The following is a 461,373-nucleotide window of genomic DNA, read 5'->3' on the forward strand; positions in this document are numbered from 1 at the left end:
CTCCCCTTTAGTATCATTCGTACTCTCTTTCAAAGACTATGTTTATTCAAGACAAAATATAGCACCGCGCTTCATCCTCTTATATGTAAACATCGTCATTAATCCATCATTTGTTCTATTTAGTTAAAATTGTAAATAACAAAGTTCTTTTTGTCAATTATAATTGTCATTACGACAATAAAAATTGTCAAAACAACTATTATTATTTTGCTCATCTTTCTAATATAGGACATACTACTATATATACAAAAGACAATATGCAAATGTTCATATAAAAATATTATATTTTAATATATAATATAAAATGATTTTCTAACATCAAGGAGGATACATATGAAGATGAAGAGGGGCATTACCACTTTATTATCTGTAGCAGTTCTATCTACATCACTTGTAGCATGTTCAGGAACACCAGAGAAAACAGTGGCGAAAGAAGAGAAAGTAAAATTAACAGAACAACAATTAATGGCTGATTTATGGTATCAAACAGCCGGTGAAACGAAAGCACTTTACTACCAAGGGTACAACATTGGTCAATTAAAGCTTGATGCAATTCTTGCAAAAGGGACAGAGAAAAAACCTGCTATCGTGCTTGATTTAGACGAAACTGTTTTAGATAACAGTCCTCATCAAGCAATGAGCGTAAAAACAGGCAAAGGCTATCCTTACAAATGGGATGATTGGATTAACAAAGCTGAGGCTGAAGCCCTTCCAGGCGCAATTGATTTCTTAAAATATACAGAGTCTAAAGGTGTAGATATTTACTACATCTCAAATCGTAAAACGAATCAACTAGATGCGACAATTAAAAATCTTGAGCGTGTAGGTGCTCCTCAAGCAACGAAAGAACATATATTACTACAAGATCCGAAAGAAAAAGGAAAAGAAAAACGCCGTGAACTCGTTTCTCAAACTCATGATATTGTCTTATTCTTCGGTGATAACTTATCTGATTTCACAGGTTTTGATGGAAAATCTGTAAAAGATCGTAACCAAACAGTAGCAGATTCAAAAGCACAATTTGGTGAGAAATTCATTATTTTCCCGAATCCAATGTATGGCGATTGGGAAGGCGCTTTATATGATTATGATTTCAAAAAATCAGATGCAGAAAAAGATAAAATCCGTCGCGACAACTTAAAATCATTTGATGTAAAATAAAAGAGGATGGCATTCGCCATCCTCTTTTATTTTACTTTCTCTGTTAAAGGCAAGATAAATACTTCCACACGTCTATTCTTTGCCTTTCCTTCTTGTGTATCGTTTGGAGCAATTGAACGGTATTCTCCGTATCCAATCGCACTAAATTTTTCTGGTTGTAATTCTTTATTTTGCAGTAATACTTGCATAAAATTAACTGCCCGCTGCGTACTTAATTCCCAATTCGACGCAAACTGCGCATTGGCAATAGGGACATTATCCGTATGACCCGATACTGTAATTTCACGAGGTGACGCTGAAACAAGTAAGCTAGACATCTCTTTTGCAATCCCTAAAGATTCTAATTTCACATCTGCTTTCCCCGAATCAAACAGTATATTTTCTAATATTGTCACCATTAATCCCTTTTCAGTTAATTTAGTTTGAAAAGAAGAGGATAATTGTTTTTCATTAATATATTGATCAATCTTTTTTTGTAATGCTTTCAATTCATCCATCTCTTTTTTTTCTTTAGCTCTAGCTTCTTCTTGTTTTTTTGCTTGTTCTGCCTCAAGGCTACTTGCTGATAATTCTTTTTCATCATTTGGCTTTTGATCACTTAAAAATTCTTTGTTACCTGTTCCCCCAGCTAATTCACTTCGAAAAGCAACTGCCATCTGTTTAAACTTCGCAGCATCTATACTACTCATTGCGAATAAAACGATAAACAATGCAAATAACAACGTTAACATATCAGAATATGGGATTAACCATGTTTCATCGATATGCTCATCATGTTTTTTCTTTTTGCCTCTTCTATTTTTCTTACTCCGCATTTTTTTCTGCTCCTTTTTCTAGCTTTTTACGCTCAGTTGCAGAAAGTGCACCTAAAATGCGGTTCTTCATAATAAACGGATATGTACCTTCTTGTAACATTAATAAACAATCAATGATTAAACGTTTTTTCTCAATTTCAGCTGAAGATTTTTGCTTTAACTTATTTGCAAATGGATGCCATAATACATAACCTGAAAAAATACCAAAAATCGTTGCAATAAATGCACCCGAAATAGCATGACCTAACTTTTCAATATCAGTTAAGTTACCAAGCGCAGCTACAAGACCGATAACAGCACCTAAAACTCCTAATGTCGGTGCATACGTACCAGCTTGTGAAAAAATAGCAGCTCCCTTTGCATGTCTTTCTTCAATTGCCTCTAATTCAGATTCCAAAATCTGCTCCAAATCTTCTGCGGATACGCCATCAATCACAAATTTCATACCGCGCAAAAGAAATTCATCTTGAATTTTGTCTAATTGTTGCTCTAAAGACAAAATACCGTATTTTCTACTTTCAGATGTCCAATGAACAAATAATTCTAGCAACTGTTCATAACTTAAATCCTTTTTATTTGAACCAAAAAGAACTTTAAATAGTTTTGGAACCCTTTTTAGTTGATTCATCGGAAATGCAATACATACTGCAGCAAATGTACCAATAAAAATAATTAATGCTGCGGCAGGATTTAATAAGGCTGTTATGTCAGCGCCCTTGACGACCATCCCTACTACCACTGCTACAAATCCTAAAATAAGTCCAATAATTGTTGCAAAATCCATTCCCATTCACTCCCAGTCTATACAAGAAGTTCTCTATTCTCGATAATCGCTACATCTTCTTATGTATATATATTACATAAAAAATGCATTTCATGAAAGATAAGAAATGAATTATATAAAAAAATACTACAAATTCACACATTTTCTGACATTTTCTTTGCATTTCTATTACGTTATGACTCTTATATTCCTTTTCCAACAAACTAGATTTATAATAAAAAAAACATTACACATTTTATTAAGAAGGGACTGTGATTACAAGGCATCATGAAAAAGATAATAATTATTTCTGCCACTACTATTGTAATCGGGATCACATCTTTCGCTTACTTTGGTTCTAAAACACCACTACATAATGAAGCAAAAGCTGTCGAAAGTCAAAAGCATAATAACCATAAAAAAGAAGAGATTCCTGCTTTTCCAAAAGCTGATCATAATGCAAAGAAAATAGACAATGACTTTTCAGTGGTAACAAATCCCAAATCTAATCTTGTCTTAATTAATAAACATCGAAAACTACCAGATGGATACATTCCTGAAGACTTAACGAGACCAAATGTACCATTTATTAGTCCAAAAGATAAAGAAAAAACATTGCTGCGAAAAGATGCTGCAGAGGCACTTGAAAACATGTTTAAAGCTGCGAAAAAAGAAGGGCTTGATCTTACAGCTGTATCTGGTTATCGTTCATACAAACGCCAAAAATCGTTGCATGATACATACGTTAGACGCCAAGGAAAAGCCGAAGCTAATTCGGTAAGCGCAATTCCTGGTACAAGTGAACACCAAACGGGTTTAGCAATGGATATTAGTTCAAAATCAGCTAAATTTCAATTAGAGCCTATCTTCGGGGAGACAGCAGAAGGAAAATGGGTCGCAGAACACGCTCATGAATTCGGCTTTGTCATTCGTTACTTAGAAGATAAAACAGATACAACAGAATATGCATATGAACCATGGCACTTACGCTACGTTGGTAATCCATACGCTACATACCTATATAAACATCACTTAACATTAGAAGAAGCGATGGAAGACAAAAAATAAGAGAGCAAATTGCTCTCTTATTTTTCTTTCACTCTATTATTGTAGTAATTTCTTCTTCCATTCTTCAGGCCATGGTTCGCCTCTTCCTGTTTTTTTCGACGCTTGAACCATCATTCCACGACCTACTAAACAAACCTCTCCTGCTGCATTCTTCACCATATAATGTAAATCTAAAGAAGAATTCCCGACCGATCCTGCCTTTACATACACCTTCAGCTGTTCATCAAAATATATTTGCTTAATAAAATTACATTGTAAATCCGCAACAACGATCATCGTTTCTGATGATGCATGTGTCCACTCTTGCATAAATCCAAGTTCTTTAAACAACGCAATACGAGCTTCTTCAAAATAAGTAAAAGCAACGACATTATTTACATGTCCAAACATATCTACTTCACCAAAACGAACCTTTACAGGGTTGTAAAACGAAAAACCACTTTCCCATTGCTCAAAGTCTTCAATATAAGAAATCCTCTTCATTGTTATCTCCCCTTTTCACCTTTAAATAAACAGAATAAACAGAAAAATAAAGTTATAAATATTGCCTCTTCGATATGAAGAGGCAATATTTATTAATAGTTATTATCGCTACCAAAGAAATCTTTGAACGATTGAATTGTTGTATCACGGTTTAATGCCGCAATTGAAGTTGTTAAAGGAATACCCTTCGGACATGATTGCACACAGTTTTGAGAGTTACCACAGTTTGCTAGTCCTCCATCTCCCATAATTGCACGTAAGCGATCTGCTTTATGCATTTCACCCGTTGGATGTGAGTTGAATAAGCGAGCTTGTGATAACGGTGCTGGTCCAATAAAGTCAGACTTACTGTTTACGTTTGGACATGATTCTAAGCAAACACCACATGTCATGCATTTTGAAAGCTCATAAGCCCATTGACGCTTTTTCTCAGGCATTCTTGGTCCTGGACCTAGGTCATACGTACCATCAATTGGAATCCACGCTTTAACGCGTTTTAGAGCATTAAACATGCGACTACGATCAACTTGCAAGTCACGTACAACCGGGAATGTCTTCATCGGTTTTAAGCGAATTGGTTGCTCTAATTGATCGATAAGTGCCGTACATGATTGACGTGGTTTTCCGTTAATCACCATCGAACATGCACCACATACTTCCTCTAAGCAGTTCATATCCCATGCAATCGGAGTTGTTTGGTTCCCTTTTGAATCAACAGGATTACGACGGATTTCCATAAGTGCTGAGATAATATTCATATTCGGACGATATGGAATTTCAAACTCTTGGTCAAACGCTTGCGCATCTGGCCCGTCTTGTCTCGTAATGATGAGGCGGATTGTTTTCTCAGACATGTTGTTTATCCCCCTTCTCTTCACCCTTAGCAGCTACATCGTGTTTTGAAGAATAATCACGTTTACGTGGTTTAATTAACGAAATATCAACGTCCTCGTAATGGAATGCTGGTGCATTTCCTTCTCCCTCAAATTTTGCCATCGTAGTTTTTAAGAAGTTTGCATCATCACGATTTGGGAATTCAGGTTTGTAATGCGCCCCACGGCTCTCATTACGGTTATATGCGCCAATTGTAATAACACGTGCTAACTCAAACATATTTGCAAGTTGGCGTGTAAATGAAGCACCTTGGTTACTCCATCTTGCTGTATCGTTAATGTTAATACGTTTGTAACGAGCCATTAATTCTTCAATTTTCGCATCTGTTTCTAATAATTTTTTATTTTCACGAACTACTGTAACGTTATCTGTCATCCATTCTCCAAGCTCTTTATGAAGAACATACGCATTTTCGTTACCATCCATCGTTAAAATATTGTTAAATTTCTCTGTTTCGATTAATTCATTTTGCTCATATACAGTAGATGAAACAGCATCAGATGATTTAGAAAGACCTTTCATATACTCAATTGCGTTTGGTCCTGCTACCATACCACCATAAATTGCTGATAATAGTGAGTTTGCACCAAGACGGTTACCACCGTGCATAGAATAATCACACTCACCTGCTGCAAATAAACCTGGAATATTTGTCATCTGTTTATAATCAACCCATAGTCCGCCCATTGAATAGTGAACAGCTGGGAAGATTTTCATCGGTAGTTTACGAGGATCATCCCCTGTAAATTTCTCATAGATTTCAATAATTCCACCTAGTTTAATATCTAGTTCTTTTGGATCTTTATGAGAAAGATCTAAGTACACCATGTTTTCACCGTTAATACCTAGTTTTTGCTCTACGCAAACATCAAAGATTTCACGCGTTGCGATGTCACGAGGTACAAGGTTTCCGTAAGCCGGATATTTTTCTTCTAAGAAGTACCATGGTTTACCATCTTTATATGTCCAAACACGTCCACCTTCACCACGTGCAGATTCACTCATAAGACGTAATTTATCGTCTCCAGGAATTGCCGTTGGGTGAATTTGAATGAACTCACCGTTTGCATAATATGCGCCTTGTTGATATACAGCAGAAGCTGCTGTACCTGTATTGATAATGGAGTTTGTTGATTTTCCGAAAATGATACCAGGGCCCCCTGTTGCCATAATCACGGCATCTGCTCCGAAACTTCTAATCTCCATAGTTTGTAAGTCTTGTGCAACGATTCCTCGGCACACACCTTCATCATCAACAACAGCTCGTAAGAAATCCCAACCTTCATATTTCGTTACAAGTCCTGCTACTTCGTGACGACGTACTTGCTCATCTAATGCGTAAAGTAATTGCTGTCCAGTTGTTGCACCAGCAAATGCTGTACGGTGATGTTGCGTTCCACCAAATCGACGGAAATCAAGAAGTCCTTCTTCCGTACGGTTGAACATAACACCCATACGGTCCATTAAATGAATGATACCAGGTGCTGCTTCACACATTGCTTTAACTGGTGGTTGGTTCGCTAAGAAGTCCCCACCATAAATTGTATCGTCAAAGTGGATCCATGGAGAATCCCCTTCACCTTTCGTATTTACGGCACCGTTAATTCCGCCCTGAGCACATACAGAATGTGAACGTTTTACTGGTACTAAAGAAAACAGTTCAACATTTACTCCTGCTTCTGCCGCTTTAATCGTTGCCATTAAGCCAGCCAAGCCACCGCCGACTACTATAAGTTTCCCTTTCATGCTCTCCCACTCCTTACTGGTTTGCTAGCTGTGGATCGATGAACGCTAATAATGCACTCACACCTACATAAGATAAACCTAAGAAAATAGCTAATGTTACATAAGTAGAGATTCTTTGTGAACGTGGAGATACTGTAATTCCCCAGCTGATGCAGAATGTCCATAGTCCATTTGCAAAGTGGAAAATTGTTGAAACAACACCAACTAAGTAGAATGCAAACATAGCTGGATTGTTTAAAATATCTGCCATCATATCATAGTTTACCTCTTTACCTAACATTGCTTGAATACGAGTTTCCCAGACGTGCCAAGAAATGAAGATCAGCGTAACGATACCTGAAATTCTTTGGAAAACGAACATCCAGTTACGGAAATAACCGTAAGAAACCGCATTGTTCTTAGCTGTAAATGCAATATATAAGCCATATATAGCATGGTACAGTATCGGTAAAAAGATGATGAAAATTTCTAGCGCATACCGGAATGGAAGGAGCTCCATAAAGCCTGCAGCTTTGTTAAAAGCCTCTGCTCCTCGTGTTGCAAAGTTGTTTACAATTAAATGTTGCGTCAAAAAGACACCAACCGGGATGACCCCCATTAATGAGTGCCACTTACGAAACGTATACTCGCGGCCTTTCATGTCCCCATTACCCCCCTTGAATGTTTGACTGCTGTTTTCAGATTAGTTTATGACAATAATGTTTTTTCACTATTGGCATAAGAAAAACTGAAAAAATTATTCGAAATATTTCAGCATAATTTGATACCAAGTTCATTTTACTCCTATTTTTGTCGAAGCGTCAAGAAAACGTATACATAATTTGCATATAATTTGCCAATTCTTTTTTTCTTCTTATATATTCAGATTTTCCTAAAGAAAAATCTGTTTTTATAAATGTGAAATGTTATATAATAATCCCTATAGAAAGAGGGGAATATTGTGAGTAAAAATACAATCGATACAACATCTTTAGAAGATGTTTCATTGAACGCCTTCGCTTATGAATTGCTACGTGAAGAATTACTACCTGATTTAATCGGCAACGATTTAGATGGTATTTTATACTGGTCTGGTAGAAACCTTGCAAGAAAATATCCGCTAGAAACAATTGAAGAAGTCATTCAGTTCTTTGAAAAAGCTGGCTGGGGCACTTTAAGCATTGTTGAACATAAGCGTCGTGAAATGCAGTTCCAACTTAAAGGCACACTCATCGCAGAACGTCAAAAACAAAAACGACATTCTTCTTATCAACTAGAAGCCGGATTCATCGCTGAACAAATCCAAAAGCAACGGAACGTCGTTGCAGAGTCATACGAAGAAAAGAAAAAACGTTCTGACTCTATTACATTTCTTGTAAAATGGGATATAAAAGATCTCATTGAAGTGTAAGCATTACCTACAGTCAACTAGACATATCAGTTTAGTTGACTTTTTTGTATTTTCATTCAGATGCATTTATTTTAAATCTTCAGAAATTATACCAAAAAACAGAAGACGTTGTAAACTACAACGTCTTCTTATCTGTTAAATACGTATAAATCGTCTCCGCGACATTTTTCGGCATACCCGCTTCGACAAATTCCTCTATAGAAGCTTCTTTCATCTTCTTTAATGAACCAAAATGTTTTAACAATACCTTTTTCCGTTTATCACCGATTCCTGGAATATCATCCAATGCTGATTGAATGACAGATTTCCCGTGTAATTGACGATGGAATGTAATCGCAAATCGATGCACCTCATCTTGAATACGCTGCAATAAATAAAATTCTTGGCTATTTCTCTCAAGCATCACAGGTTCCGGTGGATCCCCAATAATTAAATGGGAGGTTTTATGTTTATCATCTTTTACAAGACCTGCCATCGGAATATATAATCCGAGCTCATTCTCTAAAATATCACTTGCAGCCGCTAGATGGCCTTTTCCTCCATCAATAATAATCAAATCAGGTAAAGGTGAATTTTCTTTAAGCGCCCTTGTATAACGGCGCCTCACAACTTCTCTCATAGACTCATAATCATCTGGTCCTTGAACCGTTTTAATTTTATATTTTCGATACTCTTTCTTCGCCGGTTTCCCATCGATAAAAGCAATCATTGCAGAAACGGGATTTGTTCCTTGAATATTTGAGTTATCAAACGCTTCAATACGATATGGCGTTTCAATCCCAAGCTGCTTCCCTAAATGATCTACCGCTTTAATCGTTCGTTCTTCATCACGTTCAATTAAGTAAAACTTCTCTTCAAGAGCAATCTTCGCATTTTTATTTGCCAATTCTACAAGGTCTTTTTTCTTACCACGTTTCGGCTGCGTCGCTTCCACTTCTAAAAAGCGCTCTACTAATTCCGAGTCTATACTTCCTGGAACGACAATTTCCTTCGGCTTAAAATGACTACTGTTTTCATAAAATTGGCCGATAAACGTTAAAAAACCCTCTTCCGGTTCATCGTAAATTGGAAACATAGAAACATCACGTTCAATTAGCTTTCCTTTTCGAACGAAGAAAACTTGAACACACATCCATCCTTTATCCACTGCATATCCAAACACATCACGATCCACTAAGTCACTCATAATCATCTTTTGCTTTTCCATAATCGCATCAATATGAGCAATTTGATCACGCAACTCTTTTGCACGTTCAAACTCTAGTTTCTCTGAGGCCTCATACATTTTTATTTCTAGTTCTGAACGAACTTCTTTATGTCCACCATTTAAAAACTTAATAATTTCATCTACAATTTCTTTATTTTGTTCTTCCGTCACTTCTTTCACACAAGGCGCTAAACATTGACCCATATGATAATACAAACAAACTTTATCTGGCATATTCGTGCATTTCCGAAGTGGATACATACGATCTAGCAGTTTTTTCGTTTCATGAGCAGATTGTGCATTTGGATAAGGACCAAAATATTTCCCTTTATCTTTTTTTACGTTTCGAGTAATGAGTAAGCGAGGTTGCTTCTCCGCTGTAATTTTAATAAAAGGATATGTTTTATCATCTTTTAATTGAATATTATATTTCGGATCATATTTTTTAATTAGATTTAACTCTAAAATAAGTGCTTCTAAATTCGAAGAAGTTACAATATATTCAAAATCAACAATTTCTCCTACAAGCCGCAGTGTTTTCCCATCATGTGAACCAGTAAAGTACGAGCGCACACGATTTTTAAGCACTTTTGCCTTTCCGACATATATAACCGTTCCTTGCTTATCTTTCATCAAATAACAACCAGGTTGATCTGGTAAAATAGCCAACTTCTCTTTCAAATGTTCGTGCACTCGTCTCCCTCCATTTCTACATACTTAGCATTTTTATTTTCCCTTGAAAACATACTATGCCCAAACACCCAACATACGTTCTTTTATTGTAACGGAAAGACTGTAAAAAAGAAAATAAAAAAAGCTACCAAATGGTAGCTTTTTTTATTTTAGAAGTGTTTAGAAACTAATTCTACTAACGCTTCTTTCGGTTTGTAACCTAACGCTTGATCAACTACTTTACCGTCTTTTAATACGAAAAGAGCTGGAATGCTCATTACTTCGAATTGACGAGCAGTTTCTTGGTTTTCATCAACGTCTACTTTTACTACTTTTACTTTTTCGCCTAGTTCTGCATCGATTTCCTCTAATACAGGAGCGATCATTTTACAAGGTCCACACCAAGGTGCCCAGAAATCTAATAATACAACACCTTCGCTAGTTTCAGCTGCGAAGCTTTGGTCATTTGCGTTTACAATTGCCATTTTATTTCCTCCTTCAAGTATATTCTACCAAGAGTATATCATTAACTTATATACGTGGCGAATAATATGTATCGTTATGTATTGTAACAAAAAAATGTTCCTTTATACTATATAAAAATACGGATTAAATACTAAAAAGATGAGAGACAGGGGATCTCTCACCTTTTTCTATATATAGGGGTACTTCACTTGGAACTCAAGGGTACTAAAATCATGAATGTACTTTTAACTTTTTAAACTCTTCTGTTAAAAGAGGTACAACTTCGAATAAGTCACCGACAATACCGTAGTCAGCTACTTTAAAGATACTTGCTTCTGGATCTTTATTAATCGCAACGATTATTTTTGAGTTAGACATACCTGCTAAATGCTGAATCGCACCAGAAATACCACATGCAATGTATAAGTCTGGGGTAACAACTTTACCAGTTTGACCAATTTGTAATGAGTAATCACAGTATTCAGCGTCACAAGCACCACGAGATGCCCCAACAGCGCCGCCTAGTACGTCAGCTAACTCTTTTAATGGTTTAAAGCCTTCTTCACTCTTCACACCGCGTCCACCAGCGATAATAACTTTCGCTTCAGAAAGATCCACACCTTCTGCCGTTTTACGGACAACATCTTGAATGATTGTACGTAAATCTTTCACATCAACTGTAATAGAAGATACGTCACCGCTGCGAGACTCATCTTTTTCCAGAGTTGCAATGTTATTTGGACGCACTGTCGCAAATAAGATGCCGTCTGTTACAATCTTCTTCTCGAATGCTTTACCAGAGTAAATTGGACGAGTGAAGATAACATTTCCACCTTCAACCTCTAAAGCAGTTACGTCAGAAATTAAACCAGCTTCAAGCTTCGCTGCTAATTTTGGTGATAAATCTTTGCCAAGTGCTGTATGTCCAAAGACAATACCTTCTGGATTTTCTTCAGCATGTACAGCTAAAAACGCTTGTGCATAACCATCAGATGTATATGATTTTAATTTATCATTTTCAACTGTCACAACGCGATCTGCACCGTAATGAATCAATTCATTTGCAAAAGAGGCAACGCTGTCTCCAATTAGAAGACCTACTACTTCACCGCCTTCTGCAATTGTTTTTGCTGCTGCTACCGCTTCAAAAGAAACGTTACGTAGCGATCCATCACGAACTTCACCCATTACTAATACTTTACGAGCCATAGATTTTCCCTCCTGCATATATAATTTCGTATTTTATTAGATTACTTTCGCTTCTGTATGGAGCAACGATACAAGTTCTTTTACTTGATCTTGCAGCTCGCCTTGTAACACTTTTCCTGCATCTTTCTTAGGAGGCAAATAGATTTCAATTGTTTTTGTCTTTGCTTCCACATCATCTTCTTCTAAATCTAAATCATCTAATTCTAATTCTTCTAGCGGCTTTTTCTTCGCTTTCATAATACCTGGAAGCGATGGGTAACGCGGTTCATTTAAACCTTGCTGTGCTGTTACTAAAACTGGTAATGAAGTTGCAATCACTTCTGTATCACCTTCAACATCACGCTCAATCTTCACATTTGTACCGTCAATTTCAAGTTTTGTAATTGTCGTTACATACGGAATATTTAACGCTTCAGCTACGCGTGGTCCTACTTGTCCAGATGCACCATCAATTGCAACGTTTCCGCCTAAAATTAAATCTGCATCTTTATCTTTTAAATATTCAGCAAGCACTTTTGCTGTCGTGAACTGGTCACCATTTTCTACGTCATCTTCAATATTAATTAATACAGCTTTATCACAGCCCATTGCTAATGCAGTACGAAGTTCTTTCTCACTATCTTCGCCACCGACTGTTACAACTGTAACTTCTCCACCTTGTGCGTCTCTTACTTGAATTGCTTCTTCAATTGCATATTCATCGTAAGGGTTGATGATGAATTCCGCTTCGCCATCGTAAATTGCACCGTTTTTAATTACGATTTTTTCTTCTGTATCAAATGTTCGTTTCATGAGTACGTAGATGTTCATTCCATTTACCCCCTTGTTTTTCAGAAAGATTCTATCAATTTTAATTTTCTGTTAATTTATATTAAAAAAATAATTGAACTACCTGCCACTAAATGAAGGTTTACGCTTTTCTAAAAATGCAGCTACACCTTCTCTTCCATCTTCACTCGTAAATACTTCACCAAAAATCTGTGATTCACGTTGTACACCTTCATAGTAATGAGACGATTTTGTCGTTTGCAATAACTCTAGTACAGCACGAGTTGTTGCTGGACTTTTTCCAGCAATTTGTTTTGCAACTTTAAGCGTATCATCTAAAAGAGATTCTTCAGAGAACAATCCGTTAACAAGTCCCCACTTTAATGCTTCTGCACCAGTAATTGGTGTGCTTGTTAACATCATTTCACAAGCTTTCGCTTTCCCAACATAACGTGGTAAGCGCTGTGTACCTGCAAAGCCAGGAATTAATCCAAGTGTTAATTCAGGTAAACCAAGTTTTGCACTTTCAGTTGCAAAGCGCATGTGGCAAGACATAGCAAACTCAAGGCCGCCGCCCAGTGCCGCTCCATGAATTGCCGCAATAACTGGTTTTGAACATTTTTCAACACGCTCAAACGTAACTTGTCCAAGCTGTGCTAATTCTGTTGCTTGCTTCGCTTCAGTAACAGATGTAAATTCTTTAATATCTGCTCCCGCTGAGAAGAAACGTCCTTCACCATGAATAACAACAACACGAATGTTATCATCCTTTTCCACTTGATCAATTAATTCAGTAACGTCATGCATAACTTGTGAAGACATCGCATTCGCTGGTGCGTGATTTAACGTCGCCACCGCGATATGATCTTCAACTCTTACAGATAGGAATTTCAACATGATCCCTCCCATTATTGACGATAACCACAAGCTGCAATAAGTAGCCCGTGTACCGTTTTTGAAAGTGCGACCAGATCATACTTATGATCGCTCATTACCCAATTGGTCACAACTTCATCCACTGTTCCAAAGATCATTTGTCTTGCCACGCGAACATTTAAATCTGCTTGAAATTCACCTTGTTTTATACCAGTCTCTAAAATCTCATCCATAACTTGTAAGTAGCCTTTTAATACTTCATTTATTTTAAGGCGCAAGTCTTGATTGGACTGCCTCAGCTCTAATTGCGTAACGATAGCAAGAGGATCATTTTGCGACAACAGCAAGAAGTGCGTTTCTACCAACATGAATAACTTCGATACAGCGCTTTCAATTCCTGCTGTTTTTTGACGAATTGTTTCGACAAATTCTCCCATCTTCTCTTGGAATAAGGATATTAATATATCTTCTTTATTTTTAAAATATAAATAAATCGTGCCATCAGCTACCCCAGCTTGCTTTGCGATTTTAGAAACTTGCGCTTGGTGGTACCCATTCTCCGCAATCACAATGACTGCCGCATCAATAATTTGATTGTATTTCGGTCTATTTTTCTTCACTTTACTGTCCCCTTCAAGAAGATGACTGAATGAATAGTCATTCATATTCTTATAATACTGACTATTTAGAAAAGTGTCAATCCTATTTTTTCAAAAAGAAAGGGCCTTAGCCCGTTTGCTCATCCTCATTCTTTCTCTTCTCTTCATCTATTAGAACACGGCGCAAAATTTTCCCTACTGTCGTTTTCGGCAATTCATCTCTAAACTCATATACTTTCGGCACTTTATAAGCCGCTAAATATTTACGTGCAAACTGATTTAATTCTTCCTCAGAGCACTCCGTACCTTCTTTTAACACAACAAATGCTTTAACTGTCTCTCCTCGGTACGGATCTGGAACTCCAATTGTCACTACTTCTTGCACTTTTTCATGCTCATATAATACTTCTTCAACTTCACGAGGATACACATTAAATCCACTCGCGACAATCATATCTTTCTTGCGATCTTTTACATAGAAAAATCCATCTTCATCCATGTAGCCAACATCACCTGTATGGAGCCAGCCATCTTGCAATACAGCCGCTGTTTCCTCTGGCTTATTCCAGTATCCTTTCATAATTTGAGGACCTTTCACTACAATTTCCCCTATTTCTCCTGGCGGTAATGCCTCACCAGTCTCAAGTGACATAATGATTGCTTCTGTATCTGGCCACGGAACTCCAATGCTACCTGGCACTCGCTTTTCCCATAAAAAATTACTATGTGTAACTGGAGAGGATTCTGTTAAACCATATCCCTCTACTAGTTTACCACCTGTAACTGTTTCGAACTTTTCCTGTACTTCTACTGGCAGTGGTGCTGATCCACTAATACAAGCACGAATAGAAGAAATATCGTATTCTTTTAAAAGTGGGCTATTTAAAAGAGCGATATAAATAGTTGGTGCCCCTGGAAATAGTGTCACTTTATGCTTCTTAATCGCTTCAAAAACCATTTTCATATCAAACTTTGGAATAAGGACCATTTTGTATCCTTGCATAACACTCAAATTCATAACAGCCGTCATGCCGTACACGTGGAAAAATGGAAGAACCCCAAGAACGACTTCTTCTCCTTCTTTGCAATTATATAACCATTGAACTCCCATTAACGTGTTAGAGACGAGGTTTTTATGCGTTAACATAACGCCTTTCGGAAATCCGGTTGTTCCTCCTGTGTACTGTAAAAGAGCTAGATCATTTTCAGGATCACAAGGCTCCTCAACATCCGTATTCACTTCTTTTTCTACTGAATTCCAAAGATGAATCGTTTCACTCTCTGATACTTTCACAACTAAATTTGACTGTTTTTTCTGCACAAATGGATACAATAGATTTTTAGGGAATGGTAAAAAGTCCGCAATACGAGTTACGATAATATGCTCAATTTTTGTAGCAGATTGAACATTCGTTACTCTTGGAAACACTAAATCGAGACAAAGAATTACTTTTGCTCCCGAGTCATGAAGCTGATATTCTAATTCTCTCTCTGTATACAGTGGATTTGTTTGTACTACGATACCTCCCGCAAGTAATGTGCCGTAATAACCAATTACAGCTTGCGGACAATTCGGCAACATAATAGCAACTCGATCACCCTTTTCCACACCGAGCTTTTGAAGATAATTTGCAAACCTCTTCACCTTATCATGGAAGTCCGAAAACGTAATATCCTTCCCTAAAAAGTGAAGCGCTTTCTTTTCTGGGTAGCGAGAAGCCATCTGTTCTACATATCTATGAAGCGGCTGAATATCATAAGAAATCGTACTCGGAATTTCCTCTGGATAACTTTTCAACCATGGTTTTTCCACCTTCATTCCCCCTTCAAATACATAAAAATAAATGAATGTTCATTCATGATGGTTATTTTCATTATATTATAGTCACCATAGCGTTACAATCATAATATTCTGACTTTTGTATAACTATGCTTTACTTCATTAACTTCTTATTATATGTAGAAACTCTCTTAATCTTAAAAGAGTAAGAGAGTTATAGTTTAACTTAATCTTATTATCGTTAACACTGCTCCTGGAGTAGTTGTTGATAATGTTGCGACAGCTAACAAACCAAATAATTGCAAGCTAATAGCATCTCCTGCTGCGAGAGTTGTAATGATTGTTGCACTAAATGATGTGGTTGCTACCGCAGGAGCATTAATCGTCCCAGCAAGTGCCCCTCCATTAATTGTAATCCGTGAACTGACTAATAATGAAGCCGTTATATTAATTGTATATGAAATATAATAATTACCAGCATTTGCAACCGTAAATACTGTGTTTCCACCAGAAACAGTAATTCCTGGACCGATGTTTTGATTATTTGGAAGCGGGACATTCGTTCCACCAAGAACTACAGATATCGCTGTTCCCGACGTATTATTTGCAAATGCATATGTCGCCGTGATACTTGTACCTGTTGCTCCCGTCGGACCTGTTGATCCTGTTGAACCCGTTGGACCTGTTGCTCCCGTCGATCCTGTTGGACCTGTTGATCCCGTCGGACCAGTTGATCCTGTCGATCCTGTTGGACCTGTTGAACCTGTTGAACCTGTCGCTCCCGTCGGACCTGTTGAACCTGTTGCTCCTGTTGAACCTGTCGCTCCGGTTGGACCTGTTGAACCCGTTGATCCCGTTGGACCTGTTGCTCCTGTTGCTCCTGTTGCTCCTGTTGCTCCCGTCGGACCTGTTGAACCTGTCGCTCCGGTTGGACCTGTTGAACCCGTTGATCCTGTTGAACCGGTTGCTCCCGTTGGACCTGTTGAACCCATTGGACCTGTTGGACCTGTTGGACCAAGCTTAGGGACTGTCCCATCACAACTAAAACAACACGAATCAACATGTACACCATTTTGATTATTACAACTACAATATCCATTTGTATTATTGAGCCATGAAGACATGTTGATTCCTTCCTTCAAATTCAATCTTATAAGTACAAGTAAGAAATTAAAAAACATTTATCAAATCAGACCGAAAGCTTTATTCAGTGGAGATAAATATAGATTTATCCCGTACATTCTAATAATTATTACATGCGATACTATCTCCTTTTGCTTGTACTTTCGCCTCTCTAGTTAAATGAAATTCCTTTTCTAAATTCTTCATACACATATGGATTTTAATCTTACATAACGATATTCGTATAATTCGTTATTTTTCAGCAAAATTTTAAAAATATAATTACGAATAAAAAACTTATTTTGGGAAAGAAGATGAAGAAAATTCTTAGTATTTTCATGGTTGTTCTTCTATTCGCTGTTGAATGCGGACAGCAAAAAAGAGGAGAAAAAGGTAACAACGATAGAAGATAAAAAGCAAACTATAACAATTAAACATACTGAAGGGGAAACAAAATTAGATAAACCGGCGAAAAAAGTTGCTATACTTGGAACACCTTATTTCTTATGGTTGATGAGGAAAAGTGGGAAGAAAGTTAATTAAAAGACGACTTCATATATGTGAAGCCGTCTTTTCCTATTATGGCAGAAAATTAATATAGGCTTTGTACATAATATATATAACAAGTGAATACATGATTATATTGAATACACTTCGTTTTAAAGTTAACTTTCTCTTTAATTTCTTATCTTGTAATCTCAATTCTATTCCATTTGCTATTTTCAACCTACCTACTATTTGAAATAACTCTCTGTAATCATCAGCATTTCCCAATAATACGTATTCCTTATCATTTTTATACTTTATATGCAGAAACTCGCTTCCACCTTTACGGTCTAATATTGTTTTCATATAAGCTACTTCATTCAATACACATACCTTTAAATCAACTTCATTATAATAACGATCCATAAAAAACACATACAACCGTTTATTTGTAACGATTAACACATTATTAATACCGAAGTTCATTGCAAGAACGCCTACCCCTAATGTCATGGCTGTGCCTGTCTGCCAATTTTTCACATGATGATTTTCGGCAAGCATACTATATAAAATCTCTTCGCTTCCCTGTAACTCTTCTTGTACAACCTCATAACAACGTTTCATTAAAATTGTTTTGGTTACAGTTTCTTTTGTACGATCTATTTTCGTTTTATCTATTTTCTCATCATTTCTATAATCATCTACAAAATTATCGCTATACTGTAAGTTATTTAATTCCTGAAGTAACTTTTCTTTATTCATTCCTTTTCCCCCCCAACAGCTTCTTCAATTTCTTTCTCCCTCTTGACAGCCTGCTATATACCGTATCTCGTGTCATACCGAATTCAAGCGCTATTTCTTGTACGCTATATTCATCTAAATACCTTTTTATAAAAATTTTCTTATCTTCTTCATTCAATTCTTTAATTAAAACGTAAAAATTATAATCTCTCTCTTCTTTTGTTAAATTGACATTTTTTCTATCTTCATATCTTTCTTGCTGAAACTCTTGTAATTGATAAGCCTTATTACTTTTTCGTTTATAATCAATGGCTTTAAACTTAGCGACAGATATAAGCCAGTTTCTAAACTTCCCACGATTTTCATCATAACTACTAATGTTGTACCAAACGATTAATAAAATATCGTCAACACATTCATCCACTAACACCTTACTATGTGCCGTATCTAAAATACTATGAACTACCTTATAAATTAAATCTCCATATCGATCAATCGCTGTATGTAATGCTAACATATCTTGTTTTCGAAGACCTTCTACTATTTCTATATCCTTCACCCTTATCACCACTCTTTATCCCATTCTTTATTCATTATATATACGAATGAGCACATTCGTTTCCTGACACTTTTACAAATATTTTCTAATTGTTTTCATATTGTAGCAATGCTTAATTAATTATTTCTTGTGGAACAGGGATTATATTATCTCTCACGAATTTAATCTATGAATAAAAATAGGAGGGATAACTATGTACCAAACAATTGAAGGCTTTTTACAATCATGGACATACGAGGCTGAGTCTACTCAGAAAATGCTTGATTCATTAACCGATGCATCTTTATCACAGGAAATTGCACCTGGGCACTGGACGTTAGGAAGAATTGCTTGGCACATCGTGACGGCAGTTCCTGTGATACTATCTGGCACAGGGCTAAAGTTTGAAGGAGAAACGAAAGATTATCCTGTTCCAACTTCTGCAAAAACAATTGCAGATGAATACCGTAAAGTAAACGCGGCTTTTGTTGAAACACTTCAAAGTAAATGGACTGATAAAGACTTAGCTACTATTAATGACTTCTTTGGTCGCCCTATGCCGAATTCTATATTTTTAATGACACTCATTAATCATCAAAATCACCACCGCGGACAAATGACGGTTTTAATGCGACAAGCTGGCTTAACAGTTCCTGGCGTATATGGCCCCGCAAAAGAAGAATGGGCTGCGGCTGGAATGGAAGCTCCTAAAATGTAACGACAAAAAAGACAAGATGTTTACATATCTTGTCTTTTTCTGTAACTTGTTTCATGTGAAACTATTTTTTCTTAATAGTTGTTTTATGGAAAAGATAGGTTAAAATGAATACATACTATGAAGAGGAGTAACCAAATTGAATACAAAGAATAAAAAAATAGCTATGGGCACTATTTTATTAACTTCTATTATTGGAGTTATTAGTGTATCTCTTTATTTCACCTATTATGGTACCCCTTGGGGAAAACAAGCAGCAATTACGGAATCAAAAGAATATATTACAAAATATTTTAATCTAGATGCAGAAGTCAAAAACACTTCTTACGATGCTAAAATGAATAGCTATGCAACCTCCTTTGAAACAAGTGGAGACGGAGAGTTTACTATCGAATATAAAAGTCCTAATAACTTTAACATTTCTCCAGGAGTGCAAAAGTATTTAAGCACACACTCTAAATTTACAGAGTAGTACCGAAACATACATATACAAAAAAGAGTTGGTGTAACGCCAACTCTTTTTCTTATTCTTTTCATACAGTTATATCTTCCTTCTCTATATTTTTAATGCCGTAATATGCAATCACAACTCCAATTGCCGCCAATGCTAGTTGAAGGGGAAGTAAAGTTGCTGTAGGAAACTCTGGGTTGGTATTCATTGCAATTGAGACAACGATAAGAGATGAAACAATTGTAGTTGGCACTGAACGTTTACGCATTCCGAAATATAATGGGATTAAACTCATCCCCGCAGTTGCAATGGCTAAAGGAACTAGTTTTATTCCTTCTTGCACCAATTGATCTACTGTGAATGAATGAGGAAGAATTGAAAAACAACTATCTATCCCAAAGAAAATTCCTACTACTAAAATGTTAGATACAATAACTGTTATAAATGTTACTATCGCTGTAATAGCCAACTTACTAGCCATCATTTTCTTTCGATTAATGGGATAAGAAAACATGAGTAGTATTGTTTTATTTTTATATTCGTCAATTATTAACCTTGCTATTAATACACTACCAAAAATAATAAATGTTGCTCTTACTACTGTACTAGCCATTAACAAAATCATCTGCGGATCTCTTATTTCTGGATCTCCTTCTATTTGTGCAATGAAACTAACAAAGATTAATAATGCCAGTATAATAATATTTGCAATAACTGCTCCCCTCACATACCATCCAAACTTAAATTTCTTCAATTCTAACTTCATAAGACGTAGCATGATATTCCTCCTTCCTCCTTGGACTTAATCAATATAAATGACTCCTGTTTCACTTAAAATCTTCGCTTCATTTTTTGCATCACCAATCGTTCCTACTTTTATTTTGTCTGTATTTTTATCTTTCTTAAGTCCTTTTAAATCCACTATTACGTCAGCCGAATTACTTTTAGCCATAAGCTTCAATGATGCAGGGACACCTTTATACCGTACGCCAATATCACCTGATTTTGTTTCTATAAATAATGATTTTCCTTCTGTCATATCTTTCAGTAATACTTCCCCAGATGTTGATGTGATGTTCATATTTGAGTTACTTACATTTGTTATATAGTTATCACCAGTCGTAGACTTTATATTTAATTCTTGTACTGAACTACCTTTTAAAACTAACTCTCCACTTTGCGATATAAATTCACCTTTCTCGGCTGATAGTCCTGTAATCATTTCATCTCCAGACTTGCCTTTTGTCATGATATTTTTTACTACTATATCTCTTATTTTCACATCACCCGATTTATTATTTACTACAATTTTATCTATTTCTTTCTTCGGAATAGCTATAGATATACTATTTTTCTTCCTAAACGTGAAACCATTAAAAAATCTGTTCATCTTTTGTTTTTGCTTAATCACAATTTTATTTTCATCATTTTCTATTTTGACAGGATCTATCTCTTTATCTGCTTGTTCACCTTGAGCGGAAATTACTATTTTATTAGCGTCTGTACTTTTAAATTCAAGATTCCAGTTTTCATTGTCTACTTCTATTTCTTTTATATTATTTATCTCAAAAGACTTTTCTTTCTTAAAATCTTTCCCCTGAAATACCTTAATACCAAAAACTACACTAGCAATTGTAATGAATAATATTGCAATTACTATCATTTTTTTCACTATTCATACCCCAGTTCGTTTTTGTTTTAAGCTTGCTTCACGCCACATCGATCTTGTCGATTTTACGATATGAAAGATAACTGATGAAAATTCCTAATAAACAGAGCACTATTGGGATAGCTATAAAATTAAACAGACTTACTTGACCGTTTCCAGGACCAAAGTTACTACTAATTAGCATTCCGATTATTACTGCAGAAGTAATTGTTGTGGGTGTCGATTTCTTTCTCATCCCAAAAAATAAAGGAATTAAACTTATACCAGATATCATAAATGCACTTATAAAAGTAGTTGGAACGATAGATATTATTTCACCTATCGTAGCTGGTGTTTCAATCAGTCCCATCATTGGACTCACAAAATATACAAGCAAACTGATACTGAAAGTAGCGATAATCGTGCTCACAAAACAAAAACAAAAAACAATTGTTAATTTCGCTCTCATTAGCATTTTTCGTTGCAATGGGTACATAAATAGTAGTTGCATTGTTTTGTTCTTATACTCATCAATTACTAAACGTGATAAAATGACCGAACTAAAAATAATGAATGTTATCCTAATAAAAGTGTTTATTAAAACCATTTGTTGCGTGAAGTCAAAGAAGAGCACGTCTCCCTCGGCTTTCATTCCCAACGCCATAAGGCTTACTGCAGCGAAAATTGCTATAATACAAATTGCTACCCCTTTAAAGTAACTAGATAATTTATGTTTCTTCCATTCGAGCTTCATTAATCTAAGCATACAAACCACTCCTCCATTCTTTATATAACTGTCTTTATGCTGCTAACATTCTAATTCCAGCAGTAACGAAGCTTAACATTCCTATTACTATTAGAATTAACAACCATTTCCGCTCAGGTTTTCTATAATATAAAATCCCACTTATGAACATTACGATCAATCCACTTAGTAGATTCACTAACAATCCATTAAGCATGAATGCCCTCTCCATCCATTACATTTAAGAAATATTCTTCTAAGGAACTATGTTTCTTATTAATACTTTCAATTTCCACATCGTTCATAATAAGTGCTTTTGAAATGGCCTGCTGAGACGCTAACGTATCATACACACGAATCATGGTTCCACTCATTATTTTGTAGTTTTTTATACCAAGTTTATCTTCTAAAATATAAGCTGCACGTTTCACATCAGGAACAGTGATTTCAATGTACTCTGTTTGTTTTCCGTTAATACTCTTCATTGAAACTTCTTTTATTAGTTTTCCATTTTGAATCACACCAATTGTATCGGCCATTAGTTCCATTTCACCTAAAATATGACTAGAAACTAATAATGTAATGCCATATTCTTTGCAGAGCATTTTAAATAAGTCTCGTAACTCTTTAATACCAATTGGATCTAAACCGTTAATTGGTTCATCTAAAATGAGCAATTCTGGCTTTGTCACGATTGCTCTTGCAATACCGAGTCGTTGTTTCATTCCTAATGAAAAATCTTTTACTTTTTTATTATCTACCCCTTGTAGTTTCACTAAATGTAAAGCATGGTCAATTGCATTTTTATCGTAGTAGCCCATGTATTCACAATGTAGGTCTAAGTTTTCTTTCGCCGTTAATTTATCATAAAAGATTGGGTATTCAATAATTGTCCCCATTCTTTTTAATACTTCATAAGATGTATCTGTTAATTTCTCACCGAAGATTTCAATATCACCACTCGTCGGTTTTATTAAATTTGTAATCATTTTCATAATCGTTGTTTTACCAGCACCGTTTGGTCCTAAAAAACCGTAAATTTCTCCTTTTTTCACATGCATGTTAACACCGGAAATAACTTCTTTCCCTTTAAACACTTTCGTTAACTGGTTTGTTTTTAATATATATGTCATGTTACTTTCCCCTTTCGCAATACTCTATATTTCTATAATAGACAACGGAAATCTCTTTTTTCTTACCCGTTTCTTACAAATTCCTTACGCTGAAAAAAAGCTTGTAGAATCTACTGCTCTACAAGCTAAAACTGTATCTTTGTTAATGCAATTGTAAAAATTGTTTTTTCATACGGTTTACTAGAAAGATGAATTTTTCCGTCCATCGCTTCCACAAGCCGTTTCGTAATCGTTAATCCTAGACCGCTTCCTTGGTACAATCTATTTCTTGAATCTTCAAGTGTGTACATACGCTCAAACACTTTATCAATATGAGATTCATCAATCCCTTTTCCTTTATCCCATACATCTATATACACGCCCGTGTCATCATCTCTTAACGTCATACCGAGTGCCTTTCCATCGTCTCCATATGTAATTGCATTTGATATTAAATTATTCAATACCCTACCTAATACTTCTACATTTCCAAGTGCATATATATTTCTTTCTGGTATATCAATATGAACCTGAAAACCTTTCGTCGTCACTAAATCATAAAATGATAAAATCTTCTCGCGGCAAACTTCATTCATATTTATTTTTGTCATTTCAATTGCTTTGTCACCAGATTCTAATTTCGCTAAATCAAAAAACTTATGAATTAATTCCATCACTTCTAGTGTTTTCGTATGCACTTTCTCAAGTAATATTTGTTGTTCTTCTTTATTTATCGTTTTATCCTTATTTAACATTTCTGTATATCCAAGAATAACTGTTAGTGGTGTTTTCAAGTCATGCGAAATATTTGAAAGCATTTTTCTCATCGAAATTTCTACTTTTGCATGATCTGCATTCGTTTTCTGTTTTGCATCTAATAATTGATTAATCGCCACTAATAATTTTTGCAATTCTAGATCATCTGTCATAACGAGTAACGTCTCACCTGTTTTTTCATTTACAATACTTTCTAACTTTTCATATGTGTATCGTAAATTTTTACTACTATTTTTTCTCATTTTATATTGCATATAAATAACACATAACAATATAAAAATAATACCTATTAACAAATTGATCATATTACATCACTTCCAGCTTATAGCCGATGCCCCATAGCGTTTTAATATATTCTGGATTAGATGGATCACTTTCGATTTTCTCACGCAATCTTCTCATATGAACATTAATAACGTTATCGTCACCGTAATACTCTTCATTCCAAACTAACGTATATATTTGCGCTTTCGTAAATACACGATTTTGGTTCTTTACGAATAGCTTTAAAATCTCAAATTCTTTTAAAGTAAGTTTGAGAGGCTTCCCGTTTTTTTCTACAGTAAAATTAATTGGATCAATTGTTAAATCACCAATTTGAATCATTTTTTCTATTGTTTCTGTAGCCGAGTATTTCGTAGACCTCCGAATACCTGCTTTTACACGTGCAGCCAATTCAATCATAGAAAACGGCTTACAAATGTAATCATCTGCTCCAAGTCCTAATCCAACAGCTTTATCAACATCTGTATCTTTTGCCGACATCATTAAAATCGGAACTGCACTTTTTTCTCGAATGATTCGTACAACCTCTAAGCCATCTAGCTTTGGCATCATAATGTCAAGGATAATCAAATCAAATGAACCTTTTAAATATGTGTTCACGCCTTCTTCTCCATCAGACGCAATCGTAACTTGAAAGCCTTCCTTTATTAAATACTTTTCCACCATCTCTTGAATTGAGATATCATCTTCAACTAATAAAATATGATGTGACATATGTCTATCCCCTTTTTACAAACGTTAACAATCCAATTGTATCGTAACTACTACAGACTGGAAACAATTATATGAATTTTCAAACCAACTTCCCTTCCTTCCTTAACAATGATATGATGAAATTCACTACGATTGTTCATAATTAACTTTATATAAAGGAGACTTATCATGTCAGAAAACAAAAAAGTAAGCTTAGCTGATTTAATGCGTGAACAACTTGCTAAGAAAAAGCAAGGAAATGGAAATGGTCAAAATGCAAAAAATCAAAGCCAAGAAACAAAAAAATTACAAAACCAACAAACAAAGAAAACAAACAACCAACGTAGACGTACAGGTGTATAAATGAACGGACAAAAACGTTCTAATATCGCCCCCGGTCTTGAAGTTGATATTGTATTAAAACAAGATCAACGAACAGGCAAATTAACACGTGGAATTGTAAAAGATATTTTAACAAACTCCCCTTCCCATCCGCATGGCATTAAAGTGCGATTGCAGGACGGGCAAGTCGGTAGAGTACAAAATATCGTTCAATAAGAAAAGGAGCTCAAGTAAACTCGAGCTCCTTTTCTTTATTAACCTTTAATTTTCTCGATGAAAACTACTTTTAAGTAGTCTCCTTCTTTAAATTGATCAATGGTACGGAAATCTTCTGGTAAAGAATGTTCTTCTAATATTTTATATTTGCCATTCATTTCTTTAAAGGCTGTATCGATAAAGCCTTTAAACTTTTTCATATCGAATGCGCTACAGTTTGTAGAAGCAACGATAATACCGTTATTTTCTGTAATAGCAATTGTTTCTTTTAATAAATTTTTATAATCTTTTGCTGCACTAAATGTATATTTTTTTGAGCGTGCAAAGCTTGGAGGATCAAGTACGACCATATCAAATTTCATTTTTTTCTTCGCTGCATATTTGAAGTAAAGAAATACATCTTCTACAATAATATCTTGCGCTTCATAATCAACTTCATTTACACTAAACTGCTCAATCGTTTTACTTAAACTACGATTTGCAAGGTCAACACTCGTCGTTTTACTCGCTCCGCCAAGAGCTGCAAATACAGAGAAAGCACCTGTATAAGAGAACATATTTAACACTGTTCTTCCTTTTGCATATTTATCACGAATTTGTTTTCGAACGTTACGTTGATCTAAAAATACCCCAACCATTGCCCCATCATTTAAATAAACCGCAAAGTTTACACCGTTCTCTTTTACGATAAGTGGGAACTCGCCGCGCTCTCCTGCTACGAAATCATCCCCCTCAATATATTTCCCTTTCGTATCAAAACGCTTTTTCTCATAAATACCTTTAAAGTTTGCTACTTTTTGAAGAGCGGCTATAATCTCATCTCTGAAAGTATAAATCCCTTCACTATACCAACTTACTACATAATAGCCATCATAATAATCGATAATTAGTCCTCCAAGACCATCACCTTCACCATTCACCACACGGAATGCTGTCGTATCACTTGATTTGTAAAATTGCTTTCGTTTATGTAAGGCAGATTTGATTTTACTTTCAAAGAAAGATTGATTAATTTGTTCACTCTCTTTTCTCGTTAAAATCCAGCCGTACCCTTTATTTTGTTTTCCATAATAGCCTTTTCCGATAAATTGGTTCTTCTCATCTACTACTTTAATGATTGTTCCTTCTTCACGAACATCATTTAAATTTTGAATCGCATCTTTTAAAATAAGCGGATATCCACTTTTAATTTCTTTTATAAATTTCGGTTTTATTTTTACAGTTACTTCTGATCGCATATAATAACTTCCTTTCCATTTGCATGCTTTCTCTACAGGAAGCATTTAAAAAACGAGACTGAAAAAACAGCCTCGTTTCACTATACCATATTATTGCTTTGCTAGTACAACTCGCTCATTCTCTCGCTTAACTGCCACATATTTACTACATTTTGAACTGGAAATCTTACTGTCCAATATAATATAAAAAACTTTTATATTTCACATTTAGCATTGACAATGATAATGATTTTCATTATCATTTAATGTATATGAGTTCTCGAAAATAAAGGCTATATTTATAGGAGGAATAAACATGATTATCGTTACAAATACAGCTAAAATTACAAAGGGAAATGGACATAAATTAATTGAGCGTTTTAATAAAGTAGGTAAAGTTGAAACGATGCCAGGCTTTTTAGGTCTAGAAGTTCTTTTAACGCAAAATACAGTTGATTATGATGAAGTAACAATTAGCACTCGCTGGAATGCAAAAGAAGATTTCCAAGGTTGGACAAAGAGCGCTGCATTTAAAGATGCTCACTCACATCAAGGCGGAATGCCAGAATATATTCTTGATAATAAAATTGCTTACTATGATGTAAAAGTTGTACGTATGCCAATGGCTGCAGCACAGTAAAAACAGTCCTTTTTTAAAGTATAGAATATGAGAAGCGTTATCTATCACTTCTCATATTCTATACTTTTTTCTTTAATTTCTTTTTATTAATTTTGCGTGTACAACTAGCCTTCCAGCCTCTGGATCAAGCGCATAGTCACAAGTAGAAAGTGTTACGATTTCATCATTAGCCGTCAATTCCGTATCCGTTTTGTACAGTGATTTTTCTTGAATTTCCTTTAAGAACGATGTATATGCTGCATCATTTTCAAAATCCGTTTCAATGTAATAAAAGTCCGTTGTTGTCGTGTATACTGAAAAAACTTCCACGTCGTATCCTTCAAATAATGTATCGTAATATAATTTACGATGAGACATAAAAAAGTCTTCATCCAACATCTTTTTTAAACTACCAAACATAGAACCGTCTTTCATACGATGGCCATATAAAATCGTATTTCGATTTTGAGATTTCACATCATTACGATGGTCCATAAAAATGCTTCCCGCTCTCATATCTTCACCTTTATAATTACGAAATAAATAGTAATCATTATCTTTTGCTTGAACGATTGGATAATTAATTTGTGTATCATCCATCGTAATCCATCCGACTATCTCTGGATTAATTTTCTGGAGATCCTGAAACTGTTTACGTACCTCTCCATCTTCTGATTTTTCTTCCATTGGACTTCTTTTATAAATATGTTGTGCCTCAGCCATTACTTTACGATTTTCATAATAATCCATGAAAATCCCGCCCAACTCATACATTGAATAGAAAAAGATTCCTAAAAACACAATTGTAAGTATGCGTTGAAAAAAAGAATTCTTTTTCCGTCCTTTCTTACTATTCAAATTATCACCTCAAAACGGATTATGCTCAGCCTTTAGATTCCCATAGGTACCATGTACAATCCGGTATCTTCATCCTGCTTTACAATGACATCTACACCATATATTGCTTTAATCATTTCTTCTGTTATTACATCATTAGGATTACCTTTCGTAATGATTTCTCCATCTTTCATAACGATAATATGGTCGCTATAACGAATGGCTTGATTAATATCATGTAATACCATTACAATCGTTAGTCCATGCACTTCATTTAACTCTTTCACTAACTCTAATATTTCTAGCTGATAGTAAATATCTAAATATGTGGTCGGCTCATCTAAGAAGAGCATTGGTGTATTTTGAGCTAATGTCATTGCGATCCAAACTCGCTGCCTCTCTCCACCAGATAAATCATAAATTGGCTTATCACGCTTACTTTGTAAATTCGTACATACTAGCGCACGCTCAATCGCTTCTCTATCTTCATCTGTTTGCGGAGAGAATATATTTTTATATGGCATACGCCCGAAGCTTATTAGCTTTTCCACTGTAATATCTGCTGGAGCCTCATTTTGTTGATGGACAACCGCTAGTTTTCTAGCAAACTCTTTCGGTTTATATTCACTAATCGCTTTCCCATCAAGTATTACTTCTCCACTGCTAGGAGCGTGGTTTCTAGACATGACACTAAGTAATGTTGATTTCCCACATCCATTCGGTCCAATGATTGTTGTAATTTTCCCAATTTCTATTTCACTACTAACAGACTTTAATCGATTTGTTACGTTATCGTATGAAAAGGTTACATTTTTAATTTCCATGAACTTTATCACTCTTTCCAAGCAAGAATATTAAGAATGGACCACCAATAACCGCCATAATTGTTGCTGCTGGAATTTCGTTAGGTGGCACAATTAACCTTCCAATCGTATCTGCCGTCAAAATTAATAACGCCCCTGCAAGAGCAGAAAATGGAATTAATACTTTATGGTCTGAACCGACTAATTGTCTTGAAATATGCGGAACTAGTAATCCTACAAAAGCAATAACACCTACAATCGCTGTTGATACTGCCGCTAAGAGTACTGCAATGGCAGAAATAATAAGACGAACTCTCGTCACGTGCAAGCCTAAGTTTTTCGCAGTCTTATCTTGTAGCGATAATAAGTTACACCAAGCTCCTACGAACAGAGCAAGAATAAGACCAATCGTTCCATAAGTCACCATTATTTCTACATCGCCCCACGTCTTCATTGTTATGTTAGAAGTCGTCGTTTGCTTAATACTCTTAATAAAATATCCACAAATCGTAACGAATGATTCATTTAATCCAGTAAACATTGCATTAATGGCAATACCAATTAAAATAATGCGAAGCGGGCTTAATCCTGATTTCCATGAAAACGAATAAACGAGATAACATGCAAGCGCACCACCTAAAAAGGCGAATACGGGTGTCCAGAAAAAGAATTGCGGGAACAACGTAATAATAACGAGTGTCATAAAACTTGCTCCTGAAGATATACCGATTACCCCAGCATCAGCGAGTGGATTTTTCATAACAGCTTGAAAAAGCACACCTGAAACAGCGAGAGCCGCTCCAGTGAACAACGCAATAATAATACGCGGAAAACGTAAATCTTTAATGACTTCAACATCTTCATTTCCACCTGTAAATATCCCTTGTACAAGTTCAACAATACCTACTTCTAAACTACCTTTCATCGCTGACAATGATGTCATAACAATAAGCAATGCAGTAACAATGAGGAAACTCCAAGTTTTTTTATTCATTCTACTCTTCCTTTATATTAAAATGCATCACGGATACATCATTTTTTTCAATTCATCTAATGCTTCAATTGCTGCTAAATTACCTGTCGTTCCAAATAAACGCTCTTCTAAATCGTAAACACGGTTATTTTTAACCGCAGCAAAGTGTTTCCAAATATCATTTGTTTTAAATTCTTTATCAAACATTTTTACAACTTCATCAGGCATACCATGAGCTGCTCGTAAAATAATATCTGGATCAGCTTTCTTTAAATACTCTGTATTAGAAGCTAAATATTCTACTTGTTCACCTTGCACAATATTTTTACCACCTAGTTGTTTCACTAAATCTCCAATATAAGAATGCTCTGTTGCTACTAAATAACTTCCCGGCACACCTAATAAAATAAGCACTGTCGGTTCTTTCTTTCCTTTTACTTCTTTTTGAATGCTAGCAACCTTTTTATCTAATTTAGTTACTACTGCTTCGGCCTGTTTTTCACGCCCATATTTCTTACCTAAATCGCTAATAGAACTTTGCATATTTTTCAAACTCGTTAAATCTAAAAAGTTTGCTTTCATACCCACACCATCAAAAACTGGCTTTAATTCATATTCAAGTGTTGTCACAGATAACACTTCTGAAGGCTTTAATGACTTTACCTTTTCCATATCTGGACTCATTGGATTCCCAACTTCAGGTAAACCTTTATATCGCTTCGGTAAAGTTTTAGAACTTGTTGGAACGCCGACTAAATCTACTTCTAACGCATCCATAATTTCAGTAACAGCCACTGTTGTTGCAACAACGTGCTCTTTACTTTCACTCTTTACCTGCTTTGCTGATTCTTTTTTTGGTGATGAGCACCCGGCTATACCCATTAACAAAATGATAGCCATTAGTACACTTGCAATTTTCTTCACTCTCAATCACCACTCCTTTCCATACAATATGAAACAAGTCTTGATGCACGCGAACATGCATCAAGACTCCAAAAATTACAATCTACCTGCTCTATATTTACGAACTAGTAAAGCAAGTGAACCTAGCAGTAACACCATGTATAAACCAAGTTGTGCTGTATCTGCAGTTTTTGAGTTTTTCTCTTTTTTTGAATCATTTTTTGTATCTTCTTTTTTCTTCTGACCATCTGCATTTCGGTTAAAATCAGGAGTACCTACTGTTTTTACATTATCTACTTTCGGTGTAGTCACTGGATTTTTCGGTTCATTTTTCGGTTCCTCTTTAATAGTTCCTAACGCGCCGATATTATTTGTATCAAATTGAATTTGTACATCGTAGAAATGATGGTAGTTCATCTCATCGATGTCTACCTTTACTTTTGCGTTTAATTTTTTAAATAGATCTTCTACTTCAAACTGTACTACTCGCGTATTTGCATTTTTATCTTCGCTTACTACTTTCGCATCAGCGAATAGTTCATTGTTTTCCGCTTGGAATTTCGTAATCCACGCACTATTTTTCAGCGTCATCTCAATATATTTTTTACCATCTTTTACGATTAATTTCGCTGGATTTACAACATAGTCATTCATCTTTGAAATCTCATCTGTTTTATCTTTTAATACTTTAAATGTAATATCATATTGGCCATCTACTAAATTTTCCGGATCAACTATTACTCTCGGTTTATTATTTTCATCTTGGTTGTTGTTTCCACCTTGGTTGTCGTTTTCACCTTGGTTGTCGTTTCCGCCTTGGTTGTCGTTTCCGCCTTGGTTGTCGTTTCCGCCTTGGTTGTTGTTTCCGCCTTGGTTGTTGTTTCCGCCTTGGCTATCTAACGGCTTAATGCTACCTTTATCAAATGCAAATTGAATATCGTAAAAATGGTGATAATTCATTGAATCGATATCTACTTTTACTTTTGCATTTAACTTTTTTGATAAATCTGGTACTTCTACTTCCACTACGCGTGTATCAGCTTTTTTATCTTCACTTATTACATGTGCATCAACAAACGAACCATTTTTCTCAAATTCAAATTTTGTAATCCAAGAACTGTTCGTTAACGTAAATGATACATACTTCTTACCATCTTTTACTTTTAGCACACCTGGACTTTTTGTATATGTGTTCATCATTGAAATTTCGTCTGTTTGATCTTTTAATGCTTTGAAATTGATGCTGTATTCACCATCTTTAATTGTTTCAGCATCTGGTTTTTTATTTTCATCTGGTTTTTCTGCTTCCGGTTTTTCTACTTCTGGTTTTTCTGCTTCCGGTTGTTTCTCTTCATTTTTAATTTGTTCAAGTTTATCTTGTTCAAATAAAAGTTGTACATCATGCGTTTGCTTATAATTTCTTGATGCCATTTCGATAAATACTTTTGTATTTAGTTTTTTAGATAAATCGTTTACTTCAAACTCTACTACTCTTGTATCTTTTTCCTTATCCTCACTCACTACTTTTGCATCAACAAATGCACCATCTTTTTCCGTTTGGAAATTTTTAATTAATGAACTACTTTTTAATGTTACAATTGCTTTTTTCTTACCATTTTCTACTTTTAATACTCCTGGATTTACCATGTAAGTATTCATCTTAGATTCTTCATCTGTTTGATTTTTTAACACTTTAAATGGAATGCTGTACTCTCCATCTTTAATTGTGTTAGAATTTGGTTGTTGATCTGGGTCAGGCTTTTGGTCAGGCTTCTGACTTGGATCCGGTTTTTCATTTGGATCTGGCTTATTAGCTGGGTCCTCTTTTTCATTTGGTTGTTCCACATGAATTGGTGTAATACTATTTTGATCAAATGCAATACGAACGTCGTACTCATGATGATAATTTAAAAAATCAATATCTACTTTTACTTTTGCATTTAATACCTTCTCTACATCTTCTACATCAAATTCTACTACTCTTGTATCTTTTTCTTTATCTTCACTAATTATATTTGTCGCAACTAGCTTACCTGCTTTTTCTGTTTCAAACTTCGTAATCCATGAACTATTCGTTAATGTAAAGGATACTTTCTTTTTCCCATCCTTCACTTTTAAAGTCCCTGGGCTTACTGAATATTGATTCATCATCGATTCTTCATCTGATGTATCTTTTAAAACTTTGAACCCAATTGAATATTCACCGTCAGCCAACTTGGTAGCTGCTTGAACTGCAAGTGGTTGTAATGTTGATACGAATGTAAATATCATTAAAAACATAGCAACAATAATTTTTGTATACCTGTTCAATGGAACGACTCTCCCTTTTGAAAATTATTTAATACTGCTCCCATCAAATACAAAGCGAATATCATATGAAGCATTATAATTAATAATTGGAATATTAATTTTCACCTTTCCATTTAGTTTTTTTGACAAGTCAGCAACTTCAAATTCTACTACTCTAGTATTATCTTTTTTGTTTTCACTTAACACGTTTGTTTCTACAAATTGACCATCTTTTTCTACTTGGAAACTTTTAATAGAAGCACTATCTTTCACTTTAAATGAAACATATTGTTTTCCATTTTTAACTGTTAATGTTGCTGGGCTTTCAAAATAACTATTCATTCTAGACGATTCATCTTTATCGCCTTTCCATACAGTAAAAGCAATATTATATTTTCCATCAGCTAGTTTTGTAGCAGCCTTTGCATCTTGTAAACCTAGTGTTGCGATAAACGTAAATAAAACAGCAAATACAGCAATAATCATTTTAAATTGTTTAAACATATATTCATCACCCTTCAAAAGATTTATTTACTCAACTTCACTTTACGAATTAAGAAAGCACCTGAAATAAGAATTAACGCTACAAACAATCCAATACGTGCTTCATCGCCTGTTTTTGGGTTATCTGTTTTTTCAGCTTTTCCATTTTCATTTTTTGTTTCTTTGTTCACTTCTTTAGCTGTTTCCTTACTCTCTACTTTTGTTTTCTCTTCTTTTACTTGTGTATCTGTTTTCGCTTGATCATTATTTTTTGTTGTAGCAGCTACGCCGTTATCGCCACCTACAGCTTTTACATTTGCATCAAAAGCAAAACGAATTGTGTAGTGGTGGTCATAGTTTGCATTTGGTACAACAACATGAATTTTTACAGCTGCCGGTTTGGATAAATCATCTACTTTAAACTCTACTGTTCTTTTATCTGCCGATTCATCTTTACTAACAACTTTCGCATCAACAAAATTCCCATTCTCTGGTGCTTTAAATTCTGTAATCCAAGCACTATGATTCATCGGAACTTGTACTCTCATCTCACCGTTTTTCACTATTAATTTTGCCGGCTTTTCAAAATAGTCATTTGCCATTGAAGCTGAATCATTTTCCGCTTTTTGAATTACGTAATTAATATCGTAAGTACCATCAGCTAGTTTTGCTGAAGCATTCCCGTATGGCATTACAAGAAAAGCTAGCATACATACGAACGTTATAATAAAAGCGGGTAATACAGAAACCTTTTTCATTTTTCTTGTTTCCTCCTTGGTTATCTTTCACTTCACTTTTTGAAAATGATAATTATTCTCAATTTATAAGAAAAAAAATAATCTCTTCTACCTATTATTTAATTAGCATTCTTTTATGTAACATAAGTATTATTGATTATCATTCTCATTGAATATTAAAAATAATATCTCACCCTATTCCTTATACGAAGGCATAGAAACTGAGAAAAAATGATAAAACGCATTTATTGATTATCATTCTCAATGCAAATCAAAAAAAATAAACTATCTCTTCTCCTCTTCTTTCACCTCTTCCCACAACAACACTATAGTTATAGAAACCCCTTTTCCCTCACTTCCCTTCCAATATTTCCACAACTACGTCAATCTTAGCCTACTCATAAATTTTTTGTCAACTATATTACGTATAAAATTTTTAATATCTGAATTTCTCTATATGCGGCTTTTTTTACAAAAAAAGAGACTTTCTATAATAGAAAGCCTCTTTTCTCTATTTTTCTACAGCAATTTCCTGCTTTTGAAACTTAGAAACTATATAACCAAATCCTATACCGATTATGCCTGGAACTAACCAACCAATTCCTACACTATATAATGGAATCTTATCTAAAATAGGTGCTAGCGCTGCAATTTGAAGGTTTGCATTGTGTAATCCATCAAAGAAACTTATTGCAAATGCTCCTACAATCCCGCCCACATACATCGCTAATGGAAGACGAACGTAGTTTTCAACAAGTGATAATACGATAAGTACGATTCCAATTGGATAAATTGCGATTAAGATTGGTAATGCTAATGCATTTAACTGAGTTAACCCAAGGTTTGCTACCATAAATGCTAATACACAGAAAATGAAAACGACTTTTTGATAAGAAAGCTTTGGTAATAAGGAAGAGAAGTAATCACCACAAGCTGCAACAATACCTACAGAAGTTGTTAAACATGCTGCTGTAATTGCGATCCCTAGTAATAAAGTTCCGTAGCTACCAAATAAATGATTCACGACATTTGTTAAAATAATTCCTCCGTTTGCGCCCATTCCAAGTGACACACTAGAAGCTCCAAGATAAGCAAGTGCTAAATACACAAGTAGTAGACCAAGCGCTGCAATAAATCCTGCAAAGATTGTTACTTTTGCAATACTGTTTTTATTTGTAATTCCTTTTTCTTTTAACGCATGAATTACAACATTTCCGAATACCAGTGCTGCAAGTCCATCTAAAGTTAAATATCCATCAATAAATCCTTTAAAGAGAGGAGCACTATACGCTTCTGTCGGTGCACCAAATTCTCCAATTGGTGTAATAAGTGCTTTACCTACGATAATTGCAATAACAGCTAATAATATTGGAGTTAGCACCTTACCAATACGACCCACTAATTTCGAAGGATTTAAAGCTAAATAGAAAGTGACTGCAAAGAAAATAAGTGTAAAGATAACAAGTGGATATGACTGACCAGCTATCTCACTTGGTAAAAACGGTGCAACACTCATCTCATAAGCTACTGTTCCTGTACGCGGTACACTTACGAATACGCCTAAACATAAATAAATTGCAGTGATAAAAACAAGTGCGAATATAGGATGTACACGTCCTGCTAGCTCATTAATATCTCCCTTTAAAGCTATAACAATTACTCCTAATAAAGGTAGTCCAACGCCTGTTACGATAAAACCAAACAGCGCGATCCATACGTCCGTTCCAGCACCTTGCCCTAACGCTGGTGGAAAAATCATATTACCTGCACCAAAAAACAGTGCAAATAACATTAAACTTATTGCAAACATCTCCGAAAACTTTAAAGATGATTTCATTTCTACTAACCTCCTAAAATAATAAATTAACAAAATATTCTGAATTAAAATCCGTCACATATCCTCTTTCAAGCATACTTCCCCGTAAAAGAACGCAAAAAACACTCGTCCCTAACAAAGGGACGAGTGTTGAAATCGTGGTTCCACCCTTATTCTAATAAAATGAATTCATAACGAAATAAGCTCATTTTATAGCTCGTGTAAATTGATAACGGTTTTATCCGCCAAGAATTACAATGCATCATGTATGCAGTTCACTCTTGAAGTTTAGAGGTGGTAAGCTTGTCTTTTCGTATTAGGAAGCTCACAGCCTAAGGCTTCCCTCTCTGAGAATCGTAAAATACAACTCATGTCCTCATCATTACTTTTATAAAATATCTTGTCGAAACTTGTTGTTTTTTATTATATGGGCTATTTTTTAAAAAATCAATAGTTTTATTTTTTCTGACAAAAAAATATAGGGAGAAAATTTTTCCTCCCTATAACTGCCCTATTAAAATTTCTAACTCTTCAGCTGTAACGCTCCGCCACTTTCCAACTTCAAGCTCATTTAGCTCTATATTCATAATGCGTACTCGCTTTAGCTTTATTACAGTAAATCCGAAAGCACGACTCATTCTACGAATTTGCCTGTTCATTCCTTGCGTTAAAACGATACGAAATGTTGATTGATCGACTCTTGTCACTTTGCACGGCTTCGTCATTCCATCTTTAATCTTTACACCGCTGGACATCTCATTAATAAACCAGTCCGTAAAAGGTTTATCGACTGTGACAACATATTCTTTCTCGTGCTCATGATCACCATGTAAAATTTGATTCGCAATCCCGCCGTCATTCGTTAATAAAATAAGTCCTTCCGATGCTTTATCTAATCGTCCAACTGGAAAGATTCGCTCTGGGTAATTGATATAATCAATAATATTATCTTCAATATGATCGGCTGCTGTACAAGTAATCCCGACTGGTTTATGAAAGGCGATGTACACCTTTTCTTTCTCTTCTTTTACAATAACTTGCCCATCAATCGTTACCATATCACCATCGCTCACGAGTGCACCGTGCGTACATATTTCACCATTAATAGCCACGCGTCCAGCTTTAATGAGGCGATCTGTTTCACGTCTGGAGCATGATTTTGCTTCGCTTATGTATTGGTTGATTTTCATGTTCTATTCCTTTTCACATATATTAAAAGCGTCAATCTATGGCAATATCATTCTGCCACGATTGACGCTTTTTCACTTCGCAAAAACAACTAAATAAATAACCCCAATCACCAAAAATATTCCGCAACAAGCTAACAATACTTTTGCAAGTTTGTCCATAAACATATAATGGTTTCCCCTTTGTTTCGTTGTTTTCTATTTTAATTCGACAACTGTTACGCCTAGGCCTCCCTCGCCCATGTCACCGTAACGGAAGGTTTTTACACCGCGATGCTTCTTCAAGTAATCTTGTACACCTTGGCGAAGTGCTCCTGTCCCTTTACCGTGAATAATTGATACGCGAGGATAGCTTGCAAGCTGGGCATCGTCTAAGTATTTCTCAACGCGCGCCATTGCATTTTCAAATCGCTCACCACGAAGGTCAAGTTCTAATGAAACGTGATAGTCTCTACCTTTTACCGTTGCAACTGCTTTTTTCTCTGTTTGCTTCGGTGTGTTAATGTATTCCATGTTAGATTCTTTTACTTTCATCTTCAGAATACCGATTTGTACGCTCCACTCAGTATCGCTTACTTTTTCAAGTAATTGACCTTTTTGACCGAACGTTAATACTTTTACTTCATCACCTGCACGTAACTGTTGTTTCGGCGCAGTGTTTTTCACGTTTACTTTTTGTTTCTTAACAAGCTCTGGTGCTGCGCCTTCTAGACGGCTCTTCGCTTCAATTAACTCGTGGTCTTTCACGTTTGCAAGCTGTGCTTTACGCAATTGACGAAGTTCTTGAATAATGCCTTCTGCTTCTTTCTTTGCAGCTTCGACTTTTTCTTCCCCTTCTTTTTGGGCTTTTAATAATCGTTCGTCGCGATCTTCGTTAAATTCAATAATTTGACGTTGTAATTCACGATGCAGTTTTTCAGATTGTTTGCGAAGCGCTTCTGCTTCGTTCCAGTCACGCTCTGCGTTCTTCTGACTTTCTTCTAACTTCGCAATCATATTTTCAATTTTATTTGTATCTGTACTAATGTGATTGCGTGCTTGCTCAATGACGCGATCAGATAATCCAAGACGTTTCGAAATTTCAAAGGCATTACTACGTCCTGGTACACCGATTAATAATTTATACGTTGGGCTTAACGTGTTCACATCAAACTCAACACTCGCATTAATAACTTGCTCACGGTTATATCCGTATGCTTTTAATTCTGGGTAATGCGTCGTTGCAACGACGCGAGCACCGCGATTACAAACTTCATCTAAAATCGAAATTGCTAGTGCAGCACCTTCTTGCGGGTCTGTTCCAGCACCTAATTCATCGAATAAAACTAAACTTTCAAAATCAGCTTTTTCTAAAATATCAACGATGTTCACCATATGTGAGGAGAACGTACTTAAACTTTGTTCAATCGATTGCTCATCACCGATATCAGCAAAGATATTTTTGAATACACAAATCTCTGACTCATCCATTACTGGAATGTGAAGACCAGATTGCGCCATTAACACACAAATACCAACTGTTTTCAGCGTAACTGTTTTACCACCTGTATTCGGTCCTGTAATAACAATTGTCGTGAAATCTTTCCCTAACATAATGTTATTTGGCACAATAATTTCTGGATCAATAAGTGGATGACGCGCTTGTCTTAAATCCATGTAACGCTCGTTGTTTACGATTGGTTTCGTTGCTTTAATACGCTTCGCATAGAAAGCTTTCGCAAAGATGAAATCAAGATTCGCAACTACTTCTACGTTTGATAAAACGATATCGGCTTCTACTGCCACTTCTTCTGTTAACATCAATAAGATGCGTTCGACTTCTTGTTTCTCTTTCACACGAGCTTCTTGCAGTGCGTTATTTAATTCTACAATGACTTGCGGTTCAATAAATAACGTTTGTCCAGAAGCTGATTGATCGTGAACAATACCACCATATACGCCGCGGTATTCTTGTTTTACTGGGATTACGTAACGTTCGTTGCGAATCGTTACAATCGAGTCAGACAGCATCTTTTGCGCGTTTGAAGAGCGCGTCATATTTTCTAATTTTTCACGAATACGGCTTTCCGCAGTACGAATTTGAGTACGAATACCACGCAGTTTATCACTTGCGCTATCGACTACTTCACCGCCGTCACCGATACAATTTGTAATTTTCTTTTCTAAATCATATAAAGATACAATTTGAGCGACGTGAGTTTCTAAAATCGGAAGCTCGACACCGTTATCAGCCATATCTTCAATGAAACGTTTCATATTACGACTACCATACATCGTATTCGCAATATCAAGTAATTCATTTGGACTTAACATACTCCCAATTTTTGCACGCTTCACATTTGAGCGAATATCCGTAATACCACCTAATGGTGCACTACCTTTTAAACGAATAACTTTCGCTGCTTCATCCGTTGTATCTTGCATTTCTACAATTTCTTCAAAATCAGTGCTCGGCACTAAATGCTTCACTTTGTCACGGCCAAGTGAAGAGGCTGTATGTTCAAGTAATTGTTCTTTTACTTTATTGTATTCTAATACACGCAACGTTCTTTCTAACATGTTGCAGGTCCCCCTTGCGTTACTTATTACGTTTAATATAGTCTAATAAACGTTCAATATCCCATGTGTTAATCACGTTATCTTTTTGAATCCAACCTTTACGTGCTGCTGCTACACCTATTTCCATATCTTCTAACATTTCAAGTGTATGAGCATCTGTATTAATCGCTACTTTTACACCAGCATCTTGTGCTTGTTTTAATAATTTTGCGCTTAAATCTAGACGGTTCGGATTCGCATTTAATTCTAAAACTGTATTTGTCTCTTTTGCGAGTTCAATTAATAAATCTGTATCTACATCATAACCCTCACGGCGCCCGAGAAGACGTCCTGTCGGATGAGCAATCATTGTGACATGTTTATTCTCAAGTGCAGTACGCAGACGCTTCATGATCATTTCACGGTCTTGTGAGAAGCTAGAGTGAATCGCTCCAATGACATAGTCTAATTCTTCTAATACTTCATCATCAAAATCAAGCGAGGCATCTGGTAAAATGTCCATTTCAATTCCGCGTAAAATTGTAATGTCTGGATACTTTTCATTCATACGTTCAATTTCTTTCGCTTGCTCACGAAGACGCTCTTTCGTTAAACCATTCGCTACTTTTAAGTATTGCGAGTGATCAGTAATCGCCATAAACTTATATCCACGAGCACGGCACGCTTGTACCATTTCTTCAATAGAAAAAGCACCGTCACTCCAAGTTGTATGCATATGTAAATCACCTTGTATATCGGAAAACTGAATTAAGTTCGGATACTCTTTAATTAATTCAATTTCTTTTCCATCTTCACGCACTTCTGGCGGAATAAATGGCAGACCGAAATGAGCAAAGAAGTCTTCTTCAGTCTCAAATGTTTTCACTTCACCTGTTTCTAAGTTCTCTACACCGTACTCACTAATTTTCTCGCCTTTATCTTTTGCGATTTGACGCATTTTTACGTTATGGTCTTTTGATCCTGTGAAATGGTGAAGTGTTGTAATAAACTCTTCTGGTTTTACTAAGCGGAAATCGATTGAAATATCATATTCATATTGAAGACGAACAGAAACTTTCGTATCCCCACTTGCGATTACCTCAATCATATTATCGAATTGTAGTAAATGCTCACGTACCGCTGCTGGTTCTGTCGTTGCAATGATAAAATCTAAATCTTTCACTGTTTCACGAACACGGCGCAAACTACCAGCGCGAGAGAAACGAATTACTTCAGCAATATTCGACAATTTCTCCTCTATTTCCCCGGCAATAGGCAATACCATCGCAATTGGTAAACGCTCTGGACGAGAGCCTACTTGATCGATTGCTTCTAATATTTTCTCTTCTGTCTTCTTACCGAAACCAGCTAAAGCTTGTACTTTATTTTCCTCACAAGCAGCTTTTAACGTCTCCATATCAATAACGCCTAGCTCTTTATATAACTTAGCCACCTTTTTACCACCAAGACCTGGTAGTTTTAATAACGGCAATAAGCTACTTGGTACTTCTTTTTCAAGTTCTTGTAATACTTCAGATGTTCCCGATTCTATATATTCTTGAATAACGGCTGCTGTTCCTTTTCCAATGCCCGGAATCTTCGTGAAATCTTCAATTTCAGAAAGACTACGATCGTCACTTTCTAATGCTGCTGCCGCTTTACGAAATGCAGATATTTTAAATGGATTCGCGCCTTTTAGTTCCATAAAAAGCCCGATTGTCTCTAATAATTTGATAACTTGTTTTTTATTTACTTTCATCATTACCCCGCCTTTCTTTCATAGAAAAAAACTTCTCTTTCCGAAAAAAGAGAAGTTATACTCTGCTACCTGTCTGCCATAGTTCCTTCACCTTTTCAGATAGAATCGGTGTATCGTCTACAATTATTTTGCTAATTGATGATTTTTGTAATGGTGTTTGTACTTGTTCAATCGGAAGAATGTTTCCAATGATAATTAAGACAAACAAAACAATATATACTTCTAAAAATCCGAGGATTGCCCCCGCAAACGCATTTACTTGCTTTAAAACCGGTATTTCTGCAAACATATTTAACAAATTACCAAGTAATGAAAGTGCCATTTTTGTAATAATAAACAATATGATAAACGCAAGCGCTTGATAAAATACTGTCTCAATATTATTTGCATCAATCCATTCTGGAACAGATACGTTTTTATCAAATGGATACGGAATAAATTTCGCAAGTGCTGGCGCTAAATCTTTACAGTACCAGTATGCAACAAGGTATGCGATAATAAAGCTTGTTAACTTTACAAGTTGCAGAATAAACCCTCTGCGTAAGCCGAGGAAAAATCCCATAACAAGCAGTAAAATGATAATAATATCAATCATGTTATTCCATTCCTTTTTTTGTCATACTTTCTTTCAATTTCTCATGTTCTTCTTTTAATTTTATGTAATCGTGTATGACGTTTACCGCCGTCAATACCGCTAGTCTACTCGTGTCAAGCGAAGGATTCTTGGCATTGAGTTCGCGCATTTTATCATCCACAATCGCTGCTACCATGCGGATATGACTTGTACTTTCATCGCCAACAACTGAATATTGCTGACCATAGATTTCTACATTAATTCGACTTTTCTTTCCCTTTTGTTGTGACAACTCACCGGCCTCCAATCACGTACAGAATCCTAAAGTTTATCATACCATGAACCTTCATAATATGGAAACAGAAAGAACAATCCGATATGATAAAAATAACAATATAAAAAAAGGGGCGACCATTATGTCAAATTCTATCGTAATTCAAACAAATTCTACAGTAATTGAAGACATGAAACAACAATATAAACATTCACTTAGCCCGAAAATTCCGCAAGGCGGTATCTTTATGGCTAAGGTGCCATCTTGCACGATTACAGCGTATAAATCTGGAAAAGTAATGTTCCAAGGAGGCCGCGCTGAAGCAGAAGCTTCTCGTTGGCAAACTGTCTCTCACGCGCCGAAAACAGCTGTAAAAAAATCTGTCGATTCCCATCGTTATGCGCCGCCTACTTCCATCAGTACAATGTCTATTGTAGGGTCTGATGAAGTTGGTACGGGAGATTTCTTTGGACCGATGACAGTCGTTGCTGTATATGTGGATGCGAAGCAAATTCCACTACTAAAAGAACTTGGTGTAAAAGACTCTAAAAACTTAAATGACGATCAAATTACTGCCATTGCGAAACAACTTCTACACGTTGTTCCTTACAGCTCTCTTGTCCTTCATAATGAAAAATATAACGAGCTATTTGATAAAGGCAACAACCAAGGTAAGTTAAAAGCCTTGCTACATAATAAAGCTATTACAAACTTATTAGCGAAAATGGCACCTACAAAACCTGAAGGCGTCTTAATCGATCAATTCACACAACCTGATACATACTATAAATATTTAGCAAAACAAAAACAGGTACAGCGTGAAAATGTTTATTTCGCTACGAAAGGTGAAAGCGTCCATTTAGCAGTAGCCGCTGCTTCTATTTTAGCTCGCTACTCATTCGTAAAACAATTTGACGAACTAAGTAAAAAAGCTGGTATGCCACTTCCGAAAGGTGCTGGTAAACAAGTTGATATCGCTGCTGCTAAATTAATTCAAAAGCTTGGTAAAGAACGATTACCCGAGTTTGTGAAACTGCATTTCGCTAATACGGAGAAGGCGCTTCGCTTATTAAAATAGTATCGACAAAAACAGGAGCCTACAAACTCCTGTTTTTTGTTTCATCCTACTATTGTCCTTATAGTTTTGTTATAATTATAATATACAGATTATTCTAACATAGGAGGAAATCTACATTGCTACTTCTACAAATGATTCTAAATATTTTACTAGGCGATCCACACGAAAGACAGTTCGAAATTAGAGAAAACATTCAGCTACTAAGTGAACAACCAGCGTTCAACGATTTAATAGAGCGTTATGGTCGATCTTTCTTATTAAACTTTCGGATTCGAAGATTTATCGGGAAACACGATGCACGCTTGTTAATACATAATCCAGCAAAACTACAACACTTCTGTGAAGAACTTGAATGTATGATTAGAAAAAGGAGGTTTTTCATATGAACGCTGTAAAAGTTAAAAAGGTACTATATGCTTTCGTACACCTCGTAGGCCCACTTTCTTACCTCACTATTTCTATCATTTGGGGAGCTTTTTTCACTACTAAATCCACATTCGAAAATATATCTGATAATCTTGGCGTGATGGCCATCTATTACGTGTTCATAAGTTTACTGTGGTTTTTCTATTTAGATCGATTAGACAAAGACATAAATAAGATTACAAAAGAAATTAACGATAATAAGATGTAACACATAACAAAGGAGAGCCCTTAAGACTCTCCTTTGTTATGTTAGCTTCGTTTCTGCTTCTTATTTGATGAAGATACTTTATGAGAACCTGTTTCATGTGTCGTCGTTCCTTGTCCTTCAACTTCTGGAGAACCTAGGCCCGATCTTGAATGATCTTTTTTCACTTTTTTACTCATTTATATTCACCCCTTCGCGTTACTTTTTGCTACGAGGGAATAAACTATACAATATGTAAAATAAAAAGCGAGAGGAAATCCTCTCGCTTTTTTTCATATTTTAGAATTCAGAAGAACCTGGAGTTCTTGGGAATGGAATTACGTCACGGATGTTAGCCATACCAGTGATGTACATTAGGAAGCGCTCGAAACCTAGACCGAATCCAGCGTGTTTTGTACCGCCGTATTTTCTAAGTTCTAAGTACCACCAGTAGTCCTCTTCGTTCATACCTAATTCTTTAATTCTGTCTACTAAAACGTCCATTCTTTCTTCACGTTGGCTTCCGCCGATTAATTCGCCGATGCCAGGAACTAGAAGGTCAGTAGCAGCTACTGTTTTACCGTCTTCATTTAAACGCATGTAGAATGCTTTAATGTCTTTCGGATAGTCAGTTACGAATACAGGGCGTTTGAAGATTTCTTCTGATAAGTATCTTTCGTGCTCTGTTTGTAAGTCAATTCCCCATTCTACTGGGTATTTGAAGTCAGCACCTGATTCTTGAAGCACTTTAATTGCTTCTGTATATGTGATGCGACCGAAGTCAGAGTTGATTACGTTGTTCATGCGCTCTAGAACTGTTTTATCAACGAAGCTGTTGAAGAATTCCATTTCTTCTGGTGCATGCTCTAATACGTATTTCATTGCATATTTCAGCATATCTTCTGTAAGGTTCATTACGTCACCTAGTTCAGCGAATGCAATCTCAGGCTCAACCATCCAGAACTCAGCAGCGTGACGAGTTGTGTTTGAGTTTTCTGCACGGAATGTAGGTCCGAATGTGTATACATCACGGAATGCTAATGCATAAGCTTCAGCGTTCAGCTGTCCACTTACTGTTAAGTTTGTTTCTTTACCGAAGAAGTCTTTTGACTCATCAACTTTTCCGTCTTCACCTTTTGGTAGGTTATTTAAATCTTGCGTTGTTACGCGGAACATTTCGCCAGCACCTTCTGTATCACTACCAGTGATGATTGGTGTGTGGACATGTACGAATCCACGCTCTTGGAAGAATTGGTGAATCGCAAATGCTGCGATAGAACGTACGCGGAACGTTGCAGAGAATGCATTTGTTCTTGGACGTAAGTGAGCGATTGTACGTAAGTATTCAAACGTATGACGCTTCTTTTGAAGTGGGTAATCAGAATCTGATAAGCCCTCGATATCAATTTTTTCTGCTTTAATTTCAAATGGTTGCTTCGCTCCCGGCGTTGCAATTACTTTACCTTCTACTTTAACTGAAGAGCTAAGTGGAAGTTTTGCAATTTCTTTGAAGTTCTCTAATTCTGTATCGAAAACGATTTGAACACTTTTAAAGAAGCTACCGTCGTTTAATTCGATGAAACCAAATGCTTTTGAATCACGTAAGTTACGAATCCACCCTGATACTTGTACTGTTTGATCTGCATACTTTTCTGTATCTCTATACAGACTTTTTACTAATGTGTTTTCCATAGTGAAATTCTCCTTTGCTCATATATTTAAATACAAAAAAACCTTTCATCCATAAAGGGACGAAAGGTTAAACTTCGCGGTACCACCCAATTTGTCATAAAGACCAACTTTAACTCGTATGTAATACATACTTCCCGGTTTGTAACAGGCCGGATTCCCGTCTAAGTCTACTCTTGAATACAAAATTCAATTTCGGTTAGCAACTCCAAGGTGTTCTTCACATATACCGCCTCATCAGGCTCTCACCGTCCCTGACTCGCTTTGGATTATAGTATATACTACTTTTCCTTATCATCGTCTTTCATTTTGTTAAACTAAAATTAATGTACTACATTCGAGAGAAAGATGCAAGGTGTCGGAAAATATATGAGCGATTTTTGTAATATATCGACTTACCGACAGTGTCCGACAACCAATCCAATAAAAAAATTGCCGGAATGAATCCGGCAATTTTCTAATTACTTACGTAACTCCGCACCGAATTTCTCTTCTACCGTTGTTAGTACACGGTTATGTGCTTCTGTTACTTCTTCGTCTGTTAATGTACGTTCTGCATCGAAGTAAGTCATAGAGAATGCAAGTGATTTCTTGCCTTCTTCCATTTTTTCACCTTCGTATAAGTCGAATAGTGTTACGTCTTTCAGAAGTTCTCCGCCAGCTTCAGCAATGACTTGCTTCATTTCACCAGCTTTTGTTTCTTTTGTTACTACAACAGCCATGTCACGTGTCATAGATGGGAAACGTGGAATTGCTGAGTAGTAAGTTTCCTCAGCGTCTGCACCGAATACTTTTACAAGAGATAATTCAAATACGAATGTATTTTTCACATCTAATTGTTTTTCTGCTTCTGGGTGCAATTGACCGATGAAACCAATTACTTCGCCATCTAATACGATGTCAGCTGTACGGCCTGGGTGCATACCTTCACGTTTTGCTGGTGCATATGTGATTTGATTTGAAACGCCAAGCACGTCGAATAGTCCTTCTAGTACACCTTTCACAACGAAGAAGTCTACTACTTTCTTCTCACCTTGCCATGCATGGTGAAGAGCAAGACCTGTCATAACACCTGCAAGATGTTGTTCTTCTTTCGGAAGTTCTCCTTCTTCTGTCGGTAAGAAGATAGAACCTACTTCGTATAAAGCAACGCTGTCGTTTTTACGAGCGACATTGTATGAAACTGCTTCTAATAATTGCGGTACTAAGCTTAAACGAAGTTGGCTACGTTCTTCACTCATTGGAAGTGCAAGACCTACAGGCGCCTTTTCGTTTGGCTCAACCATATATTGTTTCGCTTTGTCAGCGCTTGTTAATGAATACGTAATTGCTTCATATAAACCAGCACCCTCTAAGAAGCGGCGTACTTTACGACGTTTCGTTTGTGCTGATGTTAATTTACCACGAGTCATCGTTCCAGAAGGTAATGTAACTGGAATGTGGTCATAACCGTATAGACGGCCCACTTCTTCTACTAAGTCTTCTGAAATTGTAATATCAGGACGACGTGCTGGTACATTTACATGGAATGTTCCTTCTACTTCTGTAAATGGGAATTTCAAGTTTGTGAACATTGTACCCATTTCACTCGCAGAAATATTTGTACCTAATACACGGTTTACTTTTTCAGCAGTAACAGATACTGTACGCTCTTGTACTTGTAAGTTGTCAGCTTCTACTACACCTTCAAGTGCTTCACCGCCAGCATATTTCGCCATTAAAGCAGCTGCGTGTTGAATTGCTTCAAATGTACGTGTTGGATCGATTCCTTTTTCGAAACGTGCACTTGATTCACTACGAAGACCTAAGTCTTTTGATGTACGACGTACTGTTTGACCTGCAAAGTATGCAGACTCAATTAGAACGTTTACTGTCTCATTTGTAACTTCAGAATCCGCCCCGCCCATTACACCAGCAACAGCTAAAGCTTTCGTGCCGTTTGTAATTACAAGATGGTGGCTTTGTAATGTACGCTCTTGATCATCTAACGTTTCAATTTTTTCGCCTTCTTTTGCAAGACGAACAACGATTTCTTTTGAACCTAATTTATCGTAATCGAATGCATGTAACGGTTGACCGTATTCCATTAAAATGTAGTTTGTAATATCAACTACGTTGCTAATTGGACGAATGCCAGCTGCCATAAGACGAGTTTGCATCCACATTGGTGACGGACCAATCTTTACGTTTTTAACCATTTTTGCAATGTATAATGGGTTTTCTTCTTTCGCTTCTACGCTTACAGAAATATAATCAGAAGTTTTTTCTGCTGTTTCTTGTAAGTCGATAGCTGGAAGTTTTACTTCACGGCCATAAATAGCAGCTACTTCGTAAGCAACACCTAACATGTTTAAGCAATCTGCACGGTTTGGTGTTAAGCCAAGCTCAAGTACTTCATCGTGTAAGTTTAAAATTTCAAGTGCATCTGCACCAACTTCAGCGTCACTTGGGAAGATGAAGATACCATCTGCGTATTCTTTTGAAACTAACTTTCCATCAATACCAAGCTCTTGAAGAGCACAAACCATACCGTGAGAAGCTTCACCGCGTAGTTTTGCTTTTTTGATTTTGAAGTTACCAGGAAGTACAGCTCCAACTTTTGCAACTGGTACTTTTAAACCTTTTGCAATGTTAGCAGCTCCACAAATAATTTGAACTGGCTCTTCTTCACCGATATCGATTAAGCATTTGCTTAATTTATCAGCTTCTGGGTGTTTTTCACATTCTAATACGTGACCAACTACAACACCTTTTACACCTTTATTTAATACTTCAACGCCTTCTACTTCAATACCACTTTTCGTGATTTTGTCTGCTAGTTCTTGTGCTGTTACATCTTTAATATCTACATACTCTTGTAACCAACGATATGATACGAACATATTTATCCTCTCCTTCCCTTACGCTCGTTTGAATTGTTGTAAGAAACGTACATCATTTGTATAGAAATGACGAATGTCATCTACTCCGTATTTCAACATTGCGATACGCTCTGCGCCCATACCGAATGCGAAACCTTGATATTCTTTTGAATCATAACCAGCCATTTCAAGTACGTTCGGGTGAACCATACCTGCGCCTAGAATTTCAATCCAGCCAGTTCCTTTACAAGTGCCGCAACCTTTGCCATGACACATCATACAAGAAATATCCATCTCTACAGATGGCTCTGTGAATGGGAAGAAACTTGGACGAAGACGGATTTCACGATCTTCACCGAACATCTTTTTCACGAATACTTGCAGTGTACCTTTTAAGTCACTCATACGAATGTTTTTATCAATTACAAGACCTTCAATTTGCATGAACTGATGTGAATGCGTCGCATCGTCGTCATCACGGCGATACACTTTACCAGGACAAATAATTTTGATTGGGCCTTTTTCTTTATTATTTTCCATCGTACGTGCTTGCACAGAAGATGTATGTGTACGTAGTAACGTTTCTTCTGTAATGTAGAATGTATCTTGCATATCACGTGCTGGATGATCTTTCGGTAAGTTTAGTGCTTCGAAGTTGTAGTAGTCTTTTTCTACTTCTGTTCCTTCAGCTACTTCATAACCCATACCGATGAATACATCTTCAATTTGCTCAACAACAGCTGTTAACGGATGGTGACAACCTGTTTCAACAGGACGACCTGGCAGTGTAACATCGATTGTTTCAGTAGCTAATTTCGCTTCGATTACTGCTTTTTCTAAGTTACTAATTTTGTCATCTAAACGCGTTTGAATCGCTTCACGCACTTCATTTACTAATGCTCCCATACGTGGACGCTCTTCTGCTGACAATTTTCCCATGCCGCGTAATACTTCTGTAATTGGGCCTTTTTTTCCTAAATACGCTACGCGTACGTCGTTTAAGCCCTTTAGCTCTTTCGCTTCTTCAATAAGCTCTAACGCTTTTTGCTTTAGCTCTTTTAAACGTGCTTCCATTTTGGAACCCTCCTAATTTTAAAAATAAAAAAACCTCGCTCCCAAAAAGGGACGAGGTAAATTCGCGGTACCACCCTAAATTGACAGAACAAGTCTGCCCACTCATTAGTTATAACGATCAATTCTGACCGGAACGCCTTTACATATACATGGTCCTGGCGTCAACTCCAGAGGTGAATTCACTTCCGTCTACCATAAGAATGCTTTCAGTCTACGGCACTCTCTCCCTATATGGCGATTTTGTAAGTTACTCTTCTCTATCAACGTTTTTCGTTATTTAACTTTTAATATAATGTACTTCAACTTATTATAAGAAGTTTTTTATTTGTTCGCAACCGGGCTTTGCAAATAATACGTTAAAATCCCTGCTGCAACCGCAACATTTAATGATTCTGCCCCGCCGTAAATCGGAATATACAAGTTTTGATCCGTTTTTGCAAGAATTTCTTGGCGTACGCCATTTCCTTCATTTCCTACAATTAATGCAAAACTGCCATCCGGCGTTACTTCACCATACGGAACTCCATTTTCAAGAGCTGTTCCATATACAGGAACATTGTTTTCTTTTAACTTGTCTACCCATTCTTCTAAGTTCCCTTTTACAATTGGTAAGTGGAAAATAGAGCCTTGTGTAGAGCGGAGTACTTTACTATTGTAAACATCAACACAACCTTCTCCAAGCACAACGGCGTGAATACCAGCTGCATCAGCTGTGCGAATAATTGTTCCTAAATTACCTGGGTCTTGCAGGCCATCTAATAAAAGGAATTTCCCATCAGTAAGAGCTACTTCTTTCTCATGCTTCTCACAAACAGCAAATACACCTTGTGTCGTTTCTGTTTCACGAAGTATTTTGACAATCGCCTCAGGTACGATATACATTTCCACATCATTAACTGTCCAATCTTTCGGAAGGTCTGTCTGATCTGAAACGATAAGTTCTGTTACAATTCCTGCCTTCAAAGCTTCCTCGACTAAGTGGAATCCTTCTACAAAAAATAAACCTTTTTTATCGCGTTCTTTTTTCGTTTGCAGCTTTTTCCACTGCTTTACACGCGGATTTTGTACTGAATCAATGTTTTTCATAATATGTATTTCCCTCTCTTCTTGTCTTATCATTATAGCCTATTTTTCATACATATTTACATAAAAAAGAACAAAAACTAACGTCAGTTTCAATTCTGAAGAAGAGGTGAAAGCAATGAGTTTTAATTTACGCGGTGCTGTATTAGCGAATGTATCTGGAAATTCACAAGATCAATTACAAGAAACAATCGTCGATGCAATTCAAAGCGGTGAAGAAAAAATGCTTCCAGGTCTTGGCGTTTTATTTGAAGTCATTTGGAAAAACGCTGATGAAAATGAAAAGCACGAAATGTTAGAAACACTAGAGCAAGGATTAAAAAAATAAGCAATTTGAAAATCACCTTTGCATAAGCTAAGGTGATTTTTTTGCAGAAAATTTTTTTCTTCTCCTAAACATTTCTACTTTACTAACGAACTATGATGGAGTACAATGTTCAAAATACATTTAAACCGATCGATTTTTCTTCATATACACCATAAGATAAAAGGAGTGAATGTTTTATGCACCGTATTACGCTTGAACAAATTTTTAAACACCACATTACACAAAAATACGTAAACCGTTCTGGAATGGTCCACGCGATCGCTGTCGCTTACCATGCGTTTCACCTAGCCAAAAAGCATCACGCCTCAGTCGATGCTGCCACAAAAGCTGGCTTCCTTCATGATATCGGACATCATACGTGGTACACAGGCGGTGAATGGGATTATGACTTATATAAAAAGAATGATATACACGCAATTAAAGGTGCTGAAAGAGCACATAAATTACTTATTAGATTAGGAGAACATCCAAAACTAGCAAAAGAAATTTCTATTGCAATTCTTCTTCATACAGATTCTTTCTTAGTGGAACAAGAAATTGAAAGAACATCTCTTCAAAATATTATTAAATGGGCAGACGAAGCAGATGAAGAACCGGGCGGAGCGCATCATTATCGAACAATTTCTTATGAAAAAGCACTTAAAGCAATTCAGCAATTAGATCGATTGGTAGAGCGTGAATTGCAAATAGAGCAAGCAAAATTGAATAACAAGACAGAACATAGTTATCAATAAGAAAGAGGCATCACTACAGGGTGATACCTCTTTTATTATTTTATGGAAAATACACCTTTATATGTAATATTTAAATATTACGCCTGAAAACAAAATGCCTTATAATTAAATATACAAATATAAAGAGGTGATTCTACATATGCAACCCGCTACACAACTTTCTAATGAACAGAAATACTCTATGTCATGGGGACAATTTATTAGCTCCGTTGTATTCGCTTTTTTCGGAACCGGACTTATTACTGTGTTCCTCGCAATGCCCTTAACAATTTATACAGCCGGTCTTACAGATAAAAAACAAATTGCCCTGTATGAATCTATCGTAAATACTGCAAGTATTGTATTACAGCTAGCCGTGTTGTTATTCTTCATTTTTAAATTCGAACCCGCAAAAAAATTACTACTACAATCATTTAACTTTAAAGCACTGAGAGAATGGCGTACATACGTATACTTACTTCTTTTCTTCGCTATAAACATTTTACTCAATTACATCTTGTTAAATTATGTGTTCCAAGACGCAACAAAGCAGCAATCTTCCGCACTAAACTTAGATGTCTTTAAGCAGTATCAAATATTATTACTTCTCGGCTTTGCAATACTCACACCAATTTTTGAAGAGCTTATTTTCCGTGGCTTTATACTTCGCTTTTTCTCAGAACGCTTTCCATTTTGGATTGCAGCGATTATAACAAGCTTCTTCTTCGGTATCGCTCATACATACTCACTTGGCGTAATGGTCATTACTTTCTTCATGGGATTATTAATGGCTATTTTATGTAAAAAAACAAAATCCATTATTCCAGCTATGTTATTTCATATTATGAATAATTTGTTGGCATTCTTGAATTAGAAAGAGGTATCCTCACGATACCTCTTTTATTAATTCGTATGATCACTTCTCATCTCTATCAATTTATACATATTTATTAATAATATCCAAAATAAACCTCATGTAGTAAAATATAACTTAATTCATATAAAGGAGTTTACATATGTTCAGTGTTATTTGGATGCTTTTCACGCCACTTCTCTTACTATGCGGGATTGCTGGTGGTATTTTTTTAATAGTAACAGGAATTAAATATCGGAAATTACTCGTTGGTTTAATGGGGCTACTTAGCCTATCCTTTGTCACACTACCTTTTGTTTTTTTAAGTATAGGAATTAATATGGATACAATCTTTCCCATTCCAACTGCTCTTTACTGGACCCTATTTTCTTTAACTGGATTATTAGCTGGATTAAGTGGATTACAAGCAAAGATTAAAAGTATCCGTAATATGGGATTCATTATTTTTATCGCTGGTATATTAGGAGTTATCTTCTGGTTACTCATGACTGTGGGTGATTCGTACTATATATAATATTTTTTGAAACTCACAAATCGGAGGTAACACAGAAGTGTTCGGAATATTAACTTGGATGATTTTAGCTCTTACTTTAATGGTATGCGAATTCATCGTTGGCATTTTTTTAATTATTTTTGGTATTAAATGTCGTAAATCACTTACCATTATAGCTGGTTTCATTAGCATATCGCTTATCGTTGTTCCTATCGTTTGTATAGGTTCTGGAATAGATTTAGAGGGGATGATTCCAATTTCAGGAACTTTATATTGGGGTCTCTTCTCTTTAGCTGGACTATTAGCTATTATAAGCGGCAGACAAATATCAAGTATTCGTGCTATGGGAACAATTTTATTTATAACAGGGCTGTGCTCCGTAGCTGGTTACCAGCTTTTATATTTAACTGCATAAAGAACACAAAAAAGCAGGGAATTTAATTCCCTGCTTTTTTATTTGGTTTATTGCCTGATGGTAAGAAGAACGATAACACCCAAGCAATCCCTGCGAGTATCGTTGCAATTAAGAAGGCATCGTTAATACCGTTAATTGCAGATAGCTTTGAAATTTGTCCATATAATAGTTGTGTGCTCATCGCGTCTCCTGCTTGAGCTGATCCAGCTAAGGCCGCTAAACTTTGCCCCATGCCGTGTATTTTATCAACTAAAATTGGGTTTGATGTTGTTAACATGTTGCCGTAATCTGCTACGTGAGCAGTCGTTTGTTGCGTCATAAGTGTAATTAAAATCGCTGTTCCGATTGAACCCGCTACTTGTCTTGACGTATTTTGCGTTGCTGTACCGTGAGAAATTAATTTCATCGGCAGCGCGTTCATACCAGCCGTCATAATTGGCATCATAATGAATGACATACCAATTGAACGTATAATATAATCCGTCATAATAACGCTATACGGTGTATCCATCGATAATTTTGTAAATTCATATGTCGCATACGTCGTAATTGCCAATCCAATTATCGCTAATGGACGAATGCCATATTTATCGAATAATTTACCCGCTACTGGTCCCATGATCCCCATAATTAATGATCCTGGAAGAAGTAGTAAACCAGATTCAATTGGCGTAAAGCCACGAATGTTTTGCAGATATACTGGAAGCAATAACATACCTCCGAATAATGCCATCGTAACGATTGCGTTAATTACTAAAGTGAAAGTAAATACTGGATATTTAAATACTTGTAAATCAAGCATTTTATTGTCCGTTGTTAACTCTCTCCAAATAAATAACGCTAAACCAATTACACCAATGATAAGTGAAATAACAACTTCTGCACTAGTCCAACTATTATTTCCAGCCTCACTAAATCCGTACAATAAGCTTCCTAGTCCAATACTTGAACTAACCACACCAAATACATCTAATTTTGTTTTAGACACTGGCTGAGCTAGTGTAAAGAATTTTAAAGATAGGAACGTAATAATTAAACCGATAATAAACATCGCATAGAACATTAAGTTCCAGCTGTAATTTTCAATTACCCAACCTGTTACAGTCGGTCCGATAGCTGGAGCTAAAATCATCGCTACACCTAGTAACCCCATCGCTGCTCCGCGCTTATGAGGCGGGAATAATGTCATGAAGATATTCATACCAACCGGCATTAAAATACCCGCACCAACCGCTTGAATAACACGGCCCGTCATCATCATCGTAAAGTTTCCGGAAGTAGCACAAATGATAGATCCTACCGTAAAGAATAACATTGCTGCTACGAATAATTTACGATACGTAAATCGTGAAACTAAAAATGCACTAATCGGTACTAAAATACCATTTACAAGCATGAAGCCTGTAATTAACCATTGTGCTGTTGAAGTTGATACGTTAAATTCATTCATTAACGGAGGTAATGCAACGTTAATAATTGTTTGGTTTAAAATAGAAACGAACATGCCGAGAATTAATACAGCTACAACTGCTTTTACGTTCACATTCTCTACAGGCGTAGACATTTGTTTTTTCGGCACTTCTTTTTCTTGTTTTACTTCTTCTTGCTTTCCTGTTTCTAACTCAACTACATTAGAAATTTCCGATTCTTGCTTTCGTTCAATTTCTTTCTCTTCTGTTTCAACTTTACTTATTTCTATTTTACTTACGGCTGGGACTTGTTCTTCTCCCATTTTCGTTTTTTTCTTTCGTAAAAGACGATTTACAAGGAAGAAGACGATTATACAAAATAGTGCATATCCTGCAATTACAATTGAGGACATCTCATCTCCCCCTTACTTATGAATACGAACTGTCACATTCATGCCAGGAACAATATTTACTGATTTGCTATGATCTAAAGAAATTTTAACTGGTACTACTTGTGTTACTTTCGTATAGTTCGCTGTTGCGTTGCTTGATGGCAACATAGAGAATGTATTCGCTGTTGTTAAGCCAACTTGTTCTACTTTTCCTGTTAACGTTGTATCTGGGTATGCATCTACATACACATCTACATCTTGACCTTTTTGAACATCATCAACATCTGTTTCTTCAATGTTTGCTGTTACCCATAAATTGTTCATATCGAATGCGTAAGCAATCGGGCTACCAGCTCCAACGAAAGCATTTGTTGTTGCGTTTGATTGTACAACCGTTGCATTTTGTGGAATTGTTACATCTACTGTTTGTTCTCCATTAGCTGCCGCTACAGTAACAGTACCTAGTTTATCGTTCTCATTATAATTTTTTCCTACTTCAGCTTTCCAGTCAGTTAGTTTACCTGCTACTGGTGAAGCAACCGGAATTACCTTCCCATCAATCTTTGCATTGTCTGTTTTTAAGTAATTTTCCGTTTGGTTGTAATAGTAATAACCGCCAATACCGCCGCCAACTAGTACAATTAATGTGATAATGTTGATAATTACCATTCTTCGAAACTGATTCATTGCATTCCTCTCCTTATATCGCATATAATTTTTTTCTAAACTATTTATGTCCTTATTGTTTAGATTGTTTAATTGTTAATTATATTAACCTTTTAACAAAAAAATCACACCATCTGCAGCGTAAATCGAAATTTATCTACCTGCGAGCGGTGCTGATTTCTGAAGGACTATCGTTTATAATTATAAATAATTATTTTGAATCTACAACCGACAATTTACGTATGAAATGTCGCTTAAACAACAATATAATACCAATATGTTGTTTAAGTATAGAAAATTAAACGAGGAGAAGAAAAATGTCTATTAAAAATACAAATGATCCACGTGTAAAGCGAACGAGACAACTCATTCAGGATGCTTTTGTCGCTTTAGTAGGCGAAAAAGGCTTTGAAAATGTAACTGTGCAACATATCGCAGAACGCGCTCCTGTAAATCGCGCTACATTTTATAGCCATTACCATGATAAATATGACCTATTAGACAAAAGTATTGAAGAAATGTTAGAGAAGCTAGCAGAAGTAATTAAACCGAAAAATAGAAATAAAGAAGATTTTCAACTTACATTTGATTCACCTCACCCTACTTTTTTGGCTTTATTCGAACATATCGCAGAAAATGTAAACTTTTATAACGTTATGCTTGGGGATAAAGCTGCCGGAAACTACTCTTATAAAATGATGAAAACAATACAAGTGCATTTAACATTAAGCTTGTCTATTTCACAACCAGATGATGAAGATCTTATGGTTCCTCGTGATATTTTGATTAGTTATGTGACAGGGGCTCACATCGGAATGATTATGTCATGGTTAAAAAGAGGAATGATATATACTCCGCATTTTATGGCGATGCAATTAACTCGTTTAATTATTTTAGGCGCTCATACTGCAGCAGGATTAGAACGGCCTTTTTAAAACATAAAAAAGCGAAGGAGAATCTCCTTCGCTTTTTCTATTAATTAAATGTAATGTTATGTACAGCCTCTTTATCAAGACGTTTAATAACTTCTACAATTAACTTCACTGCATTTTCATAATCATCACGGTGTAACATTGCCGCATGAGAATGGATATAGCGCGTCGCAATTGTAATTGCCATAGAAGGAATACCATTTACAGCAATGTGAATCGCACCCGCATCCGTTCCTCCGCCCGCTACTGAATCATATTGATAAGGGATTTGTAATTCATCAGCAACATCAACTACGAAATCACGTAAACCTGTATGTCCAATAACAGAAGCATCATATAAAATGATTTGTGGTCCATCGCCCATTTTACTTTGTGCTTCTTTTGACGTTACACCCGGTGTATCTCCAGCGATACCAACATCTACTGCGAACGCGATATCTGGTTTAATATAATTCGCAGATGTTTTTGCGCCACGAAGACCAACTTCTTCTTGTACAGTTCCAACGCCATATACAACGTTTGGATGCTTTTCATCTTTTAATTGTTTTAATACGTCAATTGCAATTGCACAACCGATTCGGTTATCCCATGCTTTTGCAAGTAACATTTTTTCATTCTTCATCACTTGGAATTCAAAGTAAGGTACAACTTGATCTCCTGGTCGTACGCCCCACTCCATTGCTTCTTCTTGGCTAGAAGCACCGATATCGATGAACATGTCTTTAATTTCAACTGGCTTTTTACGAGCTTCTGGAGGTAAAATGTGCGGTGGTTTTGAACCAATTACACCTGTTACATCTCCTTTACGCGTTACAATCGTCACGCGTTGCGCAAGCATAACTTGTGACCACCAGCCACCAACCGTTTGGAAGCGAAGGAAACCTTTGTCATCGATTTGTGTAATCATAAATCCAACTTCATCCAAATGACCTGCAACCATAATTTTCGGGCCGTTTTCTTCCCCTACTTTTTTTGCAACTAAACTCCCTAAGTTATCAGTAGAAAGTTCGTCCGCAAACGGCTCGATATATTTCTTCATTACTTCACGTGGTTCACGTTCGTTACCAGCAATACCACGTGCATCCGTTAATTCTTTTAGCATTGTCAATGTCGCGTCTAATTTTGTCATTGCCAACACCCTCCTTTTTCTTCAGTCAATTCATTATACAATAATTAAATTGAAATATTCAAAAATTAAATTAGTATCCTTGTGTTTGACGCTGATGATTTACTTCATTTTTATCTAAATATGCTTTTTCAATCTCTTCTTGCTCAAATTCAAGTGCTTGTCCAAGTCGAAGATAGCTCGTAAATAATTCAATATAGTTTGTAATAGATGGTTGATCTGTAAAACGAATTACTTTCGCATATGTGTCTAAGAAAATTTCCACTTGTGTTTTATTCGTTTGTGCACATTTATAGAATAGGAAGTTTTTATCAATACCTAAATCAATTCCGATTGATAAAATAAAATGCAAACCATCTACGTACTCTTCTAATATCACTTCACGCTCCGAAGCTGGTTTGTTGCTCCAATATTTAAAACAACGTGTTTCATTTGCAAGTTCTCCAATTTCTACAAGAAGAGCTAACATTTTTTCTTTTAACAATTTTTTCGGTTGTAAGTCATGTTCTTTTGCAATACGGTCATCTAATTCTTTTTGTAATTTAAATAGTTGTAGTAAGTCCATTCTATTGTCCTCCTCCAACATCGCATTTTACGCAACAATGTTGTTTCATCTCAAAGTTCATTATTATGTTTCAGTTCTTATGAATAAGTCAGCTATCTACCTATTTATAAAATAGCTTGTCCTTAATTTACAAATACGTTTCAGTCATCGCTCTTAAATTGTTCATCTGATGAAAGTTCCATATCATCTTTCCATTATAGCAGTGTCGTTTCGGCTAGGAAAGATACTCTTCTTTCCAAAAGAGCAGAATTAAAAAAAGCCAGGAGTATTCTCCTGACTTCATATGTATATTCTTCTATACTGCTATAACTTTTATATTGATTTTGTCATATTGATAATGACATAGTCGTTAATCTTTAGAATTTCTTTTCACTTCTAACTTCTCTTTGAATACAAATAAAAAACCTTAGAAGAAAATTCTTCTAAGGTTTTAACTAATTAATTAGTTAATGTTGTTTTTTGCAACTGTTGCTAATTCAGCGAAAGCTTTTTCGTCATGAACAGCTAAGTCAGCAAGCATCTTGCGGTTAACTTCGATGCCAGCATTTTTAAGACCGTGCATTAAGCGGCTGTAAGAAAGACCATTCATACGAGCTGCTGCGTTGATACGTGTAATCCATAATTTACGGAAGTCACGTTTCTTTTGACGGCGGTCACGGAATGCATACATTAGAGATTTCATAACCTGTTGGTTAGCAACCTTGAATAATGTATTTTTTGAACCGTAGTAACCTTTTGCTAATTTAATTACTTTTTTACGACGTTGACGAGTAACTGTACCACCTTTTACTCTTGGCATAATATTACCTCCTAATTGTTCTATATATCAGCCGAACTTATTTTAAGTTGTCAAGCATTTGACGAATGCGTTTGAAGTCACCAGCGCTTACTACACCAGCTTTACGTAGTTTACGTTTAGCTTTTGTAGATTTGTTAGCGAATAAATGGCTTGTGTAAGCGTGAGAACGTTTCAGTTTACCTGATCCAGTCTTTTTGAAACGCTTTGCAGCGCCGCGATGAGTTTTTTGTTTAGGCATAGGTATTTCCTCCTCTATCTATTACTTATCGTTTTTCGGTGCTAAAACTAAGAACATACTGCGTCCTTCCATTTTAGGCTTAGATTCAACTGTACTAACTTCAGCACAAGCTTCTGAGAAGCGATCTAAAACACGTTGACCGATTTCTTTATGAGTAATGGCACGTCCTTTAAAGCGAATTGACGCTTTAACCTTGTCGCCTTTCTCTAAAAACTTGATAGCATTACGAAGTTTTGTGTTAAAGTCGTGTTCATCAATTGTTGGACTTAAACGAACTTCTTTCATGCTAATTACTTTTTGATTTTTGCGCTGCTCTTTTTCTTTCTTCTGTTGCTCAAAGCGGAATTTACCGTAGTCCATAATGCGGCATACTGGCGGTTTCGCATTTGGAGCAACTAATACTAAATCAAGATTAAGATTTGCAGCTAAGTCTAAAGCGTCATTACGAGACTTGATTCCAAGTTGATCGCCATTTGCGCCAACTAAACGTACTTCACGTGCACGAATTTGCTCGTTAATCATCATATCCTTGCTAATAGTAAGCCACCTCCAAGGTTTTCTCAGAACATATTTTGTAGTCATAGAACCCGAACAAAAAAAGTGCGGGCATACGACACCCACACTTGTAAAATCTTAAGTAAGAAATACATTTACCTGTTAACTGCGAATGCGTCCATCAGGTGAGAAGCGGGTGCTTCTACTTGTTCCACAAAACAATATTCTATTATCCTTGATGAGTTTATCATAGGACATGACGTCTGTCAAGAAGACGCGATGTGTTTTACTAACAACAAGAAATATTGTAACAAACAACTAACATACTTGCAATACTTTTTTATGATAAGTGTCACATGGTTATTTTTTCTAATTTCTCTCGAGTATATTACATAAAAAAGCCGCGGTATACCGCGGCTTTTTCTTATCGTTTTCCTTCTACTTTAATCATGTCAACAAAAGCATCTAATGCGATTGTTTCTGATTTTTGTTCACCATATTTACGTACGTTTACGCCGTTTTCAGTTACTTCATTGTCACCTACTACAAGCATGTACGGAATTTTTTGCATTTGTGCTTCACGGATTTTGTAACCGATCTTCTCTTCACGAGTGTCTAATTCAACACGGATACCAGCACGACGCAATTCGTCTTGTACTTTCTTCGCATAGTCTAAATGTACTTGCGGAGAAACTGGAATTACTTGTACTTGAACTGGAGCTAACCATGTTGGGAATGCACCTTTGTATTCTTCAATTAAGAAGGCTACAAAACGTTCCATAGTTGATACAACACCACGGTGAATTACAACTGGACGATGTTGTTTACCGTCTTCGCCAACGTATGATAATTCAAAGCGTTCTGGAAGTAAGAAGTCTAATTGTACAGTTGAAAGTGTTTCGTCTTTTCCAAGAGCAGTACGAACTTGAACATCAAGTTTTGGACCGTAGAATGCCGCTTCACCTTCAGCTTCATAGTAATCAAGACCCATTTCATCCATAGCTTCTTTTAACATACCTTGTGCTTTTTCCCACATCTCATCATCCGCATAATACTTTTTAGTATCTGCTGGGTCGCGGTAAGATAGACGGAATGAGTAGTTCTCTAAACCGAAATCTTTGTACACTTCTAGAGTTAAGTTTACAACACGTTTTAACTCTTCTTTAATTTGATCTGGACGAACGAAAATGTGCGCATCGTTTAAAGTCATTCCGCGTACACGTTGTAATCCAGATAACGCACCTGACATTTCATAACGGTGCATTGTTCCAAGTTCTGCAATACGGATTGGTAATTCACGGTAGCTGTGAATATCATTTTTATAAACCATCATATGATGAGGACAGTTCATTGGACGAAGAACTAATTCTTCGTTATCCATTTCCATTGATGGGAACATGCCATCACGGTAGTGGTTCCAGTGACCAGAAGTTTCATAAAGCTCTCTGCTCCCTAGTACTGGAGTATATACGTGATCATAGCCTAAGCTTGCTTCTTTATCAACGATGTAACGCTCGATAATGCGGCGGATTGTTGCACCTTTTGGTAACCAAAGTGGTAAACCTTGTCCTACTTTTTGGCTATTAGTAAATAGTTTTAATTCTTTACCTAATTTACGGTGATCGCGCTCTTTCGCTTCTTCAAGCATACGTAAGTGCTCATCTAATTCTGCTTTCTTAACGAATGCAGTACCGTAAATACGTTGTAGCATTTTATTATTGCTATCGCCGCGCCAGTAAGCACCTGCAACGCTTAATAATTTAAACACTTTAATTTTCCCTGTAGATGGAAGGTGAACACCACGACAAAGGTCGAAAAATTCGCCTTGCTCATAGATTGAAATAACTGCATCTTCTGGAAGATCGTTAATTAAATCTAATTTTAACTCATCGCCGATTTCTTCAAAGCGACGAATTGCTTCTGCACGTGGTACTTCATGACGAACGATTTCTAAGTTCTCGTTCACGATTTTTTGCATTTCTTTTTCGATTTTCTTGAAGTCTTCAACTGTAATTGCTTCTTCCATATCAATATCGTAGTAGAAGCCATTTTCAATTACTGGACCAATGCCAAGCTCAACCTTAACATCTTTATATAAACGTTTTAACGCTTGTGCTAAAAGGTGGGCTGTTGAATGGCGTAAAATATATAGGCCATCTTCAGAATCTAATGTAATGATAGAAACTGCACCATCTTCTTCGATTGGTGTAACAAGATCGATCATCTCATCGTTTAATTTTCCAGCTACAGCTTTTTTCTTTAAGCCTGGGCTAATAGAAGCTGCGATTTCTTCAGTTGTTACGCCTTTTGGAAACTCCTTCACAGCTCCATCAGGGAAAGTAATTTTAACTACATCTGCCATCACTGGTCACTCCTCTTTTTCTCAAAATAAAAAACACTCATCCCGTAAAAAGGGACGAGTGTTGAATTCGTGGTTCCACCCTTGTTCCAATTAACATAATTGTTAATTGCTCAAGTTCAACATAACGGTGTTGTCCGTTAGCAATTACTAGAAAAACCGTTCACTGCTAAAGTTTAGAGGTGGTAAGTAATAATCCCGTACTAGGAAGCTCACACCCTAAGGCTTCCCTCTCTGAAAATCGTAGAAAACTACTCATGTCCTCATCATGACATTTCAATATATTTCATTTATGTAGGTAATTATATGCTCAAAAACTTAGAAAATCAAGGGCGTTACCTTTATTTTTTAAATTTTTCACATTGCGCTCAAAATCATGTAATCCATGTAATTGGACCCGTTCTTGGAACACATTTCGCAAAGTAATAATCATATTATGGTCTTGTTCTTTCGTATATAAATAAATCTTTTTAGGCGAAATAGAAAGAAGCGGCGCAATTACTTTCGTATCAATATATACATCATTTTGCTTTAATAATTCCTCATCTATATATTGGACCAACTTCTCCTGTTTTAAACGTCTACCTTTATCATCATAAAAGATAAAGCTTTCATCAAAAATAAGATGCACGCAAGACAAACGTGATTTACGGCTACTTACTTGTTGCCGAAGCGTCTCAATGAACATTTGGTATTCTTGCTCCATCTTATATTCATCAATTGCCACTTCCGCAAGTTTAGCCACCATTTCCCTATATGTACGAAGACGAAAACGGATATATGATGAAAACGAGAATGAGAGCGGATCACAAAGCCAATTATTTAAAGAAGACTTAATATATGACTCAAATGCGTTACGCGTTAAATCCTGAGCTACACCTTTTCTTCTTCCCTTTAAAATCTCATGTGCCATGTGCAATATTTGATGACACTCTTCTTGTTCTTCATAAAAAAACTTTTCTTTTAAAATCGTATAAATCCACTCATTTTGTTTCACATTCACAATGAAATACACCATTACTGGCAATAAGATTTTTTCAATATAATTCGATTCACGTACTGGTATGTGAATCACCACTTTTTGTTCCTGTAAATACACACTCGTTTCCTTATATAACACTTCCGCTCTTTTCAGCAATTGTCTATATACGTGCATAGCATCATTTTTTTCTTCGAAGCAAATTTCAATCACTTTTGTCCCCCCTTTTATCCCCGCTCTAAAGGACTGTATCTATACGTTACAAATCCTATAAGAGTCCGTCCCGCGTGAATTTCACTCTTAGTAGAATCACATTTCCTATCGTTAGAAAATCCACTCAATATGGCTTGCTAATTTTATATATATTAAGGGAGGGAGAAAAAAATGATACAAGCTACTATGAATTTTTATTGTATACTTTACTTATCAATAAAAGGGGGTATCTGAATGTTTGAATATAAATTCGTAAAAGTCGAATTACATTGGGGGTTCACTCGCTCAAAACCAGCTGAAGACTACCAAGAAATTATTCAAGAACATGCTAGAGATGGCTGGAGGTTCGTACAGATTGTTGCCCCTACGTTTGGCAGTTCTGGACAACCTGAATATTTCGATCTCATATTCGAAAAGAAAATATCACTATAATACAAAAAAAGAGCAAGCTGAGAAGCTTACTCTTTTACTTATGACGACGGTTTTTCCCACCAATTGGAATTGGTTTCGCTAAATATTTAATTCTCTCCATAATACGTGCTGCCTTCATTTCTTCAGCCTCACCACGCTGCGTATACGTTAAATGGTGTTCCAGTTGTTTAAAATCAAAATTAGACGTAAAGAACGTCGGTAAGTTTTCTAACATACGGAATTGCAAGATTGCACCAAGCACATCGTCACGCACAAAGCTTGACATCGCTTCTGCCCCGATATCGTCTAACATTAAAACTTGTACGCGTTTAACCGCATCAATCTTTTCACCAATCGAATTATCTTGAATTGAACTTTTAATTTCACGTAAAAATTCCGGGAAGTATACGAGCATCGAACTTATTTTCTTTCGAGCAAGCTCGTTCGCTATTGCTCCTAAAAGGTACGTTTTTCCTACACCAAATTTACCGTACAAATATAAACCTTGTGCTTTTTTACCTGGTTCATATGTACTTAAAAATTCATTCGCTGCACCAATTGCATCGATACGTGCATTTAAATCAGAAGGGTCTAAGTTTTCCATAGTTGCCTGCAAAATATCCGTTGGCATATATACACTTTGAACGAGTTTTTCATATTTCTTTCTCTCGTCATGCGCTACTTTTCTAACGCAGCGATCGTATTGAATATCAATCATCTTCCCTTGAATAACAAGCTTTGGCTCATAACCTTGTAGCATATTTTTACATGAACCTAAATCCGGACAATCCACGCAACCTACACTTTGTCCAATATATTCATATAACTTCACAAGACTGCGCTCAATCATAGAAGTCGTTACTTCACCCTTATGTTCGTCTATAAATTCTTTCACACGCGGATGCGCCATTACTTCTGCCTTTAGTACTTCATATCTATTTTTAAAGTTTTCATTTTCCATTAATTTTGCAAATGAATTTTGAATATGCTCCATTTTCTCACCTCAAAGAGCGTTCATTCTCTTCTATTAATCACGCTTATATTTTTTTAACACTTCTTCTAGTCGTTTTCTTTCATCTTCTAGCGTACTTGCATCTTTTTCTACACTTGTATCTTTCTTCTCTGTTTCTTTCTCTTGTTCTTTCGGCTCTTCTTCCTTAAGCCAATCTGGCACCATTTCTTTCCGCACCGTTTTCTTCGCCGTACGGCCTTTTTTCTTCGTCTCAGCCCACTCTTGATATTGACGGTTCTCTTCTTTCGCTAACGCCATCGCGTCCGCTACTGTACCGACCTTTTTACGTGCCCAATGCCCAGCAATCTTCTCGACATACGTTTTCGCAAGTTTCATATCTGAGCGTAGCATAACGTAATAAATAAGTACATTCACAACTCCTGGTGTCAATTTTTGATTAATCATGACATCTTCAACGATCTGCAAGTCCGCTTTCGTTGCCTCTGCACCACCAGAAATCTCTTTCAATAGTTGTTTTGGCGAGATTTCCTCTAGCTGCTTTATTAACATCTCCTCTTGCGATGAAGGCTCTTTCTCTTTCATCGTACGTGCAGCATGAGGCTGTACTCTTTCACTTAATACCGGTAATGCTTGACCATTTTCAAATTGATACCAATCGCGCGCTCCTTTTCTAAGCCTTTCCGTATCAATTGTTTGCATCTCTGTCACTGCACCAAGAACGATATTTTGCATCGATAACACATCTACACCATACACGTAAGCAAGTGTTATAACGCAGTCTCTCACTTGATCTGTAATCGCCTTTTTAGGAACAAGAGCGGACAATCCATCTACAAATAAAGAGAAATCAAAGAAATCATTCCAAACTTTCGGAGCGTCTCCCTTCTCGTTACTTGGCATAGTTGTCGTTTTTGGAATACGAAGGTCTTCTTGCGCATGCTCAAGCTGTCCTGGATTAAACGAACCAAACACATCATTGAAAGAACGCGTAACATTTTCATAAGAAGCAAAATCAAATTCTTCTTCTAAGAAATATTGCTTTACTTGATTATATTTTGTCCGGCTCAATCGATTGTATAAAAAGATACTTAAAACAATATCATCAAAAAACTGCTTCGGAGATAAAGGTGGTTGCAACTCATATATGAACATTCGAATATCTTTTTCTTTCTTAATATATACCTTCAATAGCCCAATTGCCTCTAACTTTACTCGTTCCTCATATATTTCAGGAAGTTGCATTTGCATAGTCACCATAAGGGAATGATGCGTATTCTCTTTTCCAAATACACGATCTTGCTCTAGCTCTCCCCATAGTGTCATGTATAAGCTAAAAGCTCTACTACCTATTAACGGCTGATACAACATCGTTAACACTTTTCGGTCGTAATTGTGCAGTAGCCCTTTCGCACTTACTTTATAACGATCAATCGGCAATAGCTCCATCCATGACTGTTTTTCCATTCTTGCTTTTCCTTTCTCTCATCCAATCTATCCTCTACTTCATTCGTTCTATCTTCATTATATAAATTCTTAGTGAAAAAGAGCTATTAGCTTGCGCTTCTAGCTCTCTTATCCTATTACTTACGGTATGTAAAGAGAATAAAATACAACTTCTACTCTCTTTCTTTTTGCAGTATATCTTTTAATTCTTCAATAAATACATTTAAATCTTTAAATTGACGATATACAGAAGCAAAACGTACGTAAGCAACATCATCAATATCGCGAAGTTCTTCCATGACAATTTCACCAATCATATCACTTTTCACTTCTGATATACCTAAATTACGCAGTTCACGTTCCACGCTTTGTGTTACTTCTTCTAATTGTCTTAAAGATACTGGTCTTTTTTCACACGCTTTAATTAAACCACGTAAAATCTTTTCTTTATTAAACTCTTCTCGTGTGCCTTCTTTTTTTACAACGATAAGAGGTGACTCTTCTACCCTTTCAAAGGTCGTAAAGCGACTTAAGCAGCTTTCACACTCTCTCCTTCTTCGAATAGAGCGCCCCTCGTCTACCGGACGCGAATCTAACACTCTTGTACCATTATGAGAACAGGATGGACAACGCAATACATTCACTCCTTTACACTATACTCTTTATTTTTCTCTACTCACTTCACCTAAAATATATATACAATATTATATAACTCATTCTAACTCTCTTACCACTTTAAGTTTCAGCGCATCACTTTATCATCTCATCCTTAAAAATAAGATGGTATATAGAGCACTACCTCATTTGCAAGAATCCAATTTATTCAACTAACGAGTACGTTATATTTTTCCTTTTTTATAAACTAAAAAAGAGGTGCATTATACACCTCTTTACATTTTAAATCAATTATGTTCTTTTTTAAAGAGCTTTTGTTTCTCTCTGCTTAATTTCGAAGCTACCAGTTCCTCGAGGAAGCTCGATGCTCTCACGCGTTTTCGCGTTTAAACCTTCTGCAATATATTCTGCAGCAACATTTGGATCAATACGATCCCCACAAGTATAAACATCAATACTTGCGTAACCGTGCTCCGGAAAGCTATGAATTGTTAAATGTGATTCCGAGATAATTACTACTCCACTTACACCTTGTGGTGCAAATTTATGGAAAGCAACCTCACGCACTTCAGCACCAGCTTTTAGTGCTGCATCCACAAATAATTGTTCAATATACGGCATGTCATTCAGTTTGTCGAAATCGCAATCCCAAAGTTCAGCAATCACGTGACGACCCATCGTATCCATAGTATCCATTCTACAGTTCCCCCTTGTAAATTTATTCTAACTGTTCGAATTGAAAACTAATTTGCAATTTGGCTTGCTCCACTACCACGGGGGAAAGTTAGTCCAGAGAGGTCCTAACCCTTTAAGTAGTGACTACGTACCTCAGCTCTTAAGTTTACGAGTGTTAGTATACTTTGTTTATTTTCATTTTGCAACAACAGTTTTTTCGATTTTCTGTCATATTTTCCTCTTTACTTTTCCCTAAAAAAAATAAACGATTCACAAATGCAGTAATCACAACGCTTCGTGGTATGTCCACTTTTTTAAATATACTTATATAATTTTTTTCCTTTTCAGAAAAAATTAAAAAAAGAGGGCAAATGTTGCCTTGCCCTCTCCTCCCTTATTCACTTAAATGTGTTGCACATTTTCTTGTTTCGCTAACTCTTCAACAACTAACGTTACAAGATCTACAACACGACGAGAGTAGCCCCACTCGTTATCATACCAAGCAAGTACTTTCACTTTACGATCACCCATTACCATTGTAGATAAACCATCAATAATAGCTGAGTGTGTATTTGTATTAAAGTCGATAGATACTAAAGGCTCTTCGCTGAATTCTACAATACCTTTTAACGCACCGTTTGCAACAGTTTTGAATGCATCGTTAATGGCTTCAACTGTCACATCGCGTTTTACATCTACTACTAAATCAACAAGAGACACGTTTGGTGTTGGTACACGAAGTGCCATACCATGAAGTTTTCCGTTTAAATGTGGAAGAACTTTTGCTAGCGCTTTCGCAGCACCTGTCGTTGTCGGAATGATTGATTGTCCGCAAGCACGTGCTCTTCTTAAATCTTTATGTGGGTTATCAATATTTTTTTGGTCATTTGTATAAGCGTGAACTGTCGTCATTAAACCGTTTTCAATTCCAAACTGCTCATCTAACACCTTCACAACAGGCGCTAAACAGTTTGTTGTACAAGATGCATTTGAAATAACAGTATGTTTTGTAATATCTAATTGGTCTTCGTTCACACCAACTACAATTGTTACATCTTCATTTTTACCAGGCGCTGTTAAAATTACTTTTTTCGCTCCAGCTTCAACGTGAAGAATTGCTTTTTCTTTTGAATTAAATTTACCAGTTGCTTCAATTACAACTTCAACACCTAAATCTGTCCAAGGCAATTCCTTTGGATCGCGGTTGTTTAAAAGGCGAATCATTTTTCCATCAACTAATAAGTGATCTTCAAATGCTTCTACTGTTCCGTCAAACTTGCCATGAACTGTATCATATTTAATTAAGTGTGCTAACGTTTCAGATGGATAGCTTGCATTGATTGCTACAATTTCGAATGCGCTTTCTTTTATTGCTTGACGAAATACCATTCTCCCAATACGTCCAAATCCATTAATTGCCACACGAGTCATAATATGTTATCCCCCTTGAATGCGTTATACTATTTATCTCCAATCCCAATAATAGTATAACACAAAAAGGGGATATGTCACTAAGCATTTTCATTAATTTCACAATTTTTTAGTCAATAATGTTCCACTTCTTTAAAATTACCTGCAATTGTGTTTTCGTTCCCATAATTGTGCCATCATTATTTATCACTTCATCTGCATTTTTCACTTTTTCTTCTAACGGCATTTGAGATTGAATACGAGCTGTTGCTTCTTCTTCTGAAAAGTTATTTCGTTTCATTAAACGTTCTAATTGCGTATGCGGCTTAACCGCTACAACTAAAATGCGGTCAACGAGACTTGTTAATTTGCTTTCAAATAAGAGAGGAATATCTAACACAACCGCTTGCATACCTTCTTTTATATACATTTCCTTTTGCCTATTCATTTCCTCACGCACTGCAGGATGAACAATTTTATTTAACTGCAATCGTTTTTCTTCATTATAGAAAACGACACTTCCTAGTTTTGGACGATCTAGTTCTCCATCTTCTTGTAACACTTCCGTTCCAAATACTTCTACTATTTTGTTATATGCTGGTTTTCCTCGCTCTACAACTTCTCGTGCAATAATATCTGCATCAATAACTGGTATGCTCAGTTCACGAAACATTTGAGACACTGTACTTTTTCCACTTGCAATGCCTCCTGTTAATCCAATTACTACTGTCATCATAATCCTCCTCATAATAAAAGGCGCGAAACTAATGTTCCACGCCCATACTTACATTTTCCAAATTCCAATAATAATGAGTAATACTCCAGGCAGGAATGTAAATTTTTGTAACCACTTCATATTCGATAAAACCGTTCCAAGTTTCATTCCAATAAATAAAAACAAAGAACTCATAATTGCAACTAATATCGCCATCATAGCGGGTGCATACCCTAATAAAGATGCACCAATTCCGGCACCAAATGAGTCTACAGAAAGAGCGATACCAAGAAGCAATGCTTCTCCTGCAGAAATGGTGCCTGATTTATCAAAATCTGCTACAGTCGGTTTCCGTAAAATTTGAATCACTAGCCCTAGTGAGGCAATCTCTAATTTCCAGACCTTCTCCTCTTGCTTCGGTTCTTCTTTTTTCTCACTTCGAAAAAATTGATATAATACCCAAATCCCTATTCCAATAAGAACAAGCCCACCGATACGCGTTGCGATAACAGGTGAAAATACTTTCGCGATCATATGTCCAATTCCCATTGAAACAAGCATAACAGCCGCTGAACACATTCCGATAATTATAATTGATCTTAGTGGAATTCTTACGCTTCTTAAACCATATGTTAGCCCTACACTACAGCTATCCAAGCTTAATGTAAAAGCTAATAAAATAAGAGATAAATAAAGGTACATCGGTAAGCTCCTCCCTTATACATAGCTCTGCTGTATGTATATGACAAATGCCTATCCGATGTTATCTCTTTTCTATATTCTAGGCTGACAAATTGGGCAGTAATGCGTTCCTCGCCCGCCAACAACTGTTTTTTCTAATATCGTGCCACAAGTTACGCACGGCTCTCCTTTTTTCCCATATACATTTAGGAGTTCTTGGAAAGAACCAATTTGCCCTTGTGAGTTGATATACGTCCGAATTGTACTTCCGCCACGCTTTACTGCTTCGCCTAGCGTTGTAACGGTAGCCTCATAAATTCGCTCAATTTCTTCTACTGTTAAAGACGAAGCTTCTCGTTCCGGATGAATTTGAGAACGGAATAAAACTTCATCTACATATATATTTCCAAGCCCTACTAAAAGACGCTGATCCAGTAGCACAACTTTTATTTTACGATTTGTCTTTTGTAATCTTTCTTGTAAATACTGCGGTGTCATTTCAGCATCAAATGGCTCCGGACCTAAGTCCGCAAGAGGCATTTGGTTCATTTCTTCACCTTTCTTAAAGAGATGCATCGTACCAAACTTTCTCACATCTTTATAATGTAATTCCGTTCCATCTGTAAATAAGAAACGGACGTGCGTATGTTTATCAATCGGCTCATCCTCTTGATGTAGTAAAAACTTACCTTCCATACGCAAATGTGAAACAATAACATAATTCGTTACATATAAAAGCAAAAACTTTCCTCTTCGCTTTATATTTTCAATCTTCTCGCCTTTTAGCATTTCTTTAAAGATTTCTGCATCATCCGGTCGTTTCACTATTTTTGGATAAGTAACAATAACATCTTCAATCGTTTTTCCTGTTACAAGATTTTCAAGTGTCCGTCTGACGTTTTCAACCTCTGGTAATTCAGGCATTTCATCACTTCCTTATTTTGCGTCGTACCAAGTTGGACCGTAAGAATAATCAACTTTCAGCGGAACTGCAAGTTCAATTGCATGCTCCATTACTTCAGGTACAAGCTTCTCTAATTTTTCAATTTCTTCTTTTGGCGCTTCAAATATCAATTCATCGTGTACTTGCAGAAGAAGACGTGCTTGTAATCCTTCTTCTTCTAAACGATCCGCCATAATAATCATCGCTTTTTTAATAATATCTGCGGCAGTACCTTGAATTGGTGTATTCATCGCTGTACGCTCAGCGAAGCTACGTAAATTGAAATTACGACTCGTAATTTCTGGAATATAACGGCGACGATTTAATAATGTAGCCACATATCCTTTTTGTTTCGCATCTTTTACGATGTCCTCCATGTATTCTTGTACACCAGGGAAACTTTCTAAATACTTTTCAATAAATTCCGCTGCTGCTTTTCTTGTAATTCCTAAGTTTTGTGAAAGACCATAATCACTAATACCATATACAATTCCGAAGTTAACAGCTTTCGCTTGTCGTCTCATATTTGAAGTTACTTCATCTTTTTTAACGCCAAATACATCCATAGCTGTTTTCGTATGAATATCCATATCATGTTGGAATGCTTCAACTAGCCCTTTATCATTTGCAATATGAGCTAATACACGCAGTTCGATTTGTGAGTAATCAGCCGCATACATAATCCATCCTTCTTCTGACGGAACAAATGCCTGACGAATCTTTCTTCCTTCTTCTAATCGAATCGGGATATTTTGCAAGTTCGGATCCGTTGAACTTAATCGACCTGTTTGCGTTAACACTTGATTAAAGCGAGTATGAATTTTAGATGAATCTTCATGTACAACTTTCAATAAACCTTCAATGTAAGTTGAATTTAGTTTCCCTAATTGACGATAATGTAAAATATTTGGAATAATTTCATGGTGATTCATAAGCTTATCTAGTACATCAGCTGACGTAGAATAACCTGTTTTCGTCTTTTTAATAACCGGCAAGTTTAAGTTCTCAAACAGAATAACACCAAGCTGCTTCGGTGAATTAATATTAAATTCTGTTCCCGCAAGCTTATAAATTTCCTGTTCCATTTCCTTTAATCTACCCGCAAGTTCTTCTCCCATATTACGAAGACGCTCTGTATCAACTTTTACACCCTTTACTTCCATATCAGCTAATACACGTGCAAGCGGCAATTCTAACTCTGTAAACAGTTCATATTGCTCATTCTTCTTTAACTCTTCAACGAATGTTTGCTTTACATCATATAATACATGCACTTTACGAGCCACATGCTCCGCTACTACCTCTAACTTTGGAACAGCACGCTTCGCACCTTTTCCGTAAACTTCTTCATCAGATTTCACAGCATGCGTTTCTTTCATTTTCGCTACAGTACGGAAGTCTTTATCCGTATCAGCTGGATCAAGTAAATAAGCAGCGATTAATAGATCAAAGTCAATCCCTTGCATATCTATCCCATTCCATTTCAGTGCAACGATTGCACGCTTCGCATCAAATGTATGCTTTCTCATTTCTCCATCTGCAAGCCACTCTTTAAAAGCATCTGACTTAAGAGCAATGTCTGTCTGAATAAAGTAACATCCATTTTCATTTTGAATACCGAAACCTTGAATGTCTGCTTTATGATAGTTATCTTCTTGTACTTCAACGATAAGCGCACTATCTTGCTGAAGCATTTCTTCTGTAACTTCTTCCACAATATCAAATGTAATATCATCTAATTCAGCTGGAGCAGTTTCTTCTGGCGTAACGCCTAATTTATTTAAAAGGGATGTAAATCCTAAACTCTCGAACATTGGAATGACATCACTTGCTTCATATCCTTTATACGCCATATCATCCACATGAACTGTAATCGGCGCATCTGTAATAATAGTTGCAAGATCCTTACTCATAAGAGCTTGTTCTTTATTTTCTTCCAGTTTTTCTTTTAATTTCTTCCCACTTACTTGATCTATATTTTCATACACCGCTTCAACCGTTCCAAACTGTGTTAACAATTTAATTGCCGTTTTTTCACCAACTCCTGGTACACCCGGTATATTATCTGACTGGTCTCCCATTAAACCTTTCATATCGATAATTTGCTTTGGTGATAAGCTGTATTTTTCAAATAAAGCTTCTTTCGTATATTCATCCACTTCTGTAATCCCTTTTCGCGGAATACATACAAGCGTGTTATCAGAAACAAGTTGAAGTAAATCTTTATCTCCTGAAATAACTTTTACACTTGCCCCTTGCTCACTCGCTTCTTTCGCTAACGTTCCCATGATGTCATCAGCTTCATAATTTTCTAATTCATAACGCGGTACATTGAACGCATCCAGCATCTCACGAATAAACGGGAACTGCTCTGATAATTCAGGTGGAGTCTTTTGACGCCCTCCTTTATACTCACTATACGTTTTATGACGGAACGTTGTTTTGCCTGCATCAAACGCCACTAACATATGAGTTGGCTTTTCTTCCTCTAATATTCTCATTAACATCATTGTAAAACCGTAAATTGCGTTCGTATGTATACCTTTGTCGTTATTTAAAAGCGGTAGTGCAAAGAATGCACGATACGCGATATTATTACCATCTACTAATACGACCTTTTTTTCCAAAATCGAAACCTCCCCATACAAATTTGAAATGATTTTTTTCACAGAAAAAAACCGTTCCTTTCCTCTCTCTATATTAACATGACTAATAGAGAGAAGAAAAATAACGGCTATTTTCTTTCATATATAAAACAGACTTATATTGGCATAAAGGGAAGTGACGAGAACAGCTTAACTATTCTCGTCCAAAATTACTCCTTGGATGAAGGGGTTTTCATGTATTATATTAACAGAGCTTTATTAATATTTAATTAAGCCATTGTTAATATATTGTAAACATCCTTCATCCTATTTTTCAGTTGCTGATTTCGGTAAAACAACTGTAAACGTTGTTCCTTCTCCAACTTCACTATCTACTGTAATCGTACCTTGATGCGCCTCAACTAAATGCTTTACGATCGACAATCCAAGGCCGGTACCACCAGTATTTCTACTTCTTGCTTTATCCACCCGGTAGAAACGTTCAAAAATACGCGGAATTTCCTCTTTACTAATACCAATTCCAGTATCCGATACTTTTATATAAGCATTATATTTATCTTCCGCTAACTCTACTGAAACAACGCCTCCAGCCGGTGTATATACGATTGCGTTATTAATTAAATTAATAAAGATTTGTTTCAAACGACTTGGATCTCCAATAACAGAGGCACGTTTTAATACATTCACTTGTAAAGAGATTTCTTTTTCTCCTGCTTTATTATCAAGCACCATATGAATATCTTCAAGCAGCCCCTTCATGTCAACGGTTCCCATATTTAATTTAAATCCTTGTTGTTCGATCTTCGACAAATCTAATAAATCTTCAATTAATCCTTGCATGCGCTCACTTTCTTTTAAAATAATGTGCAAGAAATGTTCGCAGAATTTTTTATTATCCATCGCTCCGTCTAAGAGTGTTTCTGAAAAACCTTTAATAGAAGTAATCGGTGTCTTTAATTCATGAGAAACATTCGCTAAAAAGTCTTTTCTCATTTGTTCTAATTTCTTTAACTCTGTTATGTCATGGAATACGAGAACAATCCCTTTCCATTCATGGTTTGTCCCGATAATAGGCGCTCCATATACTTCGAAATGCTTCCGTTCAATTCCAAGTGGTAATAACATTTGTTTACGCACTTTCACTTCTGTCATAAAGATTTCTTCTACAAGCTCAATAATTTCTGTATGATGAAACGATTCATAATATAAGCGATCTAAATATTCTTCATCTGTTACGTGGAAAGTTTCCTTATAAGAGCGGTTTACAAGGTTTATATATCCTCGGCTATCAATTAAAATCATTCCGCTTCCCATATTTTCAATTAACGTATGCAGACGATCTTGCTGCATTTCTTGTTCAAGTGTCATCTCTTGTAAATTTCGTGCTAAAATATTAATCGCTTTACTCAGCATTCCTGTTTCATCCGAATGACTTTCGTATGCACGTGCTTTATAATTACCCTTTGCCAATTCAATTGCAACTTTCGTAACCGATTCAATCGGCCTAATATATTGCCCTGTAATTTTCATACCTAAAAATACAACTACGAGACAAGCAATGACAAATCCGATAATTAATAATCCCCACGTTTTTTGATGTACGTCTCTTAAAGGATCAATTATACTTTTCACCAAAATGTATCCTTGTTTTCCTTCTACATCTTGAACGAACACCGCATGATAAAATTCATTCTTTCGATCCGTTTCTTTCGTAATTACTTTACTTCGTTGTTTTGCCACTTCCGAAGAAAGTTCTTTAATCGTCTCTGGACTAAATGCCAATTCTTGTCCTTTTCTATATTGAACTTTCTTTTTTTCATCCAAAAATACGATAGAAGCTGGTATTTTTTCTTCTAACTTTTCAAATACGTATGGATTTTTTAAGACATTATCAAAACCTTGCTCTTCTGCTAACGTCGCAACATACTCCGTCTCTTTTACCATTCTCTCTTTAGCATGATCTATATAGTAGTTTTCAAACACAGTTTCTAGTAATAAACCTAGTCCAACTAAAATAAATACAATAAGAGAAACAAATGTAAAAAGAAGCCTGGAACGAAATTTATTCATTCCCTTTTGGCTCCTCTAATTTATATCCTAAACCACGTATCGTTTTAATGTACGTCGGTTTTTTCGTATTTTGTTCAATTTTATCGCGCAAATGGCTAATATGAACATCAACAATTCGTGTATCACCAGCAAAATCATAATTCCATACAGCACTTAATAATTGATCACGTGTCAACACGCGACTTTTATTTTTCGCAAGATACACAAGTAGTTCAAATTCTTTTGGTGTTAATTCAAGCTTTCTTCCTTGGAAATAAGCCTCATAAAACTCCGGTAAAATTTTAAGTTCTGCAATTGTGATGCTATCTTCATCTGGCGCTTCTGCAACTTGTTCTTCTTGTTGTAATTTCGTACGGCGCAAAATCGCCTTCACACGAGCAACTACTTCTCTTGGACTAAATGGCTTTGTCATATAATCATCTGCCCCAAGTTCAAGGCCTAGCACCTTATCAAACTCATCATCTTTTGCCGTTAACATTAAAATCGGCGTCATAACGCGCTGCAATCGTAATTCTTTACACACTTCCATACCATCCATTTTCGGAAGCATTAAATCTAATATAATTAAATCTGGGCGTTCTGTTGTCGCTTTTTGAAGCGCCATTTCTCCATCCATCGCTGTTATAACTTCAAACCCAGCTTGTTGTAAATTAAATTCGATTAAAGTTAAGATAAATTCCTCATCATCAACTACTAAAATACGATTGTTCATTCTTTTCCTCCAAGTTATAGACTTGAAACCTTCTTCATCCTAGTATTTTCCCCGTTATTCTCATCATACTAGAAAACAAGGTCCCTCTCAATATAATTGTCTATTCATGGATTCGGATTGTGCTATTGTTATTCCTAAAAACAATTACGTTCGCCTCAATTATGTTTTGTTATCCATACTTTATATACTTCCATATCGTTATTAAATTCTACTTCCGTATGAATATTGAGTTCTCGATTTTGCGCTAAGAGAAAAGATAAAGCATACGCTATTTTATAATCTGGTGTTTCATATCCATCAAATACTCTCCCGTACATTTCATTCACAAACCCGTCTGCCCACACTTCAGCTTCTCTTACCGTTTCAAAGATCACTCTTCTCTTTTCCACCTCACCTAAAAAACCACTCCTTTAATTGACTTCAATTACCGATAATAATATTATTAATCTTAATATATAAATTAATAATATTCGGAGGTCTATTATGCGACTAATACTATCCATTCTATCTTTAGCAGTCACATGTATCCTTGCTTTTAACGCTCCGAGCTGGGATACGATTAAAACGGGTTGCTCAGAATTTGCTGAAGGGTTCAAAGAAGGGTTTTTCAACTAAAAATAGCGCTAGCATCCTTATTAAAGGTATGCTAGCGCTATTTTTATTTTCATCTTTTAAAAGTTATCTAATGCTTTTTCCATAATGGAAACAGATTTATAAGGTGGCGTTACTGTTAATGAACCCTTTACAACAGTTTCTCCTTTTTCATCATGAGCAGATACAAGCATATCAATTGTATGTTCCTCCTCAGAAACAGCCACAACTTCAAAGTGGATTTGTAACGTTTCATAATGGTGAACATGTTTCACGAATGTAAGGTCCTTTCTCGTAATATGACTTCCTGGACCCGGTAAATATTTCGTAACCGCCGTTGTAATCATTCCCGTTAGCATAATGCTTGGTACAATCGGCTTTTCATACGGAGTTTGGGATGCGTAATCATGCTGAATATATAATGGATTGGCATCATTCGTTAACCCTAAGTACAATAACAAATCTTTATCCTCAATTTTTTCAGTGATAGATAATTTCTCTCCTACTGTAATTTCATCCATTTTACGACCAATTTGAACTTTTTTCTTTAACATGTTACAACCCCCTCCGATTTTTTCACCTTATTATCCTACTAAAAGCGATACCTTATCCGAAATTTACTATGATGAGGGCAATGTATAGTATAAATCTACAGTTTCATTATAGGATATTACAAATGATAGCGTTTTCATATTATTTCAAAAAAACAATTCGGTAAATAGTAGAAAAAGATTCGGAATCCCGAATCTTTTTCACTACTATTCAATTATTAAACAAGAACTTTCATTACGTTACGTACAGATTCTACAGAGCGATCTAACGCTTCTTTTTCATCTGCAAGAAGTTCTAATTCAATAATTTTTTCAATTCCGTTACCACCTAGAATTACTGGTACCCCTAAGTAAAGGTCACTATAACCATACTCACCTTCAAGGTACGCAATAGCCGGTAATACACGGCGTTGATCTTTTAAGATTGCTTCTGTCATTTCAACTAAAGAAGCTGCTGGTGCGTAATATGCACTACCGTTTCCTAATAAGCCTACAATCTCACCGCCACCTTTACGTGTACGTTCTACGATTGCTTCTAAACGCTCTTTCGGAATTAACGTTTCTAACGGAATACCGCCTGCATATGAATAACGCACAAGAGGTACCATGTCGTCACCGTGTCCACCAAGAACAAATCCTGTAATATCTTTTACAGAAAGATTTAATTCTTGTGCGATGAATGTACGGAAACGAGCTGTATCTAATACACCCGATTGACCGATAACACGCTCTTTCGGGAATCCTGCTTCTTTAAATACAGAATATGTCATTGCATCAACTGGATTTGTTAACACAACAATAATTGCATTTGGTGAATGTTTTGCAATGTCGCGCGTAATACTTTTCATAATTTTAGAGTTTGTTGCTACTAAGTCATCACGGCTCATACCAGGCTTACGTGCAATACCTGCTGTAATAACGACAACGTCAGAATCAGCAGTATCTGCGTAATCAGATGTTCCAATAATGTTAGCATCAAAACCTTGTACTGGGCTCGCTTCTAACATATCTAACGCTTTCCCTTTTGTTGGATTTTCCAGTTGTGGAATGTCCACTAATACAACATCTGCCAGTTCTTTTTGTGCTAATAAGAATGCCGTTGTTGCTCCTGTAAATCCTGCACCGATGACTGAAACCTTCTTGCGTTTGATTGTCATAATTTACCCCCCGCTTTAATTATGCGTTTTTGATTATCGCTACATCCATGTTTTTAATAAGTTCATTAGCGAACTCAGAACATTTCACTTCTGTTGCACCTTCCATTAAGCGTGCGAAATCATAAGTTACTACTTTTGAAGCAATTGTTTTCTCAACAGAAGCAGTTACTAATTTCGCAGCTTCGTTCCATCCTAAGTGTTCTAATAATAATACACCTGAAAGAAGAACAGAAGATGGGTTTACTTTATCTAAACCTGCATATTTTGGAGCTGTACCGTGTGTAGCTTCAAAGATAGCATGTCCAGTCACATAGTTAATGTTTGCACCAGGTGCAATACCAATTCCACCTACTTGTGCAGCAAGTGCATCAGAGATATAGTCACCATTTAAGTTCATTGTTGCAACAACATCGAACTCACGTGGACGAGTTAAAATTTGTTGTAAGAAGATGTCTGCAATAGAATCTTTTACGATGATTTTTCCAGCCACTTCAGCGTCTGCCATCGCTTTATTCGCTGCATCTTTACCATCTTTTTCAACGATACGATCGTATTCAGCCCAAGTAAATACTTTGTCGCCGAATTCTTGTTCCGCTACTTCGTAACCCCAGTTTTTGAATGCACCTTCTGTAAATTTCATAATGTTTCCTTTATGAACTAATGTAACAGAAGAGCGTTTTTCGTTAATTGCATATTGAATTGCAGCACGAACAAGACGCTTTGTCCCTTCTTCTGAAATCGGCTTAATACCAATACCAGATGTTTCTGGGAAGCGGATTTTATTAACACCCATTGCTTCTTTTAAGAAAGCAAGAACTTTTTCTGCTTCTGGAGATCCTTGTGCATATTCAATTCCAGCATAAATGTCTTCTGTATTTTCACGGAAAATAACCATATCAGTATCTTCCGGACGTTTTACAGGTGAAGGAACACCTTCAAAATAACGAACTGGACGTAGACATACATATAAATCTAATTCTTGACGAAGTGCTACGTTTAAAGAACGAATACCACCGCCAACTGGAGTTGTAAGTGGACCTTTAATCGCGATTAAATATTCACGAATTAAGTTTAAAGTTTCTTCTGGTAACCACTCGCCTGTTTGGTTGAATGCTTTTTCCCCTGCAAGCACTTCTTTCCAAACGATTTTCTTCTCACCATCATAAGCTTTTTCAACTGCTGCTTCTAGTACGCGAGATGCAGCTGCCCAAATATCAGGACCAATTCCATCTCCCTCGATAAATGGAATAATCGGATTGTTTGGTACATTCATAACACCATTAGTTACAGTAATTTTTTCACCTGTCGTCAATGTGATAACCCCCATGTTTGAAATTTCATATGTATGAAACTGAGGGAATAACCCCTCAGTTCAAACCGTTAGTCAAATTAAAATATTCTAATCATTACATCTTTCCGAAAAAATCAGACTTTTGAAAGCGTATTTTCACTATCAAAATAGTGTTATTCGCTTATCGTTGTGCAATTGGAACATACACTTGATGCGTTGGTCCATTATAATCAGCACGCGGACGAATTAAACGGTTGTTTTCATATTGTTCTAGAATATGAGCTAACCAGCCTGACATACGGCTAATTGCAAAAATAGGTGTAAATAAGTCATGGTCAATTCCTAAACAATGGTATACAGAAGCTGAATAGAAATCAACATTTGGTGGAAGACCTTTTTCTTTTGTTACAATGTCTTCAATTTTGATAGACATATTATACCATTTCTCTTCTCCTAAAAGCACGCATAATCTCTTAGACATTTCACGTAAGTGTTTTGCACGTGGATCACCCTGCTCATACACACGGTGGCCAAAGCCCATGATTTTCACTTTATTTTGAAGAGCATTATGAATATATGACTCTACATTTTCTTCTTCACCAATCTCAGTTAACATCTTCATTACATTTTCATTTGCCCCACCGTGAAGAGGACCTTTTAATGCACCGATTGCTGCTGTAATACCAGAATATACATCTGAAAGTGTAGCTACGCAAACACGTGCAGTAAATGTAGAAGCGTTTAACTCATGATCTGCATGAAGTACAAGCGCCTTATCAAAAGCTTCAATTTCAACTTCATTTGGCTCGCGATCATTTAACATGTACAAGAAGTTTGCAGCTAATGATAAATCCTTTCTTGGCTCAACAATATCTAAACCTTTACGGATTCTCGCGTAAGCAGCAACTAAAGTTCCGACTTGCGCCTGTAATTTAACCGCTTTCAAATAATTGGACTTTTCATCCATAATTTCAGCGCTCTCATCGTATAATGATAGCATGGAAATTGCAGTTCGTAAAACAGACATCGGATGTGCAATTTTTAAATCTACTTGTTTCAAATATGTTAAAATCTCACCTGGAACTTTATAGTATTCAGATACAATTTCATTAAATTCCGCTAGTTCTTTTTCATTAGGAAGCTTGCGGTGCCATAATAAGTACACTACTTCTTCAAACGTAGCATTCTCAGCTAAATCATCAATATTATACCCAACATAAGTTAATGTATCATCAATAATAGAGCTCACAGATGATGTTGTTGCTACTACCCCTTCTAAACCTCGAATAACAGTCATGACATTCTCTCCTTTTCCTGAAAATTCTCCCAACCTTGCTCCTTATATCTATTTGCTCCCCTTATGAATTATGAACGCCCGTTCACTCTTTAGGCAAGCAAAATGCACGATCATGCAAATTTGTTGCGATGTTCCCCTCTTATTGTCCATTGTTTACATGGAAAGCATGAGCGTGAATGTCTCCCCGAATCCTCACGCTCAAAACAACAAGTTAGTGAGGAAAATACATTCCGAAGAGTTTTATGATAAAAACAACATAAAACAATATCATTATAAAATTGTTTTATGTTGTTTTTATTTTATCTGGTGTAAAGTCTCTGCTGTTATGTAACTTTTCAAAGTTTCTAATCCTATTATAAACAATTATCTGACTTTTGTGAACAGAAAGAATTCAAAAATTTTATATTACTATAAAATTCCTTATTTAAACATCTGTATAATACTCATAACCGCATAGGCAATTCCAGCCCCAATTAACGGACCAACAGCAACCCCATTAAATAGCGCAACCGCTATAATTGTCCCAAAAACAAGCGCAGTTGTAATGTGAGGATCCGTCGTCAACAATTGTACGCCGCCTTTCGCTAACAAAGCGACCGCTACACCTGAAGCTAAAGCAATCCACGCATAATAAGATTTCGCCGCTTCTCCAAGTTGTTTAAAACCTATTTCCCCTGTCGCAATCGGTACGAGCACCGCTATTGTAATGACCGTTACACCTAGGTTAATTCCTTTCGTTTGTAAATAAGGAAAGACCTTATCTCCTAAAAACGTAAACTTCAATAAAAATAACACACCAATAGCTACAGTAAGCGATTGGTTTTTAGCAATAAGTCCTATAATAAGTAGTATGAATAAAAATAACGTTGACTGACTAATCATGTTTGCACTTCCTTTCTGAAAATAATGAACTCATTTCCAAACAAAAATACCTTTAAACCTATCGTTATACATGCTATATCGATGCCTATTCAACATGAATCACTTCATTTTTTATGTATTTTAAAATGACAAACTGAGACTTTCACCATCAAAATTTAAGCATGTATACATTTTAAAAAACGGGCGTCTCTTCTTTCTTTTCTAATTAGAAACAGGTAAAATAAAAAGAAGAGAAAATGAAGTTTTTACCATATAGTAGAAGCATCAACACCAAGCTTTCACAGTCACTCACATACTGAAAAAGCAGGAAAAATCCATCATTCCACTATAACATAAAGTGAAACTTTAATCAGTGGGGCATTTTCCACTGATTATTAGCCTTCACCAATCGGGCTTTTACGGGCAGTTTATCTCCAGCTAACTCCTTTGATCCAGCCGCACTTCGGGTAGGAGATTTACTGCCCGTTAATGCGGGGTAAAGTGAAACTTTAATCAGTGGAGCACACTCGTTATAAGTTGAACGAATTAGGATAATCCAAATTGGAATGGGAGGTATACATCTTTGAACCGAAACTTACTATATATGATATTGAGACTCATATTTGTCATTGTAGCAACGGTAGCTGGGTTCTATGTATTACTATACATGTCAGGGCTTATCTATCCTTTTATTATCGCTTTTGCATTTGCTTATTTGATTAATCCTGTCGTCAATTTCCTTAATCAAAAACTACAATTTCCTCGCGCACTAGCAGTACTCGTTAGCTTAATTCTCGTATTTGGAGCTATCGTTGGACTTGTTACATATCTTGTGACTGAAGCAATATCTGCCACAACATACTTACTACAACTTGTTACAGTAAAGTTTCCAGATATCGTTACATTCGCTCAGCAATTTGCACTTAATCATATTATGCCTCTCTACGATGATTTAATCTCTAAATTTAATCATCTTGGAGAACCACAGCGCTATACAATTACACAAAACATTCAAAACTTAGGAACAGAAGCAACAACACAAATGAAAGAACTTTTAACCGCCATTATAAGCGGGTTAACGAATTTCATTAGTGCACTGCCAACAACTTTAACTGTTCTTGTATTCATTTTATTAGCCACTTTCTTCATTAGTTACGATTGGCACCGTCTTGCTCAGAAAGCAAGAAAATTGCTACCGAATCGTGTACATGGCTATGGAAAAACTATTTTTGTCGACTTAAGAAAAGCTTTGTTTGGTTTTGTGAAAGCACAACTTACACTCGTATCTATGACAACCGTCATTGTACTAATCGGGCTTTTAATATTACGCGTACCATACGCCATTACTATTGCGATTATTACAGGAGTTGTAGATTTACTACCATACTTAGGAACAGGCGCAGTCTTCGTTCCATGGGTTATATACGTATTTTTCACTGGCGATACCGCATTCGCCATTGGTCTTCTCATTTTATACATCGTCGTGATTGTCCAAAGACAAATTATGGAGCCGAAAGTACTTTCATCTAACATCGGTCTCGATCCATTAGCAACACTCGTCGCTCTATTTGTCGGCTTTAAACTTTTTGGCTTTTTAGGATTAATCATCGGCCCAGTCACCTTAGTACTACTTAATACATTACACAAAGCTAATGTCTTCCATGACTTGTGGAAATATATTAAAGGTTCACCTTCAAAATAATAGTTTCTAATTCATACACAACAAAAAACTTACATGTAATCAGTGGGAATTTCCCACTGATTATTCCTTGTACTTATTTTTCATACTCATTACATAAAACAAGAGAATTGCACTCAGAAAAGATAATTCTCTTGTTTTTTTGCATGAAAAACGCATATTTCGTGGTGTTTTTACATATTCATTCTATTTATTTTATAATTATCATTTACATTTATTACTTTTTATGTAAATGAATAAATATACAAAATAGCATAAAACAAGACTTCAACTAACAATCTCCGCCTTTTTATATGAATTTTTTACACCAATCGTTCCTTTATATAAGAAAGCAAAACTTTAATTCAGCAGCGTTTCCCTCCATCTTATTCATCTAAATTAATAGCACTAAAAAATCACAAGTTTAATCGAAGTACACACAAGAGTTCAAACGAAAATTATATAGCACATATAATAAGCGAACGTTTTGTTCATCCCCACTCATCATTCGCCCCACATCAGACGCTTACGAGCAGCCCAGCTTTGAGATAGAAATTTCACCCCACAAATAGCGAGGTAAAGCAAAGCTTCAATCAGAAAGTTCCTCTCCTCTTACAATACAAAAAAATAGCACTTAGATTTCTACAATCTAAGTGCTATTTCTGAATAATAATAGTAGAGTTCTTTCTAAATTTCCATTCCATCCACTTCATAACAAGCGGCTTCAATAAAGCTCTCGTAATAGGGATCACGCAGATAAACCCTAGCACATCGGTCACATACCCAGGAAGCACTAAGAGAATACCTCCTACAAATACAAAAATACCATCTAGTACCGCCTCACCTGGCATTTCCCCTCTATTCAACTTAGATTGAATCTCTCCAAGCACTTTAAACCCTTGTCTTTTCGCCAAATACACACCTACAACACCTGTAAATACAATCATAGCGAACGTAGACCATAAACCTATTACATGACTTGATCCAATTAAGACCGTAATCTCAATCGCCGGTATTAAAATAAACAAGAATAGTAACCACTTCATAGTTCTACACCTCTCTCACAACTCACTTTTAACGTCCTCACAACGCCTATATACATCATATGAAATATAGATACTCTTTCATATTAAAACACATAACAAACAGCTTTTAAAAGCAATTCTAGGCGCTTTAAGCTAATTCTATCTCGTTTTTGTGTAAAAAAAAAGAGAAGGACTCCGATCCTTCTCTCCGTATTACTTATAGCACTTCCGCATGTCCATTATAAACAATTCCGCGTGCTGCATCAACTGTTACTTCTTGGCCATTTTTTAAAGTTGCTGTTACGCCGTTTACACCAACGATAACAGGAATACCGATTGATACGCCTACAACAGCTGCATGGCTTGTTAAGCCACCTTCTTCTACAACTAAAGCCGCAGCTTTTTCGATTGCAGGAATCATATCTTTATCAGTGCTTGTTGTAACAAGGATATCACCTTCGTTTACGTTCGCTACAGCTTCAGCAGCTGTTTTTACTACAACTACTTTACCTTTTGCAGCTTTACGACCAATTCCTTGTCCTTTAGCAATTTCTTCACCAACAACGTGGATTTTCATTAAGTTTGTTGTACCAGTTTCAGCAACTGGAACACCCGCAGTAATCACTACAGTATCTCCAAGTCCGATTAGACCCGCATCCATACCTGTTTGAATTGCTGTATCTAACATTTCGTCAGTTGAAGCTGCGCGCTTCTCAGCCATAAATGCTTGTACACCCCAAACAAGTGCAAGACGACGTCCTACTTGCTCGTCAGATGTTACAGCTACGATTGGAGATTTTGGACGGTATTTAGAGATCATTTTCGCAGTATATCCACTTTCTGTTGGAGCTACGATTGCAGCTACATCAAGAGCAAGTGCTGTATGCGCAACAGATTGGCTAATTGCATCTGTAATTGTTGGAGTGAACTCTTTAATACGTTTTTTGAACATATCTTCATATTGTAATGATTTTTCAACACGTACCGCAATGTTAGCCATCATTGTTACTGCTTCTACCGGATATTGTCCAGCAGCTGTTTCACCTGAAAGCATGATTGCATCTGTACCATCGAAGATTGCGTTAGCTACGTCACTTGCTTCCGCACGAGTTGGACGTGGGTTACGTTGCATAGAATCTAACATTTGTGTTGCAGTAATAACCGGTTTACCTAACACGTTACATTTTTTAATTAGACGTTTTTGTACTAACGGTACTTCTTCTGGTGGAATTTCTACACCCATATCACCACGAGCTACCATTAAACCGTCAGAAACTTCTAAGATTGAATCGATGTTGTCGATACCTTCTTGGTTTTCGATTTTTGGTACGATTTGGATGTATTGAGCGTTATGCTCTTCTAATAATTCACGGATTTCTAATACGTCAGACGCTTTACGTACGAATGAAGCTGCAATGAAATCAACTTTTTGCTCGATACCGAAGATGATATCTTTTACGTCTTTTTCAGTGATACCAGGAAGCTTAATGCTTACGTTTGGTACGTTAACACCTTTTTTATTTTTTACAGTTCCGCTGTTAAGAACTTTTGTACGGATGTTTCCATCAGCTTTTTCGATTACTTCTAGTTCGATAAGACCGTCATCGATTAGAATACGAGAACCTGGGTCTACATCGTCATAAAGACCAGCATAAGATACAGAGAACTTCTCTGCAGTACCTAATACTTGCTCAGTAGAAAGAACTACCTCTGCACCTGTTACAAGCTCAGCTTGTCCGTCTACGAAGTCGTGAGTACGGATTTCTGGACCTTTTGTATCAAGTAAGATACCAACTGTTTTACCAGTTTTCTTTGAAGCTTCACGAATGTTTTTAATACGAGCTCCGTGCTCTTCATGGCTACCATGAGAGAAGTTTAAACGAGCAACGTTCATACCTGCTTCGATTAATTGCTCTAATTTTTCAATACTTTCACTAGCAGGACCTATAGTACATACAATTTTAGTTTTACGCATATTGCACCTCCGAAAATTATGAAACCGTTCCCAAATATCTGACATTACGCCGATTAGATGGATAATTCTTTAGATAATTGATACATATCTTTATCGATTGTATGCTTTTGAGCTAACGCTTCGATAATGTCATGATCAACAAGTTTATTATCTTGAATACCTACACAACGTCCACCTTTACCAGCAATTAACAACTCAACTGCTCTTGCACCAAGACGACTTGCTAATACACGGTCTTGTGCACTTGGTGATCCACCACGTTGTACGTGACCTAATACAGTTACACGAGTATCAAAGTTTGTTGCTTCTTCAATGTGCTTACCGATGTCAATTGCACTTCCAACACCTTCAGCTACAATGATAATACTGTGTTTTTTACCACGTTCGCTACCACGTTTTAGACGAGCGATTACATCATCCATGTCATACTCTTCTTCTGGAATTAAGATTGTTTCTGCACCATCAGCTAAACCAGCCCATAATGCGATATCTCCAGCATGACGTCCCATTACTTCGATAACATATGTACGTTCATGAGATGTAGCTGTATCACGGATTTTATCAATTGCATCAATAACAGTGTTTAAAGCTGTATCGAAACCAATTGTGAAGTCTGTTCCAGGGATATCATTGTCGATTGTACCTGGTACACCAACACATGGGAATCCTTGTTCAGTTAATTTTTTAGCGCCTTGGTAAGAACCATCTCCACCAATAACAACAAGTCCTTCGATACCATGTTTCTTTAATTGCTCGATACCTTTTAGTCGTACTTCTGGGTCTTTAAACTCAGGACATCTTGCTGTATATAATTTCGTACCACCGCGGTGGATAATATCGCCAACAGAACCAAGTTCTAATTTTTCAATGTGACCAGAAATTAATCCAGCGTATCCATGGTAAATACCATATACTTCAATATCATGGAAAATCGCTTTACGAACAACTGCACGAATGGCAGCATTCATACCAGGTGAATCTCCACCACTTGTTAATACACCAATACGTTTCATTTGTACTCACCTCATAAAGATTATTTGCCTTATAATAAAATAACACGAAAAAATATAAAAACACAATGGAGAAGATGTGTCTTTTCATAATAAAAACGTGCATTCGCGAAGAGGAACGCACGCTTTTCTTATTTTATCCCAATGGAAGCGTTTGAAAACGAAACTTGCCCAATTTTCATATATTTTTCATAACGTTTTTCGATTAATTCATCTTTCGAAATTCCGTTTAATTGTTCAAAAGTTTTTCTAATTATTAAGTCTATATTTTCTGACTGTTTCAAAATATTACGGTGAGCTCCACCTTTTGTCTCTGGAATAATTTCATCAATTACACCTAATTCTTTCAAATCTGCTGCTGTAATTTTCATTGCCTCTGCAGCTTCCTTTGCTTTTCCTGCATCTTTCCAAAGAATTGCCGCCGCACCCTCTGGTGTAATAACAGAATAAGTGGAATTTTCTAGCATATGAATGTAATCTCCTACTCCAAGGCCTAGCGCACCACCACTACCGCCTTCACCGATAACGATACAAATAACTGGTACCGTTAAACCTGCCATCTCAAATAGGTTGCGGGCAATAGCTTCACTTTGTCCACGTTCTTCAGCTGCTTTACCAGGATAAGCTCCCTTCGTATCGATGAAACAAATAATAGGACGATTAAACTTTTCCGCTTGTTTCATGAGACGCAGTGCTTTTCGATATCCTTCTGGATGAGGCATTCCAAAGTTACGGCGAATATTTTCTTTCGTATCTTTTCCGCGCTGATGCCCAATTACAGTTACAGGCATCCCTTTATATTTCGCAATGCCGCCGACAATCGCTGCATCATCGCCAAATAGACGATCTCCATGACATTCGAAAAAATCAGTAAATAAGTGCTCAATATAATCGAGCGTTGTCGGTCGTTCTGCATGACGAGCAATTTGAACACGGTCCCATACTTTTAGATTGCCGTATATATCTTCCTCTAAATTTTCTAGCTTTTCTTCCAAAATACGAATCTCCTCACTGAAGTCCATCTGGCTGTTTTTCGTATAGTCTTTCAGTTCACGAATCTTATTTCTTAGCTCAACAACTGGTTTTTCAAATTCTAGCTCTGCCATACAGCCATTTCCCCTCCTTGATGAACTTCTAAAATCTTGCGAAGCGATTCTCTCATATCATCACGATGCACCACCGCATCTAATTGACCATGATCTAGTAAGAATTCTGCCGTTTGGAAATCTTCCGGTAGTTTCTCACGCACCGTTTGTTCAATTACACGTCTACCAGCAAATCCGATAAGTGCACCTGGTTCTGCAAGATTATAATCACCAAGTGAAGCGAAACTCGCTGAAACCCCGCCCGTCGTTGGGTGAGTCATAACAGAAATAAATAATCCTCCTGCATTACTATGCTTTTTCAAAGCTACGCTTGTTTTTGCCATTTGCATTAAACTTAATATACCTTCTTGCATACGGGCACCACCCGAAGCAGTAAAGATAATAAATGGAACTTGTAAGTCGTACGCCTTTTCAACCGCACGGGCGATTTTTTCTCCTACTACAGAGCCCATGCTCCCCATTCGAAAACGAGAATCCATTACTGCAACAACAACAAGCATGTCATCAATTGTTCCTTCACCAGTTACAACCGCTTCGTTCAATTCAGTCTTCTTACGATCGCTCTCTAGTTTCTCTTCATAACCTGGAAACTCGAGTGGATTTAATGAAACCATTTCTTTGTCATACTCACGGAATGACCCTTCGTCCAATATACTATCAAGACGTTCCCATGCATTCATAGGATGATGATATCCACAATTCACACATACTTTTAAATTTTTTAGAAGTTCTTTCGTATACATGATTTTTTTACATTCCGGACATTTTGTCATAACGCCATCTGGCACATCTTTTCGTACTTGTTCTGAAGGTATTGCAGCGTACTTTTTCTTTTTCACGAATAAATCTCTTAGCACAATTTGACCCCCTTCGTTGAGAGCTAAGGTTAGCGTAAGAAGAAAATGGGGCTAACACCAAAGTTTGATGTTAGCCTTATCTTCTCAATCTGTCTAATAACCTCACTCTTTACGTTTAACTTTAACCGCTACGCGGTAGAATGTTTGTCATAACGTGTCATGGTCATTTCGACAAATTTTATACATTACGAGTGAAACTGTATATTCTCTACTAATTCATCGTAAATTTTTAGTGCATCATTTTCTTGTTTTTCTTCCAAAGTAGCGTAAAGCTTTCTATACATATCGATAGAATCTCTTGAAACTTTACAAGAAAGCGTTGATACGTAATCATTTACGATCATCCAAATGCGATATAGTAAATAATTATCGACTTGTTCAATAAGTGTTTTAAAGAACGTTTGATGAAGCGTTGGGATTGAGTTTTCATTTCCTTCAAGTACTTGGTGTAATTTACTTAGCACTTTAGAAAACGTTTCTTTCGGTAAATTACATACAATTCGAATCATATCTTTCTCGAGTAATCGTTTCGTTTGTAATAAATCACGAATTGTTTTCTCATCTTGCAATAAGAACGGAGCAATTAATTGTACAAGACCGTTATCATAAAAGTTTCGAATAAACGTCCCTTCACCACGTCTCGTTTCAATCAATCCTACCAGTTCTAAAGCACGCAATGCTTCTCTTACAGAGGAACGTCCTACGTTTAAGCGTGAACTTAACTCACGCTCAGACGGCAAACGATCCCCCGCCACCAATCCATCCTCTTCCATAATGGAACGGATTTTTTTTACAATTTCGAGATATACTTTTGTATTTGATGATGTCAATGGAATTTCCTCGCTTATTCTTTACCAATCAGCGCTAATTGTTTTGTTTTTTCAGCGATCTCATTTGGATCTACTTGACGGCGAGCTACTCCTGTCTCCATTGCTGCTTTTGCAACGTAAGCCGCTACTTGAGGCGCTACACGCGCGTCAAATGGTGCCGGAATGATATAGTCTGCATTTAACTCATCTTCTGCTACAAGCTCAGCAATAGCCTGTACAGCTGCCATCTTCATTTCTTCGTTAATTTGTGTCGCATGTACGTCAAGTGCACCGCGGAAAATACCAGGGAACGCCAGTACATTATTTACTTGGTTCGGGAAGTCAGAACGACCTGTTCCAACAACAGCTGCGCCCGCTGCTTTTGCCAATTCTGGCATAATTTCTGGAACTGGATTCGCCATTGCAAAAATAATCGCATCGTCATTCATTGTACGAACCATCTCTTCTGTTAATGCACCTTCTGCAGATACACCAATGAATACGTCTGCACCTTGTACAACATCAGCTAAAGAACCTTCTATACGATTCTTATTTGTATATTTTGCAACTTCATCCTTCACCGGATTCATACCTGTAGGACGACCATCATAGATTGCCCCTTTACGGTCACACATAATAATGTCGCGTACACCATAGCGATATAAAAGTTTAATAATTGCAATACCTGCTGCACCTGCGCCATTTGCGACAACTTTAATGTCAGACATTTTCTTTCCAACTAATTTCAGTGCATTTACAAGACCTGCTACTGTTACAATAGCTGTTCCGTGTTGATCATCATGGAAGATAGGAATATTTGTTTCTTTTTTCAAACGCTCTTCAATAATGAAGCAGTTTGGTGCTGCGATATCTTCTAAGTTAACGCCGCCAAAAGTTGGCTCCATTAATTTTACAGTTTCAACAATTTTATCTACATCGTTTGTATTTAAGGCAATTGGGAATGCATCTACACCAGCAAAGCTCTTGAATAATACAGCTTTACCTTCCATTACTGGAAGAGATGCTTCAGGTCCAATGTTACCAAGACCAAGTACAGCTGTTCCATCTGTCACAACTGCTACCATATTTCCCTTCATCGTATATTCATATACCTTACTTTTATCGTCATAAATTTCTTTACAAGGTTCTGCAACCCCTGGAGAATATGCAAGACTTAAATCTTTTGCATTTTCTACTTTTACTTTTGATACAGTTTCTAATTTTCCTTGATGCACTTTATGCATGTGAAGTGCTTCTTCACGAAGTGTTGACAAACTATCCACTCTCCTCAAATTATTCTTGCTGATATCAATTTCTCCAAGTGGTCTGACCACGAACACTACTACTATAATAATCGAAGTGTAGGGAAATTGTCCATTATATTTTCACAACTACATTTTCTTCCCCGACAATTTCACGAAGTGCTCCTAAACATTCTTCACTTGGATGAATCGATAAACTCCGAGATAATTGTACCATTTTATGTTCCTTTTCATAATAAATTAGTACTTTCGCAAAACCTGAATAGTCGAACAATATTTTCGTAACCCGATTTAAAAGCTTTTTCTCATACTGAGATGGCAATTTCACGTAAACAGATGCGTCTTTCTTTTCTTCATAAACATCCATTTCCTCTAGCGGATATAGTCCATTTACAATCCATTGCAGCTTATGATTTCTTAGCTCAATCGTACCGTCAACTAAAACAATTGCTCCTTCTTGCAACTTATCCGAGAAATGTATATACGTTTCCGGGAAGAGGACCGCTTCCATTTCATCATTTTGATCACAGAATGTAATAAATGCCATCTTTTGAAACTTTTTCGTACGAATCACTCTAACACTTGTTATATACACAATAGCTCTTTGTACTTTTTTCTTGTGTCGCATCGCCTGAGCGAGAGATGGAATTTCTAATTCTTTTGCTAACTTCACATATTGCGCTGTCGGATAACTTGATAAATAAAAGCCAAGTACTTCTTTCTCTTTATTTAGTTGTTCAATAAAAGATAGCTCTTCTCCTTGTACATATTTTGATTTTGGAACAGCATCTCCTAAATCACGTGCGAGATTCGCGTACTCTAACGCCCCTTTAATACTTTTCCATAAATTCGTTCTCGAAACACCAAAATCATCAAAACATCCCGACCAGACGAAAGCTTCTAAATTACGCTCCGTTACGAACTTTGACGGCATACGGAGACAAAATTCAAATAAATCTTCGAACATTTTTTTCTCTCGTTCTTCTAATAATGCCGTCACTGTAGCCATTCCAATATTTCGGATCGAAAGTAAACTGTAACGTATCGCATTCCCTTCTATTTGGAAGTTATAACCACTTCTCTGAAGAGACGGCGGCAAAACGTGAAAACCTTTCCGCTTCGTTTCTCGTATATACTGTACAATTTTATCTTCATTTCCAATTGCGCTTGATAATAATGCCGTCATAAATTCCAGCGTATAGTTCGCTTTCAAATAGGCAAGCTGATATCCGATCATACTGTAAGCTACAGCGTGACTTCGGTTAAAACCGTAATTCGCAAATCTTACAATTAAATCATAAATTTTTTCAGCAGACGTCTCATCATATCCATTTCGCAAACATCCCTGGACGAAATGCTTACGTTCCTGATCTAAAATATCACGATTTTTTTTACTCACTGCACGGCGCAGTAAATCTGCTTCTCCAAGCGAAAACCCTGCTAACTTCGATGCAATTTGCATAATTTGTTCTTGGTATACAATGACGCCGTATGTTCTTTCTAAAATTGGCTTTAAATCCGGATGTAAATATTCGATTTTTCTTTTTCCATGTTTCGATTCAATAAAAGTCGGTATCTGTTCCATCGGTCCTGGTCTGTATAACGAGTTAACAGCTACGATATCTTCAAACTCATTCGGTTTTAACCCGCGAAGTACATTTCGCATACCGCCTGACTCAAGCTGGAATACACCTGTTGTATCTCCTCTCCCTAATAATTGGAATGTCTTTTCATCTTGAAGAGGTAAGTTTCTTATATCGATTTCTTTCCCAGTTTTGTTCGCGATAAATTTTATAATATTTTCAAGTAACGTTAAATTACGTAATCCTAAAAAGTCCATCTTAAGCAACCCAAGTTCTTCTAGCGCATCGGCTGGATATTGCGTAACATAAACATCGTTATGTCCTTCTTGAATTGCTACACTGCCTGTTAGCGGTTCTTGACTCATAATAACACCAGCCGCATGAATAGACGTATGACGTGGTAAACCTTCTACACGTTTTGCGATTTCAAACACACGCTCATGCAAAAGATTCCCTTGTATAAACTCACGAAGTGATTGTGATTCTTCATATGCATCTTTTAACGTTATACCAAGCTTTGATGGGATAAGTTTTGAAAATATATCAATATCTCGCGGCGGAAGCCCCATTACGCGGGCAATGTCTCTAATTGCCGCTTTTGCTGCAAGCGTACCAAACGTTACAATTTGCGCAACACGGAGCTGACCGTATTTATCTTTCACATAGCGAATCATCTCATCACGTCTTACGTCTGGAAAATCAATATCAATATCAGGAAGCGTCACACGTTCAGGATTTAAAAACCTTTCAAATAATAGATCGTATTCAATTGGATCAATATCTGTAATTTCTAATACGTATGAAACGAGTGAACCAGCTGCCGATCCACGACCTGGTCCTGTTAGAATATGATTTTCATGTGCATACTTCATAAAATCCCATACGATGAGGAAATAATCACTAAATCCCATACGAGAAATAACATTTAATTCATGATCCAAACGCTTTATATGCACTTCTTTCGGTTCACCATATCGTTTCCGCAAACCTTCTTCACAAACACGACGCAAGTATATATCACTCGTTTCATTAGACGGAACAGGAAACTTCGGAAGTTGATTTACATGGAACGGTATTTCTACTTGGCAACGCTCTGCAATTTTTATTGTATTTTGGATTGCTTCCGGCGCATGGGAAAATAGTGCTTCCATTTCATCCGATGACTTTAAATAATACTGATCTGTTTTCAGCCTCGGCCTATCTGGATCAGTCATTTTCGTTCCACTTTCAACAGATAGTAAACATTCGTGAACAAGCGCGTCACTTTGATTGATATAGCGCACATCATTTGTTGCAACGACTGGAATATTAACCCTACTAATAAATTCAGGTAGTTTCTCTTGTAAAAGCAACTCATCTTGAATTGCATGATGCTGCAAACTCATATAAAAATGGCCGAACATATTTTGATACGTGCGAGCTACTTCTTCAGCCTGACTCTCATTGTCTTCTAGTAATAATTGCTCAATTTCGCCATCTTTACCTGGCGAAATAGCAATTAATCCTTTCGCATAATGCGCAAGCCACTTCTTAGGAATACCTTCTTTGGACTTTGTCATAATACTGCTAGAAATCTTTAATAAATTTTGGTAGCCTATTTCATTCTCAGCAAGTAATACAAGCGGATAAGACCTTTCTTCTTCTTCACTAAAAATAGAAGCGGTTAATCCAATAACAGGCTGTATACCATGTTTCTTACATGCTTTATAAAACGGAATAACACCATACATAACATTTTCATCCGTAATAGCTAGCGATGAAAAACCAAGTTCTTTCGCCCTGACTACAAGCTCATCAATTTTACAAGCACTTTTTAATAAACTAAAAACGGTTTGACATTGTAAATGCACAAACTTCACTGTTGTACCCTCTCTTTACCTATTTGACTACTTTTATTATAGGTGATGAGGAAAGCGGAAATCAAAACATACTTCTTATACTTTGTCCATATATATGAAGAAGAAAGGGGAATGACGATGGATGTAAGAGAACATACTTTTTTCTCTCTGCTTATTATTAGTTATTTTATTGCCTTTGGGGTTATACTTGGCGGTTCATTAATTGGTGGATTTGGTGCGTTTCTTATCGGAAAACCAGCTCTAACTTACATTAATCAATTCGCCCAAAATTTAAGAATTTGGGCACTCGTTGCAGCAATCGGCGGAACATTCGATACCTTTTATAGCTTTGAAAGAAGTTTCTTTGGCGGAGATATGAAAGATATCGTAAAACAAATTCTCCTTATTTTTTTCGCAACTGGTGGTATGCAAACAGGTCTCATTATTATTAAATGGCTAACGCAGGAACATGTATGAGAGTACCAAGTGCCAATACAGCAAAAAGATGGTACTTAGTATTAGCTGGTGCTGCTGTTGGAGGCGTGTTGAGCTGGTTTATTTTTTTGTACATATACGGTGTTTTTCAACAAGAACAAGCTAGTAAAATAGCAGAACAAAGAGAAATTATAGAAAAACAAGAAGCAAAGCTCCACGTCCTTCTCGAAGATCAAGAAAAATTGAACACTGAAAATAAACGGCTCTTAACCATTCAAGAGATTAAAATAAAACTTATCAATCGAGAAAAATACGATTTAGACAATCTTACACTCGAAAATATGACTACATCTATTCATAATGATCTCCAGCATCTTTTAACGAAAAACATTCAAAGTATCGCAAAAAATAAAGACCTACTAAAAAAGGTAATCGAAAATAAAACATACAAACATTACGATCGCCTATACCGTTTTAAAGTCGATACAATATCTTTTGATACAGTGCTTGAAATTAGCATTACTATAGAGAAAGAAAAATAAAGAAGGAGGGCTTTAGCGCCGCTCCTTCTTTTCGTTCTAACATATAGTCTTTTATTTACAAATCTCACGTAAATCAGCAAAAAGACGATCCGCTTCTTCCCAAGAAGATGCCTTGGCACCAGAAGCCATCGGATGCCCTCCGCCGTTATATTGCATTGCCAATTTGTTTATAACTGGTCCTTTTGAACGAAGACGAACACGAATTACGTCATCTTCCTCTAAAAATAGAACCCACGCCTTTAATCCATCAATATTGCCAAGCGCTCCAACAACACCAGATGCTTCAGAAGGAAGTACATCAAACTCTTCTAATACTTCTTTCGTTAATTTAATGTAAGCTGCTCCTTCTTCTACCATCGTAAAGTTTTGTAAAATATAACCGTTTAAACGAGCAATTTTTTCTTTTGTCTTATACATTTCATTGTATAAATCTGTGAATTTCACACCCATATCAACAAGCTCACTTACGTAACGAAGTGTTTTTGCTGTCGTATTTGGGAATAAGAAACGACCTGTATCTCCAACAATTCCTGCTAAAATAAGGCGAGCTGCTTCTTTTGTTATTTTTAATCCTTTATCTTTTCCATAGTTATAAAACTCATAAATCATTTCACTTGTAGAACTCGCTGTCGTGTCTACCCACGTAATATCTCCATATGGATCTTCATTTGGATGATGATCAATTTTAATTAACATCTTCCCTTTTGTATAGCGTTGATCGTCAACCCGTTCTTGATTCGCAGTATCACAAACAATAACAAGCGCATTTTCGTATACACTATCTTCAATATCATCCATTACTCGTAAGTATGCTAGTGACGGTTCATTGTACCCAACCGTATAAATATTTTTCTCTGGAAACGATTCTTGTAGAATTGTACCAAGACCACCCTGTGAACCTAACGCATCTGGGTCCGGACGCACGTGGCGATGAATAATAATTGTATCAAACTCTTTAATTGCTCCTAAAATTTGCTCATGCATATGTATAATCTCCTTTTTAATCAACTTCTTCACTTTATCCTCCATTATAACGGAAAGTATTTCATACATGCGAACAATTGCTTTATAATAAAAGTTAGAAAGTTTAGATATTTCTTTTTCTTTTCTATTATTTTTCACAAAGCGACGGGAGTGTTCATTATGCCAGTATTAGTCTTCTGTATTATCGTCTCATTTATGTTGTACCTCTTTTACAAAACAAAATACTTTCGTACAAACCGCCCAATGGAGAAAGGTTGGCTCTCAGGAAAATCCGCAATGGCACTCGGTTCATTCGTTTTATTTTTCGGGATAAACCAATTCTTTTTAGAACTTTCAACCGCTCGTATTATCGTTGGTGTTTTATTCGTTCTATTTGGTAGTGCAAGTGTATTTAACGGGTTTCGCCAATACAAACATTTCTTGCCATTAGCAGTTAAAGAAGCCGAAGTCTATGAAGCAACATAAAAAAGCATCAATATTGTGATGCTTTTTTACGTCCCTTAACTTTCAAAATCATATATGCAACAAACGCAGATGGTATATTAAATGGGTTACCTTGTACATGAAAATGTAGTTGTTCTTCTCCAAAAGACATTTTTTCATATAGCTCTCGCTGAGATAATCCTGTCTTTTCCTTTTTTTCATGTAAACCTTGTAAATATAAATATTGGATCGGTATCATTACAAGAAAGTAAAATAGTGCGATACTACCAAAAAAGAGTACGGCTGACGACATAATGCATACCACCTTTCAGAATTCCATTTTCTTACAATATAATCATAACACAATATACAGCCAAATCGAATTACTATTCTGTCTTTTCTTACGTTACTTTTCCACTCCATACATATTTCACTAAAACTCCCATCTAAAATCATGCCTTTCAAATTTAAAACAACAAAAAAAGATGGAACAAATCAAAACGATTTGTTCCATCTTTTTATTTATCGATTAACTGCACCATAAGTAATGCCTTTCCAACAACATTACCTTCATGATGCACCTCTACATCGACCTTACCAAATTTACGCCCAATTTCTAATACTTTCGGATGAACAGATACAACATTGTCAATTTGAACCGGCTTTACGAAATAAATCGTTAAGTTTTCAACAATTAAATCGCTTTTCTTTTGCGCACGAATGACGCGATTTGTCGCTTCTGTCACAATTGTTGCAAATACACCGTACGATAACGTTCCGATTGAGTTCGTCATTTGCGGCGTCACCGAAAATTGATATAGATGCTCATTCTTCGCTTCTTTCGGCGTCATAAATTGATTCGTTACAATATCATCAATGGTTTCTCCAACTTGTGGCTGACGTTGAATCATTTGCAGTGCCTGAAGTACATCTTGACGGCTAATAATACCTTGTAGTTTATTTCCTTCATCAACAACAGGAAGTAACTCAATACCTTCCCACACCATCATACGTGCCGCAGCTGCGACAGACATTTTACCGTTCACTGTAATTGGGTGTTTTGTCATTACTTTATCAATTGGTGTTTCTTTCGCTACACCGATCATATCTTTTGAAGTCACGATTCCTAGCACTTTGTTACTTTCATCAACAATCGGATACCTTCCGTGCATCGTCTCTTCATTATAGGCATGCCATTGCTGCACTGTATCATTTGGCTTTAAATATAATGTTTCTTCAATTGGCGTTAAAATATCTTCAACGAGTACAATTTCTTTCTTAATAAGCTGATCGTAAATCGCACGGTTAATTAACGTTGCAACTGTAAAGGTATCGTAACTACTTGAAATAATCGGCAGTTTTAATTCATCTGCTAATTTCTTCACATGATCTTCCGTATCAAATCCGCCCGTAATTAATACAGCGGCTCCAGTTTCTAACGCTAATTGATGTGCGTTCGTACGGTTACCGACAATAAGTAAGTTCCCAGCTTCTGTATAGCGCATCATCGCTTCTAATTTCATTGCCCCGATTACGAATTTATTTAACGTTTTATGTAGTCCTTCTCTGCCTCCAAGTACTTGACCGTCGACAATGTTAACGACTTCTGCATATGTCAGTTTTTCGATATTCTCTTTCTTCTTTTGTTCAATTCGAATTGTTCCGACACGTTCAATTGTACTAACATACCCTTTATTTTCTGCATCTTTAATTGCACGGTAAGCGGTCCCTTCACTTACACTCAAATCTTTCGCAATTTGTCTTACAGAAATTTTATGGCCTACTGGCAGGCTATTAATATGTTCTAAAATTTGGTTATGCTTGGTAGCCAAATGGTTTCACCATACTTTCTTTTCCCTAAATTCTTCATGTGTTGTACTTTCAGTATACTATATTTTCAAAACTGTTACACTCTCTCTTTGCATACCTGTACTATTTTTTTTATAACAAAATGACTCTTACATTCCACCAGTCATTCTATTACAACAATGTAATGCTATTGTCATCTCATTCGATAGTTCGCACACTTGATTACCTATACAATTAAGACAAGAAATAAATCAAAGGAGCGAACACATGATGAAAAAACTTTTAGAGGTTGTAGGTGCTGTATTTTTAGCTTTCGTAGATGGGAAAAAAGTTACAATGGAATTGAATGAAACACCTGAACAGCCACGTACCAAAAGAAAAGAATCACCAAAACAAATACAAGTATTAAAAGCTGTCCTACACACGTAAAAACCCTTCACTTTTCTTTTCAAATGAAGGGTTTCTTTTCTATAGTGTAATACTTTCTCCAGCTTCTAATACTTTCCCTGTACAATTTTGTAGCTTTTCTACAAATTGATATGGATCTTGTTCAATAACTGGGAACGTATTGTAATGCATCGGTACAACAGTTTTCGCATTAATCCATTTTGCCGCTAGTACAGCATCTTCTGGTCCCATTGTGAAATTATCACCAATTGGTAAAAATGCTAGATCAACTTTATTTAATTCCCCAATTAACTTCATATCAGAGAATAGTGCAGTATCTCCTGCGTGGTATACAGTTCTCTCTTCTGCTGTAAATAGAATACCTGCTGGCATACCTGTATATGTAATCGTCTTATTTTCTTCATCAATATAACTAGAGCCGTGGAATGCTTGTGTAAACTTCACTTTTCCGAAGTCAAATTCATGTGAACCACCAATATGCATCGGGTGTGTATTTACACCTTGCCAACTTAAAAATGTTGCTAGTTCAAATGGCGCTACAACAACTGCATTATTTTTCTTCGCAAGTTCTACTGTATCTCCAACATGATCACCGTGTCCATGCGATAAAAGGATTGCATCCACTTTTACATCTTCAGCTTTTAAATCTGTTCTCGGATTACCTGTTAAAAACGGGTCAATTAAAATAACTTTTCCATTCGCCTCAATTTTCACAACTGAATGTCCATGATAAGATACTTTCATTATTACATTCCTCCCCTATTCACATTCTCACTTTTTATTCTACATGATTTTTCAATCCCCTGTCTTTTCTAACATCTATTTACTTGTCATAACGCTTTCTTCCGAGTTAAAGTTATATTTGTAATTAAATATCTCGGGGGTGCCAATCGATGAATGCTAGATTAGAAAATTTAATGCAATGGCTAAAAGAAAAAAACGTAGAAGCTGCGTTCTTAACTTCTACACCGAACGTCTTCTACATGACAAACTTCCACTGTGAACCACACGAAAGACTTCTTGGTATGTTTGTATTCCAAGAAAAAGAACCTATTTTAATTTGCCCTAAAATGGAAGAAGGCCAAGCACGTAACGCTGGCTGGGCACATGAAATTATCGGATTTACTGATACTGACAGACCATGGGATATGATTGCAAAAGCAATTAAAGACCGCGGCATCAATGCAAATGCAGTTGCAATTGAAAAAGAACATTTAAACGTAGAGCGCTACGAAGAATTAAAGAAATTATTCCCAAATGCAGCTTTCAAATCAGCTGAGGAGAAAGTTCGCGAACTTCGTTTAATTAAAGATGAAAAAGAACTTTCTATTTTACGCGAAGCAGCTAAAATGGCGGACTATGCTGTTGAAGTTGGTGTAAATGCAATTAAAGAAAACCGCAGCGAGCTAGAAGTATTAGCAATTATTGAACACGAATTAAAAACAAAAGGCATACATAAAATGTCATTTGATACGATGGTATTAGCAGGTGCGAACTCTGCTCTTCCACACGGTATTCCTGGTGCAAACAAAATGAAACGCGGCGATTTCGTACTATTTGATTTAGGCGTAATCATTGATGGTTATTGCTCTGATATTACACGTACAGTAGCATTCGGTGAAATTTCTGAAGAGCAAACTCGCATTTACAACACTGTACTTGCTGGACAACTACAAGCAGTTGAAGCATGTAAACCGGGTGTTACACTTGGCGCAATCGACAACGCTGCACGTTCTGTTATCGCAGATGCAGGTTACGGTGACTTCTTCCCACACCGCCTGGGTCACGGACTTGGAATTAGCGTACACGAATATCCAGATGTAAAAGCTGGCAACGAGTCTCCATTAAAAGAAGGTATGGTCTTCACAATCGAGCCAGGTATTTACGTACCAAACGTAGGTGGCGTTCGTATTGAAGATGATATTTACATCACAAAAGACGGATCAGAAATTTTAACGAAGTTCCCGAAAGAGTTACAATTTGTAAAATAATAAAAAAGGTAGCTTGATTGCTGCCTTTTTTATTTCTCTACTATTTCAAATTTCTCTACAATCATTTTTGCTGGATAACTTTCAAGTATTTGAGAAAACCATACTTTTATTTTATCCCCTGTTTTTAACTGTTTATATGCGTCTTTGTCCTTAAAGCTCAAGACTATATGTGCTGGATGATCTTTATTCATTTGTTGTTCTATATAATGTTGCAACTCTACTTTTGTTTTAAACGTTTTATCATCGGCAAAAAACACCGTGTCATTTCTTAATATAAGATACCCTTCTTTTACCGTTACTTGCTCTACTTGTTTTGTATCACACGCTGATAATACGACTAGAAATACACTTAAAAACATAACAATTTTCATATGCCTATTCATTTTTAACCCCTTACTCTAGGCTATTTCAAATTTAGCACCATCTTCTCCTCATACTTATCATCCCATTTAATCACAACTTCTATAGGTTCATCTTTAGAGATAGGCGCGCAACTTACACAAGAAGACTTCATTTCAATCTTTGCTCCTCTATGAACTTCTGACGTTTGTGTCATTGTACTAAAGGCTCCATTAATAGCAATCTCTAAGTTTTTAAATTCTGTCTTTCCATCCCCGCCCTTATATTGAAACGTAAACATCCCATCTTCACTGTCATCCTTAATATGCCCTTTATATTGTCCAGTCCAACTTTTGCTCTCGCTAGAAAAAGTAACATACGAAATGGAATAGCTTCCTAAAAAGAAAATACTAATGAAAAAGAATAATGCTCTCTTCATAATGCCCCCCTCCATTCAAAAGCACTTATTTATTGTCTATTTCTTCCTCTTATTATACTATTAAAATACAGAATTTTCTAAAATAGGAGGCTTATATGTTACAACAACAGTTAGAAGAAATTCGTAATAATAATTACATACTGGATAACACACTTAACATCGATTCCTTAAGTTCCAATATGCTTGAGCATATTGGCGATACTGATAGCTATTTAAGGGACAAACTTATTTGCTCTACTTTTTATCATTTCATCAAGAAGGACTACCTTTCACACACACAATTACAAAAACTATTATTAGAAAGCATCGGTGAAAAATATTTATTGTATAAGATTCATTCAGATGATGGAGATGCTGTATTTACTCGTGCATTTACGACCTTATTAATTGCACTCATTATAGATGCAGATACAAATCATAATTTCTTATCACAAACTGATATTTCAAATGTAAAAGATCAATTAATTCTATATATGAACAATGAGCATGATTTCCGCGGATATGTTCCAGACCATGGCTGGGCACATAGTATTGCTCATGCTTCCGATACATTTGAGGCGCTTGTTCGTAGTCCTAAACTGGAAGCTTTATATTACGAAGAAATATTGCAAACTTTATTAAACAAAGTTTGCGTCCATTCTATTTACTACAAATATGAGGAAGATGAACGTATCGTTTATCCGATTGTCGCAATGCTCCAAAGTGGTCTAAAAGAAGAAGTACTCATATTAGCCCTTCATGATTTAGTAGCTCAATTACCCGTCCAAAAACAAACATTACATATTAAATCGTACGAGTACCTATACGGAAATATTAAATCTTTCTTGCGCAGCTTATTCTTCAGACTACGCACACTGTCTATATGTGAAGAAACAGAATGCGAAATTGAAAAATTGCTACAAGAACTTCCAAAATATTATTAAAAAAAGAAGGCCACTCAAAAAGTGCCTTCTTCTATTTCACTAATATTTAATTGAAATTTCACGATCCAAACTGAGAAAAGGTGGACAAGAAGCGCAAACGCCATACATGCTCCGCTTAAAAAAGTTAGTATAGGATGCGAATACACGTGCCCCAATCCATAGGATATCGCCACGAAAAACATTGTTATGTAAATATAAATTGCTCCATGTATTTGCCTCATATAAACCTCCTTTTCCCATATTATAACATAAGTTTTCTGATTATTCACATTAATTACTCGTAATCAATATTTCTCAACTGTTACACCTCTTACAGCAGCCTTAATATACGGTGACCCTTGTAAACTTTGTAAATCCTCTGTTTTCCTGTTACGACTACACCGTATATTGGTAAGTCTTTTGGTTTGGTGTTTTTTATTTCTTTATCCCGCATTAACAGGCAGTAAGACCCCACATCAAAATTCAGCGGAAGCAAAGAAGTTAGGTGGGGGGCGGACTGCTCGTAAAAGCCCGATTGGTGAGGGCTGATAATCAGTGGGGGATGCCCTCACCACTGATTAAAGTTTCACTTTATAGTTTATCCTAAAATATTCTCGATATCCCTCTTTATTTTCACTTAAAGATATCCAAATACAGCTTTTATAAATTTTTCCATAGTAAAAAGCACATTTATTTTGATGTGCTCTTCACATATAATTTAGTAAAATATGAACCATTTTTTTGAAACAAAAACTCCAACTCATCTCTCCCCATACTATCGTTATGACTTAGTTGCCATAATAATTGAACGAGGATAAAATCCCAGCTTTTCATAAAATGATACAGCTTCATTTCCATACACTACTGTTAATTCAATTTCATCTATCTTTTTCACTTTAAACCATTCCACTGCACTATTCATTAATTTCAAACCAAATCCGTTTCTTCGGTATTTTTCATCAACAAATAAAACTTCAATCTTTCCGCTTACGCTTTTACTATACGCTATACAAAATCCTAATATATTATCTGTTTCTAACTCAATCAATAATTCAATTCTATATTCTCCGTACTTTGAGTTCTTTTTATAATTTTCAATACGTTCCTCAAATGTCATTCTTGGGTAATCGCCAGAAAAATATTTTGATTTATTATTATGATATTCATGCAATTTATTTAAGGATTCTCTTATTATCTCTATTTCATCGAGAGTGATATATTTATTACTAATTCTCATCCTATAGCATCTCCAATAATATATATTTCAGCAAAAAAATAAGACTGTTTTTTGTTCACAAAATATTACTCTATTATTCCATCGCTTCCCTCACAACATCTTGAATCATAACAACTTCCGTTTTCATATCAACAGATGGTGCTTCTTCATCAATACATTCATGCCAAAATTCCAAGTGCTTTTTATCGATTTCATAATGAGAATTTTCGACAAGAGCCCCGCCTTCTCCTTGCACAGAATACCAATATAAGTATTCTTCTCCATCTCTTATTTCCCGGAAAATTGTCTCAACGTACATCTTTTCGTCGTTTAATGTCAAAAGCACTTTTTTCATATTGTCATTAAGAAGCTGCATCCATTCATCTACACGATGACTTTTACCTTGTTTCACTTTGAATCTCGTTAATTCCACATTCATTTTTATTCCCCCGTTTTCTTACGTACAAACAATCTATATTCTATCGGATTATGAAAACTTAATTTACTAGCTAGTTTTTGCGAAGGAATATTGTCTACATAACAATCCCAGCACGGTGTAATATCATTTTGCATGCAATGCTCAACGAACCGTGTCGCAACAGCTTGAGCTAATCCTTTCCCTTGATATGCTTTATGCGTAGCAATATCGATTTCAGCAAAACTATTCCCTCTAAATATTGAGACGCATTCAGCTATAATCATCCCACCTTGTTCTATACAAAATCCGAAACCACCGTTCAAAAATAGTTCTTTTGATCCCCAATATTCTTTATAATACTTCTCTGTAAATTCACTGCTTCGTTCTATATCACTTTTATCAATACGCTTCACTGCATATGTATTTTTATTTGCATCTTGTGTTCGCTCTTCAAAGATTTCTCTTTGGAATTTCATTCGTGGCATATTCCGAAGTACATTACTAAAACGCCCTTCAATCATCATTTCCCACTCTTCACTTGAAGCGAATAGTGTAAATCTCTTCTCTGTTTTTTCAATAGCCATTTTTAAATACATCAATAAATCTTCATTATAATTTTGATCATCCGTATGACCAAATAAATAATAGATACCGTTAACTGTACGAATTAATCCTGCTGTTAACTTCTCGTTGGCAAAAACCTCACCAGCTATCACTTGATCACATACCGCATAAGCAAACGTCGTCGTTCTTGTATTACCTTCTAAAACCGGAAGAACTTTTCTATACTCGGCTACAGATAATTTTTTCATAATTGCTCCACTATAATCGTATCAGCCTCTATATGTTCAAAACAAAGATTTACCGTCCTCTTTAATGCTCTCGTTCTATGAATCGTACATGCTGGAATTAAAATAGAATCATTTGGCTTTAAAACCGCCGTTTCTCCATCTTCAAAATCAATAAGTAACTCTCCCTCTAGCACAATAAATAATTCATCCGAATTAGAATGATAGTGCCAATCATATTCACCAGTAAATACAGCGATGCGTAAGCAATGACTGTTTATGTTTGAAACGACGAAGTTTTTATGTTGATCTTGAATGTCTTTTGTTAATTCTATTAAGTTCACAGTTTCCATATTTCATCCCATCCTTCCATTAGTCGTTCTTCTGAAAAATCAACTTAGTCTCCACCACCTCCGCAATCTCCTCCGCCATCACTTGAGCTGCTACAATCGTTGCTACTGTAGTCACCGAATCCACTTGATGAGCTTGAATTGGATGAAGATTTTTTGCTTCTTTTTCTATCTTTTTTACTTTCATGACTAGGCCAAACCTTATCAAATAATATAAAGAATAAGATTCCTTCTACCATAACAAGCATAACGCCAAAAATACCTTCAATAACATTAGGGGTTATCCCCAAACATTTAACCATCCCACATAAAAACACACAAAAAATCACATACAAGAACATACAAATATATCGAAATACTTTTTCTATCATAAGGACTACTTTTTTTGAAAAAGGTATGTTCTGTTCCTGTTTTCTCTTCATATACTTTTGTCTCTTAACTTGCTTTTTCTTCCTCTTTTTGCTCCCCATTGAACCCCCTCTTTTTGTTATATAATTCTAAATTATCATAATAAAAATCGATTTACACCAATAAATAACAATTATTCACATGTTATTTCTCCATAAAAAAAGACCCTCCTCATAAAGGAAGGTCTCGAATGTATTTCTATTATGATAAAGCAGGAGCTTTTTCAAGAAGCTCTTTCGCATCAGCGTATTGTAAGCCGTGCGCTTCTGCAACTGCTTCGAATGTTACATAGCCATCTAATGTGTTAATACCTTTTAGTAATGCAGTGTTGCCTAAGCAAGCATCTTTGTAACCTTTGTTCGCAATTTGTACTGCATATGGTACTGTTACGTTTGTTAATGCAAGAGTTGACGTACGTGGAACTGCACCTGGCATATTAGCAACTGCATAATGAACAACGCCGTGTTTTTCGTAAGTTGGGTTGTCATGAGTTGTAATACGATCAGTTGTTTCGAAAATACCACCTTGGTCAATCGCGATATCTACAACGACAGAACCCGGTTCCATTGATTGAATCATTTCTTCAGTTACAAGTTTTGGCGCTTTTGCACCTGGAATTAATACTGCTCCAATAACAAGGTCAGATTCTTTAACAGCTTCTGCAATGTTGTATGGATTAGACATTAATGTTTTTACTTGGTTACCGAAAATATCATCTAATTGACGAAGACGTTCTGCACTTAAGTCAATGATTGTTACATCTGCACCTAAACCTACTGCAATCTTAGCTGCGTTTGTACCAGCTTGACCACCGCCGATGATTGTTACTTTGCCGCGTTTTACCCCTGGAACGCCTGCAAGTAAAATACCTTTACCACCCTTGTTTTTCTCAAGGAATTGTGCACCGATTTGTGCAGACATACGACCAGCTACTTCACTCATAGGTGCAAGTAATGGTAAAGAACGATTGTCTAATTGTACTGTTTCGTATGCGATTGATGCAACTTTGTTATCGATTAATGCTTTCGTTAATTCTGGTTCTGGAGCTAAGTGTAAGTATGTGAATAAAATTAAACCTTCACGGAAATAGCCGTATTCACTTGCTACTGGCTCTTTTACCTTCATAACCATATCTTGATTCCATGCTTCTTCAGCAGTTTCTACAAGTTTCGCACCAGCTTGTACGTATTCTTCATCCGTAAAGCCAGATCCTAAACCTGCTCCTTTTTGAACAAAAACTTCATGACCATTTTGTACTAAATGTACTGCTCCCGCTGGCGTCATTGCCACACGGTTTTCATTGTTTTTAATTTCTGTTGGAATACCGATACGCATGATTAGTTCCCCCTTGAGTTATGAAATGACCCCTGAATCATTTTTTTAAAGCGCTTTCTACGCTCTTATATTTTAACATAATATCTCAATATTTGACAAAAAAATAACACGAGTTTTCCGATAGATTTAATTTTATATTAAAGGACAGTATTATCCGCACCTCTCAGCACAATGGATAAACTGTCCAATTATTCGAAACTTCATCTTATTTTATTCTATCGATGTCTATGAATAACATCCACTGCACCAGTAACTTCAATAATTGTACCGGTAATCATATCGGAATCGTCCTCACATAAAAACGAAATGGTTCTTGCAATATCTTCACCTGTTCCAGATCTACCAATCGGTGTGTTATGCTCTTTCAGCTGACGTGCTTCTTGAATAGTTGCCTCTTTCATCTCGCCTATAATATCACCAGGACATACCATGTTCGCAGTAATACCATACTCCGCTTCTTCATAAGCAACTGTTTTCGTTAATGAAACAAGTCCTACTTTCGCTGCGGCAAAAGCTGAACGATAAATCCATCCCGGTGCACTATCCGCCCCTTGAAATCCGTAATTAATAATACGGCCAAAGTTCTGTTTTCTCATGACCGGAACGACAAGTTTTAATAAATGAAATACCGCTGTTAAATTTCCCTGAATCATTTCATTCCATTCATCTTCTTCATAATCAACTAACTTTTTTCGTTCAAATACATATGGACCAGCATTATTAATTAAAAAGTCAATTTTGCCAAAACGGCTCATCGCTTCTTCTACTATTTTATGTAAATCTTCCTTTTTCGTGACATCCGCTTGCACGAATTGTAGACGCTCTTCCACATCTTTATATGTTTCTTTCATCGTTTCCATAGCCGTGGTATCGCTATGGTACGTTACTGTTACTGAATAGCCTTTAGCCAATAACTTTTCTGTTACTTGCTTTCCTAAACCTTTCGTACCGGCTGTAATGAGCGCATGTCTCACAAAACTGCCCCCTTTTAAATTGCTATACTTCATATGTAACAAGTTCTCGCTCCAATTACAACTAAAATGAATTGAAACAGAGTTTTCAAAATTCTGTAACGTTTCTGGCAAGCATGTTACCAAAATTTGTTTTATAATTAAGTTGTAAACAGTTATAAAACAGATTGGGAGGAATTTACTATGAATAATACATATACAAATATTTTAATCGCGGTGGATGGTTCTAAAGAAGCAGAAAAAGCCTTTAAAAAAGCAATTCAAGTCGCAAAGCGCAACAATGCAACATTAACAATTGCTCATATCGTTGATGTAAAAGCATACTCAGCAGTAGAAGCTTATAGCCGTGCAATTGCTGAACGGGCAAATCTATTTGCAGAAGACTTATTAGAAGACTACAAAAAAACTGCGCTTGAAGCTGGTCTTGAAAAAATTGAAACTGTATTAGAATTCGGTAATCCTAAATCAAAAATTTCAAAAGAAATCGCTCCAAATCATAAAGTAGATTTAATTATGTGTGGTGCGACTGGTTTAAATGCTGTTGAGCGTTTCCTAATTGGTAGCGTCTCTGAACATATTATTCGCTATGCGAAATGCGATGTCCTTGTTGTTCGTGGTGATGAGGAACAAGGTGAGCTTTAATTTATAGATAAAACACCAAGTCCACATAGGCTTGGTGTTTTTCATTTTATAAACTTCACTATAAACACAAGACATGCTACGACAACAACGGTAATTGCCAACACATAAGGCGGAAGAAACTTCAAAGACCATAATGCCATCATAATTGTCGCGATCGTTAAGTACGTTTGCCTTGCATCTGCTGTCATTTTTTTACGAAGTAAGAAAACGTACAAATAGCCAATTGGCGGCGTAATAAAGCAAAGAACATATATGATTTTTGATTTTAAATACCACTTTTGTTCTCCGAGTTTCTTTATATCTTCTTCTATTCTCTTATGCTCTTGCTCTCTCGCTTCTTCTACAAGCGGATTTTCCTCTTCTCCTCGCTTTTCTTTCATATAAGGAAGAAAGTGCATAAAAAAATAGTATGCAAATACGAACGCTCCAAATCTAATATTTAATCTTTCTAATGGAATATGTTCACTAAAAAAAGCAGCAGTAAGCACTAAAGACAAACAGTATGTCATCATCCAAAATGAATGTTTTCTCTTTTTCCGTTCCATTTCTTTTTCACCTTGTATATCTTTTCTTTTCGAAATCCATATAGAAATAAAGCAATCTACTACAAATAGAGCAAAAATAAATATCGCAACGTGTACTGTTTCTAAATCCTCAAATGAAAAGATATTTGGGAATGCAACGTGTAATACAATTAGCGTGTACAAAATTAACCCTATAAAATAAATACGTCTCATTTTTCATCCCTTTCTTATTTCCTAACATTACGTTAACATACATTTTTTAGAAATAGACGGACAAAATATATATGTGTAAAAAAGGAGGATGCAACATGGATGATTCTGAACGTATTATTTTAGATGTGAATGGGAAAGAACTCGAAATGCTAGATACGATTCGTACTCATTTTAAAGAGAAACATGGCGTTGAACTAAGTAACGGTGCATTACTTAGAGATTTGATGGATATTGAGTATATTCGAATTACGGAAGATCGACATAAGTATGATTAATTTGTGGCTATAAAAAAAGAAGGTAAGCTTCTCTCCATCAAGATTAGCGTACCTTCTTCCCTATAAAATCAATCAACTTCCAACAAACTCTCCAACTAACCCCTTCGCCTTCTCCAAAGCGTTTTTGATTTGTTCAAATCCTGTTCCACCCGAACTATTACGACGCTTTACAGCCGCATATGGTGAAAGAACTTCATACAAATCCTCTTCAAATAAAGAGCTCATTTCTTTATATGTTTCAAGCGAGACATCTAATAAATAAATTCCTTTTTGTGTGCAATATAGCACTAACTTCCCAACAATTTCATGAGCTTGACGGAATGGTAGTCCTTTGTTTGCTAAATAGTCGGCAATTTCTGTTGCGTTGGAGAAATCTTGCGTCACAGCTTGCCCCATTTTTTCTTTGTTTACAGTCATCGTTTCAAGCATACCCGCCATAATATGAAGGCATCCTTCTACTGTTTTTACTGTATCAAACATTCCTTCTTTATCTTCTTGCAAGTCTTTATTGTAAGCGAGCGGTAATCCTTTCATTACTGTAAGTAAACTGAATAAATTACCGTATACTCTGCCTGTTTTACCACGGATTAGTTCCGCCATATCCGGATTTTTCTTTTGCGGCATAATGCTGCTTCCAGTTGCGTATTGATCGCTCATTTCAATAAATTGAAACTCTTGGCTACTCCATAAAATAAGTTCTTCACAAAAGCGCGATAAGTGCATCATAAGCAGAGATGAGTTACTTAAAAACTCCAAGATGAAATCACGATCGCTTACTGCATCTAAACTATTTTCATATATTCCATTAAATCCAAGAAGCTCCGCACTATATTCTCGGTCAATCGGGAATGTCGTCCCAGCTAGCGCTCCTGCTCCTAATGGGGAGATATTAATACGCTTTAACGAATCTTCATAACGATTTACATCACGCTCTAACATCCAAAAGTAAGCGAGAATATGATGAGCAAATGAAATCGGCTGAGCACGTTGCAAATGCGTATAGCCAGGCATAATCGTTTCAATATTATTTTCTGCTTGATGAACAAGAACAGTTTGCAATTGTTTTGTAGCTTTTATAATATGTTCTACCTTTTCTTTTAAATACAAATGCATATCTGTCGCTACTTGATCATTACGACTTCGGCCAGTGTGAAGTTTTCCTCCTACTTCGCCAATTTGTTCAATTAACATTTTTTCGATGTTTAAATGAATATCCTCTGCTTCTACTAAAAATTGTAGCTTATTCTCTTTTGCTTCTTTCAATAAATATTGAAGACCTATCTTTATTTTCTCTGCTTCTTCTTTCGTAACGACGCCTTGCTTTGCTAGCATCGTTACGTGTGCAATACTCCCGTTTATATCTTGATTTACTAATTGTTGATCGAAAGAGATGGATGCTCCAAACTCTTCAACCCACGCTTCCGCTTCTTCAGTAAAACGTCCGCCCCAAAGTTTGCTCACGCTTCCACCTTCTTTTGATTCACTTGGCTGTATACTTTCGTCGGTAAACCAAATAATGAAATGAATCCAACTGCTGCATCATGATTAAATTCGTCCTGGGCAGTATATGTTGCTAATTTTTCATCGTATAAAGAGTATTCAGATTTACGTCCTTCTACAATCGCATGACCTTTAAATAATTTCACACGCACTGTACCTGTTACATTCTTTTGCGTTTCTTGTAAAAATGCATGAAGCGCTTGTTTTAAAGGTGAGAACCATAAACCGTTATAAATAAGTTCTGTTATTTTCTGTTCAATCACTGGTTTAAAATGCGCTACTTCTTTTACGTGTGTTAAATCTTCCAACTCTTTATGCGCAGTGATTAACGTCATTGCTGCTGGGCATTCGTATACTTCACGAGATTTAATACCGACAAGACGATTTTCTACGTGATCAATACGTCCAACGCCGTGTTTTCCAGCAAGCGCATTTAACGTTTTAATTAATTCTGCAAGTGAATATGCAGTGCCATTTAAAGTAGTCGGTACGCCCGCTTCAAATCCGATTTCTACAAACTCTGGTTTATTCGGTGTATCTTCTAACGCCAATGTCATCTCATATGCATCTTCTGGCGGCGCTGCCCATGGATCTTCTAAAATTCCACATTCGTTGCTGCGTCCCCATAAGTTTTGATCGATTGAAAACGGGCTATCTAAATTAATCGGAATTGGTACATCGTTTTCTTTTGCATATGCAATTTCTTCTTCACGTGACCATTTCCATTCACGTACAGGCGCAATCACTTCTAAGTAAGGATTTAATGCTTGGATAGAAACTTCAAAACGAACTTGGTCATTTCCTTTTCCTGTACATCCGTGTGCAACTGCAGTTGCGCCTTCTTGTTCTGCGATTTCTACTAATTTCTTCGCAATAAGCGGACGAGATAATGCAGAGACAAGAGGGTATTTTCCTTCGTATAATGTGTGTGCTTGCATCGCCATCAATGCATATTCGCTTGCAAATTCTTCTTGAACGTCAATCATATATGATTTAATTGCACCTACTGAAAGTGCCTTTTCCTTTACAAATGCTAAGTCTTTACCTTCCCCTAAGTCTAAACAAAGCGCGATAATATCATAATTCTTCTCTTGTAACCATTTAATTGCAACGGAAGTATCAAGACCTCCGGAATATGCTAATACAACTTTTTTCTTCTCCATTTTGCATCCCCCTAAAGAATAAATATTCATTTTCTTTTATAATAATTCACACTTTAACACCTTTCACAAAATGTATCAAGAGTCATTTTCAAATTTTTTCAAACAATTTCGTCGAACTTCTTTCTGTTTTTCTGTACAATATAAGCAGGAAAACGGGGGGTGAACTTATGGAAAAGTATTTCTTATACGATGAACATCTAGGAATTGAAATTCCACATTTACAAGAAGACTGGGAAGAAATCCCCGAAAAAATGCAACATGCTATTTTACTAAAATGGGAACAAGTTCGCGGGAAAATTCCTGATCGTATAAAAGAACTTGAGCACTATATTAATAAAAAACAACATTATTTAAATAACGAAGAAGACTTCGAAGTTTCTTGTAAACTAAATTCAGAAATTGCCGATCTTGCTTCCATCATTAATGACCTTTGGCTTTGGTATCGACTCACTCAAAATGTATCTGAGGGGAAAGCACACCAATGAAAAAAGCATGCCCCTCAATTACTTTGGGTCATGCTTTTTTTGTCGTAACATGATTTACAATATATCTCTTGTGCTGTTTTTGCCAAACACACATCAAAAGGGCCAACTAATATACTTCTTTCTTTCGGCAACTTTACAAAAGCAACAAGCTCTTCTTCATATTGAATTTTTTTCTGACATGAAATACATATTAATTCTTTTCTTTTGAACATTTCTTTTAGCATACCTTCATTCTCCCCTTCATCTATCTATATTAATATACTCTCATAATAGTTAAGACTTGTAAAAAAATGACACATTCCGAATCGAATGATTCATATACTATGTACAAAAGGAGGTCTACAGCTTATGCGTGCTTTCGTTATTATCGCTTTAACTTTTTTAAGTGTGATTAGTTGGGATGCGTTTTTCAAAGATAAAAGTGATGAAAAGAATACAACGGAATAAAACCTTTTTTTCTTACTTATTGGACAAACCGTTACAAACTGTCCAATCCTCCGAAATAACTTAGGCTTTTCTACAAAAATATTTAAACATAACATTTTTTGTAGATTCCCTCCGTTTATTGTCGGTTTCCATCCGCATACATTTTTTAAAAGTATGATATAATAGTATAAATCTTGAAGGAAGGGATTTTGATATCATGATCGCTCGAAGGAGCATGTGGCATCGTATTGACGAATCATACACGTAGCGTATTTTTCAGCTCAGATACTTTAGTCTAGCGAAAAAAATACGAGAGTGGGGAAATTATGATTGCCCGAAGGATAATTTGGCAAAAAAAAGACTCTTCTTACACATAGCGTTTTGTTTAGGACTTAATTGTTACTAACTAAACAAAACAAAGAAGAGCAGGATTGCTAAATGAAGAATCCTACTCCACGTTTTGTTTAGTCGTTTTAAGACTTAAACTAAAACGAAGGTAGGGAGAATTGATGGACGAGAGGATTATTCGTTATTTCTTCAGCGACATATAGCGTAGTTAGTTTTTTCGTAAACTAACTGAAAGCTACATGTGAGCTCGTAGTTAGTTTACAACACAAAAAGGACTACTAACTACGGAAAGAAGGAATAACGATGAGGAACATCCAAAGTCGGCAAATTATTAAAGAAATTTTTATGGTTTTAATCGGTTCATTTATTTTAGCAGCAGCGCTATATCACATTCACTTCCAAAACCACTTAACAGAAGGTGGCTTTGTAGGAATTGCACTATTCATTCAAAACTTTTATGATATTTCACCATCTATTTCAACTGTATTAATGGATATCCCAATTATTTTACTGTGTGCTTCATTTTTAGGTAGAAAAATGGTTGGCTATTCATTCCTAGGTTCAATTTCATTCGGAGCATTTTATTCCTTTATGGAAAATTATTCTCCATTTACGGTAGATTTATCAAATAACTTATTTATAGCTGCAGTAGTTGGCGGTGCGTTAGCTGGTATTGGACTCGGTTTTATATTGCGATTTGGCGGTGCAACCGGTGGAGACGATATTTTAACAATTGTATTAAGTAAACGAACTCGTTTTACAATTGGGCAAATTTTCTTCGTCTTTGACGCGATTGTTCTTGCGCTTTCATTATATTATTTAAATTGGACAGAAATTGCTTTTACTATTCTTTCGATTGCCGTACAGGCAAAAACATTGGATTTAATTTATTATCCAAAAACAGAAAAAACAGCAGAAAAGCAGCCAGTATCTGTTCCAATGTCTAAAAAACATGCAACAAATTAAAAAAGCGAAAGGCTTCGGCCTCTCGCTTTTTTTATGCTCTTTTTTCTTTCTCGACTATATGGCGCACTTGATAAAATCTATTTGCAAATTCAGTAACGTTTCTTGTTAAACGATAATTCACTGTAGATCCAATTGCCATTCCAATTACCGGTATACCTTGGAATAATTTACGACGAAGAGCATAAATCGAAAATGTCTTCAAAATTTGTTTTAACACAACCTCAGTAGAAGCTGTTTGTAGCACTGCTTCGTCTCCTTCGTAGAAGAACGAATCTTCTTGCTCCAGCTCTTGCAATAAATTGTACCATGCGTATTGCTGAAGTCTTCCTGGTAGTAATGACGCATGAAACACCTTTAACGCAAGCATCATTTCATACGGCTTGTTCACATCATGTCCAAATGATGTTGCAATAAGTTGGACTGCCTTCACATTTAATGCGATCATAACCGGAAAATCCGCCGTTAATAATAATAAACCTCCAGCACCTGTTGCCCCGCCTTGTACAAATGAATATAGACGATGACGTGCTGTTTGCTGCTCTGCTATGTATGTTAATTGATCAATAGATAATGCTTTCAAATCTTCAAGCTGTTCAATCGATTCATCAAATAATCTTGATGTTCCTAAAATCCGATTACGTGCATCTAACTGTGCTTGTGAACTTTGAATAAATGCATGCAAATGAAAGAGCCATCCATCTGCTTTCGTGAAGAATTCTTTTCGCTTTTTCTCAGGTAATTTCGCAACTGTAGTATGTAACCATTTATCAAACACTTTTTGAAAATCGGTCGCTTCTTGCTCAACTAATTGCGCTTCCCATTCTTTTATATTGTCTAAAATGGCTTGTTCTCGCTTCGATCGCATCGTAACAACCACCTCGTTCGATTTTTTTCTATTGTAACATATTTCTGCTTATTCTTTGCAAATATGCTTGTCTATCTTTATTCACATACCATTTTTGAATGGCATAAAATATTAACAAAAAGGATGAGATAAATCACATGAATCTATCCGATATAAAAAAAGAATATAATGCGGTATTCAGCTTAGGACAAAACTGCTGGCCTGCTTGGGCATTATATCAATTAGAATTATCACCATTTTTTGGCGTTATTGATTTTATGCTAAGCCCCTCATTAGAAAAAGTGAATGTATTATTACAAAATCGATTTGACCGCTTTTTAAATTTCGAAAATTTATCCTTCATCTCATTTTGGGATGATGATGCAAAATTAAGATTAAGGGACAACCTTTATGAAATTGACTCCTGTCATGACTTTAAAACAGATGTAAACACACCAACTTCTTGGCCTTCTTATACAGAAATTAAGTTAAATTATGAACATCGTATTAATCGTTTTCTAGCTACAATTGAAACGGCCGAATCCATATTATTTATTCGAACTGGAGGAACATATGAAGAAGCATGTTCCCTAGAACAAATTTTATCTCAAATCGTTACACATACATTCTCTGTCCTGTTACTAATTCCTGCCGATATACCAACTATCACCCAAGAAGATTGGGGATTACAACGTGTTTGCGTTATGAAATGTCCTATTATGGATGTATACCAATACAATGAAGCATTTTGGAAAGACTTATTTGATGGAATTACGATTAGACCACATTCTTAAATACATGACACCTTTACTACAAAACATATTATAATCTTCCTTATACAAAAAAATAAGGAGTGATTGTATATGTATCCACGTGCAAAGGCTTTTGGCATTGCTATACATCACGGGCGTCTTCTCGTACAAGAATATCATTCAGCCGATGAAACATTTTACCGACCTCTTGGTGGTTCAATTGAACTTGGTGAACAATCAGCACATACCGTTATTCGTGAATTTAGGGAAGAGCTTCATACAGAAGTGGAAATCACCAATTATTTAGGTTGTTTAGAAAATGTCTTTCATCTAGATGGAGACATTGGTCATGAAATTATTCAACTATATTCTTTGCGTTTATTAGACACGTCACTATATGAAATGAAAATATTAAATATACAAGATGAGGAAACAGTAGCATATGCGAAATGGATTCCTATTACGGCATTCATTCAGAAAGAAAAAATATTATATCCGGATGGAGTTTTAAAATACATCCAAAAGAAAAAAGACGAAATCCTATAGGATCTCGTCTTTTTTTTCATATATTAACCAATATCTCCAAGACGTAGTACGTCACGAGCAATCATAACTTCTTCGTCAGTTGGAATTACGATAATTTTTACTGGAGAGTGTGGGAAGCTGATGAATGCTTCTTCACCGAATACGTTATTACGTTTTGCATCGAAGTATACGCCCATGTACTCAAGGCCTTCTAATACGCGCTCACGAATAATCGCACTGTTTTCACCTACACCAGCTGTGAAGATGATTGCGTCTACACCTTTCATACGAGCAGTGTAAGAACCGATGTATTTGTGGATACGGCTTACGAATACATCAAGTGCTACTTTCGCACGGTGGTCGCCTTCTTCTTCTTTCGCAATGATGTCACGTAGGTCACTAGAGTAACCAGTAAGACCTAACATACCACTCTTCTTGTTTAATACGTTAACTACTTCTTCTACTGTTTGGCCTGTTTTTTCCATGATGTATGGAATTAACGCAGGGTCAAGGTTACCAGAACGTGTACCCATTGTTACACCAGCAAGTGGAGTGAAGCCCATAGAAGTATCAATAGATTTACCGCCTTCTACTGCTGCGATACTTGCACCGTTACCTAAGTGACAAGAAAGTAAGCTTAAGCTTTCAATTGGACGACCTAATAATTCAGCCGCACGCTCAGTTACATATTTATGAGAAGTTCCGTGGAAACCGTATTTACGGATGCCGAATTTTTCATAGTACTCATATGGTAAGCTGTATAGGAATGCAGATTCCGGCATTGTTTGGTGGAATGCTGTATCGAATACTGCTACTGCTGGTACGTTTGGTAATACTTCTTGGAATGCTTTAATACCAACAACGTTTGCTGGGTTATGAAGTGGTGCTAAATCGCTTAATTCTTCGATATCAGCTAATACTTCATCAGTAATTAAAACAGAGTCAGCAAATTTTTCGCCGCCGTGAACAACACGGTGACCGATACCGCCAATCTCATCTAGAGATTTAACGATTCCGTTTTCAGTTAACTTTTTAAGAAGCATATTAACTGCTACTGCGTGATCTGGAATGTTTGTAATTTCTTTTTGTTTTTCGCCATCTACAGTAATAGTGAAGATACTATCTTCTAAACCGATACGTTCTACTAAACCTTTTGTTAATACTGTTTCACTTGGCATTTCAAATAATTGGAATTTTAAGGAAGAGCTTCCTGCGTTAATCGCGATGATTTTTGACATCTAGTCTTTCGCCCCTTTTTCTCTTGGTAGTTGTGTGGATGTTTCCACAAACCGCTCGATTTTATCTGATCAAATTCACTAAATATGAAAACGTTTCATCATTAGCAAATTTTATACTCACGATTTTAATTTAAACATCGTCCGACATATATTTCAAGTGAAAAAATTGTAACACCAAGAAAAAATATATATTACAGATTTCAAAAAAATTCAGTTAAATCTTGTATATATTTAAAAATATGACATATTATATAAAACTGTACTACATAAATCACTAATGCTGTTACATATACCTAGCTTTATTTATGTGTTGCAAACCAAGTATTTAATTGATCCATAATGTCTTCCATCGCCTTCATGTTAGAGAATTTAGGCAACTCCACTAATAACGCCTGTTTTGGCATTGTTACATTAGCGCCTTTCTTTTGGAGAACAAATATACTTTTTGCATTTTTCTCGTTTTTAAACATGGAAACAGGAAGCTGTAATAACCCTTGAATAAAGCATGTTTCTTTAATAAATGCATGTAATTTCGGTGCTTGGTCACTTTCAAAAATGAAGTTTGGTACTAAGAAGAATAAGTAACCGCCCTCTTTCGTATGTTTCACACTTTGTTCAATAAATAAGTGATGGGCATACGACATTCCTTCATCTGCTTTTAATTTATATTCACTTGCACCGATTTCGTTTGGATAATAACCAACCGGTAAGTCTGAAACGACTGCATCAACTGGATCGATATAAAGTGGTGCTAGTCCATCTTGATGGAAGAATTCGATTGCATGCTTTTGTAAATTTGCATTTACTAAAGCAAGTTTAATTAGCACTTCATCCACTTCTACACCAAATCCACTCATTGTTAGTCCTTCTTTAGCGCTATTAAACACTGTAGTCATTAAGTTACCTGTTCCAATTGCAGGATCTAAAACTGTAATTTCATTTTGACCTTGCATAAATTTATGGAATAAGTAACTCATGAACATCCCAACTGCATCAGGTGTCATTTCGTGATTCGCTTGTACGCCTTCTTTCATTCCTTTTAAGATGGCTAACTGAAATGCTTTACGAATTTCTTCACCTTTATATGTTTCTTCATTAAACGTACTATATTCACGATTCAGCCTTTCAATTGCTGATTCGGATAATTCCTCTTGTAAAATCGCTCCCTCAAACAAGTTATCACCTGTTTCTACAAGCGCCTCTAAATATGTTACATCTAATTCTTTACGTAAAACTACCGCAGAAGAATCAAAAATAGAAAATAATGTTTCTACTGTCTGACTCACGTACATTCCTCCTTCTCTCTTTTACACATAACTTATATCATACCACAAAGTGATTTTTTCCAAAAAGAAAAAGCGACCTCCTGTAAAGAGCTCCCCTTTAGTTATATATGATATAACGTTTTTTCTCATATATCGATGCCGTTACAGAGCAATATATGAGAAAAAACGACCTCTTTATAAGAGGTCATTTTCTTCACATTACTTCGCAGATTTAGCTGCTTCTAATGCTGCTTCATAGTTTGGGTGGCTTGTACCTTCGCTTACGTATTCTACGTAAACTACTTTGTCATTGCTATCTACTACGAATACTGCACGAGCAAGTAAACGAAGTTCTTTCATTACTAAGCCGTAAGCTTCACCGAATGAAAGGTCGCGGTGGTCAGAAAGTGTTACAACATTTTCTAAACCGTTTGCTGCACACCAGCGTTTTTGAGCGAATGGTAAATCAGCGCTAATTGTTAATACTTTCGCGTTTTCAATACCTGCTGCATCTTGGTTAAAACGACGTGTTTGTGCATCACACACACCTGTGTCGATTGAAGGTACAACACTAATTAATTTCACTTCGCCTTTGTATGTTTCTAAACTTACTGGAGATAAGTCGTTTGCTAATACTTGGAAGTTTGGCGCTTGATCGCCAACTTTAACTTCTGTTCCAACTAAAGTCATTGGATTACCTTTAAAAGTTACGTTTGCCACTTGAAAATCCTCCCTTATTTAAACAAAATATGTACAATGTAAATGATAGTTTGTCCCTATCGATAATGCAAATAAAATCGCTTTATTTACAAAAAAATTAAAGAAGCTAACCTATTGATTAGCTTCTTTATTCGTTAAATTTGAAATTCAGGATCATCTTCTTTTCGTTTATCCATCATTTCTTTCACTTTATCAACAGCTTGTGGCGCTAATTCAATTATTTTATCGATGACATGTGTTTGTTTATCTAAGTGCAATACTTTCACACCATCTCCATTTATAACAAGAAAAGCAACAGGATTAATAGAAACTCCTCCACCACTTCCCCCGCCAAATGGATGGCGGCCTGAATGTTCTACTTTACCAAATTCACTTCCACCAGCAGCAAATCCGAAACTTACTTTCGAAACAGTAAGAATTACACTTCCATCTGCCGCTTTAATTGGGTCACCAACAATTGTATTTACATCAGTCATTTGTTTTAAATGCTGCATTGCTGTTGTCATTAAACCTTGAATTGGATGTTCCATTCTATATCCCCCCTATGCTTGAACAGATTTTTCTGTCATACCAGATCTTTGCTTCCTCATAAATATGAGCAATTTCACCGCTGTTTTTATAGTGCGGAATATACGAAAAGATGCTGTTAACTCACATCTTGATGCAAATCCTTTTCCTTGAAAAACTGGGGTAATTTCAAATTCTGGTACGTCGACAATATGCATATATTGTCCGACAACTCCAGCAGCCATACCTTTTGTCCCCCATGCATATCCAGTGACAATTCCAGTACTAGCTGCGTCGCCTGCTCCAATTTGTGTATGCCATTTCCAACCATTGATTTTCACTCGTTTGAGAAAATCTTTAACAATAGTATGAACTTCTTGAAGCTTTTTTATCAGTTCACCAATGCTGTCAAGTTGCGCCATAATTTTATTATCGAGTCCGCCGTCCTCTTCAGCTTTTTCGATTTTCTGTCCTGTCTTTTTCTGCTGTTTTTCAATTCTTTCCAACACATCAAATGTATATCGAATCATCCATATTTTCACTTGAAGCAAACATTTCTTTTCCATTTCTGAATATAAAAATGTCACCTTAAGCTTTATTTTTGACAATAGTATAAACAAAATAAAAAGAAGAAGAATTATTATTCCAATTACGAGCCACTTCATACGTATCATCCTTTCACTCCGTACCCATTATCGACAACTTTATTCATCATTAAACAGAGTTCTATAAGATTGAATATAAAAATTTTTCTAAAAATAAAAAGGTATTTTGACATTTTATATCGAAATATATTATTTGAACATATCATCAGGGAACGGACTCTAATGATATGTAGCACGAAAAACAGAAAATTTAACTGCAGTGGAGGGATACATAATGGCAGATCGTCGCAATTTATTTTTCTTTTATGGTGATGACAAAGCAACGCTCGTTGAAAAAATGAAACCAATCTATCGTATTTTAGAAGAGAATGGATTTACCATATTAGATCATCCAAAAAATGCAAACGCTATCGTCGGTGTTGGAGATGATGCAACCTTCTTACAAGCCGTTCGTAAAACTGGTTTTAGGGAAGATTGCTTATACGCAGGGATTTCTACGAAAGATGAAACTTCGTTCTACTGCGATTTCCATATTGATCACGTTGATACAGCCCTTCAAGAAATTACAAAAAATGAAATTGAAGTGCGTAAATATCCAACAATTCAGGTAGATGTAGATCACAGTACATCTTTCCATTGTTTAAATGAGTTCTCATTACGTTCTAGTATTATAAAAACATTCGTTGTAGATGTTCACGTTGATGATTTATATTTCGAAACATTTAGAGGTGACGGTTTAGTAGTTTCTACCCCAACAGGAAGTACTGCTTACAATAAATCATTGCATGGCGCAGTTGTTGACCCACTTATTCCATGTTTCCAAGTAAGCGAACTAGCATCTTTAAACAACAACACTTACCGTACGCTCGGTTCACCTTTCATTTTAAATCACGAACGTACATTAACTTTAAAACTAAGACCAGACGGTAACGATTATCCTGTTATCGGCATGGATAACGAAGCGCTTAGCATTAAACAAGTGGAAAAAGCTGTTGTACGCTTAAGCGATAAACAAATTAAAACCGTTAAATTAAAAAACAATTCTTTCTGGGAAAAAGTACAGAGAACGTTTTTATAGGATTAAAATAACCGCAGAATTATGGAATTCCATAATTCTGCGGTTATTTATTTACCCCGATTGGCGCGGACAATACTCTCTTACTATCCACCCGTTATTCTTGTCAGTTTTTGTCGGTAAGTCGATATATTTTAATAATCGCTCATATATTTCGAGTTACGGTAGATATATTTCAATAATCGCTTATATATTTCGAGTTACAGTCGATATATTCCGAAAATCGCTCATATATTTTTACGCATCTTTTCTATAGACAACTTGGCCATCTATTACGGTCATTTCTGCTTCTACTTCTTTTATTTCTTCTGCCTCAATTTCAAACATATTGCGGTCTAATATTGTAAAGTCTGCTTCATATCCTTTTGTAATTTGCCCTCGCTTCGCTTCTTTTCCAATTGCATAGGCACTTCCTGTTGTAAATAAAGAAACAGCCTCATATACCGTTAATCTTTCCTCAGGCATATAGCATACACCGTCAATAAAACTTCTACGTGTAACAGCGCTATATATACCTAGAAACGGATTTACTTGTTCAATGGGGGCATCTGAGCCACCATTACAATGTAGCCCTGCTTCCAGTAATGTCTTCCACGCATACGCATAACGAAGACGGCGCTCTCCTAGTTTTTCAATGACTGACGGAAAATCTGATGAAAGAAAGACTGGCTGTATATCTATAATGACTTGCAAGTTTTTCATTCTTTCAATTAACTCCTCACGAGCAAGCTGACAATGAATAATGCGGTCACGTAACCCTTTTGCTGGTGGATATAATTCGAGTGCATCAATGACATATTCAAGCGATAAATCACCGATAGTATGAATCGCAACTGGCATATGTAAATCTCGTGCTTTCTTCACTAATTCTGCAAGTTCTTCACATGAGAAAATCGCAACCCCATTCGTTTCCTTCGCATCTTCATACGGTTCACTTAATAATGCTGTTCTTCCGCCAAAAGAACCGTCAGAAAAAATTTTCATTGCCCCAAATTCAATATAATGTTCATTTTCATATTCTTTTCGTTCATGTGCTACTTCATGGTGAACGAGCAAATGGGCTTTAAATGGCATTTCTTTTATCACATGAGAAAACGCATTATGCGTTTTTCTAAAACCACCATAATAATTTAAATCTTCCGTATGCCCGCCAACAAGTCCGTATTTCCAGCAATCTTTAATCGCTGTTTGCAGAGCTCTTTGTAAATAAGCTTCATCAATTTCTGGCTGAACATGTTTAATTAATTCTTGCCCTTGTTCATATAAAAGTCCTGTTAACTTATTTGATGAATCCCTGCCAATTTTCCCGCCTTTTGGATTTTCTGTCGCTTCTGTTATATTCGCTTCTTGCAGTATGTATGAATTCACCCATGTAACGTGACGACAAACTCTCTTTAATAAAATAGGATGGTCTTTCGAAATTTCATCTAAATCACGCGCGTGAACATCTTTCGTATCTGTAAAGTTATTTTCATTCCATCCTTCTCCAATAATCCAAGAGCCCTTTGGAGCTTCTTCCACTTGCTTCTGAACGAGAGCCAGTACTTCGCTATAAGATGTACAATTTGATAAATCTAGACGGAGTAATCTCTCTCCATGCCCAATAAGATGCATATGGCTATCAACGAGACCTGGAATCATTGTTTTTCCTTTTAGGTCATGTAACTTTACGTTTGAATATCTGCTTTCTAATTCTCCCTTATTACCAGCATCAACAATTATGCCGTTTTCAACGTAAACAGCGTCCACTTTTTCATTTTCTTCTCTCATTGTGTAAATGGTGCCGCCATACCAAATTTCTCCCATATATCCCATCTCCTTTATTTTTTATTGTATAAAAAAAAAGCACCAGTTCAAAACATGGTGCTTTTCTAAAAATTACTTTTGTTCAGTAGTAGACGTTGTAACTTGCCATTCAATATTAAATTTATCTTTTACTTGTCCGTATGCTGGGCTCCAGAATGTTTCTTGAAGTGGCATGATAACTTCTCCACCTTCTTGTAACTTATCGAATACTTCTTTTGCTTTTTCTGCATTACTAATTTGAATTGCGATTGTTACTTGAGATCCGATTGCATGTCCTTGACCTGGGAATGTATCAGAAATCATAAGATCCGTATTACCAACTTTTAAAGTAGCGTGTAAAACGCGCTCTTTCGCTTCAGCTGGAATCGGGTATTCTGGATTTTCAGGCATGTCACCAAAAGTTTGCATGACTTCTACTTTTGCATCTAAAGCCTCTTTATAAAACTGTACAGCTTCTTGCCCACTACCATCTAAAACTAAGTACGGATTAATACCTAAAATCATACGGACACCTCTTTTTTAAGTTTATAAAATCGAACTTGTGTTCGTTTTTATATTATCATTGTTTTGCATTTCATTCAACTATTTACTTCACTGTTTTCAAAATTATTTTGACGGAATCTCCATCTCTTGTTTTCTAAGTTCAATACGGCGAATTTTTCCAGAAATCGTTTTTGGTAGTTCATCTACAAATTCAATTTTGCGAGGGTATTTATATGGTGCAGTAAGTTCTTTGACGTGTTGTTGGAGTGTTGGAATTAATGTTTCTTCGTTCTTTTCTATATTCTCTCTTAATACGATAAATGCCTTCACGACACTTCCACGAATTTCATCAGGACTTGCGACAACTGCACATTCTCTTACGTAAGGATGTTTTACAAGTGCATCCTCTACTTCAAACGGCCCGATTGTATAACCAGAGCTAATAATGATATCATCACCGCGCCCTTCAAACCAGAAGTAGCCGTCTTCATCTTTCTTCGCTTTATCACCTGTAATATAATAATCACCGCGGAATTGCATCGCTGTACGTTCATCGTCTTTGTAATATTGTTTAAAGAGGGCCGGCGTTTCAATGTGAACTGCAATATCACCAACTTCGCCTACTTTAACCGGAGTACCTTCCTCATTTACGATATCGACGTGGTTACCTGGCGTTGGTTTCCCCATTGATCCTGGTCTAATATCCATCCCTTTCATTACACCAACAAGTAATGTATTTTCCGTTTGCCCATAGCCGTCTCTTACTGTAATATGAAAGTGCTTTTGGAACGTTCCAATGACTTCTCTATTTAATGGCTCACCTGCTGATACAGCGCTATGTAACGCCTCTAAATTGTACTGGCTTAAATCTTCTACCTTTGCCATTAATCTATACTCAGTCGGTGTACAACAAAGCACATTCACCTTATTATCGTCTAATAAGTTCAGGTATGTTTTCGGTTCAAACTTACCGTGATATACAAATCCTGTTGCCCCTGATCCTAGCGTTGCTAAAAACGGGCTCCAAATCCACTTTTGCCAGCCTGGACTAGCTGTTGCCCATACAATATCATTCTCTTCAATTCCGAGCCAATTTGGAGCGCTCGTACGTAAATGAGCGTATGCCCACGCATGTGTATGAACGACACCTTTCGGATTTCCTGTCGTTCCTGACGTGTAAGATAAAAAGACCATATCTTCTTTATCTGTCTTCGCCATTTCTAACATGTCACTCTCTGTTTCTAATGCTGTTTTTAAATTAATCCATCCATCTACTGACTGCTCGCTCAGGACAAATTTTTGAAGAGATTCCATCGCTTTTATATCATCAAACTGCCTAATGTACGGCTCATAGCTTACTATCGCTTTTACTTCTCCATGTCCAATTCGATATTCTATATCTTTTTTACGTAACATTTCCGAGCTTGGAATTACGACAAATCCTGCTTTAATAGCAGCAATATACGTCATGTACGCTTCAATTAAACGCGGCATCATAATGAGAAGCTTGTCCCCTTTTTGCAAACCACTTTTTATAAAAGCGTTTCCAATTTTATTCGCACCTTGCATTAATTCAGCGTATGTAACTTCCCTTCGATTCCCTTTATCATCTTGCCAAATTAAAGCTAACTTCTCTTTATCACCTGTATATTTCTCTATTTCAGAAACTAAATTATAAGACGGTGGCGCCAACAATTCTTCTCTCTTCATAAAATATCCTCCCTTTTCTTTATGCCTCCTTTATATAATACAGAATTTTCTGTTAATTTTGAACCCTCTTCTTTTGACAAATTTTTCAGTTCTGTCGAATTACTAAATGAAATTACATCAACTTACCGACAAATGGCAACACAAAAAAGAAAGAGCGGGAGAACCCGCTCTTTCTAAGCCATCATATGGGATTATTTTTGGTAACCGCCTAATTGTTGCTCAGCTAGTGAAACTAGACGTTTAGTGATTTCACCACCAACAGAACCGTTAGCGCGAGCTGTTGCATCAGCTCCAAGTTGAACACCAAACTCTTGAGCGATTTCGTATTTCATTTGGTCTAATGCTGATTCAGCACCAGGAACCGCTAATTTATTTGTGCTACGTGACATGTTATATCACCTCCTTGTGAGTATAGAGTGTGATAAATAACATGACTTCATACACGTTTTAGATATGGTAATTTATGGTTTAGAAAAGTTCTTCAAATTTTTCTTCTTCCGCCACTACTTCTATCGTTTGTAATACCATTGTTTCTTTGTTCGCTACAGCTTCATCGATTAATGGTGTGAAATCGTATTTCGCTTCAAAACGATTTGCTTTTTCACGTTTCGGCTTCGTCGCTGGGCTTGCTGGTGTAAATACAGTACAGCAATCTTCATATGGACGAATTGAAATATCATACGTGCCGATTTCTTCAGCGATTTTAATAATCTCTAATTTATCCATCGTAATAAGCGGACGAATAACTGGGTAGTTTGTTACTTCGTTAATCGTATGCATACTATCTAACGTTTGGCTTGCTACTTGCCCAAGACTTTCACCAGTCGTAATTGCAAGTGCGTTACGCTCCTCAGCAATACGTTCTGTAATACGCATCATCATACGGCGCATAACCGTCATTGAATAGCTAGATGGGATTTCTTTATTAATTGTTTTTTGCACTTCTGTAAACGGAACAAGGTGAAGCGTTACTCGTTTACAATACTTCGTTAACTCTTGCGCTAAATCGATTACTTTTTGTTTTGCACGCTCACTTGTGAAAGGTGGACTATGGAAGTGAACTGCTTCCACAGATACGCCACGTTTCATCGTTAAGTAAGCTGCTACTGGGCTATCAATACCACCAGAAAGAAGTACCATTACTTTTCCGCCAACGCCAACTGGTAAACCGCCAGCTCCCATACGCTCATCACACATAATGTAGCTATAACCACTGCGAATTTCTACACGTACATTTACATCTGGATTATGAACATCTACAGTAATATCTTCTGTATTTTCTAGAATGTGTCCACCAATCTCAGGTAATAATTCCATCGTTCTCATTGGGAAATGCTTATAAGAACGGTGTACAGTAATTTTAAATGTTTTCACATCGCCTTTTACTTGTAAGAAAGCTGCTAATGCACCTTTTTTAATGTCTTCTAATTCTGATGGTACTTTCATCGCTAAGTTAAACTTATGAATACCAAATACATCTTTCAATCTTTCAGATACCGCTTCATGATCTTCGCCATTTAATTGGATGTACATACGGTCATGTGTTGCATCGATTTTAATATTTGGGAATTTTTTCAGTTTGAACTTCACGTTATCTTTTAATGTGCTTACAAATTTAGAACGGTTCTTACCTTTTGTCGTCATTTCTCCATAACGCACTAAAATATATTCATATTTCAACATAATTTCTTTACCTCATCACTTCATATAATTTTGGCAGCGTCTCTTTTACAATACCTTCAAATTGTTTTACTTCTTCCATTGTGTTTTCTGGTGCCAAACTAATACGAATAGCGCTTGCAGCTGCTGCATGCGGCACTCCCATTGACACTAACACTCTGCTCACTTCATTTGCTTTTGAAGAACAAGCAGATTTCGTTGACACATATACACCGTGTTCTTCTAAAGCATGAACGACTACTTCTGGTTTTAAACCAACAAATGATACATTTAAAATGTGCGGTGCTGCATATGCAAGCGACGTGTTAATCGTTACATCTTCCATCTCTTTAAAGAAACGAACAAGCTCTGCTTGTAAACTTTGCAAATGAGCTACCTTTTCTTTCACTTGTTCCATTGTCATGCGAAGTGCTTTCACCATCGCTACAATGCCAGGTAAATTCTCTGTACCAGAGCGATACTTAAGCTCTTGTTGACCACCTGATAAAATCGGATCTAATCTTACGCCATCGCGTACATAAAGAAGCCCCGTTCCTTTTACACTGTGGAATTTATGTCCAGATATTGAGCAAAGATCAATATGAGAAGCATATAAATCAAGCGGTACTTTTCCTATCCCTTGTACATGATCTACATGGAATCTTATTTTCGGATGATTCGATAATAACGTTCCAATTTCAGCAACGGGTTGAATTGCTCCAGTTTCGTTGTTCACATGAATAATTGACACAAGAATCGTATCTTCACGAAGCGCTCGTTTCACATCTTCTACCGATACAACACCATGCTCGTTAACCGGTAAATATGTTACATCAAACCCGAGTTCTTCTAATTGCTTATATGCCTCAAACACAGACGCGTGTTCAATATTTGTTGTAATGATATGTTTGCCACGCGAACGATTCCTCATCGCTATCCCTTTAATCGCAAGGTTATTCCCTTCCGTTCCACCTGATGTAAAAATAATTTCAGAAGGTTTAACACGAAGAAGCTGCGCTGCAATCGTTCTTGATTGTGTTAATAGACGCTCTGCCTCTCCTCCAAGCGAATGAATAGAAGAAGGATTACCAAAATATTTCCCAGCAACCGTCACGTACGATTGAAGAGCTTCTGGATATGGCTTAGTCGTCGCACTATTATCAAAATAGATCATCGTTCTTCCCCTTTCAGCGCTATCACATCGTATAATCATATCATAAATACGTGTCATTACGCTAAGACTACGCAAAGGTTCCGTTTTATCTCGATTGGTGAAGGCTAATAATTGGCGAGGATGCCCTCCTATTACAGTTTCACTTTATCCCGCGTTAACGGGCAATAAGACTCTCACCTCAAAATCCAGTTAGAGCAAAGAAGTTAGATGGGAGATTAACTGCCCGTAAATGCCCGATTGGTGAAGGCTAGTAATCAGTGGGGATGAATCTTCCCACCGATTACAGTTTCACTTTATTTTGAAACGAATAACCTTGCTGTATTCCGCTATTCATTATAGCAACATCGCCTGCAAAATTACATAAAAAAACAAACCCTTTTATGAAAGGGTTTGTTCATTGTCTACATATTCAGCTATTTTTTGAACAACGCCAGGTTCAAGTTGCTCTAATACTGAAGCCGCTTGTTCTAAAGCTGCATCGTATTGGTATTCACGGAATAATTTCTCAGCATAATTTAAACTTTCTGCTAGGTTTTCATCATGACTGCGGTAACGGTTACCGTACTGAATTAATTTTTCCACTAAATACGCTTGTCCAATTAACTCTTCTGTCATTTCAGCCACACCATTCACAGTTGTATATGCTTCTTCTAAACTGCTATTTACAGCGTTCATATTTAACGGCTTCACTTCTAATTGTTCATATACAGCTTGCATTGCCATTTGCCCTCTTTTTAAATCTTCCATAATACTCTCTGGAAGACCTGGCAAATTCGATTTTTGCATAAAGCGTTTCGTTTCGAAAATAGTATTTCGCATTTCTTGTAACTTCTCACGTGCTTCAAATTCTTCTTTGCGCATCGTTTGCAGCATTTCTTTATATTCTGCATGAAGTACTTTTAACGTTTCACATTGCTCATAAACCTCTTCTAGTTCCTCGCGAATAATAGAGAAGGCAATATCTTGTTCTGCAACGCGTAATTGTAGCATTTCAAAACGTTTCGTTAAAATGTGCATTTGCTTTTCAATTACTTTTTGAGACTCAATGTCTTTATCTTGTAACTGATAGCTTTGTTTCACAAGTTGTGTTTCTGTTTTCGTTTCAATCGTTTCGATGCGCATTTCTTCTAAATCATCATAAACAGAAAGTGTTTTTTGCTCCACATAATGTCTCGCATGTACTTCTTGTTCCAGTTGATCGTAGAAGCCATCTAAACGTGTTTTTAAGTTTTCTACTTTTTCAGCCGCTTCTGTTATATGAAGCTCCTGTATATCCATTAAACATGTTTGTAGTTGTTTCGTCATATCGCGAACTTCTTTAGGGACTTCCAAATAATCTAATACATAACCTTGTCTTACCATATCATTGTGTCCGTGTAATAAATCTTCCAGCTGAACTGGTAACGTCGCTTGACACTCTACCAATAAATCTGGAATTTGGTGAATAATGATTTCTAAATCTGCTAAACCTTCTTCCAAACTAATAACAATTTCTCTCGCTTTTAAATAGTCGCCATTGTTTGTCGCTTCTTCAAAGGTTTTAAATTTCTCAGATTCAGCGTCTAGCATCTCTTCGATTTTCTGCTCTGCTGCTCCATACATATGTCTATGAGCAAGAACACTCTTTTTCATACTACGATATGTATCACGTAACCCTTCAATTTCCGAGCTATTTTTCTCATGGCTTTCTAACAATTGCTGTAATTCATTTAAAATGTCCGTAATACGATTATCAGCGTCATCTAAACCACTTATGGATTCGTTCATCGCATGCTTTGCTTTTCGGAAGGAGAATTGCGAGGCGAATTTTCGCGCTTGCGCTAAATCTTTGTCAGCTTTCGGAAGGGTTGTTGATACAATTTCATCCCATTCTTCACGCCATTTACCAAACAGTTCTTCTGTTTGACCCGTCATGTTTAAATCTTTTACCCGTTTTAGTTCATCTGCCACAGGTTTATCTTTTATCTCTTGTTTCCACTGCTCCAGTGCTTCAATATCTTTATATGAACGATTTCTTATCACAAGCTCTATCATGAGCAGCACTAGAATAGAGCTTACTACAATGATAACGATCGTCAGGATAGAATCCATGCAAAAAAGCCTCCTAGTTATATCTCTTTTTTTGTCCGTTCCGTTTATGAAATGGAAGGCATTATGTATAAAAAGGGAATTCCCCTATATTTAACAACTAACAATGTACTAATCATACCATGTAATGGTTTGTTTTTGACCTAGTTTTTTAAAAATTTCATGTTCCTTTCAATGTGATTGTAATCTTTCTCAATATTCCGCCTACCTCACTACCTATCCTCAAATGATTGTAATAACAAACAATCTTTCGTATGGGATACGAAATAAATTTTCCGCATGAGTGGTGGTTCAACAGAAATTACATGTACATTTCCTTGCCTTACAGACTGCTCTACTGCCCTTTCTGGAAGTAACGTGATACCAAGGCCAGCTTTTACCATTGCAAGCATCGGTTCTGCGTAAGATGTTTCCACAGCTATAGTTGGTTTTACATCTATTTCATGAAACATGTTCATAATCATTTTCCTTACATCACATATTTCTGGATATACAATTAATTTTTCATTGTGCATCTCTTCTATTTGAATGACTATCTTCTCTTTGTACGGATGATTATTTGAAACGGCACAAACAATTTTCTCTTGTTGCACTTCTTTTATATACGTAGCACCTTCTACTACTGAATCGATGAACATCGCGTCAATCTCCCGCGCTTTAAATAACTCTCTTAATACTTCCGTATGTCCGATTTGCCATTCCACTTCGCACTCATCACCTAATATATCTTTACATTCTGATATGTAATGCTCCGCTAAACTCGGTAGTATACCAATTGAAAACTTCCGGTTCTCTTGATACCCCCTCATTTCTGTTTTCACTTCATTTATTTGCTCCAAAATCGGTAACATTCTTTTTATAAATAACTCTCCTGCCTCCGTTAACTCTACTCCTTGCGCAGAACGTTTAAGTAAAGTAACCTCTAAATCCGCTTCTAACTTTTGAATTTGTTTACTAAGCGCTGGTTGAGATATATGTAAAATCTTACTTGCCTTTGATAAACTTCGCGTATGCTTCACTTCAATAAACGATCGTACTGCCTCCAAATCCATCGTACACACCTCTAACAAAAAGTTATAACCGTTATAAGAAATCGATATTTCCTCCTATAAACAATTACTCTTTATACTTATTTCATCAACTTACTATAACGAAATGTAAAGGGGAAAGATACTGTTGAACAAAAAACAAATGCTACTCGGATCCTTTCTATGCTTACTCGCCGTCACTGCCTGGGGATTTATGTTTCCTGTAATGGCAAATGCTCTGCAATTTATCGATCCATTCTTCTTCACAACGCTTCGCTATGGATCAGCAGCTATTATTTTTCTTATTTTGCTATTAATTACTGAAGGAAAGACTTCACTCCGCTTAGAAAAAAGAACACTTTCTCTATTCTTTTACGGGACAGTCGGTTTCGCGGGGTATGGTTTTCTCGTTTTCTACGGACAACAACTTGCTGGACCTTCCGGAGCAATCCATGCAGCTATGATTCAATCCCTTATGCCACTGATTGCCTTATCACTGCAATGGATAACGAAAAATCGCCGCCCACAAAACTATACATTCCTTTGTATGTTCGTTGCATTACTTGGTGTTATGCTTGTCATTTCAAAAGGAAATATTGAATTATTATTTGGAGCTGCAAGCCACTTATCGACAAATATATTGATGCTATGCGGCGTTACTTGCTGGGTCATTTATACAAACGGGGGTGCTCGTTTTCAATTTTGGTCACCACTTAGGTACACGACATTAACTTGTTTATTTGGCTCCATTTCACTCATCGTTATTGTTACTTTCTTAACGTACACAAATATAGTTACTATACCGTCACTGCGTACAGTTGTGAGCGTTCGTTTTGAGCTCTTTTATATGTCGATTATCGCAGGCGTTATCGCTGTATTTTGCTGGAATATGGGAAATCGCTATATTTCATCTATTAACGGCATATTATTTATGAATTTAGTTCCTATCCTTGCACTAATCGGTTCTATCTTTCGAGGTTATACAGTGGATAAAATTGAAATCGCTGGAGCTGCATTAACAATTATCGCGCTATTATGTAACAATTTATGGCAAAGAAAAGTAAACATAAAAATCCCCACCTCAGTTCGTTAGGTGGGGATTCTTCACATATGAACAGCTCTTGGCCATTCATGGTACATATTCGCTTTACATAATGCTTGTTCCATCCATTGCTCAATCTCTTTCGTGTACATCTCTATAAAAAATGTCTCAGACGGGAAAGAATGCAGTACTTCTGATATATATTGTGGATATAAAAACGGCATATTTATCATACCTTTTAATTGCGTCATAAACATTGTAAATGATACTTTCTGAAATTCTTGTTTCATTTGTCCTTGTCTAATCATTTGTTCTATATAATATCTTTCTTTAGAAAAATAAACGGTCATCACTTCACGAATTAATGTCGTATCAAGCGAAAGCTCTCGGTAGAAGAAACGTGTTAGTTCTCTATTTTCAAATTGATATCGTAAAATCCCTCGCACCATTTGCACCATCACATCTTTAGCCGACAAATACTCTCTCTGTTCAAACGACATTTCAATCACATGAATATATCCTTCTAAAAAATCAGTAATAAGCTGTTCTAATAAACCTTGCTTCCCAGCAAAATAATATGAAATATTCGCTACATTCACATCCGCTCGCTTTGCAATGTCTCGCACCGACGTTCCATCATAACCTTTCGTATTAAACAACGATATTGCCGCATCAATTACTTTTTGTTTCGTCTGCTTCATGCGCTCACTTCCCTTCAATGAACAGCTATAGTTTAAATTTCTTGACTTTTAAGACAAATTCCTTTAATTTTCTATCGACAAAGTCATGTGAAATACATCGTATTTTGCTAATATTTTACACATCTCGATAAAAAAGGAGCTGTTTCCATGTTTACTAAAGAAAGTTATGCAGGATCTCGCGTGCAGCAATATGAGACAGTAATTAAACAACTGGATGCGTTACTAACTGGCGAATCAAACGTAGTCGCAAACTTATCAAATGCGTCCGCATTATTAAACCAATTTTTAGATCGCGTTAATTGGGTTGGCTTTTACGTAACAGAAGGAACTCAGCTTGTTCTTGGACCGTTCCAAGGAATGCCTGCTTGCGTGCGCATTCCATTTGGACGAGGCGTTTGCGGCGTTGCAGCTGAAACGAAAACAACGCAGCTTGTAGCGGACGTTCACCAATTCCCAGGTCACATCGCTTGCGATAGTGCTTCTAATTCGGAAATCGTTGTACCGATTGTGAAAGAAGGAGCTGTCATTGGTGTACTGGACATTGATAGTCCTGAAAAAAATCGTTTTGATGAATTAGATCAGCGCTATTTAGAAAAGTTTGTGGAAACACTCCTAAAACATATGTAAAAAGAAAAGAGCGAGTTATCGATTTAGTACGTCCTGTACAAAACCGATAGCTCACTCTTTTTTCATTGATTAACAGTAGATATTTTCTTTAATGCCTGCTCTAAATCAGAAACGATATCCTCCCACGATTCTAAACCGACCGATAAGCGTATTAAATTATCGAAAATGCCCATTTCTTTTCTTAGTTCCGCTGGAATCGCAGCGTGCGTCATCGTTGCTGGATGCTGAATTAACGTTTCTGTATCTCCTAAACTCACCGCAATTGTAATAAAGTGAAGATCATTAATAAACGCTTGCGTCTCTTCTTTTCCGCCTTTTACTGAAAAAGAAATAACACCGCCCCCGCGTTTCATTTGACGAGATGCTAACTCCCCTTCTGGATACCAAACACCTTCTACCGCATCATGTTTTCTTAAGAACGATACAATTTTTTCTGCATTATCACAATGACGATCCATTCTTACTGCTAACGTCTTTAACCCACGTAATAATAACCACGCATCAAACGGCGCCATAATACCGCCGATATCCTTTCGCATCGGGCGAATCTTTTCAGCTAATGCTTTCGTTTTACAAATTGTTACACCTGCTACAACGTCACCGTGACCACCAATATATTTTGTCGCACTATGCACAACAGCGTCACAGCCAAGCTCAAGCGGCCTTTGTAAATAAGGTGAACAAAACGTATTATCAACAATAACAAGTAAGCCTTTTCGCTTCGCAACCCGAATCACTTGTTTTAAATCAATTAATTTCATTGTCGGATTAATTGGTGTTTCAACGAAAATAAGCTTTGTATTTGGGCGAATTTTATTTTCAATATCAACCTCTGTCTCCATATCACAAAACGAATGCGTAATCATAAATTTTTCTTCTAACACTTCTAAAAAACCGTACGTGCATCCGTATAATCCATTTGAACAAATAATATGATCTCCAGCCTTTAAAAAACCGATTAAAGTCGCTGAAATAGCTGCCATACCAGATCCGAAGGCAAGTGCCTCTTCTCCTCCTTCTAACACCGCCATACGTTCTTCAAATAATTTCACAGTTGGATTTCCAAGCCGTGAGTAAATATAAGATGGATCCACTCCCGCAAAACTCGCCTCTCCTTGCTGCGCAGTCTCAAATGTAAATGTAGAAGTTTGAAATAAAGGTGGTGTTAAACTTCCTTTATGTTCCTCAGGTGTATAACCGTGATGAATTAACGCTGTCTCCATATGCTTCTTTTTCATAAAAACATCCCCCTTATGTTTTTATTGCCGCATATTCATCCATAAAAATTTGATGAACGTTTTCCTTCATTTTATGTAAACGTTTTATTTGTGTTTCTATCTCTTCTTCTATATTGTTTTAAATTCCTTCTTATATTAATTTCCAAAATTTATATGCATAAAACAAAAACGTACTCGCTTGACGAAACTCTGGGTAAAAGATATAATAGCGTTTGTGTAAAATAAAAAGGCAGCCTTGTAATGTGAGTTTATCGTTTGTATTTTGTTCCTCTACGGAGGTGTATCTCGTAACTCCCTGCTGCTGGAGCGAAGGTACATGAAAACAAAATGCCCGTAAATATCGATTACGTCTGTTTTTATTTTACGTAAATAAAAACATTTTTAAAGGAGGAGTCAACTATGGCTCGTTATACAGGTCCAGCTTGGAAACTGTCTCGTCGTCTTGGAATCTCTCTAAGCGGCACAGGAAAAGAATTAGAAAAACGCCCTTACGCACCAGGTCCTCACGGTCCTAACCAACGTAAGAAACTTTCAGAATACGGTTTACAATTACAAGAGAAACAAAAACTTCGTCACATGTACGGCATGACTGAGCGTCAATTCCGTCGCACATTTGACCAAGCAGGTAAAATGCCTGGTAAGCACGGCGAAAACTTCATGATCCTTCTTGAAGCTCGTCTTGACAACTTAGTTTACCGTATGGGCTTAGCTCGCACTCGTCGTGCAGCTCGCCAATTAGTAAACCACGGTCACATCATGGTTGATGGCGCTCGCGTAGATATCCCATCTTACCGTGTAAAACCTGGTCAAACTATCAGCGTTCGCGAAAAATCTAACAGCCTTGTTGTTGTTAAAGAAGCGATCGAAGTTAACAACTTCGTACCAGAATACTTAACTTTCGATGCTGACAAATTAGAAGCTACTTACACTCGTCACGCTGAGCGTTCTGAGTTACCAGCTGAAATCAACGAAGCATTAATCGTAGAGTTCTACTCTCGTTAATCTCGGTACTCTGCAAAGAGTATTATTAAAAGCCTTAGGAACCTTGTTTATCAAGGGACCTGGGCTTTTTTTATTAAATATAGCCTGTATATGTATAAAAACGGAACAATGTAACAAAATAAAACTTAGCCCTCTCTCTAAAATTTCATCCATTTTTATCCACATTAATAAAAACCTACCCCATAATTCATTTTTCTTTGCTGTACTCTCCTTTTGTTAACATTATTTTTACAACGTATTTATTTGTACATAATCTATACCTTCCCTTTTTCTATTCACATTCAACTTAAAAACCTCTTCATCACCCGAGCATCTGAATAAGATAAAAAAAACTTAATGAACAAGTATCTCTTTAACTGTCAAATTATTAGAATATTCAATTTACAACCCCTTCCTTAAATTGGTATTATTTTCTTGTAAGGGGAGGGAAAGTTCATGTCTTTAAATATGTATCTCGGTGAAGTACAAGCTCAAACAGAAAGTATGAACTCTTTATGTAACGCTACTATTCAAGGTATGGAACAAATTATTCATTCTATTGACGCTTTTGCATTGGATACTGTTCTACAAGGGCAAACATATAGCAGTGCAAAAGCATATTTCTTACAAACCTTTCGTCCGTTAGCACAAGGAATCATTTACTTATGCGAAGAATTAATCCTTCAAAATAATGCCTTTCCAAGAGACTTTCAATCACAGGTAGCTTCTACAGATGTTATCGAACAGGAGATAATAGAACAAATTCGAGAAATCGATCGAATGATAGCAAGTACAGAAGCGCTCAACCAAACTATGTCGATCCCAGGTATGGACGCTATGGTAAATCTTTTTACTGTCATGAGGCAAAAACTGCAAGAAAAATTAGAACATCTATATGAATTTAATTATACTTCTAGTAATAATTATGATACTGCACTCCAACTAGCCGCTAGCATTGCGACAGGTTTGGCGGAAGTACAAAGCGGAAAAGGTTTTAGTCCCGCCAGTGGTACATTTAGTACACAAGGGTTGAATATGGAATGGATAACCTCTATTCAAAAAATTGCAGAGGAAAGAGTTCAAGAAGCCGAAATAAAAAAAGAAATTGAAGAAAAAATGGCTTTGCAGGAACAAGAAGCTAATAGACCGTGGTACGAAAAAACAGCTATTGGCGCTTGGGAATTCTTCCAAGGAATTTGTAATTCAGCCGCTGAAAATTTTACAGGCGCAGAATTACCAATGGGCAATGAATTAGAAAACAAAACAACCTTTCAAGCCGGAAATCTTGTGGGTAATTTTGTATCAGGGGTAGGATCTATTTTTGAAATTTTGGGCGGTATAGCTATTGTAACAGGATCAAATGTTGGAACCGTATTGTTAGAAGGAGTAACTTTCGGGGCAGCATCACCAATTGTTATCCCAGCTGATTTAGCTCTTACAACCGCTGGAGCAGGTGTTGCTACACATGGTACATTTGTATGGTATAATACCGTTCAAAATAGTATCGATACTTTGCAAAGGTTCCAGTCTTCTTCTGGGGGTTCCTCTAAAAATCTTTTAAAAGATGGTAAGTTTGTCGAATCTGATTTAGAATTAAAATATGCGGAATATTGCGTTAGAAAAGCAAAAGACGGTAAAATACCTAAAGATAGATTGAACTGGAAAGAAGCGAGTGATTATTGGACAAAAGATTCACCTATGGCAAGAGGAAATAAGTTTAATAAAACTGCTCAAGACAACGAGTGGTACCCACATGATGAGCTTCATTTAAGTAATGGTAAAAGATTAGATTCATATGACCCACGTAAAGGAGAAATCGTTTCTAGAAAAGCAACAGATTTCGAAGATATTGATATTAAAACTTTTGAAAAATATTTGAAAGAAATGAAAGATAAATATGCTGTTGGAACTAAAATTCGTTCAAATAAATATGAGAGAATAGATGGAAAGTTACTAGAAGGAAGACATATTTTAGAGATTCCAACATCTAATAAAAAATTCAAAAAAATAGATGAATATATCAAGCTAGCAAAAGAAAAATATGATATTGATATTAGATTTAGGGAGGAATAATTGATGGCGTATGATTTAGAACCCGAAATTAAAGAGGTACTTGAGAAAATTGATTTTATTCAGAGATATAAAGCATTATCAAAACAATTTCCAGATAGAGAAAACACATTTGAAAACTATGAAAACGAAAAAGTAATTGCAGTATTTGAGTCTCTTGGCTATAAAGCTCGTTTTATGAAAAAAGAAAACTTTTTTATTGTTGGTGAGGTCAAGAATAAAAACATCTATACTTTTAGATTTAATATTAGTTTAAAACATGGCCTTGTTGAGTTTATTTGGTCTGCACGACATAATGGTGCAATAAGAGCTGGAGATCCATGGGCTATGTTTGTAGCAATATTATCAAATGATACAGAAAAAATACTTCGTCCATGCTTCCACAGTTACGATGAACTCAAAGAAATCATGAAAATCGCCTTTGAAATGTACGAAGATTTCAAGCGAGAATTAATTCCTATTTATTCATAATTTCACCTTAAAAATACATGAAGTAATGACTAAAAAACAAGGACAGACTTAAGGTTTTAGGAGAATTAATTATGAACTTAAAATTAAAACCTGAAATAGAAACAGCACTTAAAAAAATTGACTTTGTTAATAGATACACAGAACTTTCTTCTTTTTCGAGAGAAAATTATGATGCCGAAGAAATCATTCCTAATCCCAATATTGAAGAAATTCAACAAATACTTGAAAAGCTAGGTTATAAATCAGTTTATGATAAAAAAGAAAAGTTTTTAAAAGTTGGAGAACTAGGTGATAAAAAAGAAAATTTATTTTATTTTCATATTGGTATTAAAGTAAACGTTCTGGATTTTACTTGGGTAGTTTATCATAATGATGAACTAAGATTAGGTAGTCCATGGAGTCTATATTCAAGACTTTTAATTTCTCCAGATACTAGAATTAAGCCCGTACTATTTAGCGATTATGACAGCTTAGAAAAAATTTTAAAAATTGCTTTAGGTATGTATGAAGATTTTAAACAAGAATTAATTCCTATCTATTCATAATTTTATATATAAGAAAGGCAATCTTATCTTATATATAAAAAAAGAAAATCCGACTCACAAGAGCCGGATTTCTTTATGTATCTAGATTTGAGATGTTGTGCCTTGGAAACATGAATAAAGGGAGATGGTTTTATGCTAAGAAAATATTATTCAAAAAACAATCATTTACAACCATTTTTTGAGGAAGTTAATAAATATGTAGATGGCATTCACACCCTAAACAATGGAATTAACTTAGAAGATATAACAAGCCTTCAAAATGAACTTAACATTCAAATTCCTGATATATATAAAGATTTTGTCCAAGTGTGTAATGGTGGAGAATTATTTATACCTGGAACAGTCCTGTCAGAAATTCATACAGCTGCTCAGGGCCCAAAACAGCGTGGTGGCTCTTATCTAAATGATTCGTTTAAAAAAGAACGAAGACCGACAAAGATGCCAGACACGTATTTAATCATCGCAGATTTAAACTATGGTGACTCGATATGTATAGACTTAGAATCAAGCAATGGATACGATGCAACGGTAATACAATGGGATAGGGAGACTCACAGCGTTTCTAGATCATGGAATGGTTTGGTGGAATGGTTAATGGATACCTTAGACGAAGGATCATTACTAGTAGATTATGATGGTAATGAAAAAGATTTAGACTTTTAACATGAATAGTAAAAGTGGAGCCACAAGAATTAATTCCTATCTATTCATAATTTCATATTCAAGAAAGACAATGTTATTTTAAATATAAAAAAAGAAAATCCGACTCACAAGAGCAGGATTTCTTCATTTAACTAAAATTTATACCGTTCTATTCGATTTCGAACGTTTAATTGAGCAGGATAGACTAACAACACCTCATTGGAAAAAACTCGCTCTAAAGTGGACAAAAAGAGATAATGAGTATTTGATAAAAGGCGAGATACCAAAAGACTATTTCAAAATTCATGAATAAGAGGGTGCAAATATGAAATTATACTTTAAAGATACTGAAATAGGTGAAATCAGAGACATTTTTGCAGAAACACCATGGATGTATGGAACAATACATTTAAATGATAATAGTAAACCCTATCAAGAATATTTTCGTGAAATGGTAGACGAAGACAGTACTTTTGGCTTTGAAAGTATTGACCCTGAATTTCTAGACGATGAAAATTGGTCCGTTTTCGATGAAAACGAAGAGAAATATTTAGGAATCGGCATTCCAGCAATCCACATTGAAGATACCACGATTGCATGGCGATGGAGATAAAAATCACACAAAGAAGAACGCCTGATTAATATTTAAACTAACGTTTACGCTAGCTTTTCCTTTGTTTCGAATCAAATATCATGGAAAAGGAATATTTGATTTTACTGGTGAAAATATTATAACTAAGATACTTCAAAATGAACTGTATCAAGCAAATTATACATTTGTAAAGACTTCAATTTCACGTACGAAAAAAGAAACAAATTCAGGGAAAATTTTGAGACGTATTTGAAAGAAATGAAAGGTAAATATGCTATTAGGATTAGATTTAGGGAGGAATAATTGATGGCATATGATTTAGAACTTGAAATAAAAGAGGTACTTGAGAAAATTAACTTTGTAGAAAGATATAAAGCTTTATCAGAAAAATTTTCTAATAGTGAAAATACATTTGAAAACTATGAAAATGAAAAAGTATTTGAAGTATTCGAGACTCTTGGCTATAAAGCTCGTTACAATAAAAAAGCAGACTTTTTTATTGTAGGTGAAGTAAAAAACAAAGATAGCTACGCCTTTAGATTTAACATCAGCTTAAAATATGGTGTTGCTGAATTAATTTGGGAAGCATGGCATAATGATGAAGTTAGAGTTGGAGACCCTTGGGACGTATTTATAAGATTGTTATCAAATGACATGGGAAAAGTACCCATGTTATATTTCCACAGTTACGATGAACTCAAAGAAATCATGAAAATTGCCTTTGAAATGTACGAAGATTTTAAGCGAGAATTGATTCCTATTTATTCATAATGTAAAAAGCTACCGAAGACACCAAAACAGTTACTTCGAGTAGCTTTTATTTATATATATTAAAGTTATTTATTTTCCTCTTTTTGAACATATACATAAGCATCTTTCTGCTCTTTATGTATATCAACTTTCGAATTCTCTGCAAGTTGACCCGCGTTTAGCAAAGAAAAAATAATCAACGCTTCTAGTGACATTTCGTTTTACCACTCCTTTCTAATTGTTATACGTTTATCATACCGCTTACATGTGATTTCCGTATGAACTCGAAAAGGAGATTAAAACAAAAAAGCTTTGAGGAAATTCCTCAAAGCTTTTTATTTATTAGTAACGAATTAAGAAATATTTCTTCTTACCGCGGCGAATGATTGTGAATTTACCTTCGATGCGGTCGTTTTCTGTTACAACGTAGTCTAATGCTTGTGTACGCTCACCGTTCACGTAGATTGCGCCGTTCGTTACATCTTCACGTGCTTGACGTTTTGATGGAGAGATTTTGCTTTCTACAAGTAAGTCGATTAATACTGTATCTTCTGCAGTACGTTCTACAGATGGTACGTCTTTGAATCCTTGCTCGATTTCGCTTGCAGTCAGTTCTGCTACAGAACCGCTGAATAATGCAGCTGAAATTTTAATCGCTTGCTCTAATGCTTCTTCGCCGTGAACAAGTTTTGTCATTTCAGAACCTAATGCTTTTTGTGCTGCACGTTTTTCTGGCGCTTCAGCTACTTGCTTTTCAAGCTCAAGAATTTCTTCATGAGATAAGAATGTGAAGTATTTTAAGTATTTAACAACGTCGCGGTCATCTGTGTTAATCCAGAATTGGTAGAACTCGTAAGGAGTTGTTTTCTCTGGGTCTAACCAAATTGCGCCGCCTTCGGTTTTACCAAACTTCGTACCGTCAGATTTAGTAACTAGTGGAATTGTTAAACCGAATGCTTTCGCATCTTCTTCTGATTTACGGATTAATTCAAGACCAGCTGTAATGTTACCCCATTGGTCACTACCACCGATTTGTAGACGGCAATTATGTTGCTGATATAAGTTTAAGAAGTCGTATGATTGTAAAATCATGTAACTAAACTCAGTGAATGAAATACCAGTTTCTAAACGAGATGCTACTGTATCTTTTGCTAACATATAGTTTAAACCGAAGTTTTTACCGATATCGCGTAAGAATGAAATTACATCTAAGCTACCAAGCCAGTCGTAGTTGTTAGCCATCGTTGCTGGGTTGTCCACGTTTTCAAACTCTAAGAAGTTTGAAAGTTGGTTTTTAATGCTTTCTGTGTAGTAAGCAACTGTATCTTTCGTATTTAATGTACGTTCTGCTTTTTTACCACTCGGGTCACCGATCATACCAGTACCACCGCCAACAAGTGCGATTGGTTGGTGACCAGCTAATTGGAAACGACGTAACATTAATACTGGTAACATATGACCAATGTGTAAGCTATCCGCTGTCGGGTCGAAACCACAGTATAATTTAACGCTTTCTTTTTCTAATAATTGCTCAAGGCCCTCAGCATCTGTTTGCTGATTAATTAGACCGCGAAATTCAAGATCTTGTAAAATACCCATATCCTACATACTCTCCTTTAAGTTCATTACTGGCGTGAAGGTTGAAAACATAAAAAAATCGCCCCTTCAAATAAGGGACGATTTTGATTATCGCGTTACCACCCTAGTTGCAGGCAAAAAAGCCTACCACCTTATTTACATAACGGCTTAGCACCGTCTTTTCCCTTTTGAATAAAATTCAATCGAAAAAAGATGCTCTAGGGGCGTAATTCGCGATCATCTATGTGCTGATTTTCACCGGCCATCAGCTCTCTAAAACAGGGAAATGATCACTACTTCTCCCTTTCCACGCTCAATTATTCATATACTTTTCTTTATACCATCATTTATATAGGCATGTCAAATAGAGGTCAGGTTTCCCTTCTTGTCAATCCTTTACAACACCATAAAGAGTATCGTAATAAGAGAAAGAATTGGAACCCCAACTAATAACGATACATGAAACACAATCGATAAATCATTCCCAATGGTCGCCTCCACAGGATCTTTCGCTGGGGAACCAAGAAACCCGATTAATCGATCGAATCGACTTACCGTTTTTGGAAAGTCTGGTATTTCTACATGATCACTATCTAAATGTTGCTTTAACTTATATTCACTCTTAAAGGGATTTTCGCTCAATTTCGTCCACCTCCAGCAATTGTTTCAATTTCTTTATCCCGTTATGAAGTCTCGATTTCACCGTTCCAATCGGAATGTTTAATATCTCTGCAATTTCTTTTTGCTGCATGTCATGATAATAAGAAAGGATTAGGACCGCTCTTTGCTCTTCTGGAACTTTCAAAATTGCTTCTCTTACTGTGAGCCGATCTTCGTGAGAAAATTCTTTTTCCGGAATCGGCACTAAAAATGGCAAAAGCGTACGCCACTTTTTTCTCCTATTTAATTTATTAATCATAAGACGATAACCAATTTGAAATAAATACGTTTTTATTTTACCTTTTTCAAGTTCATACATATGTTTCTTACGCTCTAGCGTCAAAAACGTATCTTGCACAAGATCGATACTTAATTGTTCATCTCGGTTAAATCGATATAAAAATGTGTATAGCGCTGGTTTGATTAAAACATATAGTCTTTCTCCCGCTTGTTTATCTCCACTTTGATACGCAAGCATGAGCTCCTCCTCAATCCCAATCTGCGCCATGATTTTTGATCTCCTTTATTCCTTTTAACGTTAATGAAATACGGGAAATTAAATATGCAATCGCAATAAAAATCCACAATTGTGATTGATTTGTAAAAAATTGCACATATGGGTTTTGAATCGTAAATCCCATTGTAACTAAAGTATTTAACGCTTGCACACATATGCATGCATACAACGCAAGGCAGATAGAAATAGTGTCAAATACATTCCAGCGAAAATACACTTTTGTTTTTGTAAAATCAATTTTATATCCATTTTTCCGTACTATATGTTTTCTATCAAATGGAATAATGATTGAAAACATAACACCCATTATAACTCCAGCTGTAAGCATTGATACTCTATATCCAATTGGTATCGGTAAGAAAAGACCACAAGAAAATACAACTATAATTCCAATTACAGCAAAAGTAAGAAGTAATTTATTAGACATATAAAAGCCTCCCTCATCTATTCTTTCATAAATGTATACAGACGAGGAAGGCACTTCGTTCAAATATTATTTTAGTTTTTTTATAATCTTTGCAGGATTCCCGCCAACTACTACATTATTAGGCACATCTTTCGTTACGACAGCACCAGATGCGATCACCGCATTGTCTCCAATTGTTACACCTGGATTAATAATTGCTCTTCCGCCAATCCATACGTTATCGCCAATTGTAACTGGTTTTCCGTATTCTGATCCGCTTATACGCTCAATTGGATCAAGTGGGTGCGTTGCTGTATAAATGTGAACACCTGGAGCTAACATACAGTTCACTCCGATTGTTACCAGGCATACGTCTAGAATCGTACAGTCAAAGTTCGCGTAAAAATTTTCACCGACATGAATGTTATAGCCGTAATCACATCTAAAAGAAGATTCAAGATGAATATTATCTCCTGTCGTTCCGAATAATTCTTTTACGATTTCGCTACGCTCTTTCAATTGCTCTTCTGGCGTATCATTTAATTTTCTCGTTAATATACGTGCTTGCTCTCTTTCTTGTACTAAAACTGGATCAGCCGGTATGTACATTTCTCCTAGTATCATCTTTTCCTTTTCTGTTTTCATCATACTATCCCCTTTAACTTATATATATAAGTTCATGATATCATAAAAAAGAAAGGCCTGAACATTTTTCGTTCAGACCTTTCTCTCTTAATCTTCCATCGTTGATAAGTCACCTGTTGGTAAGTTTAACTCCCACGCTTTTAATACGCGGCGCATAATTTTACCACTTCTCGTTTTCGGTAATTTATCTCTAAATTCAATTTGTCGTGGCGCTGCATGAGCTGCTAGGCCTTTCTTTACAAATTGACGAATTTCTTCTTTTAATTCATCAGATGGTTCGTATCCTGCTCGAAGTGCGATAAATGCTTTAATAATTTCGCCGCGCACCGGATCAGGAATACCAATTACACCAGCTTCTGCAACAGCAGCGTGCTCAATTAATTTACTTTCTACTTCAAACGGACCAACGCGCTCACCTGACGTCATAATTACATCGTCAATACGCCCTTGGAACCAGAAGTATCCATCTTCATCCATATAGGCAGAGTCACCTGATACGTACCAATCTCCCGGCATGAAATAAGATTCATATTTTTGCTGGTTATTCCAGATCCCACGCATCATAGATGGCCAACCTTTCGCAATTGCTAAGTTACCCATTGTGTAAGGAGGCACTTCATTTCCTTCATTATCAACAATCGCTGCTTTCACACCTGGAATTGGTTTACCCATTGAGCCTGGACGGATTTCCATACAAGGGTAGTTACAAATAACTTGTCCACCTGTTTCTGTCATCCACCACGTATCATGAATACGAAGTCCAAATGCGTTCATACCCCAGCGAATTACTTCTGGATTTAACGGCTCACCAACGCTTAATACGTGGCGCACTTGTGATAAGTCATATTTTTTAATTGCGTCTTGTCCAGCTCCCATTAACATACGGAATGCTGTTGGTGCGCTGTACCAAACCGTCACACCGTAATCTTGCAGTGCTTCATACCAAGCTTCTGGACTAAAGCGTCCACCTAAAATAACGTTTGACGCTCCAACTAACCACGGTGCGAAAATACCGTAAGCTGTTCCAGTTACCCAGCCCGGGTCAGCAGTACACCAATATACATCGTCTTCTTTTAAATCTAATACCCACTTCGCCGTTTGATAGTGCTGAACCATTGCGTTTTGCGCATGAAGCACACCTTTTGGCTTACCAGTAGAACCAGACGTGTAATGTAGAATCAAGCCGTCTTCACGGCCTAACCATTCAATATGTAATTCTTTTGAAGCTTGTTCAAATAAAGGATTGAACGCTACCGTTTTACCGCCTTCTTCTACATTATCTCCAACAAGGAAAACTGTTTTTAAAGCCGGTAAATCATTTAATGGTACGCGCTCTAACAATTCAGGCGTTGTAATTAACACCTTTGCTTCGCTATCTTCTAAGCGATCGCGAACTGCGCCTTCCATAAATGCTTCAAATAGCGGTCCAACAATTGCTCCTAATTTCACTGCACCTAAAAGTGCGAAATATAACTCTGGAGAACGTGGCATAAAAATAAAAACGCGATCGCCTTTTTCTACATCGCCATAATTCTTAAGGACGTTTCCTGCTTTATTAGAAAAATCCTTCATTTCCTTAAATGTATATTTCTCTTTTCGCGATCCATCTTGATAATAAAGAGCTACTTTATTCTTTCGATCGGATTTCGCATGCTTATCAATTGCCTCATACGCCATATTTACTCGGCCTGTTTCATTCCAAGTAAAGTTTTTATTAACCTCTTCCCAGTTAAAATTCGCGTATGCCTCATCATAATTCGGCAAATTATTTTCTCCTTTAATGACAGGAAGCGTTTCTACTTTCATACTTTACATCCCCCTCCTATGTATTCTATTATCTATTATAATGACATTATTTAAAATTTTCAGTATATTTGTTGATTTTTAGACAAATTTTTAATGACAAATTTCGATTCACATCGCATATATTATAAAGTACGATATTAATAGATTCACAAACCCTCAAGGTGGTGAGCAATACATTGATTCATAAAAAAATATATAATGCTAGAAACTTAAAAACAGCGAAAGGCACTTTAATTATTGAAGGTCCTGTCTCTACACATAACTTAGAAATGTATGAGTTTCATCCAGACTTAATTGCGTTTCGTCCTGCCGAGCAACAATATAAAGCAATTGTCGAAATTTCTAAATTACCAGAAGCTCGTCTCATTATTGCTAGACATGACCAAACAATTGTTGGATATGTTACATACTTGTATCCTGATCCACTTGAACGATGGTCAGAAGGAAAAATGGAAAACTTAATTGAGCTTGGGGCAATTGAAGTAGTCCCAGCCTTCCGCGGGAGTTCTGTCGGAAAGAACTTACTAGAGGTTTCTATGATGGACGATTATATGGAAGATTACATTATATTGACGACTGAATATTATTGGCACTGGGATTTGAAACAAACAGGATTGAATGTGTGGGAATACCGAAAAGTAATGGAGAAGATGATGAATGCTGGCGGGTTACAATGGATGGCTACAGACGATCCTGAAATTTGTTCACATCCTGCCAACTGTTTAATGGTCCGCATCGGTAAACGCGTTGATACGGATTCTATTCAAGCTTTTGATCGTCTACGTTTTCACAATCGTTTTATGTATTAATAAAGGGGGCAACTGGAATGATTGTAGAAGAAATTATGAATCAAAATGTAGTTACATTGCATCCAAACGATACAATCGAAACAGCAATCCGAACGATACGCACGAAAGGCATTCGGCACATTCCAATTGTCGATCAAAATAATCACGTCGTAGGCATTATTTCTGATCGGGATGTAAGAGATGCAAGTCCGTCTATTCTAGATGAACAAGTTTCAATCGATATGCTACAGCAACCGCTCGAACTTATTATGAAACATCCTGTTATGACTTGCCATCCTCTCGATTTCGTTGAGGAAATTGCTACTTTATTTTTTGAAAATAAAATTGGCTGTCTTCCTGTTACAAAGGCTGGGAAGTTAGTTGGAATCATTTCTGAATCTACAGTACTGCACACATTAGTAAAATTAACAGGAGCACATCAACCAAGTTCGCAAATTGAAATTCAAGTAAAAAACGAACCTGGTATTCTTGGAAAAGTCGTTGCTATTTTTAGTGATTTACAAATAAATATCGTGAGCGTTCTCGTCTACCCAGCAAAAGACGAGAATGATAAAGTACTCGTTTTCCGCATTCAAACGATGAATCCTCTAAAAGTGATTGATGCACTTGAAGCAGAAGGTTACCGCGTATTATGGCCAAACATCATGGGGATGCAGGCATGAGTAGCGCGTTTATTTATTCGGATGACTTTCGGGGCTATTCATTTAGCCCTGATCATCCTTTTAACCAACTGCGCGTCACACTTACGTATGATTTATTACAAAAGGGCGGTTTCATCTCTCCCTCTCAAATCATCTCACCACGGATGGCTACAGATGAAGAGATCGCCTACGTTCATACAGAGGAGTACATAAATGCGGTAAAACGTGCTGGAGAAGGAAAGTTAGAAAAATCAATTGCAATGACATATGGACTCGGAACAGAAGATACACCGATGTTCCCAAATATGCACGAAGCAAGCGCATTGCTCGTTGGCGGTACGTTAACAGCTGTCGATGCTGTTCTTTCCGGAAAAGTAAAACACGCACTTAATTTGGGCGGCGGCTTACATCACGGCTTTCGCGGCAAAGCATCTGGCTTTTGTATTTATAACGACAGTTCTATCGCAATGAAATATATTCAAAAGAAATACGGTTTACGCGTCTTATATATTGATACAGATGCTCATCACGGTGATGGCGTACAGTGGTCGTTTTATGATGACCCTAACGTATGCACCATTTCACTGCATGAAACTGGTCGTTATTTATTCCCTGGAACTGGCGCTGTAAACGAACGTGGCCAAGGTAATGGTTATAGTTATTCTTTTAATGTTCCACTCGATGCTTTTACAGAAGATGAATCGTTCTTAGAATCATATCGAACTGTTGTAAAAGAAGTTGCAGCGTACTTTAAACCGGATATTATTTTAACGCAAAATGGTGCTGACGCACATTATTATGACCCACTTACACATCTTTGTGCGACAATGAATATTTACCGCGAAATACCGAAGCTCGCTCGTGAAATTGCTAATGAATATTGCGAAGGTCGCTGGATCGCTGTCGGCGGTGGCGGCTATGACCATTGGCGTGTCGTACCAAGAGCATGGGCACTCATTTGGCTCGAAATGAACAACATCCAAAACATCTCAGGTTATCTCCCTCCAGAATGGATTGAAGCTTGGAAAGGACAAGCAGAAACAGAACTTCCCCTCACATGGGAAGATCCAGACAACATGTATAAACCTATCCCCCGTAAACCAGAAATTGAAGAAAAAAACGCATTAACTGTAGCGAAATCCCTTGAAATTATTCGGAATAATATGACAAAATCTTTATACTAAACGAAAAGGAGGCTCGTTTTTGAATAGCCTCCTTTTATTTAAAGCTTGCTATTATTGTCGTTTTCTGTCGGTAATTCGATATATTTTAATAATCGCTGATATATTCCGAGTTACGCCGATATATTTTGATAATCGCTGATATATTCCGAGTTGCGCCGATATATTCTAATAATCGCTGATATATTTTCATTTTATAACAGTCTGGCCCAACTTTTATGAGAAAAGGTCGTGATATTATGTGGACACAACAAATAATCAACACGAAACGCGGTACATTTGAACTCTTTACAAAAGGAAATGGCGAATCGCTTTGTATTACACATCACTATTCACAATTTAATGAAACTGGTGATTACTTTGCGGATGTTTTTACTGCTACGCATCGTGTATTTCTCATTAATTTACGAGATACTGGTCGCTCTGTAACCGCCCAGTCAGAAAACGAATTAAGCATGATTGAAACAATCCACGACTTAGAAGCAATACGAGAAGCATTACAACTTCCAACATGGCATTTCGCCGGTCATTCAACAGGTGGTATGCTTGGACTTTTATATGCGATTACATATCCAAATTCCTTACAATCATTAGTCGTAGCAGGAGCTGCAGCAAGTAACTATACCGAAACACCATTTTGCATTTATCACCCAGCACATCCACAGTTTCATTATATGCAAAAACTCATCGAAAACTTAAAAAGCCCTCACCTTACAAGTGAAGAACGAAAAGAACTATCTACTGAGAGAACAAAATTATCATTGTTTAAACCAGAAAACTACAACTCTTATTTTTGTAAACCAATAAATAAAATAATGTCCGTTAGCCGGATGAACGCTTTCGCCAATGAATATCCTTCATTTGATTTAAGAGAGTATTTACCTTTCATCCAAACAAAGACACTTATTATATGCGGAAGATATGATGTGCAGTGTCCAGTTCAATATTCTATCGAGATACATGATGGGATACGTAATTCTATCTTCATTCCATTCGAAAACAGCAACCATTATCCTTTTTTAGAAGAAGCGACCCTGTTTACTTCTACTACTCAAATATTTTATAAATCGTTACGCCAGTACCGTTATTATTAAGGAAAGCTCACAGTCTCTATAAGACTATGAGCTAAATTTTCAGAAGAAATATTTCGTACTATATAAAAATAAAAGATAAAAGGAAAAGAGCACCAAACCTACATCAAACAACACTGACTTTTTATCTCCTTCTTTTAAACCTATCGTAATATTAAAAATGCTTCTAACTATCCAACCTAATACTAAAAATAACCAGCCGAAATGATCATTTGTATAATCTTTATCATAAAACATTTGTATTGCACCAATAATTAATAAAATAATTATAATATTAGTTCCAATCCTTAAGACCTTGTTTGATTTATTATCTTGTAATGTATCTCCCAAAATGTAGCACACCCTCTCATGCTCTACTATGTTTTATCTCTCTTTATATCTTAACACGAATTACCTATTATTTCCTTTTAACAAATAACATAAAAAACCTGCCAATTACTCGGCAGGTATATTACACGTTAAAACGATAACCAGCTCCCCATACTGTTTCAATATATTGCGGGTGAGCAGGATCTCTTTCAATTTTTTCACGTAGCTTTCTAATGTGGACGACAACAGTGGCTAAATCACCAGCGGAATCTAATCCCCAAATGCGTTCAAATAACTGTTCTTTATTTAATACTTGGTTTGGATGTGTGACAAAGAATGTTAATAAATCAAATTCCTTCGTTGTAAACGCAACTTCTTCATTGTTTATAAAAACTTTTCTCGCTCGTTGATCGATAGAAATTCCGTGAATATATAACGTATCACGTTGCTTACTTACATTTCCTAATAATCTTTCATAACGGGCAATATGCGCTTTTACTCTTGCGACTAATTCACTCGGGCTAAACGGTTTCGTTATATAATCATCCGCTCCTAATCCAAGTCCGCGGATTTTATCTATATCTTCTTTTTTTGCTGAAACAAGTAGAATCGGAATATCTTTTACAGCACGTATTTGTTTACAAATTTCGAATCCGTTCATTTTCGGAAGCATAATATCTAAAATAATTAAATCATAGTCTTCTTGCAAGGCTGTTTGTAAACCTATTTCTCCTGAATGCTCTACATCAACTTGGAAATCATTAATTTCTAAATAATCTCGCTGTAATTCTGCAATACTTACTTCATCTTCTATTAATAAAATTCTTTTCAATTTACTCACCACATTCCTCTACTTTTTCCAATGAGAAGAAAATGCTTGTGCCTTTACCAAGCTCGCTTTCCGCCCAAATTTCCCCGCCATGTTCTTCAACAATTTGCTTCGCTATTGCTAAACCAAGTCCACTTCCACCTGTGCTAGAATTCCGCGATTGCTCTGCACGATAAAAACGTTCAAAGATATACGGCAATGTATCAGCTTCTATACCTGATCCGTTGTCCATCACTTTCACAATAATTTTATTATTATCACTCGATACTGTTACAGTAATTTTCTTCTCTTCTTTATCCATGTATTTCACACTATTATGAATTAAATTTGATATCACTCTATTGATTTTTTCGCAATCAGCCGTTACATATAGTGGTGATGCATGTAACTGTAGGCGCACTTCTATACCTTCTTCACTTAAATCCATCTGCATCTCTTCTATTAATTCTTGCATAAACGTATTCAATTCAACTGTTTCAAACTGGAATGGAACTCGATTCAAATCGAGCTTCGAAAATAAAAATAGTTCATCAATGAGTGTGTCCATATGTTTTGCCTTCGTATGGATAGTTGTTAAATACTTATCCATTTTTTCTGGCGTATTTGCTACCCCGTCCTTTATTCCTTCTACATATCCTATAATTGATGTAATCGGTGTTTTTAAGTCATGAGAGATGTTTGAAATAAGCTCTTTTCGATTTTCTTCATACTGTGTTTGCATCTCTATCGATTCTTTTAATCTCTTCCTCATTTCCTCAAACCCTTGATTTAATTGCCCTATTTCGTCGTGTGATGTAATTGGTATTTGAAAATCTAAATTTCCTTCTTTAATTTTCTCCGTTGCGCCTTTCAATACAAAAATTGGTTTTATTACACTTCTTGAAACGAGGTAACTTAATAATCCAATGAGTAAAATGGCTAGTAGTAAAAGCGATACGAATAAGATTGGAAATAATTTTTGTGTAAGATCTACAAATGAACTTTGCTTTTTTAATACAAATATACTTCCCTCTTCTTCCTGAGGAAAATAAAAATCAAACTTTACATATCGATAAAATGTATCGCCTAGTTCCGTTGTACCACGACTATTAATATTTGCTGATTCAAATTTCGGAAGGGCTTCTTTTAAAGATACACTTTCAAATACGTTTGAAGCATATGAAAGTGTTTCTCCTTTTCTTACTACTATTTTCACACCCTCTTTTTCTATTGCTGAGACAAACGACTCATCTAACAATTGAGATTGATGCTGTTTCGCTGCTGACTTCAACTCAAGATAGGCATTCTCTTCTTCTGGTGTAAGCGGCTTTTGAATGTAAGAACTTTTATAGAAATTTTTCACTGCTTCCAAGTCACCTGTTATCGAAAAAACGATTAAAAATCCCGTGACTAATATAAGCGTAATGGAAACGAGGATAACAGCAATATAAGAAAATAAAAACCTTGTTTTAATAGACATATCTTAAATCCTCACTTTATCAAACCTTATTATTTATAAGCATAAAAATATATGTTCAATTACTCAAGCAATTTTATAGTAATTTTAGCGTCAGTTTATAAAAATTTAATGTTCCTATTTTACAGTTGAAATTAGGAGGTTGAAATTCCATGTTCAAAAAAACATTCAGTATGATATGTTGCGTAATTTTTTTACAAGGATGCTCGCAAGAACAAGAAGTAAAAAAGGAGATGATAAACATGGAGACTGCACTACTAGCAGCTACTGAAAAAAATGAAACGAATACTGTTATATCTTTACTAAAACAAGGCGCAAATATAAATGCGACGGATAGTCAAGGACACACTCCGCTTATGATTGCTACATACAAAAATGATGTAAAAACCGCAAAGGCACTTATCGAAGCTGGTGCTGACGTAAATATCCAAGATAACATGAAAAATAATCCCTTTCTATATGCCGGTGCGGAAGGTTACTTAGACATTTTAAAACTAACAATTGATGCTGGTGCAGATCCTACGATTACAAATCGTTACGGCGGAACAGCTCTTATCCCAGCCTCAGAACATGGCTATATTGACGTTATAAAAGAACTCCTCACTCGAACAAATATTGATGTAAATCATGTAAATAACCTGGGATGGACAGCTTTAATGGAAGCCATCGTACTAAGTAACGGAAACGAAACACAGCAACAAGTCATTCGCCTTCTTATTGAGCACGGTGCAGATGTAAATATTCCAGACAATGATGGTGTTACTCCGCTAGAGCATGCTCGCGCTCATCACTTTGAGGAGATAGAGAAGATTTTGTTAGAGGGGAATAAGTAAAAAATGTACTAAAAAATCCGAAGCGCTCATCACTTCGGATTTTTTAACAACCTTATTTATCCATAACAACAGGAAGCTGGAATGAAACAATCGTTCCTTTTCCAAGTTCACTTTTTATTTCTAATCCAGTTCCGTATAACTGTTTTAATCGTGCATCCGTATTCAATAAACCTATTCCCTGTTTTTGATTCGGTTTTTTCACTAATATTTCTTTTATTTTTTCATCTGACATGCCTATCCCATCATCCGCAATCGAAATGTTTATAAATCCACTCACACTCTCTATTTTTATATGAATGCTTCCACCCTTTGCTTTTTTTAATATACCATGACGCACAGCATTCTCTACTAATGTTTGAATAGAAAACGGTGGTACTACACATTCTATTCCATCTTCGACTTCCAGCACGCTCTGTATTCTCTTTCCAAATCGCTCTCTTTCAATATAAAGGTATGATTGAAGTAAATCTAATTCATGCTGTATAGGTACGGTTTCCGCTAACACTTCTTCACCAAAACTGGCTCTTAAATACGTTCCAAACTCAACAATTAATTTCTCCATCCTAACAATATCAATTTCACCTAATGCAGCAATCGTATTTAGTGTATTAAAAAGAAAATGCGGCTGAATTTGCGCCTGAAGCCAAGCACCTTCCATTCTTATTCGCTCATGAATTGATTGCTTTAACTCTGTTAATGCATTAATTCTCACTTTTAATTCCAGTGCATCTATAGGCTTTACAATGTAATCATTCGCCCCAGCAAGAAATCCTGTATAAATATCTTCTGGCTGCGACCTAGCGGTTAACAGTACAATAGGCAACTCTGCAATAGAATATTGGGTACGAATCATTTTTGTTAATTCATAACCTGACATTTTCGGCATCATCACATCTACTAATATCATATCCCACTCCATATTTAACCGCTCCAAAACCTCTCTTCCGGTTGTTACCGTTTCAAGTTCATATTCATCTTGTGGTAATATACTCTTTAATACTTTTAAATTTATAGGATCATCATCAACAGCAAGAATTCTCCTTCTATTACCGACTCGATTATCCTTCATTTCAACTTGTTTTAATTCCACTACTTTTTCAATTGTTTCTTTTGACACAATTAGCATCTCTTCTCTTTCAGCAAGTGGTAATGTGAATGTAAAAGTAGAGCCTTTATGTAAAACGGATGTAACAGTAAGTGTTCCCCCGTGCATTTCCACTAATTGTTTACAAATACTTAGCCCAAGTCCAAATCCTCCACTTTCACCATATGAATCACTACCTTGTTCATATGGAAGGAAGATTCGCTTTTGCGCTTCTTTATCAATTCCAATACCAGTATCTGTAACCTGAATAGCCGCGTAATTTTTTCGTTTTTCAACATCAATTGTAATAGCCCCTTCATCCGTAAATTTAACTGCATTATGAAGTAGGTTAAATAAAATTTGAATAAGACGATTTTGGTCAGCTAATACAAATGGAAACCGTTCAGGGATATTCGCGATAATTTGTAATTTCTTTTCTTCTCCAATAAACTTTTGCATATCAATCACCATTGTAATAATTGGTTGCAAATCAACCGGTCTCTTATGAATCGGTATCCCTTTCTGCTCCATTCTTGTAACATCTATTAAATCGTTCAACAAATACGACATACGCCTTCCTATTGTCATTAATAGTTTTAGATGTTGTTTACTTTCACCATTTATCGCTTTCTCTTCATCCATTACACTTTGTGCAATATTCATCATCCCATGTAACGGATTTCTAAGTTCGTGCGCTGTATTTGCTAAAAATTGATCTTTCTTATGATGCTCTTCTTTTAATTTTCCAACCAGTTCACTATTCTCATCACTCGTGCGAAAGAATCGGATAAACCAAAAAGTCGAAAATGATACCATTGCTAAAAAAATATCAAATGGATAAAAATCCGCATCAAATATCCTCGCAAACCCTATGCTATACATGAACGCAAACTCTTTAAAACTCGCACACAATACTCCAGAAGTAGCACTAATCACTGTAAAAAGTAAAAAGATTAAATCATACTTTCCACTTTCCACCACTCGTAAAACAATAATTGCTGTTAAAATGAATGGAATAATAATTGTAAAAAATAATATAAATCCAAAATCTTGCACTAGTCTAGGTGAAGAAAACAATACTACGAAAACATAAATTCCACATAATACGATGGTAAATAAAATAAATTTATTGTCCCCATAACCTCGTAAAAACCTTTTCATATACAGTAAAATAAATAAAGCGAAACCTACAAACGATGTATATATAATTTTCATATATGTTGAAAATTCAAATTCATACAAAGAGAACAAAAAACGTTCATCCGTAATTAAAAATATAATACCTGCAAATATACTACCAAGTGAAAAATATAGAATCTCAACATTTTTCGGCTTCATCACAAAAATGATAAATGCATATATACCATGTAAAAACACTATTGTCGTTGCAATAATTTGCATCATAAGATTGTTAAAGCTATCCTGTACAATAGCATTTTCACTGCCAAAACGCACTCCACCTGTAATCCCGCCATGTTTCGATTCTTGTGTCGTTTTCGTAACAGGAATAAGAAGATTAATTACCCCTTGTTCATTCGCTTTTACCTTTATGACAGTTGGTGTAAGTGAAGTTTTATGTACATCATTCGGTTTAAAAATACTTCCTCTTTCCTGTACAAGTTCTCCATTTACATACAAATCGAACTGATTATGAACACGCTGTATTTTTAAGCCGTAATTTTCATTCGAATTCTTCACTTTGATAGATAGCGCATACGTGCCATATTCTTTTTGATGAGTACGATCAACTCTTTCTTTCCAGTTCCCCGGAACATTAATATATTCATAATCTTTATTATTTTCCTTCATTTGATCCGGGGTAAGTAAAACATTCGGATAAAATTTCCATTCACCATTTAACGTAACTAAATTTTTTTCGCCAAATGTTATATCTGATAAATTTACTATCCCTTCTTCAGCATGTGGTTGATTTATATAAAGAGATTGTTTAAACCAAATGGAACGAAAACCGACAATACAAAGGATAAATAAGAATACTACTATCAATATTTTTCTTTTAGACATACTTATTCCCTCTTTATAAAATTACGGAATCTTTTCAAATCTTTACCATAACATATCACACTTTCTTTATCGAGTGAATAATAACTATATTCTAAAAATATTTCCATCACTCGTACTTTAACGTTTTTTCACTTTAAAATAAAGAAACATTCCAATGAAAAATAATAGAACGATTACTATTCCAATCATCCACTTTTCTACTACAAATGGATTCACTTGAGCCACAACTGCTTCCTTTTCTTTCACTTCAAAAGGAACCCGTTCCCCTCGAACTATCAATCTATGTGTATTTACTCCATAAGGTGTGCATGTAACTAACGTAACGTAATCTTTATTTTTCACAACTAATAAATCATTCGTTTCATTTGGTAATACAACTTTTATTTGATCCACCTTATAAGCAAGCACTTTATTTAATGAATGTATGTAAAAAGTATCTCCCTTCTTCACCTTATCCAAGTCCGTAAATAATAAAGCAGAAGGCAAACCACGATGCCCCGTTAAAACAGCATGCGTACTTTCTCCCCCTACTGGCAAAGAAGAAGCATTAATATGTCCTACTCCTCGGCTCAAAACATTTTCAGATGTGCCAGCATAAATTGGAAGCTTTACATCAATTGTAGGAATTTCAATATACCCCATACTCTCACCTACATTTAATACATCTGCATATGAACGTCCACTCTCGTCGCCCCCTTTTTCATTAAGTGGATCCGAAAATGACTGTGACGTCGTCTGGACATTTTTATTATATTCATTCGCTTCTTTCTCCCTACGTTCAATTTCTTTTTGCTGTAACTCTTTTACTTTTTTATCATACGAACTAACCGCTGAATAATGAGCTCGTGTTGCTAACCAATTACTAACTGTTGGATATAAGAAAATACAAAGTCCCAATAAAAAAATAGCACCAAATATAATGTTACGTTTCATCATATCCTCCTATAAAGTGAAACTTTAATCAGTGTAGGTTTTGTTCATCCCACTGATTGTTAGCCCTCAAATAACGGGCTAAAATGCCGAAAAAGAGGAAAGGCCTCCCTCTCCTCTTTTCATTACCGTTTAAATCGCTTATTAATTATTTGTTGCTTTTTTTCTAAAGAAAACAAATGCTGCTATTATCATTAATACAAGACCTACTACAGTAAATAAGATTGTACCGATACCACCTGTTGAAGGTAAAATCCATCCACTCTTATTATTTTCTACAGTAAGTGTAACTGTTTTATGATCAGCATCAATCTTTACATGAATTGGCTCTCTTAATTGTTGATAACTACCTGTTGTACCATCTTCTTTTTCATAAGTTGGAGCTTTCGTTTCCACAACTTGATACTCACCGTAAGGTAGCTTATTCCATGTAATTACACCATTTTTATCAGATGTACCTACTACTTTCTTTCCATCGATTTCTACTGGATTTCCTTTTGTATCTTGCAGCGCAAATTCTGCACCTTCTAATTTCTTACCATCCTTCCCATCAACTTTCGTTAATGTAATACCACCAGTCGTTGGAGTAACGATAACTGGTTTTGTTGCCTTCTCACCTGTTACATCATCTTTGTTTTTAAATGTAATTGTTGCCGTATTCGGAATCTCTACTCCTGTTTCTACGCCATCTCTAATTTGTGCTTTAATTTGCAAATGAAACTCTTTTTTGTTATCTAATTTAGAGAAATCTTTTACAGTAGCCGTTACTTTTTGACCGTCTACAACTACTTCTACAACACTTGCATCTACTACTTTACCATCAATTTTTACAACTGGTTGATCTTGAATTTCTAATCGACTATCTAATACATCTGTTACGACATAATGTTTATAATCCTTAATATCTTCTGGAATTAGTGTTTTAATATCATAGTTATAATCCGTCTTCGTATTAATTGGTAAATTGTTTAAATCTCCATTAATCTTCTTATCAATTGTTGGTTCTTCATAGTTTTTCACATCAACTTTAACTACTTCACCAGAAGTAACTGTACCATCTTTATTAATTACACCAGATTCTTTAATGAAGAATTCATATTTTTTCGGATCCAACACATAACCATCTAGCGCTTTCGTTTCTAAAAAGTAATACTTCCCGTACGATAAGTTACCGACACGAATTTTACCATTTCCATCTGTCTCCAAACCTTTTTCTAACTCTGTTCCATCTTCTTTATATAAAGAGAATTGAACACCCTTTAACGCTTTATTTTCCACACCAATTTTTGTTAATTCTACTGCACCACGTTTCGTTTCATTTTTCGGATAAATTTTAACATCATATGTTAATACTTTCCCATCTTCACTTGTCATCGGGATATCAACTTTGTATGTTTTTGTGTCTATATTTACATGTGGTGGTCCAGAAATTTCTTTCACTTCGTAACGACCTAGTGGTAAATCGCCAAAAAATGCAATCCCATCCGCATTCGTTTCAACTTCAATTGGAACTCCATTTACTGGTTTGATGTCTTCTTTAACAATTTTCCCATCGTTTGAAATTGTTCCAAATGATTCAACTTGTTTAATTTGATACACAACTCCTGCTAAAGGCTTCGCATCTTTAGGAATTTCTACTCCTTTAGAGCTACTTTCTTTTAAAGCTGGATTATTAAGCGGCTCTTGTTCAAATTTATGGATTGTTAACGTGCCTTTTTTTTCACTTTTCGATTCCGCTTTTATTAACATACTTGGCAATGAAGCAAATGCTAGCAAAAAGATTAAAAACATACTTAAAAATTTTTTCATTTCTCGTTCTCCTCTTCTACCAATTTAATATTCTAGTAATTACTATTTCTCTTATGGAAAAACAAAAATACAACTACAATCATTAAAAAAGTACCAATTAAATAAAATACATTTGTTCCAGCACCGCCTGTGTTTGGAATTTCCCACTCGCTTTTTTTGTTTTCTACTTTTAACGTTTGTGTAGGTGTCGCTGCCGTTACCTCGACCTCAATTGGATCACGGAGCAACATATATCCATTCGGCGCTTTCACTTCTTTAATCGTATATTTTCCAAACGGTAGTTTCTCTAAGCTAGCCTTGCCATTTTCATCTGTAATTAACTTTCCAACTTCTTTTCCTTCTTGGTTAAAAACTTGAAATTCCGCATGTTGCAACTTAATATTTTCATCAGCTGCATCTACCTTTTCAATTTCGATCTTACCTATAGATGGCGGAATAACAACTACTTTATTCGAACTAATTGGCGTATTATCAAATATAAGCTCTGCTATATTTGGCACGCCGCCATTTGCAATATATTTCGCTAACACCTCTACTGGTGTACCTTCTGCTATCTTGCTTTTAATATGCATCGTGTACTTTAAACCAGCTAAATACGCATATGAACCATCTTTCTTCTCTAACTCAATTGTCACTTTCTTTGTTTGCTTATCAATGTTCGGTGTTACTTTTACAACTTCACCTTTTTCATTCATAAGCTTCACATCTAAAATATCTAGAATATCCTCTAAGTCATCTTGTAAGGTAACCTTCTCTAAATTTGCTGTATCATTACCAAATTGATATGCTACATTCCAAGTAAGCTCTTCATTTCTCTCTTGCAATGTACCCTTTTCCACTTCTTTCTCATTTTGAGTAGAAACGGTTTTTGTTACTTTCGGTTTTTCCTTCGGAGGAACCACATACACTTCGTTAGATTTCACTGACTTATTATTTAGTACTAACTCTGCTGTATTTGGGATTCCACCTTTTACTATATAACGTGCTAATTCTGATTGATTTACACCATCAGCAATTTTAGATGTAATTTGCACCGTATATACTTCACCTGTTAAATACACATAACTTCCTTCTTGCTTCGGTACTTCAATCATTACCTGTTTCTTAGCAGTATCAATTTTTGGTTTTATATTTACGACTTCACCTTTTTTATTGATAACCTTCACATCTAATATGTCTAAAACATCTTCTAAATCATCTTGTAATACGATAGAATCGTATCCACTTGGTGAACTTCCAAATTCATACTGCACATTCCAAACAAACTTCTCTTTTACATTGGATAATGTAGCCTTTTCCACGTTCTTTTCATCATCATCCGATACAGTCTTGCGTAATTTCGGTTCTTCAATTGGTGGCTTCACAATGACTTTATTAGAAACAACTGGATTGTTATCTATAATGAGCTTTGCCGTATTCGGAACGCCACCTTTATCTAGGTACCCTTTGATCACATCGATATTTGTACCAATCTTTATCTTCGCTTTAATCGTTAATCGATATTGTCCACCAGCTAAATACGCGTACGAATCATTTTGCTTTGGCAACTTATACGTTACAATTGACTTTTCTTTATCTATAACTGGCGCTATATTTACAACTTCGCCTTTTTCATTTACTAATTTCGTCTCTAAAACTTCTAAAATATCTTCCAAATCATCTTGTATAACGATTTCTTGTTTTGACTCCATATCAAATCCAAAGTTGTAATTGACATCATATACAAATTCTTCATGCAATGAATTTAACAATGCCTCATCGACCAGTTTTTGATCTGAATCAGAAACTTTTTTCGTTACCGCCGTATTACACTTAGTAGCATTTTCATTCGGAAGTGCCTTGACGGCTTGAATATCAAACTTTTGATCAAAGAACATAAAATATCCATCCGCAACATTAAATTCTTTCGATTGCGGTGTTTTTTCCTTCACCTTATAAGTGACTTTATACGTTCCTTCTGGCTGTCCGTCTAAATCCCAAATGATCTGATTTCCTTGTATAACAGGCTTTGTATTAACACCATTTGGACCAGACCCTTGCACACCTGTTACGAGCAAATCATTATTAATATTTAAAATCAACTTATCTTTTTCTTTTTTTGTCACTTTTGTAACGGTTTCAATTAAATTTTTTGTAAACTCTTCAATATCATTTGCCAGTACAAACCATTCCGGTTTTGTTGCCATCTTTTTTAACTCTTGCCTTGCATATGGACCTACTTCTTTATCGTACTTAGTATAATATTGGTCAGATGCTGCTAGTATACTTTTATCTTCCCAAAAAGCTGTAACAAGTTTATATCCCGCGTTTTTTATATTTTGAGCCTCTGTAGTTACTTCCTTCAAAGCACCTACATAATCTTGCCCATATTCATTCGACCTATAACCTGTGCCCTGATCCGTTAGTTGATTTGTTAATTTGTAAATATAGCCATCCTTTCGAATGTTAGCAACACCATCTGTAACAAGCAGAAAAACTGTTTCTCGGTCTGGATCATTTTGTCCCTTCGCTTTCTCATACTCAGCTAACGCAAACTGAAGACCACTGGCAGTTGGTGTACCGCTATCTGGAGTTATTTTATTGATGCCATTCTTTGCTGAGGTAAAGTTATTAGTTAATCCTGCTTGCAAGGTTGTTTTAATCCCATTACCTCTACTTTCAAGTACACGACCGTCACTAGCTTTATATCCCTTATAATCTTGATAACTCGTTACCATAATCCGATCCGTCGCAGGATTTAGTTCATCTACGATATTGCTCAATGCTTTTTTCACATTTGGCATTGTGCCTTTGAAACTTCCACTTGCATCTTGCACAATAACAAAATCAACTTTCTTTTGTTTTGGTGCTGGCCACTTAAAACTTAGCTCCCCTTCATGCTCCCTTAAACACATATTCCCTGTCGATTTAGTTGTTACCTTATGCTGCACCGCTTCCACCGTATTAGCAGCAACCGCTATTATCCCTGGGCTAATCACTTGAAATACGAGTAGAAGCAACATAAATAATGTGACGTTCTTCTTCATCGTTCCATCCTCTCACTTAACATAAATTTATCTCGCCTCATTTCCCCCTTTTTCGCTAAATTACTTTTACGCTCAAAGTATAAATTGGGACACTGAACAAAAACTGAACAAAAAATCAAAAAATAGAAATATTTAAATAATTTATCGTATATAACAATTAATAAGAATCATTTATAATAGTAATTACAAATAATTACCATGTAATATTTATGGTTATTTATGGAGGAATGAAAAATGTCCTATTTTGTCTAAATATTTATTGGTGATATGACTTGAGTTAAATCATTAAACAAGATTGTAAGAAAGAGGTAATGAACTATGAGGGCAATTATTGTTGATGATGAACCATTAATACTCCAAAGACTTGAAAAGATGTTAAAAGAACTTCAAATTTTTAAAGATATCGTTTGCTTTGATGATTGTGAATCTCTTAGTTTTTATAGTAAAGATCATACAATTGATGTCGCATTTCTTGATATTGAGATACCTGAAAAAAATGGCGTTATGTTAGCCCGCGAACTACAATCAAAACATAAAAATATAAAAATAGTTTTCATTACAGGACACGACCGTTATGCGGTTGAAGCATTTGAAATTTATGCATTGGATTACATTATGAAACCTATTACGAGGGAAAGATTGCATAACACTATTCAACGTCTTATGCAAAGCATGACGATTGAAACAACTAATTCCTCTACAATAGAAACTTCGATACTCAATTGCCTTGGTGAGTTATATTATGTAGATCATGAAAAAGACAAAAAAATCCCCCTAGAAAAATGGCGCACAAAAAAAGCGAAAGAACTATTTTTATTTTTAGTTCATAATCGAAATAAAGTTATTAATAGAGATACTTTAATTGAATTACTCTGGTCAAATACTGATTTAGAACAAGCAAGAGTAAATCTACATTCAGCCATATATCAAATTCGAAGAACCATCCATGCTTACGAAATGAATGTAAACATTACTCGAGTGAATGACGGATATAAACTCGATTTACAAAACATTTTGATTGATGTTGATCTATTCGAACAAGCAGCAGCCGCTCTTCCAAAAGAAATATGTAGCGATACATTAGATAAATACATTGCATGCCTCTCTTTATATACTGGAGATTACCTTATTGATATGGACTATTGGTGGAGCGAAGGAGAAAGAACAAGATTACAAAACTTATATTTTCAACACGCCTTTTCCCTTATTCGTTTTTATATAGAAGGCGCGAGTTACACTGAAGCAATTGATATTTGCATGCGTATGCAATCTATGAATCCATTTGAAGAAAATACGTATCACCATTTAATTTCCTTATACGCTAAAACAGGGAATAAAACAGCTAAACAAAATCAAGAAAAAATGCTACACAAATTATTAAGCGACAGCGAACTTACTATGATATAAAGAATCTCTCAATATAGATTCTTCATTTTTGCCATTCTCAGCTATCCTATGCTACATTTATTCCGGCATATAAATATTGAATAATAAGGCGGAGATAAAATGAATATACCTAAAATCGGAATGATTGGACTTGGAAGTATTGCGCAAAAGGCCTATCTCCCAACACTTACAAAAGAAACAAATTGGAATTTTGTAGGGGCGTTTACACCTAACGCAGAGAAAAGAAAACAAGTTTGCCAGCAATATCGTATTCAAGACTTTCATTCTATTGAAATGTTAGCTTCGGAATGCGATGCAATCTTCGTTCATAGTTCAACTGCATCGCATTATGAAATCGTTTCTGAACTTCTAAAAAAAGGGATCGACGTTTATGTTGATAAGCCGCTAGCAGCTACAGTGGAACAAGCTGAGCATCTAGTCGAGTTGAGCGAGAAGTATAACCGAAAATTAATGGTCGGATTTAATCGCAGATTCGTTCCTATGTATGTCGCCGCAAAAGAGCAAGCTCATAATATTTCATGGATTCGAATTGAAAAGCATCGTACAAATAAAGTCGGGCCATATACGTACGACTTTACTATGTTAGATGATTATTTACACATTGTAGATACTGCTCGCTGGTTAGCTAATGATAACCTTAACGCCGTTCACAATATGATGCAAATCAATGAAAAGAATGAACTTCTTTACGGACATCATACATATACAACTCCAAGTGGACTATTACTTTCTACTGCAATGCATCGCCATGCCGGTACAAATTTAGAACAAATTGAACTTGTAACGCCAGGGAAAATCATTCGCGTAAAAAATATGAATACATTTGAAATTGAACAGGAAAACTCAGTTTCACAAAGTGGTTCCCCATCATGGGATACGACGTTAAAACAACGTGGTTTTGAAGATGCTGTTCATCATTTTATTGAGTGTGTACAAGGCGATACAAAGCCTGTTGTAGACGGATTAGAAGGATTAAAAACGCAGCAAATGCTACAATCTTTACTAGATGATGTAAATAAAAATTAAAACGGATACATTTTTCAGAATTTACTTTCATTCCCATTCCCTCTTTATTTCTCTCGTAAATTTCTATAGAATATGTTGATAGGAATTATAAATTTCATAATGAATCGTGGAAAGGATGGGATTAACACATGTGGAACGAGTTTAAAAAGTTCGCTTTCAAAGGGAATGTAATCGATTTAGCTGTCGGGGTTGTAATCGGTGCTGCATTCGGCAAAATCGTTAGTTCTTTAGTAAAAGATATCATCACACCATTACTTGGTATGGTATTAGGTGGCGTTGACTTTACAGATTTAAAAATTACATTCGGTAAATCATCTATTATGTATGGTAACTTCATCCAAACTATTTTTGATTTCTTAATTATTGCAGCTGCTATCTTTATGTTTGTTAAAGTTTTCAACAAACTAACATCTAAAAGAGAAGAAGAAAAAGAGGAAGAACTTCCAGAACCAACAAAAGAAGAAGAACTTCTTGGCGAAATTCGCGACTTACTAAAACAGCAAAACTCTTCTAAAGATAGAGCATAATTGAACGGATAAAAAGGCATGTCCCTCGGGACATGCCTTTTCTATATGCTATAACGTTTCCGAATTCATATGAATAAATAAAATAATACCAGCAACCACAAGTACCATAATGCTACCTGCAAATAGTGTAATACCAATAAACATTAAACTTGTGCTCATATCTACTGATACACTTTCAATAAAAATAGAAATTACATACGTGATAAGGGCAATTCCTGCAAGAATACTTCCTGGAACAAATCGCTTTAAACCATTTTGTTTTAACGTCATATATGCAAAAATAGCAGTCATACAAAGCGTAATTATCCAAAGAACGATCATCTCTTTTCCCCCCTCACAAGCCTTTTCTTTCTATTATACATGACATTGCCCTATAATAGTTAAATTTGCACTTATGTGACATATAACAAGGAATAGCCCCATCTATAGCGAAGGCATTATGAAGAGAATCACGATACACTTTTTGAAGAAAGTATTATTCTTGTTAAAGCAAACAATTTAGAAGATGCTCACGAACTTGGTAAAAAAATTGCTATGCAATCTGAAGATACGTACGATAATATGTACGGTGAGCAAATAACGTGGAAGTTCCGAAAAGTGTTGCATGTGTTTGAATTAGACGATACACCATTTGAAACCGGAAAAGAACTGTACGCAAGATTTTTTACACGTTAAGAAAGACGAAATGGTAAATGCAGTCGTACAAAAATACTATCCTGAATACGAATAAAAGCTCACAGCAATCGCTGTGAGCTTTTTTATACTTACTTCGTTGAATCTCTAAATTGGATACGGTGAGGTAAGATAACAGTGTGATCTTCCACTTTTTCTTTGTTCATATACTTTGTTAATAGACGCATTGCTACTGCACCGATATCATACATCGGTTGAACAACTGTTGAAAGCTGCGGACGAACCATTAATGCAAGACGTGTATTATCGAAACCAAGTACTTCTACGTCAGTTGGTACGTTTAATCCAGCGTCTTGTGCTGCATGGATTACACCTAGTGCCATTTCATCAGAAGACACGAAGATTGCTGTTGGCTTTTCATCATTGCTCCAAAGCTTTTCGAATGCTTCGATACCTGAGTCATATGTGTAATCTCCATCGATTACAAGATTTTCATCATATGAAATACCAGCTTCTTCTAAAGCTTTTTTATAACCTTGTAACTTCTTCGCACTTCCCGCTTTATCAATGAAAGGACCAGAGACGAAACCGATACGTTTATGTCCTTGCTCGATAAAATGCTTCATTGCATCATAAGCTGCTTGTGTATAATCAATATTTACTGATGGCGTTTCATTTTGCTCATCAAATGACGCTGCTAATACAATTGGTACTGGAGATTTTTTAAATTCTTCAATGTGAATGTCTGTAATATCTTCACCCATGAAAACAATTCCGTCCACTTGTTTTCCAAGCATCGTATTTAATAAATGGAACTCTTTCTCTTTGTTTTGGTCAGAGTTACTTAAAATAATGTTATATTTGTACATTGTTGCGATATCTTCAATTCCACGTGCAAGTTCTGCATAAAACGTATTTGAGATATCAGGAATAATAACACCTACTGTAGTTGTCTTCTTACTTGCTAGTCCACGTGCTACCGCATTTGGGCGGTATCCTAAACGATCAATTGCTTCTAATACTTTCTTTCTTGTTGTAGGCTTTACATTTGGGTTACCGTTCACAACACGAGATACGGTAGCCATTGAAACGTTTGCTTCGCGCGCTACATCATAGATTGTTACGTTCATCTCATCGCACACTCCTTCTATTTTTGTTATCTATTTTTATGTATCGGTTACTTGAATGAAAAAAAGACATCAACTCTATTTGCAGATGCCACCAATCGTCCCGAGTTCTTCCTTTTACTAATGATACGATAAAAACGCAGGCTCATACAATATTTTCCCGCAAAAGTTTCGAAAAAATTCGCTTCTTTTCTCGTATTTTCGTATTTTTTATGAAAAAAGGGCATTTTTTGTAAAAAAATAGATGTTTCCTAAGTAGAAATCTTATTTTAAGCAGTACGATAGTAAATGAAATTTATATCGGCGATTTTTCGAATATATCGACTATAACTCGAAATATATCAGCGATTTTCCAAATATATCGACCGCAACTCTAATTATATCAGCGATTTTTTAAATATATCAACTTACCAACAAAAATCGACAATGACAGTCGCTATACAATAAGAGAAAGCTGTTCCAAAATCCCTTTTTGGAACAGCTCATTAAAAGTTTTTATAATTTACTTCCAAATGATTTTAATTCATTCATAAAATCATTGAACTGCGGTATATTCATTTGCTGCGCCGCATCTGATAAAGCTACAGCTGGATCTGGATGTACTTCAGCCATAATTGCATCTGCACCAATTGCCATCGCTGCTTTTGCAGTTGGTAAGAGAAGGTCACGTCGCCCTGTAGAATGCGTTACATCGACAACGACAGGTAAATGTGTTTCTTTCTTTAAAATCGGCACAGCGGAAATATCAAGCGTATTACGCGTCGCTCTTTCATACGTACGAATACCTCGTTCACATAAAATAATGTTCCCATTTCCCTTTGCCATAATATATTCTGCCGCATTAATGAATTCTTCAATCGTTGCTGATAGACCACGTTTTAATAATACTGGTTTATTTACAGCACCAGCTGCCCTTAGCAAATCAAAGTTTTGCATATTGCGAGCACCAATTTGAATAACATCAACGTAATCTAATGACATCTCAATATCATTCGGATTTAAAATTTCACTAATAACAGCCAAATCATATTCATCTGCTACCTGGCGCAAAATTTGTAATCCCTCTAACCCAAGACCTTGAAAATCATACGGTGAAGTACGTGGTTTGAACGCACCACCACGCATTAATTTCAGACCTTGCTCTTTCATTGCTTCAGCAACTTGACGTACTTGTTCATAACTTTCCACTGCACACGGTCCCATAATAAAATGCTGATTTCCGTCACCAATTTTTTCACCATTAATTTCAACAATCGTATCTTCTGTTTTTTTCTTACGAGAAACAAGTAATGCTTTACGATGATCATCTTCTTGTAATTCTAAACCAGCTTGAAAAATTTGTTTGAAAATATGTTGTAAAGTCGAAGTTTCAAATGGACCATTATTATTCTCTGCAATTAAATCCAGCATATTTCTTTCACGTACAGGATCAAAACGTTTCACACCTTGTACTTCTTTTAAATTACCAACTTCTTGTACGAGACGACCTCTTTCGTTTAGTAACTCTAATATTTGTAAATTAAGTTGATCAATTTCAGAACGTAAACGACCTAATTGTTGTGATGCCATAAGAAAGCCACCTCTTTCAAATTCCTATATGTTACTTTTTTAAGATAACTTATTATAGCTGATACATATACGATTGTCACACGATATACAGCAATGAATTACTATCAAAAAACGTTGTATATTTTCATTTAAAATAAAAAAGACAGTTTACATACTGTCTTTTTACAAGAAGGAAACAAACGGTTTATCACTGTTTTTCTCTTTTATAATCACAGCCTCGATTTTACTCTCGGACTTGATCTGTAATTGTACTTTCGCATCTTTAGGCAATTTGTCTAACATACCTTGCGCAGCCAATTGGGTAAGAGCCATTAATTCTGTTTTACCGTTATATTTAATAACAATATTCATATTTAATGTATCCATTTGATCTTTCTTATAAGAAACTTTAGCGTTGACTGGAATAAAATCTCCATTAGAAAAACCTTTTATTTCCTTAGCAAAGTTATTTATTTTTGTATTATCTTCTCCATGTGCTTGTGTAAATTCATCAGAAGGATATGAATACGACTTTTCATCAATTGTACTCCAATTTCCAAGGTTCGTATCATTCTTTTGAACAGTAGCACTAGCAATATACGTACCATTTTTTAAAGAACTAGTACTTTCTTGCTTAAAGATAGCAAACGTAATTGGAGATTTGTTATACTTATCATTTTTGTTAATAGCTTCAATAAGTTGTTTAGCAACTTCAGTCCCTTTAGACATAGCCTCTTCATTCGATACACTTGAAGACATAGCTAAGCCAATCATAACACCAGATAAACTTAATTCATTTGAATTCTGTTTTCCGAAATAGTCTTGTTCTATAATATTCGTCAAAACTGGCGCTTCTACTTTCGCAACTAGTTCATCAATTAGTTTCTCTGGAATATACTGGTTTAATTGCAGTACGTGACTCTCTGTATCAAATTGCTGCGTTGCAATATTTATTAAACCATTTTCATACTCTGCTAAATCTAATTTAGAATTTGTTTTTATATTAGCTGTATTAATAACCTTTTGTTCTTTTAAAGGAATAACAGTTCTATAATAATCTTTAGAAACAGCAGTTCTCGGAATCATACTTTTTTCTTTTGTATCTTTTTGTATAACTTCATCCTTCTTACTAATCGTATTACTATTGTTACTACAAGCTCCTAGTAATAAACTTACGACTGCGAAGGATAATGCCATTTTCTTCATTACTTAAAACCTACTTTCAACAATCTAGTTATTTAGTTTGAACTATTAATAGTGTACCACTAAATATATTTCAACAAAAACAAAAAAAAAGAAGCAAGCACCTTTAGCTTGCTTCTTTTTACTTTATATTCTCTTCTAAAGCATCTTTTTTAATATTCCAATGAGATGTATTCCATACTACCATCCCATCTTTTATGTATAGCACTTGCGGTGATTCATGTCTAATACTGTATTGTTCTGCAACACGATTTGACACATCTCTCGCATCTTGTACGTATAAGTAATACGCTGGCACTTCTCTTTCTTCGCTGCAATACGCTTGAAATTCTGTGTATGCACCGTGACTAATCGGGCATGTCGTACTATGTTTAAAAAGAACATACGGCTCGTTCTTTTCTACTAAGACTTCAAGCTCTTCAATTGTTTCAAGTTTTGTCATATTCATCACGATTCACCTCTCATACGAAATCTAGAGCGCTTCTCTTTCTTTTCAGCTTTTTTCTCAATTCTTTCTAATTTACGCTCTTCTTTTTCAACCTTCTTCTCTTGTCTCGACGCACGGTAATGATTGTATACTTCAATCGCCGCACTGCTCCACTGTACAACTTGCGCTACTTTATCAGCGTTATTTTCAATTTCGTCCGTTACAGAGTCCGATACATTACGAAGCTTCGTATTTAAAGATTGGATTGTCGTTCCAATCCCATCTACACCCGCTACCACTTTATTTAATGACTGTGACTTCTGTTGAATATCATCAGCTAACGCATTCGTTTTATGTAATAATTGCTCTGTCTCTACGCTAATTCCTTGCATTTGCTTTTCTAAACCTTCTAACGTACTTGCAACGTTTTCCAACGTCTTCTGAACCGATAACAACGTTCTGCATACATACACTACTAATACTGCAAAAGCAACCGCGATAATAGCCGCACTTACATATAAAAGAACTTGCATTTCATCACTTCCTTTATCTTTTTCATACTTTCCCCTATTATACAATCATTTTCCGTTTCATTCTAATCCCTATCTCATCATTAGAATTTTCATACTTATTCGTTAACTGTAACATAAATCATTCAACAAATTCCACTAAGTAGGTTACAATAGGAGAGGATACATAATTAGTAGGGAGGCTTTACATATGAAAGATCCACGTATTGAAAAGTTAGCATACAATTTAATTAACTACTCTATCCGCTTACAAAAAGGTGAAAAAGTATTAATTGAAAACTTTGGCTTACAAAAAGAACTTGTAACTGCACTTGTAAAAGAAGCATATGCAGCTGGTGGTTTCCCATTCGTCTCTTTAAAAGATCATCAAGTAGATCGCTCTTTATTAATGGGTGCTACTGAAGAACATTTCGAACAAATCGCTGCATATGAAGCAAGCGTAATGAAAGACATGGACGCTTATATCGGCCTTCGCTCTGGCGATAATATTAATGAACAAGCTGACGTTCCAAGTGAGCGTATGAAAGTTCATGGCCAAACAGTTGGTAAAAAAGTTCATAGAGACATTCGCGTTCCAAAAACACGCTGGGTTGTTCTTCGCTACCCAAATGCTTCTATGGCACAGCTTGCTAAAATGAGTACAGAAGCTTTCGAAGACTTCTACTTCGAAGTATGTAACTTAGACTACGGTAAAATGGATAAGGCAATGGATAGCCTTGTTACATTAATGAATAAAACAGATAAAGTTCGTTTAACTGGTCCTGGAACTGACTTAACATTCTCTATTAAAGACATTCCAGCAATTAAATGCTCAGGTCATTTAAACATTCCAGACGGTGAAGTATACTCTGCACCAGTTCGTGATTCTGTTAACGGTACAGTTTCTTACAACACACCATCTCCTTACAACGGTTATACATTTGAAAATGTACAACTTAAGTTTGAGAACGGTCAAATCGTTGAAGCAACTGCAAACGATACAGAGCGCATTAACAAAATCTTCGATACAGACGAAGGCGCACGCTACGTTGGTGAGTTCGCAATTGGCGTAAACCCATACATCTTACATCCAATGGGAGACATCCTATTCGATGAAAAAATCGATGGCAGCTTCCACTTCACTCCTGGACAAGCTTACGACGATGCATGGAACGGCAACAACTCGAACATCCACTGGGATTTAGTATGCATCCAACGCCCTGAATACGGCGGCGGCGAAATTTACTTCGACGACGTACTAATCCGTAAAGACGGACGCTTCGTTGTACCTGAACTAGAAGCTTTAAACCCAGAGAACTTAAAATAATAATAAAAACGCTCGGAATTTTCGCCGAGCGTTTTTATTTCTTCCCTACCATTTCTATTTTCACATGTGGATTTTCTTTCTCTATAAGCCCCAAGAATTCATCCATATTTTGCGGCATCGCAACGATATGTACTTTATATGCATTCGTCGTAATTTCAAGAGACTTTCCGACCTGACGTATAATTCTCACATCTTTTAATACAATATCATCATTTAAAATACCGTACTTTAATACGCCATTTTCTACTTTATGTTTTTTAATAAATACTTCCCAAACGAGTGGTACATTTACAATGAAGCATAAACCCATCCCAATCAACGCTGACATCCAATGCGCTTTATTAGTGAAAAGCATGACAATTGGATATATAAACATAAAAGCTAACGTAAGACAAACGAAAATGACTACTGACTTACTTCTTTGAATTGGAAAGTTCATACCTACACCCCCTAACCCAAATTATACCACTATTTCCATTTTGCTTCATAGAAAAAGGCCATTTCTAAATGACCTTTTACACAATGTACCTATAAAATTTCTTATCTACCTGTAGCACCGGAAAGTTTTTCGGCAACTCGTCTATACTCACACTTTCAAAACCATTCTTTTCATAAAAACGATGTGCCGCTAAAAATTTTACTGTTGTTCCTAAGTAAATATCTTTCAATTTTTTATCCTCAGCCCATGAAATTGCTGTTTGAAGCAACATATGTGACGCGCTCCATTCTTTTCCGCGAAACTCTTTCTTCACGAACATTTTTCTTAGCGCTACTTGAAGATTCTCAATATCTAATAAAGCTACTGTTCCAACTACTTTCCCATCATAAATTGCTACCCAAAAGTTTCCGTGATCCTTTTGATAGAATGTTTCTATTTCAAGTAAATCAGGTTGCTCTTCTTTCGTAATGGGAACATTATATTCTTTTTGCTGAATATGAACGATAAGATCTACTACTTCCTCTTGAAACGTACTTTCATATGGAACAATACGAATCTTCTCGTTCATCGAATCTCTTTCCATTCTGAAGCTAGTAAACTATATACAGCGATATCATGAAAATGATCATATAGCCATTCTTCATCTCGTAAAATACCATCTAACTTAAATCCTAAACGTTCTGGAATTGCGCGGCTCTTCGCATTTCCAACACCGCACCGAATTTCAATTTTATTCAACTTTAAATTTTCAAATGCATAGTGAAGTACAGCCTTTACGCTACGCGTCATAATACCTTTCCCGCCAGCATCTTCTGCAAGATAATACCCAAGACTCGTCGCTTTCTTCCCCCAGCTCACTGGATGAATACCTACCATCCCAACGAGCTTTCCTTTGTAACGTATGCCACTTTCAAAACCATCTCCCTCTGCAAATTTCTTTAACCACATCGGAAAAATCTCATCATAAGCATCAGCAGATTTCGTCCCATCTACCCAAGGGAGCCATCTTCGTAAATGATTACGGTTTTGATCTAATAATTGATATAATTCCTCTTTATGATGTTTTTCTAGTAATTGTAGTTCGATTTCGTCATCTACTCGGAGTGTGAACATGTTTTTTAGTCCCCTTTTTAATTTTCCTATTATTCTAACACTTATATTTCAAAACGCGTACCAATATATCAACGATTTTTGAAATATATCGAACACAACTCCATATATATAGACGTTTCAACATTAATGCACAACCACGACAACAAAAAAGACGCATAGCCAAGCTATGCGTCTTTCCTATTACTTCTCTGCAACTTGAACTTCTTTTACGTAAGCTGCTTCGAATTTTTGGATGTCACCTGCGCCCATGAAAATTAGAACGCCGTTTTTATGTTTCTTTAATACATCCGTTGTTGTATCTGTAATTAGTTCTGCACCGTCAATACGCTTTTGCAAATCTTCGATTGTTAATTCACCTTTGTTTTCGCGTGCTGATCCGAAAATATCACATAAGTATACTTGGTCAGCTTTGCTTAAGCTTTCAGCAAACTCATCTAAGAACTTTTCTGTACGTGAGAATGTATGTGGCTGGAATACAGCGACAATTTCACGCTCTGGATGTTTTTGACGAGCTGCTTCAATCGTTGCATTAATTTCTGTCGGATGGTGTGCATAGTCATCGATGATTACTTGCTCTCCCATCGGCTTTTCATTAAAGCGACGTTTTACGCCTTCAAAAGTTGTTAGCTGATGCTTAACTGCTTCTACATCAACGTTTTCATAATGGCAAAGTGCAATTACTGCTAATGCATTTAATACGCTGTGATTGCCGTATCCTGTAATTTTGAACGTGTCATAGTACGTATTACGAACGAATACATCAAAAATAGTACCATCTGTTCTCTTTTGGATGTTGCGTGCTTGGAAATCATTATCTTCTCCAAATCCATAGAAAATAACAGGTACTTTCGCTTGAATTTTTTGAAGTTCTTCATCATCTCCACATGCAATAATGCCTTTTTTCACTTGCAATGCCATCTCTTGGAATGCACTGAATACATCATTGATGTCTGCAAAATAATCTGGATGATCAAAATCAATATTCGTCATAATTGCATAGTCTGGATTATAAGACAAGAAATGACGACGATACTCACAAGCTTCAAATACAAAATACTTACTATTTTCTACCCCATGCCCTGTTCCATCTCCAATAAGGTAAGATGTTGGGTGTGCACCTTGCATTACATGGGCTAACAAACCTGTTGTTGATGTTTTTCCGTGTGCACCAGTTACAGCAACACTTGTGTATTGGCTCATCAGGTCACCTAAGAAATGATGGTAACGATGGACTGGGATGTTTAATTCTTTTGCTGCTACGATTTCTTCATGCGTATCAGGAAATGCATTTCCTGCAATAATCACTTGTCCTTCTTCTACATTATTCTTATCAAAAGGAAGGATCGAGATACTACGCTTTTCCAACGCTGTTTGTGTAAAGAAACGCTTTTCATAATCAGACCCTTGAACAGTATGCTTCATATCATGAAGAATTTGCGCTAATGAACTCATTCCTGTTCCTTTAATTCCTACAAAATGGTAAACTGTCATCTTAAAGAACCTCCAACATTTCGAACTAATACAACGGCCTATCTATAAGACAGTATATGAATCTTTTCTTATTTTGGTAATCATCATACATTTTTGATGTAGTGAAGTTATTTTTTCCCTTCACTTATCAGGATAAACTCGTACGTACTTCTTTATATGTCCATAACAAGTCCATTATAGCAAAAAAGAAGCCGCTATACTATGATAACAGAAAAACTGATAGGGTCAATCACCTATCAGTTTTTCTCTCTTTTACATCTCTTCTCTTTTTTCTAATTGAACACGCTCTAAACGTGGGTTTGGACGATATTTACGACCAGCTTTTGCTTCTGGTTTCCCATTTAATTCTACATTATCACCAGTAAAGCCAATATTCATTTTTAATAAGCTACTTCCTACCCCGTATATGTCAACAGGTACGTTTTGAGCTTCAAATTCACGAATACGCTTCTCATCAAATCCACCAGTTACAACGATGTCTACATGCTGGAATCCTTCTTCATCAAGTGCTTTACGAAGTGCGAATACAAGCGATGGGTTTACACCACGTGGATCGAATGTTCCAAGTACTTCTGGGTGGCGAATGAAGTATTGATCAATCATCGTGCGGGACGTATCTACACGTACACCTTTTAATGTTGATCCAAATTCACGCGCTACGCGAAGTGCATCTGTAATGACATCATTGTTGTAATCAATTAATACAACTAATTCATCTTCTGGGAATTTCTTATGATATGCTTTTGCCGCTTCTACAACATCACCATTAAACATTTGAATTAATGCGTGAGGCATCGTCCCCATACCACTTTTGCCCCACCATTCATTCATCGCATGCGTCGCTTGTGCGCTCATACCTCCGATGTATGCTGCATAACCGTCACCAGCTTGTTGTGTATAATGATCGTCACGATCTCCCATGAAAATAACTGGTTTTTCTTTATCTACGCTACGCGCAGCTTGGACAACGTTATATACGTTTGTCGCAACCGATGTACGACGAGCTAAAATCCCATCAATGACACCTTCTAAAAATCCGAAATTTTCATAAGGACCATGAATTGTTAACACTGTTTCAAATGGACTAATTTTATCGCCATCTTTTAAAGAGTTAATCTCAAGTTCCTCAGGATTTTTAGCGAATGTTTGTAGCAACGCAATTACTTCATCCGTTCCGCAAAGAACTGCATTTTCCTTTTGGAAAAATTGCATCGTTACAACACTTTTCGGGCGAAATTCTTCGATGATTTCTCTAGTCTTTAAAAAGTAAACGGCAGAGAACCACCCTTCTCCAACACGTTCGTCAAATTTAAATGTTTTATTTGTTAGTCTATTTATTTCACCTTTTAATTTTAATTCAATTTCTTTCATGTCGCTTTACTCCCTACTTTACTATCCAACATTTTCTCTTAGTATACAGCATAACCGTTTACTATACATTTGTTTCCTGCATAGCAGCGAATTCATCCTCAGAAATAAGGACATCTCTTGGCTTCGTTCCTCTTGCTTCAGAAATAATTCCTTGCGATTGCATCTCTTCAATGAGACGTGCTGCGCGATTATAACCGATGCGGAATTTTCGCTGTACAGAAGATGTGGACGCTCCCCCTTGTTCTACAACAAATTGACATGCTTCGAAGAACAATTCGTCTTCCGACTCAGCTTGTTCTGTTTTCGCTAATAAATCCTCTTGCTTAAATAAGTAATTCGGCTTCATTTGCTTTTTCACATGATCAACTGTCTTTTCAATCTCATCATCCGATACATATACACCTTGTACACGAACAGGCTTAGATGTACCGTTCCCTAAGAATAACATATCACCACGGCCAAGTAATTTCTCCGCGCCACCAATATCGATAATCGTACGCGAATCAACTTGAGATGATACAGTAAACGCAATACGCGTTGGAATGTTTGACTTAATTAAACCTGTAATAACATCTACAGATGGACGCTGCGTCGCTACTAATAAATGAATACCACAAGCACGTGCTTTTTGTGCAATACGACAAATCGCTTCCTCAACATCACCAGGTGCTACCATCATTAAATCGGCTAACTCGTCAATGACAATAACGATATAAGGTAATGTTTCTCCCGGAATTTCTCGCTCACTTACAATCGTATTATAACGAGTTAAATCACGAGCACCTGCGTGCGCAAACAATTCATAACGACGTTCCATTTCCTCAACTGCCCATTTTAATGCAGCTGTTGCTGCTTTTACATCCGTAATAACAGGTGCTACAAGATGTGGAACAGAATTGTATGGTGCAAGCTCAACCATCTTCGGATCAATTAACATTAACTTCACTTCATGTGGTTTCGCTTTATATAAAATACTCGTTAAAATCGCGTTAATACACACACTTTTACCTGAACCCGTTGCACCCGCAATAAGTCCGTGCGGCATTTTTCGAATATCCGTTACAATTGGATCCCCTGAAATATCAAGTCCAAGCGCAACAGTAAGCGGTGATTCACTCTTTGTGAATACAGGACTTCTTAAAATTTCGCGAAGAAATACTGGCTTACTTTCTTTATTTGGAACTTCAATTCCAATCGCACTCTTCCCTGGAATCGGTGCTTCAATACGAATATCTTTCGCAGCTAAGCTTAACTTAATATCATCACTTAAATTTGTAATTTTATTTACTTTCACACCTGGGTCTGGCTGCACCTCAAAACGAGTTACTGCTGGCCCTTGCGATACATTAATAACATGTGCTCCAACGTGAAAATTATTAAACGTTGTATCTAATAATTCTTTCTGCTCCTCTAACCATTCTGTATTATCTAACGCTGATTGCTGTGGAATCGACAACAGCGCTAATGGCGGAACAGTGTATGTCGGTGGTGTGTGCAATACATTTCGCATATCGTTCTCTCTTTGATTTACAACATATGCTTTCTCTTGTACTTCCGTACTTGAAATTGGCTTTTGTACTTGCTCTACCACTACTTGCTGTATTGGTTGTTCTTCCACTTGTGGCTCTGCTACTACTTGCTGCACTGGGTGCTCTTCCACTTGTGGTTCTGCTACCTCTTGCTGCACTGGGCGTTCTTCCACTTGTGGCTCTGCTACTACTTGCTGCATTGTTTGCTCTTCCACTTGTGGTTTTGCTACTACTTGCTGCACTGGGTGCTCTTCCACTTGTGGTTTTGCTACTACTTGCTGCACTGGGCGTTCTTCCACTTGTGGTTCTGCTACCTCTTGTTGCACTGGCTTATTCTCTACTCGTACATTAGCAGAAGGCTGCATTGCATTTGCTCTAGCTGCATGTCTTTCCATTAATCGTGTTCTATCTTGTTTCAACATAACAACATTAAATGGTACATGACGCTTTTTCTCACGTTTTGGTTCTTCTTTTTGTACAACTGGTTGTTCTTCTGCGACTGGTGTTTCCTCGGCAACTGGTTGTTCTTCTACGACTGGCGCTTCTTCTACAACTGATTGCTCTTCTACGACCGGTGCTTCTTCTACAACTTGTTGCTCTTCTGCGACTGGCGCTTCTTCTACAACTCGTTGCTCTTCTGCGACTAGTGTTTCCTCGGCAACTGGTTGTTCTTCTACGACTGGCGCTTCTTCTACAACTGATTGCTCTTCTACGACCGGTGCTTCTTCTACAACTTGTTGCTCTTCTGCGACTGGCGCTTCTTCTACAACTGGTTGTTCTTCTGCAATTAAAACATCCGCAAAGCTTTGAACATCTTTCTTCGTTTGTTCATCAGCCTCAGCAACATATATGAATTCACTCTTTTGTTCAATTGCTTCATCTTCTTGCTGAATTTCCTCAAGTGCTACAAATGTCTCTACTACAGGCGCGTTTATTTCTGCAATTACTTCAGCTTCTTCTGACTCTTCTGCTTCCGCAATTACTTCCACTTCTTCTGACTCTTCTACTTCCGCAATTACTTCAGCTTCTTCTGACTCTTCTGCTTCCGCAATTACTTCCACTTCTTCTGACTCTTCTACTTCCGCAATTACTTCAGCTTCTTCTGACTCTTCTGCTTCCGCAATTACTTCCACTTCTTCTGACTCTTCTGCTTCCGCAATTACTTCTACTTCTTCTAGCTCTTCTGTTTCCGCAATTACTTCTACTTCTTCTAGCTCTTCTGTTTCTGTAATTACTTCTACTTCTTCTGACTCTTCCGCTTCTGCAATTACTTCCACTTCTTCTGACTCTTCTGTTTCCGCAATTACTTCAGCTTCTTCTAGCTCTTCTGTTTCTGTAATTACTTCTACTTCTTCTGACTCTTCCGCTTCTGCAATTACTTCCACTTCTTCTGACTCTTCTGCTTCCGCAATTACTTCAGCTTCTTCTGACTCTTCTGTTTCTGTAATTACTTCCACTTCTTCAGGTGCCTCTGTTTCCATAACTACTTCTTCAAACTCTTCCGTTTCTGCAATTACTTCTACTTTTGACACTTCTTCTAGTATTTCCACAATGATTGTTTCTTCAAGTTTTTCTTCTGCTTTGACAATCACTGATTCTTCTGGAGCTTGCTTTTCTACTTCAATAGTAGGTTGTTTTATTTCTGTATTACGTTTAATTTCTTCTGATAATATTGTATCCTCGTGCTCTACTTTAGAAGCTACTAATTCTTCTTGTAGATTGTTTTCGTTTAACACCACTACATCTTTTTCTAGCTTAGCACTTTCCATCTGCTCAGCTACTGTTTTATGAAGTAATTCATCCGCTGAAACTTCCTGCGGTGTACTCATTTCTTGAATCACTTCTTTTTCTTCTACTAAAGGCACTTGGCGTTCAATTTCATAACCGTTTTTCTCTAGCCATTGATCAACTACTGACTTTTCTTCCTTTTTATTCTCTTCATATTGTTGCTCCCCTTGCTGGTTAGCAGCTCTATGACTAGAAGAAGTTGGTGCTTGTCCTTCTGAGAAATCAGATAATGTATATCCTTTTTTCTCTAACCATGCATCAACGACTGATTTACCCTCTACAGATATTTCAAGGTCTTCTCTTTCCTTTACTTCCTCCTGCTTTTCTTCCTTTTTCTCTACTGAAGGACGATTATATCCATAAATTGGCGAAATCATTTCTGTTGGACGAAATGGTCTACGGTTACTCTCTTGCGAAGGTACAGATGCCTTTTTAACGACAGACTCCCGCACCGGTTCATATTGCACTTCCGGCTCTTCATATGTAGAAACTACCTTTTCCACATACGGTCGTCTGCTTCTTTCCACCTTTATTCCTCTTTGGGCAGTCGGTTCTTCATATGTTACTCCTTGAACAGGTTGTTCTTCGAAGCGATTTACTTCGCTTTCATCCACTTCATCGAACCCATTATCCGGTACTAAAGGAAAACGGCATTTACCTGCATTCCTACTTGCCATTTGTGCTTCTCTTGCTTCAGTGTAGTGGTTTACACGAGGAATTTTCGGCTGACTTTCAATTTGCTTTGGTACTTCTTTATTCATCGCTGTTTGTTCTTCCTCTTTGTTAAACAGCTTTTTCATCCAATCTAACATGCTTACCACTCTTTCTACTAAATAGTAACATCCTTTATTGTATCAGCATTCGGCAAAAAGTGCAGGTAAAATTAAGCATGTCATATTTATCCACAATATTCTAATTTACGAGTGTTTCATATGAAAAAACGCAGCCTTTCATATAAGACTGCGCTTAAGCTTTACTCTTCTGATATGCATCTATGCTATCCGTTACACTTTGCAATAAAGAATTTACATATTGCGGGTCAGATAATTTTTTATCTTCTTCATGGTTTGACATAAACCCAAGTTCTAATAACACACCAGGAACCTTTGCCCAATTAAATCCAGAAAGATCATCCCGAAATTTAATTCCATTTACTTTTACTTGCTGGTTCTCCCTCATTTTATTTACAATCATTTGAGAGATTTGAAGACTTTCCGCATAAATCTCTTTCGTATACGGACTTCCTTCTGCCGGCGTCAATACAGCGAATCCACTTTGGTTTGGATTTTCAGAACCATCTGCATGAAGACGTAAAAATAAATTAGCCTTATGATTATTTGCGAATGTCGCCCTTTCTTTATTACTTATATCAACGTCTTGTGATGTTCTCGTCATTAATACTTGTATCCCTTTTGCTTCAAGCTTTTCTTTTAATAAAAAAGCCATTTCTAATACAAGTACAGCCTCTCTCTTTTTCGTCACAACACCTGTTGTACCGTCTGTCACTTTATATTTTTGCGTTGTTGCCCCTGGTCCAATCGGCTCTAAATTTAAATTCGCTTTTTGTTGATGCCCTGGATCAATAACGACGAGAAACTTCTCTTGTTTTTCATTACTCTCTATTTTTTGTTCATTATTTTGCACTGGTTGCTCAGTCGGCTGCACTGGCGTAGTTTCTTCTTTCTTTTCATCAGATGATACTTCCTCTTGCTTATGTTCTACTTGGTCATTCGTTTGAATTGCTTGCGATTCTTCGTTCTTTTCTTGTTCTTGCTTCTTTTCTACCGGTGCGTCTTCTTTGGTATCTTTGTTTTTCTCTTGTATAGAAGATGTAGTTTCTTTTTTCGGCTGCTCTTGTGAACAACCGGCCATATATATTCCAATGAATGCAATCATGCTCATTATTTTTATATACTTCATACTTCTCCCCCATCACTTTGCACCGGATTCAAAGTTTTTCTTATAATTGCCCTATAATCTCATCTATATTTCCAATATAAACTGGCTGCCATTTTTCTGTACCACGTTCTGCAGTATAAAGCGGATAAGCGGCATCATCTATATTTACGAAAACTGGATCGCCCATATCCGTTTCATATCCAATTGTAATCCATTCTTCTTTCCATTTTCCGTGTTCTTCACTTATTAATGAATTTTTATGTTTATCGTATCGGTAACCGATTTGTCCTTTTTCTAATTCACTTTCACTAAACAAATATATTTCATAAGTACCTAGCTCAACATCTTGCTGTTTTGAAGTTTCAATTCGTTTTAGAAGTTCTGCGATTTTTGGTTGCTGTTTCATACGTCTATCTCCTTCTATTTTTCTAAATTTTAACTAGTTTGTTTATAAAATACAATATAGATTTTAAGAAAAAAGGTGACATCCTTATCATATTAACAATTTTTTGAATATATCTATCACTACTCTCAATATATCAACGATTTTTTAAATATATCTATCACTATTCTCAATATATCAACGATTCAACACGAAATTTCGAATTACCAACAATGAATGCAAAAAAAAGAGAGGTTGTCCAAAAGGACAACCTCTCTTTTCTTATATCAATTAAAATTTGAACTCTTGTCCAACTTCAAAGCTATCTTCTAATACAAGAATACCTTTTTCTTGTGGAGCATCTGGAAGCTCTAATTCACGTGCAGAGCAGATCATTCCAGAAGAAGGAACACCGCGAAGCTCAGCTGGCTTGATTAACATACCGCTTGGCATTACAGCGCCGATTTTTGCAACGACAACTTTTTGTCCTGCATCAACGTTTGGTGCACCACATACGATTTGTAATGTTTCTGTACCGATTTCTACTTTACAGATGTTTAACTTATCAGCATTTGGATGTTTTTCTTTTTCAGCTACATAGCCTACAACAAATTTCGGAGAAAGATCTGCTTCTACTGTTTCTTCAAAGCCATTCTTCGCTAAAATTTCGTTGATTTTCTCTACAAGCTCTTTCGTTAATGTAAGGTTGCCTGTTTCTTTTACTTCTAAGTAAGAAGATGCATTAAAGATGTTGAATCCTGCTGTCTCGTTGCTTTCACGATCGTATACGCGTGCAACATCTCCTTTGCGATCAAAAGTACGGTTCTCTAAAGTAATATCTTGTAAGGCAACAATTAAAGTGTCACCAATTCCTTCAAGGTTGTAAAAAACGTTCACTTCGTTCATCCTTTCTCTTTTCCATCTGTCTTCTTCCGATTTTTCGCTAAAATAAAGATTGGTTCAAATTCTCCATCTTCATATACGAATGAAAGTGATGTAATCGGAACATGCCCTTCGGCAAAAAATTTCATTGTCATTTGTGCAATAATATCATAACCGATTTCGTTGACGATATCAGCAATAATTAATACATCTTGGTGAGGAACAGCAACAACCATGTCACCAGAAATCTTTTCACGCATCGATTGTAGTAACGATTCGTTTAAAATACGAGTCGCGTCATACCCATCATTTGTGTTTAAAAAGTAGAATGTATTCCCCGCTACTGTGTCTTGTTTAAATTCATAACCTAATGAGCGTGCGTTGAATAATGCCATTTCACGCACTTGCTGTTCTGTAAGTTCTAATTTTTGTAATAGACGCTCGTCAATTAGTCGATACGTTTTATTCGAATCTAACGCATAGTAAATACGTGTTTCCGCCGTATGATCCGTCATAATAAACGGATTTCCTTCTTCTGCTTGTTTCGGGAAAGAAGTAGAGCGAATAACAGGTAAAATTTTCGCTCCGCTATTTTCTTCTTTATGCATCGCAATTAGCGCTTCTTGTACGTAATAAGCAACTTCTTCAATTGCCTTTTCTTTGTTCACTTCCCATTTTGCCACAACTCCTGGAAGCGATACGTTAATACCTTTTTTGGAGTCTTTTTGTTCAATACGTAAAACTTCTTTCTCACTATCATACTGAAAGTCCCATTCTGGGCGAGATAATTTCTTTATTAACTCATCTTTCATCTTTTTACTTGTCATCTTCATCTCTTTTTCCTCCCTTCCAAAAAAATAACCTCCCCCGCGAAGGTAGAGGTTGTTTTACAATTCAATTGGCAAATTGCCTTATTTTAAACCTTCAATGAACTCTTCGATTTGTTCTTGTGTTTTACGATCTTTGTTTACATAGCGACCAGTTTCTTCACCTTTATTGTACGCTACAAAGCTCGGAATGCCAAATACGTCTAATTTTACGCATAGATCAATAAACTCATCGCGATCTACATAGTAAAATGAGAAATCACTATATTTCTCTTCTACTTCTGGCATAAATGGGTCTACAAAGCGGCAGTCTGGGCACCATTCTGCTGAGAACATAAAGACTACATTCTCTTCATTTTTTAACTGTTGGAATTGCTCCATGCTTTCTAATGACTTCATCTATATTTCCTCCTCTAACGGGTACATTTTTCATGTTATAATCTTTCTTTTATACTACCATACATCGCGCACGGTGCAAGGTTTATGCTTGCTTTTTGTCATACTTATATTGCCCAACTAACAACTTAACAACGTGTACAAATAATTCCGTACGGTCGACATAATCATCTGTAAAAATACCGATCGCACCTTCGTGACTACGAATATCTTTTCGCTGCACAAACTCTTCCATCACTTCGCTTAATTCCTTACCATCTTCAAGAGGTGCTAAAAAATCGTCTGGTAACGTAATACGCGCTCCTCCGGCCACAAATACTTTCCCATCACTTGTTGCTAGCGCGCCCCAGTTACACATAAATAAACCGTGCTCCGTTTTCATTACGCCGCCTTCTAGCCCAATCCCAATTGGAGCTTCTCCGTCCTCTAGCGCTCGCTTCGCTCTATTGATCGCTCCTTGCATCGTCTCTTCATCTGAGAAAGGCTGAGCTGATACTCCTGACGGAACAGAAAGAGATGTAATTTCAGCATCTTTCCAAACCTTCTCCACAGCGCCAACCTTCGTTTTATTCTTCGATCCAACTACTACTTTCATTTCGTTCACCTCTATAAAAATTCATCATTCTATTCTAATATCCGCTTCGGCACAAATTAAGTACCAACCACTACCACACACCATCAGGGAATTCCTTCTCCCCATAAAAGAAGGTCGCTTTCTAGAATATTACTGGTCCTAAACACAAAAACAGGCTTCTTCTTTCTTCCTACCCGCGGTCTTAATACATCATTCGAGCACCCATTAGGCACTAACCGCCACCACTCATCGCTGGGTCATCTATTCAACCTAAAAAAAGAAGGGTTTTTCGCCCTTCTTCTCTACGCGTTATTCTTAATTGTCTCTAACGTCGTTTTATCTGTTGTTCTTACAAGCTTCGTAATTAATTCTTTCGCCGCTGCATAATCATCAACATGTAAAATTGAAGCATGTGTATGAACGTAGCGTGCACAAACACCAATTACTGCTGATGGGATACCAGAGTTACTTGTATGTACACGGCCCGCATCTGTACCACCTTGTGAAATAAAGTATTGGTACGGAATGTTGTTTGTTTCTGCTGTATCTAAAATGAATTCGCGTATTCCTCTATGTGTTACCATCGTGCGATCGTAAATACGAAGAAGAGCACCTTTTCCTAATTGACCGAACTGTGTTTTGTCACCAGATGCATCGTTTGCTGGACTTGCATCAAGCGCATAGAAAATGTCTGGTTGAATCATATTTGCAGCTGTTTGCGCTCCGCGGAGGCCTACTTCTTCTTGTACAGTAGCACCAGAATATAATGTATTTGGTAATGTTTCATCTTTTAATTCTTTTAACAATTCGATTGCAAGACCACATCCGTAACGGTTGTCCCAAGCTTTCGCCATAATTTTCTTCTCATTTGCCATCGGTGTGAATGGGCAAATCGGCACGATTTGTTGTCCTGGTTTTACACCAATTTCAATCGCATCTTCATAACTATCTGCACCTATATCAATTAACATATTTTTTATATCCATCGGTTTTGCACGTTGCGCGTCACTTAATAAATGAGGAGGAATAGAACCAACAACCCCAATAACAGGACCATTCTTCGTCATAACTTGTACACGCTGTGCTAATAAAACTTGGCTCCACCAGCCGCCTAACGTTTGAAAACGAAGCATTCCGTTTTTCGTAATTTGCGTAACCATGAAACCTACTTCATCCATATGACCTGCTACAAGAACACGCGGGCCAGTTTCGTCCCCTTTTTTCAGACCAAATACGCTACCTAAACCGTCTTGTACAATTTCATCCGCATATTTGCTTAATTCTTGTTTCATAAAACGGCGTACATCATGTTCAAAACCTGATGCACCTTGTAATTCTGTTAACGTACGAAATAATTGTAATGTCTCTTTATTCACGAAGTCCCCTTCTTTCAAACCTTAGTAGAATACCTCTTTTATTGTAACGAAATTTTCGAAATGTTTCTAGTTTCTTCTTTTTTGGCTGTATTTGCTTTATAATTATTATCGGTACACTATTTTTATTTTATAGAATTGAGGTGAATATATGAGCTGGAAAGGTTTAGTAGCAGGTCTTGGCGTTGGGTTCGCAGCTGGTTATCTCGTTGCAAACAAAGTACAAGAACAATCCCATATTTCTTCAGAAAAAGCATTGAAAATGGTGAAACAAGCATTAAGTCATAAAGGTGAAATTACTGGCTCTTGGGTACATATGGTTCCAGAGACATTTGAAAAATATGATGTCGCATATGAAGTTTATCGCGGCGGTCTTACAACAATGTTAAATGATATACAAGAACGATTTGAATTTTTAGTTGATGCTAAAACAGGTACTGTTTTAGAGGTTATAGCAGCATAAAAAGGAGGGTTCCCATTAGGTGAACCTCTTATTTTTTTGAAATTGCGGGTATTGATTAAAATTATATCAGCGATTTTCCGAATATATCGGCGCAACTCAATTTATATCAGCGATTTCCCAATTATATCGGCGCAACTCAATTTATATCAGCGTTTGTTTAAATATATCGACTTACCGACAAAACCCGACAATAAAAAAGAGGCTGCTCCAATAAATATGATGGAACAACCTCCTATTTTTATGCTTCTATACTCGTTTTCCGTTCTATTTTTTCTACGATATGCCCTTCCTCATTCCACTTCACAGCGCGATAATATGCGTCATGGTAAAACGTAAACCATGCCTCTTTTTCAGCACCATACTTCATCCACTTTTGCTTATTTTCAATCGAGGTCATCGGATAATCGTCGTATGCCATTACCCATAATACATTTTGATGTGCGTGCGTCGGTAATAGGTCTGCTAAATGAAGCATCGTTTCCCCATGGCTTTCTAAAGCAATAACTGCATGTCCATCACTATGACCACCTGTATGCGCCATTTTTATTTCATCTGTAATTTCTATTTCTTGCTGGAACGTAACAACTTGATCTACAATCGGCTCCCAATTTTCCTTCCAATATGTATTACGGGATCTAATATTTGGGTTCCTCATTTCATTCCACTCTGTTTCACTTACGTAAACTTTCGCGTTCGGAAACGCTGGTACAAGGTGATCACCTTCCCATTTTGTTAAACCAGATGCATGATCAAAATGAAGGTGCGTCATTAAAACATAGTGAATATCTTCTGGCTTTAATCCTAGTTTTTCTAATGATTCATAAACCGATGATTCTTCTGTTACACCTTGATTCCGCTTCATCTTCTCATTCAATTTACCGTTTCCTATTCCGGAATCAATGAGCATATTTCCGTCTTTCGTTTGCAAAAGTAACGGATCTGTTCGTAAATAAATATGATTTGTATCATTATGTTTATACTTACGTGACCAAAGTACCTTCGGCACAACACCAAACATCGCTCCCCCGTCTAAATGTGTATTCCCGCCTTTTAACCACGTTACTTTTATATCTCCAATTTGTAACTGTTCCATTACACATCCCCCTTTCAATTAATCTTAACATAAAATTCTGATTATTTTAGATGTAAAAAAACCTATGCATTACTGCATAGGCTCTGTACGATATTTTGCTTCAACTCGGTAAATACGATGACCTTTACTAGAGAATTTCTCTTCGTATTCAGTCATGATGTTACCTTCAAAGTCGCTGTTATGAAGATCTAAGCTTAAGTACGTTAGTAACATACCATACTCAGCCATACTCATAAGAGAATATTCAAATAGACCTTGGTTATCTGTTTTGAAATGAATTTCTCCGCCTTCTACTAACACTTCTTCGTAATTACGTAAAAATGTTTTATACGTTAAACGACGCTTCGTATGACGTTTCTTTGGCCATGGATCTGAGAAGTTTAAATAAACGCGATCAATTTCACCTTTCGCAAAGAAAACTGTTAAATCTTCAGCATCTTTATTAATTAACTTTAAGTTTGGTAATTCTTCTTCAATTAATTTATCAAGTGCATCTACAACAACACTTGTGAATTTTTCAATTCCAATATAATTAATATGTGGATTCGCTTTTGCCATATCATACATGAAGCGGCCACGACCTGTACCTACTTCAATGTGAATTGGTTGTTCGTTTCCAAATACTTCTTTCCAGCTACCAGCGCGCTCCTCTGGGTTTCCGATTACGATATGTGAATATTCATTAATTCGATCCATTGCATACGGTTTATGTCTTAAACGCATAGATGTTTCCCTCTCTTTACATAGCTATTTTAAAGGAATAATTCCTTCTTTCTTTTTTAATCAATCTACCAAACAAAAAACCAAGTACGTACGAGCACTCGGTCCGTTTCTTTCAAGTATAAGATGTACCATTTTGATAAAAACTACATACAGCATTAAACATTCCATGACGAAACAGCTTTTTCTCTTACATTTGAAGAGAAAAACAATCGAAAGGATGATCCGTTCATGCCAATTAATCAACAACATCAATTAGAAGTGCTGAAAGATATTTTAGTCAACCACCAAAGTGATTGCTGCGGGACAGTTTCAGAATGCGAGCAATTAGAGCGCCTCATTCAATCGTTACTCGCAAACGATAATATAAGTAGTGACGCTAAAACAATGCTAAACGATGTATATTCTTATAGTCAATCGGGTAAATCTTCCTCTAATTTGGACAACCATATTTCCAATAATCAAGAACAACTTACTCAGTGGATTGCTGGAATGGACAATTTTTCTTAAGTATTATTCTGAAGCAAGTAGTTGCTGTAAATATTGATGCCAATATTCAGCTTCTGCTTGCTGTTTTTTTGTTGTATGCCATTGAATAGACAAAATCGTTTGTGCTATCACATACCATCTCATACGCCTAAGCAGCGATTCATCCATTTCAATATCATAATAACCGAGCCACTCACTCCACTCCTGGCGCGGAATGTACCAATATAATAACATACCGAGGTCTAGAGCTGGGTCAGCAATTACAGCTCCATCCCAATCAATTAAAAACAATTCATCTTCATCCGACAATAGCCAGTTGTTATGGTTTACATCACAATGGCATACAACGAATTCATTGTATTCAATAGCTTTTAATGAATCTATTAAATATTGAAGGCCTTGCTGAATTGTTTCATCATCCCTTATATCTCCTCTTAAAACGAGTTGCAGTTGTTGTAATAACTCTTGTGCGTGAAGCGGCTGCTTCCCAAGTCTTTGAATCATCTGTACAAGCGCTTTAGAGGAGTGTATTTTCTTCAAAAGTTTCGCAACACGTTCTAGTTTCATATCTTCTGGCTCTAGCTTCTGTCCCGGAAGCCATTTTTGAGCAGAAATTACATCACCATTCGTTACCCTTCTTGTCCAAAGTAATTTTGGAACAATTCCTTCTGCTGACAATACCGCTAAAAAGGGCGATGTATTCCGCTTTAAAAATAACTTCTGTTGTCCGTTTTGCGCAATATATGCATCGCCCGTTACTCCACCAGCCGGTACAAGACTCCACTCTTTTCCTAATAATTGTTCCAACCATTCCATATTCATTACCCGTTAACAAATCCTTATCTTTTATAGTTATGAAAAGAAAAACCGCAACAGTTCTACACATGTTGTGGATTCATATATTTTACTGTAAATGAAAAGAAAAATTAGCCTAAGCCAAAAATCCTCTATTTTATTTTACAAAACCTGTCATAGAATGACAACTTATCAAAATCGTCACCTTTGTCAATTCTACATTTATTACATTCTCATCGTCAAGTAGCGATTTGTCACATTATCGTCAATATATACGTGCTAATTGGAGCGAGCCTAAGTTCCTTTCCTCTAAATGAAGAAATTGGCTCTATTTTCGCTTCGTTTTCGTTTACTAACACATGCCACGTTGCTTCTTTCGGAAGTTGCACAGTTTTAGCTTCTAAACCGCTATTAAATAAGACGATAATCTCTTTCCACGGCCCAAACGATTCTGCATGCTCTAGGTGATATGCAAGTACTTCTGTAGATGTTTGTAAAAAAGTCATATGTTTTTTTATAAGGTCTGCATTTTGTAATCGGAATGCCCCATGCTCTTTACGAATCGCAATTAAACCTTTTATATAGTTAACGGTTTCTATCTCTTTCTCTTTTTGATCCCAATCTAATTGATTGATCTCATCATTTGCATTATAACTATTTTCATTTCCTTTCTTCGTACGATAAAACTCTTGCCCTGCGTGTAAGAAAGGAATGCCTTGTGAAAGAATAACCATTGCGCTCGCTAATAGGTGACGTTTTTTCAAAATCGTTTCTGATTCTTCATTACTGCGCACTAGTTTATCCCACATCGTCATATTATCATGACATTCTACATAGTTAATGCTTTGCGCCGGCTCTAAAAACAGCCCTGTTTCTTTCATACTTAAAAGACTTCCTGCTGCAATATACTGCAAATGATTACAGTCTACATGCCCACCAAATGCAAAACCACGCTTATTTATATGAAATGTACTCCCTTTTATCCCATCACGAAATTGATCATTAAACTGCGCGATATGTGGCATTTTCTTCGCATTATTTAACGTTGCTTTTTCCTCAAGAGGAAGCGGTGTTTGTAAATCCCATCCTTCTCCTAATAACAAAGCATCTCGTTTTATGTTTCGCACTTCTTTCTCTATCATATTCATTGTATCAACATCTAAAATTCCCATTAAGTCGAATCGGAATCCATCGACATTGTATTCAGTAAGCCAATATAAAATAGACTCTACAATGAATTTCCTCATCATTTTCCGTTCAGACGCTACATCATTTCCGACTCCCGTCCCATTAGAAGGCATACCATCTTCACCATGACGAAAATAATATCCTGGAACAAGCTTCTCAAATGATGATAGCTCTCTTTCATAAACATGATTATATACAACATCTATAATCACCCTAATACCTTGTTCATGAAATGTTTCAATTAGTTGTTTGCACTCAACTATCCTGTTATACGGATCAGAGGGGTTTGTAGCATAAAATCCTGTTGGTGCATTGTAATATAATGGATTATATCCCCAATTATAGGCGGACGAAGGATTCGCCTCATCTACACCACCGAAACAATATAAAGGTAATAATTCAACATGCGTAACGCCTAAATCTTTTATATGAGACAAACCTGTCAATGTCCCATTTCGTCCTGTTGTTCCTTCTTCCATTAGCCCTTTATACGTCCCTTTTTTACTCACTCCACTGTTCGGATGAATAGTAGCATCACGAATATGCAATTCATACAATATGGCATCTGTCATTGCTTGTAATGGTGGTAATTGCTCTCGTTTCGTTACAGTCGTCTTTTCTAAATCGATAACAATGCCATACTTTCCATTTACAGTCACTGACTTTGCGTAAGGATCCACCGCTTCGTTCCATATTAAATTAATACAAACAAGAAATGTATAGCGTGCTCCGTCTAAATCACCTTGTAATGTTTGAATCCAAACTCCGTTTTCTCCCCTGTACATTTCATGATCGGTATATTCTTTATCACTCTTATAAATTCTTACTTTCGCAAGCCTTGCAGTTGGGGCCCATACTTTAAATGTCGTTTCTTGTTTTTGATACACAGCACCTAAATCTGTACCTTCGTAATAATACTTTTCCTCGAAAATTTTTGTTCGAATAACAGCACCTATTTGTAAATCAGTTTCTTCATTCCGTTCATCTCGTACTGTATAATACTTCCCCACATCTAGCGGCTCTTCTATAAAGCACTCATACTTCGTTGCATCTGGAAGCGCAATAGTATGAGCAATCGGTAAATCTTTCACATTACTTCCTTCTTGCAAACGAAATGTCCGACTTGTTCCATACGCATGTGGGAGCAAAATTGTAATTTTATTCATTTCATCTAAATAGGCATCAAATGGACGTTTTACTTTCAACATAAAAAAATCACCATCATTCTCAAAGTTAAAATAAAGTGAAACTTTAATGAGCGAGAAAATTTTTCCATCCTCACTTATTATTAGCCTTCACCAATTAGGCGAGATAAAATGAGCTGCAAATGATAAGGCTTTTCTTATCAACAAGACTCTATACAGTAACTCCATTCTTCTCTATAGTATATTCACCTGCATAAAAAACGTTTTCAACATTCTATTTTTGTAATTTTATTTCAGCAATCGATTTATACTTCGGGGTTTCTTTCACGTGGGATTCGTATAAAGTAATTGTATCTGCTTGAAATGATATTTCAGGCACTTCTTTTATACTTTCTAAACGAAACTTTTCTTCTCCTATCCATTTACGAGCAACGGTAATATGCGGGTGATACGGGCGTATTTCTAGAGAAAATCCATTTTCTTCACAAATGGCATGTACTTGCTTTTGCAACTGAAACAAATCGTGATTCTCACTTACCTTCGCCCAAAAAATACGGGGCTGATCTTCCCTACCAAACGTTGAAAAACCTTGTAACGTGAACGATAGTTCTTTTGTTTCTGCAACTGTTTGTAATCCATTTTTTATTCCCTCTAATTGTTCCTCCGTTGCACTCCCTAAAAATGAAAGGGTAATATGATAGTCTTCTTTATGTACCCATGAACGAAATTGTAATTCCTCTTGCATGTCCTTTTTATAGTTATACAGCATTTCTTTTATATGATTCGGTAACGTAATTGCGACAAAATAATGCAGTTCCATGTACATCTTCTCCTTCTTTCTATTGTTGCTTTTCTTTCTTATCTCATTCAGGTAAAAAGAAGCCGCTCTCCAAAATAGAGAGCGGACATTATTTATATATCCATTACTTCGCTAATTCATGAATTGCTTGCGCGTAAATTGCTGTTGCTTTTAATAAGTCTTCAATTTCGATATACTCATCTTTTTGATGTGCAAGTTCTTCTTTTCCAGGGAATAGCGGCCCAAATGCCACACCAGCTTTTAATGAACGAGCATAAGTACCGCCGCCGATTGCTAATAGTTCTGCTTTTTCACCTGTTTGTTCTTCATACACACGTTGTAACGTACGGATTAATACGTGATCTTTATCGACGTGATGTGGGCGAGAATTAGAATAGTCAGCCACTTCAAAACCATGCGTACCAACATATTCTTTCAACTTCACAATTGTTTCTTCAAAGTTAGTTGTAACTGGGTAACGTACGTTTAGCCCTAAGTTACCACCGTTTTCTTTCGTATAAGAAATGCGACCGACATTCACTGTTAACGGACCGCTAATTTCATCTTTATAAGCAATAGTAGCTTTTTCACCAAAAATATCACCAGTAAATGTTTCTGTTGCAAATGTCGCAAATGCAGTTGCTTTTCCATCAAGTGAAACTGTAGTTAAGAAGTTTGCTAATAATAAACCTGCATTTTCTCCTTTTTCAGGAGTAGATCCGTGCGCTGAAATTCCTTCTATTTGCAACGTCACTGCATTTCCTTCTATAGTCGATTTCCCTATTTTTTTAGCAGTTTGTAAATACTCTTCATATGCTACTGTAAGTGCATTTACATCTTCTCCTGTTATAACCGCTTCTGCAAAATCAGGAACCATATTTAAACGGCGCCCTGAATCAAATGAAACAAGTTCATATGTACCTTTTTTCTCTTCACTACCATTTTGCACAACTTGTATGTCAGAAATTCCTTTTTCTGCATTAATAATTGGAAAGTCTGCATCTGGTGCAAAACCGATTGTTGGCATTTCTTCATTTTTAAAGTAGTGATCTACACATTTCCAATTACTTTCCTCATCTGTTCCTATAATCATACGAACACGTTTGGAAAGAGGTAAGCCTAATTCTTTCACAATTTTCATCGCATAATATGCTGCCATCGTTGGGCCTTTATCGTCAATTGCACCACGTGCAAAAATCTTTCCATCGCGAATATCCGCACTATATGCAGGAGTCGTCCAGCCATCTCCTTCTGGTACAACATCAACGTGACAAAGAATACCTACTAACTCTTCTCCTTGTCCCATTTCAAGATGACCTGCATATCCTTCTAAATTTTTAGAAGCAAAACCTTCAGTTTCTCCTTTATGTAACATGAAAGATAAAGCTTTTTCTACACCTTCACCGAATGGTGCGCCCTCTTTCGCCGATTCTTCTTCCCATACACTTTTAATTTGTAAAAATTGTTGTGTATCACGAATTAAATCATCTTTTCGTTTCGCAACTTCTTCTGTCCAATTAATTGCTGACATCACGCATCCATCCTTCACTATATTGTTTCTTTCATCATAACAAACCGAAATCTCTTATGCCATACACGAAAACTAAATACCGAACAATTGTAATATTTCAGATATTTCGTATTAGTTTTTCTTTTATTTTTTCAAAAAAATTTGCAGGAATTTGGCGTTTTACGTAGAATTTTATGTGTTAGTTGACTGACCATATATACAATGTCAACTACCAATATTTTTCTATATGAATATTTGTTAAATTTCTGTAAAATTTAAGTAGATTAAAGCATGAATTTTATCATGTAGAGTACAATGGTAGTAACGACCTTCTTTCCTGAATGGGGTCAAAAAAACTAGTAGAGGAGTGGTTTTCTCTTGAAACCTACAACTACTCGTATGCTAACACGCATTAAATCAATTTATATGTACATCAATGAAAACGGAACGGTAACGACGAAAGACCTTGTAGATGAGTTCGGGATCACACCGCGAACGATACAACGTGATCTAAATGTGTTGCAGTTTAATGAACTCGTGTATAGCCCTTGCCGCGGTAAGTGGACAACAACAGGAAAGAAAGTGAGAATGACCTCATAACGAAAAATAATTGTATGTAAATAAATACATACCCCTTTCTAATTATTAGAAAGGGGTCTTTTCTGCGCCTATAAAGGTACTACTTGTCAGTATCTACTTGATATGTTTTTAACATTTCTACTTCTTCATCTGTTAGCTCTCGGTATTGTCCAAGTTCTAGTTCTTCATCTAATACTAACGGACCCATCTCTGTTCTCTTTAGGTAGACTACTTTTTTTCCTACCGCTTCAAACATACGCTTTACTTGATGGAATTTCCCTTCCGTAATCACAAGCTCAATTTCAGAAATATCATCGCTTTTCAATATTGTAAGTGCACCTGGCTTTGTTTCATAGCCATCATCTAAAATAACACCTTTAGCAAACTCTTTTACATCCTCTTCTGTTACTACTCCTGCAACGTGTGCATAATATTTTTTCGGCACATGCTTTTTCGGAGATAATAATTGATGTGATAACTTCCCATCATTTGTTATCAATAAGAAACCTTCCGTATCGATATCAAGTCGTCCAACTGGGAACGGATCAAAGATTGCATCTTCTAATTCTAATAAATCTATTACTGTTTCATGATTATCATCTTCCGTCGCTGAAATAACACCTTGTGGTTTATGCATCATTAAGTAAACAAATTCTTTGTATTCCACAACTTCACCGTGAATCATAACTTCTTGCTCTTCTACATTTACATGAACTTTCGCATCTTTTACTGGCGTTCCATCAATTTTCACAACGCCGTCTTTCAATAATTTCTTTACTTCTTTTCTACTTCCATATCCCATATTTGCTAATAATTTATCTAATCTCACGTTTTTCACCTTCTTTATTTATCATAGAAAAGGGGACGTAATTACGCCCCTCTTGATTTCAACTTTATTTTAAATCTACTACCAAGTTTACGTTGAATTTTATCTAATGCTTCTCCGCCAAATACTCTTTCAAGTACTCCTGTGCGAATTGCTAACAATCCGTAAACAAGACCGCCAATACCTGCACAAATTGCAACTGTTATAAGAGCACCAATACGGCCATCAGGCGAAATCATGAAGGATAGAAGCCATTGTGATAGTTTTACAGCAACGACCATTATAAGTGTTAGTACTGCAATTTGGAATGTTCTTTTATATACAACACCGAATGAATAGTGTGCGTATTTTTTAATTTGTTGATTTGTGTACCAAACAGAAGCTAAGAAACCAACTGCTGTTGCTAGAATTGCTCCTACTGTACCGAAATAACGAATAAAGATTACGTTACATACAAATTTCAAAATAACGCCCATTATAAGCGCAATAATCGCATGCTTCTGCTGGTTAATACCTTGCAGGATTGCCGCTGTTACTGTAAATAAAGCGAATAACAACGCAACTGGTGCATACCACATTAATACTTGTCCACCTAGTGGATCTGAATCGTAAAACGCAGTATAAATTGGATATGCCAGTGAAGAAATACCGACAACTGCTGGCAATGTTAAAAACATATTCGCCTGGAATGTTTGTGTAATTTGCAATTTCAAATAGCGGTATTGTTTTTCAGTAAATGATTTTGTAATTGCTGGTACAAGCGTTAAACTAAACGCTGTTGCAAGTGATACAGGAATCATAATTAACTTATGCGTCCACATTGTGAAAATACCGAGAGCTCGCTCTGCGATATCACCTTGACCAATCGCCTGCATAATTGAGTTAAATGTCAATGTATCAATTTGTTGATATAAAGGAATTGTTAACCCAATTACAACGTAAGGAATCGCATATGCAAATAACTCTTTAAACAATTGAACGGTGCTTACTGTTGATTCTGGTACAGTTTGTTCAATTAGATATTGATCCAAATATTTTTTACGTTTTAACCAGTACCAAATTAACACACCGAGTGCTCCAACCGCTGAAACGAACGCAGCAAATGTCGCTACTCCAACTGCTGTTGCAACTGTACCGCCAAGTACTTTAATAACGATAAAACTACCTGCTAATAAAAAGACGATACGAATAATTTGTTCAATAATTTGTGAAACGGTAGTTGGTCCCATAGACTGGTGACCTTGGAAATAACCACGAATTAAACTCGCTGCTGGTACAACAATAAGTGCGAAACTTACAAGACGAATAATCGTCGTAACTTCTCCTACATTATTGTGTATACTTTGTTTACCAAGCATCGCTTCTGCAAACAATGGCGCCGTCATGTACAGTACTAGGAACGAAAGAACTCCTGTTACTATCATCATAACCATTCCCGAGCGGAACATTCTCCGGCTCGTTTTATAATCGCCAAGCGCATTATATTTGGAAACAAATTTTGAAACAGCAAGTGGCACACCTGCCGTTGCGATACTTAAAAAGATCGTATATGGAATGTATCCATATGTATAGAGCGTTCCGCCTTCTGTTCCTACTAATGCATGAAACGGAAAGACGTAAATCATGCCTAAGAACTTTACTAAAAATGTCCCTAGCGTAACAATAAGCGTTCCGCGCAGAAATTTTGAATCGGACATACAAAAATCCTCCTACATCTACATAAAGTGAAACTATAATTAGTTGGAGACTTCTCTCCTACTCCTTATTAGTTGAACCATTCGAGCATTTACAGGCTAACAGACTCCCTATTTACTTCTCCTAAATCTTGAGGTTTTAGTCTTATCGCCTACAAATGGCAGGATAGTGCTGAACTCTAACTTTTGTATTGTACCACAATTCTCTCATTAAGCAGTACTTCACTCTATTTTTCTTTTAAGGGAAAACATGCTATTCTTTTAGGCAGGAAATGTAGAAAATGAGGTCGATATATTATGCATTATGATGTTATTGTCATCGGCGGCGGTCCTTCTGGGCTAATGGCTGCAATTGGTGCTGCAGAAGAAGGCGCAAATGTCTTACTTCTTGATAAAGGAAATAAACTTGGGCGTAAACTTGCAATTTCTGGTGGCGGACGCTGTAACGTAACGAACCGTCTACCACTTGATGAAATTGTTAAACATATACCAGGAAACGGTCGCTTCTTATACAGCGCTTTTTCTATTTTTAATAATGAAGATATTATTACATTCTTCGAAAATCTTGGTGTTAAATTGAAAGAAGAAGACCATGGTCGCATGTTCCCTGTGTCAAACAAAGCACAATCTGTTGTAGACGCACTTTTAACACGATTAAAAGACTTAGGTGTAAAAATTCGTACAAATACGCCTGTTGAAACGATTGAATATGAAAATGGTCAAACGAAAGCAGTTATACTGCAAACAGGTGAAGTGTTAGAAACAAATCACGTCGTTATCGCTGTTGGCGGAAAATCAGTTCCTCAAACTGGATCTACTGGAGACGGATATGCTTGGGCTGAAAAAGCGGGTCATACAATCACAGAATTATTCCCAACAGAAGTACCTATCCTTTCAAACGAGCCGTTTATACGTGACCGCTCATTACAAGGCCTTGCTTTACGTGATATAAACTTAAGTGTATTAAACCCGAAAGGAAAAGCTATCATTTCTCACAAAATGGACATGCTCTTCACTCATTTCGGCCTATCCGGACCCGCTGCTCTTCGCTGTAGTCAATTCGTCGTGAAAGCACTGAAAAAGTTTAAAACGAATACAATACAAATGAGTATTGATGCATTGCCAGAGGAAAATAGTGAGCAACTATTTCAGCGCATGCTGAAACAAATGAAAGAAGATCCGAAAAAAGGAATTAAAAACGTTTTAAAAGGTTATGTTCCTGAACGTTACTTCCTATTCTTATTAGAAAAAAATGAAATTGACGGTAGCGAACAAGCTGGACAAGTTTCTCACGAAAAGATTCGTGCACTTGTGAAAGACTTTAAAGAGTTTACTGTGAATGTAAATGGTACGCAGTCAATTGAAAAAGCATTCGTTACTGGCGGCGGTGTATCCGTGAAAGAAATTAACCCGAAAGAAATGTCTTCTAAATTTACGAACGGCTTATATTTCTGCGGAGAAGTTCTTGATATTCACGGTTATACTGGTGGCTATAATATTACATCAGCCCTTGTTACTGGTAGAATTGCCGGAACGACAGCTGGAGAAAACGCGAAAATGCAGTATTAAAAAAAGAAACAGGGATTCCTGTTTCTTTTTTTATAGGTACATGAAATTATATGAGCAATTCCACAAATATATCAGCGATTCCGCAACTTATATCGGCGATTCCCCAAATTTATCAGCGATTCTGCAACTTATATCGGCGATTTTCCAAATTTATCGACTTACCGACAAGAAGCGACAAATATCTGCTCCATGTAACTTTCCATTGCTTTTTTGTTGCTTTATTTACCTTAGTACCTTTATATTTTATATTGTTGAATATTTAAAAAAGGGTAAGGGGAAAACAAATGAGAAAAAAAGTCATGATGTCTTTAATGTTAATGACGTTTCTTTCTGCGGTAGAAGGAACGATTGTTAGTACAGCAATCCCTCGTATAACGAGTGATTTGTCAGGCGTCGAACTTGTTAGTTGGGTATATGCAATTTATATGCTTGCAACAGCTGTTTCGACTCCAATATACGGAAAGCTCGCTGATTTATTTGGCCGTAAAAAAGTTTTACTGATCGGAGCTACAATCTTTTTAGTCGGTTCTGCACTTTGCGGAGTCGTTACATCGATGGAACAATTAATCTTTTTCCGCGCGCTTCAAGGTATCGGTGCTGGTGCTGTTATGCCAATCACAATGACGATTATTGGAGACTTATATAGCGAAGCGAAAGACCGCGCGAAAGCACAAGGTTGGATGAGTGCCGTTTGGGGTGTATCCGGTGTTATCGGACCGTTAGTAGGTGGATTTTTAGTTGATTCCCTTTCTTGGCGCTATATTTTCTTCCTAAACGTTCCATTCGGAATTATCGCTTGCTTAATGATTGCAATTTACTACAAAGAATCTATTAAACCTGCTAAGCATCATATCGATTATCTTGGTGCAACAGTCTTCTCATTAAGTACAATCGCTCTACTATATGCATTATTAACAGGTAGCAGTAAGCAAAACTGGGGAGACATGACAATTATCGGCCTATTAATCTTTGCCGCTATTTCATTTATTATTTTCTTATTCATCGAGAAAAAATCTCCAGAACCATTAATTCCGCTAGCACTTTTCTCTAACCGTACATTATCTACGATAAATATATTAACTCTTATTGCTGGCGCAATGATTATTAGTATTACAATGTACCTTCCAATTTGGAGCCAAGGTGTATTAGGGAAAAATGCTACAGAAGCTGGACTTATTTTAATGCCAATCCCTGTTATGTGGACATTTGGCGCTATTTTCTCTGGTAACTTAGTAGGCAAATTAAAAACGAAACAAATCATTTTACTTGGAGCTAGCATTTTATCAGTCGCTACGTTCTTATTATTTACACTATCAACAAATTCACCATCGTTCCTTATTTATGTAGCAGTCGGATTATTCGGCTTAGGAATGGGGCTTGTGACACCGATTTACATGGTAACAATTCAAGCAGCCGTACCAGCTCATACACGCGGAACAGCCGTTGGTTTAAACACATTTATTAATACATTCAGTCAAACGTTAGGTGCTGCAATCTTTGGAACAATCTTTAATACGATGATTCATGCACGCGGCATTAAAAACCTTGATCTTGTATCTGGTGGACACGGCGGGACTACAGCAAGTGTAGCCACTGAATCACAATCCGCATTAGCAGCAAGTGTACACGTCATTTATATGAGTACTTTCGTATTAGCAGTATGTACATTAATTATCGCTTGGCTTTTATTAAAGCCAGCTACACAAACAAGTGAGCAATAATAAAGAGGATGACCATTTCGGTCATCCTCTTTTTACTCTTCATTCTCCACAATATGTTTCAGCATGGACAATTTATTATCCCAAAAACGTTCATAATACGAGAGCCACTGCTGTAATTCCTCTAATGGCTCTGGATGCAAGCGATATATCTTCTCTCTTCCGCTCTTTCTTCCACTTACTAAATTCGCTTCCGAAAGAATATGAAGGTGCTTTACAACCGCAGTACGACTCATCGGAAAATGATCCGTTATTTTGGAAATCGGTAACTCTTTGTCACTTAATAACCGTATTACTTCTCGGCGGGTTGGATCAGCAATTGCTTGAAATACATCATATTTCGCTGCTGACGAGGACACTTAGCCTTCGACAACCTTTTTCAGTTTTTCATTTACAATCGCTACCCAACCACCGCTCATTCTATCGCGAATAATAGAGCTCTTCGCATTTGCTTTCGGAAGAATTTCATCAGGATGTTTCCAGCCGCCGTGAATTAACGTAAATTCTGTTTTGTTATCTCCTAAGTCTTTCAAATTAAATGAAACAACCCAGCCATCTGTATCCCATGAGAAAGATAAATAGTTTGGCTCATCAATCTCTAACACTTTACATGGTGATGGCCCAAATGGTGATTGCACATGAAATTCATGTCCTACCTCTAATACAAAATCATTTGGCATAAACCATGACGCAATCCCTTCTGCAGTTGATACTACACTCCATACCTTTTGAATAGACGCGTTAAAAACGATTGTTTGTTTAATATCATTTAATGTATTTTGTTGTTCCATTTTCATTCTCCTTTACTCGGCGTTATAACATAACACCTTTTGGTTATACTTCGATAATATAACACCTTTTAGTTTCATGTCAACGCTAATTCTTTTACTGTTGAGAAATTCTCAACATTTTTTCAACAGGACAAACACCCTCTTAGCATTTCCTCATAATATACTCACAAAGGCAATACAAAATAAAAACTTCTCTCAACATGAAACTCCATCATTTATCTTGAGAGAAGCGCCTTACTTATATCATGCGTACTTCGTCTCTCCTCCTTCCCTCAAGGGACAATACGCGAGATATGACAAATCAGAAGGAATATGCCCACCATTTGAGTAGGTAGTTATTTCTCTTCTCCTCAACATTTCCTCAGGAGCGAAATGACTACCGACTCACTTTTTTCAAACAAAAATAAAAAGGGGATGAAAGCTATGTTCTATTGCATTAACTGCTCTGATATTCATCATGAAAAACATCCGAATGATAAAGTATTCAAAAATGGTTTTTATATTGATCCATTTTTAGGTGATCGTTATCACCTTGGTATGTGTAAAGATGCCCAAAATCATGAAACAGGGGAGCCTCTTTTAACGACAAAGAAATTAGGCACACCCCAATCTATTATGAACGTATTACCGACACATGTTGTCCCAACATAAAACATAAAAAAGAGCTGGGTGAGCCAGCTCTTTTTTATGCTTTATAAACGATCATTGCTGAAAAACAATAAATTTGGTTTTCATCGTCGTTAATGGAAACACCAACTTGATACTTAATATCTACAAAGTTGCTATCATCAATCTTTTTCAAAAACACATTCACAGCGTCTTCTAAGTCTTTTTCGTGACTTTCATCAAACACTTTCACACGAATCATGTTAACACCATCCTAGATCGCAGCCCTCCGCCGCTTGATTATTGCCACGGTGCGTATCTATGATGCGATAAAACTTTCCATTCTCATATATATATCCGTCTTCTAACACATATTTTTTATCTTCAGTATAGACATAAAACTTACCTATCATAAATTTACTCGTATATAATTCCAAATAATTTGGTCTAAATTTAGCTACAACTTTATTTGTAATATCAATTTTTATTGTGCGCCCCACCTTCTCTCCCTCCTTTGCAAAGAACGGATTTAGGTATATTGTATTAGCGCTTTTACATTTTATGCTTAAAAATAAGTGGATATGCCTTCTTTCTCACCTGTACTATTTTTCTAAAAAAATCACTATAAAGTGAAACTTTAATCAGCCCGCCCCCCACCTAACTTCTTTGCTTTTTCTAAATTTTGAGATGGGGGTCTTATCGCCCGTTAATGCGGGATAAATATGTTCAAAAAAACATAAAAAAAACCACTCCATATTATTGACTCTAATATAAATGTTATGTTATTATATAAAATTTGACATTTTTACATGCGTATGCTATCATTAAAAGTGGTTACCACATATGGAGGTGGATGATTTGTTTCAAATTGGTGATAAAATCGTTTATCCAATGCACGGTGCAGGAATTATCGAAGCAATTGAAGAGAAAGAAATATTAGGTACTTCACGTCAATATTGTGTGATACGCATCATTAGTAAAGATATGCAAGTAATGCTTCCGATGGAACAATTAAAAAAATCAGGTATTCGTTATATCGTTGATCGAGGTACGTTAGATGATATACTTCTTGAATTTCAAAACGGGGAGTCAGACCCATCACTCTCATGGAAACAAAGATATACAATGAATATGGAAAAAATGAAAAATGGCAATTTACAAGATAGCGCAGAAGTGGTTCGGGATTTACTTCGCCGTAATAAAGAGAGAACATTAAATGCGAGCGAAAAACAAATGCTAGATAATGCACGAAAAATGATGATCAGCGAAGTCGCGCTCGTACAAAATGTTACTGAACATCAAGCAACAGAATTTCTTCAAGATACAATTAATCATTAATTTTAAAATAGCCGAACGCTATTTTTTTTGTAAAAAAGGACAAAGAGATAAAACTCTTTGTCCTTTTCATATTACCCACGCCCAGCTTGAAACGATGGGTATAAAGTCATTCCACCATCTGCAAATAACGTAATTCCAGTTACGTAACTCGCCTCTGATGAAGCAAGCCAAGTTGCTACTGCTGCGATTTCTTCAGGTTTTCCAATATAGCCCATAGGTATCATACTTTCTACGTCAGCACGTTTTTTAGGATCAGCAAACTTTTCGGCATTAATTGGCGTATTAATTGCACCTGGCCCAATATTATTTACTCGAATACCTTTTGGCGCATATTCTAACGCTAGCGTTTCTGTCATCAGTTTAATGCCACCCTTACTTGCTGCATAGTGCACAAATAGTGGCCACGGAATTTTCTCATGAACACTAGACATATTAATGACAGACCCTTTAATATCATGTTCTACAAAATATTTAATCGCTTCACGACTTCCTAAAAAAGCACCTGTTAAATTTGTATTAATTACCCTATTCCAATCTTCAAGCGGCATTTCATGCGACGGTACCGCGTTTTCTATCCCTGCATTATTAATCATAACGTCAAGCGTACCAAACTCTTTCACAGCAGATTGAATGAGATTCACAACATCTGATTCGACGGTTACATCACCTTTTACAGCAATCGCTTCGCCGCCTACCTTTTTAATTTCTTCTAACACATCATTCGCTTCTGATTCTCGTGAGCGATAATTAATAACCACTTTCGCTTTTTCCTTAGCAAACCTCACTCCCATCGCTCTTCCGAGACCAGTTGCTGATCCTGTAATAACGACAACTTTCCCTGCTAAATCACTATACATTTCCATACCTCCTTTAACTTTTGGCTATACCTAACATAATTCCGGCTGCGATAATAAAAACGATACCGACAACGATACCCGTTAATTGACGTTTCGTTTTCTTTTCACCTAATATAAGGATCCCACCAAGCGTGGAAATAATAATTCCCATTTGCGATAGCGAGAAACTTGTTGCGACTCCAACACGCGGCTGTGAAATGAATAAAAACATATTTCCAGCTGCCCAAATTAATCCTGGAATAATATTGCGAATTGCATATTTATTAAATGGATGATGTTTAAAGGTAAGCAAAATCCCACCTAACACCATACCAACTGCTTGTGGCAACAAAGCCGACCAGCCATCTACGTTAAATAACCTAATTACTACTACGTAAACTAAATAACCGACTGTTGAAATTAATAAAATTACGATACCTCTTTTAAAGTTTGCTGCTTGCTCTGCATTCTTTTCTTCTTCACTTTGAAGCGATGTTAAAATAACACCGATAATAATACAAACGAGCGCTAAAACCCCAAGAACGACCGATATTGTCGTGGACCATTCATGAAATACGATAACGCCAAATAAAGTCGTCGCGACTAATTGAAGTCCTGTTGAAATTGGCATCGTCCTCGAAACACCCATTAAATCAATACTTTTCAATTGATTCGCCTGACCAAGCGCCCAAAATAAACCTGACACAACTCCAACTCCGATAACGGTAGGTGTTAATACTGGCTTCATAAAAATATAAACAACAATTGAAAAAATAAGTGCTCCAAATGTTGTTCCGAGCGTTTGACTATACGGGCCCCCGCCCAGTTTTACGTTAAATAGCACAATACTTCCCCAAAATATAGCTGGTAAAATCGCTAAAAATATATCCATCACTCATTACCTTTCTTTACTAAATGCCATAGATTATCACTCTAAGTCGTTAGAGTGAGCTTTTATTTTTTCTTTTTCCCGTTCACAAACTTTTTCTGCAATAGCGTCAGAAACATTCTTTTCTCGCTCCACTTTCTTTATCTTTACGTGATCTAAATGATCTTCCAAAGTAAGCGTAACTTTATCGTTCGGCGGATTATGCGCTCCTTGAAATGTAAGAAATTGTAGCTTCAATTCGTATCTAGGAACAAATTCATCTTTCTTGCCGAGACGCTTTATATCTATAACTGAAGCACATTCATATTGATCTTCTGTCACTTGTCTAATAACTGAATAGTACCTATTTGATAATGCACTCTCTAAAAGCTGTTCTCTTGATTCTTTCGCGAAAGAATCGCTTGGAGAAGAGAAAAAGGCCACACATAGCATTGTGATAACGACACATATTTTTTTCATAGTTCCCTCCTTGTTCTATAGATTAGTGTTCTCAAAACTGCCATAAAAAAACGACTTTCCCTATGTAGGAAAGTCGTTTTAATAAATCCAATATTAACCACCGCTCACTGGTGGAATTAGTGCAACAACATCACCAGATTGGACCCTGTCATCTTCATTTGCGTATTCTTCATTAATCGCAACCATAATTGGCTCTGAAACTGGTACATTATATTCGTTCGCAACAACATCTTTTAACTGTGCAACCGTAATATTTTCTTTCTCTATTTGTAATTCACTTGTCCCTGCTTCTTCTTGCAAGTGCGCAAATAACAATACTCTAATCATACTTATAGCTCCTTCCCAGGCTCTCCCGCCGGATATGGTGTTTTTTCTAATTGATCACCAATCCATGAGTCACCATCTTCCCAAAACTCCTTTTTCCAAATCGGAACAATTTGTTTTATGCGTTCCATAATATATTCGTTCGCTTCATAAGCCGCTTTACGGTGTGGTGTTGAAACAGCAACAACAACCGCTATATCAGAAATTTGCAACGTACCGATGCGATGTGTAATCGCAACATATGTACCTGGCCATTTCTCTTTCACTTCCAAGCCAATTTTCTCTAGCATCTTTTCTGCCATCGTCTTATAAGCAACATACTCTAAGTATAATGTACGACGCCCTTTCGTAAACTCTCTAACCGTTCCAATAAATGTTGTAACAGCACCGCATTCACGTCGAATTACTTTCTTCGTTACTTCTTCAATTGAGATTTCTGTATCAATTACTTCATAATATGTATTTATCATTTCGCACTCCTAACCGTTTGTAAAAACCAGTCTATGTACAACTCTTCTTCTGTTATATGAAATACTTTATATTCTTCTCGTATATTTGCCGGAACATCATACCACGTAATAACCGCCACTATATTTTCTACTTTATGTAAAAGCTCAATGTCTTCCGCAGAACGAAGTAACACTACTTTCGAGTAATTCTCTTTTTTATAGCCTTCTATTAAAATTGTATCCACTTCAAAAAACTCATATAAGCGAATAATTTCTTGCAAGGACCATTTCTTTCTTAGTGAAGAAAGTGAAAGCAATCCAGCACCTTCTACACTACTTACGACAGCACCAGCTTTACGGTGTCTTTCGCTATCTTTTTGCGCTACTTCTGGAAAGCCTCCGTGCCCGTGATGTTTAATTGTAGCAACTTTCATTTTTCGTTCAGCTAATGCATGCACCACTTTCTCAACAAGTGTTGTTTTCCCGCTATTTTGATATCCTACTATTTGTAAGATTGAAGGGGCTTTGCCCATGGCCAATCACATCCCTCAGAGTGCTCTAACAATAATACGGATACTTTCATTCCGGTCTCAAATCCTCTCGTTCCTCCAGGTAACACGATAAAAGCATTCGCATCTGCAAGTGAAGATACCGCACTCGATTTATCTAAACCAACTGGCATCGCTTGTAACGCCCCGTCCACAATTGTTACGTTCGCTCTTACGAAACGAGTAAATGGATTTGGCTTTGGAAAATCTTTTTGTAAAATAGCATCCGCTCTATATACGTGAGGTTCCTTCGCATACAAATACGTTTTTATAATTGGATGCACAAATAATTCAAAGCCTACATAACAAGCAGACGGATTTCCTGATAAACCAAAGAGTAACTTTCCATCAACTTCAGCTACTGTCGTTACACTTCCGGGCCTCATGGCTATCTTATTAAAGAGTACATTTGCCTGTAACCTTTCATAAATAGCTGGTAAGTAGTCATAATCTCCTACTGATACACCGCCTGTTGTAATTAAAATGTCGACCTCATCCACCGCTGATTGAACAGCTGTAAAACATGCATCTAACTCATCCGCGAGTTGACCATAATAACGAACTTTCCCGCCAGCTTTCATAATTTGAGCTGCGATCATATACGAGTTACTATTTCTAATTTTCCCCGGTTCTAACGGCTCATGTACTTCTAATAATTCACTTCCTGTCGTTACAATACCGACAACAGGCTGTTTTACAACTTTCACAGTGCTATATCCAAACGTTGCTAATAAGGCGGCAACACCTGGATTAATTGCAACGCCTTTCTGAACGAGAACTTGATTTTGTTTTATATCTTCTCCTTTAAACGACACATTGTCACCGTTATTAAAAGGGCGTTTTAACTTCATATATGTTTTCCCGTTCTTCTCAAACCCTTCTGTCAGCTCTAGCATTACGACTGCATTGCAATCTTGTGGAATAGCTGCTCCTGTCATAATACGAACCACCTGAAAAGATCCTACTTCTTCTGTAAAAACAGAACCTGCCCCGATTTTTCCTATTACTTCAAATTCAACTGGATTCTCTTGAGTTGCTTCTTTCGTATCTTCTGCTCGAATGGCGAAACCATCGTAAGGGGAACGATCAAAATGAGGAACGTCATGATCTGAGACAACATCTTCCCCGAGAATTCTCCCGTAACTTTCCGTAATAGAAATTTCTTCTACTTCACCATGCTTTGCATATTTCATTACCCGTTCTACTGCCTCAGCAACTTGAATTGGAATTCGTTTTTCTACCATCGTTTCTCACCTCATATTTGCAATTTTTTTTATCTCGATTAAACTTTATATATTCAATAGAAATTACTTCAAGGAGGAATTCCATGTCTTCATTTACACACTTTAATGACCAAGGACGCGCGAAGATGGTTGATATAAGTGACAAAAAAGCAACCGTTCGAACAGCAATTGCGTGCTCTAGCATTGTCGTTACGAAAGAAATTTACGATAAAATCTCTCACAATGAAATTGGGAAAGGTGACGTATTAGCAGTTGCGCAAATCGCAGGCATTATGGCTGCGAAACGAACTTCTGATATTATCCCAATGTGCCATCCTTTACTATTAAAAGGTGTTGACGTTTCTTTCGATTGGAAACAATCAGAAGAACAATATCGTTTACTCATTGAAGTAAAAGTTAAAACAGAAGGTAGCACCGGTGTTGAAATGGAAGCTTTAACAGCTGCTTCGGCTACCGCTCTTACTGTGTATGATATGTGTAAAGCTGTCGATAAAGGTATGATTATCGGCGAAACCTACTTACTTGAAAAAACAGGCGGAAAAAGTGGAGATTATACGAGAAATTCATAATCCTTTCTCCGTTGAACCTAAAGGATTCCCTTTAGGTTCAACCTATATATCTTGCATATAAACTTTTCGCTACATTTATATCATTCGTCCCATGAATGAAAACTCTGCCATCTGTAAATAAAACAAAACGATATTCTTCTACCGGAAACGACAATAAATAAGGTGTCGCCTTTATCTCTACGCTTCTTTGTAAGCGCTTTTTAATTTCTTCCAAATTAAAATTCTTCCGCACACCTGGACGAATTTGCACTGTATTTCGCCCACATAACACTTCTGTTTTCGTTTGTGCTTCAAATGTTAAACTCGGATATGTACGTAACCTTCCGCAAGATAAACAAGTATCTTTTTTCTGCCTATTCACTTTAAATGCCATCTGTTGATTATTCCAAAGATCAAATGATAACATCGTTTCACGAAGCGCTCCGTAGTCTTCTACTAATATTTTCAGCGCTTCCGTAGTTTGATGCGCAACTACTAATTGTACTGCCGGTTGTATAATACCAGCTGTGTCACATGTTGCTCCGCTCGCCGGATGCTCCATTAAACAGCGAAAACACGGTGTTTTCCCTGGTAAAATTGTATACGTTACTCCGTAGCTTCCAACGCACCCACCATATATCCACGGAATATTATACTTTTGTGAAATATCATTAATGAGAAGACGCGTTTCAAAATTATCTGTCGCATCTAATATTAAATCTACATCATTCACTAATTCTTCCATTTCTTGCACCGTTACATCTGTCACAACCGGATTTATTTCCACTTCAGAATTAATCGCTCTTAAATGCTCTGCTGCCGCTACCGCCTTCGGTTTATACTGCTTTGCATCTTCTTCTGTATATAGTTGTTGTCTTTGTAAATTACTCCATTCTACATAATCACGATCAGCAATCGTTACTTTTCCAACACCCGCTCTAACAATCGCTTCTGCATTTGCCGCACCGAGAGCACCAGCACCAATAATAAGCACATGCTTCTCTCTTATTTTTCTCTGTCCTTCTTCTCCAACACCAGAAAATAATATTTGTCTTGAATATCGCTCCTGCATGCGATACCCCCCTTTCTTATCCTCCTATATAAGACATTTCGATTTTCGGACGATTTTTTGCACTTTCTTCTGTTCGTTCATCCGAATACCTATCTTTTCTATTCATCCATACATCTTGTATAACACTTAATAACTCCTCATCCGAAAGATTTCCTCTAAGAAGTTCTCTTACATCCAAACCCTCTGTCGCAAATAAGCACGTATAAAACTTTCCATCTGCCGAAATTCTCGCCCTCGTACAAGAGACACAAAATGACTCAGAAACAGATGTAATAAAACCAACTTCAACATTTGTTCCAACGTACCGATATCGCTTCGCAACTTCACCAAAGTAATGCGCTTCAGCTGGCTCAAGCGGATACACCTTATGAATCATCTCAATCAATTCTCGTTTTGTAACGACTTGATCAAAATTCCACCCATTTGTACTACCAACATCCATAAACTCAATAAACCGAAGCGTGATTCCTTGCTCTTTAAAATACGCAGCCATCGGTAGTACTTGATGATCGTTCATCCCTTTTTTCACAACCATATTTACCTTTACTTCCAAGCCCGCCTCTTTAGCTGCTATAATTCCCTTAATTACCGGTTTCGTATTAATATTTCGACCATTAATATTCTTAAATATGTCATCATCTATCGCATCTAAACTAACATTCACTCTATGTAATCCAGCTTCTTTTAATGCCTTCGCTTGTTTCGTTAAATGAATAGCATTTGTCGTTAACCCTATATCTATTAGCCCATCAATTTTCACAAGACGTGCAATAAGTTTTGTTAAATCTTTACGAAGCAGTGGCTCACCGCCAGTAAGTCTAATTTTCCGTACACCGATGCTAACAAATAATTTTGCCAAACGCTCAATTTCATCAAAAGTTAGTAAAAACTCGTCTTTCAAAAAAGCATATTCTGGCCCAAATATTTCCGCTGGCATACAATATGTACATCTAAAATTGCAACGATCAATGACAGATATACGTAAATCTTGAAGTGGGCGTCCAAAAAAATCTTTAACCATCTCCTGCATCGCCACCCTCCCTTTCTGCCAAATTTCTTTCTTTTCATTCTATTATAATATATTTTCGAACTGCGATGTTTTTGCTCAAGTGAATAAAGTGAAACTTTAAATAATTAGAGGGGATTCACTCCCCCTGGTTAACGAGGTTTACTTACAAATACAAAGATAAAAAAACCTTGAAACATAAAAGCTTCAAGGTTCTCTGCTTATTAACTTAATCTAATAATAGTCAGGGTAGCCCCTGGCGTTGCTGTAGATAATGTAGCTATTGCAACTACTCCAAATAACTGTAAGCTAACAGCAGCTCCAGCAGGCAAGTTAGCAATTATTGTTGCACTAAATGAACCAGTAGCAACTGTCGGAGCATTTATCGTTCCCGCAAGCGGACTGCCATTTACAGTTATACGAGAACTTACAAGTAATCCTGCCGTTAGATTAATTGTATAAGCTATATAATAATTCCCTGCATTCGCAACTGTAAATACAGTATTTCCTCCACTAACAGTAATTCCTGGACCAATATTTTGATTGTTCGGTAATGGTACATTCGTGCCACCTAATAAAACAGAAATAGCGGTTCCTGATGTATTATTCGCAAATGCATATGTTGCAGTTGTACTAACTCCAGTCGCCCCGGTCGCTCCAGTGGCTCCAGCTCCGGTTGGACCTGTATCTCCAGTTGGGCCTTGTGAACCGGTTGCTCCTGTAGCCCCCGTTGGACCTTGGATTCCTTGCGGGCCTTGAATTCCTTGTGGGCCTTGAATTCCTTGGAGACCTGTCGCTCCGGTTGCTCCTGTAGCTCCCGTTGGACCTTGAATTCCTTGCGGGCCTTGAATTCCTTGTGGGCCTTGAATTCCTTGGGGACCTGTCGCTCCGGTTGCTCCTGTAGCTCCCGTTGGACCTTGAATTCCTTGCGGGCCTTGAATTCCTTGTGGACCTTGAATCCCTTGTGGACCTGTCGCTCCGGTTGCTCCTGTAGCTCCCGTTGGACCTTGAATTCCTTGCGGGCCTTGAATTCCTTGCGGGCCTTGTGGGCCGGTCGGACCTATGTCACCTTGTGGACCTTGGATTCCCTGTGGGCCTTGTGCTCCTGTTGCTCCTGTCGCTCCTTGGATTCCTTGAGGACCTTGAATTCCTTGCGGGCCGGTTGGACCTATGTCGCCTTGTGGGCCTTGAATTCCTTGGGGACCTTGTGCTCCGGTTGCCCCCGTTACTCCTTGGATTCCTTGAGGACCTTGAATACCCTGTGGACCGGTTGGACCTATCTCTCCTTGAACACCTTGGATTCCTTGCGGGCCCTGTAAACCCGTCACTCCGGTTGCTCCCGTTGCTCCTGTCGCTCCTGTCACTCCAGTTGAGCCTGTCGCCCCGGTATCTCCTGTTACTCCTGTCGCACCTGTTGCTCCTGTCGGGCCAGGTGGTCCACCTGATGGACCTGTCACTCCTGTCGGACCTGATGGCCCCGTTGGGCCGGTCGGTCCTGCTGGTCCTCCTGACGGACCAGTCACTCCTGTTGGACCGGTAGTTCCTTCTCCCGTCGCTCCGGTTGCCCCCGTATCTCCTGTTGCTCCCGTCGGACCTTGTATCCCTTGAATTCCTTGTGGGCCTTGCACTCCTTGTGCACCTGTTGCTCCTTGAATCCCTTGAATTCCTTGCACTCCCTGTGTCCCCATCGGACCGGTTGGACCAATCACCCCTTGTATACCTTGCACTCCTTGGGGGCCCTCTGGACCGGTTGCTCCTATTTCCCCTTGTATCCCTTGAATTCCAGTTGCTCCTTGTGCTCCAGTTGCTCCCGTTATCCCTTGCACACCTTGGATTCCCTGTATTCCTTGTGGACCTTGTGGGCCTGTTGCTCCTACCGGTCCTTGAATGCCTTGTATCCCCTGAGGACCCTCTGGACCCGTTGCTCCAACTGGCCCTTGAACACCTTGTATTCCTTGCGGGCCCTGAAGTCCTTCTGGGCCTTCTGGACCTGTTGGACCTATTTCTCCTTGTATCCCTTGGATTCCAGTTGGACCTTGTGGCCCAGTCGGACCTATGTCACCTTGCGGACCTTGGATTCCCTGTGGACCTTGTGCTCCTGTTCCCCCTGTCGCTCCTTGGATTCCTTGAGAACCTTGTGGGCCTTGAATTCCTTGTGGGCCGGTTGGACCTATGTCGCCTTGTGGGCCTTGAATCCCTTGCGGACCTTGATCTCCAGTGGCCCCCGTTACTCCTTGAATTCCTTGGGGACCTTGAACACCTTGGGGACCCGTCGGACCTATCTCTCCCTGCACACCTTGGATTCCTTGCGGACCTTGCAAACCCGTCACTCCGGTTGCTCCCGTTTCTCCTGTCGCTCCTGTCACTCCAGTTGAGCCTGTCGCCCCAGTATCTCCTGTTACTCCTGTCGCCCCGGTTACTCCTGTCGGGCCAGGTGGTCCACCTGATGGACCTGTTACTCCCGCCGGACCTGATGGCCCCGTTGGGCCGGTCGGTCCTGCTGGTCCTCCAGATGGTCCTGTTACCCCTGTTGGACCGGTTACTCCTGTTGGACCTGTAGTGCCTTCCCCTGTCGCCCCAGTTGCTCCCGTATCTCCTGTTGCCCCCGTCGGACCTTGGATTCCTTGAATTCCCTGTGGACCTTGCACTCCTTGTGCGCCCGTCGCTCCTTGAATTCCTTGTACTCCTTGCACACCTTGGGGACCCATCGGACCTGTTGGACCAATCTCCCCTTGAGCACCTTGCACTCCTTGGGGACCCTCTGGACCCGTTGCTCCTATTTCCCCTTGTATCCCTTGAATTCCAGTTGCTCCTTGTACTCCAGTTGTTCCCGTTATCCCTTGCACACCTTGTATTCCCTGTATTCCTTGTGGACCTGTTGCTCCTACCGGTCCTTGAATACCTTGTATCCCCTGAGGACCCTCTGGACCCGTCGCTCCAACTGGACCTGGCACACCTTGAATTCCTTGCGGCCCCTGAAGTCCCTCTGGGCCTTCTGGACCTGTTGGTCCTATATCACCCATCGGACCTTGTATCCCTTGAACTCCCTGTGGCCCTGTTGCTCCTGATGGCCCTGGTACTCCTTGTATTCCTTGTGGACCTTGATCTCCTGTTGCCCCTGTTGCCCCTTGAGGCCCTATAGCCCCCTGTATACCTTGTGGACCTTGATCTCCTGTTGCTCCCGTTGCCCCTTGAATACCTTGAACTCCTTGTATTCCTTGTTCACCAGTTACTCCCGTCGGACCAGGAATACCTTGAATACCCTGCGGACCTTCTGGACCTGTTGGCCCAATTGGCCCTTGAATCCCTTGGATTCCTTGCAAGCCCTGTGCTCCCGTGCTTCCAGTCGGACCTGTACTTCCCGTTGCTCCTGTTACCCCTGTACTTCCTGTAGCTCCAGTATTCCCAGTTGCTCCAGTCGCACCTGTACTTCCACTCGGTCCACCGCCCGGACCTGTCGCACCAGTCGGCCCCGTCGGACCAGGAGGTCCTCCAGATGGTCCAGTTATCCCAGTTGGACCTGTTATTCCAGTCGGGCCTGTTATCCCCTGACCAGTTGCTCCGGTTGCACCTGTATTTCCACTCGGTCCTTGTGTTCCTTGTATCCCTTGTGCTCCTTGTATTCCTTGTGGACCAGTTACACCCGGTAACCCTTGGACGCCTTGTATTCCTTGAGGTCCCTCAGGTCCCGTCGCTCCAATTGGCCCCTGTAATCCCTGTATCCCTTGTATACCTTGTGCCCCAGTCGCTCCCGTTGGACCAATCGGACCTTGTAACCCTTGCACCCCTTGAGGTCCTGTCGCTCCAGTTTCTCCTTGTGGTCCTCTCAATCCTTGTGGGCCCTGCTGTCCTTCTGGTCCAGTTGCACCTATTGGCCCAACTGATCCTTGTATCCCTTGCACACCTTGAGGTCCTGTCGGGCCCATCTCCCCCATCGGACCTTGTAATCCTCTTGGTCCTTGAGGTCCTGTTGGGCCTTGTGGACCGGTTGGACCAGTAATCCCTATACCTGTAAACCCAGTTGGAACAGGGGGGAAAGTAGGCCCAATAAGTTCGGGTGGAATTCTAAAATTAGAGCTTAACGAATTTTGCTTCCGATTATTATCACGATTATTATCACGATTCTTCACACTTTCACCACCTACAAACCATCTTTTTCATAATAAATAAGCCTCTTCTTAATCTATTTACAAAAATAATTTCCAAGACTATTTTTATTTTAAATAATAAAAACTCCCTTAATTTCTTAAGGGAGTCCTGCAATTGAATCCATATTATCTGTATTAGGGACAGCTTGCGCTATACTCGATGTATTTACATTTTGCCCCATATTTGCTCCTGTTACAGTACCAGCAGGAGTGCCCCTTGTATACGTCGTCGTCACCGAATCTCCCGGCTGTAAACAAAGCTTCGTCTCCGTCCCTATTACTGTAACAACATCAATCCAAGTACACCCCATTGAACCACTATATGATTTCGAAGCAGTAAATGAAGTGTCACTCAAATTATCACCGGTAAATATATTTCCAGTGTTATTCACAATAACAAACTCTTTTATATGAGCAGGCATAATTACACTCTACCTTTCCTCTATGAACCTAACGTACGTGTACTCGTTGCCAAAGGCGGAAGAAATACTGATGTTCTAATGACCGCTTCTGGCTGCCTTTTTCCATTTAAAAAAATAGCCGCACTTGATCCTCCAGCACCTGCATATACTTTTGCTACAGCTAAAGGTGAGAGATCATAACAGTCACCGACATTAACAGCTCCTGTATTATTAATAATTTTTACTTTACGCAAATTAATCCCCATTTACCCCTCCTCCTTTTTATACTGTATGCAAAAGAAAAAAACTTGAAACAGACTCGTTTCAAGTTTTTTTCAATTAACTATTTCGTTTCACCTTCATATTGAAGCATACCGCCAACCATGTTCACTGTTTTAAACCCTTGTTCATTTAAATAATGACATACATTTTCACTGCGCATTCCTGAACGACAAATAAAGATATATTCATTCTCTTTATTAAAGAAATCTACTTTATGTGGGATATCCCCCATTTTAATATGTACAGCTTCTGGAATCTTTCCTGCCGCTACTTCTTCATCTTCTCTTACATCTACTAAAAATAACGTTTCTCCATTTTCTAAACGCTCTTGCACCTCTTCTGTAGTAATTGTTTTAACTTCTGTCATATGTAGTTCCTCCTTATATACAATAAAACCTTTAGTTTCTTTTTCACAAACATTCTCTACCAATTTTAGCATGCAAAAGAAAGAACGCAAAGAATCGAAAAGCTATTTCTCAATTTTCTCGTAAAACTTATTCTTTACAAACATAACTAGCACATTGTATCCTCAATATACTTGTTTTATGAAAGGAGTCGATTAAAATGACGCTTTTTCTTTTCATTATAGGCATTGTGTTCTTACTCGCTGCAATTATTGTACTTAGTATGAAAAATAATAAAAAGATAAAATCGCCACAAGAAATGTCATTCTTATTTCTATTGCTTAGCATAGCGTTTTTCGGTATAGCAATTGCTACATATATTTTCCGTCTACAAATCATGTGAAAAAAGGTGCCTACTTCAAACACTGCACCTTTTCCCCATCATTTTCCTTCTACACAAAACTAGATACTTTCCGATTCAAAAATTCATAAACTTTCTTTTCGAATAAATGAATATCCAATGCTCCTGCCATATGCCCATTTATACTTTCTATCTCATATACTTCCGCATATTTTCCTTGTTTTTGCAAAATATCAACCATTTTATAATTATAACGAGACGGCTGAAGCAAATCTTGTTTACACGGAATCATAAGTACATTCGCTTCTATGTTAGAAAGAGATTCTTCTAGTGAAGAAAACCCATGTGCAATATCATGCAATAAAACTGCCTTCGCAGTATATATCCATGAATTTGCATCTACTAACTCCATACTTCTATATGTCGCTTTATTTATTTCTTTTTCAAATGATGTTAGTGTAGCAAACTTTTCATAAGGTTCTATCTCTATACTATTACGAGGAAATGCCATTTCATAAAAATGCTCATCAAACGCGTTCATAAACATCATTCTATTTGCTAAATGAAGCCCCTTTATCGGCTGCTGTTCTCCATATTTCCCCTCTTTCCAACTTGGATCCAGTTGAATTGCTTCAATCGCATTTTGCGCTACGTTTACTGACGTAATAATTGGATTTTGTGGGTTCGTAATAACGCCAATCATCCGCTCTACCATATGTGGATAGTGAACCGCCCATTGTTGTGCAATCATCCCCCCCGCCGACGGTCCGATTACAGCGTGTAACCTTGAAATTCCCATACCTTTTATTAACTCATATTGCACACAAGCTACATCAAGAAATGTAAAAATCGGAAAATCCATAGCATATTCTTCTCCAGTTTCTGGATTAATTGATTTCGGTCCTGTTGTAATTACATATGGATTCCTCACCTGCACATTACAAAGATTATCCGTACATATAACAAAATACTTATTTGTATCAATTGCTTTTCCAGGTCCAATTAGCCCATCCCACCAACCAGACTCCTCATCATGCACTGTATATTTTCCTGCCGCATGACTTGTTGCACTAAAATAATGACAAACCAAAATCACATTTGACCTTTCTCTATTTAAAGTGCCATATGTCTCGTATCCCATTTGAACAGGAATTTCTCTGCCATTTTCAAACGTAAACCCTTTTAAAACAAACTTCTCCTTTTTTACAATTTGCACAGACTCTCCCTCTCCCCGTTATAGTATGAACTGCTTACTAAAGTTTTTTTCTATGCAAACTAATCTCCTTCTTCTTTTCATAAATAAATGAATAATATACAAAATTAGCCACAAAATAGCACTATATTACAAGATTAAAGAGGGCGTACATATGATTTGGAATTGGTTACGTAAGAAAAAAAAATCAAATAAACCAGAAGCAAACGAAACAGATAATCAGGAGCAGCATTCTAACAATCAAGAGGATGATAACAAAGAACAGACTAGAAGTATGAAACATAATAAAGGTAAAAATAACGAGCAAAAGGATTCTTCTCAGAATAAGCAACAAAGTGCTAAACAAGAGGATTCCTCTCAGGATAAGCAACAAAACGCTAAACAAGAGGATTCCTCTCAGGATAAGCAACAAAACGCTAAACAAGGTGATTCGTCTCAGGATAAGCAACAAAACGCTAAACAAGAGGATTCGTCTCAGGATAAGCAGCAAAGTGCTAAACAAGATGACCCTTCTCAGGATAAGCAACAAAACGCTAAACAGGATGATTCCTCTCAAGATAAGCAGCAAAGTGCTAAACAAAATGACCCTTCTCAGGATAAGCAACAAAACGCTAAACAGGATGATTCCTCTCAAGATAGGCAACAAAGTGCTAAACAAGGTGATTCGTTTCAGGATAAGCAACAAAGCGCTAAACAGGATGATTCCTCTCAAGATAGGCAACAAAGTGCTAAACAAGATGATTCGTCTCAAGATAAGCAACAAAGCGCTAAACAGGATGATTCCTCTCAAGATAGGCAACAAAGTGCTAAACAAGATGATTCGTCTCAAGATAAACAACAAAGTGCTAAACAAGGTGATTCGTTTCAAGATAAACAGCAAAACACTAAGCAAGATGAACCTTCTCAAAGTAAGCAACAAAGCTCTGGAGGTAATAGTATTTATGACTTTACAAAACCAGAAAAAGATCGTATTCATTCTTTACAAAATTTAATAGAGAAGCTGAAAAAGTCTAGTGATTTTGTAAATTATCATACATCCGACGATGAAACGATGCCTTATTGGATTTCTTACTATCGCCCTTCACTTGATGGAGAAAAATTACAAAAGTATTTAATGCCCACTCTTTTAGAACGACCTAACGCATCACTAGAAGAGCTTAAGGAACATATCCCGATGAGCGGCATTACAATTACGAACGACTTACAAAAAATTGAGGATATGGTTTTAAAGGGGCATGCGATTATTCAATTGAATCAGCAAGATCAAAAATGTATGCTTGCAAACATTGCAATTGATAATTATCGTGCACCAACCCCTCCTTTAAACGAATCAACTGTTATTGGTCCGCAAGAAGGTTTCGTAGAGGATATTGATACAAACATTAATTTAGTTCGAAAACGTCTTCCTGTTTTAGATTTACAAACAAAAGAAATGATTATCGGCGAGTTTTCCAAAACAAAAGTTGTCATGATGTATTTAGACAACCTTGCTGAAAAAGATAATGTAGATTTTCTAGAAGAGTCATTACGCGCTCTTGAATATGATCAAATTAATGATAGTGCTTATTTACAAGAATTAATGGGTGAAAAATCGATTTTCCCTCTCTATATCAATACAGAACGTACTGATAGAGTTACAAAAGCACTAATTGATGGAAAAATCGCTATTTTTGTTGATGGTTCTCCAAGTGTTTTACTAACACCCGTATCCTATTTTGATTTTTTCATTTCACCAGAAGACTATAACGTCTCCTGGATGTACGCTACATTTTCAAGGATTTTAAGATTAATTGCCGTTCTATTTTCAATTTGCGCTACACCGTTATACGTTGCAGTTTTAAATTATCATTATGAACTTATTCCAAGTGATTTACTTGAAACCTTAATTTTATCAAGAGCACAAGTACCATTCCCACCTTTAATTGAAGCACTCTTTTTAGAACTTGCGATCGACTTACTGAGAGAAGCTGGCGCGAGGTTACCGATGAAAGTTGGTCAAACGCTCGGTATCGTAGGGGGTATCGTAATCGGACAAGCATCTGTACAAGCAGGTTTAACGAGTAACATTTTATTAATTATCGTTGCACTATCAGCACTCGCTTCCTTTATTACACCTATTTATAAAATGGGTAATGCGGTTCGATTACTACGTTTCCCGTTTCTCATATTTGCAGAAATAGGAGGACTTTTCGGGATTTCACTTGGATTTATCTTTTTATTTACCCATCTATTTAGACTCACTTCTTTACGCAAGCCGTACGCTTTATTTTATCCAACAAGACAACAATCTGTTAAAGATTCTTGGATTCGTTTTCCTTTAACAATGATTGATACAAGAGATGTACAAGCAAGGCCACAACATGTAAAAAAAGCAGCGAAAGGAATTTCAACAAAGCATAGATCAGACTTTGATGATTAAGAAATGAGGTGCATTCGATGAGTAAAGTTCAAGAAAAATATCAAATATCTCCTATCTTTGTTTTCTTCTTAATTCACGGTGCACAGTTCGGTGCTGGCGTTCTCGGCTTCGCTCGAATCATCGCAAAGGCCGCTGGATACGACGGATGGATGGGAGTTATAATCACAGGAATTTTAATCCACATTCTTATATGGATGATGTATGTCTTATTAAAAGAAACAAATGGGAATTTAGTTGATTTACATCGGCAAACATTTGGAAAATGGCTAGGAAATGGCATTAGCATCATCTTTATGGCTTATTTTTTAATCGTTAGTATTTCAGTCATCCGAACATATGTTGAAATTATTCAAGTATGGATGTTTCCTACCGCTTCTACCTTTATGTTAACACTCTTTTTATGCTTAGTTAGCTATTACATTATCTCTTCTGGATTTCGTGTAATTACCGGTATTTGCGTCATCTCTGTTGGTGGTACATTAGGATATTTATTTCTAAGCTTATTCGTTTTGAAATATTCACATTGGGATAATTTACTACCTATATTCACACATTCTTTTTCAGACATTTTAAAATCCGCTCAACTGTCAATCTACAGTATGACCGGTTTTGAGATTTACCTCATGGTGTATCCATTTGTGAAAAAGCCTATGCAATCTCATAAATACGCTCAGTTTGGAGCACTATTTTCAAATCTTCTATATTTATTTAGCACCCTTTTAGCCTTTGCATTTTTTAGTGAAAAACAATTGTTAAAAACGATATGGGCCCAACTTTCTATGACCCAAGTTATTCAATTACCATTTATAGAAAGACTCGAATATATTGCAATTTCAGGCTATGCACTCGTTATTATTTCAAGTTTTATCCTCCCTTTATGGGCGTCAATGAGAGCAACTCATGAAATATTCCGTGTAAAACAAAGGGGTGTTTTAATTGCTTTTATCTTTATCACTCTCATTGTTTCGCAACTTTTAACAAACAGACACGATATTAATAACTTTATTAGTAATGTATCAAAGGTTAGTTTTTGGCTCATTTATGTATACATCCCAATCCTATTTATTATTGTGTGGGTGAAAAGAAAATGGAAAAAATCAAAAGCACAAGCAAATTAATACTTATTTCTTGTATAACATTCTTCAGTCTAATTGGATGTTTACAAAAAAATATTATCGACGATGTACAACTTATTCAAGGATCCGTATTTGACGTTGCAAAAGATAATAAAGTAAAAGTGACATTCGTTTGTCCCATTCAAAAAAAAGGAAATAAAGTTCAAGTTTTTGAAGGCAGTGCAAATGCGGTAAAACAAGTAAAAGCAGACACATCTTTAGAGTCTTCTCAACCTTTTGCTAGTGGACAAATGCGTGTCGCTCTATATACGATAAGACTTGCCAAAACAGGAATGTCTACTTCATTCGATACATTACTCCGAGATGTGAATATAGGGAACGCTTTATATGCTGCTTTATTAGATGGGAATGGTACTGAACTTTTAAAAGGCAAATATTCGACTTCATACAACGTTGCAATTTATATAAAAAAATTGCTAGAACATAACATGGAGACCGGACCTTTACCAGCGGATAATCTACATATAGGAGCATTTCGCTATTATCAAGAAGGAAAAGACTACTATATTCCCATTCTAAAGAAGCATGGTGATAAAATAAAAATTACCGGAATTGGCCTTTTTAAAAAGGATAAATATATCGGTAAAATTGCGGAAAAAGATATGTTCATATTTAAAGGACTATTAGAGAAACATAAATTAGATTCACATGAATTTAAAACAGATTCTGCGTACGTAATGATTAATAATATTCGTTCTGTTCCAACTTACGATATAAAAATTAAAAACGGAAAGCCTTCTTTTTTCATTCACGTTCGTCTTGATGCACGTATTCAAGAACTATCAAAACAAATTAACTTAGAAAATAACAAGAACACAAAAAACATTGAAAAAGATGTACAAAAACAATTAGATAAACAAGCTGCTAAGTTAATTAAGCAATTTAAATCTTTAGGCGTCGATCCTCTCGGGCTAGGTGCAAAGTATAAACAACATTATCGCCCATTCAAATTAGAAGAATGGAGACAAATGTATAAAGATGTTCCGGTTCATATAAAATACACCGTAAATATTACAAATTCTGGTGTTATTGAATGAGAAATGATTGAACTCCTCTCTCCAGCATGATACAACGGAGAGAGGAGTTTTTTATTATCAAATAGAGAGAGAAGATATTTATGGGGGAGCTTATGTCTAAAAAATTAGTAAAGCCTATTTTAAATGGTATTTTATTTCTCGGCGTCTTTTTATTTGCTCATACATACTTAAAAAATGTTTCCTTCACACGTTACTTACTTGTCGTTATACCAATGTTACTCGTCGGTATTTTTGGCATCGATCTTATTTCATCGCTTTTAATAAAAAAAGAAGAATAACGAGCGAACATCTTATTTCGATAAGATGTTCTTTTCATTTCATAATCACCTTATGTTACAATAAACTTCGGCATAACGTAAGAAAGGATGAAACAACATGACAAACGAAAAAGGTTTAGATAAAGGATACGAACTTGTTGCGAAAATGCATGAAGTATTCGGACATCCTGTGACAAATACTCCAACAAAATTAACAGAAGAGCGTGCAAAAATCCGTGCAAGTTTTATGCAGGAAGAACTAGAAGAATTTCTAGAGGCAACGACTGTTGAAGATCAATACGATGCACTGATTGACCTTATTTACTTTGCATTCGGAACGTTTGCAGAAATGGGCGTACGTCCAGATAAAGGATTCGAAATTGTAAACAACGCCAACATGGCAAAACTATTCCCTGATGGGAAGCCTCGATTCCGTGAAGGCGACGGTAAGATTCTAAAGCCAGAAGGCTGGCAAGCACCGGAACCACAACTTCGTGCTGAAATTGAACGTCAGCGTCAAGAAGCTGAAAAAAACTGCTAGGATTTCCTAGCAGTTTTTTATTATGGCTTTTTTTCTGCCAATCATTAATGACCCACGTGCCCTGCGTGTCCTGCTGCTCCACTAATACTAGCTGCTCCTGCTGCTGCCCCTGCTCCTCCTGCTCCAATTCCACCTGTCCAAGGAGAAGATTGTTGTTGTTGATATTGCTGATATTGTTGGTGCTGTTGGTGCTGTTGGTGCTGTTGGTGCTGTTGGTGCTGTTGACCTTGGTGTCCATGATGTTGGCCTTGGTGCCCATGATGACCGTGTTGGCCTTGATGACCTTGGTGATGGTGGTGACCTTGGTGTCCATGATGTTGGCCTTGGTGGTGATGTCCATGGTGACCATGTTGGCCTTGGTGAGTTTGATAAAGAACAGCTTGCGGATGAATGTGGTGGTGACCGTGGTGATGTACTTGTTGCCCCTGATGACCATGTTGACCTTGATGATGGTGATGACCATGATGGCCGTGTTGACCTTGATGGTGGTGATGACCATGATGGCCTTGTTGACCTTGATGGTGGTGATGTCCATGATGGCCGTGTTGACCTTGATGGTGGTGATGTCCATGATGGCCTTGTTGACCTTGATGGTGGTGATGATGACCATGGTAGCCGTGAACTACTTGCGGATATCCACCTACTCCTCCTGCTACAACACCTACTCCCGGTACAGGAAATCCTGTCTGTACTCCTCCAACGAAAGATGGAAATGCAGTTGGTACGCCTACTGGTACTCCTCCCGCTGCTCCGCCAACAAATGTTGGGATTCCAGTTTGCACTCCGGCTACCGATGATGGAAATCCTCCTGTTAATGTTGGAATTCCAGTTTGTACACCCGCTACTGATGTAGAAAACCCTCCAGGTGTTCCGCCCATCCAGCTCGGAATTCCACCGTATCCTTGTTGTCCTCCTCCCATTAACATCATTTGTTCATAACTATCCGATCCACTCCCGAAGAAACCATGTGGTGCATTATTGTCCATCCCTTTCATTCCTTTCACCTCTTCTACTCAATTTAGCCTACCTTTTTTATCATATTTCCTATAGAAGAATAGGTGTTTGTCTGCACTAGAATTCCGCTTCTTTTTCTTCATTCATGATAAAATTAATTAACTGAATATTTTTTCTAGGAGGTATTTATATTGAAGAATGTAACAAAGGCTTCTATCAATGATTTAGATTCAATCGTCCATATAGATATTGACGTAATTGGAAACGATAGTAGACGAAATTATATTAAGCACACTATCCGTGAAGGCAGATGCATCATTGTAACAGAAGAAAATTCTATCTCTGGCTTTCTAACATACGATACAAATTTCTTTGGTTGTACTTTCCTCTCATTAATCATTGTTTCACCAACTAAAAGAAGGCAAGGCTATGCAAGCTCGTTAATCTCATATATGTTAAGTCATTCTCCTACTCAAAAAATATTTTCTTCAACGAACGAATCGAATGAAAGTATGCAGAAAGTATTTAACTCGAATGGTTTTATACGTAGCGGAATAGTTGAAAACTTAGATGAAGGTGACCCTGAGATTATTTTCTATACAAAAAAGCTCAGAACATAAACGCTCTGAGCTTTTTCAAATGATTTAGTTTGCAACAACGTTAACAAGTTTTCCAGGAACAACAATTACTTTACGAACTGTTTTCCCTTCAATTTGGTCTTGAATTACTTCAAGTGCAAGTTGTTCCATTTCTTCTTTTGATGCGTCTTTACTCATTGTTAGTTTTGCGCGAACTTTACCCATAACTTGAACAACGATTTCAACTTCATCTTCTACAAGTTTAGACTCATCAAATGTTGGCCAGCTTGCATATGTGATTGTTTCATTGTATCCAAGTTTGCTCCATAGCTCTTCCCCGATATGAGGTGCAACTGGTGCAATCATTTTTACGAAACCTTCTACATATTCTCTTGGAAGTGTTTCAGCTTTGTATGCATCGTTGATGAATACCATCATTTGAGAAATCGCTGTGTTGAAGCGAAGCTCTGCATAGTCTTCTGTTACTTTCTTCACTGTTTGATGGTAAGCTTTTTCAAGCTCTTTATTTGGTGCGTCAGTAATTTTCTCACTTAATTCACCGTTATCTTGAACGAATAGACGCCATACGCGGTCTAGGAAACGACGAGCTCCGTCAAGACCATTTTCAGACCAAGCGATTGAAGCATCTAATGGTCCCATGAACATTTCGTATAGACGAAGTGTATCTGCACCGTGGCTTGCTACGATATCATCAGGGTTTACAACGTTACCTTTTGATTTACTCATTTTCTCGTTGTTTTCACCTAGAATCATACCTTGGTTGAATAATTGTTGGAACGGTTCTTTCGTTGGAACTACACCGATATCGTATAATACTTTATGCCAGAAACGAGCATATAGTAAGTGAAGTACAGCGTGCTCTGCACCACCGATATAAATATCAACTGGAAGCCATTGTTTTACTTTTTCAGGATCTACAAGTGCTTCGCTATTGTTTGGATCGATGTAACGTAGGTAATACCAACAGCTACCAGCCCATTGCGGCATTGTATTTGTTTCACGACGACCTTTTTTACCAGTCTCAGGATCAACAACATTTACCCACTCGTCAATGTTAGCAAGTGGTGATTCACCTGTACCTGAAGGACGGATGTTTTCTGTTTTCGGAAGAACTAATGGTAATTCCTCTTCTTTCACAGCTGTCATTGTACCATCTTCCCAGTGAATTACTGGAATTGGCTCACCCCAGTAACGTTGACGGCTGAATAACCAGTCACGTAGACGGTACGTTACTTTTTGATTTCCTGCGCTCGTTACTTCAAGCCATTCAATCATTTTTGCGATTGCTTCTTCTTTATTTAAACCATCAAGGAATGCTGAGTTTACGTGTGCACCATCACCTGTGTACACTTCTTTCGTAATATCTCCGCCTTTTACAACTTCCTTCATTGGAAGATTAAATACTGATGCGAATTCATAGTCACGCTCATCGTGAGCTGGAACTGCCATTACAGCACCTGTTCCGTAAGTTGCAAGAACATAGTCAGCAATCCAGATTGGTAATTTCTCACCGTTTACTGGGTTAACTGCGTAAGCACCAGTGAATACACCAGTTTTTTCTTTCGCAAGTTCTGTACGCTCTAGATCACTCTTCATTTTTACAGCGTTAATGTAAGCTTCTACCGCTTCTTTTTGTTCTGCTGTTGTAATTTCTGCAACAAGTGCATGTTCTGGAGCTAGTACACAGTATGTTGCACCAAATAATGTATCAGGGCGCGTTGTGAAAACTGTGAATTTCTCGTCTGTACCATCGATGTTGAAGTGTACTTCTGCACCTTCAGAACGACCGATCCAGTTACGTTGCATATCTTTTAAGCTTTCAGGCCAATCAAGCTCATCTAGATCTTCTAATAGACGATCTCCGTAAGCTGTAATTTTTAACATCCACTGTCTCATCGGACGACGCTCAACTGGATGTCCACCACGCTCACTCTTACCGTCAATGATTTCTTCGTTTGCAAGTACTGTACCAAGTGCTGGGCACCAGTTTACAGGTACTTCATCAACGTAAGCTAAGCCTTTTTCAAATAGTTTTAGGAAGATCCATTGCGTCCACTTATAGTAGTTTGGATCTGTTGTATTTACTTCACGGTCCCAATCGTAAGAGAAACCTAATGATTTAATTTGGTTACGGAACGTATTAATATTATGCTCTGTAAATTCAGCTGGGCTGTTTCCAGTATCAAGTGCATATTGCTCTGCTGGAAGACCAAATGCATCCCATCCCATTGGATGAAGAACGTTATATCCTTGCATACGCTTCATACGAGATAAAATATCTGTCGCTGTATAACCTTCTGGATGTCCTACGTGTAAGCCTGCACCTGATGGATATGGGAACATATCTAGTGCATAAAATTTTGGTTTTTCTGTCTCATCTGGCGTACGGAATGTTTTATTCTCTTCCCAGTACCCTTGCCACTTCTTCTCAATTTCTTGATGATTAAAGCTCATGAGATACCCTCCTTGAAATTCTATTTATTTTCACCGCCCAAAATACAAAAAACCTCTCATCCCTAAAAAGGGACGAGAGGTTATAGATTCCCGCGGTACCACCCTAAATTAATGTACAAATATACATTCGCTTAGATCCGTAACGTGGATTAACGGCAATTGCTACTATTAGTTTCACAACTGCAACTCAAAGGCGAGTTCATAACGAAACGTGGATTGACTTGCACCGACCGTCAACTCTCTAAACCAGCCTCTATTACTACTACTCCTTCTCACTGTTATTACACATATAAGTTACGTGAACTATCCTTCACCTAGTATCTCTTAAGAGCTTACTTAAAGCGAGGACTTCTCGGTTAATCGTTACTCTTAATAACTAACGAATTCATCTTAAGACAGCCGAGCTATCTCCCTTGTTCTAAAGGTTGTTTTATTTAAATATATTCTAAAACATGTTACATGTTCCGTCAAACTAAACTGCAATTTTTTCTTCAACTGTTTCTTCTACTTTTACTCGTTTATCATAAATGCTCGTTGCTATAAGCGCTACTACAAGCATTACCATGATTGCTATAAACAATACTTCCATATTGTATAAATCCACAATTGCTCCGCCAACGACCGGCCCGAACATTTTCCCTACAGTCGCCGCACTATTTACAACCCCTTGATAAAACCCTAATTTATCTTTTGGTGCAAGTATATTTGCAATCGTTGGAACCGCAGGCCATACAAATAACTCACCTATTGTTAATGTTACCATCGCAACGAGGAACATCGTAAATTGTTGCGCTTGACTTAACACAATGAATGAAGCTGCAAAAATGAAGATTCCAATCATAATTTGCTGTTTTAAAGAACGCTTCATCCAGCGAATTAGCATACTAACAAGTGGCTGTGCACAAACAATCATTGCTCCGTTTATCGTCCATAATAAACTATAGTGACGAAGGCTAATATTCAATTCTTGCATATGTGTTGCAATCGCTCCTTGCCACTGTACGTATGTAACCCAGCATAAAGCATATGCTACACACACGATAAGAAGTGCTTTAAATCCAGGTGTAAGTGACCAACCTTTTTTCATTTCCACTTCTTTTTGTACTCCTGGCTCCTTCTTGTCTTCCATACCACGGAATCCAATAAAAGCAATTAAGAAGAAAACAAAGTATAAAATAAAGTTAGCTAAGAAAATATAATCAAAACGATACGATGCAACTAATCCACCACATGCTGTTCCGATCGCAATACCAACATTTTGTCCAACGTACATCGCATTAAATGCCCGTCTTCCGCCTTCTGGCCAAACCGTACCAACCATCGCATACATCGATGGGAAGACCATTCCAGAACCGAAGCCGATTAACGCTAGCCATACAACATATAACGGCCAACCGTGGAAGAACACAAGACCTAAAATTGATACAAGTGTAATCACTATCCCTACTAAAGTTGATTTATAACCGCCCCATTTATCAAATAAAACACCGCCGAGCAAGTTTCCGATTACACCAGTAAGCGAGTTGATCATTAATACCATTCCGGCCACAGATAAAGATTTTCCCAAGTGATCATGTAAATAAATTGTATTAAAAGGCCATAAAAAAGAAGCACCCGTGACATTAATAATCATCCCAGCTACTAATAGCCATACTTTCCTTGGCATAGCTTCCCCTCCTATTCTATTTTTTTCGTTCATATATATAACAGTAAAATTGTAGTCGTTTTTAAATAGGAAGGCAACTGATTAATAGTTGATGAAATTCAGATAATAGTTCGTCGGTAAATGAATTTATATTGGTTGCTTCTTGGATTATATCAGCGATTATTAAAATATATCGACTTACCGACAAAAACGACAACAGTAACAATATATAAAAGGGTAGACTGCATGAAATTTTCATGCAGTCTACCCTTATTTGTACTATCCAACTTCCTTTTCTCGCTTCACACGTTCTTTAGCACTCCATTTAAACACCTTATCTAGTAGCGAGTATATTCTCCCAGATTCTTTCGTTAACAAAGGTCCTAACGATGCTAATATTAAAACATACAAAGCTGAGAACGGTTTAATCGCTGCCATTAAGCCACCCGCAATTCCAATATTCGCGACGATAATAGAAAATTCTCCGCGTGATACAAGTGTTAAACCGATATTCGTAGAAGCCTTATGCGATAACCCAGCTTTACGCCCCGCAACCATTCCAGCAGTAAAATTACCGATAAGAGTAATGAAAACTGCTCCTAATGCCAACCACACTGCTCCGCCAAGTGAAAATGGGTCTATACTTAAACCGAAGCTGAAAAAGAATATAGCTCCAAAGAAATCACGAAACGGAACGACAAGCTGTTCAATTCGATCACTATGCTCTGTTTCAGAAAAAACGAGTCCTAGTAATAATGCTCCAATTGCCTCTGCAACATGAATCGTTTCTGAAAATCCTGCTACAAAGAACAAAATAGCGAATATTACAATAATAAAAATTTCATTGGACGAAATATCTAACATTTTATTTAAAAACCGTGTAGCTTTTCTAGCAACTACAAAGAATAGTAGCATATAACCTACTGCGATTAAAATAGATGTAAGAGCACCTACAAATGATGTTGCCCCTCCAAGTACTAATCCTGAAACGACTGATAAATATACCGCTAAAAAGATATCATCAAACATAATGATTCCTAAAATTAGCTCCGTCTCTTTATTACCAGATCTTCTTAAATCAACAATTACTTTCGCAACAATTGCACTCGATGAAATTGTTATGATCCCAGCAATAATTAATGTTTCTAATAAGGGGAAACCCATTATATATCCGTAAAGTAAACCTAATATAAAATTAAGCGATATATGAACAGTTCCCCCAAAAGCAATTGATTTTCCTGATTTAATTAATTTTTTAATTGAGAATTCTAAACCTAAGTAAAATAGGAGGAATATGACGCCAACACGGCCGAGGAAGGAAATAACTTCTCCACTTTCAATAAATCTTAAATCGATAAGCCCTAAATCTGGGGCATGAGGCCCCACTAGCATACCGAGTATAATAAGAAACGGAATAATCGAGAACTTTAACTTTGCAGCGAGAATAGCTGCAAAAGCGACTAATACTAACGCAGTTCCAACTTCAAAGATTAAAGTATCCATCGATTATGAATCCCCTCCTACTGAAAGCAACTCATTAATAATTCTTTTCACTTCATGTCTTTCACCTGATAATACGAGCATATCGCCAGCTTCAATGATAGAATCTGGGCCTGGATTAAAGAACTTCTTCATATTCTTTTTCAAAATGGCAATAATCGTTACGTTATATGTGTTTCGAACATGTAAACTACCAATTGTTTTTTGTACAACTGGTGCATTATTTTCCACCTTAAACCACTCAATTGATAATCCCTCAAAAGCCATTTCAATCGTATCTAAAGCTTGTGGCCTATATACCATTCCGCCCAATATAGCTGCAATTTGTCTCGCTTCAGAATCACGAAGAGAGACGCTTGAAATACTCTCTTCATGATCAGCATCAAAATGGTACATTTCTCTTCGGCCATCATCATGAATAACGATAACCATCTTTTCATTACCTTTTGTAATCACTTCAAACTTACATCCAATACCCGGCAGTTCACTCTCTCTAATATTCATATTTTCCGCCTCCTAATTTTTTAGTTACGGCTTTTATAAATCGACATCAATCTCCGTTTTAAAGCTCTCATCCTTTGAGATACCTAAATACTTTAGTGTCTCTGATGGAGTCGCGTGATGAAAATGTTTTTGCAATAGTGCAATCGCTATCCCTCTTTTGTACGCATGAAATCCGAACGTTTTTCGCATTGAATTCGTTCCGATTTTACCAACAACTCCAACTGCTTCTGCAGCATTATGAATTACACGATACGCTTGTTGGCGCGTAATTGAATTTGGCGTTTTATTAGATTGGAATACGTAATTTTCTCTTTTAACGCCAATAGATTGTACGTAATCTAAAAGCGCTTCTTTTACTTTTGTATTTAAATAAATATCTTGTTTAAATTTTTCATCTTTCACAGGAAGAGCATAAAACTCTTTAACAGTCCCGTCTTCATTTAATACATCTTCAAATTTCATGCTAAGTAGTTCTGTAATTTTTAATCCTGTGTTAATTCCAATAACAAATAAAAGATAATCTCGCTGGGAGTGCTCTTTTAAATATTTTTTCATAGCCTCAATTTGGCTTATATCTTTTAATGCCTCTACAACTTCCATACATGTATTCTCCTCATCTTATGAACGGTAATTTTCTCATTATGTTGTCCATTTTACCTTATCATGCTATGAGATTTCCATGTGTTATCCATTATTTTCACAATATACTCAGGTGGTTCTGAAAACTTTCAATGTGGAAACTTACGATTGTATAAATACGTTGCGGTAAAAAAATGTGGGGATAAAAGTTCAGCTTCTTTCTACAGATTGGATTCCTCCTTTCCTTATACAGCTACTTCTACTTTTATATTACGTTACTTACTTGCATTATATTATACATTTCAGTAACATTAAAGTGTTTTTTCTGAAAATAATAAAAACCGAGCGTTTTTGCTCGGTTTTTATTATTAATCTTCTTTCGGAAGAACAATTCCTTTATACAATTGAACTGTAATGAAGTAATAAATCGCATAAATAACTACGAAAATTACAATTGGTACCCAAATACGGAAGTACGGATCGATTAAAATAAATCCGAAAATATTCATACCAACTAATACGTGAGCGATACCCACAATTGCTGGGAATAAGAATACTAAGAATAGCTCTTTATAAATCGATTTCGTTAGTAACTCACGGCGCACACCGATTTTACGAAGCATTTGATAACGCGTAATATCTTTTGATGCACCAGAAAGAATTTTAAACATAAGGCAGCTTGCCATCATTGCTAAGAACGCAATTCCAAGGAAGAATCCCATAAATACTGTTCCACTCGCAATGCCATAGAACCCACTATAAGCTTGATATTTACTATCCATTTGTTCAACTTTTACATTTTTATATTTATCTAGCTGCAACTCGTCAAGTTTTTTCCATTCTTTTTTATATGTTAAAAAATCATCTGTTTTTCCGATAAATGCTATACCTTCTTTACCATTTATCCCATCGTACATTTTTTGATCTACAATTTTAATTGCATGATCATTGTATAAATAATATGGATGGATTGTACTAAAAGCATCTGTCCATTCCGCTGAAAGTTCTTTAGTGTTCGCATCTTTTTGATTCATCTCTCTAGAAACTGCACCTACCGGTAGTTCCTCTGAAACTTTTTTCGTATTTACTAAATCCTTCATAGACTTCATCTTTGCCATATCTTTTACGAAAGGACGATTTTTCTCTAAATCTTCTTTTACATAGTAAACGTATTTATCATCAACTTTGTAACGATATTCGCTTTTCTCTTTAAATGTAATACCATCTAAAACTTTCTTTTCTTCAGCTGTTGGATTATGAACTACTGAATCATATATTACTAAACCATCTACCATTTTTATAACGTTATTTTTGAACGCCATACCGCCCGAAATTGCACCAGCTCCAAGCGCAACTAACATTGCCACTGTTGCAAGTACTTTCGTTAAACTATTAATTCGGAAGTTTAATTGTGCAAATGTAAAAGCATTAAGTCCTTTTTCACTACGCTTTTTATTACTTTTTAACTTTTTAATAATGACTGGAAGAAGTGAGCCAAATAGCATGTAAGTACCAGCTGTCGTTGTAATTAATGCAATAAGGATTCCCATCTCTTTTAGTTTTTCCATATAGATCATAGATGCATAACCTATACCTAATAAAATAACAGCAAGGAATGCCACTACAACTGTCTTTTTACCTTTTACTGCAACACGCTCTGTTTGTGCATCTGCATGTACTAGTTGCAATACAGAAATACGTGACAATTTAATACTGTTCATAATTGCTGATAATACAAATAGTGCAAAGAAGAAGATGCAAGTAACAGTCATAGATGGTAGATAAAATGCTTTATACCCTTCACCAGCAAATTCAAGCTGTTTCATTAATAACTGTCCAATACCTTCTGCAAGTCCTACTCCAACTGCAATCCCGATTGCAAGAGACGCAGCACCTAATACGATTGTTTCAATAAACATAAGTAATGTAACTTTATGTTTTTTCGCACCTAACATCATATACATACCGAACTCTTTTTGACGAAGAGATAATAAGAAAGAGTTTGCATATAAAATGTAGAAGAACGTTATAATTGCTAATAAAAATGATCCTGCTTGGAATACGAATCCAATAGATTTAATCACTGAATTAGATTCTAAAAATGCTTTATTCAGTGCTAACGTTTGGAACATGTAAAAAATTGAAATCGACATGACAAGACCGACAAGTAAGACGATATAATCTTTCAGCTTACTTTTCAGCCCCGACATGGAAAGTTTAAATAACATACTGGAACCTCCTTTCTTACGCCTTTTGTGTACCTAAATCTGCAAGTACATCTAAAATTTCTTTGTAGAACTCTTCACGCGTACCACCGCGATGAATTTCTTTATATAGCTCACCATCTTGAATGAATAAAATACGCTGACAGTAACTGGCACTATATGGATCATGCGTAACCATCATAATCGATACGCCTTGATCTTTATTTAAGTTTGTCATCGCATCAAGTAAACTCGTTGCATTTTTAGAATCAAGCGCTCCTGTTGGCTCGTCCCCTAAAATAATTGCCGGCTCATGCACAAGTGCACGCGCTGCTGCCGAACGTTGCTTTTGCCCACCAGATACTTCAGATGGGTACTTTTGAAGTATTTCTGTAATTCCTAACATATCCGCTACTTTCTCGACTTTTGGTCCAATGTTACGTGATGCGACACCTTGAAGAGAAAGTGGAAGTGCAATGTTTTCATAAATAGATAAGTTCTCTAATAAGTTAAAATCTTGGAAGATAAATCCTAATTTTTGCGAACGGAAATCTGAAAGCTCACCTTGCTTCATTTTTGTAATATCCGTTCCCGCAATTTCAACAACGCCGCCCGTTGCCTTATCTAACGTTGAAATTACATTTAATAATGTCGTTTTACCAGAACCAGATGGTCCCATAATTCCAACAAACTCACCCTCTTGAATTGAGAATGAAACACCCTTTAACGCGTGTGATTGGTTCTCACCTTTTTTACCGTACACTTTTTGAACGTTTTTCACGTCTACAACTGGTTTCGTCATATATATCCTCCTACGCTTGTTTTTCCATTACCTATTTTGCGCTTTTTAGAAGTGAACTGCTATTTGTTAACATTACAATTACCTTACACTTTTGTAATATAAAGAAGGTGGGCGTGTAAGTTTGGCTTTTCATACTAGTTCGCATTTCGACATAGTAAATCGATAAATGAAATTATATCGGCGATTGTTAAAATATATCAGCGGTTCTTACACTTTTATCAGCGATTTTTCAAATATATCGGCGATTCTTACACTTTTATCAGCGATTACCAAAATATATCGACTTATCGACAAAAGATGACAATAAAAATAGGCTGTTCCGCGAAAGGAACAGCCCACTGATTAAAGTTTCACTTTATTTCTTTAAAGGTGTTACCGTCCAGTACGTAATAACACGCCAAACCCATTCTAATGGACCCATTTTAAAGATTTTCATCCAAATTACACTAAACACAATTTGAATTGCATAAATTGCGATACATACATATAGCGTCTGCATGTATGTTAAGTTACCTGCAAAGTTAAATACACTACCAGCAATTAAAATCATTGCCGTTTGTCCGATATAATTTGTTAAAGCCATACGACCGTAGTATTTCAATGGTGCTAATAATGTTTGAACTGGTTTTAACTGAAGTAATAAAATTAATGCTCCTACATAGAAAGCTGAAATAATTGGTCCAACAGTAATACCAATTTTTAGAAACTGGCTTGCAGCATCCATTGTTCCATCTTCATTCATCAATATCATATTTACAAATGGGCCAGCAGGCACGTGTCCATATTGATACCATACAGCTGCCACACTTAAAACAAACATAATGCCTGTAAAAATAGCGACTTGCTTTATGTTTTTTGAAAGATTTTCAAATACACGATATTGTCCTGCAGCAAGACCTAATAAAATTAAACCAAGTGGTAATAGTTCTTTAACACCCATTACACTAAAGGCTATTGTCAAAATAAGACCAATTACTAAGTTCGCTTGTTTTTTCGCTTTATAAAACGGTAAAACGATTAATCCGCAAATTGCATATAACGTTAACGCTTCTCCAGGCTGAAACATGTAATGAATCAAACCAAAAATAAATAATGCAACTACGCGGCGGAAAAATAGAACATATCCATTTTTCCCTTTCGCAATCGCTCTTGTAATGAAGATATAGAATCCCACTCCAAATAAGAATGAGAAAATCGAGAAGAAACGACCTTCTACAAATAAGTATAGAAACCTTTGATAGCTAGCATCTACTGTATTAGGATCTGGAGTTTTAATATTAAGTAGTGCTAAAATATTTACTAAAATAATCCCCAGTAATGCGAAGCCACGAATGTAATCTAACTCATCAATTCGTTTGTTTGTAATATTGTTCCCCATAAAGCAGCTCCTTGTCCAAAATTTAATCCTCCCTTACTCTACTGGAAAAGGACAATTACAACTATCGGCAAACCTTACAGAAATCTTACACTATTGTCATATAGCAAAATAAAACCAGGTCATATTTCGACCTGGTTTACTCTGATTGTTTTGATTTTTGAGGTTGTCCTTTTTTACTATTACGCTGTTTTACTTGAACAATGGGATCAAGTTCATTCGAAAACTCAGCGTTATGTCCATTTTGTGTTTTTTGCTCTGGGTTATTTTGATCTGAACGTTTCGCCATTACATTCACTCCTTATTAGTGCGGTGTAATAATCATTTGATGTTGCAATTGGCGAATTGCCATACGTGCTCTATTTAATTGCTCACGTTGCTCATCATTCGCATGTTGTTGCATCGTTTGTAAATCGTTATACGCTTGTTCTAATTGTAACTGTGCATCTGAATACTCCATCGTATTGTAATGCTCTTGTCTCATGCCTTGTTCTAATTGTTCTTTTGCATATTCCACCGCTTGTTCCGCTTGTGTAATATACGATTCAAGTGATTGACGCTCTGCCATAATTGTCCCTCCTTGCTTCAATTCCCCTTTAGTGTGTCCCTTCCATCTCTACCTTATGAGTATGTTATAATGGATTTTGTTTCATTTTGACTCGGCTTAGGAGGGAAAATAATGAAGGTTCAAAACCCTTTTCCATATACAAACGACAATAAACGTTATCATACATGGAATTACCATTTACGAAATGAATTTGGTGAAAAAATCTTTAAAGTTTCATTAGATGCTGGCTTCGATTGTCCGAACCGTGATGGTACAGTTGCTTACGGTGGTTGTACATTTTGCAGCGCTGCCGGATCTGGCGACTTCGCTGGTGATCGCCGCGATGATGTTATAACACAATATCATGAAATGAAAGAAAAAATGCGCTCAAAGTGGAAAGATGGAAAATGTATCGCTTATTTCCAAGCGTACACAAATACACACGCACCACTTGAAGTGTTAAAAGAAAAATTCGAACCGCTTCTAGCAGAAAAAGATGTTGTCGGTCTTTCTATCGCAACTCGTCCAGATTGTTTACCAGACGATGTCGTTGAATATTTAGCGGACTTAAATAAACGTACGTATCTTTGGGTTGAACTTGGACTACAAACCGTTCATGAACGCACTGCAAACCTTATTAATCGCGCTCACGATTATCCGTCTTACGTGGAAGGCGTAAATAAATTACGTAAGCACGGCATTAGAGTTTGCTCTCATATTATTAACGGTCTTCCACTTGAAGATTACGACATGATGATGGAAACAGCTCGTGAAGTAGCGAAACTTGATGTACAAGGAATTAAAATCCACTTACTTCACTTATTAAAAGGAACGCCAATGGTGAAGCAATATGAAAAAGGACAACTCGAATTCCTTTCTCTTGAGGATTACGTAAGTCTTGTTGTTGACCAACTTGAAATTATTCCAGAAGACGTAATTGTGCACCGTATCACAGGTGACGGCCCACCTGATTTAATGATTGGTCCAATGTGGAGCTTAAATAAATGGGAAGTATTAAATTCCATCGATGCAGAATTTGTACGCCGCGGAAGCTGGCAAGGAAAATATGCAAATGAGGAGAAACAACAATGAAATTAGAACGTGTATTACCGTTTGCTCGCACACTGCTGCAAACGGCTGTTAAAGAAGGCGACTACGCTGTAGATGCAACACTTGGAAATGGTCATGACACTTGCTTCCTAGCTGAAATTGTTGGGGATAGCGGAAAAGTATTTGGATTTGATATTCAAAAAGAAGCGATTGAAAGCTCAACAACTCGTCTAAAAGAAAAAGAACTTTTTGAACGTACTGTTTTAGTTCACGATAGTCACGATACACTTCTATCCGTACTACCAGAAGACGCAAAAGGAAAAGTAACAGGCGCTATCTTCAACTTAGGTTACCTTCCTGGCGGTGACAAGCATATCGTTACAAAACCAAACTCAACAATCTCGGCGATCGAGCAATTATTAGAAGTAATGGCGCCTGAAGGTATCATCGTCCTCGTCATTTACCACGGACACCCAGAAGGACAAGTAGAACGCGACGCTGTTCTCAAATTTGCAGAAGAACTAGACCAAAAACAAGCTCACGTACTGCGATATGGCTTCATTAACCAGCAAAATAATCCGCCATTTATTGTGGCGATTGAGAAACGATAAAGTGAAACTTTAATCAGTGGGGGGAATCCCCACTGATTATTAGTTGAACCAATCGGGCATTTATGGGCAGTTTATCTCCCACCTAACATCTTTGCTCCAGGCGAATTTTAAGGTGGGAGTTTTACTGCCCGTTAATGCGGGGTAATATATCAACGATTTTTCAATTATATCTATCGTAACTCGGGATATATAAACGATTTTTTCGATATATCTATCATAACTTACAATATATCAACGATTTCTCGGATATATCGACGATTCGACAAAACATAACAAAAAAAGACGTGCACTCATTGCACGTCTTTTTGTTATTCTCCTATATAATGGATATATACACTATTTAAAGAAAGAAGGATAGAACTTTGCTAGTAGAACTAAGGGGAATTCAAAAGAAGTATAGCAAATCACTTATACTAGACAACATTGATTTATCCATTCCAGAAGGAGAAGCGCTCGCTATTATCGGCGGGAACGGGACTGGAAAAAGTACTCTGCTCAAAATAATTGCAGGATTTATTTCACCTACGGCAGGGACACTCAAAAGAAAAGAACATATACAAATTGGTTATGTACCTGAACATTTTCCTGAAGGAATTCGTTTTACATTAGCGGATTATTTATTTCATCTCGGCTGCATTCACGGCTTATCAACAACATATTTAAGAAATAAAATTCCGATGCTCCTTGAGACTTTTCACTTACATCATGCAAGACATTCCGTTGTACGAAACTTTTCAAAAGGTATGAAACAAAAAACAGGTATTATGCAAGCATTACTTACGGACGTCCATTTATTAATTTTAGATGAACCGCTTTCTGGGCTCGATCCTAACTCTCAGCAAGAATTAGAACATATTTTACTCTCATTAAAACAACAAGGTATATCTATACTCTTCACATGTCACGAAAAACAACTATTAGAAAACTTCGCCGATAGAATTGTGAAGTTAGCAAATCATACAATTGCAGAAAATACCTCTGCACAAAAAGTAGCGGAACAGGTCTATATTGAGGCAATCGTTCACGACACATTTTCAGCAATAGAACTACAAAAGCAATCCGGTTTTATACACGTTGCACACAATGCAAATCAAAATCTTATTCAATTACAAATCGAAAAAGAATATACAAACGAAATACTTCAGTTTTTATTACATAAAAAAGCATCTATCACACTGCTACAACCTAACTTTTAAATCGAAAGAAGGTTTATTATGTTTGCGCTTATTCGTTACCATTTTCTCGACTATACAAAATCGTATAAGTATGTCCCTCCTATTGCGATGTACTTTGTGAGCTTGCTTTTTGTATATACATATAAACCGACTCCTATTGTACCGACATATTTAGAAACAGCTCTCGCGCTTTATTTATTATCTGCCTGGATTACGGTCACAATTTTTCATACTGAAGACCCTGTACAAGAACAAATTACTATTTCTCACACAAATAATATTTCCGCATTATATGTTGGTAAATATATTACAGCTCTTCTCATTTGTACTGTATTATCTTTTATATCCGTAATCTATCCAATTATTTTGCAAATGTTTAATGAAAAAATGACAGTTTCTTTATTTCTAGTCGGATTTCTCTCTCACATGTCTTTCTCTATACTAGGAATTTCAATCGCAACATTATTTACTAGAAATATGATTCAAAAAACAGGCACTGCTTGGCTTAGCCTTACCTTTATATTGCTTATAACGATCGCATCTATCCGGTTTAAAAAAGAGTTATTATGGTTTTTACCACCTGTCGAAAGCTTTCTAATGCTTGGCCAATACAAATATAATATACTGACTCACACACTATGGCTCACAGCTTGGGCTATCGTATATTCATTTTTATTATTTACCTTATTTCTTTTTATCGTTCGCAAAAAACGTTTTTAATTACATATTAAAGGAGACGACACAATGATCGGAATACTAGCAGGAATGGGTCCAAAATCAACTGGACCATTCGTCGATACAGTTGTAGCAGGGTGTCAAACAATATACGGAGCAAAGCATGATATGGACTTTCCTCATATGATGATTTATTCATGCCCAACACCGTTTTACATGGATCGCCCTATTGATCACGAAGCGATGAAAAAAGCGATTATTGAAGGAGCACAAAAACTTGAAAGTACTGGCGCAAGCTTTATCGCTATGCCGTGCAATACGGCGCATCTTTATTTTGAAGAATTACAGCGTTCTCTTTCTATCCCGATTTTAAATATAGTCGATGAAACGTTACAAGCAATTCCTGAAAATATAAAAAGAGTCGCTCTTCTCGCAACAGAAGCAACTGTTCAATCTAGGATTTACCAAGATGGGATTACAAAGCGTAATATAGAATACATTCATCATGAAAAATGGCAGGAAAGCATTAATCAAATTATTACTTGCATTAAATCTGGAGAGATTGAAGAAGCTCGCGAATTGTGGAATGCGCTCGTTTTACAATTGAGAGAGGAAGTTGATACGGTAATTATCGCATGTACCGATTTGAATGTGGTGGCGAGTGAGGATTTTGTTGATTCCTCTCAATGTCTTGCGAAAGCGGTTGTTAGGATGTACTTATCAAATATAAAGAGATCTTCATAAACATAGAAAACACTCCTTCTAAAATGTGTTTTATGTTTAATAAAAATCCCACAAACTTTTAACTTTCTTCACAATTCTTTCAAAGTAATCACACTTAATCTCGCTATATTAAATAAGTAGTTATTCATATAGGGAAGGTTAGGGGAACTAAGAGTATGAAAGTAAATCGTTCGCTTCATTACATTTTTTGGCGTTGGCATTTTTATGCTGGGCTTTTTATTACGCCGCTTCTTATTACTTTGTCACTGAGCGGAATTGGGTATTTATTTCGGGAGGAAGTTGAAGATTTCATCTATAAAGATTTATATTTTGGGAAGAGCGCCCAAACAGAGTCTATTTCGATGTCTGATTCTATTTCCTTAACCGAGAAAAAATATCCACATTATAGTGTGGCGAAAATTAGTGAGTTTAATGGGGATTATAATACAAGACTTACGATTACAAATGAATATACAGGGCAACAAAAGTATGTATATTTAGATAGCAATAATCAAATTGTCGGAGATCAAAACGCAAGTGAAACGTTTGCCAATATAATGCGGGAATTACATAGTTCTCTTTTAGTTGGTGGCACTGTCATCAACTATACTGTAGAACTTGCGGCGTGCTGGACAATCTTTTTAATTGTAACTGGTTTGTATATGAGTATACGACAGTTCAAAAACACACCAGTATCCAATAAGCGAGAAAAAGCAAAACGACGTCATTCTATTATCGGTATTATATTTACAATTCCACTCGTTCTGCTAGTCGCATCTGGATTGCCATGGTCAGGATTTATGGGTAACCAAATTTATAAAATTGCGTCGTCGAATGAATCGCTCGGATATCCGAAATTGTATATGGCGCCGCCTGAATCAAAGGTAAAAGAATTGCCATGGGCAACAAGAAAAGAAGCTCCTCCTGAATCGGATTCAAATGAACCGAAAGCTATTTCTGTCGATGAATTACAAAAAGGAATTGAAATAAAGAAGCCATACGTTATCTCACTACCAGCTGATCCGAAAGGTGTATTCACTGTTTCGAAATCGAGCGGTTCTGGTATTACAGGTATGCATGTTGCACCAAATGAAGAGATAACAGCTTACTTTGATCAATATAGCGGAAAGCTTATTTCCAAAACGGACTATCGTGATTATGGATTACTTGCACAATGGTTCACTTACGGCATCCCGCTTCATGAAGGACATTTATTTGGATGGCCAAATAAAATATTATGCTTACTAACAACATTATCTCTACTACTTCTTATTTATTACGGAGTAAAAATGTGGTTAGCAAGAAAGCCGAAAGGAAAATTAGCAGCACCTCCAAAACAAAGAGATAAGAACAGTATATTCGTTTTCTTTATCATGATGGTTATACTGGGCGCTGTCATGCCTTTATTTGGATTATCTGTATTAGTGATTTTTGCGATTGAACTTCTTATATATGTATTTTCAAAAATACAATCATAATGAAAAGAAAACCACTCTACATGAGTGGTTTTCTTCATCACTGCGCTGTTTTCTTTCGGTACATCTTCCCGTTCCAATAGAAGAATCGTGAAGTGAGGCCTCCGTACTTTACAATGCGCCGTGCCATTTTGTGCATATTCTTTTGTGCTGATACTTTTTGATCTGATAAATAAATACCAAGTAACCCTCGGCTTATGAGACGATGAAACTTCGCATGAGGCAAATCACCAATGCTCTTCTCTGCTTCTTCTACAAAGTGTTTCATCCGATCTAATATCGCTTGCTCGTTTTCGTAATAACTACAGAAATTCAAATCTCCGCCTATACGGTCTTCTTCTTGATCAATGAAATAATCAAGCAAAATATGAAGTCCTTGTACGTAAGGGAAGTATCCTTGTCTAATTTTCGCAATATCTTCATCATGTAATTCATCATGAAAGGCATATGCGACAAGACAGAAAATTCCAAGTGTAGAACCGGCACATGCTGAAAATTCAAACCAACTCATCTCTGGTAAGTTTTCTTTATGTGCTTCAAACCAATTTTTCAGTCGCGGCTCTCTTTCTTCTAATTTCACGTGTTTATGAATTTGCAAATCACAATAATAACAAGCAAGTTCATGAAGAACAGGAGCAATTTTGTCATAGTGCTTCGTTTTCTTTAAAACATCTTGGCATGTTTCAACAAGTTCATCTAAATAACCACCATCATCTTGATCATCACGATAACGATAATAATTACCGCCACCTTCTACTTCAGGTGATAATGCCATTAACATCGATTCATGCAGTGCGGCAAAATCATTTGGATCAAGTGATGTACTGCGATCACATAAATTATCTAAATAGTCGCTGATCGTTTGATACGCTACGATAAAACGAATACATTCTTCTCGGTGTTCATTTGCTAGCAGAGCTAAAATGCCACCGCCCTCACAATGAAACGTTTTATGCTCAATACTTGCGATTGCCTGACTATGAAGCTCATCATTCGGAATATGGTAGGCACGCTCTTTCCACATCGCTAGCTCATGGTGTACAACCGGAAACACATCACGGTATACTTTCGCCATGAGCGTTATGGGATTACTCGGTACGTTCACTTCTTCCTTCATCTCCTCTATTAAATGTACAAATAATGATTTATTTATTTGTTTGTTTTTACTATATTATTGACATGCATTTCAGTAAATGACTGAATATAACTCAAAATTTCATCACGCTCATACTCATTTAATAGCTCGTGATAACAATTCGGCCATTCTTTAAAAGCCTTATCACTTATTTTAACATTATCAAACCAAGTGCGGACACGTGTTTTATCTACAAGTTTATCCTCACAAGCTTGCATTAGCAAGAGCGGAACATCTGGAAAATCATCTATTTTTTTATGAGCAATTTCGATAGACTTAATCAATTCACTATACCAACGTACTGATACTTTGCGCAAGAACAAAGAATCATTCTCCATTGCATCTCTCACTTCATGGTTACGTGTTGACATTTCCACCGTAAGATTCGTTGCAAATTGCAATTTTGGAGCCACAACATTTAATATTCTTGAAGCAAATTGAAGCGGAGCAGAGGGTCCAGTCACTACCCCTAAACAAGGCGAACTCAAAATAATACCCTCTACATCTTCTCTCTTCGTTTCTTGCATCATACGAATGACAATAAGACCACCCATACTATGACCGAATAGAAAAATAGGTAACCTATACTTTCTTGCTTCTTTCACCCATAATTTAACTTCCTCTATGTATTCATCAAATGAATCAATATGTCCTCTATTTCTTGAAGTCGTTCCATGTGACGGAAGATCCCCCATCACGACGTGGTAGCCGATATGATTCCACATTTCCGCAACGGCTTCGTAACGTCCGTGATATTCCATTGCGCCGTGCACAATAACAATGACCGCCTTTGCTTCCTCCGCTTCATAATTCCACATACGGCTCTCCTCCATTTCACTCTTTCTCATAATTTGATACACTAAAACTAGTCTCTAGGAAAGGAAGACTTTACATGATATATCCTTACAAAGAAAAAAAACCGAAAATTGCGAGTAGTGCTTTTATCGCTGACTATGTTACGATTACAGGCGATGTTTCCGTTGGCGAGGAATCAAGTATTTGGTTTAATACAGTCATCCGTGGTGATGTGTCACCGACAATCATTGGAGACCGAGTAAATGTACAAGACCAATGTACACTTCACCAAAGCCCGCAGTATCCTCTTATTTTAGAAAACGACGTAACAATTGGGCATCAAGTCATTTTACATAGTTGCCATATTAAGAAAGATGCTTTAATTGGAATGGGATCTATTATATTAGATGGTGCTGAAATTGGCGAAGGAGCTTTTATCGGCGCTGGAAGCCTCGTTTCACAAGGAAAGAAAATTCCGCCGAACACGTTAGCTTTCGGTCGTCCCGCGAAAGTCATTCGTGAATTAACAGAAGAAGACCGTAAAGATATGGAGCGTATTCGCACGCAATACGTTGAAAAAGGTCAATATTATAAATCATTACAGAAGTAAATTTCCGCTGCCATAAGATTGGCAGCTTTTTTTATATAAAATCTAACTTTTTCTTTACAAAACATTATTACTCCCTCAACAAAATCTTATTAAAATAAAAGCTAATATCTCCATATATATGTAGATGAGGGAGGAGAATTTTCATGAAGGTCAGTGGATTATATAAAATAGAATGTTACATTTTCAGAGGAATTAACCGCTACTTTGATCAAAAAACATTAAATATCTTTTTCAGCAATATTACTCATATCGGTGGCGCGACTTTCTCCATCGGACTCACACTTTTCTTTTTAATTTTCGCAAAGGGAACTTTGCATCAAGCTGCAATTGCAACTGCTATTTCGTTAGCAATTAGCCATATTCCTGTGCAAATATTAAAAAGGTGGTATCCGCGAAAACGTCCTTATTTAACAATTCAGGATGCAAAATATCCAGTCCATCCATTAAAAGACCACTCTTTCCCGTCTGGTCATACAACAGCCGTTTTCTCTGTCTTCATTCCATTTATTTGCTATAATCCAAGCTTACTTGCTTTCCTATTACCGTTAGCGTTATGCGTCGGTATTTCACGTATTTATTTAGGACTTCACTATCCGTCAGATGTATTCGTCGGTATGTGCCTTGGCACTTGTTCTGGCATCATCTCTTTTTATCAATTCATCCCACTTTTCACATAAAGGAGTGATATGATGAGAGTCGCCATTTTTACCGATACTTTTACGCCACAAGTTAACGGGGTTGCGAAAACGTTAGAGCGATTAACACAATATTTTCAGAAAGAACAGATCGCCTATTCTGTTTTCGCCCCTCAGCATACAGCTGAAGATAATTTTGTAGCGAATGTGAATAAGATGAGAAGTATCCCGTTAACAATATTATATCCAGAATGTCGTTTTTCTTTTCCTACTCCGCGCATTAAACGGGAACTACTTTCCTTTAAACCTGACATTATTCACATTGCCACACCTTTCAACATGGGACTTTGTGGATTGTATTATGCAAAAAAGTTAAACATCCCAGTTGTCGGTTCTTATCATACTGATTTCGATGCCTATTTACGTTATTACAAAATCGAATTCCTCTCCAATATGCTGTGGAACTATTTAAAATGGTTTCATAGTCATATGCAAAAAAATTTTGTACCTTCCTTTGAAACATTACATCAATTAAAAAACAAAGGCTTTCAGACCCTCTCTATATGGGGACGTGGTGTAGATTGCACACTCTTTCATCCTGCTTACAATACAGACCTATTCCGAAAAAAATATAATATTACAGCGAAGTATGTCCTTTCCTATGTTGGACGAATTGCTCCTGAAAAAGATATTGATACACTGCAATACCTTATCGTTAAAACAGCACATACTCGAAACGATATTCATTGGCTCATCGCAGGAGACGGTCCTCTAGCAACAAGTTTACGTGAAGCTGTTCCGAAAACAAATATCACTTTTACTGGCTATTTACAAAGTACAGATTTAGCTGAAGCATATGCTTGTTCTAACATAATGGTGTTTCCATCAGCTACTGAAACATTCGGAAATGTCGTACTTGAATCACTCGCATGCGGTACACCTGTCATTGGTGCAAATAGTGGCGGGGTTAAAAATATTATTACAGATGGAAAAACGGGAGTTCTTTGTCCGCCTAAAAATGAAGATGCATTTCTATCATCCATTTATTTTTTATTACAAAATGAAGAAAAACTTGAGCAGATGGGAATATCAGCTTCATCTTTTGCGAAATCAAAGAGCTGGGATGAGATCTTTCGCGGTTTGCTTAACCATTATGAAGAAGTCCTGCAGCATAACGCATCAGAGTTGCTTGCTTAAATAGAAAAACTCCCTTCAAAAAAACGAAGGGAGTTTATTACATGGTCATAAATTTTAGTTTAATAAATGATACATAAGGTTAAACATTGTTTTATTTCTATATTAATTATATCAAAAATAAACATAACTAAACAGACTTGTAATAAAAACCCATAAAAATTAATATATGGTTATACAGTATTTTAAACTGTATAATGATTTTAAGAATTCCCCTTAAAATCAACTTACTCACATACCTTTATACAGTAATTGTTCCCCAATTCTGTATATCAAAAAACCTTTCATTCATTTGAAAGGTCTTTTTGAGCCTGCACATATTCTTCTTTCGTATTTACATTTATAAACCAATCCGCATTCGCTTGTACATCTTCTCCAGAAACATACTTCACATTACATAGTGATAAAAGCTGGCCCATACTTCTTTTTTCTTCCTGAAGTAAAGCATAAATCTTTTCTTTCACGCGGTTATGATACGCCGCAAGTAGCGGTTGTTTTCTTCCATTAATAATAGGTACAACCGCATCATATTCATTGCTCGTTTGCTCTAGTAAAATGGCAAACCATTGATGCGAAACGTTTGGTGCATCGCAAGGCATAATAGCGTACCAATCTGCTTCTATGTATTCCATACCTGATACAATGCCCGCAAGCGGTCCATTTCCTTTATAGTGCGGAATGTCTTCTATAACAGGAACTTGTACGAATTGCTCTACTCGCTCTTTTATATCAGTATGGCTAATTACTACAATGTCTTGCAAAGTAGTTCCCATCACTTTCACAATATGCTCAACAAAAGTAGTTCCCTTCCAAATTGCTAACGCCTTCGGCTCACCAAATCTACTCGACATACCGCCCGCTAATACAATTCCAGCATACTTACTCATTGGCGATGCAGCTCAAATGTAATATGGCCTAATTCCGGTAAAATTAATTTATTCATCGCAAGTCGAACCGCTCCGCTAGACCCTGGCATCGAGAAGACTACTTTGCGCCCAATTGTACCACCAATCGCTCTACTTAACATTGCGCTGCTTCCGATATCTTCTAAATAACTAATCATACGGAACAGCTCACCAAATCCAACAATTTCTTTATCTAATAACGCTGATACTGCTTCAATTGTGACATCGCGTTTCGTAATACCAGTACCGCCATTTGTTAATACAACATCTACATCTTCCTTATGATAACCAGCTAACACCGCTTGCTGAATACTTTCTTTATCATCTTTTACAATTTCATAAGAAGTTACTTTATGTCCCGCTTCTTTTAACAATTCATGTAATAGTTGTCCGCTCTTATCTGTTTCTTCCGTACGTGTATCGGAAATTGTAACAATCTTGCAACGCACTTCTTTTGGAGCTTGTTTTTTATGTTCAGTTACACTCATTTTTTATCTTTCCTTTCTTAAAGACTTTTCTTCATTTTATCATACATACCTTTACACAATTATGTATGAAGCCAATCATGCGCCATGATACAATATAAGTATACTAACCCACAAAAAGGAAAGTGTACTTTCTTATACTCCTAGACTACACATCTTTAGCTACTCTTTATATTTTCTACATAATAGAATTCAATTTTAAAACTTGTACTAAAAAATAAATTGGAGGTCTACATTGTATGGAACTTTATAAAAAATTAACAACAACATTTATCCTCTTATTCATCGCTTCAATCACTGTCGGCTTTTCCTTAAAAGGCGCAATTCCATACGCTACATTAGTAAGCATTATATTCGCGACACTATTTTTACTAAGTAGTGCCTTTTGCGCAAGTAAAGCACGTCAAATGAAAGGTTGATCACATATGTTCAAAAAGAAATCAATCTTTTGTAAATCATGTAAAACAGAAATACAAACGTATGAAAAAGCGTGGATTCATATGCCCTTTCCGGCGAATGGCATGACGAATATGAAAAAGTATATTGAATTAGAAGGACAAATTTATTGTAGTTCGTGTGTTGAGATAATGAACAAAAACCAGTAAATACAAAAGGGGTGTTTACATTGTTTGAATCCAACCGTATCCAGTTACGAAAGTTTTCCGAAGATGATATTCTAACATATTATAAATGGCATAATGATATAGACGTTATGAGTTCAACTACACTCACTCTTGATAAATATTCCTTTCAAGACACAGAAAAACTTTGCCGGCAATTTATTCATTCTTCGAACTCTAAGAGCTATATCATTGAAGAAAAAGCTACGCATCTTCCAATTGGTATTACTTCTTTAATTCATATTGATTCGTATAATCGAAACGCTGAATGCATTATTGATATTGGTAAAAAGGATTACTGGGGGCAAGGTTATGGGCAGGAAGCTTTAACCCTATTATTGGATTATGCATTTTTAGAATTAAATTTACATCGCCTTTCTTTACGAGTATTTTCTTTTAACGATAGAGCAGTTAAATTATATAAATCACTTGGTTTTCAACATGAAGGAACTTGTAAAGAAGCTATATTCCGCAACGGCACTTGGCATGACATTGAACTCTTCGCTTTATTCCAACGTAATTATAAATAAAAAAAGCTTTGCGCTCACCGCGCAAAGCTTTTTTTCATATATTATAGACCAGCTTGCTCTTTTAAAGCTGCAGCTTTGTCTGTACGTTCCCATGATAGATCTACATCAGTACGTCCGAAGTGGCCGTAAGCTGCTGTTTGTTTGTAAATTGGGCGACGTAAGTCTAACATTTTAATAATACCAGCCGGGCGAAGATCGAAGTTGTTACGAACTAGTTCTACTAGTACGTCTTCAGATACTTTACCAGTGCCGAATGTATCAACTGAAATTGATACTGGTTGTGCTACACCGATTGCGTATGCAAGTTGTACTTCTGCTTTTTCAGCAAGACCAGCTGCTACGATGTTTTTCGCAACATAACGAGCTGCATATGCTGCAGAACGGTCAACTTTCGTTGCATCTTTACCAGAGAATGCACCGCCACCGTGGCGAGCGTATCCACCGTAAGTATCAACGATGATTTTACGTCCTGTTAAACCAGCATCACCTTGTGGTCCACCAATTACGAAGCGGCCAGTTGGATTAATGAAGAATTTCGTTTCTCCATCCATTAATTCTGCTGGTACTACAGCTTTAATTACGTGCTCTTTTAAGTCGCGATCGATTTCTTCCCATGTAACATCTGGGTGATGTTGTGTAGAAATTACGATAGTATCAACACGTACTGGTTTACCATTTTCATCATACTCAACTGTAACTTGCGTTTTTCCATCTGGACGTAAGTATGATAATGTATCATCTTTACGTACTTCAGTTAAACGGCGAGCTAATTTGTGAGCAAGCGAGATTGGAAGTGGCATTAATTCTTGTGTTTCATTACATGCAAAACCAAACATTAAACCTTGGTCTCCTGCACCAATTGCCTCAATCTCAGCGTCAGTCATTTGACCTTCGCGTGCTTCTAGCGCTTGGTCAACACCCATAGCGATGTCAGCAGACTGCTCATCGATAGATGTTAAAACAGCACAAGTTTCTGCATCGAATCCGTATTTTGCGCGTGTGTAACCAATGCCTTGAATTGTTTCACGAACGATTTTCGGAATATCTACGTAAGTAGAAGTCGTAATTTCCCCCGCTACCAATACTAAACCAGTTGTTACAGTTGTTTCACAAGCTACACGTGCATTTGCGTCTTTTGATAAGATCGCATCTAAAATTGAATCAGAAATTTGGTCACAAATTTTATCTGGATGTCCTTCAGTTACAGACTCAGATGTGAACAGATGACGTTTTTTTGTCATGTGGTAAACCTCCCTACAGTAATTGTATATATTGTACGGAACTCATCCTTAATTTGCCACAAACTGCGACATACATTTATTCTCCCACACAAGCATACAGAAAAACCTTTCCTACTTTACATAGAGGAAAGGTTTAATTTGCTACTTGCATACTGCTTTTTGCCCTTCGCTCTTATCGTTCGAGACCTGTAGCCTCGCACAGGTTTTAGCACCTATTCACCTGCATTTATCAATACAAGTGAGGTTGCTGGGCTTCATCGGGCCTGTCCCTCCGCCAGCTCGGGATAAGAGAGTATCCGTCCCAACCTATACTAAAGAAATGATATTCATTTGTCAATTAATATTCACATTTTCCTGAAAGTTTTTCTCAATACGCCTGAAATGAAATATTAATAAGGAAATAATGCATTCACACAAACAAAAAGAAATAAATAGTATACATTATTTATATAATTGTGTTATACTCTTGTTGGGGATTACGAGAAATATTTCATTAAATGAAAAGGATGGTATATAAATATGAGTACTGTGAATGTCCAAATTGGTTTACACGAATTATTGAACGGAAGCAATGCACAGATTCAACTAAGTGTTCCGCAATTAGTGGAAAAAGTATTAATGCGAAATGAAGGGAAATTAACTTCTACTGGTGCCGTTTCTGCTTCAACAGGAAAATATACAGGACGTTCTCCTAAAGATAAATTTATTGTGAAAGAAGCATCGGTTGCTGACAAAATTGCTTGGGGAGCTGTGAACCAACCGATTTCTGAAGAACATTTTAATAAATTATATACTAAAGTTTTAGAATACTTAAAAGAAAAAGAAGAGTTATTCGTCTTCAAAGGATTTGCAGGCGCTGACCGCAATTACCGCCTACCAATTCAAGTTATTAACGAATATGCATGGCACAATTTATTTGTACATCAATTATTCATTCGTCCAACTGAAGAAGAATTAACGACTCATGAATCAGAGTTCACAATTGTTTCTGCACCGAATTTCAAAGCTGATCCAGCTGTTGACGGTACAAACTCTGAAGCATTCATTATGGTTTCATTCGAAAAACGCATCGTATTAATTGGTGGTACAGAATACGCTGGAGAAATGAAAAAATCAATCTTCTCTATTATGAACTTCTTATTACCTGAACAAGATATTCTTTCTATGCACTGTTCTGCAAACGTAGGTGAAGAAGGCGATGTAGCATTATTCTTCGGTTTATCTGGAACAGGTAAAACAACATTATCTGCTGATCCAAACCGTAAATTAATTGGTGATGATGAGCACGGTTGGTCTGATAACGGTGTATTCAATATTGAAGGCGGTTGCTACGCGAAATGTGTAAACCTTTCTCACGAGAAAGAACCACAAATTTTCGATGCAATCACATTTGGATCTGTTTTAGAAAACGTTATCATTAATGACCAAACGCGTATCGCGGACTATAACGATACTACTTTAACAGAAAATACTCGTGCTGCATACCCTATGCATGCGATCGACAATATCGTACTGCCAAGTGTTGCTGGACACCCAAATACAATCATTTTCTTAACTGCTGATGCATCTGGCGTATTGCCTCCAATCAGTAAGTTATCAAAAGAACAAGCTATGTATCATTTCTTAAGTGGTTACACTAGTAAACTAGCAGGAACAGAGCGCGGTGTTACTTCTCCGCAAGCTACATTCTCAACTTGCTTCGGTTCACCATTCTTACCACTTGATGCATCTCGCTACGCTGAAATGCTTGGTGAAAAAATTGAGAAACACGATGCGAAAGTATTCTTAGTAAACACTGGCTGGACTGGTGGCGAATACGGCGTTGGTAAACGTATGAACTTAGGTTACACTCGTGCAATGATTCAAGCTGCATTAAACGGTGAACTTGCGAAAACTGAAACAGCTAAACATGACATCTTCGGTCTTGAAGTTCCACTTCACGTACCAGGTGTACCTGACGAAGTGTTAATGCCTGAACAAACTTGGGCTGATAAAGCTGCTTACAAAGCAAAAGCAATCGAACTTGCAAATGAATTCAAAGCTAACTTCAAAAAGTTCGACAGCGTATCTGAAGACATTATTAACTTAGGCGGTCCAATCGCTTAAATTAAAACTTTCTGTTGGAATAACCCTTTACTCATATGAATAAGTGTCGTGTAACCGTAAAGTTTCGCGTACTCACCGACAAAACCCAATGCGGCTTAACGGTTACACACACTTACATAAAAAAGAAGCTTACGTGAAAACGTAAGCTTCTTTCTATATCTTATATAAAGTGAAACGCTAATCTCTTCATCTGTGACCTAGATTATAAAATTACAGCTTCGAATATATACATTATATCCCTACTGGGTTTCACATCGTATGGGGCTAAAAAAGGCCCTGACCGCTTCTATCCGTGGCTGGATCATCTATTCCATCTAAAAAGAAGTCTTTTATCTTTTTTAGCTCTTTGTTAGTTCTTTCTCATCTTTCATGCTATAGTATCCTAAATTAACAACAATTAAGAAATACCCACCCAAAATCCCTACTGCAAATGCCCACATAACCATGTGGTGCTCAATTTCGTACATAATAATAGCACCCAAAATTGCAGCTGCAAAACGGTTAAACATACCGAGTGTCGGTGCTTTCGTCTTCTTTACAATACTATCTCCAAGCTTCTCAATTCGTCTCCCTAAAAGCCAAACGCAATACATACTTACAATAAGCCCAATTCCAGCACCTAGAAAATGAGCTGAAAACGGCGTTAACATCCAGCCTAGTAAAAGAAAACCTAGTAAATAATACGATTGAATTTTAAACGATCTTAATGACATACTAATCATGCTGTTCTCCTCTTCAGTAATTTTTATCTATCCAACAAAAAATTTCTTTCAAATTCATATTCCTTACATCCATTTCACTCAAATTAAAAACAACATAAACAGTATGTTTATGTTGTTTAAATATTTTTAGGAAATAATATTATACAAGATTTAAAACATCATATTCTCATATTTTGTGACGGTTTTTCAAACTTTTTTCGTCCATTTATGAAAAAAATGATATCAATCTATGAACATACGGATATGATGTAATAAGCACACAAATAAAGGGGGCGTCTAATGATTTATTTTTTAATGGCTCTCATTCACCTCATTATCCCTGCACTTATTGGACTTTCATTGTATTGGTACACGAAAAACCATAGCATTTTTTACGCTGTCCTCGGTGTTCTTCTTCCAGGTATTATTCTTATTACACTCTTCCGTATTCCATTTTTAAACTTAATTCCACTTATTACTGCTATCTTATTTCTCATCTTCTTACCAAAAATAAAAAAATAGGAAAGCAGATCATAGGTGATCTGTTTTCCTATTTTGATATAGGTTCCCCTGCAATAGAATGAACTTTTACTTTCTCCGATTTCACAAACCATAGACCGACAAAAATGATAATTCCACCGATGATTTGTTGAAACGATACATATTCATTTGCCCAGACAGCTGCAAATAAAACAGCTACAAGCGGCGTTATATACATATATACCATCGTATGTGACGCCCCAATTTTTTGAACACCAACATACCACATTACTAGACCAAATACTGTTACAAAGAAAATAGAATATAGTAAAGCAAATAGTGTCATTCCGTGAGTAATGTGAAATGGCATGACAAACACATGTGGACCACTTAACAATAATAGCGGAATCGCACCCACTAATGCAGACCATGCTGTAACACGTAATGCTGAATATTTTTTAATTAATGGTCCTGCTAAAACAGGATAAAGCCCCCAGCATATTGATGTAATAAGTCCAATTCCATTGCCATAAAAAGAACTAGTAAGCGAATGTCCTGCTACTAAAACTAATGCTGCACCAACAAAGGCAGTCATAGAACCGATTAACTTTCGAGAAGAAAACTTTTCTTGTTTCAAGAAAATCGCAAATGCAGTTGTAAAAATAGGTGAAATAGAAATGAGTAAAGAGGCATTTGTAGCGGATGTATATTTGACAGTTTCCATAAATAACGTTTGATACAGTACAATACCTACAATGCTAACGATAATTAATCTAGGTATATCCTTTCGCTCCATATAAACCGACTTTTCAATAAAAAAGGTAAGGAGTAACAGAAGCGGTGCCGCCGCCATCATGCGAAGTGCAGTAAACTCAATTGCTGTAAATTCTAAAAGTCCATACTTCGCAATTGTATAGTTAATCCCCCAAATAATAACAACACTTAAAATTAACAACTCAATTCCCCATCTTCTCATGCGTATCCCCTCCGCAAAGAAAATTATACAGAAAATTCAATCACATGTACATTTCATTATGTGAAAAAATCTTTTTACTATTGAAACGTTTTGGTAAATGAAATTATATCGGCGATTTTCTGAATATATCGGCGCAACTCCATTTATATCGGCGATTTCCCAAATATATCAGCGCAACTCCATTTATATCAGCGATTTTTTCAATATATCGACTTATCAACAAAAATCGACAATAATAGCGACTTATAAAATAAAAAAGGTGATTCCAAAATACATTTTGGAATCACCTTTCCTTTACTATATTCGAACGTGTAACTTCATATTTGGATTATAAAACTGGCTCGGGCTCTTTAACTGAAAAGTTCCTCCACCTTCATGCCAATCAACAGTTAACTTATCATCCATAAATACAAGCTTTGTACGATCAGCGATAAAGTTCATTGTGCTTGATTCAATATCCACATCGCGCTCATCTTTCTCTGCTACAGCTACTAAATCGATAATTCCGCTCATAACACAACCGCAACCTTCATTATCGTAAAATAACTTTATATATTTCGCTTCACTTGGAATCGTATCCATAATCTTTTTATATGCTGCTTCTGTTACAGTAACGTACATACGTTAATCTTCATCCTCTCTTCTCTTATCATTCATATATTGTATCACCATTTTTCTCAAAAGTTATATACAGAAAATTAAGACTAATATACAATGTATGTGATAAAGTTTCAGCAATCGAGCTTTTATGAGTAGTTCATGCAGGAGAAAGGATGTTTACTATCCGTGTTCAAACTACAACGATATCCCATGTTATTAGGTCTATTTAGTAGTTTCTTCATTTCTAGCGGAATGCTATTACAGCATGTACTTCCCTATTCTCCTTCTATTAGCTGGATCCTAGGTTTTATTTGTTTCCTATCCGCTTCTTATTTTGCTACGAAGAATACAAACAACTCATAAAGCAAGAATCATCTTAAGGAGGATTATCAAACATGCCAGCCTTAAAAAAAATAGAGCAATCACTCGATCACTTATTCCAAATTGAAAAATACGGAAAAGATAGTGCCTTTAGTCGATTTATCCCAGCCGTATATGATCCTATCAAATTTCCTTGGCAACAATTTTTCGAAGCAAATTTTGTAGATTTATTTAACGGCCTTATGATGCACGGATCTGAAAATGTAAACAAAGTATTTTTAGCTGTATTCCCTACAGATGACGTTCTTGAAACATTCATTTCACAATCCACACCTGGTGATTTACTCTTTATGCACCATCCCCTTGTAATGGAGTGTGGTGATCCGCTTGGAAGATCCGGTCGCGGTTTCATACCAATTCCTGAAAAATATTTGCAAGGAATAAAAGAAAAACAACTTTCTATATATACATGTCACGTACCAATGGATTTTCATCAAACGCATGGAACGAGTATTTCAATTGCAAAAGCATTAAACGCTACTGTAGTGGACGACTTTGCATATGGAGGTCCAGAACAAGAACCAATTGGCCTTATTTGTGAAATAGATGAAACATCAACAGAAGCACTCCAAAAACATCTAAAACAACTCTTCCAGATTCCTTACACAGACTTCGAAGGTAAACGACATGATTCCATCAAAAAAATCGCAATTATCGCTGGATGTGGCGATGTTGTATCTTTAATGAAGGAAGCAGAAGAAAAAGGTGCTGAAGCATATATTACAGGAGAAATCCATTGCCATATCGACAATGATTACGGCCGACATAAATACTCGCTCATTATGGATTATGTAAAAGAAACGAATATGTCTCTAATTGGTGTGTCACACTCTGCCTCTGAATATTTAGTGAAAGAGACATTGATGTATGATTGGTTTAAAGAAAATTTTGATGTGGATGTTATTTTGCTTCCGCAGGAGAAATGGTGGCTCTAACGCTATCATTTTTTAAATTTATATACACAATACAATCGACCACAGAAAAATAGAGAAATGTGAAAGCACCACCTGTACCAACGTAAATGCTTTCGTTGTGCCGGAAAACGAACCTACTGGTAGCACCGAGTTTACTGGTGCTACCAGTATTACAGCATGAATATATATTCTATTTTTCTAATCACTGACATATAGCAATTCATTTCATAAAAAAAAGACCCGAGATTCGGGTCAACAAATAGAAATATAAATGAACTACAACAAATAACAGACAAAGCCATTATATATTTTTCATAGTAAAACATCCATTATTTTCTTTTTACACTATCAATATATTATTTTTCGTTATCGTCCTCTTTTTTAGAACGTCTACCTAAGAAGAACACAAAAACATTACTTCCAAATAAGTGATGTTTTTTCTATTTAATGCAGTGGTAACATAACCTCAACCGTTGTTCCAACCCCAACTTCACTTTCAAAACTCATTTTACCATTGTGGTCTTTAATAATTTTTTCTGTAACTACTAAACCTAGACCAGTTCCTGTTTCTTTCGTTGTATAAAAGGCTTCATTTAACTTTGGAATTTTATCTTTTGGAATACCACATCCCTCATCTTTCACTTGAACGATGATTCCATCTTTTACAGTAACTTTAATCGTAATTGTTCCCCCAACTGACATTGCTTCAATTGCATTTTTGATTAAATTAAAAAAGACCTGTTTTAATCGTTTTTCATCACATGTAATGGACGGTAAGTCTTTACTGTAAATACCTTGTATGTGGACTCCTTGTTTTAAAGCAGGCTTTTCCATAACTCGAATAACATAAGAGATAATTTCTTGTATGTTATGAGTTTCTGATTCTAGTGATTTAGATTTCTCAAATCCACTAAGTTCTGTAGCAATTATATGAATCCGATCTACTTCTTGTTTCATAATATCACTATAAATTTTATCCTCTGGATGCTTGTCGGCTTGTTTATTCACAAGTTTTTTTAAGTTTGCTAAAGGTCTTCTAATCTTATAACCAATAACCGTTGCCATTTTTCCAACAGCTGCTAGTTTTTCTGTTTGTTTTATTTCTTTGTCCATCATCTCAAGCGTACGAACGTAAGACTGAACCCTCAAAAATATAATCCAACATATAATAGTAAATACACTATATAATGCCATTGGGATTAAAACGAGAGAAGATTGAATAATGATTCCTGTAAGAGCGTACTTCCCGACAAGTATCGCTGGAACTAACCAGAAATATCTTTTGTTCACAAAGATTGGTGCGAACAAAATAAAAAATACTTCTACTATATTTCCACCGTCAAATTCCGCATCGCTACCATAATAAATCATAATGTTATGGATACAATCTAATACATTATAGCCAATTAGAATAATATACTTTACCACAAAAACATTCTTCCATTTCATAAAGTATATTCCACTGCAAAACAATACTACCGTCAAAAAGTAAAGCCATAAACCTAAACCATCTTCAAACTTTCCTACGCCTTCTTGCTCTCCCGCGATTAAAGGTACGATAAATTCATAGGCAAGATCATACACAAAAAATATAATAAAAAATAAACTTAAAAATACTTTCAATGCCTTTATTTCTTCATTTTTAAATATATAGCCTTTATTCATATGGTAACTCCTAGCTTTTCTTCCACTTGGATTTCAGTATTTCCACACTTCCTTGGGAGAATGATGTCTATTCTCGTTCCAGTATCTCTTTCACTTGAAATATGCAGCTCACCAAGGTGCTCGGCGACAATTCGATTCGCTACCGTAAGTCCCAGACCAATTTTATCTTGTTTCGTTGTATAAAAGGCTTCTGTAACACGGGTTAAGTTTTCTTGCTTAATACCATGACCATTATCGATTACGCTGATTATTACATATTCTTTCCCTTTATTCTCTAATTGCAAATGTAATATGCCACCTTGTTCCATTGCCTCTAAAGCATTTTTTATCGTATATAAAAAGACTCCTCTTATTTTTCGTTCATCACATTCAACTTCTATTGTTTTTTCTTCCACATTAGAAATAAACTGCACGTTTAATTCATTCATTTTTCCGCGAAGACTTGTTATTACTTGTAATACAATTTTTCCTACATCATGTTTCTTATAAATAGAAGGTTTGCATGTAGCAACTTCCATCAACTCACTTATCATATTATTCATATTTTCTATTTCAAAAATCATACGTTTATAAATAGGATCCTCTTCATGCTTCTCTCGTTGTAATTGCGTAAATCCTTTTAATGAAGCCAGTGGATTTTTAATTTCATGTCCAACAGTCGCTGCCATTTTTCCGATTACTGCTAATTTTTGTGATTCACTAGCAATCGCAATACTTTCCTTTACGGCTGAAAGATATTGTAAAAATCGATTTAAAATGATATATGCAACTATTAACATAAGTGTACACATAATAAGGAACATAAATGCTTTTATTTCCTCTAATACAAATAAATAAATTAAATATTTTCCTACAATAGAGGAAAGCAAAAACACATAAAATTTTTTATTTAAAAATATGGGTACAAAGAAAATGAGAATAATTTCTATTATATTTGTCGCATCAAACGCCGCCTTATTATAAAAAATATACGAAACTATATTAGCGATTTCTATCCCTATGTATGCAAATATCCATGCATATTTAACAAGGTTTGCCTTCTCTTTTTTCAGTAAATATATATTCACGCATAGTATTGCTACTCCGCAAATAACTTGCCATATTATGTTGTATCCCTTATCCATTATTGATTTATCTTCTAATACGATTGCATAGAAAATTTGATATACAATAACAATGACATATAACACCCATAAAAGGAGTTTTGCATTCCTTTCTTCTTCTTTATATGATAGAAAACTTTCTTTCACTTCAACACCCCTTCAAAATAACATCTCAAAGAATACCATTTATTATAATAAATGATTTTCATAGACAAACAAAGATAAATCGAACATTTGAGGAAAATCGTACCAAAAACGCAATATATTTAGACTATATACAGAGCATAAAATCTATGATCATTAATACGTATATTATGGAGGATGTTTTATATAGACAGCCTAAAAAGTAAAACAAAGCTTTTAGAATGGAGCCTATTGATAGAACAGGGGGAGTTTTATGTTTGTTACTGTCGAGAAAGATGTGCATATTTTTGTGCAAGACGTTAATCCTGGTCCAGGTAGTAAGACTGTTTTCTTCGTTCACGGATGGCCTTTAAATCATCAAATGTATCAATATCAACTCAATGTTTTACCAGAGCATGGCTTTCGTTGTATCGCCATGGATATACGAGGGAATGGGCAATCTGATAAGCCATGGACTGGTTACACGTATGATCGATTAGCCGATGATATCGCAATTGTTCTAGAAGCACTCCAAGTAGAGAACGCTACATTAGTCGGTTTCTCAGTTGGTGGTGCTCTTTCTATTCGCTATATGTCTCGCTATCATGGGCGCCGCATTTCTAAGCTCGCATTAATTGACGCTGTCTCCCCCTCTTTCGTTAAAAATCAAGAGTCCCCTTACGGTGTACCGAAAGAACAAGCAGATGCTCTCATTAATCAAATGTATGCTAATTTACCAAAATTTTTAAATGACGTATCTTTATCCTTTTTCAATAGAAACTTAGGGGCTGCAACCCTTGAATGGTTTTCTTATCTCGGTATGCAGTCCGCTTCTTATGCCCTTATCAAAATTTTACAAGCAGCTGCAAATGAAGATGTAACGAAAGATTTAAATAAAATTAACGTCCCAACAAAAATCTTCCACGGCGTTCACGACCAACTAATTCCTTACAAAAGTGCTGAGCTTACGCAACAACGAATTAAAAATTCTCAGTTACATGCTCTTACAAATAGTGGTCATGGTTCACCAATCGATCAAGCGGATGAATTAAATAAAGAACTAATAAAATTTTTACATGCATAACAACTGCAATACAAGAACGAAAGTTAATATAATAGATTTTTTCACAAAACATAAAATTCACATATTTCTCACAAATACACAAATAAAACGATTACATTTTCATATATACTAAATGTACAGGTAATACTCCCTAAACCCAGCTTGTCTGGTTACCCCGTTAAATACTATGAAAAAAGAACTTGTATCGTTATACAAGTTCTTTTTGTTTCTTTTATTTAAAGAGGATATCTGTACTATATTGATTTCCAACGAGTAAATCATATTGGAGCATTTTATATTGCTCTAACATTTCTTTTTGTTTCTTTGTTAAATCATTGATTACTTCTCCATTTTTATCAACTTTTAATTCATCTCTAAGCACTGGTATTTCCTTGTAAAGTTCCGATAAAAATTGATAAAATAAGGATTTATTTAATCCTGCATAATCAAAAATAAGATTAGAAAAATGAATTGGGCTTACTAAACCTAAATTATCATTTGGCATATCAAAGTTTGCATACATTAATAGCGGCGTTTGCGCCATCGCTAAACGTTCACTCGGTGTTTTTTCATTCGTTATATACCCGTTTTCTTTATAAAAAGATTTATTTGTTCCTAGTGATGGAAGATGATCTCCAAAGAATACTAATAATGTAGGTCTATCTAAATTATCTAGTTGCTCTATTAAATATTGAAGCGCCTCATCTGAACGTCTTAACCCTTCTGTATACGTCTCTAATTCTCCCTTTGATTCTTCATTTTCTAGCCCGCTAATTTCTATTAGGTTTTCACCAAATCGGCCCTCTGTAAATGGAAAATGATTTTGCATCGTAACTGCATGAATAAATGTAGGCTGTTTTTGTTCCTCTAACTCAGCAATTATCTCTTTACTTATCGCTAAATCACTAATATAATCTCCATCAATATCCACATTTTTCATCGTGTCCTCTGCATTAAACTTATCAAATCCTAACACCTTATATACATCATCACGTTTAAAGAATGTGCGACCAAATGAATGAATTGCACTTGTGTAATACCCTTCTTTTTTCAACGCCGTAGGGATTGATGGAATTTCTTTCTTATTTGTAATAACCTGCTGATATGGTATAGAACCTGGCTTTAACAAACTCATTGAATAACTTGTTAATGCCTCAAATTCAACGTTCGCTGTATTTCCCCCAAATGTAGGAGAAATAGTTTGTCCCCCAGGAAAGTTTTCTATATAATGATGCAAATTTGGTACAGGATCTTCACTAAAAGAAAGGTTGGTTACTTTCGTCGGATCCCAAAACGATTCACTCATTACAAAAATAATATTCGGTTTCTCTTTTTTCTTTTGATTCCCTATATTTCCACTATATTGTTTTTTTATATCGTTTGCTATTTGAAGCATATTTTCTTTAGAATAATTTTTTGGTTTTTCCATAACTGTTGTATCTAAATTGCTAATAAACCCAAGTACAAAACCATTTGAAGCGTAGTTCTCATTTTGATTCCACAAAACAAAATCTACACCTGATTTTTGAAATACTTTATTCATAAATGTATTCGCAAAATTACCGTACGCATATAGAACAAAAATAGATCCTACTACTAATAAGGCTCTTATTCCTAGATGAATCTTTACATTTTGAATATACCTTCTCATATATATCCCTGCTACAATACAAGCTACGATACTTACGATAATGACAAAAATATAACTCCAACTAAAATAGTCCATCACCATCGGTATAACAGATTGCATATGCGTAATTTGTGTGAAATCAGAAGGATATAACGGATCACCTCTGAAAATAAGCTTCAAATAATTCACAATACATAAAATGACTAACGTACAGCTCGTTAAAACCATACTTAGAAAAACCTTACCTATTAAATTATATACAAGAATATATATTGCATAAATTACTACAAAACTTAATATAAACTGCATATTATAAAAGTAAATCCAATTCATTGCCTCTATGAAACTCATATTAACTTGCATGACAATATAAAATAACGCTACTGTATGAGCTAATAAAAGTAATATAAAATGCACTCGCAGGGATGCTCTAAGTATAGACATCTCTTTTTTATTGAAATGCGTAATATAAAACGTTATGCCCCATATGAAAATCATCATAACACTTAAAACAAGCTTTTGATTTAAATGATCTTTCATCATGTCTAAATTAAAAACCTTTAAAATCATAAACAGCATAGTTATTACTAATAAAGTCACCATACTACTTATAATGCTAGAAATTAATATATTTCTTTTTGGAAGATGAAAAAGTGTAGAACCATACTTCAATTCATTCCCTCGTTTCTATGTCTTAATTTCCCCCGCATCGAAAGAACTATTTCTATTAAAATAACATATATTACATATTTCGTCTGCATACTTGCTTCTACCATAAATGTATTGTCTTAATATTCCCTTAATCAACAGTTAAATTGTGGTATACAAATTACTCATTCTTGAAAAACTTAATTTCAGCATTCCACTTTATGATATAATAACTATGTTTTGGAAATCCTTAATACTATTAAAGATTTCACATAAAAATACGAAAGAATTAATAAAAAAGGAGTTGCTCATTTTTGCTTACTAAGTTTAAGAGTTTGCCTAAAGCGGTATATGCAATTTTGGCGCTTTCTTTCCTGTTGCACGTTTTTTGTTTAGTAAAACAGCCAGGATTAGATGGAGAGTTAGTCAAAGTAACATATGGTGCAAATGATGCCTTTAACTATTCGTTAACAGCTGAACAACTATTAAAACATGGTGTATTTGGTTATGTGTATTTAGAACCTAGTGAAGTTCCAGGGAAAAATGCATATATTACACCAGGTCAGCCATTACTATTAGCTGGCGCTATGATTATTTCTGATATTACATCAATTCCTTACTATTACGTAGCAACTGTTATTAACATGATCATGAACCTTTGCACAGTGCTATTAGTATTCTTAATAGGAAAAGAATTGTTCGAAAAAAACATTTATGGAATTGTTGCAAGTATTTTATATGCTATTTATCCAAGTAACTATACATACTTCCGTACATTGCTAACAGAAGTTCCATCCATATTCTTATTGGCGTTATGTGTATATGTATTTGTTCTCGCATGGAAATACAATAAAGTGAAATTCCATATATGGTTTGGAATTGTCGTTTCAATTTTACTTATGTTCCGTCCAAATCCAGCTCCAATGATGCTCATTCCTGTTCTTGTTGTGTTATTTACATATGGATTTAAAGAATCCATTCGAATCGGATTGTTATGGTTTATCGGACCTTTCTTTATTATTGGCGCATGGGTTGTTCGTAACTACTTAGCACTCAACCAATTTATTTTATTCTCAACCCAAGGTGCAGATCCACTAATTGCCGGTGCAGACCCATTTAATAAAATTGGATATGAAAATATAGTAAATGAAATGAGAGCTAAAGGCTTAGATGACAAAGGTGCATACGCAAAAGAATTAATTAAGAACGGATTTAAGACGGACTTCACTTATTGGTTCTCTTGGTTCACTGTCGGTAAAACAATTGAATTATTCAAAACAGCTCCTGCTGTAGACCAATATCGTATTCACAACTTTATGCAACTATGTCATAGAGTGTTTATCATCGGTACATTCTTGAGCAGCTTCTGCTTCATGCTAAATTCATTTAAACATAAACGCGTTATGATGCTAGTAGCAAGTTCAATTATTTACATTATCTTCTCAAACTTATTCTTAGCAATTAATCGCTATGGATTTTTCATTAATCCTCTTATGTGCTTAATTCTTGCATACGGATTAATTCACATTGTGCAGAAGCTTCCATTCTTCCGCACTAATCAAGCATAATAAGAAAGAGGTCGTCCACCGTTGGACGACCTCTTTCTTATTCCCCCACACTTTACACACGGCCAATTTGTCCATTCTGTAATCACACTTTAATTCCGTATGTATGTGTGTCTGTATTTGTCAAAATATCTTTCACAACACCACTCACTGTTTTACGTATAAATGCAAGTTTTTTACAACTATTACTATAACGAAAAGAGAAAATGATTAGTATGTGTATTATATAAAAGGAAGCAGCCATATTTTCCATACGATACATACGAGCACTATAACTACAAAATCAAAAAAATCTAATCTCGGTCCTTTTTCATATTCATATGTAGCCACATATGAAACCATTTTATTTTTGTATATTTATGGATGTTTTTCTTTGCAAATCGGTAAATAAGCATTTGCATAATAAAAAATCCGGCCACAAAAATAAATAATAAGATGAGAAATCCAATCACAAAATTCCTCCTATTTTTGTAGCGTTTTTTCTACTATCCGATTTTTCAAAACCCACTCTTCAAACTGGGCACTTCCAAATTCCCAACTAAGATCGCGAGCATGTACAGAAAAAACGTAATAACCGGCATATTCGTCCATAAACCTACCTAACTCTACATCGTCTTTCTGAATACCGTATACTCCAAAATTAAAATACACATCCCATACGTCTTCATTCTTCCTCTTATAAGCGATCGATTCCATATCACATTCTGTCCCGAAATAATCAAGATGTAAATGTACGCTATCATCGTATTCGTACTCCATTTTATCCCCCCTTATATTTGTACTTCTTTACCACCCAAAAAATTCCTGCTATCTACACTCACATATGGGCACTTACCTACATATCATGCTTGTAGAGTGACTTCTAGGAGGTGTTATATAGTGAAAAAATTAATCGCGATTTTTTGCATCATGTTACTAGCTGTTTTTACTTTTGCTGCTTGTAGTAGTAAAAAAGAAAGTACGAAAGAACAAACTCAAAACATTCGCGTTGGCGAAGTTACCCATTCTCTCTTCTATGCCCCATTATATGTCGGGATTGAAAAAGGATTTTTTAAAGATGAAGGACTAAATATTGACCTACAAACAACAGCTGGTGGCGATAAAACGATGACCGCCCTATTATCTGGCGGAATTGATATTGCTCTCGTCGGTTCTGAAACGTCTATTTACGTTCATCAACAAGGAGCGAAAGACCCTGTCATTAACTTTGCACAGCTTACACAAACAGATGGGACATTTTTAGTTTCACGTAAAAAACTAGACTCTTTTAATTGGAATGACGTAAAAGGTGTTACATTTTTAGGACAGCGTAAAGGCGGCATGCCGCAAATGGTTGGGGAATACGTTTTAAAGAAAAATGGCATTGATCCTCGGAAAGATACGAACTTAATTCAAAATATCGAATTTGCTAATATTGCAAATGCCTTTGCATCTGGTACAGGAGAGTTTGTGCAGCTCTTTGAACCGACTGCAAGCATATTCGAAAAAGAAGGTAAAGGTTATATCGTCGCTTCATTCGGAAATGAATCTGGTACTGTTCCTTATACAACGTTCATGGCAAAAGAAAGTTTCTTAAAGAAAGATAAAGCTGCTGCTGAAAAGTTCACACGTGCGCTCTATAAAGCACAGCAATGGGTTGATACACATAGTCCAGAAGAGATTGCTGATGCTGTTTCTCCGCTATTTAAAGACACTTCGAAAGACATTACAGTAAAAGTAATTGAACGGTATAAAAAACAACATTCTTATGCGACAAATCCACTACTAGATGCGGAAGAATGGAAACAGCTCCAAACGATTATGAAAGATGCTGGTGAATTACAAAAAGAAGTCCCACATGAAGCGCTCGTCAATACAAAAATTGCCGAAAGCGTTATTAAGAAATAGAGGCGAAGTGTATGAGTTTTTTACAAATACGTAACGTTTCTCACTGTTTTTTCGCAAAAGAGAATGCCAAACTTATTCTCGAAGATATGAGCTTACAAGTGGAAGAAGGCGAATTTATTTCTATACTCGGCCCAAGTGGTTGCGGTAAAACAACGCTCCTCTCAATCATTGCTGGACTACTTGATCCAATTGATGGTATCGTCTTTTTAGATGGTGAACCAATTACAACGAAAACTTCATCTATGGGATATATGTTGCAGCAAGATTACTTATTCCCGTGGAAAACAATTGAAGAAAATATTATGCTTGGACTTCATATTCGAAAGATTTATGATGAACAGATGAAAGAACATACTTTAAATCTTTTAAAACAAGTCGGTCTACATGGGGTAGAAGGACAATATCCTCGTGAACTATCCGGCGGTATGCGTCAACGTGCTGCTCTCGTTCGAACGTTAGCAACTGATCCGAAAATTTTATTACTAGATGAACCATTCTCCGCACTCGATTATCAAACGAAATTAAAACTAGAAGAACTCGTTTTCAACTTACTAAATAAATATAAGAAAACATCACTACTTGTTACTCACGATATTGAAGAGGCGATTGCGATGAGTGATCGTATTTATTTACTGCAAGCGAATCCTGGAAAAATCGCAAAAACCTTTATCGTCCCGGAAAGTATCCGTTCTTTATCACCGTTAGAAGCACGCCATCACTACGATTTCCCAGCCCTCTTTCAAGATATATGGAAGGAGCTGGAACGACTTGGATAATATAAAACAACTACATGAACAATTTCGAAAGAAAGAACGCAGGCGTGCTTGGATTGCTCGCTCATTACAGCTTTTACTACTTATTCTTTTCTTTGCACTATGGGAAATAGCTAGCAAAAAAGAATGGATCGATCCTTTACTCTTTAGTTCTCCTTCGAGTATTTGGGATCTCTTCTTAACGAAATGGATCGACGGTTCACTTTGGGTCCACATATGGACGACATTGCTGGAAACAGGAGTAGGCTTCATTCTCGGAACGGTACTCGGTGCTATTATTGCCACGTTTCTTTGGTGGATGCCACTTCTAGCCCGCGTACTTGATCCTTACCTCGTCGTCCTAAATGCAATGCCAAAAGTTGCACTCGGTCCAATCATCATCGTTATTTTCGGTCCAAACATTTCATCTTCTATCGCAATGGGAGTAATCATTTCCATCATCATTACCATTCTCGTTATTTACAGTGCATTTCAAGAAGTCGATTCTAACTATATAAAAGTGATGGACACATTTGGCGCAAATAAATGGCAATGTTATAAGCAAGTCGTTCTCCCTGCATCCTTTCCAGCAATTATCTCAACGTTAAAAGTAAATGTTGGTTTATCCTGGGTCGGTGTTATTTTCGGAGAACTTCTCGTTTCCAAACAAGGACTTGGCTACTTAATTAGCTACGGATTCCAAGTCTTTAACTTCACACTCGTCTTACTTAGCGTACTACTCACATGTGTTCTTGCAACTCTTATGTATGTATTTGTTGAGGCATTTGAAAAAATTCTAATTGGAAAAAGAAAAAGAAGCTGACTCAAAACAGTGCGCTATAGTCAGCTTCTTTCTTTTACCTTTTATCACACATTTTCGTTTCATTTGTAATGTTTCCATCCGCAACCGTAACTGTATGGAAACAGTCTTTCACACGTACTGTAACGACATTATCTTTTCGATCTATCACATGATAATCATTAAACTTTTCATTCAAAGCACTACGAATTTGCTCCCCTTCAAAAATCGGAAAACCGTGAGACATTACCCAAATGAGACCAGCAACAGCAAGAATCGTTTTCATACGTTTCATTACCTCCTCGAGAGTAAACTTATAGTCCCTACAACACGCGCATTATAATTGTGTCTAAATTGTGACATTTTTATACTAATTCTATTTTATACCGCAAGTTCCTTCTTCTTTTTAATAAAAATACAGAATTTTCAATTTTATCAACATAAAAAAACGCAAAGAATTAAAAATTCTTCACGCTTTTCTTTAACGAAACTATATCGAAAGCATACCTCACATTAGTCTCCACTTTGTTGTTCTATCGTTTTTGAAACATCATATAATCCCGACAGCACTTCCGCTCTCATTTTTACAAGCTCAGGGAACTGATAGAAGAAAGCAATTTTTTTATATTTTAACTCTGTTCCTTCTTTCACCTTTTTTGAATCTTGTAAAATGAACGCTGTAAATGTATCTGCGATATCCTCCGTTACATTTGTTGTTCCATACAGCGATACAAAATCATCATGCTTTTCTTTATAAAATTCAATTTGTGCCTCTTCACTTTCTTCTACTTTCTTTTCTGTCCACTCTTGCTCAATTGGTTTCCAAAATTCATTATAAAATTGGTTAATATACGAAGTTTTTTTCGCACATCCATTTTTCAAGAACACCGTTTTACATTTATTTCGATATGATGAAATGTCTTTCTCTTCATCAAACGCCTCTAAATATTTCCTATCCACTGGTACTTGTTTATGCCCAATCGTTAATACGTGAGCCGTTTCATGAATTAATGTTTTCATCACTTCATCTATATTCACCCCAGAATCGAGCACGTCTAAACTAAGCAACCAATCTCTCGGGTCATCCATACTTGGCATGACATGGGCAACAACGCCGTCATAACCATCCGTTATTAAATCCAACCCTGTTATATTCTCACGATATTTCACTGGAATGAGAGTGCGATACATGTCCCATAACGTTTCATGATACTCTCTATCTTGCCGCTGGCTTAACAAATCATCTTTTGCTACTTTGTCATCTGCAAAAACTTTATTCAATCTCTTACGATCCAATTTCTCAAAATAAGGATCTACAATTTCATCATCATCGATATAATAAGAAGCTAAAAAGAAGTAATTGTCATCCTCTTCTTTTTTCTGTTCCGCCTCTTTCATATTCATACTTTCATACTCTTCTATGTCATAATCCTCTACTTTTTCAAGTTCTGAAAGTCCCTCTATCTTTTTATATACTTTTTGTAATGTTTTATCTCCTATTTGCGTGCACTCTTCTTCTGTTTTACAAATTTCTTTTTCATTCGTAACCTCGATAGCACTCTCGCATCCTGCAACTAAACTGCTTGCTATAATACAACACACTAACTTGCCATACAGTTTCTTCATACAATCCCCCATTATTCCATTCTACAAAATATCATAATCATTTTTTTACGAATATGCGATAATTAATTATAAAAACTGCAAGGAGGCTTCCCATGATTCGTGCAATCTTATTCGACTTAGATGGAACACTATTAGATCGGCGCCAATCTTTAGAACAATTTATTTGTGAGCAATATAATCGCTTCGCCTCACATTTGAAGAGCATAGAGAAATCAAAGTATTGTTCTCGATTTCTTGAACTCGATAATAATGGCTATACGTGGAAGGATAAAGTATATACTACTCTCCTTTCCGAATACAACATTACTACTTTAACGCAAGAACAACTACTACACGACTATATTACAAACTTCCAACATCATTGTATTCCTTTCAAAAACACGCATGAACTACTTCAACAGTTAAAACAGCGAAACATTAAAATTGGTATTATTACAAATGGTTTTACTGAATTTCAGATGAGCAACCTTCGAGCACTACATATACATACGTATACAAACACCATTCTCGTTTCAGAAGCTGAAGGAATTAAAAAACCTCATCCTGAAATTTTCGAACGTGCTTTGCAAAGACTAGATGTGAAGGCAGAAGAATGTCTTTATGTTGGAGATCATCCAGAAAACGATGTGCTTGGTTCTGAACAAGTAGGGATTCTTGGTGTTTGGAAAAAAGATTCGTTTTGGGGGAATTTTAAGCATTCACGTATCGTAGATGATTTGTTGGAGGTGCTTTCGTTTTTAGAGGTAGAGGTATCAACACAATAATAACAAATAAATTATATCAGCGATTTTCACAATATATCAATTCACCAACCAAAAGTAACAATAATAAGAGGAGGCGTTTTTCACAAACGCCTCCTCTTATTATTCATACACTGTAAACTGAGGTTTACTCGGATGATCTTTTACTAGCGCATCATCTGGAAACTTTGAAACTTTTTGATATACGGCAATGTCACCGATACAACCTCCTGTTAGTAGAATTCCTAAAAATGAGAGTGGCTCCAGATTCATAGCTAATCCCAATACAATTGGCAAAATTCCAGTTGGTAAAAACGGAAGCATTAACACTTTCTTCATTTGCTTTACTGTAACCGCCTGTTTAGAATGAGCATATGCAACACCTAATTTCCAATTAACGCCCCATTTTAGTTCACTCCACGGAACACCTCCGATATAGCGAAAGCCAATTAAATGTATCGCCTCATGAATACAAACGAGAACAATCATTGCGATAATAAAAAGAAACATCGTTAATAATGTAACTTCAACTTGAACCCCACCTGAAAGAAATATATGCAAATAACCAATTCCAAACGACAAAGCAATTATTATAAAAAATAAAGAAAAGTTTAATTTAACCATCGAAACAGTAACAGTCGTTTCTTTTCTTTTATCCATCTTCCCCCTCTTAAAATGTAAAGATATCTTTACAAAATTGTATAATATACCCAAAATAATGTAAAGATATATTTACATTTATTCTTACATACAAAAAAAGAAACCGGCTACTTTACTTCGTAAAACAGCCGATTTCTTCTATATGTTTCATCGTACGCGCTAATACGTCATCGCGCATTATAAAGCTAAATTTTCTATTCGTTTTAATGTTGTCAGGAATGTCTTTTAATAAAACAGACCCTTTCGTTTCTTCGTAATGCGTATGTTCTTCTACCGCACTAATTGTTGCAAAATAAATGTTTTTAATGATTATTTTGTCTTTTCCAGATACTTTGTATTGTCCTAAGTAAGTTAAATCAGAAACTATGCCGCCGGTTTCTTCATGAACCTCTCGAACTGCCGCTTCTTCCGGTGTTTCCCCTAGTTCTACTTTACCACCTGGAAATTCAAGACCGCGACGTAAATGATGCGTTAATAACCATTGATCCCCGTACCGGCATACAACCCAAACATGCTTTGGCTCAGGAGAAAATGGATAACGTTCAAACGATAATTGTACAGTGTTGTGGTAATAATCTTTAAATTTGTACATGCCATTACTCCCCTATTGATGGTTACAAGTTTTTCCTACCACAAATTGTAGCATATTCTCGCTTTTCTGCATAATATTATCCAATTACAATCCATTGATTATTCCCATTTGCGCGACTAATTCTTTCGTCTCATGATTTCCTAAATCGTAAATCATTTTATATGCTTTTTGTAGTTGTTCATCATATCGGTCATTATTTGAATCGTGATGATACTCAACAAATGGAACGTGGGAGCGTACAAATGACCCTAAATCTTCTACATATGCTTGATCAAAGTGCTCTCTTAATTCCGTAATTTCCTCATCATTTGCGGAAATCTCAAAATTATACGTATCCGCCGTCTTCACTTGTGAAATTTGACCATTTCCTATTGATATATAATATGTTTTTTTCGTCTCCATGTAACACCCTTCTTTCATCCTTTTATTTTCTATTGTTTTCATCAATTACAAAATTATGTAAAATAAAGAAAAGGAGGGATTTTATGTTCAAAATATTAATTATCGGTATTATCATCGTCCTAATCATCCTCGTACTCTCCATCATGACAATTAATAAAGGCTATGCTTATAAACATTCCGTCGATAAACTAGAAGACAATCCTTATACAAAAAAGAATAAGGAGAATTCCTAATATGCTTCGTATACTTCGCATCATAGTAGCACTCACTGTGATCGTTATGTCGGCAATTGGATTATATACAGGTCAAAATAATTTTTTACCTCTTTCACAATTTCTATTAGGGGCTTTAATGTTTCTCATCGCATTTGAACAAATAAAGAAAAAGGAGGCAGCAACTGGATTTATTTGTATTATTGCCGGTGCTTTCATTTGGATAGTTCTCATTATTACCTACATAAAATAGAGGAGGTCTTTTATGCTAAAAGGGGGGCGGATTACTTTATCACTTATTGCCTTATCTATAGCAATCTATGAATTTTTTACTGGTAGTAGAGAAATAATGCCTTATATGTTCATCTTTTTAGGAGGTATGGCCCTCACCATAAGTTTAGAGGAAATATTAAAACGACAAACAGGAGGTAGTCTGCTCGCTCTACTAGCAGGGGCCGCTGCTTTATTTATTGGTTTCACAGAAATATTCTAGTAAATGGTCTAAAGGAGGCTATACAATGCTAATGCTAACTCTAACTATATTACGGATTTTTTTAGCATTTCTCATGCTTCTCTTACTCATTCTAAGCACTTATATCCATGTTACCGATAATTTTTCACTTCTTCCATACTTACAATTTATTCTCAGTTGTTCCTTTATTCTTCTAGGAATTAATGAATTAAAATCCGGACGAAAATCAATGAGTATCCCGTATTTTTTCGTTTCTGGTCTTATATTCTTCTTCTTAATATCGAACTACTTTCACTACATGTAGAATGAAATTTTGACCAATTTAGCATTTATAATTATTTTCTCTCAGTAACTATGTCTTTCTACTAAGGGGGATTCCATGTTAAAAAACATTCGAATTATAATCGCCACTATCGCTCTTTCTCTCGTCCTATTTAGCTTCTTTGCAAACTTCACTATTCTTTTACCTTACGTGTCTATCCTTTTAAGTATTATGTGTATCCTTTTTGGAATCGATGAAATAAGGAAGCAGCAAAAAACGAAAGCATTTGTTTATTTTCTCTGTTCTGCCTTTGTTTTATATGTTGGAGTGTCTAGTATACTTTCATAAAAAAAGAACATGTTCGCTCTTAATAAAATAAAAAACTGCCCTTTCACAGGCAGTTTTTCTTTTTATCCAAAAACTTTCTCAAGTTCATCTTTATCTTGGCTTAACCAGAAGTTCATTAAGCGTTGTGCTCCTTCTAAGTCGTGAAGCTTCGCTTGACCACATTGCGTTTCATTTGCAGCCGGAATTTCTGTAATTTGAACCGCATCTTTTAATGTTAGTTCTAATAAATCAATGATTTCTCGAACTGTCGGCGTTCCGCTCACTACAAGATAATATCCTGTTTGGCAGCCCATCGGTGAAATATCGATAATATCAAAATGCGGATAACGATCAATATATTTACGTAAATTAAATGCTAATAAATGCTCTAACGTATGAATAACATCTGGTTTCATTGCTTGTTTATTCGGTTGGCAGAAACGAATATCGAATTTATTTACAATACCGTCACTACCTACATTGTGAACTCCGCAATGTCTTACATAAGGTGCCTTTACAATCGTATGATCTAATTCAAAGCTTTCTACTGATGGCATACAACATCTCTCCCGCTTTTAATTTAATTCCGTTATATCCAATATGATATAACGGAAATGCACATTAGTAAAGTATTATGTACAGTCGTGCTATAATACTTTAAGAATATGCTGAAAAGGAGACCGTTATGAAACAGATTTTTATTGGGATTATACGCTTTTATCAAAAGTTCATTTCTCCGATGACGCCACCAACATGTCGTTTTTATCCAACTTGTTCTCATTACGGATTAGAGGCGTTTCAAAAACATGGTGCACTCAAAGGCTTTTGGCTTACTTGTAAGCGTATATTAAAATGTCACCCTTTCCACCCGGGAGGATTTGATCCTGTCCCAGATAAAAAGGATGACAAAGTAAATTCTTAATTGTCGTAACCATTCACAACTAAATCTAATTTTCCTGTATCAGGATCTATAACAAGACCGTGAACAGGTACTTCTTCCGGAAGTAATGGGTGGTTGCGAAGTACTGATACGCTATGTTCTACACTTTCTTCCACACTAGAGAAACCGCGCAAGAATTGTTCTAAATCGATTCCAGAATAACGAAGCATATCTAATTTCTCTTCTGTTATACCGCGTTCTTTCATTCTCTCAATCGTACTACTTGCTTGAATTTTTGCCATACCACAATCATGGTGACCAACTACACATACTTCATCAGCGCCAAGTTCGTATACAGCGACTAAAATACTACGCATAATACTTCCAAATGGATGTGAAATAACAGCGCCTGCTACTTTAATAATTTTCACATCACCGTTACGCATATTCATCGCTTTTGGTAATAGTTCGACAAGTCGTGTATCCATACAAGAAATAATTACCATCTTTTTGTTTGGAAATTTCCCCGCTACAAACTCTTCATATTTTTTCTCTTCAACAAATTTCTCATTGTACTGCAAAATCTCTTCTAATGACTTCATAGTAAAGGACCCTCTTTTCTCTCGTTTACACTACATAAATAGTGTACCAAAATATGAAAAACTCAAAAAGGATATCGCTTTATAGTAAAAATAAGATATTTTCAGATAATCGACATAATTCTTTCAAAATATACACACATCTTTGTAACAAGTTTCACATACTTTAAACGTATTTTCACTATAAACTGATTGTAGATAATGTAAAAAAGGAGTGAATATTTATTATGTCCGACGTTCTGTTACTGAGTCGTTTTCAATTTGCAATTACTATTTTTTATCACTTTTTATTTGTACCTTTGACAATCGGACTTGTCATTTTAGTAGCATGTATGGAAACTCAATACGCCCGCACATTGAATCCAACATACCGTAAAATGGCAAATTTCTGGGGTAAATTATTTACAATTAACTTCGTAATGGGGATTATAACCGGGATTACGATGGAATTCCAATTTGGAACAAACTGGTCTGAGTACTCCAAATATATGGGAGACATTTTCGGATCACCTCTCGCAATCGAAGCACTCGTTGCCTTCTTCTTAGAATCTACTTTCATGGGAATATGGTTATTCGGTAAAGACAAAATTTCACCAAAGTTCCGTGCCTTCTGTATGTGGATGGTTGCACTTGGAACAAACATTTCCGCCCTTTGGATTATTACAGCAAACGGCTTTATGCAAAACCCTGTTGGATACGTCGTGCGTAACGGCCGCGCTGAATTAAATGATTTCTGGGCACTCGTTACGAATCCATACGCTTGGAACATGTTCTTCCATACTGTAGTTGGTTGTTATATCGTAGGTGCTTTCTTCGTTATGGCAATTAGTGCTTATCACTTATTACGTAAAAATGAAGTAGAATTCTTCAAAAAATCATTTAAGTTTGGTTTAATGTTAGGCTTATTCGCCGCAACAATTACACCGTTTATGGGACATCAATCTGGTGTATCAGCAGCTAAATATCAACCCGCAAAAGGTGCTGCGATGGAAGCAGTTTGGGAAACTGGAAAAGGACAAGGCTTCTCAATTGTTCAAATTCCTGATGTAAAAAATGAGAAGAACTTTGAATTCCTTACGATTCCAAAACTCGGAAGCTTCTTCTACACAAATTCATTTAATGGCGAAATTGTTGGTTTAAAAGATATTCCGAAAGATGAACGTCCAAATGTTAACCTCGTGTATTATAGCTTCCGCTTAATGGTTGCACTCGGCATGTTCTTTATGGCATTAACTTGGTATGGCTTCTATTTAAACCGAAAAGGAAAACTAGAAAACTCAAAACGTTATTTGAAAATTACAATATGGTCTGTCTTACTTCCTTATATCGCAATTAACGCAGGATGGATTGTCGCTGAAGTAGGTCGTCAACCATGGACAGTATATAAACTAATGCGTACAGCAGAATCTGTATCACCTATATCTGTCCCGCAAATTTGGTTCTCATTAATTAGTTTAATTTTATTCTACACTTTACTTTTAATCGCAGACGTATACTTAATGCTGAAGTTCGCGAAAAAAGGACCTGCCGCATTAGAAGAACCTGCTACTGAGGGAGGTGTAGCTCATGTCTCATGATATGCTTGCAATCATCTGGTTCGGTTTATGGGGCGTGATTTGGACAGTTTACTTCATTCTTGACGGGTATGCACTTGGTAACGGAATGATTTTTCCTTTCGTTACGAAAGATCGACAAGAACGAAATCAATTACAAGAAGCAATTGGCCCGTTCTGGGGCGGTAATGAAGTATGGTTAATTACAGCTGGTGGCGCAACATTTGCTGCCTTCCCAGTCACATATGCTAATATGTTTAGTTATTTATATACACCGTTATTCTTAGTATTACTTGCACTATTTGCTCGTGCCGCTGGACTGGAATTCATGCATAAAGATGATTCACCAATTTGGCAAAAAACTTGTAAATGGGCATTTGCAATTGGCAGTTTCCTAATCGCCTTCTTATTCGGTGTTACATTCGCTAATCTTTATTACGGACTACAAATCGGAAAAAATGGCTATGAAGGAAATTTACTTAGCTTACTAAACCATTACGGTATATTAGGTGGTCTTTTCTTCACTGCTATATTTGTCGTATCCGGTGCCCTTTGGGTCATGATTAAAACGACTGGTGAAGTATCTGATCGTGCTTATAAAATCGCAAGACCATTTTCAATGGCAGCTGCTATTATTTTAGCTATCTTCTATGTAGCAACTGCTAATCGGACAAACTTATTCCAAAACTTTACGGAATATCCGGTACTATTCATTCTTCCAGTACTTGCAATGCTAATGAGTGTACTCGCACTTATTATGGTGTACAAACATAAAATTGGCCTTGCATTCACATTCGTTTGCCTAACAATCGCAATGTTTATGACAACTGGCTTTGCAGGTATGTTCCCAAGAATGTTACCATCTCGTATTAACGATGCATACAGTACAACGTTATATAACGCAGCTGGTAGTCAATTAAACTTAAAAATTATGTTCTTCGTTGCAATGGTTATGGTACCAATCGTTATTGGATATCAGCTTTGGAGCTACAGTATTTTTAAAAATAAAATTCATAAAGACTCTGCTAAAGGGTATCACTAAAGTAAAAAAAGACACTTCGTTTGAAGTGTCTTTTTTTGTACGTATGATTTTCGATAAGATGTTATATTTCTAATCTAACAACTATAATACAGAAGAATCATTAACAGCTCACAGCTAGAGTGTAACATACAACAAACATGTTACTTTATGCAATTTTGCATTTTAAAATTATAACGTTGATTGAATAACTTGATCATACGCATCATTATCCCTTACATCCGCCGTACTAATCCCGCTAAACGTTTGTACTTTCATTCCTGTATTTGATGATCCCGATCCATTATAAGCTTTCGTCTTTTCAATCGGCTGTACGTTATATTTATCCCCTACATTAATTGTTCCATTGCAGTTTTCAATAATAACACCTTCCACAACTGCCGGCATTTTGTCACCCACTTTCATTTCTTTACTTTTATTTTATGAAAATCGCCTAGAAAAATAGCATGTTTCAATAAGAAAAAGCACTCAATTTGAGTGCTTTTTCTTTAAGCATAAAGACAAGTTTGGAGACAGTTGACTTCTTCAAAATTTTATTAGGGGTAATATTTTGAAAAAGAAAGCCTTTCATATGTAGGTTAACACCACTGGAATATATAGTAAATTGATAATATTTATACGGAAGATTGCTAATGTTTAGTATAGATAGTTTACACTATGCTAACAGTGAAAACTATCTATACTAATAAAAAAAGGTGCCTTCAAAAAAGACACCTTTCAAAAACAGACACTATAAAACAGAATTATTTATTGTTATACGATTGTTAGATACAAAAAGTAGAGGGAAATGTTTGTATTAAATTCTGCTTTATAAAGTCTGTCTACAAATTATATTGTAATCCTCTTCATTTGAAAAAAAATATAATATGCACAATTGCATACAAAAAGAAAAAGCACTCTATTGAGTGCCTTTTCAACCATTTTACTTTTAATATATCGCTTTGAATATATTGTAACATATGTATCCATATATTTTATTGAGAAAATTCAAAATCCTTTTTCTTTCATTTTCACTTATAAAATCATGTAATATAAAAGGTATGTCAAATTCTTATACAAATTGAGGTGTACTATATTTATGATGTATTTCGGAATTATTCCTCTTATATTATTTATTATTTTTCTTATCTCATATTTAAAAGATCCGCGAAAAATAATAAACGGCTTTTTATTTAATTCCTTTGTCTGTTTTTTCCTTCTTTTTTGTGTGATTATATCTGTAAATTCAAGTAGTGATGTCCTACGCTATATTATAATTTTACCTATTTTAGCACTTCTTATTATGCTTCCTTTCGGTATTGTTGCTTTAATGTTTGGGCTATTTCTTAATGCTAGAATTTTAATGAAGCGAGAAGGAAGACGGTTCACTAACTGTTTAACACTCCTTGCTGCTTTAGGGATGTTATTCTTTATGTTACTCCCTATTATAAACCCAGCAAGTTTGGTCTCATCGCATTTAGAGCCTATTTTTGCAGCTATTTCTCTTATAAGCTTCTATTTCTTTATACACTTATCTAACTTCTTAAGCGCATATTTTTTATACCAATTCAACAGACCAAGACGTAATCAAGATTTCATTATCGTTCTTGGTAGCGGCTTAATTAATGATAAAGTACCACCATTACTTGCAAGCCGCATTAATAAAGCTATCGACTTCTATTGGAAACAAGCAGCTGTAAATACACCACCAACAATTATTTTCTCTGGTGGTCAAGGTCCAGATGAAGGTCTTCCAGAGGCAGAAGCAATGCAAAATTATGCTGTTGAAAAAGGAATTCCTCTTGAACATACGGTGCAAGAAAATCGCTCTGTAAACACATATCAAAATATGTTGTTCTCTAAAGAAATTATGGATTCTTTAAAACCTGAAGGTAAATATAAAAGTATTTTTACCACAAATAATTTCCACCTTTTCCGCGCTGGCATATACGCTAGACAAGCTGGTCTTAATAGCCAAGGAATCGGGTCAAAAACTGCATTTTATTACTGGCCTAACGCAATGATTCGCGAATATGTTGCGATTGTCGTAATGGGACGTAAGCGCCATATGAAAATATGTGGAACTATTTTAGGTTTCGCTTTATTCGTATCAATACTTAGTTTTATATTTTCTTAATAGCATCCCATCCTTTGAAAGGATGGGATTTCTTATACTGATTTCAAAAATATTTTAAAGATAATATGGTGATAATATTCCCTGCATACATCCATTAAAGGAGAATTTTTTCAAATTAAATGTTAAAATAAAATTTAGGTGTGAATGACGTAACAAATAAGAAACTAGTTTGAAACGAGGAAATTATATGGAGAAAATTATCAAAAACAAGCCCAATAAGCTAAAAATTGCTTCAAAAGCTTTGATGATTATTATTGGGGCATTTATCACAGCGTACGGATTAGAAGCAGTATTAATTCCAAATAACGTATCAGACGGTGGTGTGACTGGTTTAAGTATCGTTAGTTCAAGATTATTTGGATTGCCATTAGGAGCTCTAATCGCAGTTATTAACATTCCTTTCGTTTGGTTAGGGTATAAGCAAATCGGTAAAAGCTTTGCGATTTATTCTATTATCGGAATTGCTTCATTAGCAGTAGGTACCGTTGTCATGCACGGAATACCAGCTATTATTGAAGGCGATACATTATTAGTTACAGTTGTTGGTGGTATTATCATCGGTTTTGGTATGGGACTAGCATTACGTAACGGTGGGGCATTAGATGGAATCGATATGCTTGCTGTATTGCTTTCTCGTAAGTTACCATTTGGAACGAGTGACCTTATTTTATTCTTAAACATGTTCGTATTTATTTTCGTATCAACGGTATTCGGTCTTCAAGGAGCTATCCTTTCGGCAATTGCTTACTTTATCGCTTCGAAAGTGATTCATATCGTTGAAGTTGGTTTAAGTGGTTCAAAAGCATTTAAAATTATTACAAAAGAGCCTGAATTGATGGTAGAAACAATTCGCGATCGTTTAGGCAGAAGTGCAACATATAACGAAGTATACGGTGGTTATTCAAGAGAGAAATTCAAAGAAATTTCTTGCGTAATTAACCGTTTAGAAGAAAGTAAAATGAAAGAACTTATTAATGAAATCGATCCACACGCCTTTATTACAGTTTATGACGTAGCAGAAGTAAAAGGCGGTAATTTCAAGAAACGTGATATTCATTAATCGTTATATAAAAGAGGGTGTGCCAAAATTTTGGCACACCCTCTTTTTATTATTAAGTTGCTATCGTTGTCAGTTTTTGTCGGTAAGTCGATATATTTCAATAATCGCTGATATATTTTGAGTTGTGGTCGATATATTCTAATAATCGCTGATATATTTTTACTTTCCCCCTTATGCCTAAATCGTACCAACTGAAAGGGATTAATTCCCATAACAAAAAAAGACCAAAAAGCAATTTACACTTTTCGGTCTCTACACTATCTTCTCTTCGTAATCTTTCCTGAACCACCGACCCTCGTTTTCGGAGGAGATGTATTCCTTGGCGGCGTTTTAATAGATGATTTTGGCTTCACATCTGATCCGCTTGAACCGCCTGGTGTTTTCGTAATTTTCCCCTTGCTTCCAGTAGAAGGTGGGGGCGTCGTATTACTTCCTTTTTCAGTAATACTTCCCTTATCACCTACTGATGGTTTCGAATCTACATTATCGCCTCGCTTAATGATAGATCCTTTCCCTTCCTTCGTAATTGGAGGTGGGGTTTTCTTTTCTTCTTTCGTAGGTGGTCTTTCTGGAATAACTGGTTGATGATTTTGTCTGTCATTATATCCTCGGTAATCACCGGATGATGATCTTTTTGAACCGAATATATCGTTTAATATGCTACCCATAATATATCCTTGCAAGAAGGACGGTTGGTAATTTTGACGGACAAATTCTTTATTACTTATTTCAATTAACGTATCAGATGGTTTCTCTTTATCCTTTTGCAGGTTATAAATCTTATCAGAATAAACGAGGAACATTTGATTTTCGTCTTCTTTAGATGCTTGCTTCGGTTCTCTTTCGTTAATGAGTTCCTTCGCTACTTCAGGAACTGACCGATTGGCGGCCCTATACACGTAAGATTCTTGTTTACCTTCCTTGGCAACAGATTCAAGTGGATAACGGTCTTGAATCGACTTTGTCTGCCCGCCTTGACAACCTGATAAGGCATAACCAGCAACAACAAGTAATATAACGATAGCAAGTATAGGGATTACAAACGATTTAATCATGGTAAACAATCGGTTTGACATGATTACGCCCCCTTACGTTGCTCTTATAATTTGTACATCAGCAGGAATGATTGCTTCTCCCTCATACATCATTGTGCGACCATTTTGCCATTCAATACGCAATAATTTTCGATTGTCTGATTGGAATTCCCATACGTGCTGTTCTTCTGAAGCTGAGAATGGAGTTTTTCCCATAACAACAACACGTCCGTTATATTGTTCTTCCATATGGTACTCGGTATCATCCATTTCAATTGTCGTCGGAATTTCATCAATTGAATCTAAGCGACCATCAATTGGTGTATATAATTTGTAATACGTATTTTCACGATCTTCAATTTTTAAATAACGAATGTCTTTTCCATCTTGCAATGTCAAAACAATTTCCTTACGCGAATGCATACTCGTTTTCCCAATTAATTCATACATAACTAATGACACTTCAATCATATCGCCAGGAGCTAACGTTAAAAGACTCTTTTCCGGCTTCGGTGGCTCTGGGCTTTTCATTATATTTTTAATTCGTTTAAATAAACTCATGATCTACCCCTCCTTTTCTCTTTATAAACAAGCACCTAAAATTAGTGCACCAACAATATGTAATGATCCGGCTAACATCGCATGTGCAACGCTACCTTCTTTCGTACCTTCTTCTAAATCAAGACCAGACATTTTCTTTAATACAAATTCGATAAACATTTCTACCACTAATAAAATAACGAAAGAAACTGCTGAAGCAAGAAGTGCCTGCCATAAGTCATTTGCTTTCGTAATTGATTGGGATAAAATGTACCCTTGTGCAAATAATTTCATAATAAAACGAGTTGTTACAGCTGTATTTCCATTTTTAATTTCTTTTAAATCATTGTATTTTGTAAAAATTGAATCAACCCACATAATTGCAAATAAAAGTACTGCACTCGCTCCAGTCCATACAAGCATGGCAACTACATTCATCCATGTCATTGCAAAACCTCCTCTAAATATAATAGAAAACCGACATGAATATATTTAGACATGTCGGTTCATTTGTCTTTATTCTATATTATTTCTCATACTGCTTCATAATACGAGCTAATTCATCGTCAACAGCAGAATTTTTGTTTAAGCTTGCGAATTCATCATCTAATGATTTTTCTTTCTTATAAACTTCACCGCTTGCTTCTGCTTCAGCCTCTAATTGAAGAGCTTTCTCTTCCATACGGCTTAAACCAGCTTTTGCTGAGTTTGAATCAAATCCAGACATCGCCTGATTAATATTCTTTTGTGCTTTCGCCGCATTTACACGCGCTACAAGTGTCTCACGTTTATTTTTCAGCTCATTTAATTGCTTACGCATTTCTTCTAGCTTTAGGCGCAGGTTATCAGCAGCAGCTTTATTTTGCTCATAGCTTGCTTTATACTCATTCATCTTTTGCTCCGCATTTTGTTTTTCTTCTAGTGCACGGCGCGCAAGATCTAAGTTATTAGCTTGAACAGCCATATGAGCTTGCTCTTCACGTTTTTTCACAAGTGCTTCTTGCTCTTCAAATAATATTTTGAATTTCTTCTCAAGCGCGATTTGAGCTGCTACACTTTTCTCAGCTTCTTGTACATCCGCTTGCATATCGCGTAAATATTGATCAGTCATCTTAACTGGATCTTCCGCTTTTTCAATTAATGAATATACATTCGACATTGTTAAATCTCTTAATCGTTTGAATACAGACATCTAAATTCCTCCTATGATATACCTCATATTTCAAATTCACTACTTGGAAAACTGAAAAATCTCCCTTTACAGTAAAGAATATTCATTTTTACAGCCTATGTGTTTATTATAACAAAACTAATATGTCCTTACATGTTATTTCCAAAATACATCCATTATAATATGACATTCTATATACAATATTGTATTTCTAATATATTCTCATTATCCCTTTTTGAAATTAACTTACTTTTATGCAATTTCACTAAATTACATAAGTGTAATGTTACTGTAAGCTAACTCGATAGTTGCATTCTAATATTTCTTATACACTAATACCAGAAGCAACAAACAAGCTTCTTCACTTGTAAGCAATAATACAAAAATTGTATTTAATATAAAACATATAAAAGGAGAAATCATCATGAAAAAATTAGTAGGAATCGGATTAGCAGCAGCAATTTCATTTGGAGCATTATCAGGTTGTTCTTTATTAGGAGAGAAAGCGAACGGTTTTGTACTGTACGGCTCAGAAGAACAAGTTCAACAAATTACAGATAAAAACAAAAAAGAAGTGAAAGAAAAAGACTTCTATAAAATGAAAATGACAACATTAGATGGTAAAAAAGTTCTTGTAATGGATAAGAAAACTGGTGAAGAACTAGTGAAAAAAGAGTTACTTAGCAAAGTTGATGAAAAAGACAACACGAAACCACTTGATAAATTACCAGCTGTAACAACAGAACAAGGTGTATTATTTGCAAAAGAAAAAGTAGAAAATGCTACACTTGATGGAGCCAAATTAAAATATGAAGGTAACACAATTATCGGAAGTGGCCGTGCATATACAGATATGTATGCGATTGTCGATGACGCAACTTACAACAATGTAAAAGGTGATGAAAAATCTGTAGGTGTATTAAAATTTGATAAAGACCCAAGTAAAGAATTCCCTGGTTACAACGGCGTCGAAGCTTCTCAACTTGTAAAAATTAAAAAGTAAAACAAAAAAGCTTTGCGACATTCGCAAAGCTTTTTTCTATTTATTATGAGCAACTTGTTCCATATCTGGACTACAAGTTTTCGACTGACATGACTTATTTAAAGAACATGCTGCGCATTTTCCTTTTTTACTTCTCTTTACAAAATTAACTAACGTGTATGCTGCATAACCAAAAATGATAGCTCCAATTATAATATTGACCATCATTATACATCTCCTTTTAGAATCCTAGTAAAGATCCAACTTGGTATATAATAAGCGTTAATACATAAGCAACAACAAGCGGGTAAACGACTGAGAAAATCGTCCATTTCGCTGATCCTGTTTCACGTTTAATAACAGCCACCGTCGCTAAACATGGAACGTATAATAAAATAAAGAACATAAATGCATAAGCTGATAATGCTGTATAATGTGCTCCCATTACGTTTCCAAGCACATCTTCTTTAACTGCATAAATAATTGCCATTGTTGAAACGACAACTTCCTTCGCTAAAAATCCTGTTAAAAGGGATGCTGCAGCTTGCCACGTTCCAAAGCCGAGCGGTGCAAATAGCGGTGCGATAAATCCACCAATCATCGCTAAGTAACTGTCTCCCATATCAACACCAAATCCTGATGGACCTGCATAGTTTAATAACCAAATGACAACCGAACCACCAAAGATGAATGTACCAGCTTTACGAACAAATCCTTTTCCTTTCTCCCACGTGCTCAGCCATAATGTTTTCGCTTGTGGCACACGGTAAGGCGGTAATTCAATTACGAAAATAGACTTTTCCGCTTTCAAAATCGTAAGAGACATAATTTTTGTAACTAATAACGCAAGAACAATCCCTGCAACATATAAAGAAAATACAACAGTCGCCTGACTATGCGGGAAGAATACGCCCGCAAATAATGCATATACAGGTAATCGTGCTGAACAAGACATAAATGGTGTTACTAAAATGGTAAGTAAACGTTCTTTCTCCTGTTCAATCGTTCTCGCAGCCATAATACCTGGAACGTTACATCCAAAACCGATAATCATCGGAATAAAAGCTTTTCCGTTTAAGCCGAAAAACTCCATAATTCTATCCATAACAACTGCAATTCGCGCCATATACCCTGAGTCTTCTAATAATGAAATGAAAAAGAATAGTGCAAAGATTTGTGGTACGAATACTAATACAGCACCAACACCGGCAATAATACCTTCTGTAACGAGTGCTTGAATAAAATGAGAAGCTCCAATACTTGTAAGTCCAGCCGTCACCCAATCCGTAAGCTGGCCACCAAAAAACTCATCTAACATATCAGATAAAGGTGTACCAATCCACGTAAACGTAACCTGAAAAATAAAAAACATAACTGCTAAAAAGATTGGAAGTCCTAAAATTTTATGTGTAATTAATCTATCAATTTTTTCTGAAAAAGGAATTTTTCCTTCTTTCTCATGCTTCATAACATTTGTTTTTAACTTTTCAATATACGCTTCACGAGTTTTGTAAATGTGCTCTTCTAACGTACAATCAAGTTTTCCTTCTAAGCGAGATCGAATGGCTATGAGTTCCTTATAAATTGGTAATGCTTTCATTTCTTTTTCTACTACTTCGTTATTGCTTAAAAATTGAAGTGCTAACCATCTCGGATGCTCGTAATTCGCTGTCTCTAAAAGAGCAATTACTTCTCCAATTCCTTCATCCATTTGTACACCATATGAAATAAGGAATGGCTTTTTCTCTTTTTTGTCATTTTCTTTAAGAGTCGTAAGCAGTTCTTCACAGCCTTTTCCACTTCTTGCAACAACAGGAACGACTGTTACACCTAATAGTTCTGATAATCGTTTTACATTAATGACAATTCCTCTTTGCTTCGCCACATCAACCATGTTTAAACCAATTGAGACTGGCTTACCAAATTCAAGTAATTGCAACGTTAAATGCATATTTCTTTCAAACTGCGAGGAATCTACGATATTTAACATATGATTAAATTCTTCTGTTAATAGAAAGTTTGTTACAACACCTTCATCACGTGAAACTGGATTTAAATCATAAACACCTGGTAAATCAATTAATGTTCCTTGTCTATCTTTTAATTTACCAACCTTCTTTTCTACTGTTACACCGCTCCAGTTTCCTACATACTCATAAGAACCAGTAAGTGCATTAAATAATGATGTCTTCCCTGTATTCGGATTCCCTAGCAAAGCTACCTTATTCACGCTAATTCCACCTTTATCATTTTCGCGTCACAATGACGAATACTAATTAACTGTCCACGACACTCCAATGTACAAGGACCTTTGAACATCGCTTTCTGTTTCAGGCGAAGTTCGCTTCCTTCAGCAAGACCGAAAGCAGCTAGTCTACGCTTTAATAGCTGATCTAAAGACTGAATACTTTTTACTAACACTTTCTCTCCAATTTTAATATCTACTAAACTCATAACCTTCCCCCTCAGAAGAGAATGATAATTATTTTCAAAAAAAATTATACCACACCCAATTTCTCTTGTACTATACCCTTTTGCTTCATATTTATTAACATTTCGCTACAATTCTATTTCAATTATTGTCATACTGTATTCGTTTGCCATTCTCATCCATTTCGCTTACAATAAAAAATAGCAAATAAAGAATCTCGTTATCACTGGGGGAGCCATGCCGCTGAGAGGGAACACTTCGTTCCGACCCTTCGAACCTGTTAGTTAATGCTAACGCAGGGATTGTGCAAACGTCCGAAATACATACCTCATTTTTATTTACGTATTTCGTATCCTCCTATGATATCTATTCTTTTTTGTACAACTTGGATTTAGGGGGAGACAACATGCGTAACACTAATTTACAAGCGATGATCGAATCTGCTATTCTTGCAGCCTTCGCCATGATTATCGATATTTTACCATTATCACTTAAACTTCCAACAGGCGGTTCTATCTCATTCGCTATGATTCCTATTTTTATTATCGCTTACCGCTGGGGCTTTAAATCAGCTTTCTTAGGTGGTTTAGTTTGGGGACTATTACAAATAGTCGTGGGGGATGCTTACATTTTAACACCTGTTCAAGCATTCATTGAGTACTTCATTGCCTTTGCTTTTATCGGATTTGCTGGCTTATTCTATCGTCCAATTCAAAAAGCACTTTTAACGTCTAATGAAAATAGTGAAGAACATTCAAGTTTAGGTAGTCGCAATGAAAAACCTTCAGCAAAACAAAACCATGGTAAGAAAATCCTTGTTTACATTATCCTTGCTACATTTGTCGGTAGCTTTGCTCGCTATTTCTGTCACTTTATTGCCGGTATTATTTTCTGGGGACAATATGCGCCGAAAGGTCAATCAGCTGTGTTATATTCATTAATCGTAAATGGAAGTACAATGCTTGGTTCTTTTATTTTATGTACAGTTTTACTTATATTTTTATTCCTCACTTCCCCACGCTTATTCAAAAGCATCAGTGCTTATCAAATGAATACACAAAAAAAGGGCGCTTAATGAGCGCTCTTTTTTCATATCGTAATATTAATTAAAAATACAATAAATGCGCAAAAGAAAATAAATACCATTATACTTAGCCAATTGCTATGCACGGTTCATCGACTCCTTACATAACCTCATTTTCTAACCAGATTATATCGCTTAAAAATAAAGATTAGGTAAAGATAATATGAAAATAAATTAAAAAAAGCGTAGCATGCATTATCTACGCTTTTTTCGGTAAGTAAAAGTAAAATAATACACCGTCTTCTGTATTTTTCACTCCATATTCAGCATCGTGTAATTCTAAAATATTTTTAGAAATAGCAAGCCCAAGTCCCGTCCCACCTTGTGAACGCTTACGAGCTGTATCCACGCGATAAAAACGATCCCAAATTTTATCTAATTGCTCTTCTTCAATGTGAGTACCTTTATTTTCAATGCACACTTTTATACGATCCTTCTCATCTATTGTAGAAATAATAATATCTTCTTTATTTGGTGTATAACGTATGGCATTCGTAATGAAGTTAACGATGACTTGTTCAATCCGGCCTTGATTTGCAATCACTTCAAATGAACATATATTTTTATGAACATGAAGTTCTTTTTTCTCTATTTCCACAGATAGATGTTCACATATATCTTCAATTACTGTATCAATATAAAACGAATCCTTTTTCATTTTATATGTACCAGATTCAAATTTAGCTAACTCAAGCATATCCAAAATTAACGTATCCATTTTGTCTACTTCTCTTTCCATTGCCTGAAAATAATACTCTTTTTTATGTTCAGCTACTCCATCTTTTAAAATAGAAATACAGCTTTTCATAATACTTAGCGGTGTTTTTAATTCATGTGAAACACCAGAAATGAATTCTTTTCGCGTCCTTTCTAACTTTCTTTCCTTTTCAATATCTTCTTCTAACTGTCCAATATGGGAATGGAGTTTATTTGATAGCACATTAATATTTTTCGATAAATCCCCAATTTCATCTTTTGAAGTAATTGGTATTTTTTCTGTAAAATCTAATTGTGCTATTTTCTTCGTCGTATCATTTATTTTTAATAACGGTTTGGCAATTTGTTTTGAGTAATAGAACGAAGCTAAAAAAATAAGAACAACTACAAATGCAATGATATAGATGTAATAATCTTGCACCATTTGTACAGCTTCATCTACGGGCTGTAAAGAAGCCATCGCATAAATATATGTTACTGATCCGTCTTTTTCTATTGGCTTGATTAATAATTTATATTTAATATCATTTTTTTCATAGTCCATTGTTTGTGTTGTATATTGTATGGGCTTGCTCTCTTTTAATAATAAATTAGTTTGAAATTCTTTTATGCTATCTAAGAAGATGCCATTTTTATAAATTGGATTCACAGGACCTTTTACATCTGGTAACTGTACTTTTGTAACACGTCCTCCTATGTAAACGCCTAATTCCTGAGCAGCTTGCTCCTGAACAGCTGGTTTCTTTTCCTTAACAAGTTGTTCCTCAACTGCTCTCTTTTTCTCCTCATTTAATTTGCTCATTTTCTCATTAAATGCTTTTTCTAACGGTTTATTAGATCCACTTAAATTCTGCTTAGATAAAGAAAAAGAGAATGGAATAAAACTATCTTCTTTTCTCACTCCAGAAAAATAAATTTCTTGCCCTAAAAACTGCTCTGATAATTTATTATCAATTTCCTCTATATTGACGAGATTACCTAAGGGAATTTTAAATATTTGTTGTCCAAAGCTCTTTTGTTGCCTACGATCTATCGTTACTTCAAAATAAAAATCATCTGTATGTTTTAAATTCCCGTTCTTATCTAATGTCGTAATCCACGTATTATTTTCTCTTAAAAAGTCTTGCTCTAGTTTCTGAATTTCTTCTGCATTTCCTGCATAATTTAAATAATTCTTCTCAAAAGAATTTAAATTCACTTTAATATCTTCCACTTTTCGATTCGCATAATATTGTTTAAAAAATATCGTTTGTCCAATAAATATCGTCGCTAAAATCAACATACATAATGCTGTTGTAAGAGTAAATAATTTTAGTACAATTCCTTTCTTCATACATTCCCCTCAAATTTATAACCAGTTCGTACTACAGTTGTAATATACTTTGCTTTCTCTCCTAATTTATTTCTTAAATTACGAATATGGCTATTCACCGTTCGATCATCGCCAGCAAATTCATATCCCCAAATTCTTGAAATGAGTTGCTCTCGCGTTAAAACGATTCCTTGATTTTTCATGAAATACACCAATATTTCAAACTCCGTATGCGTTAAACTAACATCTGCCTCATCAACAGTAACAGTACGCGACGGAAAATGGACATGGATGCCATGAATCGATAACGTATCATCTTCGTTCTCTAAAGGTTTCTTCGATGCTTTTCTACTTTCTAATAATCGTTTCGCTCTTGCTAATAAAATTGGAGGACTATACGGCTTCGTCACATAGTCATCTGCTCCAAGTTCAAAACCAAGTAACGTATCGTCTTCATCTACACGCGCCGTCAGCATAATAATAGGCACCTCGGACGTCTTCCTAATCCTTCGGCAAACAGACCATCCATCGAGTTCTGGCAACATGATATCTAAAATAACTAAATCAACCTCTTCTTCTTCAAATACAACTAAAGCCTCTTTCCCGTCCCTCGCTTCAAACACTACATATTGTTCACTTAAAAAATAATCTTTTAATATTTCACGTAATATGTCTTCATCTTCAACAATTAAAATGTTTTTTGACATAACTTATATATCCCCCTCTCGCTTTCAGAAACTATAATTTCACTTTGAATAACTGCCAGTTAACTTCGCCTCGATAATATATCTATCTGGTGCATCCCCTATATAATCAAATGGGTAACAAGTTGTCAGTGTTAATATCGGTTCTTCTTTTTTTATAATAACAGTACGATCATCCGCATGAGTAATCCATGTCTTTTGAATTTCATATGTGTACGTTTTATTATCATACTCTAAAACAAGGGTATCCTTTTCTTTCAACTCTTCTAAATCTGTAAATACAGTATCTCGATGTCCACTCAGTACAGTATGTCCCCCTCCAGATGGAGTTGTCGTTAAATCACTAACGAACATACCCACTCCTTTTTTCAAAGTCGTATCATCTGCTCCCCAATATATAGAAAACTTCTTCTTTATTTTCGGTATGTTTAACATCGCTACCTTTTCTCCTTCTTTATGTTCTGTTTGAGAAGAAGGCACTTGAGAAGTTACAGGTGTTTCATGAGAAAGTTGAGTACCTTGTATATTTTTAAGACTCTTTATTTCTTCTGCCGTTAATTGCCCGGCAGAGCTTCTTCCTTTATACCATTCCACAGCATAATAGGATCCCATGAATAGCCCTATAGCCATCAATATGATACCGATATAATTGAGTAACTTCATTCTTCATTCCTCCATGCCAAAAATGGTAGGAGTAACCTACCATTTTTAATATATGAAATTATCCCATTCTTTATAGGAAAATATTTTATTTACGCTTTAATCTTATTGCGACGATTCAAACCAAATAATGTACCTACCGCTACAAGACATGCACTTAATCCCATCATTGCTACATTATTTGATGCTGTATTTGGTAATTTTTCACCTTGTACAACTGGCTTTGCTTCTTCTTTTTTAGCTACTTCATTCTTTTGCTCGGCTTTTATCGCTGCTTCTTTTTTAGCCATATCGTTTTTTAACTGTTCTTGCGCTATTCTCTTTTTCTCTTCTTCACTTTTTTTCTCAGCTTTTATTGTTTCCTCTTTTTTAGCCATATCATTTTTTTCTTGTACTTGTGCTGCTTGCTTTTTCTCTATTTCACTTTTTTGCTGTTCCTTGATTGCTTCTTCTTTTTTAGCTTTATCCTGTTGTACTTGCGCTTCTTCTTCCTTTGTTACTGTTCCAGTATCCGCACTCGCTACTGAAGAATATCCTACTGTTAAAAGTGCCATTGCACAAATTGGTAATAGTTTCTTTTTCATTTTCACTCTCTCCTTATATTTTATTCACATCTACTCGCATCGGATGTATTACTAGAATAAGCAAGAGATATAAATATAAGATGCAGATGAAATATATTTCATTTAAAGATTTCATTGTAGAAAAAGAAAAAAACATCGCAATATGTACGATGTTTTTTTCGGGTGTGTGTCTCAATTATTTACATGTTACTTTCGCGTGATTTGGAAGTAGAACGGGCCGGAGCGATAACTAATTGTCTCGGCTCAGTTTTCTTGAAGTGATTTTTGACGTTACACTTACGACGTTGAACAACCCACGCTTTAATAGGGTTTGTTAAAATAATCTTTTGCTCTTCGTTAGGGGCCTCTTCTTCAAACCTACAACTCTCGCTCCATTTATTCCATTTCATTGTAAATTTAGAAGAAGAATGATCATCTTCACGATCAAACAAGTGCAAAAAATCCATTTTTCCATCTAGCATTACGGTGTTACTAGTCGCTAAAAAAGAAAAGGTCGTCCAACGTTTCTCCATGCCCTCCTACTCCTTTTTCACATATAGAGTGCCTAAAACTTAATTTACCTAAAATATGCTTGCCTTTTACCTTACACCCATAGTTTATCCAAAATGCTCTTATGCAACTATCGATTTGCCTTACAACTACCTTACATTTTTGTAAGAAACAAAAAAACCTTCACTCTATATAATGAAGGTTTCTCACTTTTTATCTATATGATCTCTCATATCATCAAGTCCAGCTTCTTTTAGCTGCGACATCATACCATGCGAAATTGCTCCTAACACTAAAGTCATTCCAATTAATGAAATACGAATCGCAGGTACATCAATTACGTAAGCCAACAGGCCAAGAACAATTGTTAAAAGTAATGCTTTTATAAATGTTACACTTGTGTACTGTTTCTTCTTCATCATATTCACCCTTTATGGAAGCGTTTTCTTAATATACTTAGTATATCATATCATCAGATGATTTTGTCGTTATCTTTGTAAAAAATTACTATCTCCTTTGACTTTTTCTATTCTATCCTTTACAGTCGAAATGTTCATAAGTTTTACACTGTAGGAGGATTACAATGAATATTGAAATAAAAGACACTTTAATTTCTGAAGAACAATTACAAGCAAAAGTTAAAGAATTAGCACTTCAAATCGAACGTGACTTTGAAGGAGAAGAAATCGTAGTTATCGCAGTATTAAAAGGTTCATTCGTATTTGCTGCTGATTTAATTCGTAACATCAAAAATGATGTAACAATTGACTTTATTTCTGCATCTAGCTACGGAAATCAAACAGAAACAACAGGAAAAGTGAAACTACTAAAAGATATCGACGTAAACATTACTGGGAAAAACGTAATTGTTGTAGAAGATATTATCGATTCTGGTTTAACACTTCATTTCCTAAAAGATCACTTCTTTATGCATAAACCAAAAGCACTCAAGTTCTGTACATTACTTGATAAACCAGAACGTCGTAAAGTAGACTTAACAGCTGAATATGTTGGCTTCCAAATTCCAGACGAATTCATCGTTGGATACGGTATCGACTGTGCGGAAAAATATCGTAACTTACCATTCATTGCTTCAGTTGTAACGGAATAATCGTATAACTTAAAAAATCGATAGTACATAAAATGTATATCGGCGATTTTTTAAATATATCGACTTACCGACAATAACTGACAATCTTAGCACCCAATTAATAGGGAGAAGCTGTTCTAAAATACATGGGAACAGCTCCTTTCTTTCCATTACAAACTACAGGGAGAGATGAAATATGACAAAGACAAAATTTGAAAAAGTACTCCTCATCGTAAATCCGAAAGCTGGTCAAGGTGACTTACATACAAATTTAACGAAAATCGTACCACCTCTTGCCGCAGCTTTTCCTGATCTACATATCCTTCATACGAAAAAACAAGGTGATGCAACAAAATATTGCCAAGAGTTTGCTAGTAAAGTAGATTTAATTATCGTCTTTGGTGGTGATGGAACAGTATTTGAATGCACAAATGGCTTAGCACCTCTCGAAACTAGACCTACACTTGCAATCATTCCAGGTGGAACTTGCAACGACTTCTCTCGCACACTTGGTGTTCCGCAAAACATTGCAGAAGCGGCAAAACTTATTACAAAAGAACATATAAAACCAGTTGACGTTGCAAAAGCAAATGAACAACATTTCTTAAACTTCTGGGGCATTGGACTCGTATCTGAAGTATCAAACAATATCGATGCAGAAGAAAAAGCAAAGCTTGGTAAAATCGGTTACTATTTAAGCACAATTCGAACTGTAAAAAATGCTGAAACATTCCCAGTAAAAATTACTTATGACGGACAAGTATATGAAGACGAAGCTGTCCTTGTCATGGTTGGAAATGGTGAATATCTTGGTGGTATTCCATCCTTTATTCCCAACGTAAAATGTGATGACGGAACACTTGATATTTTCGTAGTCAAATCAACAGGTATTCAAGCATTTAAAGATTACATCGGAAAGAAACTATTTGAAGACTCAAATGAAAATGACATCTTCCACGTAAAAGCGAAATCCATTCATATTGAAACGAAAGAAGAAAAAGAAGTAGATACAGATGGAGAAAGCTCGCTTCATACACCTTGTCACATTGAATTATTACCAGGACACTTTACGATGATTTATAATCCTGCGGTTGTGTAATAAAAAAACGAGTGCTAGCACTCGTTTTTTCTCTTCTAATCTAGTTATATTGTTGGATCATTTCCTCTATTTCTTTAACTCTCTCTAAAGTAATTCCATTTCTTTGTTCGATCGCTAAAGGATGGTCGGTTGGCTCTAATTCAACATACGGTGCCGTTCCTACTTCTCTTATATGTACATTTGTTTTTAAATTTAATGTTTCTGGATAAACTGGTATCTCTACAGATAACCATCCAAAATAAAGATCACTATTTTCCCTGCCTCTTTCATCCCACTTTTCTAATACTTCATCACAACTTTCTTTACTAAGTGATACCCACACAGTCCAAATAAAATTTTCGTGGTAATCAATGATAGGAATCTCTAAACATCCTCTAATAAAATAATGTTCACCATCCATTACACAAAGATCTGATGTTAAATGGAAGCGTTCCTCTCTTTCATGGGGCGCTACCTCGTAATAATAATATGGTGCTTCACTTCCGTAGCATAGAGGTAGTGCAAAACGATGCATTTGTACTTTTTCTCCGGATTTTCTTCTTCTTTTCATTTGTCATTCTTTCTCCTATCCTTTTCAGTCACAATCAAACTCTACCCAATTTCTCCAATGCGTATTAGCATTTTCATTCACAATAACACTTGGATCTTTCTTCTCTATTGCAGCGGCTACTGATTGGAAGAATTCATTTTCACTTACTTTTTCGTCTTCAACATGTTTCCATTCTTCCGTTTCATACGCTACTTCCCAGTCGCCTTCTAAACCGAACTCTTCTAAAATTTCTCCTTTATCCCACCACAATAATTTTTGAGCTTCCTCATTAGTAGCAAGCATACGCATAAAGTATGTTGGATAATGCTCTGTCGTTTGTACTTCTATTCCATTATTTATATAATCCTCTTCTGTAAATTCATATTCAAAATGATGCTCGCGAATTTTTAAACTGCCGTTATAAATATTCGGTATAAATTCACCTTCATCATCAAACAACTCATAATCGCCATTATTTAATTGTAAAATGCAATCATCACCCATTGAATGAGTAATTCTATCGCCATATACTTGAATATCATTACATACACCTAATGAACCTACACCCACAATTTGAAACACCATTAGCCAATCCTTAGCATCTTTAAAGAAAAGAGAGAATTTCACTTGTGAAATATCCATATATTCATTATCAAAGGCAGGAAATTCATAGTTACTTTGCTTTTTATCTAATAACCTTAAAATCTCTTTTTGCACATGTATCACCTTTTCATTAATATTATCTAACGTTTACCGTGCTCTCATGTAGCTAGAAAAATTCCTCTTTCATCACTATTCGTATACTCAATCTATCTTAACAAAAATGCTTTTCCTACTTCCATCATATATAGGCCGTACACCGATTCCATTTCTCTTACTTACGCATATATTGGAATATTGTTGCTTCTAATGCAGTGTGTTTTATTTTTGCTCGGAGGTGTTATAAATCGTGTTCGAATGTAAGAACGAACTAAGTCTCTCTAATATAGAAAACTTAAAATATAATTCAAACATTCCTATAATAGTAATAGCCTTCAATAACCTTACTTATGTGAAAAATATGTTAAAACAATTAGAAAACAAAAAGATAAAAAGTGAAGATATATGGATTTGGGACAATAATTCAACCGCTCCCGCTTTGCTTGCTTTTTATGAGCAAATATCAACTAAATATAATTTATTGATACAACTTTTGCTGTTTACAATAAAAAATTTATTAGTAACGGTTTTTATAATGCCGTAAGGGTAGCTGATAATTTCACCTGTAAACATTTACCCTGGTATAAAGACAATATAATTTCAGAAGAAGAAAAAAATATGCTAAATACGAAATGGGCTAACTGGCACTAATAAAACGAAACGTTATTCAGTAGCAGATATTACTACAAATCGAAAACCTACTTTACAGCATATGTAATAATTCAAAAATAGCTTGAATGGTTTCAAGCTATTTTTTATCAAATTTCCTCAATACTATCCAATTGAGTCTTATAACATTCATCACACTCTGGCCTAGTAGGAAGAATCCCCCTGTCATCAGGTAATAAAACCCTCAAAACTTCTCAATCCATCTCTACGAAAGACTTCATAATAATGGGATATCCTTCAATAATATTCGTATACTCAATCCCTTGTTCATATATATCGATTTCAAAGCCAATCTCTTTCTCCTTATGGTGCATAACATTTCCCGCTAATATATAGTTACTTTTACTCACAACTTCTTGTATTAATTCTGTTCTATCTTTCCATAAACCAGGTACTCCAATAACGATTTGTGTCTCCATCATATGCACTCCACTTCTCATCTATTTTCAATCTATTCTTTCAATCTTCCAAACTAAATTAGCTGGGATATCTTTCTCTAAAAAGGTTAACATCCATACAGTTTAGGCATCCTACTATGATTAAAATCTCCAAATATAACACTCCATGTGTACATTTATATTTATTTTCGTTTACATACTATTGTTATTCATAATCCATTTTAGCTAATAAACAAACGAAAGAGAACTAGGTGGATTAATGTTTACTTAAGAATAAAAAGTCCGAAACTATATAAAGTGATTTCGGACTTTTTATTTTTAAAATATTAAATTACATTTCGAACAAAAAGGAGCTGAATTTCCTCTTCTAATTTTCGTATCACATTTTGGACAATATACATATCGTTCCTCTACCTTTTGTCGTTCTATCATGTGTAAGGATACTATTTTCATACTGCACATAATTCCAATTAAGATAAGGCTAAAAATGAGTAGCACAACGCTCTTCCTCCCTTAACTACTTACCTATATTTTACCATTAAATAAAGATAATTTTATACTTATAATCCTATCTTGTCCTTCATACTGGAAGAAACTTTCTTTACTTCTATTTACTCATCAGTGTGATTCTTTTTTTTCTATATAAATAAAGAATACCTGTAACTATAAAAACAATCACGCCAAAATACACACCATATTCTATCGCGATCGCTACAATACTTTCAATATGTTGTCCAAATAAAGCACCGAGCACAAAGTAAACGAGTGTCCAAACAAATCCTGTCATATAAGAATACAAAGCATACGTCTTAAATGACATGTTATTCATTCCAACTAAATACGGTACGATATGTCTTACAACTGGTATGAAGTAACTTGTGACTAACGCATAATGACCATACTTCTCTACCATTTGTTGAGATTTCAAAAGATATTTCGCCTTTTTCTTTTTCATTAGCTTATCAAGTACTTTCGTACCAAATATTTTCCCTAATATATAACCTAAAGAAAGCCCAGATACAACACCTAAATATGTTAATAAAAATGCAGGAATGACACTTAATATCCCTAGTGAAGATACAAAGCCACCACTCATTACGATCATTTCGTCTGGAATTGGCATACCAATAATACCTAACCATAAACAGAAAAATAATGCCCAATAACCGTATTGTTCAATATAAGATAATAATTCATGTAATTCCATTATGCATATGCTCTCCTTAGCTCTTTTTTACAGCTAAAGACATACGCTGGTGGGAAATTGAGCCACACTTTCTCTAGCGTAATTTCAGGAAAGAAGTGCTGTATAAATCCTTTTTTCACAAGTGAATATTGAAATGTAATAAATTCACCATTCTCATGTATCCCTTCCATTACATTGTTTAAAATACGCTTTGAAACTTCTTCTGGTAAAGAGGTAAAAGGTAATCCCGATAAAACGTAATCCACGCATTCTATATTGAGATCTTCTATATACTTTTTTATATTTTCGGCTGAACCGTGTACAACAATGACGTTCTGCTCATCTTTAAATTTTCTCTTTAGTTCCTTGCAAAACACTTCATTAATTTCAATAAGAAGAAATATTGTTTCCTTCTTCTTTCTCTTCATAATTTCTTTCGTAAAGACTCCTGTACCAGGACCTAACTCTACAATGCATTTCGCTTTATTAAAATCAATTACATCTACCATTTTCTTTGCTAATATTTTTGAACTTGGCGCAATTGCACCAGTATGTTTCGGATGTTTAATAAATTCATGTAAGAATGTTATGAGTTGCATATAAACCTCTCCTCATTCGTTCAATAGTTTTTAACTTGTTTCTAAGTATAACTATTATTTCTTAACAAAAATTGAGGAGATTTCTTAAGATTTTATGAAGAATAAAAAAACAGCTATCGCCTCTAGCGATAGCTGTCCCTTATTACTTCGCACTCACGATCTTATAATAAGAACGAACCGTTAAGAAGTAATATCCAATATAAATAACACCGTATACTCCGATACTAATTAGAAGCGGAATCATAATTTCAAATGGTAATATATTTGATAAACCTTTTAGTGCAAATAGGCTGTGTAAAATACCAATTACTAACGGAATAGCAAAGATAAAGCTCACTTGTTTTGCGATAGCTCTCTTCATCTCTTGCTTCGTTACACCAATTTTATGAAGAACAACGTAGCGATCACGGTCAGCACTTGCTTCTGTTAATTGTTTAAAGTAAATGATTGAGCCTGTTGCTAATAGGAATACTAATCCTAAGAATAACCCAATAAACATCATTAAGCCTGTTGTTTCAAGCCCCATTTGGAATCCTGTATAGAAATCGTTAAATGGTTTTAAAACTTCTGATTCTCCAGCCGGCATAATGCTTGCTAATTTTGCTGTTAACTCTTTACTATTTCGCTCACCTTTTACATCAATATTTTTTACAGTACGCGTTTCGTTTACTTGTTTCACTTGCTCATATGTTTTATCAGGAACGATTACAAATAGTTCATTTAAATTTGTAAGGCTTCTATTATTTACACCTTTAATTTTTAATTCTTTTGACTCGTTTCCAACAGGGAATACAGCTGTATTTCCTGTATAAAGAGGACCAAAATCAAGTTTCTCAATATATAAGCTATCATATACGAAAGCTTCATTCGCACTTAAATTTACAGGTTCTACATCTAAATGTTTCACAAGTGTATTAAAGCTTGATTGAGAAATAAGCTGGTACTGATTCGTAACATTATAGTGTGTGTTCAGAACTTGATCAGCTCTTTCACCTTTAAATGTTCCCTTCACAGGAATCATTTCAACTTCTGATTCATATGTGACTGGGTGATTATTCTTCTCTCCAGCAAGTATTTCATTTACTTTTTTATCTAATGCTGCATCTTTTTTCTCATAGGAATAACTATACGGCGCAGCAACTTTTGATTGCGTAAATGTGTTGTAATACATCGTAACTGACGTACCAACCGCTGTTAATGTTACCGCACTTAAAATAGCGATTGTCGCCAGTGATTTCGCATTTCCTTTAATACGATATAGTAACTGTGATGTCGTTACCATATTCATACCATTATAAAATGCTGACTTATTATTTCTTGCACGTTTCAATACAAATACTGTGAAGAACATGAACAGTAAATAAGTTCCTGCTACTGTCGCTAATAAAATATATAATGCAACGACCATAAAGTCTGCATACATAACTGCTTTCATGTACATTAATGCTAAAAAATAACCTGAACCGATTAAGAAAACTGAAATTAATGCCATAATGACAGATCCTTTTGGCATTGCTTCTCCTTCACGTTCTGCACGGAAAAGTTCAATTAACTTAAAGCGATAAATTAAACGATATCCTTGAAGTGATGTATATAAAATAATCACAAAGAAAATAATTGCTGTATCAATAATGGCAGCCATCGGTACTTCAAAATGAACGTTTAAATTTAATCCCATCATATTTACTAATAACTCAAGGAATAATTTTGAAAGGACACTACCGATCGCAATCCCAATTACTAATGACATTAATCCCATTAACATATTTTCATAAAAGAGCATTTTACCAATTTGTCTTTTACGAATACCTAATAAGGAATAGAGTCCAACTTCTTTTTTACGTTTACGTGTAAAGAATCCGTTCGAATATATAATAAACACTGCTACGAAGATGATAAGCATCACACTTGAAACTTGGAACGCTCCGCTAATTTTTTTTGAAGCTTCTGCTGCTTTTTCCATTTGTGAATTATATTGCAGTGCTTTAAATGTAAAATAAATAACGATACTAAAAATCATAGATGCAAAATATACAAAGTAGTCTTTAAAGTTCCGCTGTATGTTGCGGAGGGCAATGCTAGATAAGGTCATCAGCCATACCTCCAGAAATAGAAGACATTACGTCAACAATTTTTTGGAAGAACTGTTTACGCGTCGATTCACCGCGGTGTAATTCTTTATATAGTTCACCATCTTTAATGAAAATAACTCGTTTACAATAACTTGCTGCAAATGCATCGTGCGTTACCATTAAAATTGTTGAGTTATCATATTCATTTAACGACTTCATACTTTCAAGTAAATCTGTTGCAGATTTAGAATCAAGTGCTCCAGTTGGCTCGTCTCCGAAAATCATACTTGGATTCGTAACAATTGCACGCGATGCTGCACAGCGCTGCTTCTGTCCACCAGATACTTGATATGGGAACTGACTTAAAATATGATCAATACCGAATTTCTTTGAGATTTCAAGAACGCGGCGATCAATCTCACTCGCTTTCACCTTTGATAACGCAAGTGGTAAAGCGATATTCTCTTTCACCGTTAACGTATCTAATAAGTTATAATCTTGGAAAATGAAACCTAAATGATCACGGCGGAATAACGCTAACTTATCATCATTCATCTTTACAATATCTTTTCCATCAATTAAAATTTCACCGTTCGTCGCATTATCAATTGTAGAAAGAACATTTAGTAAAGTCGTCTTACCAGAACCAGAAGGTCCCATAATTCCAACGAACTCACCTTCTTTTACTTGTAAGTTAATACCTTTTAACGCTGCAAATTTATTCCCACCCGTGTCGTACACTTTTTCAATATTTTTTGCTTCTAACACTGTTTTCATCTCGACATCCCTCATTTCTTCTATTCTCTATTTTCAACTATATACACTCTCTACTCTTGCCACTATCGATGTTTCTTACACAAACATGACAGTTATGTAAGACGCATAAGTAAAGATATAAAAATTTAACCTACTGAACAAAAGTACTTTGTTACTATAACATTGGGATATCATACCATCCATTCATTCTCCTTACAGGAACATTACAATTTTGTAAGGTTAAAAATGTCCCCTACAAAGTTGTGCACGAAATGTCGGATGGAGCTATTTCGTTCCTGCTATTCTATGTACAGAGGAGGTCATAATATGGATTCACTTAAAAATATGAATACTGCAATGCGCTATATTGAAGATAACCTTACGAATGAAATTGATTTTAAAGAAGTTGCGAGGCTAGCTCTCTGTTCTGAGTATCACTTTAAAAGAATGTTTTCGTTTTTAGCAGGTATATCACTATCTGATTATATTCGCTGTAGACGTCTTACTCTCGCTGCCTTTGAACTAAAAAATAGCGATGCAAAAGTCATTGATGTCGCTATAAAATATGGCTACAACTCACCAGATTCATTCGCCCGTGCATTTCAAAACTTGCACGGTATAACACCTTCAGAGGCCCGAAATAGTAGCCATTCTTTGAAGGCTTATTCACCAATGACCTTCCAATTATCCATTCAAGGAGGAAATGAAATGAACTATCGAATTGAAGAAAAAGAGCCATTTCGAATTATAGGTATTACAAAACGAGTACCAATCGTTTTTAACGGTGTAAATGAAGAAATTGCTTCTATGTGGAAAAGTTTAAACCCAGATTCTATTCAAACATTAAAGTCCCTTTCAAACATTGAACCTACTGGAATCATTAGTGCTTCTACTAACTTTTCTGAAGGAAGAATGGAGGAAAAAGGCGAACTCGATCACTACATTGGAGTAGCCACAACAAAGGATTGTCCAGAGCAGTTTAAACAGCTTGAAGTTACTGCTTCAACATGGGCTATATTCGAAGCTGTCGGTCCATTTCCTGATGCATTACAAAATGTATGGGGACGTATTTACTCTGAATGGTTCCCTTCTTCGAACTATGAACTAGCGGAAGGACCGGAGATATTGTGGAATAAACAGAAAGATATATCTTCTCCAAACTTTAAAAGTGAAATTTGGATACCGGTTTTGAAGAAGTGATAACAAAAGGAAAAGAGCTAAGCATTGTGCCTAGCTCTTTTTACATATTTGCTTACTCGTAAAAGTGTATATATTTCATCAGTTCTTCGATTCCTTTAAATTGGAGTAATAGTTGATTGTTCAAGTTTTCTAAAGCCAACTGAAAGGAACGTTCAATTTTTCCATAGTGTAATGTTTCTAAATCATCTAGCAAGCTTTTCATATTTTCTATATAATACACGGTTTTTCTCAAACTGCTTATAACCAGTATTTTACGCAGTTCAGATATTGGAAACATTCTATAACCGTTTTCTTTATTTCTTTCTGAGTGGACTAACCCTTCATGTTCCCAATGACGGATAGCCGAAGTATTTACGCCTGCTATGTTTGCAGCCTCTCCAATGCTCATGCGTTCATTTAACTCTACATTTTTATATTTAGTAAAATCAGCATTTTGAATCATGTTTAGTATTTCTTCTACTCGTTTTTTCTCCACCTGAACATTGAATTGCTGTTCATTAATTAACCAAAGTGCTTCTTCAAACTTTACGTTTTTAATCATCCTCATAACTTTATAAACAATAGGTATATCATATCCTTTTAATAATGCTCTAATGGTAATAAATGCTTGAAAGTGTATCGATGTATAAAACCGGTGATTACTTTCCGTTCTTGGCACAACAGGAATGAGATTTTGTTCTTCATATCTTCTCAAAGTTGTTGTACTAACATTTAAGACATTTGCAATTTGTTTAGGGCTATATGTCTCCATTTATTAACTCCTTTTTAAAGTAAAACCTTAAAGTGCTACATTAACATATTTCAAATAAAATCCTTATATATACGAGAAAAAAGTCATAAATCCGGAAGATTGCATGAATGTTATATGATTTTAGTATAAACAATTTAGGAGTGATAGAAATGGAGAAAATCATAAAACTTACGGACGAATCAGTATTAAAGGTTGGTTTGGTTGGAAATCCAAAATTTAGAACAATCATGCTCCCAGTTGCTAAAGAATCTGTATATGGGCAAGATGCTGAAACTTTGAAGTTGTGGGGAGTAGATCCTGAATTTGGAAAACATTTTATTGATGGACTCATAGATAAGTTTCAGATTTTATATTTTGACTACGAAGGCCATCGTTTGCAACATCCAAATCCAGAGAATCTCACACCTGAAAATATAGTAAAAGACCTATTAACAATTGCTGACGAAATGAATATTAATAAGTTTAGTTATTATGGTTACTCTTGGTTAGCTTTAGCTGGGTTACAATTAGCCATTCGAACGGATAGATTAGACAGTATAATCATGGGCGGGTTTCCACCAATAGATGGTCCATATAAAGAAATGATGGTAGTAACAAATAAAACATATGAGCAAGCTGTGAATAATCACAATTCTCCTGTTATTGATCAAGCACATATTAATCCTGAAAAAATTGATTGGGATAACATACAGATAAAGATCGACATGAGTCAAACTAAACAGTTTGTTACAATGTACGAGAATTTGATGGAGTTTGATGATCAAGACATCCAACATAAACTAATCATTCCGAGATTAGCGTTTTCTGGGGAAAAAGACACTATTGTTTACGGTGAAAATTTTGGCAATGTAGTAGTTGATATTATTGGTATACTTCAAAAAAACAAACAAAAGTTAGAACATCTTGGATGGGATATAGAAATCTTAAGAGGAAATGATATGGATCACACTAAAGCTATGCAACCTATAACAGTTCTGTCATTGATAAAGCCTTGGTTAATTAAAAATTTGAATATAACTTATTAAATATAGTAATTCGAATAACCTAAAAACAAAGCTGCTCTTCCCTAAAAGGAAAAGCAGCTTTATTTACATTTTCAACTCTTCTTTATAAATACTATATGACTTTATTGTTGATACGATAATGCATATTAATATGATTCCAATCCCTATAAAAATATTAAATGGATCTGGAAGCAAAGCCCCGGCATATATACAAAGTGAACCTATTACAAATACCCTCGAAGCAAATCTATGTGTTTTCCTCCAAACTACAGGATTTTCTAATGTCCAGTCCATTCGAATGCCTACTAACCCGTTTGGCTTCGTTTGTTGCATGTAATTACCTAGTACAAGAAACAATGTTCCAAGTCCAAAATTAAATGCAATTGAGCCCGATGCAATATAATTAGACGCTGCTAATAGCGCAAATAAGTTACAGCCGAATCCTATCAAAAGAATAGCATAACGGATTGCGGAAAGGACTTTAGCATGCTGTTTATACTTATCTTTCGTTACGTCAATATACCCAAGAGCTAGCCATATCAAATACAGCAACATCATGCTTCCTATTGAAACAGAACTTGCTTCTACTTTAGAAAAATATCCATCTACTACTCCTGCTGCATTATAATGGCGTGGAATTTGTTCTGGTAAATATGGCCATACAATATACCATCCAATTACAATGCCAATAATTAAACTCCATGGTAATACGTGTCTTTTCATCCTCTCTCCCCCATAATTTTTTATTAGGCCCCTATTTCTTTTTTATAAGCAATATATGAATATCCCATTGTTAATCCTACTGCACCAATAATAATTCCAACCATTACGAAAGATTTCCACGTTACTGGTACAAAAACACTTAGAATCATAATAACTCCTAATACAACAAACACCTTCCCACTAAAACGGTGTGTCTTTCTCCATACTTCCTCGTTACTTAATGTCCACGGTGTTTTTATACCTACAAAGTAATTTGGTTTACATTGTGGTAAATAGTTTCCGATGATTATAAATAAAAGACCAACAAGAATATATGGTGTACTATTCATTGGAATGTCATAACCTAATCCAGCTCCAATTCCAATGATACTTACTAAAAATAATAGGAATAATACGCTATAATTTATTACATTATACCCTTTAGAAAATTTCTCATAATTCTCATGCTTAGGATCTATCTTAGGCAATAAAGTCAATAAAGCATATATAAAAACCATAACTGCAACATCCAAAATCATCATGCCCATTTTTGACATACGCCCATCTACCTCACCAGACACATTCCAATGACTCGGAACCTCTCCCGGTAAATGCGGCCACGCGATGCACCATGCAATAATCGTTAAAGCTATTAATAGTAACGGAAATATATGCTTTCTCATTTCCCCTCTTCCCCCTTATTCGTAAATGTAAACACCCAAGTCAACAAATCTTGAAAGACCGTTGTGTTTAAAGAGTACACAACGAATTGCCCTTTCTTTTCATCTTGAATAAGTTCAGCATTTTTAAGTGCGTTTAAGTGGTGTGAAATACTTGGTTTTGTCATATTGAAATGTTCAGCGATCTCACCAGCGGTTAGATCACCTTCTTTTAATAAGTCTAAAATTTTTCGCCTTGTTGGATCTGCTAATGCTTTGAATGCTTGATTCAATGTCTTTCTTCCTTTCGATAATTAGACATTTAGATACTTATCTAAATGTTAAAATGATTTCAGTTGATTGTCAATTATATACGAGGCCCTTTTTACTTTTCTCACTTTTAACCTATACTGTTTACTAGCTTATCTTTCAACATAATGAAAAGACTTGAAACACATGATACACTATAGCTACAATTGTTTTTCTGAGGAGGAATATACATATGTATAAAATTTTAATCGTTGAAGACGATCCAAATATTTCATCATTACTGCAATCTCACATTCAGAAGTACGGTTATGAAGCTGTTGTTGCAGAGAATTTCGATGATATTATGGAATCGTTTAACGCTGTGAAACCACATCTTGTTTTACTTGATGTAAACTTACCGAAATTCGATGGTTTCTACTGGTGCCGTCAAATTCGTCATGAATCTACTTGTCCAATTATTTTCATTTCAGCGCGTGCTGGTGAGATGGAACAAATTATGGCAATTGAAAGCGGTGCGGATGATTACATTACAAAACCATTCCACTACGACGTTGTAATGGCAAAAATTAAAGGACAATTACGCCGTATTTACGGTGATTATGCACCAAATATTTCTGAACGTATCGTTGAAGTAGAAGGTTTAAAACTATTCCCAGAACGTCCTGAAATTCACTTCGGATCTGAACAAGTTCTTTTAACGAAAAAAGAAGCTATTTTAGCTGAAATGTTATTATCTAAATTCCCTCGTACAGCAAGCCGTGAAGATTTATTAGCTGCGCTTTGGGATGACGAAAGCTTCGTTGAAGAAAATACATTAAACGTAAACATTACGCGTCTTCGTAAAAAGTTTAATGAGCTTGGTATTGAGAACTCTATTGAAACAGTACGTGGACTTGGATATCGCTTTAACGCAACTTGGAGTGAATAAGCATGAAGCTATTTTTACGTGATCATTTTGCATTTTTCCTACTGTACGTTTTAAACTTCGGTATCATTTTCGTTCTTTATGATGCAGTAGATGGATTTCAAAATAATAAATTTTATTTCGTCGTTTTAAGTTTATATTTATTTATTTGTTTCCTCGCTTACCGTTACGTTCGCAATCGTAGAATGTACCATAGATTAAGCGAGCAACCAGAAAAAATGGAAGATGCGTTTATTGAAAGAGCAACTGCTCCGATGCCTCACGGTGTCAATGAACTCGTGCGTACGCAGTACCGCCTCTTCCAAAAAGAACTACAATCGTATGAAGTAAAACAACAAGAACATCAATTATTCATTAACCACTGGGTACATCAAATGAAGACACCTGTTTCTGTTATGCAGCTTATGGTGCTAGAAATGGAAGACGAGCATTTAATTCCAAAGTTTAAAAAAGAATTAGAGCGTCTAAACCAAGGGCTTGATATGGCTTTATACATGGCTAGGTTAAATAACTTCCATGAAGATTTCCATGTTGAGACGATTTCATTAAAAGATACGGTAACAAAAAATATTAACGGATTAAAAGAACTATTCATTCGTAATGGTGTCTTCCCTGTTTTAGAAGTCCATTCTGATTTAAAAGTTGCTTCTGATGCGAAATGGCTAAAATTTATCATCTATCAGTTAATGACAAATGCTGTTCGTTACTCTGGGGAACGCGGAAAGAAAGTATTCTTATCTGCTTACCGAAACGGAAAAGATATTATTTTAGAAGTTCGCGATGAAGGTGTTGGTATTCCGCAAGAAGATATTCGAAGAGTATTTGAACCATTTTACACTGGGAAAAACGGTCGCGCATTCGGAGAATCTACTGGTATGGGGCTTTATATTGTAAGTAAAATTTGTGATTATTTAGGTCACTCTGTCAAACTAGATTCTGAAGTTGGTAAAGGAACGACGATTAAAATCATCTTCCACAACGCTGCAAATAATCAAGCAGAACATACGGAGAAGGTGACCGAAGCATGATCGTAACATATGCAAGCAAAATGTATGAGAACACACTCTCATACATTTTTTGCAATACAACTACATATTTTCCTTCTAGCGGGAGGTATGTATTATGACATTTTGGCAGTTTGCCTTTAAAAATGTAACACGTAATTCCAGAGCTTATTTTGCTTATTTTGTAAGCAGTTCCTTTTCGATTGCTGTTTTCTTTTCATTTGCTGTTTATTTGTTTCATCCTAAATTACAAAACTTTGACATGACCTCTGAAATTTCAGGATTAATGATATTTTCAGAAGTAGTAATTGTATTTTTCTCTTTCTTCTTTTTACTATATTCCATTGGTACTTTTTTAAAAGTTAGAAAAAAACAATTTGGTGTTTTGACCATTTTAGGAATATCGAGAAAACAATTACATCGTCTTGTTTTTATGGAGAATATGTTAATCGGGATTTTATCTATCTTTTTCGGCATGCAGTTTGGAGTTGTTTTTTCTCAATTTTTTTTATTAGTAACAGCCAAACTTACGCATGTTCCAGGAATATATTTATACGGTCCTACTAACGCGTTTATTTTAACAACCATTGTTTTCCTTAGTCTTTTTATCATTGTATCTGCATTCACACCAATGCTTATTCGTACAAAAAAAGCGGTACACCTTTTAAAAACAAATGGTGGAAAACAAAAAGAAAGAAAACCATCCATACTTGTTTCATTATTTGGTGCGATTTGTTTATTTGGTGGTTATGCGTTAGCTGGAAATCCTAAATATTTCGTATCAGTAAGCCCGCAAATCGGTGTTATATATATGGTTTCGAGTATTTTCGTTATCCCAATGCTTGTTACAATAGGAACATATTTTTTCTTTTCTCAAATTAGTTTCTTACTGATTTATATTTTAAAGAAAAGAAGAAGATTTTATATGAAACGGATTAATATGCTTTGGATTTCAGATTTAGCAAACCGTATTCGGACGAATATTAATATGCTTTTTATTGTAGCGATGCTCTCTACAATTGCTTTCACAATGATCACGTTCCTATATGGATTCGGGAAATTTATTAAGCTAGAGGTGAATAGAACTTCCCCTTTCCCAATTTCTTATTTCTCTTATGATGCGAACCCTTTTGTTACAGAGCATTTAAATTGGCTTGAGCAACAATTACAAAAAGAGCATTTCCCTTATCAAAAAATAAAAGCTGATATATATGAAACACCACTAAAAGAAGATAAAGATATAGCTATTTATAATGACGTATACGCAATTAAGCAAAGTGACTATAACAAACTTGCGAATTCTTTACGAATGAAACAACTATTTATGGATGATAACGAAGCATATGTGCTAACAGGGACATCTTATATCACCATATTCAACGAATTTGAGCAAAGCTACAATAGAGATTACATTACACTCTCTAGTACAAATACGAAATTAAGAGTTAAAGGCTATGAGCATGTAAACGCAATCCCATCTGACTTTTCATATCAAACGATAGTGTTGCCTGATGTTATCGTAAATAACTTACCTAACACCGTAAAACATATATCAGCATACAATTACAAAATTCAAAACTGGGAACAGACATATGAAATTGCTGATAATTTTATAGAAAAGGTACAAAAAGATCGAAATAAATACCAGTATGAAGGGCCTCTTATTCGATCCTTTGAATCAGCAGGATCGTTATACAAAATAACATCAGGTAGTGCCGCGTACTTCCTAATCGGGACATTTTTAGGAGTTATTTTCTTCATTGGAGCTGGTAGCGTTCTTTACTTTAGAATGTATACGGATTTGACGAACGAACAAGAGAAATATATAACGATTTCTAAAATCGGTGTAACAGATACAGAGATGAAACGATCTGCAACCATTCAACTTAGTATTTTATTTTTCATTCCGTACATTATGGCATCCATTCATACAATGTTCGCAACAAAAATGCTACAAGATGTAATTGGTTTATCTCTATTCAAAGAAGTTTCAGCCGTTCTTATTATTTTTGGATTCGTTGAAATCGTATTTTTCTTATTCATTCGTTCACTTTATATGCAAAAATTATCACATTACACGAGTGGACAAAATATTTAAAACAAACTTGATGAAAAGAGTATCTCTCATACTCTTTTCATCTTCACCCTATTAGGAGGTTTAGGTGAATGACATTTTGGCAGTTTGCATTTAAAAACGTCACAAGAAACGCCAGAGCTTATTTCGCCTATTTTGTAAGCAGTGCGTTCTCCATCGCAATCTTTTTCTCATTTGCAGTTTATTTATTTCATCCTAAATTGCATATGACAGACGTGAATTTTTCTCTGAACATATTAATGACAATTTCAGAAGTTGTCATTGTGTTCTTTTCATTTTTCTTTTTACTGTATTCAATCGGGACGTTTTTAAAAGTACGAAAAAAACAGTTCGGGATTTTAACAGTGCTTGGCATATCTCAAAAACAATTAAAGCGACTCATATTTATAGAAAATATGTTAATTGGTGCTCTTTCTATATTTTTTGGCATTCAACTTGGACTTGTCTTTTCACAGTTCTTTTTGTTAGTTACCGCTAAAATTACACACGTACCTGGTTTATATTTATATCCACCTACAAGTGCTATCGTTTTAACTATCATCATCTTTCTCGGGCTCTTCATTCTCGTATCATCTTTTACACCGATGCTCATTCGCACGAGAAAAGCCGTACGTCTTTTAAAAGAAGGAAAACAACAAAAAGAAAGAAAAGCATCCGTGCTCATCTCTCTATTTGGTGCGATCTGTTTAATATGTGGATATGCGTTAGCCGCAAATCCGCTGTATTTTATGTCGCTAGGTGACATAATTGGACTTTTATATGCCGTCTCTAGTATATTTGTCATTCCATCGCTTATTGCAGCTGGAACATACTTTTTCTTTTCACAAATTAGTTTTTTACTTATTCGTATTTTAAAAATGCGAAGAACGTTTTATATGAAACGAATTAATATGCTTTGGATTTCCGATCTAGCATCACGTATTCGGACAAACATTAACATGCTCTTTATTGTAGCGATGTTATCGACGCTCGCTTTTACAATGATTACATTCTTATATGGCTTCGGGAAATTTACAAAGTTTGATGCGATTAGACAAAATCCTTTCCCGTTTACTTATTTATCGCATACTGAAAATACGTTAGCTGATGAACATTTAAACTGGTTAGAGCAGAAATTTAATGAAGAGCACTTTACTTATACAAAATTTAAAACAGATATATATGAAGTATCTTCAGCTGAAGATAACACGCAGCTCTATTATGCCATTAAACAAAGTGACTATAATGTACTTGCTAAAGCGTTAAATTGGGAAAAACTCACGGTAAATAAGAATGAATCTTATATTCTTATGAAAGACTTAGATGATCAAGTTATTGGAACACTTCACAATAAAGAACAGAAAAATACTCTTACACTTACTCAAAACAATTTACAACTACAAGTGAAAGAATATAAAAGTTATAGCCCATTCCCAAACAGCTTAATATACCAATTACTCATACTATCTGATGAAAATGTAGAAGCCTTATCCACCGTTTCCAAACAAATGAGTGTATATAACTTCAAAGTTACAGATTGGGAAAAAGCACATAATATCGGTTCATCGTTTATAACAAAAATCCATAACGATAATGCAGCAATTCAAGCAGAGCATCCACCTTTCCATGCAAGTGAAGCGAGCGATTCTCTATATAAGACAAAACTAAATGTCGCTTCGTTCTTCTTAATTGGTACTTTCCTAGGAGTTATTTTCTTTATCGGTGCTGGCAGTGTTCTTTACTTCCGGATGTATACAGATTTAACAAATGAACAAGAAAAATATATAACGATTACGAAAATCGGCTTAACTGAGACTGAAATGAAACGTTCAGCGACAATTCAGCTTGCGATTCTTTTCTTCGTACCTTACATTATGGCATCAATCCATACGATGTTTGCGACAAAGATGCTACAAGAAATATTACATCTCTCGTTCTTCGCTGAAATTACAGTCGTACTGTTGATTTTTGGAACAGTTGAAATTTTATTTTTCCTTTTAATTCGTTCCTTTTATATGCAAAAATTATCACAACACATTAAGTTTTAAAAAGTAGAAAGGTGATTACTATGGAAGAAGTATTACACATAAAAAACGTCTCAAAAGTATATGAGGGGAAAGTCCCTCATACTGCTTTAAAAAATATAAATTTACACGTGGATAAAGGGGAATTCGTTGCCATTATGGGACCATCTGGTAGCGGAAAATCTACATTTTTAAACGTTATCTCTACAATCGATTCTCCGACTTCTGGTGATGTCGTAATTAACGGAAAAAAACCGCACACATTTCGTAGAGAGAAGTTAGCTATTTTCCGCCGCCAAGAGTTAGGATTTGTTTTCCAAAACTTTAACCTACTAGATACACTAACAATCGGTGAAAATATCGTACTACCTTTAACATTAGATAATGTTCCATTAAAAGAAATGGATGAAAAGCTTGATAACATTTCAAAAAAGCTTGGAATTGATCATATTTTGGACAAGCGTATTTTTGAAGTTTCTGGGGGACAAGCACAGCGTACCGCAGTAGCACGTGCTGTTATTCATCACCCTTCTCTCTTACTAGCCGATGAACCGACAGGAAACTTAGATTCAAAAGCGGCAATTGACGTAATGGAGCTATTTACGAAATTAAATAAAGAAGAAGATGCAACGATTTTAATGGTTACGCACGATCCGTTTGCAGCAAGTTATTGTAACCGTGTTATTTTCATTAAAGATGGCGAGCTTTACAATGAACTGCACCGCGGATTATATCGCGAGAAATTTTATCAAGAAATATTAGATGTTCTAGCGTTATTAGGAGGAAGACGTGGATGACATTTTGGCAATTCGCATTTAAAAATGTCTCGCGTAATTCGAAAGCATATTTCGCCTACTTTGTAAGTAGTGCTTTTTCTATCATGGTTTTCTTTTCATTTACTGTATACGCGTATCATCCGCGCTTACAGAGTGTACAAAGCTTTCAAGAACGTGATCCTCTAATGAACTTAGCTAGTACAGCACAGCTTGTGATCGTTATGTTCTCGTTCTTCTTTCTCTTATATTCAATTGGAACATTTTTAAATGTTCGGAAGCAGCAATTCGGGATACTCACTATTCTTGGTATCTCACAGAGACAATTAAAGAGACTGTTATTTACTGAAAATATGATAATCGGGATATTGTCTATCTTTATCGGCATTCAAGGTGGACTTGTATTTTCTAACTTTTTCTTATTAGTCACTTCGAAATTAACAAGTGCGAAAGGTCTCTATTTATATTGGCCAACAGAAGCGATTATCGTTACAACCGTAACGTTTATCATTTTATTTTTAATCGTTTCTACGTTTACACCAATGTTTATTCGTACTCGAAAAACAGCCCACCTCATTAAAGGGAACAAGAAAATGCCAGCTGAAAAAAGACCATCTATACTCATCTCTTTATTCGCTTTAATTTGTTTAGGGCTATGCTATTATATCGCTGGTTATCCGCGAGGCTACGTAACGGAAAAAAATGTGCAAAATGGATCTGTCTTTTTTATTATGTTATCTATTTTACCGCTCGTAATAGTCGGGACATATTTATTCTTTTCACAAACATTCCTTCTTTTCATCTATATTTTAAAGAAGCGCAGAAAGTTTTATTTGAAACAAATAAATATGTTATGGATTTCAGATTTAGTTTCTCGTACACGCAGTAATATTAATGTACTCTTTATTGTTTCTATGCTATCTGCACTTGCATTTACGATTATTATTGGATTATTCGCCGCTAATAACAATACGAAGGCATCAGTACTAGAGCGATATCCCGTTCCCTTCACGTATACATCAGAAGGTGACAATTCCCTTGAACAAAAGCATATTTCTACAATTGAAACGGAGCTTACAACTAATAATTTTCTTTACAAAAAATATAAGTTTACAGTATTAAAAGATACAGCTTCCAAAGAAGATATTATGCTTATGAAGATGAGTGATTATAACGCAATTGCTAAACAATTGAAAAGACCGGAAATAACAATTGATTCTACAGAAGTGTATATTATTTCTCGCCACTCACCAGAACTTCTCGATCTCGTATCTAATCCATTTGCAAAGCAAAATACGATTACACTCGGGTCTAATAAAAAAGAATTTCATATTAAAGGGTTTATTAATAAGGGAATCGAACCATCCTTTGCATTCCCACATTTAGCTGTCGTACAAGATTATGTATTTGATAATATGATTCCTCATATTGAAACAACTGTAATCTATAACTACTTCGTAGAAAACTGGGAAAATGCAATCGTTCCAACCAAAAATATGTTACGTGTTATTAGTGGCGATGCGCGTGAGTTCTACGAAAAGCATACAGAAGAGAACGCTCAAGTTCCTTTCTTCATACATACGGCTACGGATGAACTCATTTACGGTAAAGGAAATGCAGTTGCTCAATTTTTTATTTGGGCATTTCTCGGCTTTATTTTCTTTATCGGTGCGGCTAGTGTTCTATACTTCCGTATGTATAATGACTTAACAACTGAAAGACAAAAGTATATTACGATTACAAAGCTTGGCTTAACTGAATCAGAAATGTTTCGCTCTGCTACCATTCAATTAGGAATTTTATTTTTCGTTCCTTACATCGTTGCTGGTGTTCACACATTATTTGCGGTTAAGTTTTTACAAAGCATGTTTTCTTTCTCATTACTAAAAGAGACATGTATCGTACTCACCTTTTTCGGGATTATCGAGATTATTTTCTTCTTCTTAATCCGTTCTCTGTACATTAATAAATTATCACAGCATATAAAAATATGAATAAAATGGCCTTGTGCATATTGCACAAGGCCATTTTCAATAGTTTTTAATAATTAGCAGCAATATCCGCCGTAGCCACCATATCCGTAGCCGCCGTAACCGCCATAACCACAACCGCCGCCTCCGCCGAAGCAGCTAGCACCGATGATAATTAATAAAATAAACAATACGATTAGAAGCGCAAAACCGCCTCCGCAACCATGTCTGCGGTTACAATCATCATGTCTGTGTTCACACTTTTCGCTCATTACCCTATTCCTCCTTTAGTATCATTCATAACAAGTTCACCTTGCTCTAAATGAGGGGATTCCATTTATAGTATGTTTTCAGGGCGAATAGGAAGCTTGGCTTGCTTAAAAACGGGCTTGTTTTAGGAAATGAGCCTTATCAAGATGTAGGTATAAAACATTTGACATACTAATAATTTCTTACTAATATTTAATTGAACGATCAATCAATTTTTTGATTATACATTCAAATTATATAAATCAGGAGTTGAATAGCGTGACTGATTCTTTTATTGCAGAGGCTAGGCGTGAACAAATTATTCTTGCATGTATTGATACATTAGAAGAGGTTGGATATAACAAGTTGAGCTTAACGAAGGTGGCAAAAAAGGCTAAGATTAGTACCGGACTTATTTCTTATCATTTTAATGATAAGCTTTACCTTATGAACCGTACATTACAATTTTTAGTTGCCAAACAACATGAATTTATTAGTAATCGAGTACTATTAGCTCAATCTGAAATAAATAAACTAGAGGCTTTTATTGAAGCACACTTGGCTTATCAAGAAACTCATTACAAAAATAATATTGCCTTAATTGAGATTGTCTTTAATGCAAGAAATGAAGAGAACATTCCTTATTACAGAATCGAAGACGACGAAGAGGATGCTCTTAGAACGATGTTATTAGATATTTTGAAGACTGGACAACAAAATGGTGTGTTTTCTAACTCTTTTCAAACCGACACATTAGCTTCATTTATTTTAGGAGCAATCGAAGAAAGAATGTTGAAGGCAAATTCATCTATATCCATAGAAAATTACTCAGATGAGCTCATAAAAATGGTGAAAAAACTCACTATTTAAAACATGCCCTGGTTAAAAAATATATATAAGAAAGGATGAACTACACATGAAAAAGGCATCTGTCATTGGATTAGGTTTTTTAGAAAAGTTACTTGCTATAGTAAGTCCAATCCTTTTAGGCGTTATTGGATATTTTTCACCTAAATTAATAGAGATTATAAAAAAGATTCCTCTCTTTTCTGATTCAAAAATTATAGAACTTTTAAATTTTATTAATCCCTTCTGGCTTCCTATTATCCTCATGCTAATTGGTGTTATTGCAGGAATTTTATTTTCTTTAATTATTTATAGTGAAGCTTTAAAAATGAACATTACTTCGGAAAGCATTCACGTGAATAAGGACGATCAAAAGAAACAAATCACCAGATCAAATGTAAAAGCCGTTTTTGTAGATAAGCGTCAAGTGGTTATCATTGATCAAGAAGACCGAGAATGGTTACGTGAAACATCTGACATTACCCCAAGCAAAATTAAAGATACTTTCTTAATGCACGGCTTCCCCTGGGTGGAACAAGATCCTTATAAACATGAGTATAGCTTATGGAAATTAGAGGATGCGCGATTTAATAAAAGCATAAATACTATTTTGTATGAAAGACGAAATGCCCTTCGAGAAGGAAACTCGAAAAAAAAGAAGCATTTACGCAAAGATTTGAATGAGCTAGGAGTCTTTGTCAAAGACGATGGAGAAAATCAGTATGTCCGTTCTATTAAATAATAGGACAATAGAAAAAAGATATAAAAAGCACCTTGCCCTGTATATTTGTAAGTAACTACGATTAAAAAATAGCAAAACCCACAGAGAAATTGAATTTCTCCTGTGGGTTTTATTAATTAAAATGGGCTTTTCTCCCTAAAGAAACATATTCAACAAAAGAGCAAAACCAAATGCAATAAATGATAACAATGTCTCGAGTACCGTCCACGTTTTAAACGTTTCCTTCACCGTCAAACCTAAATACTCTTTTACAAGCCAGAACCCTGCATCATTTACGTGAGAAAACATTAATGATCCTGCACCGGTTGCAATAACTAGCAACTCTAAATTCACACCAGACATGTGCTGAATAACTGGTGAAACAATCCCTGCTGCTGTCGTTAATGCTACTGTAGCTGAACCTGTTGCAATTCGAATTAATCCAGCTACCATGAAAGCTAATACAATTGGTGATAACGAAATATGTTCTGCCATTTGCGCAATCGCCGTTCCAACGCCGCTTTCAATTAATATTTGTTTAAATCCACCGCCTGCACCAATTATTAAAATAATAGAACCGACAGGCAATAAACTTTCATCTGTTAATTTTTTAATCATCTTTTTATTAATACCTTGTTTGATACCAAGTAAATAAAATGCTGCGAAACATGAAATAAGTAAGGCGATTACTGGACTCCCTATAAACACAAAAAATTCAGTCATTTTTTCCGGTAATGAAATATATGGTGCAACTACTGATAAAATCATCAATACAACTGGTAATAAAATAATAAAGAATGAAACTTTACGACTTGGCAAATCAGTTGATACTGTCGTAACTCGAACAAGCTCCGGTTCATTTTCAGGTATAACCCTCTTATGTACCCACTTTGCAAATATTGGGCCTGCGATAATGGCTGTTGGTAACGCGATAATTAATGAATATAAAAGTACCTTTCCTAAGTTCGCGTTATAAATACCGATTGCTGTCATCGCCCCTGGATGTGGTGGTACGAGCCCGTGAACAATAGATAATCCTGCAATGACAGGTAACGCAATTAATAATATATTTTGCTTCGTCGTTTTTCGAATGGAAATAACGAGTGGTAATAAAATGACAATCCCCACTTCAAAAAATACGGGAATCCCTATAACAAACCCTGCAAATAACATAGCCCAAGGTAATTTTTTCACGCCGAAAAATCGAATAAAGAAATCTGCAACTTGCATGCCTGCCCCTGAATCGGACATCATTTTTCCTAAAATTGTTCCAAGTGCTAAAATACCAACTAAATGCCCTAGTACACTACCAACACCAGTTTCATAGGCAGCCACTATTTTCGTTAAGTTCAGTCCAGACATAATAGCTAAAAATAAACTCGCAACTGTTAAACTAATAAATGCATGCCATTTCCACCATGATACCCCTAAAATAACAATTGTGATCGCAAGTAACGTGACGATTAATAAGTATATATCCATCTCTCATTCCCCTTACTTTTATCCCGATTGGTGTGAGCTAATAATTAGTGGATGATGCCCTCCTCCACTAATTAAAGTTTTACTTTATAAAAAAAGAGGGAACATCCCCTCTTTTTTATACGTCATAATTCACTACATAATGCTGCATCTCTGTATTGTAGTAGCCTTCGCTATATTCAATTACTTCGCCAACTTCATCATAAGAATAGCGCATACGTTTTAATAACGCTGTCCCCTCTTTTTCACCTAGCGCTTCTGCAACGAAACTAGGCGCGAGTCCAACAGCGAATTCATCTCTGAAGTTTTCTAAGTGAATGCCTCGGTCTTCAACTAAATCATAAAGCGATTGCAAGTCAAAGTCCGATAAATCTGTACTTGCCATTCCTGCTGAGAAATAGTGCGTATAATGAATGTAAGGTGCATCATTTAACGTATATAAACGTTCAATACGAAAACTCTCCTTGCCGAATAATCGAAATGGCACCGTTCCTTCTTCATTATGAACGATTTCTGCTTTTATCAATTTCTTTTGTACTTTATATCCTTCTTCCACTAACACTTCAGTAAATTTCTTACCCTTTGACAACTTTGTCGCAGAAGTATTGCGGATAACTTTCGTTCCTTTACCGCTTTTCTTTTCCAAATATCCTTCTTGAGCGAGTTCTTTAATCGCATTTCGCACTGTAATTTTACTCACTTTGAACTCTTCTTCTAACTGCGGTTCGGAAGGAATATTCGTATGAATCGCATATACACCATGCAATATTCGATCACGAATAATATTTTTTATTTGTAAATATAATGGTCCTTTTTTCCTCGTTACGTTCACCGTTACACCCACTACCTTTCTACATCACCTACTGATGCCGTCATTGCCCGAAGTATATCCTTCTCTGATGACATTGGCGTATCACCGACGATTGTATGTGCAAGCATTCCAGCTGCTGACGCAAATGAAACAGCTTTCTCTGGTGCAAACTCTTTTATCTCGCCATGAATAATCCCGCTCGTATAAGCATCTCCAGCACCTATTCTATCATATACAGAAAACGCAAGTGTTTTTGCAAAAGTGAACGCACCATCTTTACATATAAATCCGCGAAGCGAGTGTGTATTATCACTATTAATAGAGCGATGTGTACCAGCGATTGTAGCAATATGATATGTTTCAGCCACCTTTGGAATAAGATCAATAAGTTGTGCTTCTCGCTCCGTCTCCTCTGTTTTCATTCCAAGAACGAACATTGCATCTTTTTCATTCATCATAACGATATCAGCAAGAGCCAGCATTTCTTCATAATGTGGTTTCGCCTGCTCATACCCATCTTCTCCCCAAAGAGATGGACGATAGTTGCAATCAAAAACGACAGTGCCTCCGTTGTCTTTCACTGCTTTCGCTAAAGATTTCATATGATGGCGTACAGTATCATTCATCGCAAGTGTAATCCCGCAAAAATGAACGATATCAATTTCCTTTGCGATTTCTTCAAATTGATACATGTCTTCACATGCCGTATTGAAGCTACTTTCTAATCGATTTGAATATGTAACGCGGCTTGCACGTGCACCAAATCCATTTTCTAAAAAGTACATGCCGACATATTTGCCATCTCTTGAAACAAGTGAGGTTTGCACACCTAATTTTTGAATGTAAGATAATGCAGCATCTCCAACCGAATTTTCTGGTAAAGTTGAAATAAGAAAGCCTTCATGCCCGAGATGAGAAAGTGCCGCTGCCACGTTCACACCTGTACCAGAAAAGGAGTAATTTAATGTGTTAGCTTGCGACAATAACTCATATCCTGGTACTTGCAGGCGCATCATTACTTCACCAAATGCTGCAATTTTCTTACGCATATTGATCAACTAACTTCTTCACGACTGCTAATAATTCACGCACATCTTCTACTTTCGTGTTACCAGTTTCTTTATCAATAATAGAAGAGTACACGTGCGGGATAACTTGCTCTACGTTTGCTTCAAGCGCAATACGTACAATTGTTTCGAAGTTTTCTTTATCAATTCCGCCTGTTGGCTCTAATGCAAATCCTTCTTCTGCACAAGCCTTCGCAACTGCGCGATATTCTTCCTCATGAGCTAAACCTTTCATTGGGAAGTATTTCAATGAATTTCCGCCCATATCACGTACAAGTGCAATTGCTGTTTTAATTGGAACGATTGCTTTTTCTTCTCCAGCTGCGCTAATTGGACCAGTAGAAATATTTACGTAACCCACTTTTCCTGTTGGGGATACTAAACTATTAATCCAGCTATCTTTTTCGCCAAGATTTGCACGTGTCGCTCCAACTGAAGGGAACACTTGGTTAATATGGCTGCCAGGATAATGCTTCGCAATTTCAGCTACAACTGCCGCTTGGCGATTATCTCCTGCTCCTAGTCCGATTGATACAGCGTCATCAATTTCTTTTCCGTATGCTTTCATCGCTGTAACGGCTTCTTCTACTGTTGGGTAGTCTTTTGATAATACCCCCACTACTACATACCCTTCTGCTGCTTCAAAAATATCTTTCGCATTTCGGGTATTGTTCGCTAATACATTTAATGCTACGCGGCCTTTATAAAAACGTTTTTGAATATTTGTCATTTTAGTTTCCCCCTACAATTTCTCTCAATTTTTCTTCAATTACATGTATGTCATCACCTTGAAGTGGACGTGGATCAATATCAAAGAATCCTTGTCTTACTCCGTAATCACGTGTATAGATTGCGATTTCCCCTTCGCGTAATGCTGTCACAACGTCTTTTGCCGATTTATTTAACTCTTTTTCGTTAATATGAATACGTGCTCTAAAGATTGCTCTTCCGGCTTCATCTTGAACGATCGTTACATTTACACCTTTTAATTCTTTTAGCGGCATAAGTACTTGTAGCAATTCTTTTTCTTGCTCACTTTTATCTTCTTTTACGCCGTACTCATCAAGCGCTTGAAGTAAGCCGAAAGTTGTTTCTTTCCCAACTTTCATACTTCTTCCGATGCAATGTAATTGCACTTTCAGCCATTCGATATATTTTCGTTTACCGCCAACAATACCAGAAGTAGGTCCTTCAATTGCCTTTGAACCACTATAAATGGCAAGGTCTGAATACTTCACATATTTTTGAATGTCTTCTTCAGCTGCCGCATCAACGATAAGTGGTACGTTATTTCGCTGCGCTACTTCCCATGCTTCTTCAACAGAAATCATATTTTTTTGCACTGCATGATGTGATTTCACATACAGAATCGCTGCTGTATTTTCACCAATTGCATCTTCAATATGCTCTGCTTTCCCTTCATTTGCGTAACCCACTTCAACAAGCTTACCGCCGCCTAAATAAATCATCGTTTCAACTGGAGCACCGTATTGAACGTTATGACCTTTTAACATAATTACTTCGTTTTTCGCGATTACTTCTTGATGAAGTCTTTCACTTTTACGGCGATTTCCTTCCGTCACGATACCAGCGATAGAAAGCGCAATGCCACTCGATGCTGAGTTCACAACGACCGCTGCCTCTGAATCTAGAATTCTCGCAATATGGTCTCCCGCTTTATCTACTAAATCAGCAATTTCCACATAATTTTGTCCACCATGTTTCATCGCATCCATAACTGTATCTGTAGGAGCGGATACACCTAAAATACTCATTCTACCGCTCGCATTAATTACTCTTTTTAATCCGTACTTAGCATTCAATGAATGACCCATTGATTACAACCCCTTTCGTATCAATCCTTCTTTCAGCAATGCGCTGATCCCCTTCTGAATCAATTAACGTAACCTTCTCATCTTTCACTGTAAATAAAGTTAAGTTTGCAATATCTCCTTCTTGAATGCGGCCAAGCTCTGGTTTTTTCAGCCACTCTGCTGCATTTTTCGTAACCGCGTCAATTACTTCTTCTAGCGGATAACCTAAGTAAAGGAATTTCGAAAGAACGTGAGCCATACTATACACGGGACCGTGTATACGATTCTTCCGGTAAATATCTGTACTAATTGTATTAAAAGCAATACCGTGATGCTTCGCCGCCTCTGCTACTTTAAAAGAAAAACTAGCATTACCGTGACCAACATCTAAATGAACACCACGATTCACTGCATCTAGTAATACAGGTAGCGGTTTGCCTTCTTCATCGAATAAATTATTTTCTTTCCCGTTTAAGTAATGTGTAATGACATCATCTTTTTCTAAAAGAGGTACAACTTCCTCAATGCGAGGAGGCGCTGAACCGATATGTACCATAATTGGTAATGATGTTTCACGAGATAAAGAGCGTGCAACATGAAGCGGTTCAATTCCACTATCACAAACGACACTTTTACTCATTCTCGCCTTTAACCCAACGATTACATCTTTATACTTTTCTACTGCTTCTATTACTTTCTCTTTATCTATCCATTCCATATTGGATAATTCATCGATTCGTTTCAAACCGATACGAGAAATATTTAAAAAGGCAAATAAATTCGTTTTTGCCTGCTCTCTACTTTTTACTAAATCTGCAATACGATCAGCACCGCAGCTACCCGCATCAACAATTGTCGTTACCCCTTGCTTAACGCCAATTTCATCCACCTCATCGCCATACGGATCAAACTCCGGAAAAGCATGAACATGTAAATCAATCCAACCACTCGATACGTAAGTACCAGAGTAATCAAGAACCTTTCCACCCTCGCCAGCACCAGCTTTCGTCACCTGTGCGATTTTATTATTTTCAATTACAATGTCAATCTCTTCCCCGTTCACACGTTTTACATTACGTAGTACGAATCGTTCTGTCATTGTACTTCCACCCTTTTCTATAAGAAGCCATAAGAATACGCTTACATTAAAGTTTCATTTTATATGTCTTTCACACGTTTAGCGTAACACAAAAAAAGGGAGAAGTAAATATAACGTTATAATGTTTGAAAGTGAATAAAAAGATGCTCCTTCAAAATGGTAATAGTATAGGAAATTATATCAACGATTTTTTGAATATATCTATCATAACTTACAATATATCAACGATTTTTCAATTATATCTATCATAACTTATAATATATCAACGATTCGACAAGGAATATCGATTTACCGACAAGAAACGTCAATTCCTTTCTTATATAAGAAAAGGCTGTCCCAAATGGCACAGCCTTCTTCTCTATTCCTGAACCGTCACAATAACCCCATCCATATTGTTCCCGGAAATTTCATACTGCTTGTTTGCTGGAACGTTCACTTTCGTATTCTCAGAAACTTTATAATAAGAAACAGTATATTTCTTACCTTCTACTTCAGTTGAAACCTCTTTTTCCTCTTTTAAAAACTCTAAATATTCCTCTAGTGTGAAATTCTTTTTTTGCATAATTGCGCTATGAGGTAGGCCAACATAACGGATATGCCATGGCTCATATTGAATTCCAGTAATGTTACTTTTATTTTTCGGATAACGTAATACAAAGCCATGCTTCCATACGTTCTCTTCGATCCATTTTCCTTCAGGCGCTTTCTCCATCTTCTTTTGCGTTGATCCAACGTCTAGTGATAATCCTAAATTATGTTCACTATATCCTGCTGGAAGCGCGTAATCAGATCCCATTTCTTTATATAATTTACTTTGTTCTTTAAAATCTCGATACCCACTACTCATTAAGAAATGCTGTACGCCATCTTTTCCAGCCGCATCGACAACGTTCAAAAACTTTTTTACAACATACTTTGATAAACGAAGATTTCTATCAAATATTACGTAGCCTCTTACTAATTCACTATTATGATTTACATTTATAATATCAGACCTAATACTATCTTTTTTTACTGGATAATCCCTATTAACTAATAATAAATCACCCTTATAAATTTGTTCCTTCGTAATCTCTTTCCTCTCGGTATTTGCCGCCTTTACTAGCTCATCTTTTCCGACAATTTTAACATCGATTTCCTTTTGAAATAACGGTGATATATAAAAGCCTACACATACTGTGCATGCTATAAAAAAAGAAATAAATACCCACTTTTTCATTTCTAGTTCCTCCTTAACGTAACTTACGTATAGAATAGAAAAAACTATTAAAATAAAAAGTGGGGTAAAGTTTAAATTTTTATTAAATTGTTAAGTTCTCGTCTTTTGGCAATCGCACTTCAAACATTGTTCTAACTACATTACTTTCAGCAGAAATTGTACCGTTATGCTGCTCAACAATATTTTTCGCAATAAATAGTCCAAGGCCTGTCCCGCCACGGTTCTCAGTTCTCGATTTATCACCTGTATAAAACATATCAAAAAGATACGGTAAATCTTCTTCTGGAATGCTATCTCCATAATTCATAACTTGTACGACAACTTCTCCATTATCGATATACCCATTCAGATCAACAAATTGCCCATCATATCCGTATCGAACGGCATTTGTTAACAAGTTTTCAAATACTCTAGCTAACAATTTTCCATCACCGTTAATCGGCAAATGCGGATCAATATTCAACCTAGCTTGTAAATGATGTTTCTCTAATAAAGGATACAATTCCTCATCTAACTGGATAAGTAGTTCACTTATATCAATCGGTTTTTTATCCAGCTTTAGCATGCCATAATTCATACGTGTAATTTCAAATAACTCATCGATTAAACTTTCGAGCCTTTGCGATTTCGTATATGCAATCGTGGAAAAATGTTTAATTTGTTCCTTCGTCAAATTCTCATCTTTAAGAATTAAATCTAAATACCCTAACACGGATGTTAATGGGGTTCTTAAATCATGAGCTAAGTTTACAACGAGCTGATCTTTACTACTTTCAGCAAAGTCTCCTCTTTCCACCGCTTCTTTTAACTTTTCACTCGCAACATTTATTTCACGTGCGATATCTCCAAACTCATCGTTTGATGAAACTTGAACTTTATTCGTAAAGTTACCGTTCGCAAGATGATGAATCCCGTTAGAAATCTCACTAAAATACTTTAAATACGGTTTTGTCAAAAAGAAGAAAAAGATAATAGATAACGGAATAAAGAAAATTAAAAAGAAGTTAATGTCTCCAACTTCCCTTACCACTGACCTAAATTGCGCTAAAGGCTCTTCGTAGCGAACCATCGTTTTATAATACAGCTGCAATCCTTTATAAATTATATAAGTTACAGTTGCTGCAAGCACCATACTTAACGCAAATAAGGCAATCATTTTAAATCGAAAACTTTTCATCATATTAGCCATTGAAAGTATAACCTACTCCCCACACTGTTTTTATTAATTTATCCTTTCTTTTATCTTCCCCAAGCTTTTTCCGCAACGTACGAATATGTACCATAACTGTATTTCCGCCTTCATAATAATCATCTGCCCATACTTGCTGAAAAATATTTTCCACATTATACACTTTCTTCGGATGGCTCGCTAATAAATATAAAATATCAAACTCTTTCGGTGTTAACTCAATTTGCTCTCCATAGACGTTCACTGTTCTTCGCTCAGGTTCAATAATAACTCCGCCTATCTCTAAAGCAGATTTATTCTCCGCTACTTTCGGCTGATTTAATGTAAGAAACCTACGTAATTGTGCATTTACACGCGCAACTAATTCAATCGGTGTAAAAGGTTTCGTCATATAATCATCTGCACCTAATACTAAACCTGTCACCTTATCAAAATCAGATGTTTTCGCACTTAAGAAAATGATTGGCATATGATGCTTCGTGCGAATTTGGCGCGTCACCTCATACCCATCCATTTTCGGCATCATAATATCTAAAACCACTAAGTCGATTGGCTGCGTTTCAATAATATGAACAGCCTCTTCCCCGTCTGCTGCCTTCACGACGTGGTACCCTTCTTTTTCTAAATGTATCTCAATTAAATCAGCAATTTCTGCCTCATCATCCACTATTAAAATTGAAATGCGCTTCATTTTACTCCCCCTTTTATACGCTCGATTGTAAACTAGTCTATCCAATTTGTACAATACGAAAAGGTTACCCATTAGAGTAACCTTTGTAAATAAAATTATATCAGCGATTTTCCAAATATATCGACCATAACTTGAATTATATCGGCGATTTCTCAATTATATCGACCGTAACTCGCATTATATCAGCGATTATTGAAATATATCGACTTACCGACAATTAACAACGAAATTCGCCCGCTACTTTAAAGACTCAAGTTACCGCTCCAAAACAATTCGCTGTTTCGTGATCTCCGCCAACCTTCCGCGGTCTACTTCATACTCAGCTTCAACACTTTGCGGCACCATAACTTTTCCGCCCTTAAGCGTCACTTCCGGCGAAATAATATCCTGCTCCCAATGTCTGCTAGAAGCAGATATATCGCCTGGAATCGTAAAGTTCGGCAATGAGGCAAGCGCAACATTTTGTGCTCTTGAAATCCCCATCTCCACCATACCGCCGCACCAAACGGGTATGTTGTGCTCCATGCAATAATTATGGATTTGAACCGATTCTGTTACTCCGCCCACTCGCCCTGGTTTAATGTTCACAATTTGGCAGCTACCAAGGGTAATCGCAACGCGTGCATCTTCTAAACTATGAATACTTTCATCTAAACAAATCGGCGTTTCAATTTTCTTTTGCAACTCCGCGTGATCAAGAAAATCATAATCGGCTAACGGTTGTTCAATCATCATTAATTGGAATTCATCTAGTCGTTTCAGCCTCTCCGTATCCCCTAATGTATATGCTGAATTTGCATCTGCCATTAGCGGGATATGCGGAAACTCTTTTCGAATCTCTTTCAATAATTCGTAATCATGCTCTGGCTTTATTTTCACTTTAAAACGCTCGTATCCTTCTTCTGCGTACTTCTCGATTTGTTTTAACATAACCGGAATCGTATTGATCCCAATTACAACGCCGACTTCAATTTCAGACTTCGTTCCGCCAAGCACTGTCGCTAACGATTTCTTTTGACACTTCGCATATAAATCCCAAACAGCCCCTTCAATTCCGGCCTTTGCCATTCGGTTTCTTTTTATATGTTGAAATAGACCCGGTACCTCATTCGGATGAGAAATTTCAGCCTTTAATAAATCAGGTATTAAAAAGTCTTGCAGTACATGCAGCGCCGTCTTCACCGTTTCTTCCGTATACCACGGTTCAGAGAACGCAACGACTTCGCCAAATCCAATGTACCCGTCTTCATCTTCTAATTCAATAACGATACTCTCACGCTTTTCGTAAGTCCCGTAGCTTGCAGCAAACGGGATTACGAGTGGCATTTCCGTTATATACAGTGTCGCTTTTTTTATTTCCACCTACATCTCCTCCACTAATTGTCTTAACTCTCGTCTTAACAATTTTTTCGAAGCGTTACGTGGTAATTCCTCTAAGAAACATGCTTTCTTCGGCACTTTATATTTCGCTAATTTCTCCTCGCAAAAGTGAAGAATTTCTTCTTCTGTTACCGCCCCGCTTTTCACAACAAAAGCAGCGGGTACTTGTCCCCATTTATCGTCAGACATACCGACAACACCGGCTTCCGCTACCATCGGATGAGAGAGTAACACTTCTTCAATTTGAGCTGGGTATATATTCTCTCCACCAGAAATAATTAAATCGCTGCGGCGGTCTAATACGTATAAAAATCCTTCTTCATCTAAATAACCGAGGTCACCAGTATGAAGCCATCCGTTTTGAATTGTCTCACGCGTCGCATCTTCACGGTTAAAATAACCGCCTGTTACGTTCGGCCCTTTTACTACAATTTCGCCTTCCGCATGTGGCGGCACTACTACGCCGTCTTTTTCAATACGAAGTTGGCACTGAAATAGTGGCTTTCCAGCTGATCCTACTTTCGTTAACATGTAATCTGCGGACAACGTACAAATTTGCGAAGACGTTTCTGTCATACCGTACGTTTGATACACAGGAATTCCTTTATCTACACATGTTTCGAGTAACGGTTTTGGCGCTGGTCCTCCGCCAAGTAACATACATCGTAAAGAAGAAGGATATGTTTCTTCTCCAAGTCTCTCTAATAAATCAGTTAACATTTTTGATACGACTGAAATAATCGTTACGCCTCTCGTTTGAAGTGCTGTATGAATAAAATCAGCATCATATTTCGGAACGAGTAAAATGCGCATGCCGTACATAATATTTTTCATTAGAAGAGATAACCCGCCAACATGGAACATCGGCATACACGCTAACCAGCAATCATCATCACGAAGTCCTAAATTAAGCGAAGAGCCAACCGCGCTGGCCCAGTGATTTCCATATGTTAAAATAACGCCTTTCGGTTTCCCTGTCGTCCCTGACGTATAAATAATCGTCATCGCTTCTTCTAAAGAGAATTCTTCTTGTATAGAGGCTTCCTCTTTTGGTCCATTCATCACCTCGGCGAATGAATAGACAGGAACATCTTTAGCATCAAATTCTTGATCGGTCACTAAACAAATAACTTCAGCATCATCCATTTGCCAAAGTAGCTCTTCTCTTGAAAGACGCGTATTTAAAAGCACAGCTACTGCCCCTACGTACGATAGGGCGTGAATAACTGTAATCATCTCCATACCATTTTTCATCAGAACAACCACCTTTTCCCCTCGCTTCACTCCTACATGCGTGAGGTGTTCACAAACAGATACTACCTTTTCATGCAGCTGCATAAAAGTAACTTTCTCTTCCTCTATTTCAATTGCAGTACGATCTGGTGTTAAAAATGCACGTTGCTTTAACCAATTTGGCATCGTCTCCATCATACATTCTCCTTTCATGAAAGAAAGAGACTTGATATGATATCAAGTCTCTTAGTTGTTTTGTTTCCGGTTTGACCATTTGGTTGCGACTCACTTTGTGGGCGAGCCGCTTCCGTCTAAGAACCTTAGCCAACGGGGCTAAACAGTCGGCTCCGCTTTTGATTTGATCAAGGGAAACGAGGGAATTGACCGAAGTCCGGACTGCGTTTTTCTTTGAATGCGTCGCGACCTTCTTTTGCTTCGTCAGTTGTGTAGTACAATAACGTTGCATCTCCAGCTAGTTGTTGAATACCAGCTAGACCGTCTGTGTCTGCGTTGAATGCAGCTTTTAGGAAACGAAGTGCCATTGGGCTGTTTGCTAAGATCTCTTGTGCCCATTGTACTGTTTCTGCTTCAAGTTGTTCTAATGGTACTACTGTATTTACTAAGCCCATATCAAGCGCTTCCCCAGCACTGTATTGGCGGCATAGGTACCAAATTTCGCGAGCTTTCTTGTGGCCTACCATACGAGCTAAGTAACCAGCTCCGTATCCACCGTCAAAGCTTCCTACTTTAGGACCTGTTTGTCCGAATACAGCGTTGTCTGCAGCGATTGTTAAGTCACATACGATATGAAGTACGTGTCCTCCACCGATTGCATAACCTGCTACCATTGCGATAACTGGTTTAGGAATTGCACGAATTAGACGTTGTAAGTCTAATACGTTTAGACGTGGGATTTGGTCGTCACCTACATATCCACCATGACCACGAACTTTTTGGTCGCCGCCAGAACAGAATGCACGTCCACCTTCACCTGTTAAAATGATAACGCCAACATTTGCATCATCACGAGCTTGTGCAAAAGCGTCGATTAACTCCATTACCGTTTTTGGACGGAATGCGTTATGTACTTCAGGACGGTTAATCGAAATTTTTGCGATACCATTGTATGTTGAATAAATAATATCTTCGTAATTGCCTTCTTTTACCCATTCAATAGCCATTACAACTACCTCCTTGTATATTTCTGATCTCCTCTATAAGTGTAACTTCATTCTTAACTGAAAAAAGCATCACTGCATAGTTTTTAGAAATCCCTTTACTATTGTATCAAACTTTTCCGGTTGTTCCACATGAATTGCATGGCCAGCACCATCAATTTTGACAATTTTCGCATCAGAGACGCATTTTTCGATGTTTTTTAATATGCGAAAGAACTTTTCATCATGCTCTCCGTTCATTAAAAGAACAGGTATTTTTAAGTTTTTTAGCTCATCCCACCATGAAGGCTGAGCCCCAGTTCCCATGCCGCGCAAGCTATTTGCGAGCCCTTTTGGGTTGTTAGCAAGTCGTTCTTTTCGCACCGCTTCTTGTACGTTTTTTGCTAAACGTTTTTGCGTTTCAAACAGCGGAATATTTTCCCACATCGATACAAAACTTTCTATGCCTTCTCGCTCAATTTTATCGGCAAGTCGCTCATCTTTTTCACAGCGTTCTTTTCGCTCATCTTCACTTTTGAGTCCAGCTGTACAATTTTCTAATAAAAGAGAACATACATATTCTGGATATAGACACGCCATCGTAATCGCCAGTCTACCGCCCATTGAATAGCCAAGTATATGTGCTTTTTCAATATGAAGGTAATCTAATAGTTCTTTCATTTGCAATGCCACATTTCGAATGTCATAATGCGCAACATCTTCAGGACTCTCGGTCTTTCCGTGTCCAACAAGATCCACTACAATAACTTGAAACTGCCCACTCCATGAAGAGATAAAAGAACGCCACGTTTCCATGCTTCCCGTAAAACCATGAAGAAGTAGAAGTGGTTCCCCGCTTCCGACTACTTCATATTCATACGATACATCTTGCAGCGTTACTTTCATTTTGATTCACCTTGCAATGATGTAGTAATTACGTCCTGTGTTTTTGCCCATAACGTACGGTGCAACGTTAAGTTTTCATCACGGTTCGTACAAATTTCTACAACGTGTAAACCTTCTGTCGTTGCTCCCTTTTGTACTTCCTCCCGGAATTGCTCCCAACCATTTACACGGCTAAATGAACCACCGTACATTTTAACAACATGCTCATAGTCAAGCCCAATCGGCGTTCCAAATAACGATTCGAAGTGTTCCTTTTTCTCATATTGTGGTAAGAATGAGAAAATACCCCCACCATCATTATTTACAACGACAATCGTTATATTTAATTCATGTAATTTTGCAGCTAATAGTCCATTTAAATCGTGATAGAATGATAAGTCACCGATGACTAATACGAGCGGATCGCAAATAACGCTCGCTCCTAGAGCTGTCGAAATGATGCCATCAATCCCATTTACACCGCGGTTTGCCATCACTTGAATATTTTTATCTGATGTGAAGAAGAATGAATCTGTATCACGAATTGGCATACTATTACTCGCAAATAACGTTGCTCCTTCTGGTAATACGCGTACAATATCTGTAATGACTTTTCCTTCAAATGCAGTTTCATATGTTTCCATTTCACGAAGCGTTTCCTTCGTTTTTTCGTTTATATGTTGCCACATTTGGGACCAATCATTCTTTTTCATAACTGGCATTTTTTCTATTAATGTACTGCAAAATGCAATATCACTTGCCTGTACAACTTCTGTCGCAACAAGAGCTGGATCTCTCCATTGTCCAGATTCGTCAACAACGATATGAACAGCTTTCGTTTGTTTTTTAATGAACTGCGTTAATGCTTTCGAAACAGGCATACCACCAAAACGAATTAAAACGTCCGGCTTCCACGTCTCTTTTAACAATTCATTTCGTAAAAATGTATCATAACAGTCGATTACCATCGTTTTATCGTGGTGTCCGCTACGAATATTAGAAAGTGGGTCTGCTAATATTGGGTATCCCGTTTTTTCAGCTAGTTGCGTTGCAAACGTTGCGATTTCTGAATGACTATCATCTCCACAAATAATAAGCCCCTTTTCCATATGTGAAAGGCGCCCTACAAGAGAATCTACATATTCACTCGGCATCACCACGTTCCCTTGCTGAACTACTCCTGTATATTCCCCGCGTCCTTTATCCCATAAACTTTCTAATGAAAAGTCCGGGATAAGCGGTTCACGAACTGGAAAATTAAGATGAACAGGTCCTTGCGGCGCTAAACAAGCACTTGCTATCATGCGCTGCGTTGTCATGCGAGCGTAGTGGTACATCGCTTCACTCGCTTCTGGAAGTGCCATCTCTGTAAATTGCTTCACAAACGTACCGTATAAATTAAATTGATTCATCGCTTGTGGTGCACCGACATCTCTTAATTCATGCGGTCTATCTGCTGTTAAGACGATAAGCGGCACTCGTGAATGGAAAGCTTCACATACAGCTGGATAGTAGTTCGCTGCTGCCGTTCCTGACGTACATAATAATGCAACCGGACGTTTTTTCGCTTTTGCGATACCGAGCGCAAAAAATCCTGCAGATCTTTCATCTACATGTAAATATGTGTTCATTCCTTCGTGTTGTTCCATTAGTAGAGCAATCGGCGTTGACCGTGAGCCTGGACTAATGACAACATCACATACATTTAGACGCGTCAGTTCATCCACGAACGCGCCTAAATAATATGATAATGCTTCTATATGATTGTTCATTTCATTAATTCCTCCAAAGCACCAAGCATCGGTCTAAACTTCAAACTTGTCTCTTCATATTCAAGTTGCGGTACTGAATCAATTACAATCCCGCAACCGGCAAATAAGGATGCTTTCTCGCCATTTAATAATCCGCAGCGAAGTGCAACCGCAAATTCACCATTTCCTTCATCATCTATCCAGCCAATCGGTGCACCATATAATCCTCTGTCTAACAATTCAACATCACGAATCAGTTTCATCGCTTCCAAACGAGGTGTCCCGCCAAGAGCTGGTGTTGGATGTAATTCTTCTACCATCGTTAAAAGACTCGCAGTGCCTTTTGCCTCTACAGGCGTATATAAATGAATTAAGTTTTTCGTTGTTAATAGACCTGGACTCTCCGGAATATTAACGTATTCGCAGTGCTCATTTAATACCGACCTGATCATGTTCACAACATAACCGTGTTCAGCTAAATTCTTTTCATCATGAAGAAGCGCATTACTATTTCGCTTACTTTCTTCTATAGATTGACCATGACCAGTTGAACCAGCAAGACACATCGAAGTAAACTTCTTATCTTCTTTGCGAATTAACCTCTCTGGCGTCGCTCCTAAGAAGCATGCTCCTTTATAATCAAAAGAAAATACGTAACAATCCGGTTGCCCAATGCGAAGTGCTTCTAAAACAAGAGCAGAATCAATATGATGATCCATTTCTACTTTTAGCTCCCTCGCTAATACAACCTTCTGCACGTTACCCTGCTTCATCTCATCTTGCACTTTCTCAATGGCTTTCATCCAGCCTTTCGGATCCACTTCTACTTTAGAAATAACAGTTAATTTCGATCCGTTTAGCGCACATTTACTCTCCCCAAAAATTTTCTCTTCTAAAGAAATCATTTCGTTATAAAGAGTTTCTGCACAGTCTGTTGCTGAAACGAATGTATTCATTGTTAACCATGCTTTTTCATTTTTTACAGTTAATAAAAATGCTGGTAGTGAAAATGTCGTATCATCGAATTCTTTCCATAAGTCCGTTTTCTCTTTTTCTTGGTCAAATGAAAATCCACCAAATAAAAGAGGACCTGTTCCAAATTCATATTTTTCTCTTTGTACAAATGCTTTCTCTTTTACTTTATTCCACTCGTCACGAGCCGCTTGAAAGCGTTTGTGAGAAGAATTTGCTATAGTGAAAACAGAGCCAATTCCAGCAAATATTACATGCTGAGCTGGATCTGCAAAATAACATCTATTTTCCAATGCAATCCTTTTTCCTGCTGCATAAAACAGAAGCGGATCCATCCAGTCTATTTGTTTTACAAAACTAACCAATATTTTTTCATCAGTTGCATGCTTAATGGCTGCACTAAGAACTTCTTGCAAGCCTTTTTGTTTCGTTTGAATCACAATTGTCTCCCCCCTATGGGCGAAAAATAGTCATAATTACGCTTGATTTTAAGATACACCTCAAACGAAAGGCCTGTCAACGTTTAGCATTTCTGAGAAATTCACCTTCTCTTCCTAGAAAATAAACGTTGACACTAAATGATGCTTTTTCTACACTTAGTTGTGTACAATATGTGACCAAAGGAGGATTCAACATGGAAATGAACGTCGAAACGAATTCCTCTCCTACGGCGCCAAAACCAAGCAAGCAAACAGGCTGGCGCATTTGGTGGAGTTTACTACGTCCCCATACATTAACAGCAGCTTTCGTTCCTGTTTTCATCGGAACAGCCTATGCAATGCAGGTCGGAGGTATAAATCAAATACATCTCCCTCTTTTCCTTATAATGCTTCTTGCTTGTCTTCTCATTCAGGCAGCAACAAACATGTTTAATGAATACTTTGATTATAAAAGAGGACTCGATCACGAAGGTTCAGTTGGTATCGGCGGCGCTATCGTTCGCGATGGCATTCAGCCAAAAACAGTGCTTAACTTAGCATTTGGATTTTTCGGCATCGCAATACTATTAGGTGTTTATATTTGTATGAATTCTAGCTGGTGGCTTGCTGCAATCGGTCTTGTTTGTATGGCCGTTGCTTACCTTTACACGGGTGGCCCACTTCCCATTGCCTATACACCATTTGGAGAGTTAACAGCCGGATTATTTATGGGTGTTATCATTATTGGAATTTCATTCTTTATTCAAACTGGAACTGTAACATCAGAAGTCATTTTACTATCTATTCCAAGCTCCATTTTAATTGGTGCCATTTTACTAGCTAATAATATTCGTGACTTAGATGGCGATAAAGAAAACGGTCGTAAAACGTTAGCAATTCTCGTTGGACGTGAAAGAGCGGTTGGTGTACTTGCTTCTATGTTCATCGTTTCCTACATTTGGACAATTGCTTTAATTATCGTGGGCATCGTATCACCATGGATGCTTATCGTATTTTTAAGTGCACCGAAAGCATTTAAAGCGACGAAAGGCTTTATCGGCAAAAGCATTCCAATGGAAATGGTACCTGCGATGATTGCAACAGCAAAAACAAATACGATCTTCGGTCTCCTCATGGGAATCGGATTATTACTTGGATACTTTCTATAAAAGGAGCTGCTTATGCGGCTCCTTTTTCATATCTGAAATTCATCTCATAATTCCTACTCGCAACGCTCATACTATGTAAAGAAACTGAATTGTAGGAAGGTGGACGACTATGTTAACTCCACAACAAATAAATCAATTTAAATCCGTTTTAGAAAAACAAAAACACGAACTAGAGCAAACGATACAAACACACGAAAATGAAGATCGTGCATCTGAACGTGAGTCTGTTGGAGAATTATCTAGCTATGATAACCATCCAGCTGATATGGCAACAGAGCTATATGAACGTGAAAAAGACTTCGGGCTTATTGAACTTTGGCATAAACAGCTAGAGGATACGAAACATGCCTTGCAAAAAATAGAAGCGGGTACGTACGGCATTTGCGAAGTGTCTGGCGAAGAAATTCCATTTGAAAGATTAGAAGCAATGCCGACTGCTACAACATGCATCCAGCACGCGACAAATAAGCTAAATATGAATACACGACCAGTCGAAGAAGAAGTGTTATCTCCTTCTTTCCACAAACATGATGAAGATCGTTCTGTTGAATATGATGCAGAAGATGCATGGCAAGATGTTGCTAATTACGGAACATCTGAAACACCATCTGATTTAGAAAGACAAGATTCGAAAAACTATAATGGCATGTACGTAAATAGTGAAGAAAACGTAGGCTACGTAGAGGATTTCGAAAACTTTATTGGTACAGATATGTATGGAAAAAATCCGCAAGTTTTCGCTACGGAAGAACATGAAGAATATGAGCAAATGCTTGATGACTTTGAAGAGCGTACCTTTAAGGGCGAATTATCTTCAAATGAGTCGAGTTCCAAAGAATAAAAAAAAGCATTCCGAAAATCGGAATGCTTTTTATCGCTAGCTAATTAGTTTTTTGTAACGTTAGCAGCTTGTGGTCCACGGTTACCTTCAACGATTTCGAAAGAAACTTCTTGACCTTCTTCTAAAGTTTTGAATCCGTCACCTTGGATAGCTGAGAAGTGAACGAATACATCGTCTCCACCTTCAACTTCGATGAAACCGAAACCTTTTTCGCTGTTGAACCATTTAACTTTACCTGTTTGCATGTCATGTACCTCCTAAATAAAAATGAAACTATGAATCCACATGAAAAGGTGGATATAAAGGACATGAATGTATAACAAGCTTACAGCCTTTAATTCAACGTGCTTTATTTCCGTACCACATTATGTAGCTCAATAGTGATTTCACTATATCACGCTATATCCAAAACGTCAAATGAGAACACTTTCATTCCACCATTTTTTTATAATTTTAATATAATGTTGAATTTCCATATTCATATTTTAGCCCGGTATTTGCGGACAGCTTGATTGGCGGGAGCTGATAATCAGTTTTGGTTTGTTCCACTTTATTTGAAAATTAACAAAACTAAAGTATTCTAATCCTATTAAATTCTGTACAATATAAGTATCTATTACATACGAGGTGAAAAAATGAGAGCACATGAAATCGAGTATAAGTTATACGGAGATGATATGCAGTTTGTTGAAATTGAGTTAGATCCAGAAGAAAGCGTGATCGCAGAAGCTGGCGCAATGATGATGATGGAAGATTACATAGAAATGGAAACAATCTTCGGTGATGGTTCTGGCCCATCTGGAGGTTTATTCGGAAAATTAATGGGCGCTGGTAAGCGTCTCGTTACAGGCGAAAGTATGTTTATGACTGTATTTACAAATACAGGTCACGGCAAACGCCACGTCTCATTTGCTGCTCCTTATCCTGGTAAAATTATTCCTGTAGATTTAACAGAATATCAAGGAAAAGTAGTTTGTCAAAAAGATGCCTTTCTTTGTGCCGCAAAAGGTGTTTCTATCGGAATTGAATTTACGAAAAAAATAGGAACTGGTTTCTTCGGTGGTGAAGGTTTTATCATGCAGAAACTTGAAGGTGACGGTCTTGCTTTCATGCACGCAGGTGGAACTGTATATAAACGTGAATTAAAACCTGGTGAGAAACTTCGCATTGATACAGGTTGTCTTGTTGCTATGACAAAAGACATTAACTATGATGTCGAGTTCGTTGGAAAAGTAAAAACAGCTCTATTTGGCGGCGAAGGTTTATTCTTCGCAACGTTAGAAGGACCTGGAACAGTTTGGATTCAGTCCTTAACACTTAGCCGATTAGCAGCACGCCTTACAAGCCCAGCAGCGCAAAGTACTGGCGAAGGTAGTGTATTAGGTGGCCTTGGTCGTTTATTAGATGGGAAAGAGTAAACTGTGCCCTTATGTGGGAATGGCCATCAACTAATAAAATAATAAAATTAAAACACCCTTGCTTGCAGTAATAAAGTGAAAGGGTGTTTTAATTTACGTCTACAAACGAGAAAAAGCAGTTAAAATAAAGTAATAAGGTTTACTTAAGGAAAATAAGGTATATTATATTTGTTGAGTAGATTCTCTTTAGAGACAAGAAAAGTAGGTGAACAAAGTGGGAAAATATCAATTGGATTCCAAAAGTCAGGTAGCTGTGGCAAAGTTCCATGAAAAACAGAAGCCTGCCAAATTTGATAAAAAGCAGCAACTTGAAAAATTGCGTACGGAGTATTTGAAAAAGAAGCAAAAACAAACAGATAAATAATATGTTTTATTTTCCGAATTTTTTCTGTATGTAACGCAAACAAACACAAGAAAATAGGTAAGTTATTCATCATTCAAATATATACAGGCTATTTTTTCAAACCTCTTACTTATGCAACTAACGCATGCGTCAGTTCATTAAGAATAACTAAAAAAGTCGATTCCTTGAGATGAAAAAGAGTAAACAGTGTCCTTATCAGGCACTGTTTTATTTTGACATTATAATTTCCTCCACTGATTTAGGTAAGCGATACAAGCTATTCCCCACCTCCAAAAGAATGAATCAAGTTCCTCACCGCATATATTAAACTATACCTTTTCTTAAGGAGGGCTACCTTAATGCGTACTCCTTTATCCTTTGATAAAGACACTGCCATACTGTTAGCTTCTTGTTGTGAGTTAACGTATGAACAATATAAACAAAATGGTATTTTCGAAATACCAGATGGTTTTCAATATGTACAAGGTTTTCAAGGAAAGGCCATTCAAACAACAGAATGGTTCGGATTTATATTAGAATCTGAGGATACAATTATCGTTGCCTTCAGAGGCACTCAAACAGATCCAGATTGGATTATTGATTCTCTCGTCAATCAAAAACCTTATCCTTATGCTTTAAATGGCGGAAATGTCCATAACGGTTTTCTCTCTATTTATGAGTCTTGTCGTGATTCTATTATGGATATGCTCGTATCATTGCCAGCACATAAAAAACTGCTAGCTACTGGGCATAGTCTAGGTGGCGCGCTTGCCACATTACACATATTAGATGCACGTATAAATACTGCCTTCGCACAGTATGGACTTTATACATTCGCTTCTCCAAAAGTAGGAGATATCGCTTTTCGAAATTATTATAAACTACAAGTAGCTAGTAGCTTTCGTTTCGTCAACTTATTCGATGTCGTTCCACTTCTCCCTCCCCGAAACATAAATTTTAATGATCATGACTGGGAGTATGCACACGTCCATCACAACATGACATTTACAAAAAACACAAAATCCATTACAAATAATCATTCCATTACAACATACAAAACATGTCTGACTTCTCATTTTTAACCAGTAAACAATTGGAAATAAAATATTCGTATACTATAATAATCTATGAAGTTATTTTTGGATGAGGGGACCTTACATGTTAAAATTTATCTTCGCATTTTTCCTTATTATAATTTTTACGGTTACAGGTTTCTTTACATTTTCATACTTTGCGACAGGAGAGTATGATGGGGCAGGTATCATATATACCACTGTTCCATTTCTTTCTTAAGCAAAATAAATAAAACGAGCTTAATTTTATTAAGCACGTTTTATTTATTAATATCCATTTCTGTTGGTAAATCGATAATATATCTCCCAATATAGCAACCTCTTTAAAACTGTTTAACTGCATTACCAATACCCCAAATTTCATTACTGTACTGCAAAATCGTTCGATCGCTCGCAAAATGACCAGACTGTGCAATATTTAAAATCGACATTTCTAGCCACTTCGTTCGGTTCTCATAAGCTCTACCGACAGCTTCTTGTCTTTCAGCATATGGACCAAAATCTCGCAGAACAAAATATTCATCATTTTGAATAACGAGAGAATCGTAAATTGCTTCAAATTCGGCTCCCGACTGTGCAAAGAAACCATTCGTTAACTGATCTACTACCTTTTTAATGTGCCCATTGTGGTGATAATAATCACTTGCACGATATCCACCATTTTGATAGTAATGAAGAACCTCTTCTGCTGTTAAACCGAAAATAAAACAGTTATCATCACCGACCCGGTCTTTTATTTCAACGTTAGCACCGTCTAGCGTTCCGAGTGTAATCGCACCATTCATCATAAATTTCATATTACCTGTTCCCGATGCTTCTTTACTCGCCGTTGAAATTTGTTCACTTACATCCGCCGCTGGGAATATATCTTCTGCTAAAGAAACTCGATAGTTTTCTAGAAAGATAACTTTCATATATTGACTGACATACGGGTCATTATTTACTTTTCTTGCGAGTTCATTTATTAATTTAATAATTTTTTTCGCGTAATAATAGCCAGGTGATGCTTTCGCTCCAAAAATAAAAGTACGCGGATAAAATGTAAAACTAGCATCCTCTTTCAAACGGTTATACAAATATAAAATATGAAGAACATTTAATAATTGTCGTTTATAAGCATGTAATCTTTTCACTTGCACATCAAAAATAGAATTTGGATCAATGGTAATCCCCATTGTATTATGAATACGCTCCGCTAAAATCTCTTTACGCTCTTGTTTTACCTCTGCAAATTTCTCTTGGAAACTCGCATCATATTGAACTAATTGTAGCTCTTGAAGCTTAATCGGTTCTTTCTTCCACTCTGTTCCAATCGCCTCTGAAATGAGATTTGTTAACTGTGGATTTGCTTTCATAAGCCAGCGCCTATGAGCAATTCCATTCGTCTTATTATTAAACTTATCTGGATAAAATTCATAAAACAATCGCATTTCCCGCTGCTTTAATATTTCCGTATGAATTTTCGCTACACCGTTTACGCTATGGCTACCGACAATCGCTAAATGAGCCATTTTCACAAGGTCATGTGCAATAATCGCCATTGCTTCAATACGATCCCACTCATACGCATACTGTTCCCACAGTTCATGACAGAAACGTTCATTAATCTCTTCAATAATCATATAAATTCTCGGTAATAACGGTTTAAAAATGTGAATTGGCCACTTTTCGAGCGCTTCTGATAACGTCGTATGATTCGTATAAGAAATCGTCTGCGTCGTTATGTGCCAAGCTTCTTCCCATGCTAACTTTTCTTCGTCTAGTAAAATACGCATCAGTTCCGGAATTGCTAAAACCGGATGTGTATCGTTAATGTGGATCGCAATTTTTTCATGTAGTTGACGAAGGTCACCATATCTTTCTCTATGCATTCGAACGATATTTTGCAAACTTGCTGATACGAGGAAATACTGTTGTTTTAAACGAAGTATTTTTCCCTCATCATGCGTATCATCTGGATATAAAAACTCCGATACAGCCTCTGTTTCACGCTTATATTTCAAAATATCTTTGCAGTTTTGCGGGAAAGGAACTGGTTCAGCATTCCAAAGTCTAAGTGTATTTACAGTACTCGTCTCATAGCCAACTACTGGCACATCATATGGCACGGCCATAATGACTTCTGCATTTGTATGCCTAAACTCTAAACGCCCGTCAATTTCTAGCGGTTCAACATTGCCGAAATAACTTACTTCTACAGCTTGATCATGCCTTCTTACTTCCCATACGTTTTCATGAAGAAGCCACTGTTCTGGAAATTCGACTTGATAACCATCAACAATTTTCTGATCAAACAAACCATGTTTATAACGAATTCCACAGCCGTGTCCTGGCAAGTTTAAAGATGCAAGTGAATCGAGAAAACAGGCTGCTAAGCGTCCAAGCCCACCATTACCAAGGCCTGCATCTGCTTCCACTTCTTCTAACTCTTGTAACGAAATCCCTAGTTCAGATAACCCTTGCTCGCATACATCTCTAATACCTAAATTCAAGATGTTACTTCCAAGCAAACGTCCAAGCAAAAACTCAATAGACAAGTAATACATTTGCTTTTGCTCTCCGGATCGATAACTCTCATTCGTTGCAATCCATTGACTATTCATATACTCACGTACCATATGGCCGAGTGTATTATATTGATCACGAGTTGTAGAATCTTTAAAACTTTTACCATACATCGTCTCTAACTTTTCTAGAAAAGTTGATTTAAAACTTTCAACATGAGTAAACATTTTTTCACCACCTACATGTTATTCCATGAGACTTTTATATAATTCCTTATAAGCAAGAGCCGATTGCTCCCAGCTGTAATCTTCAGTCATCGCTTGTTTTACAAGCTGCTCCCATACCGGTTTATCGTGATAGAATTCAATTGCACGATGAATCGTATGCAGCATGTCATGTGCATTAAAATTCGTGAAACTGAAACCATTTCCTTCGCCTGTTTCTTCATCATAAGAATGTACTGTATCGTTTAATCCACCTGTTTCTCTTACAATTGGAATCGTACCGTACGCTAATGCGATAAGTTGTCCAAGTCCACACGGTTCAAACAGCGATGGCATTAAAAACAAATCGCTTCCCGCATACACTTGGTGAGCTAATTCTTCATTAAATCCGATATAAACTTTTACCTTCTCCGGATACTCATATGCCATCCACTCAAAGAATTGCTCATATTCCGAATCACCTGAACCTAAAATAATACATTGTACATCTTCTTCCATTAGTTCGCGGAATACAGTACGTACTAAATCAAGACCTTTTTGCTTCGTTAATCTCGTTACCATTGAAATAATTGGTGTATCCTCTTTTTCTGGCAAACCAAAATAACGCTGCAAGGCGCGTTTATTTTCACTCTTTTCATATAATGACTCTGCATCATACTGAGCCTTAATATACGAATCCGTTTCTGGATTATATACGCTCGTATCAATACCATTTACAATGCCGCTAAGCTTATCATTATATTTTCGCAGTAATCCATCTAACTTCTCACCGAAAAATTCATATTGAATTTCTTCTTTATATGTCGGGCTCACCGCTGTAATTTGATCCGAAGCGATAATACCGCCCTTCATAAAGTTCACATTCCCATAAAACTCTAACTGCTCACTGTGGAAATATTCATCACCAAGTTCTAACAAGTCGTACATTACTTCAGGAGGAAATACACCTTGGAACTGTAAGTTATGAATTGTATATACCGTTTTAATACGCTCATATAACGGGTTATCTTGATACTTTTCACGAAGTAAGAAATTAACCATAGCCGTATGCCAATCGTGGCTATGAAGAACATCCACTTCAAAATCAAGGTGCGGAATACACTCTAACACCGCTTTTGAGAAATAAGAAAAACGCTCTCCGTCATCATAATGACCATACAGAGAATCTCTCTTAAAATAATATTCATTATCTATTAAGTAATACGTAATTCCGTCTTGCTCACCTTTTAAAATTCCACAATATTGATTTCTCCACCCAAGCGGGACGTTAATTACTTTATGTAACGTACATCCATCTCTTAACTTTTGCGGAATGAGGCTATAATTCGGAAGTATAATACGAACGTCCACTCCTAATTTTTTCAGCTCTTTTGGGAGCGCACCCGCTACATCAGCTAATCCTCCCGATTTCACAAACGGTACACATTCTGATACTGCAAATAAAATATTCACTTGTTGTCCCACTGCGCGAAAAGTTTTTATTACTCCTCTTGCAGCTTCCTCCCTTCGAGTTTTCATTTGAATTAAAACTTTAATCAGTGGAGGAAGACCCCCACTGATTCTTTTAAGAATAACTATTAATCGTACTGTTTTGTACGCTTCCTTTTTCTACAACATACGGCCCATCGGCGTTTCCTTTTAATACGACACCGTCACCAATTTTCACGTCTTTATCAATAATAACACCATCTATTATACAGTTATCTCCAATTTGGCTCTTTTGCATAATAATACTGTTACGAATAATTGAACCTTTTCCAATTTTAACTGAACGGGAAACAACACTGTTTTCGACTTCCCCTTCAATAATACTACCGTTTGCAATCATTGTATTTTTCACGACTGCACCCTTTAAATAACGAGTTGGTGGCTCATCTTTTACTTTCGTAAAGATCGGTGCTTCTTTCTTAAATAATTGCTTCCAAATAGCAGGTTGCAAAATTTCTAAGCTATGTTTATAGTAACTTTCAATCGAGTCAATAATTGCTACATATCCAGTATGTTCATATGTAGCAATGTGTAATGATTTCCCGCGCTTTTCTCTCACTACATCAAATAAACTGTATTGTTCCACATCTTTATATGACTCAAATAAGTCTAACAATAATTGTTTCTTTAACACATATGTTTGAAGTGAAACCCCTTCATGGCAAACTTCCGTAATATCAGCTGCCGTATGTATATGCCGCTCTAACACCGCTTGAAAATTTAATGCTGTTACGAGATGGCTATTCGTAATAACAACGTACTCTTCTCTGCTTCTTAGAAAATAATCAATATGTCTTCTAAAGTGTGCAAAAGACCCAAATTCATCTTGGTCACATTGGCAGTTTGGCGGGAATAAAAATAGTCCGTCTCTTTTTCTATCTAAATCCCACTGTTTTCCTGAACCAACATGGTCCATTAACGAACGATTTTTATGGCTTGTAAAAACTGCCACACTATGAATACTAGAATTCACCATATTTGAAAGCATGAAATCAATGAGTCGATAACGGCCCCCAAACGGTAACGCCGCTAGTGAACGATGCCCTGTTACTTTCTTTAAGGAAGGAAAACTTCCCGTTGCATTAATAATTCCTAACATTTTTTCTCCCATTCATTTCATCCCCCTTTTCTATTTCCCTTCAGCAATTAATACTACATCGTCAACATTCTTTTCTGGACGAATGATTGTTCCATCCTCGATAACCATTTCTGATCCAACAATCGCTCTTTCAATCACAACATTTTTACCAATCTTAGCCCCTGGCATAACGACAGAATCAATCACCATACTTCCTTCTTCCACCGTCACTCCTTGGAATAACACAGAATGCTTCACGTCCCCTTCAATGACGCACCCTTCGTTAATAAGCGATTCTTCTACTTTCGCCTTTTCAGCAATATATTGAGGCGGTTCGTTTGGATTGACAGAGTAAATACGCCAATTACGATCGTTTAAATTCAGTGATGTTTCATCGCGAAGCAAATCCATATTCGCTTCCCATAAGCTCTTCACCGTTCCAACATCTTTCCAATATCCTTCAAACGGATACGCCATTAGCTTCTTCCCTTCATCCAATAAAAGCGGAAGTACGTCTTTTCCAAAATCGTTACTAGATTCAGGGTTTCTTGCATCCATCTCTAAATACTCTTTCAAAATTGACCAATTAAAAATATAGATTCCCATTGATGCAAGATTACTTCTTGGAAATTGTGGTTTCTCTTCAAACTCAACAATCTCCATTTCTTCATTTGTATTCATAATGCCAAAGCGACTCGCTTCATCCCAAGGTACTTCAATAACAGAAATGGATACGTCCGATTCTTTCTGAATATGGTAATCTAGCATCTTACTGTAATCCATTTTATAAATATGGTCGCCTGATAAAATGAGAACATACTCCGGTTCATACTGACTTAAATAGTTTAAGTTTTGATAAATGGCACTTGCCGTACCTGTATACCACTTAACCCCTGAAGACTCCGCATAAGGAGGTAAGACTGTGACCCCACCGTTTACTCGGTCTAAATCCCACGCATTTCCGATTCCGATATAATTATGAAGTTCGAGTGGTTGATATTGCGTTAAAATCCCAACCGTTTCAATACCAGAATTCGCACAGTTACTTAGCGTAAAATCAATAATGCGATATTTACCACCAAATGGAACAGCTGGCTTGGCTAAATTCTTTGTTAATGCACTTAAACGACTACCTTTTCCCCCTGCTAGTAACATTGCTACGCACTTTTGTTTTTGAGCCATCTTGTTTTTTGCTCCCCTTTCTCGTCTTCACTGGTCGTAATATGGATACGCCAAATGGTGGAATTGTAATCTCTACATGTGCTGCTTGATTATGGTACGGTTCTAGAATCGTCTTAAGACGTTTCTTATTCACTTGTCCCGAACCGCCATATTGCTGTGCATCACTGTTTAAAATCTCGTTATAATACTCGAAATCTGGTACACCTACTTTATAGTTTTCATATGTAGCTTTCGTAAAATTACATACGATAACTAACGCATCTTCTTGTTTATCCCCTTGGCGGATAAACGAGAAAATACTTTGCTCGTTATTATTAGCATCAATCCACTGAAAACCTTCAGGCGAATGATCAAGCTGCCAAAGTGGTTTTGAGCGCTTATACAATGCTATGAGCTCTTTAAAGTAATCATGCATATAACGATGCATTTCAAAATCATGTAAATTCCAATCTAAATCTTCAAGGTCTTTCCACTCATCAAACTGCCCGAATTCTCCTCCCATGAAAAGTAATTTCTTTCCTGGGTGAGTAAAGAAATATCCATATAACAAACGAAGCTGAGCAAACTTATCCCAGTAATCACCTGGCATTTTATTTAATAACGACTTTTTCCCATGAACGACTTCATCATGAGAAAGGGGTAATATGAAGTTTTCAGAGTAAGCATATAGTAAAGAGAACGTCATTTTCTCATGAATATATTTTCTGTACTCTGGCGCACACTCCATATATTTCAGCACGTCATTCATCCAGCCCATATTCCATTTGTAATTGAATCCAAGCCCACCTTCATACGTTGGTGCTGTTACAAGTGGCCAAGCTGTTGAATCCTCTGCCGTCATAAGAAAATCTTCATCCTCTGCAAACACTGCTTCATTTAACTCCCGTAAAAATGACACAGCGTACTCATTACTTTGCTCTTGTCCTTCTTTATTCCAGTACAACATGTTCGCAACTGCATCTACTCTGAAACCATCAATATGGAAATATCTCATCCAAAATAACGCATTTGAAATTAAGAAATTACGTACCTCTCTCTTTCCTAAATCAAAATTGACAGTTCCCCATACTAGATTTTCTTGTACATCTTTATCTTTATATTCATAGGTCGGTGTGCCATCAAACAAATATAAACCGTGAGCATCTTTACAAAAATGCCCCGGTACCCAATCTAAAATGACACCGATTCCATATTTATGACATTCGTCGACAAAATACATTAAATCATGCGGTGTACCAAATCTACTCGTCGCTGCATAATATCCCGTTCCTTGATATCCCCAAGAACGATCATATGGATGCTCAACAAGCGGCATAATTTCAATATGTGTAAATTGATGTTCCACCACATACGGAATGAGTTCTTCTGCCATTTCCCTGTAAGAATATAGTGTTCCATCTTCTTTCTTTTTCCAAGAACCAAAATGTAATTCATAAACTGTCATCGCTTCTTTATAAATCGGTTTTTTCTTTTTCTTACGATTCCAGTTTTTATCATTCCATTCATATCCTTTTATATCAAAAACTACAGATGCCGTATTCGGTCTTACTTCTGCATATATAGCATACGGATCTGCCTTTAAAATGACGTCACCAGCCAACGTTTCAATCGCATATTTATATATTTCTCCTTCTTCAATATGCGGTATAAATAAGGACCAAATCCCTTCTTCTGTCACTTGTAGCATCTTATGTTGCTCATAATCCCACTCATTAAAATCTCCAACAACACTCATTGCTTTCGCATGAGGAGCCCAGACTGTAAATCGTACCCCTTGAATCTCATCTTCCGTCACAACATGTGCGCCAAAGATGTTATAACTTTCATAGTACTTTTCTGTATGAAACTCATCTCGTTTCACTTCTTCACAATTTATTACACTCAATATGCTCACCTCACTTAGATGACAGAATTTTTTATACTTTAACTATTTCTGCGAAAAACTGCAATATCCTTGTTAATTTATAAAAAACATTCGTTTTTTTCTTAAAAATGTTAGTTTTTCTTCAAATTTCCGTGTAAAATATCGAATTTTGACGAATATTAATTGAAAACGCTTTATTATTCTTCTATATTTTTACCAATTATTTTTTCTCAACCTTTATTTTATTATGTTTATCCTATTTTTCATGCTATTTTCCACTCAAAATCAAAACAAAATAATCTGTTATAAAAAAATGTTTCTCAATATTTTTTGTCACAATATTATTGAAATGCGAAATTTAATCCTGCTTTTGAAAAGCTACTTTCCGAAAAAGGAGTAACCGCAAAAGTAAATGAACCGAAATTAGAGGCAGGTTCTGTTACAGTTGGCGGCGCTATCGATGACAAAAACTTTGCTGGATTAGATGGTGATTTCCCGTTCATTGATGTAACTTTCAAAGTAGAAAATGATGAATTTTATGAAGCAAACGCTCAATTAGAGTCACCAATTTTTGTTTACTGGAAACAAGGTGAATCAGAACCAAATAGAATGCGTGTACTTCAAGATCAAACATTCTCAGTTATGTCCTTAAACTCACTAGTAGAAGGAAATATTAAACCTGGTGCGTTCTTAAATGAACGCGAATATTTAGATGAAAAGTTCGATTATACAAAGCTTGGCGTAAAAGTATATGCGACTGATTCTTACCATCATAAGTTTGAAGGCTCACTAGATAAATACGGATACTTCAAACTAAATGGACTTCCAGTTAATAAACGCGACTATAACTTATATGTAGAGGTGCCAGGACATTTAACAAGCCGCCTAACAACGAAACTTGGTACTGAAAAAGACGGTAAGCTGCTTGGCCAATATTATTATGCAAGACCTGACGAAAACCTTACCGGCGATGTAAATGCTGATAAAGTAATCGATATTAAAGATGCTGAAATTATCGCTAGCAACTATGGTAAAAAAGGAGTAACTGTAAAAGACGGAGACCTTAATAAAGATGGTATTGTCGACGAAAAAGATATTCGCTTCGTTGAAAGGAACTTCTTGAAAAAAGGTCCAGATGCATCTAAATCACAAACACCTGTAGAAAAATCCAAAAGCGGTACACTGGCAGATATTTTAAAGAAATTAGGATTAACACCTAAAAAATAATAAAATGAAACTTTAATCAGTGGGTTTTTACTGCCCGGCAAATAGCGGAATAATAAAGAGCACTCTACGTAAAATAGAGTGCTCTTTTCTATAAACGACCCTTATCCAGCAAAAGGGGTATATTGGGGATATACAAGGGAAACCGGAAAAGGAATTTATATTAAATTATATAAGTTCAGAGGTAAGAAGCAGTTTCCCACCTCTGAATTATTTAGCAATTATTATAGTACTGGTGCCATTGTTTCTTTTAATACTTTTACAGAATGAGCGAACTTCACTTTTTCCTCTTCATTTAGCTCAAGTTCTACGATTTCACGTACACCTTCGCGGTTAATTACAGCTGGAACACCTACGTAAGCATCTTTCTCGCCGTATTGACCTTCAAGGTATGCAGATACAGTTAATACGCTGTTCTCGTTGTTTAAGATTGCTTTAGTTACACGAAGTAGTGACATACCGATTCCGTAGTAAGTTGCACCTTTACGCTCGATGATATGGTAAGCTGCATCACGTACGTTTTCGAAGATTTTGTCTAAGTCTTCTTGTTTGTACTGTTCGTTGTTAGCTAAGATTGTTTCTAATTTTTGTACACCGATAGTAGCGTGGCTCCATACTGGAAGTTCAGTGTCACCGTGTTCACCAACGATGTAAGCATGAACGTTACGTGGATCTACATCTAAGTAGTCACCTAACATGTAACGGAAACGAGCAGAGTCTAAAGTAGTACCAGAACCGATTATGCGCTCTTTCGGTAAACCAGATTCTTTCCAAGTTACGTAAGTTAAAATATCAACTGGATTAGTTGCGATTAAGAAGATTCCATCGAATCCGCTATCCATAATGCCGCGAACGATTTGTTTAAAGATCTTTGTATTTTTCTCAACTAAGTCTAAACGAGTTTCACCTGGCTTTTGTGGTAACCCAGCAGTGATAACAACTAAATCTGCATCTTTACAATCTGCATAGCTACCGCTCCAAACTTTTGTTGGTGATGGAGAGAATGGTACCGCATGGCTTAAGTCCATTGCTTCCCCTTCTGCTTTTGCTTCATTAACATCTACTAATACGAATTCTTCAGCTACACCTTGGTTGATCATTGAGTAAGCGTAACTACAACCTACAGCTCCTGTTCCTACTAATACTACACGATTGATACCTTTTTTCATGGTAATTTCCCCTCTCTATTGTTCACATATATTTTTTTATGATTGTTTAAGTAATTAATTAAAATACTAATTTAATGTTGTTTAACTTCTTTACATTCATATTGTAGCACGTATTATTGTGAATTACTTCACAAATTATGACCTATTTGTGAACTTTTTCACATAGAGTGTAAAGTTATTGGAATAGGTGTGGAATCCATTTCAATGGAGGCGTTTTCTTTAGATTGTGAAAGGGTTTTTCTTGTGGTTTTCATCGGTAAGTGAAATTATATTGGCGATTTTTAGAATATATCGACCGTAACTCCAAATATATCAGCGATTTTTAAAATTTATCGATCGTAACTCAAATTATATCAGCGATTTTTGCAATATATCGACTTACCGACAAAACTCGACAATAATGACAACATAAAAAAGCTGTCTCCAGTAGGTCACCCTATTGAGAGGCAGCTTCTTCTATATATTATTTATTTTCCACAGTAGCTCCCGGATGTATTTTCATCCGTTTCTCCAAGTGTAGGAGGCTACAGCCATACAGCTGGGGTAAAAGTTCAACTTGAGGTATCATTTTAGATAGATAGTTCCTTCATATTCATACAGGCCCAAATAAACAACATGATTGTATTTACGGCTCTATATACCCAACTGCAACAGCCCATACTTCATATTTCTTCTATTGCATAAAAAAGCAGACTATCCAAAGTTCACTTTTATACAACAAAAAAGAGATAGCAGATTATGCTATCTCTTTTAGTATGACCCGTACGGGATTCGAACCCGTGTTACCGCCGTGAAAGGGCGGTGTCTTAACCACTTGACCAACGGGCCAGTTCTGGCAGAGAAGAAGGGATTCGAACCCTCGCACCGCGTTCGCGATCTACTCCCTTAGCAGGGGAGCCCCTTGAGCCACTTGGGTACTTCTCTATAAATATGGCTCCGCAGGTAGGACTCGAACCTACGACCGATCGGTTAACAGCCGATAGCTCTACCACTGAGCTACTGCGGAACAATTATGGTGGGCCTAAATGGACTCGAACCATCGACCTCACGCTTATCAGGCGTGCGCTCTAACCAGCTGAGCTATAGGCCCATAATTGAAAAGCGGGTGAAGAGAATCGAACTCTCGACCAGAGCTTGGAAGGCTCTTGTTTTACCACTAAACTACACCCGCATTAAATTGTAAATGGTGAGCCATGAAGGACTCGAACCTTCGACCCTCTGATTAAAAGTCAGATGCTCTACCAACTGAGCTAATGGCTCATTTTGAAAGTGGTGCCGACTAGAGGACTTGAACCCCCAACCTACTGATTACAAGTCAGTTGCTCTACCAATTGAGCTAAGTCGGCTCGTGATTTCAAAATGGTGGCTCGGGACGGAATCGAACCGCCGACACGAGGATTTTCAGTCCTCTGCTCTACCGACTGAGCTACCGAGCCTTTATGTAAAAAATGGCGGTCCCGACCGGGGTCGAACCGGCGATCTCCTGCGTGACAGGCAGGCATGTTAACCACTACACCACGGGACCATTTGGTTGCGGGGACAGGATTTGAACCTGCGACCTTCGGGTTATGAGCCCGACGAGCTACCGTGCTGCTCCACCCCGCGATGATAAAATATTCACTTTAGAAAAAATGGAGGAGGTAGAGGGATTCGAACCCCCGCGCGACTCTCGCCGCCTGTCGGTTTTCAAGACCGATCCCTTCAGCCGAACTTGGGTATACCTCCGAGATATATACGTCTAATGGTGGACCTTGTAGGACTCGAACCTACGACCGGACGGTTATGAGCCGTCTGCTCTAACCAGCTGAGCTAAAGGTCCTTTATGGTAGCGGCGGAGGGGATCGAACCCCCGACCTCACGGGTATGAACCGTACGCTCTAGCCAGCTGAGCTACACCGCCATAAATGATATTAATATAAGTGGAGCCTAGCGGGATCGAACCGCTGACCTCCTGCGTGCAAGGCAGGCGCTCTCCCAGCTGAGCTAAGGCCCCATGTTTTTTAGGAATATCGGGAAGACAGGATTTGAACCTGCGACCCCCTGGTCCCAAACCAGGTGCTCTACCAAGCTGAGCCACTTCCCGTTAATAAAAGCGCGCCCGAGAGGAGTCGAACCCCTAACCTCTTGATCCGTAGTCAAACGCTCTATCCAATTGAGCTACGGGCGCATATGGTGCCGAGGGCGGGGGTCGAACCCGCACGGTGGTCACCCACCGCAGGATTTTAAGTCCTGTGCGTCTGCCTGTTCCGCCACCCCGGCATGTCATATTGAAAATTGGAGCGGAAGACGGGATTCGAACCCGCGACCCCAACCTTGGCAAGGTTGTATTCTACCACTGAACTACTTCCGCAAGACATGTATGAGTTATTTAATTAAAAGTGCGGGTGAAGGGAGTCGAACCCCCACGCCAAAGGCGCCAGATCCTAAGTCTGGTGCGTCTGCCAATTCCGCCACACCCGCATATTAATTTATTTAAGAAAAATGGGGCGACTGATGGGAATCGAACCCACGAATGCCGGAGCCACAATCCGGTGCGTTAACCACTTCGCCACAACCGCCATGATTTCTGGTGCCGACTAGAGGACTTGAACCCCCAACCTACTGATTACAAGTCAGTTGCTCTACCAATTGAGCTAAGTCGGCTAAATGGTGGAGGATGACGGGATCGAACCGCCGACCCCCTGCTTGTAAGGCAGGTGCTCTCCCAGCTGAGCTAATCCTCCATTTGCCTGGCAACGTCCTACTCTCACAGGGACAAGGTCCCAACTACCATCGGCGCTAGAGAGCTTAACTTCCGTGTTCGGTATGGGAACGGGTGTGACCTCTCTGCCATCATTACCAGACTGTATTCATTTAAGACAAGAATTATTGTAACTCATTTACTTTTGAAAGTCAACAAGTTTTTTATATTCTTTCAAAACTAGATAACATTGCTTCATATTATATGGTTAAGTCCTCGATCTATTAGTATTCGTCAGCTCCACATGTCACCATGCTTCCACCTCGAACCTATCAACCTGATCATCTTTCAGGGATCTTACTAGCTTACGCTATGGGAAATCTCATCTTGAGGGGGGCTTCATGCTTAGATGCTTTCAGCACTTATCCCTTCCGCACATAGCTACCCAGCTATGCCCTTGGCAGAACAACTGGTACACCAGCGGTGCGTCCATCCCGGTCCTCTCGTACTAAGGACAGCTCCTCTCAAATTTCCTACGCCCACGACGGATAGGGACCGAACTGTCTCACGACGTTCTGAACCCAGCTCGCGTACCGCTTTAATGGGCGAACAGCCCAACCCTTGGGACCGACTACAGCCCCAGGATGCGATGAGCCGACATCGAGGTGCCAAACCTCCCCGTCGATGTGGACTCTTGGGGGAGATAAGCCTGTTATCCCCGGGGTAGCTTTTATCCGTTGAGCGATGGCCCTTCCATGCGGAACCACCGGATCACTAAGCCCGACTTTCGTCCCTGCTCGACTTGTAGGTCTCGCAGTCAAGCTCCCTTATGCCTTTGCACTCTACGAATGATTTCCAACCATTCTGAGGGAACCTTTGGGCGCCTCCGTTACACTTTAGGAGGCGACCGCCCCAGTCAAACTGCCCACCTGACACTGTCTCCCGGGTCGATAAGACCCGTAGGTTAGAATTTCAATACAGTCAGGGCGGTATCCCACCAGCGCCTCCACCGAAGCTAGCGCTCCGGTTTCAATGGCTCCCGCCTATCCTGTACAAACTGTACCAAAATTCAATATCAGGCTACAGTAAAGCTCCACGGGGTCTTTCCGTCCTGTCGCGGGTAACCTGCATCTTCACAGGTACTATAATTTCACCGAGTCTCTGGTTGAGACAGTGCCCAAATCGTTACACCTTTCGTGCGGGTCGGAACTTACCCGACAAGGAATTTCGCTACCTTAGGACCGTTATAGTTACGGCCGCCGTTTACTGGGGCTTCAGTTCAGAGCTTCGCTTACGCTAACCCCTCTCCTTAACCTTCCAGCACCGGGCAGGTGTCACCCCCTATACTTCGCCTTACGGCTTCGCAGAGAGCTGTGTTTTTGCTAAACAGTCGCTTGGGCCTATTCACTGCGGCTTTCCGTTAAGAAAGCACCCCTTCTCCCGAAGTTACGGGGTCATTTTGCCGAGTTCCTTAACCAGAGTTCTCTCGCACACCTTAGGATTCTCTCCTCGCCTACCTGTGTCGGTTTGCGGTACAGGCACCTTTTATCTCGCTAGAAGCTTTTCTTGGCAGCGGGGAATCAAAGACTTCGCTCCATAAGGAGCTTCCCCATCACAGCTCAGCCTTTATGATAAGCGGATTTGCCTACTTATCAGCCTAACTGCTTGGACGTGCACAACCAATCGCACGCTTCTTCTATCCTTCTGCGTCCCTCCATTGCTCAAACGATAAAGAGGTGGTACAGGAATATCAACCTGTTGTCCATCGCCTACGCCTGTCGGCCTCGGCTTAGGTCCTGACTAACCCTGAGCGGACGAGCCTTCCTCAGGAAACCTTAGGCATTCGGTGGACGGGATTCTCACCCGTCTTTCGCTACTCATACCGGCATTCTCACTTCTAAGCACTCCACCAGTCCTTACGGTCTGACTTCACTGTCCTTAGAACGCTCCCCTACCACTGATACCATTGGTATCAATCCGCAGCTTCGGTGGTGTATTTAGCCCCGGTACATTTTCGGCGCAGAGTCACTCGACTAGTGAGCTATTACGCACTCTTTAAATGGTGGCTGCTTCTAAGCCAACATCCTAGTTGTCTAAGCAACTCCACATCCTTTTCCACTTAATACACACTTTGGGACCTTAGCTGGCGGTCTGGGCTGTTTCCCTTTTGACTACGGATCTTATCACTCGCAGTCTGACTCCTAAGGATAAGTCATTGGCATTCGGAGTTTGACTGAATTCGGTAATCCGATGAGGACCCCTAGTCCAATCAGTGCTCTACCTCCAAGACTCTTACACTTAAGGCTAGCCCTAAAGCTATTTCGGGGAGAACCAGCTATCTCCAGGTTCGATTGGAATTTCTCCGCTACCCACACCTCATCCCCGCACTTTTCAACGTGCGTGGGTTCGGGCCTCCATTCAGTGTTACCTGAACTTCACCCTGGACATGGGTAGATCACCTGGTTTCGGGTCTACGACCACGTACTAAACGCCCTATTCAGACTCGCTTTCGCTGCGGCTCCGCCTCTTCAGCTTAACCTCGCACGGGATCGTAACTCGCCGGTTCATTCTACAAAAGGCACGCCATCACCCGTTAACGGGCTCTGACTATTTGTAGGCACACGGTTTCAGGATCTCTTTCACTCCCCTTCCGGGGTGCTTTTCACCTTTCCCTCACGGTACTGGTTCACTATCGATCACTAGGGAGTATTTAGCCTTGGGAGATGGTCCTCCCAGATTCCGACGGAATTTCACGTGTTCCGCCGTACTCAGGATACATTCAAGAGAGAACGAAGTTTCGACTACGGGGTTGTTACCCTCTACGACGGACCTTTCCAGGTCGCTTCGTCTACCTCGTTCCTTTGTAACTCCGTATAGAATGTCCTACAACCCCAAGAGGCAAGCCTCTTGGTTTGGGCTATGTTCCGTTTCGCTCGCCGCTACTCAGGAAATCGCATTTGCTTTCTCTTCCTCCAGGTACTTAGATGTTTCAGTTCCCTGGGTCTGTCTTCCTTACCCTATGTATTCAGATAAGGATACCATACCATTACGTATGGTGGGTTTCCCCATTCGGAAATCTTCGGATCAAAGCTTACTTACAGCTCCCCGAAGCATATCGGCGTTAGTCCCGTCCTTCATCGACTCCTAGTGTCAAGGCATCCACCGTGCGCCCTTTCTAACTTAACCAAACTAAAATTAAAAAATATGAGCTACACTGTTATCTAGTTTTCAAAGAACATACATTTATATATGAGAGATAGTTCTCTCAAAACTGAACAAAACGAAACACGGAAACTTATATTGATGAACAGCGTTCATCAATTCTCCATAGAAAGGAGGTGATCCAGCCGCACCTTCCGATACGGCTACCTTGTTACGACTTCACCCCAATCATCTGTCCCACCTTAGGCGGCTGGCTCCAAAAAGGTTACCCCACCGACTTCGGGTGTTACAAACTCTCGTGGTGTGACGGGCGGTGTGTACAAGGCCCGGGAACGTATTCACCGCGGCATGCTGATCCGCGATTACTAGCGATTCCAGCTTCATGTAGGCGAGTTGCAGCCTACAATCCGAACTGAGAACGGTTTTATGAGATTAGCTCCACCTCGCGGTCTTGCAGCTCTTTGTACCGTCCATTGTAGCACGTGTGTAGCCCAGGTCATAAGGGGCATGATGATTTGACGTCATCCCCACCTTCCTCCGGTTTGTCACCGGCAGTCACCTTAGAGTGCCCAACTTAATGATGGCAACTAAGATCAAGGGTTGCGCTCGTTGCGGGACTTAACCCAACATCTCACGACACGAGCTGACGACAACCATGCACCACCTGTCACTCTGCTCCCGAAGGAGAAGCCCTATCTCTAGGGTTTTCAGAGGATGTCAAGACCTGGTAAGGTTCTTCGCGTTGCTTCGAATTAAACCACATGCTCCACCGCTTGTGCGGGCCCCCGTCAATTCCTTTGAGTTTCAGCCTTGCGGCCGTACTCCCCAGGCGGAGTGCTTAATGCGTTAACTTCAGCACTAAAGGGCGGAAACCCTCTAACACTTAGCACTCATCGTTTACGGCGTGGACTACCAGGGTATCTAATCCTGTTTGCTCCCCACGCTTTCGCGCCTCAGTGTCAGTTACAGACCAGAAAGTCGCCTTCGCCACTGGTGTTCCTCCATATCTCTACGCATTTCACCGCTACACATGGAATTCCACTTTCCTCTTCTGCACTCAAGTCTCCCAGTTTCCAATGACCCTCCACGGTTGAGCCGTGGGCTTTCACATCAGACTTAAGAAACCACCTGCGCGCGCTTTACGCCCAATAATTCCGGATAACGCTTGCCACCTACGTATTACCGCGGCTGCTGGCACGTAGTTAGCCGTGGCTTTCTGGTTAGGTACCGTCAAGGTGCCAGCTTATTCAACTAGCACTTGTTCTTCCCTAACAACAGAGTTTTACGACCCGAAAGCCTTCATCACTCACGCGGCGTTGCTCCGTCAGACTTTCGTCCATTGCGGAAGATTCCCTACTGCTGCCTCCCGTAGGAGTCTGGGCCGTGTCTCAGTCCCAGTGTGGCCGATCACCCTCTCAGGTCGGCTACGCATCGTTGCCTTGGTGAGCCGTTACCTCACCAACTAGCTAATGCGACGCGGGTCCATCCATAAGTGACAGCCGAAGCCGCCTTTCAATTTCGAACCATGCAGTTCAAAATATTATCCGGTATTAGCCCCGGTTTCCCGGAGTTATCCCAGTCTTATGGGCAGGTTACCCACGTGTTACTCACCCGTCCGCCGCTAACTTCATAAGAGCAAGCTCTTAATCCATTCGCTCGACTTGCATGTATTAGGCACGCCGCCAGCGTTCATCCTGAGCCAGGATCAAACTCTCCAATAAAGTTAGTTTGTCTAGCATCTAAAATAAAAATTGACGTTTCACGTTGTTTGTTTCGTTCAGTTTTCAAAGAACTACTTGGTCGCTCATTTGCGACTTCCTTATGTTAACATCTTCGTTTTTCGATGTCAACTAAGTTTTTCAATTTCTTTTTTGTCGTTTTCTGCGTTTCTGCATCAGCGACGGTTATTAATATATCATGGTGAAAAATGAAATGCAACACCTTTTATAAACTTTTTTTAAAACTGCCCACATTTCTTTTTTTATATCATATACTTAAACGAAATATCTCTTTCATGTATGAGCAATTCCTACATATATTTTATATAAAGTTACTCTATCAAAAGACGTTTCTTTCTATAATAAGCGTTTTATTCATATAGCATATCATACAAGGAGGAATATATATGGACTATACCGATTTATTAATCAAACTAGGTCTCTCGGCTATTTTAGGATTTGCCATTGGTTTAGAACGCGAATTAAAACGGAAACCACTTGGTTTAAAAACGTGTTTAGTTATTTCTATTATTAGTTGCCTCCTAACGATTGTTTCTATTAAAGCAGCTTATAACTTACCACATACCGATCATATGAATATGGATCCACTTCGACTTGCCGCTCAAATTGTATCAGGAATTGGTTTTTTAGGTGCTGGCGTAATTTTAAGAAGAGGCAACGATAGCATTGCAGGGCTCACGACTGCCGCTATGATCTGGGGTGCTTCTGGTATTGGTATTGCTGTTGGGGCCGGATTCTATATTGAAGCGATATTCGGAATGTGTTTCCTTATGATTAGTGTCGAACTTATACCACTCGCGATGAAATATGTAGGCCCTAGATCATTTCGTCAACGTGATATCGCTGTGAAACTTGTTGTACGAAATATGGACAATATCCCAATCGTAATTGAAGAAATAAAAGAAATGGATATAAAAGTTAAGAATATGAAGCTTAAAACATTAGAAAACGGTTCTCACTATTTACATCTTAAACTGTCCATTGATCAAAAAAGACATACTGCTGATGTTTACTATGCTCTCCAGCATCTTGAAAGTGTCCAACAAACTGAAGTGGAAAGTATGTAACGTAAAACAAACTCTCTTTAATTAGAGAGTTTTTCTTTTTTCTATAATGGCAACAATGAATGTAGTCCTACAAAGTAAGGAGGAATAGGCAATTGAAATCCCGTCCGAATTTAGTAGATACATTTCGTGATTCCATTATTTTTCGTTTAATTTGTTTTATTATTGTACTGACTGCTTTTTCCGGTTTTCTTATACATAGATTAGAACCTTTTCATTTCACTACATGGTTTGACGGAATTTGGTGGTCAATCGTTACCATTTTTACAGTTGGATATGGCGACTTTGCTCCCCATACGACGATAGGAAAACTAATAGGTATAAGTATTATTTTATTAGGAACTGGCTTTTGTTCTTATTATATGGTGCTGTTTGCTACTGAAATGATTAATAAACAATATATGAAAATTAAAGGTGAAGAAGCCGCTACTTCTAACGGTCATATGATTATCGTTGGCTGGAATGAGCGCGCAAAACATGTTGTAAAGCAAATGCACGTATTACAACCAAACCTTGATATCGTTTTAATTGATGAAACACTTTCTTTACTCCCAAAACCATTTCATCATTTAGAATTTATAAAAGGTTGTCCGCATCACGATCAAACTTTATTAAAGGCTAATATTGCAACGGCACACACCATATTAATAACAGCTGATAAAGAAAAAAACGAAAGCTTAGCGGATACACAGTCCATTTTAAATATTTTAACTGCAAAAGGGCTCAACCCAAACATTCACTGCATCGCTGAACTTCTTACTTCTGAACAAATACAAAATGCAACGAGAGCTGGCGTGTCAGAAATTATAGAAGGAAATAAATTAACGAGCTATGTATTTACCGCTTCTCTTTTATTCCCTTCCATTTCAGGTGTACTATTTTCACTTTACGACGAAATCTCTGATAATAAATTACAACTGATGGAGCTTCCATCGTCCTGCACCGGACAAACTTTTGCCAATTGTAGCTATACTCTTTTAAAGCAAAACATTCTCTTACTAGGTATAAAGCGCGACGAACAATATATGATTAATCCAGTTCATTCCTTTGTTCTCATTGAAAGCGACATACTCATTGTTATTCACCATTAGTAAAATGACGCTCTAATTCTTGCATGAGCACTTTCCCAATATTGATATATTTTCTTTTCACATCTCCATCTGGATCTTTCGGCTCAGCAAATTGATCCATTCCACTTGTTCCAGCTGTTAAAGTATTCACATTATCATCTAGTTCGTCTTGATATACGTGCGAAAGAATATACGGCGTTCCAAGACGAACTATTACGCCTGGTACATCTAGTTCTCCATCAATGGCTGTAAATGGAACTCGTAAAAATTGATACCCATCTTCTTCATCGATTTTGTAATCGAAGCATCCTTTATCATAATCCCAATTACCACCAATGCTATATCCAAGTGGTTTCATAATCTCTTCTAACTTATATAACGCATATGTACGTCCTTCTAAATTTGATTGAATCGGAATCAAGCCCATCCCTCCTAGACTTTTCCTTTAGCATACCCACTTTAGTTTGAATATACTGATGGACTTTTCGATAAAATAATAAAAAGCGACCGGATTCCGGTCGCTTTTTATTATTTTAAACGCTCTTCTAATTCTGCTTTTAATTCTTCAAATCCTGGTTTACCAAGTAAAGCAAACATGTTTTTCTTATATGCTTCTACTCCAGGTTGGTCAAATGGATTCACGCCTAATAAGTAGCCGCTCATCGCACATGCTTTTTCGAAGAAGTATACAAGGTAACCGAATGTGTACTCATTTAATTCAGGAATATTGACGATTAAGTTTGGTACTCCCCCGTCGCTATGTGCAAGTAATGTACCTTCGTATGCTTTTGTGTTTACGAAGTCTACAGTTTCACCAGCAAGGTAGTTTAATCCGTCTAAATCGTTTTCTTCTGATTCGATTGTTAGTTCATGTGTAGATTTACCTACTTTAAGAACTGTTTCAAATAAGTCACGACGACCTTCTTGAACGTATTGACCTAATGAGTGTAAATCAGTTGAGAAGTTTGCTGAAGATGGGAAAATACCTTTTTGATCTTTTCCTTCACTTTCACCAAATAACTGTTTCCACCACTCAGCGAAGTATTGAAGTGCTGGTTCATAGTTAACAAGCATTTCAATTGTTTTTCCTTTATTGTATAAAGCGTTACGAACTACTGCATATTGGTAAGCTGGATTTTCTTCTAGTTCTGATGTTCCGAAGTCATCACGACCAGCAGCTGCACCTTTCATCATCTCTTCAATATTTAAGCCACTTACTGCGATTGGTAATAAACCAACTGGCGTTAATACAGAGAAACGACCTCCAACATCATCTGGAATAACAAATGTTTCGTAACCTTCGTTATCAGCTAATGTTTTTAATGCACCACGCGCTTTATCTGTAGTTGCATAAATACGTTTGCGAGCTTCTTCTTTTCCATACTTTTCTTCTAATAACTTACGGAAGATACGGAATGCTAGTGCTGGCTCTGTTGTTGTACCTGATTTGGAAATAACGTTAATAGAGAAGTCTTTACCTTCTAATACGTCCATTAAATCTTTCATGTAAGTGGAGCTAATGTTTTGTCCAACAAATAGCACTTGTGGAGTTTTACGTTGTTCTTTAGAAAGCGTATTGTAGAAAGAATGGTTTAACATTTCGATTGCTGCACGTGCTCCTAAGTAAGAACCACCGATACCTACAACAAGTAAAATGTCAGAGTCATTTTTAATTTTTTCTGCGCATTTTTGAATGCGAGCAAATTCTTCTTTGTCATATTGAAGCGGAAGGTCTACCCACCCAAGGAAATCGTTCCCAGCTCCAGTTTTTTCGTGGATTGCGTGATGTGTTACTTTCACTGCATCACGTAAATAAGTGATTTCATGTTCACCGATGAAGGATAACGCTTTAGAATAGTCGAACGTTACATGTGTACTCATCTTTTTCCCTCCAATTATGGATATGTATTTCTGTATTCACTTTAGCGAAACTGAAGTTGTAAATCAAGCGATTCAAACATTGTAAACGTAACCAATATATATTTTTTAGAAAAAGTTCATTTTTTGCATAAAAATTCGCATTTTTCGGTATAGATGTATATACATCTTCTTTCAAACATTTTTTATGTATAAAAACAACATAACTACCCCATTCTATAAAAGAGTTAATTAACTCATCGCTTGCTCATGCTTCACAATTAAGGGGGGCTTTTTCATGAGTACTTTACAACGTATCGCATTAGTCTTTACTGTAATTGGCGCTGTGAACTGGGGACTAATCGGGTTTTTCCAGTTTGACTTAGTAGCAGCCATTTTCGGTGGACAAAATTCAGCTCTTGCACGTATTATTTACGGCATCGTTGGTATATCTGGGCTTATCAACCTTGGTTTACTGTTTAAACCATCTGAAAATCTTGGTACGCACCCAGAAACAAACGAAATTCGATAATCAGTATGTCCTTTCACCTCCGACATACGAATATGATTGCATGCAATCATATTTGCAAATATATATCATAAGATAAAGTAAAAGAGGAACGCTCATATGCGTTCCTCTTTTACTTTGTTAACTCGGACTCTTCAATCCATTCTGCCAACTTTTCTCGCAGCGTATTAAATCCGTTTTCAGATGGGTTCGGTATAAGAATCCTTCCTTGTTTTCTTTTCGCCGCTTTTAACGATAAACTCATTTTTCTGTGCTCTTCATCAATTGAAAGTACCTTTACTTCTACTGTATCGCCGACCTTTAAAAAGTCATGAATATCCTTTACATATCCATTTGTAATTTCAGATATATGCACAAGCCCTTGTGTTTCTGCATCTAACGCTACAAACGCACCGTAATCTTGAATTCCAGTCACTTTCCCTGTTACAACCACTCCTGTTGTATATTGTTCTGACATATGAAACACTCCCATACGTTTACCATTCTCTCTACAATTATAGAGAGCAAAGCAGATATATTTATTTTAAATATCCGATTGGTTAGTACGCATTCTAGATAACGTTATCTAGAATGCGTATACCTTATATTAGTAAATTATACCACTATGACAGAACTCATTCAAAATTCATGAAAAATTTCCCTTAAAGAAGTATAATTATCCAATATTGGGATAGAATACTAACACATGGCTTTCTAGTATTCCCCCCCTTTTATGGACAAAACGTATTACGTTTTGTCCTTTTTTTATTCTCTACAAACCGTTCCATTCTCTTCATTGCTTCCATAAGTTGTTCAAGCGATGTTGCATAAGAACAACGAATAAAACCTTCACCACTTTCGCCAAATACGCTACCAGGGACAACAGCCACTTTTTCTTCCAGCAATAACTGTTCTGCAAATTCCGCTGAAGATAATCCTGTTGAAGATATAGAAGGGAAAACATAAAATGCTCCGCCTGGCACATGACACGTTAAACCCATTTCATTGAAAGATTTCGTCATGAAGTTACGACGCTTCTTATAACTATCTCTCATTCGAATCACTTCATCGTTCCCTGCCCGTAACGCCTCAAGTGCTGCAAACTGAGACATCGTCGGTGCACACATCATTGAATACTGATGGATTTTGAGCATTAATTCTGAAAATTGAACAGGAGCTGCAATCATACCGAGACGCCATCCTGTCATCGCAAACCCTTTTGAAAATCCCGAAATTAAAATCGTATGCTCACGCATATTTTTAATACTCGCGAAACTTGTATATACTTCGTCGTATACAAGCTCTGCATAAATTTCATCACATAATACAATTAGATTGTACTTCTCAACAATCACTGCTATTTCTTCAAGCTCGGATTTATTTAGCATTGCACCTGTCGGGTTATTTGGTGAACAAAGCAAAATCGCCTTTGTTTTCGCTGTAATAGCTGCTTCAATTTGTTCTGGTAGTACTTTAAACTCATTTTCTAAAGTAGTCGCCACAGGAACTGGAACTCCTCCAGCTAATGTCACAAGTGGTGCATAAGAAACGAAGCTTGGTTCAATAATGAGCACTTCATCATCAGGATTTATAATGGCGCGCATCGCTACATCTAACGCCTGGCTCGCTCCAACTGTAACAATGATTTCATCACTTGGGTCATAAGATACTGCAAATTGTTTTTTTAGATACTTTGCTATTTCTTGACGGAGCTCTAATAATCCTGCATTTGCTGTATATGACGTATACCCTTGTTGCAAAGAACGAATACATGCTTGCCTTACATTCCAAGGGGTAACAAAATCTGGCTCTCCTACCCCGAGGGAAATAACACCTTTCATATTTGCTGCTAAATCAAAAAATTTTCGAATACCAGATGGTTTTAAAGATTCTGCTGATCTAGATAGTTCAAATTGCTTCATGGTGTCACCACAATTCGCTTATCATCATCGTCTTTTTCATAAATAACACCCTCATGTTTATACTTCTTCAAAATGAAATGAGTAGTTGTAGAAACGACAGATTCAATTGTTGCTAATTTCTCAGAAACAAACATCGCTACTTCCCCCATCGTTTTCCCTTCTAATGTAATAGAAAGATCATATGTCCCTGACATTAAATAAACGGATTTCACTTCTGAATAACGATAAATTTGCTCAGCAACCGCATCAAATCCAACGCCGTGCTTTGGCGTAACTTTCACATCGATCATTGCCGTTAAACCTGTATGTTCTTTCACTTTCGTCCAATCGATATGTGTTACATAATCCACAATAATCTTTTCATTTTCTAATCTCGCAACCATCTTCTTTACTTCTTCTACTTCTATATTTAACAGCTTCGCTAATGTATCTACAGATAATCGACTACTCTTTTCAAGACAAGCTAATAATTCTAATTCTTTTTCTGTCACCATATAAATCATCCTTCCTTTTCGTTTGTGTCTAAATTATACAAATACCCTTTCAAGTTTGAAAAGAAGATTTTTCTATTGAATTATGTCAAAATAAAGTGAAACTTTAATCAGCGGAAAAATGCGGGATAAAGCGAAAGGGGATGGAACCGTGAAACCAAAAGTTTATATTGCTGAACCAGTTCCAACATTTGTAGAAAACTATTTATCAGAACACTGTGATTATGAAAAATGGGATCAAAATGAGAAAGTACCTCGTGATATTCTATTAGAGAAAATACAAGATAAAGATGGGTTATTAAATTTCGGATCTGCTATTAATGAAGAATTACTGACAGTAGCTCCTAACTTAAAAGTAGTGAGCAACATTTCTGTCGGTTACGATAATTTTGATTTACAAGCGATGAAAAACCGAAATGTTATCGGAACAAATACACCATACGTATTAGATGATACAGTAGCTGATCTCGTTTTCGCCCTTATGCTATCAGCTGGGCGCCGCGTTTGCGAACTCGATTCTTACGTGAAAAATGGTGAATGGAACGCTGAAATCGGAAAAGAACACTTCGGACTAGATGTACACCATAGCACAATTGGTATTATCGGTATGGGCCGAATTGGAGAAGCCGTTGCAAAACGAGCAAAATTCGGATTTGATATGAATGTTCTTTACTATAACCGCCGTCGTAAAGAAGAAGCTGAACAAAAATTCGATGCTACATATTGTGATTTACAGACGCTACTGAATCAGTCTGACTTTATTGTTCTTCTTACTCCATTAACAGATGAAACATATCACCTTATCGGAGAAAAGGAATTTTCATTAATGAAAGAGACAGCAATCTTCATTAATGCTTCTCGCGGCAAAACAGTAGATGAAAAAGCGTTAATCCATGCTTTAACAGAAAAGAAAATCTTTGCAGCAGGTATCGATACATTTACACAAGAGCCGATTCAAAAAGATAATCCACTCTTATCATTACAAAATGTTGTGACTTTACCACATATCGGATCTGCAACATTAAAAACTCGTCAGCAAATGGCCATGACCGCCGCTGAAAATTTAGTTGCAGGGTTACAAGGAAAAACACCGCCTAATATTGTTCGCGGGTAATACTGAATAAACGAAAGGCAAGATGACATCGTCATCTTGCCTTTTTTTGTTAACATATTTTCTTCTTCCTTGGAGATGATATGAACAAAAATCAATGGAGTGACAAAAAATGAATCATAAATATACTTGTCCTTATTTCACTTTTTCCACTCGCGGCACTACTGTTCATTACGAATTGTATGAACATGATAATAAAACAGAACGTCCTACTTTCATACTCGTTCACGGCTTTTTATCTTCCTCATTCAGTTACCGCCGTCTCATTCCTTTACTATCGAAGGAAGGAACAGTCATTGCTCTTGATTTGCCACCGTTCGGAAAAAGTGATAAGTCTCATCTGTTTAAGTATTCTTATCACAATTTAGCAACGATTATTATTGATTTAATTGAACATTTATCTCTCTCAAACATTGTATTAGTTGGGCATTCTATGGGTGGGCAAATTTCTCTCTATGTAAACCGTATACGTCCTGAACTCATTTCAAAGACGATTTTACTATGTAGCTCGAGCTATTTAGCGCGCGCAACCTTACCTTTACTATACTCTTCTTATTTACCGTTCTTTCATTTATACGTAAAGAACTGGATTATAAGGCGCGGCATTGTTCATAACTTAATGAATGTCGTTCATGATCACTCATTAATTGACGATGAAATGAAAAAAGGTTACTCCGCTCCTTTTTATGACGACCGTATATTTCCCGCTTTAACTCGCATGATACGAGACCGTGAAGGTGACTTATCTTCAACTGAATTACAAAAAATCGAAACACCTATCCTACTCATTTGGGGTGAAAAAGACCGCGTCGTCCCTGTACATGTAGGTCATCGTCTACACAAAGATTTACCGAATTCAAAATTTATTTCTTACGAAAATACAGGACATTTACTACCTGAAGAAAAGCCTGAACATGTTTATGAAGAAATTATCGCTTTTTCCGCGCAATAAAATGAAACTTTAATCAGCCTCCACCTAACTTCTTTGCTTCCGCTAAATTTTGAGGTGAAGGTCTTACTACCCAGCAAATAGCGGGATAATATAAAAAAGGCTGTCGGAAATCCCGACAGCCTATAATGAACAGCTTCCGCCTTCTTTTATTACAAGTAATTCCACAGCTAATTTCTCACATTTTTCAAGCGCAGGTACTTCCTCAAAAGACATAAAGTATATATGTTGAATCTTCTTTGCGATGTATTTTGGATCGTCAAACACACTTATGACGCTCACAACATCGCTCGCTTCTGTTTCATAAAACTCCGGTCCCATTTGAAACGGATCCCAATTCTTCACAACCTCTATCATCTTTTCATATGTACCCATTCGCTTCCCGCCTTTTCACTTTTTAATACTTTTCTTTATCCTATCACATCAGCTATTCTATAAGAAGAGAGAGAACTTTCATAACTTATTGGTTTTACAGAAGAAGGGAGCAAACTTATGCAACTATTTCATAAAGCAATCAATCGACGTGGAACGCATAGCACAAAATGGGATACATATAAAAACGAAGAACTTATCCATGCTTGGATTGCTGATATGGATTTTGAAGTACCAAAACCAATTCAAACTGCCTTAAAACAACGAATCGAACATCCGATTTTTGGCTATACACTTCCTCCCGAAAATATTGGAGATATTATTTGTAACTGGGCAAAACAACAATACGACTGGGATATTCAAAAAGAATGGATTGTCTTTAGTGCCGGAATCGTTCCAGCTCTTAGTACGAGCATACAGGCTTTCACAAAAGAAAACGAATCCGTTCTCGTACAACCACCTATTTATCCTCCATTTTTCGAAATGGTCACAACAAACAACAGACAGTTATGCGTGAGTCCATTACAGAAACAAAATGATACATATGTGATAGACTTCAAGCATTTAGAAAAGCAGTTTCAGCAAGGCATCAAACTCATGCTTCTTTGTAGCCCTCATAACCCAATCGGACGCGTTTGGACGAAAGAGGAACTTGTGCAGCTCGGATCGTTATGTACTAAATATAACGTAATCGTTGTGGCGGATGAAATTCATTCCGATATCATTTATGCAGACCACACACATACACCGTTCGCTTCCTTATCTGAAGAATTAGCAGAGCGCACTATCACTTGTATGGCTCCAAGTAAAACATTTAATATCGCTGGATTACAAGCGTCGATCATTATCATTCCAAACGAAAAACTCCGTCACGCCTTTACTGCTATCCAGTATAGACAAGGCTTCCACGGGTTAAATATCTTCGCTTATACAGCGATGCAAAGTGCCTATACAGAATGTAATGATTGGCTAAACGAAATTCGATTATATATAGAAGATAATGCTCAATTTGCTTGTGAATATATTAAAACTCACATACCTGCTCTTTCCGTAACGAAGCCAGAAGGTAGCTTTTTATTATGGATTGATTGTTCTCGTCTAAAGCTTTCTCAAAACGAGCGTACCGCACTACTTGAGGAAAAAGGAAAAATCATCGTTGAACCTGGTGAGAAATACGGGTTAGGTGGCGAAGAACATATTCGAATTAACATCGGCTGTCCACGATCTGTTTTAGAAGAAATTTTAAACAGACTGCATCATACGTTTTCATAATAAGAAAGGAGTCTGCCCCTAATCATTCTTGGGGCAGACTCCTTTGTCATATTTTGTCGGTAAGTCGATATATTTCAATAATCGCTGATATATTTCAAGTTACGGTCGATATATTCCAATAATCGCCGATATAATTTGAGTTACAGTCGATATATTCCAATAATCGCTGATATATTTTCAATTACATTTCACAAAGAAAGCTACCATTCACGGTAGCTTTTACTTTTTCTTCATATCCGATGCTTTTTTTACAATTACGCCACAAGCAATTCGATCCCCTGATTTACCTGTCGGTTGTGTCATACCATCATCAGGGTTTTCTGTAATAATAATAGACGCTCCATCTTTTCTATGAATCGTCGTTTTCCCTTCTTCAAGTGTAATGTGAGGTGCATCGATTTCTGCTTTAATCTTTCCAGAACCATCTGCAACTACGTTCGGTAAATCACCGTTTTCTGCGCCCTTCGGATTAAGGAGTCCATGCTTTTTATCATCTGGATTAAAATGATTCCCAGATGATTCAAAACGAGGTGCCTTACACTCTCCGATTTCATGTACATGTAGTCCGTGTGGTCCTGGCGTGAAACCTTCCCCTTTAATCTTAATTTTCACTCCGCTTGTTTGCTGAGTTACTTTCGCAGTCCCCACTTCATCACCTGAAGCATTATGTAATTTCACGTCAATTTCTTTCGGCTTTCCTTGGTCACAACCTGCCATCAGAAATAGTAAACAACAACTGAAAAAAAGCCGTTTTTTCATTTTATTCCCTCCAAAATATATTCTGCCCTTAGATTGTCCGAGCATAGAGGGAAACATACAAAAATGAGTTACTGTTTCTTTTCAGCTAACAGCTTTTCTTCAACTTTCTGTAATCGCTCTGCTTCTCGTTTTGATACACGAATGAACATACGCCACGTAGCAATCGCACCGATGATAAATAGAACACAAACAATCCCCGGAATAATATATTCTGTTTTATCTTCCGGAAAATATAAAGGCATCATACGGAACACTCCTTATTATAGGATTCGAAAAACATCAGAATTTTCTGTTATATCATTTTAAATTATAGTGCAACCTACCCATATTCTCAAGGGGCGTTCTGAAAACGAAGGATTTCTTTGACTCCTTCCCTCACTTTCCTTACTATAAACTTGAGGTGAAAAATATGAGAGAAACATTTGAAATTGGTGAAATCGTTACTGGTATTTATAAAACAGGAAAATACATTGGCGAGGTTACAAATAGCCGCCCTGGCAGTTACGTCGTAAAAGTATTAGCTGTTTTAAAACATCCGGTGCAAGGTGACTTACATAACGTAAAACAAGCTGACGTACCATTTTTCCACGAAAGACGTGCTTTAGCTTTTCGTGAGCAAACGAACATTCCAGAACAAATGGTGAAGAAATATGAAGGAGAAATTCCGGATTATACAGATTCACTAAAATTAGCATTAGAAACTCAAATGAATTCATTTTCTGAAGATGATTCACCTTTTGCAGAGCGTAGTCTAGAAACATTAGAACAGTTAAAGAAAGACTACAAACTCTAAAAAACAAAACGACCAAATTACATAATGTGCAATTTGGTCGTTACTGTGTGCTCACTTTCTTTAACACTTTTGAAAAATCAACAAGTTCTCCTAATGTTGGAGGTGCTGGTTTTACTAAATACTCTTTATCTTTTTCTACTAGTTTAAAAATGTTGTACGTCGTCATTGCATCATCAAGCGCACAATGATGCTTCCCTGTCCCTACTTTTCCATACGCCTCAATTGCTTTCCATAATCCTGTTTGATTTCTTTCTCCAAAAAACTTCTTATACTCAAGCGATAAATCACGACACTGTCCGAAGAATGGAAAAGCTATCCCTGCCATTTCACAATTATGCTTCAGCACTTTCATATCCATATTTCCCCACGTTACAATTGTCGGTTTACATTTCGTTTCGTATTCTGAAAGCTTCTTAACGAGTTCAGGAAATGAAATCCCTTTATCCACGACTTCTTGTTTTATTCCTAAAAACTTCTTACATCGATCCGTTAAAGAGGGAAATGTTTTCGGCCTAACATGTGATGAATACGTATCTTCTACCTTACAGCCAGCAACTGAAACGAGTCCTACCTCAATAATCTCTGGAAAAAATCCTTTCGGTTTCTTTCTATGCTGGGGCATCGTAAACTCAAAGTCTAAAAATAAAAATCGTTGTTCATCCATACGATCCCTTCCTTATCATTTTTGTCATTCCTTTCTATTTGACACTCCTACACGAACAAGCTCGAATGCTAATTCCATTTTAAATATTCAGATTGGATGTATCTTATATATATGTCAAATGCCCACAAATATTTTAAAAAATAAGAAAAAATGACCTATGCAGAAAATATGACAAAATCTCTCCTTTCATTTACATCCGCCATTTTCCTACTTTATAATGACGTTATGTGTGTTTCTTCTAGAGCATTTTTGACACACTAAGAAAAAGTGAATGAAAGGAGATGAGATTTTTGCACGAAACAACGCAAGAACTCGCTAACTGGCAGTATTATTTTGCTATCGCAGTCTTTTTAATTACATATGCCATTATTATTTCTGAAAAAATTAATCGCGCTGTCATCGCACTTCTTGGTGCAGCACTCATGGTAATTGTGGGGGTCGTCGATTTACATAACGCCTTTACGAAACATATTGAATGGGGAACGATTACGCTACTCATCGGTATGATGATTTTGGTGAACATTACGAGTAAATCAGGTGTCTTCCAATACGTTGCCATTAAAGCAGCAAAAGGGGCACAAGGAAATCCAATTAAAATTTTAATTTCACTTTCCTTACTTACCGCGCTTGGCTCCGCATTTTTAGATAACGTTACAACTGTACTTCTTGTTGTTCCAGTTACTTTATCTATTACGCGCATACTGCAAGTAAATCCTGTTCCTTATTTACTTTCTGAAATTATTTTTTCAAACATTGGAGGAACAGCAACATTAATTGGTGATCCACCTAACATTATGATTGGTTCTGCAAATAAGCATTTAGACTTCAATGCTTTCCTATTGAATCTAGCACCTATTGTAATTATTATTATTGCAGTTACAGCGATAATACTTTACTTCATGTATCGCAAACAATTAATTGCCGATCCTGTACAAGTTAAAAAATTAATGAGCTTAGATGAAAAACAATACATTAAAGACCCAGTATTAATGAAAAAATCTTTAACGGTACTTGGACTTACGATTGTAGGTTTCATGACTCATTCTATTTTCCATATCGATGCCGCTATTATCGCCTTAACTGGTGCTACTGTACTTATGTTAATTGGTGTGAAAGAGCATGAAATTGAAGAAGTATTTGCAAGCGTAGAGTGGGTAACAATCTTCTTCTTCGCAGGGTTATTCGTACTTGTTGGAGGACTTATCGATATCGGTCTTATCAAAATGTTAGCTCAAAAAGTAATTGGTATAACAGGCGGAGATATTTCTTACGCATCCATCCTTATTTTATGGGTATCTGGTATCGCCTCTGCAACAATTGATAACATCCCATTCGTCGCAACAATGATTCCACTTATTAACGATATGGCAGTTGGGCTAGGCTTATCACCATCTGACGCACAAATCGATGTATTATGGTGGGCATTAGCACTAGGTGCTTGTCTGGGCGGAAACGGAACATTAATCGGAGCTTCTGCTAACGTAATCGTTGCAGGTATCGCGAGCCGCGAAGGACATAAATTTAGTTACATGGACTTCCTAAAAGTCGGTTTCCCAATTATGATCGTTTCATTAATCATTTCTCACATTTATATTTATTTACGCTACCTTATGTAGTAGAAAAAGCGCTCTGATAATCAGGGCGCTTTTTTACTTATAGCTACTTATCAACAAAAATGAAAAATCTACTCTTTATATCTCACCGGTTCATTTCGAATAATAAATAAGTGAATCGGTAAGAACACCGAAAATGTGATTACATGAATAATCGTAAATAATATAGAGTTCGTTCCGTATCTGTCTAAAATAGCGTAGATAAGATAAATGGACAATACAATCGATACAGCTGTTGCTAGTAAACTTATAATTGGTACGAAATTAAAAATGAAACATGCAACATATATGCCGAATACTTTCCACCCTGCTTCTTCTTTCAAAAAATCTGGTAATTTATCTTTCGCTAAGTCCCCCCACGTCTTACTATTCAAAAACGGAATAAACGCAAGCACCCCGTCCGTTGCACCATCATTTTTCGCCATCGAATAAAGTGCAAAAGCCGTTAACAAATATGAAATAATTGCCCAAATCAATATAACAAGAATAAACGCAAAACTAAGAGCAAAGAAACCTGCTAGTACGCCTTGATCCTCCATCTTATCCTCTCCTCTCTACTTTCAACATATTTCATTACATTGCAAGTTATGTTTTAAAATTTATCCAAACTCTTTGTATAATAAGAGAAGAAAGAGAATAAGAGAGGAGAAACACGTATGCATCCATTTGTAAAAGCATTACAAGAGCATTTTACAGCTCATCAAAATCTTGAAAAAGCAGAACCTATGGCTCGTTATATGAAAAATCACTTCCCATTTCTAGGTATTCAAACACCGGAAAGACGCCAATTATTAAAAGACATCATTCAAATACATACTCTCCCAGATAAAAGAGACTTCCAAATTATCGTACTTGAACTTTGGGACTTACCAGAACGTGAATTCCAAGCGGCTGCACTTGATATTATGCAAAAATATAAAAAGCATATAAACGAAACACATATCCCCTTCTTAGAAGAATTGATTGTAACAAAATCTTGGTGGGACACTGTCGATAGCATCGTACCTACATTTTTAGGTAATATCTTTTTACAACATCCAGAATTGATTTCTGCCTATATCCCAAAATGGATTGCATCAGATAACATTTGGTTACAACGTGCCACTATTTTATTCCAACTCAAATATAAACAAAAGATGGATGAAGAACTTCTTTTCTGGATTATTGGACAACTACATTCTTCAAAAGAATTTTTCATTCAAAAAGCAATTGGCTGGGTCCTTCGTGAATATGCAAAAACAAATCCGGATGTAGTTTGGGAATACGTGCAAAACAATGAGCTCGCTCCATTAAGTAAGCGCGAAGCAATTAAGCATATTAAACAAAATTACCGAATAAATAACGAAAAAATAGGCGAGACTCTATCATAGATAGACGCGTTCCTCTATTGAGATTTAAAAAAGAACGTGTTAGAATATGTTCATTATTATTAATATAAGTAGCGATGACGGACTTATAAGTACTTGCATAAAAAGCGATTCAGGGATAGTGAAAGCCTGAAGCCGCAAGGAAACGGCAGTCCTGAGCAATACATGATAAAGTGGATGCACCTTTTGTGTATCAACTAGGGTGGAACCGCGGGCAAACGCTCGTCCCTAGGCAAATAAGCCTTGGGATGAGCGTTTTTTTATGTTCTTTTTAACATATACTGCCCGTTTCCAAAGTATCAGAGTATGTCATCGCCAATACGTTAACTTTCAAAAGGAGGATTTTCTTATGTATTCAATGGAACAAGTTGTAAACTTAGCGAAACATCGCGGTTTTGTTTTCCCTGGTTCTGAAATTTACGGTGGTCTTGCAAACACTTGGGATTACGGTCCACTTGGAATCGAATTAAAAAATAATGTTAAAAAAGCTTGGTGGAAAAAATTCATTCAAGAATCTCCACACAACGTTGGTTTAGACGCAGCTATTTTAATGAACCCTAAAACTTGGATCGCTTCTGGTCACGTTGGTAACTTCAACGATCCAATGATCGACTGTAAAAAATGTAAAGCTCGTCACCGTGCTGACAAATTAATTGAGGATGCTTTAGATGCAAAAGGCATCGAAATGGTTGTTGACGGTCTTACTTTCGACCAAATGGCTGACTTAATGAAAGAACATGAAGTAAAATGTCCTGATTGCGGTAGTGAAGAATTTACTGAAATCCGTCAGTTCAACTTAATGTTCAAAACATTCCAAGGTGTTACAGAGTCTAGCACAAACGAAATCTTCCTTCGTCCTGAAACAGCACAAGGTATTTTCGTAAACTTCAAAAACGTTCAACGCTCTATGCGTAAAAAGCTTCCATTTGGTATCGGCCAAATCGGTAAGAGTTTCCGTAACGAAATCACACCTGGTAACTTCACATTCCGTACACGTGAATTTGAACAAATGGAACTTGAATTCTTCTGTAAGCCTGGTGAAGATTTAGAGTGGTTCGCATTCTGGCGTGAAACTTGTAAAAACTGGTTACTTTCACTTGGTATGTCTGAAGAGAGCATGCGTCTTCGTGACCACGGTGAAGAAGAGTTATCTCACTACAGTAATGCAACAACTGACATTGAATTCAAATTCCCATTCGGTTGGGGCGAACTTTGGGGCGTTGCATCTCGTACAGACTTCGACTTAAAACGTCACATGGAACACTCAAACGAAGACTTTAACTATATCGATCCACAAACGAATGAGCGTTACGTACCATACTGCATCGAGCCATCTTTAGGCGCAGACCGCGTAACATTAGCATTCTTATGTGATGCATATGAAGAAGAGCAATTAGAAAACGATTCTCGTACAGTTCTTCGTTTCCACCCTGCTTTAGCACCATACAAAGCAGCTATCTTACCATTATCTAAAAAGCTATCTGAAGGTGCTACTGAAGTATTCGCAGAATTAGCTAAAGACTTCATGGTAGACTTTGATGAAACTGGTTCTATCGGTAAACGTTACCGTCGTCAAGACGAAATCGGTACACCATTCTGTATCACATACGACTTCGACTCAGTTGAAGACAAAGCTGTTACAGTACGTGACCGTGACACAATGGAACAAGTTCGTATGCCAATTAGCGAACTAAAAGGTTTCTTAGAGAAGAAAATCCAGTTCTAATTATAAGAAAAAGAGGCTGCTCATAAGAGCGCCTCTTTTTTATTTTTCACGTTTTTCTTTAATTGCTACTGTACATCTTGATATACATAGTAAATCATCATTTTCATCAATAATGCGAACATCCCAAACCATTGTCGATTGTCCTCTATGTATTGGTGTTCCAATCGCTGTTACAATTCCATCTTTCTTTGAGCGAATGTGGTTCGCATTAATTTCTAATCCGAAACAAATACATTTTTCTTGATCAATTAAATTATATGAACCAACACTTGCCACTGTTTCTGCTAATGCAACCGATGCACCACCATGTAAAAATCCAAATGGCTGATGCGTACGCTCATCAACAGGCATCGTAGCAACCACCTTATCTTCTGTCATCTCTAACAACTCAATTCCAAGTGAATCCATTAAAGTTTTTGCCATATCGCTTCCCCCTTCTCTTACTTTAATTAAATGTATAATTTTACCTATTTATTTTCAAACTACTTATAACACTTATATAAGGAGGCTTCACCTAAATGAAACAGAAATTTTGTATATTACTGCTTATGTTCTCCTTGCTGACTATTGTACCAAATTGTGCAATAACAGCCAAAGCATCTAACCTGACAATCGATGTTAAGACTGTAACGCAAAAAGGTAAGAAACCTTATATAGAATATCAAATAAACAGGCCTTCTTTTCACGAATTTTCTGACTCTAAATTTCAAAATAAACTCAATTTATACTACAAAAAATCCACTGACAAATTTAAAACCAAATTAGAAAAAGAAGCAAAAAAATATTATAAAGAGACAGAAGGATCTAGTACACCATTTCATCCGTACGTAGCAAATGTTGATTATAAAGTCTCTTTAAACAAACCACCTTTTCTTAGCCTATATGTGAATTACTATCAATATACTGGCGGAGCACACGGTCTTTATACGTGGAAGGCAAATACATTCGATTTAAACGAAAAAAAGGTACTGCACTTAGACGATTTATTTGAACAAAAGGATAAATATAAAGATGTAATCCGTGCGGAGATTGTACGACAAATTAAACAAAATGAAAGCATTTATTTTCCTGATGCAACTGAAAAAGTAATGAGTATGAAAAAATTCCACTTCTTTTTAGAGCCAGACAATCTCGTCATTTATTTCCCTTTATATGAGATTGCTCCCTATTCAAGTGGAATTCCGCAATTTCGTATTCCATATACGTTGCTAAGAGACTATTTAAAGCCTTCTTATCAAAATATTTTGATTGACAACAAGTAAATATTTTCGCTACGATAATGTTAACCTAAAAACAACAGGAGGTTAACATTATGAGGAGATTTCATGTTTTAGATTTAGCATTAGCTGCCATGTTCGTTGCTCTTATGGCAATCGGTGCAAATATTGTATCTTGGGCACCATTCCTTCAAGTAGCAGGCATCCCATTATCTATGCAACCATTTTTCGCAATTTTAGCAGGTCTTCTTCTTGGAAGTAGACTTGGTGCCTTATCCATGACTGTATATATGCTCGTTGGCGTAGCCGGCGCACCAATCTTCGCTAACTTCAAAGCTGGATTTGGAGCACTTTTAGATCCTACTGGTGGTTTTATTATCGCATTTATTATCGTTGCTTACGTATCCGGAAAACTAGTAGAACAAAAAGAAAGACCAACATTCATTACATTTGCAATTGCCTCTTTCACAGGAATTATTTTAACTTATATAATCGGTACTACTTACATGTACGGGGCAGTCAATCTCTTTATGGGCGGTAATATGAGCTATAAAGCTGCTTGGATGATTATGATGTGTTTTGCAGTAAAAGATATTGCATTTACAATTATCGGTGCTATTATCGCACCTCGCATATATTATGCTGTGCGTCGTTCTGCTTATCAGCATTCTCATTCGACGATTTCATAATAAAAAAATGAGTTATTTCAGTATACTGAAATAACTCATTTTTTATTATGACTCTTGATCCGCTTGTTCTTCTAAAATTTTCTTCATCATCGCAACCATGTCATCACGTAATTCTGGGTGTTGCAGAGCCATTTCGATTGTCGTTTGAACGAATCCTAGCTTTTCACCTACGTCGTAGCGCTTTCCTTCGAAATCGTAGGCAAATACACGTTGGATTTCATTTAAGCTTTGGATTGCATCTGTTAACTGAATTTCACCACCAGCACCGACATGTTGCTGTTCTAAGAACATAAAGATTTCAGGCGTTAAAATGTAGCGCCCCATAATCGCTAAGTTTGAAGGAGCTGTACCTTGTGCTGGTTTCTCAACGAAATTGCGAACTTGGTAACGACGACCTTCTTGTTCTAATGGATCGATAATTCCATAGCGATGTGTTTCCGACTCTGGAACAGTTTGTACACCAATAACAGAAGAAAGTGTTTTTTCATACTCATCCATTAATTGACGTAAACACGGTTTCTCAGCTTGGACAATATCATCACCTAGTAACACTGCAAATGGCTCATCACCAATGAATTTACGTGCACACCAAACAGCATGTCCTAGTCCCTTCGGCTCTTTTTGACGGATGTAATGAATATCTACCATTTTTGAAGAAGCTTGTACTTTTTCAAGCAACTCATATTTTTTCTTCTCTAATAAGTTTTGTTCTAGTTCAAATGCGTTATCAAAATGATCTTCGATAGAGCGCTTTGTTTTACCAGTAACAATAATAATATCTTCGATTCCCGATTTCACTGCTTCTTCTACAATGTATTGGATCGTTGGTTTATCTACTATCGGTAACATTTCTTTCGGCATTGCTTTCGTTGCTGGTAAAAAACGTGTTCCTAATCCAGCTGCTGGGATTATCGCTTTTCTTACTTTTTTCATCACAAAATACCCTCTCTCCTGTCGGAATCAATAGCAATCATTTCCTACATAAAACAAAAGGGAGATTTCGCTCCCTTTTGTTCCTTACTACTTAAAATTACTTTGTATTATAAACGATTCATAATGTCTTCTTTAATAGTAAGTAACTTTTGTTCACTATTTTGTAAAGAACTATCTTTCACACCAAAGTAAAACTTAATCTTCGGCTCAGTTCCAGATGGACGTAGGCAGAACCATGAACCATCCTCTAATTGATATTTTAACACATTTGATTTCGGTAAGTGAATCTCTTCTTTATGTCCATCTTGTAAAGATGTAACAACGCTCGCTTTATAGTCTTCAACTGCTACGACTGTTAAGCCCGCCACTTCTTTCGGAGGATTTTCACGGAACGTTGCCATCATCTCTTGGATTTTTTCCGCTCCATCTTTTCCTTTTAACGTTAACGATACAAGGTCTTCACGGAAGAAGCCGTACTTCTCAAATACTTCTAATAGACCGTCATATAACGTTTTCCCTTGTGATTTGTAGTATGCAGCTACTTCACATGCAAATAGAACAGATTGTACTGCATCTTTATCACGGCAGAATGGGCGGATTAAATAACCATAGCTTTCCTCATAACCGAATTGGAATTCATATTGTCCGCTTTCTTCATACTGTCTAATTTTCTCACCGATAAATTTAAATCCAGTTAGCGTATCAACTGTATCTAAACCGTATGCTTTTGCAATTGTACGACCAATTTCAGACGTTACGATTGTTTTTAATACGACACCGTTCTCTGGAAGCGTTCCGTTTTCTTTCTTTTGAGATAGTAAGTAATCAAGCATTAATGCACCTGTTTGGTTTCCTGTTAATACTTGGAACTCACCATTATGATTACGCACTGCTACACCAAGACGGTCTGCGTCAGGATCAGTTGCGATTAATACATCTGCGCCTACCTTTTCACCGTCACGAATTGCATACTCAAACGCTGCGTGCTCCTCTGGGTTCGGTGATTTTACTGTAGAGAAGTTTGGATCTGGTAACTCTTGTTCTTTTACAACTGTTACATCTGTAAATCCAACTTCTTTTAAACCACGGCGTACAGAAATATTTGATGTTCCGTGTAATGGTGTAAAGACGATTTTTAAGTCTTTACCGACCTTTTCCACCATTTCTTTATTAATGATGACATTGTTCAATTCTGCAGCATATGCATCATCTACTTCTTGTCCAATAATATGTAATAAACCGTCAGTTTTTAATTGCTCTACATCAGCGACTTCAACTGTTAATTCATCTTCTACTGCATTTACGTAGCTAATTAACTCATCCGCCTCTTTTGGAGGTAACTGTCCACCATCTTCACCGTATACTTTGTATCCGTTATATTCAGGTGGATTATGGCTTGCCGTAAGAACGATTCCACTTACTGTATGTAAATGACGAACTGCGAAAGAAAGTACTGGCGTTGGACGTAAGCTTTCAAACACATATGTTGTGATACCGCGTGCACCAAGTGTAGCAGCAACTTCCATTGCAAACTCAGGTGATTTATGACGAGAATCATAGGCTACAACAACACCGCGTTTTTTCGCTTCCTCACCTAACTTTTCGATAAAGCTTGCTAATCCTTTTGTTGCTTTACGAACTGTATATACATTTAAACGGTTCGTACCAGCACCAAGTTCACCACGCATACCACCTGTGCCAAACTCTAGATTTTTATAAAAGCTATCCTCGATTTTCTTCTCATCTTGCTTCATATTTTCTAGCTGTTCTTTTAATTCTGCATCTAATTGTGCGTAAGAAAGCCAGCGACTAAATTCTTGTTTCCAATTCATTCTTCTCTCTCCTCTCGCTCGTCATACCTTTATTATATGAAAAAAACATGCTGTATCTCAATATTTTATAAAATCTAACAGGATTTTACTAGGAATATTTGTATACACTATTGTTAAATACTCCACTAAAGGGAATGAGGATTATGCACGAATGGGGCTTGTCAGAAGAGCTCAAAATACAAACAAAGCAAATGATTGAAATTGCTGAAAAAGAACTATCGATTATGAGGAACGCAATCGATAAAGAAGACGAATGTATTTTATGCAAAATGGAAGATATTCATCATATGTTAGCAAATGTACAAACATTGGCAGCTACATACTATATTCAGGCATATTTATCACCTTATACGGAAAGTTCATCTTTTATTACGACAGCTATCCAACATTTAAGCGCCAGAAAACATGGTGCTCTTATCGTCGTGGAACGAAACGAGACGCTTGAAGCTCTCATTCAAACTGGAACGACATTAAACGCTCATTTAACTGCGCCATTACTCGAATCAATATTTTATCCAGGTAACCCTCTTCATGACGGTGCCGTTCTCGTAAAAAATAATCATATTGTCTCAGCTGCTAATATTCTTCCTTTAACGAAAAGTACAGAAGTTGATCCTGAGCTAGGAACACGTCACAGAGCTGCAATTGGCTTATCTGAAAAGAGTGATGCACTTATATTAGTTGTCTCTGAAGAAACGGGCCGTACTTCTTTTGCTTTAAATGGGGTTTTGTATACGATTTCTTTATAAAGTGAAACTTTAATCAGCCCTCACCAATCGAGCGTTTACCGGCAATCCGACCTAACTGCTTTCCTTTCGCTGAATTTTGAGTTATGGGTCTTACTACCCGGCAAATAGTGGGATAAACAAACCTATAAAAAAGAAGACTGTTCCAAAATATCGGAACAGTCTTCACTTATACTCTTATTCTTCTCCAAAACGCTCCACAAGTGTTGCAAGTGTACGTACCATTGCGCCAGTTGCTCCAGCTGGACCTAAGTCGTGCGCACCTTTTGTTTCTGATGTTCCAGCGATATCTAAGTGTACCCATGGTGTATCTTCAGCGAATTCGCCTAAGAATGTACCTGCCATAACCGCATGTCCTTCACGGCCTGGTGAGTTATTTAAATCAGCAAACTTACTGTTTCTCACACGTTCTTTATCACGATCAAAAATCGGTAGTTGCCAAATTGGCTCATCTGTTTCCATAGAAGCCTCTAGCACTTGCTCAAATAACTCTTCATTATTTGTCATTGCGCCTGTCGTATAGTTTCCAAGTGCAACAATTACACCGCCTGTTAATGTTGCAACATCAACAAGGTAGTTTGCACCAAGTTTTTTCGCATACGTAATACCGTCAGCTAAAGCTAGACGACCTTCTGCATCCGTATTTAATACTTCAATTGTTTTTCCGCTCATAGATGTGATTACATCGTCTGGCTTAAATGCCGTACCACTTACAACGTTATCAGTTGAAGGAATAACAGCGATCACATTTTGTTCTGGGCGAAGTTCACCGATAATTTCCATCGCACCTAATACAGCAGCTGCACCGCCCATATCACCTTTCATACCAACCATGCCTTCACGTGGTTTTAAAGAATAACCACCAGTATCGTATGTAATACCTTTTCCAACGAACCCAATGACATCTGTCCACTCTTCTTTTCCTTTATAAATAAGAGCAATCATTTTTGGTGGCTCTACACTACCTTGGTTTACTGCAAGTAACGCACCCATACCAAGGTCTTCCATCTCTTCTTTCTCAAGAACTTTATAGTCCATATCATATTTCTCCGCTAATTCAACAGCATACTCAGCAAGCTTTGTCGCTGTTAATACGTTTGGCGGCATATTTACAAGTGTACGAGCTGAATTTGTTGCACGTCCATGTACGTAGCCAACTGTTAATGCTGCTTCAATTTCTTGTGCATCTTCCGCTGTAATAGCCGTGAACTTCTCTAACTCTACACGATCCTTTTTATCTGATTTATACGTTTGTAACTCATATGTACCAAGGCCTTGTACCTCTGCCGCAATATGAGCGACATCAATCGCGTCTAATTTCTCTGTTACGAAAGAATCAAGTAAGATTGCTGCATCTCGTACTTTTGCTGCTTGCAGTGTTTTAAACGCCTTACCAAGAGCCGCACGTAACGTTTCTGTCGTGTAAGATTCTTTCTTTCCTAAACCAACAAAGTAATAACGTTTCACATTTGTTTTCCCTAAGCTATGTACTTTCGAAATGGCCTTTTTCTTCGTAGATAATTCTTTCTCTTCTAGTAAAACTTGTAATTGCCCTTCAAACGCTTTGTCCAGTTCTTGTACAAAACTACTCATTTTCTCTTCTTCAAATAAAGCAACAATTACCGCTTCATGACCTGCTAATTCTTTTTGTACTTGAAACATGTTCAGACCCCCTAAATTTCTCTACCACCATTATAACTTTATTTTCGATAAAATGCGATAATTCTAACTACAGTTATATGGCGTGTAAAATCGCAGATCCAAAATCTCCTCTATCATGAAATAAGCCAAGAAAAAAAGTCTAGCGTAATTACGACTAGACTATCTTTGTTTTAAATATTGACCACGAAACACTTGCATCGTTTCGTCTTGATTTAACATCGTTAACTCTTCTTCTGTAAACTTACCATTTCCTACTTTTACTACGTACACATTTACTTTTTTCTTACCCCATTGGCTATAAACATCTTTCACCGTATCATAATATAGATCAAGACGGTTTCCTTTTATTGCACCGCCCTTATCAGCTACTACACCATACCCGTAACCTGGCACGAAGAGAATCGTTCCAATCGGGAATACGCGTAAGTCCGCAGCAATTGTGGAATATAAATCCCTTTTCACTTTGACACCTGAATATGTAATACCATACTCTGGATGCCCTGGCCTCTTACCAGTTGACTCAATCCCCGATGTATAACCTGTTGCAGTCATTTCAATTGAACGATATTTAGACCAGTCGTTTGCCTGCTCTAAAGCATTTATCACTTCTTTACTCGGAGCAACATTTCTCTTAACTTCTGCTGCATGTACTTCTTTTGCACTCATTCCTTCATATATCTTTACAATCTCTAATAAAGAAACTCCTGTGAAAGCATTCCATGTTACGCATAATGCAATTGCAAGTAAACAAGTCATCATAATGCGAATACAATATCGTTTTAACATTTTTATATTCCACACTCCTTCATCGTTAATCATTCCCTATACGATGAAGGAATATGCAAAAAAATAATCTCCAACTTAATTGGAGATTAAAACATTTGATATCCGCTTTTCCGAAGTTTCTTGATTACGACTCCTGCTAAAGCAGCCCCTACTAATCCAGTAGATAGAATAAATACGTCTGCTTGTCCTAAGTGCGATACACTTGTCCCAAATGAAGAAAATGCTTCTTTCGGTTTTGAAAAATAATCCCACATACTCGCTTTATTAATAATAAGCATACAAACAATCGGATACACAATAACCATTACCCAAGTAGCTCGCAAAATCATATTGAGTAAAAATCCAATTCCAAAGAACAAAATAAAGAATAACATCATTGAAATAAGTAGTACCGGTATACTCACTCTTTTCCCCTCTCCTCCGCACGTGCCGTAAATACGTGATAAGCTGTATAACCAAATGGTTCACCTGGATTTAATGTTTTGTCCACTTCAAGATGTAGTTCTGATCTTCCTTCTAACAAATATTTAATAAGCACAGACGTATTCGGATCGTCTACAATCTTATCCGGATGTAAGAACGCCACTTCAGACAATTCTTTCTCCTGTACAATAATATTTTCTCCTTCAGGTTCCAAAAGGAAAATAATCATATTATCACTAATCTCATTACGAATAACACCCGATCGAACACCAATAATCCCCTTCACATGAGCAACAATGCCTGTCTCTTCTAACACTTCGCGTTTCACAGCTTCATCAACCGTCTCACCTTCATTTACAAAACCAGCCGGTAAAGACCATTTCCCTTTTAATCCACTGTATTTCTTCTTAACAAATAGCCACCTACCATCTTTTGTAGCTACTAAACCACTAACGGCTAGCCATACCTTCCCTCGTTTCTCCATGATGTAATAACCTCCTCCATCAGAACGGACAGAATATTCTTTCTTTTTTATATATTATACTATATTTTTAATATGAAAAAAGCAGAAACAGCTCTTAGCCGTTTCTGCTTTTTCTACTATATATTAAAAGAACTTTAATTTACCTTTTTTAAGAACTAATAAAGGTCCACCTAATAAGAATAGGTAACGGTTATCGATTACTTTCTTCATGAAGGAAGCTTTCCAACCTGTTAACTTTTTACCCATAACAACGCCCATTGCATCGTCATGACCTAAAGAACATACAGATCCTTTATTATCGAATGCGAATTTCTTCATTTCGCCCTTGCCACGAACTAATACAGTTAAGTTGTGTGCAATATTGTAACCTTGTTGAATTGCAATTTGTGCTGTTGGTGGGTAAGGACGGTTAATTTCTTCATTAATGATTAACGCTGCGTCACCAACCATGAATACATCTTCGTATCCTGGAGCGTGCATGTACTCATCAACTTTTACACGTCCGCGCATTGCTTCAAAGCCAGACTCTTCCACAATACCATTACCACGAACACCTGCAGCCCAAACTACTGTTTCAGACTTAATTAATTCAGTGTCATCGCCATTCGCAACGATAATACCTTCTTCAGTTGCTTCTTTAATTGCTGTACCGATGCGGAATTCTACACCTTTTTTCTCAAGCTGTTTTACAGCGTATTCTACTAACGCTGGATCGAAACCTGGAAGTGCTGTTGGAGCAGCTTCTACACAGATGATACGTGCTTTTTCACGTGGTACATTATACTCTTTGCAAAGTTCAGGAACACGGTTTGCAAGCTCACCTACGTACTCGATACCAGTAAATCCAGCACCACCAACAACGATTGTTACTAACTCATCGCGTTGTTCAGTTGCATATTTAGAGAAACTAGCTTCCATATGCTCACGAATTTCACGAGTTGCATTAATGTTAGCGATTGAGAATGCATGCTCTTTTAATCCTGTAATTCCGAATGTTTCTGATTCGAAACCAAGACCAATTACTAAGTAATCATACTCTAACTCACCATCTTTTAAGATAATGCGTTTTTCAGCAGCTTTAATTTCTACTACTGTGTCTTGTACAAAGTTCACTTTATTTGTATCAATAACGTCTTGAATATCTAGACAGATTTTTTCATCTTGTAATGTACCAGCTGCGCTCTCATGTAACCAAGTCGCTTGGTAGTGATAGCTGTTGTTGTTTACTAGCGTAATTTCAGCTTCATTTACAGATAATGCTTTTTGCAGACGAACAGTCGTAATCATCCCGCCATAACCTGCACCTAAAACTACGATTTTTGGAGTCTTCACCAAATCACAACCCTTTTCTTTATATAATAGTAATAAAAAATAATACCAAGTACTAAAAACTCTATTTGTCAAGAATGTGGAATTTATCACATTCTATATCATAACAAAACGCAGTCAAAAAATCGTACGAATTTTGTCATAGAAATTTAACATAATACTTCCCTATATTAGTCGGTTTTATTCCAGAATTCAAGCGTCTGGAGAATTATCAATATTTTAAAATAACATAGCGTTTTCAAGGGTTTTTTAGCCTTTTTTTCATGTATTTTCCTTTCTGTATATTTTATACAATAAAAAAGAACCGATGCGAAAACTTACACACAATTCAGTCGTTTTCAGAAGTATTATGAACTCAAATATGCTATCATTTATTTGAAAGTGTCATCATTTGCAGGATTTTCGTGTACATATGAACAATATATGAAATCAATATCAAAATTCCATCTATAGGGGGAATGAAAGTGGCAGAAAATCAAAAAGTTTACGACATAACAATTATTGGTGGTGGTCCAACGGGACTGTTCACAGCATTTTATGGCGGTATGAGACAAGCAAGTGTAAAAATCATTGAAAGCTTACCTCAACTTGGCGGACAATTATCCGCACTCTACCCTGAAAAATACATTTATGATGTGGCTGGATTTCCAAAAGTGCGCGCACAAGAATTAGTTGATAACTTAAAAGAGCAAATGAAGAAATTTGATCCAACTGTTTGTTTAGAAGAAGCTGTCGATACGCTTGAGAAACAAGCTGACGGTATATTTAAACTTGTTACGAATAAGCAAACTCACTATTCTAAATCAGTTATTATTACTGCTGGCAATGGTGCTTTCCAACCACGCCGCTTAGAATTAGAAGGTACAGCGAAATACGAAAAGAAAAACTTACATTATTTCGTTGATGATATGAATAAATTTGCTGGTAAGCGCGTCGTAGTATTTGGCGGTGGCGACTCAGCAGTAGACTGGACAATGATGTTAGAACCGATTGCTGAAAAAGTTACAATCGTTCATCGTCGTGATAAATTCCGTGCGCATGAACATAGCGTAGAAAGCTTAATGAATTCTCGTGCAGAAGTAAGTACACCATACGTTCCAGTAGAACTCATTGGTGATGACAAGATTGAACAAGTCGTTCTTCAACATGTAAAAACGGAGGAAAAAATTATCATCGATGTTGATGACGTAATCGTAAACTACGGCTTCGTTTCTTCTCTTGGCCCAATTAAAAACTGGGGCTTAGATATACAAAAAAACAGCATCCTTGTAAATTCAAAAATGGAAACAAATATTCCTGGCATTTACGCTGCTGGTGACATTTGTACATATGAAGGAAAAGTAAAACTTATCGCTTGTGGATTTGGCGAAGCACCGACAGCAGTAAACAATGCAAAAGCTTACTTCGATCCAAATGCAAAACTTCAACCGATGCATAGCTCAAGTATGTTTTAATATGCAAAAATAAAGCTCCTTCCATACGTGGAAGGAGCTTTCCTTTTATATAACATAAAAGCACACTGAGTCCAATAAACTATCGAACTCAGTGTGCTTTTCGTCTAAAAAATTATTGTTTTCTTCTTCTACCTAATACGAATAATACTCCGCCAACTAAGAATGAAATTCCCGCACCAACTGACATCATCCATGAATGTGCTGCCCCTGTTTTCGGTAATTCTTTTTCTACTTTTACTTGCGGTTCTTTAATTAACTTTTCCAGTCTTACTTCCGGTTTCTCCGGTTTCACTTCTGGTTTCTTCAGATCTTTCGGTTCCTCCGGTTTCACTTCTGGTTCCTTCGGCTCTTTCGGTTCCTCCGGTTTCACTTCTGGTTCCTTCGGCTCTTCCGGTTTCACTTCTGGTTCCTTCGGCTCTTCCGGTTTCACTTCTGGTTCCTTCGGCTCTTCTGGTTTCACTTCTGGTTCCTTCGGCTCTTCTGGTATCTTAAGATCTTCTTTTGTTTTCGGTAAAATTGTAACTGTAGGCTCAAGTGGTGGATTTATTTTATCGTCCACTACCGCTCTATTTGTTATCCCTTTACTTGGTGCTGCTTTTACCTTCACTTTAAAAATAATACTACGTTCTTTCGTATCTGTAATTTCTAGATACTTTGCTATTACTTTTCCAAACTCCATTTTTAACTCTATTGGATTTGGTTCAGCCCTTTCAAATCTAATGCTATCTTGCACGTACTCTAAACCGGCTGGAATTTCATCTTCTACCTTTACCTCTGCTAGTTTGCCGTTTTCTACCGTATTTTTGAAACTAATTCGGTATTCTACTTCTTCTCCTAGCTTCGGTTCTTTATTATTTACTGTCTTCGTCGCTTTTAACTTACCATCTTTATATTCTGGTTTTATTGTCGCTGTCGGTTCCATAACTGGATGATCTGGATCATCTACATGAATGATCGCTTTATTTGTTATTTCCTCTCCAACTTTTACTGATTCTTTTACCTTTACTTTAAAGATGATACTTCTTTCTTTCGTATCCGTAATTTCTGGATACTTCACTGTTACTTTTCCATTCTCGACTTTAAGTTCTGTTGGCACAGGCTTATCACCTACGGCCTCCAGACTTTCTTTCACATACTCTAAACCAGACGGAATTTCATCTTCAATCTTTACATCAACTAACTTCCCGCCATCTACTGTGCCGTTAAAAGTAATTCGATATTCGATTTCTTCCCCTAGCTTTGGTTCATGGTTACTTACTTCTTTCCTTGCCTCTAGTTTCCCATCTTTATATTGAGGTGTAATTGGTATAAGTGACTCAACTGGTGGATTTGTCGGATTATTATCATCCACAACCGCCTTGTTTATAATTTCTTTTCCTTCTTGTACCGTTTCTTGTACTTTCACTTTAAAGATGATACTTCTTTTTTTCGTATCCGTAATTTCTGGATACTTTACTGTTACTTTTCCATTCTCAACTTTAAGTTCTACTGGATTTGGTTCCGGCCCATCAGACTTTATACTATCCTGTACGTATTCTAAACCAGCTGGAATTTCGTCCTCTACTTTTACCTCAGTTAGTTTGCCGTTTTCTACTGTATTTTCAAAACTAATTCGATATTCTACTTCTTCTCCTAACTTCGGTTCATGGTTACTCACTGTCTTTTCAGCTTGTAATACACCCTCTTTATGTTGAGGTTGTATCGCGACATTCGGTTTCTCTGGTGGATTTATAGTATCTTCCACAACCGCCGTATTCACAATCGCTTCGCCAATTTTAGCTTTTTCTTTCACTTTTGCTTTAAAGACGATACTTCTTTCTTTCGTATCCGTAATTTCTGGATATTCTGCGAGTACTATGCCGTTTTTCACTTTTACATGCAACGGTTTTGGATTATCCCCCTCAGCTCTTTCGCTACCTTCTACAAACTCTAAACTGTTTGGTAATTCATCCTTAATTTTCACCTTCGCTAATTTTCCGTGCTCAACTACGTTACGGAACGTAATTCGATACTCTACTTCTTCTCCTAATTTTGGAGCTGGGTTATTTACTGTTTTCTCAGCTTTTATTTTTCCATTCTTATACTCCGGTGTAATAATCGCTTCTGGTTTTTGCGGAGGATTCTTCGGATTATCATCATCCACAATTGCCGTATTCACGATTTTCTTCCCGACTTTTACTGCTTCTGTTACTTTTACCTTAAAGATAATGCTACGCTCAGCTGTATCAGTAATATTTTCATACTTCGCTGTAATTTTTCCAGCTTCTTCTTTTAACTCTACCGGATTTGGTTCATTACCTTCTGCTTTTAAACTATCCTTCACATACTCTAATCCATTTGGTAGTTGATCCTCAATTTTCACTTCTGCTAGTTTTCCATTTTCTACCGTATTTTTAAAACTAATTCGGTACTCTACTTCTTCTCCTAGCTTTGGATCTTTTTTACTTACCTTTTTATTAGCTTTAAATTTACCATCTTTATGCTGCGGTGTAATATCTACTTCTGGTCGCTCTGGTGGATTTTTTGTATCATCAACAATTGCTTTATTTACAATTGCCTTGTCCACTTCAACGGAATCTTTCACCTTCACTTTAAAGATAATGCTTCTTTCTTTCATGTCAGTGATATTTTCATACTTCGCACTAACCTTACCAGCTTCTTCTTTCAACTCTACTGGGGCCGGCTTATCACCTTCTGCTTTTAGACTATCTTTCACATACTCTAAACCAAACGGAATTTCATCCTCAATTTTAACCTCTGCCAGTTTTCCATCTTTCACCGTATTATTAAATGAAATTCGATATTCGATTTCTTCACCTAGCTTCGGTTTATGATTATTCACCTTTTTATGAGCAGCAATTTTACCATCTTTATATTGTGGTGTAATTTTTGCTGTCGGATCAATTACTGGATGGTTCGGATCATCAACATGGATAATCGCTTTATTTGTAATGTCCTTCCCTATTGTAACCGAATCTTTTACCTTCACTTTAAAGACAATACTTCTTTCTTGCGTATCCATAATCTCTGAATACTTTGCCATTACCTTACCATTTTCTACTTTCAACTCCACTGGTTTTGGCTCTTCACCTTCAGCTTTTTCGCTTCCTTCTACAAACTCTAATCCAGCTGGAATTTTATCTTCTATTTTTACCTCTGCTAGTTTTCCATCTTTCACCGTGTTATTAAAAATAATTCGATATTCGATTTCCTCACCTAACTTCGGTTCATGGTTACTTACTTCTTTTCTTGCCTCAATTTTCCCATCTTTATATTGTGGTGTAATCGGTACATAAGGCTCTTCTGGCAGATTCTTTGTATCATCTACAATTGCCTCATTTACGATTTCTTCTCCCACTTTTACGCTTTCTTTTACCTTCGCTTTAAAGACAATGCTTCTTTCCTCTGTATCTGTAATTTCTGGATACTTTGCCATTACCTTATTATTTTTCACATGTAGCTCTACTGGTTTCGGTTTAGAACCTTCTGCCGTGATACTGCCTTCCACATACTCTAAACCATTTGGTAATGCATCCTTTATATTTACCTCTGCTAGTTTTCCGTTTTCTACCGTGTTTTTAAAACTAATTCGGTATTCTACTTCTTCTCCTAGTTTCGGTTTATGATTATTCGCCACTTTCTGCGCAGCAATTTTACCATCTTTATATTGCGGAGTAATTTCCACATGAGGCTCTTCGGGCTCATTTTTTGTATCTACTACGATTGCTTTATTAACAATCTCCTTGCCTACTTCTGCCTCTTCTTTTACTCTCACTTTAAAGATAATACTTCTTTCTTTTGTATCCGTAATTTCTAGATACTTTGCCATTACCTTGCCGTTTTCAAATTTCAATTCTACCGGACTTGGTTTAGTACCTTCTGCTTTTAAACTGTTCTCCACGTACTCTAATCCAGCTGGAATTTCATCTTCTACTGTAACCTCTACTAGTTTTCCGTTTTCTACCGTGTTTTTAAAACTAATTCGGTATTCTACTTCTTCTCCTAATTTCGTTTTTTTATTGTTTACAAATTTCTCTGCTTTAAGCTTACCGTCTTTAGATTCTGGCGTAATTGTTACTTCTGAAGTTGTTGGATCTTTTGTATCATCAACAACTACTTTATTGACAAGGCCTTCACCAACTTTAAATTCTTCTTTTACTTTCGCTTTAAAGACGATACTTCTTTCTTCTGTATCCGTAATCTCTGGATATTTGGCGATTACTTTTCCATCTTTCACTTTCAGTTCTACTGGATCCGGCTTAGTACCTTCCGCTCGTAAACTATCTTTCACATACTCTAATCCATTTGGTAAATTGTCTTCTATTTTTACCTCTGCTAGCTTTCCGTTTTCTACCATGTTTTTAAAACTAATTCGGTATTCTACTTCTTCTCCTAACTTCGGCGTTTCATTATTTACCGTCTTCTTCGCTTCCACTTTTCCGTCTTTATGCTGCGGAGTAATTTCTGCCGTCGGTGTTTCTGGTTCATTTTTCGTATCATCAACAATTGCTTTGTTAACGATTTTTTTACCGACTTTCACTTCTTCCTTTACTTTCACTTTAAAAGTGATACTTCTTTCTTCTGTGTCCGTAATCTCTGGATACTTCGCCATTACCTTACCATTTTCCATTTTCAATTCTACTGGATCCGGCTTAGTACCTTCTGCTTTCACACTGTTTTCTACATACTCTAAACCTTCTGGTAAAGTATCTTCTATTTTCACCTCTGCTAGTTTTCCGTCTTCTACCGTGTTTTTAAAACTAATTCGGTATTCTACTTCTTCTCCTAACTTCGGCGTTTCATTATTTACCGTCTTCTTCGCTTTCACTTTTCCGTCTTTATGTTGCGGAATAATTTCTGCTGTCGGTGTTTCTGGCGGATGTTTCGTATCGCTCACAATCGCTTCATTAACAATTGAATCGCTCACTTTACCTTTTACTTTCACTTTAAAGGTAATACTTCTCTCTTTTGTATCTGTAATCTCAGGATACTTTGCCATTACCTTACCGTTTTCAAATTTTAATTCCACTGGATCTGGCTTAGAACCTTCTACTTTTAAACTATCTTTCACATACTCTAATCCATTTGGTAAATCATCTTCTATTTTTACCTCTGTTAGCTTTCCATGTTCTACCGTATTTTTAAAGCTAATTCGGTATTCCACTTCTTCTCCTAACTTCGGCGTTTCATTATTTACTATCTTTTTTGCTTCAAGTTTTCCATCTTTATACTGAGGAGTAATTTCCGCTGTCGGATTAACTGGCTTATTTTGCGAATCATCAATAGTTGCTTTATTAATGATTTTTTTACCGACTTTTACTTCTTCTTTTACTTTCACTTTAAAAACGATACTTCTTTCTTCTGTATCCGTAATTTCTGGATATTTTGCCATTACTTTACCGTTTTCAAATTTCAGCTCTACTGAATCTATTCCGGCACCTTCTGCTTTCAAACTATTTTCTACATACTCTAAACCTTCTGGTAAAGTATCCTCTACTGTCACGTCTGTTAGCTTTCCGTTCTTTACCGTATTTTTCATACTAATTCGGTATTCTACTTCTTCTCCTAACTTCGGTGTTTCATTATTTACGATTTTCTTCGCTTTAATTTTTCCATCTTTGTGTAATGGTGTAATTTTCGCTTCTGGTTCTTTCGGATCTTTCATATCATCAACAATTGCCTTATTGATGATTTCCTTCCCCACTTCCGCTTCTTCCTTCACCTTTACCTTAAAGACAATACTTCTTTCTTTCATATCCGTAATATTGTCGTATTCAGCAATAACTTTTCCATCTTTCACACTTAACTTTAATGGAGCTGGTTTATCACCTTCAGCCTTTTCGCTGCCTTTTACATACTCTAAACCGTTAGGAATTGTATCCTCTATTATTACCTTTTCTAGTTTTCCGTTTTCTACCGTGTTCTTAAAGCTAATTCGGTATTCTACTTTTTCTCCTAGTTTTGGTGATGGATTATCTACTGTCTTCTTTGAATCAATTATTCCATCCTTATGTTGCGGAGTAATTCTTTCCTCCGGTTCAATCGGTGGATTTTTCGTATCATCAACAATTGCTTTATTGACAATCTCTTTATCTACTTTTACTTCTTCCTTCACCTTTACTTTAAAGACGATACTTCTTTCTTTCATATCCATAATATCGATATACTTAGCTTTGACTATCCCATTTTCAACAGCTAATTCTACTGGTTCAGGTGCTTCTCCTTCGGCCTTGATGCTATTTTCTACATATTCAAGACCTTTTGGAATTGTATCTTCCACTCGCACCGTTTCTAGTTTTCCGTTCTCAACCGTATTATGAAAACTAATGCGGTACTCGATTTCTTCACCTAACTTCGGCTTCTTATTATTAACTACCTTTGTAGCAGCAATTTCACCTTTTTTACTTTGCGGTGTAATAACAACCTTCGATTCAACAGGCTCATTTTTCGGATCTTTTGCAATTGCTTTATTTACAATTGCCTCCCCTACCTTTGCCGAATCTTTTACTTTCACTTTAAAAACAATACTTCTTTTTTCTGTATCCATAATCTCTGGATACTTGGCCATTACTTTGCCATCTTCCACTTTTAGTTCTACTGGCTCTGGTTTTATACCTTCAGCTTTCAAACTATCTTTCACGTATTCAACACCTTTAGGTAGTGTATCTTCTACTAGCACCGTTTCTAGTTTTCCGTTTTCTACCGTATTATAAAATGTAATTCGGTATTCCACTTCTTCTCCTAGTTTTGGTGTTTGATTCGTTACGTTTTTTTCTACATCCACTTTACCGTATTTATAATCCGGCGTAATCTTTTCTTCTGGATGCTCAGACTGTCCATTTGGCTCACTCACAACCGCTTTATTAACAATCGTTTCTCCCGCTTTTGCCTCTTCTTTTACTTTCACTTTAAAGGCGATGCTTCGCTCTTTTGTATCCGTAATCTCTGGATATTTTGCGATTATCTTACCATTTTCTACTTTTAACTCTACTGGATTTGGTTCAGTACCTTCAGCTCTCTCACTGCCTTGAACAAATTCTAAGTTAGCTGGAATTTCATCTTCTATTGTAACTGCATCTAGTTTTCCGTTTTCCACCGTATTTTTAAAGCTAATTTGATATTCAACTTCTTCTCCTAGCTTCGGCTTCTTATTTGTTGCTTTTTTCTTTGCAGCAATTTTACCGGCCTTATGCTGTGGTGTAATCTTCTCTTCTAGATTCTTTGGTGGATTTGTTTTATCTCTAACGGTTGCTTTATTAACAATTTCTTCACCAATTTTTGCAGTTTCTTTTACTTTTGTTTTAAAGACGATACTTCTTTCTTCCATATCCATAATTTCTGGATACTTTGCAATTACTTTTCCATTTTCAAACTTCAGCTCTACTGGCTCTGGTTTTACACCTTCAGCTTTCAAACTATCTTTCACGTATTCAAGACTACTTGGTAATTCGTCTTCAATGGTCAATACATCTAGACGTCCATCTTTTGTCTTATTTTTAAATGTAATACGATACTCTACCTCATCACCTAACTTCGGTGTTTTATTAGAAGCTATTTTTCTCGCCTCTATTTCCCCTGGAACTTCTTTTAGGGTAGTAACCGTAACATTTGCATCGTCCTCAGTTTCATACTTTATCTCGGCACTATCTTGTCCCTTTACAACAACGACATTTTTTACTGTTGTATCTGATTGTACAGAATCTTTCACTTTTACTTTGAATGTAATAACGGTACTTTCACCAGGCTTTAAAACACCGCCGTCTTTAGCATTAGCACCTTCACCAACACGGAAATCAATTTGATTATTTACAAACTCCGCTTCATCATCGCTTGCATCATCTGTTTTATTTCCTTTACTACTTCCAGAAACATATTGAATAGACCCTGGAACATACTCTAAACGGTCATCTAATTTATCAAAACCTTTTACATTCGATACCGGCGCTTGATTATTTTTCGTATCATTTTTCACTTCAATTTGATACGTAAACTCTTCACCAGCTTTAATTTCCTTAACTTCTTTACCGGTACTATCTAATGCCTTTTTATCAACTTGTAAGTTTGGAGCATTATGTTCTGTAACGAATGTGGCGTTGTTTAATACGTAAATATCACCGCCACCACCATATGCTCTAAAACGCATTTTTCCTTCTTTCAAATCATTCTTTACTTGAGTGGGTCCTTCAAGGTGATACGTATGAATATCTGTACTGAAAGAATTTGTCCAATCTGGATTATATCCTGGGTATTTTTTCGTAACAAATTCGTTAGTGCCATCTACTTGTACTTCTGTCATAGATGAGTCATTAACATCATTATCTTTACCTTTAATATTTTTAAACTTTTGATACCCTAACCCAAAATCATACTCTCCATAATCATAGGCATATCCATCATTATCAGCTGGATCACCTTGCGATGAAAAATAACTAAATTTCGCCTTAAAAGCGCCTTCTTTTGGTGTGTTTATTTTATTAACACTAATATCTGTCCAGGCTGTACTTTTTTGAGAGACTAGCCCTTCCCAAATCTTCATGTCTTTTACTGTTTCTTTATAGTTTTCATAAACTAATATAAGATTCCAGTTACCCCAGTAATAGCCGCCACCTGTTACATCTTTAATTTGTGGCACATTTGCAACTGTCAACGTTTGAGAAATACCTTGCTGTGCAATTATATTTGTTACATCTGCATACGCTACATATCCTGCGCCACTACCTGAGTAATTAGAAATATAAGGTAGATAATCAGCTTTTCTTATGCTATCAGCAGTTACCTCTGCATATTCTTTATTTCCCATTCTCATTTTGACTGGTTGCCTTACTTGATCCTCGGTAACCTTTCTATCAGCGATATTTCCTGGTAACCCCATTGCTGCTGTCCAGAATAAGTAAGCCTTTTTCACTTTACTTCCAGCAGGAATGTTAGGAAATGCACCTGTTGACGAATTAAAAGTACTATCATCGTTATCAACATCAACCGTCATTTTATTCGTTTTATAACCCATACTTTGTCTGCCATAATGATCAGATGTCAAACCAAGCGTCACATTACCAGTCTGTACTAAATTACCAGGAGCAATTGTAGAATACAACGGGTCTCCAAATCCTTGTTTATCTCCTGTTTGGATTTGAACCTTCGAAGCATTTTCTGATGCAGCTTGTACTTCTGCATCACTCTGCTTTACTGCTAAAGGTGATTGCTTTTTCTCTTTTTCTAGTTGCTTCTCAGCCTCAGGTTGTTTTATCTTCTCTATTTCTGTTTTTTGTGCAGATGTATTTTTATCTTCTACAGATACTTTTAATTTTCCATCCACTTCTTTAGTTTTTGAATCAGTTGTTGATCCGATAGCTTTCTTACTACTGTCAGCCTCATCATCGGTATTAGCTTCTAACTTCTCTTCAGAAGGAAGCCCTTCAACATCTACAGACATGTTTCCTATTTGTAGTTGATCCTTTTGCACACTAATTTTTTGCTTATACTCTTTATTAAAATGTTGCGCACGACGAGCTTTTATTAATACAGTCATTTTTTCATGTGATTTTAAATCTTGAATTTTAAGATTAGAAGAAAGAACCTTTCCTCCATTATCTTTTTCCTCTACATAGAAATCCGCTACCTTATTTTCAAGTAACTTCTCTCCGTTTACTTTCACAGATTGCGAAAGAAACTCAATTCCATTGTCATTATTTTGTTTAATTACTAATTCTCGGATTGGTGTATCTCCCGTATTTTCAATCTTATATTGAAATACGTGCTCCCTCTCCGCTACTTCTCCCTTATACATTTCAGCATTCACTTGATCTGCCTTAATTTTCACATCATTTCCTTGTAACTCATCCCAGCTTTTTTTATTTATCTCTGTAGCAAAAGCACTGGGCGAAGGCAATATGATGGATAGAAGAAGTGTGATCATTGTTACGACATTAAAACACTTCAATACTTGCTTCATATTTTCTACCTTTCTCCTTTCTATATACTTGCTATCCGCCTACTTCATTTCAGTAACCCTTTCATTTAGTAGCCGAATACATAGCAATATATATCCACTCGCAACAATCCGACCTACGAAAATGTATCGTTGAAATCCCAATGTCAACAATATAAATCTCATAGAATATTACTATTTTAATTTATCAAAAATAGCATATATACCGGACACTTATACAAACCTTTACCATACTTTTAATATAGTAAAAACACCGTGCTGTATAGGTTTATATAACAGTTAAAGGATACTTAAAAATTTTAACATACTCCTCATCCTATTTATACATACAATAGAAAATTTACCATTTTTTAGTTATTTTTAGTTTGTTTTTTATAATTAAAATTTTCTAAAAATAACAACCGTTACATGTAAAAATATGTTATATTAAAACAAGAACAAATGTTCTTTTTTTAAAAAAAGGAGGAATTTTTTATGCTACACGAACCTATTATCGTAAAAAAAGAAGCTTTCCACGCAATCGGCGTTTCGGTTACGACGACTAATGAAAAAGAGGCATCTACTGAAGGAAACATTCCACAACTTTGGAACCGATACTTTCAAGAACAAATGATGCATCACATCCCAAATCAACAAACGAAAGAAACATTCGCTTTCTACTCAAACTACGAATCAGATGAAACCGGTACATATCAATTTACAATCGGTATGCCTGTTTCTTCATTAGAAGACGTTCCTGAAAATATGACAACTTTAACAATACCTGCCGCTACATATGCGGTATTTACAACAAGAAAAGGACCAGTTGCTGAAGTCGTTTGTGAAGCTTGGGAATATATTTGGAAATGGTCGAAAGAAAATAAACGTGCCTTCACAACAGACTTTGAGCTTTACGATGAAAGAGCGTTAGATCCAAACAACGTTCAATTGGATATTTATATTGCGTTAGCCTAAAAAAAGATGCCCATTCGGCATCTTTTTTTGTCGTTAAATAGCTACTGGGCAAATTCATTATTATTGTCTACAATGAGAAAGTGCAGTATAGAAATATTAGAAACTGTATAAAACGATTGTTAATAAGTTTTTTAGTTTAAATTCGTCACATAGAAAGGAAGCAATATGGAGGAACTACAACAAAATAAAACTGCTTTAGAAGGAAGCGGAAAACCGTTATTAAAAAATACGAATTTCCTTTTTCTTTGGGCAGCTACTCTTTTTTCAAGCTTTGCTTTAGCCTTTTTTACTTTTTCACAAACGTGGTACATAGCAAAAACATTAAACCTTGAAGCTTCACTCGGTGTTGTTTTCGTAGCTCTTAGTGTTCCAAGGCTTATTTTTATGATTGTCGGCGGCGCTGTAGCTGATAAATTCCCGAAAAAAAACATTATGTTTTACTCCAATATCATTCGAGCGATTCTTGTCGCAACCATTCTCACATGGTTCATTGTCGGTGATGTAACACTATATACATTTGCTTTATTCGCTTTATTCTTTGGACTTGCTGATGCTTTCTTCTGGTCAGCGGATGGATCTATCTTACCGGAATTGGTAGAAAAAAGCCGGTTAACACAAGCAAATTCACTTACACAAATGACGAACCAAGCATCGGTCATCTTAGGCCCTGTACTTGGTGGTATTCTCATTAAATTTACGAACTATGAGACAATCTTTTCCATTACGATTTTATTACTGATTGTCGCTGCCATACTCGTTCAAAAAATACAATTTACGATGCCAGAACAAAAAGATACAGATAAAGGTATGTTCACTTCCATTAAAGAAGGAATCTTATATGTAAAGGAATCGCCATTCCTTTCAACTTTCCTTATTTGTAGCGCTTTTTTAAACTTATTTTTAATCGGCCCGATGCAAGTTGGTTTCCCTCTTTTTGTTAAAAACGTTCTGCATGGTGATTCGCTCCAGTTTAGTTACTTAGAAGCATCTGTAGGCGGCGGAATGGCAATCGGTGCTATCATTGTAGGTTTAAAAAATATTAATCGTAGACGCGGTCTATTTTGTATTATCATGATGCTATTGTCTGGTGTATTCTTCTTAGCCATCAACTTTAGCACCGTACTTTGGCAAGCACTATTAGCCGGCATGTTTTATGGTATTACAATCGCAATGGCGATTGTACCGCTTATGGCAATGATTCAATCGACAGTAAAAGAAGAAATGATGGGACGCGTAATGAGTTTACTTATGCTATCATCAATGGGCTTTATCCCGCTCTCTTATGCATTCACATCACTTGCACTTGCAATGGGAATTCCAATCGTAACCGTTATGAAAAGTGGTGCAATAGCTGTTATCGTCTTCGTACTATTTGTAGCGATTCGTGTTCCAGTTGTAAGGAAGTTCGATTAGCCACTTAGAGTCATGTATTATACGCATGGCTCTTTTTTGAATGGATCAAATAGTGATATTCCCTTACTTCTCCTTAATGCTGCTCCCCATTCTAATCCAACCTCTAAAAATAAATCTCGCACTGTACTGTATAAAAGTGCCCCAATGTCTTTACGAATTTCCCCATATTTATATGCTCTTACAACACTTTTCACGCGCCAAATTAAATTTCCATACACTTCTTCGTCAGCTAATATTTGCTCTAGTAAAACACCTTGTTCTAGTAATCCACTCTTTTTATACGCAAGCTCGACCTTACTCCAAAATATATTAATTTTCTTCGGATTACTCGTCATCGGCACCAGTGCGTATATAAAAGGCTTCGGTATATCATGACGGCAATACGTCTCATCAAGCTCATACGTTCCTTTTCTTTTCTCTTTTATTTGTGAAATGTTTTTAGAAAGAATTGTTTCCCCAGCAATTTTTTGCTCATTTTTACTACAGCCAGTTGCATTATCCTCAGTTTTAAAAGCGGACATTTTCATACGGTCATCCATGCGGTCAATCGCAGATGTAAGAAATACATATAAGTTCGCACTATACCCGCCGCGTTTATGCCTTTCTTTTGTTGCAACACGCTTTATAATTCCTAGTTCCTCTAACTTTGCAATTGAACGGCGTACTGTACGAATACTCTTTCCAACATTCGTCGCAATCGTCCCCATTAATGGACAAGCGACTCCTACTGTTTTTTGTTTCTCATTCACCGCATATTTTCCTAAAAAATGAATAATGATAGAATCAGTTTTATTCAATTGAAATCGGTAGCACTTCAAAACTTGTTTTTGATATGTATTAAACTCTTCTTTACTTCGAAATTCACTATATGGTTTCATTAAATTATATAAGCTTCCCATTTATATCACCTCATTTATAAGTAAGAGGCAGGAAGCGAAATTGGCGTGATAGTTAATATTTTTTAATGGAGATGAAAATATGATCGTAATTAGCGCTTGTTTAGGTGGGATTGCTTGCCGTTATGACGGGAATGACAATCTCGTTTCAAAAATAGAGGAGCTTCTGCAAAAAGAAGATACAGTCCTCATTTGCCCTGAAGTATTAGGAGGACTACCAACACCTCGTCCTTCCGCTGAAATTATTGGCGGGAATGGCGACGACGTTTTAGACGGAAAAGCGAAAGTGATAACAAAAAATGGTGAAGATGTCACAGCAGCTTTCGTAAATGGTGCTTATAAAGCATTAGAACAAATTAAAGATTTACACCCAGAATATATTATTTTAAAAGAACGCAGCCCATCTTGTGGTAGTTCTACGATTTACACTGGAGAATTTAACGGTAATAAGCAAACTGGTTTCGGAGTGACAACTGCTTTATTTAAAAGACACGGATTTAAAGTCATTTCAGAAGAAGAATTTGAAAACAAAAAAAGGAATTGACCCTGTTCGTCAATTCCTTTTTATCTGTCTTATTTCACACTTAGTTTTTCTTTCACTTTCGCTGGAAGCTCGTCTTTTTTCACTTCTTCCCAAGCTGTTACACCTTTTTTATCTGAGTGGTATACGCGTAGGAATGCTTCTTTACGAAGATTTTTTTGAGCTATGAATTCTAATTCTTTCTCTTTACCGTCTTTATCAAAGCCAGTCAGCTTATATTCATAATCTTTAAATTTCTGCCCATTACTAGTTTTACTATCAAATTCTTTTCCATCTACTGTAATTTGAACATAATACTCATCTTTACCCATACGGTTTAAATCACAACCAACTAACAAACTTGCAAATACAACTAAAATACTAAATAGTGCAATGTATCTTTTCATTTCCTTCACCTCATATGTTTTTTCTTATATTCTTATCTTAAAGCCCGGAGCTTAAAGAAGAAATTCAAAAACATGACATGAACATTACACTTTTGTAAGATAATAATTATTTCTTCACTTTAGAAATTGTCATTCCATTAAGCTTCTGTATAACGTTTTTGTTTCTCACGCTCATCAGCTACACTACCGCCAATAACGTCTTTCACGCCAATTTCGCCACTTATCACGTAATTTCCTTATACCGTTTATTACGCCTTCTATTATGCCCTCAATTATAATCTCTATTACAAGATATCTCACTAAACTAATAATAGGTTTAATTACGTATCTCCCTATAAATTCAAGAATATCCTCCATCATATTTTCCTCCTTCTTTTAAAAGGAAGCTGCTACTCCTCCGCGTCCAGTTACAATTTCTGCCCTACTGCGGTATATATCAACAAAGATAATACGACAACAACATCCACGATAACGCTATTGAATTTGGAAGAAACTTCGGTAAATACTAATACTGTAGTTAACATGGCTAAGAGAATTATTTTTTCACCTATATTCGGAGATGCTCCCAAAAACTTTATAAAATCAAAGACAACTTTACTACAATTCTTCCCGTAACTAATTTATTATCGTGGTAAACCGTCTTCCACTACATCCGTAACAGTTCCATTCGGTTCAAAGATTACACGTAATGATCCTTCTCCACCATAACCAGTATAGTCATATACTGAATAAGATTTATATTTCTCAATCACATGTGGCTGTCCAATTGCAGCTTTTACCTGATTCGCGGGCATACCTTTTTTGATTTTCAAATAATGATTGTAACTTACTGCTGCCGAATTGTTATTTACATCTTTATACCACGGTACACGATCGTTTTTTTCTTCATATTCCTTTACAGGCCCTTCACTACGTTTCGTAAATACCTGATTCTCTTTATCTGTATCTTTATCTTCATCCTTTATAGCAGTACGTTCAATGTTTACAACATAACCATATGTATTTAATTCAACCATAATTTCATATGTACCATCCGTATCTTTTTCAGTATAAAATACGCGTTTTTCATGGTTATTATAATGTTTTATGTTCTCACCACCATAGTCAATCGTATTAAGAATATCCGTATACGTCATCCCTTCCTCAATCTTTTGAGATTCATCATGAGAAATATAACGCTTTTGTGATGATGGTGCATCCTCATTTTTAATACTTTCACGTTTGCTCGTAGTCATAGGTGTTTTCTTCTGATCTTTTAGTACTTCACCTTCCGCCTTCGCTGGTTGCTTTGCTCCTGCTTTTGTTAATACGTCTGTATCGCTAGAACAAGCTCCCAAAATCGATACTGTAGTCAACGCCATCCCTACTATAAGTACTCTCTTAAATGACTTCACTCTAATCCCCCCGGTGTTTTTTATATCTAATAATCAACGTATTTTAATTAATACGGAACTATTCAGTTCTATACAATTTGCTATAGCCTTCTCGCTCATGCACCTTTTTTGTATAAAGTGAAACTTTAATCAGCCCTCGCCAATCATCTTCGTTACAAATGTTAACATTAAATATAACTAATAAATAGTATATTTTTGCTAATCATTTACATTTTTTCTACATAATCTTATCTTAAAATGAACAATATGAATCTCGAATTCACAGCATTAATCATATATACCATATATAATAACATTTAAATTAACATCTAAATTAACTTTACATACATTTCCTGTTTTAACGCAAAAAGAAAAGACCTTTCTAACGATTTTATTCTATCGCTAAAAAGGTCTTTCTCTATTTCTGCTAAAAACTTAGCACTCTTCTGGCTTACCAGCATTCGATGCTGTACGGAAAGATGATCCACATCCGCATGATGCGATTGCGTTTGGATTGTCGATTGTGAATCCGCCGCCAAGCATAGATTGTTTATAGTCAATTTTTACTCCTTTAACAATTGGAGCACTTTCTGTATCGATAACAAATTCAACACCGAAAAACTCAAGCACTGTGTCGTCTTCTTTTGGTTCTACTTCAAATCCTAAGCCGTAAGAAAGACCGCTACATCCGCCGCCGTGTACAGCAAGGCGCACATACTTCTCTCCATCTTCAGCATCTTTTAACATATCTTTAATTTGAAAAGCTGCTTGTTCTGTTACTTCAATCATGAAATACACCTTCCTTTCTGTTCTTAGTCCATTATACATCTTTACGCTTCTATCTTGTACTCATACACTCCGCGGCAAATTACTTCCGCAGGTCCTTTCATCAACACGTTTCCTTCTTCAGTCCACGCAATCATTAAATCGCCGCCAGCTAAATGGACTGTAATTTCCTTACCACGTTCCATCTTTCCATTTAAAATAGCAGCTACAACTGCAGCGCACGCTCCTGTTCCGCAAGCTTGCGTTACACCAGATCCACGTTCCCAAACGCGGAAGTTCATCTCGTCATTATTCAAAATTTCGATAAACTCAACATTTACTCGCTCTGGGAACATTTCATGTGTCTCGAGAACTGGTCCAAGTGTTGTAAGAGGTGCTTTTTCTACATCATCAACAAAAATAACCGCATGCGGATTTCCCATTGAAACAGCTGTAAATGCATAACGATGATTATTGTATAAGAAGTTTTCACGAATAAATGGTGTTTCACCTTCACCAAGCATCGGTATTTCTGCACGTGTTAGACGAGGTGCTCCCATATCGATTTTTGCTAATGTCACGACACCATCTTCTACTGTTACTTCAGCCGTTACAATACCAGCTAACGTTTCAATTGTGAAAACTGTTTCTTCTACTAGTTTATGCTCATACGCATATTTCGCTACGCAGCGTAAACCGTTACCACAGCTCTTTCCTTCAGAACCATCATTATTAAACATACGCATCTTCACCGGAGCTACGTCTGAAGGGCAAATTAAAATCATCCCGTCTGCTCCAATACCAGTATTAATATTTGAAACCTTTTCGGCCACAAGGGCTAAATCTTCTTCAGGAATTTGCTCTTCAAACATATTTACATATATATAACTATTGCCAAGACCATGCATTTTTGTAAAAGAAAATTGGCTCATTTATATTCACTCCAAAAATAATTTGTTATGTTAAGTATAAAATGCATGCTTTTAGAACACAATATGAATGTCCCCCGTTTCTCATATTTGACAACGTTTGGCGATGAGCCACTCTTACACAATTTGTGTAAGAAAAAAGCCCTTCTAAAAAGGGCCTTTTTTTATTTATCCTACTATTTTCGATTGGGGAAGACTAATACTCAGTATTAGTCTTCCCCACGAAATAAAGTTTTTATCTAATGAAAAAGGTGCTACTAATTCGCAACACCTTAAAACATTGGATTTTCATCCAAATACTCATATACATTATTAACAAGCTCTTCTACTGTTGCACCTTGTACAACTTCACCATTTACAAGTGCAAATGGTCCTTCAAAACAAATGCCACAATATCCTAAACAACCATACTCCATTACATCTAAATTCGGATCTTTTTCTAATTTTTCTAGAGCTGCTTGTGAACCACTTGCAAGGTTACCTACACAAAATTCAATTAATGGTTTAATCAAAATTCTCCCCCCTGTACTACAAAACAAATTACCTTTTCACTTTATCTATAAGAAGAAAACTAAGCTGTTTCTTGTTGTTTTCGTTACACAGTCTAAACTATTTAGTTACTTCATTACTTCACTTCAAAGTAGATGATTTCTTCTATATAACATGCTACTTACAATGAAAGAGTAACTTAAAAAGAAAAACAGTTTACTTTTCTTCTTATTGTACAACAGAGTATTCATTCATGCATTGTTATTTGTTCACAAATTCGATATAATTTGATTGAGTAAAGTCAAAATATTTTATTAATATAAAATTTTATGATTAGGGGATATTTCAACAGAAAAGGGGTAATCCATCATGAAACACCTCGTAATACTAGGTGGGGGCTACGGTGGAATGAGAATTCTGCAAAGGCTACTTCCAAGCAACCAACTTCCAGATGATGTACAAGTGACATTAATCGACAAAGTACCATATCATTGCTTCAAAACTGAATATTATGCATTAGTTGCGGGTACTATTTCAGAAACGCATATTCGTATACCGTTTCCTGAACACCCACGCCTCAATATTCAATACGGCACAGTAACAAATATTGACCTCGAAGAAAAAGCTGTTCATCTTGATGGCGGCGAAGTGATCCAATATGATGATTTAATTATCGGACTTGGCTGTGAAGATAAATATCATAACGTTCCTGGAGCTAGAGAATATACACATAGTCTACAATCAATTGAACAAACACGTAAGACATATGAACAATTAAATAGTCTAGAACCAAATGCAACAGTAGCTGTCGTTGGTGCTGGCTTAAGTGGCGTTGAAGTAGCAAGTGAACTTCGTGAAAGCCGTTCTGATTTAAAAATCTATTTATTTGATCGAAAAGATAGAATTTTATTCCCATATCCAGAGAAATTAAGTAGATACGTAGAAGAATGGTTTGTAAAGCATAAAGTTAACATTATACGAAACTCTAACATTACAAAAGTAGAACCAAATATTGTGTACAACCACGATGAACCACTTGAATGTGATGCAATCGTCTGGACAGCTGGTATTCAAGCAAATGAAGTTGTTCGAAACCTTCCAGTTGAACAAGATGGTAGCGGACGGGTTGTCTTAACTAAATATCATAATATTCCAAATAACGATCATGTTTACGTTGTAGGAGATTGCGCAGCACTTCCACATGCACCATCTGCCCAACTGGCTGAAGGTCAAGGAGAACAAATTGTCCAAATATTATTAAAACGTTGGAATAATGAACCACTCCCGGATGAACTACCTGTTATTAAATTAAAAGGTGTTCTAGGATCTCTTGGTAAGAAGCACGGCTTTGGTTTACTAGCAAACCAACCATTAATGGGACGTGTACCGAGATTATTAAAATCTGGTCTTCTTTGGATGTACAAATATCATAAAGGTTAATACCTTACAGGCTGTCTACTATGTAGGCAGCCTCTTTGCATCAGTTTTTAAAAATTATCAGACACATCTTTCTCAATATTTATAATGATTTATTTTTCATTTTTATATTAAAAAATATTGATAAACATTGTATGCTATTTGTAAGTTGTTTTATTACTTCCTTTAAGACCGAGTTCATTCGGTCTTATTTTTCATGTGATAAATACTTTTGTAGGAGGCATTACATTCCACTTATGAACTTATCGAAACTAAACAATCGAATAGAAGCGAAAAAGAAAGAGCTAATCTATCTCGTTGAACGATACGGATTCACTCATGATAAAGTGATTTCTTTCAGCCAAGAATTAGATCGTTTACTTAACTTATTAATAAAACTCAAGACGAAGAAAAAACGTTGTTCGTTATAACCATTTTCCCCTCTTTTTTTGATACGATATAACTAGAATCAGAAAGGAGCGATTTATGTTTATATTAAAAGACGTTATATATAAAGATATACTACACATTCCTTATTTACAGATTCAAAAAGAAAAGATTACTTGTATTATCGGTGAAAGCGGAAGCGGAAAAAGCACATTACTTCGCATGTTAAACGATTTACAATCCCCAACATCCGGTACAATTGAATATAACGGAAAGTTAATTTCTGATTATTACCCTATTCAATTACGTCGTGACGTAGTTATGCTTGGGCAAACTCCACCTATTTTTGATGGAACCGTTAAAGACAACCTATTAATGGGACTTCGTCTTTCTGAAAAACCATTTCCAAATGATGATGCCCTGCGGAGTGCATTACAAACCGTTAGCTTAGACAAGCAATTAGAAGATAGCACCTCCTCATTATCCGGCGGTGAAAAACAAAGACTTGCCTTTGCACGTATCGTACTTATGGATCCGCCTGTCTATTTATTAGATGAACCAACTTCAGCATTAGATAGTGATACAGAACGACGCGTAATGAAACAATTTACTGAACTAGCACGAAAAAAGAAAAAAACAGTTATCTTCATCACACACTCACAACAACTTCCAGAAGAAATTGCAGATGATATTATTGAAATTAGCAAAACAAAGGGTGCAACTAGAAAGGAAGTGCTCTCAGTTGAAGGGCGTTATTGAACTCCAAATTTGGCAACTTGCAGCTGCCTATATTTTCATTCTTATTTTAATTGGACTTGTAAAATTAAAAGGAATACCTCGCGAAAAACAAATCGCGCTCGCAACATTCCGTATGACCATTCAGCTCGTACTTGTTGCATATGTCCTTACATACGTATTTGAAAACAGTAATCCATTTTATACAATCGCTCTCATCACTTCTATTACTACCTTTGCAATTTTTAATATTTATAAACGAGTTAACATCCCAATGTCTAAAGAATTAAAACGAGTAGCCGCCCTTTCCATGGTCGCCGGATCAATTGGGCCACTTCTACTATTTATCTTTGTTATTATCGGTCATGACCCTTGGTATGCTCCGCAATATATCGTCCCTATTACAGGAATGTTAGTTGGGAATGCCATGACTGGTGTTTCTCTTGGTGCAAATACGTTCTTAAACAATATGAAATCGCAAAGAGGTCAAATTGAAGGTGCACTTATGCTCGGCGCAACACCGAAAGAAGCTGCTGCTCCGCTCATTCGAGAAGCTTTTGACTCTGCTATTTTACCAACAATTAATTCTATGGTCGGAATGGGAATTATAAGCTTACCAGGCATGATGACTGGTCAAATATTATCCGGTGTATCACCATTCACAGCCATTCAATATCAAATCGCCATCATACTCGGTATTTCTGGAAGTACTGCCTTTGCTGTCATTATCTTTTTACAGCTTGGATATAAAACGTTCTTTAATAAGCGATGTCAGTTGAAAGAGGTTGACTATGATGCGAGGTAAATGATGCATCGTTCTCGGTGAGTGAAATTATATTAACGATTTTTTCAATATATCTATCATAACTTGCAATATATCAACGATTTTTCAAATATATCTATCATAACTCAGAATATATCAACGATTTTGTACGAAATATCGATTTACCGACAAAAAGTGACATAATAAAAAGAGGAGGCTATTCGCCTCCTCTTCTATTTACTTACGCCTTCTTAACGAACTGTGATTTTAACTTCATAGCTCCGAAACCGTCGATTTTGCAATCGATATCGTGATCGCCATCAACTAGACGGATACTCTTTACTTTCGTACCGATCTTCACAACTGAAGAAGTTCCTTTTACTTTTAAATCTTTAATAACAGTAACAGCATCGCCATCTTGAAGAACGTTTCCGTTCGCATCTTTTACAACTTTTGCACCATCATTATTTTCAGCTTCTGCTTCTTGGCCCCACTCATGAGCACATTCTGGACATACGAAAAGAACGCCATCCTCATACGTATATTCTGAATTACATTTTGGACAATTTGGTAAAGTAGCCATAAATTCATTTCCTCCGTTCATTATTTATACGTAAAAATCAAAATTGATGTTTACATCTCGATAAATAAAATTTGTATAGCATTTCTTTATAGTGCCATAGTCTCACGTTATTGACAACCCTACCTCAAATTCTCATTTTTTATTGTATTTTACAAAATTTCAATTTGTATGCCGTTTTTCTATTTGCTCTTCTACTAATTTTAAAAATCTTCGTTGTGCATTTTTATTTTTCACGAGCAATCGAACTCTTAGCTTACTTTGTAAATATGAGCGAACTTTGTAGTTCGTAATAAATAACTTTTGATACTTCTCGTCTTCATATATCATTCGAAACCATTCATACTGCTGCAAGTAACGTATGTTAACATCAATCTTTTTCGTGTGTAAACCCGTACTTAAACTAATAGATCCTATTAGAGCTTCTATTCATGCTGAAATCATTTCTCTCCCCCTAATAAACAAAAGAAGAACCTTCACAAGATTCTTCTTTTCAAAATGAATGAGTTCCCTCTAGAACCCCCAATTATTTTCTTCAATGTAAATTTGATATTCTTCTACTTCTTCTTCACTTAACTTCTTATTATCTTCATATATCTCTTGCCACTCGAAATAATCTTCATCGAAATAAACAGCAAATTTAATTTTCACGTTTTTCTTCTCTGTATAATCATAACCAGTAAACTCTACTACGTCATAATCTTTTTCTTTCTTCACAAACTTCCAAGTTGGATTATCAGTCATAATCTCTAACGTAACCCCTTCACCACTTGAACGAACAACGTTTTTAATATTCGGTTCAGTTGGTAAAAAGGACAGCCCGAACGCAGCTAACCCAAACACAATCCCGACTATAATCTGTAAACCAATCATACCAGCAATACTCACGCCACCCTTTGATTGTAAGAAATACGCCTTCTCATGATCAGACGCATCTTCTCCCTTACGAAAAACACGAACAGCATGCTTGTAATATAAACGGTTTCCTTGCCATCCAGTAAATATCATCATTCCTAATTGAAGAGCTAAATTAAATGTTACATAAATCCCATCTGGAATATCTATAAAAGGGGGTATAACTATACTAGGTATAGCCAATAACGCAAATATAATAAATAACTTATACATTTTTCGATAAGCTAACCAAAAAGTTGGGAAGAAAAAGGCTACCCAATTCCATGTATTCCCTTGCGCTGGATTTTCTACTTTCCCCCACTTAAAGTCATAATAAGCTGTATTCTTTTGAACAACTTTATGTAATTCTTGTGGAGAAATCGTTTCTTTTAAAACAGTGTCCTTCACGTACATCATCCTTTTCTTATTTCTATATACATTTATTGTATATGCACAAAATGAAGGAATCTAACAAAAAGTACACATATTTCATAAAAATGAACGGAAATCGAATATATTCCGACAATTATCCGTTTCTTATTTCATTTTACTTTTAAATATATTAAAATAATCATGTATCATATCTTTAATACACTAAGTTAATTATTTTATATATTCACTAAAAAGGATGCATCAAAATCATTTTTATACATCTTTTTTAGTGAATATATACTACTATTTTAAAACAAACATCTCGACTTAAAAGAGCTCACAAATTAGCCTTCTACTATTTCAAACATATTTCCACTTACACAACTCATGAATAGTTCATTATTAACTTCCTCTGCATAATGTTTCACATGAAACTATCAACATTCCGGGTTACCTTTCTACTATTTTCGACTGGTTTCAAACGTGGACATCTTATGAAAATTTAGTGGAAATAAATATACATTCCATTACTCCGGTACTAGCTGTCGTTCCAATATTAGAAGAAAAAGCGTTTCTACTTCTTACTTGTTTTTCTTTCTACAAATTAAAACAGTACGAACAAGCTAATCGCTACTTACAGCAATATTTACATTGCACCGTGCATCTGAATACTAAGGAAAAAGAGCCCATATTCTTTCACGAAGTTGATATGTATATGAAAAAACTAGTAGAAAGCACAATATAATTTCACATTGTGCTTTCTACTAGTGCTTTATATTCTTCTTGTAACTTTTTAAATCAGAAATATTTTATCCCCCCTACAACTCCCAAGTAATATTCATTTCTTCAAATGACTCCTTACTAACTTCCAATCCTTCGCTATCTTCCGTTCCAATCATTGCTACTTCTTCTTTAGACAACTTAATTTCCTCATTTGGCCTTTGGATTTTTTTCTCATACACGAGTTGTAAAAGCTCTATTTGTTCCTCTGTCAGTTCATACTCTTCTTCCAGTCTTTCCATTGCTGATTCTGTATCAAGTAATGGAATTTCTAATAAGAATCCGCCGTGCTCTTCCATCTCTTCAAATGAATCAATTGAATACGCACCACTATCCTCAATCCAAAATGCAGTTGTAATAAAAGGAACTGTTTCGCCTTCTACTTCTTCTAATACGTATTGAAGTGCTTCTTCTTTCGCAATATCTATTACTTCCGAAGGTGCCCCTTCAAAATAACTTTTCGCATCAATCCACTCATCCATTCTCTCACTATTCACATCTTGAAGACATACAATCGTGTAATTCGGATGAAACGTAATTGCCCCTTGTCCGCCTTGGCTATCTTGCATACTATAGTTAAATCCATCCCATGAACTTTCATGTGAGAAATCTGGACAATGCGCTACATTAATTGCATGGGCAATCGAATTTAAAACGCATCCTTTCCATAATTGTTCTCTATCTATATGTAATTTATATTTACTCATCATCTTCCCCCATGCACATATTTTTTTCTATTATCTTTCCTCTACACAATACTTGTAAATACTTTTCTATCTACTACAAAATAAAAAAGACAATACACCCCACTGTATTGTCCATTTTCTTCCCTACCATTTCTCTCTACACGTCTCAATTAAATGTAGTAAGTACCTCTTCGTCATATCTGCCCTTCTCCACCTTGAGAGCATTCGCTTTTCTTTTGGGTTCTGCCGTATTCTCGCTACTTCTTTTAATAAAAGCTCCCATTCTTCCGCTGAACGTTCTGACAAGTATTGCAAGCCTCTATCTTTTGAAACGATTGTTTTATGATCTAGTGTATATAAAATACGTCCCATCGTAACGACAGCTGATTCTACCCACTCTTCTATAAAAAATAAATATGGCTTCTTCGCCTTTTCACTCCAGTACTGTTCTACGTTGTATTTCATCGTATTTACTACATCATTCCATTGTATTTGCAGCGGAAGATCTTCTGCTTCTTTTCCGGTAACTGTAATGCCTTGATTTTTCAACGTCCACCATGTGACCGCATTAATGTCCCAATGACCAACATTAGCTTTACCATCTGCACAATACACGTACTCGTTCATTTCATCATTGTATTTCCCTAAGTCAGCAAGCGGAATATACATACCGTCCATTCTTTTACCTAGCATATTATCACTAAGTTTCTTATGTAGTTCCACAAGCTGCTGTTTTTCAGCTTCATTCACGGAATCATTTATCACTGTAACAAAATCAACATCGCTCGTTTCCTTATGAAATGCACCTAGTGCGATGGATCCGTAAATATATACCCCGACTATTTTTTCATCCAAAAAAATTTCTTTTAATTCTACTGTGTACCGCTCCATTAACTGCTCTACTGCCGTTGGTAACGCATGCTTCACTCCATTTTTCATATCTATCCCTCCAATAAAAAAAGCCTTTGCAAATTCGCAAAGACTTCTTGTTTTATAAATATTTCTCGATTTCTTCGTAAACATCCTTCAAACGAGGATTTCCTTCTCCAACAATTTCTCCATTTACAAGAACGACCGGATAAAATAAATCTTCTTCCACTACGCGCTCTGCGAATGCTTTTTTATCCGCATCTTCTTGTTCTTCCTGGAAATCAATATACTCGAAATTAAATTTATTTTCTTGTCCTTCATATTTACGACCAATTGCCGCTTGTAACCATTCAAACGTTTCTGTTGAAGATGGCATTCCAACACAGCTCGCACAAATTACTTTCGTCCCATACACTTGAACATTAACCATTTCTTCTCCCCCACTTCTTGTCCCAACAGTATATTCAGATGTCTTATTACATAAGCACATCATTTTACAAACTTATTCCATACCCCTATACTGAAAAAACACGATACAATATTTCGACAATAAAACAAGAAGAGAAAAAATAGATTTTCCCCTCTATCTTGATTATAATAAAACTGATGAAAGGAGTCGATAAAAATGGAAAACCCACATATGCAAGAACAAGTATTAGAAGTATTAGATAAATTACGTCCATTCTTACTTCGCGATGGCGGAGACGTTGAATTAGTAGACATTGAAGAAGGTATCGTAAAACTACGCCTTATGGGTGCATGCGGAAGCTGCCCAAGTTCTACAATCACACTAAAAGCTGGTATCGAGCGCGCGTTACTTGAAGAAGTACCAGGCGTTATCGAAGTAGAACAAGTATTTTAATTAAAAGCGGAAGCGGCTCGTTCAAAGTCACTTGCTAAAAGGAGACCAAATTTGGTCTCCTTTTTTTATTCAAATCACATTTATCCGTTAACATCATAAAACAAAATTGGAAATCCCTCTCAAAAAATGCGATAATTAATACTATATAGTGAATCGTTCACACATATAAAGTAAAAAACATAGGGGGACGACAGATGCCAAAAATGGGGAACACTTTTTTAACAATTCAAGAACTAGAAAAGAAAAAAGAATATTTATTAGGCCTTTCATCCGTTATACCAACATGGAATACAAGCTATCAATTTTTATTTAAAGAAATTCAGCAAGAATTATTGGGTAAAGTAAATGAAAAACTCGAAGGGCATCAATTCGTTTTAAATATATGTGCAGATCAGCAGGTAGGGGCATAATGTATTACATAAAATTGTGGTATAAAAAAGAGACCTCCATCGGTCTCTTTTTTATACTTTTAAGATAGCCAATCTAATTTTCTAATCCCGAGCTTATCTACTGGTAAACGAAGTGAACCATAAAAATGCTTCATAAATTGCTCTGAGCGGTTCACATCGTGTAAAATGGCTTCTAAGCGATCTCTATATATGCTTTTTTGTTCTTCGTTTCCAGTTTGGTAATATCGTTCGACCGTTTCAAAATAATGAAGCGGGAACAGGAGCCTTGCAAATAATAAGCGCCAGCCAAATGAGGATAGCGAATAATTCCGTTCATAATCCGTAACAAATTGAACGATTGTTTGCTCCCAGTCTTTCTTTTTTTCTATCGTCATATGGCGGATCCATTCTGCAATATCTCGACTCGGGTGATCATACACCCAATCAAAAGGAAGTTTGAGACGCTTCGTTTGATGCCATAATAAAGGTGTGAATCGTTCTTGGCAAATTGTTGCTGCATCCGTTAGTTGCGGCGTATCATCCATTTCTGTATCGACAACATATTGAATGGCATTTTCTGCAACTCCTAAGTAATACGGGAAGGATTCAATAAACAATTGATCGAATACATCTGAAGGGTGGTTCATCACTTGTGATTGCCAAAACTTTTCTAATTGATCGAGCCTTTTTTCCCATAACGCTTTCCATTCACCAATTCGGCTTAATTGCTCAATTTCTTCTGGAAAGAATGCACCTCGTTTATGGAATATAGAAAGCTCACTTCCTAATGACATAGCATGTCGTTCTAACGTGCGCATACCTTTTAATAAGCAGTAATTTTGTTCTTCTATCTCACTTACATAGTAGCCGTGTATAGTCGGAACGAAAGTCGCTACAGTTATATCCCCTTGCTGGTTCATATAATCACTGAGCTTTTTCATCTCTACAAGTACTTCTTCCTCCATTTCTCCAATTGGAACAAGTACATAAATTTTGTTGCGAATCCAAAAGCTTTTATAGGGGCCAAGGGGGATTAATTCTTTAACATGCATGTGATAATGCTCATAAATATGCTGAATCATCGCAGTCGCCACCTATGGTTTTTCTTTATATATATGAGCTTGTGCTCGCCTTTCATTCCTATGCACATGATAAAGCAACGAAACGTATACAAATACTAAAAAGAAAAAAAGGTGATAAACATGAAAGAATCAAATCAACTACAAGAAAGAGCATTAAAACTATTACAAGAACGCGGTGTAACAATTGACGATATTGCTGAACTTGTTCATTTTCTTCAAAAAAAATATCATCCAAATTTAGAGATGTCAGAATGCCGTTACAATGTAGAACGTGTACTATCAAAACGTGAAGTACAAAACGCACTGATTACTGGTATCGAGCTTGATGTCCTTGCTGAAAAGGGAATGCTAAGTGAACCGTTACAAGATATTGTAAAACGTGACGAAGGCTTATACGGAATTGATGAAGTTATCGCACTTTCTATCGTGAATGTGTACGGCTCTATCGGTTTCACGAACTTTGGATATATTGATAAATTAAAACCTGGTATTTTAGAATACTTAAATGATAAATCAACTGGAAAGGTGCACACGTTCCTTGATGATATCGTTGGCGGAATCGCTGCCGCTGCTTCAAGCCGTTTAGCGCACCGAGCTGAGCACTCAGAATAATAGTGTTTTCTAGGCCGTCAGGTTCATGCTGACGGTCTTTCATATTCCATCAGCATAAATTCTCTTCCGCGACTCAAAAAAATAGGCCCTTGCTTAAATCCGATATTTTTATATAACGTAATCGCTCTTGTATTAAATGTCGCTACGCTTAATCGAAACATTTTTGCATTAAACTCTTTCGTGGCAAACGCTATTCCAGCTTGGAAGAATTCTTTCCCCATTCCTTTCCCGGTTAACGCCGGCTTCATGCCAAGTCCGGTATCAATCACATCTTCTCCACCATATAAATGAGCATCTCTTCCACCTGGTACTTGTGCATTTGCTCCAAAACAAAAATAACCGATGAAGTCTCCTTGATCATCACAACAGCCATAATACGTTCCATCTAATAGCTCTTCCATTACTTCTTTCTCGCCTGAAAAACTATATAAATTATATGGTTCCTCGTACGTCCAAGTATTTATCTCATTTGCTTCTTCCTCTGTTAATTTATGTATATCCACTTTCTCTTTCCCCCTATTATATTTCTATTAACAATATTCGATATTCATCTTATAATTCATCTTTCTCAATATATTTTTTTAATTTCTTGCTTCATTTTTATGGAAGATTTTTCTTATTATGTTACGATTAAACAGAATCATTATAAATAAGGTGGTGACAATTTGAATTACTTTTCTTATCTCTCCTCAGAAGAACGGCAAAATTTTTTCTATAAAGAACCTCTTAATTTTTCAAAAAATATAGGAAAAGAACAACTAGCTTACGCACTAGGCGCTACACTATATACTCCTGGCACGAAAGAAACGATTGCGGAAGATATAATTAGCAGGAAACATGTGGATGCTATCTCAATTATTCTTTGTCTAGAGGACGCTATAAGCGATGAGGAAGTAAAACTTGCAGAGCAAAACATCGTCGTTCAAATACAGCAAATCGCTAACTTAGTCAGTGCCAACATACTAAATCAAGCAGACATCCCACTCCTTTTTATTAGAGTTCGACAGCCAAGTCAAATGAAGAAAATTGTTACTGAATTAGGTAGTGCCGTTCATTGTTTATGTGGTTTTGTCTTTCCAAAATTCACACCGATTAACGGAAAGACTTATATCGATCAGCTTGCATATATAAACGAGTTATACTCATTATCGTTATATGGCATGCCGATTTTAGAATCACCCGAAATTATGTATAAGGAAACACGGGCAGAATCATTATTACAAATAAAGGATTTACTAGATTCTTATCACGATTACATCTTAAATGTACGTATTGGTGCTACTGATTTTTCAAGTATATTTAGTATTCGGCGTAATAAATACACACCTATCTATCATATTACTGTTGTCCGTGATTGTATTTCAGACATTATTAACGTTTTCTCAAGGGCAACAAATGAATATATTATTTCAGGATGTGTATGGGAATATTTTTCTAATGATTATGAAGAAGGGCTTATTCAAGAGGTATCACTTGACCATGCAAATGGCTTAATCGGAAAGACAGTTATTCACCCATCTCATATTAAAGTTGTACAGGCAATGCACATTGTCACAATGGAAGATTATTTAGATGCGAGATTAATTTTACAAAATGCAGATACGTATAATGGAGTGCTAAAAAGCAGTTTTTCTAACAAAATGAATGAAGTAAAACCTCATTATGGGTGGGCTCGCAAAACCATTTTAAAATCTAATATTTACGGGGTGCTACATGAAAACAAACAATTCACCGATCTCCTTATTACAAACGCAAAGCAACACGTATAACGTTTTAAATAATATACAAGTTCATGTAGAAGTACGTGATAATCCATATAATTTAGCGCTAGACAATCTTTTTCAAATGGCTGCGAGAATAAATAAGAAACGTAGTTTTTTATTTGTGAGTACAATCCTTGGAAAGCATCTTCCTATTAAACCTGCAGTCTCTCTATCAAGTGGAGTTGCTCTCGCTGCAAGATATATGGAAATACTACATAATATTTCTCATCCATTTCAAAAAGAAATTTTAAATCTCATTTCATTAGAAATTGATGAAATCCCAGAGGAAGTATTTCGTTATCAATATCCTCTGCAAGAAGAAGTTTTGTTCATCGGATTCGCTGAAACAGCGACATCACTTGGTCATTCTATGTTTCAATGCTTTCAAAATGCAAAGTATGTACATACAACTAGGGAATCGATACCCCACCTAGAATCTGTCATTACATTTGAGGAAGAACATTCTCATGCAACATCACACCGTTGTTATGTAGATGAAAGCTTTTTTCAAAACAACAATCCAATTGTTCTCGTAGATGATGAGATGACAACAGGAAAAACAGCATTAAATATTATTAGATCTATTCAAAATAAATTCCCACGAGAAGAATATATAATTGCTTCTTTGTTAGACTGGCGTTCTCATACTAATAGAAAACAATTTAAACAATTAGAAGAAGAACTTCAAATTAAGGTTCATGTTATTTCTTTATTAGAAGGCAGTATTCATACAACTGGCCAACCATTAAATATTGCAAAAAAAGAGATTCAAATTGAAGAAACAAAACCTGATTTCAAAAAACATACCCTTACCTGCCTAAAATCACCCTATACATCAAATTATATAAAATATACTGGGCGATTTGGCATTTCAGCATATGAACAAAAGCACATTCATTCTTTCGCCCAAGAAGCAGGAAAAACTTTAAAAAGAGAAAGAATGGGAAAACGAACACTCTGTCTCGGAACGGGTGAATTTATGTATATCCCAATGAAAATTGCTGCTGAAATGGGTGAAAATATTTTATATCAATCTACAACAAGAAGCCCTATCCATCCTGTTTCAAATGATGTGAACTACGCCATTCATAATCATTTCTCATATCCAAGTCCTGAAGATCCTACTATAACAAATTACTTTTATAATATTTCACCTCATGATTACGATGAAGCATTTGTTTTCATTGAGCGTGATTTAGGGGAAGAAGCCCTATCTCCTCTTCTACAGCAGTTACAAACAGTTATTCCTTTTATTCATATCGTCTCATTTTCAAATAGCATAGAAAAGGAAGGTTGATAATTATGGTAAAAGTAAATTCTCATATTAGTAGTTACAATCCAAATGATGCTATTTTTCTATTAAAAGATATTAGTGATTTAATGAAAGAAAGTTCCACGGAAACTAGAGAACAAGCAATTCAAGCTGGCACACATTATTCCGAAATGTTACCAATGGAATATAAACCCTCTAAAGCGTATATGGATTTATTCTTTTCTTCCCTGCAACAATACAAACACAAACTAGCCATCGCTGTTGGAGTTGTCGCCGAACAGATTATACAAACTAAAGGAACTAACCTTGTCCTCGTTTCATTAGCTCGTGCTGGTACACCTATTGGCATTCTTATCAAACGCTACATACGCTATCAATACAACCTTGATGTACCTCACTATTGTATTTCTATTGTTCGCGGACGCGGTATTGATGAAAATGCACTCCATTATATTTTGGAACATCACCCTAAAGAAACAATTCAATTCATTGATGGGTGGACTGGAAAAGGTGCAATAAAAAAAGAATTAGAATATGCAGTACACACATTTAACGAACGAAATAATACACACATTTCTCATTGTATGGCTGTGCTTGCTGATCCCGGTTACTGTACTTCAATTTACGGTACACGTGAAGATTTTCTTATTCCTAGCGCTTGCTTAAATGCAACAGTCTCTGGACTCATTAGCCGCACTGTACTAAATGACACCTATATCGGTCCAAATGATTTTCATGGTGTTAAATATTATAAAGAGCTAGAACAAGAAGACTTATCAAATTTATTCATTGATGAGGTAACAGATTTATTCCCTTCTGTTCATTCTCATATAGATAATCAATTACGTTATATTACTTCAACTTACACTGATCCCTCTTGGCAAGGATTAAAAGATATACAGTCTATCCAAAATTACTTTGAAATTGACGATATTAACTTAATCAAACCAGGAGTGGGCGAAACAACTCGTGTATTACTCCGGAGAATACCGTGGAAAATTTTAATACGTAAGCAAAACAATCCCGATTTAAAGCATATTTTACTTCTTGCTAAAGAAAAGAATGTCCCTATTGAAATCTATGAGAATATGGCTTATTCATGTTGCGGGCTCATTAAGCCTCTTAAGAGGGAAACGATATGATTTTCGCCAGTGATCTTGATCAGACGCTTATTTATTCCCGGAAATCGTTTCGTGCCCCTATAGAAGATGAATCAATTCAACTCATTGAAACTTTAGATGGGAAAGAAATTTCTTTCATATCACATAAAACCATTTCACTACTAAAAAAATTGCAACTGCACTCACATTTCATCCCAGTTACAACAAGAACTATTGAGCAGTTTCAGCGTATTTCTTTATTCCAAGACGAAATCATTCCCGAATACGCCATTACAAGTAACGGCGGTAATATCCTTCATAACGGTAAACAAGATGGTACTTGGAACAGGATAGTAAAAGAAAGACTATCGTTTGAATGTATAGAGGGAAACGACATACTAAAGGAATTTGGACAAATAGCTCATAAAGATTGGGTTATATCACAAAAAACAGCTGATGATCTATTCCATTATTGCATTATTAAACGGGAGAACATTCCTTATGATGAATTATCATCCTTCACTTCCTGGTTAGACAAACAAGGCTGGAATCATTCACTTCAAGGTAGAAAGCTATACTTTGTACCAAAACCAATTAACAAATGGGACGCCGTGCAATATATAAAAGAAATTTTGCAAATAGATACGATTATTACAGCTGGGGATTCTTTACTTGATTTATGCATGCTTGAAAAGGCGAACCATGCCTTCGCACCACTTCATGGTGAGTTAGGGGCAATGCATGATAACTTACAACCTCATATTTTAAAAACAGACGCAATCGGCATATATGCCGCAGAAGAAATCGTAAATAAATCACTTCAAATTATTCACAGTTCATTACCTACCTCATGATCATAATATGCACAATTGCATACGCACCACAATTAAACAAATGGTACAATCTATTTGAATCGCTGTTGCTACACTTCTTGATTAAAGAAAAGGCGTTAACACGGAAATTAGCGTCTTATCAACCTCAAGCAATTGGCACATTTTGTCATCTTAAAAGACACTCCACGAGTGTCTTTTTTTCTATATCCAACAAGGACTTACTCATTTCAAAGTATAAATACATAAAATAATGTAAATCATTACACGCATGAATCACTTTCTAAAAGTTATAAAGTAGATTCAAAATAAAAAAGCACTCTTAACTAGAGTGCTTTTTACTTTCAAACAAGGGGGCTACATATATGGATAGTACTCTCGTATTTAACTTCGGCATTGGTATTGTCATTATTTTATTTGTCTTTTTTGTACTTTGTATGAGCGGGGTATAAAAAGGCGATTTTCGGGCGTCTTTTTATACATACATATGTATTACTTGACTTCTATAAAGGTAGTAACCATAATAGTTACAGATATACAAATAACTATTCACATATCCACAAATAGGAGGAAGAAAAATGAAACATGTAATCGTTTATGCACACCCGAATACAGAAAGCTTCAACCATGCGATTTTAGAAACGGTAAAAAGTGAATTAGAAGGAAAAGGTCACGAAGTACGCGTTCGCGATCTATACGAATTAAACTTTAATCCAGTATTAGGCGCTTCCGATTTCATCTCATTTTCTAAAGGAAATACACCAGAAGATATTAAAGAAGAACAAGAGCATATCTCTTGGGCTGACAGCATTACATTTATTTATCCAGTTTGGTGGGCGGGACTTCCTGCTATTTTAAAAGGATACGTTGACCGTGTGTTTAGCCATGGATTTGCTTATGCTTACGGTGAAAACGGTATTGAAAAGTTATTAAGCGGTAAAAAAGGATTGTTATTATCTACAATGGGTAATACGAAAGAGGCATACACAGCAGGCGGCATGTTTGATGCAATGAAGAAAACAGCGGATGTTGGTATTTTTGAATTTACAGGCATTGAAACAATTGAGCATACATTCTATACAAGTGTTCCTTCTGTGGATAACAGTGTGCGTAAGCAATATCTTGAAGAGGTTAAAGACGTTGTGAATCGTGCGTTCTAATAAAATTATATCAGTGATTTTCTAAATATATCAGCGCAACTCATATTATATCAGCGATTTTCTAAATATATCGGCGCAACTCAGATTATATCGGCGATTTTTCAAATATATCGACTTACCGACAAAAATCGACACTAGTCACAACTGAATGTTAGCCCACACCAATCGGGCTGCCCGCAAATATTAGAAAAAAAGCTGTTCCAAAGTTTGGAACAGCTTTCTTCATTACATCTTCTCAATCCACTCCGTCAAGTTATGAACAACTTGCGTTGGTTGTACTTCATATTCTGTTAACTTCTCCACAGTTGTGACTCCAGTGTGGACAAGAAGGGTATGCATGCCAGCATTTATTCCTGCTAAAATGTCTGTATCGTAGTTATCCCCAACCATTAATGCTTCATTTTTTTCTATGCCAAGTACTTTTAAAGCTTGTTCCATAATGATTGATTCTGGTTTTCCGATAAAGATTGGATCCACACCTGTTGATACTGCTACAACTGATGTTAATGAACCATTACCTGGTAATAATCCTCGCTCAGTTGGGATGGCAATATCCCCATTTGTAGAAATAAACGTCGCGCCATTACGCACAGCAAGACACGCTTTTGCTAACTTTTCATATGTGATGTCACGATCTAAACCAACAACAACGAAATCAGGATTTTCATCCACAAGTTCAAATCCTTTTTCCACAAGTGCATCGTGTAAGCCTTCTTCACCAATCATATATACAGTTGCGTCTTGTTTACGTTCATAAATGAAGTTCGCAGTCGCCATACTCGTTGTGAATACTTGCTCTGCTTTCGCTGGAATATCGAAACGAACAAGTTTTTCTGCCACTTGTTCTGGTTTACGCGTTGAGTTATTCGTAACGAATAAATAAGGAATGCCGCGCTCTCCTAATGCTTTTACGAAGTCGCTTGCCTCTTCAATTTGTTCTTCTCCGCGATACATCGTACCGTCTAAGTCAATTAAGTAACCTTTATACATTGATTATGTCTCTCCTTCTATGCTAACGTTCTCACCTTATCATACCACTCTTATATTACCCGCTTTTTCCAAAGAAAAAAACGCTTTACCTAAAAGCGCCCCATAACGTTCATTTTTTCTCTTTTACTTGGTAAGAACAACTACAATCGCCCTCACACATATTTGCTAACGTCTTTACATCTGCTCCTGCAAATAAACGCTTATACATCTCTTTTTCATCTTCACATACTTGCGGGAATCTCTCTGCAATTTCCTTTAACGGACAGTTTTGTTTTTCAATTACGAAAGAATTCTCTCCATCTCTCTTTATTTGAACCATATAACCGTTTTTCTCTTGCATAGCTGCTATCTCTTGCACTTTATATGCTAAATTCTTTTGATTACTCACTCTCTTTTGTAACTGTTCTTCCATTCGCTTCGTTCTCTCTTTTAAAACGTAACGAAGTATTTTTTCATCACCCATTCGAGCTAAATCTTCTAGCATATCAATTGCAAATTGCTTATACTCTTTCGGGAATGTATCTTCTCCCTTTTCACTTAATCCATACAAATAAGTTGGTCTTCCGACATGTTGCCTTACCATCTTAGAATAAATGAGTCCGTCTTTCTCAAGATTACTTAAATGTCTTCGGATCGCCATTTCTGTAATCTCTAAAACGTCAGCTAGTTCAGCTACCGTGTACTCTCCCTTTACTTTCAACAATTGTACAATTTCGTCTTTCGTAGTACGTGCTTCCCCCATACTTCACCCTTCTCCCTTTTCTTTCTCACATACAATATAAGATCCCCAAAAGGCATTCTCTGGGGATCTTATAAGCATAATTATTCTGGTACAAATGCAGATACAGGTCCTAATTCCTTTTCTAAATAACTGCGAACATTTGCTGGGTATTTCTCTACCACTGCAATATGTTTTTGAATCGTCTTATATAATTCATCATGATTCATTTGAATATAGTCTTGCGTAAGCATTTTTCGAAGAAGGATAATTTCTTTCATCCCTTGTCCATCTTCTTCACTTATCACTCGCTCGTCCATTAAAATATCAATAATATCTTCATAGCTTCCTGGATCGCGCATAATAAATCCATCAATCATCGCATTCCCGGCATCTAATACACAATCAATAATAAGATGGGCTATGCGCTCTAATGCGTAAAATTCAAACTCGGTTTCATATATCTTTTTCTCTTGAAATGTACTTGTTGCTCGTTCTAAACATACTAGCATTTGTTCTATTTTCTTTCTGTCTACAAAATACATGAATGTCACCTACCTGGAAATTAAAGCATTTACATTTTAATTGTAACGCTTTCTTCTGAAAAAATCGACAATTTTTCGAATTCACCTTTTCTCCGTTATTTGTTATAGTTATATTTGTATGATTTTTGAAATTGGAGGAATGGAATCTTGGAACGTGAACTCGCACTAGAAATTGTCCGTGTAACAGAAGCAGCAGCCTTAGCATCCGCACAGTGGATGGGCCGCGGAAAGAAAAATGAAGCAGATGATGCAGCAACTACAGCAATGCGTGATATGTTCGATTCAGTAAACATGGCAGGTACAGTTGTAATTGGTGAAGGAGAACTTGATGAAGCACCGATGTTGTATATTGGTGAAGAACTAGGAACAGGTAACGGTCCAGAAGTAGACATCGCCGTTGATCCATTAGAAGGTACAAACATCGTTGCAAAAGGTCTTGCAAATGCAATGGCAGTTATTGCAATCGCAGACAAAGGGAACCTTCTTCATGCTCCTGATATGTACATGGAAAAAATCGCGGTTGGTCCAAAAGCAGCTGGTAAAATTAGCTTAGATGATCCAATTGAAAAAACAATTGAAATTGTAGCAGAAGCTAACAATAAAAAGATTCGCGATCTAACAGTTATCGTTCAAGAACGTGAACGTCATCAAGATATTATTGACCGTGTTCGTGCAAAAGGTGCACGCGTAAAATTATTTGGTGACGGTGATGTTGGTGCGTCAATCGCAACAGCACTACCTGGAACGGGTATCGACTTATTCGTAGGTATTGGCGGAGCTCCAGAAGGTGTTATTTCTGCAGCAGCATTAAAATGCCTTGAAGGTGAAATGCAAGCTCGTTTAGTTCCAATGAACGAAGAAGAAGAAGCTCGTTGTCGTGAAATGGGATTAGAAGATCCTCGTCAACTTCTTATGTTAGATGACTTAGTATCTGGGGATGATGCAATCTTCTCAGCAACTGGTGTATCTGCTGGTGAGTTATTAGACGGTGTTAAATTCCTTGGTGGAGATTTAGCTGAAACATACTCTATCGTAATGCGTTACAAAACAAGAACAGTACGATTCATTAAAACGCATCACCATTTAGATCATAAACCACACTTAAACTTAGATATTTAATAAAGGAGCCATGTGTATGGAAGAACGTTTCTTTCTGTACGACGATACTGTCGCTACAAAAACTCGTTTCGTTAGCTTTATGGGAGAAAATGAGCGTCACGATTTAGCGCTATTATACTCCGATCGTCATTACGGTAAAACAATTGTCCTTGATATGCAACGCAATAAATTTGCAATCATCGGTGCTGACGATTTAAACGAACCAGGCTACTTAGAGCACGCATTTTCTATGACTGAAGAAATTGCAGAAGAACTACGCTCATTTTTATTTGAACTTATATAATTTATCTTAGGCACCAGCTGTTTTAGCTGGTGTTTTTTCATTGTAAGTATTTTTAATTTTCAAACTAATATGTTATAATTAAGAATAAATCTATTTGGATAGAAAGGACGTTATCTACGTATGCCAACATTTACTTTGTAATGGACCAGCAATTGGATAGCATTACTCTCAAAAAAGCACCACGCTTTTTCAAGGGAGTAGTCTGCCCATTCCCATTACAAAGGAACGTAACGCATCTGTAGTATGATGTTTACGGAGGTTCCTAAGGGAACCTCCTTTTATTTTTGTCTTTTTCTCATGTCTTCATACTACAAGACATCCAAATAGCTGTATTACGTTTCTTTGCCACTACTATAAGAGGTGAAGAAAAATGCAGAAAGTACAACTTTCTTGGAGTTTATATGAAAATGAGCAAAACACAATCGAAAAGTATTGTAAAAATTGCAGACGCACTACCTTATTTACTGACACGAATATTCGTAGGCATAACGCCAACGGAAAAAACATATACCGCTTTGCCATTTATAAATGTCCGAAAGATCATACGTGGAATCAAAAACTGCGTATTTATAAATCATTTACTGATCACGTTGAAACAGTCGATATGACGCAGCAAGATCAAGCCGAAACAACTACTACTATTTCCATTATGCAACATAAAGAAAACGGCATAGCTAAAATCACGATCGTATTAGACATCGTTTTCGGTTCCCACCGCATCGATAAAGCCTTATCCACATATATTTCCGACTGGAGCCGTACACTCATTGTGGATAAAATTAAAAATGGGGATATTCAATTGAACGGACAACAAATGAAGCCAAATACAATACTATCTCAAGGAGATTATATCTCGATTTGTTTATAATGCAAAAAATCCTCTTACAATCGTAAGAGGATTTTTTTATTTCTTCACTTTTCGTAATACGAAATGTGCGCAACCGAAGTTACAGTACTCGTATAAATACTCCGTTAACGTACTAATTTTCGTATCATATGTCGCACGCTGGTTACTATCATCAAAGAATCCGCGCAGTCTAAGTTGCTCATATCCCCAGTCTCCAACGATATAATCATATTTATTTAAAATTTCTGCATAGCGCTCTTTAAATGCTTCTTCACTAAAACCGTCACGAAAGTTTTTAATTACTTCGTACTGCACATTATTAATGCTCACCGTAGCATGAATCTCTTGCTTTTGCTCCATCATTAACTTCCTCTCTAAGCATTCTTCTTTTTATCGTATCACAAAGCATAACAACCAACAATTTCAAATACAAAAAATTGCAAATTAGTACATGCTATGGAGAAGGAGGTGATACATCGTGAAAAAACAAATTTTACTTTCCCTTCTCACTATTTCCTTATTTGCAGGCTGCCAATCAGCGAACAAAGCTGAAATGGAACGTGAAGAAGGAAGCCGTGTTCTTGTTTCCAATAAAAATGACATGTATCATACAGAAAATACAAATACACGGCTCACAAAGGTCGGCTATTCATCTAAACAAAAGCATGAAGTATCTAACAAACAAGTAGGAGCCATTAACCGTGAGAAAGTTGCTGAAATGATTACAAGTATGACAGTCAAACTTCCTGACGTTACAAACGCTGCTACGCTCGTTACCGATGATGAAGTATTTGTTGTATACCGTGCAAACACAACGGATCCAAAACTCGTAGCAGATCAAGTATATAGAGCTGCTTTGTCCATCGTCCCTCGCTATTATAAAGCATATGTATCAACAGACCAAAAGTTGATTTCCCAAATTCAAGGTCTTCAATCTGGCGCATTAAATGATACAGAATATACGCAAAGCCTCGATATGCTAAAACGTGAAATGAGTAAAAATCCTCATTTGAACAATACGGGAGATCAGACTTTGAATGATATGATTAAAAAGTAAAACAGGTGGAGAAAATCTCCACCTGTTTTACTTTTTATTTTTTATTACGATTCGCATAAACCTCCATCGCATCACACATAAATTGCGCTAACCCCTCACCAAACTTATCGATATTTTTCGTGAAGCGCTCATCAGCGACGTACATTTGACCGAGTCCTTTAAAAGCATCTAATGAATATGCACCGAAGTTTTGCAAGTAATCGTACCACACTCCAATTGCTTCTTGTGCCTCTTTAGAATCTGGTGCTCCGTGTCTAAGCGCTGCTAAATTTCTATAAATAGCATTAAACTCCTCTTGGTTCTCTTTTGACATACCTTTTGCATATTCGTTCGCTTTATCTACAGCTGCATCTCCCCATTTTTCCCGTGCTTCTTCTTCATATGGGTTATGGCTGAAATCGAATCCTTCAAATTTCTCTTTATTCGTCATTTCAATCTCTCCTTTTGTATGCTGAATTGTTTTATCAATCGTCGCAATCACCTTATCTAATCTAGCACGCTTTTCAAGAAGCATTTTCTTATGAAGCTCTAGTGCCTCTTCGCGATCAAATGATGGACTCATGATAATCTCTTTAATTTTTTTCAAAGGGAAGCCAAGCTCTTTAAAAAACAAAATTTGCTGCAATGTCTCTAAATTTTCATTGGAATACAGACGATATCCAGACTCTGTCGTCTCGTCTGGGGTTAACAACCCAATTTCATCGTAATGATGCAGTGTGCGCACACTAATTCCAACTAAATCAGCTACTTCTTTTACTCTCATTGTCATTTGTATCTCCCCCTTAGTACATACGATAAAGTATGACGCAACGTTAGAGTCAATAAGTAAATTCATTTTATCTTAAAAAGTTTCATCTCTCCTATATTTGATGCATAATAGTTATGTACATATATTAGAAAGCGGTGAAAGTATGGTTTCAAATACTGTAATTGCCAGCATCATCTTTCAACTCATTGTCTCGATTCTGGTCCCAATTATTGTACTCGTTTATTTCCGTAAAAAATATAATATGAATTGGAAAGTGGTCGGCATTGGTGTTCTTATCTTTATCGGATTTACCCAAATTCTTGAAACACCATTCCACCTATTTATGCGCGGTAATCCAACAATCGCTCCATTTTTAGAAAATCCGTTTGTCTTCGCAATTTATGGCGGATTGACTGCTGGTATTTTTGAAGAATTAGGACGCTTCGTTGCCTTCTTCTTCTTACTAAAAAAATATCTAGAATATAAAGATGGCTTCGCTTATGGAATTGGTCACGGCGGAATTGAATCTATTTTAATTGGCGGTTTTTCTGCATTACAAGCATTAATCTTTGCTAATTCTATTAACGATGGTAGCTTCGCTCGACTGATTGAACAAAAACCCGAGCTGAGCATTTTACAGGACATGTTAATTCAGCAACCTGCCTACTTATACTTCCTTGGTAGCTTAGAAAGAATTATGGCACTCGTGCTTCAAATTGCCTTTACAATGCTTGTTTTATACGCAGTAAAACAGAAGAAATATATCTTCCTAGTATACGCTATACTATTCCACGCATTTGTAGACTTTTTCGCGGCACTTTACCAAACAAAAACAATCAATATCTTCGTTGCAGAAGGAATTACACTTCTTTGTACAATTGGCGCTGTCGTTCTTATTCGCAAAATGAAAGCGAAATTAATGAGTGTACCGGAGTAAAAAATAAACCACCGATTGGTGGTTTATTTTTTATGGATTGTCGCAATGATGATAGCTTTTTCCTTCTTGCAGCTCCCTCTTTGTTTCTGCATCTATAACGATATATTTATGAAACTCTTCTACTTCATTTTGAGAAAAGGAAGCAAAAAAATAAACTTGGCGATCAGGATGAACAAAAAAATCTTGAAGCATCACACTACTCCGACAACCCACGGCTGTTTTTTGTAGGAAAGAAAATTCTTCATCGGGCACTTCTTTAAATAAGATTTTTTTTCGAACACTATATGCTGCATTATTGTATTCTTTATAGATTTTCTTATCTAACTGTTTATAAAAAATATCCTCACTCACAAATGACTTATTTCGATTGCTTGGATAATTTACTTTTTGATTCGACTCTGCATAAGTTGTGGACAAGTGTATAAAAAAACAAAGACTAACTACAATACATATCATTTTATTCATGATTGCACCTCAAATGTTCATTATCCACATTACTTTTCCACATATTTAAATCCATATGCCGTTTTACAAGAAAAAGGAATTATTTCCACATTTGTCGAAGTATATAGCGTCAACTTGAAAGATGGGGATGAATTATGAAGAAAATTATTGTAATACGACATTGTTCAGCAACTGGGCAAAAACGTGATGCTGAATTAACGACCGATGGAAAAGACCAAGCAAATACCCTTGCTACATTCCTCTTAGAAAATCATCTACAAATCGATCATATTATTTCAAGCCCATTTGTCCGAGCTATCGATTCCATTCGGCCCTATGCGCTCCAAGCTAACTTATCTATCCAAGAAGATGAACGATTAACTGAACGCATATTGAGCAACGTTCCAATGGATGATTGGATGCAAAAACTAGAATCTACTTTTACAAATATAGATATTGCCTTTTCAGGCGGAGAGTCAACAAAACAAGCAACAGACCGTGCCATATCGCTTATTCAAGACGTTTTACAATTAAACCATACAACAACACTACTTGTTACACATGGCAATTTACTTACGCTCATTTTAAAGCATTTTAATCATACGATTGGCTTTAATGAATGGAGAACTTTAACGAATCCTGATATTTACGAAATTACAATCGACGAACAATGTATCATAAAACGCTTATGGGAAGCATCGTCCAAGTAATATCCCTTTCCAAAACATTCAGTTGACGCCACGAGAAGAAACTGTACTAATAATAGAAAGGGGTATCACTCCATATGTACGAAGATGTACTTGCTCTACTACATAAAACAAATGTTTCTTATGAAAAATTTGAACACGAACCAGTACTCGATTATGAGACAGATCGGATTGTACGTGAGAGACTCGGCTTACAAGGCACTCCAAGTAAAAGCTTATTTTTAAAATCAAAGTCTGGAGATTATTACGTATTTTTTACGTTAGAGGGCACAAGGCTCAACCGGGGAGAGATGAAAGAACTAACAGGAGAACGCTTATCTCTCTGTTCTCCTGATGAACTGCGAGACAAAACTGGTTGTACGCCGGGATGTGTGGCTCCTTTCGGATATTCACACGATGTAACAATTATTGTGGATAACGCTATTTATACGTACGATAAAATTTTAATTACACCTGGTGTACCTGAATTTACAATTGAATTATCCACAGAAGAATTAAAAAAGATTTTATTAACATGTCCAAATACCGTTTTAGAGTATAAACAAAAAGAGAGCTAATCGTTAGCTCTCTTTTTTCATTATTTAGCTTCTGCTGTTTTTTCTTTTGCAGAACGTACTTGCTCGTCCGCATGGTAAGAAGAACGCACAAGTGGGCCAGCTTCACAGTGGCTAAATCCTTTGCTAAGTGCAATTTCTTTAAGCTCTGCAAATTCTGCTGGTGGGTAATATTTAAGAACTGGTAAGTGCTTCTTAGATGGTTGTAGGTATTGCCCAAGAGTTAAAATATCCACATTGTTTGCACGTAAGTCATCCATTGCTTCAATTAAATCTTCTCTCGTTTCACCTAAGCCCACCATAATGCTCGATTTAGTTGGAATATCAGGCTGCATTTCTTTCGCTCGACGTAAAAACTCTAATGAACGTTCATATTTTGCTCTAGCGCGAACTCGGTCAGATAATCGACGTACTGTTTCAATGTTATGGTTTAAAATATCTGGTTTTGCATCCATTAACATTTTTAAGTTTTCTTCTACTCCACCCATATCAGATGGTAATACTTCGATAGACGTGAATGGGTTTTTACGACGTACTGCTCGTACTGTTTCAGCAAAAACAGCTGCTCCCCCGTCCTTTAAATCATCACGTGCAACCGCTGTTATAACAACGTGCTTTAAGCCCATTTGTACTACTGAATCTGCCACGCGTTCTGGTTCTTGTAAATCAAGCTCAGTTGGTAAGCCTGTTTTAACCGCACAAAAACGACAAGCACGTGTACAAACCGCACCTAAAATCATAAATGTTGCTGTTTTTCTTACAGCCCAGCATTCATGAATATTCGGACATTTTGCTTCCTCACAAACTGTATGAAGATTTTTAGAACGCATCATTTTCTTTAAGCCTGTATAGTTTTCATTCGTGTTTAACTTAATTTTCAACCATTCGGGCTTGCGCTTATATTCTGTTTGTTTTGTCATGGTTATCAACTCCGCACAATATGAAATAGTTTACCGTGTTCGCTTCTTTCAATGTAACATATCTATTCTAACGTATGAAAGCGATTTGCTCAAATGAAGATTCTAAGATTTTTTCCAATCGTTCCCTATAATGAAATACTCCGTATATCCCACACTAAAAAGAGTGATGTTGTGAAAGGAGTCTATTTCATGCTTCGAAAAATTTCTCTTTTGCTTTCTATTTGTTTTCTTCTCCACCAAAACATCGCTTACGGTGAAGATAATCAGCAAAGCATATACGAAAAGCGCATGGCACTATATAAAGAAACCGAGCAGTCTTCAGGCATTCCATGGTATTACTTAGCTGCAATGGATCAATATGAAAGAAATATACGGAGCGTAAGAAAAGATATTCCGAAAAAACCAGATGCCATCATTTCCCTTTATTTCAAACCAGAAATATGGGCTGGACCTATTAATAGTAACGATACTCTTCCCCATACAATTTCTCTATTTGGCGGAATAGGTTTAGATGGTGACAAAGATGGATTTGCAAATGCAAATAGCGACCGTGATCTTCTGCATACCGCAGCGACTATTTTAAGGAAACAAGGAACATCAGAAGACCGTATTAAAATTATGCTCTGGGAATATTATAGACGTGCCAAAACAGTTGATTTAATTAGCGAATACGCCCAAATTTATAAACATTATGGACGTATTAATTTAGAAGGAAATGCTTTTCCTCTTCCGATCCGTAGTGACCATAGCTACCGTAGTACTTTCGGCGCTGGAAGAAGTTTTGGCGGCAGAAGGATTCATGAAGGAACCGATATTTTTGCCGGATATGGCGTGCCAGTAAGATCGACTTGCTATGGCATTATTGAAACGAAAGGTTGGAACCGCCTTGGTGGATGGCGCATTGGTATTCGCGACCTTCATAACAATTACCATTATTACGCTCATTTAGGCGGGTTTTCAAAAGAAATACAGCTTGGACAAATTATTGAGCCAGGGAAAGTAATCGGATTTGTTGGTAGCACTGGTTATGGACCTCCTGGTACAGCCGGAAAATTTCCGCCCCACTTACATTTTGGCATGTATAAAGACAATGGCTATACAGAATGGGCCTTCGATCCATACATGCATTTAAGCCTTTGGGAGCGCAAAGAACGAGCAAATACAAAACGATAACCGTAGCTGCATTGCTACGGTTATTTTTTATCCAGTAAAAGTCTGACTGAGCCGGGTTTCACTTTATTTACAACTAACTATCTGTTTTCTTTTTATCAGGTACAGCAACACTTCCGCTTCCATAATACGTAGGCACTTCCCCTTGAACGATACGCGTCGCAATCGGAACATTTTGTTTCACCTTTATCTCTTTCGTATGAAATGGAATAATCACTTGCAATGTTACTTCCATTTCCATAACAATTTGAATCGCTGTAGTATTAATCCCATGCGGCTCAATTTTTTGTTTAATATCTGTATTCACATGTCCAACTGGCGTGAAATGAATCGGAATATCTGGTCCTATATTACCAAGAAGTGCATTATCAGTTACACGCCCAAAAGGAACTGCCATAGTCGCGCCGTTTTTTTCAGAAATACCTAGCTCCTTCAACTTCCCTTGTTCTACTTGCTGTAAATATTTTTCTATGTACGTGGTCGTTGATGTTACGATTTCATTTACTTGCTTTGTATTTAAATTAATTGTGGATACTTTTCCGTTTTTATCATTCTGTACTTTCATTAATGAATCTACATCGAATCCTTCATTAATTCGATCCTTTACTGCCTTCGTCATAATTGCCGTCGCCATTTTATGTGTCTCTACTTCCCCATATTTAATTAAGGTCGGTTGAATATTATTATTCACAATCCACAACCCTTGCGTAAGTAATATAACAAAAAGAATAAACGACATAAGCAGTATATACCGAAAGGCAATAGGTCCCCTTCGAAACCGCGAGTTTTTCGAGCGAAATATACTCATAAAAAAACCTCCTTCTTATATCATTTCTATGCAAGAAGGAGGGACGATATATGCTTATCTCATTTTTAATAATGCTTCTTTTCCAATCGTACCTGCTGGAATGCCTAATGCTTCAGCTCCAGTCGTTACCGATTCTAGTGGCGCTTCAAGAAGTTGTTCAATCGTTCTTACACCAACCGCACGGCCAGCAATAATTCCTCGATCACCTAACTTCTCATTTAAAAGACCTACATCTAATGCACCACACATAATATATCCTTTATCGCTCATTACAGCTAGCAAATTCGTCTTTGGAAGTTTCACGCTAACTGCAATAAACGTATAATTATCAATTATAATTGGCTCCACATTAACCATAGTTCACACTCCTCTCTTTCTTATCTGTATGACAAGAGAAAAATGAGTGTTACAAGTTAACTAGCCTATAGTTTAACGGAAGATGTATAAGTTATTAACATATCTGTTAACACATCTCTAAGTAGTTCTGGCATATAATATTGTTTGTCAGAAAGTGTGGATAGCTCTGGGTATAAGTAGCCAAATGTAAACATATCAATCGTTCCTACTGTATATATACGATCTAATTCCAGCGATTCCCCGTTAATTAATACATCTTCGAGTAAAATTTTATTCCCGGGAATCGTATCTGGAATGACTTCTACACCAGCGTAAATCATTTTCCCCATCACTTTTCCCCGAAATCCGAATCCTTTCACCTCAAGATTCTCCATATTCGGCTTACGTGCTTTCAAAATAACTTCTCTTAATATCTTTCCTGGAACTTTCAAAGCACACGGATTAATTGGATGTGGACAAATTCTGTGAATATCTCCGCGCGTTACAACACCCTCTTCTAACCCTTCAAGAAGTACACCAGCGTTCACCATGCCAATCTCTGCATTGCACCATGTTTTCAGCGCACTTGCTAACATGTGAGAAAACGGCGTCTCATGAAACCAATCAACCGGTAATGACTCTTTTAAATGAACGACAGACTCTGCCATTATATGCTCACTTTCTTCCTGCAGTATTTCAATTGTGGATAACGGCTCGCTATAAGCACCTAAACGTTCCGTCTTAATCGCTCTACCGTCTTTTTTCAGCAATTTCTTCATCTCTATATCCACAGTAAGCTGTACGTGACCAACGTAACGCCCCCACTTTTCACAACAACAAAGTAAAGTATTATTCAGTAGAATACCACGCTCAAATAAATGATGCGTATGTGCTCCTAAAATAACATCTATATCATAATGCTCTGCCATATACTCATCCATACTTTTTCCAAGGTGAGAAAGGACAACCGTAATATGAGCCTCATCTTTCACTTCTTCTAAAATAGACTCTAAATGAATAATGGGATCTTCAATATGCCAATCGAGCATCTGATAAAACTCTGGATAAGCTACCGTTAATCCGATAAAAGCAATGGTAATCCCATCCGTCGTTGTATGCAATTTATAAGGCCTTGCCCATGACGGACGTACCCCTTCTTTTTCAAATAAATTTGCGACAAGTATTTCAAATCCAGCATCATCATAGAGCCGATTCAAATGCTCCTTCGCTAACGTAATTCCTTCATTATTTCCGATCGTTACATAATCATATAACGCCTCATTCAAAAGCTTCGTATTCCCAAGTCCATTCGTCGCTTCCGAAATACTATGAAAACGATCCACATGATCGCCGATATCAACCGTCAAAACAGTCTCTCCCGCTTCCTGTCTTCGCTTTTTCTCCCCTAGAACAAACCGAGAAATTTGCGGCCAATTTTCAAAATGACTATGTATATCGTTTGTATGATAAAGGTGGATGATTGTTTCTTTATTTGTATTCAGAGAAAAAACCTCCTCTCAGTTCCTTACTGCCATTTACGCTATGCGCACACAATAATCCTGTAAATACTTTTCGTCTTTTCTTGCTATTTTACATTGTACTCGCATTGTGAGAAAAAGCAAAAGATTGTCCTTTTTATATTAGAAACTTTTGCTAATGCAGGAAAGAATTCCAGATAGTGGAGGGAGGGGTGGATTTGTCAAAAAGTTTAATAGAAAATTCAGTGGGTGGTTGTTCAAGTGGATTTGTCAGTATCTTTGTCTTAAACCTAGTCGTTCTCTGTTCTTATAAAATGTTTGGGGTATGTGAGGATTTTCTTTTGTCTTATCTTGTCGACAAATCGATATTCCTTGTCGAAACATTGATATATTGAAATAATCGCTGATATATTCCGAGTTATGGTCGATATATTTGAAAAATCGCTGATATATTTAGCTGGAAACCTACCTGGGTATCCTCTCCCAAGCCAAGACAAATCCGCAAAACAAAAAAGCGCCCTGCACAGCAGGACGCTTTCTTCATACATATATTGTCCAGCTTCGCCTCCTAGACCCTCATGTCTAAGAACCTTCCGCACGAGAAGATAAAAAGCATCTTCTGTGCGAAAGAACCTTAGTCAACGGGTCTGAACAGTCGGCTCCGCATTTCTATTTAACCAATAGAACCTTCCATCTCAAACTTGATTAGGCGGTTCATTTCAACTGCGTATTCCATTGGAAGTTCGCGAGTGAATGGTTCAATGAAGCCCATTACGATCATTTCTGTAGCTTCTTGCTCAGAAATACCACGGCTCATTAGGTAGAATAATTGTTCTTCTGATACTTTAGATACTTTCGCTTCGTGCTCAAGTGAAACGTAATCGTTTTTGATTTCGTTGTAAGGAATTGTATCAGATGTAGATTGGTTATCCATGATTAACGTGTCACACTCGATGTTAGAGCGAGAGTTTTTCGCTTTTGGTCCGAAGTGTACGATACCACGGTAAGTTACTTTACCACCATGCTTCGCAATCGATTTAGAAACGATTGTTGAAGACGTGTTTGGTGCTAAGTGAATCATTTTCGCACCAGCATCTTGGTGTTGGCCTTTACCAGCAATCGCGATAGATAATGTTAAACCACGAGCGCCTTCGCCTTTTAAGATAACTGCTGGGTATTTCATCGTTAATTTAGATCCGATGTTACCGTCAATCCATTCCATCGTTGCGTTTTCTTCACAAACCGCACGTTTTGTAACTAGGTTGTATACGTTGTTCGCCCAGTTTTGGATTGTTGTATAACGGCAATAAGCATCTTTTTTAATGATGATTTCTACTACCGCACTGTGAAGTGAGTTAGTAGTGTAAACAGGTGCTGTACAACCTTCTACGTAGTGTACGTGTGCGCCTTCGTCTACAATGATAAGCGTACGTTCGAATTGTCCCATATTTTCAGAGTTAATACGGAAATACGCTTGAAGTGGTGTATCAACTTTAACACCTTTTGGAACGTAGATGAATGATCCACCAGACCAAACTGCAGAGTTTAATGCAGAGAATTTGTTGTCTGTTGGTGGGATTACTTTTCCGAAATGTTCACGGAAAATATCTTCGTTCTCTTTTAATGCGCTATCTGTATCTTTGAAGACGATTCCTAGAGCTTCTAGGTCTTCTTTCATGTTGTGGTATACAACTTCAGATTCGTACTGTGCAGATACACCAGCTAAATATTTTTGCTCAGCTTCTGGAATACCTAATTTATCAAATGTTGCTTTAATTTCATCAGGTACTTCATCCCAAGACTTCTCAGATTTCTCAGATGGTTTTACGTAGTACGTAATTTCATCGAAATCTAAGTCGTTTAAGTCGCCGCCCCATTGTGGCATTGGCATTTCGTAGAACTTATCCAGTGATTTTAAACGGAAGTCTAACATCCACTGTGGTTCTTCTTTCATACGTGAAATTTCTTCAACGATTTCTTTTGTTAAACCGCGTCCAGCACGGAAAATCGAAACGTCTTTGTCTTTGAAACCATATTTATAATCGCCGATATCTGGCAGTTGCTTCGCCATGTTGGTGTGTCCCTCCTTAGATAACCTCGTTTTTAGGAACCTTTAACATTACTTATCTTCGTTTAAGCCCTTTTCTAACGCTTTCCACGCTAATGTTGCACATTTAATACGTGCAGGGAACTTGCATACGCCTTGTAATGCTTCAATATCTCCTAAATCGATGCTGTCATCGTACTCTTTTCCTAGCATCATGTCAGAGAAAATTTTCGAAAGCTGAAGTGCTTCTTCAATTTTCTTACCTTTTACTGCTTGTGTCATCATTGAAGCTGAAGACATTGAGATTGAACATCCTTCGCCTTCAAACTTCGCCTCTTGCACAATACCTTCTTCTACTTTCATCGTAAGTTGAATACGATCGCCGCAAGTTGGATTGTTCAAGTTAACGGTAACACTATCTTCTAATACGCCATGGTTACGAGGATTTTTATAATGATCCATAATAACTTGACGATATAACGTATCTAAATTATTAAATGACATTTGTGAAATACTCCTTTGTCTTGATTAGCGAGTCAACAAATGTATCAATTTCTTCTTTTGTATTATATAAATAGAAGCTCGCACGTGCTGTTGAAGAAGCTTTTAGCCACTTCATAAGCGGTTGTGCACAGTGATGTCCTGCGCGAACTGCAATGCCTTCTACATCTAATACAGTCGCTACATCGTGAGGATGTACGTCTTCAATATTAAATGTAACAAGACCAGCGCGATGCTTTGGACCATAAATTGTAACGCCATCTACTTCTGATAGTCTTTCTAAAGCGTATTGCGCTAATTCATGCTCATGCTTTTCAATATTATCAAGACCGATTTCTTCTAGGAAATCAATTGCCGCACCAAGTCCGATTGCATTACCGATAATCGGTGTACCTGCTTCAAACTTCCACGGAAGCTCTTTCCAAGTAGATTCTTGTAAATCTACGAAATCAATCATTTCACCACCAAATTCAATTGGCTCCATATTGTTTAGCAATTCTTTTTTACCATATAATACGCCGATACCTGTAGGGCCACACATCTTATGAGCAGATAATGCGTAGAAATCACAGTTTAAATCTTGTACATCTACTTTCATGTGAGGTGTACTTTGTGCACCGTCAACGACCATAATTGCGCCATTTTCGTGTGCAATTGCTCCGATTTCTTTTACAGGGTTAATCGTTCCAAGTACGTTAGAAACATACATGATAGAAACGATTTTTGTATTCGGTGTAATTGTTTGACGAGCATCTTCTATTGAAATTGTCCCATCTGGTTGAAGCGGAAGATATTTTAAAGTTGCACCAGTTTTCTTCGCAACTTGTTGCCACGGAATGATATTACTATGGTGCTCCATGTAAGAAATAACGATTTCATCGCCCTCTTTTACATTTTCAAGACCATAGCTAGCCGCTACTGTATTTAATGCAGTTGTCGTTCCGCGCGTGAAAATAATCTCTTCCATTGATTTCGCATTGATAAACTTGCGAACTTTCTCACGTGCACCTTCATACGCGTCGGTAGCTTTCGTACCGAGCGTATGAACACCGCGATGCACGTTAGAATTATATTCTTTATAGTAATGTTCTAACGTTTCAATGACTTGAATTGGTTTTTGAGAAGTTGCTGCACTATCGAAATAAACAAGTTGTTTGCCGTTCACTTTTTGATCAAGAATTGGAAACTGTTTGCGTATTTCATGAATATTCATTAGCGAACTTTCCTTTCAATTACCTCAACAAGCTGTGCCTTTACTCCTTCAATTGGAAGCTCATTAACTACAGGTGCTAAGAATCCATGGATGACTAAACGTTCTGCTTCGCGTTTTGGAATACCACGGCTCATCAAGTAGTATAGTTGGACTGGATCTACGCGACCTACTGAAGCTGCGTGACCTGCCATTACATCATCTTCGTCGATTAAAAGAATTGGGTTTGCATCACCGCGAGCTTTTTCATCTAACATAAGAACGCGAGAAGATTGTTGTGCATTTGATTTAGATGCACCGTGTTCAATCTTACCAATTCCGTTAAAGATAGATGTTGCACTATCTTTTTGTACACCGTGTTTTAAAATCCAACCTTCAGAATGTTTACCGAAGTGAACAACTTTAGTTGTAAAGTTTTGTGTTTGGTTACCACGGCCAATTGTTACTGTTTTCGTATCAGCATATGAACCGTCGCCCATTAAGTTCGTAACGTTCTCTGAAATTGTGTTTCCGTCATTCATAAGGCCTAGAGCCCAATCAATACGGCCGTCGCGTCCTACAACGCCGCGGCGGTTAACGTAAGTTGTTACGTCTTTTGCTAATAGATCAACCGCACCGAATTTCACTTGTGCGCCTTGTTCCACGATTACTTCTGCTACGATATTTGCAATACCTTTAGCATTTTCATTTGCAACATAGTTTTCTACATAAGTTGCAGTACTGTTCGCATCAGCTACGAATAGTACGTGGTTATATACGTTAGCTTCTTCGCCGTCTACTAAGAATACAGCTTGAAGTGGAGTTTCAAGAACAACGTTTTTCGGAACATATACGAATGCACCACCGTTGATTAATGCAGCATGAAGTGCAGTTAGACGATGCTCGTCTACTTTCACGCCGTCTTTCATTAAGTACTTTTGTACTAGTTCAGCATGCTCAGTTGCTGCTGTTACGATGTCTGTAAAAATAACACCTTTTTCTTTTGCTTCGTCTGCTAAAGAAACGAATGCAGTTGTACCAGTGCGTTGTACTAATACGCTGTTATTTTCATCGATTAAGTTTTTCACTGCTTCTGGAAGTTCAGTTAAAGAACTTACAGGCTCTTGCTTAGCAGCGTCGCCTTTTCCGATAAAGTCCCATTTGTCAATTTTCGTTTTATCAGGCGTTGGCATTGGAAGTTCAGTTGCTTGTGCAAGAGCTTGTAAGCGGAACTCAGTCAACCAAGCAGCTTCGTTTACTTCGCTTGCGCGTTGACGGATTGTTTCTTGATCGAAAGGTAATGTACCGATTGTCATGTTTATGCTCCTCTCTTACGCTTCTTGCTCTGTTGTTTCGTCTTCAATACCTAATTCTTTTTTAATCCAGTCGTAACCTTCAGCTTCTAGACGTTGTGCAAGCTCAGGGCCACCAGATTTAACGATACGACCGTTCATCATAACGTGAACGAAGTCTGGAGTGATGTAGTTTAATAAACGTTGGTAATGCGTAATCATTAGGCAACCGAACTCTTCGCCGCGCATTTCGTTAATACCTTTAGATACAACTTTTAATGCATCGATATCAAGACCTGAGTCGATTTCATCTAAGATTGCGATTTTTGGCTCAATCATCATTAATTGAAGGATTTCATTACGTTTTTTCTCTCCACCAGAGAAACCTTCGTTTAAGTAACGTTGTGCCATTTCTGGATCCATTTCTAGGAATTCCATGTTTTTATCTAATGTACGGATAAATTTCATAAGAGAAATTTCATCGCCTTCTTCACGACGTGCGTTAATTGCAGAACGTAAGAAGTCAGCGTTTGTTACTCCGCTAATTTCACTTGGATATTGCATTGCTAGGAATAGACCTGCTTGTGCGCGCTCGTCTACTTCCATTTCTAATACATCTTCACCGTCGATGATGATGCTACCTTCTGTTACTTCATACTTTGGGTGACCCATAATTGCAGAAGATAAAGTTGATTTACCTGTTCCGTTAGGTCCCATAATTGCGTGGATTTCTCCACCTTTTACTTCAAGGTTTACACCCTTTAAAATTTCTTTGCCATCAATTGATACGTGTAAGTCTTTAACCGTTAATGTAGAACCAGCCATCTCAATACCTCCATTAATCCTATATATACATTTTAAAAATTCCTAAAACGTTCATATTCTCATTTTATTCTCATTCTAATTTTATATCAAATAAAATGATATCGCAAACGACGAAAAAAAGTAACCGTTTTTTCACAAATGTATATAAGTATTTCCTTCACATCTTTCTATGATACACCTTTCTTCTTATTTATATAAAGAAAAAAGGACTGGTAATTTTCCAGCCCTTTCCTTATATTTATTCACTTACTGGAAGTACAGCACCTTTATATTCTTTATTAATAAAATCTTGAATTTCTTTTGAATGTAGCACTTCTACTAGCTCTTTAATTTCTTTTTTCTTCTCATCACCTTTACGAACTGCAATGATGTTTGCATACGGAGAGTCTGCTCCTTCAATCGCAATTGCATCCTTTGTTGGATTTAATTTTGCATCAATTGCATAGTTTGAATTAATAAATAAAGCATCACCTTCATTATTTTCATACAGCTTTGGTGACAATCCAGGCTCTACATCTGTTTTAAACTTTAAGTTTTTCGGATTTTCGACTACATCTTTTACTGTTGCCTTAACAACATCTACTCCGTCTTTTAATTTAATAACGCCGCCTTTTTGTAACAGTGCTAGCATACGGCCACGCTCCGCTACGTTATTACTCATAATCACTGTCCCGCCATCTGGTAAGTCTTTTAAGCTTTTATACTTCTTAGAATAAATACCCATCGGCTCTAAATGGATTTTTCCTGCGTTTACAATTTTATATCCCTTTTCTTGAATTTCTTTATCTAAGTACGGAATATGCTGGAAGTAGTTCGCATCAATTTCTTTATCCGCTAACGCTTTATTTGGCAGTACATAATCCTGAAACTTTTTAATCTCTAACTTAATGCCTTTTTTCTCTAATATCGGCTGTGCCTTTTCTAAAATAACAGCGTGCGGCACGTTAGAGGCTCCCACAACAAGCTTATTCTCTTCCTTCCCTCCGCAAGCAGCTAATGTAAATACAGATAATGCTGTAACAACTGACAATAGAATCTTTTTCATATGACGTCCCCTTCTCCCTATAGTTATGTAGTAAAAAAGGACCGGCATACACCAGCCCTTTTTCAGCAATTATTCTTTTACAGGAACAACTGCACCTTTATATTCTTTAGTAATAAAGTCTTTAATTTCTTTAGAATGTAATACTTCTACAAGCTCTTTAATCGCTTTTTTATCTTTATCACCTTTACGAACCACTAGTACGTTTGCGTATGGAGAATCATCGCCTTCAATTGCAATTGCATCTTTTTCTGGGTTTAATTTCGCATCAATTGCATAGTTCGAGTTAATTAAAACAGCGTCGCCTTCTTTATTGTTATACACTTGTGGCAACAAACCAGGCTCAATATCCGTTTTGAATTTTAAGTGTTTCGGATTATCTGCAATATCTTTTGGAGTTGCACTAACTGGATCTACTCCGTCTTTAATTTTTAAAATGCCTTCTTTTTGTAAAATTGCTAAACCACGTCCATGGTCAGTAACGGAATTACTCATAATAATTGTCGCCCCGTCTGGAAGTTCTTTTAAACTCTTATATTTTTGAGAATATACACCAATTGGTTCAATATGAATTTTCCCTGCTATTTCAAAATCATATTTTTTATCTTTAATTTCTTTTTCTAAATACGGAATGTGCTGGAAATAGTTTGCATCTAATTCCTTATCCGCTAACGATTTATTTGGCAACACGTAATCTTGGAATTTTTTCACTTCTAATTCAATTCCTTTTTTCTCAAGTAACGGTTTTGCTTTTTCTAAAATTTCAGCATGCGGTACGTTAGAAGCACCAACAACAAGTTTCTTTTCATCTTTATCTTTCCCGCCACAAGCAGCTAACCCAAAAATTGAAGTTGAAATAAGTGCCGTAAGTAATAATCTTTTCATTTAAAATATCCTCCCGTTTTTATTATCGTTTATCTATTCGAGTCGTTAAACTATCACCAATCCACTGAATTAAAAATACAACTAGTAATACACAAATTGTCGCAACGATTGTTACATCGTTATTCCCTCTCTGGAATCCTTCTAAGTAAGCAAGTGTTCCAAGGCCACCAGCACCAACAACTCCCGCCATTGCTGTATAGCCTACTAAAGCAATTGTCGTAACCGTAATACCAGATACTAATGCTGGTAATGATTCTGGAATTAACACTTTCAAAATAATTGTGCTTGTTTTTGCTCCCATTGCTTTTGAAGCTTCAATTACACCTTTATCAATTTCGCGAAGTGCAATTTCAACCATTCTCGCGTAGAATGGTGCGGCTCCAATAATTAAAGCCGGCAGAGCTGCACTTGCTCCAAGAATTGTTCCAAGAAGAATCTTTGTAAATGGGATTAATAAAATAATTAAAATGATGAACGGTATAGAGCGGAATATATTTACGAATGCTCCAATCACCGTATTAATTGATTTATTTTCCCATAAATTATCTTTTGCTGTCATGAAGAGTAACAATCCTAAAATTAGTCCTAAAACAAATGTCGCAAGAGCTGCGATTGCCGTCATATATAACGTTTCACCAGTTGCTTCTAACATTTGATTCCAATCAACATTTGCGAGTAACTTATCCATGTGCAATCACCTCCAGCTCTACTTGATCTTGATGAATTCCTTCTATTGCTTGCTGGATCGCTGTTTCCTCACCATTTAAATGAACAACTAAACTACCGTAAGAACCGTTATTCGTTTGTGCAATATTTCCTTGCAAAATGCTAACTTCTATATCACTGCGTTGCATTAATCGTTGAAGCACTGGTCTTTCTACAGCCTCACCGATAAACTGCAAACGAATTACTTTTCCATCTGGATATTTTTCAATTAAATTTTCAATCGTTTCATTTGTATCTTCAGAATCTGTTAACTGCTGTACAAATCGTTTCGTAATATCTTGCTTCGGATTACGGAATACATCAAGTACTGGACCTGTTTCTACAATCTTTCCTCTCTCCATTACCGCTACTCGGTTACATATCTTTCGAATCACGTGCATCTCATGTGTAATGAGTACAATTGTTAAACCAAGGCGCTTATTAATGTCTAATAGTAAATCCAAAATTTGATCTGTCGTTTCCGGATCAAGAGCTGACGTTGCTTCATCACATAAAAGCACTTGTGGATTGTTAGCTAATGCTCTTGCAATCCCGACGCGTTGCTTTTGTCCTCCACTCAGCTGAGATGGGTACGCGTCTCCTCTTCCTTCTAATCCAACAAGATGAATTAATTCATCAACACGTTTTCTTCTCTTCGCTTTATCAACACCTGCAATTTCAAGTGGAAACTCAATATTTTCACGTACAGTTCGTGACCAAAGTAAGTTGAAGTGTTGAAAAATCATTCCGATTTCTTGTCTTGCCTTACGAAGTTCACTTCCTGTAATTGCTGATATAACACGATTCGCAATTGTAATTTGGCCAGAAGTCGGTTTCTCTAACTGATTAAACAATCTGATTAACGAACTTTTTCCAGCGCCGCTATATCCAATAACACCAAATATTTCGCCTTTTTCTATTTTTAAATTGGCGTTATCTACAGCAGTGACATCACCGCTTTTCGCCTTATATATTTTCTTTACGTTCTCTAATAGAATCATGATGTTCACCCCTTTTTTGTTTGGATCGACTCCGCAATTTTTTATTTTTAATGCGTGTAGTCCACTGTTATCATTACTTTTATTATTTGAATGTCCTCCACATTCAAACAATAAAAAAACCTTTCTGCTTTAGAGAAGCAGAAAGGTTTATATGCGTATATAACAACATTATCCCTCTCTCTCATCTCTCAAAGCATTCGCTTTGCAGGAATTGGCACCATTTCAACATAAGTTGACGGTTGCCGGGCTTCACAGGGCACAGTCCCTCCACCTCTCTTGATAAGAGAAATCAGATTCAATTTTCGTCTGATTTGAAATTTATGAAATTGTCTATATTTTATGACTTGAATTGTATCAATATACACTCACCATGTCAACAGAAATTTTCGCAAAAAATGAAACTTCAGAATTTTAAGCACCTACTGACATCGGTTTACATATATGAAACATCGATTCCACTAATAACATCGTTCGGTACGTTCCTGAATATTGTACACGTCCATCGTTCATTAACATTTGCAATCGTACATTTCCATTCACCAATTGTTCTATATCCTTTTCATCTAAGCAAATGATTTGTTCCGTTCCTCTTTCCTCATGTACCAGCTCTATATAATCTCTTGAAATTTGTAACGAACAACTTTCATCTCCAAAGCGAAAATTAACAGTTTTTTCTTCTTGTCTTAAAAGCGGTTCTAAATGATATTGACCATTAGCGTAATTTACAAATGATTGAAGCAAAGAATATAATCTCACCCTAAATCACATCCTTCATATCACTTTCTATTACATACCATTCCCTCTCACTAAAGAACAATCCTGTTATTTTCGCTCGACAAATACTGTATCCACCCTGCATCTCGACATATTTCCCAAGAAATATGTCGAGGCGGCAAAAATTTTGCCGCCTACTTTAATTCCGTATATAAATATTCAACCGAATGAAATGCGTATATCTTCTTCATCAGTGTCCCATTTTCAAAAACAAGTAAACAAGGTACACTTTCAATCCCATACTCTTTCGCTAAATACGGAGCATAATTTAAATCTAACATCCCAATTTTGAGGCCTTCAATTGTCATCTCAACGACTGTTAACATCTTTTTTGCTAATTGGCATGTTCCACACATTGGAGTATATACATATAATACTGTTTTTTCTTCGTTCTCTATTAGGGCTGTAGCTTCGGCTCCTGTCCAATCAATCACTTCTATCATTCCTTACCGTAAATATTCTGTATAAACGTCAATGTCGGCTCCCCATAATACATTTGCTAAGTGTGTAGATGGCGCAGTTGCCACTTCTCGGTACGAGCGATCAATATAGATATGCTCGGCTTGCGGAAATTCTTTTCGAAATTGTTTCCTTAACTTTTCTCCAGCATCATCAGCATCCACTAGCACATACACTTCCTTATCAAAAAACTGATCAACGAGCTCATCCATTTTCGACAAACCAATTGTACCATTTGTACAAACAATTTCCACCGGTTCACGAATAATAGATTCAATCTTTCTTCTATCTGATGTACCTTCTACAATAATGACTTTTTCTACATAAATCATATGTCATCACCCGATCACCATATACTATATAACCTTGAACTTAGTATATAGTATATTCGTTATTTTCATGTTGTTTCCTGTTTATTTTTGCAAAAGAAAAGCGGAACCGACTGTTTAGCCCTGTTGGCTAAGGTTCTTTCGTACAGAAGACGCTTTTTGTCTTCTTGTGCGGAGGGTTCTTAGACATGAAGGGCTAGGAGGTGGAGCTGGACAATGAAAAGCGCAAGCGGCTCGTTTAAATTGTGAAGACTTATGAAACCTTACCACAAAACAGTTTTTCTCATAATAGCTTATTTATTTACATATAACTTGAATTTCATTATTTCACACAAAATAAAAAAGGACAGCACAAAGGCTGTCCTTTAGTCGACTATAATTAGTCTTGGTTTGTCATTTCTGCATATTTTTCTGCAGTTAATAACTTCTCAACTTGGCTTGCATCAGAAAGTTCAACTTTAACCATCCATGCACCCTCGTATGGAGATTCGTTAACAAGTTCTGGTTGGTCACTTAATTCTTCGTTTACTGCTACAACTTTACCGCTTACAGGTGCGTATAACTCAGAAACTGTTTTAACAGATTCTACGCTTCCGAATGGCTCGTCAGCTTCGATTGTTGCACCTACTTCAGGAAGTTCAACGAATACGATATCGCCTAGCTCACCTTGTGCAAAGTGAGTGATACCGATAACAACTTCATTACCTTCAGTTTTTACCCATTCGTGTTCTTCAGAGTAACGTAAATTATTTGGAATGCTCATGACTGTACCTCCAGTGAATGTATTAATTATGTAAAAATACCTTATTGGTACTTTTTCCACACACTTTCAAACTGCTCTTCGTTAAAACCAAGTGTTACATTCGTTCCATCTGTTACAATTGGACGTTTAATCAACATGCCATCAGATGCTAAAAGCTCATACATTTCGTCTTCGCTTGCATCTTTCAACTTATCTTTTAGACCAAGTTCACGGTAACGCATTCCACTTGTATTAAAGAATTTTTTTAATGGTAATTCACTTTTTTCATGTAAATTACGTAAATCTTCTTTTGATGGTGGATTTTCAACAATATGAATCATCTCATATGCTACATCGTTTGCCTCAAACCATTTCTTTGCCTTTTGACATGTGCCACACTTTGGATATGAATAAAATGTTACTGTCATAAATTCACCTACTTTTTTACTAACCTTTACCTTTATCATATAGAAAACGTTTTATTATTTCAAACCATTATTCGCTAAACTTTTACTTATTTCGTGATAATTTTTAATAATCCTGCGAATTTTTCTTATTTTTCCGCCATTTGTTAAGAAAAAAATAAATATATAAATTTTTTAGATTCTGCACCAAACATATATCTTAAACAAGCGTTTGATTAATTCTCCATTTTTCTTTCTTAACCTTTGAACTACAGGAGTTTCTTCCTACCGAACATACAGCTTAAACAAACGTTTGATTAATTCTCCATTTTTCTTTCTTAACCATTGAGTTACATCAGTTTCTTCCTACCGAACATACAGCTTAAACAAACGTTTGTTTAAAAAAATAAGAAGCCTCGTTTACAGGCTCCCTCATCATCTATTCAAATAATCTGCGATGGTTTGAAATACGACGATATACATATTATGAATACTTTCTTCTGTATTTCCACCATTAGATAAACCAATTGCCCATTGTTGCCCTTCACCACTTCCGATATTTGCAAAGCCTTGCGTATACATAGCATTTACATCTTTTCGTGCACTGTTATACTCTATTCCTTTTGTAATAAAAATTGAATATGATTTATCTTGTAAACCGATAAAAAACACTGGTTTCTTTAGCGATGAAAATACATTTTTATACTGCTCTGTTGAGGCTTCTTGAAAGTGATCTTTCATTATTAGAAAACCATCCACTTCCTTAGATTTCTTTTCCAGTTCCTCTAACTTCATTTCTTCAAACTTTACATTCCTAAACGTATCTTTCGGCTTTTCTCCAACAACTCCAATTACGAGTGCTCTTCCGTTATATTCTAATTTCTCTCCTGCTTTATCCTTTGCACACCCAGCACCTACTAGGCATATCAATATAAAAAATAAGAAATACGATAAACGCTTCATTTAGCACCCTCTCCTTCTTTTTAGTCAAGTGACAAAAACGTAAGGTTAATTCAAGAAAATGTAAGTAAAATCGATAGCCCAATTCACGTTTCTATATTATAATCAATTGAATTTACTTACATTACTAAACATAGGAGATCAACATGAAGAAATTTAAACTTTCATCTTTTCTTCCGTTAAGTTATATACTTCTACTCGTGCTCGTAAGTCCCCTTTACGACGTATTAAATAAATCGACTGTTCACGCAGTAGACGTTACAACTGTAGTAGATGATTGGATTCCATTTGTAAAAGCATTTATTATTCCTTATTTACTTTGGTTTCCATACTTATACGGCGCACTTATTTATTACTGCTTTGCTGACCGAAAGCAATATTATGTCACTTTAAGTAGTGTTATTTTTGGAAAGCTTGCTTGTTTTTCTATTTATTATTTTTGGCAAACAACTGTACCGCGTCCGACTGTCGTTGGAACAGATGTATTTTCTGAACTAGTTCGCTATATTTATAGTATCGACCAGCCAGTAAACTGTTTCCCTAGCATTCACGTTCTTACTACATTTGTAATTATGTTAGCTGCCTTTAAGCGTAGAGAACAGCATGCTTTTGAATATTACATCCTTACTTTCTTCGGTACACTTATTATTTTATCAACGCTATTTACGAAGCAGCATGCCTTTGTAGATGCCATTTCTGGAATGACGCTTGCAAGTATACTTTACTTCGGCGTTCAGCTCTTATTGGCCAAAGAACCAATAAGAGTTCCAGTAAAACAAAATCATAGAATGTAGCATGACAAAAAAGCAGACTGTGGCTTCTCAGTCTGCTTTTATATATTATTAAGGAGATTTTCAACTTAAGATTGCGGTACAGTCATATCACCAGAGTGAATACGACCTGCTTTTTTAAGAGCAATGTAAAGTATATAAGAAACAGCTACTGGAATGACGATATAAGTAATTACCATCGCCGGGAGAACTTCCCATCCTTGGCTGGAAATTAAATTAATTGGTGCGATAAGAGAACTTAATCCAAGACCTGCAATTTCCTTTCCTGCTTCCAGTTGGAAAATTAATGCGGATACTGGACCGACTATAGCACTGGCAACGACAGTTGGGACGAGAATCATTGGATTTTTAGTGATATTTGGTAACTGTACTTTCGGAGTACAAAGTGCTTGAGCTAATATGCCACCTAAATTATTTTCTTTCGCTGAGATGACAGAGAATCCGATAAACTGAGCGACGCATCCGGCAAGAGCAGCACCACCTGCAACACCGTCTAAGCTAAGTGCAATTGCTAACGCAGCTGATGAAGCTGGAGAGATAAGTAATAGCCCCCAAACTACTGCAATGACGATAGAAGCAATAAACGGACTACCAGCTGAGCTATCTTTAATAAACGCTCCAACTGCATTTAAAACAGGAGTAATATTATGAGATAACCAAATACCAACTAAACCAGAACCTAATATTGCTGCAAATGGAACGAGCATCATATCTAACGCAGTTTTTCCGCTTAAACGTTTACCAATATATACAGCTAAAGTTGCTGTTAATAATGCACCGATCGGCTCACCTGTTTTAATAATTAGACCAGCTTCAGTAATTGAAATGGATCCAGCACCAATTGCTCCGGCTACCATCGCTGAGAAGATTACAAGACCGTTTGCACCGAGCATAAAAGCAATTCCGGCACCAATTGCCGGTGCCATTAGTGATTTTGCAACAACTCCGATTGTAATAAGTAATGGTATATCAACAATTCTTCCTATATTTTCGATCAGTAAACCAATTCCAAGGGATACGAAAATACCTTGTGCGATTCCAGCAGATGCTTTAAATACACGAGACATTATATATTCCTTCATTTGTTTCACCTTCTTCTATAAGTTAGTAACCAATTGTTTTCATATAATCACGTAAAATATCGTTTGATTTTGCGAATCGAGATTCTTCATCCTCTGTTAAATTGAGTTCTACAACTTCTCTTATACCATCTCTAGTAATAATAGCTGGTACTCCTGTACAAATATCATATTCACCGTACTCACCATCTAAAATGGCTGATACAGCAATGACACGGTGATCATCATTAAAGATTGAACTCGCAATATATGCTAGAGAATTTCCAATTCCGTAATAAGTAGTTCCTTTACGTTTATAAATTTCCCAACCAGCTTTTGCAGTCTTCTCAACAATTTCATCTAAATCTATTTTACCAAATCGTTCTTTTTGTTCTTCTAAAATTTGCAGAATTGGCTTTCCACCAACAGTTACGTGAGACCAAGCAACCATTTGAGAATCACCATGTTCTCCTAATGAATACCCATGAATACTACGAGGGTCTACATGTAACATTTCAGATAAAATTGTTCTTAAGCGAGAAGAATCTAATGATGTACCTGTACCGATTACGCGATTTCTAGGTAATCCAGATAATTTCCACACTTCATATGTAATAATATCAACTGGGTTCGATGCAAGTAAGAAAATACCATCAAATCCACTTTCCATTACGCCGCCAACAACACTTTCCATAATCTTCGCACTCGCTCCTAAAGTATCTAAGCGACTTTGTCCAGGTTTTGGTGCTGGCCCTGCTGTAATAATAACAATGTCCATATCTTTGCAGTCTTCATAGCTTCCTGCATATACTTTTGTTCTTGTATTTGTAAAGTTAATGCAATGTGATAAATCCATCGCTTCCCCAACTGCACGTTCATGATTTATATCAATTAATAATAGCTCTTCGCAAATTCCTTGATTTACAATGGAATACGCACAACTTGATCCAACTAATCCAGTACCGATAATTGCAATTTTTCTTGTATGTCTTTTCATAGCAATCTCTCCTAATTGATCATATAATCTATTTCTTTTGCTCTTTACACTCCTAATTATAGAGGTTATCACGATAGAAACCATGGATACTTTGTGAAATATTGAACAAAGTTTTTGTCCTTTTTGTGAATTGTTATATTACATTTTCGTCATGTTTGTTACAACTGGAAAAATATTTATTATGTATTTATTGACATATACAAAAAGAAAACGAGCGAATAAATTCGCTCGTTTTCTTTTTCCTGTTATTCCGCACTTAATTGGCTTTTTAATTGTTGTACAATCATCGGATTTGCAGGTGCTGCCGGTTTGTAATAACTCTTTTGCTTTGCGTACTCATACATATTACGTTGGCGCATCTCATCTTGATTACGAATTTGAATTAACGTTTGATGTAACTGCTCATTATCAGACTGAGCAATATAATTTGCATAGCTTGTTAAACTTGCATTTAATCCTGCTAAATAATCATTTACCATATCTTTTTCATTCATGTTCCGCTTCCTCCTATCCTAGGAAAGTCATTAATTGCTGTTTCGTATTTCGTGCATCTTGCGCATCCTTTTGTAACATTTGTTTCAATTGTGGATCTGTACACGTTTCTGCATACTGCTCCAACTTGTTAATAATTGTTGCGTGTCCACCAATTAAATGACGTAAGTTTTCTACTTCAAGCTCTGTTAAATTTTGCATGGAATACTCCTACCTTTCTTTATTCGTTCACTGTTAGTATTTAGCTATTTTTTGATTGTATACATGAATTAACTTTTTCACGTGCATACAAAATAAAAGATGAATAGCTAAGCCATTCATCTTTTATACTCGTTATGTATTTATTTTTATAGAGATACAATCATACTTATACTCACAAGTAAGTTCCATACAATGTGTAAAATAATACTAGGTATAATCGATTGCGTCTTTTTGTATAACATTGCAAATACCATTCCCATAATCGTTGCTGTAATTAGAAGACCTCCATGAAGAATTCCAAAAATGAAGGAAGAAATAATGATACTAACTAAAAAATTATATCTCTTTTCTAAAAATCGATATAAAATACCTCGAAATAGAATTTCTTCTTTAACCGGTGTAATGATAGCAACACTTAACACATATATAATACTTTGTATGCTATTTTGAAGCCTTAAACTCCCTAATTGTTCCTTTTGTTCCGCTGCACTTTCAAAACTAAACACATGTAACATTAAATATTGTGATACTGCAATGATAATAAAACCAATTAATAGATATAAATATGTCTTCCCACTCTTCAAAACGGATACATCCCAAATAGATTTAATAAAATGAAAAACCGGTTTATAGGCTAATAAAACGATAGCAACAACAATTGCATCGAATAAGAGTAAATAATATCCTTCTAATTTAGTACTTAATGCTTCTTCTCCATAAATCTCAAAGGCTAAACCAAGAAATAATCCTCCTAGGAGTGAAATCCCTATAATCATTGCTATCATTACAAATAGATTTTTATATGTTATATTCTCGATTTTTCTTTCCACACTATACGCTTCTAACACTGTTTTACTCACAGTATCCCTCCAGTTATTCTCATTTACCTTATTAAAATACTTGAATTTGAATATAGGGATAATATAACAAAATTTACAAAAAGAATAATATGCAATTTTACATATTATGAAAACTTTATATTTTATAGTTTTAGGAATAGGATGGCTATGCAATAATTATTATATGAAATTTCAAAAAACACTTCCTATCCACCATAATCCTCGCATCATATAAAACTTATTAGTTAAAGGAGCAATAAACATGAAAACACATGACTTCCTTACAGAAATCCAGAAGGGCTCTGAGCCTAGTCCATATCAAGACCCCATCGTATTCAGTTTCGTTTGCTTTTTCTTAGCGATATATACATTTTTCAAACCTGCAAAATAATATCATTTCATAAGAAAAAGCCTACCATTCTTTTCGAATCATATGCACTAAAAAACCTTAGAATCACTTCTAAGGTTTTTGTTTACCTTGCTTCTTATTCACGTAACCCTTTAATAAACGTTTCCAATAATACATGTAAACTTATATCTAGATCTAACGGCAAACCAAATCCGCCTTGCTGTTCAATCGAAGCAAATCCATGACAAATACTTCTGAATCCGCGTGTCGCATGAAGTGCATTCTCTCCTTCTAAGCCATACTGTTGTAATACTTGAAGACAAAGCTTTACAATTCCGTCACCTGCTTTTCTTACTTCTTCATCTCGTAAAAAAGTTGCTTCATATAGTCCAGGATGTTTTCGGACAAATGCTACATACACTTCTCCTAATGCATGAATTGCTTCATCCATACGTTTATCCTCGGCCGCTTCTTCCAGTTTGTTATGCAGCTGTTTGATTCCGTAAATACCAAGATTTTTCCGTACATCTTGTAACCCTTTTACATGATTATATAGTGAGGGCGAACGTATCCCTAACCTTTGCGCTAATGAAGCTAACGTTACTTCTTGTATTCCATTTGTATCTGCAATTTCTGCCGCTGTTTCTACAATTTTTTGTAATGTAAGTCCGATTCTCGGTGACATAAATTACTCCTCTTTCTTACTTTCTATATTCCGTTTCGCTTCCTTAATAGCAAGCTCTATGACAGTCCCTGGATTCTTTATCATTTCCCCATGCCCTGCCGCAAGTAAGGAAGGCTCATATTCGCTTAACTTCTCTGCACTTTGTAATGATATTTCTTTGCTCCACGTTGCCATCGCAGGAAACGGAAACCAAAATTTCATTTGTCCCGAAACAGCCATACCTCCTCTTGTTTGGAATGCATCCCCAACAATAAGAGCTTTATTCCGTACATCAAGAAACGACATGGATCCTGGTGTATGTCCCGGTGTCATAATTGCAAGAAGCGATCCAACTCGGTCGCCATCTTCTAATAAAACATCAGGTACCGTTTTTACTTTTTTAGGTACACCGCCTTTTATCGGTATATTCGGTTCATCCTTTTGTAACGTCGTATCTCCTTCTAACAGCTTTGCGTCCCGCTTAGAAATATAGACTGGAACATGAGGAAGTACTTCCTTTAATGCATCTAATGCACCGATGTGATCATCATGCGCATGTGTTAATACAATTTTAGTAATTGGTTTTCCTATTTTCTCAGCCGCCTGTAAAATGCCTTTTGCGCTATATGGCAAAGCCGCATCAATTAAAGTTAAACCATCTTCTTCCTCTACAAAGTAACAATTTACAGGAAACGCTCTTGGCAAAAATGACAATTGATATAACGTTTTTTCATGTATCATCCTCATAGTCCCATCTCCCTTTTCACGAAAACTAATACCATTAGTTTTATTATACTAATGGTATTAGTTTTGTGTCACTAAAAAATTTCTTTTTTTCAAAAAAAAGAACAGTAGCCGTATAAACGACTACTGTTCTTTAAAGATATTAAACTGTGTAACGCTCATCTTCTAAAATTTTCGCAGCGATTTCACGTTTCTTCGGAATTACGTTAAGTGGTGTGTGGCGAGTTAATTTACGTAATGATGATAACATCATGCGCAGCATGTCGCCGTTTTCAACTGCGATAAGTGTTTCTTTCGCATCTGCTTCGATTTCGTTAAATGCTTCTTGGCAGAATACTTCAGTGTATAACACTTTTTGTTTATTCTTTTCAAGACCAGTTGTTTTGATCGCTTTTTCTGTACGAAGAACAGCTGATTCCATTGCGTATAGATTGCTTACGATGTCAGCGATATTTACAAGAATTTCTTGCTCTTTATCTAATGCTTTACCATATTTTTGAGCCGCTAATCCAGCTACCATTAAGCCGATTTTCTTCGCATTAGTTACTAAATACTTTTGAAGTGCTAATGGCTCATCGCCTACTTCTTCTGGCATCATCATCATTAACTCTTCTTGTAATTTTTGTGCTTTTTGAAGAAGTGGTAATTCACCTTTCATCGCTTTACGTAAGAACGTACCTGGTACGATTAGGCGGTTAATTTCGTTCGTTCCTTCGAAAATACGGTTAATACGAGAATCGCGGTACATTCTTTCAATCTCGTACTCTGCCATAAATCCATAACCACCGTGAATTTGAACACCTTCATCTACTGTATAGTCTAATACTTCAGAACCGAATACTTTGTTTAAAGAGCACTCGATTGCATATTCAGCGATAGAAGCTGCTACTGCTTTACCATCTTTTACTTCTTCTTCAGATAATGTGCTCATGCGGCTTTCGAATAAACCTACTGTACGATATACAGAGCTTTCAGCTGCATATGTTTTCGCTGCCATATTCGCAAGTTTCTCTTGAATTAATGGGAAGCGAGCGATTGGTTGTTTGAACTGTTGACGTTGGTTTGCATATTGTGCTGAAATTTCTACTGCACGTTTCGCAGATCCAACTGTACCAACACCTAATTTATAACGACCGATATTTAAAATGTTGAATGCGATAATATGACCTTTACCGATTTCACCAAGTAAGTTTTCTTTCGGTACTAACGCATCTTCTAAAATTAACGTACGAGTTGAAGAACATTTAATACCCATTTTCTTTTCTTCTGGGCTTGTAGATACGCCAGCGTAGTCTTTCTCTACGATAAATGCTGAGAAGTGCTCTCCATCGATTTTTGCATATACAACGAATACGTCAGCGAATGCAGAGTTTGTAATCCACTGTTTTTCACCGTTTAATACATAATGTGTACCTTCTGCATTTAAACGTGCAGTTGTTTTTGCGCCTAATGCGTCAGATCCTGAACCTGGCTCTGTTAATGCGTATGCAGCTAATTTTTCACCAGTTGCAAGCAATGGTAAATATTTTTTCTTTTGCTCTTCGTTACCGAATAATACGATTGGTAAAGAGCCGATACCTACGTGAGCACCGTGAGTAATTGCAAAACCACCAGCGCGAGAGAATTTCTCTGCGATTAACGCTGAGCTTACTTTATCAAGACCAATTCCGCCGTACTCTTCTGGTACGTCAGCGCCTAATAAACCAAGTTCTCCAGCTTCTTTTAAAAGACGAACTGAACGATCAAACTCATGTTGCTCTAAATATTCAAGCTCTGGAAGAACTTCATTTACGATAAAGTCCTCTGTCGTTTTAGCAATCATTTTATGCTCAGATGAAAAATCTTCTGGCGTAAACACTTGATCAATCGTAATCTCATCTACTAAAAAGCTACCGCCTTTAACCGCATTTCCTACTGTTTTTTCCATGAAAATTTCCTCCTTCATATTTTCATGAGCCGCTTCTCTCTTTTTGAAAGAAGCTGGCTCTCCCTTTTTTTATAAACCTTTGTTGCTTCCATTTTTTTTTATAATCCAGTTCCAGCGGCTAGAATGTTCGGTGGCTTCGCTTCTTCCTACGAGGCAAAGAGCGCCTCTACGTCTGAAGCTCCATCCCCCTCACATTCTGAACAAGCCGCTTCCACTTTTTTTCATAATCCAGTTCCAGTGGCTAAAACAGTCGGTCGTTTCACCCCTTCCTGTGAGGCAAAAAGCGCCTCTTCGTCAAGGCTTCCAACGCCCTCCTGTTCTAAACGAGCCACCTGCACTTTTTAAAGTAATTCAAATACTCCCGCTGCTCCCATTCCGCCGCCGATACACATTGTTACGATACCGAATTGTTCGTTGCGACGTTTCATTTCGTGAATAAGAGATAGTGTTAGTTTTGCTCCTGTACAGCCAAGTGGATGTCCAAGTGCGATTGCACCACCGTTTACGTTTACTTTTTCTTCATCTAAACCAAGTTCACGAATAACTTGAATCGATTGAGAAGCAAATGCTTCATTTAGTTCGAATAAGCCAATATCAGATAACTCTAAGCCAGCTAGTTTTAACGCTTTTGGAATTGCAGCGATTGGGCCGATTCCCATTACTTCTGGTGGTACGCCAGCTACTGCAAATGAACGGAATTTCGCAAGTGGCTTCATGCCATCGCTCACTGCTTTTTCGCGATCCATTAATAATACAGATGCTGCACCATCACTCATTTGTGAAGAGTTACCAGCTGTTACAGAACCGCGAACGTTAAATGCTGGACGTAATTTACCTAAAATGTCTAGCGTCGTCTCTGCTCTTACACCTTCGTCTTGTGCGAAAGTGATTGTTTCTTCTTGAAGTTTATTGTTTGATCCAACCGAGCGTAACGTCACATCTACAGGTACTGTTTCATCAGCAAAGTTTCCTGCCGCTAATGCTTTCGCAGCACGTTGATGGCTTCTTACTGCAAATGCATCTTGCTCTTCACGAGAAATTCCATATTTCACAGCAACTTGCTCTGCTGTATGTCCCATACCCATATAATATTCTGGAGCCGCTTCTACAAGGCGACTATTCGGACGAACAACGTGTCCCATCATTGGAACTAAACTCATTGATTCTGCTCCGCCTGATAATACAGCTTCAGAGTGACCAAGCATAATACGCTCAGCTCCGTAAGCGATACTTTGTAAACCTGAAGAACAGTAACGGTTAATCGTAATAGCTGGAACATCGTAAGAAAGTCCTGCTAATCCGCCGATATTACGAGCCATATTTAAACCTTGCTCTGCTTCTGGCATCGCACAACCGAAAATTAAATCATCGATTGGTCCTTCATAATTTGCACGCTTTAACGTTTCCTTTACTACTAACGCCCCTAGATCGTCAGGACGAACTGTTTTTAATGAACCCCTCTTTGCTTTTCCAATTGGTGTTCTTGCTCCCGCAACAATGACAGCTTCTCTCATGAACGATATCTCCCCTCGTTATTAGTTACGTAATGGCTTTCCTTTTACAAGCATGTGCTGCATTCTTGCTTGTGATTTCATCTCACTTACTAAGCTAATAAATGCTTCACGTTCTACATCTAATAAATATTGCTCATCAACCTCTGTTCCGTACGGCACTTTTCCGCCCGCAATGACATATGCAAGTTTCTTAGCAATGTGAAGATCGTACTCTGAAATGTAACCAGATAAATGCATTGCTTCAGCACCAAGTGCAAGAGTTGCATATCCTGTTTCCCCAACAACTGGTATCTTTTTACGGATCGGCGCTTTATAACCAGCTTCATATAAAGCAAGTGCTTTCTGTTTCGCATCGTATAGTAAGTGATCACCATTCACACTAATACCATCTTTATCACCTAAGAAGTTATGAGAAACTGCTTCTTGTCCTGAAGTTGAAACTTTCGCCATTGCGACTGTTTCGAACACTTTATTTGCAACTTTTTGCAGATCAAACTCTACACCGTTTGCCATTTTGTTTAAGTGTTTAATGTATAGCTCTTTATTACCGCCTCCGCCAGGGATTAAGCCAACACCAACTTCTACTAAGCCCATATACGTTTCACTAGAAGCTTGAATGCTCGCTGCTGGTAAGCAAACTTCTGTACCTCCGCCAAGCGTCATACCGTATGGTGCTGCTACAACTGGCTTAGAAGAGTACTTAATTTTCGTCATTGCATCTTGGAAGTTTTTCACAACCCACTCAATTTCAAAGTAGTTGTCGTCTTGTGCTTCCATTAAGATCATTGCTAGGTTCGCACCAACGCAGAAGTTCTTCGATTGGTTACCGATAACAAGACCTTTATAATTCTTTTCTACTTCATCAACAGCGTAGTTAATCATTTGCGTAATATCCATACCGATTGCATTACTCTTCGAATGGAACTCTAAGCAAAGGATGCCGTCGCCTAAATCAATTAAGCTCGCTCCGCTATTTTTCTTTAATACACCATTTTTCGCTTTTAATTGCTTAAGAGAAATTGCTTTTTTATTACGTTCGATTAGCTTATATTCGCCATTATCGTAATAGTAGCTATCGCCGTTATCATGTTTATAGAAAGTAGTGAAACCTTTCTCTAACATTTCTTTCACCCAAGTAGGAACGACTACGCCGTTTTCTTCCATCTTTTGAACAGATTTTTCAACGCCGATTGCATCCCAAACTTCAAACGGTCCTTGCTCCCAGCCGAAGCCCCACTTCATCGCTTGGTCAATTGCAACGATATCGTCAGCAATTTCTTTATGCAGTTTTGCAGAGTATAAAAGAGTTGGTGTAATGATGTTCCATAATAACTCTCCTGCGCGGTCTTTTGCGTATACAAGCGCTTTCAATTTATTCGCTAATCCTTTTTCTTGTTTACTTAACTCTACGGATGCAGCTTTTAATTTTTTACGCGCTTCATATTCCATCGTTTCAGGATTTAGTTCTAAAATTTCTTTTCCTTGTTTTAAGAAGAAGCCTTGACCTGTTTTGCTTCCAAGCCATTTTTTCTCAAGCATGTCATGCATGAAGGCTGGTACTTTAAATACATCACGCTCTTCTTCTTGCACATTTTCATATACGTTATTTGCAACGTGTACGAATGTATCTAAACCGACAACATCTAATGTGCGGAACGTTGCGCTCTTCGGACGACCAATAAGTGGGCCTGTTACAGAATCAACTTCCCCAATGCTATAGCCGCGTTTTACCATCTCTTGAAGAGTAACAAGTAAACCGTACGTACCGATGCGGTTTCCAATAAAGTTTGGTGTATCTTTTGCGACAACAACGCCTTTTCCAAGAACGTCTTCGCCAAATAGTTTCATGAAGCTTAATACTTGTGGATCTGTTTCTTTCGTCGGTATTACCTCTAGAAGTTTTAAATATCGTGGTGGGTTAAAAAAGTGTGTGCCTAAGAAGTGTTTCTGGAAGTCGTCTGAACGACCTTCTGCCATTTTTTCAACTGAAATGCCTGACGTATTCGAGCTTACAATTGAGCCCGGTTTACGAACAGCGTCTACTTTTTCAAATAATTTCTTTTTAATATCTAAGTTTTCAACTACTACTTCAATAATCCAATCTACATCAGCTAGACGCTCAAGATCATCTTCTAAGTTACCTGCTTCAATCAGTGCTAGATTTCCTTTCACTGTCAGAGGAGCTGGTTTTTGCTTTAATAGTTTTTGCACAGCCGTATTACTAAAACGATTTCTCACACTTTTATGTTCTAATGTAAGTCCCTTCGCTTCTTCTTCTTTCGTAAGCGCAGGTGGTACAATATCAAGCAATAATGTCGGAATACCAATATTAGCTAAGTGTGCCGCAATTCCCGAACCCATT

Annotated in this window: 469 protein-coding genes, 22 tRNA genes, 3 rRNA genes, 10 pseudogenes, 3 riboswitches and 7 other annotated features (1 of these 514 running past the window's edge); of the genes and pseudogenes, 159 read left to right on the top strand and 345 right to left on the bottom strand. The window is 36.5% G+C overall.

The genetic code is table 11. The features are described from left to right. The first annotated feature begins 333 nt into the window (after positions 1–333). A complete protein-coding gene (locus tag DN407_RS22275) occupies positions 334–1,161 on the top strand; it encodes a 5'-nucleotidase, lipoprotein e(P4) family (protein WP_000782767.1) in 828 nt (275 codons plus the stop codon). Positions 1,162–1,187: 26 nt separating this feature from the next. Here the strand turns inward: DN407_RS22275 and motB are convergent, their stop codons facing one another. Together motB and motA are read right to left on the bottom strand one after the other, a co-directional pair. Then, positions 1,188–1,976: a flagellar motor protein MotB gene (gene motB, locus DN407_RS22280; RefSeq protein WP_001256734.1), complete on the bottom strand. Its 789-nt coding sequence runs from the start codon at positions 1,974–1,976 to the stop codon at positions 1,188–1,190. Further along, positions 1,966–2,760, bottom strand: a complete 795-nt coding sequence (gene motA / locus DN407_RS22285) for a flagellar motor stator protein MotA (RefSeq protein ID WP_000344853.1) — start codon at positions 2,758–2,760, stop codon at positions 1,966–1,968. Before motA ends, motB begins: the two co-directional genes overlap by 11 nt. A 267-nt stretch (positions 2,761–3,027) precedes the next feature. Between motA and DN407_RS22290 the strand changes: the two genes are divergently transcribed. Continuing rightward, positions 3,028–3,807, top strand: coding sequence for a M15 family metallopeptidase (locus tag DN407_RS22290; protein ID WP_000720201.1), 780 nt, complete (start codon positions 3,028–3,030; stop codon positions 3,805–3,807). 36 nt (positions 3,808–3,843) lie between these two features. Here the strand turns inward: DN407_RS22290 and DN407_RS22295 are convergent, their stop codons facing one another. The 4 genes from DN407_RS22295 to sdhC form a co-directional block, all read right to left on the bottom strand. Then, positions 3,844–4,290, bottom strand: coding sequence for an acyl-CoA thioesterase (locus DN407_RS22295; RefSeq protein WP_000822734.1), 447 nt, complete (start codon positions 4,288–4,290; stop codon positions 3,844–3,846). Positions 4,291–4,382: 92 nt separating this feature from the next. Continuing rightward, positions 4,383–5,144, bottom strand: coding sequence for a succinate dehydrogenase iron-sulfur subunit (sdhB, locus tag DN407_RS22300; protein WP_001291827.1), 762 nt, complete (start codon positions 5,142–5,144; stop codon positions 4,383–4,385). After that, on the bottom strand, positions 5,137–6,930 hold the full coding sequence (gene sdhA, locus DN407_RS22305) for a succinate dehydrogenase flavoprotein subunit (RefSeq protein ID WP_000676750.1): 1,794 nt from the start codon (positions 6,928–6,930) through the stop codon (positions 5,137–5,139). Before sdhA ends, sdhB begins: the two co-directional genes overlap by 8 nt. Before the next feature lie 13 nt (positions 6,931–6,943). Continuing rightward, positions 6,944–7,570, bottom strand: a complete 627-nt coding sequence (sdhC, locus tag DN407_RS22310) for a succinate dehydrogenase cytochrome B558 (RefSeq protein ID WP_000678354.1) — start codon at positions 7,568–7,570, stop codon at positions 6,944–6,946. A 300-nt stretch (positions 7,571–7,870) separates the two neighbouring features. Here sdhC and DN407_RS22315 point away from each other — a divergent pair, with 300 nt between their 5' ends. Further along, the gene (locus tag DN407_RS22315) at positions 7,871–8,320 is read left to right on the top strand and encodes a YslB family protein (protein WP_000042226.1); all 450 of its coding nucleotides are present in this window, start codon (positions 7,871–7,873) and stop codon (positions 8,318–8,320) included. Between the two features lie 115 nt (positions 8,321–8,435). Here the strand turns inward: DN407_RS22315 and uvrC are convergent, their stop codons facing one another. The 8 genes from uvrC to DN407_RS32970 form a co-directional block, all read right to left on the bottom strand. Beyond that, a complete protein-coding gene (uvrC, locus tag DN407_RS22320) occupies positions 8,436–10,220 on the bottom strand; it encodes an excinuclease ABC subunit C (protein ID WP_000544296.1) in 1,785 nt (594 codons plus the stop codon). A 149-nt stretch (positions 10,221–10,369) separates the two neighbouring features. Beyond that, positions 10,370–10,684: a thioredoxin gene (gene trxA / locus DN407_RS22325; protein ID WP_001018943.1), complete on the bottom strand. Its 315-nt coding sequence runs from the start codon at positions 10,682–10,684 to the stop codon at positions 10,370–10,372. A gap of 211 nt (positions 10,685–10,895) precedes the next feature. Continuing rightward, positions 10,896–11,873 (bottom strand): electron transfer flavoprotein subunit alpha, encoded by a 978-nt coding sequence (gene etfA / locus DN407_RS22330; protein WP_000101943.1) that lies wholly within the window; start codon positions 11,871–11,873, stop codon positions 10,896–10,898. A gap of 36 nt (positions 11,874–11,909) precedes the next feature. Further along, a complete protein-coding gene (gene etfB, locus DN407_RS22335; RefSeq protein WP_001029028.1) occupies positions 11,910–12,683 on the bottom strand; it encodes an electron transfer flavoprotein subunit beta in 774 nt (257 codons plus the stop codon). A 78-nt stretch (positions 12,684–12,761) separates the two neighbouring features. Further along, entirely contained in the window at positions 12,762–13,538 is a 777-nt protein-coding gene (locus DN407_RS22340) for an enoyl-CoA hydratase (protein WP_000911292.1), read from the bottom strand. An 11-nt stretch (positions 13,539–13,549) separates the two neighbouring features. Continuing rightward, positions 13,550–14,137 carry a fatty acid metabolism transcriptional regulator FadR gene (locus DN407_RS22345; protein WP_000742223.1) on the bottom strand — a complete coding sequence of 196 codons (588 nt, stop codon included), beginning with the start codon at positions 14,135–14,137 and terminating at the stop codon, positions 13,550–13,552. Between the two features lie 106 nt (positions 14,138–14,243). Next, on the bottom strand, positions 14,244–15,929 hold the full coding sequence (locus DN407_RS22350) for a long-chain-fatty-acid--CoA ligase (protein WP_000414742.1): 1,686 nt from the start codon (positions 15,927–15,929) through the stop codon (positions 14,244–14,246). Between the two features lie 188 nt (positions 15,930–16,117). Next, on the bottom strand, positions 16,118–17,020 hold the full coding sequence (locus DN407_RS32970; protein WP_149216638.1) for a collagen-like protein: 903 nt from the start codon (positions 17,018–17,020) through the stop codon (positions 16,118–16,120). 312 nt (positions 17,021–17,332) lie between these two features. Between DN407_RS32970 and DN407_RS22360 the strand changes: the two are divergent. After that, positions 17,333–17,519, top strand: a pseudogene (locus DN407_RS22360) (ABC transporter substrate-binding protein); the annotation flags it as partial. Positions 17,520–17,597: 78 nt separating this feature from the next. Here the strand turns inward: DN407_RS22360 and DN407_RS22365 are convergent. Next, positions 17,598–18,266 (bottom strand): hypothetical protein, encoded by a 669-nt coding sequence (locus tag DN407_RS22365; RefSeq protein ID WP_001031138.1) that lies wholly within the window; start codon positions 18,264–18,266, stop codon positions 17,598–17,600. Continuing rightward, entirely contained in the window at positions 18,259–18,804 is a 546-nt protein-coding gene (locus DN407_RS22370; RefSeq protein WP_000651615.1) for a sigma-70 family RNA polymerase sigma factor, read from the bottom strand. Before DN407_RS22370 ends, DN407_RS22365 begins: the two co-directional genes overlap by 8 nt. A gap of 193 nt (positions 18,805–18,997) precedes the next feature. On the opposite strand from DN407_RS22370, the gene DN407_RS22375 reads away from it, so the two are divergent. Both DN407_RS22375 and DN407_RS22380 read left to right on the top strand, forming a co-directional pair. Next, positions 18,998–19,501 carry a DinB family protein gene (locus DN407_RS22375; RefSeq protein ID WP_000284977.1) on the top strand — a complete coding sequence of 168 codons (504 nt, stop codon included), beginning with the start codon at positions 18,998–19,000 and terminating at the stop codon, positions 19,499–19,501. 136 nt (positions 19,502–19,637) lie between these two features. Next, positions 19,638–19,970, top strand: a complete 333-nt coding sequence (locus tag DN407_RS22380) for a YfjL-like protein (RefSeq protein WP_149216639.1) — start codon at positions 19,638–19,640, stop codon at positions 19,968–19,970. 61 nt (positions 19,971–20,031) lie between these two features. On the opposite strand, the gene DN407_RS22385 is transcribed toward DN407_RS22380, so the two are convergent. From DN407_RS22385 to DN407_RS22410, 7 genes are all read right to left on the bottom strand, one after another. After that, entirely contained in the window at positions 20,032–20,727 is a 696-nt protein-coding gene (locus tag DN407_RS22385; protein ID WP_048656672.1) for an ABC transporter permease, read from the bottom strand. A gap of 24 nt (positions 20,728–20,751) precedes the next feature. Then, entirely contained in the window at positions 20,752–21,621 is an 870-nt protein-coding gene (locus DN407_RS22390; protein ID WP_070756975.1) for a DUF4097 family beta strand repeat-containing protein, read from the bottom strand. Positions 21,622–21,658: 37 nt separating this feature from the next. Next, positions 21,659–22,363 (bottom strand): ABC transporter permease, encoded by a 705-nt coding sequence (locus DN407_RS22395; protein WP_000945211.1) that lies wholly within the window; start codon positions 22,361–22,363, stop codon positions 21,659–21,661. 34 nt (positions 22,364–22,397) lie between these two features. Continuing rightward, a complete protein-coding gene (locus DN407_RS31715; protein WP_000931763.1) occupies positions 22,398–22,559 on the bottom strand; it encodes a hypothetical protein in 162 nt (53 codons plus the stop codon). Beyond that, positions 22,552–23,475: an ABC transporter ATP-binding protein gene (locus tag DN407_RS22400; RefSeq protein ID WP_000221066.1), complete on the bottom strand. Its 924-nt coding sequence runs from the start codon at positions 23,473–23,475 to the stop codon at positions 22,552–22,554. Before DN407_RS22400 ends, DN407_RS31715 begins: the two co-directional genes overlap by 8 nt. 125 nt (positions 23,476–23,600) lie before the next feature. After that, positions 23,601–24,536, bottom strand: coding sequence for a HAMP domain-containing histidine kinase (locus DN407_RS22405; RefSeq protein ID WP_049107067.1), 936 nt, complete (start codon positions 24,534–24,536; stop codon positions 23,601–23,603). Between the two features lies 1 nt (position 24,537). Next, entirely contained in the window at positions 24,538–25,230 is a 693-nt protein-coding gene (locus tag DN407_RS22410; RefSeq protein WP_000018029.1) for a response regulator transcription factor, read from the bottom strand. A gap of 168 nt (positions 25,231–25,398) precedes the next feature. Between DN407_RS22410 and DN407_RS31720 the strand changes: the two genes are divergently transcribed. Together DN407_RS31720 and DN407_RS22415 are read left to right on the top strand one after the other, a co-directional pair. Beyond that, entirely contained in the window at positions 25,399–25,572 is a 174-nt protein-coding gene (locus DN407_RS31720; protein WP_001293578.1) for a hypothetical protein, read from the top strand. Beyond that, positions 25,573–25,767, top strand: coding sequence for a YwbE family protein (locus tag DN407_RS22415; protein WP_001014310.1), 195 nt, complete (start codon positions 25,573–25,575; stop codon positions 25,765–25,767). It begins immediately after the preceding gene. 38 nt (positions 25,768–25,805) lie between these two features. On the opposite strand, the gene DN407_RS22420 is transcribed toward DN407_RS22415, so the two are convergent. Beyond that, complete coding sequence (locus DN407_RS22420) at positions 25,806–27,005, bottom strand: class I SAM-dependent rRNA methyltransferase (protein ID WP_001255971.1); 1,200 nt, start codon at positions 27,003–27,005, stop codon at positions 25,806–25,808. Positions 27,006–27,300: 295 nt separating this feature from the next. Between DN407_RS22420 and isdG the strand changes: the two genes are divergently transcribed. Beyond that, positions 27,301–27,624: a heme oxygenase gene (isdG, locus tag DN407_RS22425; protein ID WP_000587818.1), complete on the top strand. Its 324-nt coding sequence runs from the start codon at positions 27,301–27,303 to the stop codon at positions 27,622–27,624. 72 nt (positions 27,625–27,696) lie between these two features. Here isdG and srtB read toward each other — a convergent pair whose 3' ends face one another. The 13 genes from srtB to zapA form a co-directional block, all read right to left on the bottom strand. Then, positions 27,697–28,461 carry a class B sortase gene (srtB, locus tag DN407_RS22430; protein WP_001086121.1) on the bottom strand — a complete coding sequence of 255 codons (765 nt, stop codon included), beginning with the start codon at positions 28,459–28,461 and terminating at the stop codon, positions 27,697–27,699. 32 nt (positions 28,462–28,493) lie between these two features. Then, a complete protein-coding gene (locus DN407_RS22435; RefSeq protein WP_149216640.1) occupies positions 28,494–29,264 on the bottom strand; it encodes an ABC transporter ATP-binding protein in 771 nt (256 codons plus the stop codon). Beyond that, entirely contained in the window at positions 29,254–30,237 is a 984-nt protein-coding gene (locus DN407_RS22440; protein WP_097796817.1) for a FecCD family ABC transporter permease, read from the bottom strand. Before DN407_RS22440 ends, DN407_RS22435 begins: the two co-directional genes overlap by 11 nt. A gap of 27 nt (positions 30,238–30,264) precedes the next feature. Beyond that, positions 30,265–31,146: a heme ABC transporter substrate-binding protein IsdE gene (gene isdE, locus DN407_RS22445; RefSeq protein ID WP_002101379.1), complete on the bottom strand. Its 882-nt coding sequence runs from the start codon at positions 31,144–31,146 to the stop codon at positions 30,265–30,267. 69 nt (positions 31,147–31,215) lie between these two features. Continuing rightward, positions 31,216–33,429 carry an NEAT domain-containing protein gene (locus DN407_RS22450; RefSeq protein WP_149216641.1) on the bottom strand — a complete coding sequence of 738 codons (2,214 nt, stop codon included), beginning with the start codon at positions 33,427–33,429 and terminating at the stop codon, positions 31,216–31,218. 24 nt (positions 33,430–33,453) lie between these two features. Continuing rightward, complete coding sequence (locus DN407_RS22455) at positions 33,454–33,912, bottom strand: NEAT domain-containing protein (protein WP_000476163.1); 459 nt, start codon at positions 33,910–33,912, stop codon at positions 33,454–33,456. Positions 33,913–33,935: 23 nt separating this feature from the next. Continuing rightward, entirely contained in the window at positions 33,936–34,649 is a 714-nt protein-coding gene (isdC, locus tag DN407_RS22460) for a heme uptake protein IsdC (RefSeq protein WP_000757952.1), read from the bottom strand. A 490-nt stretch (positions 34,650–35,139) separates the two neighbouring features. Continuing rightward, positions 35,140–36,465 carry a branched-chain amino acid transport system II carrier protein BrnQ6 gene (gene brnQ6 / locus DN407_RS22465; RefSeq protein ID WP_000842650.1) on the bottom strand — a complete coding sequence of 442 codons (1,326 nt, stop codon included), beginning with the start codon at positions 36,463–36,465 and terminating at the stop codon, positions 35,140–35,142. Positions 36,466–36,580: 115 nt separating this feature from the next. Next, positions 36,581–36,836: a binding site (T-box leader), on the bottom strand. A gap of 108 nt (positions 36,837–36,944) precedes the next feature. Further along, a complete protein-coding gene (locus DN407_RS22470) occupies positions 36,945–37,634 on the bottom strand; it encodes a 23S rRNA pseudouridine(2604) synthase RluF (protein ID WP_098286540.1) in 690 nt (229 codons plus the stop codon). A gap of 195 nt (positions 37,635–37,829) precedes the next feature. Then, a complete protein-coding gene (locus DN407_RS22475; protein ID WP_098481144.1) occupies positions 37,830–40,190 on the bottom strand; it encodes an endonuclease MutS2 in 2,361 nt (786 codons plus the stop codon). A gap of 19 nt (positions 40,191–40,209) precedes the next feature. Further along, positions 40,210–41,928, bottom strand: a complete 1,719-nt coding sequence (polX, locus tag DN407_RS22480) for a DNA polymerase/3'-5' exonuclease PolX (protein ID WP_098481145.1) — start codon at positions 41,926–41,928, stop codon at positions 40,210–40,212. A 55-nt stretch (positions 41,929–41,983) separates the two neighbouring features. Further along, positions 41,984–42,523 (bottom strand): CvpA family protein, encoded by a 540-nt coding sequence (locus DN407_RS22485; RefSeq protein ID WP_149216642.1) that lies wholly within the window; start codon positions 42,521–42,523, stop codon positions 41,984–41,986. Position 42,524: 1 nt separating this feature from the next. Continuing rightward, complete coding sequence (gene zapA, locus DN407_RS22490; protein ID WP_000082701.1) at positions 42,525–42,794, bottom strand: cell division protein ZapA; 270 nt, start codon at positions 42,792–42,794, stop codon at positions 42,525–42,527. A 124-nt stretch (positions 42,795–42,918) separates the two neighbouring features. Here zapA and rnhC point away from each other — a divergent pair, with 124 nt between their 5' ends. From rnhC to DN407_RS22505, 3 genes are all read left to right on the top strand, one after another. Then, positions 42,919–43,854, top strand: coding sequence for a ribonuclease HIII (gene rnhC, locus DN407_RS22495; RefSeq protein WP_000071570.1), 936 nt, complete (start codon positions 42,919–42,921; stop codon positions 43,852–43,854). Between the two features lie 116 nt (positions 43,855–43,970). Then, on the top strand, positions 43,971–44,240 hold the full coding sequence (locus DN407_RS22500) for a hypothetical protein (RefSeq protein ID WP_000925537.1): 270 nt from the start codon (positions 43,971–43,973) through the stop codon (positions 44,238–44,240). Further along, a complete protein-coding gene (locus DN407_RS22505) occupies positions 44,237–44,488 on the top strand; it encodes a hypothetical protein (protein ID WP_000994758.1) in 252 nt (83 codons plus the stop codon). Before DN407_RS22500 ends, DN407_RS22505 begins: the two co-directional genes overlap by 4 nt. Before the next feature lie 41 nt (positions 44,489–44,529). On the opposite strand, the gene DN407_RS22510 is transcribed toward DN407_RS22505, so the two are convergent. From DN407_RS22510 to DN407_RS22530, 5 genes are all read right to left on the bottom strand, one after another. After that, a complete protein-coding gene (locus DN407_RS22510; RefSeq protein ID WP_000039590.1) occupies positions 44,530–44,664 on the bottom strand; it encodes a YuzL family protein in 135 nt (44 codons plus the stop codon). A gap of 100 nt (positions 44,665–44,764) precedes the next feature. Beyond that, positions 44,765–46,156 (bottom strand): asparagine--tRNA ligase, encoded by a 1,392-nt coding sequence (gene asnS / locus DN407_RS22515; RefSeq protein ID WP_000432177.1) that lies wholly within the window; start codon positions 46,154–46,156, stop codon positions 44,765–44,767. A gap of 52 nt (positions 46,157–46,208) precedes the next feature. Continuing rightward, positions 46,209–46,460, bottom strand: a binding site (T-box leader). A 154-nt stretch (positions 46,461–46,614) separates the two neighbouring features. Then, on the bottom strand, positions 46,615–49,035 hold the full coding sequence (gene pheT / locus DN407_RS22520; RefSeq protein ID WP_000498191.1) for a phenylalanine--tRNA ligase subunit beta: 2,421 nt from the start codon (positions 49,033–49,035) through the stop codon (positions 46,615–46,617). An 18-nt stretch (positions 49,036–49,053) separates the two neighbouring features. After that, positions 49,054–50,088 (bottom strand): phenylalanine--tRNA ligase subunit alpha, encoded by a 1,035-nt coding sequence (gene pheS, locus DN407_RS22525; RefSeq protein WP_000388219.1) that lies wholly within the window; start codon positions 50,086–50,088, stop codon positions 49,054–49,056. Positions 50,089–50,132: 44 nt separating this feature from the next. Beyond that, positions 50,133–50,361, bottom strand: a binding site (T-box leader). Between the two features lie 48 nt (positions 50,362–50,409). Next, a complete protein-coding gene (locus DN407_RS22530) occupies positions 50,410–51,207 on the bottom strand; it encodes a TrmH family RNA methyltransferase (protein WP_149216643.1) in 798 nt (265 codons plus the stop codon). Positions 51,208–51,289: 82 nt separating this feature from the next. Between DN407_RS22530 and sspI the strand changes: the two genes are divergently transcribed. The 5 genes from sspI (at position 51,290) to DN407_RS22555 (ending at position 53,994) form a co-directional block, all read left to right on the top strand. Next, complete coding sequence (gene sspI / locus DN407_RS22535; protein ID WP_000009509.1) at positions 51,290–51,499, top strand: small acid-soluble spore protein SspI; 210 nt, start codon at positions 51,290–51,292, stop codon at positions 51,497–51,499. Between the two features lie 176 nt (positions 51,500–51,675). Beyond that, positions 51,676–52,233, top strand: coding sequence for an HD domain-containing protein (locus DN407_RS22540; RefSeq protein ID WP_000554786.1), 558 nt, complete (start codon positions 51,676–51,678; stop codon positions 52,231–52,233). A 139-nt stretch (positions 52,234–52,372) separates the two neighbouring features. Continuing rightward, positions 52,373–53,086 carry a CPBP family intramembrane glutamic endopeptidase gene (locus tag DN407_RS22545; RefSeq protein ID WP_001182122.1) on the top strand — a complete coding sequence of 238 codons (714 nt, stop codon included), beginning with the start codon at positions 52,373–52,375 and terminating at the stop codon, positions 53,084–53,086. A 142-nt stretch (positions 53,087–53,228) separates the two neighbouring features. Further along, entirely contained in the window at positions 53,229–53,600 is a 372-nt protein-coding gene (locus tag DN407_RS22550; RefSeq protein WP_070179522.1) for a DNA-binding protein, read from the top strand. A gap of 37 nt (positions 53,601–53,637) precedes the next feature. Then, positions 53,638–53,994, top strand: coding sequence for an ammonia permease (locus DN407_RS22555; protein ID WP_065222750.1), 357 nt, complete (start codon positions 53,638–53,640; stop codon positions 53,992–53,994). A gap of 22 nt (positions 53,995–54,016) precedes the next feature. Here DN407_RS22555 and DN407_RS22560 read toward each other — a convergent pair whose 3' ends face one another. Beyond that, positions 54,017–55,816, bottom strand: a complete 1,800-nt coding sequence (locus DN407_RS22560; protein ID WP_149216644.1) for a DHA2 family efflux MFS transporter permease subunit — start codon at positions 55,814–55,816, stop codon at positions 54,017–54,019. A 12-nt stretch (positions 55,817–55,828) separates the two neighbouring features. Continuing rightward, positions 55,829–56,482 carry an HlyD family secretion protein gene (locus DN407_RS22565; protein WP_001071419.1) on the bottom strand — a complete coding sequence of 218 codons (654 nt, stop codon included), beginning with the start codon at positions 56,480–56,482 and terminating at the stop codon, positions 55,829–55,831. A 296-nt stretch (positions 56,483–56,778) separates the two neighbouring features. On the opposite strand from DN407_RS22565, the gene DN407_RS22570 reads away from it, so the two are divergent. Next, complete coding sequence (locus DN407_RS22570) at positions 56,779–57,396, top strand: TetR/AcrR family transcriptional regulator (RefSeq protein WP_000023661.1); 618 nt, start codon at positions 56,779–56,781, stop codon at positions 57,394–57,396. Between the two features lie 40 nt (positions 57,397–57,436). On the opposite strand, the gene DN407_RS22575 is transcribed toward DN407_RS22570, so the two are convergent. The 7 genes from DN407_RS22575 to ytxC all read right to left on the bottom strand — a co-directional run bounded on the left by DN407_RS22575 (position 57,437) and on the right by ytxC (position 64,167). Beyond that, positions 57,437–58,522, bottom strand: a complete 1,086-nt coding sequence (locus tag DN407_RS22575) for a M42 family metallopeptidase (protein WP_000163555.1) — start codon at positions 58,520–58,522, stop codon at positions 57,437–57,439. A gap of 70 nt (positions 58,523–58,592) precedes the next feature. Further along, positions 58,593–59,084, bottom strand: a complete 492-nt coding sequence (locus DN407_RS22580; RefSeq protein WP_000365050.1) for a dUTP diphosphatase — start codon at positions 59,082–59,084, stop codon at positions 58,593–58,595. Between the two features lie 442 nt (positions 59,085–59,526). Then, positions 59,527–59,883, bottom strand: coding sequence for a 50S ribosomal protein L20 (gene rplT, locus DN407_RS22585; RefSeq protein WP_001138362.1), 357 nt, complete (start codon positions 59,881–59,883; stop codon positions 59,527–59,529). A gap of 37 nt (positions 59,884–59,920) precedes the next feature. Then, positions 59,921–60,121 (bottom strand): 50S ribosomal protein L35, encoded by a 201-nt coding sequence (gene rpmI / locus DN407_RS22590; RefSeq protein ID WP_001125945.1) that lies wholly within the window; start codon positions 60,119–60,121, stop codon positions 59,921–59,923. Positions 60,122–60,142: 21 nt separating this feature from the next. Next, entirely contained in the window at positions 60,143–60,646 is a 504-nt protein-coding gene (gene infC / locus DN407_RS22595; RefSeq protein WP_000973215.1) for a translation initiation factor IF-3, read from the bottom strand. A 63-nt stretch (positions 60,647–60,709) separates the two neighbouring features. Next, positions 60,710–60,830: a sequence feature (ribosomal protein L20 leader region), on the bottom strand. 210 nt (positions 60,831–61,040) lie between these two features. After that, positions 61,041–62,978: a threonine--tRNA ligase gene (gene thrS / locus DN407_RS22600; RefSeq protein ID WP_000786083.1), complete on the bottom strand. Its 1,938-nt coding sequence runs from the start codon at positions 62,976–62,978 to the stop codon at positions 61,041–61,043. A gap of 47 nt (positions 62,979–63,025) precedes the next feature. After that, positions 63,026–63,254, bottom strand: a binding site (T-box leader). A gap of 31 nt (positions 63,255–63,285) precedes the next feature. Continuing rightward, the gene (ytxC, locus tag DN407_RS22605) at positions 63,286–64,167 is read right to left on the bottom strand and encodes a putative sporulation protein YtxC (protein WP_000569629.1); all 882 of its coding nucleotides are present in this window, start codon (positions 64,165–64,167) and stop codon (positions 63,286–63,288) included. 234 nt (positions 64,168–64,401) lie between these two features. On the opposite strand from ytxC, the gene DN407_RS22610 reads away from it, so the two are divergent. Beyond that, on the top strand, positions 64,402–64,599 hold the full coding sequence (locus tag DN407_RS22610; protein WP_000464456.1) for a DUF4177 domain-containing protein: 198 nt from the start codon (positions 64,402–64,404) through the stop codon (positions 64,597–64,599). A gap of 34 nt (positions 64,600–64,633) precedes the next feature. Here the strand turns inward: DN407_RS22610 and dnaI are convergent, their stop codons facing one another. From dnaI to DN407_RS22670, 12 genes and pseudogenes are all read right to left on the bottom strand, one after another. Continuing rightward, positions 64,634–65,572, bottom strand: coding sequence for a primosomal protein DnaI (gene dnaI / locus DN407_RS22615; RefSeq protein WP_000400104.1), 939 nt, complete (start codon positions 65,570–65,572; stop codon positions 64,634–64,636). A gap of 33 nt (positions 65,573–65,605) precedes the next feature. Then, the gene (locus tag DN407_RS22620; protein ID WP_000415029.1) at positions 65,606–67,015 is read right to left on the bottom strand and encodes a replication initiation and membrane attachment family protein; all 1,410 of its coding nucleotides are present in this window, start codon (positions 67,013–67,015) and stop codon (positions 65,606–65,608) included. A 152-nt stretch (positions 67,016–67,167) separates the two neighbouring features. After that, complete coding sequence (gene nrdR / locus DN407_RS22625; RefSeq protein ID WP_001203687.1) at positions 67,168–67,629, bottom strand: transcriptional regulator NrdR; 462 nt, start codon at positions 67,627–67,629, stop codon at positions 67,168–67,170. A gap of 283 nt (positions 67,630–67,912) precedes the next feature. Then, positions 67,913–68,296 (bottom strand): adenosylmethionine decarboxylase, encoded by a 384-nt coding sequence (gene speD / locus DN407_RS22630; protein WP_098413228.1) that lies wholly within the window; start codon positions 68,294–68,296, stop codon positions 67,913–67,915. Between the two features lie 390 nt (positions 68,297–68,686). Beyond that, entirely contained in the window at positions 68,687–69,715 is a 1,029-nt protein-coding gene (locus tag DN407_RS22635; RefSeq protein ID WP_000198974.1) for a glyceraldehyde-3-phosphate dehydrogenase, read from the bottom strand. A 109-nt stretch (positions 69,716–69,824) separates the two neighbouring features. Further along, a complete protein-coding gene (gene coaE / locus DN407_RS22640; protein ID WP_000219315.1) occupies positions 69,825–70,427 on the bottom strand; it encodes a dephospho-CoA kinase in 603 nt (200 codons plus the stop codon). A 51-nt stretch (positions 70,428–70,478) separates the two neighbouring features. Further along, positions 70,479–71,111 (bottom strand): sporulation membrane protein YtaF, encoded by a 633-nt coding sequence (gene ytaF, locus DN407_RS22645; RefSeq protein ID WP_000281743.1) that lies wholly within the window; start codon positions 71,109–71,111, stop codon positions 70,479–70,481. 72 nt (positions 71,112–71,183) lie between these two features. Beyond that, on the bottom strand, positions 71,184–72,014 hold the full coding sequence (gene mutM, locus DN407_RS22650; RefSeq protein ID WP_001114478.1) for a DNA-formamidopyrimidine glycosylase: 831 nt from the start codon (positions 72,012–72,014) through the stop codon (positions 71,184–71,186). A gap of 12 nt (positions 72,015–72,026) precedes the next feature. After that, positions 72,027–74,660: a DNA polymerase I gene (polA, locus tag DN407_RS22655; protein WP_000412804.1), complete on the bottom strand. Its 2,634-nt coding sequence runs from the start codon at positions 74,658–74,660 to the stop codon at positions 72,027–72,029. Positions 74,661–74,945: 285 nt separating this feature from the next. Further along, positions 74,946–76,709 (bottom strand): sensory box histidine kinase PhoR, encoded by a 1,764-nt coding sequence (gene phoR / locus DN407_RS22660; protein WP_001032106.1) that lies wholly within the window; start codon positions 76,707–76,709, stop codon positions 74,946–74,948. Continuing rightward, positions 76,702–77,421, bottom strand: a complete 720-nt coding sequence (gene phoP / locus DN407_RS22665) for a two-component system response regulator PhoP (RefSeq protein ID WP_001065220.1) — start codon at positions 77,419–77,421, stop codon at positions 76,702–76,704. Before phoP ends, phoR begins: the two co-directional genes overlap by 8 nt. 155 nt (positions 77,422–77,576) lie before the next feature. Continuing rightward, positions 77,577–77,815, bottom strand: a pseudogene (locus DN407_RS22670) (hypothetical protein). Positions 77,816–77,904: 89 nt separating this feature from the next. Between DN407_RS22670 and DN407_RS32250 the strand changes: the two are divergent. Continuing rightward, on the top strand, positions 77,905–78,036 hold the full coding sequence (locus DN407_RS32250) for a hypothetical protein (protein ID WP_001237022.1): 132 nt from the start codon (positions 77,905–77,907) through the stop codon (positions 78,034–78,036). A 56-nt stretch (positions 78,037–78,092) separates the two neighbouring features. Here the strand turns inward: DN407_RS32250 and DN407_RS22675 are convergent, their stop codons facing one another. The 5 genes from DN407_RS22675 to DN407_RS22700 all read right to left on the bottom strand — a co-directional run bounded on the left by DN407_RS22675 (position 78,093) and on the right by DN407_RS22700 (position 83,190). After that, a complete protein-coding gene (locus tag DN407_RS22675) occupies positions 78,093–78,566 on the bottom strand; it encodes a MaoC family dehydratase (protein ID WP_000914181.1) in 474 nt (157 codons plus the stop codon). Positions 78,567–78,781: 215 nt separating this feature from the next. Next, positions 78,782–79,720, bottom strand: coding sequence for a malate dehydrogenase (gene mdh / locus DN407_RS22680; protein ID WP_000153232.1), 939 nt, complete (start codon positions 79,718–79,720; stop codon positions 78,782–78,784). A gap of 19 nt (positions 79,721–79,739) precedes the next feature. Then, a complete protein-coding gene (gene icd, locus DN407_RS22685) occupies positions 79,740–81,032 on the bottom strand; it encodes an NADP-dependent isocitrate dehydrogenase (protein WP_000206898.1) in 1,293 nt (430 codons plus the stop codon). Between the two features lie 160 nt (positions 81,033–81,192). Next, entirely contained in the window at positions 81,193–82,341 is a 1,149-nt protein-coding gene (citZ, locus tag DN407_RS22690; RefSeq protein WP_000503652.1) for a citrate synthase, read from the bottom strand. 387 nt (positions 82,342–82,728) lie between these two features. Continuing rightward, positions 82,729–83,190: a DUF441 domain-containing protein gene (locus DN407_RS22700; RefSeq protein ID WP_000625507.1), complete on the bottom strand. Its 462-nt coding sequence runs from the start codon at positions 83,188–83,190 to the stop codon at positions 82,729–82,731. 562 nt (positions 83,191–83,752) lie between these two features. Here DN407_RS22700 and ytvI point away from each other — a divergent pair. Then, positions 83,753–84,871, top strand: coding sequence for a sporulation integral membrane protein YtvI (gene ytvI, locus DN407_RS22705; protein WP_001081388.1), 1,119 nt, complete (start codon positions 83,753–83,755; stop codon positions 84,869–84,871). A 632-nt stretch (positions 84,872–85,503) separates the two neighbouring features. Here ytvI and DN407_RS22710 read toward each other — a convergent pair. The 8 genes from DN407_RS22710 to dnaE all read right to left on the bottom strand — a co-directional run bounded on the left by DN407_RS22710 (position 85,504) and on the right by dnaE (position 96,333). Continuing rightward, entirely contained in the window at positions 85,504–85,893 is a 390-nt protein-coding gene (locus DN407_RS22710; protein ID WP_000871631.1) for an FxsA family protein, read from the bottom strand. 196 nt (positions 85,894–86,089) lie between these two features. Beyond that, the gene (pyk, locus tag DN407_RS22715; RefSeq protein WP_016110781.1) at positions 86,090–87,847 is read right to left on the bottom strand and encodes a pyruvate kinase; all 1,758 of its coding nucleotides are present in this window, start codon (positions 87,845–87,847) and stop codon (positions 86,090–86,092) included. Between the two features lie 53 nt (positions 87,848–87,900). After that, entirely contained in the window at positions 87,901–88,860 is a 960-nt protein-coding gene (gene pfkA / locus DN407_RS22720) for a 6-phosphofructokinase (RefSeq protein WP_000821156.1), read from the bottom strand. Positions 88,861–88,988: 128 nt separating this feature from the next. Beyond that, entirely contained in the window at positions 88,989–89,963 is a 975-nt protein-coding gene (gene accA / locus DN407_RS22725) for an acetyl-CoA carboxylase carboxyl transferase subunit alpha (protein ID WP_000818807.1), read from the bottom strand. Next, on the bottom strand, positions 89,951–90,820 hold the full coding sequence (gene accD / locus DN407_RS22730) for an acetyl-CoA carboxylase, carboxyltransferase subunit beta (protein ID WP_000942856.1): 870 nt from the start codon (positions 90,818–90,820) through the stop codon (positions 89,951–89,953). The genes accA and accD overlap by 13 nt, the downstream gene beginning before the upstream one ends. 185 nt (positions 90,821–91,005) lie before the next feature. Continuing rightward, on the bottom strand, positions 91,006–91,650 hold the full coding sequence (locus DN407_RS22735) for a FadR/GntR family transcriptional regulator (RefSeq protein WP_000204440.1): 645 nt from the start codon (positions 91,648–91,650) through the stop codon (positions 91,006–91,008). Between the two features lie 14 nt (positions 91,651–91,664). Beyond that, on the bottom strand, positions 91,665–92,873 hold the full coding sequence (ystJ, locus tag DN407_RS22740) for an NADP-dependent malic enzyme (RefSeq protein ID WP_161508111.1): 1,209 nt from the start codon (positions 92,871–92,873) through the stop codon (positions 91,665–91,667). A 133-nt stretch (positions 92,874–93,006) separates the two neighbouring features. Then, positions 93,007–96,333, bottom strand: a complete 3,327-nt coding sequence (gene dnaE, locus DN407_RS22745) for a DNA polymerase III subunit alpha (RefSeq protein WP_000673729.1) — start codon at positions 96,331–96,333, stop codon at positions 93,007–93,009. A 42-nt stretch (positions 96,334–96,375) separates the two neighbouring features. Between dnaE and DN407_RS22750 the strand changes: the two genes are divergently transcribed. Both DN407_RS22750 and ytrI read left to right on the top strand, forming a co-directional pair. Continuing rightward, entirely contained in the window at positions 96,376–96,789 is a 414-nt protein-coding gene (locus DN407_RS22750; protein ID WP_002005839.1) for a YtrH family sporulation protein, read from the top strand. Further along, complete coding sequence (gene ytrI, locus DN407_RS22755) at positions 96,786–97,289, top strand: sporulation membrane protein YtrI (protein WP_001265740.1); 504 nt, start codon at positions 96,786–96,788, stop codon at positions 97,287–97,289. The genes DN407_RS22750 and ytrI overlap by 4 nt, the downstream gene beginning before the upstream one ends. 51 nt (positions 97,290–97,340) lie before the next feature. Here ytrI and DN407_RS22760 read toward each other — a convergent pair whose 3' ends face one another. Next, on the bottom strand, positions 97,341–98,273 hold the full coding sequence (locus DN407_RS22760; RefSeq protein ID WP_000545136.1) for a DHH family phosphoesterase: 933 nt from the start codon (positions 98,271–98,273) through the stop codon (positions 97,341–97,343). Positions 98,274–98,432: 159 nt separating this feature from the next. Here DN407_RS22760 and DN407_RS22765 point away from each other — a divergent pair, with 159 nt between their 5' ends. After that, positions 98,433–98,738, top strand: coding sequence for a YtpI family protein (locus DN407_RS22765; protein WP_001144776.1), 306 nt, complete (start codon positions 98,433–98,435; stop codon positions 98,736–98,738). A gap of 7 nt (positions 98,739–98,745) precedes the next feature. On the opposite strand, the gene DN407_RS22770 is transcribed toward DN407_RS22765, so the two are convergent. Together DN407_RS22770 and DN407_RS22775 are read right to left on the bottom strand one after the other, a co-directional pair. Further along, positions 98,746–99,009, bottom strand: a complete 264-nt coding sequence (locus DN407_RS22770; RefSeq protein ID WP_000093045.1) for a DUF3949 domain-containing protein — start codon at positions 99,007–99,009, stop codon at positions 98,746–98,748. Positions 99,010–99,214: 205 nt separating this feature from the next. Further along, complete coding sequence (locus DN407_RS22775; RefSeq protein WP_000201590.1) at positions 99,215–100,528, bottom strand: CBS domain-containing protein; 1,314 nt, start codon at positions 100,526–100,528, stop codon at positions 99,215–99,217. Positions 100,529–100,772: 244 nt separating this feature from the next. On the opposite strand from DN407_RS22775, the gene DN407_RS31725 reads away from it, so the two are divergent. Beyond that, complete coding sequence (locus DN407_RS31725; RefSeq protein ID WP_000976306.1) at positions 100,773–100,934, top strand: hypothetical protein; 162 nt, start codon at positions 100,773–100,775, stop codon at positions 100,932–100,934. Between the two features lie 39 nt (positions 100,935–100,973). On the opposite strand, the gene DN407_RS22780 is transcribed toward DN407_RS31725, so the two are convergent. Beyond that, positions 100,974–101,657: a metal-dependent hydrolase gene (locus DN407_RS22780; RefSeq protein ID WP_000868930.1), complete on the bottom strand. Its 684-nt coding sequence runs from the start codon at positions 101,655–101,657 to the stop codon at positions 100,974–100,976. Positions 101,658–101,806: 149 nt separating this feature from the next. Here DN407_RS22780 and pepQ point away from each other — a divergent pair, with 149 nt between their 5' ends. Then, positions 101,807–102,904 carry a Xaa-Pro dipeptidase gene (gene pepQ, locus DN407_RS22785; RefSeq protein WP_000994024.1) on the top strand — a complete coding sequence of 366 codons (1,098 nt, stop codon included), beginning with the start codon at positions 101,807–101,809 and terminating at the stop codon, positions 102,902–102,904. Between the two features lie 29 nt (positions 102,905–102,933). On the opposite strand, the gene DN407_RS22790 is transcribed toward pepQ, so the two are convergent. Then, positions 102,934–103,287, bottom strand: coding sequence for a DUF3221 domain-containing protein (locus DN407_RS22790; protein WP_088070077.1), 354 nt, complete (start codon positions 103,285–103,287; stop codon positions 102,934–102,936). A 20-nt stretch (positions 103,288–103,307) separates the two neighbouring features. Then, entirely contained in the window at positions 103,308–103,682 is a 375-nt protein-coding gene (locus DN407_RS22795) for a hypothetical protein (RefSeq protein ID WP_149216645.1), read from the bottom strand. 95 nt (positions 103,683–103,777) lie between these two features. Here DN407_RS22795 and DN407_RS22800 point away from each other — a divergent pair, with 95 nt between their 5' ends. Next, on the top strand, positions 103,778–104,605 hold the full coding sequence (locus tag DN407_RS22800) for a DUF2785 domain-containing protein (protein ID WP_144501620.1): 828 nt from the start codon (positions 103,778–103,780) through the stop codon (positions 104,603–104,605). Positions 104,606–104,619: 14 nt separating this feature from the next. Here the strand turns inward: DN407_RS22800 and DN407_RS22805 are convergent, their stop codons facing one another. The 9 genes and pseudogenes from DN407_RS22805 to DN407_RS22845 form a co-directional block, all read right to left on the bottom strand. Further along, on the bottom strand, positions 104,620–104,826 hold the full coding sequence (locus DN407_RS22805) for a hypothetical protein (RefSeq protein ID WP_001248905.1): 207 nt from the start codon (positions 104,824–104,826) through the stop codon (positions 104,620–104,622). 63 nt (positions 104,827–104,889) lie between these two features. Continuing rightward, positions 104,890–105,029, bottom strand: a pseudogene (locus tag DN407_RS31730) (anti sigma factor C-terminal domain-containing protein); the annotation flags it as partial. A gap of 336 nt (positions 105,030–105,365) precedes the next feature. Further along, positions 105,366–105,821: a GNAT family N-acetyltransferase gene (locus tag DN407_RS22815; protein WP_149216646.1), complete on the bottom strand. Its 456-nt coding sequence runs from the start codon at positions 105,819–105,821 to the stop codon at positions 105,366–105,368. 73 nt (positions 105,822–105,894) lie between these two features. Then, a complete protein-coding gene (locus DN407_RS22820) occupies positions 105,895–106,239 on the bottom strand; it encodes a DUF6176 family protein (RefSeq protein ID WP_149216647.1) in 345 nt (114 codons plus the stop codon). A gap of 2 nt (positions 106,240–106,241) precedes the next feature. Further along, complete coding sequence (locus DN407_RS22825; protein ID WP_084063942.1) at positions 106,242–107,030, bottom strand: GNAT family N-acetyltransferase; 789 nt, start codon at positions 107,028–107,030, stop codon at positions 106,242–106,244. Further along, on the bottom strand, positions 107,027–107,359 hold the full coding sequence (locus tag DN407_RS22830) for a cupin domain-containing protein (protein WP_000450931.1): 333 nt from the start codon (positions 107,357–107,359) through the stop codon (positions 107,027–107,029). Before DN407_RS22830 ends, DN407_RS22825 begins: the two co-directional genes overlap by 4 nt. Before the next feature lie 44 nt (positions 107,360–107,403). Continuing rightward, the gene (locus DN407_RS22835; RefSeq protein WP_000534947.1) at positions 107,404–107,826 is read right to left on the bottom strand and encodes a hypothetical protein; all 423 of its coding nucleotides are present in this window, start codon (positions 107,824–107,826) and stop codon (positions 107,404–107,406) included. Positions 107,827–107,965: 139 nt separating this feature from the next. Next, entirely contained in the window at positions 107,966–109,099 is a 1,134-nt protein-coding gene (gene ald, locus DN407_RS22840) for an alanine dehydrogenase (RefSeq protein ID WP_001219402.1), read from the bottom strand. A gap of 215 nt (positions 109,100–109,314) precedes the next feature. Further along, positions 109,315–110,106: an SDR family oxidoreductase gene (locus DN407_RS22845; RefSeq protein WP_002062486.1), complete on the bottom strand. Its 792-nt coding sequence runs from the start codon at positions 110,104–110,106 to the stop codon at positions 109,315–109,317. A 147-nt stretch (positions 110,107–110,253) separates the two neighbouring features. Here DN407_RS22845 and DN407_RS22850 point away from each other — a divergent pair, with 147 nt between their 5' ends. Continuing rightward, entirely contained in the window at positions 110,254–110,712 is a 459-nt protein-coding gene (locus DN407_RS22850) for a universal stress protein (RefSeq protein WP_001066673.1), read from the top strand. 41 nt (positions 110,713–110,753) lie between these two features. Here the strand turns inward: DN407_RS22850 and DN407_RS22855 are convergent, their stop codons facing one another. Further along, positions 110,754–111,449: a hypothetical protein gene (locus DN407_RS22855; protein ID WP_149216648.1), complete on the bottom strand. Its 696-nt coding sequence runs from the start codon at positions 111,447–111,449 to the stop codon at positions 110,754–110,756. 95 nt (positions 111,450–111,544) lie between these two features. Here DN407_RS22855 and DN407_RS22860 point away from each other — a divergent pair, with 95 nt between their 5' ends. Next, on the top strand, positions 111,545–111,724 hold the full coding sequence (locus DN407_RS22860) for a hypothetical protein (protein ID WP_000342765.1): 180 nt from the start codon (positions 111,545–111,547) through the stop codon (positions 111,722–111,724). Positions 111,725–111,796: 72 nt separating this feature from the next. Here the strand turns inward: DN407_RS22860 and argH are convergent, their stop codons facing one another. Next, positions 111,797–113,185, bottom strand: coding sequence for an argininosuccinate lyase (gene argH / locus DN407_RS22865; protein ID WP_149216649.1), 1,389 nt, complete (start codon positions 113,183–113,185; stop codon positions 111,797–111,799). Then, on the bottom strand, positions 113,182–114,387 hold the full coding sequence (locus tag DN407_RS22870) for an argininosuccinate synthase (protein ID WP_053514531.1): 1,206 nt from the start codon (positions 114,385–114,387) through the stop codon (positions 113,182–113,184). The genes argH and DN407_RS22870 overlap by 4 nt, the downstream gene beginning before the upstream one ends. Before the next feature lie 167 nt (positions 114,388–114,554). Here DN407_RS22870 and DN407_RS22875 point away from each other — a divergent pair, with 167 nt between their 5' ends. Continuing rightward, positions 114,555–114,872, top strand: a complete 318-nt coding sequence (locus DN407_RS22875; RefSeq protein ID WP_000417216.1) for a hypothetical protein — start codon at positions 114,555–114,557, stop codon at positions 114,870–114,872. Between the two features lie 14 nt (positions 114,873–114,886). On the opposite strand, the gene DN407_RS22880 is transcribed toward DN407_RS22875, so the two are convergent. Then, a complete protein-coding gene (locus DN407_RS22880) occupies positions 114,887–115,096 on the bottom strand; it encodes a hypothetical protein (RefSeq protein WP_000910674.1) in 210 nt (69 codons plus the stop codon). A gap of 853 nt (positions 115,097–115,949) precedes the next feature. On the opposite strand from DN407_RS22880, the gene DN407_RS22885 reads away from it, so the two are divergent. Beyond that, positions 115,950–116,612, top strand: a complete 663-nt coding sequence (locus DN407_RS22885; RefSeq protein WP_149216650.1) for a YitT family protein — start codon at positions 115,950–115,952, stop codon at positions 116,610–116,612. A 31-nt stretch (positions 116,613–116,643) separates the two neighbouring features. Here DN407_RS22885 and DN407_RS22890 read toward each other — a convergent pair whose 3' ends face one another. After that, on the bottom strand, positions 116,644–117,477 hold the full coding sequence (locus DN407_RS22890) for an EcsC family protein (protein WP_001256853.1): 834 nt from the start codon (positions 117,475–117,477) through the stop codon (positions 116,644–116,646). Positions 117,478–117,614: 137 nt separating this feature from the next. Here DN407_RS22890 and DN407_RS22895 point away from each other — a divergent pair, with 137 nt between their 5' ends. Beyond that, complete coding sequence (locus DN407_RS22895; RefSeq protein WP_001053732.1) at positions 117,615–118,250, top strand: DUF1796 family putative cysteine peptidase; 636 nt, start codon at positions 117,615–117,617, stop codon at positions 118,248–118,250. A gap of 69 nt (positions 118,251–118,319) precedes the next feature. After that, the gene (locus DN407_RS22900) at positions 118,320–118,754 is read left to right on the top strand and encodes an NUDIX hydrolase (RefSeq protein WP_000283468.1); all 435 of its coding nucleotides are present in this window, start codon (positions 118,320–118,322) and stop codon (positions 118,752–118,754) included. A gap of 23 nt (positions 118,755–118,777) precedes the next feature. On the opposite strand, the gene ackA is transcribed toward DN407_RS22900, so the two are convergent. The 5 genes from ackA to DN407_RS22925 all read right to left on the bottom strand — a co-directional run bounded on the left by ackA (position 118,778) and on the right by DN407_RS22925 (position 123,137). After that, a complete protein-coding gene (gene ackA / locus DN407_RS22905) occupies positions 118,778–119,971 on the bottom strand; it encodes an acetate kinase (protein WP_000034575.1) in 1,194 nt (397 codons plus the stop codon). Between the two features lie 299 nt (positions 119,972–120,270). Further along, positions 120,271–121,257 carry a class I SAM-dependent methyltransferase gene (locus DN407_RS22910; protein WP_000084367.1) on the bottom strand — a complete coding sequence of 329 codons (987 nt, stop codon included), beginning with the start codon at positions 121,255–121,257 and terminating at the stop codon, positions 120,271–120,273. 198 nt (positions 121,258–121,455) lie between these two features. Then, positions 121,456–121,956 carry a thiol peroxidase gene (gene tpx / locus DN407_RS22915; RefSeq protein WP_000024529.1) on the bottom strand — a complete coding sequence of 167 codons (501 nt, stop codon included), beginning with the start codon at positions 121,954–121,956 and terminating at the stop codon, positions 121,456–121,458. Positions 121,957–122,090: 134 nt separating this feature from the next. Beyond that, the gene (ytfJ, locus tag DN407_RS22920; protein WP_000400935.1) at positions 122,091–122,486 is read right to left on the bottom strand and encodes a GerW family sporulation protein; all 396 of its coding nucleotides are present in this window, start codon (positions 122,484–122,486) and stop codon (positions 122,091–122,093) included. 12 nt (positions 122,487–122,498) lie between these two features. After that, positions 122,499–123,137, bottom strand: coding sequence for a DUF2953 domain-containing protein (locus DN407_RS22925; protein ID WP_002101410.1), 639 nt, complete (start codon positions 123,135–123,137; stop codon positions 122,499–122,501). A gap of 205 nt (positions 123,138–123,342) precedes the next feature. Between DN407_RS22925 and DN407_RS22930 the strand changes: the two genes are divergently transcribed. Then, positions 123,343–124,146 (top strand): NAD kinase, encoded by an 804-nt coding sequence (locus DN407_RS22930; protein WP_149216651.1) that lies wholly within the window; start codon positions 123,343–123,345, stop codon positions 124,144–124,146. 234 nt (positions 124,147–124,380) lie between these two features. On the opposite strand, the gene DN407_RS22935 is transcribed toward DN407_RS22930, so the two are convergent. The 8 genes from DN407_RS22935 to DN407_RS22970 form a co-directional block, all read right to left on the bottom strand. Beyond that, positions 124,381–125,949 (bottom strand): amidohydrolase, encoded by a 1,569-nt coding sequence (locus DN407_RS22935; protein ID WP_097796827.1) that lies wholly within the window; start codon positions 125,947–125,949, stop codon positions 124,381–124,383. Positions 125,950–126,021: 72 nt separating this feature from the next. Then, positions 126,022–126,453: a VOC family protein gene (locus DN407_RS22940; protein WP_000600350.1), complete on the bottom strand. Its 432-nt coding sequence runs from the start codon at positions 126,451–126,453 to the stop codon at positions 126,022–126,024. 102 nt (positions 126,454–126,555) lie between these two features. After that, the gene (gene mbcS, locus DN407_RS22945; protein ID WP_000817757.1) at positions 126,556–128,142 is read right to left on the bottom strand and encodes an acyl-CoA synthetase MbcS; all 1,587 of its coding nucleotides are present in this window, start codon (positions 128,140–128,142) and stop codon (positions 126,556–126,558) included. Between the two features lie 191 nt (positions 128,143–128,333). Beyond that, positions 128,334–128,531: an alpha/beta-type small acid-soluble spore protein gene (locus DN407_RS22950; RefSeq protein ID WP_000091640.1), complete on the bottom strand. Its 198-nt coding sequence runs from the start codon at positions 128,529–128,531 to the stop codon at positions 128,334–128,336. 79 nt (positions 128,532–128,610) lie between these two features. Further along, positions 128,611–129,825: a tRNA uracil 4-sulfurtransferase ThiI gene (gene thiI, locus DN407_RS22955; protein ID WP_000922340.1), complete on the bottom strand. Its 1,215-nt coding sequence runs from the start codon at positions 129,823–129,825 to the stop codon at positions 128,611–128,613. A 7-nt stretch (positions 129,826–129,832) separates the two neighbouring features. After that, the gene (locus tag DN407_RS22960) at positions 129,833–130,975 is read right to left on the bottom strand and encodes a cysteine desulfurase family protein (RefSeq protein WP_000638991.1); all 1,143 of its coding nucleotides are present in this window, start codon (positions 130,973–130,975) and stop codon (positions 129,833–129,835) included. Between the two features lie 378 nt (positions 130,976–131,353). Further along, a complete protein-coding gene (gene ezrA / locus DN407_RS22965; RefSeq protein ID WP_000377305.1) occupies positions 131,354–133,066 on the bottom strand; it encodes a septation ring formation regulator EzrA in 1,713 nt (570 codons plus the stop codon). 209 nt (positions 133,067–133,275) lie between these two features. Further along, positions 133,276–134,115 carry a LysR family transcriptional regulator gene (locus tag DN407_RS22970; protein WP_149216652.1) on the bottom strand — a complete coding sequence of 280 codons (840 nt, stop codon included), beginning with the start codon at positions 134,113–134,115 and terminating at the stop codon, positions 133,276–133,278. Between the two features lie 124 nt (positions 134,116–134,239). Between DN407_RS22970 and DN407_RS22975 the strand changes: the two genes are divergently transcribed. Then, positions 134,240–135,184: a DMT family transporter gene (locus tag DN407_RS22975; RefSeq protein ID WP_149216653.1), complete on the top strand. Its 945-nt coding sequence runs from the start codon at positions 134,240–134,242 to the stop codon at positions 135,182–135,184. Positions 135,185–135,195: 11 nt separating this feature from the next. Here the strand turns inward: DN407_RS22975 and refZ are convergent, their stop codons facing one another. After that, a complete protein-coding gene (gene refZ / locus DN407_RS22980; protein ID WP_000814921.1) occupies positions 135,196–135,834 on the bottom strand; it encodes a forespore capture DNA-binding protein RefZ in 639 nt (212 codons plus the stop codon). A gap of 147 nt (positions 135,835–135,981) precedes the next feature. On the opposite strand from refZ, the gene DN407_RS22985 reads away from it, so the two are divergent. Further along, the gene (locus DN407_RS22985; protein WP_000494341.1) at positions 135,982–136,461 is read left to right on the top strand and encodes a GAF domain-containing protein; all 480 of its coding nucleotides are present in this window, start codon (positions 135,982–135,984) and stop codon (positions 136,459–136,461) included. Positions 136,462–136,523: 62 nt separating this feature from the next. Here DN407_RS22985 and megL read toward each other — a convergent pair whose 3' ends face one another. After that, on the bottom strand, positions 136,524–137,699 hold the full coding sequence (gene megL / locus DN407_RS22990; RefSeq protein WP_000726572.1) for a methionine gamma-lyase: 1,176 nt from the start codon (positions 137,697–137,699) through the stop codon (positions 136,524–136,526). Positions 137,700–138,098: 399 nt separating this feature from the next. On the opposite strand from megL, the gene rpsD reads away from it, so the two are divergent. From rpsD to DN407_RS23025, 7 genes are all read left to right on the top strand, one after another. Further along, on the top strand, positions 138,099–138,701 hold the full coding sequence (gene rpsD / locus DN407_RS22995) for a 30S ribosomal protein S4 (RefSeq protein WP_000135317.1): 603 nt from the start codon (positions 138,099–138,101) through the stop codon (positions 138,699–138,701). A 435-nt stretch (positions 138,702–139,136) separates the two neighbouring features. Continuing rightward, positions 139,137–140,753 carry a T7SS effector LXG polymorphic toxin gene (locus DN407_RS32975; RefSeq protein ID WP_074625553.1) on the top strand — a complete coding sequence of 539 codons (1,617 nt, stop codon included), beginning with the start codon at positions 139,137–139,139 and terminating at the stop codon, positions 140,751–140,753. A 3-nt stretch (positions 140,754–140,756) separates the two neighbouring features. After that, entirely contained in the window at positions 140,757–141,221 is a 465-nt protein-coding gene (locus tag DN407_RS23005) for a hypothetical protein (protein ID WP_000312819.1), read from the top strand. 71 nt (positions 141,222–141,292) lie between these two features. After that, entirely contained in the window at positions 141,293–141,766 is a 474-nt protein-coding gene (locus DN407_RS23010; RefSeq protein ID WP_001049760.1) for a hypothetical protein, read from the top strand. Between the two features lie 132 nt (positions 141,767–141,898). Next, positions 141,899–142,429 (top strand): SMI1/KNR4 family protein, encoded by a 531-nt coding sequence (locus tag DN407_RS23015; protein ID WP_000944939.1) that lies wholly within the window; start codon positions 141,899–141,901, stop codon positions 142,427–142,429. Positions 142,430–142,733: 304 nt separating this feature from the next. After that, complete coding sequence (locus DN407_RS23020; RefSeq protein ID WP_000780767.1) at positions 142,734–143,021, top strand: hypothetical protein; 288 nt, start codon at positions 142,734–142,736, stop codon at positions 143,019–143,021. Positions 143,022–143,306: 285 nt separating this feature from the next. Further along, the gene (locus tag DN407_RS23025; protein WP_063245311.1) at positions 143,307–143,771 is read left to right on the top strand and encodes a hypothetical protein; all 465 of its coding nucleotides are present in this window, start codon (positions 143,307–143,309) and stop codon (positions 143,769–143,771) included. A gap of 65 nt (positions 143,772–143,836) precedes the next feature. On the opposite strand, the gene DN407_RS23030 is transcribed toward DN407_RS23025, so the two are convergent. From DN407_RS23030 to acsA, 7 genes are all read right to left on the bottom strand, one after another. Further along, positions 143,837–143,965, bottom strand: coding sequence for a hypothetical protein (locus DN407_RS23030; protein ID WP_000050940.1), 129 nt, complete (start codon positions 143,963–143,965; stop codon positions 143,837–143,839). A 127-nt stretch (positions 143,966–144,092) separates the two neighbouring features. Further along, the gene (tyrS, locus tag DN407_RS23035; RefSeq protein ID WP_000512092.1) at positions 144,093–145,349 is read right to left on the bottom strand and encodes a tyrosine--tRNA ligase; all 1,257 of its coding nucleotides are present in this window, start codon (positions 145,347–145,349) and stop codon (positions 144,093–144,095) included. A 70-nt stretch (positions 145,350–145,419) separates the two neighbouring features. Beyond that, positions 145,420–145,647 (bottom strand) — a binding site (T-box leader). Between the two features lie 77 nt (positions 145,648–145,724). Further along, positions 145,725–145,970: a hypothetical protein gene (locus DN407_RS23040; protein WP_001293778.1), complete on the bottom strand. Its 246-nt coding sequence runs from the start codon at positions 145,968–145,970 to the stop codon at positions 145,725–145,727. Continuing rightward, positions 145,951–146,496, bottom strand: coding sequence for an RNA polymerase sigma factor (locus DN407_RS23045; protein ID WP_000057201.1), 546 nt, complete (start codon positions 146,494–146,496; stop codon positions 145,951–145,953). Before DN407_RS23045 ends, DN407_RS23040 begins: the two co-directional genes overlap by 20 nt. After that, entirely contained in the window at positions 146,477–146,932 is a 456-nt protein-coding gene (locus DN407_RS23050; protein ID WP_000066457.1) for a hypothetical protein, read from the bottom strand. The genes DN407_RS23045 and DN407_RS23050 overlap by 20 nt, the downstream gene beginning before the upstream one ends. Before the next feature lie 66 nt (positions 146,933–146,998). Beyond that, positions 146,999–147,559 carry a maltose acetyltransferase domain-containing protein gene (locus tag DN407_RS23055; RefSeq protein ID WP_149216654.1) on the bottom strand — a complete coding sequence of 187 codons (561 nt, stop codon included), beginning with the start codon at positions 147,557–147,559 and terminating at the stop codon, positions 146,999–147,001. An 84-nt stretch (positions 147,560–147,643) separates the two neighbouring features. Further along, positions 147,644–149,362, bottom strand: a complete 1,719-nt coding sequence (gene acsA, locus DN407_RS23060) for an acetate--CoA ligase (RefSeq protein WP_000862049.1) — start codon at positions 149,360–149,362, stop codon at positions 147,644–147,646. A gap of 176 nt (positions 149,363–149,538) precedes the next feature. Between acsA and acuA the strand changes: the two genes are divergently transcribed. From acuA to DN407_RS23080, 4 genes are all read left to right on the top strand, one after another. Next, positions 149,539–150,171 (top strand): acetoin utilization protein acetyltransferase AcuA, encoded by a 633-nt coding sequence (gene acuA / locus DN407_RS23065; protein ID WP_000581388.1) that lies wholly within the window; start codon positions 149,539–149,541, stop codon positions 150,169–150,171. Between the two features lie 17 nt (positions 150,172–150,188). Next, entirely contained in the window at positions 150,189–150,833 is a 645-nt protein-coding gene (locus tag DN407_RS23070; RefSeq protein WP_000634578.1) for an acetoin utilization AcuB family protein, read from the top strand. Further along, positions 150,830–151,996, top strand: coding sequence for an acetoin utilization protein AcuC (gene acuC / locus DN407_RS23075; RefSeq protein ID WP_000092824.1), 1,167 nt, complete (start codon positions 150,830–150,832; stop codon positions 151,994–151,996). The genes DN407_RS23070 and acuC overlap by 4 nt, the downstream gene beginning before the upstream one ends. Before the next feature lie 215 nt (positions 151,997–152,211). Further along, positions 152,212–153,087 (top strand): alpha/beta fold hydrolase, encoded by an 876-nt coding sequence (locus DN407_RS23080; protein ID WP_141520817.1) that lies wholly within the window; start codon positions 152,212–152,214, stop codon positions 153,085–153,087. 39 nt (positions 153,088–153,126) lie between these two features. On the opposite strand, the gene DN407_RS23085 is transcribed toward DN407_RS23080, so the two are convergent. From DN407_RS23085 to DN407_RS23095, 3 genes are all read right to left on the bottom strand, one after another. Further along, on the bottom strand, positions 153,127–153,414 hold the full coding sequence (locus DN407_RS23085) for a hypothetical protein (RefSeq protein WP_000502934.1): 288 nt from the start codon (positions 153,412–153,414) through the stop codon (positions 153,127–153,129). 121 nt (positions 153,415–153,535) lie between these two features. Beyond that, positions 153,536–154,225 carry a response regulator transcription factor gene (locus DN407_RS23090; protein WP_001986686.1) on the bottom strand — a complete coding sequence of 230 codons (690 nt, stop codon included), beginning with the start codon at positions 154,223–154,225 and terminating at the stop codon, positions 153,536–153,538. 1 nt (position 154,226) lies between these two features. Continuing rightward, complete coding sequence (locus DN407_RS23095; protein WP_149216655.1) at positions 154,227–155,681, bottom strand: sensor histidine kinase; 1,455 nt, start codon at positions 155,679–155,681, stop codon at positions 154,227–154,229. Between the two features lie 149 nt (positions 155,682–155,830). Between DN407_RS23095 and DN407_RS23100 the strand changes: the two genes are divergently transcribed. Continuing rightward, positions 155,831–156,511 carry an ankyrin repeat domain-containing protein gene (locus tag DN407_RS23100; RefSeq protein ID WP_087967234.1) on the top strand — a complete coding sequence of 227 codons (681 nt, stop codon included), beginning with the start codon at positions 155,831–155,833 and terminating at the stop codon, positions 156,509–156,511. A gap of 52 nt (positions 156,512–156,563) precedes the next feature. Here the strand turns inward: DN407_RS23100 and DN407_RS23105 are convergent, their stop codons facing one another. From DN407_RS23105 to DN407_RS23120, 4 genes are all read right to left on the bottom strand, one after another. Next, positions 156,564–159,620, bottom strand: a complete 3,057-nt coding sequence (locus DN407_RS23105; protein ID WP_000044276.1) for a hybrid sensor histidine kinase/response regulator — start codon at positions 159,618–159,620, stop codon at positions 156,564–156,566. Positions 159,621–159,737: 117 nt separating this feature from the next. Further along, entirely contained in the window at positions 159,738–160,553 is an 816-nt protein-coding gene (locus DN407_RS23110) for a class C sortase (protein WP_149216656.1), read from the bottom strand. Positions 160,554–160,694: 141 nt separating this feature from the next. Further along, on the bottom strand, positions 160,695–162,359 hold the full coding sequence (locus DN407_RS23115; protein ID WP_058839720.1) for a SpaH/EbpB family LPXTG-anchored major pilin: 1,665 nt from the start codon (positions 162,357–162,359) through the stop codon (positions 160,695–160,697). A 32-nt stretch (positions 162,360–162,391) separates the two neighbouring features. Continuing rightward, positions 162,392–165,385 (bottom strand): isopeptide-forming domain-containing fimbrial protein, encoded by a 2,994-nt coding sequence (locus tag DN407_RS23120; RefSeq protein WP_097998288.1) that lies wholly within the window; start codon positions 165,383–165,385, stop codon positions 162,392–162,394. Between the two features lie 318 nt (positions 165,386–165,703). Between DN407_RS23120 and DN407_RS23125 the strand changes: the two genes are divergently transcribed. The 3 genes from DN407_RS23125 (at position 165,704) to mscL (ending at position 168,345) form a co-directional block, all read left to right on the top strand. After that, positions 165,704–166,792 (top strand): response regulator, encoded by a 1,089-nt coding sequence (locus tag DN407_RS23125; protein ID WP_001201607.1) that lies wholly within the window; start codon positions 165,704–165,706, stop codon positions 166,790–166,792. A 99-nt stretch (positions 166,793–166,891) separates the two neighbouring features. After that, positions 166,892–167,818, top strand: coding sequence for a Gfo/Idh/MocA family protein (locus DN407_RS23130; RefSeq protein ID WP_149216657.1), 927 nt, complete (start codon positions 166,892–166,894; stop codon positions 167,816–167,818). Positions 167,819–167,946: 128 nt separating this feature from the next. Next, positions 167,947–168,345 (top strand): large-conductance mechanosensitive channel protein MscL, encoded by a 399-nt coding sequence (gene mscL, locus DN407_RS23135; protein ID WP_000267003.1) that lies wholly within the window; start codon positions 167,947–167,949, stop codon positions 168,343–168,345. A gap of 48 nt (positions 168,346–168,393) precedes the next feature. Here the strand turns inward: mscL and DN407_RS23140 are convergent, their stop codons facing one another. Then, positions 168,394–168,666, bottom strand: a complete 273-nt coding sequence (locus DN407_RS23140) for a DUF3917 domain-containing protein (RefSeq protein WP_000636590.1) — start codon at positions 168,664–168,666, stop codon at positions 168,394–168,396. Positions 168,667–168,780: 114 nt separating this feature from the next. On the opposite strand from DN407_RS23140, the pseudogene DN407_RS23145 reads away from it, so the two are divergent. Beyond that, positions 168,781–169,075: pseudogene (locus tag DN407_RS23145) on the top strand (DUF4288 domain-containing protein); the annotation flags it as partial. A gap of 34 nt (positions 169,076–169,109) precedes the next feature. Here DN407_RS23145 and ccpA read toward each other — a convergent pair. From ccpA to DN407_RS23170, 5 genes are all read right to left on the bottom strand, one after another. Then, on the bottom strand, positions 169,110–170,108 hold the full coding sequence (gene ccpA, locus DN407_RS23150; RefSeq protein ID WP_001103297.1) for a catabolite control protein A: 999 nt from the start codon (positions 170,106–170,108) through the stop codon (positions 169,110–169,112). A gap of 492 nt (positions 170,109–170,600) precedes the next feature. After that, complete coding sequence (locus DN407_RS23155; RefSeq protein ID WP_000168204.1) at positions 170,601–171,674, bottom strand: bifunctional 3-deoxy-7-phosphoheptulonate synthase/chorismate mutase; 1,074 nt, start codon at positions 171,672–171,674, stop codon at positions 170,601–170,603. Positions 171,675–171,836: 162 nt separating this feature from the next. Continuing rightward, positions 171,837–172,859 (bottom strand): CamS family sex pheromone protein, encoded by a 1,023-nt coding sequence (locus tag DN407_RS23160; protein WP_000738025.1) that lies wholly within the window; start codon positions 172,857–172,859, stop codon positions 171,837–171,839. Positions 172,860–172,977: 118 nt separating this feature from the next. Next, the gene (gene ytxJ, locus DN407_RS23165) at positions 172,978–173,304 is read right to left on the bottom strand and encodes a bacillithiol system redox-active protein YtxJ (RefSeq protein ID WP_001057469.1); all 327 of its coding nucleotides are present in this window, start codon (positions 173,302–173,304) and stop codon (positions 172,978–172,980) included. Next, positions 173,304–173,816 carry a DUF948 domain-containing protein gene (locus tag DN407_RS23170; protein ID WP_001197720.1) on the bottom strand — a complete coding sequence of 171 codons (513 nt, stop codon included), beginning with the start codon at positions 173,814–173,816 and terminating at the stop codon, positions 173,304–173,306. Before DN407_RS23170 ends, ytxJ begins: the two co-directional genes overlap by 1 nt. A 187-nt stretch (positions 173,817–174,003) precedes the next feature. On the opposite strand from DN407_RS23170, the gene DN407_RS23175 reads away from it, so the two are divergent. Further along, positions 174,004–175,119, top strand: coding sequence for an aminopeptidase (locus DN407_RS23175; RefSeq protein WP_000654731.1), 1,116 nt, complete (start codon positions 174,004–174,006; stop codon positions 175,117–175,119). A gap of 34 nt (positions 175,120–175,153) precedes the next feature. On the opposite strand, the gene DN407_RS23180 is transcribed toward DN407_RS23175, so the two are convergent. The 13 genes from DN407_RS23180 to DN407_RS23240 all read right to left on the bottom strand — a co-directional run bounded on the left by DN407_RS23180 (position 175,154) and on the right by DN407_RS23240 (position 189,186). Further along, positions 175,154–175,558, bottom strand: coding sequence for a PH domain-containing protein (locus DN407_RS23180; protein WP_001010627.1), 405 nt, complete (start codon positions 175,556–175,558; stop codon positions 175,154–175,156). 76 nt (positions 175,559–175,634) lie between these two features. Next, the gene (locus tag DN407_RS23185; RefSeq protein WP_025966469.1) at positions 175,635–176,126 is read right to left on the bottom strand and encodes a GNAT family N-acetyltransferase; all 492 of its coding nucleotides are present in this window, start codon (positions 176,124–176,126) and stop codon (positions 175,635–175,637) included. Further along, positions 176,123–176,671: a GNAT family N-acetyltransferase gene (locus tag DN407_RS23190; protein ID WP_149216658.1), complete on the bottom strand. Its 549-nt coding sequence runs from the start codon at positions 176,669–176,671 to the stop codon at positions 176,123–176,125. Before DN407_RS23190 ends, DN407_RS23185 begins: the two co-directional genes overlap by 4 nt. Positions 176,672–176,851: 180 nt before the next feature. Then, complete coding sequence (murC, locus tag DN407_RS23195) at positions 176,852–178,162, bottom strand: UDP-N-acetylmuramate--L-alanine ligase (protein WP_000219468.1); 1,311 nt, start codon at positions 178,160–178,162, stop codon at positions 176,852–176,854. A gap of 252 nt (positions 178,163–178,414) precedes the next feature. Continuing rightward, positions 178,415–179,533 carry a nicotinate phosphoribosyltransferase gene (locus tag DN407_RS23200; protein WP_000658370.1) on the bottom strand — a complete coding sequence of 373 codons (1,119 nt, stop codon included), beginning with the start codon at positions 179,531–179,533 and terminating at the stop codon, positions 178,415–178,417. Between the two features lie 61 nt (positions 179,534–179,594). After that, positions 179,595–183,662 (bottom strand): DNA translocase FtsK, encoded by a 4,068-nt coding sequence (locus tag DN407_RS23205; protein ID WP_149216659.1) that lies wholly within the window; start codon positions 183,660–183,662, stop codon positions 179,595–179,597. A 154-nt stretch (positions 183,663–183,816) separates the two neighbouring features. After that, a complete protein-coding gene (locus DN407_RS23210) occupies positions 183,817–184,770 on the bottom strand; it encodes an N-acetylmuramoyl-L-alanine amidase (protein ID WP_000874039.1) in 954 nt (317 codons plus the stop codon). A gap of 40 nt (positions 184,771–184,810) precedes the next feature. Next, positions 184,811–185,155, bottom strand: a complete 345-nt coding sequence (locus DN407_RS23215; protein ID WP_000813342.1) for a hypothetical protein — start codon at positions 185,153–185,155, stop codon at positions 184,811–184,813. A gap of 267 nt (positions 185,156–185,422) precedes the next feature. After that, complete coding sequence (gene ytpR / locus DN407_RS23220) at positions 185,423–186,037, bottom strand: YtpR family tRNA-binding protein (RefSeq protein ID WP_001006761.1); 615 nt, start codon at positions 186,035–186,037, stop codon at positions 185,423–185,425. After that, positions 186,034–186,846: a DUF1444 domain-containing protein gene (locus DN407_RS23225; RefSeq protein ID WP_000784588.1), complete on the bottom strand. Its 813-nt coding sequence runs from the start codon at positions 186,844–186,846 to the stop codon at positions 186,034–186,036. The genes ytpR and DN407_RS23225 overlap by 4 nt, the downstream gene beginning before the upstream one ends. Positions 186,847–186,924: 78 nt before the next feature. Beyond that, entirely contained in the window at positions 186,925–187,239 is a 315-nt protein-coding gene (locus DN407_RS23230; protein WP_000838193.1) for a thioredoxin family protein, read from the bottom strand. Positions 187,240–187,321: 82 nt separating this feature from the next. After that, positions 187,322–187,831, bottom strand: a complete 510-nt coding sequence (locus DN407_RS23235) for a DUF84 family protein (protein ID WP_000869937.1) — start codon at positions 187,829–187,831, stop codon at positions 187,322–187,324. A 281-nt stretch (positions 187,832–188,112) separates the two neighbouring features. After that, entirely contained in the window at positions 188,113–189,186 is a 1,074-nt protein-coding gene (locus DN407_RS23240; RefSeq protein ID WP_001031514.1) for a M42 family metallopeptidase, read from the bottom strand. A gap of 148 nt (positions 189,187–189,334) precedes the next feature. Here DN407_RS23240 and DN407_RS23245 point away from each other — a divergent pair, with 148 nt between their 5' ends. Further along, entirely contained in the window at positions 189,335–189,646 is a 312-nt protein-coding gene (locus tag DN407_RS23245; protein WP_000118543.1) for a PepSY domain-containing protein, read from the top strand. A gap of 238 nt (positions 189,647–189,884) precedes the next feature. Here the strand turns inward: DN407_RS23245 and DN407_RS23250 are convergent, their stop codons facing one another. Both DN407_RS23250 and trmB read right to left on the bottom strand, forming a co-directional pair. Continuing rightward, entirely contained in the window at positions 189,885–190,739 is an 855-nt protein-coding gene (locus DN407_RS23250; protein ID WP_061654602.1) for a YtnP family quorum-quenching lactonase, read from the bottom strand. 69 nt (positions 190,740–190,808) lie between these two features. Beyond that, positions 190,809–191,462, bottom strand: coding sequence for a tRNA (guanosine(46)-N7)-methyltransferase TrmB (gene trmB / locus DN407_RS23255; RefSeq protein ID WP_001239385.1), 654 nt, complete (start codon positions 191,460–191,462; stop codon positions 190,809–190,811). A gap of 228 nt (positions 191,463–191,690) precedes the next feature. Here trmB and DN407_RS23260 point away from each other — a divergent pair, with 228 nt between their 5' ends. Then, positions 191,691–191,969, top strand: coding sequence for a YtzH-like family protein (locus tag DN407_RS23260; protein WP_001122235.1), 279 nt, complete (start codon positions 191,691–191,693; stop codon positions 191,967–191,969). Positions 191,970–191,972: 3 nt separating this feature from the next. On the opposite strand, the gene DN407_RS23265 is transcribed toward DN407_RS23260, so the two are convergent. From DN407_RS23265 to pepV, 4 genes are all read right to left on the bottom strand, one after another. Further along, positions 191,973–192,770 (bottom strand): phosphotransferase family protein, encoded by a 798-nt coding sequence (locus DN407_RS23265; protein WP_149216660.1) that lies wholly within the window; start codon positions 192,768–192,770, stop codon positions 191,973–191,975. 227 nt (positions 192,771–192,997) lie between these two features. Continuing rightward, positions 192,998–195,139, bottom strand: a complete 2,142-nt coding sequence (gene pulA / locus DN407_RS23270) for a type I pullulanase (protein WP_098023081.1) — start codon at positions 195,137–195,139, stop codon at positions 192,998–193,000. Between the two features lie 211 nt (positions 195,140–195,350). Next, a complete protein-coding gene (thpR, locus tag DN407_RS23275; protein WP_000418996.1) occupies positions 195,351–195,896 on the bottom strand; it encodes an RNA 2',3'-cyclic phosphodiesterase in 546 nt (181 codons plus the stop codon). Positions 195,897–195,999: 103 nt separating this feature from the next. Beyond that, positions 196,000–197,406 (bottom strand): dipeptidase PepV, encoded by a 1,407-nt coding sequence (pepV, locus tag DN407_RS23280; RefSeq protein WP_001274251.1) that lies wholly within the window; start codon positions 197,404–197,406, stop codon positions 196,000–196,002. 357 nt (positions 197,407–197,763) lie between these two features. Between pepV and DN407_RS23285 the strand changes: the two genes are divergently transcribed. Continuing rightward, positions 197,764–197,985, top strand: a complete 222-nt coding sequence (locus DN407_RS23285) for a DeoR family transcriptional regulator (protein WP_000805512.1) — start codon at positions 197,764–197,766, stop codon at positions 197,983–197,985. Between the two features lie 79 nt (positions 197,986–198,064). Here DN407_RS23285 and DN407_RS23290 read toward each other — a convergent pair whose 3' ends face one another. Both DN407_RS23290 and DN407_RS23295 read right to left on the bottom strand, forming a co-directional pair. After that, complete coding sequence (locus tag DN407_RS23290) at positions 198,065–198,793, bottom strand: pseudouridine synthase (protein ID WP_001234946.1); 729 nt, start codon at positions 198,791–198,793, stop codon at positions 198,065–198,067. 41 nt (positions 198,794–198,834) lie between these two features. Beyond that, entirely contained in the window at positions 198,835–200,487 is a 1,653-nt protein-coding gene (locus DN407_RS23295; RefSeq protein WP_001284029.1) for a putative polysaccharide biosynthesis protein, read from the bottom strand. Between the two features lie 294 nt (positions 200,488–200,781). Between DN407_RS23295 and DN407_RS23300 the strand changes: the two genes are divergently transcribed. Then, positions 200,782–202,053, top strand: a complete 1,272-nt coding sequence (locus tag DN407_RS23300) for a BaiN/RdsA family NAD(P)/FAD-dependent oxidoreductase (protein ID WP_000558859.1) — start codon at positions 200,782–200,784, stop codon at positions 202,051–202,053. Positions 202,054–202,337: 284 nt separating this feature from the next. Continuing rightward, positions 202,338–203,774, top strand: coding sequence for an MDR family MFS transporter (locus tag DN407_RS23305; RefSeq protein WP_149216661.1), 1,437 nt, complete (start codon positions 202,338–202,340; stop codon positions 203,772–203,774). 32 nt (positions 203,775–203,806) lie between these two features. Here the strand turns inward: DN407_RS23305 and DN407_RS23310 are convergent, their stop codons facing one another. Both DN407_RS23310 and DN407_RS23315 read right to left on the bottom strand, forming a co-directional pair. Beyond that, positions 203,807–204,130, bottom strand: coding sequence for an ArsR/SmtB family transcription factor (locus tag DN407_RS23310; protein ID WP_000098837.1), 324 nt, complete (start codon positions 204,128–204,130; stop codon positions 203,807–203,809). Then, positions 204,131–204,562, bottom strand: coding sequence for an SRPBCC family protein (locus DN407_RS23315; protein WP_000437770.1), 432 nt, complete (start codon positions 204,560–204,562; stop codon positions 204,131–204,133). A 423-nt stretch (positions 204,563–204,985) separates the two neighbouring features. Between DN407_RS23315 and DN407_RS23320 the strand changes: the two genes are divergently transcribed. Beyond that, positions 204,986–205,213, top strand: a complete 228-nt coding sequence (locus tag DN407_RS23320; RefSeq protein WP_000498988.1) for a DUF3973 domain-containing protein — start codon at positions 204,986–204,988, stop codon at positions 205,211–205,213. Between the two features lie 34 nt (positions 205,214–205,247). On the opposite strand, the gene DN407_RS23325 is transcribed toward DN407_RS23320, so the two are convergent. Both DN407_RS23325 and DN407_RS23330 read right to left on the bottom strand, forming a co-directional pair. Continuing rightward, the gene (locus DN407_RS23325; RefSeq protein ID WP_000621751.1) at positions 205,248–205,430 is read right to left on the bottom strand and encodes a sporulation protein Cse60; all 183 of its coding nucleotides are present in this window, start codon (positions 205,428–205,430) and stop codon (positions 205,248–205,250) included. Position 205,431: 1 nt separating this feature from the next. Beyond that, a complete protein-coding gene (locus DN407_RS23330; RefSeq protein WP_000533804.1) occupies positions 205,432–205,668 on the bottom strand; it encodes a DUF2553 family protein in 237 nt (78 codons plus the stop codon). A gap of 343 nt (positions 205,669–206,011) precedes the next feature. On the opposite strand from DN407_RS23330, the gene DN407_RS23335 reads away from it, so the two are divergent. Next, positions 206,012–206,506 carry a CarD family transcriptional regulator gene (locus DN407_RS23335; RefSeq protein ID WP_000451446.1) on the top strand — a complete coding sequence of 165 codons (495 nt, stop codon included), beginning with the start codon at positions 206,012–206,014 and terminating at the stop codon, positions 206,504–206,506. 71 nt (positions 206,507–206,577) lie between these two features. On the opposite strand, the gene DN407_RS23340 is transcribed toward DN407_RS23335, so the two are convergent. The 7 genes from DN407_RS23340 to moeA form a co-directional block, all read right to left on the bottom strand. Beyond that, positions 206,578–207,363, bottom strand: a complete 786-nt coding sequence (locus DN407_RS23340; RefSeq protein WP_000286673.1) for a glucose 1-dehydrogenase — start codon at positions 207,361–207,363, stop codon at positions 206,578–206,580. 13 nt (positions 207,364–207,376) lie between these two features. Then, a complete protein-coding gene (gene glcU, locus DN407_RS23345; protein WP_000350867.1) occupies positions 207,377–208,234 on the bottom strand; it encodes a glucose uptake protein GlcU in 858 nt (285 codons plus the stop codon). A gap of 36 nt (positions 208,235–208,270) precedes the next feature. Continuing rightward, positions 208,271–208,690, bottom strand: coding sequence for a DUF3888 domain-containing protein (locus tag DN407_RS23350; protein ID WP_000717677.1), 420 nt, complete (start codon positions 208,688–208,690; stop codon positions 208,271–208,273). A 93-nt stretch (positions 208,691–208,783) separates the two neighbouring features. Continuing rightward, entirely contained in the window at positions 208,784–209,017 is a 234-nt protein-coding gene (moaD, locus tag DN407_RS23355; RefSeq protein ID WP_000621778.1) for a molybdopterin converting factor subunit 1, read from the bottom strand. 2 nt (positions 209,018–209,019) lie between these two features. Beyond that, positions 209,020–209,484 (bottom strand): molybdopterin synthase catalytic subunit MoaE, encoded by a 465-nt coding sequence (gene moaE / locus DN407_RS23360; RefSeq protein ID WP_000611226.1) that lies wholly within the window; start codon positions 209,482–209,484, stop codon positions 209,020–209,022. Beyond that, positions 209,481–209,996: a molybdopterin-guanine dinucleotide biosynthesis protein B gene (gene mobB / locus DN407_RS23365; RefSeq protein ID WP_000513645.1), complete on the bottom strand. Its 516-nt coding sequence runs from the start codon at positions 209,994–209,996 to the stop codon at positions 209,481–209,483. The genes moaE and mobB overlap by 4 nt, the downstream gene beginning before the upstream one ends. After that, positions 209,966–211,255 carry a molybdopterin molybdotransferase MoeA gene (gene moeA, locus DN407_RS23370; protein WP_149216662.1) on the bottom strand — a complete coding sequence of 430 codons (1,290 nt, stop codon included), beginning with the start codon at positions 211,253–211,255 and terminating at the stop codon, positions 209,966–209,968. The genes mobB and moeA overlap by 31 nt, the downstream gene beginning before the upstream one ends. A gap of 83 nt (positions 211,256–211,338) precedes the next feature. On the opposite strand from moeA, the gene moaC reads away from it, so the two are divergent. Further along, positions 211,339–211,824: a cyclic pyranopterin monophosphate synthase MoaC gene (gene moaC / locus DN407_RS23375; RefSeq protein ID WP_000094146.1), complete on the top strand. Its 486-nt coding sequence runs from the start codon at positions 211,339–211,341 to the stop codon at positions 211,822–211,824. A gap of 37 nt (positions 211,825–211,861) precedes the next feature. Here moaC and DN407_RS23380 read toward each other — a convergent pair whose 3' ends face one another. The 6 genes from DN407_RS23380 to DN407_RS23410 form a co-directional block, all read right to left on the bottom strand. Next, complete coding sequence (locus DN407_RS23380; protein ID WP_149216663.1) at positions 211,862–212,875, bottom strand: molybdopterin-synthase adenylyltransferase MoeB; 1,014 nt, start codon at positions 212,873–212,875, stop codon at positions 211,862–211,864. Between the two features lie 16 nt (positions 212,876–212,891). Beyond that, the gene (moaA, locus tag DN407_RS23385) at positions 212,892–213,905 is read right to left on the bottom strand and encodes a GTP 3',8-cyclase MoaA (protein ID WP_001157117.1); all 1,014 of its coding nucleotides are present in this window, start codon (positions 213,903–213,905) and stop codon (positions 212,892–212,894) included. A 200-nt stretch (positions 213,906–214,105) separates the two neighbouring features. Beyond that, positions 214,106–218,011, bottom strand: a complete 3,906-nt coding sequence (locus DN407_RS23395) for a BclA-related collagen-like exosporium protein (RefSeq protein ID WP_149216664.1) — start codon at positions 218,009–218,011, stop codon at positions 214,106–214,108. A gap of 116 nt (positions 218,012–218,127) precedes the next feature. Continuing rightward, positions 218,128–218,451 carry a hypothetical protein gene (locus tag DN407_RS23400; RefSeq protein ID WP_001110848.1) on the bottom strand — a complete coding sequence of 108 codons (324 nt, stop codon included), beginning with the start codon at positions 218,449–218,451 and terminating at the stop codon, positions 218,128–218,130. 20 nt (positions 218,452–218,471) lie between these two features. Then, complete coding sequence (locus DN407_RS23405) at positions 218,472–218,696, bottom strand: spore germination protein (protein WP_000512465.1); 225 nt, start codon at positions 218,694–218,696, stop codon at positions 218,472–218,474. A gap of 77 nt (positions 218,697–218,773) precedes the next feature. Next, a complete protein-coding gene (locus tag DN407_RS23410) occupies positions 218,774–219,079 on the bottom strand; it encodes a rhodanese-like domain-containing protein (RefSeq protein WP_000141207.1) in 306 nt (101 codons plus the stop codon). A gap of 197 nt (positions 219,080–219,276) precedes the next feature. On the opposite strand from DN407_RS23410, the gene DN407_RS23415 reads away from it, so the two are divergent. Next, a complete protein-coding gene (locus tag DN407_RS23415; protein WP_000171881.1) occupies positions 219,277–219,459 on the top strand; it encodes a hypothetical protein in 183 nt (60 codons plus the stop codon). A 49-nt stretch (positions 219,460–219,508) separates the two neighbouring features. Here DN407_RS23415 and DN407_RS23420 read toward each other — a convergent pair whose 3' ends face one another. Next, positions 219,509–220,633 carry a homoserine O-acetyltransferase family protein gene (locus DN407_RS23420; RefSeq protein ID WP_001167634.1) on the bottom strand — a complete coding sequence of 375 codons (1,125 nt, stop codon included), beginning with the start codon at positions 220,631–220,633 and terminating at the stop codon, positions 219,509–219,511. 151 nt (positions 220,634–220,784) lie between these two features. Between DN407_RS23420 and DN407_RS23425 the strand changes: the two genes are divergently transcribed. The 5 genes from DN407_RS23425 to DN407_RS23445 all read left to right on the top strand — a co-directional run bounded on the left by DN407_RS23425 (position 220,785) and on the right by DN407_RS23445 (position 226,020). Continuing rightward, on the top strand, positions 220,785–223,049 hold the full coding sequence (locus DN407_RS23425; protein ID WP_098023076.1) for a spore germination protein: 2,265 nt from the start codon (positions 220,785–220,787) through the stop codon (positions 223,047–223,049). A gap of 17 nt (positions 223,050–223,066) precedes the next feature. Then, positions 223,067–224,167, top strand: a complete 1,101-nt coding sequence (locus tag DN407_RS23430; protein ID WP_000049056.1) for a spore germination protein — start codon at positions 223,067–223,069, stop codon at positions 224,165–224,167. Further along, positions 224,137–225,222, top strand: coding sequence for a spore germination protein GerHC (gene gerHC / locus DN407_RS23435; protein WP_000411387.1), 1,086 nt, complete (start codon positions 224,137–224,139; stop codon positions 225,220–225,222). The genes DN407_RS23430 and gerHC overlap by 31 nt, the downstream gene beginning before the upstream one ends. A gap of 92 nt (positions 225,223–225,314) precedes the next feature. Further along, the gene (locus DN407_RS23440) at positions 225,315–225,500 is read left to right on the top strand and encodes a hypothetical protein (protein ID WP_000038781.1); all 186 of its coding nucleotides are present in this window, start codon (positions 225,315–225,317) and stop codon (positions 225,498–225,500) included. 97 nt (positions 225,501–225,597) lie between these two features. Next, positions 225,598–226,020, top strand: a complete 423-nt coding sequence (locus DN407_RS23445; protein WP_000180554.1) for a pyrophosphohydrolase domain-containing protein — start codon at positions 225,598–225,600, stop codon at positions 226,018–226,020. Positions 226,021–226,064: 44 nt separating this feature from the next. On the opposite strand, the gene DN407_RS23450 is transcribed toward DN407_RS23445, so the two are convergent. Beyond that, the gene (locus DN407_RS23450; RefSeq protein ID WP_149216665.1) at positions 226,065–227,015 is read right to left on the bottom strand and encodes a hypothetical protein; all 951 of its coding nucleotides are present in this window, start codon (positions 227,013–227,015) and stop codon (positions 226,065–226,067) included. A 150-nt stretch (positions 227,016–227,165) separates the two neighbouring features. Between DN407_RS23450 and DN407_RS23455 the strand changes: the two genes are divergently transcribed. Next, positions 227,166–227,594 carry a GNAT family N-acetyltransferase gene (locus DN407_RS23455; protein WP_000800325.1) on the top strand — a complete coding sequence of 143 codons (429 nt, stop codon included), beginning with the start codon at positions 227,166–227,168 and terminating at the stop codon, positions 227,592–227,594. 24 nt (positions 227,595–227,618) lie between these two features. Here DN407_RS23455 and leuS read toward each other — a convergent pair whose 3' ends face one another. From leuS to DN407_RS23510, 10 genes are all read right to left on the bottom strand, one after another. Then, positions 227,619–230,027 (bottom strand): leucine--tRNA ligase, encoded by a 2,409-nt coding sequence (gene leuS / locus DN407_RS23460; RefSeq protein WP_149216666.1) that lies wholly within the window; start codon positions 230,025–230,027, stop codon positions 227,619–227,621. 65 nt (positions 230,028–230,092) lie between these two features. Beyond that, positions 230,093–230,312: a binding site (T-box leader), on the bottom strand. A 187-nt stretch (positions 230,313–230,499) separates the two neighbouring features. After that, positions 230,500–231,693 carry an MDR family MFS transporter gene (locus DN407_RS23465; protein WP_001137554.1) on the bottom strand — a complete coding sequence of 398 codons (1,194 nt, stop codon included), beginning with the start codon at positions 231,691–231,693 and terminating at the stop codon, positions 230,500–230,502. A gap of 258 nt (positions 231,694–231,951) precedes the next feature. Then, a complete protein-coding gene (locus DN407_RS23470) occupies positions 231,952–233,175 on the bottom strand; it encodes a cation:proton antiporter (protein ID WP_000380174.1) in 1,224 nt (407 codons plus the stop codon). 3 nt (positions 233,176–233,178) lie between these two features. Then, positions 233,179–233,676, bottom strand: coding sequence for a cation:proton antiporter regulatory subunit (locus DN407_RS23475; RefSeq protein WP_001026053.1), 498 nt, complete (start codon positions 233,674–233,676; stop codon positions 233,179–233,181). Positions 233,677–233,709: 33 nt separating this feature from the next. Further along, positions 233,710–234,276 (bottom strand): tyrosine-type recombinase/integrase, encoded by a 567-nt coding sequence (locus DN407_RS23480; RefSeq protein ID WP_000454205.1) that lies wholly within the window; start codon positions 234,274–234,276, stop codon positions 233,710–233,712. A 347-nt stretch (positions 234,277–234,623) separates the two neighbouring features. After that, complete coding sequence (locus tag DN407_RS23490; RefSeq protein ID WP_000897803.1) at positions 234,624–236,483, bottom strand: FtsX-like permease family protein; 1,860 nt, start codon at positions 236,481–236,483, stop codon at positions 234,624–234,626. A 16-nt stretch (positions 236,484–236,499) separates the two neighbouring features. Beyond that, entirely contained in the window at positions 236,500–237,261 is a 762-nt protein-coding gene (locus DN407_RS23495; protein ID WP_000165837.1) for an ABC transporter ATP-binding protein, read from the bottom strand. A gap of 355 nt (positions 237,262–237,616) precedes the next feature. Next, a complete protein-coding gene (locus DN407_RS23500; RefSeq protein WP_000527734.1) occupies positions 237,617–238,639 on the bottom strand; it encodes a DUF418 domain-containing protein in 1,023 nt (340 codons plus the stop codon). A gap of 136 nt (positions 238,640–238,775) precedes the next feature. Next, positions 238,776–238,925: a hypothetical protein gene (locus DN407_RS23505; RefSeq protein ID WP_001129340.1), complete on the bottom strand. Its 150-nt coding sequence runs from the start codon at positions 238,923–238,925 to the stop codon at positions 238,776–238,778. Positions 238,926–238,940: 15 nt separating this feature from the next. Then, positions 238,941–239,204 carry a YtzC family protein gene (locus tag DN407_RS23510; RefSeq protein WP_000840871.1) on the bottom strand — a complete coding sequence of 88 codons (264 nt, stop codon included), beginning with the start codon at positions 239,202–239,204 and terminating at the stop codon, positions 238,941–238,943. Positions 239,205–239,315: 111 nt separating this feature from the next. Between DN407_RS23510 and mnmL the strand changes: the two genes are divergently transcribed. From mnmL to DN407_RS23550, 6 genes are all read left to right on the top strand, one after another. Beyond that, positions 239,316–240,275, top strand: a complete 960-nt coding sequence (gene mnmL, locus DN407_RS23515; RefSeq protein ID WP_000868034.1) for a tRNA modification radical SAM protein MnmL/YtqA — start codon at positions 239,316–239,318, stop codon at positions 240,273–240,275. Next, a complete protein-coding gene (mnmM, locus tag DN407_RS23520; protein WP_000764497.1) occupies positions 240,272–240,844 on the top strand; it encodes a tRNA 5-(aminomethyl)-2-thiouridylate-methyltransferase MnmM in 573 nt (190 codons plus the stop codon). The genes mnmL and mnmM overlap by 4 nt, the downstream gene beginning before the upstream one ends. 362 nt (positions 240,845–241,206) lie before the next feature. Then, positions 241,207–242,040 (top strand): ABC transporter ATP-binding protein, encoded by an 834-nt coding sequence (locus DN407_RS23530; protein ID WP_149216667.1) that lies wholly within the window; start codon positions 241,207–241,209, stop codon positions 242,038–242,040. A gap of 18 nt (positions 242,041–242,058) precedes the next feature. Next, the gene (locus DN407_RS23535) at positions 242,059–242,739 is read left to right on the top strand and encodes a hypothetical protein (protein WP_000457775.1); all 681 of its coding nucleotides are present in this window, start codon (positions 242,059–242,061) and stop codon (positions 242,737–242,739) included. A gap of 24 nt (positions 242,740–242,763) precedes the next feature. Further along, complete coding sequence (locus DN407_RS23540) at positions 242,764–243,438, top strand: aspartate/glutamate racemase family protein (RefSeq protein ID WP_061654612.1); 675 nt, start codon at positions 242,764–242,766, stop codon at positions 243,436–243,438. Positions 243,439–243,593: 155 nt separating this feature from the next. Next, on the top strand, positions 243,594–244,895 hold the full coding sequence (locus DN407_RS23550; RefSeq protein ID WP_061654613.1) for a PepSY-associated TM helix domain-containing protein: 1,302 nt from the start codon (positions 243,594–243,596) through the stop codon (positions 244,893–244,895). Positions 244,896–244,932: 37 nt separating this feature from the next. Here the strand turns inward: DN407_RS23550 and DN407_RS23555 are convergent, their stop codons facing one another. Together DN407_RS23555 and DN407_RS23560 are read right to left on the bottom strand one after the other, a co-directional pair. Beyond that, the gene (locus tag DN407_RS23555) at positions 244,933–245,997 is read right to left on the bottom strand and encodes a tetraprenyl-beta-curcumene synthase family protein (RefSeq protein WP_001102461.1); all 1,065 of its coding nucleotides are present in this window, start codon (positions 245,995–245,997) and stop codon (positions 244,933–244,935) included. A 44-nt stretch (positions 245,998–246,041) separates the two neighbouring features. Then, positions 246,042–246,845, bottom strand: a complete 804-nt coding sequence (locus DN407_RS23560; RefSeq protein WP_000267424.1) for an alpha/beta hydrolase — start codon at positions 246,843–246,845, stop codon at positions 246,042–246,044. A gap of 74 nt (positions 246,846–246,919) precedes the next feature. Between DN407_RS23560 and DN407_RS23565 the strand changes: the two genes are divergently transcribed. The 3 genes from DN407_RS23565 (at position 246,920) to DN407_RS23575 (ending at position 249,264) form a co-directional block, all read left to right on the top strand. Beyond that, on the top strand, positions 246,920–247,432 hold the full coding sequence (locus DN407_RS23565) for a gamma carbonic anhydrase (protein ID WP_000640186.1): 513 nt from the start codon (positions 246,920–246,922) through the stop codon (positions 247,430–247,432). A 143-nt stretch (positions 247,433–247,575) separates the two neighbouring features. Continuing rightward, a complete protein-coding gene (locus DN407_RS23570) occupies positions 247,576–248,109 on the top strand; it encodes a phosphatase PAP2 family protein (protein WP_000868595.1) in 534 nt (177 codons plus the stop codon). 12 nt (positions 248,110–248,121) lie between these two features. After that, on the top strand, positions 248,122–249,264 hold the full coding sequence (locus tag DN407_RS23575; RefSeq protein ID WP_001261606.1) for a glycosyltransferase family 4 protein: 1,143 nt from the start codon (positions 248,122–248,124) through the stop codon (positions 249,262–249,264). A gap of 281 nt (positions 249,265–249,545) precedes the next feature. Here the strand turns inward: DN407_RS23575 and DN407_RS23580 are convergent, their stop codons facing one another. Both DN407_RS23580 and DN407_RS23585 read right to left on the bottom strand, forming a co-directional pair. After that, positions 249,546–250,148: a molybdenum cofactor guanylyltransferase gene (locus DN407_RS23580; RefSeq protein ID WP_097995475.1), complete on the bottom strand. Its 603-nt coding sequence runs from the start codon at positions 250,146–250,148 to the stop codon at positions 249,546–249,548. Next, positions 250,145–250,654: a MogA/MoaB family molybdenum cofactor biosynthesis protein gene (locus tag DN407_RS23585; RefSeq protein WP_000117124.1), complete on the bottom strand. Its 510-nt coding sequence runs from the start codon at positions 250,652–250,654 to the stop codon at positions 250,145–250,147. The genes DN407_RS23580 and DN407_RS23585 overlap by 4 nt, the downstream gene beginning before the upstream one ends. Before the next feature lie 236 nt (positions 250,655–250,890). Between DN407_RS23585 and DN407_RS23590 the strand changes: the two genes are divergently transcribed. The 3 genes from DN407_RS23590 to DN407_RS23600 are packed head-to-tail and all read left to right on the top strand — an operon-like array spanning position 250,891 to position 251,801. After that, on the top strand, positions 250,891–251,070 hold the full coding sequence (locus tag DN407_RS23590; RefSeq protein WP_000424800.1) for a hypothetical protein: 180 nt from the start codon (positions 250,891–250,893) through the stop codon (positions 251,068–251,070). Between the two features lie 6 nt (positions 251,071–251,076). After that, on the top strand, positions 251,077–251,256 hold the full coding sequence (locus tag DN407_RS32260; RefSeq protein WP_000473617.1) for a hypothetical protein: 180 nt from the start codon (positions 251,077–251,079) through the stop codon (positions 251,254–251,256). 20 nt (positions 251,257–251,276) lie between these two features. Further along, positions 251,277–251,801, top strand: a complete 525-nt coding sequence (locus DN407_RS23600) for a GNAT family N-acetyltransferase (protein WP_000464120.1) — start codon at positions 251,277–251,279, stop codon at positions 251,799–251,801. A gap of 41 nt (positions 251,802–251,842) precedes the next feature. On the opposite strand, the gene metK is transcribed toward DN407_RS23600, so the two are convergent. After that, the gene (gene metK / locus DN407_RS23605; protein WP_000163123.1) at positions 251,843–253,042 is read right to left on the bottom strand and encodes a methionine adenosyltransferase; all 1,200 of its coding nucleotides are present in this window, start codon (positions 253,040–253,042) and stop codon (positions 251,843–251,845) included. A 169-nt stretch (positions 253,043–253,211) separates the two neighbouring features. Then, positions 253,212–253,333, bottom strand: a riboswitch (SAM riboswitch). A 228-nt stretch (positions 253,334–253,561) separates the two neighbouring features. On the opposite strand from metK, the gene pckA reads away from it, so the two are divergent. After that, positions 253,562–255,148, top strand: coding sequence for a phosphoenolpyruvate carboxykinase (ATP) (gene pckA, locus DN407_RS23610; protein ID WP_000108802.1), 1,587 nt, complete (start codon positions 253,562–253,564; stop codon positions 255,146–255,148). A gap of 338 nt (positions 255,149–255,486) precedes the next feature. Here the strand turns inward: pckA and DN407_RS23615 are convergent, their stop codons facing one another. Further along, a complete protein-coding gene (locus tag DN407_RS23615; RefSeq protein WP_000624933.1) occupies positions 255,487–255,870 on the bottom strand; it encodes an ATP synthase subunit I in 384 nt (127 codons plus the stop codon). Between the two features lie 279 nt (positions 255,871–256,149). On the opposite strand from DN407_RS23615, the gene DN407_RS23620 reads away from it, so the two are divergent. Beyond that, positions 256,150–256,371: a hypothetical protein gene (locus DN407_RS23620; RefSeq protein ID WP_000639042.1), complete on the top strand. Its 222-nt coding sequence runs from the start codon at positions 256,150–256,152 to the stop codon at positions 256,369–256,371. 28 nt (positions 256,372–256,399) lie between these two features. On the opposite strand, the gene DN407_RS23625 is transcribed toward DN407_RS23620, so the two are convergent. Then, positions 256,400–257,305, bottom strand: a complete 906-nt coding sequence (locus tag DN407_RS23625) for a DMT family transporter (RefSeq protein ID WP_001255414.1) — start codon at positions 257,303–257,305, stop codon at positions 256,400–256,402. 297 nt (positions 257,306–257,602) lie between these two features. After that, positions 257,603–257,926 carry an iron-sulfur cluster biosynthesis family protein gene (locus DN407_RS23630; protein ID WP_000289569.1) on the bottom strand — a complete coding sequence of 108 codons (324 nt, stop codon included), beginning with the start codon at positions 257,924–257,926 and terminating at the stop codon, positions 257,603–257,605. Positions 257,927–258,300: 374 nt separating this feature from the next. Between DN407_RS23630 and DN407_RS23635 the strand changes: the two genes are divergently transcribed. Next, on the top strand, positions 258,301–259,221 hold the full coding sequence (locus DN407_RS23635) for a Nif3-like dinuclear metal center hexameric protein (protein ID WP_001111121.1): 921 nt from the start codon (positions 258,301–258,303) through the stop codon (positions 259,219–259,221). Between the two features lie 423 nt (positions 259,222–259,644). On the opposite strand, the gene DN407_RS23640 is transcribed toward DN407_RS23635, so the two are convergent. Both DN407_RS23640 and DN407_RS23645 read right to left on the bottom strand, forming a co-directional pair. After that, positions 259,645–260,865 (bottom strand): ATP-binding protein, encoded by a 1,221-nt coding sequence (locus tag DN407_RS23640; protein ID WP_001032637.1) that lies wholly within the window; start codon positions 260,863–260,865, stop codon positions 259,645–259,647. After that, positions 260,862–262,115 (bottom strand): ATP-binding protein, encoded by a 1,254-nt coding sequence (locus DN407_RS23645; protein WP_061654617.1) that lies wholly within the window; start codon positions 262,113–262,115, stop codon positions 260,862–260,864. The genes DN407_RS23640 and DN407_RS23645 overlap by 4 nt, the downstream gene beginning before the upstream one ends. A gap of 250 nt (positions 262,116–262,365) precedes the next feature. Here DN407_RS23645 and DN407_RS23650 point away from each other — a divergent pair, with 250 nt between their 5' ends. After that, a complete protein-coding gene (locus tag DN407_RS23650; RefSeq protein ID WP_000498275.1) occupies positions 262,366–263,175 on the top strand; it encodes an alpha/beta fold hydrolase in 810 nt (269 codons plus the stop codon). Positions 263,176–263,386: 211 nt separating this feature from the next. Here the strand turns inward: DN407_RS23650 and DN407_RS23655 are convergent, their stop codons facing one another. Continuing rightward, on the bottom strand, positions 263,387–265,456 hold the full coding sequence (locus DN407_RS23655; protein WP_098279282.1) for an LTA synthase family protein: 2,070 nt from the start codon (positions 265,454–265,456) through the stop codon (positions 263,387–263,389). Between the two features lie 290 nt (positions 265,457–265,746). Between DN407_RS23655 and DN407_RS23660 the strand changes: the two genes are divergently transcribed. Then, entirely contained in the window at positions 265,747–267,000 is a 1,254-nt protein-coding gene (locus tag DN407_RS23660) for a glycosyltransferase family 39 protein (RefSeq protein ID WP_000956220.1), read from the top strand. Between the two features lie 82 nt (positions 267,001–267,082). Here the strand turns inward: DN407_RS23660 and DN407_RS32265 are convergent. From DN407_RS32265 to DN407_RS23675, 3 genes and pseudogenes are all read right to left on the bottom strand, one after another. Then, a pseudogene (locus DN407_RS32265) lies at positions 267,083–267,154 on the bottom strand (DUF2196 domain-containing protein); the annotation flags it as partial. A gap of 65 nt (positions 267,155–267,219) precedes the next feature. Beyond that, positions 267,220–267,449: pseudogene (locus DN407_RS23670) on the bottom strand (hypothetical protein). 10 nt (positions 267,450–267,459) lie between these two features. Further along, positions 267,460–267,756, bottom strand: a complete 297-nt coding sequence (locus DN407_RS23675; RefSeq protein ID WP_000455580.1) for a DUF3986 family protein — start codon at positions 267,754–267,756, stop codon at positions 267,460–267,462. A gap of 120 nt (positions 267,757–267,876) precedes the next feature. Here DN407_RS23675 and DN407_RS23680 point away from each other — a divergent pair, with 120 nt between their 5' ends. The 3 genes from DN407_RS23680 to DN407_RS23690 are packed head-to-tail and all read left to right on the top strand — an operon-like array spanning position 267,877 to position 270,459. After that, the gene (locus tag DN407_RS23680; RefSeq protein WP_000733151.1) at positions 267,877–268,884 is read left to right on the top strand and encodes an ABC transporter substrate-binding protein; all 1,008 of its coding nucleotides are present in this window, start codon (positions 267,877–267,879) and stop codon (positions 268,882–268,884) included. Between the two features lie 11 nt (positions 268,885–268,895). Continuing rightward, the gene (locus tag DN407_RS23685; protein ID WP_000009025.1) at positions 268,896–269,660 is read left to right on the top strand and encodes an ABC transporter ATP-binding protein; all 765 of its coding nucleotides are present in this window, start codon (positions 268,896–268,898) and stop codon (positions 269,658–269,660) included. Continuing rightward, a complete protein-coding gene (locus DN407_RS23690) occupies positions 269,653–270,459 on the top strand; it encodes an ABC transporter permease (RefSeq protein WP_000368771.1) in 807 nt (268 codons plus the stop codon). The genes DN407_RS23685 and DN407_RS23690 overlap by 8 nt, the downstream gene beginning before the upstream one ends. 34 nt (positions 270,460–270,493) lie before the next feature. On the opposite strand, the gene DN407_RS23695 is transcribed toward DN407_RS23690, so the two are convergent. Together DN407_RS23695 and DN407_RS23700 are read right to left on the bottom strand one after the other, a co-directional pair. Continuing rightward, the gene (locus tag DN407_RS23695) at positions 270,494–270,721 is read right to left on the bottom strand and encodes a hypothetical protein (RefSeq protein WP_000849112.1); all 228 of its coding nucleotides are present in this window, start codon (positions 270,719–270,721) and stop codon (positions 270,494–270,496) included. Positions 270,722–270,948: 227 nt separating this feature from the next. Continuing rightward, positions 270,949–272,061 carry a recombinase family protein gene (locus DN407_RS23700; RefSeq protein ID WP_149216668.1) on the bottom strand — a complete coding sequence of 371 codons (1,113 nt, stop codon included), beginning with the start codon at positions 272,059–272,061 and terminating at the stop codon, positions 270,949–270,951. Between the two features lie 92 nt (positions 272,062–272,153). Here DN407_RS23700 and DN407_RS23705 point away from each other — a divergent pair, with 92 nt between their 5' ends. Then, positions 272,154–272,825: an HAD family hydrolase gene (locus DN407_RS23705; RefSeq protein WP_149216669.1), complete on the top strand. Its 672-nt coding sequence runs from the start codon at positions 272,154–272,156 to the stop codon at positions 272,823–272,825. Between the two features lie 99 nt (positions 272,826–272,924). Here the strand turns inward: DN407_RS23705 and DN407_RS23710 are convergent, their stop codons facing one another. The 3 genes from DN407_RS23710 to DN407_RS23720 form a co-directional block, all read right to left on the bottom strand. Further along, positions 272,925–273,461, bottom strand: a complete 537-nt coding sequence (locus tag DN407_RS23710) for a DUF3267 domain-containing protein (RefSeq protein ID WP_000361289.1) — start codon at positions 273,459–273,461, stop codon at positions 272,925–272,927. Between the two features lie 112 nt (positions 273,462–273,573). Then, complete coding sequence (gene mutTA, locus DN407_RS23715) at positions 273,574–274,053, bottom strand: antimutator 8-oxo-(dGTP/GTP)ase (protein WP_000276385.1); 480 nt, start codon at positions 274,051–274,053, stop codon at positions 273,574–273,576. 84 nt (positions 274,054–274,137) lie between these two features. Continuing rightward, a complete protein-coding gene (locus DN407_RS23720; protein ID WP_000448409.1) occupies positions 274,138–274,455 on the bottom strand; it encodes a hypothetical protein in 318 nt (105 codons plus the stop codon). A gap of 83 nt (positions 274,456–274,538) precedes the next feature. Here DN407_RS23720 and ytzI point away from each other — a divergent pair, with 83 nt between their 5' ends. The 4 genes from ytzI (at position 274,539) to DN407_RS23745 (ending at position 275,749) form a co-directional block, all read left to right on the top strand. After that, the gene (ytzI, locus tag DN407_RS23725; protein WP_000472791.1) at positions 274,539–274,688 is read left to right on the top strand and encodes a YtzI protein; all 150 of its coding nucleotides are present in this window, start codon (positions 274,539–274,541) and stop codon (positions 274,686–274,688) included. A 1-nt stretch (position 274,689) separates the two neighbouring features. After that, positions 274,690–274,920 carry a DUF3953 domain-containing protein gene (locus DN407_RS23730; protein ID WP_000944456.1) on the top strand — a complete coding sequence of 77 codons (231 nt, stop codon included), beginning with the start codon at positions 274,690–274,692 and terminating at the stop codon, positions 274,918–274,920. A gap of 12 nt (positions 274,921–274,932) precedes the next feature. Further along, positions 274,933–275,160, top strand: a complete 228-nt coding sequence (locus tag DN407_RS23735) for a DUF3953 domain-containing protein (RefSeq protein ID WP_000911649.1) — start codon at positions 274,933–274,935, stop codon at positions 275,158–275,160. A 358-nt stretch (positions 275,161–275,518) separates the two neighbouring features. Next, a complete protein-coding gene (locus DN407_RS23745; protein WP_149216670.1) occupies positions 275,519–275,749 on the top strand; it encodes a YczI family protein in 231 nt (76 codons plus the stop codon). A gap of 62 nt (positions 275,750–275,811) precedes the next feature. Here DN407_RS23745 and luxS read toward each other — a convergent pair whose 3' ends face one another. Further along, complete coding sequence (luxS, locus tag DN407_RS23750) at positions 275,812–276,285, bottom strand: S-ribosylhomocysteine lyase LuxS (RefSeq protein WP_001141371.1); 474 nt, start codon at positions 276,283–276,285, stop codon at positions 275,812–275,814. 128 nt (positions 276,286–276,413) lie between these two features. Between luxS and yidD the strand changes: the two genes are divergently transcribed. Further along, positions 276,414–276,650, top strand: a complete 237-nt coding sequence (gene yidD / locus DN407_RS23755; RefSeq protein ID WP_000809334.1) for a membrane protein insertion efficiency factor YidD — start codon at positions 276,414–276,416, stop codon at positions 276,648–276,650. Here the strand turns inward: yidD and DN407_RS23760 are convergent. Next, the gene (locus DN407_RS23760) at positions 276,647–277,210 is read right to left on the bottom strand and encodes a beta-class carbonic anhydrase (protein WP_000838164.1); all 564 of its coding nucleotides are present in this window, start codon (positions 277,208–277,210) and stop codon (positions 276,647–276,649) included. The genes yidD and DN407_RS23760 overlap by 4 nt on opposite strands. 224 nt (positions 277,211–277,434) lie before the next feature. Here DN407_RS23760 and cydA point away from each other — a divergent pair, with 224 nt between their 5' ends. Together cydA and cydB are read left to right on the top strand one after the other, a co-directional pair. Beyond that, on the top strand, positions 277,435–278,784 hold the full coding sequence (gene cydA, locus DN407_RS23765; RefSeq protein ID WP_001286194.1) for a cytochrome ubiquinol oxidase subunit I: 1,350 nt from the start codon (positions 277,435–277,437) through the stop codon (positions 278,782–278,784). Next, positions 278,774–279,802, top strand: coding sequence for a cytochrome d ubiquinol oxidase subunit II (cydB, locus tag DN407_RS23770; RefSeq protein ID WP_000017662.1), 1,029 nt, complete (start codon positions 278,774–278,776; stop codon positions 279,800–279,802). Before cydA ends, cydB begins: the two co-directional genes overlap by 11 nt. 168 nt (positions 279,803–279,970) lie before the next feature. Here cydB and DN407_RS23775 read toward each other — a convergent pair whose 3' ends face one another. After that, on the bottom strand, positions 279,971–280,204 hold the full coding sequence (locus DN407_RS23775; protein ID WP_002062565.1) for a spore germination protein: 234 nt from the start codon (positions 280,202–280,204) through the stop codon (positions 279,971–279,973). 673 nt (positions 280,205–280,877) lie between these two features. Here DN407_RS23775 and DN407_RS23780 point away from each other — a divergent pair. Together DN407_RS23780 and DN407_RS23785 are read left to right on the top strand one after the other, a co-directional pair. Continuing rightward, positions 280,878–281,915 (top strand): YdcF family protein, encoded by a 1,038-nt coding sequence (locus DN407_RS23780; protein ID WP_000990101.1) that lies wholly within the window; start codon positions 280,878–280,880, stop codon positions 281,913–281,915. Positions 281,916–282,102: 187 nt separating this feature from the next. Further along, positions 282,103–282,975: a YitT family protein gene (locus DN407_RS23785; RefSeq protein ID WP_000411244.1), complete on the top strand. Its 873-nt coding sequence runs from the start codon at positions 282,103–282,105 to the stop codon at positions 282,973–282,975. A 257-nt stretch (positions 282,976–283,232) separates the two neighbouring features. On the opposite strand, the gene DN407_RS23790 is transcribed toward DN407_RS23785, so the two are convergent. The 4 genes from DN407_RS23790 to DN407_RS23805 form a co-directional block, all read right to left on the bottom strand. Then, on the bottom strand, positions 283,233–284,051 hold the full coding sequence (locus DN407_RS23790; protein ID WP_000071185.1) for a DUF4247 domain-containing protein: 819 nt from the start codon (positions 284,049–284,051) through the stop codon (positions 283,233–283,235). A gap of 12 nt (positions 284,052–284,063) precedes the next feature. Then, complete coding sequence (locus DN407_RS23795) at positions 284,064–284,570, bottom strand: DUF4178 domain-containing protein (RefSeq protein ID WP_000051744.1); 507 nt, start codon at positions 284,568–284,570, stop codon at positions 284,064–284,066. A 21-nt stretch (positions 284,571–284,591) separates the two neighbouring features. Further along, on the bottom strand, positions 284,592–284,996 hold the full coding sequence (locus DN407_RS23800) for a DUF350 domain-containing protein (RefSeq protein WP_000220087.1): 405 nt from the start codon (positions 284,994–284,996) through the stop codon (positions 284,592–284,594). A 79-nt stretch (positions 284,997–285,075) separates the two neighbouring features. Next, positions 285,076–285,741, bottom strand: coding sequence for a PspA/IM30 family protein (locus DN407_RS23805; protein WP_000110280.1), 666 nt, complete (start codon positions 285,739–285,741; stop codon positions 285,076–285,078). Positions 285,742–286,144: 403 nt separating this feature from the next. On the opposite strand from DN407_RS23805, the gene DN407_RS23810 reads away from it, so the two are divergent. After that, positions 286,145–286,723, top strand: a complete 579-nt coding sequence (locus tag DN407_RS23810) for a lipoprotein BA_5634 family protein (RefSeq protein ID WP_087948476.1) — start codon at positions 286,145–286,147, stop codon at positions 286,721–286,723. 36 nt (positions 286,724–286,759) lie between these two features. On the opposite strand, the gene DN407_RS23815 is transcribed toward DN407_RS23810, so the two are convergent. From DN407_RS23815 to DN407_RS23825, 3 genes are read right to left on the bottom strand one after another with little or no spacing between them, the layout of a single operon-like run. Beyond that, complete coding sequence (locus DN407_RS23815; RefSeq protein ID WP_000989593.1) at positions 286,760–286,930, bottom strand: FeoB-associated Cys-rich membrane protein; 171 nt, start codon at positions 286,928–286,930, stop codon at positions 286,760–286,762. A gap of 13 nt (positions 286,931–286,943) precedes the next feature. Then, a complete protein-coding gene (gene feoB / locus DN407_RS23820; RefSeq protein WP_070757021.1) occupies positions 286,944–288,932 on the bottom strand; it encodes a ferrous iron transport protein B in 1,989 nt (662 codons plus the stop codon). Beyond that, entirely contained in the window at positions 288,929–289,156 is a 228-nt protein-coding gene (locus tag DN407_RS23825) for a FeoA family protein (RefSeq protein ID WP_000060512.1), read from the bottom strand. Before DN407_RS23825 ends, feoB begins: the two co-directional genes overlap by 4 nt. Positions 289,157–289,351: 195 nt before the next feature. Beyond that, positions 289,352–289,453: riboswitch (TPP riboswitch) on the top strand. Positions 289,454–289,539: 86 nt separating this feature from the next. Here DN407_RS23825 and thiT point away from each other — a divergent pair. Then, positions 289,540–290,208 carry an energy-coupled thiamine transporter ThiT gene (thiT, locus tag DN407_RS23830; protein ID WP_001246585.1) on the top strand — a complete coding sequence of 223 codons (669 nt, stop codon included), beginning with the start codon at positions 289,540–289,542 and terminating at the stop codon, positions 290,206–290,208. Between the two features lie 208 nt (positions 290,209–290,416). Here the strand turns inward: thiT and DN407_RS23835 are convergent, their stop codons facing one another. The 6 genes from DN407_RS23835 to DN407_RS23860 form a co-directional block, all read right to left on the bottom strand. Next, on the bottom strand, positions 290,417–292,267 hold the full coding sequence (locus tag DN407_RS23835; RefSeq protein ID WP_098506871.1) for a sensor histidine kinase: 1,851 nt from the start codon (positions 292,265–292,267) through the stop codon (positions 290,417–290,419). Next, a complete protein-coding gene (locus DN407_RS23840) occupies positions 292,264–292,953 on the bottom strand; it encodes a response regulator transcription factor (protein ID WP_000041848.1) in 690 nt (229 codons plus the stop codon). Before DN407_RS23840 ends, DN407_RS23835 begins: the two co-directional genes overlap by 4 nt. A gap of 39 nt (positions 292,954–292,992) precedes the next feature. Further along, complete coding sequence (locus DN407_RS23845) at positions 292,993–293,613, bottom strand: class D sortase (RefSeq protein WP_098286619.1); 621 nt, start codon at positions 293,611–293,613, stop codon at positions 292,993–292,995. 89 nt (positions 293,614–293,702) lie between these two features. After that, the gene (locus tag DN407_RS23850; RefSeq protein ID WP_000728022.1) at positions 293,703–294,194 is read right to left on the bottom strand and encodes an LPXTG cell wall anchor domain-containing protein; all 492 of its coding nucleotides are present in this window, start codon (positions 294,192–294,194) and stop codon (positions 293,703–293,705) included. 179 nt (positions 294,195–294,373) lie between these two features. Next, positions 294,374–294,706, bottom strand: a complete 333-nt coding sequence (locus tag DN407_RS23855) for a hypothetical protein (protein WP_000415613.1) — start codon at positions 294,704–294,706, stop codon at positions 294,374–294,376. Positions 294,707–294,889: 183 nt separating this feature from the next. After that, the gene (locus tag DN407_RS23860; RefSeq protein WP_002001286.1) at positions 294,890–295,105 is read right to left on the bottom strand and encodes a hypothetical protein; all 216 of its coding nucleotides are present in this window, start codon (positions 295,103–295,105) and stop codon (positions 294,890–294,892) included. Positions 295,106–295,266: 161 nt separating this feature from the next. On the opposite strand from DN407_RS23860, the gene hpt reads away from it, so the two are divergent. After that, positions 295,267–295,794 (top strand): hypoxanthine phosphoribosyltransferase, encoded by a 528-nt coding sequence (hpt, locus tag DN407_RS23865; RefSeq protein WP_001019298.1) that lies wholly within the window; start codon positions 295,267–295,269, stop codon positions 295,792–295,794. Positions 295,795–295,969: 175 nt separating this feature from the next. Then, a complete protein-coding gene (locus DN407_RS23870) occupies positions 295,970–296,872 on the top strand; it encodes a diacylglycerol/lipid kinase family protein (protein ID WP_000167895.1) in 903 nt (300 codons plus the stop codon). Positions 296,873–296,912: 40 nt separating this feature from the next. Here the strand turns inward: DN407_RS23870 and DN407_RS23875 are convergent, their stop codons facing one another. The 8 genes from DN407_RS23875 to DN407_RS23915 form a co-directional block, all read right to left on the bottom strand. Further along, the gene (locus DN407_RS23875; RefSeq protein ID WP_098506870.1) at positions 296,913–297,422 is read right to left on the bottom strand and encodes a DUF2199 domain-containing protein; all 510 of its coding nucleotides are present in this window, start codon (positions 297,420–297,422) and stop codon (positions 296,913–296,915) included. Positions 297,423–297,446: 24 nt separating this feature from the next. Then, positions 297,447–298,118, bottom strand: a complete 672-nt coding sequence (locus tag DN407_RS23880; RefSeq protein ID WP_001168352.1) for a DUF7003 family protein — start codon at positions 298,116–298,118, stop codon at positions 297,447–297,449. 845 nt (positions 298,119–298,963) lie between these two features. Then, positions 298,964–299,191, bottom strand: coding sequence for a hypothetical protein (locus DN407_RS23890; RefSeq protein WP_000970755.1), 228 nt, complete (start codon positions 299,189–299,191; stop codon positions 298,964–298,966). 294 nt (positions 299,192–299,485) lie between these two features. Continuing rightward, on the bottom strand, positions 299,486–299,665 hold the full coding sequence (locus DN407_RS23895) for a hypothetical protein (RefSeq protein ID WP_001986677.1): 180 nt from the start codon (positions 299,663–299,665) through the stop codon (positions 299,486–299,488). Between the two features lie 109 nt (positions 299,666–299,774). Next, positions 299,775–300,374 carry a DedA family protein gene (locus DN407_RS23900; RefSeq protein ID WP_061654854.1) on the bottom strand — a complete coding sequence of 200 codons (600 nt, stop codon included), beginning with the start codon at positions 300,372–300,374 and terminating at the stop codon, positions 299,775–299,777. Continuing rightward, a complete protein-coding gene (locus DN407_RS23905; RefSeq protein WP_001176053.1) occupies positions 300,374–300,952 on the bottom strand; it encodes a class I SAM-dependent methyltransferase in 579 nt (192 codons plus the stop codon). Before DN407_RS23905 ends, DN407_RS23900 begins: the two co-directional genes overlap by 1 nt. A 142-nt stretch (positions 300,953–301,094) precedes the next feature. Next, positions 301,095–303,044: an ABC transporter permease gene (locus DN407_RS23910; RefSeq protein ID WP_098506868.1), complete on the bottom strand. Its 1,950-nt coding sequence runs from the start codon at positions 303,042–303,044 to the stop codon at positions 301,095–301,097. Further along, a complete protein-coding gene (locus tag DN407_RS23915) occupies positions 303,031–303,801 on the bottom strand; it encodes an ABC transporter ATP-binding protein (protein ID WP_000859655.1) in 771 nt (256 codons plus the stop codon). The genes DN407_RS23910 and DN407_RS23915 overlap by 14 nt, the downstream gene beginning before the upstream one ends. 306 nt (positions 303,802–304,107) lie before the next feature. Here DN407_RS23915 and DN407_RS23920 point away from each other — a divergent pair, with 306 nt between their 5' ends. Next, positions 304,108–304,980, top strand: coding sequence for an AraC family transcriptional regulator (locus DN407_RS23920; protein WP_000377728.1), 873 nt, complete (start codon positions 304,108–304,110; stop codon positions 304,978–304,980). A gap of 52 nt (positions 304,981–305,032) precedes the next feature. On the opposite strand, the gene DN407_RS23925 is transcribed toward DN407_RS23920, so the two are convergent. After that, entirely contained in the window at positions 305,033–305,731 is a 699-nt protein-coding gene (locus DN407_RS23925) for a MerR family DNA-binding transcriptional regulator (RefSeq protein ID WP_061654856.1), read from the bottom strand. Positions 305,732–305,880: 149 nt separating this feature from the next. Here DN407_RS23925 and DN407_RS23930 point away from each other — a divergent pair, with 149 nt between their 5' ends. Beyond that, positions 305,881–306,756 (top strand): alpha/beta fold hydrolase, encoded by an 876-nt coding sequence (locus DN407_RS23930; RefSeq protein ID WP_000411236.1) that lies wholly within the window; start codon positions 305,881–305,883, stop codon positions 306,754–306,756. Between the two features lie 63 nt (positions 306,757–306,819). Here the strand turns inward: DN407_RS23930 and DN407_RS23935 are convergent, their stop codons facing one another. Genes DN407_RS23935 through DN407_RS23945 form a run of 3 tightly spaced genes read right to left on the bottom strand, consistent with a single transcriptional unit; the run spans position 306,820 to position 308,389 of the window. After that, entirely contained in the window at positions 306,820–307,458 is a 639-nt protein-coding gene (locus DN407_RS23935; RefSeq protein ID WP_000820680.1) for an SdpI family protein, read from the bottom strand. Positions 307,459–307,481: 23 nt separating this feature from the next. Continuing rightward, positions 307,482–308,120, bottom strand: a complete 639-nt coding sequence (locus tag DN407_RS23940; protein ID WP_087967176.1) for an SdpI family protein — start codon at positions 308,118–308,120, stop codon at positions 307,482–307,484. After that, positions 308,117–308,389, bottom strand: a complete 273-nt coding sequence (locus tag DN407_RS23945; protein ID WP_001070526.1) for an autorepressor SdpR family transcription factor — start codon at positions 308,387–308,389, stop codon at positions 308,117–308,119. The genes DN407_RS23940 and DN407_RS23945 overlap by 4 nt, the downstream gene beginning before the upstream one ends. A gap of 209 nt (positions 308,390–308,598) precedes the next feature. Between DN407_RS23945 and DN407_RS23950 the strand changes: the two genes are divergently transcribed. From DN407_RS23950 to DN407_RS23975, 6 genes are all read left to right on the top strand, one after another. Then, entirely contained in the window at positions 308,599–309,294 is a 696-nt protein-coding gene (locus DN407_RS23950; RefSeq protein ID WP_000276738.1) for a response regulator transcription factor, read from the top strand. A gap of 2 nt (positions 309,295–309,296) precedes the next feature. Then, on the top strand, positions 309,297–310,319 hold the full coding sequence (locus DN407_RS23955; RefSeq protein ID WP_000765341.1) for a sensor histidine kinase: 1,023 nt from the start codon (positions 309,297–309,299) through the stop codon (positions 310,317–310,319). A 94-nt stretch (positions 310,320–310,413) separates the two neighbouring features. After that, positions 310,414–312,393 (top strand): FtsX-like permease family protein, encoded by a 1,980-nt coding sequence (locus DN407_RS23960; protein ID WP_000145054.1) that lies wholly within the window; start codon positions 310,414–310,416, stop codon positions 312,391–312,393. Positions 312,394–312,461: 68 nt separating this feature from the next. Then, positions 312,462–314,417: an FtsX-like permease family protein gene (locus DN407_RS23965; RefSeq protein WP_061654859.1), complete on the top strand. Its 1,956-nt coding sequence runs from the start codon at positions 312,462–312,464 to the stop codon at positions 314,415–314,417. Between the two features lie 20 nt (positions 314,418–314,437). Beyond that, positions 314,438–315,190 (top strand): ABC transporter ATP-binding protein, encoded by a 753-nt coding sequence (locus DN407_RS23970; RefSeq protein ID WP_000393250.1) that lies wholly within the window; start codon positions 314,438–314,440, stop codon positions 315,188–315,190. Beyond that, positions 315,187–317,160: an FtsX-like permease family protein gene (locus DN407_RS23975; RefSeq protein WP_000144954.1), complete on the top strand. Its 1,974-nt coding sequence runs from the start codon at positions 315,187–315,189 to the stop codon at positions 317,158–317,160. The genes DN407_RS23970 and DN407_RS23975 overlap by 4 nt, the downstream gene beginning before the upstream one ends. 53 nt (positions 317,161–317,213) lie before the next feature. On the opposite strand, the gene DN407_RS23980 is transcribed toward DN407_RS23975, so the two are convergent. Beyond that, on the bottom strand, positions 317,214–317,408 hold the full coding sequence (locus DN407_RS23980) for a YjcZ family sporulation protein (protein ID WP_001290395.1): 195 nt from the start codon (positions 317,406–317,408) through the stop codon (positions 317,214–317,216). 256 nt (positions 317,409–317,664) lie between these two features. Here DN407_RS23980 and DN407_RS23985 point away from each other — a divergent pair, with 256 nt between their 5' ends. Beyond that, a complete protein-coding gene (locus DN407_RS23985; protein ID WP_149216671.1) occupies positions 317,665–318,255 on the top strand; it encodes a TetR/AcrR family transcriptional regulator in 591 nt (196 codons plus the stop codon). Between the two features lie 46 nt (positions 318,256–318,301). After that, a complete protein-coding gene (locus tag DN407_RS23990; protein ID WP_000710357.1) occupies positions 318,302–318,973 on the top strand; it encodes a YqeB family protein in 672 nt (223 codons plus the stop codon). Positions 318,974–319,108: 135 nt separating this feature from the next. Here DN407_RS23990 and gntP read toward each other — a convergent pair whose 3' ends face one another. From gntP to DN407_RS24065, 15 genes are all read right to left on the bottom strand, one after another. Next, positions 319,109–320,434, bottom strand: a complete 1,326-nt coding sequence (gene gntP / locus DN407_RS23995) for a gluconate permease GntP (protein ID WP_097999326.1) — start codon at positions 320,432–320,434, stop codon at positions 319,109–319,111. A 115-nt stretch (positions 320,435–320,549) separates the two neighbouring features. After that, the gene (locus tag DN407_RS24000; protein ID WP_097856586.1) at positions 320,550–321,275 is read right to left on the bottom strand and encodes a GntR family transcriptional regulator; all 726 of its coding nucleotides are present in this window, start codon (positions 321,273–321,275) and stop codon (positions 320,550–320,552) included. Further along, positions 321,275–322,291 carry a sugar kinase gene (locus DN407_RS24005; RefSeq protein ID WP_097856585.1) on the bottom strand — a complete coding sequence of 339 codons (1,017 nt, stop codon included), beginning with the start codon at positions 322,289–322,291 and terminating at the stop codon, positions 321,275–321,277. Before DN407_RS24005 ends, DN407_RS24000 begins: the two co-directional genes overlap by 1 nt. Next, the gene (gene dagF / locus DN407_RS24010; RefSeq protein ID WP_000181937.1) at positions 322,284–323,039 is read right to left on the bottom strand and encodes a 2-dehydro-3-deoxy-phosphogluconate aldolase; all 756 of its coding nucleotides are present in this window, start codon (positions 323,037–323,039) and stop codon (positions 322,284–322,286) included. The genes DN407_RS24005 and dagF overlap by 8 nt, the downstream gene beginning before the upstream one ends. 1 nt (position 323,040) lies before the next feature. Further along, positions 323,041–324,144: a DgaE family pyridoxal phosphate-dependent ammonia lyase gene (locus tag DN407_RS24015; protein WP_087875852.1), complete on the bottom strand. Its 1,104-nt coding sequence runs from the start codon at positions 324,142–324,144 to the stop codon at positions 323,041–323,043. Next, entirely contained in the window at positions 324,122–325,222 is a 1,101-nt protein-coding gene (locus tag DN407_RS24020) for an amidohydrolase/deacetylase family metallohydrolase (RefSeq protein ID WP_097813965.1), read from the bottom strand. Before DN407_RS24020 ends, DN407_RS24015 begins: the two co-directional genes overlap by 23 nt. Before the next feature lie 358 nt (positions 325,223–325,580). Next, entirely contained in the window at positions 325,581–326,441 is an 861-nt protein-coding gene (locus DN407_RS24025; protein WP_000759395.1) for a D-Ala-D-Ala carboxypeptidase VanY, read from the bottom strand. 82 nt (positions 326,442–326,523) lie between these two features. Further along, positions 326,524–327,630 carry a HAMP domain-containing sensor histidine kinase gene (locus DN407_RS24030; protein WP_000002610.1) on the bottom strand — a complete coding sequence of 369 codons (1,107 nt, stop codon included), beginning with the start codon at positions 327,628–327,630 and terminating at the stop codon, positions 326,524–326,526. Then, positions 327,623–328,321, bottom strand: coding sequence for a response regulator transcription factor (locus tag DN407_RS24035; protein ID WP_149216672.1), 699 nt, complete (start codon positions 328,319–328,321; stop codon positions 327,623–327,625). Before DN407_RS24035 ends, DN407_RS24030 begins: the two co-directional genes overlap by 8 nt. Positions 328,322–328,576: 255 nt before the next feature. Continuing rightward, complete coding sequence (gene menC / locus DN407_RS24040) at positions 328,577–329,683, bottom strand: o-succinylbenzoate synthase (RefSeq protein WP_000403300.1); 1,107 nt, start codon at positions 329,681–329,683, stop codon at positions 328,577–328,579. Beyond that, entirely contained in the window at positions 329,684–331,129 is a 1,446-nt protein-coding gene (locus DN407_RS24045) for an o-succinylbenzoate--CoA ligase (protein ID WP_179955806.1), read from the bottom strand. Between the two features lie 167 nt (positions 331,130–331,296). Continuing rightward, positions 331,297–332,115, bottom strand: a complete 819-nt coding sequence (gene menB / locus DN407_RS24050; RefSeq protein WP_000963884.1) for a 1,4-dihydroxy-2-naphthoyl-CoA synthase — start codon at positions 332,113–332,115, stop codon at positions 331,297–331,299. Between the two features lie 69 nt (positions 332,116–332,184). Next, positions 332,185–332,997, bottom strand: a complete 813-nt coding sequence (gene menH / locus DN407_RS24055; protein WP_088045582.1) for a 2-succinyl-6-hydroxy-2,4-cyclohexadiene-1-carboxylate synthase — start codon at positions 332,995–332,997, stop codon at positions 332,185–332,187. Then, positions 332,994–334,748: a 2-succinyl-5-enolpyruvyl-6-hydroxy-3-cyclohexene-1-carboxylic-acid synthase gene (gene menD / locus DN407_RS24060; RefSeq protein ID WP_098284069.1), complete on the bottom strand. Its 1,755-nt coding sequence runs from the start codon at positions 334,746–334,748 to the stop codon at positions 332,994–332,996. The genes menH and menD overlap by 4 nt, the downstream gene beginning before the upstream one ends. Next, positions 334,745–336,139 carry an isochorismate synthase gene (locus tag DN407_RS24065; RefSeq protein ID WP_087967167.1) on the bottom strand — a complete coding sequence of 465 codons (1,395 nt, stop codon included), beginning with the start codon at positions 336,137–336,139 and terminating at the stop codon, positions 334,745–334,747. Before DN407_RS24065 ends, menD begins: the two co-directional genes overlap by 4 nt. Before the next feature lie 194 nt (positions 336,140–336,333). On the opposite strand from DN407_RS24065, the gene DN407_RS24070 reads away from it, so the two are divergent. Both DN407_RS24070 and DN407_RS24075 read left to right on the top strand, forming a co-directional pair. Continuing rightward, positions 336,334–337,287, top strand: coding sequence for a 1,4-dihydroxy-2-naphthoate polyprenyltransferase (locus DN407_RS24070; RefSeq protein ID WP_000425740.1), 954 nt, complete (start codon positions 336,334–336,336; stop codon positions 337,285–337,287). Positions 337,288–337,396: 109 nt separating this feature from the next. Then, positions 337,397–338,128 carry a yteA family sporulation protein gene (locus DN407_RS24075; protein WP_000957365.1) on the top strand — a complete coding sequence of 244 codons (732 nt, stop codon included), beginning with the start codon at positions 337,397–337,399 and terminating at the stop codon, positions 338,126–338,128. A gap of 44 nt (positions 338,129–338,172) precedes the next feature. Here DN407_RS24075 and cspD read toward each other — a convergent pair whose 3' ends face one another. Further along, a complete protein-coding gene (gene cspD, locus DN407_RS24080) occupies positions 338,173–338,373 on the bottom strand; it encodes a cold-shock protein CspD (RefSeq protein WP_001193054.1) in 201 nt (66 codons plus the stop codon). Positions 338,374–338,763: 390 nt separating this feature from the next. On the opposite strand from cspD, the gene DN407_RS24085 reads away from it, so the two are divergent. The 4 genes from DN407_RS24085 (at position 338,764) to DN407_RS32270 (ending at position 341,182) form a co-directional block, all read left to right on the top strand. Beyond that, the gene (locus DN407_RS24085) at positions 338,764–339,546 is read left to right on the top strand and encodes a TIGR00266 family protein (RefSeq protein ID WP_001201257.1); all 783 of its coding nucleotides are present in this window, start codon (positions 338,764–338,766) and stop codon (positions 339,544–339,546) included. A gap of 214 nt (positions 339,547–339,760) precedes the next feature. After that, positions 339,761–339,910, top strand: coding sequence for a hypothetical protein (locus DN407_RS31735; RefSeq protein ID WP_000521639.1), 150 nt, complete (start codon positions 339,761–339,763; stop codon positions 339,908–339,910). A gap of 338 nt (positions 339,911–340,248) precedes the next feature. Further along, on the top strand, positions 340,249–340,971 hold the full coding sequence (locus tag DN407_RS24090) for a lipase family protein (protein WP_001260111.1): 723 nt from the start codon (positions 340,249–340,251) through the stop codon (positions 340,969–340,971). A gap of 76 nt (positions 340,972–341,047) precedes the next feature. Continuing rightward, entirely contained in the window at positions 341,048–341,182 is a 135-nt protein-coding gene (locus DN407_RS32270) for a hypothetical protein (protein ID WP_000911064.1), read from the top strand. A 103-nt stretch (positions 341,183–341,285) separates the two neighbouring features. Here the strand turns inward: DN407_RS32270 and glgP are convergent, their stop codons facing one another. The 5 genes from glgP to glgB all read right to left on the bottom strand — a co-directional run bounded on the left by glgP (position 341,286) and on the right by glgB (position 349,324). Next, a complete protein-coding gene (glgP, locus tag DN407_RS24095; protein WP_149216674.1) occupies positions 341,286–343,694 on the bottom strand; it encodes a glycogen phosphorylase in 2,409 nt (802 codons plus the stop codon). 18 nt (positions 343,695–343,712) lie between these two features. Continuing rightward, complete coding sequence (glgA, locus tag DN407_RS24100) at positions 343,713–345,143, bottom strand: glycogen synthase GlgA (RefSeq protein WP_048568044.1); 1,431 nt, start codon at positions 345,141–345,143, stop codon at positions 343,713–343,715. Positions 345,144–345,255: 112 nt separating this feature from the next. After that, on the bottom strand, positions 345,256–346,290 hold the full coding sequence (gene glgD / locus DN407_RS24105) for a glucose-1-phosphate adenylyltransferase subunit GlgD (RefSeq protein ID WP_000504164.1): 1,035 nt from the start codon (positions 346,288–346,290) through the stop codon (positions 345,256–345,258). 18 nt (positions 346,291–346,308) lie between these two features. Next, positions 346,309–347,439, bottom strand: a complete 1,131-nt coding sequence (gene glgC / locus DN407_RS24110) for a glucose-1-phosphate adenylyltransferase (RefSeq protein WP_000057606.1) — start codon at positions 347,437–347,439, stop codon at positions 346,309–346,311. Beyond that, on the bottom strand, positions 347,387–349,324 hold the full coding sequence (gene glgB, locus DN407_RS24115; protein WP_000111398.1) for a 1,4-alpha-glucan branching protein GlgB: 1,938 nt from the start codon (positions 349,322–349,324) through the stop codon (positions 347,387–347,389). Before glgB ends, glgC begins: the two co-directional genes overlap by 53 nt. A 327-nt stretch (positions 349,325–349,651) precedes the next feature. Between glgB and DN407_RS24125 the strand changes: the two are divergent. Continuing rightward, a pseudogene (locus tag DN407_RS24125) lies at positions 349,652–350,530 on the top strand (dockerin type I domain-containing protein); the annotation flags it as partial. 221 nt (positions 350,531–350,751) lie between these two features. Here the strand turns inward: DN407_RS24125 and DN407_RS24135 are convergent. Further along, positions 350,752–351,696: an L-lactate dehydrogenase gene (locus tag DN407_RS24135; protein WP_149216675.1), complete on the bottom strand. Its 945-nt coding sequence runs from the start codon at positions 351,694–351,696 to the stop codon at positions 350,752–350,754. A gap of 483 nt (positions 351,697–352,179) precedes the next feature. Between DN407_RS24135 and DN407_RS32275 the strand changes: the two are divergent. Continuing rightward, positions 352,180–352,355, top strand: a pseudogene (locus DN407_RS32275) (IS4 family transposase); the annotation flags it as partial. 97 nt (positions 352,356–352,452) lie between these two features. On the opposite strand, the gene DN407_RS24140 reads toward DN407_RS32275, so the two are convergent. The 25 genes from DN407_RS24140 to DN407_RS24260 all read right to left on the bottom strand — a co-directional run bounded on the left by DN407_RS24140 (position 352,453) and on the right by DN407_RS24260 (position 359,259). After that, positions 352,453–352,524 (bottom strand) — tRNA-Glu (locus tag DN407_RS24140). Between the two features lie 5 nt (positions 352,525–352,529). Continuing rightward, a tRNA-Ser gene (locus tag DN407_RS24145) sits at positions 352,530–352,620 on the bottom strand. Positions 352,621–352,627: 7 nt separating this feature from the next. Beyond that, positions 352,628–352,702 (bottom strand) — tRNA-Asn (locus DN407_RS24150). A gap of 7 nt (positions 352,703–352,709) precedes the next feature. Continuing rightward, positions 352,710–352,786 (bottom strand) — tRNA-Ile (locus DN407_RS24155). A 10-nt stretch (positions 352,787–352,796) separates the two neighbouring features. Next, positions 352,797–352,867, bottom strand: a tRNA-Gly gene (locus DN407_RS24160). 13 nt (positions 352,868–352,880) lie between these two features. Continuing rightward, positions 352,881–352,956 (bottom strand) — tRNA-Lys (locus DN407_RS24165). A 10-nt stretch (positions 352,957–352,966) separates the two neighbouring features. Further along, positions 352,967–353,042 (bottom strand) — tRNA-Thr (locus DN407_RS24170). Positions 353,043–353,056: 14 nt separating this feature from the next. Then, positions 353,057–353,132: transfer RNA gene (locus DN407_RS24175), tRNA-Phe, on the bottom strand. A gap of 13 nt (positions 353,133–353,145) precedes the next feature. Continuing rightward, a tRNA-Asp gene (locus tag DN407_RS24180) sits at positions 353,146–353,221 on the bottom strand. 3 nt (positions 353,222–353,224) lie between these two features. Beyond that, positions 353,225–353,301: transfer RNA gene (locus DN407_RS24185), tRNA-Met, on the bottom strand. 27 nt (positions 353,302–353,328) lie between these two features. Continuing rightward, positions 353,329–353,421, bottom strand: a tRNA-Ser gene (locus tag DN407_RS24190). A gap of 17 nt (positions 353,422–353,438) precedes the next feature. Next, positions 353,439–353,515: transfer RNA gene (locus DN407_RS24195), tRNA-Ile, on the bottom strand. A 4-nt stretch (positions 353,516–353,519) separates the two neighbouring features. Beyond that, positions 353,520–353,596 (bottom strand) — tRNA-Met (locus tag DN407_RS24200). 20 nt (positions 353,597–353,616) lie between these two features. Next, positions 353,617–353,689, bottom strand: a tRNA-Ala gene (locus DN407_RS24205). A 16-nt stretch (positions 353,690–353,705) separates the two neighbouring features. Then, a tRNA-Pro gene (locus DN407_RS24210) sits at positions 353,706–353,779 on the bottom strand. Between the two features lie 10 nt (positions 353,780–353,789). Continuing rightward, positions 353,790–353,863 (bottom strand) — tRNA-Arg (locus DN407_RS24215). Positions 353,864–353,866: 3 nt separating this feature from the next. Beyond that, a tRNA-Leu gene (locus DN407_RS24220) sits at positions 353,867–353,955 on the bottom strand. Between the two features lie 16 nt (positions 353,956–353,971). Further along, positions 353,972–354,046 (bottom strand) — tRNA-Gly (locus DN407_RS24225). Between the two features lie 29 nt (positions 354,047–354,075). Beyond that, positions 354,076–354,156: transfer RNA gene (locus DN407_RS24230), tRNA-Leu, on the bottom strand. A 22-nt stretch (positions 354,157–354,178) separates the two neighbouring features. Further along, positions 354,179–354,254 (bottom strand) — tRNA-His (locus DN407_RS24235). A 9-nt stretch (positions 354,255–354,263) separates the two neighbouring features. Continuing rightward, a tRNA-Thr gene (locus DN407_RS24240) sits at positions 354,264–354,339 on the bottom strand. A gap of 4 nt (positions 354,340–354,343) precedes the next feature. Then, positions 354,344–354,419: transfer RNA gene (locus tag DN407_RS24245), tRNA-Val, on the bottom strand. Positions 354,420–354,423: 4 nt separating this feature from the next. Further along, a 5S ribosomal RNA gene (gene rrf / locus DN407_RS24250) occupies positions 354,424–354,539 on the bottom strand. A gap of 101 nt (positions 354,540–354,640) precedes the next feature. Further along, positions 354,641–357,562 (bottom strand): 23S ribosomal RNA (locus DN407_RS24255). Positions 357,563–357,707: 145 nt separating this feature from the next. Continuing rightward, positions 357,708–359,259: ribosomal RNA gene (locus DN407_RS24260) — 16S ribosomal RNA — on the bottom strand. Together the 16S, 23S and 5S rRNA genes with 22 tRNA genes alongside form the textbook arrangement of a ribosomal RNA operon. Positions 359,260–359,663: 404 nt before the next feature. On the opposite strand from DN407_RS24260, the gene DN407_RS24265 reads away from it, so the two are divergent. Continuing rightward, complete coding sequence (locus DN407_RS24265; RefSeq protein ID WP_000386676.1) at positions 359,664–360,344, top strand: MgtC/SapB family protein; 681 nt, start codon at positions 359,664–359,666, stop codon at positions 360,342–360,344. Positions 360,345–360,436: 92 nt separating this feature from the next. Next, positions 360,437–361,432 (top strand): potassium channel family protein, encoded by a 996-nt coding sequence (locus tag DN407_RS24270; protein WP_000842320.1) that lies wholly within the window; start codon positions 360,437–360,439, stop codon positions 361,430–361,432. On the opposite strand, the gene DN407_RS24275 is transcribed toward DN407_RS24270, so the two are convergent. Further along, positions 361,419–361,832: a YugN-like family protein gene (locus tag DN407_RS24275; RefSeq protein WP_000612334.1), complete on the bottom strand. Its 414-nt coding sequence runs from the start codon at positions 361,830–361,832 to the stop codon at positions 361,419–361,421. The two genes, DN407_RS24270 and DN407_RS24275, sit on opposite strands and share 14 nt — an antisense overlap. A 107-nt stretch (positions 361,833–361,939) precedes the next feature. Next, positions 361,940–363,292 (bottom strand): glucose-6-phosphate isomerase, encoded by a 1,353-nt coding sequence (locus DN407_RS24280; protein ID WP_000103658.1) that lies wholly within the window; start codon positions 363,290–363,292, stop codon positions 361,940–361,942. A 274-nt stretch (positions 363,293–363,566) separates the two neighbouring features. Between DN407_RS24280 and DN407_RS24290 the strand changes: the two genes are divergently transcribed. After that, the gene (locus DN407_RS24290; RefSeq protein WP_000105788.1) at positions 363,567–363,800 is read left to right on the top strand and encodes a DUF378 domain-containing protein; all 234 of its coding nucleotides are present in this window, start codon (positions 363,567–363,569) and stop codon (positions 363,798–363,800) included. 109 nt (positions 363,801–363,909) lie between these two features. On the opposite strand, the gene yugI is transcribed toward DN407_RS24290, so the two are convergent. The 3 genes from yugI to DN407_RS24305 form a co-directional block, all read right to left on the bottom strand. Next, a complete protein-coding gene (gene yugI / locus DN407_RS24295) occupies positions 363,910–364,254 on the bottom strand; it encodes a S1 domain-containing post-transcriptional regulator GSP13 (RefSeq protein ID WP_000003764.1) in 345 nt (114 codons plus the stop codon). A 253-nt stretch (positions 364,255–364,507) separates the two neighbouring features. Next, positions 364,508–365,698 (bottom strand): aminotransferase, encoded by a 1,191-nt coding sequence (locus DN407_RS24300; RefSeq protein WP_149216676.1) that lies wholly within the window; start codon positions 365,696–365,698, stop codon positions 364,508–364,510. Further along, on the bottom strand, positions 365,695–366,192 hold the full coding sequence (locus DN407_RS24305; RefSeq protein WP_000255696.1) for an Lrp/AsnC family transcriptional regulator: 498 nt from the start codon (positions 366,190–366,192) through the stop codon (positions 365,695–365,697). Before DN407_RS24305 ends, DN407_RS24300 begins: the two co-directional genes overlap by 4 nt. A 118-nt stretch (positions 366,193–366,310) precedes the next feature. Here DN407_RS24305 and DN407_RS24310 point away from each other — a divergent pair, with 118 nt between their 5' ends. Both DN407_RS24310 and DN407_RS24315 read left to right on the top strand, forming a co-directional pair. Further along, positions 366,311–367,303: a 2-hydroxyacid dehydrogenase gene (locus DN407_RS24310; RefSeq protein WP_098295335.1), complete on the top strand. Its 993-nt coding sequence runs from the start codon at positions 366,311–366,313 to the stop codon at positions 367,301–367,303. Positions 367,304–367,412: 109 nt separating this feature from the next. Further along, positions 367,413–368,252 (top strand): alpha/beta fold hydrolase, encoded by an 840-nt coding sequence (locus DN407_RS24315; protein WP_001015858.1) that lies wholly within the window; start codon positions 367,413–367,415, stop codon positions 368,250–368,252. A 120-nt stretch (positions 368,253–368,372) separates the two neighbouring features. On the opposite strand, the gene DN407_RS24320 is transcribed toward DN407_RS24315, so the two are convergent. After that, on the bottom strand, positions 368,373–368,624 hold the full coding sequence (locus tag DN407_RS24320) for a YugE family protein (RefSeq protein WP_000537645.1): 252 nt from the start codon (positions 368,622–368,624) through the stop codon (positions 368,373–368,375). A gap of 117 nt (positions 368,625–368,741) precedes the next feature. Here DN407_RS24320 and DN407_RS24325 point away from each other — a divergent pair, with 117 nt between their 5' ends. Beyond that, on the top strand, positions 368,742–369,893 hold the full coding sequence (locus tag DN407_RS24325; protein ID WP_098295334.1) for a MalY/PatB family protein: 1,152 nt from the start codon (positions 368,742–368,744) through the stop codon (positions 369,891–369,893). A gap of 219 nt (positions 369,894–370,112) precedes the next feature. On the opposite strand, the gene sodC is transcribed toward DN407_RS24325, so the two are convergent. Both sodC and DN407_RS31740 read right to left on the bottom strand, forming a co-directional pair. Continuing rightward, complete coding sequence (gene sodC, locus DN407_RS24330; RefSeq protein ID WP_016110873.1) at positions 370,113–370,652, bottom strand: superoxide dismutase [Cu-Zn]; 540 nt, start codon at positions 370,650–370,652, stop codon at positions 370,113–370,115. A 68-nt stretch (positions 370,653–370,720) separates the two neighbouring features. Then, entirely contained in the window at positions 370,721–370,897 is a 177-nt protein-coding gene (locus DN407_RS31740; RefSeq protein ID WP_000982757.1) for a hypothetical protein, read from the bottom strand. Between the two features lie 164 nt (positions 370,898–371,061). Here DN407_RS31740 and kapB point away from each other — a divergent pair, with 164 nt between their 5' ends. Continuing rightward, positions 371,062–371,445 carry a kinase-associated lipoprotein KapB gene (gene kapB / locus DN407_RS24335; RefSeq protein WP_001209340.1) on the top strand — a complete coding sequence of 128 codons (384 nt, stop codon included), beginning with the start codon at positions 371,062–371,064 and terminating at the stop codon, positions 371,443–371,445. Positions 371,446–371,485: 40 nt separating this feature from the next. Here kapB and kapD read toward each other — a convergent pair whose 3' ends face one another. Beyond that, on the bottom strand, positions 371,486–372,109 hold the full coding sequence (gene kapD, locus DN407_RS24340) for a 3'-5' exonuclease KapD (protein ID WP_000344358.1): 624 nt from the start codon (positions 372,107–372,109) through the stop codon (positions 371,486–371,488). A gap of 290 nt (positions 372,110–372,399) precedes the next feature. On the opposite strand from kapD, the gene DN407_RS24345 reads away from it, so the two are divergent. Beyond that, positions 372,400–373,725, top strand: coding sequence for an ArsB/NhaD family transporter (locus tag DN407_RS24345; RefSeq protein WP_000545231.1), 1,326 nt, complete (start codon positions 372,400–372,402; stop codon positions 373,723–373,725). Between the two features lie 68 nt (positions 373,726–373,793). Here the strand turns inward: DN407_RS24345 and DN407_RS24350 are convergent, their stop codons facing one another. After that, the gene (locus DN407_RS24350) at positions 373,794–374,261 is read right to left on the bottom strand and encodes a hypothetical protein (protein WP_000390061.1); all 468 of its coding nucleotides are present in this window, start codon (positions 374,259–374,261) and stop codon (positions 373,794–373,796) included. Positions 374,262–374,378: 117 nt separating this feature from the next. Between DN407_RS24350 and DN407_RS24355 the strand changes: the two genes are divergently transcribed. After that, a complete protein-coding gene (locus DN407_RS24355) occupies positions 374,379–375,092 on the top strand; it encodes a DNA alkylation repair protein (protein ID WP_087875860.1) in 714 nt (237 codons plus the stop codon). A gap of 346 nt (positions 375,093–375,438) precedes the next feature. Further along, complete coding sequence (locus DN407_RS24360; RefSeq protein ID WP_000287147.1) at positions 375,439–376,815, top strand: glycine--tRNA ligase; 1,377 nt, start codon at positions 375,439–375,441, stop codon at positions 376,813–376,815. Between the two features lie 39 nt (positions 376,816–376,854). On the opposite strand, the gene DN407_RS24365 is transcribed toward DN407_RS24360, so the two are convergent. Continuing rightward, positions 376,855–377,238: a hotdog fold thioesterase gene (locus DN407_RS24365; RefSeq protein WP_001140612.1), complete on the bottom strand. Its 384-nt coding sequence runs from the start codon at positions 377,236–377,238 to the stop codon at positions 376,855–376,857. Positions 377,239–377,333: 95 nt separating this feature from the next. On the opposite strand from DN407_RS24365, the gene DN407_RS24370 reads away from it, so the two are divergent. Both DN407_RS24370 and DN407_RS24375 read left to right on the top strand, forming a co-directional pair. After that, positions 377,334–378,077: a DUF3298 and DUF4163 domain-containing protein gene (locus DN407_RS24370; protein ID WP_000810318.1), complete on the top strand. Its 744-nt coding sequence runs from the start codon at positions 377,334–377,336 to the stop codon at positions 378,075–378,077. Between the two features lie 50 nt (positions 378,078–378,127). After that, positions 378,128–378,721 carry a biotin transporter BioY gene (locus DN407_RS24375; RefSeq protein WP_149216677.1) on the top strand — a complete coding sequence of 198 codons (594 nt, stop codon included), beginning with the start codon at positions 378,128–378,130 and terminating at the stop codon, positions 378,719–378,721. A gap of 45 nt (positions 378,722–378,766) precedes the next feature. On the opposite strand, the gene galU is transcribed toward DN407_RS24375, so the two are convergent. Further along, positions 378,767–379,654 carry a UTP--glucose-1-phosphate uridylyltransferase GalU gene (gene galU, locus DN407_RS24380; RefSeq protein WP_033668372.1) on the bottom strand — a complete coding sequence of 296 codons (888 nt, stop codon included), beginning with the start codon at positions 379,652–379,654 and terminating at the stop codon, positions 378,767–378,769. Positions 379,655–379,761: 107 nt separating this feature from the next. Next, entirely contained in the window at positions 379,762–381,486 is a 1,725-nt protein-coding gene (locus DN407_RS24385; protein ID WP_098281380.1) for a phospho-sugar mutase, read from the bottom strand. A 143-nt stretch (positions 381,487–381,629) separates the two neighbouring features. On the opposite strand from DN407_RS24385, the gene cdaS reads away from it, so the two are divergent. Then, entirely contained in the window at positions 381,630–382,235 is a 606-nt protein-coding gene (gene cdaS, locus DN407_RS24390; protein WP_000545253.1) for a sporulation-specific diadenylate cyclase CdaS, read from the top strand. A gap of 174 nt (positions 382,236–382,409) precedes the next feature. Here the strand turns inward: cdaS and pepA are convergent, their stop codons facing one another. The 5 genes from pepA to DN407_RS24415 form a co-directional block, all read right to left on the bottom strand. Then, positions 382,410–383,894 carry a cytosol aminopeptidase gene (gene pepA / locus DN407_RS24395; protein ID WP_000487949.1) on the bottom strand — a complete coding sequence of 495 codons (1,485 nt, stop codon included), beginning with the start codon at positions 383,892–383,894 and terminating at the stop codon, positions 382,410–382,412. A 159-nt stretch (positions 383,895–384,053) separates the two neighbouring features. After that, positions 384,054–384,680, bottom strand: coding sequence for a 3D domain-containing protein (locus tag DN407_RS24400; RefSeq protein WP_000920098.1), 627 nt, complete (start codon positions 384,678–384,680; stop codon positions 384,054–384,056). Positions 384,681–384,766: 86 nt separating this feature from the next. Continuing rightward, positions 384,767–385,084, bottom strand: a complete 318-nt coding sequence (locus tag DN407_RS24405) for a YuiB family protein (protein WP_000027011.1) — start codon at positions 385,082–385,084, stop codon at positions 384,767–384,769. Next, positions 385,081–385,587, bottom strand: a complete 507-nt coding sequence (locus DN407_RS24410) for an NUDIX hydrolase (protein WP_000415320.1) — start codon at positions 385,585–385,587, stop codon at positions 385,081–385,083. The genes DN407_RS24405 and DN407_RS24410 overlap by 4 nt, the downstream gene beginning before the upstream one ends. Before the next feature lie 123 nt (positions 385,588–385,710). Next, complete coding sequence (locus DN407_RS24415) at positions 385,711–386,919, bottom strand: NAD(P)/FAD-dependent oxidoreductase (protein WP_000856612.1); 1,209 nt, start codon at positions 386,917–386,919, stop codon at positions 385,711–385,713. A gap of 461 nt (positions 386,920–387,380) precedes the next feature. On the opposite strand from DN407_RS24415, the gene DN407_RS24420 reads away from it, so the two are divergent. Further along, on the top strand, positions 387,381–388,370 hold the full coding sequence (locus tag DN407_RS24420) for an NAD(P)/FAD-dependent oxidoreductase (RefSeq protein ID WP_000829788.1): 990 nt from the start codon (positions 387,381–387,383) through the stop codon (positions 388,368–388,370). 112 nt (positions 388,371–388,482) lie between these two features. On the opposite strand, the gene DN407_RS24425 is transcribed toward DN407_RS24420, so the two are convergent. Continuing rightward, a complete protein-coding gene (locus DN407_RS24425) occupies positions 388,483–398,322 on the bottom strand; it encodes an isopeptide-forming domain-containing fimbrial protein (RefSeq protein ID WP_149216678.1) in 9,840 nt (3,279 codons plus the stop codon). A 471-nt stretch (positions 398,323–398,793) separates the two neighbouring features. Between DN407_RS24425 and DN407_RS24430 the strand changes: the two genes are divergently transcribed. Further along, entirely contained in the window at positions 398,794–399,273 is a 480-nt protein-coding gene (locus DN407_RS24430) for a GyrI-like domain-containing protein (protein WP_000902159.1), read from the top strand. Between the two features lie 165 nt (positions 399,274–399,438). After that, positions 399,439–400,686, top strand: coding sequence for an MFS transporter (locus DN407_RS24435; RefSeq protein ID WP_000391942.1), 1,248 nt, complete (start codon positions 399,439–399,441; stop codon positions 400,684–400,686). A gap of 17 nt (positions 400,687–400,703) precedes the next feature. Here the strand turns inward: DN407_RS24435 and DN407_RS24440 are convergent, their stop codons facing one another. Then, complete coding sequence (locus tag DN407_RS24440) at positions 400,704–401,585, bottom strand: helix-turn-helix domain-containing protein (RefSeq protein WP_149216679.1); 882 nt, start codon at positions 401,583–401,585, stop codon at positions 400,704–400,706. Positions 401,586–401,664: 79 nt separating this feature from the next. Between DN407_RS24440 and DN407_RS24445 the strand changes: the two genes are divergently transcribed. Continuing rightward, a complete protein-coding gene (locus DN407_RS24445) occupies positions 401,665–402,126 on the top strand; it encodes a 2-thiouracil desulfurase family protein (protein WP_000635484.1) in 462 nt (153 codons plus the stop codon). Between the two features lie 29 nt (positions 402,127–402,155). On the opposite strand, the gene DN407_RS24450 is transcribed toward DN407_RS24445, so the two are convergent. From DN407_RS24450 to DN407_RS24470, 6 genes and pseudogenes are all read right to left on the bottom strand, one after another. Beyond that, positions 402,156–402,509: a YxeA family protein gene (locus DN407_RS24450; RefSeq protein WP_149216680.1), complete on the bottom strand. Its 354-nt coding sequence runs from the start codon at positions 402,507–402,509 to the stop codon at positions 402,156–402,158. Between the two features lie 143 nt (positions 402,510–402,652). Next, positions 402,653–402,721, bottom strand: a pseudogene (locus DN407_RS32280) (methyltransferase); the annotation flags it as partial. Between the two features lie 411 nt (positions 402,722–403,132). Next, positions 403,133–403,903, bottom strand: coding sequence for a hypothetical protein (locus DN407_RS24455; RefSeq protein ID WP_000834604.1), 771 nt, complete (start codon positions 403,901–403,903; stop codon positions 403,133–403,135). A gap of 414 nt (positions 403,904–404,317) precedes the next feature. Then, complete coding sequence (locus DN407_RS24460; protein WP_000573825.1) at positions 404,318–404,671, bottom strand: HesB/IscA family protein; 354 nt, start codon at positions 404,669–404,671, stop codon at positions 404,318–404,320. Between the two features lie 41 nt (positions 404,672–404,712). Continuing rightward, positions 404,713–405,579 (bottom strand): diaminopimelate epimerase, encoded by an 867-nt coding sequence (gene dapF / locus DN407_RS24465; protein WP_000077397.1) that lies wholly within the window; start codon positions 405,577–405,579, stop codon positions 404,713–404,715. Between the two features lie 269 nt (positions 405,580–405,848). Then, entirely contained in the window at positions 405,849–406,088 is a 240-nt protein-coding gene (locus DN407_RS24470) for a YuzB family protein (protein ID WP_000595026.1), read from the bottom strand. A gap of 346 nt (positions 406,089–406,434) precedes the next feature. On the opposite strand from DN407_RS24470, the gene DN407_RS24475 reads away from it, so the two are divergent. The 4 genes from DN407_RS24475 to DN407_RS24490 all read left to right on the top strand — a co-directional run bounded on the left by DN407_RS24475 (position 406,435) and on the right by DN407_RS24490 (position 409,408). Beyond that, positions 406,435–407,505 carry an NAD(P)/FAD-dependent oxidoreductase gene (locus DN407_RS24475; protein ID WP_098281378.1) on the top strand — a complete coding sequence of 357 codons (1,071 nt, stop codon included), beginning with the start codon at positions 406,435–406,437 and terminating at the stop codon, positions 407,503–407,505. A gap of 233 nt (positions 407,506–407,738) precedes the next feature. Beyond that, positions 407,739–407,912 (top strand): aspartyl-phosphate phosphatase Spo0E family protein, encoded by a 174-nt coding sequence (locus DN407_RS24480; protein ID WP_001054089.1) that lies wholly within the window; start codon positions 407,739–407,741, stop codon positions 407,910–407,912. Between the two features lie 55 nt (positions 407,913–407,967). Beyond that, positions 407,968–408,627, top strand: a complete 660-nt coding sequence (locus tag DN407_RS24485) for an ABC transporter ATP-binding protein (RefSeq protein ID WP_000470265.1) — start codon at positions 407,968–407,970, stop codon at positions 408,625–408,627. Further along, complete coding sequence (locus DN407_RS24490; RefSeq protein ID WP_097796600.1) at positions 408,611–409,408, top strand: ABC transporter permease; 798 nt, start codon at positions 408,611–408,613, stop codon at positions 409,406–409,408. Before DN407_RS24485 ends, DN407_RS24490 begins: the two co-directional genes overlap by 17 nt. 199 nt (positions 409,409–409,607) lie before the next feature. Here DN407_RS24490 and phnA read toward each other — a convergent pair whose 3' ends face one another. The 3 genes from phnA to DN407_RS24500 form a co-directional block, all read right to left on the bottom strand. Further along, on the bottom strand, positions 409,608–409,949 hold the full coding sequence (phnA, locus tag DN407_RS24495) for an alkylphosphonate utilization operon protein PhnA (protein ID WP_000212737.1): 342 nt from the start codon (positions 409,947–409,949) through the stop codon (positions 409,608–409,610). Between the two features lie 159 nt (positions 409,950–410,108). Further along, complete coding sequence (locus DN407_RS32285) at positions 410,109–410,375, bottom strand: hypothetical protein (protein ID WP_229192416.1); 267 nt, start codon at positions 410,373–410,375, stop codon at positions 410,109–410,111. A gap of 84 nt (positions 410,376–410,459) precedes the next feature. Further along, positions 410,460–411,257: a DUF2628 domain-containing protein gene (locus tag DN407_RS24500; protein WP_002062697.1), complete on the bottom strand. Its 798-nt coding sequence runs from the start codon at positions 411,255–411,257 to the stop codon at positions 410,460–410,462. 367 nt (positions 411,258–411,624) lie between these two features. On the opposite strand from DN407_RS24500, the pseudogene DN407_RS32795 reads away from it, so the two are divergent. Continuing rightward, positions 411,625–411,957, top strand: a pseudogene (locus DN407_RS32795) (DUF4304 domain-containing protein); the annotation flags it as partial. A gap of 73 nt (positions 411,958–412,030) precedes the next feature. Here the strand turns inward: DN407_RS32795 and DN407_RS24510 are convergent. The 3 genes from DN407_RS24510 to DN407_RS24520 form a co-directional block, all read right to left on the bottom strand. Next, the gene (locus tag DN407_RS24510) at positions 412,031–412,699 is read right to left on the bottom strand and encodes a hypothetical protein (protein WP_053514375.1); all 669 of its coding nucleotides are present in this window, start codon (positions 412,697–412,699) and stop codon (positions 412,031–412,033) included. 123 nt (positions 412,700–412,822) lie between these two features. Further along, positions 412,823–413,617 carry a nucleotidyltransferase domain-containing protein gene (locus DN407_RS24515; protein ID WP_142326146.1) on the bottom strand — a complete coding sequence of 265 codons (795 nt, stop codon included), beginning with the start codon at positions 413,615–413,617 and terminating at the stop codon, positions 412,823–412,825. Between the two features lie 52 nt (positions 413,618–413,669). Then, entirely contained in the window at positions 413,670–413,978 is a 309-nt protein-coding gene (locus DN407_RS24520) for a YuzD family protein (protein WP_000248588.1), read from the bottom strand. Between the two features lie 195 nt (positions 413,979–414,173). Here DN407_RS24520 and DN407_RS24525 point away from each other — a divergent pair, with 195 nt between their 5' ends. Both DN407_RS24525 and DN407_RS24530 read left to right on the top strand, forming a co-directional pair. Then, a complete protein-coding gene (locus tag DN407_RS24525; protein WP_000431159.1) occupies positions 414,174–414,410 on the top strand; it encodes a NifU family protein in 237 nt (78 codons plus the stop codon). A gap of 194 nt (positions 414,411–414,604) precedes the next feature. Beyond that, positions 414,605–414,820 carry a hypothetical protein gene (locus DN407_RS24530; RefSeq protein WP_016118827.1) on the top strand — a complete coding sequence of 72 codons (216 nt, stop codon included), beginning with the start codon at positions 414,605–414,607 and terminating at the stop codon, positions 414,818–414,820. Positions 414,821–414,879: 59 nt separating this feature from the next. Here DN407_RS24530 and yutH read toward each other — a convergent pair whose 3' ends face one another. Beyond that, the gene (yutH, locus tag DN407_RS24535) at positions 414,880–415,881 is read right to left on the bottom strand and encodes a spore coat putative kinase YutH (RefSeq protein ID WP_000614218.1); all 1,002 of its coding nucleotides are present in this window, start codon (positions 415,879–415,881) and stop codon (positions 414,880–414,882) included. 120 nt (positions 415,882–416,001) lie between these two features. Between yutH and DN407_RS24540 the strand changes: the two genes are divergently transcribed. Next, the gene (locus tag DN407_RS24540) at positions 416,002–416,493 is read left to right on the top strand and encodes a phosphatidylglycerophosphatase A family protein (RefSeq protein ID WP_000665094.1); all 492 of its coding nucleotides are present in this window, start codon (positions 416,002–416,004) and stop codon (positions 416,491–416,493) included. 23 nt (positions 416,494–416,516) lie between these two features. Here DN407_RS24540 and DN407_RS24545 read toward each other — a convergent pair whose 3' ends face one another. Further along, positions 416,517–416,996 carry a GNAT family N-acetyltransferase gene (locus DN407_RS24545; RefSeq protein ID WP_016110886.1) on the bottom strand — a complete coding sequence of 160 codons (480 nt, stop codon included), beginning with the start codon at positions 416,994–416,996 and terminating at the stop codon, positions 416,517–416,519. Positions 416,997–417,158: 162 nt separating this feature from the next. Between DN407_RS24545 and DN407_RS24550 the strand changes: the two genes are divergently transcribed. The 5 genes from DN407_RS24550 (at position 417,159) to DN407_RS24575 (ending at position 422,619) form a co-directional block, all read left to right on the top strand. Then, a complete protein-coding gene (locus tag DN407_RS24550; protein ID WP_098430213.1) occupies positions 417,159–418,262 on the top strand; it encodes an HpcH/HpaI aldolase/citrate lyase family protein in 1,104 nt (367 codons plus the stop codon). Next, positions 418,207–419,553 (top strand): phosphoribosyltransferase family protein, encoded by a 1,347-nt coding sequence (locus DN407_RS24555; RefSeq protein WP_098430214.1) that lies wholly within the window; start codon positions 418,207–418,209, stop codon positions 419,551–419,553. Before DN407_RS24550 ends, DN407_RS24555 begins: the two co-directional genes overlap by 56 nt. A gap of 5 nt (positions 419,554–419,558) precedes the next feature. After that, a complete protein-coding gene (locus tag DN407_RS24560; protein ID WP_069605340.1) occupies positions 419,559–420,671 on the top strand; it encodes a cysteine protease StiP family protein in 1,113 nt (370 codons plus the stop codon). Further along, positions 420,668–421,483 (top strand): HAD family hydrolase, encoded by an 816-nt coding sequence (locus tag DN407_RS24565; protein ID WP_000575383.1) that lies wholly within the window; start codon positions 420,668–420,670, stop codon positions 421,481–421,483. The genes DN407_RS24560 and DN407_RS24565 overlap by 4 nt, the downstream gene beginning before the upstream one ends. A gap of 554 nt (positions 421,484–422,037) precedes the next feature. Then, a complete protein-coding gene (locus DN407_RS24575) occupies positions 422,038–422,619 on the top strand; it encodes an NAD(P)H-dependent oxidoreductase (protein WP_000683437.1) in 582 nt (193 codons plus the stop codon). A gap of 225 nt (positions 422,620–422,844) precedes the next feature. Here DN407_RS24575 and DN407_RS24580 read toward each other — a convergent pair whose 3' ends face one another. From DN407_RS24580 to DN407_RS24590, 3 genes are all read right to left on the bottom strand, one after another. Next, a complete protein-coding gene (locus DN407_RS24580) occupies positions 422,845–423,609 on the bottom strand; it encodes a TIGR01457 family HAD-type hydrolase (protein ID WP_000276467.1) in 765 nt (254 codons plus the stop codon). Between the two features lie 109 nt (positions 423,610–423,718). Continuing rightward, the gene (locus DN407_RS24585; RefSeq protein ID WP_149216681.1) at positions 423,719–424,351 is read right to left on the bottom strand and encodes a helix-turn-helix transcriptional regulator; all 633 of its coding nucleotides are present in this window, start codon (positions 424,349–424,351) and stop codon (positions 423,719–423,721) included. 80 nt (positions 424,352–424,431) lie between these two features. Beyond that, on the bottom strand, positions 424,432–424,872 hold the full coding sequence (locus DN407_RS24590; protein WP_000274000.1) for a DUF86 domain-containing protein: 441 nt from the start codon (positions 424,870–424,872) through the stop codon (positions 424,432–424,434). A gap of 147 nt (positions 424,873–425,019) precedes the next feature. Between DN407_RS24590 and glpX the strand changes: the two genes are divergently transcribed. The 3 genes from glpX (at position 425,020) to DN407_RS24605 (ending at position 427,142) form a co-directional block, all read left to right on the top strand. Continuing rightward, the gene (glpX, locus tag DN407_RS24595) at positions 425,020–425,991 is read left to right on the top strand and encodes a class II fructose-bisphosphatase (RefSeq protein ID WP_000439090.1); all 972 of its coding nucleotides are present in this window, start codon (positions 425,020–425,022) and stop codon (positions 425,989–425,991) included. A 16-nt stretch (positions 425,992–426,007) separates the two neighbouring features. Next, positions 426,008–426,274, top strand: coding sequence for a DUF3055 domain-containing protein (locus tag DN407_RS24600; protein WP_000392606.1), 267 nt, complete (start codon positions 426,008–426,010; stop codon positions 426,272–426,274). A 370-nt stretch (positions 426,275–426,644) separates the two neighbouring features. After that, entirely contained in the window at positions 426,645–427,142 is a 498-nt protein-coding gene (locus DN407_RS24605) for a cytoplasmic protein (RefSeq protein ID WP_087875906.1), read from the top strand. Positions 427,143–427,178: 36 nt separating this feature from the next. Here DN407_RS24605 and DN407_RS24610 read toward each other — a convergent pair whose 3' ends face one another. Then, positions 427,179–427,481 (bottom strand): YutD family protein, encoded by a 303-nt coding sequence (locus tag DN407_RS24610; RefSeq protein ID WP_000435943.1) that lies wholly within the window; start codon positions 427,479–427,481, stop codon positions 427,179–427,181. A 118-nt stretch (positions 427,482–427,599) separates the two neighbouring features. Here DN407_RS24610 and DN407_RS24615 point away from each other — a divergent pair, with 118 nt between their 5' ends. Then, on the top strand, positions 427,600–428,178 hold the full coding sequence (locus DN407_RS24615; protein WP_149216682.1) for a YhcN/YlaJ family sporulation lipoprotein: 579 nt from the start codon (positions 427,600–427,602) through the stop codon (positions 428,176–428,178). Positions 428,179–428,212: 34 nt separating this feature from the next. Here the strand turns inward: DN407_RS24615 and DN407_RS24620 are convergent, their stop codons facing one another. After that, positions 428,213–428,947: a MerR family transcriptional regulator gene (locus DN407_RS24620; protein ID WP_000178768.1), complete on the bottom strand. Its 735-nt coding sequence runs from the start codon at positions 428,945–428,947 to the stop codon at positions 428,213–428,215. Between the two features lie 100 nt (positions 428,948–429,047). On the opposite strand from DN407_RS24620, the gene DN407_RS24625 reads away from it, so the two are divergent. After that, positions 429,048–429,863: a YhfC family intramembrane metalloprotease gene (locus DN407_RS24625; RefSeq protein WP_002101508.1), complete on the top strand. Its 816-nt coding sequence runs from the start codon at positions 429,048–429,050 to the stop codon at positions 429,861–429,863. Positions 429,864–429,893: 30 nt separating this feature from the next. On the opposite strand, the gene DN407_RS24630 is transcribed toward DN407_RS24625, so the two are convergent. Further along, complete coding sequence (locus tag DN407_RS24630) at positions 429,894–430,328, bottom strand: hypothetical protein (RefSeq protein WP_001038438.1); 435 nt, start codon at positions 430,326–430,328, stop codon at positions 429,894–429,896. A 134-nt stretch (positions 430,329–430,462) separates the two neighbouring features. On the opposite strand from DN407_RS24630, the gene DN407_RS24635 reads away from it, so the two are divergent. Both DN407_RS24635 and DN407_RS24640 read left to right on the top strand, forming a co-directional pair. Beyond that, the gene (locus DN407_RS24635) at positions 430,463–431,017 is read left to right on the top strand and encodes a histidine phosphatase family protein (RefSeq protein ID WP_000721050.1); all 555 of its coding nucleotides are present in this window, start codon (positions 430,463–430,465) and stop codon (positions 431,015–431,017) included. Between the two features lie 74 nt (positions 431,018–431,091). After that, positions 431,092–431,571, top strand: a complete 480-nt coding sequence (locus DN407_RS24640; RefSeq protein WP_000272747.1) for a YbaK/EbsC family protein — start codon at positions 431,092–431,094, stop codon at positions 431,569–431,571. A gap of 20 nt (positions 431,572–431,591) precedes the next feature. Here the strand turns inward: DN407_RS24640 and lipA are convergent, their stop codons facing one another. Next, positions 431,592–432,488, bottom strand: a complete 897-nt coding sequence (gene lipA / locus DN407_RS24645; protein ID WP_000166372.1) for a lipoyl synthase — start codon at positions 432,486–432,488, stop codon at positions 431,592–431,594. 189 nt (positions 432,489–432,677) lie between these two features. On the opposite strand from lipA, the gene DN407_RS24650 reads away from it, so the two are divergent. Further along, a complete protein-coding gene (locus DN407_RS24650; RefSeq protein ID WP_000944662.1) occupies positions 432,678–433,661 on the top strand; it encodes a M23 family metallopeptidase in 984 nt (327 codons plus the stop codon). Between the two features lie 73 nt (positions 433,662–433,734). Here the strand turns inward: DN407_RS24650 and yunB are convergent, their stop codons facing one another. The 18 genes from yunB to DN407_RS24745 form a co-directional block, all read right to left on the bottom strand. Then, positions 433,735–434,466, bottom strand: coding sequence for a sporulation protein YunB (gene yunB, locus DN407_RS24655; protein ID WP_000021805.1), 732 nt, complete (start codon positions 434,464–434,466; stop codon positions 433,735–433,737). 54 nt (positions 434,467–434,520) lie between these two features. Next, positions 434,521–434,823, bottom strand: coding sequence for a YunC family protein (locus tag DN407_RS24660; RefSeq protein WP_000248466.1), 303 nt, complete (start codon positions 434,821–434,823; stop codon positions 434,521–434,523). 65 nt (positions 434,824–434,888) lie between these two features. Continuing rightward, positions 434,889–436,304 (bottom strand): bifunctional metallophosphatase/5'-nucleotidase, encoded by a 1,416-nt coding sequence (locus DN407_RS24665; protein ID WP_153580208.1) that lies wholly within the window; start codon positions 436,302–436,304, stop codon positions 434,889–434,891. A 649-nt stretch (positions 436,305–436,953) separates the two neighbouring features. Further along, a complete protein-coding gene (sufB, locus tag DN407_RS24675) occupies positions 436,954–438,351 on the bottom strand; it encodes a Fe-S cluster assembly protein SufB (RefSeq protein ID WP_001118827.1) in 1,398 nt (465 codons plus the stop codon). Between the two features lie 48 nt (positions 438,352–438,399). After that, positions 438,400–438,831 carry a Fe-S cluster assembly sulfur transfer protein SufU gene (sufU, locus tag DN407_RS24680; RefSeq protein ID WP_000009523.1) on the bottom strand — a complete coding sequence of 144 codons (432 nt, stop codon included), beginning with the start codon at positions 438,829–438,831 and terminating at the stop codon, positions 438,400–438,402. After that, entirely contained in the window at positions 438,821–440,041 is a 1,221-nt protein-coding gene (gene sufS, locus DN407_RS24685) for a cysteine desulfurase SufS (RefSeq protein ID WP_149216683.1), read from the bottom strand. Before sufS ends, sufU begins: the two co-directional genes overlap by 11 nt. After that, positions 440,041–441,333, bottom strand: a complete 1,293-nt coding sequence (gene sufD, locus DN407_RS24690; protein ID WP_000152167.1) for a Fe-S cluster assembly protein SufD — start codon at positions 441,331–441,333, stop codon at positions 440,041–440,043. The genes sufS and sufD overlap by 1 nt, the downstream gene beginning before the upstream one ends. A 15-nt stretch (positions 441,334–441,348) precedes the next feature. Further along, positions 441,349–442,134 (bottom strand): Fe-S cluster assembly ATPase SufC, encoded by a 786-nt coding sequence (sufC, locus tag DN407_RS24695; RefSeq protein ID WP_000929160.1) that lies wholly within the window; start codon positions 442,132–442,134, stop codon positions 441,349–441,351. Between the two features lie 238 nt (positions 442,135–442,372). After that, entirely contained in the window at positions 442,373–443,179 is an 807-nt protein-coding gene (gene metQ / locus DN407_RS24700; RefSeq protein WP_000722399.1) for a methionine ABC transporter substrate-binding lipoprotein MetQ, read from the bottom strand. 69 nt (positions 443,180–443,248) lie between these two features. Then, entirely contained in the window at positions 443,249–444,061 is an 813-nt protein-coding gene (gene metQ, locus DN407_RS24705; RefSeq protein WP_000826143.1) for a methionine ABC transporter substrate-binding lipoprotein MetQ, read from the bottom strand. 22 nt (positions 444,062–444,083) lie between these two features. Next, on the bottom strand, positions 444,084–444,749 hold the full coding sequence (locus tag DN407_RS24710) for a methionine ABC transporter permease (protein ID WP_000359401.1): 666 nt from the start codon (positions 444,747–444,749) through the stop codon (positions 444,084–444,086). Then, positions 444,742–445,767: a methionine ABC transporter ATP-binding protein gene (locus DN407_RS24715; protein WP_000601778.1), complete on the bottom strand. Its 1,026-nt coding sequence runs from the start codon at positions 445,765–445,767 to the stop codon at positions 444,742–444,744. The genes DN407_RS24710 and DN407_RS24715 overlap by 8 nt, the downstream gene beginning before the upstream one ends. A gap of 178 nt (positions 445,768–445,945) precedes the next feature. After that, positions 445,946–446,053, bottom strand: a riboswitch (SAM riboswitch). 125 nt (positions 446,054–446,178) lie between these two features. Continuing rightward, positions 446,179–446,523, bottom strand: coding sequence for a hypothetical protein (locus DN407_RS24720; RefSeq protein WP_001242139.1), 345 nt, complete (start codon positions 446,521–446,523; stop codon positions 446,179–446,181). A gap of 152 nt (positions 446,524–446,675) precedes the next feature. Continuing rightward, positions 446,676–446,984 carry a thioredoxin family protein gene (locus DN407_RS24725; protein WP_002062684.1) on the bottom strand — a complete coding sequence of 103 codons (309 nt, stop codon included), beginning with the start codon at positions 446,982–446,984 and terminating at the stop codon, positions 446,676–446,678. A gap of 3 nt (positions 446,985–446,987) precedes the next feature. Continuing rightward, positions 446,988–447,332, bottom strand: a complete 345-nt coding sequence (locus DN407_RS24730; protein ID WP_000640870.1) for a toprim domain-containing protein — start codon at positions 447,330–447,332, stop codon at positions 446,988–446,990. A 376-nt stretch (positions 447,333–447,708) separates the two neighbouring features. After that, the gene (gcvH, locus tag DN407_RS24735; RefSeq protein WP_000026896.1) at positions 447,709–448,092 is read right to left on the bottom strand and encodes a glycine cleavage system protein GcvH; all 384 of its coding nucleotides are present in this window, start codon (positions 448,090–448,092) and stop codon (positions 447,709–447,711) included. A gap of 41 nt (positions 448,093–448,133) precedes the next feature. After that, the gene (locus tag DN407_RS24740; protein ID WP_000218968.1) at positions 448,134–448,499 is read right to left on the bottom strand and encodes an arsenate reductase family protein; all 366 of its coding nucleotides are present in this window, start codon (positions 448,497–448,499) and stop codon (positions 448,134–448,136) included. 411 nt (positions 448,500–448,910) lie between these two features. After that, positions 448,911–449,438, bottom strand: coding sequence for a hypothetical protein (locus tag DN407_RS24745; RefSeq protein ID WP_000826869.1), 528 nt, complete (start codon positions 449,436–449,438; stop codon positions 448,911–448,913). Between the two features lie 143 nt (positions 449,439–449,581). Here DN407_RS24745 and DN407_RS24750 point away from each other — a divergent pair, with 143 nt between their 5' ends. Next, a complete protein-coding gene (locus DN407_RS24750) occupies positions 449,582–450,229 on the top strand; it encodes a phosphatase PAP2 family protein (RefSeq protein WP_000713771.1) in 648 nt (215 codons plus the stop codon). A 65-nt stretch (positions 450,230–450,294) separates the two neighbouring features. Here DN407_RS24750 and DN407_RS24755 read toward each other — a convergent pair whose 3' ends face one another. The 10 genes from DN407_RS24755 to DN407_RS24800 all read right to left on the bottom strand — a co-directional run. Continuing rightward, positions 450,295–451,308: a PTS sugar transporter subunit IIC gene (locus DN407_RS24755; RefSeq protein ID WP_000666172.1), complete on the bottom strand. Its 1,014-nt coding sequence runs from the start codon at positions 451,306–451,308 to the stop codon at positions 450,295–450,297. 22 nt (positions 451,309–451,330) lie between these two features. Continuing rightward, complete coding sequence (locus DN407_RS24760) at positions 451,331–452,281, bottom strand: L-lactate dehydrogenase (RefSeq protein ID WP_000820651.1); 951 nt, start codon at positions 452,279–452,281, stop codon at positions 451,331–451,333. Between the two features lie 245 nt (positions 452,282–452,526). Further along, positions 452,527–452,775 carry a spore coat protein gene (locus tag DN407_RS24765; protein ID WP_001002987.1) on the bottom strand — a complete coding sequence of 83 codons (249 nt, stop codon included), beginning with the start codon at positions 452,773–452,775 and terminating at the stop codon, positions 452,527–452,529. A gap of 13 nt (positions 452,776–452,788) precedes the next feature. Next, positions 452,789–452,974: a hypothetical protein gene (locus tag DN407_RS24770; RefSeq protein WP_001180551.1), complete on the bottom strand. Its 186-nt coding sequence runs from the start codon at positions 452,972–452,974 to the stop codon at positions 452,789–452,791. Between the two features lie 146 nt (positions 452,975–453,120). Next, positions 453,121–453,834, bottom strand: coding sequence for a CPBP family intramembrane glutamic endopeptidase (locus tag DN407_RS24775; RefSeq protein ID WP_065702912.1), 714 nt, complete (start codon positions 453,832–453,834; stop codon positions 453,121–453,123). A 464-nt stretch (positions 453,835–454,298) separates the two neighbouring features. Beyond that, on the bottom strand, positions 454,299–454,847 hold the full coding sequence (locus DN407_RS24780) for a TetR/AcrR family transcriptional regulator (protein WP_098294023.1): 549 nt from the start codon (positions 454,845–454,847) through the stop codon (positions 454,299–454,301). Positions 454,848–454,850: 3 nt separating this feature from the next. Next, the gene (locus DN407_RS24785) at positions 454,851–455,573 is read right to left on the bottom strand and encodes an MBL fold metallo-hydrolase (RefSeq protein ID WP_149216684.1); all 723 of its coding nucleotides are present in this window, start codon (positions 455,571–455,573) and stop codon (positions 454,851–454,853) included. A 139-nt stretch (positions 455,574–455,712) separates the two neighbouring features. Next, positions 455,713–457,497 carry an acyl-CoA dehydrogenase family protein gene (locus DN407_RS24790; RefSeq protein WP_000416291.1) on the bottom strand — a complete coding sequence of 595 codons (1,785 nt, stop codon included), beginning with the start codon at positions 457,495–457,497 and terminating at the stop codon, positions 455,713–455,715. Positions 457,498–457,838: 341 nt separating this feature from the next. Then, a complete protein-coding gene (locus DN407_RS24795; RefSeq protein ID WP_001206324.1) occupies positions 457,839–459,011 on the bottom strand; it encodes an acetyl-CoA C-acetyltransferase in 1,173 nt (390 codons plus the stop codon). Between the two features lie 21 nt (positions 459,012–459,032). Further along, positions 459,033–461,373 carry the 3' portion of a 3-hydroxyacyl-CoA dehydrogenase/enoyl-CoA hydratase family protein gene (locus DN407_RS24800; protein WP_098281370.1) on the bottom strand. It continues 41 nt past the right edge of the window, so the window shows 2,341 of its 2,382 coding nt (coding positions 42–2,382); its start codon lies beyond the right edge, outside the window — the gene reads right to left on this strand; its stop codon occupies positions 459,033–459,035.

This window comes from Bacillus sp. JAS24-2, assembly GCF_008274905.1.
Taxonomy (GTDB): domain Bacteria; phylum Bacillota; class Bacilli; order Bacillales; family Bacillaceae_G; genus Bacillus_A; species Bacillus_A cereus.

Excerpts from the sequence above, each read along its gene's own strand:
- DN407_RS22800 (WP_144501620.1), top strand. The coding sequence starts at position 103,778 with ATGTTACAACAACAGTTAGAAGAAATTCGTAATAATAATTACATACTG.
- DN407_RS24305 (WP_000255696.1), bottom strand. The coding sequence starts at position 366,192 with ATGGTGACAGAAAAAGAATTAGAATTATTAGCTTGTCTTGAAAAGAGT.
- DN407_RS23950 (WP_000276738.1), top strand. The coding sequence starts at position 308,599 with ATGTATAAAATTTTAATCGTTGAAGACGATCCAAATATTTCATCATTA.
- DN407_RS22970 (WP_149216652.1), bottom strand. The coding sequence starts at position 134,115 with ATGGATTTGGAGGCAGTACGATCGTTTATTGAAGTGAAGCATACGCGA.
- DN407_RS23120 (WP_097998288.1), bottom strand. The coding sequence starts at position 165,385 with ATGAAGAAGAACGTCACATTATTTATGTTGCTTCTACTCGTATTTCAA.
- DN407_RS31715 (WP_000931763.1), bottom strand. The coding sequence starts at position 22,559 with ATGCTTAATGGATTGTTAGTGAATCTACTAAGTGGATTGATCGTAATG.
- DN407_RS24640 (WP_000272747.1), top strand. The coding sequence starts at position 431,092 with ATGTACGAAGATGTACTTGCTCTACTACATAAAACAAATGTTTCTTAT.
- DN407_RS24450 (WP_149216680.1), bottom strand. The coding sequence starts at position 402,509 with ATGAAAAGATACATTGCACTATTTAGTATTTTAGTTGTATTTGCAAGT.
- DN407_RS22550 (WP_070179522.1), top strand. The coding sequence starts at position 53,229 with ATGTTCAGTGTTATTTGGATGCTTTTCACGCCACTTCTCTTACTATGC.
- mobB (WP_000513645.1), bottom strand. The coding sequence starts at position 209,996 with ATGGGCAAAGCCCCTTCAATCTTACAAATAGTAGGATATCAAAATAGC.
- DN407_RS24625 (WP_002101508.1), top strand. The coding sequence starts at position 429,048 with ATGCATAATAGTTATGTACATATATTAGAAAGCGGTGAAAGTATGGTT.
- tyrS (WP_000512092.1), bottom strand. The coding sequence starts at position 145,349 with ATGGGTATTTTACAAGATCTTGAATTTCGCGGTCTAATTAATCAGCAA.
- glcU (WP_000350867.1), bottom strand. The coding sequence starts at position 208,234 with ATGGATATATTTTTAGCGATTTTACCAGCTATATTTTGGGGAAGTATT.
- DN407_RS24725 (WP_002062684.1), bottom strand. The coding sequence starts at position 446,984 with ATGATAGAAGTGATTGATTGGACAGGAGCCGAAGCTACAGCCCTAATA.
- DN407_RS23730 (WP_000944456.1), top strand. The coding sequence starts at position 274,690 with ATGCTTCGTATACTTCGCATCATAGTAGCACTCACTGTGATCGTTATG.
- DN407_RS23930 (WP_000411236.1), top strand. The coding sequence starts at position 305,881 with ATGGAGAAAATCATAAAACTTACGGACGAATCAGTATTAAAGGTTGGT.
- DN407_RS22365 (WP_001031138.1), bottom strand. The coding sequence starts at position 18,266 with ATGAATAAAGAAAAGTTACTTCAGGAATTAAATAACTTACAGTATAGC.
- DN407_RS22900 (WP_000283468.1), top strand. The coding sequence starts at position 118,320 with ATGTATCCACGTGCAAAGGCTTTTGGCATTGCTATACATCACGGGCGT.
- DN407_RS24715 (WP_000601778.1), bottom strand. The coding sequence starts at position 445,767 with ATGATTCTATTAGAGAACGTAAAGAAAATATATAAGGCGAAAAGCGGT.
- glgD (WP_000504164.1), bottom strand. The coding sequence starts at position 346,290 with ATGGGAGAAAAAATGTTAGGAATTATTAATGCAACGGGAAGTTTTCCT.
- DN407_RS32970 (WP_149216638.1), bottom strand. The coding sequence starts at position 17,020 with ATGTCTTCATGGCTCAATAATACAAATGGATATTGTAGTTGTAATAAT.
- kapB (WP_001209340.1), top strand. The coding sequence starts at position 371,062 with ATGAGAGAAACATTTGAAATTGGTGAAATCGTTACTGGTATTTATAAA.
- DN407_RS23005 (WP_000312819.1), top strand. The coding sequence starts at position 140,757 with ATGGCGTATGATTTAGAACCCGAAATTAAAGAGGTACTTGAGAAAATT.
- DN407_RS23685 (WP_000009025.1), top strand. The coding sequence starts at position 268,896 with ATGAGTTTTTTACAAATACGTAACGTTTCTCACTGTTTTTTCGCAAAA.
- ytrI (WP_001265740.1), top strand. The coding sequence starts at position 96,786 with ATGAGAGTACCAAGTGCCAATACAGCAAAAAGATGGTACTTAGTATTA.
- DN407_RS24755 (WP_000666172.1), bottom strand. The coding sequence starts at position 451,308 with ATGAAGGAATATATAATGTCTCGTGTATTTAAAGCATCTGCTGGAATC.
- DN407_RS23475 (WP_001026053.1), bottom strand. The coding sequence starts at position 233,676 with ATGAATATTAGAGAGAGTGAACTGCCGGGTATTGGATGTAAGTTTGAA.
- DN407_RS23440 (WP_000038781.1), top strand. The coding sequence starts at position 225,315 with ATGTCTAAAAAATTAGTAAAGCCTATTTTAAATGGTATTTTATTTCTC.
- DN407_RS22940 (WP_000600350.1), bottom strand. The coding sequence starts at position 126,453 with ATGATTTTAGGTATTAATCCGTACTTAGTTTTAGATGGTAGTGGGCAA.
- DN407_RS23190 (WP_149216658.1), bottom strand. The coding sequence starts at position 176,671 with ATGTTCACACTCCGAGTAGATGACGAAATCGAACTACAATTACTAGAA.
- DN407_RS23045 (WP_000057201.1), bottom strand. The coding sequence starts at position 146,496 with ATGGCGCAGATTGGGATTGAGGAGGAGCTCATGCTTGCGTATCAAAGT.
- DN407_RS23640 (WP_001032637.1), bottom strand. The coding sequence starts at position 260,865 with ATGAATAAAGGCTATATATTTAAAAATGAAGAAATAAAGGCATTGAAA.
- DN407_RS24635 (WP_000721050.1), top strand. The coding sequence starts at position 430,463 with ATGAAGAAAATTATTGTAATACGACATTGTTCAGCAACTGGGCAAAAA.
- ytpR (WP_001006761.1), bottom strand. The coding sequence starts at position 186,037 with ATGAACGAAGTGAACGTTTTTTACAACCTTGAAGGAATTGGTGACACT.
- ald (WP_001219402.1), bottom strand. The coding sequence starts at position 109,099 with ATGCGTATCGGTATTCCAACAGAAATTAAAAACAATGAAAACCGTGTG.
- DN407_RS23305 (WP_149216661.1), top strand. The coding sequence starts at position 202,338 with ATGAGAAAAAAAGTCATGATGTCTTTAATGTTAATGACGTTTCTTTCT.
- DN407_RS24400 (WP_000920098.1), bottom strand. The coding sequence starts at position 384,680 with ATGTTAAAACGATATTGTATTCGCATTATGATGACTTGTTTACTTGCA.
- ytxJ (WP_001057469.1), bottom strand. The coding sequence starts at position 173,304 with ATGAATATGACAAAACTTGAAACAATTGAAGAGCTTGAAGTCTTAGTA.
- pckA (WP_000108802.1), top strand. The coding sequence starts at position 253,562 with ATGAGTACTGTGAATGTCCAAATTGGTTTACACGAATTATTGAACGGA.
- pfkA (WP_000821156.1), bottom strand. The coding sequence starts at position 88,860 with ATGAAACGTATTGGTGTATTAACAAGTGGTGGAGATTCACCTGGTATG.
- DN407_RS23935 (WP_000820680.1), bottom strand. The coding sequence starts at position 307,458 with ATGAAAAGACACGTATTACCATGGAGTTTAATTATTGGCATTGTAATT.
- DN407_RS23415 (WP_000171881.1), top strand. The coding sequence starts at position 219,277 with ATGACGCTTTTTCTTTTCATTATAGGCATTGTGTTCTTACTCGCTGCA.
- glgC (WP_000057606.1), bottom strand. The coding sequence starts at position 347,439 with ATGGCTCAAAAACAAAAGTGCGTAGCAATGTTACTAGCAGGGGGAAAA.
- etfB (WP_001029028.1), bottom strand. The coding sequence starts at position 12,683 with ATGAACATCTACGTACTCATGAAACGAACATTTGATACAGAAGAAAAA.
- DN407_RS22545 (WP_001182122.1), top strand. The coding sequence starts at position 52,373 with ATGCAACCCGCTACACAACTTTCTAATGAACAGAAATACTCTATGTCA.
- DN407_RS23695 (WP_000849112.1), bottom strand. The coding sequence starts at position 270,721 with ATGAAAACGATTCTTGCTGTTGCTGGTCTCATTTGGGTAATGTCTCAC.
- thiI (WP_000922340.1), bottom strand. The coding sequence starts at position 129,825 with ATGTTGAAATATGAATATATTTTAGTGCGTTATGGAGAAATGACGACA.
- DN407_RS23380 (WP_149216663.1), bottom strand. The coding sequence starts at position 212,875 with ATGCAGGAGCGATATTCAAGACAAATATTATTTTCTGGTGTTGGAGAA.
- DN407_RS22780 (WP_000868930.1), bottom strand. The coding sequence starts at position 101,657 with ATGAAAGTATCTTATCATGGACATTCAGTTGTGAAAATTGAGGCGAAT.
- DN407_RS23335 (WP_000451446.1), top strand. The coding sequence starts at position 206,012 with ATGGAGGTGGATGATTTGTTTCAAATTGGTGATAAAATCGTTTATCCA.
- DN407_RS24070 (WP_000425740.1), top strand. The coding sequence starts at position 336,334 with ATGGAAATGAACGTCGAAACGAATTCCTCTCCTACGGCGCCAAAACCA.
- DN407_RS24300 (WP_149216676.1), bottom strand. The coding sequence starts at position 365,698 with ATGAAGCAATTTGAACTATCTAGATCAGCAGAATCTTTAAAACCATCT.
- DN407_RS22575 (WP_000163555.1), bottom strand. The coding sequence starts at position 58,522 with ATGACAAAATTAGACGCGACATTGACAATGCTAAAAGAATTAACGGAT.
- DN407_RS22275 (WP_000782767.1), top strand. The coding sequence starts at position 334 with ATGAAGATGAAGAGGGGCATTACCACTTTATTATCTGTAGCAGTTCTA.
- DN407_RS32260 (WP_000473617.1), top strand. The coding sequence starts at position 251,077 with ATGTTCAAAAAGAAATCAATCTTTTGTAAATCATGTAAAACAGAAATA.
- DN407_RS24360 (WP_000287147.1), top strand. The coding sequence starts at position 375,439 with ATGTATTCAATGGAACAAGTTGTAAACTTAGCGAAACATCGCGGTTTT.
- DN407_RS23910 (WP_098506868.1), bottom strand. The coding sequence starts at position 303,044 with ATGACCTTATCTAGCATTGCCCTCCGCAACATACAGCGGAACTTTAAA.
- ytaF (WP_000281743.1), bottom strand. The coding sequence starts at position 71,111 with ATGTACCTTTATTTATCTCTTATTTTATTAGCTTTTACATTAAGCTTG.
- DN407_RS22400 (WP_000221066.1), bottom strand. The coding sequence starts at position 23,475 with ATGACATATATATTAAAAACAAACCAGTTAACGAAAGTGTTTAAAGGG.
- DN407_RS23720 (WP_000448409.1), bottom strand. The coding sequence starts at position 274,455 with ATGGAGACGAAAAAAACATATTATATATCAATAGGAAATGGTCAAATT.
- DN407_RS23300 (WP_000558859.1), top strand. The coding sequence starts at position 200,782 with ATGCATTATGATGTTATTGTCATCGGCGGCGGTCCTTCTGGGCTAATG.
- metK (WP_000163123.1), bottom strand. The coding sequence starts at position 253,042 with ATGACAAAAAAACGTCATCTGTTCACATCTGAGTCTGTAACTGAAGGA.
- DN407_RS22850 (WP_001066673.1), top strand. The coding sequence starts at position 110,254 with ATGAATAATACATATACAAATATTTTAATCGCGGTGGATGGTTCTAAA.
- menD (WP_098284069.1), bottom strand. The coding sequence starts at position 334,748 with ATGAACAATCATATAGAAGCATTATCATATTATTTAGGCGCGTTCGTG.
- DN407_RS24005 (WP_097856585.1), bottom strand. The coding sequence starts at position 322,291 with ATGCGTAAGAAAATTGCAGCATTTGGTGAAGTAATGATGCGCCTGCAA.
- DN407_RS24770 (WP_001180551.1), bottom strand. The coding sequence starts at position 452,974 with ATGCAAAATTTAACAGAGCTTGAAGTAGAAAACTTACGTCATTTAATT.
- DN407_RS24540 (WP_000665094.1), top strand. The coding sequence starts at position 416,002 with ATGAAAGAATCAAATCAACTACAAGAAAGAGCATTAAAACTATTACAA.
- isdG (WP_000587818.1), top strand. The coding sequence starts at position 27,301 with ATGATTATCGTTACAAATACAGCTAAAATTACAAAGGGAAATGGACAT.
- coaE (WP_000219315.1), bottom strand. The coding sequence starts at position 70,427 with ATGACAGTAGTAATTGGATTAACAGGAGGCATTGCAAGTGGAAAAAGT.
- DN407_RS24355 (WP_087875860.1), top strand. The coding sequence starts at position 374,379 with ATGCATCCATTTGTAAAAGCATTACAAGAGCATTTTACAGCTCATCAA.
- DN407_RS23590 (WP_000424800.1), top strand. The coding sequence starts at position 250,891 with ATGGAACTTTATAAAAAATTAACAACAACATTTATCCTCTTATTCATC.
- sdhA (WP_000676750.1), bottom strand. The coding sequence starts at position 6,930 with ATGAAAGGGAAACTTATAGTAGTCGGCGGTGGCTTGGCTGGCTTAATG.
- DN407_RS23565 (WP_000640186.1), top strand. The coding sequence starts at position 246,920 with ATGATATATCCTTACAAAGAAAAAAAACCGAAAATTGCGAGTAGTGCT.
- DN407_RS22385 (WP_048656672.1), bottom strand. The coding sequence starts at position 20,727 with ATGCTACGTCTTATGAAGTTAGAATTGAAGAAATTTAAGTTTGGATGG.
- DN407_RS23700 (WP_149216668.1), bottom strand. The coding sequence starts at position 272,061 with ATGAAGAAACTGTATGGCAAGTTAGTGTGTTGTATTATAGCAAGCAGT.
- DN407_RS23235 (WP_000869937.1), bottom strand. The coding sequence starts at position 187,831 with ATGAAAGTAGTAGTTGGATCGAAGAATAAAACGAAGGTTGGCGCTGTG.
- cydB (WP_000017662.1), top strand. The coding sequence starts at position 278,774 with ATGTCTCATGATATGCTTGCAATCATCTGGTTCGGTTTATGGGGCGTG.
- yidD (WP_000809334.1), top strand. The coding sequence starts at position 276,414 with ATGAAACAGATTTTTATTGGGATTATACGCTTTTATCAAAAGTTCATT.
- DN407_RS23500 (WP_000527734.1), bottom strand. The coding sequence starts at position 238,639 with ATGGGGAACAATATTACAAACAAACGAATTGATGAGTTAGATTACATT.
- DN407_RS23480 (WP_000454205.1), bottom strand. The coding sequence starts at position 234,276 with ATGGAAGTTGTAGAGGCATTAAAAGATATAAGCCAAATTGAGGCTATG.
- DN407_RS24780 (WP_098294023.1), bottom strand. The coding sequence starts at position 454,847 with ATGTCACCGAGAATCGGACTTACATTACAAAAAATTGTAGAAACAGCG.
- DN407_RS23015 (WP_000944939.1), top strand. The coding sequence starts at position 141,899 with ATGCTAAGAAAATATTATTCAAAAAACAATCATTTACAACCATTTTTT.
- DN407_RS22815 (WP_149216646.1), bottom strand. The coding sequence starts at position 105,821 with ATGAGAATTAGTAATAAATATATCACTCTCGATGAAATAGAGATAATA.
- DN407_RS23200 (WP_000658370.1), bottom strand. The coding sequence starts at position 179,533 with ATGAAAGAAATTGAATTAAAATTAAAAGGTGAAATAAATAGACTAACA.
- DN407_RS23250 (WP_061654602.1), bottom strand. The coding sequence starts at position 190,739 with ATGGAACAGTTACAAATTGGAGATATAAAAGTAACGTGGTTAAAAGGC.
- DN407_RS23860 (WP_002001286.1), bottom strand. The coding sequence starts at position 295,105 with ATGATGAAGAAGAAACAGTACACAAGTGTAACATTTATAAAAGCATTA.
- DN407_RS24135 (WP_149216675.1), bottom strand. The coding sequence starts at position 351,696 with ATGAAAAAAGGTATCAATCGTGTAGTATTAGTAGGAACAGGAGCTGTA.
- yugI (WP_000003764.1), bottom strand. The coding sequence starts at position 364,254 with ATGTCAGAACAATATACAACAGGAGTGGTTGTAACAGGGAAAGTGACT.
- DN407_RS23510 (WP_000840871.1), bottom strand. The coding sequence starts at position 239,204 with ATGGCAGAGCGTCAATCACTTGAATCGTATATTACACAAGCGGAACAA.
- ackA (WP_000034575.1), bottom strand. The coding sequence starts at position 119,971 with ATGTCAAAAATCATCGCGATTAACGCAGGAAGCTCTTCCTTAAAATTC.
- DN407_RS24760 (WP_000820651.1), bottom strand. The coding sequence starts at position 452,281 with ATGAAAAGACATACAAGAAAAATTGCAATTATCGGTACTGGATTAGTT.
- pheT (WP_000498191.1), bottom strand. The coding sequence starts at position 49,035 with ATGTTCGTATCATATCGTTGGTTACAAGAGTATGTAGATATTAAAGAT.
- DN407_RS23875 (WP_098506870.1), bottom strand. The coding sequence starts at position 297,422 with ATGAAAAGAAGAAGAAAATCCGGAGAAAAAGTACAAATGCATCGTTTT.
- DN407_RS24410 (WP_000415320.1), bottom strand. The coding sequence starts at position 385,587 with ATGGAGAAACGAGGGAAGGTATGGCTAGCCGTTAGTGGTTTAGTAGCT.
- sufC (WP_000929160.1), bottom strand. The coding sequence starts at position 442,134 with ATGGCTGGTTCTACATTAACGGTTAAAGACTTACACGTATCAATTGAT.
- DN407_RS22765 (WP_001144776.1), top strand. The coding sequence starts at position 98,433 with ATGCCAGTATTAGTCTTCTGTATTATCGTCTCATTTATGTTGTACCTC.
- DN407_RS23815 (WP_000989593.1), bottom strand. The coding sequence starts at position 286,930 with ATGATGGTCAATATTATAATTGGAGCTATCATTTTTGGTTATGCAGCA.
- DN407_RS23450 (WP_149216665.1), bottom strand. The coding sequence starts at position 227,015 with ATGAAAGGGATGGACAATAATGCACCACATGGTTTCTTCGGGAGTGGA.
- DN407_RS24480 (WP_001054089.1), top strand. The coding sequence starts at position 407,739 with ATGAACTTATCGAAACTAAACAATCGAATAGAAGCGAAAAAGAAAGAG.
- DN407_RS22540 (WP_000554786.1), top strand. The coding sequence starts at position 51,676 with ATGCACCGTATTACGCTTGAACAAATTTTTAAACACCACATTACACAA.
- gerHC (WP_000411387.1), top strand. The coding sequence starts at position 224,137 with ATGGAAAAAATCAAAAGCACAAGCAAATTAATACTTATTTCTTGTATA.
- DN407_RS22790 (WP_088070077.1), bottom strand. The coding sequence starts at position 103,287 with ATGAATAGGCATATGAAAATTGTTATGTTTTTAAGTGTATTTCTAGTC.
- DN407_RS23340 (WP_000286673.1), bottom strand. The coding sequence starts at position 207,363 with ATGTATAGTGATTTAGCAGGGAAAGTTGTCGTTATTACAGGATCAGCA.
- DN407_RS24555 (WP_098430214.1), top strand. The coding sequence starts at position 418,207 with ATGAAAACAAACAATTCACCGATCTCCTTATTACAAACGCAAAGCAAC.
- DN407_RS22870 (WP_053514531.1), bottom strand. The coding sequence starts at position 114,387 with ATGGAGAAGAAAAAAGTTGTATTAGCATATTCCGGAGGTCTTGATACT.
- DN407_RS22880 (WP_000910674.1), bottom strand. The coding sequence starts at position 115,096 with ATGCTAAAAGAAATGTTCAAAAGAAAAGAATTAATATGTATTTCATGT.
- acsA (WP_000862049.1), bottom strand. The coding sequence starts at position 149,362 with ATGAAAGTAGAAACGCTTCCTGTCATTAAAGGAGAAAATAATTTGCCG.
- DN407_RS23855 (WP_000415613.1), bottom strand. The coding sequence starts at position 294,706 with ATGGAGAAACGTTGGACGACCTTTTCTTTTTTAGCGACTAGTAACACC.
- DN407_RS24585 (WP_149216681.1), bottom strand. The coding sequence starts at position 424,351 with ATGGGGGAAGCACGTACTACGAAAGACGAAATTGTACAATTGTTGAAA.
- ytzI (WP_000472791.1), top strand. The coding sequence starts at position 274,539 with ATGTTCAAAATATTAATTATCGGTATTATCATCGTCCTAATCATCCTC.
- DN407_RS23055 (WP_149216654.1), bottom strand. The coding sequence starts at position 147,559 with ATGATGAAAACAGAAAAGGAAAAGATGATACTAGGAGAAATGTACATA.
- DN407_RS22420 (WP_001255971.1), bottom strand. The coding sequence starts at position 27,005 with ATGCGATCAGAAGTAACTGTAAAAATAAAACCGAAATTTATAAAAGAA.
- pepA (WP_000487949.1), bottom strand. The coding sequence starts at position 383,894 with ATGTTTCAAGTACAAAAAGAATTAGCAGGTCATGAAGCGGTAATTGTT.
- pulA (WP_098023081.1), bottom strand. The coding sequence starts at position 195,139 with ATGTTGAAAGTAAAACGTCCATTTGATGCCTATTTAGATGAAATGAAT.
- asnS (WP_000432177.1), bottom strand. The coding sequence starts at position 46,156 with ATGGAAAACACATTAGTAAAAAGTCTGTATAGAGATACAGAAAAGTAT.
- DN407_RS23550 (WP_061654613.1), top strand. The coding sequence starts at position 243,594 with ATGAAAGTAAATCGTTCGCTTCATTACATTTTTTGGCGTTGGCATTTT.
- murC (WP_000219468.1), bottom strand. The coding sequence starts at position 178,162 with ATGACAGTTTACCATTTTGTAGGAATTAAAGGAACAGGAATGAGTTCA.
- DN407_RS23010 (WP_001049760.1), top strand. The coding sequence starts at position 141,293 with ATGAACTTAAAATTAAAACCTGAAATAGAAACAGCACTTAAAAAAATT.
- DN407_RS23980 (WP_001290395.1), bottom strand. The coding sequence starts at position 317,408 with ATGAGCGAAAAGTGTGAACACAGACATGATGATTGTAACCGCAGACAT.
- DN407_RS22830 (WP_000450931.1), bottom strand. The coding sequence starts at position 107,359 with ATGGAAACTGTGAACTTAATAGAATTAACAAAAGACATTCAAGATCAA.
- DN407_RS23835 (WP_098506871.1), bottom strand. The coding sequence starts at position 292,267 with ATGAAGAAAGGAATTGTACTAAAATTATTTACTCTTACAACAGCATTA.
- DN407_RS23430 (WP_000049056.1), top strand. The coding sequence starts at position 223,067 with ATGAGTAAAGTTCAAGAAAAATATCAAATATCTCCTATCTTTGTTTTC.
- DN407_RS23215 (WP_000813342.1), bottom strand. The coding sequence starts at position 185,155 with ATGAAACAGCAACCAAAAATCGCAGAACTTCTAAAACGAATTGAAACT.
- DN407_RS23965 (WP_061654859.1), top strand. The coding sequence starts at position 312,462 with ATGACATTTTGGCAGTTTGCATTTAAAAACGTCACAAGAAACGCCAGA.
- DN407_RS31740 (WP_000982757.1), bottom strand. The coding sequence starts at position 370,897 with ATGATGCCTTTATATTTTCCGGAAGATAAAACAGAATATATTATTCCG.
- pepQ (WP_000994024.1), top strand. The coding sequence starts at position 101,807 with ATGAATGCTAGATTAGAAAATTTAATGCAATGGCTAAAAGAAAAAAAC.
- DN407_RS23620 (WP_000639042.1), top strand. The coding sequence starts at position 256,150 with ATGATTTATTTTTTAATGGCTCTCATTCACCTCATTATCCCTGCACTT.
- DN407_RS23675 (WP_000455580.1), bottom strand. The coding sequence starts at position 267,756 with ATGGAGTACGAATACGATGATAGCGTACATTTACATCTTGATTATTTC.
- DN407_RS24485 (WP_000470265.1), top strand. The coding sequence starts at position 407,968 with ATGTTTATATTAAAAGACGTTATATATAAAGATATACTACACATTCCT.
- DN407_RS23780 (WP_000990101.1), top strand. The coding sequence starts at position 280,878 with ATGATGTATTTCGGAATTATTCCTCTTATATTATTTATTATTTTTCTT.
- DN407_RS22570 (WP_000023661.1), top strand. The coding sequence starts at position 56,779 with ATGTCTATTAAAAATACAAATGATCCACGTGTAAAGCGAACGAGACAA.
- DN407_RS23445 (WP_000180554.1), top strand. The coding sequence starts at position 225,598 with ATGACAAACGAAAAAGGTTTAGATAAAGGATACGAACTTGTTGCGAAA.
- moeA (WP_149216662.1), bottom strand. The coding sequence starts at position 211,255 with ATGGTAGAAAAACGAATTCCAATTCAAGTTGCTGAGGCAGTAGAACGG.
- DN407_RS23990 (WP_000710357.1), top strand. The coding sequence starts at position 318,302 with ATGAAAAAGGCATCTGTCATTGGATTAGGTTTTTTAGAAAAGTTACTT.
- DN407_RS22795 (WP_149216645.1), bottom strand. The coding sequence starts at position 103,682 with ATGAAGAGAGCATTATTCTTTTTCATTAGTATTTTCTTTTTAGGAAGC.
- DN407_RS22960 (WP_000638991.1), bottom strand. The coding sequence starts at position 130,975 with ATGATCTATTTTGATAATAGTGCGACGACTAAGCCATATCCAGAAGCT.
- menB (WP_000963884.1), bottom strand. The coding sequence starts at position 332,115 with ATGGCTATTGAATGGGTAAAAGAAGGCAATTACGAAGATATTATTTAT.
- DN407_RS23490 (WP_000897803.1), bottom strand. The coding sequence starts at position 236,483 with ATGTTATTTAAACTTTCCATGTCGGGGCTGAAAAGTAAGCTGAAAGAT.
- DN407_RS23315 (WP_000437770.1), bottom strand. The coding sequence starts at position 204,562 with ATGGAACAACAAAATACATTAAATGATATTAAACAAACAATCGTTTTT.
- galU (WP_033668372.1), bottom strand. The coding sequence starts at position 379,654 with ATGAAAAAAGTAAGAAAAGCGATAATCCCAGCAGCTGGATTAGGAACA.
- DN407_RS23155 (WP_000168204.1), bottom strand. The coding sequence starts at position 171,674 with ATGGCATCACAACAATTAGGTCGTTTACGTTCTGAAATTGATCAACTT.
- DN407_RS23795 (WP_000051744.1), bottom strand. The coding sequence starts at position 284,570 with ATGAGTTTATTTAAACGAATTAAAAATATAATGAAAAGCCCAGAGCCA.
- gcvH (WP_000026896.1), bottom strand. The coding sequence starts at position 448,092 with ATGAGCATTCCAAATAATTTACGTTACTCTGAAGAACACGAATGGGTA.
- DN407_RS23185 (WP_025966469.1), bottom strand. The coding sequence starts at position 176,126 with ATGAACGAGAAGATTCGTATTGTTCCATATGAAAGTACGTTTCAAGAG.
- DN407_RS23630 (WP_000289569.1), bottom strand. The coding sequence starts at position 257,926 with ATGTACGTTACTGTAACAGAAGCAGCATATAAAAAGATTATGGATACG.
- DN407_RS24750 (WP_000713771.1), top strand. The coding sequence starts at position 449,582 with ATGAAGAAATTTAAACTTTCATCTTTTCTTCCGTTAAGTTATATACTT.
- DN407_RS23050 (WP_000066457.1), bottom strand. The coding sequence starts at position 146,932 with ATGTCTAATAAATTACTTCTTACTTTTGCTGTAATTGGAATTATAGTT.
- DN407_RS23400 (WP_001110848.1), bottom strand. The coding sequence starts at position 218,451 with ATGCCTGCTCATATAAAAGAGTTTGTTATTGTGAATAACACTGGAAAT.
- motA (WP_000344853.1), bottom strand. The coding sequence starts at position 2,760 with ATGGATTTTGCAACAATTATTGGACTTATTTTAGGATTTGTAGCAGTG.
- DN407_RS24280 (WP_000103658.1), bottom strand. The coding sequence starts at position 363,292 with ATGAGTACACATGTAACGTTCGACTATTCTAAAGCGTTATCCTTCATC.
- DN407_RS22820 (WP_149216647.1), bottom strand. The coding sequence starts at position 106,239 with ATGAATGTGGAATTAACGAGATTCAAAGTGAAACAAGGTAAAAGTCAT.
- DN407_RS24620 (WP_000178768.1), bottom strand. The coding sequence starts at position 428,947 with ATGACAATGAGAGTAAAAGAAGTAGCTGATTTAGTTGGAATTAGTGTG.
- rplT (WP_001138362.1), bottom strand. The coding sequence starts at position 59,883 with ATGCCAAGAGTAAAAGGTGGTACAGTTACTCGTCAACGTCGTAAAAAA.
- DN407_RS24460 (WP_000573825.1), bottom strand. The coding sequence starts at position 404,671 with ATGATTGAAGTAACAGAACAAGCAGCTTTTCAAATTAAAGATATGTTA.
- sufS (WP_149216683.1), bottom strand. The coding sequence starts at position 440,041 with ATGAATATTCATGAAATACGCAAACAGTTTCCAATTCTTGATCAAAAA.
- DN407_RS23760 (WP_000838164.1), bottom strand. The coding sequence starts at position 277,210 with ATGAAGTCATTAGAAGAGATTTTGCAGTACAATGAGAAATTTGTTGAA.
- DN407_RS23585 (WP_000117124.1), bottom strand. The coding sequence starts at position 250,654 with ATGAGTGTAACTGAACATAAAAAACAAGCTCCAAAAGAAGTGCGTTGC.
- sufB (WP_001118827.1), bottom strand. The coding sequence starts at position 438,351 with ATGGCGAAGCAACTGCCAGATATCGGCGATTATAAATATGGTTTCAAA.
- DN407_RS24445 (WP_000635484.1), top strand. The coding sequence starts at position 401,665 with ATGATCGTAATTAGCGCTTGTTTAGGTGGGATTGCTTGCCGTTATGAC.
- DN407_RS22455 (WP_000476163.1), bottom strand. The coding sequence starts at position 33,912 with ATGTTTAAACAATTTAAAATGATTATTGCTGTATTTGCTGTTTTATTT.
- DN407_RS24515 (WP_142326146.1), bottom strand. The coding sequence starts at position 413,617 with ATGAAAAATGGAGTGAAGCATGCGTTACCAACGGCAGTAGAGCAGTTA.
- DN407_RS22710 (WP_000871631.1), bottom strand. The coding sequence starts at position 85,893 with ATGAAGTGGTTACTATTCTTGTTTATTTTAATACCGGCGATTGAGATT.
- DN407_RS23100 (WP_087967234.1), top strand. The coding sequence starts at position 155,831 with ATGTTCAAAAAAACATTCAGTATGATATGTTGCGTAATTTTTTTACAA.
- DN407_RS22560 (WP_149216644.1), bottom strand. The coding sequence starts at position 55,816 with ATGTCCTCAATTGTAATTGCAGGATATGCACTATTTTGTATAATCGTC.
- speD (WP_098413228.1), bottom strand. The coding sequence starts at position 68,296 with ATGGATACGATGGGTCGTCACGTGATTGCTGAACTTTGGGATTGCGAT.
- DN407_RS23225 (WP_000784588.1), bottom strand. The coding sequence starts at position 186,846 with ATGAAGATGACAAGTAAAAAGATGAAAGATGAGTTAATAAAGAAATTA.
- DN407_RS24315 (WP_001015858.1), top strand. The coding sequence starts at position 367,413 with ATGAATCATAAATATACTTGTCCTTATTTCACTTTTTCCACTCGCGGC.
- DN407_RS23920 (WP_000377728.1), top strand. The coding sequence starts at position 304,108 with ATGGATTCACTTAAAAATATGAATACTGCAATGCGCTATATTGAAGAT.
- trmB (WP_001239385.1), bottom strand. The coding sequence starts at position 191,462 with ATGCGTTTAAGACATAAACCGTATGCAATGGATCGAATTAATGAATAT.
- ystJ (WP_161508111.1), bottom strand. The coding sequence starts at position 92,873 with ATGCATAAAGTGCATCAAGGAAAATTAGAAACTGTATCAAAAGTAAAA.
- DN407_RS22845 (WP_002062486.1), bottom strand. The coding sequence starts at position 110,106 with ATGAAGTATAGCAATTTAAAAGGGGGCAGTTTTGTGAGACATGCGCTC.
- DN407_RS24580 (WP_000276467.1), bottom strand. The coding sequence starts at position 423,609 with ATGTATAAAGGTTACTTAATTGACTTAGACGGTACGATGTATCGCGGA.
- DN407_RS22875 (WP_000417216.1), top strand. The coding sequence starts at position 114,555 with ATGGAAAAGTATTTCTTATACGATGAACATCTAGGAATTGAAATTCCA.
- DN407_RS24075 (WP_000957365.1), top strand. The coding sequence starts at position 337,397 with ATGTTAACTCCACAACAAATAAATCAATTTAAATCCGTTTTAGAAAAA.
- DN407_RS23955 (WP_000765341.1), top strand. The coding sequence starts at position 309,297 with ATGAAGCTATTTTTACGTGATCATTTTGCATTTTTCCTACTGTACGTT.
- mnmL (WP_000868034.1), top strand. The coding sequence starts at position 239,316 with ATGAAGGTTCAAAACCCTTTTCCATATACAAACGACAATAAACGTTAT.
- DN407_RS23025 (WP_063245311.1), top strand. The coding sequence starts at position 143,307 with ATGGCATATGATTTAGAACTTGAAATAAAAGAGGTACTTGAGAAAATT.
- moaA (WP_001157117.1), bottom strand. The coding sequence starts at position 213,905 with ATGCAGGAGATGGTTAAAGATTTTTTTGGACGCCCACTTCAAGATTTA.
- etfA (WP_000101943.1), bottom strand. The coding sequence starts at position 11,873 with ATGGCTCGTAAAGTATTAGTAATGGGTGAAGTTCGTGATGGATCGCTA.
- menH (WP_088045582.1), bottom strand. The coding sequence starts at position 332,997 with ATGAAAGTAACGCTGCAAGATGTATCGTATGAATATGAAGTAGTCGGA.
- megL (WP_000726572.1), bottom strand. The coding sequence starts at position 137,699 with ATGAAAAAGAAGCATATGGAGACAGCGTTAATTCATCACGGTTATACA.
- sspI (WP_000009509.1), top strand. The coding sequence starts at position 51,290 with ATGAGTTTTAATTTACGCGGTGCTGTATTAGCGAATGTATCTGGAAAT.
- DN407_RS24745 (WP_000826869.1), bottom strand. The coding sequence starts at position 449,438 with ATGAAGCGTTTATCGTATTTCTTATTTTTTATATTGATATGCCTAGTA.
- DN407_RS23495 (WP_000165837.1), bottom strand. The coding sequence starts at position 237,261 with ATGACGAAACCAGTTGTAGACGTGAAAAACGTTCAAAAAGTGTACGGT.
- DN407_RS24035 (WP_149216672.1), bottom strand. The coding sequence starts at position 328,321 with ATGAAGCGCATTTCAATTTTAATAGTGGATGATGAGGCAGAAATTGCT.
- DN407_RS23205 (WP_149216659.1), bottom strand. The coding sequence starts at position 183,662 with ATGTTAGATTGGATGAAAAAGCTGTTTAACAAAGAGGAAGAACAAACA.
- DN407_RS23960 (WP_000145054.1), top strand. The coding sequence starts at position 310,414 with ATGACATTTTGGCAGTTTGCCTTTAAAAATGTAACACGTAATTCCAGA.
- DN407_RS22930 (WP_149216651.1), top strand. The coding sequence starts at position 123,343 with ATGGCAGATCGTCGCAATTTATTTTTCTTTTATGGTGATGACAAAGCA.
- DN407_RS24525 (WP_000431159.1), top strand. The coding sequence starts at position 414,174 with ATGGAAAACCCACATATGCAAGAACAAGTATTAGAAGTATTAGATAAA.
- DN407_RS24030 (WP_000002610.1), bottom strand. The coding sequence starts at position 327,630 with ATGGCTAATATGATGAAAAGTTTTCGATTTAAAATGATTGCCTTATTT.
- DN407_RS22760 (WP_000545136.1), bottom strand. The coding sequence starts at position 98,273 with ATGCATGAGCAAATTTTAGGAGCAATTAAAGAGTTTGATACAATTATT.
- DN407_RS23505 (WP_001129340.1), bottom strand. The coding sequence starts at position 238,925 with ATGGCGAAACGTTCAGATCAAAATAACCCAGAGCAAAAAACACAAAAT.
- brnQ6 (WP_000842650.1), bottom strand. The coding sequence starts at position 36,465 with ATGAAATCATCTTTAAAGTTTTCGGAGATGTTTGCAATAAGTTTAATG.
- DN407_RS23745 (WP_149216670.1), top strand. The coding sequence starts at position 275,519 with ATGTTAAAAAACATTCGAATTATAATCGCCACTATCGCTCTTTCTCTC.
- DN407_RS23790 (WP_000071185.1), bottom strand. The coding sequence starts at position 284,051 with ATGTCAAACCGATTGTTTACCATGATTAAATCGTTTGTAATCCCTATA.
- DN407_RS24510 (WP_053514375.1), bottom strand. The coding sequence starts at position 412,699 with ATGAGTAAATATAAATTACATATAGATAGAGAACAATTATGGAAAGGA.
- DN407_RS24435 (WP_000391942.1), top strand. The coding sequence starts at position 399,439 with ATGGAGGAACTACAACAAAATAAAACTGCTTTAGAAGGAAGCGGAAAA.
- DN407_RS23110 (WP_149216656.1), bottom strand. The coding sequence starts at position 160,553 with ATGAAACGTAACATTATATTTGGTGCTATTTTTTTATTGGGACTTTGT.
- metQ (WP_000826143.1), bottom strand. The coding sequence starts at position 444,061 with ATGAAAAGATTATTACTTACGGCACTTATTTCAACTTCAATTTTTGGG.
- sdhB (WP_001291827.1), bottom strand. The coding sequence starts at position 5,144 with ATGTCTGAGAAAACAATCCGCCTCATCATTACGAGACAAGACGGGCCA.
- DN407_RS24085 (WP_001201257.1), top strand. The coding sequence starts at position 338,764 with ATGAGAGCACATGAAATCGAGTATAAGTTATACGGAGATGATATGCAG.
- DN407_RS32270 (WP_000911064.1), top strand. The coding sequence starts at position 341,048 with ATGTTAAAATTTATCTTCGCATTTTTCCTTATTATAATTTTTACGGTT.
- DN407_RS23825 (WP_000060512.1), bottom strand. The coding sequence starts at position 289,156 with ATGAGTTTAGTAGATATTAAAATTGGAGAGAAAGTGTTAGTAAAAAGT.
- gntP (WP_097999326.1), bottom strand. The coding sequence starts at position 320,434 with ATGGATATATACTTATTAATCGTCACGTTACTTGCGATCACAATTGTT.
- DN407_RS22835 (WP_000534947.1), bottom strand. The coding sequence starts at position 107,826 with ATGGGGAGCAAAAAGAGGAAGAAAAAGCAAGTTAAGAGACAAAAGTAT.
- DN407_RS23900 (WP_061654854.1), bottom strand. The coding sequence starts at position 300,374 with ATGGAATTACATGAATTATTATCTTATATTGAACAATACGGTTATTGG.
- DN407_RS23890 (WP_000970755.1), bottom strand. The coding sequence starts at position 299,191 with ATGATGGAGACACAAATCGTTATTGGAGTACCTGGTTTATGGAAAGAT.
- phoR (WP_001032106.1), bottom strand. The coding sequence starts at position 76,709 with ATGAATAAATTTCGTTCCAGGCTTCTTTTTACATTTGTTTCTCTTATT.
- ccpA (WP_001103297.1), bottom strand. The coding sequence starts at position 170,108 with ATGAACGTAACAATCTATGATGTAGCGCGCGAAGCAAACGTTTCAATG.
- yunB (WP_000021805.1), bottom strand. The coding sequence starts at position 434,466 with ATGAGTATATTTCGCTCGAAAAACTCGCGGTTTCGAAGGGGACCTATT.
- DN407_RS24765 (WP_001002987.1), bottom strand. The coding sequence starts at position 452,775 with ATGAATGAAAAAGATATGGTAAATGATTATTTAGCAGGATTAAATGCA.
- DN407_RS24650 (WP_000944662.1), top strand. The coding sequence starts at position 432,678 with ATGCTTCGAAAAATTTCTCTTTTGCTTTCTATTTGTTTTCTTCTCCAC.
- DN407_RS23140 (WP_000636590.1), bottom strand. The coding sequence starts at position 168,666 with ATGATCGTTCTTTGGATAATTACGCTTTGTATGACTGCTATTTTTGCA.
- DN407_RS24090 (WP_001260111.1), top strand. The coding sequence starts at position 340,249 with ATGCGTACTCCTTTATCCTTTGATAAAGACACTGCCATACTGTTAGCT.
- DN407_RS22620 (WP_000415029.1), bottom strand. The coding sequence starts at position 67,015 with ATGGAAAAACAGTCATGGATGGAGCTATTGCCGATTGATCGTTATAAA.
- DN407_RS24740 (WP_000218968.1), bottom strand. The coding sequence starts at position 448,499 with ATGACAGTAACATTTTATTCATATCCAAAGTGTGGCACATGTCAAAAG.
- DN407_RS24600 (WP_000392606.1), top strand. The coding sequence starts at position 426,008 with ATGGAAGAACGTTTCTTTCTGTACGACGATACTGTCGCTACAAAAACT.
- moaE (WP_000611226.1), bottom strand. The coding sequence starts at position 209,484 with ATGATAAATACATATTATGAAGTAATTGATACAGAAATCTCAATTGAA.
- DN407_RS23210 (WP_000874039.1), bottom strand. The coding sequence starts at position 184,770 with ATGAAGTATATAAAAATAATGAGCATGATTGCATTCATTGGAATATAT.
- DN407_RS24785 (WP_149216684.1), bottom strand. The coding sequence starts at position 455,573 with ATGAGGATGATACATGAAAAAACGTTATATCAATTGTCATTTTTGCCA.
- DN407_RS23775 (WP_002062565.1), bottom strand. The coding sequence starts at position 280,204 with ATGAAAGTGGGTGACAAAATGCCGGCAGTTGTGGAAGGTGTTATTATT.
- DN407_RS24015 (WP_087875852.1), bottom strand. The coding sequence starts at position 324,144 with ATGGGTCATTCATTGAATGCTAAGTACGGATTAAAAAGAGTAATTAAT.
- DN407_RS24265 (WP_000386676.1), top strand. The coding sequence starts at position 359,664 with ATGGACTATACCGATTTATTAATCAAACTAGGTCTCTCGGCTATTTTA.
- DN407_RS23020 (WP_000780767.1), top strand. The coding sequence starts at position 142,734 with ATGAAATTATACTTTAAAGATACTGAAATAGGTGAAATCAGAGACATT.
- DN407_RS23175 (WP_000654731.1), top strand. The coding sequence starts at position 174,004 with ATGAAAGATCCACGTATTGAAAAGTTAGCATACAATTTAATTAACTAC.
- DN407_RS23265 (WP_149216660.1), bottom strand. The coding sequence starts at position 192,770 with ATGAATATGGAATGGTTGGAACAATTATTAGGAAAAGAGTGGAGTCTT.
- thpR (WP_000418996.1), bottom strand. The coding sequence starts at position 195,896 with ATGGAACTGCATTATTTTGTCGCAATTACGTTACCGAATCATATAAAA.
- pepV (WP_001274251.1), bottom strand. The coding sequence starts at position 197,406 with ATGTCAGCAATTAATTGGACAGAAGAAGTTGCGAAACGAAAAGATGAT.
- kapD (WP_000344358.1), bottom strand. The coding sequence starts at position 372,109 with ATGGATGAACAACGATTTTTATTTTTAGACTTTGAGTTTACGATGCCC.
- DN407_RS23625 (WP_001255414.1), bottom strand. The coding sequence starts at position 257,305 with ATGAGAAGATGGGGAATTGAGTTGTTAATTTTAAGTGTTGTTATTATT.
- DN407_RS23325 (WP_000621751.1), bottom strand. The coding sequence starts at position 205,430 with ATGATTCGTGTGAAAGTGTTTGATGAAAGTCACGAAAAAGACTTAGAA.
- lipA (WP_000166372.1), bottom strand. The coding sequence starts at position 432,488 with ATGACAAAACAAACAGAATATAAGCGCAAGCCCGAATGGTTGAAAATT.
- mutTA (WP_000276385.1), bottom strand. The coding sequence starts at position 274,053 with ATGTACAAATTTAAAGATTATTACCACAACACTGTACAATTATCGTTT.
- DN407_RS24430 (WP_000902159.1), top strand. The coding sequence starts at position 398,794 with ATGCTACACGAACCTATTATCGTAAAAAAAGAAGCTTTCCACGCAATC.
- rpsD (WP_000135317.1), top strand. The coding sequence starts at position 138,099 with ATGGCTCGTTATACAGGTCCAGCTTGGAAACTGTCTCGTCGTCTTGGA.
- DN407_RS22470 (WP_098286540.1), bottom strand. The coding sequence starts at position 37,634 with ATGAAAATCAACCAATACATAAGCGAAGCAAAATCATGCTCCAGACGT.
- DN407_RS22475 (WP_098481144.1), bottom strand. The coding sequence starts at position 40,190 with ATGTTAGAAAGAACGTTGCGTGTATTAGAATACAATAAAGTAAAAGAA.
- refZ (WP_000814921.1), bottom strand. The coding sequence starts at position 135,834 with ATGAAGCAGACGAAACAAAAAGTAATTGATGCGGCAATATCGTTGTTT.
- mnmM (WP_000764497.1), top strand. The coding sequence starts at position 240,272 with ATGAAATTAGAACGTGTATTACCGTTTGCTCGCACACTGCTGCAAACG.
- DN407_RS23635 (WP_001111121.1), top strand. The coding sequence starts at position 258,301 with ATGCCAGCCTTAAAAAAAATAGAGCAATCACTCGATCACTTATTCCAA.
- DN407_RS23425 (WP_098023076.1), top strand. The coding sequence starts at position 220,785 with ATGATTTGGAATTGGTTACGTAAGAAAAAAAAATCAAATAAACCAGAA.
- DN407_RS24020 (WP_097813965.1), bottom strand. The coding sequence starts at position 325,222 with ATGACAGAACGATTCGTACTACGTAATGTAAAACGTGTGAACGGGGAA.
- DN407_RS24520 (WP_000248588.1), bottom strand. The coding sequence starts at position 413,978 with ATGGTTAATGTTCAAGTGTATGGGACGAAAGTAATTTGTGCGAGCTGT.
- DN407_RS22855 (WP_149216648.1), bottom strand. The coding sequence starts at position 111,449 with ATGAGACGTATTTATTTTATAGGGTTAATTTTGTACACGCTAATTGTA.
- sodC (WP_016110873.1), bottom strand. The coding sequence starts at position 370,652 with ATGAAAAAACGGCTTTTTTTCAGTTGTTGTTTACTATTTCTGATGGCA.
- DN407_RS22415 (WP_001014310.1), top strand. The coding sequence starts at position 25,573 with ATGAACGGACAAAAACGTTCTAATATCGCCCCCGGTCTTGAAGTTGAT.
- DN407_RS24310 (WP_098295335.1), top strand. The coding sequence starts at position 366,311 with ATGCGGGATAAAGCGAAAGGGGATGGAACCGTGAAACCAAAAGTTTAT.
- metQ (WP_000722399.1), bottom strand. The coding sequence starts at position 443,179 with ATGAAAAAGATTCTATTGTCAGTTGTTACAGCATTATCTGTATTTACA.
- hpt (WP_001019298.1), top strand. The coding sequence starts at position 295,267 with ATGAATATTGAAATAAAAGACACTTTAATTTCTGAAGAACAATTACAA.
- DN407_RS23560 (WP_000267424.1), bottom strand. The coding sequence starts at position 246,845 with ATGTGGAATTATGAAGCGGAGGAAGCAAAGGCGGTCATTGTTATTGTG.
- thiT (WP_001246585.1), top strand. The coding sequence starts at position 289,540 with ATGCGTAACACTAATTTACAAGCGATGATCGAATCTGCTATTCTTGCA.
- luxS (WP_001141371.1), bottom strand. The coding sequence starts at position 276,285 with ATGCCATCAGTAGAAAGCTTTGAATTAGATCATACGATTGTAAAGGCA.
- DN407_RS23405 (WP_000512465.1), bottom strand. The coding sequence starts at position 218,696 with ATGGGGATTAATTTGCGTAAAGTAAAAATTATTAATAATACAGGAGCT.
- DN407_RS24660 (WP_000248466.1), bottom strand. The coding sequence starts at position 434,823 with ATGGTTAATGTGGAGCCAATTATAATTGATAATTATACGTTTATTGCA.
- DN407_RS22295 (WP_000822734.1), bottom strand. The coding sequence starts at position 4,290 with ATGAAGAGGATTTCTTATATTGAAGACTTTGAGCAATGGGAAAGTGGT.
- accA (WP_000818807.1), bottom strand. The coding sequence starts at position 89,963 with ATGGCAGAGCTAGAATTTGAAAAACCAGTTGTTGAGCTAAGAAATAAG.
- DN407_RS23650 (WP_000498275.1), top strand. The coding sequence starts at position 262,366 with ATGTTTGTTACTGTCGAGAAAGATGTGCATATTTTTGTGCAAGACGTT.
- DN407_RS23470 (WP_000380174.1), bottom strand. The coding sequence starts at position 233,175 with ATGGATACTTTAATCTTTGAAGTTGGAACTGCGTTAGTATTAGTCGCT.
- DN407_RS22580 (WP_000365050.1), bottom strand. The coding sequence starts at position 59,084 with ATGGACTTACTACAACTATTTAAATTACAAAAAGAATTAGATGACCGT.
- cdaS (WP_000545253.1), top strand. The coding sequence starts at position 381,630 with ATGCACGAATGGGGCTTGTCAGAAGAGCTCAAAATACAAACAAAGCAA.
- pheS (WP_000388219.1), bottom strand. The coding sequence starts at position 50,088 with ATGGAAGCACGTTTAAAAGAGCTAAAGCAAAAAGCGTTAGAGCTTATT.
- leuS (WP_149216666.1), bottom strand. The coding sequence starts at position 230,027 with ATGAGCTTTAATCATCAAGAAATTGAGAAGAAGTGGCAAGGGTACTGG.
- DN407_RS24025 (WP_000759395.1), bottom strand. The coding sequence starts at position 326,441 with ATGAAAAAGTGGGTATTTATTTCTTTTTTTATAGCATGCACAGTATGT.
- DN407_RS23970 (WP_000393250.1), top strand. The coding sequence starts at position 314,438 with ATGGAAGAAGTATTACACATAAAAAACGTCTCAAAAGTATATGAGGGG.
- DN407_RS23465 (WP_001137554.1), bottom strand. The coding sequence starts at position 231,693 with ATGCCAAGGAAAGTATGGCTATTAGTAGCTGGGATGATTATTAATGTC.
- DN407_RS23030 (WP_000050940.1), bottom strand. The coding sequence starts at position 143,965 with ATGTCACTAGAAGCGTTGATTATTTTTTCTTTGCTAAACGCGGGTCAA.
- DN407_RS23845 (WP_098286619.1), bottom strand. The coding sequence starts at position 293,613 with ATGAAGTTACTCAATTATATCGGTATCATATTGATGGCTATAGGGCTA.
- DN407_RS23710 (WP_000361289.1), bottom strand. The coding sequence starts at position 273,461 with ATGGATAAAAGAAAAGAAACGACTGTTACTGTTTCGATGGTTAAATTA.
- dnaI (WP_000400104.1), bottom strand. The coding sequence starts at position 65,572 with ATGGAGCATATTCAAAATTCATTTGCAAAATTAATGGAAAATGAAAAC.
- DN407_RS24795 (WP_001206324.1), bottom strand. The coding sequence starts at position 459,011 with ATGAGAGAAGCTGTCATTGTTGCGGGAGCAAGAACACCAATTGGAAAA.
- DN407_RS23925 (WP_061654856.1), bottom strand. The coding sequence starts at position 305,731 with ATGGAGACATATAGCCCTAAACAAATTGCAAATGTCTTAAATGTTAGT.
- cspD (WP_001193054.1), bottom strand. The coding sequence starts at position 338,373 with ATGCAAACAGGTAAAGTTAAATGGTTCAACAGCGAAAAAGGTTTCGGT.
- DN407_RS23410 (WP_000141207.1), bottom strand. The coding sequence starts at position 219,079 with ATGACAGAAGTTAAAACAATTACTACAGAAGAGGTGCAAGAGCGTTTA.
- DN407_RS24385 (WP_098281380.1), bottom strand. The coding sequence starts at position 381,486 with ATGAATTGGAAACAAGAATTTAGTCGCTGGCTTTCTTACGCACAATTA.
- DN407_RS24790 (WP_000416291.1), bottom strand. The coding sequence starts at position 457,497 with ATGGAAAAAACAGTAGGAAATGCGGTTAAAGGCGGTAGCTTTTTAGTA.
- DN407_RS23575 (WP_001261606.1), top strand. The coding sequence starts at position 248,122 with ATGAGAGTCGCCATTTTTACCGATACTTTTACGCCACAAGTTAACGGG.
- DN407_RS31720 (WP_001293578.1), top strand. The coding sequence starts at position 25,399 with ATGTCAGAAAACAAAAAAGTAAGCTTAGCTGATTTAATGCGTGAACAA.
- DN407_RS23295 (WP_001284029.1), bottom strand. The coding sequence starts at position 200,487 with ATGTCCGATTCAAAATTTCTGCGCGGAACGCTTATTGTTACGCTAGGG.
- DN407_RS24500 (WP_002062697.1), bottom strand. The coding sequence starts at position 411,257 with ATGATGTACGTGAAGGACACTGTTTTAAAAGAAACGATTTCTCCACAA.
- DN407_RS32975 (WP_074625553.1), top strand. The coding sequence starts at position 139,137 with ATGTCTTTAAATATGTATCTCGGTGAAGTACAAGCTCAAACAGAAAGT.
- infC (WP_000973215.1), bottom strand. The coding sequence starts at position 60,646 with ATGATGATTAACGAGCAAATTCGTGCACGTGAAGTACGTTTAGTTGGC.
- sufD (WP_000152167.1), bottom strand. The coding sequence starts at position 441,333 with ATGACAATCGGTACATTACCTTTCGATCAAGAAACAATCCGTCAACGC.
- DN407_RS22825 (WP_084063942.1), bottom strand. The coding sequence starts at position 107,030 with ATGAAAAAATTATCTGTAGCCGAGTATAGAAAAGTTCTTCCGGTTTTA.
- isdC (WP_000757952.1), bottom strand. The coding sequence starts at position 34,649 with ATGAAAAAGGTTTCTGTATTACCCGCTTTTATTATAACGTTCGTATGT.
- glgP (WP_149216674.1), bottom strand. The coding sequence starts at position 343,694 with ATGTTTACTCATGTTGAAAGTTTTAAATCAACTTTTCTAGAAAAGTTA.
- DN407_RS22805 (WP_001248905.1), bottom strand. The coding sequence starts at position 104,826 with ATGAGGCAAATACATGGAGCAATTTATATTTACATAACAATGTTTTTC.
- DN407_RS23320 (WP_000498988.1), top strand. The coding sequence starts at position 204,986 with ATGTTCTATTGCATTAACTGCTCTGATATTCATCATGAAAAACATCCG.
- DN407_RS22860 (WP_000342765.1), top strand. The coding sequence starts at position 111,545 with ATGGATGATTCTGAACGTATTATTTTAGATGTGAATGGGAAAGAACTC.
- DN407_RS23870 (WP_000167895.1), top strand. The coding sequence starts at position 295,970 with ATGACAAAGACAAAATTTGAAAAAGTACTCCTCATCGTAAATCCGAAA.
- DN407_RS24425 (WP_149216678.1), bottom strand. The coding sequence starts at position 398,322 with ATGAAGCAAGTATTGAAGTGTTTTAATGTCGTAACAATGATCACACTT.
- yutH (WP_000614218.1), bottom strand. The coding sequence starts at position 415,881 with ATGATTCAGCATATTTATGAGCATTATCACATGCATGTTAAAGAATTA.
- DN407_RS24350 (WP_000390061.1), bottom strand. The coding sequence starts at position 374,261 with ATGGAGGATCAAGGCGTACTAGCAGGTTTCTTTGCTCTTAGTTTTGCG.
- DN407_RS23615 (WP_000624933.1), bottom strand. The coding sequence starts at position 255,870 with ATGATTAGTATGTCATTAAGATCGTTTAAAATTCAATCGTATTATTTA.
- trxA (WP_001018943.1), bottom strand. The coding sequence starts at position 10,684 with ATGGCAATTGTAAACGCAAATGACCAAAGCTTCGCAGCTGAAACTAGC.
- DN407_RS22505 (WP_000994758.1), top strand. The coding sequence starts at position 44,237 with ATGAACGCTGTAAAAGTTAAAAAGGTACTATATGCTTTCGTACACCTC.
- DN407_RS22485 (WP_149216642.1), bottom strand. The coding sequence starts at position 42,523 with ATGATTGATATTATTATCATTTTACTGCTTGTTATGGGATTTTTCCTC.
- mbcS (WP_000817757.1), bottom strand. The coding sequence starts at position 128,142 with ATGAAGAGAGAAGAATTGTTGGCGCCACCGTCTTATAATTTAGTTTCT.
- DN407_RS23850 (WP_000728022.1), bottom strand. The coding sequence starts at position 294,194 with ATGAAAAAGAAACTATTACCAATTTGTGCAATGGCACTTTTAACAGTA.
- DN407_RS23130 (WP_149216657.1), top strand. The coding sequence starts at position 166,892 with ATGAATATACCTAAAATCGGAATGATTGGACTTGGAAGTATTGCGCAA.
- DN407_RS32250 (WP_001237022.1), top strand. The coding sequence starts at position 77,905 with ATGCGACTAATACTATCCATTCTATCTTTAGCAGTCACATGTATCCTT.
- rpmI (WP_001125945.1), bottom strand. The coding sequence starts at position 60,121 with ATGCCTAAACAAAAAACTCATCGCGGCGCTGCAAAGCGTTTCAAAAAG.
- DN407_RS22635 (WP_000198974.1), bottom strand. The coding sequence starts at position 69,715 with ATGACTCGTGTGGCAATTAATGGATTTGGACGTATTGGGAGAATGGTA.
- DN407_RS24605 (WP_087875906.1), top strand. The coding sequence starts at position 426,645 with ATGCAGAAAGTACAACTTTCTTGGAGTTTATATGAAAATGAGCAAAAC.
- DN407_RS23170 (WP_001197720.1), bottom strand. The coding sequence starts at position 173,816 with ATGCAAGTTCTTTTATATGTAAGTGCGGCTATTATCGCGGTTGCTTTT.
- DN407_RS22885 (WP_149216650.1), top strand. The coding sequence starts at position 115,950 with ATGAGGAACATCCAAAGTCGGCAAATTATTAAAGAAATTTTTATGGTT.
- DN407_RS22950 (WP_000091640.1), bottom strand. The coding sequence starts at position 128,531 with ATGTCACGTAGCACAAATAAATTAGCGGTTCCTGGTGCTGAATCAGCA.
- DN407_RS22395 (WP_000945211.1), bottom strand. The coding sequence starts at position 22,363 with ATGCTTAGATTAATGAAGCTCGAATGGAAGAAACATAAATTATCTAGT.
- DN407_RS22340 (WP_000911292.1), bottom strand. The coding sequence starts at position 13,538 with ATGTTGAAATTCCTATCTGTAAGAGTTGAAGATCATATCGCGGTGGCG.
- DN407_RS22405 (WP_049107067.1), bottom strand. The coding sequence starts at position 24,536 with ATGATCAATTTGTTAATAGGTATTATTTTTATATTGTTATGTGTTATT.
- DN407_RS23535 (WP_000457775.1), top strand. The coding sequence starts at position 242,059 with ATGTTTGCGCTTATTCGTTACCATTTTCTCGACTATACAAAATCGTAT.
- DN407_RS22770 (WP_000093045.1), bottom strand. The coding sequence starts at position 99,009 with ATGTCGTCAGCCGTACTCTTTTTTGGTAGTATCGCACTATTTTACTTT.
- DN407_RS22610 (WP_000464456.1), top strand. The coding sequence starts at position 64,402 with ATGTTTGAATATAAATTCGTAAAAGTCGAATTACATTGGGGGTTCACT.
- DN407_RS24320 (WP_000537645.1), bottom strand. The coding sequence starts at position 368,624 with ATGGGTACATATGAAAAGATGATAGAGGTTGTGAAGAATTGGGATCCG.
- DN407_RS24370 (WP_000810318.1), top strand. The coding sequence starts at position 377,334 with ATGAAACAGAAATTTTGTATATTACTGCTTATGTTCTCCTTGCTGACT.
- DN407_RS23230 (WP_000838193.1), bottom strand. The coding sequence starts at position 187,239 with ATGAAGTCATTAGAAAGCATGGAGCAATTCCAACAGTTAAAAAATGAA.
- DN407_RS23810 (WP_087948476.1), top strand. The coding sequence starts at position 286,145 with ATGAAAAAATTAGTAGGAATCGGATTAGCAGCAGCAATTTCATTTGGA.
- acuC (WP_000092824.1), top strand. The coding sequence starts at position 150,830 with ATGAGTAGCGCGTTTATTTATTCGGATGACTTTCGGGGCTATTCATTT.
- DN407_RS24440 (WP_149216679.1), bottom strand. The coding sequence starts at position 401,585 with ATGGGAAGCTTATATAATTTAATGAAACCATATAGTGAATTTCGAAGT.
- DN407_RS23805 (WP_000110280.1), bottom strand. The coding sequence starts at position 285,741 with ATGTCTGTATTCAAACGATTAAGAGATTTAACAATGTCGAATGTATAT.
- motB (WP_001256734.1), bottom strand. The coding sequence starts at position 1,976 with ATGCGGAGTAAGAAAAATAGAAGAGGCAAAAAGAAAAAACATGATGAG.
- DN407_RS23115 (WP_058839720.1), bottom strand. The coding sequence starts at position 162,359 with ATGAAAAAATTTTTAAGTATGTTTTTAATCTTTTTGCTAGCATTTGCT.
- DN407_RS23080 (WP_141520817.1), top strand. The coding sequence starts at position 152,212 with ATGAGAAAAGGTCGTGATATTATGTGGACACAACAAATAATCAACACG.
- DN407_RS23580 (WP_097995475.1), bottom strand. The coding sequence starts at position 250,148 with ATGAGTAAGTATGCTGGAATTGTATTAGCGGGCGGTATGTCGAGTAGA.
- DN407_RS23735 (WP_000911649.1), top strand. The coding sequence starts at position 274,933 with ATGCTAAAAGGGGGGCGGATTACTTTATCACTTATTGCCTTATCTATA.
- DN407_RS22700 (WP_000625507.1), bottom strand. The coding sequence starts at position 83,190 with ATGATTAGTCAGTCAACGTTATTTTTATTCATACTACTTATTATAGGA.
- DN407_RS24325 (WP_098295334.1), top strand. The coding sequence starts at position 368,742 with ATGCAACTATTTCATAAAGCAATCAATCGACGTGGAACGCATAGCACA.
- sufU (WP_000009523.1), bottom strand. The coding sequence starts at position 438,831 with ATGTCATTTAATAATTTAGATACGTTATATCGTCAAGTTATTATGGAT.
- DN407_RS23800 (WP_000220087.1), bottom strand. The coding sequence starts at position 284,996 with ATGACATGGATGAATGTAGTTGCCATGCTTGTATGGACTGGAGCGAGT.
- mdh (WP_000153232.1), bottom strand. The coding sequence starts at position 79,720 with ATGACAATCAAACGCAAGAAGGTTTCAGTCATCGGTGCAGGATTTACA.
- DN407_RS22435 (WP_149216640.1), bottom strand. The coding sequence starts at position 29,264 with ATGGAAATTAAAAATGTAACCTTTTCATACGATAACGTAACAAATCGA.
- DN407_RS24045 (WP_179955806.1), bottom strand. The coding sequence starts at position 331,129 with ATGGAGACGATGCCAAATTGGTTAAAGCAACGTGCATTTTTAACACCA.
- DN407_RS22290 (WP_000720201.1), top strand. The coding sequence starts at position 3,028 with ATGAAAAAGATAATAATTATTTCTGCCACTACTATTGTAATCGGGATC.
- DN407_RS24590 (WP_000274000.1), bottom strand. The coding sequence starts at position 424,872 with ATGTATTTTGTAGACAGAAAGAAAATAGAACAAATGCTAGTATGTTTA.
- rnhC (WP_000071570.1), top strand. The coding sequence starts at position 42,919 with ATGTCAAATTCTATCGTAATTCAAACAAATTCTACAGTAATTGAAGAC.
- DN407_RS22895 (WP_001053732.1), top strand. The coding sequence starts at position 117,615 with ATGAATCTATCCGATATAAAAAAAGAATATAATGCGGTATTCAGCTTA.
- DN407_RS23540 (WP_061654612.1), top strand. The coding sequence starts at position 242,764 with ATGATCGGAATACTAGCAGGAATGGGTCCAAAATCAACTGGACCATTC.
- sdhC (WP_000678354.1), bottom strand. The coding sequence starts at position 7,570 with ATGAAAGGCCGCGAGTATACGTTTCGTAAGTGGCACTCATTAATGGGG.
- DN407_RS23350 (WP_000717677.1), bottom strand. The coding sequence starts at position 208,690 with ATGAAAAAAATATGTGTCGTTATCACAATGCTATGTGTGGCCTTTTTC.
- DN407_RS22565 (WP_001071419.1), bottom strand. The coding sequence starts at position 56,482 with ATGAATCAGTTTCGAAGAATGGTAATTATCAACATTATCACATTAATT.
- DN407_RS24610 (WP_000435943.1), bottom strand. The coding sequence starts at position 427,481 with ATGGAGCAAAAGCAAGAGATTCATGCTACGGTGAGCATTAATAATGTG.
- thrS (WP_000786083.1), bottom strand. The coding sequence starts at position 62,978 with ATGGCAGATGTAGTTAAAATTACTTTCCCTGATGGAGCTGTGAAGGAG.
- DN407_RS23245 (WP_000118543.1), top strand. The coding sequence starts at position 189,335 with ATGAGCTGGAAAGGTTTAGTAGCAGGTCTTGGCGTTGGGTTCGCAGCT.
- dapF (WP_000077397.1), bottom strand. The coding sequence starts at position 405,579 with ATGAGCCAATTTTCTTTTACAAAAATGCATGGTCTTGGCAATAGTTAT.
- ytfJ (WP_000400935.1), bottom strand. The coding sequence starts at position 122,486 with ATGGAACATCCAATTCAAGGTTTAATGACAACAGCAATGCAGCATTTA.
- DN407_RS24560 (WP_069605340.1), top strand. The coding sequence starts at position 419,559 with ATGGTAAAAGTAAATTCTCATATTAGTAGTTACAATCCAAATGATGCT.
- DN407_RS22675 (WP_000914181.1), bottom strand. The coding sequence starts at position 78,566 with ATGTTAAAGAAAAAAGTTCAAATTGGTCGTAAAATGGATGAAATTACA.
- DN407_RS22985 (WP_000494341.1), top strand. The coding sequence starts at position 135,982 with ATGTTTACTAAAGAAAGTTATGCAGGATCTCGCGTGCAGCAATATGAG.
- DN407_RS23095 (WP_149216655.1), bottom strand. The coding sequence starts at position 155,681 with ATGTCTATTAAAACAAGGTTTTTATTTTCTTATATTGCTGTTATCCTC.
- DN407_RS31725 (WP_000976306.1), top strand. The coding sequence starts at position 100,773 with ATGATGAAAAAACTTTTAGAGGTTGTAGGTGCTGTATTTTTAGCTTTC.
- DN407_RS24710 (WP_000359401.1), bottom strand. The coding sequence starts at position 444,749 with ATGGATAAGTTACTCGCAAATGTTGATTGGAATCAAATGTTAGAAGCA.
- DN407_RS23125 (WP_001201607.1), top strand. The coding sequence starts at position 165,704 with ATGAGGGCAATTATTGTTGATGATGAACCATTAATACTCCAAAGACTT.
- DN407_RS24475 (WP_098281378.1), top strand. The coding sequence starts at position 406,435 with ATGAAACACCTCGTAATACTAGGTGGGGGCTACGGTGGAATGAGAATT.
- DN407_RS23785 (WP_000411244.1), top strand. The coding sequence starts at position 282,103 with ATGGAGAAAATTATCAAAAACAAGCCCAATAAGCTAAAAATTGCTTCA.
- DN407_RS24365 (WP_001140612.1), bottom strand. The coding sequence starts at position 377,238 with ATGGCAAAAACTTTAATGGATTCACTTGGAATTGAGTTGTTAGAGATG.
- DN407_RS23905 (WP_001176053.1), bottom strand. The coding sequence starts at position 300,952 with ATGCAACTCATAACATTCTTACATGAATTTATTAAACATCCGAAACAT.
- DN407_RS23705 (WP_149216669.1), top strand. The coding sequence starts at position 272,154 with ATGATTCGTGCAATCTTATTCGACTTAGATGGAACACTATTAGATCGG.
- moaC (WP_000094146.1), top strand. The coding sequence starts at position 211,339 with ATGTCTTCATTTACACACTTTAATGACCAAGGACGCGCGAAGATGGTT.
- polX (WP_098481145.1), bottom strand. The coding sequence starts at position 41,928 with ATGAAAGTAAATAAAAAACAAGTTATCAAATTATTAGAGACAATCGGG.
- phoP (WP_001065220.1), bottom strand. The coding sequence starts at position 77,421 with ATGAACAATCGTATTTTAGTAGTTGATGATGAGGAATTTATCTTAACT.
- DN407_RS22925 (WP_002101410.1), bottom strand. The coding sequence starts at position 123,137 with ATGATACGTATGAAGTGGCTCGTAATTGGAATAATAATTCTTCTTCTT.
- DN407_RS24575 (WP_000683437.1), top strand. The coding sequence starts at position 422,038 with ATGAAACATGTAATCGTTTATGCACACCCGAATACAGAAAGCTTCAAC.
- dagF (WP_000181937.1), bottom strand. The coding sequence starts at position 323,039 with ATGACAAATATTCAAAAACGTTTTTATAAAGGCCGCGTAGCATTAAAT.
- DN407_RS22530 (WP_149216643.1), bottom strand. The coding sequence starts at position 51,207 with ATGATAAGACAAGAAGAGAGGGAAATACATATTATGAAAAACATTGAT.
- mscL (WP_000267003.1), top strand. The coding sequence starts at position 167,947 with ATGTGGAACGAGTTTAAAAAGTTCGCTTTCAAAGGGAATGTAATCGAT.
- DN407_RS23940 (WP_087967176.1), bottom strand. The coding sequence starts at position 308,120 with ATGAGAAAGCATATATTTCCGTTACTATTAATAGCTTTAACGATTATT.
- DN407_RS23180 (WP_001010627.1), bottom strand. The coding sequence starts at position 175,558 with ATGAACTTTCCAATTCAAAGAAGTAAGTCAGTAGTCATTTTCGTTTGT.
- DN407_RS24290 (WP_000105788.1), top strand. The coding sequence starts at position 363,567 with ATGAGTACTTTACAACGTATCGCATTAGTCTTTACTGTAATTGGCGCT.
- DN407_RS23570 (WP_000868595.1), top strand. The coding sequence starts at position 247,576 with ATGAAGGTCAGTGGATTATATAAAATAGAATGTTACATTTTCAGAGGA.
- DN407_RS23840 (WP_000041848.1), bottom strand. The coding sequence starts at position 292,953 with ATGTCAAAAAACATTTTAATTGTTGAAGATGAAGACATATTACGTGAA.
- DN407_RS22510 (WP_000039590.1), bottom strand. The coding sequence starts at position 44,664 with ATGAGTAAAAAAGTGAAAAAAGATCATTCAAGATCGGGCCTAGGTTCT.
- phnA (WP_000212737.1), bottom strand. The coding sequence starts at position 409,949 with ATGGCTACTTTACCAAATTGTCCAAAATGTAATTCAGAATATACGTAT.
- cydA (WP_001286194.1), top strand. The coding sequence starts at position 277,435 with ATGTCCGACGTTCTGTTACTGAGTCGTTTTCAATTTGCAATTACTATT.
- pyk (WP_016110781.1), bottom strand. The coding sequence starts at position 87,847 with ATGCGTAAAACTAAAATTGTATGTACTATAGGTCCTGCTAGTGAAAGT.
- DN407_RS23260 (WP_001122235.1), top strand. The coding sequence starts at position 191,691 with ATGCCAATTAATCAACAACATCAATTAGAAGTGCTGAAAGATATTTTA.
- DN407_RS22440 (WP_097796817.1), bottom strand. The coding sequence starts at position 30,237 with ATGAATAAAAAAACTTGGAGTTTCCTCATTGTTACTGCATTGCTTATT.
- DN407_RS22890 (WP_001256853.1), bottom strand. The coding sequence starts at position 117,477 with ATGCGATCGAAGCGAGAACAAGCCATTTTAGACAATATAAAAGAATGG.
- DN407_RS24565 (WP_000575383.1), top strand. The coding sequence starts at position 420,668 with ATGATTTTCGCCAGTGATCTTGATCAGACGCTTATTTATTCCCGGAAA.
- DN407_RS23915 (WP_000859655.1), bottom strand. The coding sequence starts at position 303,801 with ATGAAAACAGTGTTAGAAGCAAAAAATATTGAAAAAGTGTACGACACG.
- ezrA (WP_000377305.1), bottom strand. The coding sequence starts at position 133,066 with ATGGATTCTATCCTGACGATCGTTATCATTGTAGTAAGCTCTATTCTA.
- mutM (WP_001114478.1), bottom strand. The coding sequence starts at position 72,014 with ATGCCTGAATTACCAGAGGTTGAAAACGTCAGACGGACACTTGAAAAT.
- DN407_RS24730 (WP_000640870.1), bottom strand. The coding sequence starts at position 447,332 with ATGATTTATGTAGAAAAAGTCATTATTGTAGAAGGTACATCAGATAGA.
- DN407_RS22410 (WP_000018029.1), bottom strand. The coding sequence starts at position 25,230 with ATGTCACATCATATTTTATTAGTTGAAGATGATATCTCAATTCAAGAG.
- DN407_RS24530 (WP_016118827.1), top strand. The coding sequence starts at position 414,605 with ATGCCAAAAATGGGGAACACTTTTTTAACAATTCAAGAACTAGAAAAG.
- DN407_RS22375 (WP_000284977.1), top strand. The coding sequence starts at position 18,998 with ATGTACCAAACAATTGAAGGCTTTTTACAATCATGGACATACGAGGCT.
- DN407_RS22935 (WP_097796827.1), bottom strand. The coding sequence starts at position 125,949 with ATGGGAGAAATTTGGTATGGCGGCACCATTTACACAATGAGAGAAGAA.
- DN407_RS23160 (WP_000738025.1), bottom strand. The coding sequence starts at position 172,859 with ATGAAGAAAATGGCATTATCCTTCGCAGTCGTAAGTTTATTACTAGGA.
- DN407_RS23105 (WP_000044276.1), bottom strand. The coding sequence starts at position 159,620 with ATGTCTAAAAGAAAAATATTGATAGTAGTATTCTTATTTATCCTTTGT.
- DN407_RS23975 (WP_000144954.1), top strand. The coding sequence starts at position 315,187 with ATGACATTTTGGCAATTCGCATTTAAAAATGTCTCGCGTAATTCGAAA.
- DN407_RS23070 (WP_000634578.1), top strand. The coding sequence starts at position 150,189 with ATGATTGTAGAAGAAATTATGAATCAAAATGTAGTTACATTGCATCCA.
- DN407_RS24630 (WP_001038438.1), bottom strand. The coding sequence starts at position 430,328 with ATGAATAAAATGATATGTATTGTAGTTAGTCTTTGTTTTTTTATACAC.
- moaD (WP_000621778.1), bottom strand. The coding sequence starts at position 209,017 with ATGATTAGAGTATTGTTATTTGCGCACTTGCAAGAAGAAGCAGGGACA.
- DN407_RS24375 (WP_149216677.1), top strand. The coding sequence starts at position 378,128 with ATGAGGAGATTTCATGTTTTAGATTTAGCATTAGCTGCCATGTTCGTT.